367 protein-coding genes and 5 tRNA genes (2 of these 372 only partly in view) are annotated in these 461373 nt (G+C 42.3%); 229 read left to right on the forward strand and 143 right to left on the reverse strand.

The window, feature by feature from the left end; all coding sequences use genetic code 11:
• The 3 genes in view from BLQ87_RS04585 to BLQ87_RS04595 are tightly spaced (at most 9 nt apart) and all read left to right on the forward strand, a layout consistent with a single transcriptional unit that may run on beyond the window.
• Positions 1–429, forward strand: the final stretch of a protein-coding gene (locus BLQ87_RS04585; protein ID WP_074604994.1) for a DUF1501 domain-containing protein. 1023 nt of this gene lie to the left of the window's left edge; the window shows 429 of its 1452 coding nt (coding positions 1024–1452); its start codon lies beyond the left edge, outside the window; it ends in the stop codon at positions 427–429.
• 8 nt (positions 430–437) lie between these two features.
• Entirely contained in the window at positions 438–1463 is a 1026-nt protein-coding gene (locus BLQ87_RS04590; protein ID WP_074604995.1) for an NHL repeat-containing protein, read from the forward strand.
• A 9-nt stretch (positions 1464–1472) separates the two neighbouring features.
• On the forward strand, positions 1473–3638 hold the full coding sequence (locus tag BLQ87_RS04595) for a c-type cytochrome domain-containing protein (protein WP_074604996.1): 2166 nt from the start codon (positions 1473–1475) through the stop codon (positions 3636–3638).
• Between the two features lie 97 nt (positions 3639–3735).
• Here the strand turns inward: BLQ87_RS04595 and BLQ87_RS33960 are convergent, their stop codons facing one another.
• From BLQ87_RS33960 to BLQ87_RS04610, 4 genes are all read right to left on the reverse strand, one after another.
• Positions 3736–4416 (reverse strand): DUF4153 domain-containing protein, encoded by a 681-nt coding sequence (locus BLQ87_RS33960; RefSeq protein ID WP_216857787.1) that lies wholly within the window; start codon positions 4414–4416, stop codon positions 3736–3738.
• A gap of 302 nt (positions 4417–4718) precedes the next feature.
• On the reverse strand, positions 4719–4979 hold the full coding sequence (locus tag BLQ87_RS33965) for a hypothetical protein (protein WP_216857786.1): 261 nt from the start codon (positions 4977–4979) through the stop codon (positions 4719–4721).
• 18 nt (positions 4980–4997) lie between these two features.
• Complete coding sequence (locus BLQ87_RS04605) at positions 4998–5336, reverse strand: potassium transporter KefB (RefSeq protein WP_074604997.1); 339 nt, start codon at positions 5334–5336, stop codon at positions 4998–5000.
• A gap of 262 nt (positions 5337–5598) precedes the next feature.
• Positions 5599–6237, reverse strand: coding sequence for a class I SAM-dependent methyltransferase (locus BLQ87_RS04610; protein WP_074604998.1), 639 nt, complete (start codon positions 6235–6237; stop codon positions 5599–5601).
• An 857-nt stretch (positions 6238–7094) separates the two neighbouring features.
• Here BLQ87_RS04610 and BLQ87_RS04620 point away from each other — a divergent pair.
• Entirely contained in the window at positions 7095–7613 is a 519-nt protein-coding gene (locus BLQ87_RS04620) for a hypothetical protein (RefSeq protein ID WP_074605000.1), read from the forward strand.
• A gap of 106 nt (positions 7614–7719) precedes the next feature.
• On the opposite strand, the gene BLQ87_RS04625 is transcribed toward BLQ87_RS04620, so the two are convergent.
• The 3 genes from BLQ87_RS04625 to BLQ87_RS04635 all read right to left on the reverse strand — a co-directional run bounded on the left by BLQ87_RS04625 (position 7720) and on the right by BLQ87_RS04635 (position 8949).
• Positions 7720–7804 (reverse strand) — tRNA-Leu (locus BLQ87_RS04625).
• 51 nt (positions 7805–7855) lie between these two features.
• Positions 7856–7928 (reverse strand) — tRNA-Gly (locus BLQ87_RS04630).
• Positions 7929–8070: 142 nt separating this feature from the next.
• Positions 8071–8949 (reverse strand): helix-turn-helix domain-containing protein, encoded by an 879-nt coding sequence (locus BLQ87_RS04635; protein WP_074605001.1) that lies wholly within the window; start codon positions 8947–8949, stop codon positions 8071–8073.
• 146 nt (positions 8950–9095) lie between these two features.
• Between BLQ87_RS04635 and BLQ87_RS04640 the strand changes: the two genes are divergently transcribed.
• The 4 genes from BLQ87_RS04640 (at position 9096) to BLQ87_RS04655 (ending at position 13980) form a co-directional block, all read left to right on the forward strand.
• On the forward strand, positions 9096–9449 hold the full coding sequence (locus BLQ87_RS04640) for a hypothetical protein (RefSeq protein WP_074605002.1): 354 nt from the start codon (positions 9096–9098) through the stop codon (positions 9447–9449).
• A gap of 169 nt (positions 9450–9618) precedes the next feature.
• Entirely contained in the window at positions 9619–10200 is a 582-nt protein-coding gene (locus BLQ87_RS04645; RefSeq protein ID WP_074605003.1) for an RNA polymerase sigma factor, read from the forward strand.
• Positions 10201–10304: 104 nt separating this feature from the next.
• Positions 10305–11291, forward strand: coding sequence for a FecR family protein (locus BLQ87_RS04650; protein WP_172664848.1), 987 nt, complete (start codon positions 10305–10307; stop codon positions 11289–11291).
• Positions 11281–13980, forward strand: coding sequence for an outer membrane beta-barrel family protein (locus BLQ87_RS04655; protein WP_074605005.1), 2700 nt, complete (start codon positions 11281–11283; stop codon positions 13978–13980). The genes BLQ87_RS04650 and BLQ87_RS04655 overlap by 11 nt, the downstream gene beginning before the upstream one ends.
• Here the strand turns inward: BLQ87_RS04655 and BLQ87_RS04660 are convergent.
• Positions 13977–14834 (reverse strand): AraC family transcriptional regulator, encoded by an 858-nt coding sequence (locus BLQ87_RS04660; protein ID WP_074605612.1) that lies wholly within the window; start codon positions 14832–14834, stop codon positions 13977–13979. The two genes, BLQ87_RS04655 and BLQ87_RS04660, sit on opposite strands and share 4 nt — an antisense overlap.
• Before the next feature lie 85 nt (positions 14835–14919).
• Here BLQ87_RS04660 and BLQ87_RS04665 point away from each other — a divergent pair, with 85 nt between their 5' ends.
• Positions 14920–16344 (forward strand): MFS transporter, encoded by a 1425-nt coding sequence (locus BLQ87_RS04665; RefSeq protein ID WP_074605006.1) that lies wholly within the window; start codon positions 14920–14922, stop codon positions 16342–16344.
• Between the two features lie 111 nt (positions 16345–16455).
• Positions 16456–16854, forward strand: a complete 399-nt coding sequence (locus BLQ87_RS04670; RefSeq protein WP_074605007.1) for a hypothetical protein — start codon at positions 16456–16458, stop codon at positions 16852–16854.
• Between the two features lie 108 nt (positions 16855–16962).
• Here the strand turns inward: BLQ87_RS04670 and BLQ87_RS04675 are convergent, their stop codons facing one another.
• The 8 genes from BLQ87_RS04675 to BLQ87_RS04710 all read right to left on the reverse strand — a co-directional run bounded on the left by BLQ87_RS04675 (position 16963) and on the right by BLQ87_RS04710 (position 28065).
• On the reverse strand, positions 16963–18255 hold the full coding sequence (locus tag BLQ87_RS04675; protein ID WP_074605008.1) for an amidohydrolase family protein: 1293 nt from the start codon (positions 18253–18255) through the stop codon (positions 16963–16965).
• 3 nt (positions 18256–18258) lie between these two features.
• Positions 18259–19365: a TlpA disulfide reductase family protein gene (locus BLQ87_RS04680; protein ID WP_083361685.1), complete on the reverse strand. Its 1107-nt coding sequence runs from the start codon at positions 19363–19365 to the stop codon at positions 18259–18261.
• A 3-nt stretch (positions 19366–19368) separates the two neighbouring features.
• Complete coding sequence (locus BLQ87_RS04685; protein WP_074605010.1) at positions 19369–20757, reverse strand: RagB/SusD family nutrient uptake outer membrane protein; 1389 nt, start codon at positions 20755–20757, stop codon at positions 19369–19371.
• Between the two features lie 21 nt (positions 20758–20778).
• Positions 20779–24285, reverse strand: coding sequence for a SusC/RagA family TonB-linked outer membrane protein (locus BLQ87_RS04690; protein ID WP_074605011.1), 3507 nt, complete (start codon positions 24283–24285; stop codon positions 20779–20781).
• 45 nt (positions 24286–24330) lie between these two features.
• On the reverse strand, positions 24331–25533 hold the full coding sequence (locus BLQ87_RS04695) for a FecR family protein (RefSeq protein ID WP_074605012.1): 1203 nt from the start codon (positions 25531–25533) through the stop codon (positions 24331–24333).
• Positions 25534–25600: 67 nt separating this feature from the next.
• Positions 25601–26113 (reverse strand): RNA polymerase sigma-70 factor, encoded by a 513-nt coding sequence (locus BLQ87_RS04700; protein ID WP_074605013.1) that lies wholly within the window; start codon positions 26111–26113, stop codon positions 25601–25603.
• 203 nt (positions 26114–26316) lie between these two features.
• Positions 26317–27432, reverse strand: a complete 1116-nt coding sequence (locus tag BLQ87_RS04705) for a TlpA disulfide reductase family protein (protein WP_074605014.1) — start codon at positions 27430–27432, stop codon at positions 26317–26319.
• A 237-nt stretch (positions 27433–27669) separates the two neighbouring features.
• Positions 27670–28065 (reverse strand): nuclear transport factor 2 family protein, encoded by a 396-nt coding sequence (locus BLQ87_RS04710; protein ID WP_074605613.1) that lies wholly within the window; start codon positions 28063–28065, stop codon positions 27670–27672.
• A gap of 184 nt (positions 28066–28249) precedes the next feature.
• Between BLQ87_RS04710 and BLQ87_RS04715 the strand changes: the two genes are divergently transcribed.
• Entirely contained in the window at positions 28250–29260 is a 1011-nt protein-coding gene (locus tag BLQ87_RS04715; protein WP_074605015.1) for an AraC family transcriptional regulator, read from the forward strand.
• A gap of 157 nt (positions 29261–29417) precedes the next feature.
• Positions 29418–29960 (forward strand): DinB family protein, encoded by a 543-nt coding sequence (locus BLQ87_RS04720; protein ID WP_074605016.1) that lies wholly within the window; start codon positions 29418–29420, stop codon positions 29958–29960.
• Between the two features lie 90 nt (positions 29961–30050).
• On the opposite strand, the gene BLQ87_RS04725 is transcribed toward BLQ87_RS04720, so the two are convergent.
• The 5 genes from BLQ87_RS04725 to BLQ87_RS04745 form a co-directional block, all read right to left on the reverse strand.
• A tRNA-Leu gene (locus BLQ87_RS04725) sits at positions 30051–30135 on the reverse strand.
• 49 nt (positions 30136–30184) lie between these two features.
• Positions 30185–30257 (reverse strand) — tRNA-Gly (locus tag BLQ87_RS04730).
• Between the two features lie 137 nt (positions 30258–30394).
• Complete coding sequence (locus tag BLQ87_RS04735; protein WP_074605017.1) at positions 30395–30883, reverse strand: regulatory protein RecX; 489 nt, start codon at positions 30881–30883, stop codon at positions 30395–30397.
• Between the two features lie 64 nt (positions 30884–30947).
• Complete coding sequence (locus BLQ87_RS04740) at positions 30948–32399, reverse strand: aminotransferase-like domain-containing protein (protein WP_074605018.1); 1452 nt, start codon at positions 32397–32399, stop codon at positions 30948–30950.
• Positions 32400–32448: 49 nt separating this feature from the next.
• On the reverse strand, positions 32449–33309 hold the full coding sequence (locus BLQ87_RS04745) for a GNAT family N-acetyltransferase (RefSeq protein ID WP_074605019.1): 861 nt from the start codon (positions 33307–33309) through the stop codon (positions 32449–32451).
• Positions 33310–33772: 463 nt separating this feature from the next.
• On the opposite strand from BLQ87_RS04745, the gene BLQ87_RS04750 reads away from it, so the two are divergent.
• Together BLQ87_RS04750 and BLQ87_RS04755 are read left to right on the forward strand one after the other, a co-directional pair.
• Positions 33773–36232: a bifunctional UDP-N-acetylmuramoyl-tripeptide:D-alanyl-D-alanine ligase/alanine racemase gene (locus BLQ87_RS04750; protein ID WP_074605020.1), complete on the forward strand. Its 2460-nt coding sequence runs from the start codon at positions 33773–33775 to the stop codon at positions 36230–36232.
• A 9-nt stretch (positions 36233–36241) separates the two neighbouring features.
• Entirely contained in the window at positions 36242–36832 is a 591-nt protein-coding gene (locus tag BLQ87_RS04755) for a DUF502 domain-containing protein (protein WP_074605021.1), read from the forward strand.
• 480 nt (positions 36833–37312) lie between these two features.
• On the opposite strand, the gene BLQ87_RS04760 is transcribed toward BLQ87_RS04755, so the two are convergent.
• Both BLQ87_RS04760 and BLQ87_RS04765 read right to left on the reverse strand, forming a co-directional pair.
• Positions 37313–38020, reverse strand: a complete 708-nt coding sequence (locus tag BLQ87_RS04760; protein WP_073231079.1) for an LOG family protein — start codon at positions 38018–38020, stop codon at positions 37313–37315.
• Between the two features lie 19 nt (positions 38021–38039).
• Positions 38040–39620 (reverse strand): sodium:solute symporter, encoded by a 1581-nt coding sequence (locus BLQ87_RS04765; protein ID WP_074605022.1) that lies wholly within the window; start codon positions 39618–39620, stop codon positions 38040–38042.
• A gap of 78 nt (positions 39621–39698) precedes the next feature.
• Here BLQ87_RS04765 and recR point away from each other — a divergent pair, with 78 nt between their 5' ends.
• The 3 genes from recR to BLQ87_RS04780 are packed head-to-tail and all read left to right on the forward strand — an operon-like array spanning position 39699 to position 41983.
• Entirely contained in the window at positions 39699–40316 is a 618-nt protein-coding gene (gene recR / locus BLQ87_RS04770; protein WP_073231083.1) for a recombination mediator RecR, read from the forward strand.
• A gap of 5 nt (positions 40317–40321) precedes the next feature.
• Positions 40322–41137, forward strand: coding sequence for an SDR family oxidoreductase (locus tag BLQ87_RS04775; protein ID WP_074605023.1), 816 nt, complete (start codon positions 40322–40324; stop codon positions 41135–41137).
• A gap of 3 nt (positions 41138–41140) precedes the next feature.
• The gene (locus tag BLQ87_RS04780; protein WP_074605024.1) at positions 41141–41983 is read left to right on the forward strand and encodes an alpha/beta hydrolase; all 843 of its coding nucleotides are present in this window, start codon (positions 41141–41143) and stop codon (positions 41981–41983) included.
• A gap of 400 nt (positions 41984–42383) precedes the next feature.
• Here BLQ87_RS04780 and BLQ87_RS04785 read toward each other — a convergent pair whose 3' ends face one another.
• Positions 42384–43331: an ion channel gene (locus BLQ87_RS04785; RefSeq protein WP_074605025.1), complete on the reverse strand. Its 948-nt coding sequence runs from the start codon at positions 43329–43331 to the stop codon at positions 42384–42386.
• Positions 43332–43528: 197 nt separating this feature from the next.
• Here BLQ87_RS04785 and trpD point away from each other — a divergent pair, with 197 nt between their 5' ends.
• From trpD to trpA, 4 genes are all read left to right on the forward strand, one after another.
• Positions 43529–44515, forward strand: coding sequence for an anthranilate phosphoribosyltransferase (trpD, locus tag BLQ87_RS04790; protein WP_074605026.1), 987 nt, complete (start codon positions 43529–43531; stop codon positions 44513–44515).
• Positions 44515–45159: a phosphoribosylanthranilate isomerase gene (locus BLQ87_RS04795; RefSeq protein ID WP_074605027.1), complete on the forward strand. Its 645-nt coding sequence runs from the start codon at positions 44515–44517 to the stop codon at positions 45157–45159. The genes trpD and BLQ87_RS04795 overlap by 1 nt, the downstream gene beginning before the upstream one ends.
• Before the next feature lie 96 nt (positions 45160–45255).
• Positions 45256–46437, forward strand: coding sequence for a tryptophan synthase subunit beta (trpB, locus tag BLQ87_RS04800; protein WP_074605028.1), 1182 nt, complete (start codon positions 45256–45258; stop codon positions 46435–46437).
• Positions 46438–46445: 8 nt separating this feature from the next.
• Positions 46446–47213 carry a tryptophan synthase subunit alpha gene (trpA, locus tag BLQ87_RS04805; protein WP_074605029.1) on the forward strand — a complete coding sequence of 256 codons (768 nt, stop codon included), beginning with the start codon at positions 46446–46448 and terminating at the stop codon, positions 47211–47213.
• Here the strand turns inward: trpA and nhaA are convergent.
• Entirely contained in the window at positions 47203–48384 is a 1182-nt protein-coding gene (gene nhaA, locus BLQ87_RS04810; RefSeq protein ID WP_074605030.1) for a Na+/H+ antiporter NhaA, read from the reverse strand. The genes trpA and nhaA overlap by 11 nt on opposite strands.
• 39 nt (positions 48385–48423) lie before the next feature.
• Complete coding sequence (locus BLQ87_RS04815; protein ID WP_074605031.1) at positions 48424–49044, reverse strand: L-threonylcarbamoyladenylate synthase; 621 nt, start codon at positions 49042–49044, stop codon at positions 48424–48426.
• A gap of 77 nt (positions 49045–49121) precedes the next feature.
• On the opposite strand from BLQ87_RS04815, the gene BLQ87_RS04820 reads away from it, so the two are divergent.
• Positions 49122–50771 (forward strand): FMN-binding glutamate synthase family protein, encoded by a 1650-nt coding sequence (locus BLQ87_RS04820; protein WP_074605032.1) that lies wholly within the window; start codon positions 49122–49124, stop codon positions 50769–50771.
• 431 nt (positions 50772–51202) lie between these two features.
• Here the strand turns inward: BLQ87_RS04820 and asnS are convergent, their stop codons facing one another.
• Positions 51203–52651: an asparagine--tRNA ligase gene (asnS, locus tag BLQ87_RS04825; protein WP_074605033.1), complete on the reverse strand. Its 1449-nt coding sequence runs from the start codon at positions 52649–52651 to the stop codon at positions 51203–51205.
• 141 nt (positions 52652–52792) lie between these two features.
• Here asnS and BLQ87_RS04830 point away from each other — a divergent pair, with 141 nt between their 5' ends.
• The gene (locus tag BLQ87_RS04830; RefSeq protein ID WP_074605614.1) at positions 52793–54127 is read left to right on the forward strand and encodes a sensor histidine kinase; all 1335 of its coding nucleotides are present in this window, start codon (positions 52793–52795) and stop codon (positions 54125–54127) included.
• A gap of 492 nt (positions 54128–54619) precedes the next feature.
• Here the strand turns inward: BLQ87_RS04830 and sucC are convergent, their stop codons facing one another.
• Positions 54620–55810 (reverse strand): ADP-forming succinate--CoA ligase subunit beta, encoded by a 1191-nt coding sequence (sucC, locus tag BLQ87_RS04835; RefSeq protein ID WP_073231105.1) that lies wholly within the window; start codon positions 55808–55810, stop codon positions 54620–54622.
• A 65-nt stretch (positions 55811–55875) separates the two neighbouring features.
• On the opposite strand from sucC, the gene BLQ87_RS04840 reads away from it, so the two are divergent.
• The 5 genes from BLQ87_RS04840 (at position 55876) to BLQ87_RS04860 (ending at position 59837) form a co-directional block, all read left to right on the forward strand.
• Positions 55876–56526: an ABC transporter ATP-binding protein gene (locus BLQ87_RS04840; RefSeq protein WP_074605034.1), complete on the forward strand. Its 651-nt coding sequence runs from the start codon at positions 55876–55878 to the stop codon at positions 56524–56526.
• Positions 56527–56530: 4 nt separating this feature from the next.
• Positions 56531–57025, forward strand: a complete 495-nt coding sequence (locus tag BLQ87_RS04845) for an ATP-grasp domain-containing protein (RefSeq protein ID WP_074605035.1) — start codon at positions 56531–56533, stop codon at positions 57023–57025.
• A gap of 22 nt (positions 57026–57047) precedes the next feature.
• The gene (locus BLQ87_RS04850) at positions 57048–57662 is read left to right on the forward strand and encodes an HAD family hydrolase (protein ID WP_074605036.1); all 615 of its coding nucleotides are present in this window, start codon (positions 57048–57050) and stop codon (positions 57660–57662) included.
• A 78-nt stretch (positions 57663–57740) separates the two neighbouring features.
• A complete protein-coding gene (locus BLQ87_RS04855; RefSeq protein WP_074605037.1) occupies positions 57741–59426 on the forward strand; it encodes a S41 family peptidase in 1686 nt (561 codons plus the stop codon).
• A gap of 144 nt (positions 59427–59570) precedes the next feature.
• On the forward strand, positions 59571–59837 hold the full coding sequence (locus BLQ87_RS04860) for a hypothetical protein (RefSeq protein ID WP_172664847.1): 267 nt from the start codon (positions 59571–59573) through the stop codon (positions 59835–59837).
• A 3-nt stretch (positions 59838–59840) separates the two neighbouring features.
• Here BLQ87_RS04860 and BLQ87_RS04865 read toward each other — a convergent pair whose 3' ends face one another.
• On the reverse strand, positions 59841–60863 hold the full coding sequence (locus BLQ87_RS04865; RefSeq protein WP_245723793.1) for a M28 family peptidase: 1023 nt from the start codon (positions 60861–60863) through the stop codon (positions 59841–59843).
• Positions 60864–60949: 86 nt separating this feature from the next.
• On the opposite strand from BLQ87_RS04865, the gene BLQ87_RS04870 reads away from it, so the two are divergent.
• Complete coding sequence (locus tag BLQ87_RS04870) at positions 60950–61933, forward strand: potassium channel beta subunit family protein (RefSeq protein ID WP_074605039.1); 984 nt, start codon at positions 60950–60952, stop codon at positions 61931–61933.
• Between the two features lie 72 nt (positions 61934–62005).
• Here the strand turns inward: BLQ87_RS04870 and BLQ87_RS04875 are convergent, their stop codons facing one another.
• Both BLQ87_RS04875 and BLQ87_RS04880 read right to left on the reverse strand, forming a co-directional pair.
• Positions 62006–63454 carry a glyceraldehyde-3-phosphate dehydrogenase gene (locus BLQ87_RS04875; RefSeq protein WP_074605040.1) on the reverse strand — a complete coding sequence of 483 codons (1449 nt, stop codon included), beginning with the start codon at positions 63452–63454 and terminating at the stop codon, positions 62006–62008.
• Between the two features lie 109 nt (positions 63455–63563).
• On the reverse strand, positions 63564–64424 hold the full coding sequence (locus BLQ87_RS04880) for a sigma-70 family RNA polymerase sigma factor (RefSeq protein WP_062547391.1): 861 nt from the start codon (positions 64422–64424) through the stop codon (positions 63564–63566).
• Between the two features lie 351 nt (positions 64425–64775).
• Between BLQ87_RS04880 and BLQ87_RS04885 the strand changes: the two genes are divergently transcribed.
• Positions 64776–65435: a DUF2975 domain-containing protein gene (locus BLQ87_RS04885; protein ID WP_074605041.1), complete on the forward strand. Its 660-nt coding sequence runs from the start codon at positions 64776–64778 to the stop codon at positions 65433–65435.
• A gap of 2 nt (positions 65436–65437) precedes the next feature.
• The gene (locus BLQ87_RS04890) at positions 65438–65647 is read left to right on the forward strand and encodes a helix-turn-helix domain-containing protein (RefSeq protein WP_074605042.1); all 210 of its coding nucleotides are present in this window, start codon (positions 65438–65440) and stop codon (positions 65645–65647) included.
• Between the two features lie 72 nt (positions 65648–65719).
• Here the strand turns inward: BLQ87_RS04890 and BLQ87_RS04895 are convergent, their stop codons facing one another.
• The 3 genes from BLQ87_RS04895 to lpdA all read right to left on the reverse strand — a co-directional run bounded on the left by BLQ87_RS04895 (position 65720) and on the right by lpdA (position 68489).
• Positions 65720–66049: a YegP family protein gene (locus tag BLQ87_RS04895; protein WP_074605043.1), complete on the reverse strand. Its 330-nt coding sequence runs from the start codon at positions 66047–66049 to the stop codon at positions 65720–65722.
• Between the two features lie 128 nt (positions 66050–66177).
• The gene (locus BLQ87_RS04900; protein WP_074605044.1) at positions 66178–67017 is read right to left on the reverse strand and encodes an MBL fold metallo-hydrolase; all 840 of its coding nucleotides are present in this window, start codon (positions 67015–67017) and stop codon (positions 66178–66180) included.
• Positions 67018–67100: 83 nt separating this feature from the next.
• On the reverse strand, positions 67101–68489 hold the full coding sequence (gene lpdA / locus BLQ87_RS04905; RefSeq protein ID WP_074605045.1) for a dihydrolipoyl dehydrogenase: 1389 nt from the start codon (positions 68487–68489) through the stop codon (positions 67101–67103).
• A gap of 332 nt (positions 68490–68821) precedes the next feature.
• Here lpdA and BLQ87_RS04910 point away from each other — a divergent pair, with 332 nt between their 5' ends.
• Complete coding sequence (locus BLQ87_RS04910; RefSeq protein WP_074605046.1) at positions 68822–71962, forward strand: TonB-dependent receptor; 3141 nt, start codon at positions 68822–68824, stop codon at positions 71960–71962.
• A gap of 70 nt (positions 71963–72032) precedes the next feature.
• Here BLQ87_RS04910 and BLQ87_RS04915 read toward each other — a convergent pair whose 3' ends face one another.
• From BLQ87_RS04915 to BLQ87_RS04925, 3 genes are all read right to left on the reverse strand, one after another.
• Positions 72033–75017, reverse strand: coding sequence for a glycoside hydrolase domain-containing protein (locus BLQ87_RS04915; RefSeq protein ID WP_074605047.1), 2985 nt, complete (start codon positions 75015–75017; stop codon positions 72033–72035).
• Between the two features lie 104 nt (positions 75018–75121).
• A complete protein-coding gene (locus tag BLQ87_RS04920; protein ID WP_074605048.1) occupies positions 75122–75700 on the reverse strand; it encodes a DUF417 family protein in 579 nt (192 codons plus the stop codon).
• Positions 75701–75765: 65 nt separating this feature from the next.
• Positions 75766–76632 carry a helix-turn-helix domain-containing protein gene (locus BLQ87_RS04925; protein ID WP_083361687.1) on the reverse strand — a complete coding sequence of 289 codons (867 nt, stop codon included), beginning with the start codon at positions 76630–76632 and terminating at the stop codon, positions 75766–75768.
• A 60-nt stretch (positions 76633–76692) separates the two neighbouring features.
• Here BLQ87_RS04925 and BLQ87_RS04930 point away from each other — a divergent pair, with 60 nt between their 5' ends.
• From BLQ87_RS04930 to BLQ87_RS04980, 11 genes are all read left to right on the forward strand, one after another.
• On the forward strand, positions 76693–77334 hold the full coding sequence (locus BLQ87_RS04930; protein ID WP_074605049.1) for a Crp/Fnr family transcriptional regulator: 642 nt from the start codon (positions 76693–76695) through the stop codon (positions 77332–77334).
• A gap of 74 nt (positions 77335–77408) precedes the next feature.
• A complete protein-coding gene (locus BLQ87_RS04935) occupies positions 77409–78200 on the forward strand; it encodes a sulfite exporter TauE/SafE family protein (protein ID WP_074605050.1) in 792 nt (263 codons plus the stop codon).
• A 4-nt stretch (positions 78201–78204) separates the two neighbouring features.
• Entirely contained in the window at positions 78205–78762 is a 558-nt protein-coding gene (locus tag BLQ87_RS04940; protein WP_074605051.1) for a YeeE/YedE family protein, read from the forward strand.
• A 17-nt stretch (positions 78763–78779) separates the two neighbouring features.
• Positions 78780–79193 carry a DUF6691 family protein gene (locus BLQ87_RS04945; protein WP_074605052.1) on the forward strand — a complete coding sequence of 138 codons (414 nt, stop codon included), beginning with the start codon at positions 78780–78782 and terminating at the stop codon, positions 79191–79193.
• An 86-nt stretch (positions 79194–79279) separates the two neighbouring features.
• Positions 79280–80635 carry an MBL fold metallo-hydrolase gene (locus tag BLQ87_RS04950; RefSeq protein ID WP_074605053.1) on the forward strand — a complete coding sequence of 452 codons (1356 nt, stop codon included), beginning with the start codon at positions 79280–79282 and terminating at the stop codon, positions 80633–80635.
• Positions 80636–80654: 19 nt separating this feature from the next.
• A complete protein-coding gene (locus BLQ87_RS04955; protein WP_074605054.1) occupies positions 80655–81167 on the forward strand; it encodes a ClbS/DfsB family four-helix bundle protein in 513 nt (170 codons plus the stop codon).
• Positions 81168–81288: 121 nt separating this feature from the next.
• Entirely contained in the window at positions 81289–81867 is a 579-nt protein-coding gene (locus BLQ87_RS04960; protein WP_074605055.1) for an RNA polymerase sigma factor, read from the forward strand.
• Positions 81868–81946: 79 nt separating this feature from the next.
• On the forward strand, positions 81947–83095 hold the full coding sequence (locus BLQ87_RS04965; RefSeq protein WP_074605056.1) for a FecR family protein: 1149 nt from the start codon (positions 81947–81949) through the stop codon (positions 83093–83095).
• A gap of 322 nt (positions 83096–83417) precedes the next feature.
• Entirely contained in the window at positions 83418–86654 is a 3237-nt protein-coding gene (locus tag BLQ87_RS04970; RefSeq protein ID WP_172664846.1) for a SusC/RagA family TonB-linked outer membrane protein, read from the forward strand.
• Between the two features lie 20 nt (positions 86655–86674).
• Positions 86675–88147 (forward strand): RagB/SusD family nutrient uptake outer membrane protein, encoded by a 1473-nt coding sequence (locus BLQ87_RS04975; protein WP_074605058.1) that lies wholly within the window; start codon positions 86675–86677, stop codon positions 88145–88147.
• Between the two features lie 3 nt (positions 88148–88150).
• Positions 88151–89272, forward strand: coding sequence for a metallophosphoesterase (locus tag BLQ87_RS04980; RefSeq protein WP_074605059.1), 1122 nt, complete (start codon positions 88151–88153; stop codon positions 89270–89272).
• A 158-nt stretch (positions 89273–89430) separates the two neighbouring features.
• Here BLQ87_RS04980 and BLQ87_RS04985 read toward each other — a convergent pair whose 3' ends face one another.
• Positions 89431–90303: a LysR substrate-binding domain-containing protein gene (locus tag BLQ87_RS04985; RefSeq protein ID WP_074605060.1), complete on the reverse strand. Its 873-nt coding sequence runs from the start codon at positions 90301–90303 to the stop codon at positions 89431–89433.
• A gap of 96 nt (positions 90304–90399) precedes the next feature.
• Between BLQ87_RS04985 and BLQ87_RS04990 the strand changes: the two genes are divergently transcribed.
• From BLQ87_RS04990 to BLQ87_RS33690, 4 genes are all read left to right on the forward strand, one after another.
• Positions 90400–91620, forward strand: a complete 1221-nt coding sequence (locus BLQ87_RS04990) for an MFS transporter (protein WP_074605061.1) — start codon at positions 90400–90402, stop codon at positions 91618–91620.
• Positions 91621–91684: 64 nt separating this feature from the next.
• Positions 91685–93883 (forward strand): S46 family peptidase, encoded by a 2199-nt coding sequence (locus BLQ87_RS04995; RefSeq protein WP_074605062.1) that lies wholly within the window; start codon positions 91685–91687, stop codon positions 93881–93883.
• 313 nt (positions 93884–94196) lie between these two features.
• Complete coding sequence (locus tag BLQ87_RS05000) at positions 94197–94532, forward strand: hypothetical protein (RefSeq protein WP_074605063.1); 336 nt, start codon at positions 94197–94199, stop codon at positions 94530–94532.
• Between the two features lie 32 nt (positions 94533–94564).
• Positions 94565–94732, forward strand: coding sequence for a hypothetical protein (locus tag BLQ87_RS33690; protein WP_172664845.1), 168 nt, complete (start codon positions 94565–94567; stop codon positions 94730–94732).
• A 231-nt stretch (positions 94733–94963) separates the two neighbouring features.
• Here BLQ87_RS33690 and BLQ87_RS05005 read toward each other — a convergent pair whose 3' ends face one another.
• Entirely contained in the window at positions 94964–96145 is a 1182-nt protein-coding gene (locus BLQ87_RS05005; protein ID WP_074605064.1) for an AIR synthase related protein, read from the reverse strand.
• A gap of 116 nt (positions 96146–96261) precedes the next feature.
• Entirely contained in the window at positions 96262–98448 is a 2187-nt protein-coding gene (locus BLQ87_RS05010; protein WP_074605065.1) for a glutamine synthetase III family protein, read from the reverse strand.
• 262 nt (positions 98449–98710) lie between these two features.
• Here BLQ87_RS05010 and BLQ87_RS05015 point away from each other — a divergent pair, with 262 nt between their 5' ends.
• The 4 genes from BLQ87_RS05015 (at position 98711) to fbp (ending at position 102217) form a co-directional block, all read left to right on the forward strand.
• Entirely contained in the window at positions 98711–99529 is an 819-nt protein-coding gene (locus BLQ87_RS05015) for an energy transducer TonB (protein WP_074605066.1), read from the forward strand.
• Between the two features lie 422 nt (positions 99530–99951).
• Positions 99952–100602 carry a tRNA1(Val) (adenine(37)-N6)-methyltransferase gene (locus BLQ87_RS05020; protein WP_245723794.1) on the forward strand — a complete coding sequence of 217 codons (651 nt, stop codon included), beginning with the start codon at positions 99952–99954 and terminating at the stop codon, positions 100600–100602.
• Between the two features lie 45 nt (positions 100603–100647).
• Positions 100648–101139 carry a metallophosphoesterase family protein gene (locus tag BLQ87_RS05025; RefSeq protein WP_074605068.1) on the forward strand — a complete coding sequence of 164 codons (492 nt, stop codon included), beginning with the start codon at positions 100648–100650 and terminating at the stop codon, positions 101137–101139.
• A 22-nt stretch (positions 101140–101161) separates the two neighbouring features.
• Positions 101162–102217 (forward strand): class 1 fructose-bisphosphatase, encoded by a 1056-nt coding sequence (fbp, locus tag BLQ87_RS05030; RefSeq protein WP_074605069.1) that lies wholly within the window; start codon positions 101162–101164, stop codon positions 102215–102217.
• A 37-nt stretch (positions 102218–102254) separates the two neighbouring features.
• Here the strand turns inward: fbp and rnhA are convergent, their stop codons facing one another.
• On the reverse strand, positions 102255–102728 hold the full coding sequence (gene rnhA / locus BLQ87_RS05035; protein WP_074605070.1) for a ribonuclease HI: 474 nt from the start codon (positions 102726–102728) through the stop codon (positions 102255–102257).
• Between the two features lie 177 nt (positions 102729–102905).
• Between rnhA and BLQ87_RS05040 the strand changes: the two genes are divergently transcribed.
• Together BLQ87_RS05040 and BLQ87_RS05045 are read left to right on the forward strand one after the other, a co-directional pair.
• Positions 102906–102982, forward strand: a tRNA-His gene (locus tag BLQ87_RS05040).
• Positions 102983–103102: 120 nt separating this feature from the next.
• On the forward strand, positions 103103–103462 hold the full coding sequence (locus BLQ87_RS05045) for a PKD domain-containing protein (protein ID WP_083361689.1): 360 nt from the start codon (positions 103103–103105) through the stop codon (positions 103460–103462).
• Positions 103463–104060: 598 nt separating this feature from the next.
• Here the strand turns inward: BLQ87_RS05045 and BLQ87_RS05050 are convergent.
• On the reverse strand, positions 104061–104510 hold the full coding sequence (locus BLQ87_RS05050) for a hypothetical protein (RefSeq protein WP_143010348.1): 450 nt from the start codon (positions 104508–104510) through the stop codon (positions 104061–104063).
• 1452 nt (positions 104511–105962) lie between these two features.
• On the opposite strand from BLQ87_RS05050, the gene BLQ87_RS05060 reads away from it, so the two are divergent.
• On the forward strand, positions 105963–106760 hold the full coding sequence (locus BLQ87_RS05060; protein ID WP_074605074.1) for a Fic family protein: 798 nt from the start codon (positions 105963–105965) through the stop codon (positions 106758–106760).
• A 190-nt stretch (positions 106761–106950) separates the two neighbouring features.
• On the opposite strand, the gene BLQ87_RS05065 is transcribed toward BLQ87_RS05060, so the two are convergent.
• The 4 genes from BLQ87_RS05065 to BLQ87_RS05080 all read right to left on the reverse strand — a co-directional run bounded on the left by BLQ87_RS05065 (position 106951) and on the right by BLQ87_RS05080 (position 113452).
• The gene (locus BLQ87_RS05065) at positions 106951–108105 is read right to left on the reverse strand and encodes a TlpA disulfide reductase family protein (protein WP_074605075.1); all 1155 of its coding nucleotides are present in this window, start codon (positions 108103–108105) and stop codon (positions 106951–106953) included.
• A gap of 363 nt (positions 108106–108468) precedes the next feature.
• A complete protein-coding gene (locus BLQ87_RS05070) occupies positions 108469–109062 on the reverse strand; it encodes a hypothetical protein (protein ID WP_143010349.1) in 594 nt (197 codons plus the stop codon).
• A gap of 212 nt (positions 109063–109274) precedes the next feature.
• Positions 109275–111359 carry a M48 family metallopeptidase gene (locus BLQ87_RS05075; RefSeq protein WP_172664843.1) on the reverse strand — a complete coding sequence of 695 codons (2085 nt, stop codon included), beginning with the start codon at positions 111357–111359 and terminating at the stop codon, positions 109275–109277.
• A 518-nt stretch (positions 111360–111877) separates the two neighbouring features.
• Positions 111878–113452, reverse strand: a complete 1575-nt coding sequence (locus BLQ87_RS05080) for a TROVE domain-containing protein (protein ID WP_074605078.1) — start codon at positions 113450–113452, stop codon at positions 111878–111880.
• Positions 113453–113557: 105 nt separating this feature from the next.
• Between BLQ87_RS05080 and BLQ87_RS05085 the strand changes: the two genes are divergently transcribed.
• Together BLQ87_RS05085 and purL are read left to right on the forward strand one after the other, a co-directional pair.
• On the forward strand, positions 113558–114583 hold the full coding sequence (locus BLQ87_RS05085; RefSeq protein ID WP_074605079.1) for a helix-turn-helix transcriptional regulator: 1026 nt from the start codon (positions 113558–113560) through the stop codon (positions 114581–114583).
• A 78-nt stretch (positions 114584–114661) separates the two neighbouring features.
• Positions 114662–118327: a phosphoribosylformylglycinamidine synthase gene (gene purL, locus BLQ87_RS05090; protein WP_074605617.1), complete on the forward strand. Its 3666-nt coding sequence runs from the start codon at positions 114662–114664 to the stop codon at positions 118325–118327.
• A gap of 74 nt (positions 118328–118401) precedes the next feature.
• On the opposite strand, the gene BLQ87_RS05095 is transcribed toward purL, so the two are convergent.
• Complete coding sequence (locus tag BLQ87_RS05095; RefSeq protein ID WP_074605080.1) at positions 118402–119205, reverse strand: glycoside hydrolase family 16 protein; 804 nt, start codon at positions 119203–119205, stop codon at positions 118402–118404.
• A 160-nt stretch (positions 119206–119365) separates the two neighbouring features.
• Between BLQ87_RS05095 and pepE the strand changes: the two genes are divergently transcribed.
• Genes pepE through BLQ87_RS05120 form a run of 5 tightly spaced genes read left to right on the forward strand, consistent with a single transcriptional unit; the run spans position 119366 to position 123761 of the window.
• Positions 119366–120070 (forward strand): dipeptidase PepE, encoded by a 705-nt coding sequence (gene pepE, locus BLQ87_RS05100; RefSeq protein ID WP_245723795.1) that lies wholly within the window; start codon positions 119366–119368, stop codon positions 120068–120070.
• 57 nt (positions 120071–120127) lie between these two features.
• The gene (gene pxpB / locus BLQ87_RS05105; RefSeq protein WP_074605081.1) at positions 120128–120838 is read left to right on the forward strand and encodes a 5-oxoprolinase subunit PxpB; all 711 of its coding nucleotides are present in this window, start codon (positions 120128–120130) and stop codon (positions 120836–120838) included.
• Entirely contained in the window at positions 120828–121793 is a 966-nt protein-coding gene (locus BLQ87_RS05110) for a 5-oxoprolinase subunit C family protein (RefSeq protein WP_074605082.1), read from the forward strand. Before pxpB ends, BLQ87_RS05110 begins: the two co-directional genes overlap by 11 nt.
• Complete coding sequence (locus BLQ87_RS05115) at positions 121786–122586, forward strand: LamB/YcsF family protein (RefSeq protein WP_074605083.1); 801 nt, start codon at positions 121786–121788, stop codon at positions 122584–122586. The genes BLQ87_RS05110 and BLQ87_RS05115 overlap by 8 nt, the downstream gene beginning before the upstream one ends.
• Entirely contained in the window at positions 122583–123761 is a 1179-nt protein-coding gene (locus BLQ87_RS05120; RefSeq protein ID WP_074605084.1) for an NRAMP family divalent metal transporter, read from the forward strand. The genes BLQ87_RS05115 and BLQ87_RS05120 overlap by 4 nt, the downstream gene beginning before the upstream one ends.
• Positions 123762–123776: 15 nt before the next feature.
• On the opposite strand, the gene BLQ87_RS05125 is transcribed toward BLQ87_RS05120, so the two are convergent.
• Together BLQ87_RS05125 and BLQ87_RS05130 are read right to left on the reverse strand one after the other, a co-directional pair.
• Positions 123777–124253 (reverse strand): MarR family winged helix-turn-helix transcriptional regulator, encoded by a 477-nt coding sequence (locus BLQ87_RS05125; RefSeq protein WP_074605085.1) that lies wholly within the window; start codon positions 124251–124253, stop codon positions 123777–123779.
• Positions 124253–124741 carry a GNAT family N-acetyltransferase gene (locus BLQ87_RS05130; RefSeq protein WP_074605086.1) on the reverse strand — a complete coding sequence of 163 codons (489 nt, stop codon included), beginning with the start codon at positions 124739–124741 and terminating at the stop codon, positions 124253–124255. Before BLQ87_RS05130 ends, BLQ87_RS05125 begins: the two co-directional genes overlap by 1 nt.
• An 87-nt stretch (positions 124742–124828) precedes the next feature.
• Between BLQ87_RS05130 and BLQ87_RS05135 the strand changes: the two genes are divergently transcribed.
• The 5 genes from BLQ87_RS05135 (at position 124829) to BLQ87_RS05155 (ending at position 130996) form a co-directional block, all read left to right on the forward strand.
• Positions 124829–125629 (forward strand): hypothetical protein, encoded by an 801-nt coding sequence (locus tag BLQ87_RS05135; protein ID WP_083361690.1) that lies wholly within the window; start codon positions 124829–124831, stop codon positions 125627–125629.
• 123 nt (positions 125630–125752) lie between these two features.
• Positions 125753–127888 (forward strand): ATP-binding protein, encoded by a 2136-nt coding sequence (locus tag BLQ87_RS05140; RefSeq protein ID WP_074605087.1) that lies wholly within the window; start codon positions 125753–125755, stop codon positions 127886–127888.
• A 155-nt stretch (positions 127889–128043) separates the two neighbouring features.
• The gene (locus BLQ87_RS05145) at positions 128044–130254 is read left to right on the forward strand and encodes a beta-N-acetylhexosaminidase (RefSeq protein WP_074605088.1); all 2211 of its coding nucleotides are present in this window, start codon (positions 128044–128046) and stop codon (positions 130252–130254) included.
• A 52-nt stretch (positions 130255–130306) separates the two neighbouring features.
• The gene (locus tag BLQ87_RS05150; RefSeq protein ID WP_074605089.1) at positions 130307–130579 is read left to right on the forward strand and encodes a hypothetical protein; all 273 of its coding nucleotides are present in this window, start codon (positions 130307–130309) and stop codon (positions 130577–130579) included.
• A 231-nt stretch (positions 130580–130810) separates the two neighbouring features.
• Positions 130811–130996, forward strand: a complete 186-nt coding sequence (locus BLQ87_RS05155; protein WP_074605090.1) for an MBL fold metallo-hydrolase — start codon at positions 130811–130813, stop codon at positions 130994–130996.
• A gap of 174 nt (positions 130997–131170) precedes the next feature.
• Here the strand turns inward: BLQ87_RS05155 and BLQ87_RS05160 are convergent, their stop codons facing one another.
• A complete protein-coding gene (locus BLQ87_RS05160) occupies positions 131171–133003 on the reverse strand; it encodes a M60 family metallopeptidase (RefSeq protein WP_074605091.1) in 1833 nt (610 codons plus the stop codon).
• Between the two features lie 217 nt (positions 133004–133220).
• Here BLQ87_RS05160 and BLQ87_RS05165 point away from each other — a divergent pair, with 217 nt between their 5' ends.
• Positions 133221–133442: a hypothetical protein gene (locus tag BLQ87_RS05165; protein ID WP_074605092.1), complete on the forward strand. Its 222-nt coding sequence runs from the start codon at positions 133221–133223 to the stop codon at positions 133440–133442.
• On the opposite strand, the gene BLQ87_RS05170 is transcribed toward BLQ87_RS05165, so the two are convergent.
• On the reverse strand, positions 133420–134463 hold the full coding sequence (locus BLQ87_RS05170; protein WP_074605093.1) for a hypothetical protein: 1044 nt from the start codon (positions 134461–134463) through the stop codon (positions 133420–133422). The genes BLQ87_RS05165 and BLQ87_RS05170 overlap by 23 nt on opposite strands.
• A gap of 223 nt (positions 134464–134686) precedes the next feature.
• Here BLQ87_RS05170 and BLQ87_RS05175 point away from each other — a divergent pair, with 223 nt between their 5' ends.
• From BLQ87_RS05175 to BLQ87_RS05185, 3 genes are read left to right on the forward strand one after another with little or no spacing between them, the layout of a single operon-like run.
• Positions 134687–135889 (forward strand): di-heme oxidoredictase family protein, encoded by a 1203-nt coding sequence (locus BLQ87_RS05175; protein WP_083361691.1) that lies wholly within the window; start codon positions 134687–134689, stop codon positions 135887–135889.
• 2 nt (positions 135890–135891) lie between these two features.
• The gene (locus tag BLQ87_RS05180; protein WP_074605094.1) at positions 135892–136338 is read left to right on the forward strand and encodes a Rieske 2Fe-2S domain-containing protein; all 447 of its coding nucleotides are present in this window, start codon (positions 135892–135894) and stop codon (positions 136336–136338) included.
• Positions 136335–137564, forward strand: a complete 1230-nt coding sequence (locus tag BLQ87_RS05185; RefSeq protein WP_074605095.1) for a hypothetical protein — start codon at positions 136335–136337, stop codon at positions 137562–137564. Before BLQ87_RS05180 ends, BLQ87_RS05185 begins: the two co-directional genes overlap by 4 nt.
• On the opposite strand, the gene BLQ87_RS05190 is transcribed toward BLQ87_RS05185, so the two are convergent.
• The 3 genes from BLQ87_RS05190 to BLQ87_RS05200 form a co-directional block, all read right to left on the reverse strand.
• Complete coding sequence (locus tag BLQ87_RS05190; RefSeq protein ID WP_074605096.1) at positions 137561–138871, reverse strand: beta-barrel domain-containing protein; 1311 nt, start codon at positions 138869–138871, stop codon at positions 137561–137563. The two genes, BLQ87_RS05185 and BLQ87_RS05190, sit on opposite strands and share 4 nt — an antisense overlap.
• 27 nt (positions 138872–138898) lie before the next feature.
• On the reverse strand, positions 138899–141103 hold the full coding sequence (locus tag BLQ87_RS05195) for a peptidase domain-containing ABC transporter (protein WP_074605097.1): 2205 nt from the start codon (positions 141101–141103) through the stop codon (positions 138899–138901).
• A gap of 208 nt (positions 141104–141311) precedes the next feature.
• Positions 141312–141941 carry a chloramphenicol acetyltransferase gene (locus tag BLQ87_RS05200; protein WP_074605621.1) on the reverse strand — a complete coding sequence of 210 codons (630 nt, stop codon included), beginning with the start codon at positions 141939–141941 and terminating at the stop codon, positions 141312–141314.
• Between the two features lie 79 nt (positions 141942–142020).
• On the opposite strand from BLQ87_RS05200, the gene BLQ87_RS05205 reads away from it, so the two are divergent.
• On the forward strand, positions 142021–142989 hold the full coding sequence (locus tag BLQ87_RS05205) for a helix-turn-helix transcriptional regulator (RefSeq protein ID WP_074605098.1): 969 nt from the start codon (positions 142021–142023) through the stop codon (positions 142987–142989).
• 48 nt (positions 142990–143037) lie between these two features.
• Here BLQ87_RS05205 and BLQ87_RS05210 read toward each other — a convergent pair whose 3' ends face one another.
• On the reverse strand, positions 143038–145923 hold the full coding sequence (locus BLQ87_RS05210) for a TonB-dependent receptor (protein WP_074605099.1): 2886 nt from the start codon (positions 145921–145923) through the stop codon (positions 143038–143040).
• 358 nt (positions 145924–146281) lie between these two features.
• On the opposite strand from BLQ87_RS05210, the gene BLQ87_RS05215 reads away from it, so the two are divergent.
• Entirely contained in the window at positions 146282–147088 is an 807-nt protein-coding gene (locus tag BLQ87_RS05215) for a DUF6266 family protein (protein WP_074605100.1), read from the forward strand.
• Between the two features lie 6 nt (positions 147089–147094).
• Here the strand turns inward: BLQ87_RS05215 and BLQ87_RS05220 are convergent, their stop codons facing one another.
• Entirely contained in the window at positions 147095–147439 is a 345-nt protein-coding gene (locus BLQ87_RS05220) for a hypothetical protein (RefSeq protein ID WP_083361693.1), read from the reverse strand.
• Positions 147439–147741 (reverse strand): isochorismate lyase, encoded by a 303-nt coding sequence (locus BLQ87_RS05225; protein WP_074605101.1) that lies wholly within the window; start codon positions 147739–147741, stop codon positions 147439–147441. Before BLQ87_RS05225 ends, BLQ87_RS05220 begins: the two co-directional genes overlap by 1 nt.
• 112 nt (positions 147742–147853) lie before the next feature.
• Between BLQ87_RS05225 and BLQ87_RS05230 the strand changes: the two genes are divergently transcribed.
• Both BLQ87_RS05230 and BLQ87_RS05235 read left to right on the forward strand, forming a co-directional pair.
• Positions 147854–148093: a hypothetical protein gene (locus BLQ87_RS05230; protein WP_074605102.1), complete on the forward strand. Its 240-nt coding sequence runs from the start codon at positions 147854–147856 to the stop codon at positions 148091–148093.
• 78 nt (positions 148094–148171) lie between these two features.
• Positions 148172–148621: a hypothetical protein gene (locus BLQ87_RS05235; RefSeq protein WP_074605103.1), complete on the forward strand. Its 450-nt coding sequence runs from the start codon at positions 148172–148174 to the stop codon at positions 148619–148621.
• 87 nt (positions 148622–148708) lie between these two features.
• On the opposite strand, the gene BLQ87_RS05240 is transcribed toward BLQ87_RS05235, so the two are convergent.
• Both BLQ87_RS05240 and BLQ87_RS05245 read right to left on the reverse strand, forming a co-directional pair.
• Entirely contained in the window at positions 148709–149719 is a 1011-nt protein-coding gene (locus BLQ87_RS05240; protein WP_074605104.1) for a helix-turn-helix transcriptional regulator, read from the reverse strand.
• A gap of 2 nt (positions 149720–149721) precedes the next feature.
• Positions 149722–150702: a helix-turn-helix domain-containing protein gene (locus BLQ87_RS05245; protein ID WP_074605623.1), complete on the reverse strand. Its 981-nt coding sequence runs from the start codon at positions 150700–150702 to the stop codon at positions 149722–149724.
• 83 nt (positions 150703–150785) lie between these two features.
• Between BLQ87_RS05245 and BLQ87_RS05250 the strand changes: the two genes are divergently transcribed.
• The 4 genes from BLQ87_RS05250 (at position 150786) to BLQ87_RS05265 (ending at position 158233) form a co-directional block, all read left to right on the forward strand.
• Positions 150786–151397, forward strand: a complete 612-nt coding sequence (locus BLQ87_RS05250) for an SMI1/KNR4 family protein (protein ID WP_074605105.1) — start codon at positions 150786–150788, stop codon at positions 151395–151397.
• Between the two features lie 10 nt (positions 151398–151407).
• Positions 151408–153750 (forward strand): glycoside hydrolase, encoded by a 2343-nt coding sequence (locus BLQ87_RS05255; protein ID WP_083361695.1) that lies wholly within the window; start codon positions 151408–151410, stop codon positions 153748–153750.
• Positions 153751–153923: 173 nt separating this feature from the next.
• Positions 153924–155057, forward strand: a complete 1134-nt coding sequence (locus tag BLQ87_RS05260; RefSeq protein WP_245723796.1) for a BamA/TamA family outer membrane protein — start codon at positions 153924–153926, stop codon at positions 155055–155057.
• A gap of 410 nt (positions 155058–155467) precedes the next feature.
• Positions 155468–158233 carry a TonB-dependent receptor gene (locus BLQ87_RS05265; protein WP_074605107.1) on the forward strand — a complete coding sequence of 922 codons (2766 nt, stop codon included), beginning with the start codon at positions 155468–155470 and terminating at the stop codon, positions 158231–158233.
• A gap of 56 nt (positions 158234–158289) precedes the next feature.
• Here BLQ87_RS05265 and BLQ87_RS05270 read toward each other — a convergent pair whose 3' ends face one another.
• The gene (locus tag BLQ87_RS05270) at positions 158290–158769 is read right to left on the reverse strand and encodes a DinB family protein (RefSeq protein ID WP_074605108.1); all 480 of its coding nucleotides are present in this window, start codon (positions 158767–158769) and stop codon (positions 158290–158292) included.
• A gap of 45 nt (positions 158770–158814) precedes the next feature.
• Between BLQ87_RS05270 and BLQ87_RS05275 the strand changes: the two genes are divergently transcribed.
• A complete protein-coding gene (locus BLQ87_RS05275; RefSeq protein ID WP_218129446.1) occupies positions 158815–159465 on the forward strand; it encodes a murein L,D-transpeptidase catalytic domain-containing protein in 651 nt (216 codons plus the stop codon).
• An 88-nt stretch (positions 159466–159553) separates the two neighbouring features.
• On the opposite strand, the gene BLQ87_RS05280 is transcribed toward BLQ87_RS05275, so the two are convergent.
• Positions 159554–160345 carry a M12 family metallopeptidase gene (locus BLQ87_RS05280; protein WP_074605109.1) on the reverse strand — a complete coding sequence of 264 codons (792 nt, stop codon included), beginning with the start codon at positions 160343–160345 and terminating at the stop codon, positions 159554–159556.
• Between the two features lie 140 nt (positions 160346–160485).
• Between BLQ87_RS05280 and BLQ87_RS05285 the strand changes: the two genes are divergently transcribed.
• From BLQ87_RS05285 to BLQ87_RS05320, 8 genes are all read left to right on the forward strand, one after another.
• Complete coding sequence (locus tag BLQ87_RS05285; protein ID WP_074605110.1) at positions 160486–161577, forward strand: lipase family protein; 1092 nt, start codon at positions 160486–160488, stop codon at positions 161575–161577.
• 75 nt (positions 161578–161652) lie between these two features.
• Positions 161653–162567, forward strand: a complete 915-nt coding sequence (locus tag BLQ87_RS05290) for a UbiA prenyltransferase family protein (protein WP_074605111.1) — start codon at positions 161653–161655, stop codon at positions 162565–162567.
• The gene (locus BLQ87_RS05295; RefSeq protein ID WP_074605112.1) at positions 162564–163205 is read left to right on the forward strand and encodes a class I SAM-dependent methyltransferase; all 642 of its coding nucleotides are present in this window, start codon (positions 162564–162566) and stop codon (positions 163203–163205) included. Before BLQ87_RS05290 ends, BLQ87_RS05295 begins: the two co-directional genes overlap by 4 nt.
• 33 nt (positions 163206–163238) lie before the next feature.
• Complete coding sequence (locus tag BLQ87_RS05300) at positions 163239–164204, forward strand: energy transducer TonB (RefSeq protein ID WP_172664842.1); 966 nt, start codon at positions 163239–163241, stop codon at positions 164202–164204.
• A 2-nt stretch (positions 164205–164206) separates the two neighbouring features.
• On the forward strand, positions 164207–164572 hold the full coding sequence (locus BLQ87_RS05305) for a helix-turn-helix domain-containing protein (RefSeq protein ID WP_074605114.1): 366 nt from the start codon (positions 164207–164209) through the stop codon (positions 164570–164572).
• Positions 164573–164645: 73 nt separating this feature from the next.
• Positions 164646–165404: an SDR family oxidoreductase gene (locus BLQ87_RS05310; protein ID WP_245723797.1), complete on the forward strand. Its 759-nt coding sequence runs from the start codon at positions 164646–164648 to the stop codon at positions 165402–165404.
• A gap of 93 nt (positions 165405–165497) precedes the next feature.
• On the forward strand, positions 165498–166655 hold the full coding sequence (locus BLQ87_RS05315; RefSeq protein ID WP_074605116.1) for a DUF3095 domain-containing protein: 1158 nt from the start codon (positions 165498–165500) through the stop codon (positions 166653–166655).
• A 2-nt stretch (positions 166656–166657) separates the two neighbouring features.
• Positions 166658–167377 carry a hypothetical protein gene (locus tag BLQ87_RS05320; RefSeq protein ID WP_074605117.1) on the forward strand — a complete coding sequence of 240 codons (720 nt, stop codon included), beginning with the start codon at positions 166658–166660 and terminating at the stop codon, positions 167375–167377.
• 83 nt (positions 167378–167460) lie between these two features.
• On the opposite strand, the gene BLQ87_RS05325 is transcribed toward BLQ87_RS05320, so the two are convergent.
• From BLQ87_RS05325 to BLQ87_RS05360, 8 genes are all read right to left on the reverse strand, one after another.
• A complete protein-coding gene (locus BLQ87_RS05325) occupies positions 167461–170739 on the reverse strand; it encodes a TonB-dependent receptor (RefSeq protein ID WP_074605118.1) in 3279 nt (1092 codons plus the stop codon).
• 55 nt (positions 170740–170794) lie between these two features.
• On the reverse strand, positions 170795–171754 hold the full coding sequence (locus BLQ87_RS05330; RefSeq protein WP_172664841.1) for an MBL fold metallo-hydrolase: 960 nt from the start codon (positions 171752–171754) through the stop codon (positions 170795–170797).
• Between the two features lie 80 nt (positions 171755–171834).
• A complete protein-coding gene (locus BLQ87_RS05335) occupies positions 171835–173490 on the reverse strand; it encodes a discoidin domain-containing protein (protein ID WP_074605119.1) in 1656 nt (551 codons plus the stop codon).
• A gap of 52 nt (positions 173491–173542) precedes the next feature.
• The gene (locus BLQ87_RS05340) at positions 173543–175189 is read right to left on the reverse strand and encodes a RagB/SusD family nutrient uptake outer membrane protein (protein ID WP_074605120.1); all 1647 of its coding nucleotides are present in this window, start codon (positions 175187–175189) and stop codon (positions 173543–173545) included.
• Between the two features lie 28 nt (positions 175190–175217).
• Complete coding sequence (locus BLQ87_RS05345) at positions 175218–178538, reverse strand: TonB-dependent receptor (protein WP_083361696.1); 3321 nt, start codon at positions 178536–178538, stop codon at positions 175218–175220.
• Positions 178539–178694: 156 nt separating this feature from the next.
• The gene (locus BLQ87_RS05350; RefSeq protein WP_074605122.1) at positions 178695–179840 is read right to left on the reverse strand and encodes a FecR family protein; all 1146 of its coding nucleotides are present in this window, start codon (positions 179838–179840) and stop codon (positions 178695–178697) included.
• Between the two features lie 82 nt (positions 179841–179922).
• The gene (locus BLQ87_RS05355; RefSeq protein WP_074605123.1) at positions 179923–182313 is read right to left on the reverse strand and encodes a hypothetical protein; all 2391 of its coding nucleotides are present in this window, start codon (positions 182311–182313) and stop codon (positions 179923–179925) included.
• A gap of 94 nt (positions 182314–182407) precedes the next feature.
• Positions 182408–182986 (reverse strand): RNA polymerase sigma factor, encoded by a 579-nt coding sequence (locus BLQ87_RS05360; protein WP_074605124.1) that lies wholly within the window; start codon positions 182984–182986, stop codon positions 182408–182410.
• Between the two features lie 183 nt (positions 182987–183169).
• Here BLQ87_RS05360 and BLQ87_RS05365 point away from each other — a divergent pair, with 183 nt between their 5' ends.
• The 15 genes from BLQ87_RS05365 (at position 183170) to BLQ87_RS05435 (ending at position 199243) form a co-directional block, all read left to right on the forward strand.
• Positions 183170–183631, forward strand: coding sequence for a hypothetical protein (locus BLQ87_RS05365; protein ID WP_074605125.1), 462 nt, complete (start codon positions 183170–183172; stop codon positions 183629–183631).
• Between the two features lie 171 nt (positions 183632–183802).
• Positions 183803–184276 (forward strand): DUF3347 domain-containing protein, encoded by a 474-nt coding sequence (locus BLQ87_RS05370; protein WP_074605126.1) that lies wholly within the window; start codon positions 183803–183805, stop codon positions 184274–184276.
• Between the two features lie 33 nt (positions 184277–184309).
• Complete coding sequence (locus BLQ87_RS05375) at positions 184310–184885, forward strand: DUF3347 domain-containing protein (RefSeq protein WP_074605127.1); 576 nt, start codon at positions 184310–184312, stop codon at positions 184883–184885.
• A gap of 8 nt (positions 184886–184893) precedes the next feature.
• Positions 184894–185358, forward strand: coding sequence for a heme-binding domain-containing protein (locus BLQ87_RS05380; protein WP_074605128.1), 465 nt, complete (start codon positions 184894–184896; stop codon positions 185356–185358).
• A gap of 3 nt (positions 185359–185361) precedes the next feature.
• Positions 185362–187698 carry a multicopper oxidase domain-containing protein gene (locus BLQ87_RS05385; protein WP_083361697.1) on the forward strand — a complete coding sequence of 779 codons (2337 nt, stop codon included), beginning with the start codon at positions 185362–185364 and terminating at the stop codon, positions 187696–187698.
• A gap of 74 nt (positions 187699–187772) precedes the next feature.
• Positions 187773–188393, forward strand: coding sequence for a hypothetical protein (locus tag BLQ87_RS05390; RefSeq protein WP_074605129.1), 621 nt, complete (start codon positions 187773–187775; stop codon positions 188391–188393).
• A 63-nt stretch (positions 188394–188456) separates the two neighbouring features.
• Positions 188457–189431, forward strand: coding sequence for a 3-keto-disaccharide hydrolase (locus tag BLQ87_RS05395; protein ID WP_074605130.1), 975 nt, complete (start codon positions 188457–188459; stop codon positions 189429–189431).
• A gap of 104 nt (positions 189432–189535) precedes the next feature.
• A complete protein-coding gene (locus tag BLQ87_RS05400) occupies positions 189536–190897 on the forward strand; it encodes a sensor histidine kinase (protein ID WP_074605131.1) in 1362 nt (453 codons plus the stop codon).
• The gene (locus tag BLQ87_RS05405) at positions 190894–191580 is read left to right on the forward strand and encodes a response regulator transcription factor (RefSeq protein ID WP_074605132.1); all 687 of its coding nucleotides are present in this window, start codon (positions 190894–190896) and stop codon (positions 191578–191580) included. The genes BLQ87_RS05400 and BLQ87_RS05405 overlap by 4 nt, the downstream gene beginning before the upstream one ends.
• Positions 191581–191668: 88 nt before the next feature.
• On the forward strand, positions 191669–194482 hold the full coding sequence (locus BLQ87_RS05410) for a TonB-dependent receptor (protein WP_074605133.1): 2814 nt from the start codon (positions 191669–191671) through the stop codon (positions 194480–194482).
• Between the two features lie 5 nt (positions 194483–194487).
• Positions 194488–195129 (forward strand): hypothetical protein, encoded by a 642-nt coding sequence (locus BLQ87_RS05415; protein WP_074605134.1) that lies wholly within the window; start codon positions 194488–194490, stop codon positions 195127–195129.
• Positions 195130–195187: 58 nt separating this feature from the next.
• On the forward strand, positions 195188–195979 hold the full coding sequence (locus BLQ87_RS05420) for a helix-turn-helix domain-containing protein (protein WP_074605135.1): 792 nt from the start codon (positions 195188–195190) through the stop codon (positions 195977–195979).
• 77 nt (positions 195980–196056) lie between these two features.
• A complete protein-coding gene (locus tag BLQ87_RS05425) occupies positions 196057–196485 on the forward strand; it encodes a DoxX protein (RefSeq protein ID WP_074605136.1) in 429 nt (142 codons plus the stop codon).
• A 73-nt stretch (positions 196486–196558) separates the two neighbouring features.
• Positions 196559–196981, forward strand: coding sequence for an MBL fold metallo-hydrolase (locus tag BLQ87_RS05430; RefSeq protein WP_074605137.1), 423 nt, complete (start codon positions 196559–196561; stop codon positions 196979–196981).
• A gap of 222 nt (positions 196982–197203) precedes the next feature.
• A complete protein-coding gene (locus tag BLQ87_RS05435) occupies positions 197204–199243 on the forward strand; it encodes a tetratricopeptide repeat-containing sensor histidine kinase (protein WP_074605138.1) in 2040 nt (679 codons plus the stop codon).
• 18 nt (positions 199244–199261) lie between these two features.
• Here the strand turns inward: BLQ87_RS05435 and BLQ87_RS05440 are convergent, their stop codons facing one another.
• Positions 199262–199492: a hypothetical protein gene (locus BLQ87_RS05440; protein WP_074605139.1), complete on the reverse strand. Its 231-nt coding sequence runs from the start codon at positions 199490–199492 to the stop codon at positions 199262–199264.
• A gap of 295 nt (positions 199493–199787) precedes the next feature.
• Here BLQ87_RS05440 and BLQ87_RS05445 point away from each other — a divergent pair, with 295 nt between their 5' ends.
• The 10 genes from BLQ87_RS05445 (at position 199788) to BLQ87_RS05490 (ending at position 212478) form a co-directional block, all read left to right on the forward strand.
• A complete protein-coding gene (locus tag BLQ87_RS05445) occupies positions 199788–200366 on the forward strand; it encodes an RNA polymerase sigma factor (RefSeq protein WP_074605628.1) in 579 nt (192 codons plus the stop codon).
• 83 nt (positions 200367–200449) lie between these two features.
• Positions 200450–201610 (forward strand): FecR family protein, encoded by a 1161-nt coding sequence (locus BLQ87_RS05450; protein ID WP_074605140.1) that lies wholly within the window; start codon positions 200450–200452, stop codon positions 201608–201610.
• A gap of 239 nt (positions 201611–201849) precedes the next feature.
• A complete protein-coding gene (locus BLQ87_RS05455; protein ID WP_074605141.1) occupies positions 201850–205275 on the forward strand; it encodes a TonB-dependent receptor in 3426 nt (1141 codons plus the stop codon).
• An 18-nt stretch (positions 205276–205293) separates the two neighbouring features.
• Positions 205294–206700, forward strand: a complete 1407-nt coding sequence (locus BLQ87_RS05460) for a RagB/SusD family nutrient uptake outer membrane protein (RefSeq protein ID WP_074605142.1) — start codon at positions 205294–205296, stop codon at positions 206698–206700.
• A 26-nt stretch (positions 206701–206726) separates the two neighbouring features.
• Positions 206727–207902 (forward strand): TlpA disulfide reductase family protein, encoded by a 1176-nt coding sequence (locus BLQ87_RS05465; protein WP_083361698.1) that lies wholly within the window; start codon positions 206727–206729, stop codon positions 207900–207902.
• A 7-nt stretch (positions 207903–207909) separates the two neighbouring features.
• Positions 207910–208980, forward strand: coding sequence for an AhpC/TSA family protein (locus tag BLQ87_RS05470; RefSeq protein WP_074605143.1), 1071 nt, complete (start codon positions 207910–207912; stop codon positions 208978–208980).
• A 14-nt stretch (positions 208981–208994) separates the two neighbouring features.
• Positions 208995–210179 carry a TlpA disulfide reductase family protein gene (locus BLQ87_RS05475; RefSeq protein ID WP_074605144.1) on the forward strand — a complete coding sequence of 395 codons (1185 nt, stop codon included), beginning with the start codon at positions 208995–208997 and terminating at the stop codon, positions 210177–210179.
• Between the two features lie 480 nt (positions 210180–210659).
• Positions 210660–211322 (forward strand): NAD-dependent epimerase/dehydratase family protein, encoded by a 663-nt coding sequence (locus tag BLQ87_RS05480; RefSeq protein WP_074605145.1) that lies wholly within the window; start codon positions 210660–210662, stop codon positions 211320–211322.
• 25 nt (positions 211323–211347) lie between these two features.
• Positions 211348–212040, forward strand: coding sequence for a DUF2461 domain-containing protein (locus tag BLQ87_RS05485; protein WP_074605146.1), 693 nt, complete (start codon positions 211348–211350; stop codon positions 212038–212040).
• A 3-nt stretch (positions 212041–212043) separates the two neighbouring features.
• Entirely contained in the window at positions 212044–212478 is a 435-nt protein-coding gene (locus BLQ87_RS05490; RefSeq protein ID WP_143010351.1) for a hypothetical protein, read from the forward strand.
• A 405-nt stretch (positions 212479–212883) separates the two neighbouring features.
• On the opposite strand, the gene BLQ87_RS05495 is transcribed toward BLQ87_RS05490, so the two are convergent.
• Positions 212884–213312 (reverse strand): NUDIX hydrolase, encoded by a 429-nt coding sequence (locus BLQ87_RS05495; RefSeq protein WP_083361699.1) that lies wholly within the window; start codon positions 213310–213312, stop codon positions 212884–212886.
• 146 nt (positions 213313–213458) lie between these two features.
• Between BLQ87_RS05495 and BLQ87_RS05500 the strand changes: the two genes are divergently transcribed.
• Positions 213459–214754, forward strand: a complete 1296-nt coding sequence (locus BLQ87_RS05500) for an esterase-like activity of phytase family protein (RefSeq protein WP_074605148.1) — start codon at positions 213459–213461, stop codon at positions 214752–214754.
• A gap of 278 nt (positions 214755–215032) precedes the next feature.
• On the opposite strand, the gene BLQ87_RS05505 is transcribed toward BLQ87_RS05500, so the two are convergent.
• The gene (locus BLQ87_RS05505; RefSeq protein ID WP_074605149.1) at positions 215033–215338 is read right to left on the reverse strand and encodes a hypothetical protein; all 306 of its coding nucleotides are present in this window, start codon (positions 215336–215338) and stop codon (positions 215033–215035) included.
• Between the two features lie 99 nt (positions 215339–215437).
• Between BLQ87_RS05505 and BLQ87_RS05510 the strand changes: the two genes are divergently transcribed.
• The 13 genes from BLQ87_RS05510 to BLQ87_RS05565 all read left to right on the forward strand — a co-directional run bounded on the left by BLQ87_RS05510 (position 215438) and on the right by BLQ87_RS05565 (position 229395).
• Positions 215438–216169 carry a hypothetical protein gene (locus BLQ87_RS05510; RefSeq protein WP_074605150.1) on the forward strand — a complete coding sequence of 244 codons (732 nt, stop codon included), beginning with the start codon at positions 215438–215440 and terminating at the stop codon, positions 216167–216169.
• 65 nt (positions 216170–216234) lie between these two features.
• Positions 216235–216336, forward strand: a complete 102-nt coding sequence (locus BLQ87_RS34020; RefSeq protein ID WP_245723798.1) for a penicillin-binding transpeptidase domain-containing protein — start codon at positions 216235–216237, stop codon at positions 216334–216336.
• Positions 216337–216356: 20 nt separating this feature from the next.
• The gene (locus BLQ87_RS05515) at positions 216357–216923 is read left to right on the forward strand and encodes a Crp/Fnr family transcriptional regulator (protein ID WP_074605151.1); all 567 of its coding nucleotides are present in this window, start codon (positions 216357–216359) and stop codon (positions 216921–216923) included.
• 109 nt (positions 216924–217032) lie between these two features.
• A complete protein-coding gene (locus tag BLQ87_RS05520; protein WP_143010353.1) occupies positions 217033–217806 on the forward strand; it encodes a type 1 glutamine amidotransferase domain-containing protein in 774 nt (257 codons plus the stop codon).
• A gap of 92 nt (positions 217807–217898) precedes the next feature.
• Positions 217899–218765, forward strand: coding sequence for an AadS family aminoglycoside 6-adenylyltransferase (locus BLQ87_RS05525; RefSeq protein ID WP_074605152.1), 867 nt, complete (start codon positions 217899–217901; stop codon positions 218763–218765).
• 133 nt (positions 218766–218898) lie between these two features.
• Positions 218899–219252, forward strand: a complete 354-nt coding sequence (locus BLQ87_RS05530) for a hypothetical protein (RefSeq protein WP_074605153.1) — start codon at positions 218899–218901, stop codon at positions 219250–219252.
• Positions 219253–219425: 173 nt separating this feature from the next.
• Positions 219426–220028 (forward strand): RNA polymerase sigma-70 factor, encoded by a 603-nt coding sequence (locus BLQ87_RS05535; RefSeq protein WP_074605154.1) that lies wholly within the window; start codon positions 219426–219428, stop codon positions 220026–220028.
• An 81-nt stretch (positions 220029–220109) separates the two neighbouring features.
• Entirely contained in the window at positions 220110–221282 is a 1173-nt protein-coding gene (locus tag BLQ87_RS05540; protein WP_074605155.1) for a FecR family protein, read from the forward strand.
• 183 nt (positions 221283–221465) lie between these two features.
• Entirely contained in the window at positions 221466–224846 is a 3381-nt protein-coding gene (locus BLQ87_RS05545) for a SusC/RagA family TonB-linked outer membrane protein (RefSeq protein WP_143010354.1), read from the forward strand.
• An 11-nt stretch (positions 224847–224857) separates the two neighbouring features.
• Positions 224858–226369: a RagB/SusD family nutrient uptake outer membrane protein gene (locus BLQ87_RS05550; protein WP_074605157.1), complete on the forward strand. Its 1512-nt coding sequence runs from the start codon at positions 224858–224860 to the stop codon at positions 226367–226369.
• Between the two features lie 11 nt (positions 226370–226380).
• Entirely contained in the window at positions 226381–227589 is a 1209-nt protein-coding gene (locus tag BLQ87_RS05555) for a thioredoxin family protein (protein WP_083361701.1), read from the forward strand.
• Between the two features lie 30 nt (positions 227590–227619).
• On the forward strand, positions 227620–228777 hold the full coding sequence (locus tag BLQ87_RS05560) for a TlpA family protein disulfide reductase (RefSeq protein ID WP_074605159.1): 1158 nt from the start codon (positions 227620–227622) through the stop codon (positions 228775–228777).
• Positions 228778–228855: 78 nt separating this feature from the next.
• Positions 228856–229395, forward strand: a complete 540-nt coding sequence (locus BLQ87_RS05565; protein WP_074605160.1) for a hypothetical protein — start codon at positions 228856–228858, stop codon at positions 229393–229395.
• A 62-nt stretch (positions 229396–229457) separates the two neighbouring features.
• On the opposite strand, the gene BLQ87_RS05570 is transcribed toward BLQ87_RS05565, so the two are convergent.
• Positions 229458–230147, reverse strand: coding sequence for an OmpW/AlkL family protein (locus tag BLQ87_RS05570; RefSeq protein ID WP_074605161.1), 690 nt, complete (start codon positions 230145–230147; stop codon positions 229458–229460).
• 154 nt (positions 230148–230301) lie between these two features.
• Between BLQ87_RS05570 and BLQ87_RS05575 the strand changes: the two genes are divergently transcribed.
• Positions 230302–231207: a helix-turn-helix domain-containing protein gene (locus BLQ87_RS05575; protein ID WP_074605162.1), complete on the forward strand. Its 906-nt coding sequence runs from the start codon at positions 230302–230304 to the stop codon at positions 231205–231207.
• A gap of 10 nt (positions 231208–231217) precedes the next feature.
• On the opposite strand, the gene BLQ87_RS05580 is transcribed toward BLQ87_RS05575, so the two are convergent.
• Positions 231218–231811, reverse strand: a complete 594-nt coding sequence (locus BLQ87_RS05580) for a metallophosphoesterase family protein (protein WP_074605163.1) — start codon at positions 231809–231811, stop codon at positions 231218–231220.
• Positions 231812–231838: 27 nt separating this feature from the next.
• Entirely contained in the window at positions 231839–232372 is a 534-nt protein-coding gene (gene idi, locus BLQ87_RS05585) for an isopentenyl-diphosphate Delta-isomerase (RefSeq protein ID WP_074605164.1), read from the reverse strand.
• A 404-nt stretch (positions 232373–232776) separates the two neighbouring features.
• Between idi and BLQ87_RS05590 the strand changes: the two genes are divergently transcribed.
• The gene (locus BLQ87_RS05590) at positions 232777–234963 is read left to right on the forward strand and encodes an alpha-galactosidase (protein WP_176832987.1); all 2187 of its coding nucleotides are present in this window, start codon (positions 232777–232779) and stop codon (positions 234961–234963) included.
• Between the two features lie 536 nt (positions 234964–235499).
• Here the strand turns inward: BLQ87_RS05590 and BLQ87_RS05595 are convergent.
• Positions 235500–235904, reverse strand: coding sequence for a hypothetical protein (locus BLQ87_RS05595; protein ID WP_074605165.1), 405 nt, complete (start codon positions 235902–235904; stop codon positions 235500–235502).
• Between the two features lie 147 nt (positions 235905–236051).
• Here BLQ87_RS05595 and BLQ87_RS05600 point away from each other — a divergent pair, with 147 nt between their 5' ends.
• A complete protein-coding gene (locus tag BLQ87_RS05600; RefSeq protein WP_074605166.1) occupies positions 236052–236642 on the forward strand; it encodes a hypothetical protein in 591 nt (196 codons plus the stop codon).
• A gap of 11 nt (positions 236643–236653) precedes the next feature.
• Here the strand turns inward: BLQ87_RS05600 and BLQ87_RS05605 are convergent, their stop codons facing one another.
• Positions 236654–237439, reverse strand: a complete 786-nt coding sequence (locus BLQ87_RS05605; RefSeq protein WP_074605167.1) for a hypothetical protein — start codon at positions 237437–237439, stop codon at positions 236654–236656.
• A 197-nt stretch (positions 237440–237636) separates the two neighbouring features.
• Between BLQ87_RS05605 and ligD the strand changes: the two genes are divergently transcribed.
• The 3 genes from ligD to BLQ87_RS05620 all read left to right on the forward strand — a co-directional run bounded on the left by ligD (position 237637) and on the right by BLQ87_RS05620 (position 241555).
• Entirely contained in the window at positions 237637–240195 is a 2559-nt protein-coding gene (ligD, locus tag BLQ87_RS05610) for a DNA ligase D (RefSeq protein WP_074605168.1), read from the forward strand.
• Between the two features lie 16 nt (positions 240196–240211).
• A complete protein-coding gene (gene ku, locus BLQ87_RS05615) occupies positions 240212–240976 on the forward strand; it encodes a non-homologous end joining protein Ku (RefSeq protein ID WP_074605169.1) in 765 nt (254 codons plus the stop codon).
• Positions 240977–241060: 84 nt separating this feature from the next.
• Positions 241061–241555 carry a hypothetical protein gene (locus BLQ87_RS05620; protein WP_074605170.1) on the forward strand — a complete coding sequence of 165 codons (495 nt, stop codon included), beginning with the start codon at positions 241061–241063 and terminating at the stop codon, positions 241553–241555.
• 43 nt (positions 241556–241598) lie between these two features.
• Here BLQ87_RS05620 and BLQ87_RS05625 read toward each other — a convergent pair whose 3' ends face one another.
• Complete coding sequence (locus BLQ87_RS05625; protein ID WP_074605171.1) at positions 241599–242276, reverse strand: LytR/AlgR family response regulator transcription factor; 678 nt, start codon at positions 242274–242276, stop codon at positions 241599–241601.
• Positions 242273–243367: a sensor histidine kinase gene (locus BLQ87_RS05630; protein WP_074605172.1), complete on the reverse strand. Its 1095-nt coding sequence runs from the start codon at positions 243365–243367 to the stop codon at positions 242273–242275. Before BLQ87_RS05630 ends, BLQ87_RS05625 begins: the two co-directional genes overlap by 4 nt.
• A gap of 154 nt (positions 243368–243521) precedes the next feature.
• Between BLQ87_RS05630 and BLQ87_RS05635 the strand changes: the two genes are divergently transcribed.
• The 12 genes from BLQ87_RS05635 to BLQ87_RS05690 all read left to right on the forward strand — a co-directional run bounded on the left by BLQ87_RS05635 (position 243522) and on the right by BLQ87_RS05690 (position 265026).
• Positions 243522–244841 carry a hypothetical protein gene (locus tag BLQ87_RS05635; protein ID WP_074605173.1) on the forward strand — a complete coding sequence of 440 codons (1320 nt, stop codon included), beginning with the start codon at positions 243522–243524 and terminating at the stop codon, positions 244839–244841.
• Positions 244842–244855: 14 nt separating this feature from the next.
• Positions 244856–246157 (forward strand): cation:dicarboxylate symporter family transporter, encoded by a 1302-nt coding sequence (locus BLQ87_RS05640; RefSeq protein WP_074605174.1) that lies wholly within the window; start codon positions 244856–244858, stop codon positions 246155–246157.
• 46 nt (positions 246158–246203) lie between these two features.
• Positions 246204–247391, forward strand: a complete 1188-nt coding sequence (locus tag BLQ87_RS05645; protein WP_074605175.1) for a cation:dicarboxylate symporter family transporter — start codon at positions 246204–246206, stop codon at positions 247389–247391.
• 77 nt (positions 247392–247468) lie between these two features.
• Positions 247469–248491, forward strand: a complete 1023-nt coding sequence (locus tag BLQ87_RS05650) for a GntR family transcriptional regulator (RefSeq protein WP_074605176.1) — start codon at positions 247469–247471, stop codon at positions 248489–248491.
• A gap of 279 nt (positions 248492–248770) precedes the next feature.
• Positions 248771–251962, forward strand: a complete 3192-nt coding sequence (locus BLQ87_RS05655) for a SusC/RagA family TonB-linked outer membrane protein (RefSeq protein WP_216857784.1) — start codon at positions 248771–248773, stop codon at positions 251960–251962.
• A 15-nt stretch (positions 251963–251977) separates the two neighbouring features.
• Positions 251978–253873, forward strand: coding sequence for a RagB/SusD family nutrient uptake outer membrane protein (locus BLQ87_RS05660; RefSeq protein WP_074605177.1), 1896 nt, complete (start codon positions 251978–251980; stop codon positions 253871–253873).
• Positions 253874–253906: 33 nt separating this feature from the next.
• Entirely contained in the window at positions 253907–255091 is a 1185-nt protein-coding gene (locus tag BLQ87_RS05665) for a DUF5000 domain-containing lipoprotein (RefSeq protein ID WP_074605178.1), read from the forward strand.
• Positions 255092–255112: 21 nt separating this feature from the next.
• Positions 255113–256288 carry a DUF4998 domain-containing protein gene (locus BLQ87_RS05670; protein WP_074605179.1) on the forward strand — a complete coding sequence of 392 codons (1176 nt, stop codon included), beginning with the start codon at positions 255113–255115 and terminating at the stop codon, positions 256286–256288.
• A 94-nt stretch (positions 256289–256382) separates the two neighbouring features.
• The gene (locus tag BLQ87_RS05675; RefSeq protein ID WP_074605180.1) at positions 256383–258725 is read left to right on the forward strand and encodes a glycoside hydrolase family 95 protein; all 2343 of its coding nucleotides are present in this window, start codon (positions 256383–256385) and stop codon (positions 258723–258725) included.
• Between the two features lie 26 nt (positions 258726–258751).
• Complete coding sequence (locus BLQ87_RS05680; protein WP_074605181.1) at positions 258752–260767, forward strand: alpha-galactosidase; 2016 nt, start codon at positions 258752–258754, stop codon at positions 260765–260767.
• A 26-nt stretch (positions 260768–260793) separates the two neighbouring features.
• Positions 260794–263004, forward strand: coding sequence for an alpha-galactosidase (locus tag BLQ87_RS05685; protein ID WP_074605182.1), 2211 nt, complete (start codon positions 260794–260796; stop codon positions 263002–263004).
• Positions 263005–263028: 24 nt separating this feature from the next.
• Positions 263029–265026, forward strand: a complete 1998-nt coding sequence (locus BLQ87_RS05690) for a sialate O-acetylesterase (protein WP_074605634.1) — start codon at positions 263029–263031, stop codon at positions 265024–265026.
• Here BLQ87_RS05690 and BLQ87_RS05695 read toward each other — a convergent pair whose 3' ends face one another.
• Positions 265027–266631, reverse strand: coding sequence for a solute:sodium symporter family transporter (locus BLQ87_RS05695; RefSeq protein WP_074605183.1), 1605 nt, complete (start codon positions 266629–266631; stop codon positions 265027–265029). It lies immediately after the preceding gene.
• 49 nt (positions 266632–266680) lie between these two features.
• On the reverse strand, positions 266681–269203 hold the full coding sequence (locus BLQ87_RS05700) for a beta-L-arabinofuranosidase domain-containing protein (protein WP_074605184.1): 2523 nt from the start codon (positions 269201–269203) through the stop codon (positions 266681–266683).
• A 523-nt stretch (positions 269204–269726) separates the two neighbouring features.
• Here BLQ87_RS05700 and BLQ87_RS05705 point away from each other — a divergent pair.
• From BLQ87_RS05705 to BLQ87_RS05750, 10 genes are all read left to right on the forward strand, one after another.
• Positions 269727–270836: a glycoside hydrolase family 76 protein gene (locus BLQ87_RS05705; protein WP_245723799.1), complete on the forward strand. Its 1110-nt coding sequence runs from the start codon at positions 269727–269729 to the stop codon at positions 270834–270836.
• Positions 270837–271057: 221 nt separating this feature from the next.
• The gene (locus tag BLQ87_RS05710; protein WP_074605185.1) at positions 271058–272890 is read left to right on the forward strand and encodes a glycoside hydrolase family 2 protein; all 1833 of its coding nucleotides are present in this window, start codon (positions 271058–271060) and stop codon (positions 272888–272890) included.
• A gap of 28 nt (positions 272891–272918) precedes the next feature.
• Entirely contained in the window at positions 272919–275381 is a 2463-nt protein-coding gene (locus BLQ87_RS05715) for a glutaminase family protein (RefSeq protein ID WP_074605186.1), read from the forward strand.
• A 33-nt stretch (positions 275382–275414) separates the two neighbouring features.
• A complete protein-coding gene (locus BLQ87_RS05720; protein WP_083361703.1) occupies positions 275415–276578 on the forward strand; it encodes an aldose epimerase family protein in 1164 nt (387 codons plus the stop codon).
• A 24-nt stretch (positions 276579–276602) separates the two neighbouring features.
• Positions 276603–279131, forward strand: a complete 2529-nt coding sequence (locus BLQ87_RS05725; protein WP_074605187.1) for a glutaminase family protein — start codon at positions 276603–276605, stop codon at positions 279129–279131.
• A 332-nt stretch (positions 279132–279463) separates the two neighbouring features.
• Complete coding sequence (locus BLQ87_RS05730) at positions 279464–280789, forward strand: IPT/TIG domain-containing protein (RefSeq protein ID WP_074605188.1); 1326 nt, start codon at positions 279464–279466, stop codon at positions 280787–280789.
• Positions 280790–280806: 17 nt separating this feature from the next.
• Positions 280807–283875: a SusC/RagA family TonB-linked outer membrane protein gene (locus tag BLQ87_RS05735; protein WP_074605189.1), complete on the forward strand. Its 3069-nt coding sequence runs from the start codon at positions 280807–280809 to the stop codon at positions 283873–283875.
• Between the two features lie 37 nt (positions 283876–283912).
• Entirely contained in the window at positions 283913–285889 is a 1977-nt protein-coding gene (locus tag BLQ87_RS05740) for a RagB/SusD family nutrient uptake outer membrane protein (protein WP_074605190.1), read from the forward strand.
• Positions 285890–285895: 6 nt separating this feature from the next.
• Positions 285896–286867, forward strand: a complete 972-nt coding sequence (locus tag BLQ87_RS05745) for a DUF4973 domain-containing protein (protein ID WP_074605191.1) — start codon at positions 285896–285898, stop codon at positions 286865–286867.
• Positions 286868–286873: 6 nt separating this feature from the next.
• The gene (locus BLQ87_RS05750; RefSeq protein ID WP_074605192.1) at positions 286874–289159 is read left to right on the forward strand and encodes a GH92 family glycosyl hydrolase; all 2286 of its coding nucleotides are present in this window, start codon (positions 286874–286876) and stop codon (positions 289157–289159) included.
• Between the two features lie 8 nt (positions 289160–289167).
• Here BLQ87_RS05750 and BLQ87_RS33165 read toward each other — a convergent pair whose 3' ends face one another.
• Both BLQ87_RS33165 and BLQ87_RS05755 read right to left on the reverse strand, forming a co-directional pair.
• Positions 289168–289932, reverse strand: coding sequence for a response regulator transcription factor (locus BLQ87_RS33165; RefSeq protein ID WP_083361704.1), 765 nt, complete (start codon positions 289930–289932; stop codon positions 289168–289170).
• Positions 289917–293108, reverse strand: a complete 3192-nt coding sequence (locus BLQ87_RS05755; RefSeq protein ID WP_172664839.1) for a ligand-binding sensor domain-containing protein — start codon at positions 293106–293108, stop codon at positions 289917–289919. The genes BLQ87_RS33165 and BLQ87_RS05755 overlap by 16 nt, the downstream gene beginning before the upstream one ends.
• 227 nt (positions 293109–293335) lie before the next feature.
• On the opposite strand from BLQ87_RS05755, the gene BLQ87_RS05760 reads away from it, so the two are divergent.
• Positions 293336–296071: an alpha-L-rhamnosidase gene (locus tag BLQ87_RS05760; RefSeq protein WP_074605193.1), complete on the forward strand. Its 2736-nt coding sequence runs from the start codon at positions 293336–293338 to the stop codon at positions 296069–296071.
• 91 nt (positions 296072–296162) lie between these two features.
• Here BLQ87_RS05760 and BLQ87_RS05765 read toward each other — a convergent pair whose 3' ends face one another.
• From BLQ87_RS05765 to BLQ87_RS05780, 4 genes are all read right to left on the reverse strand, one after another.
• Entirely contained in the window at positions 296163–296804 is a 642-nt protein-coding gene (locus BLQ87_RS05765) for a DUF6266 family protein (protein ID WP_074605194.1), read from the reverse strand.
• A 485-nt stretch (positions 296805–297289) separates the two neighbouring features.
• Complete coding sequence (locus BLQ87_RS05770) at positions 297290–297583, reverse strand: RNA recognition motif domain-containing protein (protein WP_074605195.1); 294 nt, start codon at positions 297581–297583, stop codon at positions 297290–297292.
• A 158-nt stretch (positions 297584–297741) separates the two neighbouring features.
• Complete coding sequence (galB, locus tag BLQ87_RS05775; RefSeq protein WP_074605196.1) at positions 297742–300291, reverse strand: beta-galactosidase GalB; 2550 nt, start codon at positions 300289–300291, stop codon at positions 297742–297744.
• A gap of 68 nt (positions 300292–300359) precedes the next feature.
• Entirely contained in the window at positions 300360–303035 is a 2676-nt protein-coding gene (locus BLQ87_RS05780; protein WP_143010355.1) for a glycoside hydrolase family 38 N-terminal domain-containing protein, read from the reverse strand.
• A 416-nt stretch (positions 303036–303451) separates the two neighbouring features.
• Between BLQ87_RS05780 and BLQ87_RS05785 the strand changes: the two genes are divergently transcribed.
• From BLQ87_RS05785 to BLQ87_RS34030, 5 genes are read left to right on the forward strand one after another with little or no spacing between them, the layout of a single operon-like run.
• The gene (locus tag BLQ87_RS05785) at positions 303452–303772 is read left to right on the forward strand and encodes an ArsR/SmtB family transcription factor (RefSeq protein ID WP_074605198.1); all 321 of its coding nucleotides are present in this window, start codon (positions 303452–303454) and stop codon (positions 303770–303772) included.
• A gap of 6 nt (positions 303773–303778) precedes the next feature.
• The gene (locus BLQ87_RS05790) at positions 303779–304243 is read left to right on the forward strand and encodes an SRPBCC family protein (protein ID WP_074605199.1); all 465 of its coding nucleotides are present in this window, start codon (positions 303779–303781) and stop codon (positions 304241–304243) included.
• Between the two features lie 33 nt (positions 304244–304276).
• Positions 304277–304684 (forward strand): DoxX family protein, encoded by a 408-nt coding sequence (locus BLQ87_RS05795; protein ID WP_074605200.1) that lies wholly within the window; start codon positions 304277–304279, stop codon positions 304682–304684.
• Positions 304685–304689: 5 nt separating this feature from the next.
• Entirely contained in the window at positions 304690–304980 is a 291-nt protein-coding gene (locus BLQ87_RS34025) for a DUF1801 domain-containing protein (RefSeq protein ID WP_245723800.1), read from the forward strand.
• 17 nt (positions 304981–304997) lie between these two features.
• Entirely contained in the window at positions 304998–305267 is a 270-nt protein-coding gene (locus BLQ87_RS34030; RefSeq protein ID WP_245723801.1) for a YdeI/OmpD-associated family protein, read from the forward strand.
• Between the two features lie 18 nt (positions 305268–305285).
• Here the strand turns inward: BLQ87_RS34030 and BLQ87_RS05805 are convergent, their stop codons facing one another.
• Positions 305286–305489, reverse strand: coding sequence for a hypothetical protein (locus BLQ87_RS05805; RefSeq protein ID WP_074605201.1), 204 nt, complete (start codon positions 305487–305489; stop codon positions 305286–305288).
• Positions 305490–305516: 27 nt separating this feature from the next.
• Positions 305517–306350: an RpnC/YadD family protein gene (locus tag BLQ87_RS05810; protein ID WP_074605202.1), complete on the reverse strand. Its 834-nt coding sequence runs from the start codon at positions 306348–306350 to the stop codon at positions 305517–305519.
• 144 nt (positions 306351–306494) lie between these two features.
• Between BLQ87_RS05810 and BLQ87_RS05815 the strand changes: the two genes are divergently transcribed.
• Positions 306495–306740 (forward strand): hypothetical protein, encoded by a 246-nt coding sequence (locus BLQ87_RS05815; RefSeq protein ID WP_074605203.1) that lies wholly within the window; start codon positions 306495–306497, stop codon positions 306738–306740.
• Positions 306741–306884: 144 nt separating this feature from the next.
• On the opposite strand, the gene BLQ87_RS05820 is transcribed toward BLQ87_RS05815, so the two are convergent.
• Both BLQ87_RS05820 and BLQ87_RS05825 read right to left on the reverse strand, forming a co-directional pair.
• Positions 306885–307718 (reverse strand): alpha/beta fold hydrolase, encoded by an 834-nt coding sequence (locus BLQ87_RS05820; protein ID WP_074605204.1) that lies wholly within the window; start codon positions 307716–307718, stop codon positions 306885–306887.
• A gap of 73 nt (positions 307719–307791) precedes the next feature.
• Positions 307792–308484 (reverse strand): CPBP family glutamic-type intramembrane protease, encoded by a 693-nt coding sequence (locus BLQ87_RS05825; protein ID WP_074605205.1) that lies wholly within the window; start codon positions 308482–308484, stop codon positions 307792–307794.
• 229 nt (positions 308485–308713) lie between these two features.
• On the opposite strand from BLQ87_RS05825, the gene BLQ87_RS05830 reads away from it, so the two are divergent.
• The gene (locus BLQ87_RS05830; protein WP_074605206.1) at positions 308714–311086 is read left to right on the forward strand and encodes an ABC transporter permease; all 2373 of its coding nucleotides are present in this window, start codon (positions 308714–308716) and stop codon (positions 311084–311086) included.
• A 37-nt stretch (positions 311087–311123) separates the two neighbouring features.
• Here BLQ87_RS05830 and BLQ87_RS05835 read toward each other — a convergent pair whose 3' ends face one another.
• From BLQ87_RS05835 to BLQ87_RS05865, 7 genes are all read right to left on the reverse strand, one after another.
• Positions 311124–312305: a TlpA disulfide reductase family protein gene (locus BLQ87_RS05835; RefSeq protein WP_172664838.1), complete on the reverse strand. Its 1182-nt coding sequence runs from the start codon at positions 312303–312305 to the stop codon at positions 311124–311126.
• Between the two features lie 64 nt (positions 312306–312369).
• Complete coding sequence (locus BLQ87_RS05840; protein ID WP_074605208.1) at positions 312370–313806, reverse strand: RagB/SusD family nutrient uptake outer membrane protein; 1437 nt, start codon at positions 313804–313806, stop codon at positions 312370–312372.
• Positions 313807–313817: 11 nt separating this feature from the next.
• Positions 313818–317012, reverse strand: coding sequence for a SusC/RagA family TonB-linked outer membrane protein (locus tag BLQ87_RS05845; RefSeq protein WP_176832988.1), 3195 nt, complete (start codon positions 317010–317012; stop codon positions 313818–313820).
• Positions 317013–317306: 294 nt separating this feature from the next.
• Positions 317307–318464, reverse strand: a complete 1158-nt coding sequence (locus BLQ87_RS05850; RefSeq protein ID WP_074605210.1) for a FecR family protein — start codon at positions 318462–318464, stop codon at positions 317307–317309.
• 97 nt (positions 318465–318561) lie between these two features.
• On the reverse strand, positions 318562–319137 hold the full coding sequence (locus BLQ87_RS05855) for an RNA polymerase sigma factor (protein WP_074605211.1): 576 nt from the start codon (positions 319135–319137) through the stop codon (positions 318562–318564).
• A gap of 258 nt (positions 319138–319395) precedes the next feature.
• Positions 319396–319707: a helix-turn-helix transcriptional regulator gene (locus BLQ87_RS05860; protein ID WP_074605212.1), complete on the reverse strand. Its 312-nt coding sequence runs from the start codon at positions 319705–319707 to the stop codon at positions 319396–319398.
• Positions 319708–319737: 30 nt separating this feature from the next.
• Entirely contained in the window at positions 319738–321171 is a 1434-nt protein-coding gene (locus BLQ87_RS05865) for an aminotransferase-like domain-containing protein (RefSeq protein WP_074605213.1), read from the reverse strand.
• A gap of 510 nt (positions 321172–321681) precedes the next feature.
• Here BLQ87_RS05865 and BLQ87_RS05870 point away from each other — a divergent pair.
• A complete protein-coding gene (locus BLQ87_RS05870) occupies positions 321682–322317 on the forward strand; it encodes a DUF6266 family protein (RefSeq protein WP_074605214.1) in 636 nt (211 codons plus the stop codon).
• Between the two features lie 103 nt (positions 322318–322420).
• Here the strand turns inward: BLQ87_RS05870 and BLQ87_RS05875 are convergent, their stop codons facing one another.
• Positions 322421–324811, reverse strand: a complete 2391-nt coding sequence (locus tag BLQ87_RS05875) for a hypothetical protein (protein ID WP_074605215.1) — start codon at positions 324809–324811, stop codon at positions 322421–322423.
• Positions 324812–325007: 196 nt separating this feature from the next.
• Here BLQ87_RS05875 and BLQ87_RS05880 point away from each other — a divergent pair, with 196 nt between their 5' ends.
• The 5 genes from BLQ87_RS05880 to BLQ87_RS05900 all read left to right on the forward strand — a co-directional run bounded on the left by BLQ87_RS05880 (position 325008) and on the right by BLQ87_RS05900 (position 336199).
• Positions 325008–326315 (forward strand): hypothetical protein, encoded by a 1308-nt coding sequence (locus BLQ87_RS05880; RefSeq protein WP_074605216.1) that lies wholly within the window; start codon positions 325008–325010, stop codon positions 326313–326315.
• Positions 326316–326589: 274 nt separating this feature from the next.
• Positions 326590–329712 carry a SusC/RagA family TonB-linked outer membrane protein gene (locus BLQ87_RS05885; RefSeq protein ID WP_074605217.1) on the forward strand — a complete coding sequence of 1041 codons (3123 nt, stop codon included), beginning with the start codon at positions 326590–326592 and terminating at the stop codon, positions 329710–329712.
• Positions 329713–329729: 17 nt separating this feature from the next.
• Complete coding sequence (locus BLQ87_RS05890; protein ID WP_074605218.1) at positions 329730–331415, forward strand: RagB/SusD family nutrient uptake outer membrane protein; 1686 nt, start codon at positions 329730–329732, stop codon at positions 331413–331415.
• Between the two features lie 22 nt (positions 331416–331437).
• Complete coding sequence (locus tag BLQ87_RS05895) at positions 331438–334473, forward strand: SusC/RagA family TonB-linked outer membrane protein (RefSeq protein WP_083361707.1); 3036 nt, start codon at positions 331438–331440, stop codon at positions 334471–334473.
• 22 nt (positions 334474–334495) lie between these two features.
• Positions 334496–336199 carry a RagB/SusD family nutrient uptake outer membrane protein gene (locus tag BLQ87_RS05900; protein WP_074605220.1) on the forward strand — a complete coding sequence of 568 codons (1704 nt, stop codon included), beginning with the start codon at positions 334496–334498 and terminating at the stop codon, positions 336197–336199.
• A 90-nt stretch (positions 336200–336289) separates the two neighbouring features.
• On the opposite strand, the gene BLQ87_RS05905 is transcribed toward BLQ87_RS05900, so the two are convergent.
• Positions 336290–336520 carry a hypothetical protein gene (locus BLQ87_RS05905; RefSeq protein WP_074605221.1) on the reverse strand — a complete coding sequence of 77 codons (231 nt, stop codon included), beginning with the start codon at positions 336518–336520 and terminating at the stop codon, positions 336290–336292.
• Between the two features lie 268 nt (positions 336521–336788).
• Entirely contained in the window at positions 336789–337802 is a 1014-nt protein-coding gene (locus BLQ87_RS05910; RefSeq protein ID WP_074605222.1) for a LacI family DNA-binding transcriptional regulator, read from the reverse strand.
• Positions 337803–337944: 142 nt separating this feature from the next.
• Between BLQ87_RS05910 and BLQ87_RS05915 the strand changes: the two genes are divergently transcribed.
• From BLQ87_RS05915 to BLQ87_RS05945, 7 genes are all read left to right on the forward strand, one after another.
• Positions 337945–340221 carry an FAD-dependent oxidoreductase gene (locus tag BLQ87_RS05915; protein ID WP_074605223.1) on the forward strand — a complete coding sequence of 759 codons (2277 nt, stop codon included), beginning with the start codon at positions 337945–337947 and terminating at the stop codon, positions 340219–340221.
• A 147-nt stretch (positions 340222–340368) separates the two neighbouring features.
• Positions 340369–343521: a SusC/RagA family TonB-linked outer membrane protein gene (locus BLQ87_RS05920; RefSeq protein WP_083361708.1), complete on the forward strand. Its 3153-nt coding sequence runs from the start codon at positions 340369–340371 to the stop codon at positions 343519–343521.
• A gap of 51 nt (positions 343522–343572) precedes the next feature.
• Entirely contained in the window at positions 343573–345135 is a 1563-nt protein-coding gene (locus BLQ87_RS05925; protein ID WP_074605225.1) for a RagB/SusD family nutrient uptake outer membrane protein, read from the forward strand.
• Entirely contained in the window at positions 345125–347710 is a 2586-nt protein-coding gene (locus BLQ87_RS05930; RefSeq protein ID WP_074605226.1) for a glycerophosphoryl diester phosphodiesterase, read from the forward strand. The genes BLQ87_RS05925 and BLQ87_RS05930 overlap by 11 nt, the downstream gene beginning before the upstream one ends.
• On the forward strand, positions 347701–351171 hold the full coding sequence (locus tag BLQ87_RS05935) for a hypothetical protein (RefSeq protein WP_176832989.1): 3471 nt from the start codon (positions 347701–347703) through the stop codon (positions 351169–351171). Before BLQ87_RS05930 ends, BLQ87_RS05935 begins: the two co-directional genes overlap by 10 nt.
• 71 nt (positions 351172–351242) lie before the next feature.
• On the forward strand, positions 351243–352145 hold the full coding sequence (locus tag BLQ87_RS05940; protein WP_074605227.1) for a DUF4886 domain-containing protein: 903 nt from the start codon (positions 351243–351245) through the stop codon (positions 352143–352145).
• 10 nt (positions 352146–352155) lie between these two features.
• A complete protein-coding gene (locus tag BLQ87_RS05945; protein WP_074605228.1) occupies positions 352156–353850 on the forward strand; it encodes a sodium:solute symporter family protein in 1695 nt (564 codons plus the stop codon).
• 162 nt (positions 353851–354012) lie between these two features.
• Here BLQ87_RS05945 and BLQ87_RS05950 read toward each other — a convergent pair whose 3' ends face one another.
• Together BLQ87_RS05950 and BLQ87_RS05955 are read right to left on the reverse strand one after the other, a co-directional pair.
• Positions 354013–354414 carry a type II toxin-antitoxin system VapC family toxin gene (locus BLQ87_RS05950; RefSeq protein ID WP_074605229.1) on the reverse strand — a complete coding sequence of 134 codons (402 nt, stop codon included), beginning with the start codon at positions 354412–354414 and terminating at the stop codon, positions 354013–354015.
• The gene (locus BLQ87_RS05955) at positions 354414–354653 is read right to left on the reverse strand and encodes a hypothetical protein (RefSeq protein ID WP_074605230.1); all 240 of its coding nucleotides are present in this window, start codon (positions 354651–354653) and stop codon (positions 354414–354416) included. Before BLQ87_RS05955 ends, BLQ87_RS05950 begins: the two co-directional genes overlap by 1 nt.
• A 175-nt stretch (positions 354654–354828) precedes the next feature.
• Between BLQ87_RS05955 and BLQ87_RS05960 the strand changes: the two genes are divergently transcribed.
• Genes BLQ87_RS05960 through BLQ87_RS05985 form a run of 6 tightly spaced genes read left to right on the forward strand, consistent with a single transcriptional unit; the run spans position 354829 to position 362794 of the window.
• Positions 354829–356139, forward strand: a complete 1311-nt coding sequence (locus BLQ87_RS05960; RefSeq protein WP_074605231.1) for an SWIM zinc finger family protein — start codon at positions 354829–354831, stop codon at positions 356137–356139.
• Positions 356136–357623 carry a DUF5691 domain-containing protein gene (locus tag BLQ87_RS05965; RefSeq protein ID WP_074605232.1) on the forward strand — a complete coding sequence of 496 codons (1488 nt, stop codon included), beginning with the start codon at positions 356136–356138 and terminating at the stop codon, positions 357621–357623. The genes BLQ87_RS05960 and BLQ87_RS05965 overlap by 4 nt, the downstream gene beginning before the upstream one ends.
• A gap of 18 nt (positions 357624–357641) precedes the next feature.
• The gene (locus BLQ87_RS05970) at positions 357642–358718 is read left to right on the forward strand and encodes an ATP-binding protein (RefSeq protein ID WP_074605233.1); all 1077 of its coding nucleotides are present in this window, start codon (positions 357642–357644) and stop codon (positions 358716–358718) included.
• An 18-nt stretch (positions 358719–358736) separates the two neighbouring features.
• On the forward strand, positions 358737–360953 hold the full coding sequence (locus BLQ87_RS05975; protein ID WP_074605234.1) for a DUF5682 family protein: 2217 nt from the start codon (positions 358737–358739) through the stop codon (positions 360951–360953).
• 4 nt (positions 360954–360957) lie between these two features.
• Positions 360958–362103 carry a VWA domain-containing protein gene (locus tag BLQ87_RS05980; protein WP_074605235.1) on the forward strand — a complete coding sequence of 382 codons (1146 nt, stop codon included), beginning with the start codon at positions 360958–360960 and terminating at the stop codon, positions 362101–362103.
• Between the two features lie 16 nt (positions 362104–362119).
• Positions 362120–362794: a hypothetical protein gene (locus BLQ87_RS05985; RefSeq protein ID WP_074605236.1), complete on the forward strand. Its 675-nt coding sequence runs from the start codon at positions 362120–362122 to the stop codon at positions 362792–362794.
• A 46-nt stretch (positions 362795–362840) separates the two neighbouring features.
• Here the strand turns inward: BLQ87_RS05985 and BLQ87_RS05990 are convergent, their stop codons facing one another.
• The 3 genes from BLQ87_RS05990 to BLQ87_RS34235 all read right to left on the reverse strand — a co-directional run bounded on the left by BLQ87_RS05990 (position 362841) and on the right by BLQ87_RS34235 (position 364859).
• Complete coding sequence (locus BLQ87_RS05990; protein WP_074605237.1) at positions 362841–363500, reverse strand: hypothetical protein; 660 nt, start codon at positions 363498–363500, stop codon at positions 362841–362843.
• Between the two features lie 140 nt (positions 363501–363640).
• The gene (locus tag BLQ87_RS05995; RefSeq protein ID WP_074605238.1) at positions 363641–364435 is read right to left on the reverse strand and encodes a phosphatase PAP2 family protein; all 795 of its coding nucleotides are present in this window, start codon (positions 364433–364435) and stop codon (positions 363641–363643) included.
• An 88-nt stretch (positions 364436–364523) separates the two neighbouring features.
• On the reverse strand, positions 364524–364859 hold the full coding sequence (locus tag BLQ87_RS34235) for a DUF6660 family protein (protein ID WP_394331815.1): 336 nt from the start codon (positions 364857–364859) through the stop codon (positions 364524–364526).
• 371 nt (positions 364860–365230) lie between these two features.
• Here BLQ87_RS34235 and BLQ87_RS06000 point away from each other — a divergent pair, with 371 nt between their 5' ends.
• The 10 genes from BLQ87_RS06000 to BLQ87_RS06045 all read left to right on the forward strand — a co-directional run bounded on the left by BLQ87_RS06000 (position 365231) and on the right by BLQ87_RS06045 (position 378535).
• The gene (locus tag BLQ87_RS06000) at positions 365231–365782 is read left to right on the forward strand and encodes an RNA polymerase sigma factor (protein ID WP_074605239.1); all 552 of its coding nucleotides are present in this window, start codon (positions 365231–365233) and stop codon (positions 365780–365782) included.
• Between the two features lie 96 nt (positions 365783–365878).
• Positions 365879–366949 (forward strand): FecR family protein, encoded by a 1071-nt coding sequence (locus BLQ87_RS06005; protein ID WP_074605240.1) that lies wholly within the window; start codon positions 365879–365881, stop codon positions 366947–366949.
• A 49-nt stretch (positions 366950–366998) separates the two neighbouring features.
• A complete protein-coding gene (locus BLQ87_RS06010) occupies positions 366999–370364 on the forward strand; it encodes a SusC/RagA family TonB-linked outer membrane protein (protein WP_245723802.1) in 3366 nt (1121 codons plus the stop codon).
• A 119-nt stretch (positions 370365–370483) separates the two neighbouring features.
• Positions 370484–372112: a SusD/RagB family nutrient-binding outer membrane lipoprotein gene (locus BLQ87_RS06015; RefSeq protein ID WP_083361709.1), complete on the forward strand. Its 1629-nt coding sequence runs from the start codon at positions 370484–370486 to the stop codon at positions 372110–372112.
• Between the two features lie 166 nt (positions 372113–372278).
• A complete protein-coding gene (locus tag BLQ87_RS06020) occupies positions 372279–373163 on the forward strand; it encodes an alpha/beta hydrolase family protein (protein WP_074605242.1) in 885 nt (294 codons plus the stop codon).
• Positions 373164–373250: 87 nt separating this feature from the next.
• Positions 373251–373871: a hypothetical protein gene (locus BLQ87_RS06025; RefSeq protein ID WP_074605243.1), complete on the forward strand. Its 621-nt coding sequence runs from the start codon at positions 373251–373253 to the stop codon at positions 373869–373871.
• Between the two features lie 150 nt (positions 373872–374021).
• Positions 374022–375140 carry a helix-turn-helix domain-containing protein gene (locus BLQ87_RS06030; protein WP_074605244.1) on the forward strand — a complete coding sequence of 373 codons (1119 nt, stop codon included), beginning with the start codon at positions 374022–374024 and terminating at the stop codon, positions 375138–375140.
• Between the two features lie 72 nt (positions 375141–375212).
• On the forward strand, positions 375213–376208 hold the full coding sequence (locus BLQ87_RS06035) for an alpha/beta fold hydrolase (protein ID WP_074605245.1): 996 nt from the start codon (positions 375213–375215) through the stop codon (positions 376206–376208).
• A 22-nt stretch (positions 376209–376230) separates the two neighbouring features.
• A complete protein-coding gene (locus BLQ87_RS06040) occupies positions 376231–376905 on the forward strand; it encodes a hypothetical protein (RefSeq protein ID WP_074605246.1) in 675 nt (224 codons plus the stop codon).
• Positions 376906–377143: 238 nt separating this feature from the next.
• Positions 377144–378535: a sulfatase gene (locus tag BLQ87_RS06045; RefSeq protein WP_074605247.1), complete on the forward strand. Its 1392-nt coding sequence runs from the start codon at positions 377144–377146 to the stop codon at positions 378533–378535.
• Between the two features lie 51 nt (positions 378536–378586).
• On the opposite strand, the gene BLQ87_RS06050 is transcribed toward BLQ87_RS06045, so the two are convergent.
• Positions 378587–380947 (reverse strand): beta-galactosidase, encoded by a 2361-nt coding sequence (locus BLQ87_RS06050; RefSeq protein ID WP_074605248.1) that lies wholly within the window; start codon positions 380945–380947, stop codon positions 378587–378589.
• A 189-nt stretch (positions 380948–381136) separates the two neighbouring features.
• On the opposite strand from BLQ87_RS06050, the gene BLQ87_RS06055 reads away from it, so the two are divergent.
• Positions 381137–383305, forward strand: a complete 2169-nt coding sequence (locus BLQ87_RS06055) for an alpha-N-acetylglucosaminidase (RefSeq protein ID WP_216857783.1) — start codon at positions 381137–381139, stop codon at positions 383303–383305.
• Here the strand turns inward: BLQ87_RS06055 and BLQ87_RS06060 are convergent.
• The 7 genes from BLQ87_RS06060 to BLQ87_RS06090 form a co-directional block, all read right to left on the reverse strand.
• A complete protein-coding gene (locus tag BLQ87_RS06060; protein WP_074605249.1) occupies positions 383229–383783 on the reverse strand; it encodes a LacI family DNA-binding transcriptional regulator in 555 nt (184 codons plus the stop codon). The two genes, BLQ87_RS06055 and BLQ87_RS06060, sit on opposite strands and share 77 nt — an antisense overlap.
• On the reverse strand, positions 383753–385198 hold the full coding sequence (locus BLQ87_RS06065) for a right-handed parallel beta-helix repeat-containing protein (RefSeq protein WP_074605250.1): 1446 nt from the start codon (positions 385196–385198) through the stop codon (positions 383753–383755). The genes BLQ87_RS06060 and BLQ87_RS06065 overlap by 31 nt, the downstream gene beginning before the upstream one ends.
• A gap of 14 nt (positions 385199–385212) precedes the next feature.
• A complete protein-coding gene (locus BLQ87_RS06070; RefSeq protein WP_074605251.1) occupies positions 385213–386541 on the reverse strand; it encodes an IPT/TIG domain-containing protein in 1329 nt (442 codons plus the stop codon).
• 35 nt (positions 386542–386576) lie between these two features.
• Positions 386577–388406, reverse strand: a complete 1830-nt coding sequence (locus tag BLQ87_RS06075) for a RagB/SusD family nutrient uptake outer membrane protein (protein WP_074605252.1) — start codon at positions 388404–388406, stop codon at positions 386577–386579.
• 40 nt (positions 388407–388446) lie between these two features.
• Entirely contained in the window at positions 388447–391881 is a 3435-nt protein-coding gene (locus BLQ87_RS06080) for a TonB-dependent receptor (RefSeq protein WP_083361710.1), read from the reverse strand.
• Between the two features lie 150 nt (positions 391882–392031).
• The gene (locus BLQ87_RS06085; RefSeq protein WP_083361711.1) at positions 392032–393180 is read right to left on the reverse strand and encodes a FecR family protein; all 1149 of its coding nucleotides are present in this window, start codon (positions 393178–393180) and stop codon (positions 392032–392034) included.
• A gap of 87 nt (positions 393181–393267) precedes the next feature.
• The gene (locus BLQ87_RS06090) at positions 393268–393831 is read right to left on the reverse strand and encodes an RNA polymerase sigma factor (RefSeq protein WP_074605253.1); all 564 of its coding nucleotides are present in this window, start codon (positions 393829–393831) and stop codon (positions 393268–393270) included.
• A gap of 311 nt (positions 393832–394142) precedes the next feature.
• Between BLQ87_RS06090 and BLQ87_RS06095 the strand changes: the two genes are divergently transcribed.
• From BLQ87_RS06095 to BLQ87_RS06120, 5 genes are all read left to right on the forward strand, one after another.
• On the forward strand, positions 394143–395288 hold the full coding sequence (locus BLQ87_RS06095) for a TauD/TfdA family dioxygenase (RefSeq protein WP_083361712.1): 1146 nt from the start codon (positions 394143–394145) through the stop codon (positions 395286–395288).
• A gap of 3 nt (positions 395289–395291) precedes the next feature.
• Positions 395292–396476: a 2-trimethylaminoethylphosphonate dioxygenase gene (gene tmpA, locus BLQ87_RS06100; protein ID WP_083361713.1), complete on the forward strand. Its 1185-nt coding sequence runs from the start codon at positions 395292–395294 to the stop codon at positions 396474–396476.
• A 20-nt stretch (positions 396477–396496) separates the two neighbouring features.
• Positions 396497–397087, forward strand: a complete 591-nt coding sequence (locus tag BLQ87_RS06105) for an HD domain-containing protein (protein WP_074605254.1) — start codon at positions 396497–396499, stop codon at positions 397085–397087.
• On the forward strand, positions 397065–398393 hold the full coding sequence (locus BLQ87_RS06110; protein ID WP_074605255.1) for a DUF5690 family protein: 1329 nt from the start codon (positions 397065–397067) through the stop codon (positions 398391–398393). Before BLQ87_RS06105 ends, BLQ87_RS06110 begins: the two co-directional genes overlap by 23 nt.
• A 387-nt stretch (positions 398394–398780) precedes the next feature.
• Positions 398781–399308 (forward strand): hypothetical protein, encoded by a 528-nt coding sequence (locus tag BLQ87_RS06120; RefSeq protein ID WP_074605257.1) that lies wholly within the window; start codon positions 398781–398783, stop codon positions 399306–399308.
• Between the two features lie 2 nt (positions 399309–399310).
• Here the strand turns inward: BLQ87_RS06120 and BLQ87_RS06125 are convergent, their stop codons facing one another.
• Positions 399311–399691 (reverse strand): hypothetical protein, encoded by a 381-nt coding sequence (locus BLQ87_RS06125; protein ID WP_074605258.1) that lies wholly within the window; start codon positions 399689–399691, stop codon positions 399311–399313.
• Here BLQ87_RS06125 and BLQ87_RS06130 point away from each other — a divergent pair.
• The 9 genes from BLQ87_RS06130 to BLQ87_RS34165 all read left to right on the forward strand — a co-directional run bounded on the left by BLQ87_RS06130 (position 399679) and on the right by BLQ87_RS34165 (position 407084).
• The gene (locus BLQ87_RS06130; RefSeq protein WP_074605259.1) at positions 399679–400227 is read left to right on the forward strand and encodes a TetR/AcrR family transcriptional regulator; all 549 of its coding nucleotides are present in this window, start codon (positions 399679–399681) and stop codon (positions 400225–400227) included. The genes BLQ87_RS06125 and BLQ87_RS06130 overlap by 13 nt on opposite strands.
• Before the next feature lie 42 nt (positions 400228–400269).
• Positions 400270–400863, forward strand: coding sequence for a pentapeptide repeat-containing protein (locus BLQ87_RS06135; RefSeq protein ID WP_074605260.1), 594 nt, complete (start codon positions 400270–400272; stop codon positions 400861–400863).
• Positions 400864–400875: 12 nt separating this feature from the next.
• Positions 400876–401919 carry a tRNA 2-selenouridine(34) synthase MnmH gene (mnmH, locus tag BLQ87_RS06140; protein WP_074605261.1) on the forward strand — a complete coding sequence of 348 codons (1044 nt, stop codon included), beginning with the start codon at positions 400876–400878 and terminating at the stop codon, positions 401917–401919.
• A gap of 9 nt (positions 401920–401928) precedes the next feature.
• Positions 401929–402978, forward strand: coding sequence for a selenide, water dikinase SelD (gene selD / locus BLQ87_RS06145; protein ID WP_074605262.1), 1050 nt, complete (start codon positions 401929–401931; stop codon positions 402976–402978).
• A 35-nt stretch (positions 402979–403013) separates the two neighbouring features.
• Positions 403014–403886, forward strand: coding sequence for a helix-turn-helix domain-containing protein (locus BLQ87_RS06150; protein ID WP_074605263.1), 873 nt, complete (start codon positions 403014–403016; stop codon positions 403884–403886).
• Between the two features lie 89 nt (positions 403887–403975).
• Positions 403976–405049 carry an NAD(P)-dependent alcohol dehydrogenase gene (locus BLQ87_RS06155; protein ID WP_074605264.1) on the forward strand — a complete coding sequence of 358 codons (1074 nt, stop codon included), beginning with the start codon at positions 403976–403978 and terminating at the stop codon, positions 405047–405049.
• A gap of 91 nt (positions 405050–405140) precedes the next feature.
• Positions 405141–405998 (forward strand): helix-turn-helix domain-containing protein, encoded by an 858-nt coding sequence (locus BLQ87_RS06160; RefSeq protein WP_074605265.1) that lies wholly within the window; start codon positions 405141–405143, stop codon positions 405996–405998.
• Positions 405999–406132: 134 nt separating this feature from the next.
• Positions 406133–406771, forward strand: coding sequence for a class I SAM-dependent methyltransferase (locus tag BLQ87_RS06165; RefSeq protein WP_074605644.1), 639 nt, complete (start codon positions 406133–406135; stop codon positions 406769–406771).
• A 184-nt stretch (positions 406772–406955) separates the two neighbouring features.
• Positions 406956–407084 carry a hypothetical protein gene (locus BLQ87_RS34165; RefSeq protein ID WP_262502371.1) on the forward strand — a complete coding sequence of 43 codons (129 nt, stop codon included), beginning with the start codon at positions 406956–406958 and terminating at the stop codon, positions 407082–407084.
• Positions 407085–407104: 20 nt separating this feature from the next.
• Here the strand turns inward: BLQ87_RS34165 and BLQ87_RS06170 are convergent, their stop codons facing one another.
• The 6 genes from BLQ87_RS06170 to BLQ87_RS06195 form a co-directional block, all read right to left on the reverse strand.
• Entirely contained in the window at positions 407105–408436 is a 1332-nt protein-coding gene (locus BLQ87_RS06170) for a S41 family peptidase (RefSeq protein ID WP_074605266.1), read from the reverse strand.
• 69 nt (positions 408437–408505) lie between these two features.
• Positions 408506–409327 carry a hypothetical protein gene (locus BLQ87_RS06175; protein ID WP_074605267.1) on the reverse strand — a complete coding sequence of 274 codons (822 nt, stop codon included), beginning with the start codon at positions 409325–409327 and terminating at the stop codon, positions 408506–408508.
• Between the two features lie 126 nt (positions 409328–409453).
• Entirely contained in the window at positions 409454–410443 is a 990-nt protein-coding gene (locus tag BLQ87_RS06180) for a hypothetical protein (protein ID WP_074605268.1), read from the reverse strand.
• 144 nt (positions 410444–410587) lie between these two features.
• Positions 410588–410950 carry a nuclear transport factor 2 family protein gene (locus BLQ87_RS06185; protein WP_074605269.1) on the reverse strand — a complete coding sequence of 121 codons (363 nt, stop codon included), beginning with the start codon at positions 410948–410950 and terminating at the stop codon, positions 410588–410590.
• Positions 410951–411170: 220 nt separating this feature from the next.
• Positions 411171–411872 carry a carboxypeptidase-like regulatory domain-containing protein gene (locus BLQ87_RS06190; RefSeq protein ID WP_074605270.1) on the reverse strand — a complete coding sequence of 234 codons (702 nt, stop codon included), beginning with the start codon at positions 411870–411872 and terminating at the stop codon, positions 411171–411173.
• 7 nt (positions 411873–411879) lie between these two features.
• Positions 411880–412563, reverse strand: a complete 684-nt coding sequence (locus BLQ87_RS06195) for a hypothetical protein (protein WP_074605271.1) — start codon at positions 412561–412563, stop codon at positions 411880–411882.
• Between the two features lie 280 nt (positions 412564–412843).
• Here BLQ87_RS06195 and BLQ87_RS06200 point away from each other — a divergent pair, with 280 nt between their 5' ends.
• The 4 genes from BLQ87_RS06200 (at position 412844) to BLQ87_RS06215 (ending at position 416819) form a co-directional block, all read left to right on the forward strand.
• Complete coding sequence (locus tag BLQ87_RS06200; protein WP_074605645.1) at positions 412844–413287, forward strand: DinB family protein; 444 nt, start codon at positions 412844–412846, stop codon at positions 413285–413287.
• A gap of 89 nt (positions 413288–413376) precedes the next feature.
• A complete protein-coding gene (locus BLQ87_RS06205; protein ID WP_074605272.1) occupies positions 413377–414009 on the forward strand; it encodes a LysE family translocator in 633 nt (210 codons plus the stop codon).
• Positions 414010–414292: 283 nt separating this feature from the next.
• Complete coding sequence (locus BLQ87_RS06210) at positions 414293–415132, forward strand: alpha-1,2-fucosyltransferase (protein WP_074605273.1); 840 nt, start codon at positions 414293–414295, stop codon at positions 415130–415132.
• Positions 415133–415325: 193 nt separating this feature from the next.
• On the forward strand, positions 415326–416819 hold the full coding sequence (locus BLQ87_RS06215; RefSeq protein ID WP_074605274.1) for a sensor histidine kinase: 1494 nt from the start codon (positions 415326–415328) through the stop codon (positions 416817–416819).
• Positions 416820–416821: 2 nt separating this feature from the next.
• Here the strand turns inward: BLQ87_RS06215 and BLQ87_RS06220 are convergent, their stop codons facing one another.
• The 10 genes from BLQ87_RS06220 to BLQ87_RS06265 all read right to left on the reverse strand — a co-directional run bounded on the left by BLQ87_RS06220 (position 416822) and on the right by BLQ87_RS06265 (position 426492).
• Positions 416822–417304, reverse strand: a complete 483-nt coding sequence (locus BLQ87_RS06220) for a hypothetical protein (RefSeq protein ID WP_074605275.1) — start codon at positions 417302–417304, stop codon at positions 416822–416824.
• A gap of 2 nt (positions 417305–417306) precedes the next feature.
• Positions 417307–417780, reverse strand: a complete 474-nt coding sequence (locus tag BLQ87_RS06225) for a hypothetical protein (RefSeq protein ID WP_074605276.1) — start codon at positions 417778–417780, stop codon at positions 417307–417309.
• Positions 417781–418059: 279 nt separating this feature from the next.
• A complete protein-coding gene (locus tag BLQ87_RS06230; RefSeq protein WP_074605646.1) occupies positions 418060–418650 on the reverse strand; it encodes a GNAT family N-acetyltransferase in 591 nt (196 codons plus the stop codon).
• On the reverse strand, positions 418643–419119 hold the full coding sequence (locus tag BLQ87_RS06235) for a DUF1569 domain-containing protein (RefSeq protein WP_245723803.1): 477 nt from the start codon (positions 419117–419119) through the stop codon (positions 418643–418645). The genes BLQ87_RS06230 and BLQ87_RS06235 overlap by 8 nt, the downstream gene beginning before the upstream one ends.
• An 11-nt stretch (positions 419120–419130) precedes the next feature.
• On the reverse strand, positions 419131–419952 hold the full coding sequence (locus BLQ87_RS06240; RefSeq protein ID WP_074605278.1) for a metallophosphoesterase family protein: 822 nt from the start codon (positions 419950–419952) through the stop codon (positions 419131–419133).
• A 77-nt stretch (positions 419953–420029) separates the two neighbouring features.
• A complete protein-coding gene (locus tag BLQ87_RS06245; protein WP_083361715.1) occupies positions 420030–421397 on the reverse strand; it encodes a DUF3526 domain-containing protein in 1368 nt (455 codons plus the stop codon).
• Positions 421398–421404: 7 nt separating this feature from the next.
• On the reverse strand, positions 421405–422850 hold the full coding sequence (locus tag BLQ87_RS06250) for an ABC transporter permease (protein WP_074605279.1): 1446 nt from the start codon (positions 422848–422850) through the stop codon (positions 421405–421407).
• A 19-nt stretch (positions 422851–422869) separates the two neighbouring features.
• Positions 422870–425368: a TonB-dependent receptor gene (locus BLQ87_RS06255; RefSeq protein WP_074605280.1), complete on the reverse strand. Its 2499-nt coding sequence runs from the start codon at positions 425366–425368 to the stop codon at positions 422870–422872.
• Complete coding sequence (locus tag BLQ87_RS06260) at positions 425369–426064, reverse strand: ABC transporter ATP-binding protein (RefSeq protein ID WP_074605281.1); 696 nt, start codon at positions 426062–426064, stop codon at positions 425369–425371.
• Between the two features lie 80 nt (positions 426065–426144).
• Positions 426145–426492, reverse strand: coding sequence for a hypothetical protein (locus tag BLQ87_RS06265; RefSeq protein WP_176832990.1), 348 nt, complete (start codon positions 426490–426492; stop codon positions 426145–426147).
• Between the two features lie 58 nt (positions 426493–426550).
• Between BLQ87_RS06265 and BLQ87_RS06270 the strand changes: the two genes are divergently transcribed.
• Both BLQ87_RS06270 and BLQ87_RS06275 read left to right on the forward strand, forming a co-directional pair.
• Positions 426551–427270 (forward strand): phytanoyl-CoA dioxygenase family protein, encoded by a 720-nt coding sequence (locus BLQ87_RS06270; protein WP_074605283.1) that lies wholly within the window; start codon positions 426551–426553, stop codon positions 427268–427270.
• A gap of 390 nt (positions 427271–427660) precedes the next feature.
• Entirely contained in the window at positions 427661–429055 is a 1395-nt protein-coding gene (locus tag BLQ87_RS06275; protein WP_074605284.1) for a serine hydrolase domain-containing protein, read from the forward strand.
• A 25-nt stretch (positions 429056–429080) separates the two neighbouring features.
• Here BLQ87_RS06275 and BLQ87_RS06280 read toward each other — a convergent pair whose 3' ends face one another.
• The 4 genes from BLQ87_RS06280 to BLQ87_RS06295 form a co-directional block, all read right to left on the reverse strand.
• Positions 429081–429704, reverse strand: coding sequence for a response regulator (locus BLQ87_RS06280; RefSeq protein ID WP_074605285.1), 624 nt, complete (start codon positions 429702–429704; stop codon positions 429081–429083).
• Between the two features lie 44 nt (positions 429705–429748).
• Positions 429749–432526, reverse strand: coding sequence for a sensor histidine kinase (locus BLQ87_RS06285; RefSeq protein ID WP_074605286.1), 2778 nt, complete (start codon positions 432524–432526; stop codon positions 429749–429751).
• A 125-nt stretch (positions 432527–432651) separates the two neighbouring features.
• Positions 432652–433773 (reverse strand): hypothetical protein, encoded by a 1122-nt coding sequence (locus tag BLQ87_RS06290; RefSeq protein ID WP_074605287.1) that lies wholly within the window; start codon positions 433771–433773, stop codon positions 432652–432654.
• Positions 433774–433918: 145 nt separating this feature from the next.
• The gene (locus tag BLQ87_RS06295) at positions 433919–434776 is read right to left on the reverse strand and encodes an SDR family oxidoreductase (protein ID WP_074605288.1); all 858 of its coding nucleotides are present in this window, start codon (positions 434774–434776) and stop codon (positions 433919–433921) included.
• 60 nt (positions 434777–434836) lie between these two features.
• On the opposite strand from BLQ87_RS06295, the gene BLQ87_RS06300 reads away from it, so the two are divergent.
• The 4 genes from BLQ87_RS06300 to BLQ87_RS06315 all read left to right on the forward strand — a co-directional run bounded on the left by BLQ87_RS06300 (position 434837) and on the right by BLQ87_RS06315 (position 438790).
• Positions 434837–435289: a winged helix-turn-helix transcriptional regulator gene (locus BLQ87_RS06300; RefSeq protein WP_083361716.1), complete on the forward strand. Its 453-nt coding sequence runs from the start codon at positions 434837–434839 to the stop codon at positions 435287–435289.
• A gap of 245 nt (positions 435290–435534) precedes the next feature.
• Positions 435535–435888 carry a hypothetical protein gene (locus BLQ87_RS06305; protein ID WP_074605289.1) on the forward strand — a complete coding sequence of 118 codons (354 nt, stop codon included), beginning with the start codon at positions 435535–435537 and terminating at the stop codon, positions 435886–435888.
• On the forward strand, positions 435885–436889 hold the full coding sequence (locus tag BLQ87_RS06310) for an ATP-binding protein (RefSeq protein WP_074605290.1): 1005 nt from the start codon (positions 435885–435887) through the stop codon (positions 436887–436889). The genes BLQ87_RS06305 and BLQ87_RS06310 overlap by 4 nt, the downstream gene beginning before the upstream one ends.
• A gap of 125 nt (positions 436890–437014) precedes the next feature.
• Entirely contained in the window at positions 437015–438790 is a 1776-nt protein-coding gene (locus BLQ87_RS06315; protein ID WP_074605649.1) for an SGNH/GDSL hydrolase family protein, read from the forward strand.
• Positions 438791–439062: 272 nt separating this feature from the next.
• On the opposite strand, the gene BLQ87_RS06320 is transcribed toward BLQ87_RS06315, so the two are convergent.
• Complete coding sequence (locus BLQ87_RS06320; RefSeq protein WP_074605291.1) at positions 439063–440085, reverse strand: LLM class flavin-dependent oxidoreductase; 1023 nt, start codon at positions 440083–440085, stop codon at positions 439063–439065.
• A gap of 266 nt (positions 440086–440351) precedes the next feature.
• Here BLQ87_RS06320 and BLQ87_RS06325 point away from each other — a divergent pair, with 266 nt between their 5' ends.
• The 5 genes from BLQ87_RS06325 to BLQ87_RS06345 are packed head-to-tail and all read left to right on the forward strand — an operon-like array spanning position 440352 to position 448717.
• Entirely contained in the window at positions 440352–441395 is a 1044-nt protein-coding gene (locus tag BLQ87_RS06325; RefSeq protein ID WP_074605292.1) for a FecR family protein, read from the forward strand.
• A 53-nt stretch (positions 441396–441448) separates the two neighbouring features.
• Positions 441449–444910, forward strand: a complete 3462-nt coding sequence (locus BLQ87_RS06330; protein ID WP_083361717.1) for a SusC/RagA family TonB-linked outer membrane protein — start codon at positions 441449–441451, stop codon at positions 444908–444910.
• 11 nt (positions 444911–444921) lie between these two features.
• Positions 444922–446826 carry a RagB/SusD family nutrient uptake outer membrane protein gene (locus BLQ87_RS06335; RefSeq protein ID WP_074605293.1) on the forward strand — a complete coding sequence of 635 codons (1905 nt, stop codon included), beginning with the start codon at positions 444922–444924 and terminating at the stop codon, positions 446824–446826.
• A 19-nt stretch (positions 446827–446845) separates the two neighbouring features.
• Positions 446846–448024: a DUF5000 domain-containing lipoprotein gene (locus BLQ87_RS06340; RefSeq protein ID WP_074605294.1), complete on the forward strand. Its 1179-nt coding sequence runs from the start codon at positions 446846–446848 to the stop codon at positions 448022–448024.
• Between the two features lie 21 nt (positions 448025–448045).
• Positions 448046–448717, forward strand: a complete 672-nt coding sequence (locus tag BLQ87_RS06345) for a DUF4998 domain-containing protein (protein WP_074605295.1) — start codon at positions 448046–448048, stop codon at positions 448715–448717.
• A gap of 158 nt (positions 448718–448875) precedes the next feature.
• Here BLQ87_RS06345 and BLQ87_RS06350 read toward each other — a convergent pair whose 3' ends face one another.
• From BLQ87_RS06350 to BLQ87_RS06375, 5 genes are all read right to left on the reverse strand, one after another.
• Positions 448876–449469 carry an RNA polymerase sigma factor gene (locus BLQ87_RS06350; RefSeq protein ID WP_074605296.1) on the reverse strand — a complete coding sequence of 198 codons (594 nt, stop codon included), beginning with the start codon at positions 449467–449469 and terminating at the stop codon, positions 448876–448878.
• Positions 449470–449615: 146 nt separating this feature from the next.
• Positions 449616–450062 carry a TlpA family protein disulfide reductase gene (locus BLQ87_RS06355; RefSeq protein WP_083361718.1) on the reverse strand — a complete coding sequence of 149 codons (447 nt, stop codon included), beginning with the start codon at positions 450060–450062 and terminating at the stop codon, positions 449616–449618.
• Complete coding sequence (locus BLQ87_RS06360; protein WP_143010357.1) at positions 450041–451132, reverse strand: tetratricopeptide repeat protein; 1092 nt, start codon at positions 451130–451132, stop codon at positions 450041–450043. The genes BLQ87_RS06355 and BLQ87_RS06360 overlap by 22 nt, the downstream gene beginning before the upstream one ends.
• Positions 451133–451467: 335 nt before the next feature.
• The gene (locus tag BLQ87_RS06370; RefSeq protein ID WP_074605300.1) at positions 451468–452439 is read right to left on the reverse strand and encodes a quinone oxidoreductase family protein; all 972 of its coding nucleotides are present in this window, start codon (positions 452437–452439) and stop codon (positions 451468–451470) included.
• Positions 452440–452584: 145 nt separating this feature from the next.
• Positions 452585–453166: a Crp/Fnr family transcriptional regulator gene (locus BLQ87_RS06375; RefSeq protein ID WP_074605301.1), complete on the reverse strand. Its 582-nt coding sequence runs from the start codon at positions 453164–453166 to the stop codon at positions 452585–452587.
• A gap of 119 nt (positions 453167–453285) precedes the next feature.
• Between BLQ87_RS06375 and BLQ87_RS33700 the strand changes: the two genes are divergently transcribed.
• Entirely contained in the window at positions 453286–453459 is a 174-nt protein-coding gene (locus tag BLQ87_RS33700; RefSeq protein ID WP_172664836.1) for a bacteriocin-like protein, read from the forward strand.
• Between the two features lie 114 nt (positions 453460–453573).
• Here the strand turns inward: BLQ87_RS33700 and BLQ87_RS06380 are convergent, their stop codons facing one another.
• Positions 453574–454335, reverse strand: a complete 762-nt coding sequence (locus tag BLQ87_RS06380) for a transporter substrate-binding domain-containing protein (RefSeq protein WP_083361719.1) — start codon at positions 454333–454335, stop codon at positions 453574–453576.
• A gap of 134 nt (positions 454336–454469) precedes the next feature.
• On the opposite strand from BLQ87_RS06380, the gene BLQ87_RS06385 reads away from it, so the two are divergent.
• Entirely contained in the window at positions 454470–455858 is a 1389-nt protein-coding gene (locus tag BLQ87_RS06385) for a M60 family metallopeptidase (protein WP_143010358.1), read from the forward strand.
• Positions 455859–455965: 107 nt separating this feature from the next.
• On the opposite strand, the gene BLQ87_RS06390 is transcribed toward BLQ87_RS06385, so the two are convergent.
• Positions 455966–456871 (reverse strand): M57 family metalloprotease, encoded by a 906-nt coding sequence (locus tag BLQ87_RS06390; RefSeq protein ID WP_074605303.1) that lies wholly within the window; start codon positions 456869–456871, stop codon positions 455966–455968.
• Between the two features lie 250 nt (positions 456872–457121).
• Between BLQ87_RS06390 and BLQ87_RS06395 the strand changes: the two genes are divergently transcribed.
• From BLQ87_RS06395 to BLQ87_RS06420, 6 genes are all read left to right on the forward strand, one after another.
• A complete protein-coding gene (locus tag BLQ87_RS06395) occupies positions 457122–458009 on the forward strand; it encodes an AraC family transcriptional regulator (protein ID WP_074605304.1) in 888 nt (295 codons plus the stop codon).
• A gap of 175 nt (positions 458010–458184) precedes the next feature.
• Complete coding sequence (locus BLQ87_RS06400) at positions 458185–458820, forward strand: isochorismatase family protein (protein ID WP_074605305.1); 636 nt, start codon at positions 458185–458187, stop codon at positions 458818–458820.
• Between the two features lie 123 nt (positions 458821–458943).
• Entirely contained in the window at positions 458944–459531 is a 588-nt protein-coding gene (locus BLQ87_RS06405; RefSeq protein ID WP_074605306.1) for a Crp/Fnr family transcriptional regulator, read from the forward strand.
• A gap of 96 nt (positions 459532–459627) precedes the next feature.
• On the forward strand, positions 459628–460482 hold the full coding sequence (locus BLQ87_RS06410) for a pirin family protein (protein ID WP_074605307.1): 855 nt from the start codon (positions 459628–459630) through the stop codon (positions 460480–460482).
• A 39-nt stretch (positions 460483–460521) separates the two neighbouring features.
• Positions 460522–461163 carry a hydrolase gene (locus tag BLQ87_RS06415; protein WP_074605308.1) on the forward strand — a complete coding sequence of 214 codons (642 nt, stop codon included), beginning with the start codon at positions 460522–460524 and terminating at the stop codon, positions 461161–461163.
• A 113-nt stretch (positions 461164–461276) separates the two neighbouring features.
• A protein-coding gene (locus BLQ87_RS06420; protein WP_074605309.1) for a pirin family protein crosses the window boundary here: on the forward strand, positions 461277–461373 show its start. It continues 776 nt past the right edge of the window; only the first 97 of its 873 coding nucleotides appear in the window; it begins with the start codon at positions 461277–461279; the stop codon falls past the right edge of the window.

A 461373-nucleotide genomic window follows, 5' to 3' on the forward strand; every position in this document is an offset into this window, starting at 1 on the left:
CAGCATGGAAATCTTCCCTCGGAAATGGCGGGACAGGCCAAGGATGTCGACCAGGCTTCGGCAGCATTGATCACCGATTTGAAACAGAGGGGATTACTGGATGAAACACTCGTGATCTGGGGTGGCGAGTTTGGCCGTACCAATTACAGTCAGGGGAAGATGACGAAAGACAATTATGGAAGAGATCATCATCCGCGTTGTTTTAGCATCTGGATGGCCGGAGGGGGAGTTAAACCGGGCATTGTATACGGAGAATCGGATGAGTTTGGCTATAACGTTATCTCAAACCCGGTACATGTGCATGATTTCCAGGCTACCGTTCTCCATCAGCTGGGACTGAATCATGAGAAACTGACTTTTAAACATTTGGGGCGCCGTTACCGGTTGACGGATGTTTCGGGCAAGGTCGTAAAAGACATTTTAATCTAAAATATTTTATGGAAAGAAGAACATTTATAAAACATACTGCTGTTGTTTCGGCCAGCTTTTTTATTGCAAAAGACCTGTTTGCAAAGCCAGGAGGACCTGTTTATGGGCATAATGATATGCGTTACAGACTGGATACCAAATGGGGACAACTAAATCCTTTAAAAAATCCGGTAAACGATTGTCATGAGATGGTTCAGGACTCAAAAGGGAGGATCATATTGCTGACTAACGAGACCAAAAATAACATTCTAATCTATAATAAGTCGGGCAAATTACTGGATTCCTGGGGGCATGAATTTCCAGGTGCACATGGGCTTACCCTGGCAAAGGAAAATGGTAAAGACTATCTTTTTATTACAGATACGAACAGGCACCAGGTTTATAAAACGAGCCTGGACGGAAAGATCCTGATGACAATTGATTGTCCTATGGAGACAGGTCTGTATAAGAAGAAGGAGGAGTTTGTGCCAACCGAGACCGCGGTGGCTGACAATGGAGATATCTTTATTGCAGATGGATATGGCCTGCAATATGTTTTTCATTACAGTGCCGATGGGAAGTTGCTGAGCTACTTTGGTGGCAGAGGACCGGAAACGAAACACCTGGACAATGCCCATGGTGTATGTATCGACAAGCGTCAGGGAACCCCTTCTTTGTTGGTTACAGATCGTACCAGGAATTGTTTTAAGCGTTTCGATATGCAGGGCAATCTGAAGGAAATCATCCAGCTTCCCGGAGCCTGTGTTTGCAGACCAGTTATCAAAAACGACTACCTCTATGCCGCTGTTTTGCGTTCGCCGGACCTGAATAAAGAAGGCAGTGGTTTTACGACGATCTTAGACAAAAATAATAAAGTAGTTTCCAATTTGGGGGGAAGCGAACCGGTATATAAAGATGGGGTATTACAACCCATGGCACAGGCAGAAAAGATTTTATTAAATCCACATGATGTATGTGTAGATAATGATGAAAACCTGTATGTCGCACAATGGGCTTCCGGGAAAGTCTATCCTTATAAATTTACGAGGGTATAATTTTTACTTATGAGGATCACTTTTAAAGGTTTTGCAGAGCATGTTTTGTTTGCAGCTAACGTCTTTATTGTCTTTTTACTTGCTTTTGAAGATAAATTAGGAATTCCGCATTGGTTGCAGCCTTTCGGAAGAATGCATCCGATGATTCTGCATTTCCCGATTGTTATCCTGATGCTGGCGATGTTACTGGAATTTTTCCGGTTTAAAGAAGCCTATCTCAAGGAATCATTGTATCAGAATTTTACTTCGGGACTGTTGCTTTCCGGAACGCTGTTTTCGGCGCTGACGGTGGTCATGGGTTTGTTCTTGTCGAAAGAAGATGGTTATTCCGGAAGTCTGCTGCAATGGCATAAATGGACGGGGGTAAGTATTGTTTTTGTAGCTTCCATCGTTTACTGGTGTAGAAATACTTCCTGGTATAAGGTCAGGGTGGCCAGGGTAGGGGCGATCGCAACTACGCTTTGTATCATTCTTGCGGGTCATTATGGGGCATCTTTAACACATGGAGACAATTTTGTACTGGAATCTGTAACGGGAGCTGAGGCTTTGCCTAAAGTCCCTGTAGCGGAGGCAAGGGTGTTTGAAGATGTGATCCTGCCTGTTTTTTCTCAAAAATGCTTAAGCTGTCATAATCTGGAAAAAGCGAAAGGCAGTTTGATGATGCACAATGTAACCGCGCTGCTTAAAGGAGGGAAAAGTGGGAAGTTATTTGTGCCCGGGAAGCCCGAAATCAGCTTGCTGCTGGAACGGCTTCACTTGCCTATGGACGACAAGAAGCATATGCCTCCGAAAGGAAAAGACCAGCTGAGTAATGAAGAGATTTCGCTTTTACGATTGTGGATCAAGGGGAATGCCGAATTGAAGAAAAAGGTGGTTGAATTGCCTGTAAACGACTCTTTAAGAGCTCTCGCTACTACCTTTTTGGCACCTTCTGAATCTGCTGAAGAAAAGTATGCCTTTGCTGCTGCGGATGAAAATACGGTTAAAAAATTGAACAACAATTACCGGATTGTATACGCACTTGCGAAGGAATCGCCGGCACTGGCAGTGAATATTTATAACAAAAGCGAATATAAACCCGAAGCAGTAAAAGAACTGGAAGACGTTAAGAAACAAATTGTTTCGCTGAATCTGAAAGGACTGCCGGTTCGTGATGAGGAGTTGAAAACAATTGCGCGCTTTGAAAACCTGAGAGAGCTGAACCTTAATTTTACCAATATCACTGGCTCCGGGTTAAAAGAACTGCAGGCTTTGAAATATTTAAATACGTTGTCGATATCAGGGACGAAGGTGAATTATGGCTTTGTAAAACAGATTGGCAATATCAAAAGCCTTAAAAAGCTGACGTTATGGAATACCGGACTGAGCGAGTCTGAGCTGCAGCAATTGCAAAAATCGAATCCCAAAATTGCGGTGGTTTCTGGTTTTAAAGATGATGGTAAACATCCGATCCGGTTAAATCCGCCACGCATCACTACAGATGTTACTGTTTTTAAAGCATCGTTGGCGCTACAGATGAAGCATCCGATCAATGGGGTTCAAATCCGTTATACTACGGACGGAACAGAACCGGATAGCTTGAAATCCATGTTGTTTAATCAGCAGCTGCTGATTAAAGAAAATACGACCTTAAAGGCGAAAGCCTATAAAAAAGGTTGGTATGGGAGCGAGACATTCATCGCTAATTTCTATAAGAGTAGTTATCAGGTAGATACAATCCAGTTTCTATTGCCCCCGGAGGGTAAGTACGGCGTCGGAGCTTCAAAAGTCCTTTCAGATCATCAGTTAGGAGATTATCAGATCAATTCAGGGAAATGGGTTGGTTTCAGGAAGAATCATATGGAGACTTTAATGTTCTTCAGGCAGCCGGTAATGATGCAATCGGTGGTGTTAAATGTAATGAAAGACGTGCCAACCTATATTTTTCCTCCTGTTGAGGTAGAAATTTGGGGAGGCTCGCAAAAAAATAACCTTCATTTACTGAGTAAGGTAAAACCTGAAGCGATTAAAAATGGAGCAGCGGAGCGGGCACTTATGAAAATAGAAGCGAAATTTAAGCCCCAAAACATTTCTTACCTGAAGATTATTGCCAGAAATCTGAAAGTACTTCCGGACTGGCATCCAGGTAAGGGGGAGCCTGCATGGCTGTTTGTAGATGAAATATTTTTGAATTAATCATGCAGCCTTCAGGTAAACTCCTATTGGATGGCAAAGCAAGCTGTGTACCTTCGTAACTCATTTTGCTTTGCCATTTGTTGGCTTTTTCGCCAGTCTATTTATAGCCGAATATAAACGGAAATATAAAGGTGACAATAATTGTCCATGCGCAGTAAACAGGCAGGTAAAAGGCAATGGTTTTCCCTACTCCATTGATGTCTGATTTTTTTGAAAGTACCCTGTAAAGTTTCAGGGTTACCAAAATCAGGTGGATCAAAATCAAGACATTACCACCCAGAACTGCTGCTCTGTTTGGTGTGATGCCCCATTCTGAAATCCGGAACAAAATTGCAGAAAGCGCAATGCCATTCAGGACTATGGTCACAACAGACAGCAGGAAAAGAACCCAGATTTCAGTGGAATTTGTGATGTTCTTAGCTGTTTCTGCAATGGAAAAGAAAATGATGGCCATAACACCGATTAATAAAGCATTAAACATGAGTAAGAAATCCCGGTCGGTATAAGGACTTTTACCTGAATAAACGATAGCCAGGAGATAAATAACCAGCATTACCAATACCAAAGGGCTGAAAAGTTTAGCAATTACAGGCGAAACTCTGCCTACCAGTTGTGGATTGGTCTGGACAAGGTAAGTGCCCACGATTGGAGCGGCGGTAAGTCCGAAAATTCCGACATACTGAAAATAAAATTTTTCGATGTGAATACCAATTAAGGAGAATAGCCCATTGGTTATTGCGCTCATTAAGCCACCTGCGATCAGAATTAGTGTGGTCATGACAACCAGGTCGCCGTTGTACCTTAAATAGCTAAGCCGCTTCTCATCGTTATTTCTGTGCTCCGCGACAAAAGCAAAACCCAGTATGGACCATAAAAATAAGACTAAGTGAATACAGGATAATATTAAAGTGTCGCTTTTCTTAACATGAGGCAAGAAATTGATAAATATTACAGCAACAAGAGTGGTCGTAACAATGAAGGCAATTTTTCCGGTTGATAATTTGTTCTTCCAGGCAAAGTAAGCAGATAACACCGGGAAAATGATAAAACCAATGTTCCTTTGATAAAAGAATTCTTCATTTATGGCAAAAAATGCGGGAGCTTTGCGATAAGACCTGCGATCAGCGAAGCGATAATGATAAATAATAATTCCTTCCCGGTGCCTTTGTTGATTTCATCGCTTTTGTAATTCAGTCTTTCATTCCAGAAGTCAGCGACCGGGTTGCCTTTAAGCTCTGGATATAGTACACCGAACTCCCGTTTAAAAGTCAGCTTGTTACTGCGGTACATCTTTTCGAGTTGTCCCGGCTCGTTTAAATGGTTGATTATTTCGTCTTTCATGAGTTTATACTTTTTAGTTTAATTCCACAAGGTCCCATTCAATCCCAGAACTGTACCTAGCCACAATGCGATCAGGTATACCACTAAGCTCAATACATTGGCCAATATTTTTCTCCAGCCGCCCTCATCACGCAGATGGTCCATAAGGAAGTAAAATGCAGCGCCCATTGCGCCTGCTACAGGCACTATAATCATAGGCTTTACCATCCATAGTTTTCCCCATTCCGGGTCTGCTCCTCTAACCTGAAGTAGGAAAACCGTGATTAGGATTAAAGCAATTCCTGCACCGAGCATAAGCCGGCTGCCTAATGAAACTGGATGAACTGACTGAGCTGTTAAATTTTTTCTCTGGGTCATGGTGTTTAGTTTTATTGGTGATTAAGTTTTGTTGTTGCTCTTGTTTATCGCGCTTTCTGTGTACTTGTTGTATTTTAATTCTTTTAGTTGTACAAAAGTACTTTGCAGTACAAAGTTAAGTAAAAGTACTTTGCATTTCAAAGTGTTTAGTTAAAATATTTTAAACCTGCACTTTAGGATTAAGGAAAGCAAGCCTCTTTAAACTGGAATAGGGGGGATTAGGCATGATAAATTGCCTGTTCTAAGTAGCTGGTTATTGTTATTAGATTTTTTCTGCCCAGATATAGGCTCGTCTGGTTGGATATTCCATGCTTTCATGCGGACGACGCTCTATGGCATCAAGTATACTAAAACCCGTTTCAGAAAGTAATTCTATGATGTCATCTGTTTTAAAGAAATACAAATCAATATCTATTTCTTTGTCATGAGCTTTGTCAAAATGAACGATTTGATCTCCTGCGTGAAAGGAAAATAGGAAATTCCCCCCGGTTTTCAATACCCTGTTTATTTCTCCGAAACACTTCCTGACCTGTTCAGTATCAAAATGTACGATGGAATAGAATGCAAGGACACTCGCAAAATATTCTGGTGGATAAGCGATATTGAGCATGTCGCCGGTCTCAAATTTAATCTCAGGTGATAATTTTTGAGCAGCACTAATCATGGCTGGCGACAAATCTATGCCGGTAATGTCTTTTAGCCCATTCCCGTACAGAAATTTTGTTGTTTGTCCGGGACCACAGCCAAAATCGGCACAGGGTCCTTTGTCTTTATTGACAGCTGCAAATTCCGTTAACAACAGTCTGTCAAGATTTTTTTTTGAGAGTTCGTCCCAACGATCAGCCGCATAGTCGTCGGCTACCTTGTTGTAACAGCTTAATATTTTCTCCTGTGAATTCATTTTATTCTTTGTTTTCCAATACTAACCGGATTTTGACTTTTCCTGCGTTTATATTCCTGATGCCTGACGTGTTCAATTTTGAAGGAACATATACACATTACATGAATTTGTTAAGACATTATACCTTTGAATAAGTCAGCACTATAGTATATCAATAGTAAAATGACGATTATAATGCTGTACAAAAAAAAATTACCCTGTTTAAACATTGTGTTCCATAAAATCCCTTTCTCAGTGAGCATATTGAGGTGGTTTTTATCGTCTCTATCTGTTTTTTTTATTTTGAATGGCATTAGCATGATATCTAAGCTTTTTTGTCATGATCTAATTTACTAAATAAAGCGTGAGAAATCCAACACAGAGATCGGTAAATAAGCGTGCGGCAGAATCGGTAACCATCAATTATAAAGCTTATAATTAAGTTACAACGTGAAAAATAGATGTACTAAATCCTTGCATTTTTTGTTTCATTAAAAAATGGTAGCTTCATCTCTAATTAAAAATCGATGAAAAGATATTTAAATTTACTTCTTCCTCATTATTGTTTAACGGGTGTTACATCCATTTTAACGTTTATCTTTCTTCTATTAGGCTCTTGTAAAAGAGAGGAACAGATAGCCCTTAAACAGTTAAGAATTTCTGTGAGCAGGGCAACTGTATTCTTAAAAAAACCAAATAATATTGTATTAACCGAGGGCTCCGAACAGGCAATGAAGTCTCAGGTTCTTAACTGAATTCGGTGCTTTTTTGAATTTGTATAAATGTGATTCAAATTCTAATGAATATCTCATTAAAACTAAATACTAATGGTTTTCCATAGCCAATAGGCTGTCCCTAATCAACTCAAATTCTAAATTATGAAAGCTACAATTGCAATAATAACAAACGTTATTTTATTCATTGCGTTCCAACAAGAACCTTTAACTAAAGTAGGAACGATAAAATTACCAAATAGCCGGGAAAATGTTGAGTTAGGACAAATTCGATCTTTTGAAAAAGCTAATTTTAAATACCCGTCTTCAACTAAAAATCTGCAGCATATCTACAAGCTTTGCAATGTGTTGTTTGGATTCCAGGATTACACCCGCCCAATAGGTTATGATGTCTCCCTTGAGGGACTAAGGGATAGAATGGTTGGTGAAGTAGAAGAAATCGAAGCTAGGAAAACGAAGGAAATTGTGGATATCGTTAAATACAACAATACTAAATTTTTAATACGGAAAGCCATACGAGACGATGAATGTAATTATTATTTTATTTCTGAATCACGTGCGGGTTTAGGAATAAAAGGTGGTATTCAATTTAAAAAAGCTGATCAACAAAAAGCAGAAACAATCTTAAATGATTTTTTGAAAAATTTTCAGTTTAAAAAATAATTTGAATTCTGATAATGATGGGGCTGTTTGCAAATAGTCGACAGTCCTTGTTATACCCAACAAAAAAGCCAATCATCTAATGATCGGCTTTTCTTCGTTTTTAATGTACTCAGAGCGGGAATCGAACCCGCACGACTTTTAAGGTCACAGGATTTTAAGTCCTGCGTGTCTACCAGTTCCACCATCTGAGCAGGTGATTAACCTTTTAAAAATAAATGCCTTCATGTGATGAAGGCATTTAGAGCGAAAGACGAGATTCGAACTCGCGACCCCGACCTTGGCAAGGTCGTGCTCTACCAACTGAGCTACTTTCGCGTTGATGACGTCACGAAGATAGATATACTTTTCATTTTTCCATACTCTCTTTTCAAGATTTCACCGAATGGACTGGATTTCAAGCAATAAAAATTAATATTTTTTTTCTGAATGCCCCTTTTTAAAGGTTTTTAAGATCATTTTACCCTAAACCAGATTTTTCTCCCGGCAGATGACCATCGCTTTTAGAGACACAAAATCCCTTTCCGAGCATTTCTTTTAAGAATTTCTGTGGTGTAGTACCCAAATAATGCCTGAAATCCTTGATGAGATGGCTCTGGTCATGGTAGCCATGCATCTGAATCAGTTCAAATAAATTGAGCTTTTCATCTCTCTGATTCATCATTTGATGGATTACATCTTTAAACCTCAAAAAACGGAGCAGTTCTTTTGGTGAATACCCTACATATTTTTGAAAACGGAGTTGAATACTTCTTTCCGTCAGATTTGTTTCGGAAGCGATTGCTTTCACAGGTTGAACCATTGGGTTGTGAAAATAGGGGACAGCTTCCAATAACGGTTTCGATGCAGCATCAGTCGGTTCAATAAACTGAGCGGTATAAGTACTTAGCAATTGAATCTTTTCTCTCAAATCTTTCAGCGCTGCCAGCTTTTCCCAAAGCTCCAGGAAACAGGTTTTATCGATAAGGACATCCAGATCAAAAACTTCTTCTGTTCCGAGTTCATTCATTGGAATTTTAAAGAGCCTGTAGAATCCGTTAAGTGTGAAATTTGCGATAATAGCATGAGACCCAGGTGCTAATTCATAATTCAACAGCTTTCTTAGCGGGCCTATTGCTGCGGTGCGTAAAATGATCGCTGTTCCAACTTCCTCCTGATTAAACGAAATCCGGATAGGAGCACCGAAATTGAAAACCAGTAACATCTCGAAGTTTGGAGAAAGATGTTGAACGATAGTTTCCGCGGTTGCAGAAGTTTGAAACTGATAAAAATGACTTAAAATACCATTAAGCGGTGCTTCTACTTCAAATAAATTAGCATCAAAACTTTTTTCTGCCATAATAGTCTGTATTTATCTTCTCCAGGTTTGGATTTATCTGTAAACCGGTTCAAACAAAATTACTTAAATCAGGAACAACAATATCATCAATGATAAATTCTTGGTTTTTATGTAGATTTATTCAACATCTATCTAAATCTACGACAATGGTGATTAAAATTATCAATGCGGTACTGATCTTATTTGCTGTCTTTATGGGCTTAAAGCAAGGCTGGGCAATGGTGAGTGCCAAACCCGAAATGCTGGAAATGTTTGGGAAATGGAATTTCAATAAAACTGCAGTAATGATTAACGGGATGATCACCATGTTAAGCGCGGTACTGATCCTTTTTCCAAGAACTTTCCTCTTGGGTAATTTCCTGATGGGCGCAGGGATTTTGATGATCATCTGTCTGGAATTACTCCATAAGGACCTCAAAGGAGCTGTTATTGAATTGCCCTTTTTCGCTCTGAATCTGTTGATCATCTATTTACAACATCCATTATCGAAAACAACCTGATTCAGTGTTGAGCGCTGAAAAATGCTGTAGGGAGATTGATATTGCTTAAGACAATTCTCAGCTAAGATGATGTTCTGCTATATTCCTGATCAGTCTGGTTGATTTTTTGTCTTCCTCTGAATAATCTTTGTTTCCAAAGTTATTATTCTAAATTCGTCCTGAAAAGTGTATGCAAGTAAAGCCTGAATATATTCAATTAAGCGATCTGGAACTCAGTACCCTGTTATCGGAGGGGGATGAAATTGCTTATACTGAAATTTACAACAGGTATCACGGGGCCTTATATATCCATGTTTTTAACAAACTTCGTCATAGGGAAGATTCCCGTGATATTGTACATGATCTTTTTATCAGCCTCTGGAACAAACGGGAGCAGCTGGTCTTAAAAACAACGCTTTCTTCCTATTTATACACTGCTGTGAGGTATAAGGTTTTTGATTTAATCTCACACCGGGACGTCGCCTCCCGATATGTAGAATCGGTCTCCGGATTTTCTGAACAGGAGGACGGCATGACCGATCATACCATTAGAGAAAAGCAATTCCTTGCAATTATTGAACAGGAAATTGCAGCTTTGCCGAAAAAGATGCGGGCAATCTTTGAGCTGAGCAGAAATGGGAATTTAAGCCATAAAGAAATTGCGGCACAATTGGAGCTCTCCGAAAAAACGGTTAAAAAACAAATCAACAACTCGCTTAAAATCCTGAGGAAGAAACTTGGAACCGCCTTGTTTACTGCTTTTATTTTATAACAGAAAGATTTATATTTTTTTTCTACGCCCAGAGGGAAACTTGTCCGACTCTAATGTATACGGGAAGCTTTTGCCTGAAGAAGCGGAACAAAAACATATTCCTCATGATGAAAAATACTGAAGTGCTTGCCTTATTGGAAAAATACCGGGAAAGAAAATGTTCTGAACAAGAGCTTGCTTTTCTGAACCGCTGGTATGAAGACCGGGACGTTAACGGGATTGCCACACTTAGTGAAACCGAATTTAAGGAAGACCTGCTTTACATTGCAGCAGGTTTGCCATTACATATTCCTGTAATTCATGAGGTTCCTCTGGTCAATAAACGTAAACTATGGCCGCAGTTTAGAACGGTAGCTGCCGCCGCGATCTTACTGATCGGAGTGTTTCTTTATCTATATTCACCCTTTTTTGGAAAACAAGACCGGTCAGCTCAGCTGATTGCCCTGAACGTCCCTGCGGATCAGCAACGTCAGTTGACTTTGGCCGATGGAAGTACAATCTGGATCAATGCAGGATCGAAAGTGGAATACCCGAAGCAGTTTGATGGAAAAACAAGGGAAATTTACCTCAGCGGAGAAGCTTATTTTGACATTAAGCATGATCCTTCAAAACCTTTTATTATTCATACCGGAAAAGTCCGGACCACCGTTCTTGGCACTGCGTTCAATATCAAAGAAGATCCCAACTCGCATCGGGTCACAGTTACAGTAACCCAGGGAAAAGTAAGCGTAGCCAATGGCAGGGAAGTGTTGGGAATCGTTACACCAAATCAACAGATCAGTTTTAATACGACAAACAATAAGTATACGCTAGCCAATGTCGATGCTCAAAAAGCAATCGAATGGCAGAAAAAAGACCTTTATTTTAATGACATCAGTTTTGCAGATGCGGCAATTAAACTCGGGCAGCGCTTCAACGTAAAGATCAGTTTTGAAAACGAAAAGATAGGTGCCTGCAGGTTTACAGGAACGGCTTTAAATGGGGAAAACCTGGATCAGATCTTAAAAGTCATCTGTTCCTTTAACAATGCCAGCTACCAGACTCAGGCGGATGGTCGTATTTTGATTAAGGGGGAGGGCTGTGAAAATTAACCAGACCTTAGCTTTTCTGTTCCTATTGACCTTACAGGCGCTATTCTTCAGCCCTGCGAAAGCACAGGACATGACCAAAGAAACGATCACCATCGGACTTAAAGACGAGAACGCAATTGATGCCATTAAAAAAATAGAGGCACAGACCAATTGTCGATTTTACTATCGAAGCACTGAACTCAAATCCCTGGAACACCTTTACCTTTCTTCTGAAAAAAGAACAGTGAAAGAAACGTTAAAGCAAATGTTTCAAAATACTTTCTTTTCCTTCCGTCAGGTAGATCAGCACATTCTTTTAGAATTGAATAAAGCAGTTTCATTCCAGGTCGGCGGAAGACTCACTGATTCAGAACATGCTGGTGTCAGTCTTGCTACGCTCAGCTTGAAAGAAATTAAAGAAAATAAAATCATCCAGACTAAACTAACCGATACGGGAGGCTATTTTCAATTGAATATAAGGGAAGGGGGAGATTATCTGCTGTTGATTTCTGCGGTAGGCATGGACTCCTTATCCATTGCTTTCAGCCTTGCGAATAAACCAGTCGTTCAATTACCGGACCTTATCCTAATAACTAAACCAAACCGCTTAAAGGAAGTCAGCATTACCGGAAAAAAGGCTTTTATCGAAGAAAAGATCGATCGTACAATTGTGAATGTCGGAGCGCTGATCTCTAATGACGGTGCAAATGCCCTCGAGGTTCTAGAGAAATCTCCAGGAGTCAGTCTAGATGCAAATGGAAAAATCAGTTTCAAAGGAAAACCAGGTGTGACAGTCCTTATTGATGGTAAACCCACCTATCTTTCCGGCAGTCAGCTGGCAGGGTACCTGAGGTCTATACCTTCGGCGATGTTAGATCAAATTGAACTCATGGATACCCCGCCGGCAAAATACGATGCGGCAGGTGATGGAGGAATGATCAACATCAAAACTAAAAAATCTAAGGCCGAAGGCTTTAATGGAACGCTTTCCGCAAATTACGGTCTTTCCCATTACGGACAAACCTCGGAAAGTCTTAACCTGAATTTCCGGCGCAATAAAATGAATCTCTTCGCCAATGCGAGTTATGGGCTAAGCCAGGGATTCCGGCAAACGGAGCTGTTGCGGGAAATTTCTGATGATCAGGGAGATTTAAGTTCGGTTTTCAGACAAAACCTACTCATCAAACCGAAGAATAACAATACCAATTTAAAGCTGGGGATGGATTATGAACTTTCTCCGGGAACCACCTGGGGCATTGTGTTTAACGGAAGTTTTTCTCCGGGCAGCTTGAAACTACCTTCCTCAAATTACCTGTACAATGGCCAGGGAGAACTAGATTCAACTGTAATGGCCGACAATAGTGGTAAAAGTCAATTTAACAAAGCAGGGCTCAGCTTGAATTATAACCACGAATTTGAACGCAAAGGAAAAGTCTTGTCATTTGATCTGGATTACCTGAAATATAATGCCAATAACAGAGAGCAGTTCCTGAATTCGACTTACCTGCCGGAGGGAACTTTAGTTGCGCAGCAAATGATGACCAGTACTTTGCCCTCCGACATCAGTATTTATTCCATAAAAGCAGATTATACGCATCCTTTAAAAGGTAAGGCTAAAATCGAAACCGGATTTAAAAGCAGTTATGTAAATACAGACAATGAAGCCAGCTATTTTAATGTACTCAATGGGATAAGCAGCCCCAATTATAATTTTTCCAATCAGTTCATTTACAAAGAAAATATCAATGCAGCCTATCTGAATTTTAATAAAACGATGAAAAGGTTTGAGTTTCAGGCCGGGCTCAGGATAGAAAATACCAATGCAAAAGGGCAACAGGTTGGCAATGTTTCACACCCCGATTCTTCTTTTGTGAACCATTATACCAACCTTTTTCCAACCGCCTATTTGTCTTATCAGCTGGATACTTCGGGAACACAGCTGCTTGTTGCCTCTTATGGGCGAAGGATAGGAAGACCTTACTATAAGGACCTGAATCCTTTTGTTCAGCCCTCAGATAAATTTACGTATACTGCGGGAAACCCATTTCTAAGGCCACAATTTGCAGATTATTATAAATTGGCCTATCGCTATAAGCAATTGCTTAGTGCGGCCGTATTTTATACCCACATTGCAGACCTTCAGAATGAAGTGGTAAGGCAGGAGGGGAATATCTTTATCGATGGAACCGGAAATATTGGTACTGCAACTTATCTGGGTACTTCCCTAAACCTGGCGCTTTCTCCTTTTTCCTGGTGGACGGTCAATTCCTATATGCAGGTTGTCCGAAATCAGTTTAAAGGACAATTGTATTCCACCATTCTCCATCAATCTTCTACTTACTTTGAGACGAATACATCAAATCAGTTTAGCCTTCCTAAAGGATGGAGCGCTGAACTCAGCTTTTTCTATGTGGGTAAACGGGCCAGCGGACAGGCAATGGTCGATCCGTTTGGACAGGTAAACACTGGAATTCAAAAGAAGTTCATGCAAAATAAGGCGGCTCTTAAATTCAATGTCAGGGATGTTTTTAATACCTATAAAGCGGATGGGTTAACCAACTTTATTCCTGATGTTTATTCTACTTTTAGAAACCGGTTTAATTCCCAGGCTTTTACACTTGGCTTTACTTATAATTTTGGAACAGCAGCAAAGAACAACAAACGAAACAGCGGAGGGGCAGAGACTGAACAAAGCAGGGTGAAAAATTAAGAATGCAATTGTTTCCTGTAAGCTCCCGGAGTAATTCCCCTATGTTTTTTGAATAGCCTCGATAAATAGCTTTCGTCTGTGAAATTGAGTTCCTCTGCGATCTCGCTAATCCTCATATTGCTATGGGCAAGTCTGGTTTCCACGAGCTTTAATCGATAGTTGATCACATATTCCTGGATGCTTTCTCCGGTACGTTCCCGGAAAAGCGCTCCAAGATAATTTGGAGAGAAATTAAAATGACCGGCAATGGCTCTGATCCGGACGCGTTCCGGTTCGGCAATGTATTGCTGTAAATAAGCGACAATCTGAATGATGTCGTTCTTAGGTGTTTTCCTGCGCAGTTTCGGAGGTTCCGTTAGGGAAATGTTTCGGGCAAGGATATTCACTAATGTAGAAACAGATTGACGGATAACGAGCAAATAACCGGCTTCTTTCTGCTCATATTCCCGGATGACGGCCGCGAGGAGTGCTTTCCCAAATTGCTCATCGTCGGAGTTGCGATACACACATCCGGCCTTCGCATGGAGGTTATTAAAGAGGTATTGGGCCTTCTTTGTCCAGTCGCAGAATTCCAATGCTTCTACTTCATTTTTAAACTGGGAGAAGGATAAGTCATTGAAACGGATAAAAAGAAAGTGGGTTTTCTGCTGCAACTCAAAGGCGTATTGATCTTCCGGGCTGAGCAGAAATATTTTACCATCTGAATAATCGTGGGAATTGCCATTGATCAATGCCTTTCCCCTTCCGGAGATCACGTATGCGAGCTCAAACACCTGGTGTACTGCAGAACGCTTCCAGACCTCTGTTTCCATTAGAAACAGGTCAAAAGGTTGCTTTTTTTCCTTGGTATACATTTCGGCAAATGTACAGGATAATCCTTTTAAAGTCCAACTTATTCCCCCTGTCATTTTGCTTCCTTTGTGCCCTAAATTAATTGATATGACAGAGCTTAACCCCACAATACCTTATCCCGCCCGCTGGCAGGCCTTAGCGGTATTGTTAATGGGCGCCTTTTTATCCCCATTGGATTTCTTTATCGTAAATGTAGCCTTACCGGCGATGCAACTGGATTTACAGGCCAACAGCGCTGAGCTTCAGTTCATCGTTACAGGCTATGGTGCTGCTTATGCGGTCTTTGTCGTAACCGGTGGGCGTCTGGGAGATATATATGGCAGGAAGCGCATTTTTATGACTGGAATGAGTCTCTTTACCCTGACTTCAGTTGCTTGTGCAATGGCAGCAAATGCGGAAGTGCTGATTGCTGCACGGATCTTACAGGGCCTGGCAGCGGCAATGCTGGCACCACAAGTGCTTTCCTCTATCAGGGTAATCTTTCCGGCAATAGAACAACCAAAAGCGATGGGTTTGTTTGGGGCTACCTTCGGCCTGGCTGCTATCGCCGGACAGCTTTGTGGCGGAATGCTGTTGGAATGGCAACCCTTTGGACTAAGCTGGGAAACTGTTTTTCTGATCAATGTTCCAATCGGCCTTATTGCCATTGTGCTGGCCTTTCTCGTTATTCCGGAAAACCGGCCGGAGAAAAGACCTAAGCTTGATATACCCGGTGTGGTCCTTATTTCTATTACCTTGTTCCTGTTTATCTATCCGCTAATTAAAGGGAGGGAAGCCGGATGGCCGCTCTGGGTATTCATCTGCATGGCGATGTCCCTGCCTTTTGCATTATGGTTTATACGGATTGAACAACGCATTACTGCCCGGGGCGGGGACCCTTTAATCTATTTAAAGTTGTTTGAGGATAAGAAATTTGTGATAGGACTGGCAGTTATTTTTCTTTTTAACAATACCGCGTCCTTTTTTATGATCTATCCCGTTTATTTACAAAGTGGCTTTCACTGGACGGTATTGTCTGCAGGGCTGGCAGTATTACCTTATGCAGCAGGATTCTTTATAGGCCCCATGCTCAGTGCGGTATTGGCAAAGAAATATAAGGACCATGTACTGATCATCGGATTGTCCTTACTGAGCATCGGATTTATCTTGTCGGCAGGTGTCTTGTGGTATCATCCGCTACCGGGAGAATTTTTATACGGCGCTTTGTTATGTGCTGGTATAGGCCATGGTATTGTGATGCCGGTTGTGGTGAGGCTGGTTCTGGCAGATACACCTCTTGCCACGGCTGGCCTGGCTGCAGGCATTGTCAGTACGGCTATCCAGCTGGGCAGTGCCTTGGGAGCTGCAGTAATCGGAACATTATTCTTTAGCATCCTTCCGCTTGTTGGCGGTTATACAAATGCTTTTATCATCGCGCTCCTTGTGCTGGGATCGCTTGAATTGGCCGCATTGTACTATGGTTTAAAATTGAAACGATCATTGAAAACCAATAAAACGAGCAAAAAAACATAAACCATCATGATCTTACAGATCACATAACGAAATGATTATTAAGATCATGATAGCTTCATAACCATAAAAAAAACAATATATACTGATGAAAAACAATAAATATTAAATCATATGAATTTAAACGAATTAGCCAGCCATGAAATTGTTCATTTCATTGAGCAGATTGGGAAATGGTTTCGGGGAGAAATGAGTCCCAACGAAAAAGAAGAGATGCTGGCATTGAATAGTTTTCATGCAGACTTTAGGATGATCAGCCCTACGGGAGCCTGCATGAGCCGTGCTGATCTGGGGAATTGGTTACCATCTGTTTATGCTGGAAAACCAGGGATTGTATTGGAGTTGAGGGATATTAACCTGCGTTTTGAACAGGAAGGAGCCATATTGATGGAGTATGTAGAGACACAAAAAGGAGGCGGCGTAGACAATACGCGGATTTCAACGGCTTTGTTTGTGCAGGATGAAAATGGACAACCGCAATGGAGGAACCTGCATGAAACCTTTATGCCATAAAATCTACTTCCATAAAACAGGAAAAACCACAGGTTAACCAAAAAACTGCGCCCGGAATTTAGAGAATTCCGGGCGTAGTCTATGAAAGAAATATTTTAGATAGAAGGCTTAGGGTTTTGGATAAACCTTGCCATTTTTGATCACTCCAAAGATGTCTTTGGTCGCCGAGATATTTTCCAGCGGGTTGCTGTTCAGGATGAGTATATCGGCCCTTTTACCTTCTGTAATTTGTCCTCTGTCGGAAAGCCCGGTTGCTTCAGCTCCGATCATGGTAGCTGCATGGATCACCTCCTGAGTGCTGAATCCACATTTACTCACCATCAATGCCATTTCCTCATGGATATTAGGGAGCGCAGTACCATCAGGAATCATCCAGTCTGTTCCTATGGATACTTTTACGCCAGCCTCATGCATTTTTTTGGTAATGTAAAAGGCATTGACATCATATCCTTTATTTAAGGAGGATAAATAAATCGTGGCATCCAAAATCGCGTTGTTCTTTTTCATCAATGCCATTAAAGGAGCCAATTGAGGGAAATCCATTTTTAACGCGGAATATCCATTGTGGTCATTGACCATTTTTCCGTTCTTTCCTACCTGCTCCCATGGTACATCATGGGCATGGGAGATGACTTTTACCCCCGCGGCAACTGCTTCCGAAGGAATTGCAGGCATTACCGTAGCATGCGACCAGACCTGCATCTTTTGCAAAGTAGCTTCCGTCGCCAGCTTTTTTACCATCGCTCCGGAGATATCCGAATAAATCTTTATTCCCGTTGCACCGCTTCCTTTGGCCATGGCAATAATATCATGGGCATTGTCCTGCTCATGAACCGTTTGTCGCCAGCCAATAGATTGATTTTCAAGGCCGAGTATTTCGCGGTCTCCAACCATTTTCATGTAGTTGGGGCCAGCCAGAAAAGCAACATAAAAGATATCTGGAGAAGGAATCTGATCCAGATTTGCCGAACGCTGATAGGTCGCCATTAAACGCCCGTCGCCCCCCATATCTCTTACGGTGGTAATGCCACCCATTAATACGCGCTCCAGGTCATGGTGCGTTTTTTTATTCAGTTCTTCGATCGGACCTTCTGTCATTGTAGCCAGGTGGACATGCGTATCAATTAACCCGGGCAAAATAAATTTCCCGTTCAGGTCCATTATTGTTGCTGCTTCATATCCTGTTTTCAGCGGCTGGCCTTTCGGAAGGACTGCTGTAATCAAGCCGTCTTCGAGATATACATCTGCAAGGGTTGCCGGCGACTGGAGTGTCCCATTGATTACCGTACCATTTTTTAAAATTGTCTTTACCGTTTTCTTAGGGCCTGCCTGTTGTCTTTTCTGCGCAAAAATACTCAGGGATAAAACACAGAGCACTAAGATCATTTTCAGTTTATTCATTCGTTATTTGTTCAAATTGTGATTCAGTAATTCTTCCAGTTCTTTCTCGGAGATGTTCTGTGCGATGACTTTTCCGGTTTTATCCAGAAGGAATACAGTGGGTAAGCTAACTACACTATATTTCTGAGCTACTGCCGAATCTTTTATTCCACTGAGTTCCGAGACCTGAATCCAGGGAAGTCCATCTTTTTTTACGGCATTTTCCCAAAGATTTCTTTTGTCGTCCATAGAAAGGGAAACCATTTCAAAGCCCTTGTTTTTATAGTGTTCATAGATGGGTTTTATCTTTTGATTTGCCGCGCGACAAGGAGTACACCAGGAGGCCCAAAAATCCAGGACCACATATTTTCCTTTTAACGCGGATAGGGTAAAGGATTTTCCTGCCAGCGTGGTACCGCTGAAATCCGGAGCTTGCTGCCCAACAAGTGAAGCTGCAGCTTTCTGCTCAAGTAATCTTAGTAATTTTTTGTACTCTGGAGCATAGCTGAGTTCCGGAGAAAACAGCGATTTCATTTCCCGAAGTTCTTTCAGGTTCATCACCTCAAATTGCGGGCGCATGATGTTCAATACGGCCAATGAAGAGGGATATTTGCGAATGTATTTATACTTAATGTCCATTTCTTTAGCATTCAATACAGTCAGTTCCTCATTTTCTTTAAGGCGATCTTCCTTTGGCAGTTTTTCATAACGTCCGCCAATCTCTCTCATTTGTGCGGATAGGGATGCTGTTTCCGTCTCGTAGGCCGCTTTAATTCCCATTTCCTTTCCACCATGAATCTCCTCCTTATTTTTCCAATCGCTTTGCATCAGTAGCTGAAAGTTTTCATTTTCCAGAAACAGGTTTAAAGACCTGCGCATTTTCCTGATCTGTACAGCAGCAGAAACGGGATGCTGCAGCACACCCCTGAAATTAAATACGCCGTTATTTACTGTGCTGCTATCGATCAGCTCGCGGCCTTTCTCTGTAAATTTATAGAGGTAAGCCATAGTCGGCTGATCAAAATCGGCAATTCTCCCATTAATGGTATAACCCGTTTGCGCGGATACCTCATTTTTTGCCATGAGCAGACTCAGTCCTGCCAGTAGGGTTGTGCTAAAGATATTCTTCATGGTTTATCTTGGATTACGTTCGATATTCGGATTCAGTAACAATACTTTAGGTGGAATCTGTTGTACGAAAATGTTGGAACCTGCGGTCAGCTGATAAGTTCCTCCGGTATTTGCCCTGGTATAATTCCGTTTAAAGCGACTGTCATTGTCCAGTCGTCTCATGTCAAACCAGCGAAGTCCTTTACCAAAAAGTTCCCTTCTGCGTTCATCGACAACGAGCTTTAGTGCGTCATCAGCACTGGAAGCAGTCAGGTCTGCATAATCAGCAGGTTTAAACCTTTTCTTTCTTAAATTATTGAGTAAGGTCAAGGCGGGGTCAATCTGACCTCCCCGGGCTTCAGCTTCTGCGGAGATGAGCATCATTTCCGGAACACCAATATTAAAAGAGAGATCTATATTGAGGTATAAAGGATAAGGTTCTGTTGTTGGCTTGCCGTTGATTTCCAGGTTGGTAAAGTTAAATACGTAGCGTAGATCTTTGGTTCCCAGTATATTTAAGAAATCAGGAGAGATGGATGATAATCTCAGAATATTTGCGAGGCTGGTCGCTTTATAGGAAATCATTTCCGGATGCAGATAAGCAATAGCCAGGTTGTTAATTCCACCATAAGGTTTCAAAGGATCCTTAAAGCTGAGGGTATTGAAATCCAGTAGGGTATTCTTTTTCTGTAAGGCAAGGTTAGCATATTGTTTTGCCTCCGTATAGTTATCCATGCTCTGATATACCCTTGCCAGAAGTGCCAGGGCTGCGGTTTTATTGTTTCGGTAAACGTTCCGGGCAACATCCGGAAGCTGGTCTTTTGCCAGCAGCAGATCTTTAAGGATCAAATCGTAGACCGCAGCAACAGTAGCTCGTTTCGGCATGGCCTCCAGGTCAGGGACCGTAAGTAAAGGCACGCCCAGATCAGTACCCGCACTGGATGCTTCATAATCTTTAGCATAGATGTTGATCAGGCTCCAATAAGCATAAGCGCGGTTAAAATGGGCGTCGCCAAGTACTTCATTGCGTTGGGTTTCTGTTCCATCTGCCAGCTTTTCTACATCCTGAAGGATGATGTTCGCATTGTAAATATTGTTGTACATCGGGTCCCAGCCACTGTCTGTTTCCGTTTCTATATACAACTCAGATTGCCATTTATAAGCTTTGGTGGTACTGGAGGTCAGGGCTGCAAGTATTCTCGCATCACTAAAGTAGGTGTTGTCTGATAACCTTTCTAAAACGGCATAACTGTTAGTAGAGAAGGAGGGATTGGCGGCCAGCTCTTCATAATCTTTGAGGTATTTGGGAATGAATTTTCCTTTAGGCGTAACGTCCAGAAACTTCTTGCAGCTGGCAAAGCTTAATGCGAGCAAAATCAGGAAGCTATATTTTTTCAAGTTTGAAGTGTTCATCTTGTTGTTGATTTAATGATGTTAAAGACCGATGTTAAGACCGATGGTGGTTACGACAGGTTCTGGTAAAGCATAAGTATAACCTCCTGAACTCCCTATTCTCACCGCTTCAGGATCGATACCGTATTTGTTCGCTTTGAAGAGGTAAAGGTTGTTCATCTGTGCAACGATCCTAACGCTCTTAAAAGGTGTTCCCTTCAGGTGTCTGGGATTTAGACGGTAACCGAACTGTACTTCCCGCAACCTGACAAATGAAGCGTCAATAATGCTGTTGCTGGATAGGGTAGCTACCCTGGTGTAATCATCGCTCAGGTTCTCAAATCCCGGAATGGCAGGGATCTCTGTGAATTGTTCATCTCCTGCTTTGCGCCATCTGTTGGCAATCTGGTCGTTATAGCTGCCGCTCCAATCATATCCATACATGTTTGGCATCTCCCTGCGGGTCACATGACCATAATTAAAGGCCAGAAAAATCATGGCTTCAAATCCTTTATAGCTAAAGGTATTGGTCCAGCCTCCACTTACTTTTGGCCTGTAGGTGCCACTATATTCAAGGGAGCCTATATTTGGAACATATATTTTGTTACCGTTTGCATCATAAGTCTGTGGTCTGCCGGTATTGTCAAGGCCTGCCCATTTGTAACTCCATACCGATTCCCGCTCATAACCTTTGAGGTAGATATCCCTTCCACTGGTTCTGCTAATGGAGGCACTGCTCTCTATGAGTCTGTTCTCGGTGATTTCGTTTTTATTATAGGCCATGTTAAATGAGCTGGTCCAGTTAAAGTTCCTGCCGGTAAATACACCTGCTTTTAAGTTCAGTTCTATTCCGCGGTTAACCATACTGGCCGCATTGATGGTGGCAGTGGTCAGACCAACAGTAGGATCGAGGTCCTGGCTTCCCAGAAGGTCATAACTGAATTTCCGGTAATAATCTAAGGAAAGCGAGAAGCGGTTGTTTAATACACCGATATCCGCACCCAGGTTAAAGGTCTTGGAACGTTCCCATCGTAATTTTGGATTGGGAGGAGTTTCCAGGCGGGCTACATAGTCATTGGCAATCGTATTAAAGAACCGTCTGGCAACAAGAAAAGTAGTAGTCGAATTGAGCCTGTCAAAGTTCCCCGTTAAACCGTAACTTCCGCGTAAGCTGAGGTTAGAAATCGCTGGTACATTTCTATGGAAGAAATGCTCATTGCTAATATTCCAGCTTGCACCAACAGACCATAGTGGTGTCTTTTTAAATTTTGGATCTGCACCAAATAAGTTGGAATGATCCGTTCTGTAGCTTCCACTCAGCGTGTAGCGGTCATCATAAGTATACGTAAGCGTGGAGTAATAGGAATACTCCCGGGTGTCTCTGAATTCAAATCCTTCATAGCTGGCAGGATCATACGTATTCCGATCACCGTTCCACCAGATGATGCCCTGGGCAGCCAGTAATTTGGCATCAATATTTTGACCGGTTAACAGCTCATCGTTATAACCAAGACGACGGTTTTTGTTGGCCTGGTTCACCGATTTGCGCAAGTCAAATCCAGCGATGACGTTGACATAGTGTTTCTCTTTAAAGGTATTGGTATAGTTGAACTGATTACGGAACGCATAATTGTTGTAAGCTGCATTTCTGAAATCTAAAACGTCTCCCTTAGGGATATTGAAAACGAGCTTGCCACCCGTTTCTGTAGAGGTAAGGCGGTTGACTAAGCTGCGCACGTCATATCCCTTTTCCGACAAGAGGTTCCTGCTGTCGCTGGTGGTCTTTTCGTAAATGAAATCGTTGGACATGGTTAGTCCTTTAATGATTTTCCAGTCGGCACCAACCCTTGTTTTTAATCCCCATCCGGATGCACTATTCTTTGCCTGGCGGTTTTCTTCCAACAGGTTGAAGCCATTGTCGAGATAACCGGATGCCTTAAGTCTGTCGTTTTCTATCTTATTAAAACCGCTGTAGTCATAAACGTAATTGCCCTGCTCATCCAATAACATCTGGTAGGGCATCAGCGACCTGATTTTACCTTCCAGACCGGAATAACCGCTCTTTGCAGAAAGATAATTGGCCGAAATGTCTGTACGCAAATCAAGGAAAGAAGCCAGATTATAGGTGTTTCTGGAATTTATGGTCAACGCATCGGAAGCAGTCCCAACAGTTCCTCCCTGTTCGTTTTTATAATTTCCTGATAAAAAATATTGCATCTTATCTGATCCTCCGGCAAAAGAAAGGAAGTGACTCTGACTCAGGCTGGGGCGTAAGAGGAGGTTGTCAATTTGATCTTTATTGGATAAGCCGGCCAGGGCTGCAAGCCTTTTGTCCCGTTCTTCCAGAGTAATTCCCCCAGGTCGGTTATAGTCATTGAAAATTCCAATAGAAGGAGAGTAACCGGCGTCTGAACCATCGAAAATCTGAGCTTCGATATAGCCTTTGTCGTACTGGTCTTTCTGATAGTCGATTAAAGTGGCGGCATCTGCGCGATGTAATTTGTCGTAATCCGGTTGGTTCATCATGCGGGCATTGCCGGAATAATTGATTTGCATCTTACCCACTTTACCTTTTTTTGTAGTGATGACAATCACGCCGTTGGCAGCCTGTGATCCCCATACTGCCGATGCGGCGGCATCTTTAAGCACGGATACATTCTCTATTTCATTGATGTCAGGAAATATGGTGCTCACAAATCCATCGATCACGATCAGGGGCTGTGTTCCTGCACGCAAAGAACTTCCTCCGCGGATGCGCAGGTCATTCAATCCATTGCCTCCCTTATAAACGCTCAGTCCGGGAACAAGGCCTTCCAGCATGCCCTCAATAGTTCTGTTGTTTCTGGCTTCAAGTTCTTTTTTATCAACGATGACGTATGATCCCGGCGCATTTTTGCGGGATAAAGTCTGGTATCCGGTAACCAATACCTCGGTTAAAAAAGAAACATCTTCCTGCATCGTGATGTTCAGGTTGTTGATGCCTCTTACATTGACATCCTGTTTCTTACAACCCAGGTAATTAAAGGTTAGGATGTCATCTTCATTGGCCCTGATGATGAATCGCCCGTTTGCGTCTGTTGTGGCGCTGGTTTTAGCCTGGAATGCCCGGATCACAACCTGGGATAAAGGAATTCCATCCTTGTCTTTTACCAGACCTGTAATCGTTTTAACAGATGCCTGAGCCTGAAAGCTGGTCTTTTGTAAGGGCTTAATCACAATGTGATCTTCCTGAAGCTCCCAGGCATACTTTCCGCCAAGTACAATGGACATGAGCTCTTCTAAGGAGGCGTCGGAAACATTGACATCTACTTTTCTGGTAGGGTCAAAAAGATCATTATTATAAAAGAAGCCCAGCTCCTGATGCTGCAGCTTCATGAGTTTGAATACTTCGAGTACCGTGATGCGTTTGGCAGAGATACTGAACCTCATTCCCTGTGCATAGGCACTGGCAGGAGAGATACAGATAAAGGTAAGGTAGAATAAAAAAATAAACCTAAAAATGGTTAAAAAACGGCGGACAGGCCTTTTTCTGGTAAAGGTTTGGTTCATAGCTTGGTGGTTAGGTGGTTTAGGTATTGAAATTTTGTGATGTTATTAAGGCTTTGTGATATAGAGTATCGTGTTTTTGAATTCGAATCTCACCGGTGTGGAGGTGCTGATTAATTTAAGTATGCTGGCCAGAGATTTGTTCTTTTGGATAGTTCCGGTAAAATGTAATTTCCTGGCAGCCTCGTTTGTGAAGACTATTTTAATACGGTACCAGCGACTGATCTGCTGACAGATTTCCTCTAAAGGCATGTTGTCGAAAACAAATATGCCATCTTTCCAGGCATAATCCTCATAAGCAAGCCTTTCTTTGTCTAAAGCTGGTAAGAGGTTGATCTTTTTATTGCTGATCCTGATTTTGGAACCTGCAACCATACGCTGTTTATTTCCCTGCTTGTCGGTCACATTGACAATCCCTTCAACGAGAGCAGTTTCTGTATAATCACTTCCTTTATAGGCGATGACGTTGAACGCGGTACCTACTGCTTCTACGTCCATATGGTCTGTCTTCACAATAAAAGGATGCTTTTTATCTTTGGCGACCTTAAAATAAGCCTCTCCTACAAGCTTTACTTCCCGGATAGGGGAATTGTTGAAATCAACACGGTAGGTAAGTTCCGAGCCTGAATTTACCCAGGCATGGCTTTTATCGGGAAGGATGATCTCATATTGCGCGCCTTCGGGCACGATTAATTTATGATAGCCCTGCTGACCAGCGCCGGCATTGTACACTAAAACATTTCCTTTGTTTCTTGCAACCAGTGTATTTTGACTCCCTGAAATGTTTAAAGGTGTTTCGTCCTGCAGTTTTATGTGTTCGCCATTGGGAAGGATCAGCTCGGCATGGTGACTGCCTGGTTTGATTGCAGCCAGGGTCAGTTCCGGCCGAACACCTGATCCGGAGTAAATATTGCGGTATACGAGCAGGCCGGCAGTCGAAATGAGGATCATGACGGCTGCGTATTTTAACCAGTTGGGCAACAAGGAAGTTTTAAAAGGATATACGTGGGAATCGGTAATCCTTTGCGATACTTTTTTCCATGCCTGATCTGCATCAGGTGCTTTCGTCTGTTCCTGTTTAATGAGGCTGCGGAAGCTGAGCAGGTCATCGTGTTCCTGTCTGTTCCCGGGATCCAGGTTTAACCAGTCTGACAATTCCTTTTGCTCCTGCACAGTAAGTGGATCAGCAGTGATACTCCTGATCATTAAATCCTGTATTTTTGCCTTTTCTTCCGGGTTCATATCCTTCATATATTAAACATGACAACTCAGCCCGAAAAAAGGGTGATGCCAGATTTAATTTTTTTTAAAATAAAAATTAAAGAAGATAAATGAGGACAGTAAGGTCCTTTAAGCGGGGTCTGAGGATAGAAAAAGCCTTGGTCATTTGGGATTTAACCGTATTTATGGAAATGTCTAACGCTGCTGCGGCCTCTTTATAACTCTTGTCTTCCAATACACACAGGATCAGTACTTTTCTGCACTGTGGAGGGAGCTGATCTATGGCTTCCATAATCCGTTCCCTGGTTTCTGTCGCAACGAAAGTGTCGTCGTCGGTTGATGCTTCTGTATGCGCGGCATCCTGGGTATTCGCGTAATTCTGCCTGATGTGCTTTGCTTTTAGGTAGTTCAGTGCAGCGTTCTTAACGGAACGGTATAAATAATGTTCCTGCTGAATTTCCAGTTTTTCATCTTGAATGGCTGACCAGCATTTGACAAAAACATCCTGAACCACATCCTCTGCAACTTCCATATCTTTGGTAACGATATTGGCATAATAGCAAAGTGTTTTATAGTGGTCACGGAAAAGTTGCTCAAACTGCTCGTACATAATGGCCAGGCCTAGTAAGTTGGGTCATATTAATTTACGCAAAAAATTCCGCTATACGGGGTATATCGGAATCCTTCTTTGAAAAACCGATCAGTGGAGATCTATCTTTTAAAGACACCATAGCAGGGTTTATACCTGCGCAAATGATGTTTATTTAATACTTTTTTAAGAAAATAAAGGTAAAATTATAATTGCTTTAAATACTATTTTGAAGATGATATCTTTCCGATTAAATCTTCCAATACCTTTTCCAGGGCTTTTCCTCTCAAATTTTTAGCAATTATTTTCCCCTGTGGGTCAATCAGGAAGTTCGAAGGGATGCTTTTGATCGAGTACAGTTTTCCGGCATTGTCTTTTTCTGAATTCGGTGCAATCACCTGAGTCCAGGTTAAGCCGTCTTTCTCTGCATCTACGGACACACCTAAGATGCTGAAATTTTTATCCTTAAACTGCGCATAGGCTTTAACCAGATTGGGGTTTTCGGCCCTGCAGGGGCGGCACCAGGATGCCCAGAAATCAATGAGTACATATTTCCCTCTGAAAGAGGAAAGTTTTACCGGTTGGTTGTTGCTGTTGTTCTGAGTAAAGTCGGGAGCAATTGCGCCAATCATGATGGTACGCGCAGCAGCGATGTTCTGACTTAAAAGTTTTCCGTATTTGCTGTTTTTTTGTGCGACAGACAGCAGGTCAAATAATGGGGCTACCTGTAACGGATCAATGTCTCTGCCTGCAATCTCGTAGAGCGAAACAAGACTGAAATAAGAATCCGGGTTTTGTTTGATGTACTTTCTTTGTAAGTTTTCTTTCTCTGTGTTGACAAGAGCCCTTTTTTCTTCCAGTGCAGTTTTAAAGACAGGGTCTTTTCTTTCTGCTGCTGATGCTTTTTGATAACTAAAGTCGAGTGCATTCATGGCGGCATCGGGTTTGGCCATAAATTGTTCATAACGGACCATGTCCAGATTGATCGGAGAACCTTTGAGCCCTGCAGTTTTGATCGAATCTTTGATCACTATCGTCAGGTTTTCATCGTTAAGGAAGATCCTTCTTTCATCAGAATTTTCTTTTTGTGCCGGAGCTGAAGTGTTTTTAGCTTTGAAGGTCAGCAGTGCTGGTTGTAGCTCCGTCACCTGTCCGGAGAATTCAAACTTCCCTGCGGTAACTGATACGCTGTCTATATTGTTCCTGCCTTCCTTCTGATACATCAGGTAGACGATTCCTGTGGTTCCGGAGTCTTTAAAGCTACCCTTGATGTGAAATGGAGTTTGCCCCCATGCCCATACAGGAATGCTGCTCAATGCAATGAGTATTAGTTTTTTCATATTGTTCGCTGTTTGTTAACATGACAACTCAATCGGAAAAAAGGGTGACGCCGCTTTGATTTAATTGATAAAGTGTTGAAACGACTAAACACCTTTAAGATGAGTTAAAAGTGGTTAGCCGGGAAATCGGTGTAATTCGAAATAATCTGGTTTAATCGATAATAATCTGGTTTAATTGGTCATAATTGGGTTCAACTGGAAATAATCGGAAAAGACTGATAATCGGGTTTAGCTTAGTTAAGCCCAAAACTGATTTTCCTTTTCCAGATCTGCGGAGAAGATTTCTGCCTGAGTGATTTGTCCGTTTTCTACGGTATAAACATCAATGTTGTCGACTTCCAGGGTGTTCCCGTTCGGCGTACTGGCCGTCCACCGCAGGACGCAGGATGCTTTATTGCCATTTGCACCAATCATTGTGATGTCTGTTAACCGAAGGGTATTGGCGGAAAGTTCAAACATTTTCCCTACCATTTGGAAGACCTCTGCATTAGATTTCTTGATTCCTGAAATTTGATTTTCTCCGGGTTGACTCCAGGTAACCGATGGGTGTAATAAGGTTGCCAGTTTTTCATTATCACCGTTTTGTACTGCTGTTAAGAATGCGCTAACTACACTTTTTGCTTCGTTTTTCATGTTGTTTTTATTTATGGATTGATTTTTAAATGGATACTTATTGTTTATCTTCTTGTTGTTGAAACAAAGGTCAGCAATAGGGGAGGCTGGATTGATACCTTTTGGCGACATAGGATTACCATTTTGCGACATCAGTCGTTTTTGTCCGGCCGACTTCCTTATCTTCAGCTTATAAAATGATGAAATGGAAGATCAGGTAAAGAAATTGGTGTTGAGCATGCTTGCCTATGCGGTACAACGTGACTTATCGGTTGAAATGTTGTGTCGTTTGTCAAATGTTACGATTGCAGAACTTAAAGAAGGGAAAGCACCCCTTTCTGCCAAACAGGTAAATGATGTTTGGCTCAATTCGGTACATTTAACTAAGGACGACTGTTTTGGCTTACACTTTGGAGAGTCCCTGCAATTGTCTGCATTAGGAATTGTGGGCGAAATCATAAAAACAAGCGATACTGTTGGAGCAGCATTGACGATCGCCGCATCACTGACTCCATTGATCACGGATGCTTTCTGTTTGGTATTGCTGGAGGATGAAAATACTTTTAGCGTTAAGTTTGTACCTCAGATAGCGGAATGGGAGAAATCTCCTGCATTACTTCAAATGCTGGATTTTCTAATGGTATTCGTGATCCATGAACTGGACGGATTGCTTTTAAAGAAGGTGAGGCCAATCGCTGTTCAATACACAGCAGGAAGGAATCATCAAATGGAATATGAACGGGTGATGCGTTGCCGGCCTGAGTTTAATCAGCTGGAGAATGCGATTACTTTCGACCTGACTTATTGGAAGGAGCCTATCCTTTCTGCTAATTTTGAATTGCAGAGAATACTGCTAGAAAAGATAAAGCCATTCAGTGGAATGATCAACGGGACGATGACTTTGCAGACGAGAATTTACAATTACCTGATGAGCAATGCTTATCTGGGGATCATCTCCCAGGAAGAAATTGCTGCAAACTTCAATCTCAGTACAAGAACGCTGCAACGCAAACTGAAGGAGGAAGGTGTTAATTTTCAGCAGCTGGCGGATGAGGCGCGTAAAGCTCTGGCCATAAATTATCTGAAATCAGGATCGTATCCGCTGAAACAGATTTCCTACCTGTTGGGATACAATGAGACCACGGCTTTTATTCGTACGTTTAAACGCTGGACAGGGATAACGCCGGCTGTTTACCAAACAAATAATAATTGTTGATTCATGGGAAAGGGCCGAAAAGTGCCTGGACGTGCTTGAAATGAAATAATTTGTGAGGAAGCCTAAATTTTATGCTGAAGAAGATGAGACTGATGATAATCAGATGCACCATAATACCGTTATTTATGTCGAACGCTTAAAAAGAGTGTAATTCTATATGAAAAGGACAGAATGGTTTGAACGCAAATTTCCTCTGATCGAAGACAACGGCTTAATGCCTGCAATTATCGCACGCCTGGCAGGAACAGCAGCGAGGATCGAAGAATTGGTTGGATCGCTGGACAGCCTCATACTTGAGCTGAAGCCCGAAGGGAAATGGAGTATAAAGGAAGAAATCGGGCACCTGGTAGATATGGAGCCTTTATGGTTTGGCAGGGTGGAAGATGTGATCAATAATGAACTGGAATTGAGAATGGCAGATTTAACCAATCGAAAAACCCATGAAGCAAACCATAATGCAACGGATATAAAAATCCTGACCGGGCAATTCCGGGAAGAAAGAGCAAGACTGGTTGCAGGGCTCGACCGTTTGCCGGATCAGCAGTTGTTCAATTCTGCACTGCATCCAAGAATGAAAATACCGATGCGCATTATTGACCATGCTTATTTTATCGCGGAGCATGATGACCACCATCTGGCAGCCATTCGTGAGATCTTGCTGAATGTTGAATCGTCGCTTTCAGGTTTTCCGGTTGGCTAAAATCCGTTAATTTAGCAACACGGATTTTTGAGCATAAAAAAAGCTAACAATATCATTGTTAGCTTTTACAGCGTGTTTAAACGCTTTCAGTACTCAGAGCGGGAATCGAACCCGCACGACTTTTAAGGTCACAGGATTTTAAGTCCTGCGTGTCTACCAGTTCCACCATCTGAGCAGGTGTTAACCTTTTAAATTAAATGCCCTCATATAATGAAGGCATTTAGAGCGAAAGACGAGATTCGAACTCGCGACCCCGACCTTGGCAAGGTCGTGCTCTACCAACTGAGCTACTTTCGCATGATTTTGGTTTTAACATCATCCGATGTTGCCATTCTAGTAAAGTGTATTTCGCAATACCCTTTGTTTCGTTTGGGAATGCAAATATAGACACTTTTATTTTTCTGTCAAGTTTTTTTTATAAATAATTTAAATGTTTAGTATAAGTCGTTGGACTTCAATACTTCCATGATCAAATTATTTTCAAAACCTTTACTCATAAGGTGGGTAATGAGCTTATTTCGCCTTTTATAAGGATCTTTTTCAGTAATTAATCCCGATTTTTTCTCCGCGGAAGCGAGGATGACCTTCAAATATTCATCATAGTCTATCTTATTCAAGGCTTTCAAAATCATTTTCTCCGGAACTTTTTTTAGTTTCAGTGCTTGTTTGATTTTAATCTTACCCCATTTTTTGATGTTAAACTTTCCGGAAACATAAGCCTGAGCAAACCTTTCTTCATTCAAAAAGTTGGTGCTGATGAGTTCGGAGATCAATTCTTCCACCTCATCTTTGTGCAATCCGAATTCATAAAGCTTATCGCGGACTTCCTGTTGTGCGCGCTCCTGATAGGCACAATAATGCTCGGCCTTAAACAAAGCGGTTTTCTTATCCAGTCTGACGGTTTTTTTATCTGATGTTTCCAATGCTTACAATATTACGTATTCGGCAACAAGCAGGCGCATGAACTGAGTTGTTTTTGAGTAAAATTTAAAGCGATGAGGAGGATGCCCCTTGAATATTTGTTGCCAGTTTTCCCAATTGCTGAAGTTTCTTTTCCAATGATGAGGTCCATGGCAATCCAAAACTCAGGCGCATGCAATGGTCAAACTGAGCCTGAAGCGTGAACATTCTTCCCGGAGCGATACTGATGTGTTGTTTCATGGCCTGCTGGTACAAGTCAACGGTGTTGACTGCTTTATCAAGCTCAACCCATAAAAAATAACCGCCCTGTGGCTGACTAACCCTGGTTCCTTCCGGAAAATAATCAGCGATAGCGCCAATATATTTCCTGCTGTTATGGTATAACGATTGTCGTAATTTTCTCAAATGATTTTCATACCGGCCATTTTTGAGAAAGATGGAAACCACTTCTGAAGTAAGTGGGGCAGAGGAAAGCGCATGGTATCGCTTTAGTTTTAACACCTGATCTTTGAACTTTCCGGGAGCGATCCAACCTACCCTATAACCGGGGGCCAGTGTTTTGGAGATAGAATTGCAGTAAAGAACCAAACCACTTTCATCATATGTTTTACAGGTTGTTGGTCTGTTATTGCTAAAATAGAGGTCGCCATGAATGTCGTCTTCTATCAGGGGAACATGGTAATGTTCGAGTAACCTCACTGCTTCTTTTTTATGCTCATCCGGCATGGACGAGCCGCAGGGGTTGTTGAAATTGCTTACAAAAAGACATACTTTGATTTTATTGCTGGCCAGGGCTTTCTTTAAAGCTTCAATTTCAATCCCGGTAATGGCATTGGTAGGGAGTTCCAGTACGTTTAGTCCAAGACTTTTTGCCAGTTGTAAAATTCCAAAATAAGCGGGGCTTTCTATCGCAATGGTATCGCCGGGATTGCTCACTGCCATCAGCGCATAAGAAATGGCGTTTATGCATCCCGCAGTAGTGATCAGGTCTTTTTCGCTGAAGTCAGCACCCCAGCCAAATGACCATTTCGCGATTTCTCTTCTCAGGTCTTCGTTTCCCTGGGTAGGCTCATAACTGGTGCCACTGGCAGGCAAACCGCGCATTGCTTGTATCAGCCCTTTGTTCAGTTTGGCAATGGGTAAAAAGTCGTCATGTGGCATGCCCAATGAAAAGAGGGTGTTTTTAGGGTCTTCCCGATCCATATAAACCTGGCTTACCAGATCATCGGGCGTCAACAGACCATTTATAGCCGATGGGCTGCTTGTTTCCGGAATGGCCAGGCGCTTTACCGGAGGAATACAGACATAATATCCGGAACGGGGGCGGGTCTCGATTAAAGACCTGCTTTCCAGTTCATAATAGGCTTGTGTTACGGTGCTCATGCTCAGCCCATGTTCCCGGCAAAGCATTCTTACAGAAGGCAGTTTATCACCTGCCTTCAAAACTTCATCTATGATTTGCTTTTCGAGCCTGTCGGCAATTTGCAGGTATAAAAACGGCTTGCTTTGAATATTCATCTCAGATAACTGTATTGATCAAATGTAATCAAATTGTATCTGTAGTGATTTATGCTTTTTCAGAAGCGTTCATTTCTTTTTTCATCTCATATTGATTCACAAAGGCGGCCAAACCGATGGATTTTAAGAAACTGATGGTCCCTGTTGCGGTTGCATCCACATTGATTAAAGATATCTCGGTCTTATTTGCATTAAAAATGTATTGAAATAAAGCGGTGCCCAATCCTTGATTTCTATAGTCTTTGGCTACAGCAAATTGAGAAATCCGGTTGTTTTGTGGGTTATAGCTGGCATAGGCCACCAGTTTTTCATCCAGATGAATCCCAATACTGTGGTTACCGCTACCTATATTTTTTAAAGCAGTGATTGCATTTTGCCAAGAGGGCTGCCAATCCCAGAAAGACGTCCATTTGTCCCAATCCATCTCTTTTAGTGCAAGGATGGGGTGCTGTTTGCGATCTTCCTGGATTTGGGGAATCCCTTTGAAGCAGATCAGTGTTCTGTGTATCCCGTAGCCGGCCGATTCATAGCTCTTTATGGCCTGAATATTTTGTTCCATCACTTCAAGGTAGCAGTTCTTTACTCCGGCTGCCTCCAGGGAAGGCAGTATAAACTGGTACATTAATTTGGTCAGCTGCTGACCTCTTTTTGATGGAATTACTCCTGTTCCGGCATTGTATGCTGCCTTTTCTCCATTTACCAGCGCAATCCCATGTAAGATAAAACCGATTAGTTTTTCGGATTCAAAAACCCCGGCTGAAAGACTAAGGTCGATAGAATCTGAAATCAATTTTCGCTCTAATTGTTCTCTTGTCAGCTGGAGTCTGACGAAATAATCCGAAAAAGATTCATTAAAGGTTTCCAGTAGAATATCAGGAGGTATATTTTCTAAATTTTTAAATTGTAGCATGCGATCTGTGTTTCCTTTGCCCGCTAAATTATATATTTTCTCTTGAAAGATGTGTTCAGGAAAGTTCCTGTCTTAACATTTTTACCTGCTTCGATTCAGGTAATGGGATGCTTAGAGAAATCCCCGAAAATGACCCGGTTTTCAGTCGTTGCTGACCTGCCTTTAACACGCTTTCAAGCGGGCTTGCACCGAGTATAGACCGAGCTTAGACCTAGGTTAGAACCTGTATAGGTAAAACAGGAATTGGACCTGTCTTATCCTTGTTTAAATGCGGTCTGAATATAAAGTTCTGTACCTCCAAAACCATGGTATTCCTGACATAACCTTACCTAAAAGACCGATTAGTTTTCTGATATTCCGATTCAGGCTTTACGTTAAAGAATATCTTTCTGATTGCTAAATAAATGAGCGTTATACCTACGGATACCTTAGAATTTTAATATAAATGCTTTAATTTTGAAACATGAGTAATGTCATCTACACGATTGATCATTTTGCGAAAATTCTTGATGCAAAATCTTTTATTTCTAATCCGGAACTTAAAATCACCAGGCTGGTTATTGACAGCCGAAGTGTGATTGATCCGGAGAACTCCTTGTTTTTTGCTTTGAATGCGAAGCGCGATGGTCATGAATATCTGGAAGATGCGTATGCAAATGGGATCAGAAGCTTTGTGATCAGTGATTCCAGGTGCCTGGAGAAATTTGCGGATGCCAATATCCTGCTGGTAGCCGATGTGCTTGCTGCATTACAAAGCCTGGCAATAATCCATCGGGAACAGTACGATCTGAAAGTGCTGGCCATCACAGGAAGTAACGGGAAAACCGTTGTAAAGGAATGGTTGTATCAGTTGCTGGCTGCCGATTTCAATATCGTCAGAAGCCCAAAAAGCTTTAATTCTCAGATTGGAGTGCCCTTATCTGTCTGGAACATTAGCGAGGAACATACATTGGGGATTTTCGAGGCGGGGATCTCTAAAGAAAATGAGATGGAAGCCCTTGAAAAAATTATCCGTCCAACCATCGGGATCTTAACCAATCTGGGAGAGGCACATGCGGAAGGTTTTGCTTCTCAGAAAGATAAGCTCCTGGAAAAATTAAAGCTTTTTAAAGATGCCGAGGTATTCATATACTCCCCGGAATATACCCTTGGCCTTCCGGTATCGGAATTGCCGGGGCAGACAAAATTCTCCTGGAGCCTGAAGCAGAAGGCAGACCTGCAGATCTCTTTTATTGAGCCGATTGAAGACCGCAACTATGTGAGAGCGATCTTTAAGGGTGCAGAGATCGAATGTTTGATTCCCTTTTCCGACAGGGCCTCCGTTGAAAATGGAATCATCTGCTGGGCCAGCTTATTGTCTATGGGCTATTCTCCGGAAGAAGCTGATGCACGTTTAGAAAAATTAACCAGGGTAGGAATGCGGCTGGAATTAAAAAACGGCATCAATCAATGTTCTGTAATTGACGATTCCTATAGTGCTGATACCTCGTCACTAGCGATTGCAATGGATTTCCTCAACCTGCAAAACCAACATCCCAAAAAGACATTAATCTTGTCCGACTTACACGAAACGGGCAGAAATGAAGTCGAGCTTTATACCGAAATAGCGGCTTTGCTGAAACAAAAGAACCTGAACCGGCTCATCGGAATTGGTCCTCATATCTCTGCATCAGCAGCATTGTTCGATATGGAAACCACTTTCTTTGAAAGTACGCAGGATTTTATAGATCATTTTCCCGCAGTTCATTTCAACAATGAAACCATCCTGTTAAAAGGAGCGAGAAAATTTGAATTTGAACGCATCAGTAAGCTGATCACTCAGAAAGTACACGATACGGTACTGGAAATTGACCTGAATGCACTTGCCGGCAACCTGCAGTTTTACAGAAATAAGCTACAACCGGGCGTGAAAATCATGGCAATGGTGAAGGCCTTCTCCTATGGAAGTGGCAGTTTTGAAATTGCAAATGTGCTCCAATACCATAAAGTAGATTACCTTGCAGTGGCCTATACAGATGAAGGTGTTGCGTTAAGAAAAGGAGGGATCACAATGCCTGTTATGGTGATGAGTCCGGAACCATCTGCTTTTGATGCCATTGTAAAATATAAACTGGAACCCGAAATCTACAACCTGGATATTCTAAACAGTTTCATCGGCTTCCTGTCTGCGGATGCCTACGATTACCCGGTCCACCTGAAAATAGATACCGGAATGCATCGCCTGGGCTTCAAAGAAGCAGACCTTAAAGAACTGCTGGAAACCATCAATAGTAGCAGGAAGGTCAAAGTGGTCTCGGCATTCTCCCATCTTGTGGGAAGTGAAGATGAGCATCACGATGCGTTTACGAAACACCAGATTGAAAGGTTCCGTGCTTTTGCCCAAGAAATTTCAGCAGGTCTGGGCTATAAATTCATTTGGCACATCTCCAATACCTCTGGGGTTACACGTCATCCGGAAGCCCAGATGGATATGGTAAGGTTAGGAATAGGACTTTATGGATATGATGGAGGACTCCCTAAGAAAAATGGGTTACAAACTGCTGTCGTGCTAAAAACAACGGTTACGCAGGTCATAGAGGTCAAGCCCAATGAGACGATCGGATATGGACGAAATGGAATTCTGCCCAATGGCGGAACAACGGCGACCGTAAAAATCGGATATGCCGATGGTTATAACCGCCGGTTTGGAAATGGCAGGGGTAAAATGCTGATCAATGGAAAGCTGGTGCCTACAATTGGTAGCATCTGCATGGACATGTGTATGTTAGATGTGACCGGAATAACGGTAAAGACAGGAGATGAGGTGATCGTTTTCAACGGAGAACTGACCATCGCTGACCTGGCCGAACAAATCGAAACCATCCCTTATGAGATCTTAACAAATATTTCACAAAGGGTTAAACGGGTCTATTTTTATGAGTAGTTTTGCAGCATGAACAGAATTGGTCGGGCTTTTCTAAGGTACCTCATTAAAGGGCTCCTGATAGTATTGCCCATTGCGCTTAGTATTTTTATTGTAATCTGGGCTGTTACGACAGTAGACAGCTGGTTAAATGTGAACAATATTTTAGGTGTTGACCCAAGAACCGGAGCGAGCAGAAACATTCCCGGATTGGGACTGCTGCTGGTGATCTCCATCACACTCGTCGCCGGAATATTTGTCACCAACTTCGTAACTGAACCGATGTACAATTGGTTCACAAAAATCCTGGACAGACTTCCTATCCTTAAATTCATTTATTCGTCGATAAAAGACCTTACTGAAGCCTTCGTTGGTGATGAGAAAAAATTCAATAACCCAGTGCTGGTAGAAGTGGAAGGGGAACTCAAAAGAATCGGCTTCCTTACCCAAAGTGACCTTACAAATATTGGCCTCCCAGGTGAAGCTGTAGTCTATTTTCCCTTCTCTTATTCCTTTGCAGGCCAGGTTTACATCGTGAAAAACGAAAAGATAAAACCCCTGAATATGAGTGCTGCTGATGCCATGAAGCTAGTGGTTTCAGGTGGCGTTAGTCATTTTTAGGTTTCTATTGATAATTAAGGATAATTAAATAAAAACCATATCATTATTCGCCTCCTCAAATGTTTTGCTGAAGGGCAAAACATTTGGATGTCGTCTCATAACGACATGGTTTTTATTTTGAATGAAGTTCCAAAATTGAGCTCCCGATAATTACGTGTTAAAAGAAACCTTAAAACTTAATAGGAGGGCCTATGATGTGACAAAGCAAGGTGTTTTAAGCGGGTGGTCTTCATATTCAGTAAGATTAAATCAAACAAAAAGGATATCGTTATGAGACGACATTCAAATGTTTTGCCCTTCAGCAAAATATTTGAGGAGGCGAGTAATGATATCTTTTTTGTTGAACCTTAATTCCGGATTAAGCATCCAACAAACAAATAAACATGAGCTCCAAAATCAACTGAGCTTCAAATAAAAAACGCCTTACCTAAGTAAAGCGTTACAAATAAAATTAAGAAGAACAGAAGCTCCTCCGACAGATTAAAAATTCGGTTTCAAAACATACTTATCGTAGAACCTGAAAATATGCTCAGCTGCCTCTTCAGCAGTATCGACTAACCTAAACAAGTTTAAATCTTCCGCATGGATATTGTGTTCCTTCTGTAGCATGGTGTTCTTGATCCAGTCTACCAGGCCACCCCAGTAATCTTTACCTACCAATACGATCGGGAATCTGGCAATCTTTCCGGTTTGAATCAGTGTAATCGCTTCAAAAAGCTCATCCATTGTTCCCATACCACCTGGTAACACCACAAAGCCCTGAGAATACTTCATGAACATTACTTTCCTGATAAAGAAGTAATCAAACTCCAATAGCTTATTGTGGTCAATATATTTATTGTGAAACTGCTCGAATGGAAGGTCTATGTTTAAGCCCACTGACTTTCCACCGTTCATGTGTGCACCTTTATTTCCTGCTTCCATAATTCCGGGACCACCACCTGTGATGACACCATAACCACGTTCAGTTAATAGTCTGCCGCATTCTACAGCAATTTCGTAATACTTATTGGTTTCTGCTGTTCTTGCTGATCCGAAAATGGATACGCAAGGACCTATTTTTGCTAATTTCTCGAAGCCGTCTACGAATTCGGCCATTATTTTAAAGATCTGCCAAGAGTCAGTAACTTTTATCTCCTGCCAGTTTTTATTCTCAAACGCACTTCTTATTTTCTCTTCACTTGTCATTCTATAGATATTTAAGGTATTAAAATTTAGTTTGTAAATCTGTTTTTTTGCTGATCAGTAACAGCCCGATAAAGGTGATTAGCCCATTAACCAGAATCAGCTCGACACTGAACTTGTATCCTCCCAGTAAGGTCGCAGAGTTTGCATTCAGGAGGTAACATAATGCTGGTGAAATGATACATATTAAAGGTACTAATTTATCATGAAGTCCTCTTTTTCTAACAAAAAGACCAAAGCTATACAGACCAAGAAGTGGGCCATAAGTATAGGAAGCGACTTTAAAGATGCCTTTTACAACCGATTCATCGTTAAATGCATTGAATATAATGATCACGACAAACATTAATAATGAAAAAGCAACATGAACCATATGTCTTTTGCTGACTGCCGCTTTGGATTTCTTATCTGCCGCGTCTTTATGTTGCCGTTCTGCTGCAGCCATAGATTCTTTGTCTGTAGTATGATGAACAACAGGGGCGTTTTCTTTATCCATGTGGAGAAAATCTACACAGAATGAGGTCGTTAATGCAGTTAATGCCGAGTCTGTTGTGGCAAAAGTAGCTGCAGTTAAGCCCAGCATAAAAACGATTGCAGGGATAACACTCAGGTGGTTTAATGCAATTTCAGGAAAGAGAAAATCTGTTCTTGGTTTGCCGGTAACATGGTCTAAAGGAATTTCAATTCCGTTTCTAGTAGCATATATGTATAATAAGGCACCTACGGATAAAAAGAAGATATTCAATACGACGAACACTCCGGTAAAGGTGAACATGTTTTTTTGAGCTTCGCCAATGGTTTTCATGCTCAGGTTTTTCTGCATCAGATCCTGATCCAATCCCGTCATGGCAATGGTCACGAATATTCCGCCGATCAGCTGCTTACTGAAATAGAAATCGCTGCTCAGGAAGTTTTCGTAGAAAAAGACCTTGGAATAGCCGCTGTTTTTTATCGATTCAAAGGCAGTAGGAATGTCCATGTTCAGGCTGCTGCAAATGAAATAAAGCGTCAGAAACACTGATAATACGAGGAAGAACGTTTGTAGGGTATCGGTAATGATGATTGTTTTCAGGCCACCTTTAAAGGTATAGGACCAGATCAGTCCCAGCGAGATCAGTACCGTTGCCCAGAAGGGAATGCCATAACTGTCAAATATAAAGCGTTGTAATACAATCACAACCAGGTATAAACGGAAGGCGGAGCCTATGGTTCTGGAAATCAGGAAAATAGAAGCTGCGGTTTTATAGCTGTAAAAACCGAGTCTTTGTTCGATATAACTGTAGATCGAGGTCAGCCTCATCCGGTAATAGAGGGGCAGGAGCACTGTCGCAATAATGATAAAACCAATGGCATTGCCCAGCACAAATTGAAAGTATTGGAACTGGTTACCTGAGGGTGCACCAACTTCGCCGGGAACAGAAATGAACGTTACCCCGGATAAGGCGGTTCCAATCATCCCAAAGGCTACAAGGTACCATTTTGAGTTTCTGTTGGCAATGAAAAAAGTAGCGTTATCAGATGATTTCTTCGATGTTGCGAACGCAATAATGATCAGGATCAGAAAATAACCAATTAAAAAAGACAAAAGTATAGCTGGGCTCATAGTATGTTTTTAGCAGCTAAATGTAAGAAAATCAAATTTTAAAAATCAAATAACGGAAGATAAATATAAATTTGTAGGATGAACTTTTCTTCTAAACTTCTTGAAGACGCTGTCAATGAATTTTCAAAGTTGCCAGGAGTTGGACAAAAGACCGCATTACGCTTAGTATTGCATTTATTGAATAAGGAGCAGGAGGAGGTCTCGAACTTCGGAAATGCCATTATCAGACTCCGTCAGGAGATTAAACACTGTACCATCTGTCATAATATCTCTGACCAGCACATTTGCGAGATCTGTACCGCCAATAAGCGCGACAAGGAGGTAATTTGTGTAGTGGAAGATACCCGTGATGTGATGGCAGTAGAGAATACAGGTCAGTATTTTGGGGTTTACCATGTACTGGGAGGCCTGATCTCTCCAATGGATGGCATAGGGCCTTCCGATCTTTTTATTGACTCTCTGGTGCAACGCGTTGCGACTACGCCGGTTAAAGAGGTGATACTGGCCCTGAGTGCCACGATGGAAGGCGATACCACCCTCTTTTATTTATACAAACGCCTTAAAGATTTCCAGATTCCAATCACAACGATTGCCCGTGGAATTGCTTTTGGTGGTGAACTCGAATATGCAGATGAAATTACTTTAGGTCGCTCTATCGTTACCAGGGTGCCTTACGAAAACTCATTAATCAAATAACCCGCATGGATTTTAAGAATAAGGTAGTGGTCATTACCGGCGCTTCTTCCGGTATAGGAAAAGCTTGTGCCGAAGAATTTGCGAAACGCGGTGCCCATCTGGTACTGGCCGCAAGGCAATACGTCACGTTGTGTGAAATTACCGCAGATCTGGAAACCAGGTATGACATTCGTGCTGTGGCTGTACAAGTCGATGTGAGTAAGGAACACGATTGTGAAGTGCTGATCAAACAGGCATTGGTGACTTTCGATAAAATTGATATCCTGGTTAATAATGCCGGACTATCCATGCGTGCTTTATTTAATGACCTTGACCTTTCTGTCCTGAAAAACCTGATGGATGTGAATTTCTGGGGCACCGTATATTGTACAAAATATGCTTTACCGGAAATCCTGAAAACCAAAGGCAGTATAATTGGCGTATCTTCTATTGCCGGTTATCGCGGATTACCCGGACGAACAGGTTATTCTGCTTCTAAGTTTGCCATGAATGGCTTTATGGAAGCGCTGAGAACGGAGCTTTTAAAAACAGGAGTACATGTAATGGTGGCTTGTCCTGGATTTACAGCTTCAAATATCCGTGTGACTGCTTTGGCTAAAGACGGGTCTTCACATGGAGAGACGAGTATGGAAGAAGGGAAAATGATGACCGCCGATGAGGTTGCCGGCCGTATTGTGGATGGGATTGCGGGAAGAAAACGCACTTTAGTCATGACAGGTCAGGGTAAATTAACGGTGTGGATCAATAAATTGCTACCTGCATTGGCGGATAAGCTGGTGTTTAACCACTTTACAAAAGAAAAGAACGCATTGATTAAATAGTATATGAAAGCCAGGTTGTTGCTGATATTACTTGCTTTTACTTTACCAATATTCACTTTGTCTGCAAAAATTAAAGTGGCAAAGGGTATTGACTATGGCGCTGATAAGGGGAAGGTGAGCAATCAGCTCAATGTTTACTATACGGTAAGTCAGGAGAAGAAGAAAGATGTACTGATCTTTATTCATGGCGGTTCCTGGAGCAGCGGAAAGAAAGAAACCTATTGGTGGCTGGGTAGGAACTTCGCAAGAAAGGGGCTCGTGACGGTCGTCATTAACTATGGTCTGGCGCCGGAGCAGCAATATGGGCAGATGGCCGCAGATTGTGCCAATGCAGTGAAATGGGTGTCTGATCATATCGCCGATTATGGCGGAAACCCGGAACGGATTTTTCTGATGGGGCATTCTGCCGGAGGGCACCTGGCAGAATTGATCAATGCTGATCCGCAATATTTACAGACCGCAGGTTTTACAGGAAAGATCAGCGGCGTGATTTTAAATGATGCCTTCGGCCTGGATATGAATGAGTACCTGAGTAAAGCAGAACATGACGATAATTACCATAATTTTCTTCGCACCTTTACCAGTAGTCCTGAGGTATGGACCAAAGGTTCTCCCCTGAATTATCTGGGCAATATTCGTAATCCTCATTTGATCTTTTATGGAGAAAATACTTATCCCGCGATTCAGATTCAGTCGAAACGGATGTATGAGCAACTAATGAACCAGCAGGTGCCTTGTGAGCTACAGCTGATTCGCCATAAAAAGCATGTAGGGATGATCAGTCAGATGATTTTTGGAAGTAATGCGCTTTACAAGACCATTCTGGACTTTATAGCAGGACATTAGTGTTTAAAAGATTCCGCTCTTGCTTGGTATCTCCCGCTTTTCTGTTCCAATAAATGTAGAGATTCCTCAAAGGCTGAAATCTTTGCGCTGAAGGGCGCAAATCTTTCTATGCCTTTTCCGAACTCCACATTTATTGGAGAAATCCTGCATAGAATTAAGGTTCGCTCCATAGGCTAAACCTCGACCCGGGTATTAGAAATTTTAAGGAGATGGATCACTGGATAGACAGGCGGTTCAACTGCATCATGCGAAAGAGCAATCATTTTTTGAACAAAAATGTCCATCTGCTTTGAAGACATTCGAATATTTGCCCTTCAGCAAAGATTCGGGGATGAAAAGGAGGTAGGATATTTTTGTAATACTTAATTTCTCTGGTTTAGTTTACGATTAGACAGCAGGTTTAGGAAGCCGCAATCATTTCTGTACTGCCGATTCTGGAAAGGTCAAGAATCGTTCGTCCGTTGTTGTCTCTGGAGAAAATACTGGAGAACTTAGCGTTGTGTATAATGTCTTCATCGCGGTAAGAGGTGCGGGTATGTACAGTTTGAGAGAAGGTATCGTCAAAAGCTTTTAACAGGACCAGGATTTCTACTTCTGCATCGGCAAGCTCTTCTGCTGTTTTTTCGAAGATGGGACTGTGCTCATCAATAGGATGTACAACGGTCCAGCTTAAGGTTAACAATCCGATTTTTGCCCGCTCCAGATCCAGGGGGTAAAAACGCCGGATCTTTTTTCCATCAATGAGTTCATTATAAGACATTACGACCTGAACTTCGATTTCTATAAGCTGGTTGTTTCTTAAATTGGCGAGTCTGAACATCAGCCCTTTAATTTCTTTATAGGGAGCGATGACCATGTTTGGGCTGTAAACTACTTTTGCGGTAGGCCTGGAAAAACGGCCGTACAACAGACCTGTGGCCAGGGCAAATGCCAGTAAACCCAGCATGGATTCAAAGGCGGCAAGACAACTTGTGGCAAAACCATCCGGACTGATGTGTCCATAACCAACGGTGGAAATGGTTTGCGCAGAAAAGAAGAAGGCATCGAAGAAATGGTCTCTGGGACTGATGCCATCGGCGCCTTTAAGGTGTTCGATTCCTATTGATACGTATAGCGTGGCAAAGAGGGTATTCACGATGAGGTAGGCAATGAGGATGATGAACAGGAATTTTCTCCATGACATGGAAATCAGCCAGTTATAAGTGTCGGCACTTCTGAAAATAGGGAGACCGGTCAGTCGGACGTTCGAAGAACCATCCGCATTCATTAATCTTTGATTCGCGCTAACCGGTTGTGTACCAAAGCCTAAATCGTCATCTATTTGTGATTTCCGTTTAAATAATGCCATAATTTCTTACTAATTTTAAGAAAAATTTTGCAATTATTAAAAACTATTCCATCTTTGCTTAGATGATACAAACAAACGGACTTAATCTTTGGTGGTGGCACAACGCATTAGCGTAGTGTAACCCCTATTTTGAACGTTTTATTTTACATAAAAATATTTTGAGGGTTGCTTAGGGCAACCTTTTTTGTTTTATACCCATGAAGAAAATACTCAACCACTTATTTGAAAACAAGACCTTCAGCAGAGCTGAAGCACAGCGAATCCTGACTTCCATTGCCTTGGGTGAGTTTAATACCTCCCAGATCGCTGCTTTTATCACGGCTTACGGGATGCGTAACATTACGGTGGAAGAGTTACAGGGCTTCCGTGATGCCATGCTGGACCTATGCGTAAAGCTGGATTTTTCTAACCATGAACTGATCGATCTGTGTGGAACAGGTGGCGATGGAAAGGATACTTTTAACATTTCTACACTGGCTTCCTTTGTGGTGGCGGGATCAGGGCATAAGGTGGCTAAACATGGCAACTATGGTGTTTCTTCCGGCTGCGGGTCCTCCAATGTAATGGAGTATCTGGGTTATCAGTTTACGAGTGATCAGGATGTGCTGAAAAGAAGCCTTGATCAATCGGGGATTTGCTTTATCCATGCACCTTTGTTTAACCCGGCTATGAAAACGGTGGCGCCCATCCGTAAAGAGCTGGGGGTGAAAACCTTCTTTAATATGTTGGGGCCGATGTGTAATCCGGCACAGCCGAAAAATCAACTGGTTGGGGTGTTTAGCCTGGAGCTGGCACGCCTGTATGCTTACCTGTATCAGGATACGGATAAGAATTATACGATTCTTCATGCGGTAGATGGCTTTGACGAGGTTTCTTTAACCTGCGATTTTAAGACGTTCAGTAAAACTGGGGAGGCCTTGAGAAAAGTGTCTGACCTGGGCTTTGAAGAGATCGACGAACAATTGATCAAAGGAGGGGATACGGTAGCTTCCTCCGCTGAGATATTTATGAAAGTCCTGAATGGGGAGGGAGAGAATGCACAGAATAATGTCGTGTTGTGTAATGCCGCACTGGCGATACAAACGATAGACAGCAGTAAAACTTTTGCCGATTGCTTCTACGAAGCGGAGGAATCTTTATTCAGCAAAAGGGCTTTGAATGCTTTTAAGAGCTTATTGTCCTGATGAAGAGGCCTGAACTGAAAGTATGCGGCATGTTGCATCCGAAGAACATTTTGGAGGTGGCCGCATTACAGCCGGATTATCTGGGCTTTATTTTCTTTAAAGGCTCCAAAAGATATGCAGGTGAGTTGGATCCGGAAGTGGTTAAAGCTTTGCCGGAACAGATTCAACGGACCGGCGTTTTTGTAAATGAAGATTCGGAACTGGTGCTGGAGCTGATTCATAAATATGGACTGAATGCCGTACAGTTACATGGGGCTGAAAGTCCGGAATATTGCAGGGGGATAGCTCAATCTATTAAGGCCATACAACCGGAATTTAAGCTGATTAAGTCTTTTGGTGTGAATGCTGATTTTGATTTTGAGCAGTTGGAAGCTTATCAGGAAGTGGCAGATTACTTTTTGTTTGATACACAGACACCCGATCATGGCGGTTCTGGCAAGAAGTTCGACTGGAGCCTGCTGGACAAATATACACTCGATGTCCCTTATTTTTTAAGTGGGGGAATCGGACCGGAAAGTGCGGAAGCGCTGAATGCGATTCGCGACCCGAGGTTGTCTGCGATCGATATCAACAGCAGGTTTGAACTGGAACCGGGGTTAAAAGATGCGGGTAAATTGATTGAATTTAAAAACAAGTTGTCCTGAGTCTTGCCTTATGGCAATTCAGGAATATATTGAGAAACAGATAAGCGTTATTAGGTACCATGGATAACGGAATACTAAAGAAATAAGAACAGGATTATGAACTATTTTGTAAATGAGAAGGGTTATTTTGGAGATTTCGGAGGAGCGTACATTCCCGAAATGTTATATCCCAATGTGGAAGAACTGAGAACCAATTACCTGAAAATTATCGAAGATGAAGACTTTCAAAAGGAGTTTCATCAATTGCTAAAAGATTATGTAGGAAGGCCTTCGCCTTTGTATTTAGCGAAGCGTTTATCGCAGCGCTATAACGCAAACATCTTCCTCAAAAGAGAAGACCTGAACCATACCGGTGCGCATAAGATCAACAATACGATCGGTCAGATTTTACTGGCGGAACGGTTGGGGAAAAAGCGGATCATCGCAGAAACAGGAGCGGGACAGCATGGAGTGGCAACAGCTACGGTTTGTGCGTTGCGCGGACTGGAATGTGTGGTGTACATGGGAGAGATTGACATCCAGCGTCAGGCACCCAATGTAGCGAGAATGAAAATGCTCGGTGCTACTGTAGTTCCTGCAACTTCAGGAAGTAAAACACTGAAAGATGCGACCAATGAAGCCATGCGCGACTGGATCAATAATCCCCTTGATACCCATTATATTGTCGGTTCTGTGGTAGGTCCGCATCCTTATCCGGATATGGTGGCCATTTTTCAATCGATCATTTCGGAGGAAACAAAAAAACAATTAGTTGAGCATACAGGGAGCGATCAGCCTGATTATGTCCTGGCTTGTGTAGGTGGCGGAAGTAATGCCATGGGCATGTTCTATCATTTCATTAATGATGAAAACGTGAAACTGATTGCCGTAGAAGCTGCGGGAAAAGGTGTGGACACCGGACATTCTGCTGCAACAACCTTTTTGGGAAAAGAAGGTGTTTTACATGGCAGCAGGAGCATTCTGATGCAAACGGAAGATGGACAGGTGATTGAACCTTATTCGGTCTCGGCAGGTCTGGATTATCCGGGAATAGGTCCTCAGCATGCGCATTTGTTTAAGACTTTAAGAGGGGAGTATGTATCGGTAACGGACGATGAGGCTTTGCAGGCAGGATTGCGGCTGACCCAGCTGGAAGGAATTATTCCGGCGATTGAAAGTGCACACGCCCTGGCGTATTTAGAGAAAATGAAGTTTACAGGTAAGGAAAATGTAGTCGTTTGTTTGTCCGGAAGGGGAGATAAAGACATGGACACTTATTTGAAGTATTTTGGTTTATAAGAAGAGCAATGAACAGAATTAATAAGTTATTTCAGGAGAAAAAAAATATATTATCCATCTATTACACTGCAGGATACCCAAACTTAGGTGATACGGTGGCCATTGCAGAAGAGCTGGAAAGATCAGGTGCAGACTTACTGGAAATCGGTTTTCCATATTCTGATCCGGTGGCGGACGGCCCGATCATTCAGGCGAGCAGCAAGACTGCGCTGGATGGAGGAATGACGCTTAAACTGTTGTTTGAGCAATTGAAAGACCTTCGTAAAACAGTGAGCATTCCGGTATTGTTAATGGGCTATGTGAACCCGATGCTGCAATATGGGGTAGCTAATTTTTGTAAGTCATGCGCCGAAGTAGGTGTGGATGGATGTATCGTTCCGGATCTTCCAATGAGCGAATATGAAGCGCTTTACAGTGACGTGTTCAAGGAAAACGGACTGACGAATATCTTCCTCGTGACCCCGCAGACCTCTGAAGAGCGGATCCGTAAAATCGATGGACTAAGTAATGGCTTCATCTATCTCTTGTCTTCTTCTGCTACCACGGGAAAAAACCTGCAGGTATCGGAAAGTACAGAAGCGTATTTCTCCAGAGTCGCAGAGATGAAGCTTAACAATCCTACCATGATTGGCTTTGGCATCAGCAGCAAAGAGACTTTTGATAAGGCTTGTCAGTATGCAAATGGAGCCATTATCGGCAGTGCCTTTGTTAAAAGCCTGAAATCCGATAATGTCATTGCCAGTGTGAAGGACTTTATGAAAACCTTTAAGCCGTAACTTCTTTCGTGCTTTTGATGGATTTGAGGTAGATAAACCCAATTAATCCGGCAATGATAGAAGCGCAAAGGATGGCGAATTTAGCCTCCGTTACATGCATCTCGTCGCTGAAAGACAATAGGGAAATAAAAATGGACATGGTAAATCCTATTCCGGCAAGCATACCCAATCCAATGATGTGCTTCCATCCGGACCGGGAAGGTAAGGTGCCTAGCTTTAGCTTCACTGCCAGCCATGAAAATAGCGTAACCCCTATTGTTTTTCCGGCAAATAAGCCGAGGATAATCCCCGCTCCCAATGGGGAAACCAGGCCGCCAAGCATCTCTTTCTGAAAGGTGATATTGGTGTTTGCCAAAGCAAAAATAGGCATGATGAAATAATTTACCGGACCGTTGAGCAGGTGTTCCAGCTTTTCCAGCGGTGATTCTACATTGGTCGCATTACAAGGAATGGTGAAGGCCAGCAATACCCCTGCGATCGTGGCATGGATTCCTGAATGGTGGATAAAGTACCATAAAAAGATTCCCGGAATCAGGTAAAAGAATAAGGGTTTTATATTGAAGAAATTAAATACAAACAGCAATGCCAGGACGCCTGCAGCCATCAAAAGGTAGTCAAAATGCACTTCACTGGTATAAAATACCGCAATCACGAGGATCGCACCAAGGTCGTCCACAATGGCCAGTGCAGCCAGAAAGATCTTTAAAGAAGTAGGGACGCTTTTGCCCAGCATGGAAATGATGGCAAGTGCAAAGGCGATATCAGTAGCCATCGGGATTCCCCATCCTGAAGCCGTCGGCGTATTGTGGTTAAAAGCGAAATAGATCAGTGCAGGAACAAGCATGCCACCTAAAGCCGCAATCACGGGCAAGGAGGCCTTCTTGAGCGAGGACAATTCTCCCTCCAGCATTTCCCTTTTAATTTCCAGTCCTACCAACAGGAAAAAGACGGCCATCAGGGCATCATTGATCCAGGCAGAAACGGTAAAAGAATAGCTGCTGCCGCCGAAGGTAATCCCTAAATCTGTGGCTAAAAGATTGGCGAATCCTTCACTATAGGAGGAATTTGCAATAAATAAAGAGATGGCAACACAAACCATGAGGATGATGCCCCCGATTTGTCCTGAACGGATGAAATCTCTGAACGCTTGTAAATTGAATAGTTTCGACATGTGTTAAAGATACCATTCAAGGGGGAGTTAGGCAACAAATTAAAGGAAACTTTCCAGATCTCCTTTTCCCTCACGAATGATTTCAAATGTTCCGGAAGTGCAATCTACAACGGTAGAAGGCTCATTGTCACCATATCCGCCGTCGATCACCAGGTCTACTTTATCTTCATATTTCTCGTGGATTAATTCCGGATCTGTAGAATATTCAATCAACTCATCGTCATCTTTTATGGAAGTCGATAAGATCGGGTTGCCGAGTAACATTACAATTTCCCGCGCAATGGCATTGTCAGGAACACGGATACCTACCGTTTTTTTATTGGAGCTTAACAGCTTTGGTACATTGTTATTCGCATTGAATATAAAGGTGAACGGACCCGGTAATGCTTTTTTTAGCACCCTGAAGGTAGTGGTGTCAATGGGCTTAATGTAGTCTGAAATGTGTCTGAGGTCAGAACAGATAAAAGAAAAGTTGGCCTTTTCAGGTTTGATGCCCCTCAGCCGGCAAATCTTCTCTATGGCTTTTTGGTTGGTAATGTCGCAACCCAATCCGTAAACAGTATCGGTCGGATAAATGATGATGCCTCCTTTTTTTAAGACCTCCACCGCTTGTTCTATTGCTTTAGGATTCGGATTTTCAGGATAGATTTTGATAAGCATATGTAAAATTACAAAATCTTTATACCTTATTATGCTTATTATTGTTCTATTAGTATGTTTTTATTAAATTAAACCATATGAGAAAAGCTTTTATCGCAATTGCTGCATTTCTGGTGACCGCAACGGTCATGATCAGCCTGGCCTGGCCACCTTTCTACTGGGCTTTCATCTTTATCGGACCGATCGTCATATTAGGGGTTTACGACCTTTACCAACCGAAACACAGTATCGTCAGGAATTATCCCGTAGTTGGCCGGTTAAGGTATTTTATGGAAGACCTGCGCCCAAAAGTCTATCAGTATTTTGTGGAAAGCGATACCAATGGGAAACCATTCAGCAGGTTAAACCGTTCCCTGATTTATCAAAGAGCAAAAAAAGAGAATGATACGATTCCATTTGGTACACAGCTGGATGTTTATGAAAACGGATACGAATGGCTGAGTCATAGCATTGCAGCGATCAGTCATACCGAGTTAGATGAAGACCCAAGAGTGCTTGTTGGCGGGCCTGGTTGTAAAAAGCCTTATTCTGCAAGTATTTATAATATATCGGCCATGAGCTTCGGCTCATTGAGTCAGAATGCCATCCTCGCCTTAAACGGAGGCGCTAAACTTGGGAATTTTGCCCACAATACAGGAGAAGGTGGAATCAGTGATTACCATGCCAATCCAGGAGGAGATCTCATTTGGCAAATCGGAACGGGGTATTTCGGTTGTCGCCATCACGATGGTAGCTTTAATTATGATGCCTTTGCAGAACGTTCCCAGTCTGAGCAGGTGAAGATGATTGAAATTAAGCTTTCGCAGGGCGCTAAGCCAGGGCATGGCGGGATTTTGCCAGCTAAGAAAGTAACTCCGGAAATCGCGAGAATCAGGTTGGTGAAAGAAGGTTTTGATGTGATCTCTCCGCCCGCACATGCGGCTTTTAAAACGCCTTTGGAACTGGTGGCTTTTGTTCAGAAATTAAGGGAATTGTCGGGTGGTAAACCTGTAGGGATAAAATTGTGTATTGGCCGCAGAAGTGAATTTTTTGCCATTTGTAAGGCGATGTCAGAAACGGGGACTTATGTCGACTTTATCACAGTTGAAGGTGGTACGGGTGCATCACCTCAGGAATTTTCTAATGCGGTCGGCATGCCTTTGAGAGAAGGAGTAGCCTTTGTGTATGATGTGTTGAGTGGATTTAACCTGAAACAACACATTAAGATCATCGCTTCAGGAAAGATATCTTCCGGATTTGACCTGGTAAAAAACATTGCTTTAGGTGCAGATTTATGTAATTCTGCAAGAGGAATGATGTTTGCACTAGGGTGCATTCAGGCTTTGGAATGTAACAGCAATACCTGTCCGACTGGTGTAGCTACGCAAGATGCGAGTCTGATGAAAGGGCTGGTTGTAGAAGACAAAAGAGTCAGGGTGTTTAACTTTCATAAGCTTACCGTAGAAAGTGCCGTAGAGCTGCTCGGTGCTGCGGGATTACACCATACTTATCAGTTGACCAGAGCTTATATCAACAGGAGGATCGCTCCCAATGTGATGCAGTCGTATATGGAGAGTTTTCCTTATATTCCGGAAGGCAGCCTGTTGAGAACGCCTTACCCTTTGAGATTCGAACTGGGCATGGCATTGAGTACTTCAGCTAGTTTTACGCCTACGGATTACAAGGTTTCGATAGTGGATTATGCACATGCCAATTCTTTTAATGACAATTTGACGCCAGGAAGTTAGTTCCGCTCTTGCTTGGTATCTCCCGTTTTTCTCTTCCAATAAATGTAGAGATTCCTCAAAGGCTGAAATCTTTTGCGCTGAAGGGCGCAAATCTTTCTATGCCTTTTCTGAACTCCACATTTATTGGAGAAATCCTGCATAGAATTAAGGTTCGCTCCACAGGCTAAACCTCGACCCGGGTGTTATTTCAAGAGGGCGATGTGGTTGGGTAGGGTATTCAATTGCACCATGCGGAGGAGTAATCATTATATTTAACAAAAATGTCCCTCTGCTTTGAAGACATTCGAATATTTGCCCTTCAGCAAAGATTCGGGGATGAAAAGGAGATGGGATATTTTTGTAACACTTAATTTCTCTGATCAGAAACACTTAAAATAGAAAGGCCGGTTTCAACTAAATGGAACCGGCCTTTCTGTTTTATACTGATGAGATTAAAACTCTGCGTTTCTTGGGAAGCGCGGGAAAGCAATCACGTCTCTGATATTCGTCATTCCACTTACGAAAAGTACCAGTCTTTCGAAACCTAATCCGAATCCTGCATGTGGAGCTGTTCCAAAGCGTCTCGTGTCTAAATACCACCACAGTTCTTCTTGTGGGATGTTTAGCTCTTCCATTCTTTGAACAAGTTTATCCATACGTTCTTCTCTTGCAGAACCGCCAACCATTTCTCCGATTCCAGGGAAAAGGATGTCCATGGCGGCTACTGTTTTTCTTCCCTGGGCATCAGGTTCATTCTGACGCATGTAGAATGATTTGATATCTGCAGGGTAGTCTGTTAAGATCACCGGTTTTTTGAAATGTTTCTCTACCAGGTAGCGTTCATGTTCCGATTGAAGGTCTGCTCCCCATTCGTCAATAAGATACTTGAATTGTTTCTTTTGATTTGGTTTGGAAGACCTTAGGATGGCGATGGCTTCTGTATAGGTCAGGCGCTCAAAGTCATTGTTCAGGCAGAAGTTTAGTTTTTCTATTAAGGAAAGCTCACTACGCTCGTTCTGTGGTTTGGTTTTCTCCTCTTCCAGCAAACGGTTGTTCAGGAATTCTATTTCTTCCGGGCAGTTTTTTAAAGCATAGTCGATGACGTACTTCATCATGTCTTCTGCCAGCTGCATGTTGTCTTCAAGGTCTGCAAAAGCAACCTCAGGTTCAATCATCCAGAATTCTGCAAGGTGACGGGTTGTATTTGAATTTTCAGCTCTGAATGTAGGGCCGAAAGTATAAATCTGTCCAAAGGCCATTGCAGCAAGTTCACCTTCCAGCTGTCCGGATACGGTAAGGTTGGTTGCACGGGCAAAGAAATCCTGTGAGAAATCTACTTTACCATCTTCGGTACGTGGGGTGTTGTCAAAGTCTAAAGTCGTTACTTTGAACATTTCACCGGCACCTTCAGCATCAGAAGCTGTAATTACAGGGGTGTGCATGTATACAAAGCCTCTGTCGTTATAAAACTGATGGATGGCGAAAGCCAGGGCATGACGTAATTTGAAAACCGCGTTGAAAGTATTGGTACGGAAGCGTAGATGCGCAATTTCTCTCAGGAACTCCAAGCTGTGTTTCTTAGGTTGTAATGGGAATTTTTCCGGATCACTATCGCCTAATATTTCAATAGAATTTGCTTTTATATCAACTCTCTGGCCTTTACCAACGGATTCAACAATGATTCCTGTAACGGATATTGCAGCTCCTGTAGTAATGCGTTTTAATAAATCTTCAGGGGTATTATTAAAGTCGACAACGATCTGGATATTTCCCATGCAGGAACCATCATTTATAGCTATAAACTGATTGTTACGGAAGGTACGTACCCAACCCATAACGGTCACTTCTCTGTCGAACTGCTCTGTCTCTAACAGGCTTTTTACTTTTTCTCGTTTTATCATGATTTTATTGTGGAGAGCTTCAAAAATAAGGATTTCATTCAATAAATAAGAGGGAATAGCTTGCTTATATTCAATTGTATAATGATTTTTTTTATGAATCTTAATATATTAAGTTTGCGTTTCATTCTCAATCATATTAACGTGCAACCAAATTTTAAACTTTCCCTCTGGCAAAATGCCATTGGTGATGTCTATAACTTTTCTCTTGAAGAACGTATTTTTAACACCATGTGCATCTTTGCTTTCTTTGCCATGTTGGTGGAAGCTCCCTATAACTATATCGTGAACCTGAAAGCGCTGGCATGGCTCTGTTGTGTATCCATGTTGTTTATTTTTGCTTTGTATTATGGCTCCAGAGTGAAGCGAAAATCTTCGATATGCATTATGATTTTTTGCCTGGCTTGTAACATGGCTTTTATTTTCTGTTATTTCTATAATTCCGGGATTCTTGGCCCGAATATTTTACTCTTTGTACTTTCTTTTTTTATCATCATTACCATTATTCCTAAACGGCAATACGTGTTTTGGGTGCCTTTCAATCTGCTGATTGTGCTTGTTGTACTGGTTGTGGAGCTTCATTGGCCACATATGATACCGAATCTATATATGAGTGATGCAGTAAAGACAATTGATTTTGGGGTGACTTATGTGGTGACTACTACCCTGATTTTCTTTTCCATCAGCTATATGAGAAAGAATTATGACCATGAAAGGGCTTCTGTTGAAGAACGAAACCGGGCAATAGAGGTGCAGAACGAAGAGATTCTTTTTCAAAAACAGGAGCTGGAATACCTGAATCGGGAAAAGGATCGGTTGCTTTCTATTGTGGCACATGATGTAAGGATGCCATTGAGTTCTATACAAGGATATCTGGAATTGTTGAATGCAGTGGGATTGGAAGAAGGGGAGAAGTCTTTTATCGAGGAGCAATTGCTGGAGATCACCAGGGATACATCTGAAATGCTCATGAACCTGCTTTCCTGGTCAAGAACTCAGCTGATGGGAGCTAATGTTCAGTTGAAATCTCTGGATGTGAATGAGGCGCTGAAGGGTTGGTTGAAAATTGAAAAGTCAATAGCCGATAAGAAGGGGATTCGCCTGAATGTGTTAACCGCCGGACAATTAAATCTAATGGCGGATCATGATATGCTGCATCTGGTCATCAGGAACCTGGTGTCAAATGCGCTGAAATTTACGCCGGCCGGGGGAGAGATCATCGTGTCTACCAGGTATCGTGATACGGAGGGCATGATTATTATTTCTGATAATGGAATAGGTATGTCCAATGAGAAGCAGGAGAACCTGTTTCATCTTAATGCTTCTGCTACTTATGGTACCAATAATGAAAAAGGAATCGGATTAGGATTGTTATTGTGTAAAGAGTTCACGGAGCAACAACAAGGTAAAATCTGGTTTGAGAGTAAGGAAGATAAAGGCTCTGTTTTTTATGTTTCCTTTAAATTAGGCCTTGTTTAGTATCTATGTTTTGGTGTTTTTGATTTTTTTAGGTGTATTTCGTCTTTGTTTTGGATTTTCTTCTGGTTTTTTTGTGATTTCAGTGTGTTTATTTTTGTTTTTATTGTGTTTTATGGATTTTGTTGTAAATATTTAGCTTCTTTTTGTTTGTTTTTGTGTGTTTTGTTGATTTTTATGTGTTTTAATTGCTTTTGTTGTGTTTTATTTTGATGTTTTTTATGTTTTTGTGATTTTTTATTGAAATAAATTGTGTTTTTTGTCTTTAAGTTATATATTTGTGTCAGCTCGTTTAATTTATATTTGGTTAAAGAAGCCTCCCGTTGGATGACTGGAGGCTTCTTATTTTTTATACCCTGCGGGTAATGAGAAAAGGAAGGAAATCATCATGGTTTTCTTTGTTGAGGCAACCAGAAGTATCGGAAATATAGGTCATAAAAAAAAGGTCAATTGAATGAACAATTGACCTTTTTTGTGATAGGTAATTACCTGATACTACGAAAGTACTTTAGTAACTAAAGCAGCTGCATCTTTCAATGCGATTGCTGAATATACTTTTAATCCTGACTCATCAATTAACTGTTTCGCTTCAGCGGCATTGGTACCTTGTAAACGACAGATGATTGGAACAGGAATATCTCCGATTTCTTTGTAAGCATCAATTACACCTTGAGCTACACGGTCACAACGAACGATACCACCAAAGATATTGATTAGGATTGCTTTAACATTTGGATCCTTAAGGATGATGTTAAAACCTGCTTTTACGGTTTGTGCATTTGCAGTTCCACCAACGTCAAGGAAGTTGGCAGGCTCACCACCAGCAATTTTGATGATGTCCATGGTCGCCATAGCTAAACCAGCACCGTTAACCATACAGCCAACATTACCATCTAATTTTACATAGTTTAAGTTTGATTCGCTGGCTTCAACATCTGTTGGATCTTCTTCCAGTTTATCACGCATTGCTGCATAGTCAGGATGACGGAACAAAGCGTTTTCATCTAAATCAACTTTAGCATCAACAGCGATGATTTTGTCATCAGAAGTTTTTAATACCGGGTTGATCTCGAACATAGCAGAGTCAATGCTGTCGTACGCTTTGTAAAGCGCAGTAACAAATTTCACCATCTCTTTAAAAGCAGCTCCGCTTAATCCAAGATTGAAGGCAACCTTACGGGCCTGGAATCCTTGAAGACCAACTTTAGGGTCGATCTCTTCTTTGAATATTAGATGAGGTGTTTTTTCTGCTACTTCTTCAATATCCATTCCACCTTCGGTAGAATACATAATGATGTTCTTGCCTGTCGCACGGTTTAACAATACGCCTACATAGAACTCTTTAGTTTCCGAAGCTCCGGGATAATAAACATCCTGCGCAACTAAAATTTTGTTTACTTTCTTACCTTCAGGACCAGTTTGTGGGGTTACCAATTGCATGCCCAGGATTGCAGCAGCTCTTTCTTTAACCTCATCAAGGTTTTTAGCCAGTTTTACACCTCCGCCTTTACCTCTTCCGCCTGCATGGATTTGTGCTTTAATCACAACCCAATCAGAATTGAAGTCAGTTTTCATTTTTTTAGCAGCTTCTACAGCCTGCTCAACCGTGTCGGCAACTATGCCTTCTTGTACGGCTACACCAAAACTTTTAAGTATTTCTTTACCTTGATATTCGTGGATATTCATTTGCTGAAAAAATTTGTCCAAATCTACAATTTCAGATTGGTTTTAAAAACAGTAAGTTTGCATTTATGCTAAAAGCTACAGGTATAAAGAAAGCTTATGGAAATTTACCCATCCTGAAAGGGGTGGATTTTGAAGTGGCAAAAGGAGAAATTGTAAGTATCATCGGTGCTTCCGGAGCAGGGAAAAGCACATTGTTACATATACTGGGGACTTTAGACAAGCCCGATCAGGGGATGGTACAATTGAATGGCGCTAAAGTGAATCTGCTTTCCGGCGAGCTGTTGAGTATCTTTCGTAACAAAAATATAGGCTTTGTTTTTCAATTCCATCACCTGTTGCCCGAATTCACTGCGATGGAGAACATTTGTATTCCTGCCTTTATCGCTAAAACAGGAAAAAAAGAAGCCGAACAACGGGCCATGGAATTGTTAGACCTTTTAGGCCTCAAAGATCGGGCAACACATAAACCCAATGAGCTTTCCGGTGGAGAACAACAACGGATTGCAGTAGCCAGGGCCTTGGTTAACAGGCCTTCGATCATATTGGCCGATGAGCCTTCAGGAAACCTGGACTCTGCCAATGCAAACGCTTTGCATGAATTCTTTATCACCCTCAGGGACAACTTTAAACAGACCTTCGTCATTGTGACACACAATGAAGGACTGGCAAAAATCAGTGACAGGGTAGTCACAATGAAAGACGGATTAATCATATAACATTTTGAAGATATTAATTACAGGAGGTAAATCTGCAGCAACATTAAAGCTGCTGAAAGCATTTGCCGATGACGATATATTATTGGCAGACTATGGCGATATGCCTTCATTCAGCTCTGCAGCTTATCAAATGCATTCTTTAGGAACGCGGAATGACGACACTACTGCACATACCTTATTAAACAACTGTCTGGACGAAGGAGTGGAAATGATTCTGCCACTACATACTTTTGAAATAGAGGCGGTTTCCAGATCGATCGTCTTGTTCGAGGAATTCGGAATCTCTGTGTTGCTTCCGGAAATCAATAAACTGGATCAATACCTGAGTACGGAGAAGCAAACCGGCGACTGGGCGATTTATCGGGATGGAATGCTGCTGTTCTCTTCAAACCCATCCGATGAACAAGCCCTCATAGGAAAAGAAGCGGGTTTAAACGGCGCATTTTATATCAATGCCGGAACCAGCGGACTGGAACCTGTTTTATTTACGATCAATTAATACCCCATCATTCTATACATTCATGGTATCTGAAAAATTCTTAGAAGAAAAACAAGCTTTTGTTTTTGAACTTGACGATGTTCTTTATCCCGAAAAAGATTACTTGCTCCAGGTATATTACCTGTTTGCACAGTTTATTGAATATGGGGAGCAGTTAAATGCCACGGAAATACTTCAGTTTATGCAGGAAAAACATCTTGCAGATGGTCCGGAAGACATTTTTGCGCAAACCGCCGCTAAATTTGATATCCCATTAAAATATCAGGTTAACTATGACCTGCTGCTTCAAAATGCGAGGCTGCCTTTAAAGCTGTTGATCTTTAATAAAATGCTGAATTTACTACAGGAAGTGGTAGGTAAAGGCAAGCAGTTGTTCTTATTTGTCGCCGGAGATCCGGCCATGCAGCTGAATAAAATCAGACAGATCGAATGGAACGGATTGGAGCAAAACCTGCTGGTCTATTTTGCCGCGGAAATAGGTGAAAAACCCTCCGCTGCCGGACTGGAACTGATCCTGGAAAAACATGGCTTAAAACGGGAAGATCTCTTGTTTATAGGAAAAGAAGGACTGGATCGGGAATGTGCTTCAAATGCAAAGATTGATTTTTTAGCGATAGATAAACTATTGCAGGATTAATTACGTTAGTATTCGCATAACAACCTGCGGTAATGCTGTTTAATTATCTTAAATTTGTTATAATCTAACTCTATATCGATGATAAAACATATATCCTCCGGACGTTATGCTGCACTAGCTATCATAGTGCTTGCTCTGGGATTTACAGCCTGCAAAAAGAATAAAGTAGAACCCACACCGGAGAAAAAACCACAGACAAGTGATCCGGCTACCGGAAATAGTCAGCAAACCCCTACTACAGATAGAGTTCAGCTGAGTAATGACTCTTTGTTTCTTTATGCCAAAGAAGTTTATTATTGGAATGAGGCATTGCCTACTTATGATGAGTACCTGCCAAGAAAATATACAAATGGCGCCGCTAACCTGGATAAGTATAAAAACAATCTTTTTAATATAGGTAAGGTTTCCGGGTCTGTTGATTACAGGCAAGGCTACTCTTCCTTAAAATACTCTTTTATAGAGGATGCTGATGCTGCTAACCCTCAGGCCAGCATACCTAATTCTTTGGCTTCTGTTGACTCAGAAGGTAATGGTAATGACGTAGGGATTAGAATTGATGCCTACAGAACCGATGTGAACAATCCTCTGACTTATAGTTTAATTGTTACTGCTGTATATCCAGGTTCTCCGGCAGCAGATGCTGGTGTGAAGCGGGGCTGGGTGATCAGAACCATTAATGGGCAGTCTTTTGGTGCCAATATCAATACAGAGGTGAATGCTGCGTTTAATGCGATTGAAGGAGCAAATGTGTCAATCACCGGGACTGTATATACCGGAGGATCGAGATTAAATGAGTTTTCTACGACGCTAACGAAGAAAAGCTATAAAAGCAGCCCGATTTATAAAGCAGTTACGCTTACTGCCGGAACAAAGAAGATTGGTTATCTGGCTTTTGCCAGGTTTTCGACTTTGGATAATACGACTAAAGCAGACTTAGATGCCGCTTTTGCTGATTTCGCTACAATGGGGGTTAAAGACCTTGTGGTTGACTTACGCTATAACGGAGGTGGATACATCAATACTGCAGAATACCTGATCAATCTGATTGCTCCTTCCGGTCTCAATGGAAAAGTCATGTTCCGGGAATATTATAACAATACCATGCGCAGTGGAAAGGCGGGAATCCTGATCAACCAGCCAGTTACCGACATCAATGGCAAATTAATATATGACAGGACACTCGGAAGAAATCTGACTCAGGCGGATGATGATTACAGCCCTGAAGCTCAATCTACTTCCTTTAGTAAAAAAGGAGCACTGGCAGGGGTGACTAATGTCGTTTTTATTGTGTCCGACAGAACTGCTTCCGCAAGCGAACTCGTGATCAATAGTTTAAAGCCTTTTGTAAATGTTAAATTGGTTGGGGAAACCACTTATGGAAAACCTGTAGGTTTCTTTCCAATAAAGATTGAAAACCGATATGATGTTTTCTATGCGATGTTTGAAACGAAAAATGCCAATGGAGAGGGAGGTTATTTCAATGGAATGGTTCCTGACTATAATGCAGCAACATCGACTGAAGCCACGTTTTTTGACAATCCGCTCTATGAATTTGGAGATGTAAGAGAAGGTTACCTTGCGAAAGCGGTAGCTGCGATTCCCGGAACCGCCGGATCTTCTGCATTGGCTTCGGCTAAAAGCGCAAGAATGAGCGTTAGGGAGGAAAGTAGTACGACGACTGCTGTTCCGCCAATGATCCTGGTATCTAAGGAAAGAACTACGGAGTTTGTCGGAATGATTAAAACTCCGGGAAGAAGACAGTAAAGATTAAACGGCTGTTAATCAGTTGATTTTTTTGAATGTAAAAGCCTATTTACACAATTATGTAAAAATGACTTTGAAGTATCTGTTTTTATTGCGATTTTAATTGTTTAAACGCATATTTAATTAGAATTAAGGCATTATATTATGATAGGGGAATTAATCGAAAAAGAGTCAATAGACATCAGTCAGATCATACCTGCTGAACAAAACCATACAGAAGAATTGAGAGATAAGCTGAACTCTGCACAGCGACTTGGAAATGAGTTTAAATCTAAGGCAGATATTTCTTTCAATACCAAGGAAGGGCCACGAACGGTTTCTACAACCGTATGGTCAGTAACAGAAAAGTACATCCAGCTGAAAAACGGAATTCACATTCCTTTGATCAGTTTATTAGCTATAGAATTTTAAGGCTTATTGCTTTTTCATCCTCAGTTTCTCTCTGAAGATGGATTTAAGATTACGTTCTTTATCGATGTTGTTGATGATTTCCAGAATGGAAGCTGCAGCATCGATAAAGAACTTTTTGTTGATGTTCTGATATTCATCTGAGGCCTTATGGTAATCTTTATGGTCTTCCACACCGAAGTAAATAAAAGGAATGCCTTTTGCATTAAATGAACCCTGGTCGCTTTGGTCTGTCCAGTCTTCATGACCTGTTTTAGGATCGTCATGCCCCAATAATACTTTGATCCGGGGATCTGTAGTGATGAAATACTTCTTTAATTCCGGATATTTGAAGGTACCACAGGCATACAGTTCGCCTTTGTCATTATGGCTGATCATGTCCATATTGATGTTTAGCTTAATCTTTTCCAAGGCTACAGGCGGCTTTTCTACAAATGCCTTTGATCCTCTTAAGCCCATTTCTTCTGCATCAAAAGCAGCAAAGATTAACGTATAGTTGGGTTTGTTGTTTTTATAGTATTCTGCAAATTTTAACAAGGCAGCGATGCCTGAGGCATTGTCGTCCGCCCCGTTGTAGACTTCGTTATTCATGATGCCCACATGATCATAATGAGCGGAAATTACAATAATCTCTTCATTTTTTCCGGGAATGCAGGCCAGCATGTTCTTTCCGGAGATCTCTACACCTTTATTGTTTTTGAAAGAAAAGACCTGCTCATATCCGGAAAGCAAAGGGATTGGTTTTAAGCCGATTTGTTTAAATCTGGTGCTGATGTATGTCCTTGCCATTTCTGCACCCTTGGTGCCTGTCTTGCGTCCTTCATACGCATCCGAAGAGAGGACTTCCACATCTTTAAGTAATTGCTGTTCTGCTTTTGAGAAATGCCGGGCAGTTTGTGCTTGTGCAGGTTTCTTTACGGTATTGCAACTCAACAATACAACGAGTGGTAATAACAGGTATGCTTTCATCTTTTGATCTGGTTCTACTGAGCTAAAGGTAATTATATTCGCCGATATCTCCTTCGACATGTGATTGTCAAAACTTAAATGAACATTGAATGTTTTGATGATATGAGGTAATTTCAGCTCAATACATCATTAAAAACAAGATATAAATGGAATATAGACGTTTAGGTAAGTCGGGATTACAGGTAAGTGCGCTTTCTTTGGGAAGCTGGCTTACCTTCGGACAACAGATCAGCGATAAAACAGCGGATGAGTTAATGGGGATCGCTTATGATGCCGGGGTTAACTTTTTCGACAATGCAGAGGGTTATGCAGAAGGGAAGTCAGAAGAGGTGATGGGTAAAATCCTTAAATCCCGTAAATGGGAGCGGGAATCCTTTGTGGTTTCCAGTAAAGTGTTTTTTGGAACAGAGAACAAAGGGCCGAACAGGGTTGGTTTATCGCGCAAGCACGTGATTGAGGCTTGTAACGCCGCATTGAAACGCTTGCAGGTAGATTATCTTGATCTTTATTTTTGTCATAGGCCAGATAAGAACACGCCGATTGAAGAAACCGTATGGGCAATGAATACCCTATTGCAGCAAGGGAAAATTTTGTACTGGGGAACTTCTGAATGGAGTGCTTCGGAGATCATGGAAGCGATCGGGGTAGCAAAGCAATACAATTTAATTGGTCCAACGATGGAACAACCTCAATACAACCTGTTGGAGCGGAATAAGATGGAGAACGAATACCTATTGCTATTCAAAGAATACGGACTGGGCACCACGATCTGGTCGCCATTGGCGTCGGGATTACTGTCTGGTAAATATACTTCTGGCATCACCAAAGATACCCGTCTGGAACTAAAAGGGATGGAATGGTTGAAGGATGCAGTTTTAAACGAGGAGAAGCTTAAAAAGGCGGAGAAACTGCAGGGATTGGCTGATGAGTTAAATATTCCATTGGCGAAGTTGTCATTGGCCTGGTGTCTTAAAAATCCGAATGTAAGTACGGTGATTTTGGGTGCTTCGAAAACGGCACAGCTCAAAGAAAACCTGACTACTTTGGAAGTGTTTCCTTTGTTAACGGAAGAGGTGCTGACCAGTATCGAGGAGATCATGCAGACCAAGCCGCATTTGCCACATTTTTAACAAGATAACTATACATGAGAAAGGCCGGTGTTTTGTATAAACACCGGCCTTTTTTATTGCTTTTTAAAGCGACTAGTAATAAGTTAGCCTCACTACACCCGCTAATTTTTTAGCCAGGCGGATCACCTGTCTGGTATAGCCATATTCATTGTCATACCAGGTATAAAGTACTACTGATTTATTGTCTTTCGCCATAATCGTTGCCGGGCCATCAACGATGGAAGCATGACTGTTTCCGATTAAATCGGTACTTACCAGCTCATTCGAGATGGAGTATTCGATTTGTTCAGACAGGTCACCGAAAAGAGAAGCTTGTCTTAAAATCTCGCTTACTTCTTCTTTGGAAGTCACTTTGTTTAACGATAAGTTCAGGATGGCCAGGGAAACGTTTGGTGTAGGAACACGCACTGCATTTCCGGTTAGCTTTCCACCCAGGTGAGGGATTACTTTTGCGACTGCTTTATCTGCACCGGTTTCTGTGATCACCAGGTTTAATGCAGCAGCCCTGCCTCTTCTATATTTTTTATGGTAATTGTCTAACAGGTTCTGGTCGTTCGTATACGAGTGAACCGTTTCTATATGTCCTTTTTCGATTCCAAAAGCATCATCAATTAACTTCAATACCGGTACAATGGCATTGGTGGTACAGGATGCATTGGATAAAATTGTTTCATTTGCGTAATCAATATGCGCATCATTGATTCCTGCCACTACGTTAGGAATATCTCCTTTAGCAGGTGCAGTCAATAATACCTTGCTGATTCCTTTGGCAGTCAGGTGTCTGCCCAGACCTTCACGGTCACGGAAAATTCCTGTATTGTCAATCAGTAAAGCATCATGGATGTCATAAAGCGTATAATCCACTTCATCAGGTTGTTTTGCTTCGATGAAAAAGATCGTCTGACCATTGATGATCAGTGCTTTGTTTTCAAAATCCTCTACAATCGTTCCATTGAAAGGACCATGGATTGAATCTGTGCGCAATAGTTCCGCTCTTTTGATCAGTTCTTCATCGCTATAGCTTCTGGTAACGATTGCTCTTAAACGCAATTGTTCTCCTTTACCTGCCTGAAGGATCAGTTCACGTGCAGCGATACGTCCAATACGTCCAAACCCAAAAAGAACAACGTCTTTAGGTTTCAGGCTGATTTTGTCTTTACCGATGTGTTTGCTGAGTTTGCTCACTACAAAGTCGTGCATTGTAGGGTAATTGTTGTTGTCTTCCAGCCATTCTGAAGCCAGTCTGCCAATGTCAACACGTGACGGGGCGAGGTTACATTTAGAAATGGTAACGGCAAGTTCCAGTGTTTCGTAAATGCTGATGTCTTTGCCGCTTACTTCTTTTGCATATTGGTGATGCGCAAGTATTTCACTGCTTCCAACATCAAATAAAGGTTTACGGAATAGTACCAGTTCAATAGATCTGTCGAACCACAATTGGCCAACAACGTTAATCAATTCAATCGCTTTTTTTTCTTTTTCAATCCAACTTTGGAATTCGGATTGGTATTTCTTTAGCATGCGTGGAATATTTTTGGTTAGAATGGCACAAAAGTAAAAAAGATTGAGCGAGTACCCAATCTTTTTTACTTATATAATTTACCGTCTGGCTGGCTGAGCTGAATTTTGCTTATCCCAGGTACGATTTTAATATTTTACTTCTTGAAGTATGACGAAGACGTTGTAGGGCTTTGTCTTTGATCTGACGAACACGTTCACGGGTTAAGTTAAATTTCTCACCGATCTCTTCAAGAGACAGGGGATGATTGGTGCTCAATCCAAAGAAAAGAACGATGATTTCACGTTCGCGCTCCGTTAGTGTAGACAGGGAACGTTTGATCTCTTCAGAAAGAGATTCGTTGATCAGGCTGCTATCTGTATTTGGCTCGTGATTTTCCAATACATCTAACAATGTATTTTCTTCACCCTGAACAAATGGTGCATCCATAGATACGTGACGACCGGAGTTACTTAAAGTATCGGAGATCTTATCTACTGTAGTTTCTAAGATATCTGCCAGTTCTTCCGGAGAAGGCTCACGCTCAAATTCCTGTTCTAATTTAGAGAAGGCTTTACTGATTTTACTTAGGGAACCAACCTGGTTCAATGGCAAACGAACGATACGGCTTTGCTCTGCAATTGCCTGCAATATAGACTGACGGATCCACCAAACCGCATAAGAGATAAACTTAAAACCTTTGGTCTCATCAAAACGTTTTGCAGCTTTAATTAAACCAAGGTTACCCTCATTAATTAAATCTCCTAATGTTAAACCTTGATTTTGGTATTGTTTTGCTACGGAAACCACGAAACGTAGGTTAGTCTTTGTTAAACGTTCTAATGCGGCCTGATCTCCCTCGCGTATTTTTCTTGCTAATATTACTTCTTCTTCGGCGGTGATTAAATCTACTTTACCAATTTCGTGAAGGTATTTGTCTAAAGATTGACTTTCGCGATTGGTAATGGATTGCGTGATTTTGAGTTGTCTCATTTATATGCTTTGGTACTCGTTATGTGTTTGAACGTGCAAAAGTAAGAATTTAAAGGCAATTTGAAAACATAAATTCCTGAAAATGTTACAGTTTACAACTGTTATTTCTACAATATTTTAACAGCAATAATTATTCCAAAATACTTTTGTCAGTATTTTGAGCCCTTATTGATTATTGGCATGTATTTATTGTAAATCAATAAATATTTTTTGAATTATAATAATAAATGCCTTATGTTTGCATAGAAATGTCCTTTGTCTTGCAGAAGTCAGAAAGTAAAAATTACCTAAAGCTGAAATTTTTATTCCGGCAGGAATAGCAGAAGCCAAACTGACATAAAATGAAAAGAAATGAAAAAAGATCTTAAATCTATTCGCCTGATCAGGTTTTTGCTGATCGCCATCTCTTCGGTAGTTTTTTTAATCGGAATTTACCAGCACCGATCGGCTTTTATGAAGGGTTGGAATGAAACACCTGCGATAGATGGACCGCATTCCGGTTTTCATGCAGCTATATTTAAAAATGTCATCAGTAAGGAAGGAGATTCACTTCAGATCAGTGGACAGGGCAGCTATAGGTTTAAACTGGAAAAGGAATACCTGGTTACAGGAGATGTTTTTAGTAAAGAGCAAGGCAGTAGTCAGGTCTTTTTATACAAAGTATGTGCCTTCGTATTAATGACGACTATCCTGATTTTAACAGTTTTGATATTGCTTAATTTATTTAGGTTTCTTGGGGACTCATCGAGGGGAGAAATCTTTACTTTGGTGAATATAGACAGGATTAAAGCGATTGGTTTATACTGTGTTTCGATGAGTTTATTATTACTTGTGGTTGACCTGATTAATTTTCTGATCCAGCTGGAGTTCTTTAGATTTACCGAATATCAGGTCAATTATGCGTTTGATCTTGATTATACCCTGTTTGCGGTGGGGATGGTAACGATGGTGATCATGTATGTATTTAAAAAAGGACATCAATTGAAGGAAGAACAGGAGTTAACTGTGTAATTATGGCAATCATTGTGAACTTAGATGTGATGCTGGCGAGAAGAAAGATGTCCCTTACCGAGTTAAGTGAGCGGGTAGGGATTACGATGTCGAACCTTTCTATCTTGAAAACAGGTAAAGCAAAGGCGGTAAGATTGGAGACGCTGAATGCGATCTGCGAAGTGCTGGATTGTCAGCCTGGAGATATTCTGGAATATAGCGCAGCCGAATAACAAAATAAAAACAAAGCCTGTCAGTTTTCTCGGAATACCGAAAGCTGACAGGCTGAATATATTTTTTAGGTATTAGGTCAGATCTGAAATCTCCGCTTCCGGCGCATTCTTTTTCACAGATTCAATTCCGTTATCGCGACTTGCTTCTGATTCATACATTTCACTCGTTCCGATCACTTGTCCGTTCGTGGCTTTTAAATTAAAATACGGCTTTCCGTTTGTCGAGGTTTTTTTGTCAAACTTGCTGTCGTCTTTTGAGTTCTTTTTAACGGATTCAATTCCATTGATGCAATTGCTCTTGGTGGTATAACCTTCACTTGTTAAGATGACCTGGCCATTACCTGCTTTCAGATCGAACTGAAATTCGTTGTTTTTTCGTGTTTTGATCTCGAATTTTCCCATAATCGTTTTTTTTAAATTAGTTTTCTAGGTTGACTTTAATAATCCAATTTATAAAAAAACAAAGGTTAAACAAAAATCGGTTACATTATTTTTCTGTTAAAGGTTCAGCAGGAGGGGATTCAGCAGTGTTAAATGCTCGCCAGGTCAAAGGTACGGTCCAGTTTGATGCCTTTTTCTGTCTGTTGAAGTGTACAACACTCATTAACTGCATCATGTTCCAACATCAGGATGTATTCTTTCTCTGCGGCTTCCTGAAGGAAAGATTTCTTCTCTGTCAGGGTGGTCAAAGGGAACATGTCATAAGCCATGACATAAGGCAAAGGAATGTGTCCTACCGAAGGTAGTAAATCTGCCATATATACCAGGGTTTTACCTTTATATTGGATTTGGGGAAGCATCATTGCATCGGTATGGCCATAAGCAAAACGGATATTGATGCCCTCATGAAAGGAAACGCCCTCCACATCTTCGACGAAACGCAATTGTCCGCTTTCCTGGATCGGCAGGATGTTCTCTTTCAGGAAAGAAGCTTTTTCTCTGTCGTTGGGATTTACTGCCCAATCCCAGTGTTTGGCATTGCTCCAGTAAAAGGCATTTTTAAACGCAGGGCGAAGTTTATCTCCCTGGCGGACAATGGAACCTCCGCAATGGTCAAAATGTAAATGCGTTAAAAAGACATCGGTAATGTCATCCCGGGAGAATCCTTTTGCGGCCAGGGATTTGTCTAAGGTAGCTTCACCATGAAGGTAATAATGCCCCATAAATTTCTCATCCTGTTTATCGCCAATACCATTGTCGATCAAAATCAGGCGATCTCCGTCTTCAACCAGCAGGCAGCGCATGGCCCAGGTACACATGTTATTCGCATCAGCAGGAGTGCTTTTCTGCCAGATAGATTTTGGAACGACACCAAACATGGCGCCCCCGTCTAATTTAAATAATCCGGTATCAATTGTATGTAAGTTCATATCGCATTCGGTTAAGGAAAATATAAAAGTAAAAAAAAACCTGTTGAAAGCTCAACAGGTTTTTCTCATCGTTTATTTATGGATTATAAGTGAATTACTTCACCGTAAGCGTCAGCAGTTGCTTCCATGATTGCTTCACTCATGGTTGGGTGAGGGTGTACAGATTTCAGCATTTCATGACCTGTAGTTTCCAGTTTACGGGCTACTACGATCTCTGCGATCATTTCTGTAACATTTGCACCGATCATGTGTGCACCAAGCAATTCACCGTATTTGGCATCGTAGATCATTTTTACAAAACCATCTTTAGCACCTGCAGCGCTGGCTTTACCTGAAGCAGAGAAAGGGAATTTACCAATCTTCAATTCATATCCGGCAGCTTTCGCTGCTTTCTCCGTATAACCAACAGAAGCGATCTCAGGGCTGCAATAAGTACATCCCGGGATGTTGTTGTAATCTAAAGGTTCTGGTTTATGACCAGCAATTTTCTCTACACAGATGATTCCTTCTGCGGAAGCTACGTGTGCTAAAGCCTGACCAGAAACGATATCACCAATTGCATAATAACCTTTTACGTTGGTATTGTAGAATTCATCCACGATTACCTTACCTTTTTCAGTTTTGATGCCGGTTTCTTCTAAACCTATATTTTCTATGTTGGCAACTACACCAGCAGCAGAAAGAACGATATCACATTCTAAAGTCTGCATGCCTGAAGCTGTTTTTACCTGAACTTTACAACCTGTACCACTGGTATCAACAGATTCTACGCTCGAAGAAGTCATCACTTCTATACCTGCTTTTTTGAAGCTGCGCAATAGTTGTTTTGAGATGTCTTCGTCTTCCACAGGAACGATGTTTTCCATGAATTCAACTACCGTAACTTTCGTTCCCAGTGTGGCATAGAAATACGCAAATTCCACGCCGATGGCGCCTGAACCTACAACAACCATAGATTTCGGTTGCTCAGGAAGGACCATCGCCTGTCTGTAGCCAATGATTTTTTTACCGTCTTGTTTTAAGTTAGGCAATTCTCTTGATCTGCCACCTGTAGCCAATATAATACTGGTTGCAGTATATTCTTTCTGTGTGCCGTCGGCAGCTTTAACTTCCACCTTGTTTCCAGGTTTTGCTTTACCGGTACCCATGATCACGTCAATTTTGTTCTTCTTCATTAAGAATTGAACACCTTTGCTCATGCCATCGGCAACACCACGGCTGCGTTTAATTACAGCAGCAAAATCAGCTTCAGCCGCTGCGGTTTTGATCCCGTATTCAGCAGCATGGTTGATGTATTCAAAAACCTGTGCACTTTTTAACAAGGCTTTGGTAGGGATACAACCCCAGTTAAGGCAGATTCCGCCTAAAGATTCGCGTTCTACTACTGCAGTTTTCAAACCTAACTGAGAAGCTCTTATTGCAGCTACATATCCACCAGGACCGCTGCCTATTACAATTACATCGTAGTTCATATCTTATATAAAGGAATTTTAACTTAAGTAATTGCCAAAATTAAAAAAATTGTTCATTAATACCGCTTCTAAGATTTTTGTAAAGACGTTTTAGGTGATATAATTTGAAGATGTTACATTTTTATGAAGGAGATCAGTTTTTGCAGAAAAAACAATTTGCTGGTAAACTGAAAGTTAGATATGTTAAATAACATGTTAAATGTTGAAAAATATTGTGATATTTAATAATAATTTAACATTGAAATCAGACTGTAGGATAAATTAATATTTACCTTTGTCGCGATATTTAATATTGGAATATCATAAAAAAACGAAAAGTAATTCAAAAAAGTATGAAGAAATCATTACTAATTAATTTCGTGGTTATGATCTTAGTCTTTGCGGGAACGTTCTCTACAGCAATGGCTCAGGTGACCACATCAACAATGACAGGTAGTGTCCGCGATGCTAAGGGGCCATTACCCGGAGCAAGTGTTAAAGCTACTCAAATAGCGACGGGAACTACTTACACCGCCGGAACAAACTCAGAAGGACGCTTTAACATTTCCAACATGCGTGTTGGTGGTGCTTACAAAGTAGTAGTGACATTTGTTGGATATCAGGCTCAGGAATATGACGGTATCGTTTTGAGACTGGGTGAACCATTCGCGTTAAACGTAGTTTTAAATGACGAAGGGGTTACTTTAAATCAGGTTCAGGTTGTTGGTGTAAAAAGTAAAGTCTTTGATAGCAAAAAAACAGGAGCTTCGACCAGCATTAGTAAAGATCAATTAGAGAGCCTGCCAACGTTGAGCAGATCTTTATCTGATTTTTACCGTTTGACTCCACAGGCAAATGGTAACTCTTTTGGTGGCGCAAATCAACGTTACAACAGTATTACAATTGATGGCGCTGTAAATAATGATGTTTTTGCTGCTTCAAGTAGTTCAATTACTCCAGGTGGTGGTGCAAATACTCAGCCTATTTCTTTAGATGCGATTCAGGAGATTCAGGTAGTTTTAGCTCCTTATGACATTACTTATGGTAACTTTACCGGAGCTGGTGTGAATGCAATTACTCGTTCAGGAACTAATAAAGTAGAAGGGTCAGCTTATTTTTTCGGTAGAAATCAAGGTACAGTGGGTAAGACACCTAATGGTTTGAAATCAGCCAAATTCTCTGATTATCAGTATGGTTTTAGAATCGGTGGTCCGATTATCAAAGATAAATTGTTCTTCTTCGTGAATGGCGAATTAGGTAGAAAAGCTCAGCCAACAGTGAATAATGCTGGTGAACAAGGTGCAGTATTAACTACAGAGCAGGCAGCGAGCCTTGCTAGTTATGTTAAGAATAAGTATAACTATGATGTCGGTTCTTATGGAGGACAAGATGCTGAAACTCAAAATGACAAGGTCTTTGCGAGACTAGACTGGAACATCAACTCTAAAAATCAATTGATGGTTCGTCATAATTATATCAAGGCATATGATGACGTATTGTCGCGCTCTGGTACAAGTTTTAAATTTGGCAACAACGGTGGTAGAAACAATAGCACCCAAAATATTAGTGTTTTAGAGTTAAGAAGCCAGCTATCTGAATCTTTATCTAACAACTTATTATTAGGTTATTCAAGAATCAGAGACGCAAGATCAACTTCAGGATCTTTATTCCCTCATGTAGAGATACAAAACTTTAATGCTTCAGGTAATATCGTTGCTTTCGGTTCAGAAAGAAGCAGTACTGCTAATGCATTAGATCAGGATATTTTTGAAATTACAGATAACTTTAAAATTTTTGCAGGTAACCATACCTTCACAATTGGTACCCACAATGAGTTTTATAAGTTCAGAAACTTGTTTGTAAACAACAGATATGGTTACTGGCAGTTTAGAAGTCTTACCGACTTTGAAAATAATGCTCCTTCAAGAGCAGAGGTGATTTTCCCTATCAACGGCCAGAATCCTGAAGCTAAATTTAGCGCTGCACAATTAGGTTTCTATGCTCAGGATGATATCCAGGTAACTCCTGAATTCAGACTGACTGCTGGTTTAAGGGTTGATGTTCCTTTGTTCTTTGACAAACCAGGACGCAACGAAGCTGCTGAAAAATCTTTTGGTTACAGAACAGACAGGACACCTAAAAGCACTCCTTTGGTAGCACCAAGAGTTGGTTTTAACTACGATGTATTTGGTGACAGAAGTTTACAATTACGAGGAGGTTCAGGAATCTTTACCGGTCGTGTTCCTTTTGTATGGTTATCTAACCAGTTTACAAATACAGGTTTGTTGACAGGCGAAGTAAGGGTTACTGGTACTGCAGCAGCTCCAATTCCAGGAGGTTTTCAGCCTGATCCAAACTTGCAATCTACTGTAGGAACCCCAGGTAACTACCAGTTAAATTTAATCGAAGAAAATTTTAGATTACCTCAGGTTTTCAGATCTAATTTTGCTGCTGATTTCAAACTATTTGCTGGTATTTCTGCAACTTTAGAAGCCATTTACAGCAAAACATTAAATAACATTACCTATAAAGACATCAATATTAAAGGTCAATCGGGTACATTGAACCCTACCTTTACTGGTGGAAGTGACCTAAGACCTACCTATAGTGGTCCGAAGGTAGATTCAAAAGTAACTAATGCTATTTTACTTCAAAACAGTAACAAAGGTTCTGCTTATAGCTTAACGGCTCAATTGCAGAAACAATTTGCCAGTGGCTTCGGAGCTTCGGTTGCCTATACTTATGGTGAGGCAAAAGATGTGAATAGCGGTACGAGCTCGACAGCAGTATCTAACTGGCAGTTTAACCAGATTGTACTTGATCCAAATAATACGCCTTTAGCTTATTCTACATCTGATACTAAACATAGAATTGTAGGTAGTTTAAACTACGGTGTAAGATATGGTAAACAAGGATTATTCGGAACCTCTATTGCAGTATTCTACGCAGGTAGATCAGGAAATCCATATACTTACCTTTATAATGGTGATCTTAACGGAGACGGTTCAAACGGAAATGATTTACTATTTGTACCTAGAACTCTTTCAGACATTAAACTCGCCATTATTCCTGCTGTTACTACCGGAGCAAACCCGTCACCAGCAATTAGCATTGCAGATCAATGGACGAGCTTAAATAACTTTATCGAGAATGATCCTTATTTGAAAAGCAAAAGAGGTGAATATGTAGCACGTAATGGTGCACGTATGCCTTGGCAACATTCATTTGACGTAAGATTGATGCAAGATTTAGGTGCGTTGATTAAAGGTTCATCAAATAAGATTCAATTATCAGTAGATGTATTTAATGTTGGTAATTTGATCAATAAAGATTGGGGAAGAGCTTATTTCTTAAGCAATAGCGCAAGTTCATTAATCTCTTACAATTCAGGTAGCTATACATTTAGGGCTCCTTCAACTGGAAAAGCTTATACTGTTGATCAGATAGGTTCCCGTTGGGCAGCACAATTCGGTATCAGATATATCTTCAACTAATTACTCTCAAATATAAAAAATCCCCGTTCCTGATAAAGGAGAGGGGATTTTTCGTATGCTGTATTTCCTGTTATTCTTTAATCACGAGCATCCAGCCTTTTCCTTTCGGTACAGTAATCTCTTCCTGATCCTTAAAGCTTGCAGCCGGTTGGAAGTTCTTCACTTCAGCTGCAGTAATCGTTGCCTTTGCCGGGTCCATGCCTAATGCTTTCCAGTCGATGTTTAACCTGATTTTGGTGTCTTCATTTGCCCAGCTGGCCAGCGCCACTAAAACACTTTTATCTTTTCTGTAAATAGTCACAGGCACATTTGCCTGATTACTCTTCACCGGATTGTTTTCTACCCAGTAGCCGATCATTTTGCTGCCTTGCATGCCAAAGTTATCCCATGCTTTCCAGATCGGACGGGGATCAGCTCCATCGCTCCATGGCATCCTGTTCGTCATGCCATAAACCATCCCTCTCCAGGCATTTCCTCCATCCTGTAACATTTCACCCATCAGGCCAAATGGAATCCCTGAGACTTCCGTAAGGAAGAAATCCGGACTGTTTTTATCATAGTAAAAATACTCTCCAAACCACAATCTGTTCAGGTATGGGAAGTGCTCCATATAAAGGTTGGCACTGTTGTTAAAACCATCACTCTTATTGTATTGATTGGCCGAGTGAAGGTCAATAATTCCAGGATGACCGTCTTTGGTTAACACCCTTTTTATACGTTTCATAGTGGTTCGGTCGAAGGCGACATCATCGAGGTAGATGCCATCAATCCCTACATTCTTTACCAGCCAGTTCATGCCTTCCACGTAATAGTTGTGCCACCTGCTCATTCCGCTGTTTACGACGGCTGCATCTTTAATTTCCGGTACATACCAGGCGGCGATATAATCTTCACCCAGGTGCTCCTGTAACCAGGAATAACCTCCACCTTTTCCCGGAGAATAAATTTCGTGTCCAAGGCTTCGCAGCGGGAAGGTTTCGTAGGCACTGTTGGAGAGTTCACGTACCGTATTGTAGATTTTTACTTTCAGTCCTTTCAGGTGTGCCTCATTGATGTAAGATTTCATCTCTTTATGCGCAATGAAAGGGTAATTGATGAAAGGATTGATCGGAGTCGCATGGTGGATATTGATCAGGTTAGCTCCGGTTGCTTTGATGGTATCCAGGTTCTCATATTTATGATAAAACCTGTTGCTCCATTGAAAATCCGTATTAATCGGATGGAATGGCGTGATGAGTAAGGTAAAGTTGTAATACAAGGTATCTCCTTTTTTCATCGTTCTGCTGCCACTGTAATTGTCGGACAGGATTGCTTTTCCCTTTTTAAACACCTGGATTCCGCCTTTGCCCTCATTTCCCCAGGAAGAAGGAAGGAGCAATGGTTTCTGCAGATAGAAGTTTGTGTTGAGCGGACGTACATAATGCTGATCCCTCAGTGAATATTGTAAGCCGGCATTTACATCGCCGATCCATGCGCCGTCCTGGTTTTTGTTCGCTACATCCCATTTCCATTTCAGGGTATCCAGTCTGTTTCCGCCTTTAAGTCCTAAGCCCATCATGTATTTTGATGCCGCTTCGGTAAATGGAATGTGTAGCCGGATATCATCCAGACTGATGTCCTGTTGCGCAATTAGCTGAACGGTATAAGAGAGAAATCCGTCAAATTCAACAGCGCCATTTACCTGCATGGTTAATTTGTCGGAAGTATTGATGGTATTCCATTGTACCGTTCCAGGTTGTTTTTCTGTAAAGTTTACCGGGCCATTTTTCCAGATGATGTCTTTATGGTCGGCGGCGGTCACATGGAAGTGGATGGGTTCTGTCAGGATGTCTTTTGCCGTTGCAGACAATTCTGTCATTTCCGGTGTAAAGAAGGTCTGGATCTGTGCAGGTAAACCATCTTTGTTTAAAGAGATTTGTCTGCCCAGCAAGGAGATCGTCTGGTCTTTTACCGCTAAAGGAATATAAGGCGAGATCACCTCATTCTTTTGTGCCAGGGTAGAGTTTAACCAGGTCAGCCGTGTTTGCTTCCAGGGCTCGTTGATTCCGCCTTCTACGGCCAGCTGATTGCTGATCTGTATGCTGATTTGGATGGTGGTCTTCGCTGCACCATTGGCAGAAACCGTGGCCGTTCCGGTATAGCTTCCTGCGGATAACTCTTTTGGAAGATTGGCCAGTACCCAAAGGGACTGAACCTTATCTTTAGCAACATTTACTGTTTTATGTAAGGGAAGCGTATTCCAGTTTGTTCCATCGGTATTCAGACAGGAAAGGAGAGAGGCAGGAATACGTCCTCCGGTTTTACTTTTAAGGTCTGTAAACCTGATTTCAACATTGTTGAGGTCCTTTTTAACGGCATAGATCCCAAGCTGAAAAGCAAAGTTTTCGCCTTTTGCAGCAGTTGCCGAGAAGCTGTTTTTTAAACCTTTTAAAATCCAGCGTTGAGGCAGGTCTGCGGTCATTTTTATCGGATTCAGACGGTCTTCAGGAAAGACAAAATAAGACTTGTCCGGATGCTGTCTGATCAGATCGCCGGTCTCTTTTGCGGTGGCAATCACCTCCATTGGGTAATTGCTGTTCATCGCGTTTACCGATTGGATTTCCTGAACCTTAACAAGGGCAGCTTTGTCTGTCGACGCAGGCCAGGTGTCATTATTCGCTGTTGATCTTTTGAGATAGCTGGCATTAGGGTAATTGGAGCGGCCATCTACTTTATATGGCATATAGTAGACGTAATAAGTTCCGGCTCCGGAAGTAGGCTCAAAATAAATGGTACCCTGCTCCCTGTTAATATCCGCAATCTTTACATGGGTGATTCTCTTATTGCTTTTGGCATCTACCACCCAGAGTTCTTTTTGTTCCGGCTGAAGGTCCCTTCTTCTCCATGGGATGACTGCTTTGGCAACCTTCCCCGCAGTACTGACATTAAGGACTACGCGGTGATTGCCGAGAGAGTCGGGGTTCCAGGCATCATTCCCATTGGTGTATTTTAATTCCTGGGCAGTAGCAGTACCGCCAAGAAGGATTAAAACAAATGGTACAAGGTATTTTTTCATACGAACGGTTGTGTTGATTTATATTTAAAATTAGCAGTTATTTAACCTGCCAGGGAAAATAAATCAACGCAAACGTTTGTTTAAAGGCGATGCCATGGATTGTCTTATTTCAGCGCCTTTAAATTCAGGTATTGTTTTGCTGAATCACAGAGTGCTGCAAAAGCTCCCGCCATCATGATGATGTCCTTAATGACGAGCCTGCCTCTTGCGGAAAGCAATGGAAAACCATGGTCCGGATCTCCTAAAGCCGGGACCCAGGAGTCTGTAGTGGTTATGAGGAAGGATAGGGTGACGGCAGACATGATCATGACCAGGCCAGCCCCAATCATTCCTATTCCGGGATGGTATTTGTTAACCAGTAACAAGAAACCAAGAACCACCAGAACACTGCCCAATCCATAGGAAAAAAGATATGTATGGTTGGCTTCATGCCAGGCAATTTTATCAGGATTGGCTTCTCCTTCTTTTTGCATATGTGTTTTATAATCCTCAGGATGTGCATAAAAGAAAGACATAAATGGTGAATTTGCCACAAACGGTACAATGCCTTCGGCCTCATAGTTGTATACTTTTAAACCGCCAATCCAGATCAGGACAATGGCAATAGAGATGCGGATCAGGCGAATACTTAAAGCGGATAAACCGGCAAGGGAACGGATTAATGAAGATAATTTATTTGACATGACGTTATTATTATCCTGCAAATTTACCCTCAGCGCTGCGGTCCTGCCATGGACAATAAAGGATATCAGATGGACAAATCAGCCATGATAGAAATTCCTGTTTTCTCGCGGAAGGTCTGTGGAGATACTTTTGTCAGCTTTTTAAAGAAGCGGCTGAAGTAATATTCGTCTTCAAAATTCAGGGAATAAGCGATTTCTTTAATGCTATGCCGGCTCAGGTGCAACTTCTTTTTAGCTTCAAGTACCACACGTTCCTGAATCAACCGGGAAGGAGATTTGCCGAAATAACGGCTGCAGCGTTTTGCAAAAGCATTGGGACTTAGCTTGAGTAAAGCGGCATAGTCCGAGGGCTTGCGCATCAGGAGGAAATTGGCCTCCAATGCAATTTTGAAATCTTCCAGCGGGGCATCGGTTTTCTTAAATTCAGCTGGTGCTGATTTTAACTTGATCTGACTCGCCTTTGCGAGGTACAACTGTAAATAGGCAGTAAGAACAGCTTCATTAGGTTCCTGTCGGGAAAGTTCTGTATCCAGCTGAGCAAGGAGTTCTGAAAATGAAACCGACTCTTCCGGCAGCAATGAAATCGAAGGCTCGAGAAAGATGTTGTTGAACAGCAATCCATTACAGGCCACCTCGGCCTTATGGTATTCTATACAATAAAAATCACCGTGAAATTGAAGCATCCGGACCTTCGACAAGGGAGCTTCCTTAAAATGAATGGTCTGGTAAGGGTTGGCAAAAAAGATGACGGGTCCCTCAAATGAGAAATTGCCGAAATCAGCCTGAAAAATACCCTTTCCTTCCTTTATAAACAAAATGGTATAACGTGAATATTGACCGGGATAGGCCAAGGACCCCGCTTCCATGTCCTGAAGGGATAATAAACAGTCTCCGGAGGCGGAGGGATATTTTTTAGCGGGAATACTGGCCATCACTCAAATTTAGAATTAATCATACATTTAAGGCGGGAAACACCTAAAATATCGTAAAACATGACTCAAAACAGCATTAGTGATTACATCCATGAATTATTTACTCAGTTTGAGCCGGCATTAAAGGAGAAATTAATCGCACATGTAACCATGAAAAGCTTCAAAGCAGGGGAGCTCCTGATGCAAACCGGGCAGTATTTCAGGTCCACTGTCCTGATTGTAAAAGGAAGGGTTAAGCTGTACCGGGAGGGAACGGATGGCGATGAGTTTTTTATGTATTACCTCGAACCCGGAGATGCCTGTGCGCTTTCTATGATCTGCGCTGCAAAGCAGGAATCGAGTAAAATCATGGGAAAAGCAATAGACGATAGTACAATTTTAATGGTTCCCATCGCATTGATGGACGAATTAATGAAGTTATATCCCAGCTGGTATTATTTTGTGATGGAAACTTACCGCTCCAGATTTGAAGAGCTGTTGCTGGTGATTGATAGCATTGCTTTTAATGGATTGGATGAGCGTTTGGGCTTTTATCTTAAAAAACAGGGAGAACACCTGAATGCGAAACAACTGAATTTAACCCATCAGGAAATTGCTACTGACCTGAATTCTTCAAGAGAAGTCATCTCCAGGTTACTGAAAAAGATGGAACAAAGAGGAGAAATCCGCCTGTATAGAAACTATATAGAATTGTTAAACTAACGGCCGGTGACAAAAGTCACCTGATGTCAGCGGAAGAATCTACATATTTGTCCTAAGCTTATTATTTATTATTTATGGAAGTTGTTGCATACCTGGCCTCGGCGTTGATTGGTATTTCTTTGGGATTAGTTGGAGGGGGCGGGTCGATTCTGACCGTTCCTGTGCTGGTTTATCTTTTTGGAATTCCTCCTTTGCTGTCTACCTCTTACTCTTTATTCATCGTAGGATGTACAAGCTTGGTTGGTGCATGGCAGAATTATAGAAATGGCCTGGTACAGGTGAAAACGGCTTTTCTATTCGGGATCAGCTCGGTCAGCACGGTATGGCTGACGAGGAAATTCCTGATTCCTGCAATCCCTCAGCACATTGCAACATTCGACCACTTTGAGCTAACGGAAAGAATGCTGATGATGGTATTGTTTGCCATTTTGATGCTGACAGCAGCGATAGCCATGATCAGGAATGGCAAAGCCGAGGAGCCCTGTGAAAAAGCAGAAGAAAAGCTGAACTTGCCTAAGTTGCTGTTTTACGGTGTAGGAATCGGTTTAACCACCGGGTTATTGGGTGCCGGAGGCGGATTCCTGCTGATCCCAACTTTAGTGGTGCTCGTGGGCCTTCCGATGAAAGAAGCAATTGGTACTTCTCTTTTTATCATTGCACTCAACTCTTTAATTGGCTTTTCGGGCGACTTTGGCCATTTCGAGATCGACTGGTTCTTTTTGCTAAAGATTACCGCCATCGCAGTGACAGGCATTTTTGTAGGAAGTAAAATGAGTGCGAAAGTAGATAGTAAAAAGTTAAAAACCGGCTTTGGCTGGTTTGTATTATTAATGGGGACCTATATCCTCTTAAAAGAAATTCTTTAACATTATGATAGACTTCATCAGACAACCCTGGCCATGGTATTTCTCTGGCTTTATGATCGTACTGATCATGCTCATGCTGATTTTCTGGGGAAAATCATTCGGCTTCTCTTCCAATTTAAGGACCATTTGCAGTATGACAGGTGCGGGAAAGAAAGTGAAATTCTTTGATTTCAACTGGAAGGCACAACAGTGGAACCTGTTGTTTTTATTGGGTTCCATTATTGGGGGCTGGATTTCGGCCCAGTTTCTGAGCAATCCAAATGATTTGCAATTGTCGGCAAGCACGGTGGCAGATCTGAATGGCCTTGGCATCCATTTTAATGGCGCACTGAATCCGGATGAATTGTTTTCCCTTTCTGCATTGTCCAACCCTAAGACCTGGTTGCTATTGTTGTCGGGCGGAATTCTGGTTGGATTCGGTTCGAGATATGCAGGCGGTTGTACTTCCGGACATGCGATTTCCGGCTTGTCGAACTTACAGCTTCCTTCTTTAGTTGCCGTAATTGGCTTTTTTATTGGCGGATTGCTCATGACCTGGCTGATCCTTCCTATTATCCTGTAACCTTAAATCTACAGCACATGAAATCAATAAAATATATCCTTGCCGGAATCCTCTTTGGCATCGTCATGATCAAATCGGAAGCGGTATCCTGGTTCCGGATCTACGAAATGTTCCGGTTCCAGTCCTTTCAAATGTATGGCATCATCGGAACAGCAGTTGTTCTGGGCGCGATATCAGTATTTCTGATTAAAAAAATGAAATGGAAAGACGCCTCACATCTTCCGATTGTATTCAAAGATAAAGAACGGCCTTATACTAAATACCTGATCGGAGGAACGATCTTTGGCTTGGGCTGGGCTTTAACAGGCGCCTGCCCGGGACCGATGTTTGTGAACCTGGGCTATGGTTACCTGACGATGGCGATCGTTATTATAGGTGCATTATTGGGAACCTATCTATATGGACTGATCAAAGATAAATTGCCTCATTAAAGAATGTGTGACTTTCATCACTAAAAAAGTAGTCCATAATGCCCAGATTTGTGCTGACAAAGGGTTTTACGTTAAAAACAATAAAGATGATTATAGAACAATTTAAAGATGAATTTTTAGCCCATTACAGCTATGCAATAGTCAGCGAATGTGAACAAAAGATCATACTGATCGATCCTTCCCGTAATCCGGAACCTTATTATGAGTTTGCAAAGAAATTTGAAGCAGAGATCATCGGTGTAATAGAAACGCATCCTCATGCTGATTTTGTGAGCAGTCATTTGCAGATTCATCAGGATACAGGAGCAACGATATATGCACATAGTTTAACAGGCGTAGCTTATCCTTTTACACCTTTTGATGAAGGTGATGAGATCAGTTTCGGTAAAATAAAATTGAAAAGCCTGCATACCCCGGGGCATTCTCCGGACAGCATTTCCATTGTATTGGAACATGATGGCCGCGATAAAGCGGTGTTCACGGGAGACACCTTGTTTATCGGGGATTGTGGCAGACCTGATTTAAGAGAGTCGGTAGGTAACCTGCAGGCAAAAAGAGAAGAGCTGGCCAGGAAAATGTACCATTCGCTGAGAGATAAGATGATGAAATTAGCGGATGAGGTATTGGTGTATCCGGCACATGGTTCCGGAACCTTATGTGGTAAAGCATTGAGTACTGCGAACTCAAGCACGATAGGAGCTGAGAAGCTGAGCAACTGGTCTTTGCAGGAAATGACAGAAGATGACTTTGTAAAGGAGCTCATCGCTGATCAGCCATTCATTCCTAAATATTTTGGCTTTGATGTAGACCTTAACCGTAAAGGTGCAGCTGCGTTTAGCCCCCAAATGGAAAAAGTGAAGGTTTTAAATAATCTTGATGCTGAAGTGCTTGATGCGGATGTTTTAGTGGTAGATGCCCGTCCGGAAAACATTTTTAAAGAAGGACATTTACCGGGAGCGGTCAACATTGTGTATGGCAAGAAGTTTGAAACCTGGCTGGGAAGTATTGTCAGACCAAGGGAGAAATTTTACCTGACGGCTGCCGATCAGGAACAATTAGCGGAACTGATCCGGAGAACAGCAAGTATCGGCTATGAAGATTTCATCGAAGCAGCATTTGTAACCTATACGGGAGATGTGATCATGCCGGTAATGCCTTTGGAATATTTTATCAGTAATCCTGAAGCGTTCACGGTCATTGACGTCAGAAATGAAAATGAGGTTAAAAAGAAAACCATTTTCAGCGATTCGCTGAACATCCCGCTCGGGGAACTCAGGGAGCGCATCAAAGAAGTTCCTGCAGGAAAGCCGGTTGTGGTACACTGTGCAGGAGGAAGCCGGAGTGCCGCAGGAAGTAGTATTATTGCTGCTGAACTGGGTGCGGAAATTCCGGTATATGATTTAGGAGGAGCTGTCCGCGATTTTAGTTCAGCAGAAAAATAGCATTTATCAAGAGCAGACCATGGCAGTTCCCCAAAATAAAGAAGAACTTTTAAGCGCGATCCGGACAAACTATCAGAAGTTAAAAGGAGATCTGGTTAGCATCTCAGAAGATCAGGCACAAGTGCCCGAACTGGAGGGGCATGCGAAAGGTACCAAAATGACGGTGGTCAACTTGCTGTCGTACCTTTGCGGATGGGCAGAGCTGGTCTTGAAATGGCAGGAACGAAAGGAGCTTGGTTTGCCGGTAGATTTTCCGGAAAGTGGATATAAATGGAATGAGCTGGGTAAACTGGCGCAGAAATTCTATAAGGATTATGAGGGGGATAGTCTGGAAACGATTAGCGGCAAACTGGAAAATGCGGTACAGCGGATTCTGTCTGTAGTGGAGAGGAAAAGCAATGAGGCACTCTATGGTCTGGCCTGGTATGACAAATGGACGATGGGGAGGATGATCCAGTTTAACACCTCCTCCCCCTATGTTAATGCCAGAGGACGCATCCGCAAATGGAAAAAGGAAATGAAGCTGATGTGATTAAGGATCAGTGTTTTGGATTGTTGTTAACAATTTGATTACAATGGTCTTTTAAAGCTTTTACAGAAAATTTAATTAATATTGAGCGGAATCTTCAAAAAATGGGGGCTGATTCCGAAGTATGACCTTGTACACGACTTTAACCGATCATGATTTAGTTGCATTTCTGAAGGATGGTGACAAAACTGCTTTTACCGAAATTTACAATCGATATAAAGGCTTATTGTATATCCACGCCTATAACAGGTTGAGAAATCAACAGGAAGCAGACGATGTGGTTCATGAGCTTTTCGCCTCCCTCTGGACCAAAAGAGAAGAACTTTTTTTAAAGACACACCTTTCCGGATACCTTTATCAGGCGGTCCGAAACAGGATCATTGATGTCATCTCTCATAAAAAAGTTGAATCGGCGTACATCGTATCCCTTCAGCATTTTATCGACCATAGCGAAGCAGTTACGGATCACCTGGTGAGAGAAAATGAATTGACTGCCCTGATTGAAAAAGAAATCAGCGCCTTACCACCCAAGATGAAAGAGGTTTTTGAATTGAGCAGAAAAGCGAACCTCTCCCACAGAGAAATTGCCAGCAAGCTGGAACTGTCCGAAATGACCGTTAAAAAGCATGTTAACAATGCGTTGAAGATCCTTAGAAGCAAGTTTGGCCTGATCAGCTTTCTGATTTATCTCGGCCATCATTAAATTATTGAAAATATTTTCATTTTCTTTTACGCCCTAAGCCCGGGCTAGCCGTCTATATCCTAATTAGCGGATAAAGCTCATGGAGGCAAAAGAATTACTAGAGAAATACAGGACGGGAAATTGTACAGCTGCAGAAAAAGCAATTGTAGAAACGTGGTATCTGAAGTTTGAACAGGAGGAGGGCAATTTGCTTTCCGATACTCAGCTCAGCGATGCAACTGACCGCATCTGGAATAGCATGCCGATTCATGAGACAGAGGTCCTGCCTATGAGAAAACGTAGCCTTTGGCCTGCAATTGGGGCCGTCGCCGCAGTTGTATTGATGGGGTCTCTGGCTTTGTATTTCTTCAATCCTTCCCGTTTAAATCCGTCAAAAGAACAATTGTCAAAAGTAAATCCGGCAGCACAACCGGTGATTCTTCCAGGGGGCAATAAAGCGGTACTCACCCTTGCCGATGGCAAACAAATTACGCTTGATGGAGCTGGAAATGGCAAACTTGCAGAACAGCCTGGCATCACGATTACCAAAACTAAAGACGGTCAGCTGGTGTATACCGCTTCTTCTTCGGCAGTTGCCGCTAAAGGACCTGCAATGAACATGATCGCGACCCCTAAAGGGGGACAGTATCAGGTTAACCTGCCGGATGGAACAAAAGTATGGCTTAATGCGGCTTCCTCTCTTCGCTATCCTACGGCATTTACTGCCGGGGTACGTCAGGTCAGCTTAACGGGAGAAGCGTATTTTGAAGTGGCTAAAGTACGCACTGAAATGCCTTTTAAAGTGTTAACAACGACGCAGACGGTAGAAGTGTTGGGTACGCATTTTAACGTCAATTCCTATACGGATGAGCCAGCTATAAAAACAACTTTACTGGAAGGTGCAGTTAAAGTGATGAGCCCCTCAGCAGCTGTAAAAGAATTGATCCTGAAACCGGGACAGCAATCGGTATTGCGCGGAGACCGCCTCAATGTAGCGGAAGTGAATGAAGACGAAGTCATCGCCTGGAAAAATGGCATGTTCAGATTCAGAGATGCAGACCTGCAAACAGTAATGCGGTCTGTTGCCAGATGGTATGATGTACAGGTGAATTATGAAGGTACATTGCCGGTAAGACAATTCTCAGGGGAGATCCACCGCAACATCAATTTATCGGAAGTACTGGACATCCTCAGCTTCTTTAAAGTGCATTTCAGAGTAGATGGAAAGACCATCACCGTCACAAAATAGACCAACTTATAAATACCAAACCATACTCACCAAGCAAACAAAAAAAGAAATGGAAAGAAAACTACGAAAAGACTGATCCCAGGTCAGGGTAATTCAACAAGGCGTGGTGTTTCCTGATGGAACCATCAGCCGATAAAAAAACCGCAGAAGTGTTCGAGCACAACTGCGGAATATCTGAGTTAACCCTTCCCGGTAAAATCCGGGACAAAACAATCTTGCGAACTATTTACTGTATTAACCCAAACATTACAAAAGTATGAATTTTAATGCTATTACTACAGCTATGTCCAAGGCATGGCTGCCTCCTAAATTGCTACTTATTATGAAGTTGACTTCCATCTTATTGTTCCTGGCCCTGATGCAGGCCAGTGCAAAAGGATACAGCCAGATCAGCCTGAAGGAAAAAAATGCGCCTTTGGAAAGGATTTTGGAATCCATTAAGAAACAAACCGGATATGTCTTTTTTTACGACAATAATGATATCCGCCAGACCAGGATTTCTATCGAAGTGAGAAATGCCTCACTGGAATCTGTTTTAAACGAATGTTCAAAGGTACTCCCGCTAACTTTTAAGATCGTTGGCAATAATGTATTGCTCAGAAGAAAAGAGCTGGAGCCGACAAAATCTGAAGGAAACATCCAGACGATGGTGTTAAAAGGAAAGGTGATCGATGAGACGGGCTTGCCTCTTCCAGGTGTGAGCATCCAGTTGCATGCGGAAGGTTTTAAACAAAGCACCCAGACAAATTCAGCTGGAGAATATGCTTTTAACCTTTCAAAAGCAGGTAAATATCAGCTGACGGCTACATTTATCGGTTATGAAAAACAGATCGCTGTTATTGAGGTTTCAAAAGGAGATGTACTAAAGAACATCACTTTAGTTCCTTCTAACCAGGATCTTGCTGAGGTAATGGTCGTTGCTTATGGTACGCAGACTAAAGCGTCCTTTACAGGATCTGCAAAAACACTGAAATCTGATGTTTTGAATGGAAGCCCAAGGGCGAGTATTCAGGAAACTTTGCAGGGAAATGTAGCGGGTTTGGTTTCTTCAAACGGTTCTGGTCAGCCGGGAGCTGTTCCTAATGTGAGGATTCGTGGTATTGGTTCGGTAACTGCCGGAAGTGGTCCGCTATATGTAGTGGATGGAATTCCTTTGGAATCAGGACAGATCAATAGCCTGAACAATTTCGATGTGGAAACGGTAACGGTTTTAAAAGATGCTTCTGCAGCTTCCATCTATGGATCAAGAGCGGCAAATGGAGTGATCTTAATTACGACTAAAGCGGGTGCATCTGGTAAAACTGTGATTACAGCCTCTGCACAGACAGGTGCAAATAATGTGACGAATATCAAAGGTCATAAACCTTTGAATACTAATGAAATGCTGGAGCTGCTAAAAGAGGGTTGGACAAATAAACCAAAAGACAATGACCTTGCACTTTATGAGAAGGAATTGAAAGATAATGCGATAGATCCGACCATAAATACAGATTGGTTTGATCTGTTGACGAGAACAGGAAACCATACTCAGCTGGACCTTTCTGCAAGTGGTGGTACGGAGAAAACTAAGTTTTATGTTTCCGGAAGTCATTATATTGCTAAAGCTGCTTTATTGGGTAGCGAATTTACCAGAAGTACCGGTAACTTAAGACTGAGCAATCAGGCCACAGAAAACCTTTCATTTAATGGTGGGATTCAAATCAACTATCGCCATACCGAAGGTCAGGCCGATGGGGGAACATTTGGAAACCCTGTTCGTATGTATACCATTTATCAGCCTTGGTTAAGGGCGTATAATGATGATGGTACTTATGATTTCAGTTATTTTAACCGCTACAATCCGATGGCGCAGGTGCTGGAGAGTTTTGATAAGAGAGATGCTTATGGTATGCTGGGTAATTTCCTGGCAAAATATCAGATTATCCCTTCTTTGTCTATCGAAAACCAATCGAACATCAGCTTCGGTTATGATGAACGTCTGGAATATAATAAATCTGGTGTGGGTACTTCGCGTACGGACGGAGGAAGAGCAACTTCTTCAACGGCCCGTGCAACGAATTGGGTAAATACCACGATTCTTCGTTTCAGTGAGACTTTTGGCGAATTCGGCGTTAAAACTTACCTGGGTTATGAGGCACAAAAAGTAGTGAACGTAGGTAATAGTGTAACTAAAAAGAATTTCCTGCCAAACACTTATACATTGGACAATGCCTCGATTTTGTCTGATGGAGGATCCTTCGGTACAGACAATACGCTGAATTCGGTGTTCTTAAATGCTTCGGTAGATTATCAGTCAAAATATTATTTGAGCGCTTCTGCACGTCGTGATGGTTCTTCCCGCTTTGGCTCTGCAAAGAGATGGGGTAATTTCTGGTCTGTAGGTGCCTCATGGAACCTGAGCAGGGAAAACTTTATGGCAGGACAAGAGGTGATTTCTGATTTGCGTTTGAGAACGAGTTATGGGGTGAATGGAAACCAGGATGTTGATAATTTTGTTTCCCGCGCTTTATATAGCAGTTCAAGCTATGACAATGCACCTGGTCTGGTTTTCTCTAATTATGGAAATAACCTGCTGACCTGGGAGAAAAATAAGCCTTTTAATGTTGCCATGGATTTCGGTGTACTGAACAACAGGCTGACTGGTACTTTCGAGTATTATACACGGGCAACTTCAGAGTTGTTATTGAGGAGACCAATATCGGCCACAAACGGATTGACAGGTTATATGGATAATATTGGTGCCATGAAGAATACAGGACTGGAACTGGAACTGAACAGCATCAACTTTAAGCCTGAAAATAATGGTTTCGGATGGACCACCGGTTTCAATATCTCTACCATGAACAACAAGGTGACTAAGTTGGAAAGTCCTATTGTTTCAGGCGTATACAACCGCTTTGAAGGTGGTGATTTCTACCAGTTGTATATGGTGGGCTATGCTGGTGTTGATCCTGCTAACGGAGATGCTTTATGGTATACTGATGGTACGAAAACAAAAACAACGAATGACTATGGTTCTGCTGCTCCCTTCAATCAGGGAAGTGCATTGCCGGATTTCTTTGGTGGTTTAACAAATACGTTTACTTATAAAGGTTTCTCTTTAAGTTTCCAGCTGAACTTTAATTTCGGAAATAAGGTGTACGACAATTATGGAGCAACGAGTGCTTCTGATGGTTCAGGCGGTTTTGCACCTACCACAAAGATGACGCGCTATGCTTATGAAAACAGGTGGCGTAATATTGGCGATATAACCGATCAGCCTAAAATGGTGTTCAATGGAACGCAGTCAGGCAGTTCCGGACAAACTTCTTCGCGTTTCCTTTATAATGGTGATTATATCCGTCTTCGCGATGTATCTCTTGGTTATCAATTGCCAATGAGCTGGATTAAACATGCGAAACTTTCAAGTGCCAGGATTTATTTCAGAGCGAACAACCTGTATACTTACATCAAGGATAAACGCATCAGCTTCGATCCTGAGGTAGGAATAGATGGTCTTGCCGATAAAAATGTACCGGTTTATAAAACGGCACTTCTGGGTCTTGATCTTAAATTTTAAAAACAGTTAAGCAGAAAACGATGAAACATTCATATAAAATATTACCACTACTGATGGTGGCTTTATCCTTTGGTTCTTGTAAAAAGGAATTTCTTGAAATTGATCCGCAACAACAAACAGCAGTTGATTTGGTGGTAGTTGATTTACCAACCACAAAAGCTGCGGTAATGGGTACTTATGGACTCTTGCAAAGCGTGGATTATTATGGACGTACGTTTACCGTGCTGCCAGATCTGATTGCGGATAATATGTACATCAGCAGAAAGAATTCTAAAAGGTATATCACCTACGATCAATACATCACCACGACAAATGATGGCAGTGCTTCGGGTGCCTGGGAACGGGGATACCAGACGGTGGTAAACAGCAATATCATTATTGCTAAAGGAGAACAACTGGTGGTTCCTGAGACTCAGGCGGCGGAAATGAAGCACCTGATCGGTGAAGCATATACGTTAAGGGCATTGGCACATTTTGATTTGCTGCGTTTATTCGCAGCACCCTATAATGCGACAGCTGATGCAAGTCACCTTGGCGTACCGGTGGTGATCAAAAGTGGAACGAGTAAAGAAGATGTAATCTCTCCTAAGCGGAATACGGTGAAAGAAGGGTATACCCAGATTGTAGCGGATTTGCAGAAAGCAATCAGCATACTTCCGGCAACTGCCCCGGTAGGTTTTTCAGCGTCAAACAGAGGACATATTACACATTATGCAGCAAAAGCGCTTCTTGCAAGGGTATATTTATATATGGGCGACTGGGTAAACGCAGAAACGATGGCAACAGATGTGATTGCGGCCAATAAGTATACGATGTTGAGCAATGCCAATTATGTAACCGGCGCTACCAATTTCAGAACGCAAAACAATGCTGAGGCTATTTTTGAAGTACAGTATACGGCTACAAATAACCTGGCACAGAATGCGTTGTCGAGCTTTCTTTTACAGGGCGCAAGTTATGGCGATGGCCTGGCTACAGACGAACTGTACAACTTATACAAGAGTACCGATGTGCGCAGAGGCTTTATGGCGAAAAGTAAAAGAAGTGGCAGTGGGGGTGAAGATCCTGCTTTCGTGATTACGAAGTATAATAATATCTCTACTTACGAAGAGGGTGTAAAAGTAATCCGCTTGTCGGAAGTCTATCTGATCCGTGCGGAAGCAAGAGCTAAACAAGGTGGAAAAGACGCCGTTGCAGCACAGGATTTAGATGTGGTGGCAAAACGTGCAGATGCAACGGCAGCAACAACTACAGCAACCGGACAGGCTTTACAAGACCTGATCCTTATTGAAAACCGTAAGGAGTTTGCCTTTGAAGGACACCGTTTATTCGACCTTACCCGTCATAAATTAGCTTTTACCAAATACCGTACAGGTGGACTGACGATTCCGGTTTCTAATAATTCATTAAGGACTGTTTTGCCGATCCCTTTGTCGGAAATGAACGCAAACCCGAATATGGAACAAAATGAAGGTTATCTAAATAACAAATAAGATATGAATTTACTGACGGTGGTATTGCCCCTCCTGATTAATGGCCTGGTATTTCAGGCTGACCCTAAGGAGGAAAAGAAAAAAAATGAAAATGACGGGCCTTATGTGGTGTATCAGAAGGATCAGATCGTAGTCAGGAATATTGTATCGGAAGATAGCATCAGGAGGGTAAAGGTCTCGACCTTTACCCTTAAAGAGAAATCTGCTGTTCCTTTAGAAGTGCAGTTTTCGGATCATCCGGAATGGAATTTCTCCGTAAAAATGCAGCGTAATCTTAAAAATGAACCTTCAGAATTTAAACAACCGGATAAGTTACTGGCACTTTCAGATATTGAAGGAGAGTTTGAAGCGTTCAGAAAGCTGTTGCTGGCCAATAAGGTGATGGATGAGCAGTACAACTGGATTTTTGGTAAAGGACATCTGGTGATCTGCGGTGATTTATTTGACCGTGGTCAGGAAGTATCCGCCACGATTTGGCTGCTTTATAAGCTGGAACAAGATGCGAAAGCAAAAGGAGGATACCTGCATACGATTCTTGGAAATCATGACATCATGAACCTAAGCGGAGATCTGCGTTATGTGAAACCGAAATACTTTGAAAATGCCAAACTGATGGGCCTGGATTATAAAGAGTTGTACGGCCCGGATACAGAACTTGGGCGTTGGCTGAGGAGTAAAAACCTGATTGAGAAGATTGGCGAAAACCTTTGTATGCATGCAGGGGTTGCACCGGTGATCAATACGCTGGGTATGGGGCTTCAGGAAATCAATACCAAATGCCGTCCATTTTATGACAAGGCAAAAAACAAAGAGCTGTTTACAGATCCTGTGATTAAAAAATTCTTTGATGGTACGCGTTCTTCGTTATTCTGGTACCGGGGGTATTTTGTAGAGCCAAAAGCAACTGAAGCTGAAGTAGAGGAAACACTGGCACTGTACCAGGTGAAAACGATTATCGTTGGCCATACGATTACGGAATCCAACGTAGGTTTTTATTACAAAGGGAAAGTTTTGGGAATAGATGTTGACCAGCACAATGGTAAACACGAAGGTGCATTATTTGAAAATAAAGCCTGGTATAAGGTCAACACCACTGGAAATAAGTTACCCTTACCGAAAGAATAAAGCCCAGGGCTTAATGATAAAATAAAAGCTGTCCGCAGGAATTGTCGTTCCAGCGGGCAGCTTTTTGCGTTAATTATTGATTTAATTATTGTATTACAGAAATAATAATGTTATTTTTAATGTAACAAATGAAAGGAAAACCGGATCAATACGTTCTCCTACATAATCTTCAGCAGCTCTTCAACAAAAAGAGTTGCTGATTTTTTTCTAAATGCACCCTTCTGCCACATGATGAATGCTTCTTTATGTAACTCCTTTCCGATGATTGGAATGGCGACGAGGTTTTTCCAGCCACTAATGGCTTTCTCGCTAATAATGGTTACCCAATTGCCGGTGTCGACCAGTGAAAGTAAGGAATGGGTGTCGTTCATCTCGATTTTAATGTTGGGTATAATGTTGTTCTTTTTGAAGATCTGATCGAGCATATCTCTGGAGCTGAATCCTTTGTTGGCCAATACCATCTCCGTTTGTCCCAGGTCCTTTAAAGAAATCTTCCCAAGCTTTGCCATGGGGTTATCCTTAGAGGTGACCATCTTAATTCTAGAGGTAAACAATAATTGCATATCTAATCCTTCATTGTCGGATTGTTCATGAAAAGCAAGGATGAAGTCCAGGTCTGCGTTTTTTAACCGGACCTCCAGCTCGCCGGCTATACCGGATTCTATATGGAGCTTGATGCCTGGATATTTCCTGGAAAAAGGAGTGAGGAAGGGGAGGAGCAGGGAACTGAAAGCATAAGTAACACCAATCCTGAGCTCGCCGTTCAGCAGGTTGTTTAATTCAAATATGGCCTGCTTTGACTTTTTAATTTCTATCAAGATCTCCCTGGCATGGTTTAAAAACAATTTTCCTGCTTCGCTCAGCTGCACATGCTTGCCGATCCGGTCAAAGAGTGGCATTCCCAGTTCTTCTTCCAGTTGTTTGATCTGCTGTGATAAGGTCGACTGTGTCACAAAACATGCCGCGGCAGCATCGGTGAAATGGAGCAGCTCTGCTGCCTTAATAAAATAATTCAGTTGCCTAAATTCCATAAATCAATCGTTTAAACTAATCAATATCATTAAAACTATCAATTTTACAAATATATAGTTAATGCCGAAATTTGAGCCATCACATCAATAAATCCTATGGCATTATTCAGATCCCTCAAATCGCGCAACTTCAAACTGTTTTTTTACGGGCAATCCATCTCCCTGATCGGAACATGGATGCAGAAGACGGCGGTGAGCTGGCTGGTGTATCAACTTACAGGATCGGCCTTGTTATTAGGAGTAGTGGGCTTCGTTAGTCTAATTCCATCCCTGTTGCTTTCTCCATATGCAGGAAGCCTGGTCGACAGACATAACCGCTACCGGATTCTGGTGATTACCCAGGTGGCGTCGATGATGCAGGCAGGGGCATTGGCAGGGATCATCTTTTTTGGCTATCATAATATATTGTTGATCATCCTGCTGAGCCTGATCCAGGGGATCATCAATGCTTTTGACATGACCTGCCGCCAATCACTGATGGTGGAAATGGTGGATGATAAGGAAGATCTTCCCAATGCCATCGCACTGAATTCTACGATGGTGAACTTCGCCCGTATCGCCGGACCGGCAGTAGCGGGAATCATCCTGAGTGCCTTCGGTACAGATTTCTGTTTCATTGGGAACTTCCTGAGTTATATTCCGGTGCTGATCTGTTTGTTTATGATGAAACTCCAGATCACGGTGATGCCTAAATCTGAGAAAAGTATCTGGGCAGAGCTGGAGGAGGGCTTTAAATATGTATCCGGAGATAAAGACCTTAGCAGTATGATCCTTATGCTGGGCATGAGCAGCCTGTTTGTGATGCCTTTTAATACCTTGATGCCAATGTTCGCAAAAGACATCTTTAATGGTGATGCCAGGACTTTCAGCTGGTTTGAAAGTGCGGCTGGTCTGGGTTCTATCGGGAGTGCCATCTATCTGGCTAACCTGAAAAATAATAGTGGCCTGATCAAAATGGTGGCCATCGCAGGCGCAATCCTTGGTGGAAGCCTGTTGTTTCTGGCTTATGCCCCACAGCTGCCATTCGCCTTGTTCTTCATGACACTGGCAGGGGTAGGGATGATGGCGCAGACTTCCGCGATCAATACTTATATACAAACACATTCCATTCCGGAGATGCGTGGTAGGGCGATCAGCTATTATGTGATGGCGTATCAGGGCATTATCCCAATCGGCAGCCTGCTGATCGGTTGGGCAGCAAACCTGATTGGTCCAAGGCCGGCAATCTTTATTGAAGGAACGATCGGCATCATGGCAACAATTGCCTTTATCATTTACAGGAGCAAATATTCCCAAAGAAAGACGGTTAGCTTGTAAATCCTGCCCTATTACTGATCCCAATTCCTTAACTTTGGAGTATCACTAACTAATTTATTATATTATGAAAAAAACAGTTTATCTGTTGCTGTGTGCATTGGTGTTTTCCTTTGCGAATACAGTTAAAGCAGATGAAGGGATGTGGCTCCCGATGCTGATAGGAAAGAACTATGAGCAAATGAAGAAACAAGGCTTTAAGCTAACAGCAAAAGACCTGTACAATGCAAATGGTTCCAGCCTTAAAGATGCCATCGTTCATTTCGGTGGTTTCTGTACTGGTGAGATCGTTTCAGATAAAGGACTGATCTTTACCAATCACCACTGTGGTTATGATGCAATCGCCTCTAACTCTACCGCTCAAAATAACATTCTTGACAATGGTTTCTACGCAAAGAACTATGGTGAAGAAAAACCTATTGACGGCTTATTCGTGCGTTTCCTGTTAAAAATGGAAGATGTAACGGCGAAAGTTGAAGCAGCTACCAAAGGACTGAAAGGTGCAGAGAAAGCTTCAAAAATGACCGAAGCATTTACTGCTATTTCTAAAGCTGCGGTAACGGGCCCAACGATCGAAGCAAACGTAAAAGACTTTTATAAATCAAACCAGTTTATCCTGTTTGTTTACGAACGCTTTGATGATGTTCGCTTAGTAGGAGCACCTCCTCAGAATATTGGTAAATTTGGTGGCGATACTGATAACTGGGAATGGCCACGTCAGACAGGTGATTTCTCTGTCTTCAGAGTATATGCCGGTAAAGACAATAAACCTGTAAAATATAGTACTGAAAACGTTCCTTATGCACCTAAAAAATTCCTTCCGGTTTCAATCAAAGGAGTGAAAAATGGCGACTTCTCTATCGTTTATGGCTACCCTGGCCGTACAGACAGATACCTGACTTCTTATGGTGTAGATCTGGCGACTGAAAAAGTAAGTCCCACGATCGTTAAACTACGTGATATCCGCCTGAAAGCCTGGAAACAGGAAATGGATAAAAGCGTAGATACCCGCCTTAAATTGTCTTCACAGTACGCAAACATCGCGAACTACTGGAAATATTTTATCGGTCAGACGGAACAGTTGAAAAGACTTAAAGTCGCGGACGCTAAAAGAAAAGAAGAAAAAACATTTACGGAATGGGCAGCTCAGAAAACTGAATTTGCCGGCCTGATGGACCAATATGCTCAAATCTATAAAGACATCGATCCGATCTCTGTACAACGTACTTATATCAATGAAGGCTTTATGGCTTCAGGATGGGTACCAAGTGCGATTGGTATCGGTCGCGCATGGTCTGCCATGGATCAGAAAAAAGGGGATGCTGCCTTCGCTGAAAAAGTGAAAGCAGGAATCAATACCACCATCGCTGGTTACGAAGAAACTTATGTGGAAGCTGCTGATAAAAAGATCTTCGCCAAGATCCTTGCTTCCTTCTATAATGATATCCCAACAAAATCACAACCTAAATTCTTCGCAGAAATTGCAGAGAAATACTGGACCGGAAACCCGGAAACAACTTTCGAGAAGTACGCAGATTACCTGTGGGAAAATAGTAATTTCATCAAACCGGAGAAGCTAAAGAAATTTATCGCTTCAAACCCAAGTCTTGATGCCATCAAAGCAGATCCAGGATATAAATATGCGGTAAACCTGCTTCCTGCAGATTATGTAAAAGCAAACTTCGGTTCTTTAGTGGCTGATTTTGAATCTAAAAAAGCAGAACTGGATAACCTTTACCTAAAGGCAATCCTGGAGAAAAATGCCGGAAAAATCATGTATCCTGATGCAAACTCTACCATGAGGTTGTCGTACGGAAATGTACAGGACTACGCTCCAAAAGACGGTATGTCGTATAAAACGACGACCACAATCGAAGGAATCATGCAAAAGTATGTTCCCGGTGATAGTGAGTTTGACCTTCCTGCAAACCTGATCGAAAACTACAACAAAAAGAACTTCGGCCAATATGGTAACGATGGTACTTTAACGGTAGGATTTATTACCAATAATGACATCACCGGTGGTAACTCCGGTTCCCCTGTGATCAATGGTAATGGTGAATTGATCGGTCTTGCTTTCGATGGTAACTGGGAAGCAATGAGTGGTGATATCGCTTTTGATAAGAAGTTTAAAAGAACGATCTGTGTAGATGTACGCTATGTATTGTGGTGTATTGATGTATTGGGTGGTGCTAAAAACATTATTGACGAATTGGATATCAGAAGAGATGGCGTAGCTCCTAAGAAAGCTGCTGCAAAAAAATAAAAGTAAAAAATTGTTCCTCTTTGAAGGCTCGGATCTTTGCTGAAGGGCAAATCTCCTAAGGCCTTCAAAGAGGAACAATTTTTTTGGGAAAAGAGAAATCCTGCTCCAAATTAAGGGTTTTGCAGGGTTTCAAATTATCCGGATCATTACTGATGATAAATAATAAATGCCTCCTTTTTAGGGGGCATTTGTTGTTTTGAAGAAAAAATCCTGTTTCAGGTTATGGGGTTGGATTGTTTTGTCTTAAACCTGCTTTGTTTTGCGCGCTGTCTGCAATTGTTTAACTTAGGTAGACAGACTAATTTATCTACTTATGAAAAAGATCTATTTCTCACTGCTCATACTGCTTTGTGTTGGAATGAGTGCATGTAAACAGGAATTGTTAAAGGTTGATGTTGAAAAGACCTTTGTGGAGACTAACGTTAAGCCACCTGATAATCCAATGATGGGCAATAAGTTTATCCTAACACTTCGACCGGATGGAAAGGCTGGAATTCTGACTGGTGGCGATATCATGCGTCAGGGAACTTATAAAATCGACGGTTCTTCTTTGGTGGTAGAAGAAGAAAAAAACACGTATAAATTTGAAATTCTAAGTGCAACTGAACTGAAAAAAGTAGATAATGGTGCCATATTGAAACTGGAGTAAATAAAGCTTTTTTGCTATAAACAGAAAAAGGATTGAGCATAAAGCTTGATCCTTTTTTTATTGCATTTTATGCTGTTTGCTGGAGAAATGAGCTGTATCCTACTGGAAGAATGGCTGTGTCTTGCCGGGAAAATGAACTGAATCCTACCGGAGAAACGAATTATATCCTGCTAAACAAATACCTGCATCCTGCTTTATAACTCCCGGTGGGAATGAGCAATATTACTATAAAAAAGAATGCGTTCTCAGAAAAGGCCTAGAAAGCTTTGCGCCCTTCAGCGCAAGGTTTTCAGCCTTTGAAGAGTAATGCTTCTTTTTTAATACTTAATTTTAGGGAGAGAGAACTATAATTTAGGCAGAGAGAACTATAAGAAACAGCAAAAAAAAGACCGGCCATTAAAATAACGCCGGTCTCCTCAATAAAACTTTGTTTAGTTATATATAAACGTTCCTTTTTCGCTTTCTATCGTTACTTGTTTCTGTGCAGATGATTCCACACGTCCAATAATCTGCGCTTCAATATTAAAGCTTTCCGATATCGCTATAATCTCCTGTGCAATGGATTCAGGAACATACAATTCCATTCTATGTCCCATATTAAATACCTTATACATTTCTTTCCAATCTGTGCCCGATTGCTCCTGAATCAACTGGAACAAAGGAGGAATAGGAAACAGGTTGTCTTTAATTACATGTACATCATCGTTCACAAAGTGAAGAACCTTGGTTTGCGCACCACCACTGCAATGAACAATACCATGAATCTTATCTCTGTGTGCTTCCAATACCTTTTTAATGACAGGCGCATAGGTACGGGTAGGGGAAAGTACTAGTTTCCCTGCGGTAACCTCAGTCTCTTCATCAATCTTAATCAGATCAGTTAGTTTTTTGCCTCCGGAGAATACCAGGTCAAAAGGAACGGATGGATCAAAACTTTCAGGATAGTTATTCGCGATAGATTTCTCAAAAACATCATGTCTTGCAGAGGTTAGTCCATTGGAACCCATTCCACCATTGTATTCGGTTTCATAGCTGGCTTGTCCGTAAGAGGAAAGTCCTACAATCACATCGCCCGCCTGGATCTTATCATTGCTGATGATTTTGTCTCTTTCAATTCTGCAGGTTACTGTAGAGTCGACGATGATGGTACGAACAAGGTCGCCAACATCGGCAGTCTCACCACCGGTAGAGTAAATGGAAATTCCCATTGCCCTTAATTCTGCCAGAATTTCTTCTGTGCCATTGATGATCGCTGCAATCACTTCTCCCGGAATCAGGTTCTTGTTACGGCCAATGGTAGAGGATAAAAGGATCTGATCTGTTGCACCTACACAGATGAGGTCATCAATATTCATGATGATGGCATCCTGAGCAATTCCTTTCCATACAGAAAGGTCGCCTGTTTCTTTCCAGTAAACATAGGCCAGAGATGATTTTGTGCCTGCTCCGTCTGCATGCATAATGTTGCAAAATGCTTCATCATTTCCCAGTATATCGGGGATGATTTTACAGAAGGCTTGCGGAAAAATACCTTTATCTATATTCTTGATGGCTTGGTGCACATCTTCTTTTGACGCAGAAACGCCACGTTGGTTGTACCTGTTATCACTCATGTTGCTGCAAAGATAGGGAAACGCCCGAATGTTAAAGCGTTAAGCGTAAAAAAATAACCCTTCAAAATTAATTGAAGGGTTACAAAACTAAAATAGATGGTTTATGGAGGTTTGGTTTATTTTAAAAACAACAATTCTCTGAACTTAGGCAGAGGCCAAACGCTGTCATCCACAATTTGTTCTAACTTATCTGTATGGTAACGGATGGTGTCAAAGTAAGATTTAACATTCTCATCATAACCGATTGCTTTATCACGTGAATCTTCGATTGCATTGGTTTTCTTACGTTCTTCCAGCATCTTATCGATATTGGTTTTAAGGATGCCCAAATGCTCTGAAACTTTGCTAATGATGGCCAGTGGAGTTTCCAATGCATCTTTACCCAAACCAAGTTCTTTTAATCCTTTTGCATTTTCGATTAAAGTGTTTTGGTAAGCAATTGTTGCAGGAATGATCATGCTGTTTGCTACTTCACCGATTACCCTTGCTTCGATCTGAAGTTTCTTGAAATAGCTTTCCAATAAAATCTCATGACGGGCATGTAATTCACGTGTGCTGAATACATTGGTACTGGTGAATAGTTCAGCCGTTTTTTCTGTCAGGTAAGCATCTAAAGCTTTAGGTGTAGTTTTGATGTTTGAAAGACCGCGTCTTGCAGCTTCTTCTTCCCACTCCTGACTGTAACCATTTCCTTCAAAACGGATGTCTTTAGATTCTTTAAGGTATTTTTTGATGATGGTTAATAAAGCCACATCTTTTTTCTCTCCTTTTTTGATCAGTTTGTCTACTTCAACTTTGAATTTATTCAGCTGATCAGCAACGATTGCATTTAAAACAGTCATTGGAGCAGAAGAGTTTTCAGAAGAACCTACAGCTCTAAGCTCAAATTTGTTTCCTGTAAATGCAAACGGAGACGTACGGTTACGGTCGGTCGTATCGAAAGAGATCTGTGGGATCTTAGGAATACCTAACCATAATGAATCTTCGCTTTTCACTTTTTTAATGATGCTGCGTGAAGATTCGATCTCATCTAATACATCAGCAAGCTGTGAACCAAGGAAGATAGAAATGATTGCCGGTGGAGCTTCGTTAGCACCCAGACGGTGATCGTTACTTACTGAAGCAATACTAGCTCTTAGTAAATCCGCATGTTCGTGAACTGCTTTGATGGTATTTACGAAGAACGTTAAAAACATTAAGTTGTTTTTAGGCGTTTTTCCTGGTGATAATAAGTTTTTACCAGTATCAGTGATCAATGACCAGTTGTTGTGTTTACCTGATCCGTTGATACCTGCATATGGTTTCTCATGTAATAAAACTTTGAAGTTATGTCTTAAGGCAACTTTTTCCATTAAGTCCATCAACAATTGATTGTGGTCAATCGCAAGGTTGATTTCTTCATAGATTGGAGCACACTCAAACTGAGATGGAGCAACCTCATTGTGGCGTGTTTTCAAAGGAATACCTAATTTCAGGGCTTCATTTTCAAAATCAACCATATAAGTGAATACACGCTCAGGAATTGATCCGAAATAGTGATCTTCTAATTGTTGTCCTTTTGCAGACATGTGTCCGAATAAGGCGCGACCTGTTAAGGCAAGATCCGGACGTGCATTATATAAGGCAAGGTCAACCAGGAAATATTCCTGCTCAATACCTAAAGATGCATTTACTTTAGTGATGCTTTTGTCGAAATACTGACAAACATCAACTGCTGCTTTATCTAAAGCAGAAAGTGCTTTTAATAGGGGTGCTTTGTAATCTAAAGCTTCACCTGTATAGGCAACAAATACGGTTGGAATACAAAGCGTTTTGCCGGCTTTGCTTTCCATAATGAAAGCTGGAGAAGAAGGATCCCATGCAGTATATCCGCGGGCCTCGAAAGTATTACGGATTCCTCCGTTAGGAAAGCTGGATGCATCCGGCTCTTGCTGAACCAATGCACTTCCTGCGAATACTTCAATTGCACCATCTTTACTTGGCTCAAAGAAAGCATCATGTTTTTCGGCAGTAGATCCTGTTAGTGGCTGAAACCAGTGAGTATAGTGCGTTGCACCTTTAGCCATTGCCCAGCTTTTCATAGCGGTAGCGATGTGATTGGCATCCTCATGGTTGATTAACTCGCCCTGGTCAATGGACGAAATCAATTTCTCAAACACTTCTTTTGATAAGAAATCTTTCATTTTTTTCTTATCGAAAACATTAACGCCAAAAAACTCAGAAATCTTAGTCGAAGGAGACTTTACTTCCGGTGAAATTCTTGATTGCGCCTCTTTTAATGCAATTGTTCTTAAGCTTTTCATTTATTTGTTTAAAATTTGATCAAAAATATAATTTTTGTTTGGTATTTTCTGTGAATTGTTTGTAAAAATACGAATGTCAGGAAATAATCAAAGAAATATTTGATGTTTTTGGATATTTTGTGGGGACTGTTTTGAGAAATAGGCTTATTCTGTAGCTTATTTGGTGTTTTTGCTGTTTTTGTGATATTTTGAAATTATCTGCCTTCAGGTTATGGAATGTGCATAATCTCTACATCATAAGCCTGAAATAACCTTTTAAGTCATGCGGAATTCTTCTTTTGATCTGTACAAGTCTGACTGGCTTGATGTTGTGTTTGAAAACAGAAACAAAAGTTATGGGGCATATATTTTAAGATCAGAATCTTCGACAATTCAGTTGAAAGCTTTATTCATGGCGATCCCATTGTTTGTATTGCTTTGTCTTGGCGGGGTGGCTTGTATAGGGGTGCAGCCCGAGGTGCTGATCCCTATAATTGGATGTAGTGGCTTTCCGCTTATGGAGGATGTGAGGGTAGCAGAGAAACGAGTGGTTTTTAAATCGAAGCCTGGCGTTAAACCGGTTGATGAAATGATTAAGCTTCCTTCCAGACCAATTGTTGTAAAAGACCCCATCGTTATTGAGCCAGCCTTAAAGGATAGACCGCGTATTGTTGTAATGCCGACCGTTCCACCCAGATTAGAAAACGATCTTTCCGTTTTTCCAGAGGAATGCAGGAATGTATTTAATGGAGCGTTGAAGGGCTTAGCTGAAGATCAGCATATATATACGTTTGAAGGAGTAGAGCAGCTCCCTGAGTTTAAGGGCGGGATGAAGGCATGGGTTGAATTCCTGCAAAGAAATTTAAGATATCCTGCGCAGGCTGAGGATGCTACTATTCAGGGGAGTGTATTGGTTGGTTTTGTCATAGATAAAGAGGGGGTGTTAACCGATGTGAAGGTGATCAAAGGCATTGGATCTGGATGTGATGAAGAAGCGCTGAGGGTCATCAAAAAATCTCCGCGATGGAAAGCAGGCATGCAGAACGGACAGGCGGTAAGGGTAAGGTATATCATTCCAATTTCCTTTACCATTCTGCAATAATTAAGACAATTTATATAAACATAAGCGCTATCCCGACGAATAATAAAGGGATAGCGGAAAATAATGAAAACATCGTGATCCTGGTATTGCGAAAGAAAAGAGAAACAACCCTTTTTGATGTGACCCCTAATCATATTGATATGGATGTTTGCCGGTTCAGGTGGTGTACCACCTTTTCGGGCAATTAGGAATGCTGATCTGACGGAGATGGGGGATCCCCAAACCTCATGGATGCATTTTTATCAAAGCCATCAGGAATTTTATTTCCTCCCCGAACTAAGATCCTGATGGTTGTTTTTTACCTTTGCTGCGTTCCATAAACAATAGGCTATATTATATATATAGTATTCAAAGGTTCAGGTATCATCATGGGGAGTGTTTTTAGGTTTAAGAAATTTGAGGTAGACCAATCTGGTTGCGCGATGAAGATCAATACAGACGGTGTGTTGCTGGCTGCGGTTGTGACGCATTCCAATCCGCGTTTTGTACTCGATATCGGTACAGGGACCGGGGTGATTGCCCTTATGTTGGCTCAGCGCTTTCCTGAAGCAAACGTAGATGCGGTGGAAATTGATGAGTCTGCTGCAAATGCTGCTGTAGGAAACTTTGCACGGTCCAGCTTTTCAGCGCGCACTACTGCGCATTTCAGTGCCATAGAAGATTATGTCACCGCGCGAAAGTATGACCTCATTGTTTCCAATCCTCCATATTTTGTCAACGATCTCAAAAACCCTGAGGTAAGGAAAGGGATTGCGAGGCATGCAGATGCGCAATTTTTTGAATCTCTATTGAGGAAGGTTTCAGAGACCCTGAATGATGAAGGGTGTTTCTGGGTGATTTTACCGGTTAAGCAGGCAGAGCTGCTGGTGCAAAGTGCAACCGTTTTTAACCTGTCGCTCCTCAGGCAGATTGACATTTGTTCCGACCAGAGTAAGCCTGTCATCCGTCAGATCATTTGCCTGTCGCCATTAAAAGGGATAACCAAAAGGGAGACCTTTTACATCTATGAGTCGGAAGGGGTCTATACCGATGCTTACCGTTTGCTGTTAAAAGATTTCTTTCTTGCCTTCTGATCTCAATATCCATAGCTTTGTCTAACCAACAAAAAAAGCTATACTTTGAAAAAAATAGGACTCATTTCCGATACGCACGGTTTTCTTGACGATGCGGTCTTTAAACACTTTGATGAATGTGATGAAATATGGCATGCGGGCGACTTCGGTCCCGATGTTGCAGACCGCTTAGCCGCCTTTAAACCGCTTAAAGGGGTTTATGGGAATATTGATGGAAAAGAAATCCGTTCGGAATTCCCGGAACACCTGCGTTTTAACTGTGAAAAGGTCGATGTCTGGATAACCCATATCGGTGGATATCCGGGGAAATACGCGCCTAATATAAGGGGTGAAATATACACTAAGCCTCCGATGTTGTTCATTACGGGACACTCTCATATTCTAAAAGTGATGTTTGATAAAAAGATTAATTGTTTGCATATAAATCCCGGTGCAGCGGGAAATTCGGGATGGCACCGGGTGAAAACATTAATTAGATTTTGTATTTCGGAGGAAAAAATCCATACCTTAGAGGCCATAGAAATAGGAAATAGATAACGTATAAAATACACTAAGTAATATGTCAGGCATTAAAACACTAGGCCAATTTATAATTGAAAAACAAGCAGACTTCTCCTATGCAAAAGGAGAGCTCTCCAGATTGCTGAGGGACATAGGAATCGCATCCAAAATCGTAAACCGGGAGGTGAATAAAGCCGGTTTAGTGGATATTCTAGGCGATGCCGGAACGGTTAATATTCAGGGCGAAGGACAGAAAAAACTGGATGTATTTGCGAATATTCAATTCATCAGCGCACTGACCAGTGGCGGGGAATGCTGTATTGTAGCGACGGAAGAAGAGGATGATTTTGTGCGTATCGACTCTCCGGTGTCAAAAAATGCGAAGTACATTGTCTGTATCGATCCCTTAGATGGCTCTTCAAATATCGATTGTAATGTAGCGGTTGGAACGATCTTCTCCATTTATCGCAGAAAATCTGTGGAAGGAGAGGCAACCCTGGCAGATGTATTACAGAAAGGTACACAACAGGTGGCCGCAGGTTACGTGATTTATGGCTCTTCAACCATGTTGGTATATACCACCGGAAAAGGTGTGAACGGCTTTACTTTAGATCCTTCTATAGGGGAGTTTTGCTTATCTCATCCAAATATGAGAATTCCTGATGGTGGTAACATCTATTCCTTAAACGAGGGGAACTATGTTCACTTTCCGGAAGGCGTAAAGAAATATTTAAAATATGTACAGGTTCATGATGAGGCCACCAACAGACCTTATACTTCAAGGTATATTGGCTCCATGGTTGGTGATATTCATAGAAATCTGATCAAAGGCGGAATTTATATCTATCCGACTACTGCCAAATCTCCAAAAGGAAAATTAAGGTTGCTGTATGAGTGTAATCCAATGGCTTTCATCGTTGAGCAGGCTGGTGGTGTTGCTTCGGATGGTTTTAACAGAATCCTGGATATAGAACCTACCGAATTACATCAGCGCAGTTCCATCTTCATCGGATCTAAAGAAATGGTCACTATGGCAGAAGGCATGATGACCGAATTTTCAGCAGAAATGAATGTAAATGCCGTGGTTTCTGCAAAATTAGACCAGGCAGGATAATATAGACCAGGCAGAATAATAAAAGAAATAAGCTAACCTATAATAAGGTCGGCTTATCTCTTTCTTTTTCAAATTCAAAGTCAATAGCGAGTGCAGCCCGGTTCTTACCGGCGGCCACTGCCAAAACATCACAACGCTCATTCTCCGGATGGGCGTTGTGACCTTTGATCCATACGAATTTTACGTTGTGTAACTTATATACATTCAGGAAACGAATCCAGAGGTCTTTGTTCTTCTTTCCTTTAAAGCCAGTCTTTACCCATCCAAATACCCATTTCTTCTCTACAGAGTCCACCACGTATTTAGAATCTGAAACTACAGTAACGGCCTGTCCCGGGGTTTTTAAAGCATTTAAGCCTTCTATAACCGCCAGGAGCTCCATTCTGTTATTGGTGGTCATGCGGAAGCCGCCACTCAACTCCTTATAGTGGTTGCCCGAACGTAAAATAACGCCGTAACCTCCTGGTCCGGGATTTCCACTTGCTGCTCCATCAGTAAAAATTTCAATCATATACGGACAAATCTATGTTTTTAAGCTCTAAATGCAATTTATGAAGATCAATTAATATTTTTATGAAAAATAAAATTGCTGAAATAGAGGGAATTAAAAGAAAAGTGTGACCTAAATGTTAAAATTATTTGATTAAAATGTTTTTAATTGTACTTTTGTGACGTTGAAAAAAACATGGTGGTTTTAGCTCAGTTGGTTAGAGCATCGGTTTGTGGTACCGAGGGTCGTGGGTTCGAGCCCCATATTCCACCCCAGTTTTGAAAGCAGTCTGAAAAGACTGCTTTTTTTGTTTGTGAGGCTTTTTTTTGCTGTGGAGGTTACACGGATGCCGGATCAATCAGATAGCGGTTTACATAAATTTTAATTCAGAGATAATGAAAATTGAGAAGTTAATAGGTTGTTTGTTAATTGTTGCGATGTCGTTTGTTGCTTGTAAAAAAACTTCAGAACGTGTTATTGACTGTTTTGGAGAAAGTTTTTTGTTAAGCGTGCACGTGAAGGTAAATGAAGCCAACGGAAAGCAAGTTGCTACCGAAGTGAAATATTTGGGTTCGAAAACGATAAGTGGGATTAAATGGGAATATGGTGATGGAAGTACCGAGTCGACCACTGGCTTAGTAGGTAATCATACCTATGCGTCGGCCGGCACCTATACAGTGAAGGCAAGGGTTTCATTTAGGGATGGTAAATCATCTTGTGAAGTGGATCCTACAAAAAATGTTAGCATTCAGTAGCGATTAATAACATTTACGAAGGGGGGATCAATCCAATATTAAATCAACGGTATTAATAAGCCTGTATAACTATCTCAATAGGAATGTATAGGGTATAATCAGCGTACGGATCATAGGTAAGCTGCGTTTTCGCCTGCCCTTAATCGCATACTTAAATTCTTGATAATCTAAATGCAAAACATAGCTAATAGAAATGAAATAAACTTTTCATCAGAGCTATTTGTTCCGCATTATTAAAACATTAAAAACTGGCTCAATTGAAAAGCTCTTTTTCTACTGCTGAATTGATTTGGAAATGAATACAGATTTATCCCTCCTAGGGATTATTGAACTTTCCTAGTAATGACGAAATTCAACCGTAGTAAAAATTATATATGTGGAAGATAATTAGCTGTTTTTAGACGCTTTTCAAGCTCATTCCACTCGTTCTATTGATAATTTAATCAGCCGACCGCTTAAAATTATCAATAGAACGAGAATCAATTGGTACTATGGACGGACCCAAATAGTTTTAAACCTCTTTAAATTGTAATCGGTAAATAATAATATTTACCGATTACAGCTCTTCAGTCAATTAAAATGAAACAACTCCAGTAAGCTATTTATATTTTATTTTTATGGGTTCGCTAGATATCTTCACAGTGATTTTTTTTGAATCTAATTTGAAACTACGAATATTAATACTGTAACTGATATATTTAGAATTTTCAAATCTTAAGAACATAACGCCAAAGCCGTCCTTTTCGAAAATTTCGATTTCATTAGGATCATCGTCGATTTGTTGCTTTTTGTACGAATATTTATCTACCAAATATTTTTTTGCTATTTCTAAATTAAAGTCTCCAGATTTTTTAAAATTACAACCAATAATTTTTTCATCTTTTACATCAACGATATAACCAGCCTTACTATCCATGAAAGTATAGTAAGTTTCATTTTTTCTTAGAAACACAAAATTGTGATCTGCAAAATATTTATGCAATTTTGAAAATTCCAATTTTGAAAAAATGAATAATAGTTGATCGATTATTTGCTCTTCATAAGTCATAAATTTATCCTCCAATTTATTTAACACCATTTCGCACTTGTAGAGACTGTATTACTACATGGACCTGCGCTAAATGAGCCGTTTACTAGGAAGATCTGTATTTTTTCTATTAAAACAGCTCTCAAGGCTACACTTGTTATTGTATAAGTAGGGTAGTATTTGCCTCATATGCAATTTCTGCCATGGCTGCGTTATAGGCAGTTGTAATGGCTAGTGACGCTGCAGTTGATTGGGCGGCCGATGTACTTCCAATATTCGGCACTTGAAAACATCCAACTCCTAAAGTTACTACTGCTGAGGCCACAAGTACACCATTTTCATACTTTGCAATTGTGAATCCTAAACCAGTAACTCACTTTATTTTTTCTAATATAGCAATTGTAAATAATTCCTGTAGGCTTAGATAATTTAATTATTCTAGCTGTTTTACATAGACCTATCTAAAACTCGTGTCATGTCAAATAACCGGAAGCTTTCGAACAAAAAATAGTTGAAAAGGATAAAAAGAGAGACTCTGTGGCAGTCTGTCATATGGATTTTTCGTCAAAAATGATTTATATCCCTTTATTAATGTATCTGATAATTTAGATAAGGCTAGAGTCGTTTTTAAGCGGAAATCTTACATTTAAAAACGGTAGGTAGGAGGTGGCTACTTCAAAAGATATGATTGTCATTTTGATGAGTTTTTAAGCGGGCTAATGTAAAGGATGCATATTATAAATCTAAATTCGCTATTCTACGTAAATCCGATAGGAGATGGTTTGAGTCCTAATGGTTGCTGCCACTATAGAAAGTTTTAGAGAAAGATCTTGAGTCCATTTATCTCTTAGCCACAGCTTTTTTAAGTATAGAAAAAAAAAAAATAAAATTTCATCACTACTGTGTAAGTTTTGTTTCTATAGTAGTGATGAAATTTAGCTTATTTAGAAATCATTTTCGTGGACTAAAATAGTTGCGATTTTCGCCGGTTTTCGAGTTCATCAAATTCGTCCATTTTCCTTTTCAAATCAGCCAACCGCTTCAAATCATCCACAAAACTCGTCGAAATTTGTACCATAACTGACACCAGTTTTGAAAGCAGTCTGAAAAGACTGCTTTTTTTGTTTAAGGCCTATCAGCTGATGCAAGATAAATTGTAAATCCCAATACACCATCAAGACATATTCGCTATTCTAATTGTATTTACATCTTAAGGTATGTATATTTGTGTAATTACATAATCACTATAAATGTTAATCAATAGATCTGATATTTCGGTATTACAACATCTTTCCACTGTGAAGGAGTTGGTGCCTATTGAGGAAATTCCTGATTCGTTTAAACAAGATTTTAATAAATTTTTCTTTGGCAAAACCCTTGTCAAAGACGACCAGAATCACCTGTTTGTTTATCCATCAGATATTAGACAATGGATTCGAGTTCTTTTTTCGACATATAAATAAGTTTTTTCCAATGCTCTCAAATCATCTTCAACGATTTAATAAGGCATTATCCAGTTTTAAAACTAAATTCCCCAGAGTTGCATGGTCTGAAGATTTTAAGAAGAATCTAATAAATGACTACTCTTTTTCTTCCTCTCGAATTGAAGATTCAAATTTAGAGTATGGGGATACAATTAAATTTCTAAATGATGAGTTTGTAAAAAAGGAAAACTTAACCAGTCTGCTTCAAATCAATAATCACAAGGAGGTTTTAACAGAAATTCTTGATCGCTATGAAAATTTTGAGTTAACTGAAGAAACGATAAAAGCGATCCACAAAAACCTTATGGGCTCAGAACTTTCCTGGAATGGTAACTTTAAACCGGAGCTAGTAGGTAACTATCGAAATTACCAGGTTATCGGTTATAGAGAGCCGTTCTATAGAAATAGAGAATATAATCCTCATTATAATTTAGAAATCATTATGGCCACATATATTGATTTTTTTCAAAGAGCTTTCAATAATATTGATAATTCCAATGATGAAACACATTTGATCACTGCGCTTGCTTATTTTCATAATAAATTCTTAAATGACATCCACCCGTTTGCTGATGGAAATGGAAGGGTTTGCAGAATTATAATGGGAACGGTGATGATGAAAAATGGCTGTCCGCCAGTATTTGCCCAAGTGTTGGATAATACGGATATGGAGCAGTATATTAATACAATTATTGAATGCGAAAAAGAAAACTCGAATAAAGCTTTTGTAGACTTTTTAGCAAACGGTATGTCAGATTATCTCGAAAATAAACTGATCACGAATTAAAGATTGTGTATTTCCATATTTGTGTTTTTTTAGTCGTTAGCGCATTGGTTTGTAGTACCGAGGGTTTTGGGTTCGAGCCCCATATTCCATCCCAGTTTTGAAAGCAGTCTGAAAAGACTGCTTTTTTTGTTTCCAGGCAGTTCGTGTCACGGCGTAAATCGGATCAGCGGAATCTCCTGTTGTACGTAACCTATAGCATGGTCTTTTTTAGAATCTCCTCTATTTCTTCATTATTCCCCTGGGTTCTTAACAACACTTTTCCATCAGGACCAATCAAGATTTTTGTAGGATAGGATTTGATAGAAAATAGGCTGATAAGGTCTTGTCTGTTTTTTGTAATGGCTTCATTGTTTAAGATATTGATCCAGGGAATATCATCATCCTTAATTGCTTTGAGCCAATCCTGTCTTGGGTTTTTTCCCCTTTCCAATGCAATAGCAATAATTTCAAAACCTTTGTCTTTATAGCTTGCATAGAGCTTTTTAAGTTTCGGATGACCTTCCCGGCAGGGAACACACCATGAGCCCCAAAAGTCTAACAACACATATTTGCCTCGAAAGGCAGCTATATGAATAAGGCTGTCTTTTCCATTTACCTTGAAACTTTTGACCGTCGTACCAAGACCAGAGTCAGTAAGTTCATGATATCTCTTCTGAATGTCGCGGCCATACACACCGTTTTTGATCGTTCTTGGTAAAGCGGCGATTGCTTTACCAAGAAACTCCTCGTTTGTGGTAAATGGGAGGGCCTCATAAACATCAAACGCACGGAGAAGTGAGGTGGGGTTCTCTTTTACCAGTTGTGCATAGGCATCTGTATTGGTAATGCTATGTTGTAAACGGATGGAATCTATATGTTTAGCTTTCAGGGTATCTCCAATATTTTTTAGGGCAATGGTTTCTTTAAAAGCCTTTTCTTCTTGAAGTAATGTAGATTTATTGTTGAGGTAGTAGCTTGTCTGCAATTGGTTATCTAAGCCTCCGGTAATGATCGAAATTGGCCATTCTGCATAATTAGCCTCTATCTTTACCGGAACTTGTGGCGTAATGAAAAATTGGATGACGGGGGCATAGGAAGTAAAATGGCTGATTTTGTCTGTTATTCTTTTGCCGGGATCTCGGGTAATTAGTCGGGCCACCAAAGGTTCATTGATGTCAAGTATGAATTCAAAATTACCTGCGGTTACGATTGCCGAGTCTTTGATGAGCTTAGGGCCATTCAAAATACTCAAGTATATTTTAGCTTGTGTATACCCTTTGATAGATCCGGAAACCTTAGTGGTTTGTGCATACAGGCTACACGTGGCAAAAAATAAGAAAGTGAGAACCAGCAATTTTTTCATCATTAACAAGTTAACGGTCCGATTTTTTTGTAGGTATAAATTTATGAGTAATTGTTTAATATCCAAATGCTTAGCGTTTCAGTATGAAATTACAGGCTACCTGGAGAAGTGAAGACAAAGGACAATTGGGAAGAATGGGTGTTATTTATATGCTAGGCATGGCAATTGGCGATAAATGTCATGCAGGCTTTCATTAGATCAAGTGGAAACGTATTAATCAAGCAGAATTTTTGGGGATCAAAAGTATGCCGAATATGCGGACAGCATCGGACAAATGTACCAGAATGATGGCATAAGCCCTGTTGTGAAACAGAGCTTATGGTAATAATGATTTGTTCGTTTAAGGTTTGTTGCCTTTTTCTAAACCTAAGCTTTTTTAAATTCGCTGTTGATCTCCAGGCGCACGGTTTCCATATCTGCATTGATCACTGCTTTTACAGCAGATGGTACTGATTCTCCAATCACAGCTTCAATAGCTACTAAATCTGCTTCATTAGTAACAATCAGCGCAAATGTAAGCTCATCCCCAAAGGTCATGTTGAACTTTAGCTTCTGGTTGTCCCGCTCGATAAATTTCTGAAATTCGTAACTGCCATTCAGGGCATAGAATTGATCTCTTACTGCATGAAATATCAGTTCTGCCTCTATGTTTATACCATTGATGATGACATTGGCAGGAGCCAGGGCAGCTTTAAGACCAGCAGGATAATCTTTTCTTTCCTGAATTTTATATACTTCCTCTAACAGTTCTTCGCTATACAGGATTTCTTTTTCGTCTCTAATGAAAATTGAGGCTGGATTTCCATTGTTTTCAGGTTGCTGCTTTAGTCTTATTGATGCATTGCCATCAATAATGGCAGATTCATCAGGTGTTAGTTGTTTAACTTTGGAGCCAATGATGGCCTTTTGCAGCACATCTACAAGATATTCCAGTGCTGCGTATTGTTTAATTTCAGACATTATATTAAAAAATTTTTGCAAAGATACAGGTTCAAAACTTTGTGGTACCCCTAACGTGTAAAATACTTTGCATTTGTTAATGATAAGCCCGCCATCAATTAATGCTGATTGTATGAAACCGGAAACCATTGCGGTATTAACGAATGACCCAAGACGATAATGAACAGGTCTATGACCTGCAGAACAGCGGTTGGGTATAGAAAAACTGCACTTTAAGCCGGTTGTAAGGTTGTTTTGAGAGGAAAAAGCGTCACCTGGTATTGAAGTAGGTCCTTTTTACAGTTATAGCAGGTGATATAATAAATAGATTGAAAGGCGGTTAAAACATTAGAAAAATCAGTTAATTCGTCATTCAGATAGACATTGTTTTCAAAATAAACGGAAGCGGTTAAAAGATATTTCTCAAACATTTTGATTTGCTCCTCCGACATGTTCGCATGATGAGCAGGACTTTCCAATATCAGTTTGATCTGCTGCTTAAGTAGGGTCTCTGTTGCCTTAAACGTAACCATCTTCTCCTGAATTTCGGTAAAGGGGGTTTCTACGATCATGAATGAACTGCTGGTGGAAACGTCCACATAAACATCCTGACATGAAAATGTGAGTTCGGCAACCTCCATAAACGACTTGTATTTTTCTGTCCACTCGTCAGTTTTACCGGCTTGCTGAGCAAGCCCTTTAAAATAATTGAATATCAGGAGCGCCCTTTTGTCGACTTTCTCTTTCAGTTCTTCCTTTTGTTTTTCCAGAATCCGGATCAGGTACGCACAATCTGTATGCTGATAACTTGTTCCATCATAGGAAAAGTCCTTAATTTCCGGGTATTGTAATTTGACGTCGTTAAGAAGGTTAAGGTCATATTCCAGTAGGTCCAACTCGAAGATGTCAGAGAGTCCTTCATCATTGAATAATTCCTGATGATTTAAATTCAGGTCGCCCGGTTCCTCAAATAATTTCTGATCAAATTTATAATAAGGCAGTCTTTCGTCATAATATTCATGATATCTTTCGTCAAAGAAAATCTCCGATGATTGATCCATAAAGTCTTGCCTGAATTGTTCGAAATCGGAAATTAACGGAGCTGTTGTGTCAATAAAATGATGATCATATATTTTTGATGTCAGCATCTCCTCTAATTTCTCCCGTTGAGCCAGGAGTTGAATGGTAGGTTCTTCAGGATCAATTGTATTTGATACAGAGAATGCCCCTATTCTGGCAATCCGCTCTTCAGTGCTTGGATGAGAGGCCCATTTATCTGTAAGCGCAAGTTTGCTCCTGCGTAATTTCCAGGTCTGATCCGGGGTGATTTCCGGCAAACCATTTTTAATGGCTATTTTTCTCTGCCAGGCGAGATGATTCATCACAAAATAATGTTGTGGGTATATGTTTAAAGGCCTTGAACCTTCACTTACCTTGTTTTCGTGGTAGCTATGGACAATACTTAAGGAAGTTTCCGCAAGCTCCATACGCAGGAAAGAACGGATTAGGGCTGAGGGGCCGGCCAAACTTGCCGCAACGGCATCAGCATGAAATTCCATTTCTCTTGACAAAGCATAGTAATTGGCATTCATCTGCTGGTATACCTGCTTCAATATACTTTGCATGGCTTTAATAATTCCGGAAGCCAGTAATCCGGGGATTTTGAAATATGAAAAACCATCTCCCCAGTTTTCAATTGTTCTGTTGAAATTCTCATTGTCATACAATAGGTTATGAAGAACTTTGTTTGCGCTGTGTACATAGCTGCCAATTCGCATGCTCCGCTGAGAAAAGTGTCCAAATTCATGTGCCAGAACCGCCTTTAGTTCTTCTCTTGAATGTGTGTTTAATATTCCCATACCGATCTGTAAGTTCATTCTTACATGGAAAAACATACTGAGAAACAAGGAATCATAAAATACGCCTGCATTAACTTCAGGAGAGAGGTACACCTTCTTTGGAGGATCAGTTTTTAGCTCAGCCACAATTTCCTTAATCATCACAAATAATTCAGGTTCGTTCTCCGCTTTAATTTCAACCAAAAGTGGCTTGACCTGTTCAGAGCCCTTAAAAATGAACTTGATGACGAATATCAATACGATAATTCCTGTTGAGACTAAGCTGAGTCCAAGAAGGCCTGTAAGCCAGGAGGAATCAGCACCGATCAGGGCTGCCCCCAGGTATCCGCATAATATGGTGAGACCAATCGCAAAGATGACCAGAAGAATATAAGTAAAAACAAAGAGGACGATTGAGGCAAGGGCACGTATGGCCATTTTTTGAAATTCGGATGAGGCTTTGAGGGCGTCTTTATTCATCGGCATTATTTTTTATTATGGTGATGTCTTTTTTATCTTCATCAAAAGTAACGGGAGTTTTCTTAAGATTAATAATTTTCAGGAAGTTTTCCAGGGATTCCTAAAGCACAACGCAGTTGAGGTTATGGGACGTCTCAACTGACGCTGTACATCAGGGTGTATTAAAAGAAGGGTAACAAGCGATAAGTGACTATTTTTCTTGGACGAAGTAACACTTATCTACGACACCTTCTTTTAGGTTCTTATATATAGGGTATCTCTATGTTTCCATACTGTTCTATTTTTCTTTAAGGGTTTGCTATTCATCGCAGCTGAGGCCTGGCCTCAATTGCGATGTGTAGCATTGATTTTTGTAAAAGAAGGGTAACAAGCGGCAAGTGATTATATTTCCCCCCGTGCTGCTACTTACACTACCTGAACTTTCGGGTCAGGGCCGGACTTGCACCGGCAGCTGGGGAAGTGCGAAGTAACACTTATCTACGACACCTTCTTTTAGGTTCTTAATATATTAGGTATCCCTATATTTCTATGCTGTGAATCTCATTTAGTACTGATCCGCCGTTTTCCAGTGCATCAAGTATTTCAAAGAGTTTATCACTCCAGCCGGCTATGAGGTAAACATTATTGCTCAACACCTGTAAAGGAGTCGTGCTATGGCCTTTCAAATCGAACAGATACAACCTGGCTTTAGGGGCAACATTTTTTAGGTACAGCTCCCACAATTCATTAATATGTCCGCCGTAACCATGGCTATTCCATAACTGTCCATCAGTAAAAATCATTACCTTATCCATTTTCACCCTATCTGAAAGCAGTTCTTTGATCACCAGATAGCCGTTGGTCGCATAACCTACTTCACCTTCACGTTTATAAAATTCCTGTACATTGTGCAGGATATTGTCCTTTGGCATAGCAATCACCTTCCAGAAGTCGCCGAACATGCCGGTTCGTACATTTGCACATCTGGACTGTAATAACATGGCCAGCATTAACGCGATATCGTACAGCAAAATTTTAGAGTTGGCCGATATTGGTGTTTGCATGGATCCGGAAACATCACAGGCAATCAATACCCTGGTTCGCTCATTAAATCCTTTAATGTTAGCTGCGCTGATGGATACTGCTTTCTCCAAAGCATTCCGTAGTTTTCCTTTTGCGGACTGCTGATCCGTACCGGTAAAGAAATTGCTCAATTGCGATGTCCAGTCGGTCTTTGCAGGTCTATCCAATAACTCTCTGTAGGCAGACAGGTAGCGGAAGGGAAACTGTTTAGCCCTGGCTATATTTTCTGCTGAGGTTAATATCGTACATACCTTTTCCAGGTGATACTCACTTACATTTGCTGCTTCTATATTTCTAAGGTTCCGTAACAGGGCCATATAGCCCAGCTTGCCGCTGTCAATTAACTCTTCCCATTTCTGCTTAAAGGCAGCTGCTCTTTTCCTTTCTGCATTGAAATACACCTTACCCAAAGCGGAAAGCTCTGTTTCCCAGGTGTAGGGAGTTTGCATCGTACTGGAAGCAATTTTATCAAATATGCTTTGCTGAGCATCATCTTTTGCTTTTGGGTGTACCAGAAATAACGCATCACGTAGCTTTATGCCAGTATTCCGGTCGTACTTTGCAAACTGGTATTCGTCGAAACGGTTAAAGACAGATTGCAGACCTTTTTGTAGCTGTTTTGACAGCCGGTTCAGTCTTTTCTTCCGGTTGCGGCCATTTAGCAACTCATAACAAGCCAATAATTCTGTAATCTCATCTGCACGGATCACTACTTTCTCCGTTACGCGGGAAACCAGATTGTCTCCGGAATGCAGTTTTGCCAATTCCGTCAGCAAGACCAATGGCGCAGAACGCATGTGCATTTTGGTTCGGGCATAAATGGCCAGTTTACCAACAAACACCGGGTCATTCTTTAAAATGAGTTCCTTTACACGACTTAAACGTGAGGTGTTTTTCTCATAGAAAGAATCGTTCAGGTTCCAGGTGACCACAGCTGTGTAAAGCTCCATCGCCTGATCCAGCTGAAAAGCATCCTCGCCTTCGTGATTTTTTACCCTTATTATGTTCTGAATTAATCTGTTAAATTTCATTGGGAACCTCCCTTTTTTTATTTGTTGAAACAAAGATTGGGAGGCCTTGCGCAGTCTATTTGCGCAGTGTAATTTATTTTTATAAATTCCGAAAAATATTTAATTATGCCCGTAAACCGCAATGCGCTCCTCCGTTACCGGACGATTGATCAATGCCTGCAAAACAGAAGAAGAAAATGGAGCCTGGAAGATTTGATCACTGCCTGCTCAGATGCTTTATATGAATATCAGGGAATTGATACCGGGGTAAGCCGCAGGTCAATACAGGCAGACCTTGAAATGATGCGGAGTAATAAATTAGGGTATGAAGCGCCCATCATCGTGGTGGACCGTAAATACTATACTTATGCGGACAAGGATTATAGCATTACCAATAGCCCGTTAAACAACCAGGACCTGCAGGTGCTGACCGAAGTCTCCCATTTGTTAAGTCAGTTTAAAGGTTTCAGCCATTTCAATGATCTGAATGAAATGTTGAGCAAACTGGATGATAAAATCTATGCCCAGGAAATGCAAACACAGCGATTGATTGATTTTGAAAAGAATGATGATCTGAAAGGACTGGAATATATTGAGGTCATTCGTAAAGCCATTGTGGCAAAACATACCTGCTGTATTACTTATCAGTCTTTTAAAGCTAAAAGTGCCAATGAACTTCAATTCAGTCCTTATTTATTAAAAGAATACCGGAACCGTTGGTTCGTGATAGGAATAGTGCGGGGAAGTAATGCGCTTTTATATAACCTGGCCTTGGACCGGATTCAGTCCATCAGCAAGGGCACTGATGAATATGAAGAAAACAAAGTCGATGATTTCTCTAATTTTTACCGTAATGTAATAGGGGTGTCTAAATATCCTCATCAAAAAGAGGCAGAAGTCGTATTCTGGACTGACGATGACAATGCACCTTATATACTGACCAAACCTTTACATCATTCCCAACGCCTGATCCGGGAAGAGGAGGGAGGAAAAGTTTTTAGCATTCAGGTGGTGCTCAATTTTGAACTGGAACGTGAGTTACTGGGATTTGGCGCTAAAGTAAAAGTACTGAGCCCTGAGGTGCTGGTTATTCAAATGAAAGAACACCTGAAGAATATGATGGGACATTATGAAATAACAATTGAGGGATAAATCAGAAAGCGTTATTTTCATTGCTTTTCAATTGCATCATTATTACTTTTTAAAGTATCTTTGCATCACTTTATGAATATGATCTTTTTCTTCGAAACCCCATCTGCCAAGATTTATGTCTTGCAAATAAACCGGAGCCTTACACCATCTGATATTTCAAAATTAAGTTGGCTGTTTGGAGGCGCAAAAGTTAAATCGGAAACATCTTTAAGTGGATTCTTTGTAGGCCCAAGGGCAGCAATGGTGACCCCATGGAGTACCAATGCCGTAGAGATTACCCAGAATATGGACCTTCAGGGCATTATCCGTATTGAAGAGTTTGAGCAGTCAACTGCTGACGCCTCGAATTATGACCACATGTTGTTTCAAAAATACGACGGACTGGGGCAGGAGGTATTCACGACCAATGTTCAGCCGGAGCCAATCCTGGAAATCAGCGACATTGCAGCTTACAACAAACAGGAAGGACTATCATTAAGTGAAGAAGAAGTTGATTACTTAAATAAATTAGCTGAAAACCTGGGCCGTAAACTAACGGATTCAGAAGTATTCGGTTTTTCTCAGGTCAACTCTGAACATTGCCGTCATAAAATCTTTAACGGAACTTTTGTGATCGATGGACAGGAACAACCTTCTTCTTTGTTTAAACTCATCCGCAAAACATCAGAATTAAATCCAAACGGAATTGTTTCTGCCTATAAAGATAACGTGGCCTTTGTTAAAGGGCCAAGGGTACAGCAATTTGCACCTAAAAGAGCAGATGTACCTGAATATTACCAGTTAAAAGATTTTGATTCCGTAATTTCTATAAAAGCGGAAACACATAACTTCCCAACCACAGTTGAACCTTTTAATGGTGCTGCCACAGGATCAGGTGGGGAGATCAGAGACAGGCTGGCAGGCGGACAAGGATCCTTGCCTCTTGCAGGTACTGCAGTATATATGACTGCTTTATCCAGACTAACCGAAGATCGCCCTTGGGAAAAAGGAGTGGAGGAAAGAAAATGGTTGTATCAAACCCCAATGGACATCCTGATCAAAGCATCAAATGGTGCTTCTGATTTCGGAAATAAATTCGGACAACCCCTGATCACAGGATCAGTACTGACCTTCGAACATGAAGAAGAAGGCCGTAAATTAGGATATGATAAAGTGATCATGCTTGCAGGTGGCGTAGGCTATGGCAAGGCTGATCAGGCTCAAAAACATAAACCATCAACAGGAGATCAGATTGTGATCCTGGGTGGTGAAAATTACCGTATCGGTATGGGAGGTGCAGCAGTATCTTCAGCGGATACAGGTGCCTTAGGTTCCAGCATTGAGCTGAATGCCATCCAGCGCTCCAATCCGGAGATGCAAAAAAGAGCGGCAAATACCGTTCGTGGAATGGTAGAAAGTGAGGTGAATGCGATCGTTTCGATTCATGATCATGGTGCCGGAGGACATTTAAACTGTCTTTCTGAACTTGTGGAAGAAACAGGTGGTCTGATCGACCTGGATAAACTGCCTGTTGGCGATCCTACACTTTCCGCCAAAGAAATTATAGGTAACGAATCTCAGGAACGTATGGGATTGGTGATCGGAAAAGACCACATCGATACTTTACAGAAAATCGCGGAACGTGAACGTAGTCCAATGTATACCGTTGGAGAAGTAACAGGCGATCATCGTTTTACATTTGCTTCAAAAACCACTGGTTTAAAACCAATGGACCTGGAATTGAAAGATATGTTCGGAAGCTCACCAAAAGTGGTGATGGAAGATAAAACTGTCGACAGGAAATACGAAGCAGTAGCTTACGATCATACTAAAATCGATACTTACCTGGAGCAGGTCTTACAGCTGGAAGCCGTAGCGTCCAAAGACTGGTTAACGAACAAAGTTGACCGTTGTGTAGGTGGTAGAGTAGCAAAACAACAATGCGCAGGACCATTGCAGTTGCCTTTAAATAACTGTGGTGTCATGGCACTCGATTATCAGGGAAAAGATGGTATCGCTACTTCCGTAGGACATGCACCATTATCTGCATTAATCGACGCAGCAGCAGGAAGCCGCATTTCCATTGCAGAATCACTTTCAAATATCGTATGGGCACCCTTAAAAGATGGATTGGAGAGTGTTTCACTTTCTGCCAACTGGATGTGGGCTTGTAAGAACGAAGGAGAAGATGCACGTTTATATGAAGCGGTAAAAGCATGTTCGGAATTTGCAATCGACTTAGGAATTAATATCCCAACGGGTAAAGATTCCCTGTCGATGAAACAAAAATACCCTGATGGCGAAGTAATCGCCCCGGGTACAGTAATCATTTCTGCAGGAGGTCATTGTGACGACATTACCGCAGTGGTAGAACCGGTACTTCAGAAAAACGGCGGATCAGTTTATTACATCAACCTTTCCGGAGATACTTATAAACTTGGTGGATCTTCTTTTGCACAGACCTTAAACAGGATTGGCAATGAAACCCCGGATGTGAAAGATGCAGCTGCATTTAAAATCGCTTTTAATACCATTCAGGAACTGATCAAAGCAGGAAAAATTCAGGCAGGTCATGATATCGGCAGTGGTGGTCTGATCACTACTTTATTAGAGCTTTGCTTCGCCGATAGAAACCTTGGTGCGGAAATCGATCTTTCTGCTTTAGGAAATGAAGACCTGATTAAAGTGCTTTTCGCAGAAAATATCGGAATCGTATTCCAGGCAGATGCAAGTGTAGAAGCGTTGCTTAATACAGCAGGTGTTACTTACCACAAAATTGGTGAAGTAAAAAGCGAGGCTACGTTAACGGTTAAAAACTCAGCAACAAGCCATACTTTTGATATCGATCATTTACGTGATGTCTGGTTCAAAACTTCTTACCTGTTAGACCAGAAACAATGTGGTCCTGTTAAAGCTAAAGAAAGATTTGACAACTATAAAAACCATGTCTTAAACTATACTTTCCCATTACAGTTTGATGGTAAAAAGCCGGTTATCGACGCGTCTAAACCTAGGCCTAAAGCTGCGGTTCTTAGAGAGAAAGGAAGTAACTCGGAGCGTGAACTGGCCAATGCAATGTTCCTTGCCGGTTTTGATGTAAAAGATGTACACATGACGGATTTAATCTCTGGTCGTGAAACATTGGAAGACATTCAGTTTATCGGTGCGGTAGGAGGTTTCTCTAACTCAGACGTACTGGGTTCTGCTAAAGGTTGGGCAGGTGCATTTTTATACAATGAAAAAGCAAGGGTAGCATTGGAGAACTTCTTCAAACGTGAAGATACCCTTTCTGTAGGGATCTGTAATGGTTGTCAGCTCTTCGTAGAGCTTGGCCTGATCAATAAAGACCACGAAGAAAAACCTAAAATGCTGCACAACGAAAGTCAGAAGCATGAGAGTATTTTCACTTCATTAACGATACAGGAAAACAATTCAGTGATGTTATCCAGCCTTGCCGGAAGTACTTTAGGCGTATGGGTATCTCATGGAGAAGGTAAATTCCAGTTGCCTTATGCAGAAGATCAGTATGGTATCGTGGCTAAGTATGGTTACGAAAGCTATCCTGCAAATCCAAACGGATCGGATTACAATACTGCAATGTTATGTGATCAGTCGGGAAGACACCTGGTCATGATGCCTCACATTGAGCGCTCTTTATTCCAATGGCATTGGGCCAACTATCCTCAGGGACGTAAAGACGAAGTAACACCATGGATGGAAGCTTTTGTAAATGCGAGAAAATGGTTGGAAAATACCAGTAAATAATAAGATAAATGAATAAGAAAGAGCAGCACCAAAAAGGCTGCTCTTCTCATACCGGGGGATTTTTAATTCTAAAATTAAGCAGGGGTAAACTGGAAAGAATGGATGATGATTTCCACTTCCTGTGCATTTGACGGTGCCAGGCCATTGAATAACCATAAATTCATATGAACAGGCAAAGCTTCTGTACTTACCGGGAATCCTGAATCCGGAGTACTCCATGGATAAAAGGAATTGCCTTCCAGTTCATTGTGCCCGTGATAAGCTTTGTAAGTTACCTTCTGACTGTTTCGTTGAAATTTATAGGTAGAATAAGTGCCGTTTAGCGCGAGCTCATAAGTATTGAATTTACGCGTTGCAGGATCTCCATAAGCCGGATAGACCGTATAGTTGAAATTGGGCCATGCCGAATTGCCCCATCTTGCAAATTCGATGTCTACCTCGTGATGTCCGTCATCGCCGCTTTTATAATTGAACAAGCCTAAAATTACGTTTTTGTCGAGCTGATCTACCGCGCCTTCCACTTTCCATACATAGGAACCATAGCCAAACTCCTGGAGCGAACTGACCTCAGCGCAATTCCACCTTCCGGTAGCGGGATCTCTTTTGATTCTTAAATGCAGCAGGCCTTGTGCATCTACCCATACACTGCTGTTGGCCCAATAATTAGGTCCGGGACCACCCACAGCAAGATCAGTTATATTTTTAACTTGCCAGGTATAGCCACTGAAATTGATGATGGTTGCCCCGGGAACAGGGACTACAGCAGATTTTGAATTTACTTTTTCTGATTGAGGATGACCTGCATTTTCAGCATTGGAGCCTTTCTTACACGAGAAGAAGACGATGGCTAGAATTGCCATAACATAGATTTTTTTCATTTTGGTTGATTATAGGGTTGATAAATTTTGTCAGACATATCTGATGTCTACACACAAGTGCAGGGAAACCCGGACTTTTACCAATTAATGGCCGAATAAATTTTATAGCTCCGCCTAAGTGTTTAATATTGCATACGATTAATCCATAATGATGATGATGATGATGAAAAATATACTGCTGGCAAGTACTTCTACCTTGTTTGGAGAAGAATATCTGGCTTATCTCCTGCCCGAATTAAAGTCTTTTTTCAAAGACATTTCTGAAATTATATTTATTCCTTTTGCCCGTCCCGGAGGAATCAGCCATGACGAGTATACAGAGAAGGTTACTGAAGTATTTCATTCCTTAAACATTAAAGTAAGCGGTCTTCATACTTTTACTGATCCTGTGGAAGCCATTCAAAAAGCCGAAGGCTTTTTCACCGGAGGAGGGAACACCTTCTTATTGGTGCAGCAGCTTCACCAGCTCAACCTGATGGAAGATCTGAAGATGGCTGTTGAAGTGGGTACTCCTTATCTGGGTACGAGTGCAGGCAGCAATATCGGTGGCCTCAACATGAAGAACACAAACGATATGCCCATTGTATATCCTTCCGATTTTACTACGATGGGACTGGTTCCTTTTAATATTAACGCGCATTATCTGGATCCGGATCCAAACAGCACACATAACGGGGAAACCAGAGAAACCCGGATCAAAGAATTCCATGTTTTCAATGATACTCCTGTAGTGGGACTCAGGGAGGGAAGCTGGATCCGCGTTCAGGGAGAACAGGTAACCACAGCAGGAAACAAACCTTCCCGTATATTCAGGCAGGGAATGGCACCTTATGAACTGGAGCCAGGTTCGGTATTAAGATTTTAGCCCTGGACGGAAATCGCGGGTATTATATCATTATATTTGTTTTGAGGCGATCTTTAAATGACACAAAAAACAAATTCTTTTAAATGCTATCCACTTGGTGATGCGGCAGTTGTGATCCAGCTTGGTGATCAGATCAGCCCTGCCATCAATGCAAGGGTACGCGCCATATGTGCTTACCTTGATGAGTATAGCTTTGAAGGTTTTATCGAATATGTACCCGCATTTACTACGGTGACCCTATATTATGAACCCTGGGTCATCAACTACACTAAATTGCTGCCACTCCTGCAGGAAATGGCAAATGAAGTGTTGGAAGAGCAAGAGGTTCCATCCGGGCCAATATTGGAAATTCCGGTATTATATGGCGGCGAATGGGGGCCGGATCTGGACTTTGTAGCCAGTCATAACAAAATCAGTACTGCAGAAGTCATTGCCCTTCATACTGCCCCGGAATACCTGGTATATATGATCGGTTTTGCACCTGGCTTCCCTTATCTCGGCGGCATGAACAAATTGATTGCTGCCCCAAGAAAAGATACCCCAAGAATGAAGATTGCTGCCGGATCGGTAGGCATCGCAGGGGAGCAAACAGGGATCTATCCCATTGAAACCCCGGGAGGATGGCAGATCATCGGCAGAAGTCCGATTGATCTTTTTGACCTGAACAGGGAAGTCCCTGCATTCCTTAAAGCGGGTGATAAAGTTCGCTTTGTGGCAATTTCCGAAAAAGAGTTTAAGAAAATAAGGAGGGTTAAAGATGGGGATTAAGGTGCTTAAAGCAGGCTTGTTAACGACCATTCAGGATGCCGGACGTTATGGATATCGTAAAGACGGAATCATCGTGGCTGGTGCAATGGATGCCCATGCCTTGAAATTAGGCAATATGCTCGTTGGAAATACAGATGGAGAAGCGGGAATAGAATGCACATTAATGGGGCCTCTGCTTCTTTTTGAAGAAGATCAGCTGATGGCCATTACCGGTGCTGACCTTTCTGCAGAAGTAGACGGTATCCCTGTTCCAATGTGGCGTCCAATATATGTTCATAAAGGAGCCGTACTTTCTTTCGGTCAGGCCCGTTCAGGATGCCGTACTTATCTGACGGTTCATGGAGGTTTCGATCTGCCACAGGTATTGGGGAGTTATTCTACTTACCTTCGTGCCGGTTTTGGCGGTTGGGAGGGCAGGGCTTTAAAAACAGGAGATCTGATCCTTTTCAAATCTGCAGCACCTATGCTGCCGTTAGGATTCAATTGGTCGCTCAGCCCTAAAATGTATCAGCGATCACAGGATGAGGTCATCAGAGTGGTCAAAGGGCCTGAATTTGATGATTTTCATGAAAAAAGTATAGCCGTAATACTTACAGAAAAATTTAAGATCAGTAAGGAAGCAGACCGGATGGGTTACCGTCTGGAAGGGGAACCATTAAAACTGCACAAAAAGAAAGAGCTATTATCCTCAGCGGTAACTTTCGGAACCATCCAGGTAACTGCCGAAGGAAATCCAATTGTTTTAATGGCGGATCATCAAACGACGGGTGGTTATCCCAGAATCTTGCAAGTGGCCGGTGTGGATCTCGGTAAACTGGCACAATTCCAAACTGGCGATCTTTTAAGCTTTGAATTAATTACCTTAGCTCAGGCACAAGCCCTGCTGATTTCTGCGGAACAGGAAGTCAGACAACTCAAACAAACATTAACTTTTAAATATCCCGTCAATGGTTAACCATTATACCGCTGATCTGAATTGCGATATGGGAGAAGGCTTTGGTGCTTTCGATATCGGAAATGATGAAGCCATATTGCCTTTCGTTTCTTCTGCCAACATTGCCTGTGGTTTTCATGCAGGCGATCCTGGGGTAATGAAAAAGACCGTTCGCCTGGCACTGACGCATGGCGTTGCTATTGGTGCACATCCGGGATTACCTGATTTACAGGGATTCGGCAGAAGAGAGATGGCGATCAGTCCGGAAGAAGCTTACGATATGGTGGTTTATCAGATCGGTGCCTTGGCTGCTTTCGTGAAATCCGAAGGCGGGTCGATGCAGCATGTGAAACCTCATGGGGCTTTGTATAATATGGCCGCGGCAAATAAAGGCCTTGCTATCGCTATAGCAGAAGCAGTATATAAGGTTGATCCGGAACTTATTTTATATGGATTGTCCGGTTCAGCGTTGATCCATGCCGGAACCACAATCGGATTACAGGTCGCCAATGAGGTCTTTGCAGACCGGACGTATCAGCAGGATGGTAGCCTGACTTCCAGAAAACAAGCCAATGCCCTGATTACCGATCACGAGCTGGCGATCGCTCAGGTCATTAAAATGATCAAAGAAGGGCAGGTCTTTTCTCAACAGGGAACTTCGGTAAGCATTAAAGCGGATACCATTTGTATTCATGGAGATGGGCGTTCGGCTGTAGCCTTTGCCAAAGGTATTTATGCTGCTTTTAAGGAGGAAGGAATTACTTTATCCGCACCAAATCAAACCAATTCTATTGCCAATAATTCTGCTGAATGAAGATCATAAAAAACAGAAGTGTCCTCATGGGGGCCGCATTTCTAATGGCAACCTCTGCCATTGGTCCGGGCTTTTTAACACAGACTACGGTCTTTACGCAATCATTAGGCGCCAGCTTTGGATTCGTTATCCTCACTTCCATCATCATCGATATTGGTGTTCAACTGAACATCTGGAGGGTGATCGCGGTCTCCGAAAAAAGAGCCCAGGACATTGCAAATATCCTACTTCCGGGTTTGGGAGGCTTCATTTCCCTGCTGATTGTTTTAGGCGGACTGGCTTTTAACATTGGCAACATCGCGGGTGCGGGACTGGGACTTCAGGCTTTACTGGGCGTTTCGGTCACTACCGGAGCGGTAATTTCTGCCGCGCTGGCCATTGCCATTTTCATGATCAGGGAAGCAGGAAAGGCGATGGACCGTTTTGCACAGGTCATGGGTTTCATCATGATCATCGTTATCATTTACATTGCCATCACTTCAGCCCCTCCGGTAGGAGAGGCAGCACTTCGGACTTTCGTTCCCTTAAAGATAGACCTGGTCACCATTGTTACTTTGGTAGGCGGTACAGTTGGTGGTTACATCACTTTTTCCGGAGGTCACCGTTTGCTGGATGCCGGAATTAAAGGAAAAGAAGCTTTGCAGGAAGTGAGTACGAGTGCGGTGATGGGGATTTCTGTAGCCTCTCTGGTCCGCATATTCCTGTTTTTGGCCTCGCTTGGTGTGATCAGTAAGGGCCTGGCAATCGATGCGGGTAATCCAACAGCTTCTGTCTTTCAGCTGGCTGCGGGCGAAATCGGGTATCGGCTGTTTGGCCTGGTGATGTTTTCTGCTGCGGTAACTTCTGTGATTGGCTCTGCTTATACTTCCGTTTCCTTTGTGAAGTCTTTCAGTCCTAAGATCGCCAAAAATGAGAACAAAGTGATCATTGCTTTTATCCTGGTGTCGACGGTCATCTTTATCCTGGTAGGGAAGCCAATAAAACTCCTGATTCTTGCCGGAGTAGTGAATGGATTCATTCTGCCAATTACGCTGGCCACGATTCTTTTTGCCGCTTACAAAACCCGCATTGTAGGGGATTATAAACATCCGGTCTGGCTCACCTGTTTTGGGGTATTGGTGGTGTTGATCATGACCTTCATGAGTGGAAAAGTGCTGTTTGGAATGATCAGCTAAGGAAAAGGCGGATGCTTACTTAGCCGCCGCCTGTAATGCCCTTTGTAGAAAACCCTGCTGTTTCAGCTTTTCCTCTACCTCGGTAATGGCTTTGAGCAGGTTGTTTTCTGTATCCGTGATCTCTTCAAAGACGCTGACCATTAACTGCCATACCGGTTGCATCCTGACAATCAGTTCTTCGCCTTTGGTACTCAGCTGTATCAGGCGTTTCCTCTCATCATTTTTATCTTTTTTAGAGCGGATCAGCTTTTGCTTTTCCAGTTCTTTGAGCAGGCTGATGGTGGAGGGATGCGTATATCCGATTTCCGAAGCAAGATCTACCACACCTAAAATACCTTTGTGGTGAAGCGTATAGATAATAGCAAACCATTTGGGTTCAAAGTCTATGTCGTAACTCTTATAAATCAATGCCCCATCCTTCCTGAACTGATCGCTCAATCTAAGGAGCCTTGTAGAGATGGCAAGAATACCAGATTCATCAATAACACTCATTATTTAATGGTTAGGTGATAAAAAACATTATCCGCATTCATTAATGGGAATAATTTTGGAAGTGCAGATTTATCAATTTGCTCAAATCCGTTTCTTTCATAAAAGCGCATGGCCGCTTGTAATACAGAAACCGTTCCAAGATACAGGTGTTGGATGTCCTTGTCTTTACAATATTCAATGAGCGTTTCCAACAGACGTTGCGCCAGGCCCAGCTCTTTTCCTCTGAAGTCTTTCTTTACAAACATTTTTCTGATCGCAGCCGAACTATGATCGAACTTTAATAAGGCAATGGTACCGGCAAGTTCTTCATTCACCTTTGCGCCCCAGAAGCCACCGCCGGTCTTATAGTAAGCATTTTCTATGTCCAGTAAATCGGGTTGATCAGTTAAAGTAATGGGAACGTTAAACTCTATTTGCTGAATGGGCAGAATGATGTCGATCACTGCTGCCGAGGATTCATTTTTGATGGGTACGATCAGAACTTCCATTTGTCAATTTTTTTATGGTTAATCAAAACTACGTAGTTGACTACGTATATCCAAGCTAATTTTGTTTTTTTACTTATCTTTGTTGAAATGTCGGGTGTAAGGGAACATATGGTAACAAATGAAGGGAAAGAAAATATAGATGCCATTTCCTGTTTCGGCTATTGTAAAGATTGCGGGGAAATACACGAGTTACCATCGGAACTCGCTATTCCTCATTGTCTTGAGTTGATGGCCCAGCTTGGGGAACACCGGAGGATAGATTTTGATGTTGCACTGGAAGATGCTGATCCGCGTTTGTCTACAGATGGATTGTATACTGCGATGAGGGGAAGGATGTTTGGCATCCTGGTCTGCCAGGATGCAGAAGGGAAAGAAGTGATCCTCCGTGCTTTTTCTTCCCGGCACAATGGGGTCTGGAATGTTTCCGGATGGGTTCCTCCATTGGTAGATGAACATCGCTTTGTAGCCGAAGTAGCGCTTGGAAATCTCGACATTCATCCTCTGACAGATCTGATTGCTACCTTGCCAAAAGAATCCAAAGAATGGTATTTGAAGATCGCCGAAAGAAGAATCGTTTCTCATGGCATCCTCGCGAAACTCAATGCCCTTTATGAAATTCACAATTTCAGGAACGAAAAACGCTCATTGGAAGCTGCTTTTTACCTCGAAAAAGGAATTCCTGTCGGAACCGGCGATTGCTGTGCACCAAAATTATTGAATTATGCAGCAATCCACCATTTAAAACCCATCAGCATGGCTGAGTTTTTCTGGGGAAAGGAAACCGCCTCCGGACACCGCAAAGAAGGAGCTTTTTATGCCTCTTGTGCCGAAAAGTGTCAACCACTGCTCGGTTTCATGCTCTGTGGTGTAAACAATCTGATACACTAGGCGCACACCGAACGATAATTAATATCTTGTTTTAGCGTTCTTGTAAATTATGTTTAACTTTGAGTTTCCTAAGCTAGACGCCCATAGGGTTTAGAGAAATTTTATAGGTCCATTTTCTTATCAATGAAAAACAAGCAACGTTCTTTTCTCCTTATATCGGTAATCATACTTTTGTTTATTGCTTTTCTGTTTCGTAATTCCGTGGTTCAGCGATCAGAACAACGGGTATTGCTGTCAAGCCTTAAAGAGTTAGAAGGAAACAGCCGCCAGATCTCCAAACTGGATACCATTACCATGAGTCTGCAAACCGCAGAGAACAATTTCAGAATGTACACCACTTTGTGGGATACCGTATACTTTAAAAAATATACCAAAGAAGTGCTTTTGATCTCTGGTTTACTGCAAGACCTGACCGTGGAAGACAGCAGCGATATCTCTGGTCATATTGTCGGCGACCTGAAGAGCAAGAAAGGACAAATGAGGCTTTACGGCGAAATCAAGAAGCTGACCGACTCCCTGAACAATGTCAACGTTGAACTGGAATTGCTCAAAATCACCGGAGATGTACCAAAGTTAAGACCTACTCCTAAGGCTACCTTGAAAAAAACAACCAAGGTGGAACAACTGAAAGCCTCTCCGGAAGTAAAAAAAGAAAAGTTCTTTAAGCGCTTGAAAAACGCCATCCTGAATAAAGAAGAACATAAAGATTCGGTTAAAACACTCAAAACAGAAGTGACCTATGAACAGGGTCCCTCCAACGTAGATGAATATAATAAAAAGCAGTTAGAGCGGATTGAGCGTTTCTATGCCAATCTATATGAGGACTTAAAAAATAACCGCAAAAAGCTAAGCCAGAAGGAAGAGGCTATTTTGAAGCTCAATGAAAGAATATTTCAAAGCATAAAACAGTTGTTCCAGGAATACAGAAATGAAGAGAACATCAATTCTGAAGCAAAAAAAGCCTCTTTGAAAGACCGGGCAAACAGCTCCGTTCAGGCCATTGGCAGATCAGGACAGATCAATTTTGGAATTAGTATATTGTCTTACCTCGCCATCATTCTGTTGATGTGGAAGCTCTATAATGCCTATGATAAGACGGTCAAGGCAAACCAGCTGGCTGCAGAGCAGGTGGTCATCAAATCGAGGTTCTTTACCAGCATCAGCCATGAAATGAGAACGCCTTTAAATGCGATAATAGGGGTGTCAGAACAGTTGAAGTCTACGCCGCTAAACGAAGATCAGCGCTCCATGTCTAAACTGCTGGACAACTCTTCTTCCATGTTATTGTCGGCGGTAAATGAAGTGCTGGATTTTTCAAGATTGGAAACAGGAAAGTTATCCCTGGCAAAAACATCGTTCCGCTACAAAAGGATTCTGAAAGAAATCGCGGAAACTGCAAGAGTTCTGGCAGATCAGAAAGGCTTAATTCTGGAATTGGTACAGGGGGCAGCTCCCGACCTTTTACTGGATGGCGATCCTTACCGGTTGAAACAAATCGTCATGAACCTGACGGCCAACGCCATCAAATTTACGGATAAAGGAAAAGTGAGTATCCATGTGAGTGTGAAGAAGGCAGATGACAAACAGGCTACTTTATTAATTAAAGTAATAGATACGGGAATAGGCATTTCAAATGAGAACCTTCCTTTGATCTTCAATGAATTTTCGCAGGTCATCAATTCTAAACGCAGCGACTGGCAAAAGGGCTCCGGATTGGGCTTACCGATCAGTAAGAAACTTGTGGAATTGCATAGAGGAAAGATCTCGGTAGAAAGCAGTCTGGGTAAGGGCTCTACCTTTATCCTGGAAATTCCTTATGCCATTGCCCCGAAAGATACAGAGGACCGTGCAGGAGAGAAATCTCCGGTCATCAACAGCGACCGTTTCAAAAACCTTCACCTCCTCGTGGTAGACGATTCAGAAATGAATTTGCTGGTCATAAAAATGATCTTTAAGAAACTGGGAATTAGCTTTGATACTGCAAATGACGGACAGGAAGCGCTAACCTTCCTGGAGGATAAGCGCTACGATATGGTACTCACCGATATCCAGATGCCAGAAATGGATGGTATTGAACTGACCAGAAGAATCCGTGCGCTGGAGGATCCGGCCAAGGCACAGTTGCCGGTTATCGCCATCACCGGACAGATCACCAGTGAATCACATGACCGTTATATTTCTGCAGGGCTTAATGATTATATCATTAAACCGTTTACGGAAACAGAATTGATGGAGAAAATACTGGATTATATCAGTTAATTCTGTTTTTTTAAGCCTCCCGATCAGTAATTGTAAAATTACGCAAACGATTGAAATGCGGAATGCAATCGTTTGTGTACTGATCCACATTTTTTCATTCGCTGTTTTTGGTTATTATTTCACTAAAATTGTGATTGACGATAACAAAGAAGGTGATGAAAAATAAACTCCATGGGTTCCTGTTAATGGCTGCAGTACTATTTGTAAGCGCTCCGGTTTTGGCACAACTGAACATTATTCCACTTCCTGAAAAAGTAGAAGAGCGGGGAAGCCCGTTTGTGATCAGGGCACAAACTAAAATCTCTTTTGAAAAGGGCCTGAAGCCTCAGGCAGAATTGCTGGCTGCAGCATTATCTCCGGCTACAGGTTTTGACTTTATACTCGAAGAAGCGAAGACCGCAACCAAAGGAATTGTTTTGAGGACCGGAAACTCGGGTTCTGCCAATAAGGAAAGCTATCGTTTAAGTGTGAATAAAGACCTGATCCAGATCAACGGTCAGAGCAGTGCCGGTGTTTTTTATGGCATCCAGACGCTTTTGCAGATGCTGCCCGTAGAAATCTATAATAAACAACGCCAGAAATCTATGAACTGGCAGGTTAAAGGTGTTTTAATCGAAGATGCCCCGCTTTATCCCTGGAGGGGAATGATGCTGGATGTGTCCCGTTATTTTTTCGGAAAGGATTATGTATTGAGGTTCATCGATATGATGGCCATGTATAAAATGAATACCCTGCACCTGCACCTGACCGATGATGCAGGATGGCGTATGGAAATTAAAAAATATCCAAAGCTGACTTCAATAGGAGCCTGGAGAGGAGTGGGACCCGAAAGGACAGGAGGTTATTATACCCAGGAAGACATGAAGGAAATGGTGGCTTATGCGACATTAAGAAACGTAGACATCATTCCGGAAATTGAATTGCCGGCACATGCGCTGGCCTCTATCGCTGCTTACCCGTTTTTGGCTTGTACAGGAGAACAACACGAAGTTCCGGCTCAGCATTTCATCAGCAAAGACATCTATTGTGTGGGCAGAGAATCGACCTTTGATTTTTTAGCAGACGTATTTAAAGAAACGTTCGCCATATTCCCTTCTAAATATATTCATATAGGTGGTGATGAAGCGGTTTATGACCGCTGGAAAGAATGTCCGCATTGTCAGAAGAAAAAGAAAGAACTGGGATTGAAAACAGAAAAGGAATTGCAGGTATACTTTAACCAAAGGGTACAAACGATGGTTAAGAAATATGGAAAGACCATTGTTGGCTGGGATGAAATCATTGAAGATGGCTTAAAAGAGAAAGCAGTAGGAATGGTTTGGCACGATGAGAAAAAAGCATTTAAGGCTGCCGAAGCAGGACATTATTCGGTGATGTCGCTGACCGGATATTGCTATTTTGATGTTGCGGAAAGTAGTATTCCCGGAGAAATTAAAGCGGCCGGATGGCTTCCGCCAATTTCTTTGGAAAAGGTCTATCAATTGAACCCAATGCTGAAAGGTATGGACGAAAAATACCGCCCGCTGATCTTAGGTGCATCTGCGACCTTATGGTCGGACCAGTTTATCCATGGAACGATACTTCAGGAGCTTCCGCAGATTAATGAGGATCGTTCCGAAAAATATTTTGATTACCTGACGTTTCCAAGGATGTCGGCATTGGCAGAAGTATGCTGGACACCGGTAGCAAGACAAAGGTGGACTGCTTTTGAGCAGCGCCTGAGCACACATTACAACCGTTACGATCAGGCTGGTTATGGCTATCGTTTGCCTCAGCCTAAACTGATCAGTAATGAAAAAGGAGATCAGGGATATACCCTAAAGCTGGAAAATACCGTAAAGGGTGCAGAAATCAGGTATACAACCGATGGAACACTTCCAAATGTTCATTCTGCGGTATACAACGGAGCTGTAACAGTTGCCAAACTGAATGATTTTTATGCAATTACAGTGATGAACAGCAACCAGTACTCTCTTCCGCTATACTTCCCTGAGAAATATGAGAAGTTTAAGAAATACGGGGAATTTGTGGCAGACTGGAGCCCTTCAAAAGTAAAAGGAAAAGACTTCGCTGTTTTCGAAATGAACGGCTCCGGAAAGATCAGCGCAAACGGATCTTATACGCTTTCGTTCTGGTTTACCGAAGGAACATCGAGATTGGATATCCAGAGTGTGGAGATCTTTAAGAACGGGCAGAAGATCGCAGAAGATGTACATGAAGGATTTACCGGTGGAACAAAGAAAGACAATGAGTACAAGTTTCAGATCAGTAACTATGAAACCGGCGCCGCTTTCAGTATCAAAGCAAAAGTACGGGGAGACGTTAGTAACGACAGCAATGGTGTGGTCATGATCAGAAAAAATTAAGGGTGAAAAGAAATCAGTCTGTCTGATTTAAATAATTGATAACTTTAACTTTATGAAAATGTTAATGATCTCGGTAATGACGCTCTTCAGTGTCGTTACCGCAGAAGATACACTTGCTGGAAAACGGACAATGACTGCTGAATACTGGTCTTGGGATGGTGGTTATGAGATCGGATATATCAACAAATCAGGACAAAGATTTGCTGAAATCGGATCCTCAAAAGGAAAGTGCCAAACCGGCCGGGTTAAAAACACGAAGATCCAGATTTTGTTAAATAAAAAAGGAGAAGTGATTAAGCCTGTCAGGCCTTCCTCCTACAAATAAATTATCCATTGTATTTCTTTTTCTTATCTTCCTGAAGGATTTTACCTCATCAGCTGCATATTCATTGGCCCATAGTTCCAGCGCCGTCAGTGCAGGGCCCATCGCTCTTCCTTTTTCTGAAATCTGATAATGAACTTCAGATGCCCTTACTTTGTCAGCCTGCAGATGCGGAGGCGATCTATCAGGCAGGATTTACCAATGTACAGGTGATCGAAGAAAGCCTCATCTGGAATGAGATCGAAATCAGGCCGCACAGGCGGACAAGATGGTGTCGGAGAAATAGGGAAAATGATGGGTATTGTTTCCGGTTATGTGATCCGTCACGAGCAGGAAATGGTGTATATCGCCGGAGATACGATTTGGTGTGACGAAGTAAAAGCAGCCCTGGATCTTAAAAAATTTACGTCGTTCATCTAGGGGCGGTAAGCCATGCCAGCGAATCAAGGGCTTTTATAAAAGCTGCTTTTGCAGCACGAAGCCTGTCTGAAAGGTGCTTTGTCCCTGAGGATGGAGCCTTTCTGTTCTTGGATAAAAAAAACACCAGGATATCCTGATGCTTTTCCATTTTAACCGAAATAAGAGGGCTTTAACTTATTGCTTTACAAATTTGAATTTTTGTGAGTTCCCTGTACTGGCGGTCCATATTTGAATTTTGGTTCCTCCGGCAGTAAATCCCCCGTTTACATCCAATTGCGATAGCGGTGCACAGGCAGGAACAAGGCTGTAATAACCTGCTCCTACATCTTTGATCAGCCATTTTTGTCCATTTGTGCCTGCATCATTATAAAGCTGAATCTGTGTGCCATTGGTACTGACTCCCCCGGTAACATCCATTACTTTAGTCAGGGCATGCAGAGGTTGTAATTTATAATAGCCGCTGCCAATACTGGTTACTTTCCACTGCTGGTTCAGCGTACTGGGGCTGTTATTGCTCCAAAGTGCAACGAGTGTACCATTGGCGGTACCACTTCCGGAAACATCAACCAGACTGGTATTGTTTACTGCAGAGATGAGTTTATAAGTTGCGCCTGATTCAATGCCGGTATTGTCTTCACTTAAAGTACTTGGCTCTACGAGTGGCTGAGGCAGCCCTAAGCCTGCAATTTCAGTGTACACACTTTCGTTTACCTGAAAACCCCATTTCCGGAAGAAATTGGTCAGGTTACGGCCGGATACGCTACAGGATTTGAGCATAAAGTAGCGCATTTTTTCGGCGTCAGTGCTCACATTGGGCAGCTCAACCCGGGTGATTTTGTGCAGGTCTCTGTAAAAATTGTCGCCGAAAGCCATCCATAGCTGATGGAACATCGCCAGCCTTACCCAGGTGCCATTGGTCATAATGGTATTGCTGTTGAAATCTTTGGACGGACTGGTATTGGCCAGGTAAGTCGCAACAGCGGGCCATACATTGTCGCGTTTAAGCCTCGAGGGACTGACACCCATGGCACGTTCCACAGCCAGACTATATATATTCACGGTCACCTCACCCAGGGTACTCCATTTCCAGGCACCTTGCTGGTGCATGTGCCCCAGCTCATGCCATGGACCCCAGCCATCAACCGTGCCAATGGTAGCGGTAAATGCAGCAGGTGCTGCTGCGGTAACATAAGCCGTTCGGTACCAGGTGGCAAACATCCAGCCTGAACCATCGTTCTCGGTCATCAGCATGCGCTGATTGACATTTAGCTGATGTTGAGGTGCAGAACCATCCATTCCACTAAACGCATCTTCTACTTCCATCGTCTGATCGGCTTTGCTCAGCACATAATTGTTGTCCTGGGTTTGTGTATTTACCGCCCTTGTTCTGGAATATACCTGATAAACACGGTCTCCCATAAGTACGACATCAGGTGAACTGGTATAAGTAGATAGCTGATTGGCCCAGTCGGTAGGAGTGGTCTGATTTTTAATATACACCGGCACCCTTTGATGACCGCTTACAAAAGTGATCCTTGCACTGGATGAGGGGGTGCCTGAGGTGCCAAAACGAACCCAGATCAGGCCTCCATATTGATCGGCGGTGATGTTGTTCGTTCCAGTGGTTAAAGAAAACTCCTGGGGATTGTTTTTTACTTCATATCTGGAATATGTACCGATCAGGATCTTTGGTTTTGCCGTTCCGGTGAGTTGCTCCACGCTTACTTGCAAGGTTGCATTTGGTGCTAAATAAAAACCGGTTGCGTCGAAATCAGACCAGGGGGTGATGTTCAGGCGGGTGCCTTCAGCTGTACCTGATTTTAATTCATTAAAAACCTGAATGTTGGTTCCAATGGTCGTGTTGATATTGGGATTATTGCTGTTAGCCGCTGTTTTATCATGGGCAGTAACGTTTTGTTCGGGGAGTATTTTTTGCTGTTTGCATCCACTGGAAAGCACCATGCACACGATGATGGCACTGAGTAAGTTTAGAAATTTTAAGTTCATGTTGGTTGGGATTGATTAGGTTAGGTTTTAATGGTTAATAGGTTGCCCTTATTTCATACTTCTGGTTTAAATGGTCATTTTAAGGTCTTTACTCATTTCTGAGTTTTTAGGTATAGCATGGTTAATGCTAATAAAATGTACAAATAATGTGCTTAAACATTTGGGTAAAGCTCAGCGCAAACGTTTGCATGATCGATTGATCATCAGTTAGATACGAATGGGAAGAGAAATCAGAAAAGTAACAGGAATGATGGAATTGGGCTTCATCAGTCATGATCTGGCTACAAAAACAAACGTTTCTGATAAATGTTTTTGTAGTCTTTTGAATTTGCTTTTTGGCAGAATATCAGGTGTTTACAATGGGATTTGGACTGCGGATTACGCAAACGTTTGTGTAGCCGAAATTACAAAGCTGATTACAGCTTTACCTGCCGGATGATATTTTTAACATTCAACTCAATAATGTCTGTCATGGTCTTACATTCCAGGTAATTCGGATCTGCGAAATGTTCCGCCATGCCTATTTTCAAAGTGTTTGTATTTTCTACAGTCGTTAAGACATCCGCGTTAGATACATCTCTTAAATCAGCCAGCCGGTGTCTTTCACTCCGTACACGATGTAGTATTGACGATTTTTCTTCCTGCTGATATTGCAGGAAGGTCTTATCCGTAAGTTCTTCCATACACAGCTTTACATAAGGGTAATTCTCCTTGAAAAACTGAGGTAAATATACTTTTACGTTTCCCTCGTAAAACTGCTGATCAAAATCAATAGCCCTGATCTTGAATTGAATATCATCGAAATCAGGTGTGATCTGTACCACAAAATTGTAAGCCCTCATATCGCCAAGTAACATCACCAGGCAACGTTCGTTAAATTTCACAAACTCTTTGGCAATGCGGGTCTGGTTATATTCCGGGTTATACAGATACGTTTTCGCAAAAACATCACCAGGTATTCCGGCAATATGCTCTTCAATCAGTGTTTCCCGGTCTACCAAATAATTAACCTGGTTGGGAGAGAGGATCTCTTCCATCTCGAGTCCGTAAATTCTGGAAGCATCCGCTTTTTTAACATAAAAATAGTCGTACACATCATTTAAGCGGTTTACAATCCTAATCCGGAAAGGATGGGTATTCCCAAAAGTGCAATATTCAATCTTATCGATGTACTTATGCTGAACGATGCGCAGGTTTCCGGACGCCTTTAGATTGGCATAAATCACCTTTAAACCATTGTGCAGGTTTTCCAGCTGATCGGAAGGATATATTGGCCCTTCCCAGAGCGTGTCTTTTCCATTTTTATCCATAATGGGATAAGACTCATTAAACATCAGCAAATCATTATAAGTGATCGGAAGTTTGGAATCCCGCTGGTAGCTTTTCAGGTATTTCTGTAAAGCAGCGGAGACCGGGAACACCGGTTTCTTACGGGATATTTTTACGTCTGTAGGTTCCATTGTCAGATTTTGTAATTCAATGTAGTATTTTCTTTAGTTAATTTCTCTATAACTGCCTGATATTATCCGAATCCCTGATGCTGGTTCCTGGTGCCGGTTCCTGATTTTTATCCTGTAAAACGTATTTAAGGGTTGTCTTTTGGTAATAGTTAGATTTATCTAACATTAATATTTTGAAAGTCTAACTATATAATTAGATTTGTAGAATAATCAAACAACCAAAATGCCAACCAGACCATTTATTTTATGTACTTCCATCTTTGTCAGCGCAATGATGATGGTGTCCTGTGAAAAGATCTTACCACCTGCACCCGCAGATGATCAATTACTGGATGGGCCTGTGGCAGGCCTGAATTATGAACAAAGTCAAAGGTTTCTATTGGGAGACGTTGCTTTTAATGATGAGATTTTTACTCCGGAAAAGGGCCTTGGCCCTGCTTTTGTGGCCACGAGTTGTGGCAGCTGTCATGCGGGTGATGGAAAAGGACACCCTTTTACTACGCTTACCCGTTTTGGGCAGACAGATGAATCTGGCAATAAATTTTTAGAACAAGGAGGCCCGCAACTGCAAAACAGAGCGATACCAGGTTTTATGCCCGAACAGGTTCCCCAGGGGGCTACCTTTTCCAGGTTTACGCCTCCGGCAAATACAGGTTTGGGCTTTCTTGAATTGGTTGCAGACGAGGACCTTTTGGCAATGTCTGATCCTGATGACCTCAATAATGATGGCATCTCCGGGGTTCCGAATTATGCAATTTTGCCCGCTTATGTCATTCCTTTTGGCCATGCAATTCCAAAAAATGGAAAATATATTCATCGTTTCGGTAAAAAGGCAGCGGCTTATAACCTGCTCCATCAAACGGTTAATGCTTACAATCAGGATATCGGAATTACTTCCAGTTTTGACCCCGTTGATGCCTATAGCCGGCTGGTTATTGATCCGGAAATCTCCACGCAAACGGTAAACAATGTGGTGTTTTATTTGCAGACACTTAAAGCCCCGATACCACGCAATCCGAATGATGCGGCAATACAAAAAGGACGGCTCATCTTTGATCAGATCAATTGCGCAGGCTGCCATCGGCCGGATTTAAAAACAGGATTTTCGACAGTTGAAGCATTGTCACACCAGGTTTTTCATCCCTATACCGATTTGTTATTACACGATATGGGAACCGGTTTAGACGATGGTTATACAGAGGGCTCCGCCAAGACCTTTGAATGGCGAACTCCGCCATTATGGGGCCTGGGGCTTTCTCCAAACTCACAAGGCGGAACTTACCATCTGATGCACGATGGGAGGGCCAAAAGTATTGAGGAGGCGATATTGCTCCATGGCGGAGAAGCCAGTCGTGCTAAAGATGAATTCGTTAAACTTTCGGATGCAGATAAAAAGGCCATTCTTAAGTTCTTAAAATCACTGTAACAATGGAAAGAAAAGACTTTATAAAAACCTGTGGCTTCGCCTGCCTGGGTGGAATTGGGATGGCTACATTTTTGGAGAGCTGCAGTACTATAAAAACAGGTTCAGGAACCATTCTTGGGAGTGATCTTGTGGTTCCCTTAACTGATTTTGAAACCAGTGGCGGAGGAAAGAAATATTTTAAAAAGTATATCATTCTGAACCAGGAACAATTAAAATATCCGATTTGTGTCTATCGGTTTGACGAGCATAATTATACCGCATTATGGATGGCCTGTACACACCAGGGCGCAGAATTACAGGTATTTGGAGATAAACTGCAATGTCCTGCACATGGAAGCGAATTTAACAATAAAGGATTGATGCAAAATGGGCCTGCGGATACCAATTTGCGAACTTTTCCGGTTATCATCGAACAAAATCAAATCAAAATCTCCCTTAAAGCAGTATGAAAAAGATATTTACCCTCGGCGTAATCGTCCTGGCATCAGTCCATCTGGCAAATGCCCAGATTGATCCGCTGCTTTTAAAGATTAAAGCTGCAGATACGAGCAAACAAGCACTGAATATGGATGCGATCTATGGCAGGCCCTTCACCGCGGTCGGGAAATTGCCGGTAGCGGTAGGAGGTTATATGGAAGCAAACTGGCAATACCTGGGGAAAGACGGTGTGTCTGAAGGCCATCAGTTTCAATTCAGGCGCATGACCTTATTTGTCGCCTCTACAATTGGTAAAAAGATCAAGTTCCTGTCGGAAATTGAATTTGAACCGGCAGAAAAAGAAATTGCTGTGGAGTTCGCCGCATTGGATTTTGAGCTCCATCCGCTATTGAACCTGAGGGGAGGGATGATTGTGAACCCGATCGGGGCATTTAACCAGAATCATGATGGTCCGAAATGGGAATTCACAGACCGCCCGATCGCCATGACACAAATGTTGCCCGCGACATGGAGTAATGCCGGATTTGGGATCTATGGGAAGTACTACCAGAAGGACTGGATGTTTGGTTATGAATTGTATGCTTCCAGTGGTTTTGACAATTCAATTATCGCAAATAAAGAGAACAAAACCTTTCTGCCGGCAGCGAAGGCTAACGCAGAACGTTTTGAAGAGATTGCAAGTGGCGAACCCCTGATCACAGGGAAAATTGCCGTCAGACATCAGAAAATTGGAGAAATAGGACTGTCTTATATGGGCGGAATCTACAATAAATGGAAGGACGATGGAATCGTCATAGACGATAAAAGAGGCTTAAGGGTTTTCGCCATAGATTTTAATACCACCATCCCGATGCTGAATACGTTCATTACCGGAGAATGGGCCTGGATAAATGTCGATGTCCCAAAAACCTATACACAGCAGTTTGGTTCAAAACAACAAGGCGGTTTTGTAGATATTGTTCAACCTGTTTTAAAAAGAAATATCCTGGGCTGGCAAAATGCAACTTTAAACCTGGCCTGCCGTTTGGAATATGTAGATTGGAACAGGGGTAAATTTATAGAAACAGGCGGGAATATTGCAGATGAACTCTGGAGTGTGATGCCGGGAATCAGTTTCAGGCCAAAATCACAAACCGTGTTGAGACTGAATTACCGGACTCAGGGGCAAAAAGACCTTCTGGGCAACCCTTCAGCAAGAAGTGCTGCCCTGCAATTTGGAATATCTACCTATTTCTAATTGTTGTTCAGCATTTTGGTAATGTTCCTGGTAAACCTGCGCAGCAGGGAGCTTTCCTCCGTAATAATTTCAACTTCTGCCTGCATGCCATTTTTCAGCACGATTTTATGCTCAGGATCTTTATTCTCAAACTGGTCGAAAGCGATCTTGGCAATAAATACGCTATCCTTAAAAGCTACGTCTGAGATGTAATTGACATTGCCACGGATGAGCCCGTACTGCTCAAAAGGAAAGCTTCGCATTTTTACCAGTGTCCTTTGGCCGACTTTTATCTTACCCATATTATCCTGTGGAATATAGACCTCGCCAAAGAAGTTTGTGTTCGCAGGATTGATGACAAACAGCTCCTGGTTTGCATTCATCGTCTGGTTCTCCTGTACGATCCCGGCATAGCTCACAAGTCCTGCTACAGGGGCGCTCAGCACATATAACTTGAGCCAGGCATCGGTTTCCGTCACCATATTGCTCAGCGATTGTATGAATTTTGCTTTTTCTTCCTGAATGGTATGGTCAACGTCCATGATCTCCTTTTGCTTGGCGGCATAGGAGGTGTTGTTGTTGATGAGCGAGGTAACGGTCTGTTCCAATGGATATTTACCTGCCAGGTATTTGTTTTCCTGTTGTTTAAATTCGTTCATGGAAATCACCCCTTTTTGATGCAACTTTTTATAAGCTTCAAACTCCTGCTCTATATTGGCGTACTCTTTATCCTGGATTTTTTTCTGAACAATAATCTGGTTCTTTAACTTCTCAATTTCCAAAAGGTCCTGTTGCAGGTATTTTTTTCGGTTCAGATAATAACCACCGTTTTGTGTGGAGATGAACTGCAGATATTGCTGATAAAAATTCTGATAGGCAGCCTGTAATTCCCCAAGGTGTAAGTTTTCCAGAACCACTACTTTTGCAAGGCCCGTTTTGTTCAATTGATCGGCAATTTCCTTTAAGGCCTCATGTAATTTAAGGACGTCCTGATGACTGGCGGTACTTTCCATAAAAGCCAGTGGGTCATTTTGTTTAACCTGAGTACCCTCCTTCACCAAAAGTGATACGATCTTTCCAGTTTGTTTCACATATACAATCTTCGGGGCATTCAGTGAATTGACTTTTAAGCGGGTTTTAACCACATCAGGATATTGTATAAATGCCGATGCGAGGACAATAGAAAATAAGATCAGAAAGATTGCCGTACTTCCTCTCCGCAAAATCCAGGAAGGTACAGCAGTGATAATTTCCTGAACTTCTTCACTATTGATTTCGTATCCCGCAATTGCTTCCTCTTCTGGTTCTTCAATATTTTTTGTAGCCATGTTGTTTAATCTATTACAAAGACGGTATTAAGCGCCCAGTTCCAATTGGTTTCTTACGAGTTCATAGTATTCGCCTTTATTGTTGGTCAGCTCCTGATGGGTTCCCTGTTCGATGATGCAGCCTTTGTCTAGCACGATGATGTTGTCTGCATTTCTAACCGTACTCAGGCGGTGGGCAACTACGACTACTGTTCGGCCCTTAAAAAAGTTTTCCAGGTTCTCCATGATCGTCTTTTCATTGTTGGCATCCAGGGCATTGGTGGCTTCATCAAAAAAGATGTATTCCGGATTTTTATATACTGCACGCGCAATCAGCATGCGTTGTCGCTGCCCCTGACTAATGCCATTCCCTGCAGCGCCGATTTTAGTGTTTAGGCCTAGCGGAAGCTCCTCTATAAAATCACTGATATTTGCCATTTTTATCGCATGAAGTAATTTCGGCATATCAGGATATTCATCACCAACGGCGATATTTCTGGCAATGGTGTCCGAAAAAATAAAGCCATCCTGCATCACAATTCCACATTTGCCCCTCCAGTACCGGTAACCAATTTGATTTAAATAGGTACTGCCTACTTTAATATCACCCTTTTGGGGTTCATAAAACCTGAGCAGCAGTTTTAAAATGGTGGTCTTGCCGCTGCCGCTCATTCCAACAATAGCCGTGGTTTTTCCTTCCGGAATGCTCAGCGAAATGTCTTGTAAAACAGGTTCATTTCCTGCCCCGGGATAGCTGAACGTTAAGTTTTGGAAAGAAACGGTTTTATTCAAAGGCAGTTCGCTCATGAAAGATTTGTCCAGTGGCTCTTCATCCTGCAGTTCATGGATCTCATTTAAGCGTTCCAAACTGATCTTTGCATCCTGCAATTGTTGTAAGAAACCTAACAATTGCTCAATCGGACTGTTCAGCTGCCCAACGATATACTGAATGGCCATCATGGCACCAAGCGTAAGCTGTCCGTCAATCACTGCTTTGGTCACAATGAAAGTAATCAGAATATTCTTGCCCTCGTTGATGAAGAAGGTTCCAATCTGTTGATATTGGCCCAATGCAAGGCTCTTTACGCTAAATTTGAACAAAGAAGCCTGAATTCTTTCCCATTCCCATCTTTTTTGCTGTTCACAATTGTTCAGTTTAATTTCCTGCATTCCGCTGATGAGCTGGACAATGTTACTTTGGTTTTTGGAGGAAATGTCAAAGCGCTTAAAATCAAGTTCCCTTCTTTTTTTAAGGAAAAATACCACCCAGAGGGTGTATACGATGCTGCTCACCAAAAATATGATAAAGATGGTGGTGTTGTAATACATCAGCACAAAGGCAAATACGACGAGGTTGAAAAGTGAGAAAATGGTGCTTAATGAGGATCCTGTAAGGAAACTCTGAATCCTCCCCTGATCACTCATCCGCTGCATGATATCGCCTGTCATCTTCGTATCAAAGAAACTCATCGGGAGTTTCATGATCTTAATCAGAAAATCCGTCAGAATGGAAATATTGATCCTTGTACTGATGTGCAGTAAAATCCAGGAACGGATAAAATCAATGCTCAGCCTACCTAGAAAGAGCATGGTCTGTGCAATCACAATGATGTAAACGAAGTTCAGGTTCCTCGAATTTATTCCGATATCAACGAGTGATTGTGTTAAAAAAGGTAAGATCAACTGCAAGATACTACCTACGCCCAATCCTACAAATAACTGGAAGATCAGCTTTTTATACTTGACTAAATAACTGAGCAGATAAGTTAAACTTAATCCCTTATCCGGATCACCGCCCTGAGCGTAAAAATCCGGGGCCGGAGAAAGCATCAGGAGCACACCTTCTCCCTGTCCATCATTCTGTGTGCTGATCCAATGTCTTTTTAATTCCTGTTCAGTATAAGCAATGAGCCCTTTTGCGGGATCTGCAATTAAATAGTTCTTTCCTTTTAAATTGAGTTTTGAAGGAATTTTATACAATACTACAAAGTGGTTCTGGCTCCAGTGTAAGATGCATGGCATCTCCACTTCCAGCAGCATATCCATGCCAATCCGGACACCGGTAGTCCGGAAGCCAATTTTTTCGGCAGCTTCACTGATGCCCAAAAGCGAAACACCCTCTCTATTGATTCCTGAAATTTCACGCAGGCGCTGCAAACTATAGTTGCGCCCGTAGTGTTTGGCGATCATACGTAAACAGGTTGGACCACAGTCCATCTGGTCCGGTTGTTTATAAAATGGAAACTTTTTCAAGAGCTACGGCATTTATGATGTTTAAAATCTTTAGGATAGTCTGCAGTGAACTATCGCAGGCCATCCTATCCTTGGTGTTTTAAATATATATAAATTAATATGATCGCAGCAAATAATATTCCCGTTGCTGCAAATTAAATTACGGTATTGAAAAATAAAATTAATCTATGTAAAATGCATCCGTTCTGTTTTGAAGGCGTTGAAGGTTTTAAATGATTTGCAGTTCCTGCTGATAACAAGCGATGTATTTTGCCAGATGTAAGCCATCACAAAGGGAATGGTGTACATGGATGGAAAGCGGTAATAAAACCTGCTCATGCTCGAAAGTCAGCTTTCCGAAAGCGATTTTTGGGATGCAGTCCTTTACTGATGTCGATTGTACGTGTTGCATACTGGAGAATTTTATCCCGGGAAGAACGGTATAATGAATGAGGCTGTTTAATTCAGGTCGTATGTGCAAGCCCTTTTCTGCTTTTACTGCGGCAATAGCAATTTTAGTTTGCTTCATAAACTGCGTGAAATCCTCATGGTAGTCGAAATAGGCAAAGCCAAAGGTTTCATCATTCCTCAGGACGGTGACCGATCCTGAAATTTGCTGGTATTCGAACACCTGATCCTGCTCCATCCGATATTTAAGCTCATTGATTTGCTGAACCGCTTTAAGGGATTTATAGAGGTAAAATAAGAAGAAAGGAATGTGATACGCTTTGCAATAATGATACGCTTCCGTACAATTCAGATCTGTCGTGATTCCATAAAACGGCTGTTCAAACTGCTTAAAGAAATAATAATGGTCTTTTCTTTTCCAGGTTGTAATATCTATTATAGATTTGTTCATGTCTTTCATCTGCGCAAATTGCAAGATCAGCGGATTTTATAATATGCAGGAAAGGATTTAAAATTGACCGAAACGGATTATGTATCAAATCGAAGGAAAAGAATTCGCTACATTGATGAAAAGGGAGTTTGTTGCCGGGTTTCAAGCTGAGGAAACATCGGTAACTTTAAAGGATAGGTTCGAATGTCAGACAAAAAGTCTTCGTAATGAACATTTTGATATTTTGCATTTTTATGCGGATTTTAAGAAGACGGTCAGAGTTAACAGAATGGAGGATACGACGCATGTCAGTTTTCATTTTGAGCTTTCGGGCAGATCGGATGCCTCGATTACAGGATTTAAAGAAGTGTTGTCTATGGAAAAAGGCCATTTTAATGTAATGAATTGTATCGATCCTGTAAGTACCTTTACTTTTCCTGAGCAACAGAAATACGAATATATATGCCTGGGACTGAAACCAACATTCTTCAGACAAATACTTGCGGAATGCGGGCCCGGTTTTCAGGAGATTTTTGACCGAAGCGCAAGAGCAGAATCTTTTTCCTTATTTAGTCAGAGCAAAAGGATGGACCATTGGCAAAATACGACGCTTGGTCTGATCAGCGCTCCGCCGGTTGCGGATGCTTTAAAAGCAAGCTATATCATTTCGAAAGTAAAAGAACTTGTGCTGTTGACGCTAAACCATGATCCGCAAAACAATAAGGATAAAACGGATGACATTTCAAGTGCAGATACAGAACGGCTGATGAGTTGTAAAGCCTATCTGTCTGAAAACTTTCTACATCAGTTGACCCTGGAAGAGATTAGCAGGAACTTTATGTTAAATGAGTTCAAGCTAAAAAGAGGCTTTAAAAAATTATTTGGAACAACGGTTTTCGGCTATATCCAGCAGCTTAGGTTAAATCATGCACAAACACTGCTCCTTAGTGGAGGCTTTACTGTTGGAGAGGTTGCCGCGGTGATCGGCTATGCTTCAGATTCTGCATTTATACGGGCATTCAGGCAGTGTTATGGTTATTCTCCGGGAAAGTACCAGCTGGTTTTTTAAAAGAGAAAACCGATCAGAGCGACCGGCTTTCTCTTTATGGAGTTAATACTAAAAAGTACACGCGATTTTGCCATATACATAGCGGCCGCTAAAGCCAAACTGACTGATCGCCCTTGGGAATAAAAACCTTCCGTTAGAGGTATTGTCTAGGCCACCTGAATAGTTGCTCGTAGAAACGCCACTCAAATTGTTTTCATTATTGCGGGGATCGATGTATAATTTATCAGGGTATACATCAAATATATTGTTGGCACCCACAGTTAGCGTCAATGCCTTACTTGGCGCGTAACTTACCGAGAAATCGGTTACCCATTTTGGTGCGAAGGTTTGATCGAGTTGTACTGGTAAGCCATTGGCCGGAACGTTTGGATCTACTGCATTTAAAAAGGTCACCTCTCCAAAACGAACGGTCCGCGCTACAAAGCTTAATTTGTCTACGGTGTAATTGGCGGTGATGTTCAATTTGTTTTTAGGAACAGAGCTTTCAAAACGGGAACGTTCCAAACGGTCAAATAACTTGGCTTTCAAGGTTGGATCGCTTTCTATTTTGGCAGAACCCTGAACGCTTCTTACAATCGTTTTGTTCAGGTTTCCGGCTATGCTCAGTAACAAACTGCTGGAAGTGCCTAAGGTAAACCTGTTGGTCAGTACGACATCTAAACCAGCCGTATTTGTTTTGATGGCATTGGTGAAAAACTGAACGCTATTTACCTGTGCATTTGGATCTACCGTATTTAAGATCTGATTTACCACACCTGTTGGGATGAGCACGCCTCCGGCGCCACGTTCCCGGGCATATTGACTGGAGAAAACGATGCGGTCATCAATGTCAATGTTGTAAGCATCAATGGTAAACGTAAATGTTTTGGCAATTCTTCCTGCCAGACCTAAACTTCCTGACCTGGAAATCTCAGGTTTTAAGGAACCTACACCAAACTGAGCAACAATGGGGTTGTCGTTGTTTACCGTTAGCACCTGAGTAGGATTTCCGGCAACAAATTGCGTACTCTCATTATTGAAAAAGCGCTGGTGTAAAGAAGGGGCCCTGAAGCCGGTAGCATAAGCACCACGGAGGGAAATATCCCCGAATAGTTTTATTCTGCCGGCAAATTTATAGGAGAAATTGGAACCGAAATCGCTGTAATTTTCGTAGCGTCCGGCCGCTTCCAGCATGACCCTTGATCCGAATTCAGCTTCTAAATCGAGGTAAGCACTGGTGTTGTGCCTGGATTTATCAAGGGCATTCGCAGGCTTGAAACCCGGAAATACCTGTGCTCCAGCTGCTGTAAATGAAGATCCTACCATTCGGCCTGGAATGTTCTTTGAAGGTTGGCCATAAGAATAAGACAGCTCTTCTCCAGGTTTAATCTGGTAATTGTCTATCCTGAACTCCCCTCCGAAAGCGGTATTTAATGAAGTTAGAAAACCACCATCGAAGCTGTATTTCTTGTCCAGGTCTAAATTGGTTGTGTTTTGTCTGAAAAACAATTTACCTGCATAAAATGAGGTTGGACTTGTGCCTGTTGGGAGAGAAGCATTGATCGTATTGTTGATGTCGAATGCAATGTTGTTTTCTCCACTGGTATTGCTCAGGTCATAATTCCAGCCGCCAAGTTTGCCTTTCAGTCCGGCAGAAAAGGAGAGGTCATTGATTTTTGTATCAATAAGGGGAAGGAATCCGTTAGGGTAGATACTTAAATCAATCTGAGTAGTTTGTGTTGGCAAGCGGAAGAAACCTGCGGCACTTCCTGTTTTATGGGTATAGCCACCTGCGAAATAAAGTTCGGCAGCGTCAGAGAAATTGTATTGTCCATTCAAAAAGAAACCGCCGTTTTTGGAATCTGAATTCCCTACACGCATGTTATTTCTGTCCAGCCCGTTTGCTGCTGCCCTGGCATCATCTGCTGCTTTCAGGCTGGCAAACCTGGCTTGAAAAGCGGCTTCAGTTTCTGTTGGACCTTTGGTTGGCGATGCAGAATACAATAAAGGGCGGGTATCTAAACCGCCACGGTTGGTAAACCCGCGTTGCAAATACTGTCCCGCGAAATTGACAAAACCTCTGTCGTTCTTAAAGGCCCATCCCTTGCTGAAATCTACCTGAAAGGTACGGCCATCATTAAATTCACGGCCTAAAGCTTTGGTGTCAGACTGTCCAAAGGAAGTAGAGAAACTATATGGAGTGATTTTTTTTAAGACCACATTGATGACTCCGGCGATGGCGTCAGAACCATACTGTGCGGCTGCACCATCACGTAAAACCTCGATGCGCTCAATAGCAGCAACAGGGATGGAGTTCATATCTGTACCTACGGTACCACGGCCAAAAGTACCGTTAATGTTCACCAGGGCAGTGGTGTGTCTGCGCTTGCCATTGACCAGTACCAGGACCTGATCCGGGCCCAGGCCGCGTAGAGAGGCCGGGTCAATATGATCGGTTCCATCTGCCACTGTTTGTCTGTTGGAGTTAAAAGAAGGGGCAACATAATTTAATATTTGTGTAATGTCTACCTGGGCAAAGGTGCGGACATCTTTACTGGTAATTAAATCTACGGGAACTAAACTTTGAATATTCGTTCTCGGGACCGAGGATCTGGAGCCGACTACAATCACATCCAGCAATAATTGCTTGGCATCCCGAAGTATGAAATCCTGTGTTTTTACCGTATTGTCAATTTGGACTTCAGTTTCTGAAGTTTCATATCCCGTAAAAGAGACCTTGATCCTATAGGCCCCGGCTGCAGGGAATTTTAAGGCATACTGTCCGTTGCCATCTGTTGAAGTGCCGATTTTAGCACCGATTACCTGGACAGTTGCCCCTGGAATCACAGAGCCGGTAGAATCGGTGACTTTTCCTTTTAAACCCTGGGCAAATAGTTGTCCGGAGGCGAGGAGAAAGAAGATCAGAAAAGTGGTGGTTTGTAAAATTTTTTTCATAAGGTTGTAGGTTTATATAGCAATATAACAAAAAAATTACACGAAAAATATAGTGATGTGTATTTAGCCAAATGATGTTTTATGAAATGGCTTAATTTTTATTGAAAAGCAGACTTTTGTTTGATTTTCGCTCTTTATTTCCCTGTGATTTCCTGATCATATCCTTTAACTTTCAGTTGAACAACTTTTGATCTTAGATAGGGGGTTGATTGATCCTCGATTGATTCCCAAGGTCTATGAAAGGTTTATTACAGGCGAATGGTGGTTGTCAGGAAGGTAATCGCAATTTAATCACATTTGCAAATGATTTCGTATATTCAGTAAAATAATTTTTATTAACGAATTAAAAATCAAGAAAATGGGAAAATTAGTAGGTGGTCCGTTTGGAATGCTCCATGGACGGGTCGGAAATCTGGTAGCATATGTGCTCAATGGAGAGAATGTTATGAGGCAGATCGGGAGAAGCGAAAAACCCTTAACTAAGGCAAGGAAAGTGAACTGTGAAAAAATGACGGTGGTGAACCGTTTTTTAAACCCGGCACTTCCTTTTATCAGGTTGGGCTTTCGGTTTGAGGCGGCAGGGACAAATAGAAATGCCTATAATGAGGCCGTTTCTTATAATAAAATGAATGCCCTACAGGGAGAGTATCCAAACATCAGTATGGATTACAGTAAAGTATTGGTCAGCAAAGGGAGTCTTCCGGTTGCGAAACAACCTCAGATTGAAAGAACTGAGCAAGGAATCCTGTTTACCTGGGATACCTCAAATATACCAACCGAACAAAATTATGATCGTGCAATGTTATTGGTTTCTTATCCGGAAATGGGTGAAATGAGTTATCTGCCAAGTGGATCAATGCGTATTGAAGGAAAAGACCTGGTTCCTGTTGATTGGGCTCATAGGAATGCACGTATGGAAACTTATATTTCCTTTATCAATCCTGAAGGCACAAAAGTCTCAGATAGCGTATATGTAGGCTCGATCGCAGCGGCTGAACAGCAACCCCTGAAAATTGAAACTGAAAATCAGCAGGGTATCGATACTGCTATTTCTAAAGTCCCGGGAAATCGGGTCGAACCCATAATTCCAAACCTAAAGATTAAACAGGAAAGAAGCAGGCTTTGGTTTCTGGAAGCGTTAAAGAACAGAACGGCCCCTTCATGAGTTTTTTTATTTGCACCAGGTTTTAACATCAAGCTTGTCAAAATGAGGACAGCTTGATGCTTTCTCTTTAGAGAGGAGCAGGTAAGGCTTTGTCCCTGATTTTTCCATCACCGTATAATAGTGGTGTTCATCTTCTGCATAAAGCCAATATTCACCGGAGCCTTCGTTCATTTGAGTAACCCTAAATCCGACGATGGAACTTTCTTCCGGAATAAGATAACCTCGCCCTGTGGCAACTGACCATAGGTTGGCGAAGGTATTGGTATTTAGGAGCAAGAGGCTGAGCAGAAATACCAGGCAAAGCCCTGCAATCCGTATTTTTTTTGGTAGTGAACTATCCTTACTGATCATCAGGCAGACCCTTCCTTTTTCCAGGCTTTCAATTCTTCGGAGATGAAATAGTTGACCAGATCACGGAACATCTTTTCTACGGCATCCGGAGAAAGCCCTTCGTTTATTGCCCATTCTCTTCTTTTCTCCAGCATACTTTTAAATCTTTCCGGTGCTTTTACTGAGGTTTCGTCCTTTTTAAATTTCGCTGCGGCCTGCACATATTTAAAACGTTGGCCTATCAGGCTGATCACCTGTTTATCGAGCTGATCAATCTCCTCGCGTATTTCTTCCATGTTTTCACATGCTGCTGCGTTCTTCATAAGCACAAAGATAAGATCTCATTTGGTCTTATTTTAATAGTTAAATGTCTGATCCTACCCCTCGCTGATTCGGGCCGACCGTACTTTTGTATCATAAATAATTGAAACAAATATGTTGTCACTAAGAAAGTATATCGTCGTTAAAGGAAACCCAATTTTATTTCCATCTGAGCTCATTCATGCAGAGGTGGCGGGAAAACACAACGAAGTAGACAGTGCCGGTTTTTTTGTAGTGGTTAAAGAAAAAGGACGGAAGCGGGTGATTTGTATCGGTGAGAGTACCTCCTTATCCATCTCAAGTAAACCGGAAACTGATCAGCAACTCATTGCAAACTATCTCGGTCTGGAGTAAGCTCCACATAGATGAAGAATTAAACACAACACACAACTGATATATATAAACAATTAAATAATTTAAAAAAAGAACATCATGAAAATCAAATTTTTAGCAACACTGGTAGTTATCGCAGCAGCATTCACCGCATGTAAAAAAGACAATGATCAAAATCCGGGAGATGGAGCTCCACTTCCAAAAGGACAGTACAGATTAATTGAAATGCATGAATTTAATGCTCAGGGAAAAGATTCTGCAACAGTTGACTTTCCGGTAAGCGGCCTTAGTCTTACGTTTGATCAGGCAACGCGAACTGCAAACCTATCCGGTAAACCAGAGACGGTTCAATTGACAGGAAGTTATACCGTAAGAGGTAACAATACCTTGAAGGATGCAAAAATCTCTACTTCTAAAATTGCTCCCGGTGAGAACGATATGAAGGTTGTTGAGTTTTTAACGCTTGGACAGCAGTTTGAAGCCAAAGGTGGAACCGTAATTATCAATACCAAAGATAAAGGTTACCTGGTTTTCAGTATGCAAAAATAACCTATAGGGGTTTCTTTATCAATTAGTAAGGGGGGATTGCGGGCGTGCTATTTTGCATGCCTGCTTTTTCTGTATAACCAACCCGGATTATCCTGACAGCCCTGCTTTGATCAATACTTCTGCCGGTAACAGGCCAAACATCTTTTTATAGACTTTCGCAAAATAATTCGGACTGCTGTATCCGAGTTCATAAGCAATCTCCTGAACGCTGTTAAAGTCGCCGTTTTGTAATAGCTTTTGGGCCAGCAGGAGTTTCTCATTTAAGAAAAAGTTATTTGGGCTTTCCTTCAGCATTTTCTTAAACAGTATTTTATATTTTGAAACCGACATTCCCGCGAGATCTGCCATTTTCTGCAATCCCGGAAATTCATCGAGCAGGTGATCCAATAGGTATTGAGATGTTTTCAGCACATTGTCGATGTCCTGCTGGGAGAGTTTATTGATGATCGGTTCAAAGCGACTGACCCGATCCACCAGATATCCCAGAAGATAGAGTGCCGCACTTTTTAGCTTTAATTCGAAAGATGGATTGGTAAAATGTTGCTCTTTCAGGTTATTTAAAAGCACCTTACTTCTGCTGTCAATATGACTATAAAAGAAGAGCGTGTTTTTTGTTTCGTCAAACAATTGATTGTTAATGGAAAGGTCCCTTGTTGAGGCGCCCAGTTCTTTTAAATAGCTTTTTTCTATAAACAACCTTAAGCTATAAGAGCGCTCTCCAACCGGAGGCATAATCGTTCCCTTTGAATTGGCATCCATGAAACTCATGCCCAATTTTGAATGATATCCGGCTTTATGAATGCTTTCCTCTACAATATGGGTGGTGATCTCATCGCCGATATCAAAATAGACCATGTAATAATTGTGGTCAGTTGGAATTCTGGTCATGGCTACAGGAACATGAAAGGTCATGTCGAGCAGCAGCACAGATAAGCCTGGCAATACTTCCAGAAAGATGGACCCTCCCGATGCGATTTCTTCCGGCAGGATCAGGATCTTATTGTCGGCCAGGTTTGCCCCCAATTGCTCCACGATCTGTTGCTGCCATTCCGGGCCCAGCGTATAGTGGTAGAAAAATTCGGCTCTTTCGGTGGTCATGGTTATAATTGGGTCAGGTACTCCTTCGGAGGAACACCGTAGGCATTTTTAAATTGTTCAATGAAGTGTGAAGCGCCGAAAAAATTAAACCGGTCTGCGATTTCTGCGATGGTATAATTACCCGTTTCCAGCACTTCCTTCGCAAAAGAAAGCTTGTTGCTCAGGAAAAAGGCATTGGGACTTACACCCGTCATTTTTTTGAAGAGCTTTTTATACTTTGTTTCTGACATCATTGCCTTCGACGAGAGTCCGGCTATTCCGGGGAATGCGTTTTCAATATTTTCGATTAAAAAAGCCTGAGAAGTCATGATGTTGACCACATCTGCTGCAATTACCTGTTCAATAATGATTTCCTGACTGATGAGCTGGTCCATATAATCCCCAATCAAACCATAGACTGTTCCTGTGACAAAGACATCGTACAAAGGGCCTTCGGGTGATACTTTTCGCAATTCATTCATGAGCCACCAGGCCTGATTGCTCATCCGGTCAAAACGCACAATGGTATTGAGTTTCGGGTTAAAGATGGATTCTACTAGCTGCGTGTATTCGGGGATATTGGAAATGTATTGCTTTAAGGCGGTTTTTTTAATAAAAATGGCAATCATATACGTGGTACATTCCGCTTTGACCTGGAAATCGCCCTGCATATCTGCATCAAATATGGCCAGGTTATAGCCCCATCGTCCGGCAGTTCTGGACACCTCGTCCAGGATATGAATGGAATCTCCTTCGGTGAGGTTGAAATAGATACCTACAAAATCACTCCTGGTATTTCTTAATTTAAAGACCACGTCCTGCCGATAGTTTACATCAATAATAAAGGCCGTTAGAGATTCATTAATGGGGAGGATATAGCGGTTTCCAGGATGGACCTCGTCGGGAATGATGATGCGGTTTCCTTCCACATGACCGCCCAGCTGAGCAGCCAGACCTGCCACCCAATCCAATTCTACACCATATTGATGAATAACTTCCTTCATTAAATTAACCTTCGGGTAAATATAGGAATATGTTTTTCTGAATAGTGTATGTTTGTCGGGCATAGAAACCAACGAAAATAAATATGACCATAGAAACCGCTATTGAGGAAATAAAAAAATTCTGGAACGATGAAGAGGAATTGCCTTTCGGGTTATCAGATCATAGTGCAGCTATCGAAAGATTGGAAAAGGAGTTTGGCCGCGCATTGCCGGAAGACTTAAAAAAATATGTCCGCAGTTTTGCACCTTCAGAAGACTTTTATTTCCTTACTGCCGGAAATCCAATAGTGGTGTATGGCATTGATAATTTAAAATATATTCAGGACGGATACAATTACGATTCGTCGGCGAAATCAGAACTGGAAGATTGGGATAAAGGTCATTTCATCTTTGCCGATGAAGGGGCGGACCCGATTTTGATTAATATGGACGCACCGGAACACGGTCTTCTCAGACTGGAACATGGAGCCGGAAATTGGGATTATGGAGATGTAGTTGCAGATAATTTTGCGCAATTTTTACTGTGTAGTGCCGCATTACATCATGCCCTGAGCAATTTTGAGGACGAAGGTATCGTTGATGATGATAAGGGATTCTGTTTGGCGCAGGGTGCTGCAAAATGGTATTTCCCAAAAATGAAAAAATGGGCAGGTGACCATTACGAAATCTGGTGTGGCGTGTTTGACAATAACTAAAGAATAAATATTGAGAAAATTGAAGAGGCTGGGAAGGAAAGGCATGCTGCTGGTCTTGTTGTTTGTTGGACTGGATACTTTCGGGCAAAATGTAAATCAGCAGGAACTGTTGTACCTGGTAAACGGTACGCAGAAGATGGAAGTTAATCCGGAATTGTTTTCAATTACGGCGGTAGATGTGGATGGAAAGCGGTATCCGGTTTCGGCTCCGCTTCAAAAAGAAGCATTGAGCGGATTGGTATTTGCTGAAAAGGGAGCGTCATGGAACTATCCTGAAAAAGGCATTCAGGTATCGCTGGAATTGCATCCTGATTTTTTAGAGGTCAGCATTAAAGCCAGCAAAATAACGGACTTTACCTGGCCTGTTTTGAATGGAAAGATGGATGCATTAACGATTCCTTTACACCAGGGGAAATACATTCCGGCCAGGGATACGGCATGGATCAGTCATCTGACCAAAAGCGGCCCTTTAAGTGGATCTCAGGATTTGTCCATGCAGTTTTTTGCCACCAACATCGGGGATAAAGCACTGGTGTATGTGATCAGGAATATGTTCAATAATGAGTTGAACTTTGCGAACAATAATGGCGCATTGGGATTGAGTTTTAATCATGAATTTCCTGCCACGGTTTCCGATAAGCAATATGGTTTCAGAATTTATCTGACTACAAACAGTACGACAGCCATTGCAAAGACCTATAAAGAATACGTAGAAGAAAAAGGGAAGATCATTACGCTGGAGCAAAAAGCAGCGGATAATGCCAATATCAGGAAATTATATGGTGCGCCTCATATCTATATCTGGAATGATAAGTTTTTGGTGTCAAATGATGTACTCAACTGGACGCTGCTTAAAAAAATGATCCTGGAGCAATTGAATGATAGAGCTATGAATCCTACGAAAAGCATATTCAGACAGTTTTCAGGAGGAGAATCGGGGAGAGAATTTCAAAACCAATTGAACGATTTTGTAAAGGAAGACTTCATCACGAAATACCAGAAAAATGGATTGGTTCAGGCGCTTAATGAGGTTTTGCTGAGAAAGGATTTTTACCATAAGCTTGCCTGGAGCAAGGTAAAGCCAGGGAAAGAGGTCCTCAACCTGATCGGTAAAGGCCCGGATCAATTGAAGGCAGTAGAGCTTTATAGCTTAAACAAATTATTGCTCAATGCTGCTTATCCGGAGGTGTTTCGTCCGATCGCCGATTGGGGCGGTACACAACCCAAAATGCTGGATGAAATGCAGACTGCGGGAATAAAAAAGGCCTGGTTGGGTTTGAACGATTGGATGCCTGCCGAAATTCATCCGGAGTTTGTCGGCAAGGCGGTAGCAAATGGCTATTTAATTGGTCCTTACGATTCCTATCACAGCATTCATCAGCCAGGAAAAGAAGGCTGGATTACTGCAAAGTTTTCTGATACCACGCTATTTACAAAGGCCTTTGTGAGGAATAAAAATGGAAAGCCATCTTTGGGTTTTCTAGGCAAAGGGCGGAAGCTGAACCCTACACTGTCGATGCCTGCGGTGAAAAACAGGATGACAGAAGTGATGGACAATACAGGGGAGGTATTCAACTCCTGGTTTATTGATTGCGATGCAACAGGGGAGAGTCTTGATGATTATACACCTGGAAGAATGACGAGTCAGGAAGATGACATCAAAGCGCGTTTGCAAAGAATGGCCTGGATCAGGGATACGTATAAACTGGTTGTCGGTTCGGAGGTTGGAAATGATTTCGCTGCGGGCGTTATTGCTTATGGTCATGGGATGACTACACCCGTGATTGCCTGGAATGACCCGGACATGAGAAAAAACAAAACATCAAAATATTATATCGGAGGATATTTCTCTAATAATGGAGGGGTTCCCGACAGGTATGGTTTGCAGGCGGCATTAAAAGAAGAATACCGGTATCTTTATTACGATAGCCGTTTTAATATTCCCTTATTTCAACTGGTGTATAACAATGCAGTAGTGACTTCCCACCATTGGGAATGGGGGAGTTTGAAAGTCCCTTCAGAAATAAAAAACACAGAGTTGAAAGAGATTTTATTTAATGTGCCGCCATTATATCACCTCAATGAGGAAAACTGGCTTAAATTTAAGGAGGTCATCTCTAAGCATGTAAAGGTCTTTTCGAAAACACATGAAGTGGCAGCGAAATTGGAAATGACGGCATTCGATTGGCTGAGCAAAGATCGGCAGGTTCAGAAAACTACTTTTGGCGATAAGATGGAGGTGGTCGCGAATTTCGGCAAGACTTCTTTTACTTACCGGAACCAGGTGATTCTTCCGCAGACATTGATGATTCATGATCTGATTGACAATACTTTTGAAGTATATCAGCCTTAATCAGAAATAACTCTTAATTAAAGGCACGTTTATTGAATAACTAATTATTCAGTTATTTCTTACGGTTATTTCTTATGCAACGACTTCCAATAAAAACAAGTTTATTTTTCTTGTTGCTATTTCCCTGTGGTTTATATGCCCAGAATGTTAGCAATATAACTACGCAGCAAACGGTGGAAACTGATACCTCTGCTCAGAAAGATCTGATCGATGTGGCCAAATCATGGTTTAAGATAAAACCGAAGGAGATCAAGGCGGAACGGGGCAAAAAGATCTATTTCTCTATACTTCCGGTGAGCAGTACTGTTCCTGGTGGAAGTGGTCGCGCATTGGTTACAAGTACCACAGCAGCCATGTATCTTGGGCCAAGAAAGACGACAAATTTGTCTTCTGTCACCTTTACGCCCTACTGGAATTTAGGAAACCGCTTTGGTTTGCCCTTACGCAGTACCATATGGCTTCCTGATAATAAATGGGTCATCCAGGGAGATACACGTTTTCTGGTTTACCCGCAATATACCTGGGGACTGGGGAGCAAAGCCGTAAATCCAGCACCTACCTTGGTCGATTACAAGTATATTCGTTTTTACCAAAGTGCACTGAAACAGGTCAGACCCTATTTCTTTGCCGGATTGGGATATAGTCTTGATTACCATTTTAATATAAAAAGTGAAGATCCGAATGTGAGCCTGAAACAGTATACAAACTATGAATACGGGACTGGCAGTAATTCTTTTTCTTCGGGTATCACTTTCAATTTACTGTATGATACCAGGAACAACTCCATTAATCCACTTCCAGGTATGTATGGCAACCTGGTTTATAGGGTCAATCCTAAATTTTTGGGAAGCAATGATTCATGGAGCTCGTTGTACCTGGATGTTAGAAAATATATTTCCATGAATCCATCAAAACCTGATCAGCAAAATACATTGGCTTTCTGGACTTACCTCTGGGCGAGCCTGGGAAATAAAACTCCTTATCTTGATTTACCCAGTATTGGTTGGGACCCCGCTAACCGCTCAGGCAGGGGGATCGACCAGAACCGTTACCGTGGGCGGTCGTTGTTTTATCTGGAAAGTGAATACCGAAGGGACATTACCAATAATGGTTTGTTTGGTTTTGTGGTGTTTGCAAATGTGAATACGGTGAGTGGTTCGAAGGCTATGTTTAGCTCCTGGAAACCTGCTGTCGGTACGGGACTTCGGGTGAAATTCAATAAGAGCTCAAATACCAATATTGGTGTGGACTATGGAACGAGCAAAGGCTATAATAGCTTTACCTTTAGTCTTGGGGAGACTTTCTAATATGCTTGCTTTTTCCGGTTGATTCCTAACACGGCCTCAAGAAAAACCCTTGTTTTGAATTTCAAAACAGGGGTTTTTCATATGGAATGAGGTAGTTAGCTGATTTAATACCCTGGATTCTGAGTGTAATTAGGGTTATCCAGGCTAAAATTGGCCTTTTATAGATGTAATATTTGGTTTATATGGGCTGAGAGCCATAACCTAAGATAGTTTATAATTTCTTAAAGTCCAATTTTGTTCTAAACGGAGGAAATAATTGACTTATTCAGGTAAAAAATGACGTTTTGTGATATTCTGAAATTTTGTTTTAAATATCTGCCTGTCAATGATATTGTGTATGGTATTTTGATAATAAAGTAGTATTTTATGTTAGAAAACCTAAACCCGATTTTTCAATCATCTCAACCACTATGAAAAAAACATTATTACTCTTCTTTGCACTATTGTTTCTGAGCTCAGAACTGATTTTTGCACAAAAAAAGACCATTACCGGAACGGTGACAGATGCCGCGACCAAAGAAACGTTAATTGGTGTATCCGTATACATCAAAGGAAGTAAACAAGGGACCAGTACCAATTCCGGCGGACAGTTCTCTATTGATGCAGCACCAACAGATCAACTCGTGTTCAGTTATACCGGATATAAACCGGTTACCCAATTGGTGGGTACGAACACCAGTTTTCAAATCATTTTGGAAAGTAATCCTGCTCAGCTGGACGAAGTTGTACTCATCGGTACGCGTTCAGCAGGGCGGGTAAAGCTGGAAACGGCAGTTCCGGTGGATATTGTGAATGTGAGTAAGACTGCCGCGACCACGGGAAGGCTCGAACTCACCGATATCTTAAATTATGCTGCGCCTTCCTTTAATTATAACAAGCAGTCGGGCTCTGATGGTGCAGATCATGTGGAGCTTGGGACGCTGAGAGGATTGGGGCCGGATCAAACCCTGGTCCTGGTAAACGGTAAACGCCGGCATTCAACCGCCTTTGTTTCTGTATTTGGAACCAGAGGCAGGGGGAACTCAGGTGTCGATCTGAGTACCATTCCTACAGCTGCAATTGAGCGGGTGGAGATCCTGCGTGACGGCGCTTCAGCACAATACGGTTCTGATGCGATAGCGGGTGTAATTAACCTGGTGCTTAAAAAGAGTGTAGATGAATTTAATGCCAATGTCGGTTATTCCGGATATTATGATCCTGCCTTTAACAGCAAGAAAAGTGTGGCCGCTGCCCAATATCCGCATGGGGGTACAATTGACGGTAATGCCTTTACTTTTGATGCGAACTATGGCCTGAAAATCGGAAAAACAGGCTTCATTAACCTCAGTGCCGACTATTCCAAAAATGGCAAAACTTATCGTCAGACAAAGGATACGGCAACTGCAAATCCTAAGGCCCTTCCTTTAAATACGCCAAGACGCGCAAATGGCGATGGATCATCAGAAGGAGGAACGATCTTTTTTAACAGTGAGATTCCGGTAAGTACGAAGACTACTTTTTACAGCTTTGGTGGATACAGTTACAAAGGATCAGATGCCTATGCTTTTACCCGTAACTTCTCTTCCAGACCGGAACGTTTCCCTACCAATGGGGCGAATATTATTCCTGTAGAAGGAATTATCGTAAAAACACCTGACGGGGAATCCTATTACAATCCGCTCATTGAAACAAAGATTAAAGACCTGGGCTTTGCTGCGGGGATAAAAGGAAGTTTTGGAGAGGCCTGGAACTGGGACCTGAGTAACAATACCGGAAACAATGATTTTCATTTTTATGGAAAAAAGACTTTTAATGCTTCCCTGGGTGCAGATAAAACTTCTTTTGATGATGGAGGTTCCGAATTTTTACAGAATACAACAAATTTGAACTTTAGCAAGCGTTTTGATAAAGTACTTTCCGGATTTAACCTTGGCTTTGGTGCAGAATACCGTTATGAGCGTTATAAAATTTCTGCAGGTGAGGAAGCTTCCTATAAGAATTACGATCCTGCGGGGATCAAGGCTGCGGGATCACAGGGCTTTCCTGGTTTTCAGCCGGGAGATGCCGCGAATTCCAACCGCTCTGTCTTTGGAGGATTTGTTGATTTCGAGTTGGATGCGACCGACAAATGGCTGATCAGTTTTGCGAACCGACTGGAACATTACAGCGATTTTGGTTATAATTTCAGTACGAAGTTTGCCACGCGTTATAAAATTGCCGATAATTTTAACATCCGTGGTTCAGTAGGTACGGGCTTCCGTGCGCCTTCTTTACAGCAGATCAATTACAGTTCGACCTTCACGAATGTGCAGGGATCTATCATTTCTGAAGTAAAGATTGCACCCAATACGAGTTCGATCACCAAGGCTGCGGGAATCCCGAACCTGAAACAGGAAACCTCAAAAAACGCAGGTCTGGGCTTTACCTTTAAACCCATTCCTGAATTTAGCATTACCGTAGATGGCTATATCATCAATGTGAAAGACCGTGTGGTATTGTCCGGGCAGTTTAGTGCAGATGATACCACTCTTGACCCTTCATTTACGGATGCTTTAAAAGCACTTCGGGTAGGTACGGCACAGTTTTTTGCCAATGCAGTGAATACCACTAACCGCGGACTCGATGTGGTACTGGATTATAATAAAACAGTAGGGGATAACCGATACCGGATTTTATTTACCGGGAATTTCCAGAGTATGGACATTGATAAAGTGAACTATCCAACTATTCTGGGCAAAACTGAGGCGCTAAAGGAAACCTTTCTGAGTTCAAGAGAGAAGAAATTTATTTTAGCTTCTGCACCGAAAGTAAAGTTTTCTTTAAATCCTGAATATGGGCATCAGGACCTGACCGTTGGTCTGCGTTTTACCTATTTCGGAAAAGTAGACATCTATGGATATGGTGACGGAACAGGGACTTCTCCTGTGGTTCCGAAAGATGATGGTTCCGGTTCCGTTGCAGATTTGTACAACTATAGCGGAAAGCTGGTGAGTGATGTGTATTTATCTTATAAACTGAATAAATACGCACGGATTTCACTGGGCGCGGATAACATATTGAACGTCCATCCTGATCTTGGCTATATTCCGGGTGCAAAGGGTTGGGCTTATAATAACGAACCTGCCGGGCCGTTTGATGCCGTTCAGATGGGCGGAAATGGAAGACGGATTTTTGCAAGGATCGGTTTTAATTTTTAGTATCCCATCAGGACCCGTATCATTCCGATTTCTCAGAATGGTACGGGTCTTTTTTATCAACCCATTTTTCCAAGAAGCCAGCGTAAGGAGGCCAGGTGTTCCAAATCATGACTGCAGAGGAAATGAAGTAAGGATCGAAGTGTAATGTTGCCATACCCTTCAAAATAGGCAGGTCTGTCCCATTGCTGATCTTCAATTTCCCCGATCATTGCGATCGTCTTTTTCCTTGCTTCCTGAAAGGCTATAATCGTTCCCTTTAAATCCGCTCCTTTATAATTCCTTTCTATGGCCAGTTCGTATCCTTCTACTGACCCTAAAGTAGGATTATCTTCTTTCAGGATGGCCTGAATCCTATGGTGATATCCATCTGTTTCTATATCTCTGATGTGGCAGATCTGCTCAATTGCAGAAAACCTTTCTCCGGGAATGCCATCCCATGATTCAGGTGTCCAGGTTAATTGTTCCGGTTTAAATAACAACAGCACATTTTCTATTTGTTTCGATTGATCAGACAGGGAGGAGAATAATTGTTTCATGACTAAATTTATCACTTATAAACAGGAAGAAAAACCAATTAACTAATGATGACCAAGGATTTACAATTAAAAACAGGTATAGCCGTTATAGGTGTTTCCTGTATACCTATGACGCGTAAAATATTTCTCCTGACCTGCTTTTGTTTCCTGTTCTGTTTTTCTGTTTCCGCGCAAGAGTCCGGCTTTAGTACAAAGTTGCCGATAGCAGAAGCGGAGGCTTTTGTCAAAAAGAAGAATATGGATGCCTCCATGTGTATTCTGGTAGACATGCGGATACATTCCGGTAAAAACCGAATATTTGTATGGGATTTTAAGAAAAAGGAAGTACTGATCACCGGTCTTTGCGCACATGGTGTAGGCGGAGGAAGTACCGCGAATAAACCTGTGTTCAGCAACACCATTGGCAGCAATTGCACTGCGCTGGGGAAATACAGGATTGGGAAACGCGGTTATAGCAATTGGGGAATCCACATCAACTATAAGATGCATGGCTTAGAAAAGACCAATGACAATGCTTATTCGAGAATCATCGTACTGCATTCCTATTCACCCGTCCAGAACCATGAGATTTATCCAAACACTTTATTTGGGCAAAGCGCAGGATGTCCCGTCCTGGCAGATGAGGTGATGCGGAAGGTAGACCAGCTGTTGAGGAAAAAGAATAAACCTGTGTTGCTCTGGATTTATAATGGATAAAAAAAACCTTCAGAAGCTTTGCTTCCGAAGGTTCAGTATCTGCCCGAATGAATTTTTAGGATGAGTTATGAGCGCGCGCGTTTAACGATTATCTGCCAGGATAAATACTGGTCATGTATAATGCGTCGTTTGCTGAAATAGTAGTGTTGTTGGCTGCAATGGTTACATTATTCGTTGTAAATTGTGCCTGAACAGGGTAGTGCATGATGGAAGCTTTATCATAAGCGGAATAGTACAATCCGGTTCTCGAAGAAACAGCAAGCACATTATAGTCTACCTGTGCTTTTGTCCAATAATTTGGTGCACCCATATAGTAGTTGTAAACGGCTTGAGTATTCCATGGAATATTGGCATCAGGATGCGATTGTTCGTGGTTCAAGCCTAAAGCATGACCAAATTCATGGGTTACTGTCCTTCTGAATTCTGTTTCGCTGGTATTGTCATTGAACCAGCCATAGTTCATAGAAACGGTTTTGTTTTTGGTGTCTATTCCAATGTAAGACCAGGATCCTCCTGCATCAAAAGCAACCTTAATATCTGCTGCGGCATTGTCTGCTACAAACTGAAAGGTAAGGTTGGCATAAGTTTCCCAGCTTTTCGCATACTGCTGAACTTTAGATCTTACATAAGCACTTCCTCCGCTAAACCTAACTTTGATGGTACTTCCATTTGGCCATATTTTATTGGCCGGTCCGTTCGACTCTGTACCGGGTGTTTTACCATCAGGTGAATCGACCTTCATTTCACAAGAGAACGGGGCAGTGGATGCTGATTTTGATACAGGTGTTTCTTCCTGGGATGAATTTTCAGTGTTTTTTTTACAGCCTGCCATGATTAAAAGCGTAACTGCGATGAACAATAGGTTTTTTGTAATTTTCATAAATTGGTTAGTTTCTCGGTAGATACTAATCCCAAGGTATGGTAATTTTTTTGATACATTGTGATGATGGTGATTTTTTTTTGTCAACAGTATAAAATTTTTGATACTATTAAGCCTTCATCCTTTAGACGCTTTTTTCTATGAAATTTCTGAAATTAACCTGCATCCCGCTTTTTCTATTGTGCTATAGTTTCCCCGGAAGGGCGCAACAGCTAAAGCCTGGATTCGATAAAGCCGAATACAGAGAATTGATTTACTTGTCGGCGGTATCATTTGAATTTCCGGAGAAGGCTAAGCTGATTCCTAAACCTGAGCATTCCAAACTGGCCTATCAGAGTAAATCCATTGGACTGGATAATGCCTGGGAATTATGGATTAAAGACCGTTCGACTGCCGTTTTGGGGATAAGAGGTTCTACCGCAAAGAGCGAAAGCTGGCTGGCAAACCTGTATGCGGCAATGGTTCCGGCAAAAGGAGAACTCAAAATTAACGACCAACATACTTTCAAGTATGAGTTGTCCGCCGATCCTAAGGCTGCAGTTCATGCCGGTTTCCTGATCAGTACCGCATTTATTGCGGAGGATATGCTGCCTAAAATAGATTCCTGTTACCAATCCGGAATCCGGGATTTTATCATCATGGGACATAGTCAGGGCGGGGCAATCAGCTATTTGTTAACTGCTCATTTGTATCACTTGCAAAAGCAGGGGCGTTTACCTAAGGACATTCGTTTTAAGACCTATTGTAGTGCAGCGCCTAAACCAGGAAACCTGTATTTCGCTTACAGCTATGAAGCGGCGACGCAAAATGGCTGGGCCTACAATGTAATCAATGCGGCAGACTGGGTGCCTCAGACTCCCTTTTCCGTACAAATGCTGGATGATCTGCCAGAAGTAAGTCCGGTACCATTGATCGAAGGGCTCATTAAAAAGCAATCCTTTTTTAAGCGGATATTCCTCAATATGATGTATAACAAGGTACGGAACCCCTCGCGCAAAGTCGTAAAACGTTATCAGAAGCTATTGGGAGAGGAGATGGCGAAGAGAATAAAAACCTATCTGCCGGATTATAAAGCTCCTGCTTATTACAATAGCAGTAACTATGTACGGACGGGAACCTCAATTGTTTTGTATCCTGATTCAGCTTATGCTCAGAAATTTCCAAATGAGGGTAAAGACATCATGATTCATCATTCTTTTCCGCCCTATCTTTATCTGCTTGAACAAGAATAAACCGATAGTTTATAGTAAGAATATTCATTTTATATCCGAAATTGGCCATCACATCGCTTTGATCTTAAATTGTTAATGGGCAACAAAATCGTCAGGTTCGTTTTCTTCGGTAATTATTTCGTAGGATTGCTTGCGGTTGCGCTTACGGTAGAAGCGACTCAGCAGCTCCGGCTGCCCTACAATTCCGGGAATTATTATTTGCTGTTGTTTTTAGCGCCCACTATTTATTATACCTACGCTTATCATAAGATTTCGGCTCAGCCTGCTTCAAATAATCCCCGCAGTCAGTGGTATGCTAAACATCGTTTTTTTATCAGCTGGAGTCAGGGAATTCTTTTTAGTTTATGTATGGCTTTGGCTTTGCGGCTGCTCTATGTCAACTATAACAATATTTTGGACCTGCCCTTTAATTATTGGATCGCTATTATAGTGATTATCCTGGCAGGCGGACTGTATTACCGGCTGCTACCCAGGTCTTTTCTGAACTTTGATTTACGGAATACAGGCTGGTTAAAGGCTTTTGTGATTGGCTTTGTATGGGCCTGCTGCGCCAATGTTCTGCCGTTGATTATGCTCAAAATAGAAACCGGTGTCGGTTATCATGATCCGTTGTTATGGACCTGGCTGTTCATCAAGAACTGGATGTTCTGCACGGTGAACGCGATTTTATTCGATATCAAGGATTATCCTACTGATGCCAATAAACACCTGAAAACATTTGTCGTCAGTTTTGGTTTAAGGCGAACCATATTTTATATCCTGATTCCATTGCTGGTAATTGGCATGATCTCTCTGTTCATCTTTGCAAGTTATAAAGGCTTTGGTCCAATCCCAACGGCACTGAATATTCTGCCTTTCATCCTGACCATCTATATTGCCTATTCTATGCGCCGGAGAAAAAACATCCTATACTATCTGATGGTGATTGACGGATTGATTTTGTTTAAAGCTATTTGTGGCATCATTGCCATGCAATTCATGGTCTTATGATCAATAACTACGATAAAATAGCAGATTATTACGACCGATTAAGTCGCATGGTATTTTTTAAATCCCAGGTCAATGCTCAGATTAACCAACTGAAGTATATCCCTGAAAATAGCACCGTGTTAATTGTTGGTGGTGGAACGGGCTGGATTCTGGAAGAACTGGCAAAAGTTCATCCTGCCGGCTTACATATTGTCTATGTAGAAATTTCAGCAAAGATGATGGCGCTTTCTAAAGCCAGAAATATAGGAGCGAATACTGTTGAATTTGTGAACATGGGCATAGAAGATTTCTCTTCCTCTTTAAGTTTTGATGTGATTTCCACTCCCTTTTTGTTTGATAACTTTTCTGAACGAAGGGCCTGGATGATTTTTGAAAAGCTGGATGACTTGCTTAAAGAAAAGGGACATTGGCTTTTTGTAGATTTTAGCTTGAACGGGGAGCGCGGGAAATGGTGGAAATCTGTATTCCTTCATGTGATGTACGTCTTTTTTAAGCTCATCAGGATTGTAGAGGCATCGGAGCTGATTGATATGGAACCTTATTTTAAAACGGCGAATTATGGGGTGATCGAAAGCAGGTTATACTATGGAGGTTTCATTAGTGCCTTAATTTATCATAAAGAGAATAAATTGGCTTAAATTAGCAGGAATTAATAAATGCTGTCTAAATTCATGAAACAACTTCATCTTTCTTTTTTATTCCTGCTGTTTGCAGGCCTCCATACTACTGCACAAACCGAAACTCAGAAGACCTATTTTCTTAAAAATAACGGTGTTTATGTGAAGGATAAAGATAGTGCTGATTATACACGTACGGTGGACGAACCTGCTAAGGGGAGTAGTGTTTATCAGATCAACGATTTTTATCTGAATGGAAATAAGAAGCGTACTGCACAGGCGATAATGACTAAGCGTATGGTTTATGAAGGCGCTTATGTAACCTGGTATAAGAATGGGAATAAACAACAGACCGGGAATTATGTGAACGATGAGTTGAATGGTGAACTGAATACTTACTATCCGGACGGCAAGCTTTATTCGACTAAGATCTATAGCAGGGAAGGGACGCCAGCACAGGAGTCGACTTATATAAAGACGGTCAAAGACCCAAAAGGAAAGAACCTCGTGGTGAATGGCAAAGGTAAATATCTCATTTATGATGAGGATTTTAAGCAGATTACAGACCAGGGGAATGTGAAGGAAGGCTTGTATGAGGGAATCTGGACAGGTAAGAATCTTAAACAAAAATCCAGCTATGCTGAAAGCTATGATAAAGGGAAGCTCCTGTCAGGAAAAAGCACAGATGAAAAGGGACAGACTTATGCGTATACAAAGTTGGTCGACAATCCTGAATTTATTGGTGGTCATGGCGCGCTTTCCAGATTTCTGGGAACTCACATCAGGTATCCAGCAAAATGCCAGGATGAAGGAATAGAGGGAACTGTGATCCTTAAATTTACGGTGCTTAAGACTGGGAAAATCAGTAATATTTCAGTAGTGAGGCCGCTTCATCCGGATCTGGCAGCAGAAGCGTTAAGGGTAGTTCGGTTATTTACTGCATGGAAACCAGGGTGCTACAGAGGAATTGCTGAAGATATGCTTTGTAACCTTCCGGTGAGATTTTCATTGAATAATTAGAGATGAAGAAGCCATCCGCCAGGGTAGAAGAACTGACGACTGCCTATTTTGCCTTTTTGGACAAACACTTGTCCGAACTGGTTGCCGGTGAAGTCACGGAAATGCTGGAATTAAGCGAAATCTCCAGGGAACTTTGCGTTTCTCATCAGCACCTGATCGCCGTGATTCAGCAGAGCAGCGGCAATCATCCCTGTCATTTTTACGATTTCAAAATCTTGTCTGTTGCGCAGGATTTACTTAAAGATACGAGCCTGCCTGTAGCGGAGATCGCCAGACGCTTAACTTATGATCCTTCTAATTTCTCCAAGTTTTTTAAAAAGTACGCCGGAGAGACGCCAGGGCAATTCAGAAAAAAACAGCTTTCCTAAAAAACCGAAAAGTTCACCATAATGTAGCACTTTCTTCTCCAGACCTTTACATCAGTCTTAACTTAAAAAAAACATGATGTCTGGAAAAGATTTAAAAGAAAAAGTGGTACTGATTGCCGGAGGTGCTAAAAACCTGGGTGGCTTACTGAGCCTTGATTTTGCTAAAAAAGGAGCGAAGGTGGTCGTCCATTATAATAGCGACAGCACTAAAGCGGATGCCGAAAAAACACTTTCGGAGATACAGGCCCTTGGTGCCGAAGCAATCATTATACAAGGTGATCTGACGATTCCTGCCAATGTAACCCAACTTTTTGATGCGGCGATTGCAAGGTTTGGCGGTATTGATATCGCGATAAATACGGTAGGTATGGTGCTTAAAAAGCCCTTTGCGGAGACTACCGAAGCCGAATATGACACCATGTTTGGTGTAAATTCTAAATCTGCTTATTTCTTCCTTCAGGAAGCGGGAAAGAAAATAAACGACCATGGGAGAATTTGTACCATTGTGACTTCATTACTCGCTGCCTATACTGGTTTATATTCCACCTATGCGGGGGCGAAAGCACCGGTAGAGCATTTTACCCGTGCGGCTTCCAAAGAATTCGGAGAGCGGGGGATTTCAGTTACGGCTGTTGCTCCCGGACCTATGGATACGCCATTCTTCTATGGACAGGAATCTCCGGAGGCAGTGGCTTATCATAAATCTGCTTCTGCTTTGGGTGGTTTAACAAATATCAAAGACATCGCACCATTGGTGGAGTTTTTAGTGACAGATGGCTGGTGGATCACCGGACAGACCATTTTTGCAAATGGTGGTTATACCACGAGATAGCATTTAGCGCAGGAGGTGATATCATTCGGCCTCCTGCGCTAAATCTTCCTTAAATAAATACCGTAATTACAAAGATGATGGTTATTTTTATGGATGCCTCAACCTACCGATCAGTTTTATCATGACTTGCCTGCCAATCGGATGGCACTTGCTGATCTTTTAGTAAAAGCTTCCCTGTTTCATCCCGTTCCGGCCAACTGGCATGTGATCATTACGGACATTAAAGGATCAACCCAGGCGGTGCAGTCTGGTCTTCATGAGACCGTAAATCTGATCGCTACAGGAAGTATTGTGACGGTTTTGAATTTAGCTTTCAGGGCAGGGATCACTGTTCCATTCTTCTTTGGAGGAGATGGGGCTACATTTATCGTTCCTCCATCTATCGTAGATCAAGCCATGCAAGGTTTGTTGTTGTATCAGCTCAATACCTCAGAGAATTTTAATCTTGAACTGCGTGTCGGCGTTGTGCCGGTGCAGGAAATTTATGAGGAAGGTCATGAACTGAACATCAGCAAATTCAGCCTTTCTGATGCCTTTTCTATTCCTGTTATATTGGGGAAAGGTTTAAGCTTCGCAGAGCAATTGATCAAAGCAGAAGACTATCTTTTTACATCCGAACTGGCGCCTGCAGCAGAGCTGGACCTCAGTGGCATGCAATGCCGCTGGGATAAAATTGATCCGCCGGAGCACGGCCAGGAAATTGTAACCCTGCTGATTATGGCTGTCGGCCTTGTTTCCCCGGCATTGATCTTTAGTAAAGTGATCCGACATATTGACGAGATTTATGGGCCTCCGCAAAAAAGACAACCCATTTCTGTAGCTAAGCTTAAGCTGAAATCAAGCTTTGACCGGCTCAGTGTAGAGATGCGTGCCAGGATTGGAAAAATCCGTTTTTTTGAATTGCTGAAGAGCTGGCTGATCAATCTGTATGGCTATATTTATTTTCAAACGGAAAGCGGGAAGAATTACCTGAACCGCCTGGTAGAAATGTCAGATACATTGGTCATGGACGGAAGAATAAATACAGTGATTTCCGGTAACCAAACCCAACGTTTTCAATTGCTGAAGGCTTTGGATGAACTGGAGCAGGCCGGAGAGGTTTTATACGGTGTGCATGTTAGCGGAGATTCGGTGATGTCCTGTTATGTCCGGGACCTGAAAGACGGGCACATTCATTTTGTAGACGGAGCGGAGGGAGGTTATACCCAGGCCGCACGTCAGCTGAAAGCAAAACTCATTCATAAGATCTAAAGATGGAAAATTTACCTGTTTATATACCTGTTCTATTTGTGTTGACAACTATAGCCGGACTTTTACTTTTATACTGGACTATCAAAGGTTCCGGCGCAGAGAAGGTCAGGAACAAAGCAAATGTAATCTGCTTTGGGCTGATCCTTTGGTTGGGCTTTCAAGCCATATTGGCCCTCAGGAATGTATACCATTCAGATCCTGATGCGATGCCACCAAAGATCATTTTATTTGGCATTGCCCCGGCAATGCTATTGATCTTATTGTTGTTTTTAACTGCAAAAGGACGGTCATTTATGGATAGTTTGCCATTGGACCGGTTGATCTGGATCCATGCACTGAGGATGCCCGTTGAGCTTGTTTTATTTTGGCTGTTTATTCAGCAGCTGGTACCTGAACTGATGACCTTTGAAGGAAGAAATTTTGATGTCTTTTCGGGAATTACAGCTCCTTTGATTGCCTGGTTTGGATTCAGAAAAAGGAAATTAAGCCGCGGTTTTATATTGATCTGGAACTTTGTCTGTCTTGGACTTTTGATCAATATCGTAGTTCATGCCCTTTTATCTGCTCCATCCCCCTTCCAAAAACTGGCTTTTGATCAACCTAATATTGCCATTCTTTATTTCCCTTTTCATTGGTTACCAACTTTCATTGTTCCACTTGTATTGTTTGCTCAGCTGAGCTCGATCAGGCAGCTCTTGTTGCCGGAGAAGAACACAGTTTAACCGGGATGATCAGGGGGATAAACAAAAAAAGGTGATGCCGGATATTACGCCAACATCACCTTTTCTATTTCCTGCGTCTTCTATTAGTTAAAGCGGTATTTTATACCGAACTGCATTCTCCATCTGGCAGTTTCATCAATACTGTTGGAGAACGAATTCACCATTGGTGAAGCATTCGTTGCATCCATGTAAGGGAAAGAGAACGTTGGTTTGCCTGTTGCCGGATCTATTCCTTTATAGTTCAATACGCCATTCGCCCTGTTAGCAAATTTAGGCACTCCCCATGTTTTGTTGATCAGGTTTCCAAAATTGAACACATCAAACGTGATTTGTAAAGAATGTTTTTTGTTGCTGACCGTAGTAAATAAATCCTGTGCAATACGCAGGTCCAATGTACCCACCATATTACCTACAAGACCATTTCTTTGCGCGTAAGTACCCCTTCTTTTGTTCAGGTAATTGTCCTGGCTGATGTAGCTGTCCAGCTGCGACCAGATTTGATCAGGTGTGCGTAAATCTGTGGTTTTATCAGTGATTTCCGGTACCAAAACGATCTCCGACTTGTTCCTTGGCACATAAATCAGGTCATTGCCTTTTAAGCCGTCATTGTTAAGGTCACCACCATAAGTGTAAGAATATCTGAATCCATCCTGTAATTGATAGAACATGGAGATCGTTGTTCCAAGGTGATTGATGTATTCTTTTCTGTAGACCATTGAGGCAATAAAACGGCTTTTAACCATATAAGTAGAGTAAGACATGGCATCCGAGTTTGGATCTCCTGAAACCTGTCTGTCTCTCCACATAGATTGCGCAATCGTTCCTCCGTCATTTACAGAACGGGAATCGGTATAGGTATAACCTGCAGTGGCGAAAAAGCCTCCTTTAAATTCTTTTGAGAGCGTTCCTGTTAACGACAAACTGTAACCTTTGTTGGTATTTGTCATCACAATCGCGTCAGAAATATTTGGTTTTGCAGGTGTTGGCGTACCGGGACCATAGATTCTGGAGCTTTTGTATATCGGACGGTTGTCTGCGCCAACCAATGGCGTAGCGTCGTTGGTATTCAGGTTCACATTTCTGAAGTAAACGGAGTTGATGTCTTTTGAATATAAAGCTTCAATTGTTCCATTGACTCCTCCGGGAAGTTTCTGGTCTATCGCCAGGTTGGAACGCCATACCTGCATAAACTTGAAATTAGGTGCGGTTACCGCAAGGTTGTAGGCGGTATTGCTCGATGCAGTAGATTTGTTTACATTTCTATAAGCATCAACATCCGGGGTAAAGGGACGGTTTGTTGGGTTTGCGATAGACTCTGATCCAAACTGAACCCCATTATTGCTCGATTGGTTAGAGATCCATACCAATGGCGGGCGGCCGGTGAATAGTCCGGTTCCACCACGAACCTGTGTTTTACCTTCATTATTTACATTCCAGTTAAAACCAAGTCTTGGCGACCATAATATCGAGGCTTTTGGGTATCTGCTGACATCAATTTTCTCTCCGTTCACAAAGCTCAGGTTCTCTACATTCTCGTTCCTTAGCGTCGAAGAAGAAGAGATGTCGGTTAAGTCGGCACGTAATCCTGCGGTTAACTTAAACTGATCGCTGATGGTAAAGGCATCCTGTATGTATAAACCGTAGATATTGGATTGTGTTTTTGCATAAGGAAAGGAACCATCAGGCATTACAGAGTACTGAATGCTATAATTGGCGGCATTAGAAACGCCGGTTTTGGCACTGGCATAAAAATCATCCAGGCTTTTGAAAGAATAGGCGCCATAATAATTCGGGGCAAAACCGTTTAATGTTCTATAGCCTTCATAGTTAAAACCAAGGGTGATTTCATGACGGCCTGCATAGATGTTCAAGTTGTCCGTTACCTGATAAACTTTTGTTTTCAGGGTGTTGAAGGCCGTGAAAGGCTCATAACCGAAAGCGGTAGAGGAAGTTCCATCAGAATTCATAATGTCTACCAATGGGAATGGTTTACCACCTTTAGACTCCCTGAAATCGTTCATGTTGTTGAATCCAACCGTCAATTGATTGGAGACGGTGTTGCTGATCCGGGTTCTGAATTCCAGGTTCAGGTTGTCCATATTGTTGTTGATTCCGTAACCTGCCGACTGGAATGGAAGTCCTTGTCTGGATGGCTGACGGTTGTTTGCCGGCGCTCCACTGTTGCTTGGCAGGATGTCTTTGTAAGACCTGAAATAGAAGTATTTTAAACTTAAAGTGTTTTTATCGTCAATGTTGTAATCTACTTTTGCTGATAATTTATCACTTCTCGTATTGAGGGCATAGTTTTGATACGGACCTGGATTGTAACCCAATCCTTGCAGATAGGTACTCAATGCATCCAGATTCTCTGCTTTTACCTGAGAAACATTTGGTCCTGTGCTGCCATCACGGGAAGCAACAAAACCGGTTCCCGGATCGGTACGTCTTTCCAGTTCTCCGCTTAAGAAGAAGAACAATTTGTTTTTGATGATCGGACCGCCTAAGGTCAATCCATATCCTTTCAGGTTGAAATTCGTTACCGGTGCTTTCAGGCCGGCATAGTTATAATCACTAACGAGGTCCTGGTTTCTGAAGTAACTGTTTAGTGTTCCCTGAAATTCGTTGGTTCCACTTTTCGTTACCGCATTAATTGCTGCTCCTGTAAATCCGCTTTGACGGATGTCGTAAGGCGCTATATTGACATTGATCTCTTCAAAAGCATCCATGTTAATCGGCTGAGAGCCGGTTTGGCTGCCAATCGTTCCCTGTAAACCAAAAGCATTGTTAAACAAGGCTCCATCCACCGTGAAATTATTACCGACATTGCTTCTTCCGGCAAAACTCGGACTTCCAAACTGAACTGAGAACTGAGGAGTAAGCTTTACGAAATCTGTAAAACTCCTGTTTAAGGTAGGTAAGTTCTGGATCGCCGTTCTTGAAATGTTTTGTGCCGCACCTGTTCTGCCAGAATTAAAGACTTTGCTTTGGGTAGCCGTAACTGTCACTTCCGACAGGTTATTGGCATCTTCGCTTAGCTTCACATTTAAGGTTGCATTCTGACTCAGGGCCAGTTTCTCTATGCGGTCGGTATTGCTTTTATAACCCACAAAAGAAACGGTGACCGAGTAAGGCCCGCCAATTCGCATTGCCGGAAGGTTGTATCTACCGTCTGATCTGGTTGATGTAGCATACCTCGTACCTGATGGCTCATGAACTGCAATCACAGACGCGCCGGCAATCGGGCCTCCTGCATCTGCAACCAAACCATTGATGGAAGCGGTTGTCTCATTCTGTGCCCTGACCAATTGTCCGCTCAGGATGAGAATAGTCGTAAATAAAAAAAGGAATAGATGTTTTTTCATGAAGTTTTTTTCTGCAAAATTACTTCTTGAAAGCAGTCTTTATGGTGGTTTGATGTTAATTTATTATTAACATCCGGCCTTGTTGTGGAAAAATTAACTTTAAATTTAAGTCATTTCCTTCCTTTAGTTGTTTTTTGATTCTTTTTTCTTTATAAATTGGCGGCTTTCGATGGGTGATGATAAAGGAAAGTTTTCTGAAAGCTGCGGTCTCAGTTAGTTGTTTTAATTCCTGAAGTTCTTTAAAAAAGAGTTTTGGGGTAAGGTGCCCAAAGAGTTGATTTTCGGGTTGCTCATTAGGAAAGGATACCTCTAAGAATATCGCTTTTAATTGGCCTGAATTTACCAGCGGTGCTACTTTTTGCCATAACTTCTTTAACCGGTCGGACTTTTCGATCTCATCTGCCCCGGTATCTCCCAGATATAAAACATAGCTGTCATTGGCCCTAACGAGGAAAGCGGTACTTTGATAGGGATTGCCATGACTTAAAGTATAGGCCTGAACGGTCATCTCTGTTCCTTCCAAAACCTGGGGCTTGTCTTCTTCGAGTGGGGTATAGGTGTATTTTTTCAACTGAGGTTTTTCTCCTTCGTTGGCAAAGTTTGCCCAGGCATCCCAGGTAAAGTATTTATCCCTGATGATGTTTAACACTTTTGGCATCGAATAGATGTTTTTAGAACTATCAGCAGGAGAATTGATGATCAGGCCGGCCAGGTGATCCAGATGCGCATGGGAGATCAGGTAGCCTTTCACCTGCTTTTTCAGGACATCCTGAGTGGAACCTTTAAAGATGCCACGTTGAATTGCTTTTTGAATGCCTGCATGAATGGTTCCGGCATCAAGGGCGATATAGTTGTCGCTCTGAAGCGGGGCAAGGAGGTAGGCCGAAAGATTGCTTTCATCATCGCCACCTTTAACACCAAGAGGCACGATTTTAAAGGAAGTATTTGTCTGTTGTGAGAAGGAGGTTAGCCCGGTAAAGAGCAGGAACAAAATGATAAGAGTTTTTTTAATCATAATCGGGGCCAATGGCCCAAAGATACTAAAAACAGGTATGTGACCAGCATACCTGTTTAACCTTAACCTAATTGAGCGCGTTATTCGTTAAAGGCGGCGATCTCTGCAATATTCGCTGCAGAGGTTCCATTCCATGCAGAATTGACAACGAGTTTAACATACCTGGCAGTCCTTGCAGCGGGCAAATAAATATGTTGAGGTCCAAAAATCTGTTTCAGTACATAATTACCCGCAGTTGACCAATTCGTCCCGTCGTTGCTGGTAAGCAATTCAATATTCTTGCTTTTTGTTTCGTAGCGGGATTCCATTGCAATGGTAAAACCGGTGATTTGAAGTGGTATTTTCATGTCAACAGCTACATAGTGTGGATGCAGGGCAACCGGGGAGCTCCACCTGGATATCCAGGAGCTACTAAAATTTCCATCGATGATATTTGATGCTTTGCCATCATCACCACTGGTCTGATTGGAACTAAAACTGAGGATCGACCAGTTGCTGCTGTTGTATTGACTGGCCTTTTGTCCGAAATCAATCACAGGAATCCCGGCATTAAATACATATGGGTAAATGGTTTCCGTTACATTTCCATTGTCATTTACAAGCTTAACTTTTAGTTCGTAAACCATTCCATCTGTTTTGTATTTCAGTTCTGAAATGGGCATTTCTACATAAAAACTATCCGTTCCAATTGATTTAGACTCCCAGGTGGTCGCATTATAATCTTTATTTGTACCTGTTCCTTCATTGTTGACATTTGGATCATTGTAATAAAGTACACTGTTTACATGACCATTAGTGTTGAACCTTCCGGAAACCACGATTGCTCCTTTGGCGGAAACGTAGTCTGCATGAATTCTTGTAATGGATGAATTTACTGCACTGTAATAAATTTTGGGACCTGTGTTGAAGACTTGATTTACATTTAGTACGGCTGCATCGGCAGCGGTTAAGAAGGTTGGCGATTTACCTAATGTGCCGTTGCCACCCCACATTAAGGCCATCCCTTTTAAAGGATCGTTATTTTCTGAAACTTTCTGACAATTGTGTGGCAGGTTAAGCCCATGCCCTAATTCATGCATTAAACCACCAAACCAAACACTGAATGCATCTCCAAGTATTCCTGAAGCTCCCACATGCTTGACATCCATTTCTTCGTAGTCAAGGGCAAAGCAGGTCTTTCCGATTCCATAAAATGGCGGACCAAAAGCTCCACCACCTGGCGTTCCATCGGTCTTCATGAAATAAGCAGGAACGATGATCAGGTTATGCTCCCCGGTTTTGAGTGTTGGATTTGCACTGAAGAAAGCATTGACTTCTGTGACAATGTTTCCAGAACCTCCTTCATATTTATATTCAGATTTACTTTTGGTTCCCTGTATGATAATTAGTCTGACATTTTTCTTTTGGGCATCCGTATACAGGCCAAATGTTTTGTTTGGATAGCCATTTAATGCCATTTGCTCTTTATACCAGTTTTGCCCCCATAGTAAGAGTTCGCTAATGCGTTTTTGATAATTGGCAACCGGAGCTACATCAGCAGGAATAAAATAAATTACATTTAAGTTGTACGTTTTATCTGAACTAAAGGTGCCGGGAGAGGGACCTGAAGTTCCTGTTGGCAGTGTAGCCACAGGGCTTGGTACTTCTGCTCCTGTAGCCGGAACATCCGATTTCTTACAGGCAGTAAGTGCAGTGCATAGCATGCCCAGCAAAAACAATGTTTTTGAAATTTTCATAGAGATTTTATTTAGGTTTTGATGAAGTTCTAAGCCATTAATTTCGTTCTGATTACCAGCCTTCGGTTTGTTGGAAATCCGGATTTTTACCTCTGAGTTTATCTATTTCCGCTTGTGGAATGGGTAGAAGGTAATGCTTAGCCGGATTGAAAACTCTTTTTTGTGCCTCAAAATATGTGAAGGTGGTATCTGTCGGATTTGTAGAAGATAGCGTGTAATTCACTCCAAATACAGGCCTGTTGTCTACGATTTCTGCGATTTTCCATCTTCTTACATCCCAAAACCGTATTCCTTCAAAAGCCATCTCTATGCGTCTCTCATGCCGGATGGCTGCTCTCATGGATTCTTTGTTTAAACCCGTTGTGAGGTCGGGCATCCCTGCACGTTTGCGGATTTCATTGATCGCGGTATAGACGTCCTGATCGGCTCCGTTCAGCTCATTCCTGGCTTCTGCATAGTTCAGCAATAGTTCTGCGGTTCTGAAGATGGCAAAAGACTTGTTCACTCCACCCGTGCCGTTGGAAAGATTTAAACCTTCAGTCATATATTTTCTCCACCAGTAATTGGTACCTGGCTCATTGGCATTGTCCTTATCATTGGTGTAAATATTGAGTGTTCTGTTTTTCCATCTTGCGCCAGGATACAATACAGTAGTGTAAAACCTTGGATCTCTGCCCTTGTAGGGGTGTTTTGAATCCCAATTTGAAGCAGGATCTGTAATTGGTAATCCATTTTTCATCTCGAAATCATCTACAAAATCCTGAATCGGACCACAGTTTGACCATCCGCTATACCCTAGTGGCTGCATCACCTGATCTATACCTCCTCCGGCACCTGTTCCTATATTTCTACCCCAGATAGATTCTGTGTTCGCGTATTTAAGAAAGGCGTCAGCAAATTTAGGTTCCAGTAAATAACCATTGTTCTTTGCTGCATCAAGTGCTTCTTTTGCCATTTCCGTTGCTTTTTGCCAGCGCGATTGTTCATTGGCGGGATTAAAAAGCGGACTCGCATAGTAAAGGTATAATCTGGATTTTATCGCCTGACAAATGGTTTTGGTTGCACGTCCCCAGAGTCCGGTATTTTCATGTTTAACGGGTAGTAATACCATTGCAGCATTGAGGTCTTTAACGATGAAGTCGAGGACTTCATTAAGCGGGCTTCGTTTTAGGAATACGGCATCTCCATCAGTTGCAGGAGATAAAGGTTTGTCCATCAATGGGATTTTCCCCCAGCCTCTGAATAATACAAAATGGTAAAAACCCCGTAACATCAGTGCTTCTCCTTTCATCCTGCTTTTACGGTTCGGGTCATCAGGATCTTCTGGTATATTGTCGAAGTTGGCTAGAAAAATATTGCAGGCACGGATTTTTATATAAGCATTCGTCCAGTCATCACCAAGTGGGGAAAAGTTACTCGGATTCCAGGCTCCGGTATTAAATAGTATCGCACCATTGGCCCAGCGCTGTCTGGCTTCATCAGTCATTGCACCAGTGATGTAAGAATTACCAGCTGAGTAATTCCAGGATGGAATTGCCCCATATAGGGTGTTTACGAAACCTTCTGCATTATTGATATTTCCAAAAACTTCACTTTCGTTGATATAATCACTTGGTACCCTATCCAGGAAGCTCTTTTTACAGGATACTAAGATTGCCAGTATCAGAAAAATATAGGAGATGTAAAGATATTTTTTCATGTCTTAAGAATTTGTTGATTTATGTGGACTAAAAGTTCATGGATAAACCAAGGTTATATACTTTCATAGTAGGATAAAGTGCTGTTCCATTAGCGGTCTGTTCAGGATCATAATCTTTATAAGGGAGCTTATCCCAGGTAGCCAGATTAAGCCCGTTAGCAAAAAATCTTAAGGAGTTGATTTTTAACCTTTGTAATACAGATTTAGGCAACGTATATCCAAGCTCCAGATTTTTAAGTTTCACATAGTTGGAACTATAAATAAAGAAGGTACTCAACTGCGCATTATTTTGACCGCCTGCAAGACTATAATGCACTGATGGATAGGTAGCAGTTCCTGCTGTTTCCGGAGTCCAGACCTCTGATAAACGTTTTGGTCCGAGGTAAGGAATATTGGTTTTCCCACTTAGGGCACCCTGGATCAGGACGCTGATATCAAAGCCTTTCCATCCGAATCCAAGAGAGGCACCGAATACATTGTTTGGGAAATTATTGGTTTGTATCGCTACCCGGTCATTTTCATTGATGACATTATCATTGTTCATGTCCCGATAGCGGATGTCGCCGGGAATTACACTTCCAGCAAAACTTTGCTTTGGTGCCGCATCAATTTCAGCCTGATTGTTAAACAAGCCGTCTGAGATATAGCCCAATTGATAACCTACAGGCAATCCGGTCAGTGCCTGATATTGGTAGGCCAGGTTAGGTTCATCTCTTGCCAGTATTTTGTTTTTATTGTAAGTCCAGTTTACATATCCGAAGACGTTTATCTTTTTAATACTGGTATTGAAATTTATGGAGGTTTCAAAACCCTGATTCATTACCTTTCCTACATTAATTGCGGCAAGACCGCTAATGCCCAGGTAGGAAGGAATGGTTTGAGGAGTAGTGAGTATGTTCGTTCTGTTTTCCCTGAATACATCGACTTCAAATTTCAGTTTGTTATTGAAGAAGCCTGTTTCCAAACCAATATTGGTTTTTTGTGCACGTTCCCAGGTGACATTTGGGTTTCCTGTGCGGTTTACATTATAGCCTCCATAGCTTTGTGGAGAAGTGCCAAAATTAAAGCCGTCACCACGAGAATAATCAGAAATAAATAACCACCTCGAACCGCCTATATTGTCATTACCTACATAACCAAAAGACCCCCGAAGTTTTAAATAATTCATTGTTTTTGAGCTGTACCAGCTTTCGGATGAGATCACCCAGCCCGCTGATACTGCAGGGAAGAATCCATATCTTTTGCCTTTAGGGAAGTTTTCGGATCCGTTATAACCCATATTAAACTCTGCAAAATATCGGGTATCGTAATTGTAAGCGAAGTGACCGACAAATCCTTCGTACGCTTTAGGAAGGTCTGAAGCAACAGAAGTATAATTTCGGTTAAACAATGCGAGTGCAGAAAGTCCGTGTTTATTAAAGGTCCGGTCATACTGTAATTGAATATTGTAATAATAGTATCTATTCCCCGAAACTGAACTTGTTTTTGTAAGTGATGTTTTCTGAGAAAAAGGAGTATAGGTTTCTATGCCGGTCAGGGGATCTTTGCGATATCTGAATGCGTCGAAGTTCTGGGTTTGCTTGTAGTTGATCGCTCCATAATTTTCAAATGTATAGAGTGCTTTGGCACTAAGACCTTTTGTCAGAATGTCCAGACGATGGTTAATTTCAATAGTTCCGTTCGTGCTATGCCAGAAATTGTCAAAATAACCACTTTCTTTAATTGCACCTAATGGGTTCCTGACGTCGGGAGCGCTGATACGTCCGGCAGCATAGGTTCCATTTGGGTTAAATATAGGTGTGGTGTAATTCTGCATCAGGTTTACCCAGCTGAAGACCCCTCCATACTCTGCCCCCGGACCTGTTCTTTGTTCAATTCTTGAGCCGAGATCCAGACGGAGATTCATCATTTCCGTAGCTTTTATATCAATATTGGATCTGAAATTATACCTGTCATACTTTTGTTTGACCTCATAAATATTTTTATTAGCACCTTTAAACAAGGTTCCCTGGCTCAGATAACCCAGGGAAACAAAATACCTGACATTATCATTTCCACCATTCATATTAGCATTGTATTGCTGTTGAGGGGTATAGGGTTCGAAAATAGTTTTGTACCAATCTACATCAGGGTAGGTGTATGGATCAGATTGATTTCTGAACAGTTCAATTTCCTGATCGGTCCAAATGGGGTTTGTTTTATCATTCTTTGAACCCTGATTATCCAGCATTGCTTTTTGATAACTGCTAAATCGTTCAGGTAATCGTTGTGGACTTTGTAAGCCATATTGAGCATTAAACTGAATGTCGGTCTTCTGAATGGCGCCACGTTTAGTGGTCACCAGAATGACGCCATTGGCACCCTGGATCCCGTATAGAGAAGTGGAAGCCGCATCTTTTAAGATGCTGATGGAGGCTACTTCGTTTACATCAATATCTCCGAAGTTTGCATCTCCCCGGGGCAAACCGTCGATAACTATCAGTGGGCTTCTGCTTCCTCCATAAGTACTGATCCCGCGAATGTAAATGGCAGAACCATCTGATCCTGGAATTCCGGAAGATTGGACAGTCGTCAAACCAGGGAGTCTTCCCGCCAGTGCATTACTTAAATTCGACACCGGACTTTGTTTTAATTCCTTAGTTTGTATCGTAGAAATGGAAGAAGTTACGCTGATCTTCTTCTGTGTTTGTCCAAATCCGGAAATGACTACTTCATTTAAACTTCCACTTTCTGCAAGTAGCTGGATCAGCATTTCTGATTTGGGATTGGCGACAATTTCCTGAGTTACATAGCTGATAAAAGAGATCTGGAGGATGGCACCGGCTGCTACATTTTTAAGCAGGAAATATCCGCTTGAATTGGTTACTGTGGTCGTGTTTGTTCCCTTGATTTTAATGGTAGCACCAGGAAGGCCGATACCACTTTCGTCAATTACTTTTCCTTTGATATCCTCTGCTTTTATGACTTCCAGATCTTTTGAAGACGGTGTCTTTCTATCCCTGATAATGATGGTGGCTGCTTCGATAGAATAATCAATGGGTTGGGCCAGGAAACAAAGATCCAGGGCAGCAGCGAGTGCCATATCTTTTACCTGTATGGTTACAGCCTTCGTTTTTTTTAGCTTGCTGGTATTGTAAATAATGTCGAAGCCGCTTTGTTCACTGATTTTTTCCAGAATTTTCTCGAGAGGGGCATTTTTCTCGGTAATGGTTACATTCTTTTGTGCAAGCGTATCGGCACTTACCTGGAAAAAGAGTGCAAAAATTAGGAAGGTGGTTAGCTTCATGGTCAGAACAATCTTATTCCTCATACAGGAATACCTGTACGAATTAGAATCGTAAAATTTCATACATTTGAATGGTTTAGGTTTCGATGCCCTTTTGATCAGACACCCGTGTTTGGTTGATAATTGTAGCAATAATTGTCATTGGGCAGAATAAACCAGACTTTTTCCGGGAGTGTTTGCAGCACTTCCGGTCTTTTCCGTTTTACCCTTAATTGAAGGTTATGGCATAACGGTTATCCTCCTTCCTTCTACTTTGAAATGAACATCACCGGTAAGTGTTAATACTTTTAGCGCATCTTTTAATGATTTTGACCGGGATACTTTACCGCCAAAGTGGAGACCTTCCAGATTGCCCTGATAGACGACCTCGAAGTCATACCATCTGGCTAGTTTTCGCATGACACTTTTGATGTCTTCTTCTTTAAATATAAAACGGCCGTCTTTCCAATCTATCACTGATTTTGTATCTACTTCCTGAATGTCAATAGCCCTTTCTGTGAGTACAGACTGCTGACCGGGTTTTAAATAGATGAATCCGGTTTTTTTGCCAGCTGAAACAACGCTTCTTTCCACCCTTACGCTTCCCTCGAGTAAAGTCGTTTTAACAGCTTGTTCGTCCTCATAAGCGTTGACATTAAAATGAGTTCCTAAAACCGCAATCTGTTGATGGTTTGTTTTTACGATAAAAGGTTTACCGCTCTGATGAGCGACCTCAAAATAGCCTTCTCCTCTTAACTCTACTTTTCGTTCATTTCCACTGAATACCGTCTGGTATTTTAAGGAGGAAGCGGAGTTTAGCCATACTGTTGTTCCGTCAGACAAGTTGACTTGATATTGGCCTCCTCTTGGTGTTTCGATCGTATTAAAGCTTGCTGATTGCCCTGGGCTAACCTCAGTTTCTTCTTTTAAGATGGTATATACCAGTTGTCCATCTGCTGTTTTTGAAATTTTTATTCCGGATTGTAAAAGGAGTTCTCCATTTGCGGCATCGTCAAGTGTGATTTTTCTGCCATCGCCCAGCGTAAGAACGGCTTTATTCCCACCGGGCAGGATTTGATTTGCCGCGAAAGTTTGCTCACTTTGTGTGGAACGGTATTCATTATAGAAATAAACAGCCACAGATAATGTGGTCAGGATCATAGCCGCAACAGCTATTCGGGGCCACAATCTGACAGGCTGTTTCGTCTTTTCTGAAATGAAGTCCCACATCTTCTCTTGTCCTGATAAAAGTACTTCATCGGTTAATTCTGTAGCCTCATCTTCATTCATATGATGAAACCAATTTCGTAATACTGTCTTTTCTTCTTCGCTGCAATTTCCTGCACGATATCTCTCCAGTAATTCCTGAGCGTTTCTTTTAGTCATGGCGAGGGTGTATTTTAATCCAGATTATAACCATGACGGATCACACAGCGCCAGGGGGTACAACGGTGAAAAATAAATTTTATCATCTTTTGTTAAACCAGTTCATTCCGGCAGGAATTGATGTTTCCTGCTTCCAGGCAGGAATATTTACCCTGTACTTTTTTTTCAGATTGAAGTGGGCTTTAAACAGGCGGTCATCATTGGAGCTTAAAATCAACTGATTTCCCTTTTTGATAACGCTGCAATTGTAGGTCAGCAATGTGCCATCTTTTCTTTCCAGGATATAGGCTTTACCAAGCGCAACCTCTTCCATACATTTGAAAATTTCATGAACATCATTGTCGCTCGTGTTTGCATGAAACCAGTCTGAAACCATATCCACATATTGCTCGCCAATAATGACTGGTTTTGTCTTTCCTTCTTCTGCTTTAAACTGATTGTTATTGTATTTATCTGCACTTGTACCAGGGAAATTCTCAGTCGACTGGACAGTGTTTACGTATGGGTCAATTACAAATGCCCATCGAAGTTTCCCCGTTTTAGAGTCAATGGTTTGCACGCAGGAGCCCATTGCATTCATGGTTTGAATGAGGTAATCTTCTTTACCCGTTAACAGGTAGAGATAGTGAGTTGCATATGCTCTCCAGGCCGACCAGCCATGGGGGGAGCTCAATATGTTTTTACCCAGCATCACATCATATTGGGCTTCCCAAAATCTGAGTGTTCCATTGCGCATTCTGCTATCGGGAACGATGAGCTGGGTCAAACTTCTGTGAGAATTAATGAAGTCTTCAGCCATCTTTGTATAACGGTTTCTCTCTTGTATGTTATCTTGCAAAAGGGCAAAAGCGGCAATTTGTAAAGCGGTACAGGAAATCATCCCATCTTCAAACGTACCTTCACCTTCTGTTTCAATAGCAGACATACCAAACATCAACTGATCTACAGCCTTTTTAGCAGACTGATAGTGCTTCTGGTAACGGTTGTACCAAAGCGTATCCTTCTTTCCCAGTTCTTTTTCTATTTCTGCAAGCTCTAGCATGCTTTTCGCGATATAAATTACGCTGGTATAGTGGGTATGACCATTGCGGTAAGCGCCATCCTTGCCCTGTGCAGGAATGATGACATGGTCAGCAAGTTTAGCCGCCAGATGTAAATCGCTGATGTTTTTCAAGGCCCTGTATTTGTCTGCAAGAATACCGATGGTCGTACTGGTATTTTGAATGCGGCTTGCATTGTTGATCTTTGTAGGTACAGCATTTACTGTATCGTACATCAGGCTCATGACCTTGCTAAATTGTTCATTACTTTGTGTTAATTTTTCCGCATTTGGGTAATAAACCTGAGCCAGGTAAGCGGAATAAAACCCATACCAGTTCTCACAGTTCCAACTGGCCTTTTGAGTGTAAATTAATGCCGCTTCCCTTGCTCTTTGAAGATACCAGCCCCATGGTTCACGGACGGTGATCTTAGCCTCCGTGATTCGGTTTTGATTGCTTGCGGTCAAAGTATAGACACCTGTTTCATTTGCAGGGATGAAGGAGTAGACCGCAATTCCTGATTTGATGTTTTTTGTCCTGATATTTTTTACTGCTCCGGAAGGGGAGGTCAGCTTCAGCTGACTGAGGTCACTATTGTATACTTTTACCTCAAAGGGTTTATCTTTTTCTAAGGTAGTCTGCCTGATCTCAAATGCGGGAGCTTTATAAACTTTAGCTAAAGTTTGGGCAACATCTTCCAAAGCAGGGATATCCATCAGATAAACCGACCATTTTTTTGTTTGTCCGGGCTTTAAAGAACTGTTGTTTTGAGGATGACGCTGTGGGAGTGGTCCAGTATTGATCAGATCAAGGTTTGTGCTGTAAATGCGATGTCCCCAGAAGAAAACTTCCTTGCTTCCATATCCAAAATTGTAGTTTAGACTCCAGGATGCGATGGGGTCCGGAGAAGCAAGGCCGAGTATATTCCCATTGGGGTTCATCATATAACCCCAGAAATGTGTTTTCTCGGCCCGAAGCAGCGTAGGGAAATATATATCGTTCCATTGAGGGTAGCTTTGCATATAATTACTGATTCCCATTCTCAGTCCTAATTTTTCCGGGCTGAATTCCTTTCCTGAATTATTGGTTACTACTGCGTTGATCTGCAATTTATTCTCAAGTAAGACATAGGAGAGACTGAGATCAATGCCTTTATAACTACCTGTAAAAGTGTTTTCTAAGCTACGTTTTAGGATGATGTTCTCTTCCTTGTTTTGTTGGGATATATACCATCTAAAGCCTTTATATTCTTTTTCAGGCAGCTGAATGTTTTCCCATTTTTCATTTCTTTTGATTTGAAGATTTTGAAGCATTCCATCTTGTTGAAAGTCCAGTTTCCAATAATCATTTTGTAAACGGGACTGAGCGTGTAGGCTGAGGGAGATGTACAGGCTGAGTACAAGTGTCAGGTAAAAACGGGCAAGGTTATTCATGCTAATGTTAGTGTAGTTTTAGTGGAACCGGTTTGTTTGTCAGATTATTTTAACAGGACGGTTAAGGAAGGGAGGAGGGGTACAAGAGTTGAAATTAATTATTCAGGTACCACATCAGGTAGACGATGATTCCGAGTTTTACCCTGAGTATACGCAATGCTCTTTTAATTTGTGTGGTGACGGTGTGTTCGGAAAGACCTAACTTGCTGGCTATTTCTTTATGGCTCATAAATTCCTTCCTGCTCATTTCGAAGATCTCTTTCATTCTTGGGGGCAGGTTATTAATTTCCTTTTCTATTAAAATCGTCAACTCTTTTTCCCTGATGAGGTGATCTGTTGCTGTTTCGTTACGGTCGAGGAAGTGCTGTAATGAATTGATGTAAACGGTAGATATTTTTTTATGAGAAAAAAGATCGAAAGCCCGGTTTCTAACAACAGTATAAAGATATCCGGCAAGGTTGGTGCTGAGTTGAAAGCCTGACCTGTTGTTCCAGAGTTTGATGAAAGTTTCCTGGATAACATCTTGTGCCTCTTCTTTATCTTTTAGTTTTTTGAAGGCATAAATGTAGAGCAGGCTATTGTAGCGGTCATAAATTTCTGTAAAAGCAGCGCGGTCATCAGACATCAGTAAGCCTGATAATTCGGCATCTGTCAGTTGACTATAAATGGCCATAATTAATTTCCCCTTTTCGAATTTAGGACTAATATTCTTTTATGCAACTAGATTTCAAATTTATTGTGCGCTGCTTTTGCTGGCTGCAGAATAAAAATTACTGCTTTAGGAGGCTAATAGGATATAAAAATTTCGCGGAATTATGTAAAATCTTGCAGGAGAACTGATTTAACTTTGTGTCTGATGAACAGAAACTCCGGCATATCGCGAAAAGCAGTCTTCCTGCTGATCGTATTCCTTTTGAATACGGTGGTCGGTTTTGCCTGTTCGGTAGGGCTGGGAATGGGGGCTGTTAAAGCCCATCATCATGATGTTAAGGAATCGAAAGCAGATCACCATCACCATAAAGGCGAACATGATCATCATGCGCTAAAAGGAGATCACCATCATTCCTCAAAAGAGCAAAAAACAACTGACGACTGTTGTACAGATCAGGTTCAAAAAATCGAAAAGACCGATAAACTGAGCCCCCCGGTTTCGGAGTTCAGTATTGATCAGCCGTTTTATACCCTTATATTTCCCAATTACATTCTTTTGGAGGCTTCAGTGTCTTCATTGTACTTACTTCGTCCCAAATATCATGTTCGGGATGATCATCCCCCCATTCCTGATATCAGGATTGCCGTACAGAGTTTTCAGATTTGAGATGATGTTTTAACCGCATTTTCAGATTAGCATTGCGCTAATCCCTTTTACCTTTTAACATAAAACTCAATCAAAATGAACCCGACATGATCAAAAAAATCATTAAGTCCGGAGGACAATAATTTTTTAATCATCAAAGGCTCCATCTGACAATTAAAAACAAAAGAATAGATGAAAAAGATATTTCTTATCGTTGCTTTCGTCGCAACCTTCTCTGCGCAAAATGGTTTTGCACAGGACAATACCAATGATTCCAAACCGGGTCAGTTACTGGATTTATATTATCAGATCAAAGATGCCTTGCTGAAAGGTAATCCCGCACTGGCAGCGACTACGGCTGAAGCGTTTTCAAAAACAGCTTTAGCGGTAAAAGGCCTTCCTGAGGCAGATCGTAAAGTGTTGCTTAAAGATGCTTCGGCACTGTCTTCAACAAAAGACCTGAAGGAACAACGGGTTTATCTTGTAGATTTTTCCGAGCATATGTATGCGCTTGCCAAGTCTGTAAAGCTCAGTACTGATCCGATTTACAAGATCTGGTGCCCGATGAAAAAGGCCAACTGGCTCAGTAAGGAATCGGCGATCAAAAACCCTTACTACGGAAGCGCAATGCTGACTTGCGGCAAAGTAACGGAAACACTAAAATAATCTTAAAAAATTAACTTATCTTAATCTAATAAAATGAAATTATTCATCTTTAGTACATTGCTTGCTACTTTATTTCTTGCTGCATGCAGCAATAGCAACCCTACGACCAGTCCAGCTGATGCTACTCAAAATACCGATACCACTGCATCCGTAATCTCATCAGAAAAAACAAAACCTGCTCCGGCAGATGAAATCATCAATGGCTACCTGCAATTGAAAAACGCTTTGGCAGCAGATGATGATAAAGCGGCAGCAGAGGCTGGAAATGTAATGACAAAAGCCATGGCCTCATTTGATAAATCCGCGATAAGCGCTGATCAGGCTAAAATCTATAATGACATAGAAGCTGGTGTGAAGGAACATGCCGAGCATATCGGAGAGAATGTCGGTAATCTCCACCATCAAAGAGAACATTTTGAAAGTCTGAGTCAGGATATCTATGACCTGGCCAAGGCGGTAGGAACCGGTAAGAAGTTATATTTTGACCATTGTCCAATGTATAATGACAACAAAGGAGCGAATTGGCTCAGCGAAACAAAAGAGATCCGTAATCCGTATTTAGGGAAATCAATGCTCGATTGCGGATCGGTAAAGGAAGAACTTAATTAGACAATTTCATGAAAAGGACAAAGGTGGTGCTATTGACCTTATTCGCTTTATTTCTAATTATTCAGTTGATCAGACCTGTCCGCAATGAACGCGGGCAGGTTCCTGAAGCTGATATAAGTAGCCTTTATGGGATGCCGGATCAGGTTCATGGGATTTTCAAAAGAGCTTGTTATGATTGTCATAGCAACAGCACGACTTATCCCTGGTACGCCAATATTCAACCCCTGGCCTGGTGGCTGGCAGATCACATCAGGGAAGGTAAAGCCGAACTGAATTTTAATGAGTTTGGAACTTATTCCCTGCGAAAGCAGAAAAGTAAACTAAAATCTATTACGGGTAGTTTAGAAGACAACAGCATGCCCTTATCTTCTTATACGCTCATTCACAAAAATGCGAAGTTGTCTTTAGCTGATAAAGCATTAGTCTTGAGTTGGTTGAGTAAAACAAGGGATGGCATTTCATTAAACAAATAGAACATGAAAAAGATATGGATAGCGGTACTGTTGTTTAGCTTTTCGCAAATGGTTCTTGCACAGCATAAAGGACATCAGATGCCGGCTAAGCAGCAACAGAAACCAGAATTGAAGAAAACTGTATTTGACAAGAGCAGCTCAAAAGTAAAAGCGCAGCCTAAATCGGTGCGTTATGATTTGTACATTAAGGATACGACGGTTAATTATTCCGGAAAGGAGAAAAAAGCGATCGCCATTAATGGCAGTATTCCCGGACCTGTGCTGACTTTTACCGAGGGAGATACTGCGGTTGTATATGTGCACAACCTCATGCATATGGAGACCTCGATCCACTGGCACGGTGTCTTTTTACCTAACCGCTATGATGGGGTTCCTTATCTGACACAGCTGCCGATTAAACCTCATGCAACCTTTGTGTATAAATTCCCGGTCATTCAAAATGGCACCTATTGGTACCATAGTCATACAGAGATGCAGGAGCAAAGTGGAATGTATGGGGCACTGATCTTTAACAAGGTAAATGAACCTGAGATTCCGACGATTCCGGTAGTGTTGAGCGATTGGACGGATATAAATCCAATGGAAGCAGACCGGTTTTTACATACGGCTAACGACTGGTTTGCCATTAAAAAAGGAACGACCCAAAGTTATGCTGAAGCGATAAAAAAGGGGCATTTTAAGACAAAGCTGACTAACGAGTGGAAGCGCATGAGTGCCATGGATGTGAGTGATGTCTATTATGAGAAGTTTCTCAGCAATGGGAAACCTGAGCTTAGCTATACTCAGTTTAAAGCTGGGGATAAGGTCAGGCTGAGGATGGTCAATGGGGGAGCTTCTACTTATTTCTGGCTCAGTTACTCCGGAGGAAAGATTACTGTGGTCGGAAACGATGGGAATGATGTCGAACCTGTGGAAGTAGACCGTTTGATTATTGCTCCTTCTGAAACGTATGATGTGGTGGTCACGATTCCTGAAAATATGCAGTATGAGTTTTTGTCTACTGCAGAAGATCGCACCAATTCGACCTCCATCTGGCTGGGAAGCGGGATGAAGATGCCGGCAAAACCTTTAGGAAAGCTGAAGTATTTTGAGGGGATGAAGATGATGAACGACATGATGAAAATGGATGGAAGCATGGCGCCAATGGAAGGGATGGAGATGAGCAATCAGCAAATGGACATGAACAATGTCATGTATCCGGAGATTACGGGAGCCGAAACGGGGAAAACAAAGAAGGAAGCAGAAAAGAAGGGCCATGATAGGAAAGCCATGGATCAAAAGAACGCCATGGGAAATATGGCAGGCATGGAGATGGGAGGAGTTGATGCTGAAATTGTAACCTTAAACTACGGAATGTTGCGTGCGACAGAGAAGACTACTTTAAGAAAAGGACCGGAAAGGCTGTTGAAGTTTGAGCTGACCGGAAATATGGACCGTTATGTCTGGACGCTGGATAATAAAACCGTTTCTGAATCGGATAGAATCCTGATCAAAAAAGGAGAGAATGTGAAAATTATCCTCTATAACAACTCTATGATGCGCCATCCGATGCATTTACATGGACATGATTTTAGGGTATTAAACGGACAGGGAGAATATGCGCCGTTAAAAAATGTATTGGATATCCTGCCTATGGAAACCGATACCCTTGAATTCGCAGCTACGGAAAGTGGCGATTGGTTTTTTCATTGCCACATTCTTTACCACATGATGAGTGGGATGGGAAGGGTGTTCAGCTATGAAAATTCCCCACCAAACCCTGAAATTCCAGATCCTAAGTATGCACAACGTATGCTAAACAGCGACGACAGGAAGTTTCATCTGATGGGAATGGCCGGACTGGAAAGCAATGGAAGCGACGGACAGTTTATGTTATCCAATACCCGTTACCGTCTTTCTACCGAATGGAGATTGGGCTTTAAAGCACATCATGGTATGGAAAGCGAGACTTATTTCGGCAGGTACCTGGGTAAAACCCAATGGCTGTTTCCATTTATAGGTTTCGATTATCATTATAACCCGGTCAGAAATGAAAACGAGAAGAATATGTTTGGACAGTTGAGCAATCAGAAGAACAGAAAGGCAATCACTGCCGGTATTCAGTATACCTTGCCCATGCTTATTGTTGCCGAAGCAAGGGTGGATAGCAAGGGCAAGCTGCGCTTCCAGCTAAAACGAGAAGATGTTCCGATCACGAACAGGTTAAGGTTTAGTTTTTCGGCGAACACAGATAAAGAATACATGACAGGTTTCCGCTATATCGTTACTAAATATTTCTCTTTGTCTACCCATTATGATAGTGATATGGGCTATGGTGGCGGAATCACATTAAGTTATTAAGTCTGCTTTTTTATTTTTAAGTTTAAAACCGAGCTGAATCCCTGTTTTTGGGTGATTAAGAAAATAAAGGTAGTATGAAGATTTCAAGAAATGATCCTTATGATTCTAATCTGTTTATCAGAGGTTTAGGTGTGTTGCTTACGCAGATGCATTCAGATCTTTATGAGTATACGTACTTCCTGACTTTTAAGAAATCTATGAAATCTTATGCGAAAGATTTCAATGATCCATATGAACAATGCATAGAGGACCTCGGTTTCTTTGAAAAAATTGAAGATCCTTTCGTTCAAAATTGCCTGGAAGCCCAGATAAAACTGATTTATTGTAAAGAACAACTGATCTTAAGGTTTGGTATTGATGAGGTGGAGGATTTGGGAGATCCTTTTCTTGTGGTGCAGGCTTTACGTTTCAGGCCATATATCCTGGTCTTTAAAAGATCCAAAAGCTATAAAAAGTTGAAACTTTATTATGAACGTTCCTTATCTGAGTTTATCGAAAGCCTGTATTTCTATGCCTGCGCTTTGACGGCAGAAAGTTATAAGATTCCATTGGTATTGAAAAGGCGTTTTGTCCTTCCGGATGAGGAAAGTTTCCGGTTGTTAAATCATGACGACCATACAGTGGAATTATTGACCGAGCTGATCATTGGTTTAAAGAAAGACCTGAATGACCTGAGGTTGCTCACGAAGAAATAGCGGAACTCAATTGCAGAATAAATCTTATCTTACGATCCCTAATCATTATCATTTGAACCACATATGAATAAAAAATTTTTCTTATTGGGGCTAAGCAGCCTGTTAACACTTAGGTCGGCAAATGCGTTGTTTGCAGCAGACCATTTCCCATCCGCTAATATTCAGCAGGAAGTAACTGCAAAAGACTTAATTGGTCGCTGGGACATCACTATGGACGAAAATGGGAAATCTGTACCTTCCTGGCTGGAGGTTAAGCTTTCGGGTTATCGTACTTTAGTTGGTTATTTTGTAGGACCATCCGGAAGTGCACGTCCCGTTTCAAAAGTGAATTTTGATAAGGGCAAGTTCAGTTTTACCATTCCACCACAATGGGAGGAAGGTACTCAGGATGTACTGATTGAAGGAGAAGTATCGGGAACTGAAATCCATGGTACCCTGATCAGTAGTGAAGGAAAAAAATATAGCTGGAAAGGTGTGAAAGCACCGGCGCTAAAAAATACGGTGGCAACCACATGGGCGAAACCGATTGTATTGTTCAATGGAAAAGACCTGGCTGGCTGGAAAGCAATGGGTAAAAACCAATGGCTCGTTAAAGATGGCGTACTGACCAGTCCGCATTCCGGTGCTAACCTGATCTCAGACCAAAAGTTTAAAGATTTTAAATTGCATGTAGAATTCAGGTACCAAAAAGGGAGCAATAGTGGGGTGTATTTAAGAGGCCGCTATGAAGTACAGATTGAAGACAGTCCGAAAGACGCACATCCTTCAAGTGTATTGTTTAGCGGAGTATATGGTTTCTTACCGCCAAATGAAATTGCCGCTTTGGGTCCTGATCAATGGCAGAGCTATGATATTACCCTGGTTGGCCGATTAGTAACGGTAGTTGCAAACGGAAAAACGGTGATCAGCAATCAGGAGATCCCGGGGATTACCGGCGGTGCACTGGACAGCAATGAGGGCGAAGCCGGACCGATCTATATTCAGGGAGATCACGGGCCGATTGAATTCAGAAAGATTGTGATTACACCGGCAAAATAGATTTTAAAAATCAGGCCCTTGGTCCGAAGTTAAAGATTGTTGCAGTTTTGTTAACGAATGTTAATTCTGCTAATAGTTTAAAGTCCATTGACTTATATTTGTCAATGGACTTTATTATTAAGCGCATCTGGTACATCACGATCCCGACTGCAATGGCAGTTTTGATATTTCAGTTGTACTGGTTACGCATGACTTATGCAAACCAGCAAGTCAGCTTTGAGCAGCTGGCTACTGATGCTTTGCAAAAAGCCTATGATAGTGCAATTATAGGCTCCTTGCCGGGTAAAAAGGCAATATTTGGAGAAAAAAGCTCTGTTAAGTTAGCTACCACAAATCTGAATGTAGGAAATCTGGATCCAAAGAGTCTGCAAAAATTAATTTCCCGGTCTAAACAGCTTAAATCAGATACTATATTTACCATCAATGAACCGACAGAGAGCATGAACAGTTTCTTGTCTGAGGTGCTTTCGATGAGCTCTCTTTCTCAATTGAGTCCGACAGTATTGAATAAAAGCTATCGCGAAGAGCTTAAAAACCGAAAAATTACCCTCCCTTTCAGGTTATCTGTCCTTAAGAAAGGAACTAAAATCAATCCTTCTCCAGGAACCATTCTTGTTCAGCTGAAAAACAATAAACAGGTCATTGCAGCCGAATTTTCTGGGGTAAGTAAGCTGTTGCTCATTAAGATATTGTGGCCTATCGTACTTTCTTTTCTATTGGTGGTGCTGATTACAGGTTGCATCTCTCTTTTGGCGCGGATCATTTACCGGCAAAAAAAACTGGAGAACATGAAAAATGATTTCATCAGTAATATCAGTCATGAACTTAAAACGCCTCTGGCGATTTTAAGTACAACCAACGATGTCTTATTGAATTTTGATGGTTTAAAAGATCAGGAAAAAACGGAGCGTTACCTGAGGTTAAGCAAAGATGAGCTCTATAAATTACAAGGACTGATTGATGGCATACTCTCCCTCAGTAAAATGGACCATGGCGATCATGGACTTGGCAAGTCGGAAATGATTTACCTTCATGACTTGCTGAAAGTAGTTGCTTCCCGCTTTATGGAGTTGCAGGGTGTAGCAATAGAACTTGATTTACAAATCAATAATGAGCTGGTCAATATATGGCCGGATGCTTTAAAAACAGTCCTTTCCAATCTGCTGGATAATGCGATTAAATATACTCCTGGAAATGAGAAGTTGATCAGAATCTCTGTTACACAGGATTCAAAGCATTATTTTTTTAACGTCACTGATTTTGGAATAGGGATTAGTGAGGAGCATCAGGCTTATATCTTCGATAAATTTTACCGTGTTCCACAGGGAAATATTCATGAGGTTAAGGGGTATGGACTGGGGCTTAGCCATGTGAAAAGTCTGGTCGAAAAGATGGGAGGAGAAATCAGCGTGGTTAGTCAGTTGAAAAAAGGATCAGTATTTACCGTCCAATTGAATAAGAAATGAATGATGAAGTAAAGTTACTATTGGTCGAAGATGAGCCAATACTTGCCGGAGTAGTGAAAGAAACCCTCGAAATGAAAGGCTTTAAGGTCAGTCATGCCAGCAATGGTCTGGAAGGTCTGGATCATTTTCAGCGTTTTAATCCGGACTTATGTATTATCGATATCATGATGCCACAGAAGGACGGGTTATCTCTGATTGAAGAAATCAGGACCAGAAATAAGCATGTTCCGCTGATCATACTTACCGCGAAAAGCGAAATCCAGGATGTTTTAAAAGGCTTTCATGCCGGGGCAGACGATTATATGAAGAAGCCATTTAGTGTGGAAGAGTTGCTGATGCGCATACAGGTCCTTCTTAAAAGAACCAGAACGGCTCCAAATGTCAATCCGGATCTTTATTATCTTGGTAATTACATCTTTGATCCCAATCGGCAGGAGTTGCATTTTGGCGGGGAAGTTCAAAGAATGTCTCAACGGGAAGCCGAGATTTTAAAGAGCCTGGCCAATCATTTAAATGAGATTACTTCAAGAAAAGAGATGCTCATTGAGCTTTGGGGTGACGATAGTTTTTTCAATACCCGCAGTATGGATGTTTATATCACCAGGATTCGTAAGTACTTGTCGCAGGACGTAAATGTACAGATTGTGAATGTTCGTGGGAGAGGGTATAAGCTCATCGTCTAACATCCTAATCGCCTTTTTCTAACTTTTGTTAAGGTTATATCAACCTTCATTAACTCAGTTTAGAAAGTTGTCGCCCTAGTTTTGCGACATGATTAGGAGTAATAATAAATTTTTCTGGCTGATGAGTCTGATCCTGTTGGGATGGATTAGCCCAGCATTCTCACAACAACAGGTCAGGTCTTCGATCATTGATGCGAACACCGGTACAGCCTTAACGCATGCTGCAGTTAAGCTGACGCAGCAGAAGGACACGACTGTTAAAAAGTCGGGAATAACTGATTCACAAGGCCTGATTGTTTTTGATCGGCTTCAAAAAGGAGATTATCACCTGCAAATCCATGCGATAGGCTATATGGATACACTGATTCATTTCAGTATTCCTGCAGGTAAGTTCAATGCACTTCCTGGTACTATCTATCTCCGGCCTGACCGGGGAATTCAGTTAAAGGAAGTTGTCATCAAAGATGACGGGCCTGCGGTAAGCATGAAAGGGGACACCATCGAATACAATGCGGCAAAATTCAAGACCAAAGACAATGCCGTAGTAGAGGATTTATTGAGGAAACTTCCCGGAGTGAATATCGATAAAACAGGAACGATCAAAGCACAGGGGGAAGTCGTTCAGCGGGTATTGGTGGATGGGAAAGAGTTTTTTGGTAGTGACCCTTCCATAGCTACGCGGAATCTGCCTGCAGACATGATACAAAAGGTGCAGGTGCTTGACAAGAACAGCGACATGGCTGAATTTACAGGTGTTGCAGATGGCAAACAGCAGAAGACGATTAACCTGATTACCAAGAAAAACAGAAAGCGGGGGTACTTTGGTAATTTAAATGGAGGGCTGGGTGATGCAGGTCACTACGAAGCCGGACTGAATGTCAATAGTTTTGTGAATGAAGCGCAGATGTCTTTGATCATGAAAGGCAATGACGTCAATAAATCGGGTTTCAGTACCACTGAACTGATCAGACTGCTTAGTCAAAATCCGGAGATGTTCAATAGCCTGCCTCCATCCGCATTATCAGAGCTCACGAAAATGAAATCCGTCAAGATTGAAGGAAACAGTGAGGCTTTGGCAGAACTGGCCCGCCCATCCGGGCTCACCGATACAAAATATGGAGGTTTAAACTTTAATAACGACTGGTCTGACCGGCTTAAGCTTCGCAGCAGTTATTTTTTTAACGACAACCGGACAACGGATAAGTTCGACAATTCAAGACAGTACCTGCTGCAGCAGTCGCCTTATAATTATCTGCAATCGGGAACAAAAACAAACCATACCAATAACAAACGTATTGATTTGAGTACTGATGTTAAGCTCAGTAACCGAAGTTCCATCAAAATCAGTCCGCGTGTTAATTTAAGTAATGCGGATAGAAATTCCGATCAGACCTTCAGTTCAGCTACTGTCGGAACGAATCCTGTTCCGCTAAATGACGGAACGCAATTGTTTAAAAGCAATTCCAGCAACAATATCGTTAGTGGCAATACGCTGTTTAAGCACCGATTAACGAAGGCAGGACGCACATTGGTATTCGAAACGACTCCGGAGTATTTTCAGAGCAAGAGCAATTACCTGAATCAATCTGCCAATAACCTTTATACGGACAACAGAAAGACCACAGAAAATACCGATCAGCAGACGTTGAGCACCGGTAATATTTATAACCTGAATAACAACCTGGTTTATACTGAGCCCATTTCTTCAAAATATCTTTTGCAGGCAGGCCAGCAATTTTACTACAGTCATGGGAAATACCTTCGTCAGGTAAATAATAGAAATGTGGGGAATGGCAATTACGACAACCCTGTTCCTGCCTTATCAGATAATTATACTTCGGATAGAATCGAGTACAATAGTAAATTGTCGGTCTCCGGTAACTACAAGAAGTTCAATTATACGGTTGGTGCCGGTTTCAAACAAAGTCAGGTTCGCGGCAGTTCTTTGCTCAGGAACTATCGTGTAGATCAGCATTACCGGGCTTTATTGCCCTCTGCATATGCGACTTACAAAGTGTCTGCTTCTCAAAAACTGGTACTGAATTATGCGATGGAAACCAATATGCCATCTGTGAGCAACCTGCAGCCTATTGAGGACAATATTGACCCTTTATTTACCCGCAAAGGTAATCCTGATCTCGGGCAGGAAAAGAGCCAGCGTTTATCCCTGGCATTTAACTCTTTCCAGCTCGGTTCAGGAAATTCTGTTTATGCTTCCTTTAATCTAAACTGGTTTAATCAGCAGATTACAGACCATACGATTACTGATGCGACAACGGGAAAGCAGCTGATTACTCCGGTCAACGTAAGCGGGAACTACAGGTATGGTTTAAACATGGGTAAAACGATCAGGCTGGATGGAAATGGTTCTTCACTGACGGCTGAAGTGAATGGCAGCTATTCAAAAAGCAGCCTGATGAACAACAACCTCTTAAGCAATATCAGGACATTATCTGTCAGCCCTGAGCTGTCTGTTAATTATTATCTGGGTAATAAAGTGAGTTTTAGCGGGCGGGGGAGTGCCTCCTGGAATACCCGCAGATTTTCCAGACTTACCACCTTGCCAGCGGAAAACTGGCTGCTCAGTTATGGCCTGGAAAGCATCGTCATCCTCCCGCTTAAAATGTCTTTGGAAGGAAGTATCGATGGTTTCAGTACGCCCGGCCTGAGCAAGGGTTACAACACCAATGTGATGGTCTTAAACACTGGCTTAAATAAAGAGTTTGGTAAACAGTTTTCTGTTAAAGCAGAAGCGAGAGACCTCCTGAACCGGAATCAAAGTATCAGCAGGGTCACGGGGAATGGCTATATAGAAGATAAAAGAAACAATGCCCTTGGCAGGTATTTTCAGCTCTCTGCTGTTTACAAATTCAGACATTTTCCTAAATCAAATAAAAAATAGAACATATGAAAACAAAAGTGATGTTAGTACTGGCGATGGTGATCGCTGGTTTGAGTTTAAAGGCGCAAGATAAAACTCAGGGTAAAGTGAATTATGAGGTTAGTATCAACCTGCATGCTTCGCTAAAACCCGATCAATTGCAATTCAAGGATATGATTCCTGAATTTTCTGTATCAAAGGAAGTCCTTTATTTTAACGGGAATCTTGCAAAAATTGAGCATGCAAGTCCCGAGGTGCAGGAAGGCGAGGGTGGCGTAAAGGTAAAGATGGATTTTGAAGGAGGTAAGAAAGGAATGTATAGCGATGGCACAGCTGAAGGCACTTATCATCTCATCGAGAAAGATGGAAAGAAATCCTTGCTGGCGATAAGTGATAAGAAGGAGGGCGGTAATGAAGATAAGCCAGGTAAAACCAAGGAGATTTTAGGTTTTACCTGTCAGGGGGTGACATCCGGCGGTTTTACCCTATGGATCTGTAAGGAACTTCCATTTAAAATCGGACCTTTCGGAATGTTTTCTAAAGAGGGCGCTATTCTTGGATTTGAGACGAAAACAGGAAAAGGTTATGCCACCTCAATTGATTATGTTCCCGTAAAGGCAGAGGATGTGGCTGTTCCAAAGGACTTACCTATAGAAAAGAAATCATAAAGGACGGGTTGATCTGCATTTTTATTTCTAAATTCAACTTTGTGTTAATGCGATATATATGGTTGTAATAAAGGATTTTAACGATATAGATGAATTGAAAAGGCCAAAGCGTATGTTGAAATACGTTTTGGCCTTTTGTACGTCCGGCAGGGCAACATTAGTAATCGATGAGAACGAATTCGAACTTTCTGAAAACACCTTGATTACGATTACTTCCGGCCAAATTCATTATTTCAAAGCGCTGGATGATGCAAAAGGCATTATCCTGGAATTTACCTACGACTTCTTTATCAAGGGAGACCATGATATGGAACTCATCTTTCACAATGGTTTATTTTGTCATTTTGCAATGAATGAAGCCATCCAGGTAGAAAATGGAGCAATGATCATAAAACTGCTGACAGAAATTGAGCAGGAAATTTTGACCCGGCCTTATCAATACCTGATTTCTGTACACAGCAGGATTGAGTTGATCCTGATTGAGGTCAACCGTAGCAAAATTAACCGTGGTGATGAGCTCTATAAGCCCGATGCTTTATTCCTTCGTTTTCTGGAAACTGTATTGAGTAATTTTAAAAACAACCTGTCGGTGAATGATATTGCCGGGCTTCTCGGTACTACGGAAGCGAAGCTCAATGAGCTTTCAAAGCTTCATACCAATAAAACGGCACAGAATGTAATCTTTGGATTGATTGTTTCCGAATCAAAACGGCTCTTTACTTACGAAAAATTATCTGTGAAAGAGGTGGCTTATGCATTAGGTTTTAACGATCCTTTTTACTTTTCTAATTTCTTTAAGAAACACACCCGCATATCTCCAAAGTCTTATAAAGAGACGGTATTCAATTAATCTTATATGTTTTTTCCGGGATTCTCTATTCTTTAGGGGGGCTTCTTGTTGCACCTTTATAGCTGATCAAAACAAATATGGAAAGATATCAGAACACTGCAACACTGCTCTTACGATTTGCATTAGCCATGGGTTTTTTATCTGCTGTAAGCAGCAGATTGGGGTTATTGGGGAGTCATTCTTCAGGCTGGGAGAACTTTCTGGTCTATGTTGGAAAGGTAAATTCTTTTGCCCCGGAGGGCGCTGTTTTAATCCTTGCTATTGCAAGCACCATTTTCGAGGCTGGCTTTGCGATCCTGTTACTCATCGGTTATCAAATCCGGTGGATTTCCCTTGGAGCCTCCACATTAACCTTGGCATTCGCATTGGCCATGACCTATTCTTTTGGCCTCAAAGATCCCCTCGATTATTCTGTGTTTACGTTTAGCGCAGCTGCTTTTCTCTTATCTACAGCGCCAAAATACCCCTGGAGCATCGACGAGTTGATTTTAAAAAGAGAAAACTGATAAACAGGAAAAAGCAGCGGTCGTTTATTGTCCCGGAAGAAGTTGTAATTTTAAAATAAACCTAAAATCCCCTATGAAGAATCAGATTTGTACCGCCTGTGGTACGCAGTTCCCAACGAGCAGCATCAGGCTTGAGTTGTGTCCGATATGTGTTGACGACCGACAGTATGTTCCTGAAAAGGGGCAAGGCTGGACCACATTGGATGAGCTGTCAAAAGATCATATTGTGGTCACGAAACAATTGAACGACCATCTTTATGAACTGAAGATAATGCCTTCTTTTGGTATTGGGCAAAGGGCGCTGTTGGTGATCACACCTGCAGGAAACATTTTATGGGATTGTATCTCCCTTTTAAATGAACCCATCATTGAATTTATCAATTCCAAAGGCGGACTAAAGGCGATTGCCTTTTCTCATCCTCATTATTATACGACGATGAATGAATGGGCAGCCACCTTTAACCCAACAGGATTCCTTTACCCATCGAAGAAATAAAGCGAATTAAAGCGCTGATGCATCAACTGGATTTTGATACCATGCACGGGTTTTATGCGGATCAGAATGTTTATTTAGTCGCAAAAGAAGTTTTGGAAGCCTCAATGAACAGGTACGTTTAAAGATGGATCTCATAGGGTAGAACCGTTTGAGAAAGGGTGGATGTCCTGTTCATTTGACAATGGAATGATTTGTGATATGAATAAAAGATAAAACCTGCTGATGTCTTTTCGAGTGACCTTATTTTTCCTGGGCTTAGTCTATGCGCTTTCGATGGCCTCCTGCAAGCAAATTGCACAGGAGCCGGCCAATCATCCGGCACATTTCGATACTGTAGTCAATCAGGCGGGTATTTATCTTGGCGATGGCCAGAATAAACGTGCAGTGAGGCATTTGGATTCTGCTTATCGTAGCTTCCCTCATCCCGGAATCAAAGATCTATACCGAAAATATGATAACCTGTTTAACATTTATCTGAATTATGATTTCAATATCCCTAAAGCCAGGTTGTATACAGACAGTGTTTTTCAGTTGTTAAAAGGAAAAGAAACCACTTATAAAAACGAATACACCAATGCACTGTTTTTTCTCGGAGAGGTCTTAATGGCTGAAAAAAGATACACCGAAGCATTTAAGACCTTTTATGATGCGCGATCTTTTGCCGACAAGAACCTGGAGGACTGTGCGCTTTCTATCTTTAGTTTTAAGTTGGGACTGGTGAGGTATACCCAGGAAGAATATGGGAAGGCCATTCCTTTCTTTAAGGAAGCAATGGTGGAAAATAAGGATTGTAAGCCGGGAGCCGGCTTCGATTACCTGTTTGTTAATCCTCAGAACTATCTGAACACGATTGCTTTGTGCTTTGAGAAATCTGGAGCGCTTGATAGTGCCGTTGTTTATTACCATAAGGCGCTGGATTTTATTGCTGCAAATAAAGCCCGTTTCCCAAAGCGGCAAGCCTTTATTACCAGTGCCAGTGGTGTGATCTATGGAAACCTGGGTGGGATTTACGTTAAAAAGGGGGAGGATGAACAAGCCAAAAAATACCTGAAAGAAAGTATTGCGATCAACGACCGGCCGGGCTATGATATTCAGGACGCACAAACTGCTAAATTAAAGCTTGCTGCCCTGTACATCGGGCTTTCGGATTATGCCGGAGGGGAAAGGCTCTTAAATGAGCTGGAAGACTTTCTATCCTGCAAATATGGTCTGGGACAAAGGAACAACAACATCAGGATCAAATGGGTGAGGCTGAAGTATGAGTATTACCGGAAAAATGGAAAGCCTTTACTCGCTTATCCTTATTTACAAAAGAGCGATGCATCCCGTGATTCCGTTATCAAGGCCGACAGGGAGTTAAAGAATTTTGATGTGGATAAAGCTTTTAAGGATACAGAGCAGAAATATCGCCTGGCCTTACTGAATAAAGACAATCAATTAAAGACGGCCTATCTGGCTGCTGCAGTGATTTGCATCGTTATGGTTATGATCATTCTTTTCTTTATCTGGTATAACCTGAGGCATTCCAGAAGGGTAAATAGACAGATTTCCGAACAGAACATCAATATGCAGAAAACCCTGAGCTCTCTGGAAAGAAGCCAGGAGGAAAATGTAAAGATGATGATGATCGTTGCCCATGACCTCCGCAATCCTATTGGAAATATCACGGCAATGGCTGATTTAATGCTCGCAGATCAGGATCGCGCTGAGGACGACATGCAGATGCTGGAAATGATTAAGAAATCGGGTCAAAATTCACTTCATCTGGTCAATGACCTGCTCAAGGTGAATAATAAGACTGAAAACCTGCAGAAAGAACCCGTAGACTTATATGTATTGCTGAATTACTGTGTGAATCTGCTTCGTCACAAAGCAGAAGAGAAGAAGCAACAATTGATTTTGCATGCGGTGCATGTGACCATATCTGTAAACACAGAAAAGATGTGGCGTGTGATGAGCAACCTGATAGGAAATGCGGTTAAGTTTAGTCCGGAATCGGCAGCGATTAACATCAGTATAAAGGAAGGAAAAGATCGGGTTTTAATTGCAGTGGAAGATCATGGAATAGGAATTCCGGCAGCAATCAAAACCAAAATATTTGACATGTCTGGCGAGGGACAAAGGTCTGGAACTGCAGGTGAACAACCTTATGGGCTTGGATTGGCCATCTCCAGACAAATTATTGAAAGTCACGGAGGAAGGATCTGGGTGGAAAGTGAACCGGAAAAAGGATCAATCTTTTATATTGAGCTTCCCCTGTAAAAAAATAACCAGTATGTATTATACATACTGGTTACGCAGTGCAATTTTCTGACCGATTTCAATCAGTTGCTGATGGGTCATGAATACATCTGATTTCCATAGACCACCATTTTCTCCGTTGGCAGGCCATACCGTTCCTACCTCTTTCTCTCCATTAAGGAGCTTGTATTTGTTTTCTTTTTCAAAAGGAACTACCTGCAGTTTTTCTTTTTTGTTGCTTACCGTTACTTCAATGTCAAATGAGTTCATTGGCTTATATTTTGGATGATTACAGCTATTATAACGTTTTGTTGTTTAAATTGTTTGCTAATTTATAAAATAAATATTTTTAATTATTTTAAATGGTGTTGCTAATTTCTATAACTATCCTTTGTTTTACTAATTAGAAATATTATAAGTGTTTTAAATACGTTTAACCGCGTTTTTTAACCGGGAGTTTGTTGCTTTGAGGGCTGAGACCTGATGAAGAATGCCCCCAAAATTCAAAATTGTTTAATCAACATTGACAGGTGTTTGTTACCTTTATGTTAAGGGGAACATGGGGATGATAACTTATACTGGTCTTAGCGACGGTGAATTGGCTATTTTATTGCAGCAGGGAGACCGGGCTGCTTTTACCGAGATTTACAACAGGTACAAATATCTTTTATACCTGCATGTTTACAAGCGTTTAAGAAATGCCGATGAGGCAGAAGACATCATTCACGATCTTTTTGCGGTGTTATGGAACAACAGAGACAGCTTTGTTTTAAAAACACATTTGTCTGGTTATTTGTATACAGCGGTGCGGAACCGGGTCTTTAAATTTATGGCGCATAAAGACATTGAATCCGCTTATATTACTTCCTTTTTTGAAACTGCTAAAAGTACCGTTAACATTACGGATCATCTTGTCCGGGAGCACCAGATGACCCTGCTCATTGAGAAAGAGATCGCTGCACTTCCCTCAAAAATGAGAGAAATATTTGAGTTGAGCCGCAAGCAACACCTGTCTCACAAAGAAATCGCAGATCAGTTACAACTTTCTGAGCAAACGGTTTCCAAGCAGGTCACCAATGCATTAAGAATTCTGCGGGCAAAACTCTGGTTTTTGACCTTCCTGGCCTTCTTTATTAAGCCTTAACATTTTTTTTAAAAATTATCTACCTGTTCGGCAGGAGTTGATGGTCTATATCTTTAAACCCAGATCATTAATGCCCTCAGAAGATGAACAAAGAAGAACTAAAATCATTACTTGAAAAATTCGATGCAGGACATTGTACTGCCGAAGAGGTTGGCATGCTGGAAAGCTGGTATTTGCAATGGAGAACAGATGAAGAGATTGACCTTGCCGATGCAGAAGCAGAACAACGCATAGACCATATCTGGAGCAGACTCGATGAAGAGGCGGAAGTTCAAAAGCGTCCGTTACGTTTATGGCCGCGCTTCGCCGCTGCGGCAGTCCTGCTGATTGCCTTAAGCAGTGGATTGTTCTTTTATTTCAATCCTGGCGGATCAACTCCTGCTATGATGGCAAAGCAAGACGTTCCTGCCGGAGGAAACAAAGCTTATTTGACCCTTGCTGATGGAAAAAGAATCGTGTTGACCAATGCCGCAAATGGACAACTGGCTAAGGAGACTGGTGTAGCCATCAGTAAATCGGCAGACGGACAGCTGGTTTACACCCTTTCTGATCAAAGTATTGCAAAAAATGCCGAACCGATATATAATAAGATAGAAACGCCGAAAGGTGGGCAATACCAGATTGTGCTGCCGGATGGGACGAAAGTCTGGTTAAACTCTGCTTCGTCGCTCCGCTTTCCGGCAACGTTTGCAAATGTAAAAACACGGGAAGTTGAATTGAGCGGAGAAGCTTACTTTGAAGTTGCCCACAACAAAAAACTACCTTTTGTGGTTAAAACTGCCCGACAGGAATTGTCAGTTCTGGGAACTCATTTTAACCTCAGCAGCTATGCCGACGAGGACGTTACAAAAACGACTTTGCTGGAGGGAGCAGTATTGATTCATAGATTGGGCAATGTTGTAAATCCGATAGAAGGAAAAGATTTTGTCGTACTCAAGCCTGGTCAGCAAGCTAACCTTCGGAAGACCATTCAGACGGGACCTGCAGATATTGAAATGGCTACGGCCTGGAAAGAGGGAAAATTCGTGTTTAATGAGCTTGACCTCAGAAGCATTTTACGACAGCTCTCCAGATGGTATAATGTAGAGGTCGATTATAGCCACGTTCCGGAAAACAGATTTTTTACTGTATTTATTTCCAGAAGTGTCAACCTTTCAAAAGTGCTGGAGATGTTGGAAATAGCGGCAGGAATAGAGTTTGAAATAGATAATAAGACCATTAAAGTGATCAACTTAAAACACTAAATATTAACCTAAAAACAATGCCTATGTAGTCATTTATACACCGCCATAAAAAAAATAAACCAGATGCGTTGCACCGCATCTGGTTCTATTAAGGCAAGCCGTAAACAAATAACTCAATCAACGAACCACAACCTTAACTAAACAAATGTATGAATTTCAAAATTCAATACAAGGAACCCTATTGCCCTAAAAAAGGTCTCCCTTCATTCTTCGATTTAAAATCTAAATTAATTTTAATTATGAAATTGACTGCCATTATCGTCCTGATCTGCTGCCTTCATGTTTCAGCATCCGGGTATTCCCAGCAGATCACTTTAACGGAGAAGAATACCCCATTAAAAAATGTTTTACAAAAGCTTAGGAAGCTAAGCGGGTATCAATTGCTGTATGATGCACAGCTCATCGAGAAATCGAGTCCTGTTACCTTAACGCTGACGAATGTTCCGATTGCTGTTGCATTGGAGCAGATCTTCAGTCTGCAGCCCTTTACTTTCAGCATTTTTGACAAAACCATTCTGGTGAAAGAAAAGATCAAAGAGCCGGACTTCAGAAGAGAAAGTAAGGTGGTCATGATCATCAATGGTACCGTTAAAGACCTCAATGGAAATCCGCTCAATCTCGTAAGCGTGCGGATCAAAGGGGGGAATAAAACGACCGCAACAAATATAGAAGGTCAGTTTTCCATCAATGCACCTGATGAAAATGCGGTTCTTATTTTTTCCTGCGTAGGTCTTGTCACAAAGGAATTGCCGGCAAAGCAGGGAATGGTGGTACAGATGGAGCCCGAACTGAACAAGCTCAATGAGATGGTCGTGGTGGGTTATGGAAGTACCCGAAGAAAAGATTTAACCGGATCGGTTTCTTCCGTAAATGTGAATGAAGTGAGAGATGTTCCCTTTATGAGCATTGACAACGCACTTGCCGGAAAGGCTCCTGGCGTTCAGGTGACCAAGGCCGACGGATCTCCGGGGGGTGCGGTAAGGATCAGAATTCGCGGAGGAGCCTCTCTTTTGGGAACAAACGATCCCTTGTATGTCATTGATGGAATTCCTACCGTGATCTCCAACAATTACATCAGCGGTCAGTCTGATATCGTAAACCCGGTAGAGGCTGCGAATTACGGAGAGGACTTTAATAACAGTGTTTCCGGAGCATTTTCCAGGGGGCTGAACAATCTTGCCGGTTTGAACATCTCCGATATCGAGAGCATTGACATTCTTAAAGATGCTTCTGCTACTGCGATTTACGGCTCAAAAGCGGCAAATGGAGTCGTGATCATTACCACCAAAAAAGGGAAACTGAACTCCAAACCATTACTCAGCGTGAATTATTATGTAGGCCTGAACAAGCCGATTAAAGAAAAGGTCTTAAATGCAGAACAGTACAAAACCGGGCTCAGGGAAGGCGCTGTTAATTACATTAATGAGCGGAAGCGTTTGAATATGAGTCTGACAACGACTGCAGCAAAACAGGCGTTGAGCATGATCAATGATCCTTCTTTTTTCGGAGATGCAGATACAGACTGGCTGGACTTGATTCTAAGAACCGGTGTTACTCAAAATGCCGATTTCTCCCTGAGTGGCGGTGGCATTGGTTCCAGGTATTATACGTCGCTTAATTATACCAATCAGAATGGAACGATAAAAGGCACTGATTTTACCCGACTTTCGGGAAAAATAAACCTGGACAGCGAGATTTCCAAACGTTTACGGGTAATTACGAACCTGAATTTCGGTTATACAAAAAACAACATTACCAACGGAGTTTATGGGCAGGCATTAACTGCACCACCTACATTTGCTCCTTATAATGCTGATGGTTCCTATTCCCAGCTTGGTTTACTTAACTCGGATTACAGGGGCTATCAAAACCCATTGGCAGTAATTGCAGGAACGAACAGGGCGAAAGATTATACCCTGATGGGCTCTGTTTCCGGCGAATATGACATTCTGAAAGACCTGAAGTTTAAGAGTACGCTTTCTGTTAATTATGGCGCTTACAACCAGTTAAACTATGTCCCAAGTTTTGTGGAGATCGGCGGTTTTTATGGACGTGAAAGTTCTCAGGGCGGTTTAGGAACTCAGGCCAGTTCCAATTCATTGAGCAGTTTTATTGAAAATACGCTAACCTGGAATAAGGAGTTTAACGAAAATCATCGTTTAAATGTGCTGGCAGGAACATCCTGGGAAAGCAATAAAAGCGACTTCTTTTCTGCTACAGGAAAAGGTTATCCGGATGATTTTATACTCAATAATCTAAGTTCAGCGGCCACGGCAGTATCCGTAAAAGGTGCGAATCCAGCCAGTCAGAGCTCCCTGTTGTCCTTCTATATCCGCGCGAATTACGTGTTTAAGGATAAATATCTTTTCACCTTTACCGGCAGGTCTGATGCCTCGTCCAAATTTTCGCCGTCCAATCAGGTAGGCTATTTTCCTTCCGGAGCGGTAGGATGGAGGGTTTCTCAGGAGAATTTCCTGAAAAGTGTGAAGTGGATAGATGAGATTAAAATCAGGGCCAGTATGGGTAAAACCGGAACCCAAAGTATTGGCGACCACATGTGGCGTACCCTCTATGCCCCGGATGCGTATGCGGATAAAAACGCATTGGTGCCCAATCAGCTGGGGAATGTCAATATCAAATGGGAATCCACCACTCAACAGGACCTTGGTTTGGACTTTGCTTTTTTCAAAGGCCGGTTAGGTGGTACTTTCGGATATTATAACAAAACAACCGATGGTGCATTGTTAAATCTTACACCTGCACCGAGCTCTTCCTATTACAGTGTGATTTATAACATTGCCAAAATCAGAAACAGGGGTCTGGAACTAGACCTGCATGGAGATTTTGTACGGAATAAGAGCTTCAGCTGGACGGGTGCGATCAATATTTCAAGGAATATCTCCAAAGTAATTAATATCGATGGCGGACCTTTTTCTAATCCAAACGACCGGAATGCACTGAACCTCGGTACCAGTATTGTGAAAGAAGGTGAGCCATTGGGCTTGTTGTATGGCAGGGTGTCGAAAGGCGTGATCAAGACGCAACAACAACTCGACGACTACAAAAATGCCTTTCCTTACTGGAACATTTTTAGCCCTTTGTTGAACATTGGAGACATGGCTTATGAAATCGAAGATCAGTTCTGGAAGCAGGACATTATCGGACGTGCGGCCCCTAAATTCTTTGGTGGATATACCAATACCTTGTCTTACCGGAATTTTAGCCTGATCTCCCTGTTTACATTTTCTTACGGTGGTGACCTGATGTACCAGAAAGATGTGAGTGACATGGGCTTCAATAGTTTGCCAAATAAAGGAATCCGGGTGCTGGATCATTACAGCGAATCGAATCCCGGTTCAGAAAGACCTAGATACCTGTTTAATGATACGCCAATGCTAACTGATTTAAACGTCTATGATGCTTCTTATCTGAAGCTTAAATCGCTCACACTGGCTTATAATGTTTCCCAAAAAGTGTTAAAGAAACTGAGGATGAGTAGTTTGTCGGTATATGCTACAGGGACCAACATCTTTACGGTGACGAAGTATCCGGGACCAGATCCAGAGGTGAGTGATGATCCGGGAAGTGTGATCGGAGGGGGACGTGATGTGAGCACTTATCCAACTGTGAAGTCATACACCTTTGGTGTTCGTATGGGATTTTAATCATAAAATATTAAAGCAATGAAGAAATTAATTCTGATATATAGCGTGTGCTTTTTTGCACTGGGTATTTCTGTATCCTGTAAAAAAGAACTGAATGCATTGCCTACCCAGTCTAAAGTGGAAGGGAATGCGATAATTGATCAAAAGAGTGCCGAAGTAGCGCTGAATGGTGTCTATCTTAGATTGGCTGAAGGTGGAGATGATCGTGGAACACCAAGTATAATGTGGTCTGGGAACCATGAGATTACCCCGACTTATCTGGCTGGTTACATTACTTATCCATATGGAGGTTCTTCATTAGATGAAAATAACCTCATTACCGCAACTGATTATAGTGTAGCCGGATTATGGTCGACTTATTACAGTGTGCTGAATGCCGCAAATGGGGTGATTGAGCAGGTTTCCAAGCTCCAGGATCAGCAATTTTCCGGAAGCAGAAAGCTAGAGATCATTGCAGAAGCAAGGCTCTTAAGGGCTTATGGACATCATGCATTGTTGCGGTATTTTTCTCAGTTTTATGACCTTAACAGCAGTTATGGGGTGATGCTGAGGAAAGAGTTTGTGACCACGAACAACATCTCTCAGAAACGCAGCTCTGTCAAAGAAAGCTATGATTTTATTCTGGCAGATCTGGATGATGCCATTGCGCATGGGCCAGCTGTCAGTGTGAACTATTACACCAATAAATGGGTTGCCAAAGCACTTAAAGCAAGGGTGCTCATGATCAGGGGTGCTGCCGGCGACTATGCGCAGGTGGTTGCTTTAACGGACGATATTATCCGGAATTCCCCGTATCTGCTGGAACCTCAGCTTCATGATCTCTTTAGTTCCAAAGGGCTGGAGAGTAAAGAAGTGATGCTTGGTCTGTTTCCCAAAGTCAATCAGGTTAGTAAATCTGACACTTATTTTTATAGAGAGAGTCCGGGCTATCTCGCTACACCATCCTTCAAAGCACTTTTTGCAACTGATCCGAGAAATAGCTGGATGATCGGAGTGGTAGGGACAACACCTGATGGGATTCTTAAATACAAAGGGCCAAAGGTGGAGGTTTCTTATGCCTTGAGGCTGACTGAGGTTTACTTGCTTGAAGCCGAGGGGATCGTCCGTTCGGGTGGGGATCTTAATGCGGCAAAGGCATTATTGAAAACAGTGCTTGAACATGCGGGAGTAGTTGATTTTACCGCCCTCAATAACGCGAATACTCCTGATGCATTGTTGATCCAGATCTATAATGAAACGGCCAAAAACTTGTCTTTTGAAGATGGTCAGGATTGGTCTGCTTTATTGAGAATGCCGATTGCTTTCGTGTTGGGGGTAAAGCCAGCGATTACAGATAAGAATCATTTTATTCTTCCCATTCCTAAAGAAGAGTTTGATAAAAATCCGGCCATAGGCGATCAGAACCCAGGTTATAGCAAAAATTAATAGATCTAATCTTAAAAACCCTAAATATGAAAATAAGTCACCTTTTATTGCTGCCCTTTCTGTTTTGTCAGGGACAAGCTTCTTTTGCCCAGTCGGGGCAAATAAAAAATCAGTTCAACCTTAAAGGAAATGTGAGCGGCGCAGATTCTGTCCTCCTTTATTACGCAGATGCTGCGGGAAAGCAGGTGCAGGTAGCGAAGCTCGTTATCGGTCAGAAATTTACGCTGAGCGGGAACATCAGTAAACCCGTGGGGGCTAGAATTCTGTTTAAAAAGAAAGGGGAGGTAATTCCCCGCCAACAGTTTTGGGAAAGGATGACAGAGATTTACCTGGAGCCCGGAACCCTGACCATTTCTGGTGCTGCCATGGAGCCGAATAACTTTAAGATTACCGGTTCGAAAACCCAATTGGAGTCGGATGAACTCAAGGGAAATATTTCAGGAATCCGAAAAGAGATGCAGCCGGTGATTGATGCTTTACAAAAAGAAAAGGATCATGAAAAAGCCTCGGAAATCCGGGATCAGCTGGGCCCTTATAACGACAGGATTAAAAAGATCACCTATGATTTTTTCATTGCACATCCTAACTCTTATGTTACTGCCGATATGATGCGGTTTTACCTCGCACAAATGGGACTTGATTCGACCAAAAGGGTGTATAATAATTTTAGTGCAGCGATGAAAAAGGAGAAAGCCGTACAGGAACTGTACAAAGAGATCCGCAAAATCGAATCTGGAATGCCTGGAAGTGTGGCTACAAATTTCACGACGAAGGACCTCAAAGATCAACCTTTGTCACTTTCAGATTTTAAAGGCAAATATGTGATCATTGATTTCTGGGCGAGCTGGTGTGTGCCTTGTCGCAAAGGCAATCCACACCTGATTAATGTGTACAATACTTACCATGATAAAGGCCTGGAGATTATCGGCGTTTCTGATGATGACCGCAATCATGAAGTTTGGAAAAAGGCAGTAGATCAGGATAAAATAGGAATTTGGCATCACGTTTTGCGTGGTCTGAATATGGACCTGAGGATGAAAAACTTACCAAATCCGGAGGATATTTCTGAGAAGTATGGCATCCATTCTTTACCTACTAAAATATTGATTGATCCATCCGGAAAAATTATCGGAAGGTACGGAGATAACAACGGTGGTTCTGATGAGGACCTCGATAAAAAATTAGCGGAACTATTAAAATAATCAAACGATGATAAAGAAATTAAAATTAATCATGCCGGCCTTGTTGTGCTGTGGCATTACGGTTTACGCGCAAACGGCAAACGTATCCGGTAAGCTCGAAGGGTTAAAAGAAAAAGAAATCTCTATCTATTACTTTAAGGATGGAAAGAGCGTAACGGATACGGTTAAAGTGAATAACGGACAGTTTAAATGGGTGGCGAAAATCGCCGAACCACAGAAAGTGGGGACCATGCTTTTCGGAAGATACTACCAGTTTTTTGTGGAAAGTGGAAACATTAAGATTACCGGAGGAAAGACCACTGACGAAATAAAGATCACCGGATCAAAGTCGCAGGACGAATATGAGGCCTACGACAAAACCTTAAAGGACCTTGATGATCAGGAATCTCCATTGTATCAGAAATGGGGAAAGGTAAGTAAGGATGAGCAGATTGCATTGGAGGAAAAGGTAGATGATTTGAGGAAACAGAGAAGGGAACGGAACAATAATTACATTACAGCACACCCTGGAAGTCCTTTGAGCATCAGTATGGTCTCTGAAAAGGCAATGATGGGCAGTTATGATGATGTCGCATCGGCCTTTGCCAAATTGTCCTCTTCGGCGCAGCAAAGCGGAGAAGGGAAACGGATTTCAGAACGTCTGGAGGTCTTAAAAAGAAGTGCTATTGGAGAGCAGATGCTGGATTTCAGGCAGAATGATGTTGATGGTAAGCCGGTACAGTTTTCAGCATTCAAAGGTAAATATGTGCTGGTAGACTTTTGGGCAAGCTGGTGCGGACCTTGTCGTGCTGAAAATCCCAATGTCCTGAAGCTTTACAATGAATATAAAGACAAAAATTTCACAGTTGTTGGGGTGTCTCTGGACGATAAAGGGGAAAACTGGAAAAAGGCAATTAAAGACGACAACATGCCCTGGACACAGGTTTCTGACTTGAAGGGTTGGAAAAATGAAGTTTCCACCTATTATGGCATCATGGGAATCCCAAGCACTTTGCTGATTGACCCGCAGGGAAAAATTATCGCCAAAGACCTGCGTGGTTTAGCGCTGACTAAAAAACTGGCTGAATTGTTCAATTAATCTTTAAACTGTACATGAAATATACCTCAATAATTCTTTCCGGTGGCTTGATGTTGCTGCTGGGAGTAGGTTGTAAGCAACCTGTAAAAGATAGTTTTACCATTAAAGGAACCATAAAAGGTGTCGATAGCGGCGTGGTGGTCCTTCAGCAGTTTGATGAAGAGGAGCGAACGAGGAAAGTGCTGGACAGCGTTGTTATAAAAAACGGTGCCTTTGAATTAAAAGGAAAGACCGAAAGCCCGGCTATGATGGCGATTGTGGTCAAGCCAGGTAACTGGGCGGCCAATATTTTTGTAGAAAACAGCGATATGACATTTGCATCGGATACTACAGGGGCTATCCATTACGATTATACCGGATATGGCGGTGATAAAGGAGCGAATTTAAAAGATCCGGTCATCACTGGTTCCAGTAACGAAGACGCTTATCAGACTTTCGAAAAGGATCCTCAGCAGCTGAAATTTAAGGATGCATTTGCTGTTCTGAATAAAGCTTATGATGCGGAGAAGGTTCCGGAACTCAAGGAGAAGATGAAACTGAAGTTTGATTCCCTGGGTAAACTGAGTAATGCCTGGCAGTTGAAATGGATCAATCAGTACCTCGGTAAGCAACCCTCATCGGTAGCTGGGGCTTATATCTTATCCAATTACTACCAGATGAATTCTGATCTGCCGATCCCCGAAATAGACGCCCTGTTGGGCAAAATGAATGGAGCAGCAAAGGAATCTGTTTATTATAAGGGGATCCTGAAAAGTGTCAATTCCCGCAAGGCGGTAATGGTGGGGAAAGATGCTCCGGAATTCCAGCTGCTAAAAAGAGACAGCAGTTCATTTAAGCTTTCTTCTTTGAAGGGCAAATATGTGATGCTGGATTTCTGGGCCAGCTGGTGTAAGCCCTGCCGGGAAGGAATTCCTCACTGGAAAAAGGTCTATCAGCAATATCAAAACAAGGGATTTGAGATCGTCAGCATTACCAATGATAGCCGAAGATCGGATTGGCTCAGGGCTTTGGATCAGGAAAAAATGCCATGGATACAGGTTACTGATGAGTTTCCTGTGAAAAACAGAACGGCACGGGTCATCTCTCAGTATGAAGCTCCCTTTTTACCCTTTTATATTTTGCTGGATAAGGAAGGAAAGATTCTTGTTCGTTCAGGAGAGGAGAAAGATATCGATCAGAAGCTGAAAGCGTTGCTCTAGTACCAAGGGCTGTCTTTGTTCGATCGTCCTTCGGTGGCCCTTAGATAAAGGTGGTTAGCTCAAACGTCCCCTAAACACATCAGGAATATGGTCCCTTTCTTTTAGAGATCCCTGGTGTGTTTCGGGTATATATACAGGCCGTTCGAGCTAGATCATTTGATACGGCATCTTGCAGGAAGTCCCGTTTTTGCCCAGGTTTTTACTCGTTGCTCACCCGCCTTTAATACGCTTTCAAGCGGGTGTGCACCGAGTATAGAGCGTGTATAGAGCGTGGTCAGACCTAGGTTAGGTAAAAGCAGTTATTTACCCGTCATTTACACTGCCCCAAACCAAAGATTTCAAGGCCTTATTCCCAATCTGGCTTTACATTGGGTCTAATACGGGTTTCACTTTACAGTTGGTTAATACGGCTTTCACTTTACAATATCTTATCGGCGGTTAATGGTGCAACCTGTAATATTAATATTTGTATATTGAATCATGGAAATCAAAGTAATCATCACAGGTGCTACCGGAATGGTGGGCGAAGGCGTATTGCTCGAATGCCTGGAACACCCTATAGTAAAGGAAGTACTGATGGTAAACCGCAAATCCAACGCCCTGAAGCATCCCAAGTTGAAAGAATGTATCATTGCTTCTTTTCTAAATCCGGATGAATTTTCGGAACAGCTGACCGGTTATGATGCCTGTTTATATTGTGCAGGGATCAGTTCAAATGGCATGAATGAGTCTGATTATAGTCATATTACTTACGATACTACCTTACATTTTGCGAAGAAGCTGTTAAGCCTTAACCCGGAAATGGTTTTTAGTCATGTATCGGGAAGCAGTACTGACAGTACTGAAAAGGGGAGTATCATGTGGGCCCGTGTAAAAGGCAGAATTGAAAATGCATTAATGAGGTTAGCTTTCAAAAAGGTATATAATTTTCGCCCGGGTCTTATGAAGCCTTCAGCAGGACAGCAAAATGTTAAAGGCCTTTATAAGGTAATCAACTGGTTTTATCCTTTGTTTAAACTATTGATGCCAGATCGGGTCAGCAGTATGCATGAAGTTGGGTTGGCCATGATCAACAGCGTATTAAAAGGCTATCCAAAACAAATTCTCGAAGTAACAGATATTAAACTGCTTGCTAAAGCATAAACTTAAAATACATTCTATCCGCCCCATGGCAAATTATCCTGAAAAACCGTTACGTGTACATCAGTCCGGCTTTGACTTTCTAAATCAGTTAAAAAATAACAACAACAGAGATTGGTTCCAGCAGCATAAACCTGAATTTGAACAGGAAAAAGTCCTCATGGAAGGATTTGCAGAGGCTTTACTGGCTGGACTCCGGACCCATGATGTGATTGAAACAGCCTCTGGAAAACGTGCATTATACCGTATATATAGGGATGTCCGATTCTCTCACGACAAGACACCTTATCAAACCTATTGGGGTGGGAGCTTTACCCGCGCCAGCAAATCCCGCAGAGGCGGATATTATTTCCATCTTGAACAAGGCAGGAGCTTTGTTGCAGGAGGTTTTTGGGGACCATCATCCGGAGATTTAAAACTCATCAGAGATGACATCTCTTTTGATGATACTCCTTTGAGAAAGATCATCAACAGCCCTTCATTTATCTCCACCTTCGGGGCATTGAAAGGAGATCAGCTAAAAACAAAACCTAAAGGATTCGATCTGGAGCACGAAGCGATTGATTTGTTAAGATACAAACAGTTTCTGCTCATCAGGCCATTTTCAGATGAGCAGGTGCTTAGTGAAGATTTTCTAAAGGAAGCAGGGCAGACCTTTCTGGAAATGCGTCCGTTTTTCGACTATATGAGTGAGGTATTGAGTACAGACGGCAACGGGTAATCTATGAAAAACCATTACATTTACTTATGCCTGGTATTGCTCCTGTTTTCAGGATGTAAAATACAAAGTATTCCCTTCCCGATGCCGGTACTCCCGTTTTTGGAGCCGAGCGACTGGTGTGATCTTCCCAATCTTCAGCTGGAGGAAGAAGTGTACGTCAGCGGGATTCTTAGCGGAACAGAAGGCAATTGGAGCATTCGTGATCAGCGTGGGAGATGCAAGAACATCAGAGTTCATTTGGAAATTCCGAAACAACTTCATCCGGAAGATTTAAAGTATTTGAAAAAGATCAATAAGAGATACAAGCATCACTATTTAATTATAGATGTTGTGGGGACTTTTGAAATGAAAAATCCTTCCGGATATGGTCTTTCAGGAACGAATAATACTCAATTTGTAGCCAATCGAATTGTACTGATTCACACTATTCCTATGTAATTGTCTTAATCAGATTGCTTGAAAGAAAGCCAGATAGAAAGACATCCATCTGTCTACCTGGCTTAAAGATAAAACAATCAAGTCGGGGGGACTTCCTGATTGCTATAACTTTCCGGTAAAAGCGACCAAGCAAATTACCTTTAGGTTATTATCAACTATCAAAGTAAACCAACTTTGAAAACGCTAAGATACAACTAGGTTGCGTTAATAAGTGTTAAAGAAGCGTTAAAATGTGTTAAAATACGGCGAGGAAAAAAAAGTTATATTAGTGCCCTTATGATGTTTACCGGATAGACCTTAGTATCTGGCCATTCCTGCTCGCATTTCTGATTTCCATGACGATTACGCTAATCACGGTCAGCATAAAATCTTACAAAACCGCCGTTGCAAATACGATAGATGCCCTTAAATATGAGTAGGAATTATTCCGTCTTTTTCAAGGTTTTTGAAAAGCATTAAAACACCGGGAACCTGAGCTGGTTCCTGCAGATAGGTTTCCAGGTCAAAATAGCGTACTTCTCCGATCTCATTGGCGGGTGTTATTTTTTCTGTCAGGTTGTACATAAAACAGTCCTGTTCCATTTGGATATGGCTATGTTCACCGTAGGCAGCCGCAGTAATGTGCTTGTAAAGTATCAGCTTTTTGCTATTGAGGGCGACGTTAAGTTCTTCTTTGATCTCCCTCATGATGGCTTGAAGGGCAGTTTCACCTGCGTCTATTTTTCCTCCTGGCAGATACCAGGCCTTTTTATTCTTGCTAAAGGCGAGCAGTAGTTTTCCATCTTTCAGGACAACCAGTCCTGCGGTATGCAGTTTTACGATTTCAGTATTCATGTTATTGTTCTTTCTTATTGGGCGTCGCGTTCGTTATCAATTCCATTTCAACTGATGCTGTAAATATATCAGTATTTGGGAACTTATCCCGGGCTTAACAATTTGTTCATAGTCTGATGCTCTTTTTGTAAAAGATAAACCTTACTATGAAAAAAACACTACTACTTTCTTCTGTAGCCCTGGCGGTACTTTTTACTTCCTGCAAAAAGCACAATGACCGTACGGAACCTCAGATCAGTTATCCTGATATGGCAGAGGCCTCTGATCCTGCATTGTTATTCGAAGCCTCTAATGGTGTGAAGGTATACAATGGCGGATTTGGTTCTGCAGTGGCTACAGACCCCAATGCAGCTGATATATTTTACCTTTTAACAGACCGTGGCCCGAATGCTGAAGGAGCTACTTCAGATATAAAAATCTTCGGCAAGGCTGATTTTACACCTCAGATTGGTAAGTTCCGTTTAAAAGACGGGAAGCTCGTGCTGGAGCAAACCATAACACTTAAAAATGCGGCCGGACAACCATTAAACGGATTACCAAATCCAGTTGGATTGGGCTCCACAAATGAAACAGCCATCGATCTGACAGGGAAAACCCTCAGCCCAAGTATCGACGGTATCGATTCTGAAGGACTCGTAAGGGCATCAGACGGCAGTTTCTGGATCAGCGATGAATATGGTCCTCATATCTTGCATGTGGATATGAATGGCCGTACCATCGAAAGGATCAATCCTTTTGGGAATGGAACAGGTGGCAGGAGTATCCCTGCAGTTTTTACGAAACGTAAAGCAAATCGGGGAATGGAAGGACTGGCCATTACTCCGGATGGAAAAACGCTGGTTGGCATCATGCAATCGCCGATGTCTAACCCCAACGCTGCAGGAGGAGCAAATTCTGTCGTGTTGCGCATTCTTACTTTTGACATTGCCACAGCAGCAACAAAACAATACGTTTATTTAATGGACAACCCTTCTTTAACCGGGGTAAGTGAAATTCTGGCCGTCAATGCAACGACCTTTCTGACACTCGAAAGAGATGGTGGTTATGGTGGGGCAGCAACCTCGCCGGCAACTTTTAAAAAGGTCTTTAAGATTGATCTTTCCGGAGCTACTGATATCTCCGACCCTGCCAATGGAGCTACGGGTAAGCTATTTACCGGTAAGACCGTGGAAGAACTGAAAGACCAGACAGGTTTGACTGCTGCTGGTATCATTCCGGTAAGTAAGACTGTTGTATTGGATCTGCTAAAGGGTTTGCCAGCCATTTATCCTCATGATAAAGCAGAAGGTTTGGCGCTGATCAATGGCAATACGCTGGTCATTTCCAACGATGATGATTTTGGTGTAATTCCAGGACCCAACGGGACTTTTGCACAGAAGATTTTACCTTTTACAAAATCTGTAGACAGAAACAGGTTGTATTTTGTGAAAGTGAAGTTGTAAGGCTGAAAGATCAAATAAATTATAAAAAAACCGCAATTAAACAACCTGCTGATCCCGGATCAGCAGGTTTGTTCATTGCGTTTCTTTTATAGATCAAAAAGAATAAAACTCTAATTTTTGCCTACTGCTTTCAGGGGTTTCGGCATGTCCCTTAGTCTTTAAATTTACGGACTTAGGGTGGAGCTAAATAGGGTAATTAGTCCCAAATTTACCCCTGGGGTTTTAATCCGAAAGCATTATTAATGCTTAAATCCGGCAAAACCACTATTAGAAAGTTTTTAATCTCCGAGCAGTTCTATGTCCCAATTGTTATTTGATAAATAGGTTAATAACCCTCTGAACTCCAAAACAACAATTGTTTTGAGTTTATCCCTGTTAAGGTCTGTTTTATCCACGTACTCATCAATTATTCTGATGAGTACTTTTTGATGATCGACCGACAGACGATGGTCTGTATAAGGGGTAATTACCAGGCCTGTCCAATGCCTGAAGGTCTCAAATAGCTCTTCCAGTAGGTTGTATTGAGCTGTGTCGAGTCCAAATAAGTAATCATTATTGTCGAGCCGATGAAAATCCAATGCCATAATGCCGAAAATAATGAAAAAATGAAACGCTTATTCATATAGCTCAATAATAATTATCTTAGCGAAAAGCTTTTTTTATTAGTAAGAGATGGTATTATAATGCCGTTAATTGGAACTGTGGACGAAATTGATAAACAGAAACTGGAAAATTTAAGACAGCAGATCCCTGTAGGACTGCGCCATGGGCTAACGCTCCTGGAAAAGGCCGGTGGAAATGTCGAAGCAGCAGCCGGCTATTTCAGAGAGGAGTGTTTAAGGCTGATTGTCCATAAGACTGGTGTTTCAGAATTGGCCGCTTCTGCACAGTTATTAAAGAACAACTTTGATATTGCTGCTACCTTAAACTGCATTGACGAAGCCCGTTTTACCCTTACAGAACTGATCATCAGAAGAAACAAAGATCAGGAAGAAGCCTTGGAGAAGATCGCCGCAGGGGTAGTAGAAAAGGAACAATTGATCCGGGAATACTGGTTGCATCCTGATGCTTTGAAATCGCTTCAACCGGAAGTGTTTTGCCTGGTTATGCTGATGGAATGGCTCAGTTTTTCCAGTTGGGAAGATTTTGAAACTGCGCTATATTTTCACCTGGATGTGGTAGCAGATCTGATCTGTAATCAACTTTTGTTACCTGAAATATCAGACATTTTAAAAGAAGCCAGGGCAATTGCCATCGATCAGGCTCCTCAGCAAAAAGCTTTTTTAGAGAAAGAAGGCTTTGTAAGCTGGACGCCGGAGTTTACAGCGCAAAGCAATTTGTTTGAAACGCAAAGACCGATATTGATCAATGCGCTTTACCATTTTGTAGAAGGAAATATCAGTAAATTTCCATAGTCAATTTACGATTATAAAAACAGGAAATGGCTATATAATGGTACTGCTGATACCAAAATAGCAGCGTGCAACCTGCTTCGACCTTTAAAATTATCAATTTGCTGATTGCATTGGAAACTGGAGCGATTGGAGACGAACATGAAATTATAAAGCACCTTCTATTTTGAAAAAATGAATAGATTTGAAGATGAGCCAGGCATTCCGTCAACATTTAGAGAAATTGATCACCTTAACAGATGTAGAGTTCGACTATGTCTGGTCTAAGTTTAGTACCAAAAAACTGAAAAAACATCAATTTCTGGTGCAGGAAGGTTCAGAAGTACTCCATGATTACTGGGTTGCAAAAGGGCTGCTAAAAGCTTACCATACCAATGAGGAGGGCAAAATTCACATTCTGCAGTTTGCGATGGAAGACTGGTGGATTTCAGACTACCAGTCTCTGGTATACCGTTGTGCGGCAACGATCAATATTGACTGTATTGAAGATTGCGAATTGCTTGTGATTTCTGCCGAAAACAGGGAGTTGCTTTGTAATGAACTGAAGGGGATGGCCAACTTCTTCCGTAAAAAATCTCATGCCGGATATGTTGCGCTACAGCAACGCATTTTGTTTCTGCTCAATAAAAACCCACAGGAAAGGTATAACCGGTTTTTGGAATTGAATCCTAAGCTCTTGCAGCGTTTGCCGAAAACTTTGCTTGCTGCCTACATCGGCGTATCAAGAGAGACATTGAGCCGCCTCAGTCATCCTTAGTGTGATCGTAATCACATAAATTTTGTGACCAGCTTCCTTTTAGCACTTCCATTTTAATTGAAACTTTGTGCCGTTGTCCATTGTAATAAAGAGGACAATGCTCAATACTATGAAAATGATTAAAAAAGGAATGATGGTTCTTGCATGTTGCGCCATTTTCTCCATCGTAAATACAGCAAATGCGCAAACCCTTAAGTCTCATCAAATGAAAAAGAAAATCTTATTTGTGGTGACCAGCCATGATAAAAAAGGAAGTACCGGAGCAGCTACAGGTTATTACCTCGGAGAGGTGAGCCATGCCTGGAAAGTATTAAAAGAAGCCGGTTATGAAATGGATTTTGTAAGTCCTAAAGGTGGTAACCCACCGGTAGACGGATTCGATCTTTCGGATGCCGTGAACAAAGAATTTTGGGAAGATGAGGTGTATCATCAAAAGATCAGCAATAGCCATAAACCTTCGGAAGTAAAAGCGGAAGACTATACCGCTATTTATTATGCCGGCGGACATGGTGCGGTTTGGGACCTTCCTGACAATCAGGAAATCGCTGCTCTTGCGACCAAAATTTACGAAAATAATGGCGTGGTCAGTGCCGTTTGTCATGGGCCGGCCGGATTGGTCAACATCAGGCTCAGCAATGGGAAATTCCTGATTGATGGTAAAAAAGTAAGTGGGTTTACAAATGAAGAAGAGATCGCCGTTAAACTGGAAAAGGTAGTTCCATTTTTATTGGAAGATCAATTGAAAGCACGTGGTGGGATTTATGAGAAATCGGCTGCATGGCAGGAACATGTGGTAACGGATCAGCGATTGGTAACCGGACAAAACCCACAATCTGCGAAAGCAGTAGGTGAAGCAGTAAAGAAAGCATTGGAAAATTTATAACTTGCTTTTCATAGCAGATCAAAACCGGAGCCTGGGGAGATCCCACAGGCTCCGGTTCTGTTTAGGCGAAATCGTAAAACGACCATAAGCATATGAACAGCAGAGATCAGAAACTTCAGCAAATAACAGATTGGGCAAGCCGTAATGATCAGGTAAGGGTGGTATTGTTAACCAGTTCTTTGGTGAATCCCCTTGCTCCGGTAGATCAGTTTAGTGATTTAGATATAGAATTGGTGTTTGCCGATTTACAAAAGGTCCTTGCCGATGACCGGTGGCTTTCTGAATTTGGTCGGGTGATTGCGAAAATTGCAGAAGCTGAAGATGCTTTTGACGGCCAGCATGCGATGCGGATGGTCTTATATGAGGACCATGTGAAAGTTGATTTCAAGCTGTATGGCATTCCTAAATTTTTGGAAGATGTAAATAAAGATGAGCTTCCCGAAGATTGGGACATCGGTTATAAAGTGCTGATCGATAAAGATTTGCTTACAACCCATCTTAAAGCGCCAGGTCATCAGGTTAGTTTAATTAAAAAGCCGACTGCTGCAGAATTTGAGCAAAAGTTCAATGATTTTTGGTGGGACATGACCTATGTGATCAAAAGCCTGGCAAGAGCTGATCTGTTTTATGCAAAGTTCATGTCTGAAAACAATATGAGAACGGAGTACCTGGTTCCCATCATAGAATGGTATATCGCCATTGAACACGACTGGAATGTGACGACCAATAAGCACGGGAGGCTATTTCCCAGGTATTTGTCAGCAGAGATGTGGCAAAAAACAGAAGCCACGTTTTCGGGAAGTGACATTCAGGACAACTGGCGGGCATTGATTGCTTATGCTGATTTGGTACATGAGCTGGGAACAGAATTGGCGCATAAATTGCGGTATCCTTATCCGACAGAACTGGAACAAAATATCAGGGAATACCTGGATTTTGTAAAAAGATCGGAGAAATAAAGAGATTAAAAAATATGCTGGTTTTGCTCCCTCTCAGGGTTAATATGTCGCATTTGTACAAACATTCTTTTTTTATAGCCTGTTACTTTTGTATCTGAAGCATTCAATCAATGATATTTAAACCCAGGTACACATGAAAAACGCCTATAAAACAATGATCATCATATTACTCTTATTTTCAATTGGTCATATGATGTATACCTTTATCGAAAATCCAGGATCTTTAGAACAACAGGCCTGGTTTTTTTCTGCTTCCCTGGGAATGTTAGGAAGTGTATTTCTCAATGTATTGAATCTTAGTTCTACAGAAAAGAGTGTGAAAGTGATGGCTATGCTGATGAACCTTATGATGTTCCTGTTTTGTTCGTTTTTATGCTTTGTCGTTAGGGAAATACAGGTATTGGTCCTCACCATAGTTTATCTCATTACCTTGTTCTTCTCTGTTAGATTATTCCTGTTGACAAGGGAAATTACATTAACGGAATGAAAGCTGAACATTTTTTAGCCTTGCTGTTATTTTATTATTCGCTGTTCCTCAATTGGTTTTTGAACACCAAGTTTGAACTTTTTGTGAAATAATTGTTAACAATGAGATTGTTATTCCTAAATTTACTTTAGGGGAATCTTCCGGGCGTCTACTTTAAACCCGGTTACAAAACAATGCATACTGAAGATTTTATTGATGAAAAGACGCTTTTAAAACGTGTCTCGGCCGGTGAGGTGCGGGCATTCAGCACAGTTTTTCATCGGTATCAGGCTAAAGTCTATGCTTACGCTTTTAAAATTGTAAAGTCAGATGCGATTGCCGAAGAAATCGTTCAGGAAGTATTTGTTAAGCTCTGGAACCTTGGCGAAAGTATCGCAGATATTGAAAACTTCGAGGGCTTTCTCCGTACCCTTACCAGAAACTTCACCCTTAATGTTTTGCGAAGAATGGCGCTTGAGTTTAAGGCCGACAAGATAAGGGGAACAAATTATCGTGAAGATCATAACGAGACCGAAGAGTACATCATCTTCAAAGATTCCGAGAAAATTTTAAACCAGGGAATCGAAAAGCTTCCTGCCCAGCAGAAAATGGTCTATCAACTTTGTCACCAGGAGGGTTTAAAGTATGAGGAAGTTGCCGAACGGCTCAATATTTCCAAGCTTACTGTAAAAACGCATATGCAGCATGCATTGCGCTTCCTGCGCAATTACATCAGCACCCATACCGATATTGCGGTATTCATCATCCTGATGGAAATACTGAATAAAAAGAATTAATACATTTTTTTTATTTCCCGTTACTCCTGTCGTCTTTTCTGCGTGTCAATGTAAGAAAAGGGGAGAACAAAGCTCAAACAGATGAATACAAGACTAGAATTTTTGTATCAACGATACATCGATGAAATCTGCACTGCCGAAGAGCGGGAGGAGTTTTTTTTATTGATTAGCGCTGAAGATCATACACCGCAAATTAATGACCTGCTGGATCATACCTGGAAGGAGACCGATCCGGCAAAAGGACTGTCGGAAAGTAAAGTCAACAGTATTTTAAATCATATCCTGACGAACCATCCAAAGCCAGTAACCAGAAAGATTTCCTGGTACCGTTACGCGGCGGCGGCTTTGGCTTTTATCACGGTCTCGGCAGGACTTTATTTGTATAGCCTGAACAACCGTTCTGACATTAAGCAGCAAAATGGTTCAGTCTATGTCAATGCTATACCAGCTGCCACAAATAAAGCGACGCTGAAACTGGCCAACGGATCCACCATCAATCTGGATAAAGCCAGCAATGGCGAAATTGCAGAACAGTCTGGTGTAACCGTTACCAAAACCGGGGATGGGAAACTCGTTTATGAAATATCGAAGGCTGCTGTAGCCACATCAGGATTCAATACCATCACCACTCCAAGAGGAGGAGTATACCAGGTGAACCTGCCCGATGGCACCAGGGTATGGCTAAACGCCGCATCTTCATTGAAATATCCGGCCGCCTTTAATGGCCGGGAGCGTAAAGTTGAATTATCAGGAGAAGCCTATTTTGAAGTGGCTAAAATGAAAATTCCTTTTCTTGTCAAAACTGCCCAGCAGGAAGTTGCGGTATTGGGAACACATTTCAATATCAATGCTTATACGGATGAAGGTAAAACAAAAACGACACTTTTTGAGGGATCCGTTCGGGTTGCTTTAGCCGATCAGCAAGCTTCAAAATCAGTAAGATCGCAAATCCTTGCACCCGGACAACAATCTACAGTTGGGAGTAACCGCCTCAACGTTAGCGCTGTTGATCTGGATGAGGCCCTTGCCTGGAAAAACGGATATTTCCAGTTTAATGAAGAGAACCTGGTGAACATCATGAAACAGCTTTCCCGCTGGTATGATGTAGATGTGCGTTTTGAAGGGAAGCCCTCCGAAGAATTGTTCCTGCTTAAAGTTCCAAGAACGCTGGGCTTATCAGACGTCTTAAAAATCTTAGCAACAAATGGTATCAACTTTAAAATAGAAGGGAGAACGCTTATTGTAAAATCTTAACGAACCGGATTTTAACAGGGAGCAAAAAAGCCGGAGGTGTTTCGACCACCTCCGGACAAAAGTTCCGGGTTAAACCTAAAATCAATCCTGACAGATCTCATCAAATTATCAACCCAAATCGTTTGGCATCCGGAATTCCTTAAAAAAGGAAGGCGACGGCCTACGACTAAACCGAACAAAAATATGAATAAAATTCTAGACGCATTAAGAGTCATGAAATTAATTATATGCTTATTGATTCTCAGTTTTCAGGCAAATGCAGTCGCATTCAGCCAGTCTATCAATTTAGCCGAAAAAAATGCAAGCATAGAAAGCGTCGTAAAAAAGATTGCCAGTCAAGGAGGCTATTCTCTTTTTTACAATATCGACCTGCTGAGAAAGAATCCTTCAAAAATCAACCTGTCCTTAAAAAATGTGACCGTGGAGAAGGCATTGCAGGAAACCCTGCTGAACCAACCTTTGGAATTTGTAATTGTAAATAATACCGTCATTATTAAGCCCAAACCTCCTGTTACCGTTCCGAAAACAGATACAGAGGTGCGGAAACCGGTACGTGGAAAAGTGACCGATGGTAAAGGTCCGATCCCCGGAGTTTCCATCAGAGTAGATGGGACCGACCTGAAAACCATGACCAATGCAAACGGAGATTTTACCATAAACTTAGCGCCGGGTAATTATCGTCTGGTATTTAGCTCTGTGGGTTACGAAAGTAAACGTATCGAAAAGCGGATTTCCGCTGATGGAGATGAATTGATAAATGTAGTTCTTGTTCCTGCATTGATCCAGTTACAGGAAGCACTCGTAGTTGGTTATAGCGTTAAAAAGGCGAGCGAAATTACCGGTGCTTTGCAAACTTTTTCGGCACGTCAGCTGGAAGGGGTGACCACTTCGAACCTGATTTCACAGCTAAAGGGGAAAATAGCCGGGATGTACATCACTGAACCTTCCGGCGACCCGAACAATAAAGCCAGTTTTGTGGTCCGCGGACAGGGCACTTTGCCAATCACCGACAATTTAAGGGTAACGAACAACCTGAACCCTCTGATTGTAGTTGACGGCATCATTTATCCCGATGTGGCTTACCCGAGTGACATCGTTTCCTCTACAGATATAGAAACAGTTACCTTGTTAAAAGACGCGGCATCTACAGCGATCTTTGGATCCAGAGCAAGTCAGGGGGTATTGGTGATCACCACCAAAAGAGGAGTAGCAGGTAATGCGCAGTTGAACCTGAACAGCAGTTTTGGGATTAGTAAAAGATACCTTGGTAAAATTGAGTTCATGAACAGTCAGGAGCTTTACGATTACCAGCGCAAAATGTTATTGAACTCATTTTCCCTCAAAAATGAAGGGCTGACTCAGGATGCTTATCTGACCAAATATCTTCCTGCAACATCAGTACTGAGTAATAATACCGATTGGAACCGGGAATTATATAGGGATGGCTTAACCAAAACGGTAGACCTTTCCCTCTCCGGCGGAACAGAGAAAACACGCTATTACTTTGGCGCCAACAATTACAATGAACAGGGACCTTTAAAAGGGAATGACCTGACCAGATCCAGTTTCAAGTTAAACCTGGACCATAACATTACCCGCAAATTAAGCCTAAACGCAAACCTGAGTACCATTTTTGATAAAGGCAACGCCAGTCCGATCAGCGGGCTTCTGGGCGCATTGGCTTTACCCTGGTATGTACTCAATAATGACGATGGAAGCCCTAAAAAGATCATCGGTGTGGATGCTTTGGGCAATACGACTCAGAATCCGCTGTATGATTTGCCTTATAACAGTACCATCACCAAAACGCAACAGGTATTGGGTACTTTTTCTGCTAAATATAAGCTGAACAACTGGCTTACGCTGAGTTCCAATAATTCCTATAACACCACCTTTATGAATTATGAGCAGTATCAGGACCGTTTGTCGCTCACAGGGGCCACGAATAAAGGAAACCTGATCCAGCAGAAAACGAATTTAAATTCATTCCTGACCTCGAACCTGATCTCTGCCCGGAAGCAGTTCGGTGCTCATACCGTTGGTGGTTTAGGTGGTTTTGAATACAATAGAAGCAATTCTGAATACAACAGTCTGTCGGTTAAAAACCTGCCTACAGGAATCAAAGTTCCATCGGCTGCTGCCGAAGTATCGACCTCCAATGGAGGCAAAGCCTTCCGCGGAGAGAAATTTGCACGTGGATCCTATTCTCTTTTTGCTGAAGGAAACTATAATTATCAGGAACGGTATTTTCTGAATTCTTCTTACCGGATGGATTATTCGGCCAATTTTGGGATCGATAAGAGAGACGGTCATTTCTACTCTGTGAGTGGCGCCTGGCTGGTTTCTAATGAAGATATACTGAAGGACCATAAATACATCAGCAATTTAAAACTGCGCGCGAGTTATGGTACCAATGGAAAAGTGGCAGGTGAAGATTTTCTGACAGAGAGCTTTTATAATTTCGGTTACCAGTATGGCGGTGATCCAGCTGCAGTGATTAACCAGCTTGGAAACCGCAATATTACCTGGGAAAAGGCTTATGTAGGGAATCTGGGGATAGATTTAGGTTTGTTCAACAGGATTACCATCAATGCTGATTTTTACCGTAAAAGAACGACAGACCTGATTCAAAGGGTAGGAACTTCGTCTTTACTTGGTGTGCCGAGTCAGTATCAGAATATTGCTCAACTCATGAACCATGGGGTAGAAATCCTGTTGAGTACCAAAAATCTGACTGGCAAGTTCAAGTGGGAAACCGGTTTTAACATCACTTTCAATACCAATAAAGTAGAAAAATTGTACAATGGCGTTCTTTCACGGGGAAATGCAGGCCTGATCAAGGAGGGGGACGATATCGCCAGTGTGCATGCGGTGAAATGGCTGGGTGTTGACGCTCAAACAGGGAAGCCTCAGTTTGAACAGGTGACGATAGATGCGCAGAACAAGATTACCGGCCGTAAGATCGTTAACAGCCTGGATGAAGCCACTGCCGGTCTGACCGGAGCGGCGCTCAATGCGCAGTATCAGCTGGCAGGAAACATGACTCCTAAATATTACGGAGGCTTGCTGAACACTTTCTCTTACAATGGTTTTGAGCTTTCTGTGTTGTTGAATTTCTCTGCCAACTATGTGGTCTATAATAACTCAAGAGGCAGTTATTTCTCTGCTGAAGGAAATAATATCCTGAAAAATAATCAGGTAAAACCTGGTAATGGTCAGGTGGTTTGGGAAAAACCGGGAGATCAGGCAACAGAGCCTATGCCTTTCCGGACCCGTACTGATGGTGCTGATGGCCCAAGTTCCAGACTCTGGGAAGATGCCAGTCACATCAGGGTCCGGAATGTCCGCCTGGCCTATAGCCTGCCGGAGAAACTGATCAATGCCGTTAAGTTAAAAAGAGCCAATATCTACCTGAGTGGGGATAACCTTTTTGTCTTTACCAAAAAGAGCTTTTATGGCGCTGACCCGGAAGGTGTTGTGGCAGGTAATGAGAACAACTATGGCGTAAGTGCAGGATATGGCGCCAGTCGGAAATACCTGCTTGGTTTACAGTTAACATTTTAATCCTACACCCCATGAATAAGTATATCCAATCTATATATATCTGTTTCGCGGCGATCTTACTATCCGGCTGCGGGAAAGCAATAAACGAGAACATCAGACCTTCAAATGACAAGGCTGATACGGAACTGTTAACCAATTTAGATGGCGTAACTGTAGCTACCAATGGCAATTACGCATTAATGGTTACCTCAGCTGCCGGTGATACCCAATATGCGCTAAGCTGGTATAATTTAAGTGAGCTGAAAGGCAATAACCTTTATGCAACGAGCGAGGCTTATCCGCAAACCAGGAGCGACAGTTATACCTATACAAATTCTCCTTCTCAAAGTATGACTACTTCTTTCTGGCGTTCTTCTTACCGCATTGTTTTCGGTACGAATAAAGTCATTGATGCGATTTCCGAAGGACAGGGAGCTGCATTTGACCAGATCAAGGGAGAGAATTACTTCCTCAGGGCAATGGCCTACTTCAATTTGGTAAGGGTTTACGGACGACCTTATGATCAGAACAATGGAACCGGCCTTGCTATTCCGCTTTCCTTAAGCTCTGCAGTTGACAAGGACTATAAACCTAAACGCAATACGGTAAAGGAAGTGTATGCCAGTATCATCTCTGATCTGGAAAAAGCGGCAGCACTAATGACGCAGACACGTGGAAACTACTATGCCTCCAAAGAAGCTGCATGGGCATTGTTGTCCAGGGTTTACCTTTATATGGGCGGAACGGCTGCTGCGCCTCAAAACGAGTTTAACACCAAGGCGGTCGAGTATGCAGATAAAGTGATTGCTGCCAACAAGTACAGTCTGCTGCAGGGAGCGGCTTATAGCAATTCATTTGCAATGGATGGGAAAAGCAATAAAGAACTCATCTTCAGCTTCAGACATGATGACGTTAACGGAAATAAAATAAATGAGTTTCTGATTTTAAGGGATGTATTTGGAAACCCTTACCAGGGAGAATATGCGGCTTCTCCGGACTATATGGCAATTTTGAATGAAAATGCGGCAGACCTGAGAAAGAACTTCATTACTGTAGAGAACGACAAGCGCATCGTTGGAACCAATAAAAGCAGAAACTCGGTCAATAAATTCAACTTTCAGCAAATTGCTCCGCCGGGAGGTTTTGATTTCAGTTCACAAACCAGAAGTGCTACCCCTTATTTGCGACTGGCAGAGGTTTACCTTAATAAAGCCGAGGCATTGGCTAAGCTGGGCAATAACTCCGATGCACTGATTGCCGTAAATGTGATCAGAACGAGGGCAAATGCTCCTGCATGGACTGTTGCAACGATGGCGCTGGCTGGAAAAACAATGCTGGAAGTGGTGTTGAATGAGCGGCGACTGGAGCTGGCATGGGAAGGACATTCCTCTTTTGATAATTTCCGAAACGGACTACCTGTGATCAGAAACTATAGTGACTACAGCGCTGCCAGCTTAAATGTTGCGGCGACAGATAAACGTGTGGTTTATCCCTTGCCACCAATAGAGATCCAGTTGAATCCAAATCTTGAACAAAACCCTTAAAAGCCTTAACAATGAGATCAATAAAAACAATAATGGCCGCTCTGGCCTGTCTTACTGCACTTTCTGCTACCGGTCAGAACCGGGAGATTGTGTTTAAAGAGGCAGACTGGAAAACACAACTGGCCAATGCGAAAAAAGAAAATAAACTCATCTTTTTTGATGCCTATACCAGCTGGTGTGGTCCCTGTAAGATGATGGCAAAAGATGTATTCACGAAAGACAGTGTAGCCGACTTGTTTAATCAAACTTTCATTAATGTAAAGTACGATATGGAAAAGGGGGAGGGGATTGCATTGAAAGACAAATTTGGTGTTAATGCATTTCCAACCTATTTGTTTATCAACGGAGATGGCGAGGTGGTGCATAAGATCGTAGGAAGTGCGCCTGCCGGCGAATTTATGCAGGAGGCCGGTAAGGCCCTAAAGCCGGAAAGCACGGTATTCGGATTGGCAAAGAAATTTGATGGCGGAGACCATTCCGAAGCCATCGCATTGGCGTATCTGGAAGGATTAGACAAGGCTTACGAATCAGATAAAATGGGCAGAGTGGCAAAGGTCTATTTTGACGGATTGCCTGAAACCGCTTTGATGGAAACACGCCAATGGGACCTGATCCAGAAATACCTGAATACGCCTTCTTCATCGGCTTTTGCCTATCTGTACGCTCATAAGGAACAGCTTGGTACCAAATACGGTGCAGACAAGGTGGAGGGCTATTTCCAGCAGACCTTCAACAGGTCAGTTTATTCCATAAAAAGTGCGTATGAGAAGAAACGCGAATTGAAAGATGCGCAGGAACGTGCTGCAGCGATCAGAAAGCTTTTAGCAAAAGGAACGGAGTATTCAAAACCCATCCTGACTCAGCTGGACCTGACAGAATATGTTGCTTCGAATCAATGGGACAAATTCTCTGCAAGGCTGAATAAAATCTGGAATGATGATAGTTCTCCTAGAAAAAACGCCTTAATTCTTGGCGCTGCCAATGACATGGTCAGTATGGCACCGGTAAAGTATTATCCGCAGGCTTTGAATTGGGCCATACAGATTTCAGCAACAAACCCAGACTTATTTACGAAGATACAAGTCGCCGATCTGAAGAAAAGGGTCTTGAAAAAACAAGGAAAAATAGCGGATGCGGAAGCCATGGGTTTAGAAGCGATGGCACTGAGAAAAGAGGCCAGCCAAAAAGGGCAGATGACGCCTCCAATGATGAAAGATTAATAACCAAAACCAGATAATAAATAAAAAAAGATGAAAAAAGGATTGATACTAGCCGTTGCGGCCCTATTGATGGTATGCAGCAGCTTTGCACAAAAAGGAAAACAGGTAACATTTACCGGTAAGGTGAAATTTCCTGATACAGAGGATAAATACTGGATTTACCTTGGTAAATACGAAGGTGAAGGATTTAAAAGGGCTTTTAAAGCAATTGACAGTACTAAATTGGATGCTAATAATAGTTTCTCTTTCAAAGTAAATGCGGAGAAGCCAGATTTTTACCAGGTTAGGGTGTATTATTTTGACCGGATCGATTTCTGGGCAGATAAAGATAACATTCATGTCAATGTGAGAGGGATTGATACGGCAAAGATGAAAATCAAAAACCCACCATATATCTATATGGAAAATGCCACTGCAAATAATGACCTGATTAATGATGTTAATTTGGTGAATTACCTCAATTATCAGCAAATGATTGCTGTAGGACAAGAGCAATGGAAGGCTGGTCTTTCCAAGGATAGTTTATGGATCAACTATATGAAAGATGGTTTCGATAAGATCAATACTGACATGAACTTCCGCATCAAGTACCTTGTAAATAAGTATAAAGATCAACCTGCTGTATTGTATGCTTTGAATTCTTTAAGCTGGAAAAGAGATGGGGAATTACTGATGTCCACACTGGATAACCTGACCAAAAAACACCCTTGGTTAACACAGGCTCAACAGAAGAAAAAAGAGATTCTGGACAACATGGCACAGACCGCAAAGATCGCCAATGGTAAAAAAGCGCCTGACTTTGCTTTTCCGGATGTGAATGGTAAAAAATGGAGCCCTAAAGACTTTAAAGGTAAATACCTGATTGTTGATTTCTGGGCTAGCTGGTGCGGACCTTGTCGCCAGGAAATTCCTCATTTGAAAGAAGTGTACAAGAAATACCAGAGCAAAGGATTAGAAATTCTGGCCGTTTCTGTTGATGCCAAAGAGAACGACTGGAAGAAAGCAATGAATGAAGAAAGAATGACCTGGCCGCAAGTGAATGCTAAAGAATCTAAGGATGTAATGGCTTCTTATTTGTTTAGCGGAATTCCTTACCTGGTGGTAGTGGATAAAGAAGGAAACATCATTGAGAAAAACCTTCGCGGGGAAAGTCTGGATAAAAAGTTAAAAGAGATTTTTGGTAATTAAGCTTCACAACCTTTAAACCGAGTTCTAGAGAACCTTTAAGAATCAATAAAAAACACAAAAAAAAGCAAATATATTTCAATGAAAAAAATGATGATATGGGCTTTTTTCCTGATACTGGGTGTATCGGGAGGAAGCGGAGCTTATGCTCAAATGGCAGCTGCAACGCCAATAAAATGGGACCTGAATAAAGAGGTTTCGTTTAATATGGAACAATACAGGGCCTGGGAAATTCTTAATAGTGTTGATTTACTCAAAATTGCAGCGAATGGATATGTGAGCTCGATCAAGGTCAGTGATCCTGCTTTTCCGGTGGGAAGGGATATTGTTTTCTCTGATGGAACGAAGCGTTCGGAAAGCATTACTCAACTGGAGCATCAACATAAGTTTATGAACATCGCGATTAATAAAGCGTCTCTTCCAAAGGGAGTTACTTCAGCAGAGATCACGATTTTCACAAAATCAAAAGGCGATAAAACCAATATTCAGTGGGGCGCAGTGGTCAAAGGAAATGAAGAGGGGAAAAAGGCAATGATCAGTCAGTTGACCGCAGAGTTCGATGCCTATATTGCCGGATTCGAGAAAATGACTAAAAGCATACCCGCAGCGAAACTCAATTAACGTTCCTCATTAGTTAATTTTAGATTGGCAGGAGTGGTTAGCGATAACCACTCCTTTTTATTTTAAAACTTGCAGCCAATACCTACACCCAATAGCCAGGGTCTGATTTTTACATCTGCCTCAATGTTGCTTAACACCGGAGCCAATTGTGGACTTCCTGAGGGCGTAAGGTTTGAAGCATCAACAGTAGCGGTTGTAGAAAGAAAGATTTTCTTTAGGTCCACATTAACAAATAACCTTTTGCTGATGTCGTAGTCAAAGCCAGCCTGTGCTGCAAAAGCGAATTTGTCTTTATATTTTATGCCTTTTACTACCGGACCTTCATCAGCGCTATAAAAAATAGTGTAGTTGACACCCGCGCCCAGGTAAGGATTAAACTTTCCGAGAGGATAATGATATTGTAAGGTAAGCGTGGGCGGGAGCAACCATACCTTGCCCAAATCAACGTTCGCGGAGCTTGCTGCCCCTATTGCACTTAGGTCAGAACCCAACGTACTCACCTTATGTCTGGTTGTTCCGAGAATCAGTTCTGCCGCAAAATGTTTGTTAAAGAAGTAAGTGAAATCCAGTTCCGGAATAAAGGAGTTTGAAATCTTCGCATCACCGCCTATCACTCCAATGGAAGCACTTTCCTGAGGGATAACCGCGACTCCCCTAAGTCTGACTCTCCACTGTTCTCCGGTTGGTGAAGATTGGGGATAAACGTAAAGTCCGGCCATCATTAGTGCCATAGATACAATTAACTTTTTCATATCAGTAATATTTATTTGAAGCAAATCTATAGCGGTATGTCAAGGATAAAAATGTCCTAAAGCAGGTGTAAAAATGATATTGCTCAATACATTTTTATACAGATTTGATGAAATTCGTATCGCTGGCAGGTATAAATGTGTAATTTTGCTCATTATGGATAAGCAAGAAACCCTTATACATTATTACCAGACCACGAATAGAGAATTGCCTTTTGATTTGCTGCGTTCAAATGGGACCACCAGCCACTTTAATGTGCTGAAACGTGACCATTGTTCCGTGAGTATTCCCTTTAACAGAAAGGATTATTATAAGATCTGCCTGACTACAGGACATGCCGTTTTAAATACGGAGAATGGCGATTTGGACGTTAACCAGCCCGCACTTTTCTTTTCCAACCCGAGTCTGAAGTTTGGCTGGGAAAACGTTTCTGAACAACAGGGAGGTTATGTTTGTCTGTTTAATGAACAATACCTCTGCACAGAGCTCAAAAGAGAACTGGATACTTTATATGCCAGCTTTCAAAGCAGTCCTTATCCTTTTATTCTTTTAACTGAAACACAGTTTGAGGCCTATTTGCATTACTTTCAATTGATGCATACGGAGTACCATCAGGATTTTGAGCATAAAAACAAAATGATTGAAACTGCGCTGAAGCTCATTATTTACAGCAGTATAAAGATTCAATCGGATGCATGCCCATCTGTCAAAACTGCCCAACCCAACAGGTTGGTGAACCGGTTTCTGGATTTGCTGGATAATCAGTTTCCCATAGATGCTCCGGGTACGGCTTTGAGTCTTAAAACACCTGCTGATTTTGCAAAGCAGCTCTATGTCCATGTAAACCACCTCAACAGCAGCGTTAAAAGTTACACCGGAAAACCTACCTCAAAGATTATTCAGGAGAAGATTATTAAAGAAGCTAAAAACCTATTGAGGTATACCAATTGGGGCATCGCAGAAATCAGCTATAGTCTGGGATTTGAACACCCACAGAATTTCAATAATTTCTTTAAGAAACAGGTTGGAGAAAGTCCGCGTTCATTTAAATCAGCACTGTAAATTAACCTGGTTACAAGAGATTTTCTATGGCTTTGCTGTCTGTAGGATCCCGTCTGAGGATCTGAAGCGCCGATTCCTTTTTTAACATGATGGCCTTCACTTCCTGATATTCAAGCGGGTAAAAATCATGGTTGTCTACGCCAATATCAAAGGATAATGAATTCACATCTTCTTCCAGCGTTCCGTGGGAGTGACCGTATAAATGGAAGCTTCCTTTTCCTTTACCATTCCAGTTTCTAATGGAATAATGGAACAGCACGATTTTTTGTTTTCCACCCGGTACGGTATCGTCATTCACTTTCAGTTCATAATAATCTTTCACCCATTCGAACCTCTTTTTACAGGAAAGGGCCGATACTTCATGATTACCTGTAATGAGGTAAATGCTTCCGTTTAAGCGTTTGAGAATTTCTTTTAGTCGTTCGGGACGGTTGAGTGCAAAATCTCCAAGGTAATAGACTGCATCTTTATCACTCACCTTTTCATTCCATTTCCGGATCATGGTTTCATCCATTTCCTCTACGCTTTCAAATGGTCTTCCGGCATATTGAATAATTCCGTTATGGCCGAAATGGTGATCAGAAGTAAACCAGATTTTGTGCATAGAGCCTTTTTTATAGGAACAAAGCTACTAAAATTCCTTAGGAAACATTTTATCGTAATGAAACAGGACCTGCTCAAACGATATCTTTAACCAGGCCGTGTAGTTTTCCGGATGCTCAGTCAGATCGGCTTTTAATTCTTCCATATCTGCATATCTGAAAGCACTTACCTCTTCCGCATTAGGTTGTGGCAGGTGGTCACTTGTTCCGAAGTACACATGGTCATATTCATTTTCGATCAGGCCATCTCCAACTTCCGCTTCATAGCGGAAACTGAATATGGGTTCCATCTTACATTCCATTCCCATTTCTTCCTGTAGTCTTCTTATGGCTGCATCATCTGTTTTTTCTCCCGGTTTGGGGTGACTGCAACAGGTATTTGTCCATTGCCCCGGAGAATGGTATTTGTCAAAAGCACGTTGTTGTAATAACAGTTGCCCGGAAGAGGTAAAAATGAAAATAGAAAAAGCCCTGTGAAGTTTGCCCTGAAGGTGTGCTTCCAGCTTTGGCATCGTTCCTATCACCTCATCGCTTGTATTTACAAGTATCACTTCTTCTGTCATAACCTTATTGCATTAAACTGAACTGCAAAAATACTTTGTTTTTAGGATATCCTCATTTCTATTTAAAAGTCTTCAGCATTTTCGCTTATTTCCTGCGCTGGATTTCCTGATCTGGTGCTACCCAAATCTGCGCTGGAGAAAATAGTTTCAAGCGGCTGGTCCGTATCCCTAAATCCTCATTTTTTGGGTGAGGAAAAGGATTTGTATAAAAATCTGATTCAAAACATTGGTTAGTAGGTGATTATTTATATAAATTAAACAAATCGTAAAGACTATTCGATAAAAGGGTAAGCAGGGAGATCATGTTCGGTAGCTAAAAAGTATTAATTTTAAAATATGAAACCAAGGAAGCTGGGGTATACTAATGCCAGCTTCATAACCAACACACACACAAATAAACACAAATGAAAAAAATCACCATTAAGCAGATCCTGCTTGATTTATCCCTGATTGGCTTTGGCATTGTCATCTCCACATCAGCCTTGCTGGCACAAAAACCGGTAAAAACAGATTGGTTGTTAAATGCTGCCAGCTATATGGCCAGGGTAGAAGTAAAGGAGGGTAAAAAGGAGGTCACACTCGAGAACGGTCTTGTGAAACGAACATTCAGAATTGAACCCAATGTGGTCTGTATCGATTATCTGAACCAGGTGAACGGACAGCAATTGCTGAGGTCGGTAAAACCGGAGGCCAGGATCAACATCAACGGGAAAGATTATAACATTGGTGGCCTGATCGGGCAGAAAGAAAATGCTTACCTCTTACCGGAATGGCTGGATCGCTTTACTCCTGGTGATCAGGATTTTAAGATGACTACTTTTGATGTCAACCTGATCCGTCCGCAATTAAACTGGAAAAGTAAATTCTGGGCTTCAAACCATAAGCAGCCTACAGGAAAAGTGCTTTCCTTTCATTATCGTGCAGTTGCGCCTCAATTATCCGGTCTGGAAGTCAGCGTAAACTATGAGCTCTATGATGGCCTTCCTTTAATTGTAAAATCGCTGTCTATTCAAAATAAGGGAGATCAGACCTTTACTATTGGCCGTGTAGTGAATGAGATTTTAGGAATGGTAGAAGAACAAAGTGCCGTAGTGGGAGGGGTCGATAAAATGGCGAAACCTCAGGGTATCTATATTGAAAGTAATTATGCTTTTAACAATGCCATGAGGTACGACCTGAGTGATCAGACTACGCGTTGGAAAGTAGATTCTACTTATACTTCTCAGGTAAATTACGACTATCAGACGCCTTGTTTACTGGAGATTTATCCTGATAAAGTATCCGGAATCGAATTTAAAAAAGGGGAGGTATTTAACTCTATACGCAGTTATGAATTGCTGATGGACAGCTATGACAGAGAAAGAAGGGGGCTTGCCATCCGCAAAATGTACCATACAATTGCACCATGGACAACAGCAAACCCAATATTTATGCACCTTGTGAGCAAAAATGATGATGAAGTACGCAGTGCTGTTGATCAATGCGCGGCAACGGGCTACGAAGCACTAATTTTGAGTTTTGGCAGCCATTGTAATGTAGAAGACACCAGCGCTACAAATATTAAAAGGTGGAAAGATCTTGCTGAATATGCACATCAAAAAAAGGTGTTTATCGGTAGCTATTCCCTGTTCAGCTCCCGCAGGATCAGCGATGAAGATGATGTCATCAACCCCAAAACCGGCAAACCTGGTGGTGCCTTTTTCGGCAATGCGCCATGTTTTGGCAGTAAATGGGGATTGGGATACCGGGATAAAATCAAGGCCTTTTATTCGAAAACAAGTTTCGATATCTGGGAAAATGATGGTCCGTATCCTGGTGATGTCTGCGCTTCTACTACCCATCCGGGACACCAGGGACTGGAAGATTCTCAATGGAAACAAATCAATATACAGAAAGAACTGTACCGCTGGTTAAACGCAAAAGGGGTCTACATCAATGCGCCAGACTGGTATTTTCTGGATGGAACAAATAAAATTGGAATTGGTTACCGGGAAGTGAACTTCTCTTTGCCAAGGGAAAACCAACTGATCTTAAACCGTCAGAATATCTTTGACGGCACCTGGGAGAAGACTGCTGCTATGAGCTGGGGTTTTGTTCCCCTTACCAAATATCAGGGGGGAGGACCTGAAGCGGTACTGGAACCTCTAAAAGACCACCTTAAAGATTACGAGCAATTGATGATGCAGTATTATGGTGCCGGCGTTCAGGCTTGCTATCGCGGTCCGAGGTTGTACGATACTGAAAACACCAGATTGACGGTGGTGAAGGTGATAGACTGGTATAAGAAATACCGCGACATTCTCAATTCAGAAATCGTCCATTTGCGCAGGGCAGATGGAAGAGACTGGGATGGCTTGCTCCATGTAAACCCTAAGCTGAAGAACAAAGGGATGTTGATGTTGTACAATCCATTAAAAGAGAAAATCACCAGGACAATTAAGGTTCCGCTTTATTATACTGGTTTAACTTCAGTAGCAAAGCTGATGGAAAAGGGAAAAGCGGCAAAAAGTTATACCCTGAACAGAAATTATGAAATCGAATATACCTGTACGCTGGAGCCCGAGAGCTACACCTGGGTGCTGATAGAATAGGAAATACAGGCAGGTACGTTTTGTCGGCGTACCTGCTTTTTTATGATGCGGAGTTATTATATTTTAAGAGCTTCTCATGTAAACGAAAATCTTTTCAGGAGGCGGTGGTTGAGGAGAACAGGTTGCAAGTGCATCGGCAATATATTGCAACATGTTGCTATCAAATGGATTCGAAGGGATAGTAGTAGTCTCGGGAATACATATCGCACAGATCATACAACCAGTTATACAAGTCGGTGTTACAGAAAGCTTACGGTAGCTTGAAGGAAGAGATGGATCTCCCACCTGATCATATCCATACCAGTTACAGTTACACATAATATAGGATGCTTTTATACATCAAAAAGCAGCAAAAACTTTAGTTAACGCCTACTTTTTTTTGGGTTTTCAGCTTTTCCCTCAGACTCATCAATATCGATATCCTGGTATTAATTTACGATTAGATTTTGATTGTTGCGAGGGCCAAAGGTCTCAAATTATTTAACTCCTTTATGCTAAATGTTTTCGGGTTCGTGCAGATGTTTTCTTTAATGATTTTAGCTGTTCAATACCATCTTCAGCTGATTTAGCAATACCAATTCAGATTTGTTCCGCTGTGAAAATGCCGAGGCAATTGCGTCACTTGTTTTTAAGATCAGCTGATTTATTGGATCCGTAAACAGATCTTTATTGTTTTTTCTGTAGGTTTTAAAATCGGAGATGGCCCGTTTAACGCCCCAATCATTTTCCTGTAACCAGTCGAATGTGATTAAAATGTAACAGACAAAATCAATTCCATACTCATCAAAGGATGCGTCAAAGTTGAGCCATTCATTTTTTACAATTTTCTTCAGCTCCTCTTCCTCTTCTTTTCTTACCTTGCCGTCAGTTGCCGCAACAGCATAAAACAGTCTTGCCAATTGCTGGTAAAAAGCTCTTGATATTCTATTGGACTTGTCCATCTTTTATGCGTTTTATTGGATCAGTACAATTTAGCGAATAAGTGGAGATTAAACAATGATCTTCATCACGGATTTGCCCAATAGCGGATATAGGAGTGAGGTTGTTTTCTGAAGAAATTGCCAGGTGTAAAATTAACGTTTGTGACCATGAAAACGATTCTTGTATTAACAGATTTTTCAAAAAATGCATTGATTGCAGCAGAAGAGGCTGCGCTGCTGGCTGGAAGGCTTAATGCAAATCTGTTGCTGGTTTATACTGATTACGGCATCCCCGTAAGCACTTTTTATCCGGGTATTTTTCATGGAGGGGGAGACCATTCATGGGAACTCCATTGCGAAAGGGAGATGAATAAAATCAAAAATCACCTCAGCAGATTATTTTCATTAATAGATTCGAATCAGTGCAGACCAATAATTTCCAGTAGGGTTAGCCAGGGAGATTTGACTGGTCAGGTGGTTAATTTGCTGAAAGATGGAAATATAGCACTGATGGCCATAGGGGCAGCTACAGGTATCAAAACGTATCCTATTTTATCAGAAACTGAGGTTTATTCGATGATTGAAACCGTTGGTTGCAGGGTATTGACTTTTCCGGAAAATGGTACGATCAGCGTTCTGGATCGTATGCTGTTTGCAAAGCATTTCAGGGAAGCGGATGTTTTTGCTACTGAATACCTTGTTGAACTTGGCAAACTGTTTGAAGATCAGTTGGAAGTCGAAAATGAAATTCTATGCTAAATCGTCTATAATCAGGGTTCATCACAATGAATGGTTTTTGTTTTAAGGAACAGTTTTTTCCATTCTTTATGGATCATTTCCGAAGGGTAAATGTCTGCAGCAAGTTCAATACCCTCATTGGCACTGTTAAACCATCCAAAAGTCATCACATCTACAAATGCATAATTCAGCCTTTCGGGAGATGCCAGACGGGCCTCATATTCACGCATAATCCGGTCAGGATCACCATTTCTTTCGGCCATTTTCTTTCTCAGGTCCTTCCATTCGTTTAGCAAAGTATGACCACCGGCCAATAAAATTGTCGTATAACGTTGTGCGGCTGCATTTTTTGACTGATATTCTTTTAAAGCGCTTACCTCTTTATAAGCTTTGAAAGCCGTACGGTTAAATTCATAGCGTTGTTGCTGTTCTTTCAGTTTGGCTGCTTTTAACCCTTTCCAAAAAGGCGTTTGAGGGAGTTCAAGTTTTTTTAACTGTTCAGCTTTTGCAGTGTATTCCTCTTCCAGTTTTTCCGGTTGTAAACGGCTTTGAATGTCTTCCGGCTTAAAGACCATAGGGGAGGTGTTGATGTCGAAATCGTTCTGCAAGGCCAGACGATAGCAAGCTTTAAGTTGTGTCTTTGTGACCTTTTTGGTGTCGTATGTACCTTCATATAAGCAAAGCTCATCTTCCCATTTGTAAGAGGCGTTTTGTGCTATGGCATTCAAGCCCGTTAACACGAAAGCCATGATGATGATGTATTTCATATCCCGAAGATAGGGAAAAGTGGTAGCAGCTACCAAACTGCTACCAGTCATAATCAACTAATTTAATCATCCCTAATTAAATCATATTCAAATATACAACATAGTTGCATTAACTAGTGTTAAAAAAAGTTAAATATTGCGAATACCGAACCAGAGCAGCATTCTGCTAAACTTTCTGGGATTAGACTTGTTTTATATCTAAGTCATTTATTTTTCAATTTGCCTTTAGGCTTTCAAAATGATTTCGAATGAGCCTTACTGAATATAAAAAGAAACGTTCCTTTAAGCATACACCTGAGCCCGAAGGAGGGGAGGGAACAGGAAAAGAATTGCGTTTTGTCATTCAGAAGCATGATGCTACCCATTTGCATTATGATTTCCGGTTGGAAATGGAAGGCGTATTAAAAAGCTGGGCAATTCCAAAAGGCCCTTCTACCGATCCGGAAATTAAGCGACTGGCCATGATGGTGGAAGATCATCCCTACGATTATAGGAATTTTGAAGGAATCATTCCCGAAGAGGAATATGGAGGAGGTACGGTAATCGTATGGGACGAGGGGACTTACACGCCCTTTGAACCCGAATCTGATGTTTTTCAAAAGCAGGAAAAACAATTGCTGGATCAGTTAAAGGCCGGAAAACTTAAAATCATTTTAAAGGGTAAGAAGCTCAAAGGAGCCTATGCATTGGTAAAAGCTTATGGCAGGGGAGATAACGGCTGGCTACTCATGAAACTGAAAGATAAGTACGCAGCAGACAGCGATATTCTTTTAAAGGATAAATCTGTTGTTTCCGGAAAAACCATTGCACAAATGGAAAAACAAGGTAAAACCATAACTCCTGTGCGTAACAGGTTAAAAGAGCTGCTTAAAAAGACAGTGAAAAAGGCTTTTTATGATGAGGTTAAACCTATGCTCGCGACTTTGGTCTCTGAGCCTTTTGATGAGCCAGGCTGGGTGTACGAAATCAAATGGGATGGTTATCGTGCAGTAGCTTTTATGAATAAGGGAAAGGTTGCCTTCAAATCCCGTAACGATCAATCCTATAATCAGAAGTATTATCCTATCTACGAGAAATTGAAAGAATTGAAGATCAATGCAATTATAGATGGGGAAGTCGTTGTGGTGAATAAAAATGGGAATGCTAATTTTGGGGCCTTGCAAAATTGGAATAACGAAGCCGATGGAGAACTGCTGTACTATGTTTTCGATATCCTCTGGTACAACGGCTATGACCTCAGCCATTTGCCTTTGCTTGATCGAAAAGCAATTCTTGCTGAGCTCATTCCCAATCAATTTCCTATCCTGCTCAGCAAAGTCTTTGAAACTTCCGGGATCGATTTCCTCAACGCAACAAAGCGCGCTGGTTTGGAAGGAATCATGGCAAAGCGGGCCAACAGCACTTACCAAATTGGGAACCGAACAAATGATTGGTTAAAAATCAAGGCAAGCAATGGTCAGGAAGTAGTAATTGGTGGTTTTACGAAAATTGCGGGAAGTCCAAAACCTTTTAGCTCACTACTGGTAGGCCTGTTCAAAAAAGGGAAATTTATATATACCGGAAAGATCGGGACAGGTTTTAGTGTGAACACCCAAAAAGAATTGCTTGCTCAGTTCGAACCACTGATTATCAGTAAATCTCCGTTTTATGAAGAACCGGATGTCAACAAACCCAATCGGTTCAGGTTCAATTCCCCTCAGGCAAAAGCGATCTGGTTAAAGCCGGAGCTGATTTGTGAGGTGAGTTTTTCAGAAATGACCACAGATGGGTTAATGAGACATCCTTCTTTTAAGGGAATGAGGGAGGATAAAAAAGCAAAAGAAGTGATGCTGGAAACACCAGATGAAACTGATGAAATTGTTCCGAAACCAATTAATCTTAAAGACATGTTAGTTAAAAAAGATGAAGAAACCCAAGTGAAAAAGGTAAACGGACAGGAGTTAACATTTACCAATCCTGATAAAATATACTGGCCGGTTGAAAAAATAAGCAAAGGGGACCTGATCAACTATTACGATCAGATCTCCCCGTTTATCTTACCTTATTTGAAAGATCGTCCTCAGTCTTTAAGCAGGTACCCAAATGGAATTACAGGTCAAAATTTCTACCAGAAAGATGTGACCGGGAAAGTGCCCGACTGGATTAAAACTTATCTCTATCATGCCGAAGGAGATGATACTGATAAACATTTCCTGGTAGGAAAGGATAAAGCAACCCTATTGTACATGGCCAATCTGGGTTGTATAGAAATACATCCCTGGAGCAGCACGATTAAAAAACCAGACCATCCAACCTGGTGTATCCTTGATCTGGATCCGGATAAACAACCATTTGATCAGACGATCGAGGTCGCACAGGTAACCAAAGCTATTTTGGATGATATGGGTGTTCCGGGCTATTGTAAAACCAGTGGATCTACAGGCTTGCACATTTACATCCCTCTGGGAAATAAATACACCTACGATCAGAGTAAAGAGTTTGCCAAAATTATCGTCACCCTTGTGAACCGTGAACTGCCGAAAACGACCAGTATAGAGCGGGTGGTGGCCGACCGTAAAGGAAAGATCTACCTGGACTTCCTTCAAAACAGAACTCAGGCTACCATTGCTGCTCCTTATTCCTTACGCCCTAAGCCTGGAGCTACGGTTTCCATGCCCTTGCATTGGGATGAAGTAAAAAAAGGACTGCAGATGAAGGATTTTGATATTTATAATGCGTTTTCCAGAGCAAGTGAAATGGGCGACCTATTTAAACCAGTGCTTGGCAAAGGCATCGATCTTGCCGCCGTTATTAAAAGAAACCGCTAACCTAAATAATTTACTTATGAGATCTATATGGAAAGGTGCTATTGGATTTGGTTTGGTAAATATTCCTGTGAAGCTCTTTTCAGGAGTGACCAGCAGTAATCTTGATTTGGATATGCTGGATGAGCGAGATCATTCCAACATCAAATTCAAGAGGGTAAATGAGAAAACTCATAAAGAAGTGCCTTTTGAAAATATCGTGAAAGGTTATTTTCTAAAAGACCGGTATATCGTGCTGGACGATCATGATTTTGAAGAGGTAAAGCCGGAAAAAACAAAAATCATAGAAATAGAAAACTTCGTCGACATCAGAGAGATCAATGCGATTTATTATGAAACTTCATATTATACTCAACCCGAAACTCAGGGGAAGAAAGCCTATGCTTTGTTACTTCAGGCATTACTGAAATCTAAAAAGGCAGGGGTGGCGCGTTTTGTATTAAGAAATCAGGAACATCTTTGCGTCATTCATCCGCTGGACGGCATTATTGTCATCACAAAAATCCGCTTTCAGGAAGAGATACGCAGTACCAAAGAGGTTCAGTTAAAAGAAGAAATTACCATTAAGCCGAAGGAGTTGGAAGTAGGGCTGGCCTTAATCAGGCAATATTCCGGATCGTTTAATATCGCTGCTTTTAAAAATGATTATTCTAAAGAACTGTTAAAGATTATAAAATCTAAAGCCAAGGGAAAACGCGCGACAGTTAAAAAAATTAAACCTCAGAAGGCCGTTAGTGATGATTTATATGAACAGTTGCTGGAAAGTCTGAATAAGCGGGCATAAGCATAGTGGTGTAGCGAAATTTATGTTGCGCTCGTTTAAGGGATAATTAAGTATTCTTTGATTGATCACCACTAACCAGAAATCATGACAAACCAAATAAAAAACCTTTTGATGGCGCTCTTTATTGTTGTTCTCGGATCAGCTTGCACCAAATCTGAGCCCGGAATTATTGCTTGTACACTGGAGTTCAGGCAGGCTTATATGAATTTTAATGTTGTTGATGGAAGTACAGGGAAAGACTTGTTCTTTTCGGATAATCCAAAATATACAGTGGATGAAATCGGCTTTTTTAAAACAAAAGATAAGCTTTTTAAGGAAGTCCAAAAGCCGGTAGTTATTGGAACTGGTACACAAAGATATTTTAGAACGTACATTGATAACTTCGCAGCTAAAGATACACTCCTGATGAAATTACCGGTATCGGGAGGAAATGAGGCTGCAGATGTTTTTAGTTACACGATGAAAACATCAAAAGAGCCATGTTCGCAAGCTATCCTGGATAAAGCGAAATTAAATAATGTTGACATCGTTGAAACGAATGGCAAGCTAATCATTAGGAAAATACAACCTGTTAATTAATACCTTAAAAGGTTTACTTTAATGTATTACAGGAGGTAAACCTTTATTTAAGCGCATCTTTGTACGTCCTTCCAATCGGAAGTTGCTTACCATCTTTTAGCACCACAAACTGTGAATTATGGGATAAGATGTGCGCTTTTTGAACGATGTAAGATTTATGAATCCTTACAAAACCAAGCTTTACATTTTTTTCAATGAAATCAGAGAAACGTTGTAAAACCAGGTACTGTTTATATCTTGTGATGATCTTCAGATATTCTCCAAATCCCTCAATCCATTGTATTTCGCTCAAAGGCACCTTATTTAACATATAGTCTGATCTGAAGGTCAGGAATTCTTTTTCCACCTCCGGGTCAGTCAGCTTTCGGTAGTCAATTGCCTTTTGAACTGCCTTAAGGAAGCGCTCGGGAAATACCGGTTTAACCAGGTAATCGATGACATCCAGGTCATAGGCCTTTGCTGCATGGGTAGGGTCGGCGGTAATGAAAATACCTAGTTTTCCTTTAGGAATCAGCGCTAACATCTCTGTTCCCGAAAGCCCGGGCATTTCAATATCGAGAATGAACAGTTCTACCTCATCAAGGCGGTTGTATTGAAGTGCTTCCACAGGGTTCAGGAAACAGGCCAGCAGTTCGATTTCAGGAAGATCGTCGCAGTATTTGCGAATGAGTTCCAATGCCGGAGACTCATCATCAACATAAATGGCTTTGATTGCGGTCATATTCTGATGGTTAATACGGTGCTGTAATCTACGCCCTTCTGAACAGATTCCAAATTATAGTTGTCCCCATACTGGTTGTCCAAAATCATTTTTAATACCTGAAGTCCCGCGCCCCTGTAGGATGGGGAATGGTCTGTTGTCTTCTGAACAGCTATAGAATTTGAGATCGAAAACACCGCTACAGCACCCTTGATTGATAATTTAAGCCTGATATAGGCCTTTTCATCCTGCCCTATAACCGAATACTTGACTGCGTTTTCGAAAAGAGTGAGGTAAATGGTTGGGGGGATTTCTACGAGACTAAAAAGCTCATTCGCTTCAAAGTCAAGATCCATATCCAGTTTGCTTTTACTTTTTAACTGATAGAGGGTAGCCAATGCGGTAATCATCTGAATTTCCCGTTCTATGGGGATTGTTTTTTTTTCCACCTCATAAGTTGTGTATTGCATTAAGAGGCTGAGCTGTTTAATCAGGTTTGCCGAGATACTGTCAGTTGCGTAGGTATAAGAGTAAATATTGTTCAGCGTATTAAAGAGGAAATGTGGGTTGATCTTTGATTTTACCAATTCCAGATCCGCTTCCTTTTTCCTGATGACCAGTTCGGCAAGTTCCTGTTCCACGATCAGTTTATACCTTGATATGCCCTGCATGGAAGGAACGAGTATAATGATGAGTTGTGTGAGGTAGATCATGAAAATGTATTTTCCTTCTGCCGCCACGCTATTGTCGAAAAGCTCAGGTTCGAGCAGGATTCTGATCAGACTGGAGATCACAAAAACACCTGCGGTGTACAACACGTATTCCCCATATCTTTTAGTCTGGTAATATTGAGGGACGAGCCTTTTGAAGCATAAAACGTACAGCGGAATATTTATGGCCAGCATAAACAGCAACCGGTATAAAGCGTCCTGAAGGCTAAACAAGCTGAGGTAAACGTAAGCACTAACGCCAATAAATCCAAGCCAGAACAAGACATGCTGCATATAGATCACACCAGGCCACTTTCCATTCAGCAGGACGTTCATTACCTTTTTTTCAAAAGATAGCCTCAGGATCAAAATCAAAAAGACAAGGTTTAATAGCAGGATCATTTGTTCATGGCGATTTGGTCAGTTCTGGTCGTTCGTTTATTTATTCTGTCGTTTATTGATATAAATCCTTTTCAACAGTCCTTATACCCATATTTAATTTCCGGGTGCAGCTATTTGTTGTCCTGGAAACAACCAAATATAAAACTTAAGATAGATGAGGGCTAATATCTCTATTTTTTCGGTGATCAGAAATACAGGACTTCTTTTTTTGGGAATGATCCTGGCACTTGGAATGGCCCTCTTTTTGCCGGATCCTTCTTTTAGTCAGGAGAGAAAGCAAGATAAAATGATCCGGTTTTCCGCCTATGCACAGTTCTGGGCAAGGTATACGATGATGAACCCTGGCAGCAGGATCAACGAAAGTAGGGTGGCGAATACGGCAGACCTGTCTCTAAGAAGATTCAGAGTAAAAGTTACGGCCAATCCAATTGATCATTTGATGTTTGTCGTTCAGGCCGGTACCACTAATCTGACCTCCCTTTCCCACAGTGAAAGTCCAATTGAATTGCTGGATGCTTATGGGGAATATCAATTTAATAAACGCCTGAGCCTCGGAGGAGGGCGTTCAAACTGGAAAGGGCTTACACGGTTTGCCGCGGGGCCCGGATCAACTTTGTTATATGATGTTCCATTCCTGATCCTTGGAAATGTGAACCGTACAGACCTTACCCTCCGAAACCTGAATCTATTTGCAAAGGGGCAGCTTGGGCGATTGGATTACAGATTGATTGTTGCGAAACCTTATATCCCTGTAACTGCTAAACCCCGGGAAGGAATTGCTAATTTCAATAACCTGAAGGTTAAACCCAACCTCTCTGCTTATGTAAAATGGCAGTTCTTTGAGAAAGAAAGTAATGTTTCTCCAATCTCTGCCGGAACTTACCTGGGCAAGAAAAAAGTGCTGGCGATTGGTATCGGTGCCGAATATCAAAAAGACCTGTTATGGAGCCTGAATTCCCGAGATACGGTTTTAAATAGCATGAAGCTCTTCAGCGCAGATGTCTTTTTTGATACACCGTTGAATAAAGAAACCGGGACTTCCCTGAATATTTTTGCTGCTGCATTTCTCCATGATTACGGACCTGGCTATATTCGCAACCTGGGGATAAACAATATGGCAAATGGTATGGACAGTAAAATAGCTACCTTTAATGGAGCCGGAAATGCTTATCCTGTAGTTGGAACAGGAAAAAGCCTGATCCTTCAGTCGGGAGTTACCCTGCCATATTTTAACCGGCGAACCAGAAAAACCAGACTGATGCCCGCTTTTGGCATCCAGTATTCCCGTTTCGACCACTTATCGGATCCCATGTTTAGCTATGACCTCGGATTGAGTTTACTGCTTAGAGATCATTCTTCCAAATTCGTTTTCAATGCCCAGAACAGACCAATTTATAATACTCAGGGAACAGCACTCAAAGTTACCGAGAGGAAAATGATGTTTGTTCTGATGTACCATATCAATATAGACTAATAAAAAAGAGCCACATGTTAATCGAAAAATCACCTCAACCTGCTTTTCAGCAGAACAAACAGCCAGGAAGTATATGGTTTCGGATACTCGCGAACCTGACTTTCTGGGTACTTATCGCCATTATTGCCGGTGTAGTGCTGGGTAGTTATGCCCCTGCAACTGCTGTGAAAATGGAAATTATAGGAAAGACCTTTATCGACATCATCAAGCTCTTCATCGCGCCGATTATCTTTTTGACTATAGTTTTGGGAATCAGCGGGATGGGAGATCTGAAAAAGGTAGGCAGAATAGGCCTGAAATCACTTTTATATTTTGAAATCGTTTCTACTTTCTCTCTGGCCATCGGCATTTTAATGGCTGTTTTGTTAAAGCCCGGAAATATTGATAAGTCTAAACTTCAAATTGGGGACGCCTCGAAATATACTTCCGGACCTGCAAAGGATTTTGACTGGGTACATTTCTTTATGAACAACATGACCATTCAGGTACTGGTTGTCGCCATTATTGTAGGGGTTATTCTCAATTACTCCAGACATCGTGAAAAAGCAGTCAGAGGTTTAGGGCGGTTGTCTAAGATTGTCTTTTTGGGGCTAAAGTATGTGATGTACCTGGCACCCCTTGGTGCTTTTGGCGGGATGGCTTATACCGTAGGTAAATTTGGCCTTCATACCCTCGTTCCATTGGCAAAACTCATGGGAACAGTATACCTGACCATGGGGATTTTCATCTTCCTCGTTCTCGGCGGGATTATGAAATATTATCAAATGAGCATCTGGAAGTTCATCAAATATATAAAAGAAGAATTACTGCTGGTATTGGGTACCTCATCCTCAGAATCAGCCCTTCCATCGATTATGCAGAAGCTCGAAAAAATGGGTTGCAGCAAGTCTGTCGTCGGACTGGTTATCCCAACAGGCTATTCCTTTAACCTCGATGGTACCTCAATCTACCTTTCTATGTCGGTGATTTTCCTTGCTCAGTTATATGGGGTTGAACTTTCTGCGTTGGAAATGCTCAGCATCATTGGAATATTGATGATCACTTCAAAGGGGGCTGCTGGTGTTACCGGCAGCGGGTTTATTGTACTGGCCTCTACTTTGGCGGCCCTGCACAAAATACCTATCGAAGGACTGGCCTTCTTACTCGGCGTAGATAAGTTTATGAGTGAGGCACGGGCGCTTACCAATATCATTGGCAATGGAGTCGCGACCATTGTGATCGCCAAAAGTGAGAAAGAATTTAATCCGGTCATAGAAAGCGGGGAAGAACAGGCAGCTGAAGCGATAGAAAACAGCGTACCATTAATTGCCAATTAACTAATGCTTTTGAGTACCTTCATCCTAAAAAATACCGCCAAAAAAATTGAGTATCCTGACAAAAACAGACCTGAACCTGCATAAGCTGAACCGCTACTTAAGCCTGCAGATACTCGCGGCCATCGTTTTGGGAACGCTTTGCGGTGTTTGTTTTCCGAAGTTTGCGATACCAATGCAATGGGTAGGTACGTCATTCGTTACCGTTATTGAACCTTTTGTGCCGCCGATCATTTTCCTGAGTATTGTCAGTTTGTTTGGCAGTCTGGAAAATCTGAAACTTGCCGGAAGGATCACGATTAAGGCGCTTGTTTATTTCGTTGTAGTTAGCGCTATGGCAATTGTTTTTGGCATTTGCAGTGCCTTACTGATTAAGCCCGGGAGGATAGACAAGGGGTTTTTAGGCGCAATTTCTCCTCCAAAAGTAGTGGAAAGTAACTATAACGACTGGTTAAATGTGGTACTGCAAAACAGCATGCTCATCATCCTTGTTCTGGCCATCGTAATTGGTCTTTTTATCAATCAATACAAACACAGAAATGAGGTGATCAGGGTGATTGATCGATTAAAGCTAACCTTGCTGACACTGTTAAGATACCTCTTTCTGCTGGCTCCAATCGTTACTTTCTGCGGGATTGCTTATACGGTTGGCCGTTATGGACTGGATACCCTGGTTCCTATAGGTAAGATGCTGGCAGGGACTTATATTGCGATGTTTCTTTTTGTACTCATCGTGCTTGGGAGTCTCCTGGCCGCTTTCAAGGTGAATGTTTTTACATTCCTGGGGCACATAAAAAATGAACTTTTATATGCGCTGGGTACTTCTTCCTCCAGTTCTGTTATTCCGCTATTGATGGAAAGACTGGAAGGGCTTGGCTTGAAACAACCGGTAGTAAGACTGGTTACGGTGACCGGCAACTCTCTGAATCTGAATGGAACCTGTATTTATCTGGGGATGTCGGTCATGTTCCTGGCCCAGCTCAACAACATCAGCTTTTCATTTTCTGAACTCTGTAGCATCGTGATGATTGTTTTGCTGACTTCAAAAGGCGCATCTGGAATACCAGGTACAGGTTTTCTCGCTTTGGTCACCACGGTTGGCAGCATTCATAAGATTCCGGTAGAGGGACTGGCGGTATTGCTTAGTATCGACCGCTTTATGAGTGAAGCAAGGGCAATCACGAATACGATAGGGCATAGTGTGGCTGCATTGGTGGTGTCCAAAAGTGAAAAATAAAAAAACTTTTATATCTTCACCACAGAATATAATTATCAACGGCCAATATTAATCGCTGCTGTTTATCGCATTTCTGCATGAAGCTATATCAATTAATTACAGAAATTAAAGCACTGGAAGATGTATCCACATTTTCGAAACATGAACAATTGGTTCAGGGAATTATCAATGCCCTGGATCAGAAAATATTGGTCAGGGGAGATGCTTTACCTTCAGTAAACCGGATGATCAGGGAAATTGGCTTTGCAGGGGAAACCATTGCAAAGGCTTATAAGGAACTGGTGAGCAGAGGCATTCTGGAATCTAAGCACAGAAAGGGATACTTTGTTGCGACAGAAGATACGGAACAGCATTTGAGGGTCTGTTTGCTATTATATGCATTTGATACCTTTCAGGAAACATTTTACCAAAGCTTCAGGAATAAATTAGGCGAGAATATCCAGTTGGATCTTTTCTTTCACCATAACAATTTTTCCGTATTTGAGAATACGATCAATAATGTAAAAGGAAAGTACGGCATGTATGTGATCGCTCCGATTGACCTTCCTGAATCCATACCATTGGTTGCGCAATTTCCGATGAATAAGCTGCTGATCGTGGACAGACAGTTAAACCTGAATGAAGAGCATTCCTATATTGTACAGGAGTTTAAGCAATCATCCTATAATGCCTTTGTGGAACTCGCAGATCGTATTAAAGAATTTGACGAGTTTGTATTCTTTTTTAAGCAGAAATCGGCAGAGCCAAATGACATCATGGACTCTTTTCAGCGTTTTATTAAGGACTATAATGTTAATGGTACTGTAAAAAGTAAATATGAATTGGGTAGCATCGCGCCAAATAAAGTTTACTTTACCATCCATAATTTAGAACTATGGGAAATCCTTAAAGACTCTAAAATTAAAGGATTGAAACCCGGAAAAGATTTGGGCATATTGTCTCATAATGATGACAATATTAAAGAAATCATCTTTGATGGAATTACTACATTCTCTATTGATTTTGCTCAAATGGGTGAAATGGCAGCGGAATTTGTACTATGCAGAAAACCCATACAACACATCATGAAGAATCAGCTAATTAGAAGAAATTCTTTATAGAATATCGCTGTATTGTGTTGAATTTCATTCTCTTATCTAGATACTAACTTACCGGGTACTAATTCTGTTTTTCAAAAAGGCTTCTCAAAAATAAATTTTGGAATGTAAAATATTATTACAATCTTGGTACTAGTGTAGTGTAGTGTAGTGTAAACATGCTAGCTATACAAATCAACGAGCCAACCAAATATAAATGATGAAAGAATGCTGCAATCTGTGGGATCTACCTGCCTCTACTCGTCTGGTTTATTATTCCTTTCTGAACCAAACTAAATCAATATGAAATATAATTTTACCAGATTTTTTTCAATGTACAGCTGTTGGCTATTGCTGCTGGTTTGCATTGGTACTGCAACTTCGCTAAATGCTCAAACCGCCGGGCAACGGCTTACGGGGGTGGTCATTGACAGCGTCGACAGGGCACCGATTCCAAATGCTTCTGTTACCATAAAAGGAACAAAACAGGGAACCCAGACAGACAATATGGGACGGTTTATCCTGGATGTTTCCGGAGAAGGAGCAACGCTGATCTTCTCTTACGTGAGTTACAAGCCCAGAGAACTCTACGTCCAGAAAGGTAAACCAGTAACGGTAAGGATGGTGTCTGCGCAGGATCGCCTGGAAGAGGTGGCAATTGTGGCTTATGGCACACAGAAGAAAAGCAGTATGGTGGCTTCAATCACCACAATAGATCCAAAAGAACTAAAAGGTCCCACCTCAAACCTGACCACAATGCTTGCCGGTCGGATCGCAGGGATGGTGGCCTATCAGCGAAGTGGCGAGCCTGGTATGGACAACGCCTCTTTCTTTATCAGAGGGGTAGGTAGTTTTGGTGCCGGAAAAAAAGACCCTTTAATCCTGATTGATGGAATGGAATCGACAGGGACAGACCTGGCGAGGTTGCAGCCAGATGATATTGCAGGCTTTTCTGTACTTAAAGATGCAGCAGCCTCTTCATTATATGGAGCAAGGGGCGCAAACGGTGTGGTATTGGTGACCACCAAACAAGGAGAGATCGGTGCCGCAAGATTTAATGTAAGGTTTGAGAACTCACTATCATCCAATACAAGAAATTTCAAATTTGCAGATAACATCACGTATATGAATCTGGCAAATGAAGCGGTCTTAACAAGAGACCCTAAAAAAAGCCTGCCTTATCTTCCTAACAAAATCGACCATACCGCTGCCGGAGACAATCCATTACTCTACCCAAATAACAATTGGATAGAACAGTTGATTAAAGACTATACGAATAACCAGCGTTTCAATATGAACGTAAGCGGGGGAGGAAATACGGCACGCTATTATGTTGCCGGAACTTATAACGTAGACAATGGTATTTTAAGAACCGACAAGAAAAACAATTTAGATAACAACATTAAAATTAAGAACTATGCGGTGCGCTCTAATGTGAATTTAAAGCTTACACCGACTACAGAGGCCATCGTAAGGACTTCTGCTCAGTTTGATGATTATACGGGGCCTATTGGCGGCCGCGATGAATGGGGCAACCTCATTAATGGTGGTGCCGCGGTATTTCAAACTGCACTGTGGTCTAATCCCGTGATGTTCCCCGCAGTATATCCGGCAGAATATTCGCCATTTTCAAAACATCCCCTGTTTGGCAACGCTTTTATTGGCGATTCACAAAATATGTACATTAACCCCTATGCGAGGATGGTTTCGGGGTATCAGCAATACAATACCTCAACAGTAAACGTCCAGCTGGAATTAAAACAGGACCTGAAGGCGATTACAGAAGGGTTGTCGACCAGATTAATGGCTTATACCCAGCGCTATTCTTACTTTGATGTTGCCCGTAGTTTTAATCCGTTTTACTACAATCTGAGCGTTATTCCAGGAAGCACAGAACGAATTCTTTCTCCATTAAATCCCCTGGGCGGTACTGAATTTCTAAGTTATAATCAGGGAAACAGAAATCAGAATACCACCACATATGGAGAACTTGCGGTTAACTACAGCAGAACATTTAAAGAAAAACATGCAGTTACAGGGATGCTGATCGGTATCCTTAGAAATTACCTTACGGCTAACGGAGGCGATCTGCAGGCCTCATTACCATCAAGGAACTTAGGTGTTTCCGGAAGATTAACCTATGCTTATGATAACCGGTATCTTTTCGAAGGTAACTTTGGGTACAATGGCTCTGAACGTTTTGCACCCAACCACCGCTTTGGTTTCTTCCCTTCGGCGGGTGTTGGATGGAATGTTTCTGAGGAGAACTTCTTTGAGCCGCTTAAATCTGTGATCACCAGGCTTAAGCTTAGAGGTACTTATGGTTTGGTTGGAAATGACCAGATCGGAAGGTCGGAAGACCGGTTCTTTTACCTTTCCAATGTCGATCCCAATAGTAACGGCCGGGGATATACCTGGGGTGATAAATGGGATTTTTACCGACCGGGTTATTACATCAGCAGGTATGAAAATTACGACATCACCTGGGAAAAAGCCACAACCACAGATCTGGGCTTTGACCTGAACTTCAAAAATGGATTCTCGATGGTGTTTGATTATTACAAATCCATCCGCAGCAATATCCTGATGGGCCGGTCCAATATTCCCAGCACAATGGGCTTTAACACCACCGTGCAGGCCAACGTAGGTAAAGCAAAAAACGAGGGCTTTGACCTGGCACTGGACTATAGCAAAACATTTGGCTCCAATTGGTGGATACAGGCAAGAGGTAATTTTACTTATGCCAGAAATGAAGTGATGGTTAACGAAGAGCCTGATTACCCGGAGGACTTAAAACATTTATCAAGATTAGGTTTCCCTTTTGAACAAAAATATGGTTTGATTGCGGAGCGTCTGTTTGTGGACGACATTGAGGCAAGAAACTCGCCGACTCAGAATTTTGGCGGATTGATCCCCACCATGGGTGGAGATATCAAATACCGGGATATCAATGGAGATGGTCAGATCACTGACAAGGATAAAGTACCGATCGGCTTGTCGACAGACCCGGAGATTATTTATGGTTTTGGATTCTCTTTAGGATTCAAAGGCTTTGATGTGAGTACTTTCTTCCAGGGGTCTGCACGTTCTTCTTTCTTTATTGATCCGGGAAATATTACACCTTTTGCACTGAATGGTTCTTTCCAAAATGGGTTACTGAAAGCGATTGCAGACGACCACTGGTCGGAAGATAACCGGAATTTACATGCCTTATGGCCAAGACTTACCGACGGTTTCAATAACAACAACAACCAGTTTTCTACCTGGTGGAAGCGTGACGGTAGTTTCCTGCGGTTAAAATCTGTTGAGATTGGTTACAATTTACCAAAAAAAGCACTTAGCCGTTTTAGGCTCTCCAGCTTAAGATTGTACCTGAATGGTTCCAACCTCGCTGTGTTCAGCCCCTTTAAATTATGGGATCCGGAAATGGGCTCGAAAGGTCTGGGATATCCTGTTCAGGCGGTATACAATATAGGTCTGAATGTTGGATTTTAATTAACGATAAGAATCATGAAAACGAAAATATATATCATACCGGTTTTAGTGCTTTTATTTAGCCTGAATGCCTGTAAAAAAAGCTTCCTTGATGTTGTGCCAGACAATGTGCCGACCTTAGACAATGCTTTTACCATGCGCAATGAAGCCATCAAATACCTGGCTACCTGTTATTCTTACCTGCCAAACGATGGAGAGCCCACACAAAATATAGCCTATATGGGCGGAGATGAATTCTGGCTGGATTTCCCATCGAGAAGTATCAATGCCACAAACTGGGCGATGGCCAGGGGAAACCAGAGTGTGGTGAATCCTTTGGCAAATTATTGGGATGGAGGAATGTTTAATGCCATTCGCGATTGCAATATTTTCCTGGAAAATGTACGTGACCTGACTAAAGTACGGGACATGAGTATCGATGAACGCAACCGCTGGCTTGGAGAAGTTGAATTTCTGAAAGCCTATTATCATTTTTTACTTTTCAGACATTACGGACCAGTACCTGTGATTGATGTAAACCTTCCGGTGAATGCGCCGATTGAACAAACTAAAGTTAAACGCCAGCCAGTTGATTCTGTAGTCAGCTATATCGTGAAATTGCTGGATCAGGCCGCTGCAAAATTACCCAATAACGTGATGATTCCGGCTACAGACCTGGGGCACATTACCAAGCCAATTGCCTTAAGTATTAAAGCAAAGGTATTGCTGTATGCAGCGAGTCCGCTGTTCAACGGAAATAAAGACTATGTTAATTTTAAGAATCCCGATGGTCAGCTGCTGTTTAATCAAACGGTAAGTACTGATAAATGGAAGAAGGCGGCTAATGCGGCTAAAGAAGCCATCTTATCGGCCGAAACCGCAGGAATTAAGTTGTATACTTTTCCGGGTACTACTTTTCCGCTTTCCAGCACTACCATGAGGGAAATGAGCATTAGAAATGCGGTGACAGAGAAATGGAATACGGAAATCATTTGGGGAAACCCCAATTCGAGGACATGGCAGTTGCAATATTCTTCGATGGCCCATATTGATCCGTCGTTCTCCGGTAACAACAGTGTACATGGAACTTTGGCTCCGCCAATGAAAATTGTGGAGCAGTTTTATACCAAAAATGGTGTGCCAATTGATGAAGACAAAACACTGGATTTCTCTAACAAAGCACAATTGCGTACCGGAACAAATAGCGAGCGCTATTATATCGTTGAAAATTACCAAACCGCAAGGATAAATTTCGACAGAGAACCGAGGTTTTATGCAGATCTGGGCTTTGATGGCGGCAAGTGGTATATGGAAAGCAACAGGAGTGATGACAATGCTTTTTCTGCTCAACTTAAACTGGGACAGTATGGCAGCGGTTTATCGATTACAGTAACCACTTACTATCCTAAAAAACTGGTGAACTGGAAATTTGCTTTTAAAGAAGGGAACAGCAATCACATCGAAGAATATCCTTTTCCAATGATCCGTCTTGCTGATCTTTATTTAATGTATGCAGAAGCGCTAAATGAAGCCGATGGACCTTCGCCGGAAGTATATACCTACCTGGACAAAATCAGGGAACGTGCCGGATTGGAAGGTGTCCTGGATTCATGGAACAAATATTCAGTTAATCCGGGTAAACCGGGCACTCAGCTGGGCTTACAGTCTATCATCCGCAGGGAACGCAATATTGAAATGTCGTTTGAAGGCAGCAGGTTCTGGGATCTCCGCCGCTGGAAACTGGCCGCACAGGAGCTGAATAAAAATATTACAGGCTGGGACAGGGATCAGGATAAAGACCATCCGGAGCTGTTTTACAGGCTAACTAATATTTATACCCAGCGGTTTATCGCGCCAAGAGACTATTTATGGCCGATCAGAGAGAACAATTTACTGGTCAACCCAAACCTGGTTCAAAATCCCGGATGGTAATTAAATTAGGATACACCTCAAATTGATTTTAAGATGAAAAGAAATAAATATATAACATTCGCTGTTTTGTATGTGCTGTTTGTGTTGAGCTCCTGCAACAAGGCAGAGATCAACGGGATTTTGGAAGACAATAAGACCGCACCCGGGCAGGTGAGCAATGTGAGTGTCGTCAACCAGAATGGCCAGGCGAAAATCAGCTATAACCTGCCGGACAATAAAGACCTGCTTTATATCAAAGCGGTATACAGCATCGCCAATGGACAACAACGGGAAGTCCTGGCTTCAGGATACACGAATAATATGATTGTAGATGGATTTGCAGATACCAATCCTCATGAGATCAAATTATATGCAGTAAACAAAAGTGAAAAGGCTTCAGAGCCGGTTTCTGTTACGGTGAAGCCTTTGATTGCGCCGTTTAGATTGATCTTTAATGAGCTAAAGGCCAGTGCAACATTTGGCGGGGTTAGGGTAAACACGATTAATAAGTTCAAGGCAACCGTAGCCATCGTTCCCTTATTGGATTCTTTAGGTAACGGAGATTGGGCCAATCTGGAAAATGTTTATACGCAGGATTCTGTCATCAGTGCGAGCATCAGAGGCCTGAAACCAAAACGGGGAAAATTCGCTTTTTATGTGCGCGACAGGTGGCTGAACCGTTCTGATACCTTAGTGATTGACCTGACCCCATTGGAAGAGAACCTGTTAAATAAAGATCTTTTTCAGGAAGTAAGGTTGCCAGGCGATGCCGAATACATGTACAATACGACTTTGAACCTGATCTGGGATAAAAGAACTGACAACGGGCAATGGCCTTGTATGTATACCCAGGAAAGTGCCGGCAGTCCGCAAACGGTTAGCTTTAGCATCGGTAAAGAAGCAAAGTTGAGCAGGATCGTGATCTATCCAAGAAGAGAAGCGGGTTATTATGACAAAGGAAACCTTAGGGATTTTGAAGTCTGGGGATCTAATAGTCCAAGTCAGGATGGAAGCTGGGCAAGCTGGACCAAACTGATGACCTGTAACGTGATGAAACCTTCAGGATCACCGCTCGGCACCGATACAGGGGCCGATGAAGCCTATGGTAAAGCAGGCTGGTCATTTGATTTTCCTGAAGACGCGGCCAAATTCAAGTATTTAAGGATCAAAAACCTGAAGAACTGGCGAAGCAGCTATTTTATGGAAATTGCTCAGGTATCAATCTGGGGCGTATATTAATTGATTTTTAGCATAGAAAACATGAAAAATATAAATAAAACCATCGGAATACTGGGGTTTGCGTTAATGATCATTGCCTGTCAGAAACAAGATGACTATAAGGAATTTACGAAAGCCGGGGAAATCGTTTATCCTGCGAAAATCGATTCTTTAAAAATCCTGTCCGGAAATGGCAGAATTAAAGTGTCAGGTGCTTTAAATCCGGATCCGAAGGTAGTCAGGTTTAGGGTGTTCTGGAACAGTAAGCTTGATTCTGTTGATGTACCTGTTAAACGTACCGGAGGAGTAGACAGTGTGAATTACATCATCAGCAATCTGGAGGAAGGTCCGTTAAGTTTCGAAGTGCGTACTTATGACTCAGAGGGCCATATTTCGGTGCCCATGAATGTGGTCGGAAATGTTTACGGGGAACGTTACCGTTCGGCATTAAACAACAGGGCTATTTTAAGTACAGAATTTAATACCCAGGGGGAAGCGAAACTTAAATTCCAGGACATTGCCGCTGCAAGTGGCACGGTAGGGATGCAGATCCGCTACAAGCATATAGACAATACCACCCACGATACCGTAGTTGTAGCCCAGCTTAAAGATCAGGTAGTGACCCTGCCGAAGTTTAAAGGTAATCCGATCGAGTACCGGATCATTAATAAGCCCGATCCCTTGAGCATTGATCAATTTTATTCGAACTATGAAACACTTTCTTTAAAAGGAGAAATAAGTGCCATATATTTAAAGAATAACATGGTGCCTTTTAAGAGATCAGCTTACGACAATAACAGATGGGGAGACCTGGCCGACTGGGTAACGAACAGTGCCATGAAGAACCACAATGGTATGGGTGGATATGCCAGTGATAACGATGGAATTATAAATATTGAAGCCGGTTGGGGCTCAAGTGCCATTACCAACGGGAAAATTTATCAGATCATTACTTTACCTCCCGGCAGGTATTCCTTTACAAGCGAGCTGTCTGATAATAATTATGACGGGAATCCACCAGCCTATATTGTGGCGGCTGCGGGAACGGGAATTCCAAATGTAGAGGCATTGGGGACAGCACTGGGGAGTACTGCAGTGAAAAATAATCGCTTTGAATTTGAGTTAAAGCAAACCACTGTAGTTTCTTTGGGAATGGTCTTGTCGTTTAACACAGATCATTATATGAAAATCAGAAGTTTAAGGTTATACGCCTTATAATTATTGCCTGATCACCTGTCGATTCGTTAAATTGATAGGTGATTAGTTTTATTGCACCACAAACATTATTGAACCACACACACAAATTGAAATAATGAACCTAAACAAAAAATGCCTGCTTACAACTGTAGGTATCGCTGCTGCTTTACTTAGTTTTGGGCAGAACAAAAATTTAAAGCTATTCTATAATCAACCGGCTGCCCAGTGGGAGGAAACGCTCCCCTTAGGGAATGGCCGTTTGGGGATGACTCCAGATGGGGGCATTTCCAAAGAAAAAATAGTCCTTAACGACATTACCCTATGGTCTGGCAGCCCCCAGGATGCCAATAATTATGAGGCTTATAAAAGCCTGCCAAAAATAAGACAGCTTATTCTCGAAGGAAAAAATGATGAAGCTCAGGACCTGGTCAACAGAGATTTTGTCTGTAAAGGACCTGGTTCCGGCGGCCCGCAATGGGGCAAGTATCAGACGCTTGGCGCTTTGGAACTGGAATTTACCTATAAGGGAATCAACACTGCCCAGCCCGAGGTTAAAGCATACCATCGGGAATTGTCTTTGGAACAGGCGATGGCCAATTGCAGTTTTAAGGTAAACGGAGTAAACTATAAAAGGTCCTACTTTACCAGTTTTGATGATGATGTAAGTGTGATCCGCTTAACTGCCGATCAGCCTGGCCAGCTCAACCTGAGAATCCTGATGAACAGACCAGAGCGGTATGTGGTACAAACAGAAGGGAATGAATTGCAGATGTCCGGACAACTGGATAATGGTACTGATGGTAAAGGAATGCTGTACATGGCCAGGGTGAGCGCCAAACTGAAAGGCGGAACAGTTAACGCTGATCACCATTCGCTGATCATTAAAGATGCGACAGAAGTTGTTATTTATGTCGCAGCAGCAACAGATTTCAGAAATTTTCCTTTTAAAGAAAAGACAAAAGAGGTTCTTGCAGCCGCGCTTAAAAAGCCATATGAATTGCAAAAAAGCAAACATATCGCCAACTATGGCAAGCTCTTTAAAAGACTGAGCATCGACCTGGGGGAAGGGGCATCTGCAAAGCTTCCTACCAACCTCAGGTTAGATGGGTTTTATAAGAACTTTGATGCAGATCCTTCTCTTGCCGCTTTATTCTTCCAGTTTGGAAGGTATTTGACCATCAGCAGTACGAGGGTAGGTTTACTTCCGCCTAATCTTCAGGGCTTATGGGCTAAAGAAATAAATACCCCATGGAATAGCGACTATCACCTTGATGTCAATGTGCAGATGAACCATTGGCCAGTCGAAGTCGCCAATCTTTCTGAACTAAACCTGCCTTTGACAGAACTGGTGAGGGGATTGGTAAAACCAGGTCAGAGAACGGCTAAGGCTTATTATAATGCCAATGGCTGGATTGCGCATGTGATCACGAATGTATGGGGCTTTACAGAGCCTGGGGAAAGTGCGTCATGGGGCGCTTCCAATGCGGGATCAGGATGGCTATGTAATAACTTATGGGAACATTATGAGTTTAGTCAGGATTTAAAATACCTGAAAAGCATCTATCCGATATTGAAGGGGTCTGCAGAGTTTTACAAAAGTGCGCAGGTCAAAGATCCAAAATCAGGTTGGCTGGTTACGTCGCCTTCCGTATCTCCCGAAAATTCCTTTTATCTTCCCAATGGGAAAACTGCTGCCATTTCTATGGGACCCACCATCGACAATCAGATTGTAAGAGAACTATTTGGCAACGTTATCAAAGCTTCAACCCTGTTGAATACCGACGCCACATTTAGAGCGGCCTTACAGGAAACGTTAAAATCCGTGCCACCTGCTGGTGTCATCAGTAAAGACGGTCGCATCCAGGAATGGCTGGAAGATTATAAAGAAACGGATCTTCAGCACAGACATATTTCTCATTTATATGGTTTATATCCGGCATCGCTGATCAGCCCGTTTTCTACACCAGAACTGGCCGCAGCAGCAAAGAAAACACTGGAAGTGCGGGGCGATGACGGCCCAAGCTGGACGATAGCCTATAAACTATTGTTCTGGGCGAGGTTACAGGATGGAAACCGGGCATTTAAACTGCTAAAAGAGATCTTAAAACCAACATTAAGGACAGACATCAATTACGGTGCAGGAGGAGGGGTGTATCCCAATATTTTATCGGCCGGACCTCCCTTTCAAATTGATGGTAATTTTGGTGCCACTGCCGGTATTGCCGAAATGCTTTTGCAAAGCCACGATGGTTTTATCGAGCTCTTGCCTGCATTGCCGGATGCCTGGAAAAAGTCCGGAAATATTAAAGGTTTTAAAGCCAGAGGTAATTTCACCATAGACATCAGCTGGAAAGACGGCAAAATTGTCAATTACCGTATTGCATCACCAATAGCCAAAAAAGTAAAGGTTAAAGTAAATGGCGAGCTAAAAGAGGTGATAGCTCAGCGTCTTCTATAAAATAGAACCCTTTCAAAACACACAAGATGATAAAATATAAGCTACTTTCATGTTTGTTCTTCCTGGTCTTTTTTCTGAGCCAGGCCAATGCCCTTACTTTTAAATTTGGCAGGTCCGGGAAAATTATTTATGACCTGAAATCAGGAACCTTTAATGTGTATCAGAATTCAGATGAGTTGTTAAAAAGCGGATTTTCAACCCTTAAGGAAAATGGAAAGGTATATAGTTCAAAAGATTATTTAACAAGGAACTATACCAGTATTCAGATTTCAGATCAATTTGGAAAAGGGTTAAAGCATACCATTAACCTCAGCGGGGCAGGAAAGCCGGATATGAGGCAGATCTTTTACACCTATGATCAGCTGCCCTATTTTTTAGTGGAGATTGAGGTTTCCGGAGCGAATGTCAGCAGCAATGAAATGATTCCGGTTCAAGGCCTTATTCCTGTTTTGAATAGTGTCAAAGCACTCAGGAGTGTATTTGTCCCTTTCGATAACGACACCTTTATCAGCTATAATTCAAAGCAGTTGTCAACAAATGAGCAACAGATCAGTTCAGAGGTTGCCGCAATCTATGACAACAGTTCGTTCAAAGGCCTGATCTCCGGTTCCCTGAACCATAGGGTTTGGAAAACAGGCGCTGCGACAGGTGTTGATGCTGCAGGCAATGCTTTCATCAGGATACAAGCTGGTTTTACGGAAAAAAGCATCACCAGGGATACCATTCCTCATGGCACATTAACAGGTAATGTAGTTAAATCTCCGAAGATTTTTTATGGCTTATTTGACGATTGGAGAACGGGCATGGACGCCTATGCAAAAGCAAACAGATCTGCAGAACCTCCGATTGTGTTTAAATGGAAGCATCCGACACCTCTCGGGTGGAACAGCTGGGGCGTGATGCAGGAGAAGATTTCCTTTGATAAAATTGTAAAAGTCACGGATTTCTTTGCAGACAGCCTGAAAGCTTTCAGAAGCGAGGGAACCTTGTATGTTGACTTAGATTCTTTTTGGGACAATATGCTGAAGGGTGGATTGGAAGGGGATTATTCAAAGCTAAAAGAATTTGCAGATTACGTTAAAAAGCGGGGATTAAAACCGGGTATTTACTGGGCTCCTTTTACCGACTGGGGATTTAAGTCGGGCGGCGACAGAAGGGCAGAAGGAGGGAATTACAAATTTGGGGAACTCTGGACCAAAGTAGGCTCAGGCTACCACGATATTGACGGCGCAAGGGCTTTAGATCCAACACATCCGGGCACACAGCAAAGGATCGCTTTAGTGATCGGGAAGCTTAAAGAATGTGGCTATGAAATGATCAAAATTGATTTTCTCGGACATGCAGCCATAGAATCAGATCATTTTTACGATCCAAAAGTTACCACAGGAATGCAGGCTTATGATGTGGGAATGTCCTTTTTGCTCAAACAACTGGACGGTAAAATGCTGGTCTATGCTGCGATTTCTCCAACTATGGCCTCAGGTAGGTACATTCATGTGAGAAGGATTGCCTGCGATGCCTTTAAATCTATAAGAGATACAAAATATACCCTCAATAGCCTTACCTATGGCTGGTGGCAAACCCATTTGTATGATTATATGGATGCAGATCACGTGGTGCTTGGAACGGAAGATATCGGTACCAACAGGGCGAGAACACTTTCCGCAATTGTGACCGGTTCTTTTATCGTTGGTGATGATTTTTCAGCGAAAGGGCCCTGGACCGGACGTGCAGCAGCGCTGTTTCAAAATCAGGCATTGCTGACTGTAATTAAAGATGGAAAGTCCTTCCAGCCCCTTGAAGCGGATAAAGAGGCCTCAGAAATGTTTGTTAAACAATCAGGTAATACACGTTACCTCGCTATTTTCAACTATGGAGATAAAGAAAAGAAGTTTGCGGTCAACGCAGCTGCCCTCGGTTTAAAAAGCTTTAGCGGATATCAGCTGGAAGATCTTTTTGCCAATAAATCAGGGATTTCGGTTAATACTGCCGAATTTGTGCTCCCTGCGGGTGATGCCACATTGATTAAAATAACCAAATAATTATATAAGCTATAAAATCATTACTAATGTTTAAAATCCCATTGTATACTACTTTCATTCCTTTTTGCTTACTGTTACTTTTCTCTGCTTCCATTCCGATCAGGTCAGCGGCGCAATCAGTGATCATCCCTATCGAAACACAAAACAATGCATTGGTTCTGCAAACAGATGCCAATAAACATCTGAGGACTATTTATTTCGGTAAGAAATTAACAAACAATAAGGAATATTCACAGGTTCCAGGTTTGTATCAGCAAACTTCAGACTATACAGGAATCCTCAATTCTGCCTATACGCCATCCGGTTCAAGGAATCTGGCCGAACCGGCACTCAGCGTGACCCATGCAGATGGAAACAATTCCCTGGACCTGAAATATGTAAGTCATGATTTAAAACAAATTGACAATAATGTTTCCCTGCTCAGCATTGTTTTAAAAGATCCTGTCTACAATTTCTCGGTAACACTTTACTATAAAACTTATTTTAAAGAAGATGTGGTAGAACAATGGAGCTCCATTCAGCATCAGGAAAAGGGCGAGGTGGCCTTACATAAATTTGCTTCAGCAAACTTGTATTTAAAAAGTGCCGGTTATTGGTTAAACCAATACCATGGAGATTGGGCCAAAGAAATGCAGGCCGAAGAGTCGAAACTTACACATGGCATAAAAACGCTGGACAGCAAATTGGGCACAAGGGCTAATTTATTCCAGCCACCAGTGTTTATGGTCTCCCTGGGGAAACCTGCAACAGAAGATGAAGGAACTGTTTTATTTGGTTCGCTGGAATGGAGCGGTAATTTCCGGACCGATCTGGAAGTCGACTTTCAGGATAATTTAAGAATCCTTTCAGGTATCAACAACTATGCTTCAACCTATAGCCTAAAGCCAAATGAAGCTTTTGTAACGCCGGTATTTCTATATACTTTATCTTCAGGTGGTAAAGGTCTGGCCAGCAGAAATCTACAGCAATGGGCGAGGAACTATAAATTGTTAGATGGAAAAGGCACACGCTTAACCCTTTTAAACAATTGGGAGGCTACCTATTTCGATTTTAATGAAAGCAAGCTTGCCGGTCTTCTAAAAGATACTAAGAAACTGGGAGTAGACCTTTTTCTGTTGGATGATGGATGGTTTGCCAACAAATATCCCCGTAATGGTGATGTTGCTGGGCTGGGCGACTGGCAGGAAAATAAAAAGAAATTGCCAAACGGGATCTCTTCTTTGGTTAAAGAGGCACAAAACAATCAAGTGAAATTCGGGATCTGGATAGAGCCTGAAATGGTGAATCCCAAAAGTGAATTGTACGAAAAACATCCGGATTGGGTGGTTAAACAGCCGCAAAGAGAAGAACATTATTTCAGAAATCAACTGGCGCTTGACCTCAGCAATCCGAAAGTGCAGGACTTTGTCTATGGTGTCGTAGATGGACTTTTTACTAAGAATCCCGATCTGGCCTATATTAAATGGGACTGTAATGCGGTAATTTATAATGCGCATTCGGCAACAATTAAAAATCAGAATCATTTTTATATAGAATATGTGAGGGGCTTATACAAGGTGTTGGAACGCATCCGGGCAAAATATCCTAAAGTACCGATGATGCTTTGCTCCGGTGGTGGTGGAAGGGTGGATTATGCTGCGCTGCAGTATTTTACCGAGTTCTGGCCAAGTGACAATACAGATCCGCTGGAACGTATTTTTATGCAATGGGAATATTCCTATTTTTATCCGGCAATTGCCAGTTCAAATCATGTGACGGACTGGGGTAAACAGCCGATAAAGTTCCGTACAGATGTAGCCATGATGGGCAAATTGGGGTTTGATATTGTAGTCAGCAAACTCAGTGCGGATGAACTTCAGTATTGCCAGGAGGCGATAAAGAATTACGACGCACTGAAAGGGATCATCTGGCAGGGAAATCAATACCGTTTATCCAACCCAACAGAATCGAGTGTCGCTTCGATGCTTTATCTTGACGAAAACAAATCATCAGGTGTCATCTTCAATTACCTGGTTAATTATAGATATGGGGCAAACAGCAGTTCGCCGATTCTGTTAAAAGGGCTGGATCCGGTAAAAGAATACAAGATCAGGGAAATAAATCTTTATCCCGGTACAAAATCGAGCATTAAAGGGGAAACAACCTATACCGGCGACTTCCTGATGAAAGCAGGATTTAATCCTGATGTAAATTCGATAAGAACAAGTGTGATTTTAAAAATTGAAGCCGTAAATTAAGCCCTATAAAAACCAATCATGATCATGAATCTTAAAAAGGAAATCCAACAAAGGCTTTTATCCCTTACCATATTTTCTGTAATACTTTGTATTAGTGGCTTTGTTCAGGCAAAAGTGAAGCTGCCTTCTATATTTAGCGATTACATGGTTTTTCAGCAAAAGGCAAAGGCCGCGGTTTGGGGTAAAGCTGATCCGGGAAAAACGATCAGCATCAGTACCACCTGGAGCAGGGAGCGTTATACTTCAAAAGCAGACGCGCTTGGAAACTGGAAGATTCTGGTCGCTACGCCATCCTATGGCGGGCCTTATGCAATGACAATCTCTGATGGAGATCCATTGATTCTGATGAATATCATGATTGGTGAAGTATGGGTTTGTTCCGGACAATCTAATATGGAGATGCCTTTGGCAGGATGGGGAAAGGTTAATAATTATGATCAGGAAATTGCATCGGCTAAGTATCCGGATATCAGACTGCTGCAGGTTGACCATGTAACCAGTAATGCTCCTCTGGATGATGCAAAGGTTGCTAATTCCGGATGGAAGCCCTGTATTCCTCAATATGTTGCCGAATTCTCTTCTGTGGCTTATTTCTTTGCCAGAGAGATTTATAATAAAACTAAAGTGCCGATTGGATTAATACATACCTCCTGGGGTGGTACGATTGCGGAAGCATGGACCAGTGGCACTACGCTTAAAACAATGCCTGATTTTGTGGAGGCGGTAACCAAAATTGAAAATGAAGGAAAGGATAAAAGTGGCATAAGCTATGAACAGCAATTGGCCAGCTGGCGTGAGTTGGTACTTGCAAAGGATACAGGAATGGCAGAAGGGAAGCCAACGTGGATTGGCAACTCTATAGATGTTTCCTCATGGAAAACCATGTCGCTGCCAGCAGTATGGGAACAAGCAGGAATGCCCGAATTTGATGGGGTGGTCTGGTTCAGAAAAAACATTACGATTCCCCAGGCCTGGGAGGGTAAAGAATTGACCATTAACCTGGGGACAATCGATGACAATGACATTACGTTTTTAGATGGCGAAAAAATAGGGGAAACGGAGGGTTATAACAAACCTCGTAGCTATACCATTCCGGCAGATAAAGTAAAAGCAGGAACATTTGCGCTTGTGGTTAGGGTATTTGATGGTGCCGGTGGTGGTGGGATTTATGGCAATAAGGAGGGCATGTCCATGGTCTCTGAAGGTGGAGCACATTTTCCCCTGGATGGTGAATGGCGATATAAAGTGGGGTTGAACCTCAAAAATATTGCAAAAGCACCGACCTCAAAAGATGGTCCTAACCGAACCACAGTGTTATACAATGCCATGATTCATCCTTTCCTGCAATTTCCAATCAAAGGGGCCATCTGGTATCAGGGGGAAAGTAATGCAGATCGTGCACATCAATACCGTACACTTTTTCCTGCAATGATCAGGGACTGGAGAAAGCAATGGGGCCTTGGCGATTTTCCTTTCTATTTTGTACAGCTGGCTAACTTTATGCAGGTGGATGCCACACCACCAGCTGCTTCAGCATGGGCAGAACTAAGAGATGCACAACGCCAAACGCTTTCGTTGCCAAATACTGGAATGGCGGTAGCTATCGATCTCGGTGATGCAGCAGATATTCACCCAAAAAACAAACAGGATATTGGTAAAAGACTGGCTTTAATTGCACTTGCAAAGACCTATGGTGTTAAAGTTCCCTATACCGGCCCTGTTTATCAATCTGCTAAAACAGCATCGGGAAGTATTCAAATAAGTTTCAGTACAGCCGAAGGCTTAAAAACCGGTGATGGGGCGGAATTGAAAGGCTTTGCCATTGCCGGCGCAGATCAGAAATTTCACTGGGCCAAAGCAGAAATAAAGGGAAATCAGATTGTGGTCAGCAGTGCTGAGGTTCCTAACCCGGTTGCAGTAAGGTATGCCTGGGGCAATAACCCGGTTTGTAACCTGATCAATGTTGCCGGACTTCCGGCATCACCATTCCGGACAGATCAATGGGAGGACAGTACCAAATAATTACCCGGCCGCTGAAAGATAGAGCGGGGAGAAGAGCAGGAACAAAAGGATCATGATGAGCAACAGGAGGCCATTTACCCAATGGCGGTTCTTCCATGGCTTTAGGTCAACAATCGGCTTGTCCTGTGCGATATATGCCCTTTCCATAGGATATAGTTTTCCGATGATCAGCATAATGGCCGAAGTAAGGACAAAAAGAATGGCGAGTACATGCAGAAAATGGATGCCGGTATCAAATACCATTTGTGTGAGTATATATCCGGTAAGGCAAAATGCCAGGCCTATTTTTGCAGCAATTGGTGGAACCTTTTTGGTGACAAATCCGACAAACATGATGGTAAAGATGGGGATGCTGAATGCGGCATTTATCTTCTGCATAAAGGTGTAAAAGCTATCGCTTGAAAAAAGAAACAGCGGCGCAATGAACATGGCCAGTAAGGAGGCAAACATTTCAAAACGTTTAGAGGTTTTGAGCAAATTCTTTTCGGTAACCGGAAGGCCTTTTTTCTCTTTAAAAGGCTTGTAGAGGTTTAGGATAAACAGTGTGCTTGCGCTGTTCAGTCCCGGAGAATAGGAGGTGATTGCTGCGCCGAAAATAACAGCGGCAATAAAGCCACTGAGTACAGGAGGAGATACATCGCTTACTACCCTGGAAAATACTTCGGTCGTGTTTTCCATGTTGCTGTACATATGAACAGCAATAATCCCCGGTAAGATAAAAAGTAAGGGGCCAAGCAGCTTTCCTGCGCAGGCCAGTGCAATCCCCTTCTGACTGGCTTCAAGATTGGAAGAGGCCAGTGCCTGTTGTACGATGACTTGTTCTGTACCCCAGTAAAACAGGTTCATTAAGATCATTCCGGTGAAAATGGTAGAGAATGGAACGGCATCTTTGCTTGTCCCTATGGAGTTGAAATGTTCCGTTTTTGAAGAAAGAATGGTGTGTATGCCCTGCTGGAAATCGCCATTGCCAACGTGGCTTAATCCGAAGTAGGCCAATAACAAAGCACCAGTGAACATACAGACGCCCAATACAAGGTCCGAAATTACGATCGCTTTTAGTCCGCCGAGTATGGAATATAAACTTCCGATGAGTCCAATGCACCAAACCAGGATCCAGATGCTGCTGCCATAACTGATGTCCCAGATGTCTGAAAAATGAAAAAGGCCGTTTAATGCAACAGCACCGGTGTACAATACAATCGGTAAGAGATTAACCATGTAGCCGATCAGGAAAACAAGAGAGACCAGTTTCTTGGTTTGTGGATCATACCTGTTTTCCAGGAAATCAGGTGTGGTAGACATGGCCCCCTTCAAATAAACAGGGATCACAAATTCAGAGACAATCAGCATGGCGAATACGGAACTTACACCCCAGGCCATTACCGTCATGTTGTTGAGGTATACAGATTCGCTGTTGCCTACAAATTCTGCCGCACTGATATTGGTGAAAAACAAGGCGGTGCCGACAGCGGTGAAGCTCAGCTTACGGTTAGCCAAAAAGAGCCCCGCAGAGGTAGTTATTTTATGCCTTCGGGTCTTGAACCAGGAAATCAGCGCAACCAGAACCGTTACGGTAATAAAGGTCGCAAAGGCGGTAAAGTTCATTTTTAAGGATTATAATATCGGCCCTCCTAATATAGATAAAAGAGTGGTGTCATTTAAGTGCTTTAACCAGTAAGTTATCAATACTGGCAAGCGCATCATAGGCCCTTACGCCAATCGATCCATTGCCGAACTCTGCATCAGTAACAGAAAATATAGGTTTTACCCCCTTGTTAAAATATACCTTGATTTCAGCAGCTTTAGCTTCAATTCTAATCTGATAGGCTTTACCAATTTCCAATTTTTGTTGTGCTGTGGCAAGAACCACCCATTTCTGATTTGAAGATTTGCCCAATTGTATCTGACCGGATTCTGCATTGAGGCCTAAATAGTAACCGTTGTAAGCCTCAGCGCCAATCACATGATCTGTTACTCTAAACAGCAATCCGGCATCACCTTTCGAGTTCAGCTGTACTGTTGCTTCATAACTCAAATCCTCAAAAAAGGTGTTTGCAGCAATGGCCTTAGACCCATGTATGCCATATCCCCAGGAACCTTTGTTAGATGCTGCATGGATGGCGCCATTTTTAATAAACCAACTGCCACCGTATAGGAGCCAGTCTCTAAGCGTGGCATGATTGAAATTTTCCTTAAATGTTTTTCCTGCAATTCCTGGCAGGCCGATGACTGGAAAGTTACTGATCCTGATGTTTTCTGATCCAAATGGCGTTAGTGTAATTTCTTCTGTTTGTGCTGATGAAGCCACAGGGCTGCGCGGTACTTCAAGCGCATGCATCTTGTTGTATGCCGAAGTCCAGGAAGGTATTTTTTTTGCGGTAACAGTTATCCTTACAGGAGTGCTGGCCTGTATAAATGGATTTTCGGGCATGGCACTGTGCTGAACTTTAAACGTTCCGCTACGGTCTTTACCACTTAAAACCAATCCATAGTTCCAGGCGGAAGATGGAGAAACTTCGTAGTCGAAAAAGCCATCAACGGGATGCTTTTTAGCGATGCTGTATTGGGCATCCATCTTAAGTCCGTATACAATTGGACCACGCTCTACTGTTACTGAATTGTTAACCTGATTGCTGAGTTTTACGTCCATAGGAAAGTTGATGACCACCAGGTTATCGGTATTCCACGATCTGTTAATGGTATAAATCTGACCAGTTTTAACACCGGGTAATGCTTTACCATTAATGGAAACCTGAGGATTCCTGCACCATTCCGGAATGCGCAGTTTTAACGGAAAAGATGTTGATTTTTCCAATAATACCCTAATTCTGATCTCTTCTTCGAATGGATAATTGGTCATCACCTGAAGTTTTACAGGAATGCCTTCTGCTACAAAAGCATCGACCTCAACCGGGGCGTAGGCAATTACAGCCAGGCCTTTATCCGGAGTTGCTACCCAGCTGTTTTTAACAAAATAGGGCCAGCCCATATGCATATTGTACCTGCAGCAACCCATTCCGGAGTAAGGACTGAGCAGCAAAGCACCATCATAATCTTCATCAAAACCTGAATTGCCATGTTTACAATATACCTGGTTGGGTTGTGTATAGTATAAATGAGATTTAATGTCCCTGCTAAATTGTGCCGGCAGGGTATTAAAAGCTATTTTTTCAAGCCGGTCCCCAAGTCTGGCATCATGGATTATTCTTGCCGCGGTTTCCAGACTTTGCATCCATTCTACTACAGTACAGGTTTCAGTTCCCTGAAAGGAACTTCTTCCGGCAAGAAACTCGGTGCCGGAAGCAATTCCCGTAGATTGTCCGTGGTCTCTCATCAAATGATCAATCCCTTTCTGAGTTGCATTCCGATAAAATGGCGTGTTGTTCAGTTGTGAATATATCGCTGGGAACTTAAGCGCCTGTCCTACACTGACACTGTGTTTGGTATGGAAATCATCTCCATAATGGTAAAATTGATTGCCGGTAAAAATATCCGTCCATGGATAAGCCTGCGATTTTAATTTCTCTGCCAGTTCTAAGAGTGATCTTTCTCCGGTTCTGTTATACAGCCACAAGACGATTTCTATATTGTCGGCGGTTCTTGATTTGCTCCATTCAGATAAAGGTTTCTTATCCAGGTTGTCGAGCTGGTATTTAAAGTACCTGCTGAAAAATCCAATTACCCGCTTATCACCCGTAGCTTCATAATAACTTTGTATCGCATACATCATGGGCATTCTTGGCCACCAGTCTTTCATTTTAAGGGGGCCAAAAGAACCATCGGGCCGTTGCTGATCTAATGTCCAGTTGATCCACTTCTCAGATTTAACTTTCAATCCGGGATCTCCCAAGGTGTAAGCAAGCGCAACAAGTCCCTTTACGTAATAGGGGGCACGTTCCCAGCTTTCGCCGGCACCACCCAGCCAGTCGGAATCTGCTCCAAGGTTTCCGCTTTCCGGATAAAGTGCTTCGGCGTTTCCTGTAGCACCATCTTTTTGCAGTTCAAGTTGCTTTAGCAACCATCCTTTAGCTTTGATGCTACCTAGGGGGAGTTGTACATCAGCAGCTGCATAGAGAGGGCTTCGGTTAAACACGTATGGTCCGCCGGATTCCTGCTGAGCAAATAGCCATAACGGCATCATAGCCAGAGCCAAAATCATAGATTTTCTGACGCTCATAATTTTATAAATGGTTGTTTTAAATAACAAGTTTATTGTAAAATACCGGATATCTTATAGCAGAGCGACAGATTGATACGATCTGAAGAATTTTGAGACAAATAGCCTAACCCGTTTCGCCTTATAAATCCGTGGCGATACCTTTTTGAATCTTTTTTTGCACGATATTGCTGTTTAGTGATGACTGTTCCCGGGTTGGGAAAATGATGCTTTTTGTTGAAGTATTGATCTGTTTTGATGAATCAGTGATGATCAAATTTCTTAGCTTACATCGCAATTAAGGACATTAATCAAGAACGGGAATTAACAATTTAGGAGAACAATTTCAGTGCTGCGCCAGAATGATAGAGGGACGGATAAAAATGGTATTATAACATCATATTCCAGATGATATGAATTAGAATAGCTGCGATTAAACCGGCACGAATTCTAATAAAACCAGAAAAAAAGCACCGGGCAGCTGGGTTAAATTTTAATTGATTACTGATGTATCATATTTTAAAGAATTAAAGAGGAGTAAAAAATGCCGGATAGAAAAATTAATATCGTACCCCTGCGCTATATCGTGCTTACTTTTTTTGTGTTCATGGCCGGGGCTGTAACACCAGCTGCTTTCGCACAAAAGTCTGATTTTAAACAGCATGTTTTTGATATCAATAAGAACATCAACCTCCTGCTGAAAGACGGAAAAACAGGTCTGTATTTTGAAACTACGGATTCCCTGCAAAAGGAAAATCCACATTCCTGGTTATGGCCACTCTGTGCGCTGGTACAGGCAGCTAATGAAATGGATGTGTTGTATCCTAAACAGGAACACCTGAAACCGGTAGTGAAAGCCATTGATCAGTATTATAGTGAAAAAGTGCCGGTGGCTTATCAGGATTATGTGACCGCAGAGCGATTGAGCTCCCGTTTTTATGACGATAACCAATGGGTCGCTATTGCTTATCTGGATGCTTATAACCGTACTAAGGAGAAACATTATCTTAAGAATGCCATCATGGTCTATGATTATATGATCACAGGAATGGATGATAAAGCTGGTGGCGGTTTGTATTGGAAGGAGGGAGACTTTAGTTCAAAGAATACCTGTTCCAATGCACCGGCGGTATTGGTTGCCTTGCAGTTGTATAAAGTCACAAAAGAAAAGAAGTATCTGGAAACTGCTCTGGCAGTGTACGACTGGACCAATAAAAAGCTTCGGTCTCCGGAAGGCTTGTTCTATGACAATATAAAAATACCTGGCGGCGAAATCGACCGGAAGTGCTACACTTACAATGCTGGTGCGATGCTTCAGGCCAATGCTTTATTGTATACCACCACCAGAAATAAAAAGTATTTACTGGAAGCACAGCAGATCGCCAGGGCATCAAAAAACTATTTTTTTAAGAACAATCGCTTGCCCGGACATTATTGGTTTAATGCAGTATTGTTAAGAGGTTGCATCGAACTTTATAAAATTGACAAGAATAAGGACTGGGTTGATATTTTCAGAAATGAAGCACAACGGATTTGGATAGAAGAAAGAGATGGCGCAAACCTGATTGGAAAGAACAAATCAAAATCCTTAATTGATCAGGCTGCAATGATGGAGATCTATGCCCGGTTGATCCAGCTGGAAATACCAGATTAAACAGTTTTTAACATATTTTAAATTCATCCTTATCCCTTTGTTACCTGCTTAACAAAAGGATGAGGATTTTTTATGAGCTCATTTCTAACTAAATAGAGACGAAATGAAGAAATTATGATACAAAACTATAGAATGACCTACAGCTAAAAGTCCAATATTTGATACTGTTCAAACAAGGTGATTCTAATCGCTTTGCAGACCTAACCCAAATATTAAATTTTATGAACAAAATGCTATCTGGCGCACTGTTTTTGGTGCTCAGCTACTCCTCATTACATGCTCAGGAAAAAAAATGGGCGCTAATTAAAGATAGAATTGTAACCCCATGGGCAGAAAAGGTGGATCCTAAAGCCACATTACCAAATTATCCCCGTCCGCAATTGGTGCGTTCCCGGAACTGGAAAAATCTTAACGGTTTGTGGAGCTATGCAATCACGCCAAAAAATCAAAGCGAACCTGCCAGCTATCAGGGCAGTATTCTTGTTCCTTTTGCAGTAGAATCTGCCTTATCTGGTGTCGGTAAAACCGTAGGTAAGGACAGTGTACTTTGGTATAAAAACAACATTACCATTCCTGCTTCTATGAAAAATCAGGAAGTGTTGTTGCATTTTGGTGCGGTAGACTGGCAGGCGGAAATCTTTGTGAACGGCAAAAGTGCTGGTCAGCATGAGGGCGGTTTCGATCCTTTTACCTTTAACATTACCAATCTTCTTAAAAAAGGAAACACGCAGGAAATAAAAGTGCGGGTCTGGGACCCAACGGATGAAGGGCCACAACCAAGAGGCAAACAGCAAAGGAAACCTGAAGGGATCTGGTATACCCCCGTTACTGGCATCTGGCAGACGGTTTGGCTGGAAAGCGTTCCAAAAACACATATTGTATCTACTAAACAAACTCCGGATATCGATGCGAAAACACTTTCAGTAAATGTGAAGGTGGAATCTGCCCAGCCAGGGGATCAGATCAGAGTCACTGCATTTGAGGGTAAGCAGCAAATTGCTCAAAAAGAAGCAGGCCTTAATGGGCAGGTTTCTTTAGCCATTGAAAATCCAAAGCTATGGTCTGCAAAAACACCTTTCTTATATGACCTGAAAATTGAATTGCTGCGCAAAGGAAAGGTAATTGATCAGGCTGCCAGCTATTTTGCGATGCGTAAATCATCCATGGGAAAGGATCAGAATGGTATCCAGAGAATGTTGCTGAATAATGAGTTCGTCTTTCAGTATGGTCCTTTAGACCAGGGTTGGTGGCCGGACGGTTTGTATACTGCACCTACAGAAGAAGCCATGATCTTTGACATCATAAAGACCAAAGAAATGGGCTTTAACATGATCCGGAAGCACATTAAAGTAGAACCGGCAAGATGGTATTACGAATGCGATAAATTAGGAATGCTGGTATGGCAGGACATGCCTAGTGGTGACCTCGGTAACCATTGGGAACCCAATCTGGGCACAATGGGAGGGACGGATAAAAACCGTAGCCCGGAATCAGAAGCAATGTACCGCAATGAATGGAATAAAATCATGGACGACCTTCATAATTTCCCCTCCATTGTAGTCTGGACTCCATTTAACGAAGCCTGGGGACAATTTAAAACCAAAGAAATCGCGGAATGGACTAAAGCAAAAGATCCTTCCAGACTGGTCAACAGTGCAAGTGGTGGGAATCATGTGATCACCGGAGATATCGTGGATTTACACCATTATCCGGAACCAAAAATGCCAAGGCCAGACCTTTTTGGCCCTGCGCATGCCCTGGTTTTAGGCGAATTTGGTGGACTGGGGCTGCCGGTCCCGGGTCATACCTGGAAGGAAAAAGACAATTGGGGATACCAGTCTTTCAAAACTGCAGACGAGCTTTTCGATAAGTATGATTCTTTTATCCGAAGCATCGAAGGTTTGATCAAAAAGGGATTGTCTGCGGCGGTATATACACAGACTACCGACGTGGAGCAGGAAACAAATGGACTGATGACCTACGACAGGACCTTAAAACTGCCGGAAACAAAGGTAAAAGCGGCGAACGACAGATTGTACCTGATCACTCCCTAATTTTTAAGCTAAACACACAACCAAACATATGAAACGATTATTTATTACTTTAGGTTTATCGGCTATGCTGTGGAATGCTTCCGCTCAGGAACGTACTGCCCCATCATATCCTTTAATTACTCACGATCCTTATTTTAGCATCTGGTCTGCCACAGATCAGGTCAATAAATCCCCAACGAGGCACTGGACGGGTGCAGAACAGTCATTAACAGGCATTATTAAAGTGGATGGTGTACCTTATAGTTTTTTAGGGGCAACGTCAAAACCTTATACCAATGTGCTTCCAACATCCGACGATGAGGATTATCGCTTCAGTTATACGGAATCTGCCCCGGCAGCAAATTGGAACAGCATCGACTTTAAAGAATCTGGATGGAGATCTGGTGGCGCTCCCTTCGGTGATGTGGTCAACGGTGCAGGTACCGCATGGACGTCAAAGGAACTTTGGGTTAGGAGAACTTTTGAACTGAGCAATCCTGCACTAAAAGACCTTACCTTAAAATTGAACCATGACGATAATGTGGAGGTTTTCTTAAACGGAGACTTGATCTATAGCTTTATTGGATGGACCAGTAACCGTTTTTCTCTTATTCCACTAAAAGATGCGGTCTTAAAAAATCTTAAAAAAGGTAAAAATGTCCTGGCCATTCACATCAAAAATACGGTTGGTGGTGCATGGCTTGATGCCGGATTGATTTCCACTGCGGTACCTGTAAAGCAAATTGCCCAGGCGCAGCAAAAAGGAGCTAAGGTTACTGCAACTCAAACGAGTTATGAGTTCAAAGCAGGGGGGGTAGACCTTTCCTTAATCTTTACCTCTCCCTTACTAATGGATGATCTGAATTTGATCTCCAGGCCAATTTCTTATGTGACATATCGCGTAAAATCCAACGATAAAAAACAACACGAAGTGGACGTACTTTTTAATGCTTCAACGAATATTGCGGTGAATACCACCGGACAGCGTGTAAAAGTGACAAAAGCAAATGCGAAAGGTCTGGCAGTATTGAAAGCAGGAACGGTGGATCAGCCGGTCATGAAGAAGTCTGGGGATGACCTCAGGATTGATTGGGGTTACCTATATGTAGCCGCCCCTTCTGCAACTTCGACGAGTCAATATGTTGTTCCATTAAAAAATGCGGTTAACGACTTTGTGAAACCCAATAAAGCGGCCAGACAAACGGCTGCGACGGGTACTAAATTATCATTAAGTACCCAGCTTTCTTTCGGACAGGTAGGCAATTCAGTAAAAGAACAATACCTGATGCTTGGATATGACGATCTGGAATCGGTTCAATATTTTGGAAAAAACCTGAAAGCATATTGGAATACCAATGGAGATAAGTCTTTTGAAAGCGAGTTGATCAGCGCAGCAGACCAATACCAGCAGCTGATCAAAAGATGCAATGAGTTTGATGCTTCCATGTATAAAACTGCATTGGCAGCCGGAGGCGAGAAATACGCGAAGCTTTGTGTATTGGCTTATAGACAAGCCATTTCTGCACACAAACTGGTGAAAAGCCCGGAGGGCGATTTGCTGTTCCTTTCCAAAGAAAATTTCAGCAACGGATCGATCAATACAGTAGACATTACTTATCCTTCTGCACCATTATTTCTTGTTTACAATCCGGATTTGCTGAAAGGCATGATGAACGGAATCTTCTATTATAGTGAAAGTGGTCGATGGAAAAAACCTTTTGCAGCACACGATCTGGGTACTTACCCTTTGGCAAACGGACAGACTTACGGGGAAGATATGCCGGTAGAAGAGTCGGGAAACATGATCATTCTGACAGCTGCCATCGCTAAAGTGGAAGGCAATGCGGAGTATGCCAAAAAGCATTGGGAAACCTTAAGCATCTGGGCAGATTACCTGAGCAAAGAAGGATTTGATCCGGCCAATCAACTCTGCACGGATGATTTTGCAGGTCACCTGGCCCGTAATACCAATTTATCGGCTAAAGCGATCGTTGCCTTAGGCAGCTATGGTATGCTTGCAGAACAATTAGGTAAAACTGAGATCGCAGAGAAATATAAAAATATGGCCAAAGAAATGGCGCAAAAGTGGATTCAGATGGCGGATGCCGGAGACCATTTCGCGCTGACCTTTGACCGTAAAGATACCTGGAGCCAAAAATACAACCTGGTATGGGATAAGGTGCTGAACCTGGATATTTTTCCTAAGGACGTATTTCAGAAAGAAATCAAATTTTACCTGAATAAACAAAATGCATTTGGCCTGCCTTTGGATAGTCGCCGGACATATACCAAATCAGACTGGATCGTCTGGACGGCTACGCTTACAGACAACCGCGCAGATTTTGATCAACTGGTAAACCCGGTGTATAAGTACGCTATAGAAACAGAGGACAGGGTTCCATTGAGCGACTGGCATGAGACGACGAATGGAAAACAATCCGGTTTCCAGGCACGTAGTGTAGTGGGTGGATATTCTATGAAATTATTGGATTATAGGTTAAATAAAAGGTAACGACATCATAACCTTTAAGAACAATATACACGGATGAAAACATATTTAAAACAAAGCATTCCAGCTTTAGTGGTAGGGACAATGCTCTTCGCAGCTGCCTGTAATTCTACAACGCAGAAATCTGCTCCGGGCGCTTCAGATACCACTGGTATCTCGGCTAAAGCTTTTGAGAAAGAGATAGACGGTAAGCCGGTACACCTGTTCTGCCTTAAAAATAAATCCGGTTCAAAAGCGTTGGTCACCAACTTTGGTGGCCGGCTGGTCGGATTGTTTGTTCCGGATCAGGCAGGTAAACTGGTTGATGTAGTGGCAGGATTTGATGGTATTGAAGGATATCAGCATTCAACGGAGCCTTATTTTGGTGCAACGATTGGCCGCTACGGAAACCGCATTGCCAAAGGACGATTTACCTTGGATGGCAAAGCCTACACGATTTTTACCAATAATGGAACGAACACATTACATGGTGGAAAAAAAGGATACCAGGACGTAGTTTGGGAGGCAACACAGCCTGATGCCCAAACTTTAGAATTGCGTTACCTGTCGAAAGATATGGAAGAAGGCTTCCCTGGAAACCTCAATGTGACGGTCAGCTATACCTTAACCGACGACAATGCGCTTAAAATTACTTATAAAGCTACAACCGATAAAAATACGGTCGTAAATTTAACAAACCATGCCTTTTTTAACCTCAATGGATCGCAAAGCGGAAGTATCTTAAACCATTTACTTCAAATTAATGCAGATCAATACACTCCGGTAGATTCGACTTTAATTCCATCGGGTAAACTGGAAGCGGTAAAGGAGACCCCTTTTGATTTTAAACAGGCCAAAACAATAGGGAAAGATATTGAAATTAAAAATCCACAATTGGAGAACGGGAAAGGATATGACCATAATTTCGTGTTAAATCCACACCAGATAACTGATCCTGTTGCCATCGTCACCGCTGATAAAACGGGAATCGTGATGAGCGTTTATACAGATCAGCCTGGTTTGCAATTTTACAGTGGAAATTTCATGCAAAGTAAAAATATGATGAAAGGAAATCATAAAGATGATTTCAGAACTGCATTTGCTTTAGAAACCCAGCATTTTCCCAATAGCCCAAATCAACCGTCCTTTCCAACTACGGTGCTAAAAAAAGGCGAATCTTATCAAAGCCAGTCCATTTATAAATTTTCAGTAGCCAAATAACCATTGAAAAGATTCCCTAAAAATATGATCCGTCAAATTCTAACATTTATTGGTGTAGGACTTACGCTGGCATCTGCTCAGGCACAGCAAAGTAAAGCGCCATCATATCCTTTGATTACGCATGATCCTTACTTTAGCATATGGTCAAATACAGATCAGTTGAACCAATCGGCAACTACACACTGGACCGGCGCTGAACAAGCACTCAGTGGATTGATTCAGGTCGACGGAAAAACCTATCGTTTCATGGGCCATACGGACAAGATTTACAAATCTATACTGGCCGCTGCAGATGAAAAAACTTACCAGTTCAGCTTTACAGAGACTGCTCCAAAAGAGGATTGGAATACACCTGATTTTGACGCTTCTGCATGGAAATCAGGTGCTGCACCTTTTGGGGACCTCTGGGCTCAGGCAGGTACAGAATGGAAAAGCAAACGGCTTTGGGCAATTAGAAGTTTTCAGCTTAACGACCGCATACCAGAAGTCATGTATCTCAAAATCAACCATGATGATCAGGTTGAAGTGTATCTGAACGGCTTGCAGATTCTTAGTAAAAAAGGATTTACAGCAGGTAAATACTTATATGTGCCGATAAAAGGAGCAGCCTTAAAAAGTTTAAAAAAAGGAAAGAATGTCTTAGCCATTCATATTGAAAATACTGGCGGCGGACAATGGCTGGACGCAGGCCTGGTGACGGATGACCCTGCAAATAATGGAAAAATTGCCCAGGCAGTGCAGACCAACCGGATGATCAAAGCGACGCAGACGGATTATTCATTTAAATGCGGAGGGGTAGATTTAAACCTTACTTTTACTTCTCCCTTGTTGATGAACGATCTTGAGCTCATCTCCAGGCCTGTTTCTTACCTGAGTTACCGCGTCAGGTCAAATGATAAAAAGAAGCATCAGGTTAAAGTTTTTTTTAGTGCCTCATCGGATCTCGCCGTAAATACGCCTAATCAGGAAATTGAAGCGACATCGGTAAAACTACCGGGATTGGCCGTTTTAAAAGCAGGAACAACCACCCAGCCGGTATTGCAAAAAACCGGAGATAATGTACGTATAGATTGGGGGTATGTATATGTGGCTGTACCGCAATCACAGAAAAGTTCCCAGTTTATTGCAGCAGCAAGCACCAGTCCGGCACTATTCCAATCGGGAAGCAAAAGTGTAAATGCTGATAAAGCCAAAGCAGAAAAGGCTAGCGGAATAAATAAAGTTAAAGGAACAAAGTACGCACTGAATACCGTATTGGATTTTGGCGAGGTAAACCAGACCACAAAGCAACAGTTTGTAATGCTGGCATATGAGGACCTGGAATCTGTACAATACTTTGGTAAAAACCTGAAAGCCTGGTGGACCAACGATGGCAAAAGAACCTTCGGCGATCTGCTTCAGCAAGCCGCTAATGAATACCCTCAGATCATTGCAAAATGTAATGCTTTCGATGCCCAAATGTATGCCGCTGCGGTACAATCCGGAGGCGAGAAATACGCGGGCTTGTGCGTAATTGCCTATAGACAGGCCATTTCTGCCCATAAATTAGTGAAGAGCCCAAAGGGAGAGCTCCTGTTTATGTCAAAAGAGAACTATAGCAACGGCTCTATCCACACGGTAGACATTACCTACCCATCTACTCCGCTCTTCCTGGCTTACAACCCGGAATTGGTGAAAGGTTTACTGAACGGAATCTTCGAATACAGTGAAAGCGGAAGATGGAAAAAGCCATATCCCGCACATGATTTAGGAACTTATCCTGTAGCAAATGGACAGACTTACGGGGAAGATATGCCGGTAGAGGAATCGGGGAATATGATCATCGCTACGGCGGCCACGGTCAAAGCGGAGGGCAATGCGGCTTATGCTAAAAAACATTGGTCTACCCTAAGTACATGGGCAGAATACCTGAGCAAAGAGGGATTTGATCCAGGAAATCAATTGTGTACTGATGATTTTGCCGGACACCTGAACAGGAATGCGAATTTATCAGTCAAGGCGATTGTTGCATTGGGTGCCTATGGCTGGATGGCTCAGGAACTTGGAGAAACGGAGACCGCTGCAAAGTACACCCATATGGCCAAAGAGATGGCTAAGAAATGGGCGGAGCTGGCGGACGATGGCGATCATTACAGCCTGGCTTTCGGTCAGAAGGGAACCTGGAGTCAGAAGTATAATTTGGTATGGGATAAATTACTAAATCTTGGACTGTTTACTAAAACGGTTTATGATAAGGAAGTGAAATATTATTTGGGTAAACAGAATAAGTATGGTTTGCCTCTGGATAGCCGTAAATCTTATACCAAATCTGATTGGGTACTCTGGACCTCAGTGTTGGCCGACAATCGCTCAGATTTCGATGCCTTCATAGATCCGATTTATTTGTATGCAATAGAAACACCTTCCCGTTCACCAATCAGCGACTGGCATGAAACCAAAGACGCTGTTCGCCAGAATTTTACCGCAAGAAGTGTGGTGGGTGGATATTTTATAAAGCTATTGGAAAGTCAATGGAACAAGCATAAAGAAGGAAATACAAAGACAAAGAAGTAGTCCTGAAAAGCTACTTCAACCCATATTGTTTAGATAAAGTTGTGTTGACAAAGAAGTTGTGTTGAGAAAGAAGTCCCGAGTGACAAAATTAAGTTGAATTCAAAAGAATCATCAAATATATTAAACCAAGCCAAACCATGAACAACAACTGTTATTTCGGGAACTCAACTTAGCAGGTTAACCCTTTGTTAACCCGCGCAACGAAGCTGCTGTGCGTTTTTATGAAATGTTTAACGAACTACCTCTTTCGGGTGGACAGGGATTGTATTGCACCAATTCTGCCCGGAATGAGGCCTCATTTAACGAGCCAACTCTAAACCAAATAAACAATTATGAATAAAATTTTTACCCTCTTAAAAGTGCATATCAGGATATGCCTTTTTTTTCTTGCCCTCCTCTTTTTCCTTTGGGGATGTAAGAAAGAAAGCGAACAGGCCAAACAAGTCTACGATCCAAACAAACCCATTGAAATGACACGTTTTCTTCCGGATAGTGGAGGTGTGGGCACACAAATGGTGATCGAAGGTGGCAATTTCGGAACCGATACCTCGATGATTAAAGTATTCGTCAATAACAAGCGTGCAGCATTGGTGGGCGCCAGTAACGCCGCTTTATACGTGCTGGTTCCGTCCCGTGCAAATAACGGTCTTGTAAAAGTACAGGTGGGCAAGGGCGATCAGGTTCAGGAAAGCATTTCAAAGCATGAATTCAGATACCTTTTCAGACCGGCGGTAAGCACTCTGGTCGGCTTTACAGACAAAGATGGAAGGACCGCAATTGTTGACGGACCTTTCGAAAAAGCCCAGTTTGAAGAACCTTACTGGATGACATTTGATCAGAACAAAAACATTTATCTGCTGGAGCAACGCAGGGGATTGCGTTTCATCGATATGGCAAAAAAGCAGGTTAAAACCTTATTCAGGACAGGGAAAGGAATGGACAGGCCCAGAACGCTTTCCTTCAGCCCGGATTGGAATACTTTATATGTGACCAATGATCAGTGGGATGAAAGAGGCCTGAGCACTGCTGCCTTGACCCCCGCTACCGGTTTCACCGAATGGAATTCCCTGATCTATAACAGAACAACTAACGGAGGTGCGGCACATCCACAGACCGGTGATTATTTTTACAACAGTTATGTCAAAGGCGAGGTCTTTAAATGGAATAAAGAAGGCAATTCTTCGGAGTTGTTGTTCAGGGTGGACGACAATAACTGGGAGTTTAACATCCAGTTTGCACCAAGCGGGGATTTCGCTTACATCGTTGTCGTCAATCAACATTACATCCTGAAATCAAGGTATAACCGCCAAACCAGAAAACTGGAGGCTCCGGTACATTTTGTTGGGGGTAGAGGCCGAGCGGGCCACAATGATGGGGTGGGTGTAGATGCCAGGTTCGACCAGCCTCATCAGGGAGCATTCGACGAAAATGACAATTTCTATGTGGCGGATATCTTCAATCATTGTATCCGGAAAATAACCCCGGAGGGGGTAGTCAGCACTTTTGCAGGCAGGCCACGTAGTGCAGGTTATGCAGATGGAGCGCTGAGGGATGCACAATTTGATCAGCCCTATGGGATCATCTACGATTCCGCAACAGGGACCTTCTATGTTGCTGATCTGGTAAACCGTCGCATACGCACAATTTCCATCGAATAACCTAAAAACGCCTTAAAATGAAACTATATTATATCACATTACTTCTGCTATTCTGCAGCATCAGCATTTATGCGCAGGGCGATATAGAGGTAACAGGAACTGTAAGAGACCTCAATAATAAACCGATTCCGGGAGTAACTGTAGTCGTAAAAGACCGTCCCGGATTGGGAACAATGACGACCGAAACCGGGAAATATAAAATCAAAACCGGAATGTATAGCACACTGATTTTTTCCTATCTGGGATTTGAAAAGCAAGAAGTTCAGGTGGCCGGGAAAACAAGTATTTCCATCCTGCTAAAAGAAAGTGAAGCCAATGTACTGACGGATGTGGTGGTCACCGGTACGGGAATTCAGAAAAAGGTGACGGTAACCGGAGCCATTACCACGGTGAACGTGAAAGATCTGCGGACACCAACGGGGAATATCACCAATGCACTGGCCGGAAATGTGGCCGGTGTGATCGCCATGCAGGGATCCGGAGAACCGGGGAATAACCGCTCCGAATTCTGGATCCGCGGGATTTCAACTTTTGGCGCCAATACCGCTGCCCTGGTATTGGTGGATGGATTTGAACGGGCATTTAATGAAATTAATGTCGAGGATATCGAATCTTTTTCCATTTTGAAGGATGCTTCTGCTACCGCAATTTATGGTTCAAAGGGAGCAAATGGGGTGGTCCTCATCACCACTAAAAAAGGACATGCGGGGAAAATAAATATCAATGGCAAATCCGAATTCGGTTACATGACGCGGACGAGAACACCGGAGTTTGTGGATGGACCAACCTATGCGGCACTGGTGAATGAGGCAAAGGTGACCCGTAATCAGGAGCCCATGTATTCAGACATCGAACTGATGCTTTTTAAAAATGGTCTGGACCCTGATTTATACCCAAATGTAAACTGGCAGGACGTCATGTTGCGCGATGGAGCCAATACTTACCGTGCCTCAGTTAACCTCGACGGTGGGGGATCTACCGTTCGCTATTATGTGTCGGGAAGTTATTTCAACGAAGGAGGGATGTATAAATCCGACCAGTCACTGAAAGACTACAATACCAATGCGAATATGACCAGGTCAAATTACAGGGCCAATATAGACATGGACATTACCAAAACCACCTTATTAAAACTGGGCGTTTCGGGATTTTTGGAAAAGCAGAATTTTCCCGGACTCACCTCTGATATCTGGAGATCATTGGTGGGGCAGTCGCCGATATCCACACCGATTTTGTATTCCAATGGCCTGGTTCCTGCATATGGTACCGGCGACCGCACCAATCCCTGGGTGATGGCTACACAAACAGGATACCGGGAGTATTGGAAAAATAAAAACGAGATCAATGTTACCCTGGAGCAAAAGCTGGATTTTATCACCAAAGGGTTACAGGCCATTGGCCGTTTTGCTTATGATACGAACAACGACAATAACATCAACCGCCTAAAATGGCCGGAACAATATAATGTAGAACGCAGAAGGGACAGAGATGGCAACCTGATCATGAAAAGGATCACTCCGGAAAGGCTGATGTTCCAGGAATCGAATGCCTGGGGGGAGCGGATCAATGTGCTCGAAACAGACCTGATTTACAATACCGTGATCAACGGAAGACACAATATAGGCGCTTTAATCAAGTATAACCAACGCGAACAAAGGGAAACCTCTAACGTTGGTGGAGACATCATCAAGGGGATTGCCAGACGTAATATGGGCGTATCCGGCCGCTTAATGTATGGTTACAGGGACCGCTATATGGCAGAATTTAACTTCGGTTATACCGGTTCAGAGAACTTTAAAGCAGGGCACCAGTTTGGGTTTTTTCCTGCCGTTTCTGTAGGCTGGAACATCTCTGAAGAAGCTTTTCTGAAGAACAAAGCGAAATGGCTGGATCTTTTTAAAGTCCGTTATTCGTATGGAGAAGTTGGCAATGATAATTTTGGTAACAATCGCTTTCCTTACCTGAGTGAGATTAAGGAAAGGCCCGGATACAATTTCGGAGAGAGCATTAGTCCTAATTATTACGCAGGTCTGTATTACTCCCAGGTCGCCTCTGATCAATTGACATGGGAAGTGGCAAAGAAGCATAATTTAGGTTTTGACATGAATGTTTTGGGGAACCTGTTCTCTTTCAGACTAGATGTATTTAAGGATACCCGGGAAAAAATATTCAAACGAAGAGATCACTTGTCGGCCATGGTGGGTGTGCCAAGCAGGCCCTGGGCAAACGTTGGAAAGATGGAGTCCAGAGGTTTTGACGGACAGTTTAATTTTTTCAAACGCATCAATAAAGTAGATTTTACTTTACGTGGGAATGTGACCTACTCTAAAAATAAAGTGCTGGAATTTGATGAAGAGGCAAATAACCTACCCTATAGGATGACACAGGGATTTCGTTACGAACAGGCGAGAGGATTGGTCGACTTAGGCTTGTTTCAATCTTATGAAGAAATCAGAAACAGCCCTAAACAGATGTTTGGGGAATATATGCCGGGCGATGTCAAATACAAAGATGTAAATGGAGATGGGATCATCAACGATGATGATGTGGTGCCCATTGGTGCATCACGTGTTCCCAGCATGATCTATGGATTTGGTTTTTCTGTAGTATGGAAAGGATTTGACGTCAACATTCATTTACAAGGTGCCGGAAGCTCTTCTTATTTTATAAACGGACCAAGTGTTTATCCCTTTGCAGAGGGGGGCTGGGGAAATGTGTTGACAGATCTTGGCAATCCTAAAAACCGCTGGATCTCGAAAGAAATTTCAGGTGATCCGGCAACGGAAAACCCCAATGCCAAATACCCGCGACTGAGTTATGGTGGTAGTGGCAATAACTACAGGACCTCTACCTATTGGCTCAGAGATGGTGCTTACCTGCGCCTGAAAAATGTGGAGTTGGGTTATACTTTGCCTTCAAAGCTGATGTCTTCCATTCATGTGAATAAGGCCAGGGTATATGTGATGGGGTATAACCTTGCGGTTTGGGATAGCCTGAAAATCTGGGACCCGGAATTGGGAAGCGGTGATGGGATGAGATATCCGATCTCGAAAACAATCACCTTAGGACTAAACGTAAACTTCTAAAAACACGGACATGACCTTTAAAAAACAAGATATACTCATGAAAAAATATATTTATATAGCGATGCTATCTGCTTTACTGCTTTCATTGGGCGCATGTAAAAAATACCTCAACACAGAGCACTATTTTAAAGAAGACCGCCTGAGCCTGGACAAAGTGTTTAAGAGTAAAGTTTATGCCAATCAATGGCTTGCCGATGTCTACACGCATCTTCGGGGATCAAACGCGGAAGTGGCGAGCAAGGGGCTCACACCATTTAATTTCATATCTGATGATATGTTTTTTGGCGACAGGAGTAATAAATACAAGACCTTTAAAAACGGAGAATATACCGAAGGAGATGAGCAGGGAAGCTGGGGATCCTGTTATGAGGGCATACGTGACGCTTCGATTTTTATCCATAACATAGACCTGAATAAAGAAATGACGGCCAATGAAGTGGCCGATACAAAGGCACAGGCGCGTTTTCTGAGGGCCTATTATTATTGGTTACTGCTGAGGAAATACGGACCGGTTCCCATATTACCTGATGAAGGAGAAGATTATACCAAAAGTTATCAGGAGATCGCAAGACCGAGAAGCACTTATGATGAATGTGTGGCGTTTATCACCGCTGAGTTTGCAGAGGCAGCAAAGTATCTCCCGCTTTCCAGTACCAACCGGGATAAAGGACGTGCATCCAGAGGTGCTGCCCTGGCAGCAAGGGCAAAAGTTTATCTTTTTGCAGCAAGTCCTTTGTTTAACGGTAACCCGGGGCTTGCCGGATTGGTAGATCATGAGGGAAAGAAACTGGTATCACAGGAGTATAACAATGAGAAATGGGCCAGAGCAGCAGCAGCGGCAAAGGACGTCATCAATATGAACGTATACCGCCTTTTTACCGCTCCCTTTAAGGCAGCAGATCAGGGCCCTGGCCAGGCTAAAACTATTGTGCCTCCATACAATGCAAAGTATTCTGATCAGAACTTCCCGATGGGATGGAAAAATATTGATCCTTTTGAATCTTACAGGCAGCTGTTCAATGGGGCCATTTCTTATTCAGACAATCCTGAACTGATCTTTTCCAGAGTTACAGAACAGAGTAGTGAAGGGATTGATCAAATGGTCCTGCATCAGATGCCGTTTTCTATGAAAGGATGGAATACACATGGAATTACGCAGAAACAAGCAGATGCCTATTACATGAATGATGGAACGAATATCGCTACACTTTCCCGCAGAAAAGGTTATACGACCGATGCTACTTCTCATCTGCCGCTGCCTGCCAAAGTCTCTTTGCAGTATGCCGAGCGGGAGCCACGTTTCTATGCTTCTGTTGCCTATAATGGAAGCATCTGGGAAAATATCAGCGCCTTAAGGCCTGATGACCGCCACATACAGGTGTTTTACTATAGAGATCATTCCAATGGGAAACAGGCTTCTTCTCCCGATTTCTACATCAGGACAGGCCTGGGCATCAAGAAATATTACAACCCTATTGATTCCTATATGGAGGGAGGTTTCATCGTACCAAAAGTTGAGCCTGCAATGAGGTATGCGGATATTTTACTGATTTATGCGGAGGCCATGAACGAGTTAACGGGCAGTTATTCCATACCGGGCTATACGGGTACAGAGACGATTACTGTATCCAGGGATATGGCGGAAATGAGTAAATACATCAGCGAGGTACGCATCCGGGGCGGAGTTCCTGATTTTGGAACCGAGATTTATGGAAGCCCGGAACTGTTAAGAAAGGCCATAAAAAGAGAGCGGCAGATTGAATTGTTCGCGGAAGGCCAGCGGTATTTTGACCTCAGACGCTGGAAAGATGCTCCGGTAGAAGAAGCAACTGCGGTGGTAGGATGCAATATGAACATGACGGAAAGCCAGCGGGAACTATTTGATACGCCGGTACCCATTCCTTCTCTACCCACCATTTTTGTCGATAAAATGTACCTGTGGCCCATTTCCCATAGCGAGTTGAGAAAAAACAGAAAATTGACCCAGAATCCAGGTTGGACTACTTTTAACTAAAATTTTATGAAAAGAGGATATATATTGGCTTTAATCGGCTGCATGCTCATCAGCTCCTGTAATAAAGAGTGGAAGGATGAATTGTTCCGGAAATCAGTGTCTTTCGTGAATAACGGAGTGGTGGAAGTCCATGTGAAATATAGTGCTGCGGGTGGTTCAATCCCCGTTAAGGTCCCTGTTATCGTGAGCGGATCTACAGAGAACAGCGGCGATGTAAGTGTCACGATAAATACGGATGCAGATACCCTTCAGAACCTTAATTTTGAACGGTTCAGGCTGAGGAATGATTTGTATTTCAATGAACTTCCGAAGGAATATTATCAATTTAGCTCCATGAACACGACGATTCCGGCCGGCAGTAACATGGGCTCATTTAACCTGAATTTGAAATTGGCAGGACTGGATTTCAGTAATAAGTACATTTTACCTGTGCAAATTATTTCTACCTCATCACTGGCTATCGCAACGGGCAGGGGTTATAAAAAATCCCTGATGCGGATCGTTCCCTTTAATGATTACTCCGGGAAATATTCCATTGCTGGTGAGGTCTGGGATAGAAGCCGTCCTCAGAATGAGCAAAAACCATTAACGGTGCCCTATAGAAATGCCTATGTGGTAGATGAAAAGACCGTCTTTTTCTTTGCAGGGGTAACGGAAGAAGAAGCCCTTGACCGGCGCGATTATAAGATAAAGGCTTCATTCAATGCAGATGCTAAAACCGTAACATTGAGCTCCGAAAATCCGGCCATTAAATTTACGCAGCAACGCGGAACTTTCTCTGTAAAGAAAGAAAAGGATGGGGTGCTTCCATACCTGGAACGGACCTATACCACGGTTGTACTGGAATATCAATATAGCGACATTTCCAACCCGGCATTTCCCATTGATTACCGCTTTGTCGGATCAATGGTGCTGGAAAGGAAAAGAAACACTTTAATTCCTGATGAAGATCAGCAGGGAACGATCATTATACCATAAACATTTATGAAACTCAGATTGATTATACTTTTTATTTGCCTGCAGCTGAGTATGCGGGGTTCGGCCCAACAGGCCAACCTCGTGAAATATGTAAATACCCTGCAGGGAACCAATTCAAAACACGAACTGACCCGGGGCAACACGTATCCTACCACAGCATTACCCTTTGCCATGCATACCTGGACACCCCAAACCGGAAGAAATGGCGATGGCTGGAAATACCAATATTTTAAAGATAAAATAAGGGGATTTCAACAGGCGCATCAATGCAGTTCCTGGTCCAGAGATTATGCTGTATTTTCTTTGATGCCGATGACAGACCAGCTGGTGGTGAATGAAAATGACCGGGAGGCGAAGTTTAGCCACAGCAATGAAATCGCAAAACCCAATTACTACAAAGTTCAGTTTGAGAACCAGATCAGTACCGAAATCTCGCCTTCTGAGCGTGGTGCTCATTTGCGGTTCAGCTATCCGGCAGGTAAGAAAAGTTTCCTTGTTTTGGATGGATATACCGGGATCAGTGGTGTTAAAATCTATCCGAAGGAAAATAAGATCACTGGTTTTGTGAACAATGGAGAAGGATTTAAGGAAGGTTTCAAGAGCTTCTTTGTGCTCCTTTTTGACCAGCCCTTTAAAGCTTATGGAACATGGGAAAACAGAAAAAACACCATTAATGCAGATGAAACAGCAGCAGAAGGCCTGGGCAAGGGTGCCTATCTTCAGTTTAAAGATGGGGTAAAAGTCCAGGTTAAAACAGCTTCCTCTTATATCAGCATGGAACAGGCCGAATTGAACCTGAGCAGGGAACTGGGCGGGGATAAAAACCTCGAAGTGACCAAGGCTAAGGCTGCCGAAGTATGGAACAAATCATTGTCGAAAGTAATGGTGGAAGGCGGAACGGAGGCGGATAAAGCAACTTTCTACTCCTGTTTCTTTAGGGCAAGTATTTTTTCGAGGAAATTTTATGAACTTGATGCCAATGGGCAGCCTTATTATTTTAGCCCCTATGATGGAAAAGTGCATCCGGGTTATATGTTTACCGATACCGGTTTCTGGGATACTTTTCGTGCCCAGTTCCCTTTAAATACCCTGATGCATCCCGAGATGCATGGCCGTTACATGCAGGCCTTAATCGATGCCTACAAACAATGCGGATGGCTGCCGTCCTGGTCTTTTCCAAGCGAGGCGGGTAGCATGATCGGCAACCATGCGATCTCCCTGCTTGCAGATGCCTGGGCAAAAGGAATCAGGACCTTTGACCCTAAAGAAGCCCTGGCCGCTTATTTACATGAAGCGACCAACAAAGGACCCTGGGGGCCTGCAAATGGTAGGGATGGCTGGAAGGAATATTTTGAGCTGGGCTATGTGCCTTATCCTAAATACAGAGAGGCGACTGCAAAAACACTGGAATATGCCTATGATGATTATTGTGCATGGACCCTGGCTAAGATGACCGGAAACGATTTCTATGCCCGTATTTTCGAGCGGCAGATGTATAACTATAAAAATGTATATGATCCCTCCACAAAATTTATGAGAGGTAAGAATGCAGAGGGGCAATGGACGCCAAAATTTGATCCTTTTGAATGGGGAGGCCCATACACCGAAGGGAATGCCTGGCATTACCTATGGTCGGTGTTTCAGGACATCAATGGCCTGATTGATTTAATGGGAGGTCAGCAAAATTTTACAGCCAAACTGGATGCTGTGTTTTCTGAACCGAATACGGTGAATGTGGGGACCTATGGCGGAATGATTCATGAGATGACGGAAATGGTGATGGCAAACATGGGACAATATGCGCATGGAAATCAACCCATTCAGCACCTGGTTTATCTTTATAGTTATGCAGCCCAGCCCTGGAAGTCTCAGTTTCATGCCAGGAACGTGATGAGCAAACTGTATGATGCTACAGAAAACGGTTACCCTGGAGATGAAGATCAGGGCCAGACTTCTTCCTGGTATGTATTGAGTGCCCTTGGATTCTATAGTGTTACTCCCGGTACAGATCAGTACGTAATCGGCAGTCCGATGTTTAAGAAAACGACCATCAATCTCGAGAATGGAAAGCGGTTTGTTATAGAAGCTCCTGCGAACAGTGAAAAAAACGTGTATATAAAATCTGCCACCTTAAATGGAATACCTTATACAGCTAATTTTATCCGCCATAGCGACCTAATGAATGGCGGGGTGTTAAAACTGGAAATGACAGACCAGCCGGAGCTGAGCAGAGGGCTGACTGAGGCAGATAAACCGTTTTCTTTAAGCAGTGGTACTGGCATGACTAAATAAAGCCTGCATTATGATTTATGGTTTGCATATTCAGTAGGGGACATTCCGAATTGTTTGGAGAAAACTCTCCCAAAATGAGTTTGAGAGCTGTATCCAACCAATTCGGAAATCTCGTAGATCTTTAAGGCGCCCTCTTGCAATAGCGCCGCACCTCTTTTTAAACGGGAAATATTGATCAGCTCATTTGGGCTGAGGTTTGAAATAGATTTGATTTTTCGATACAAAGTAGGCCTGCTCATGTTCATGTGATTGGCCAGATGTTCAACATCCAGATCGGGGTTGCTGATGTCTTTATCAATGATGTGTTGTATCTTCTCCAGGAATTGTTCGTCCGCTTTAGAATGGGCAATTCCTTTTAAATGTAAGAGTGGTGAGCTGGAAAAATAGGCTTTGATCTTATTCCTGTTGGCAATCAGACTGCTCACCTGCACTTGCAGGAACTCCGGGGAAAATGGTTTTTCCACGTATACATCGGCCCCTAGTTCCAATCCCTGTATTTTTGAGTCCAGGGTATCCTTTGCCGTCAAAAGAATTAAAGGGATATGGCTAAATTCAATGCTCGACTTCACCTTCATACAAAACTCAAAACCATCCATTTCCGGCATCATAATGTCGCTGATGATCAAATGGACCAGCTCTGTTTCCAGAATAGCCAGTGCTTCCAGGCCGTTTGTTGCCGTAAGGATCAGAAATTTTTCACTCAGGTCATCTGCGATGAATTCTAAAATTTCTTCGTTGTCATCTACGAGTAGAATCGTTATCTCTTTTTCCATTTTCCGTCTAAATTAAATTCCATTGCCTGATGAATCGGGAATACTGCTACAAATACATTGCCTTCCGGGCCGGTTTCTTCCAGGTATAAGCGGCCTTGATGTAACTCCGCCAGCGATCTGGATATGGATAAGCCAATGCCGGTGCCCCTTTGCATTTCCGTTTCTCTGGCCCTGAAAAAAGGCTCAAAAATTTTATTCTTTATTTCCGGAGCAATCTTAAGCCCATCATTAAATAGCTGAATACTAAACTGGTCTTCTTCCGGGTTTATACTAAGTACAATCTTTACTTTCGATTTGCCATACTTAATCGCATTGTCCACTAAATTACTCATGATTTTGTACAATGCCTCCGTATCTACATAAGCGAAAAAATGTGAAGAAGGAAGCAGGGTTTCAAAACTGATCTTTTTGCTTTCGGCAGCATCCTGAAACTGCATTTTGATGTCCTCAATGAGCTCAGAAATGTCGACTTTCACGAAATTTAAAGAATACCCCTGAATCTCTGTTTTTCTAAAGTCCAGCAGCTGATTGGTGAGGTTCAGTAAACGATCTGTATTCCGGTTCATGGTTTTCAGATTCTTCTCAATGACAGGGACCTCTTTTGAAAGTTTCATGATCTTTTCCATCGGTCCTTTGATCAGGGTAAGCGGAGTACGGATCTCATGAGCCACATTCGTGAAAAACTCAATCTTCGCCTGATAGATCTCTTTTTCTTTTTGATGTTCAAAGAGCTTCATCCTTCTTTTGTTTTTAAGGTCTGTTCGCTTATGATACTCCAGGATCAACAAGGTAATTACGCCCAGAAACAGAATGGAATAGAGGGCATAAGCCAATGATGTTTTCCAGAAAGGAGGCAGGATCGTGATGCGTAATTTGATGTTGTTTTTACTCCATTCCTTGCTTCCGTTGATCATCGCCTTGGCTTCAAAGACATAGGTTCCGGGTGCAAGTTTGGTAAAATAAACCTTCCTGTTCGTTTTTAAATATTCCCAGCTGTTGTAAAGTCCTGTCATCTTGTAAGCGTACTCTGTGGTTACCGGCGAAGCATAGCTAAGTCCGGCGAAATCTATACTAAAGGAAGATTGGTTGTGCTTCAAAGTTATCTGATCCGTATAGAGAACGGATTTGGTCAGTATCTTATCTGCTGCCGGATCGGTGCTTTCGGTATTGTCGATCTGGAAACCAGTTAGAAATATGGCTGCTGTTTTAGAAGTCGTATTGAGCTGCTCCGGCAAGAAGCTCACCATCCCCTTTAAACTTCCAAAATACATCCTGCCATCGGTATCTTTGTAAGAAGAATTGTAATTGAACTGATCGGTAAGGAGGCCATCAGCCTTGGTATATGTTTTCACTTCGGCCCGCTGCGGATCAAAACGAAACAGTCCGCGGGTACTACTGATCCATAATTTGTGATCATGGTCTTCCAGAATTCTAAACAGGAAATTGCTCGGAAGCCCATCGTTGGTATTGTAAGATTTAAAGGTTGATTTTTTCTTATCCAGCAGGGATAATCCACCACCATCTGTGACCACCCAGATGTTCTTTTTGCTGTCCTCAAAAATACCGTTAATGGTATTGCTACTCAGGCTGTTTTTATCGCCCTGCTCGTTTGTAAAATTGACATAACTGTTTTCTCCCAGCCTGAAGCGAATCAATCCCTTATCATAGGTTCCTGCCCATACATTGCCTTCACTGTCTTCCAATATATTGTTGAAGAAATAAAATGGGATACCTGGTATCGCATCGAAGTCGTCCTTTTTCCGGTTATACTTGTAAAGCCCTATTGTGGTGGCTAGAAGGATGTCGCCGGCCCTGGTTTTAAATAAACTTAAAACGAAACTGGATCTCAATGAACTCCCTTTCCCCGGCCCATAGTGTTTAATAACGAGGCCCGTATTGATGTCCATCACATCGAGGCCATGCTCAAAAGTGCCAATCCAGAGGTGGTTGTCGTCGATCACTAAACCATGAATATTGGAATGTGCAATCGTGCTTTTGTTTCCGGTAGGGAAGAAGGACGTAAAGCGGCCTGTTTTAGGGTCCAGTTTATTCAGCCCGGCATCTTCCGTCCCAATCCAAAAGTTGCCGTTTTTATCTTTACAGATTTCGCGGACATCACTTCCGCTGATGGAGTGCTGTTGTTGCTCCGGGAAATACTTGCTAAATATGGAAGAGGAGGGAGCATAATAATTCGTCCCACCAAAATAAGTTCCCATCCACATGCCTCCATCCCTGTCTCTGCATACCGAATAAATGGCGTTGTCGGAAAGCGTATATGGATTACTGTATTGTTTCTGCTGATGAGAAATGCTTCCATTTTGATGGTTATAGATGTATAGCCCTGATTCAGTCCCGATCCAAAACTCATCTTCATTTATGGCCTGCATTGCCCTTACATAAATATGTGTTTTATCCTTATTCTGGGTAATTACATCTTTTAACACATTTGTTTTAGGGTTAAATAACTTGATCCCCTGAGTACTGGAGCCAAGCAGCAGCTGATGGTCTTTAGTTTCCATAAATACAGGAACCCAGCCAATGTTAACCGAGCCTTTTTTGTTCATCCGGTAACGGGTTTCAAAAGACCTGCTTCCGGAGGTATATATCGCAATCCTACCATCAGGACTCGTAATCAGAATTTTCCCGTCCGATTGGCAATAAATAGAGCCGACCTCAAAGGAATCGTCAATAGGGATTTGTAAAAACTCTTTTTTCCCTGGATTATAGCGATAAACCTTGCTGTTGGAAAGGAGCCATAGGTTGCCGGTCTTATCAATGTGTATGCTGCGAATGCCAATCCGGAGGGTCTCTTTTACTGCGCTGAAGGTTTCCTTTTCGGGGTTGTATTTGTAAAGCCCGAGATCTGTGCCTATCCAAAGACCCGCGGTTTTGTCGCTAAGCAGGGAATAGATCTTGTCATTTCCCAGGCTCGCCGGATCTGCCGGATCATGACGATACGTTTTAAAAGAATAGCCATCAAATCTGTTCAGACCATCCTTTGTACCAAACCACATGAAACCTTTATCATCCTGAACACTGGCAAAAATACTGTTGTTAGACAGCCCATTTTCTACCTGATAGTGTTTAAAGTAATAGGGTTGTGCGTGTAATATTTTCGCAAACAGCAGTAAAAAAATGAAGCAGGTTATTTTCAATTTATTTGGCTCGTTATTCAAATATATTAAAGATAACATTGCTTTTAGTATCTCAGAGAGATTGAGACAAAATGCTGAAATATTGATTCAAATCTGCGGTATCAACGGAGAATATTGCTATATTTTCGGAAGGTTGTACAAAAAAATTGCATACAGGATGGAGCAGGTTGCGGATTAAGTATCAATGGTTTATTTTCGGAATCTGCTTAAAAAAGCAATCGGAACCACAGCATTTTCAATCATCAATTATGAGGAATTACCATATAGGAATCGTACTATTTTGTACCATACTTAATTTATCTGCTGTTGCGCAGCAGTTGAGTGTGAATGGTTTAAGAACGGAATACCGTAGCAACCCAATGGGGATTGATGCCGCTGAGCCTCGTTTGAGCTGGAAGATCATCTCTTCGCGGCGTAATACCATGCAAACGGCCTATCAGATCAGGGTAGGTACAGATTCTGCCGGCTTATCTGCAGGAAAAGCGGTAGTCTGGGATAGTGGCAATCAGAAAAGTGATGCTTCTGTTTTTGTGCGTTATGGAGGTGCGCTTTTAAAATCCGGTACACGCTATTTCTGGCAGGTAAGGATAAAAGACAATCATGGAAATAGCGCTGCATGGAGCACGGTCAACTCCTGGCATACCGGTTTGCTTCGCCCTGCGGAATGGACTGCTCAATGGATCAGCACTTCCTCCGCAGATACCGTAGCCGGGCCAAGCCCTATTTTCAGAAAGGTCTTTGCCAGTGAAGGAAAGGTGAAATCTGCCGTTCTTTATATCACTGCACATGGTTTATATGAAGCGCAGTTAAATGGAAAACGCATTGGGAATGATCACTTGGCACCCGGCTGGACAAGTTATCATAAACGCCTGCTTTACCAAAGCTATGAGGTGACTTCCTTGTTAAAGGAGGGACAAAATGCCATCGGCTTCACCTTAGGTGATGGATGGTACCGTGGTTACCTCGCCTTTGACCGCAGGCGTGACTTTTATGGCAAGCGACTGAGCGCTCTGGTACAGCTGGTAATTGAATATACCAATGGGACAAAGAAAACAGTCAATAGCGATGGCAGCTGGAAATACAATACAGGACCTATTTTGCGCTCAGATCTGTATAATGGAGAAATCTATGATGCCAGGTTGGAAAAGGGGGATTGGGCAACAGCAAATTATAACGATACAAACTGGAAAAACGCCACGACTATCCAGGCTGATAAAGAAGTGCTGGAGAGCAGCATCAGTCCGCTGGCTACCAAACATGAACAATTTAGTGTCCTTAAAGTCATTACAACACCCAAGGGGGAAACGGTTCTCGACTTTGGACAGAACCTGGTAGGCTGGGTATCCTTTAAACTTAGCGCTAAGGCGGGGTCCTATATCCAACTGGAACATGGCGAAGTACTGGATAAAGCAGGTAATTTTTATGATGCCAATCTCAGACATGCCAAACAGCATGTGAAGTATATTTTTAAAGGAGGTGGTCTGGAAAGTTACGAGCCTCATTTTACGTATCAGGGATTCCGTTATGTAAAGATAACCGGAGATCTTGCTAAGATTGATCCTTCGTCTTTTAAAGCGATCGCTGTGTATTCAAACATGGATCCGACGGGCACATTTAATACCTCTAATCCATTGTTAAATCAATTACAGCACAACATACAATGGGGGCAGAAAGGTAATTTTATGGATGTGCCAACAGACTGTCCTCAGCGTGATGAGCGCCTGGGCTGGACAGGAGATGCACAGGTATTTTTCCGCACTGCAGCTTTTAATATGGATGTGGCCGGTTTCTTTACCAAATGGATGAAAGATGTGGCTTCAGACCAGCTGAGCAATGGAAGCATCCCTTTTGTAATACCCAATGTACTTGGCAGCAATGATGCCGGTTCAACAGGTTGGGGGGATGTGGCGACAATTATACCCTGGAATATGTATATCGCCTATGGCGATAAGGAAATCCTGGCAACACAGTACCCAAGTATGAAAGGCTGGGTGGATTTCATGACCAGCAAAAGCAAAGATGACCTTTGGAATACCGGCTTTCATTTCGGCGATTGGTTGTTTTATCGCCCGAATGATGACAATGATGGCCGCTCGGCAATTACCGATAAATACCTGATCGCACAAGCTTTTTACGCACATTCTACTCAACTATTGGTGAATACCGCCAGGGTTTTAGGCAAAAAATCAGAGGAAGAAAAGTATACAGAATTATTGGATCGCATCAAAAAAGCTTTTCTCAAAGAATATATTACCCCCAATGGGAGGATGGTTTCAGGATCTCAAACGGCCTATGTTCTTGCCCTGAATTTTGATATGCTACCAGAAAACTTAAGGCCTCAGGCAGTAGACTTCCTGGTCAGAAATATAGAAAGTTATGGCAACCACTTAACAACAGGTTTTTTAGGTACTCCCTATCTCTGTCATGTGTTGAGCCGCTTCGGCCGGACGGATGTGGCTTACCGGCTTTTGCTGCAGGAAACCTATCCTTCCTGGTTATATCCCGTAAAAATGGGGGCAACGACCATCTGGGAGCGCTGGGATGGAATTAAACAAGACGGTAGCTTTCAGACTACCGATATGAATTCCTTTAATCATTATGCTTACGGCGCAATTGGCGATTGGATGTACAGGGTGATGGCTGGTCTGGATACCGATGAGTCGGCACCAGGTTATAAAAAAATAACGGTTGCCCCACAACCAGGTGGAAATATTAGCCATGCTGCGGCAGAACTGGAAACTTTATATGGTTTAGCGGTAAGTGATTGGAAGATCGAGAACGGGTTTTTTAAATTAAAAGTAGTGATTCCTGCAAATGCGAGCGGACAGATCAGATTGCCTGGGGCGGCGAATGCCAGTGTCACTGAAGGGGGCATTGCATTAAATGCAATCAAAGGATTTGGTAAGATCGTCACTAGTGGTAAGGATATGGAGTTTAGTGTTGGTTCAGGAACCTATCAATTCGAATACCCGATAAAATTATAATAACATATGCCCTGATCTTTTAAATTCAGGGCATATTTCATCAAAGCTGAAATGCAATCCCCTGCTAATGTTGCAGGGGATTGCTGAGGAATTACAATACAGTTAGTTTTCCCAGATAACTACTGTTACTTACTGATTTACCTGTTGGGGATACGAAGTATATCCAGCAATGGACTTCGTCTCCGGCAAAATCAAATGGAAGCGTCATTTTGTATTTCAGTGCCGATCTGGGGGCTACCCCTTTGGCAGAAACAACAATTTTTCGTTCCGGATGATACACTACAATTGTAGCCAGATCCAATTTGTCGTTGTACTCGGTTGAACTGCTGGCTTCCCATTCACAGTTGATCTCTACGTTGGCAGCTGGAACGGCCTTGCTCTTATTGGCGCCGTTCAGTTTACCTAAGCTTAAAATCACCTTCGTGAAGTCAATTTTATAATCGGGCGCAATACCTGTTACCGCATTTTTCAGATGGTAACCAGTCGCTGCATTGGCAGGTGTCATTCCATTTGTAAAGGATTGATAACCTACTGCGATGTGGTTTTGCATCACTTTTACGAAGGATCCGATTAAACTAAAGCGAAACCTGATGTTCAACTGTTCGGTGGATGGGGTTTTACCACTCAGGTCTGGTAAACTTCTCATGTATTGAATTCCATTCCAGACACTGCCTATTACAGTCCCGATAATTCCGCGGAAAGGGCCGAGGATCCCTTTTTTATATTTTCCCATTACGGTAATATTTAAATTGTTAAAAATTCTGTTTATTGTAAGTTCGCTTGCAAGCTGCTTTTCTTTATCCTTTCCCGCCGGCAGGAAAATTTAAATCATCGCTGAACCATTACACCACAAACATAAGTTGATAATTTTTAACTATTTGTATGTCTGATTGTTGTGGTTTGATTTGAACGGGTTTGGTCGAAAATAAACGTCTTTGAACAATTAATACTTTAGCTTATTTAAGCTGTATAGTGATTTGATGATGTGCTGTTGCATCAAAATGTTTCAGTTATCGGAAAAACGATGGTCGCAGGTATGCTTAATTTTGGCACACCTGCGGTTATAGCCACAGCCGGAACGACCTGCAATGTTGGTTGTAGGAGGGATTAACTGGAAGCCAGGCCTGGCCCGACGCTTTAAAAGAATGTGATCAGGCCCGGGAAGAAGAGGACTGGAAGAAATTCCCCGAAGTCGAATGGTTTAACTGCCCTTGGTGCTTAGGATTGAAAATGTTTTTTCCTGACCGGAGATGTCTTTTTTTTCTGGTGATGGTCTAATAGTTTAACGGCGATCCGGCATCCTCTGATTGTTGTTTTGTTTAAAGCAGTAACTGCCCGGTCAGCTGCTGCTTTGTCTGCCATTTCTATAAAGCCATAACCTTTGTGTTTACCGGTAATTTTATCGGTCACCAAATGGATGCTATGTACGATACCTTGAACAAAGAATATTTCGATCAGTTCTATTTCCTTAATATCCAGTGGATATCCGACGATGAATAATTTAGTGATCATAAGATTTTTTTGAAATCATGGAAAAACTATTTTATTTTGAAAGTTAGTTAATCGGCCTTGAAACTTGGTTTGAAGGTCAAAATAACATGTGTATTGGTCAAAATAAGATAGGTTTAAAGGAGGGGGATGTTGTCCCCTCCCTCTTTGGGTGTGTCTTTTTATTGAACCTGGATTCTGGTCGTTGCTGCCGTTAAGCCATTGCTCATGGCCTTAACTGTGACCGTACCTTTGGCACCATGTTTTGCTTTTACGATGACCAATACCATGCCGTTAAATGCAGGGCGGTCATGACTTTGAAACGAAACAAAACTAGTAGCATCTCCGTTATCTGTGGCTACAATTTCTCCGGCTCCTTCAACCGAAAAATGTATATCCGGATTGGAACGCGGTACCATTAATCCATTTTTGTCGGTTACTTTCAGCGTAATAAAACAAAACTCATCTTCGTTTGCTTTAATCGTAGGACGATCGGGAGAAAGCGTAAGTTTTGCCATTTCAGCCGTTGTTTTTACCACATCTGTTGCCCATTGCTTTCCATTTTTATAGCAAACCACTTTGAGCTCACCCGGTGTGTATTTTACCTGGTCCCAAATCAGACGGAAATCCTGACCGGCGATTTTGGTTTTACGACCCAGACTTTTTCCATTCAAAAACAATTCAGCTTCATCGCCAGAGGTATATACATGCACAGGGGTGATGGAATCGATACGTTCTGCCCAGTTCCAGTGAGGGAAGATATGTGCAACCGGAAAATCCGGGCGCCAATGCGACTGGTAACTGTAAAAACGATCTTTCTTAAATCCTGCTATATCAATAATACCGAAATAGCTGCTTCTTGAAGGCGGACTTTTTTCAGCGATCAGTTTCAGTTGTTTTTCCAGCTCAGCCTGCTTGTTCGGATCTGTTCTGAAATTCAGTAAATTGGTCTCATCTGAGTTATAAGGCGTTGGCTCTCCCAGATAATCAAAACCAGTCCATACATATTCACCTAACAGATGCGGGTACTTTGCATTCGTTCTGAATTGTTCATCAGGCGAGCAACCCCAGCCTGGTTTTGCATAATCATAAGAAGAGATCTGCCAGTTCTTGTATTCCACTCCCCCAAAAAAATATTCGCCACGGGAAGTCACACAGGAAGAGGTTTCACTGCCAAGCGTAGGCTTGTTGGCATAGCGGGGATCAGCGTCCCATTTTGGTTGTTGATTGAAGAAGTAATTCACACCCATGATGTCCAGTGCCACCGCTGCGCCTGAATTACGGCCCCCATCGGGATCGTTGTAGCCATTGGAGACCGGGCGTGTAGGATCTTCCCTATGCATAATGTCTACCAGGTGTTTGGTCAGTTTAACATCCTGTTGTTCCATTACTTCATTACCGATCGACCAGATAAAAACGGAAGGATGATTGCGGTCACGGCGGATCAATGCAGTAAGGTCTTTATCATGCCATTCGTCAAACAGCTTGTTGTAGTCGTTTTTACGTTTTCCTTTTTTCCATGCATCAAAAGCTTCATCCCAAACCAGAAAACCCATTTTATCAGCCAGTTCCAGTAATTCTGGTGCAGGTGGGTTATGAGAAGTACGCAATGAATTACATCCCATTTCTTTCAGCATTTTTAACTGGCGTGTTAAAGCACTTAGGTTCATTGCTGCCCCCAGTGCGCCCAGATCATGATGGTTACAGGTGCCTTGAATCTCCAGACGTTTACCATTTAATAAAAAACCATTCCTGGCTGTAAATTCTATGGTACGAATGCCAAAAGGAGTATGATAAGTATCTATAATTTTGCCACTCACAATGACATTTGTTTGTGCCACATACCTGTTGGGCGTTTCAATATTCCAGCGTTTTGGATTGCTGACATTCACTCTTGATTCCGCAACTGTATTTTGACCGGCTTTGAGGGCAACAAAAGCATCTTTCATTGCCGCCACTTTTCTGCCTGGCTTATTGTTGGCATCCAATTCAAATAAAGTCGTACGTACGATCGCATTCAGGTTCTTTTTCGATTGATTGCTTACCGTTACCGCAATATTTACCGCTGCTTTCTGATCGGTTATTTCGGGTGTGGTAATGGATGTTCCCCAATGGTCTACGTGCACTGCATTTGTTTTTACCAACCATACATGGCGGTAAATACCGGCTCCGGGATACCAGCGTGAATCCCAGTTTTCTGTATCCAGGCGAACGGCAAGGACATTTTCTTTTCCCGCCAGGATATATGGCGTCAGGTCCATGCGGAAAGAAGTATAGCCATAAGGCCATGTGCCAACATATTTTCCGTTGAGCCAGATTTTCGCATTGGCCATCGCGCCATCAAAGTCTACGAAAATTTGTTTGCCTGCATCTGTTAAGTGTACATTAAAGTGTTTTCGGTACCAGCCGATTCCTTTCCATGGTAATTTGCCGGTAGAGCCGTCCAGTTCAATTCTGAATGGCCCTGTAATGGCCCAGTCGTGCGGAAGTTGGAGCTTTTGCCAGGCCGCGTCATGATATGCCGGGGCTTCCATTGCCTCGGGCTCCGCTTTTCTTGTTCCATCAGGCTGTAAGCCATACCGTGCAAATGACCATCCCTGGTCAAATGAAACGGTATTCAGTGAACCCATTCTTAGAATGGGTTTACTTTGTGCCGCGACCTGGCTGAAACCTGTGATGCCAAGTATCAATACCAGAAATGTAATTCTGAAAAAAGAACTTCTGAGATTCATGTGTGATCGTTTATGCTTTTTGGTTATAAATGATGTTTTTCTGTTTATGGGTGATGTCATCTTCCCGGTTATTCAAATATAAAACTTGCAGGTGCATATTTGTTTAATGAGAATGAAAACTGGTTGTTGCTGATCTTTAAAGAAGGTGTCGGTAGTCTTTCTCCCCGCAGGTTTACTGCAATGGCTTTTTTCGCTTTCAGTCCCCCTGGTAATGTTATTTTAAGCAGTCCTGAAATTCCGGCTTGTTCCCATACGCGCAGAATTGTTCCTTTACCATCAGGATTTTCGCCGAAAGCAGTCACCAATACACCAGATCTTGAAATCGACAGGCCATTTCTGCTTACCGGTAGCTTTCCGGCCGGGCCTTCTGCTGTTCCTGTCAGGAGAGGCAGGCGGGCCTCCCAGGATTTTTGAACCAGATTGGGAACTGTTTTTGTATGTCTGTCAATTGGCCAGATTCGAACACGTTCAGCCCATGAGCCTTCCTGCCATAACTGAAAATTTGTATTCCACATGTTGTTGTAAATATTGACAAATACCGATGGGGTTTTCGGGATGTAGTCCATAGAATACTTCCATAATCCGGGTTCAGAAAGGCTGATTAAAGGGGCATCCAGAGGGGTGAGGGCAACTCCTGACTGGTCTGCCTGTGTAATGGCAACTCCGGTATTTACGGCCATCAGGTGCCTGTTGGTACCAGGAATAATGTCTCTTGCCGGATTAACCGGTCCACCTAGCCGGCCAACTGTAAAGCTGGGGTTTTGAACTGCAAAAGGAAAACAAAGCCATCCTCCTTCGGGTTGTTTGTCAGGAGTTTTAGATTCCACTGACCATTCGGTATCCATATAGGCGGCGTTCCGGGGAAAAGTGAAAACCAAAGTATATTTTTTTGCAAAACCCTTTGCATCAACAGCAGTCAAGGTAGCAATATCTGCAAGGTCCGAATGTGAGACTGAGATCTTCCATTCATTAGGTGTAAATGTCAGGTATGGCGCTTTTTCTGCATTGATCATTCCAGGTTTACCCAAATCATTTAAGCCCCAGCCCGTTTTTATGCGGCTGTACAGGTTAAACCATTTGTCAACTTCGTTTGTACTGAACCGCTCGTGTAAAAACTGACCAACAACATATTTCGAAGACTTGTCCACTAATTCGCGACCGGTTGTTTTTTCTATTAATGAAGATATTCCACCTCGGGTCAAATCAAAAACGACATTAAAATAGGGGGTGCTGAATGTGGATTGCGCATCATTTGTAGCCGTTGATTCCTTTAAATCATCCTGAGAATAGGAAACATAACCGGAGGCAGCAATTTCTTTTACCTGAAAGTATTTTCCTTTTTTCCATGGGTTTTCAACCATGCCTGATCTTTTCCATGGCAAAGGATTATAGACCACCAGACGCTTTCCTGCGATGTTTACTGATCCTGCAAGTAAGTCAAGATGTGCTTTTAACTCCTTTGTTACGATCTCATTTGTATTGCGGATATACTGCTGGTGCTGATCATATGAGTTCAGCCATTTTCTTTTGCTTCCTTGTTTTGTGTTTGATGCATCGCTGTTTTTAAGTTTTGAATAATCACCATTTTCGGCGATTGGTTCTGCTTCTGCTTCCGCCAGCCACTTTTTCCAGTCGTCACCATAGCTGTAACGGGGACCATACTCCGCGTTCATTCCCCAGGTATGTTCGCTATACAGAAGACTCTGTTCGTAGGCTTTTGCCAGCTTTGCTGAAATAGAGGAAGCAGGTATTCCCCAGGTCTTCATTTGTGTGTGGAGGCCATCAAGTGCCGGTTCTAAAGGGCGGGCATTTCTTGCAATACGGGCTCCCTGTGGAGCTGAAAGTAAACCATGAATCCAGGTGTCCGGTGCATCTCCTTTTACCGTTGGCAAGTCCGGATGTTCAGCAATGATTGCTTTCGCAAAATCATCAAGGGTTCCTAAATGGATTTTTACTCCGGGAAGGTTCTTTTCCGCATCATCTAATAGTTTATTGATTTCCTTTTCAGATGGTGGCCCGTGATTGTCGCCAGTCATTTGCATGGCCAGATAATTTTTACACGGCCAGTTTTCTACAGGTTTGATGTCTGAACCATATAAAGGGCTATACTGACAAAGTATTTTTGATCCGTCAGGGCCTTCCCACCAAAAAAGTGGTGGTACACGGGGATATTGGCTTGCAGGATTACAACCCAGTTGCAGGAATTTTATGCCTGCATTATTCAATAATGTGGGTAAAACCCAGGAATGAGAAGGTACGTCGGTCATTTTAGCACTTATAGGTAGCGGTAAGCCATAGGTACGCGCAATCTTTGACGAATAACCCAGTCCCCGAACCAGCTCTTCATATTCCAGTGACTCCGTGTGTGTGGTAAAGGGGAGTCCATGTACAACAATGAAGCCTTCCCTGATGGCCTTTTCTATTCTTGCTTTACGTTCAGGGTTTTGTAAAGGGCCTAGTATCTGGGCGTAAAGGGGCCATCCGGGAACAGTCCAGGCAAATTGTTTTGCTTTAGGCTGACTGGCATTTTTTTCAATTATGTTTAAAGCTTTGTCCATCATTTCGCCCCTGTAGCGGGCAAATACATTTTCCGGCAAATCGGTAAAGCCTAAATCAAAGTGGGTCTTAAAAACAACCCAAATATCCGTAACCTTACCGGCCTTGCTGCTATGTTGAGCATTGGCATTGCTCATGAACAATATTCCCAACCCAATGAGGAGAATTTTTAGTTTTTTGATGTGCATTTTTTCTATATGTTTTTATTTGTATGTTACTACATATTCAGGATTTTACCCTATCCTGCAAGGAGCTGGTCTTTATCAATGCCGGAAAGCTGTTGTCTCAGACGTCAATCCTAAGATAAAAGAACTGTCGTTATGAAAAACCGAATTTGGAATCCATAAGTTGTGGTTTGTGCCTGGTTTTTAACGATTTTTGGTGGACAATGTCATGAAATTTGGTGAATATAAGTGATGCTTTATTGACAATAAGTGATGCTTTTTTGATATTTGAGCGATGGCCTTTTATCGATACCAGACCTTGCTTTCCAGGTAGTTTTAATATATGCTTTGTATGTACATGTTTAGTTTGTAAAAAAAAATGAATAAAAATTTGCGTAGTTAAATGACTACGTATATATTTGTAGTCAAATAGCTACATAATGAATTTAAGACGAGACGTATTTCAAGCCATAGCCGACCCGACAAGAAGGGCAATCCTGTTATTGCTTGCTTCGCAATCTCTGACTGCGGGAGCAATAGCCTCAAACTTTGATACCGCAAGACCAACGGTTTCCAAGCACCTGCAAATACTCACCGAATGTGAATTGCTGAAACAAGAGCAAAGCGGGAGAGAGGTTTTTTACCACATAAACGCAAAAAAAATGATAGAAATAGCTGACTTTATCGAGCCATTCCGCGAAATGTGGGATGAGCGGTTTAATAAATTGGAAGCCATCATGAAAAACTATAAAAAAACTTAGAATTATATGGAAAAGAAAACAAAAATCAATGCCGAAGAGGGTAGGCAGGAATTGACGGTTATCAGGGAATTTGAATTGCCTGTGGACTTGCTTTTCAAAGCCTACGTTGAGTCAGACATTGTAGAGCAATGGATGGGGACTAAAGTGCTGAAACTTGAAAATAAAAGACACGGCGGTTACCAATTTGAAACCACAGATCCTAAAGGAAACAAACATGGATTCAATGGAGTAATTCATGAATTTGTTCCGAACGAGAAAATCACCAGAACATTTGAGATGGAGAATTCTTCTTTTGCTGTCCAGCTGGAATTCCTGGAATTTGAATCAATTACTGAGGATACGAGCAAACTCAATATGCATATCATATACAGATCCGTTGAACTCAGAGATCAAATGATAAAAATGGGTTTTGCGCCCGGCATCAATATGGCACATAACAGATTGCAGGATATCGTTAACAAACTAAAATAACCAACCAAAATAAACAACTAAAAATAACAGACTATGACAAAGCGAAACAAAATTATTTATTGGATTTCTACCCTTTGGCTTGCATTGGGAATGCTATCAACCGGAGCTGTACAGCTATTAAAGGTAAAAACGGAAGTAGATGTGATTACACATTTGGGGTATCCGGTTTATCTCTTAACCATATTGGGTATTTGGAAATTTTTGGGAGTTATTGCCATACTTATCCCTAAATTTCCTTTAATAAAGGAATGGGCGTATGCAGGTTTTTTCTTTGCTATGTCCGGAGCAATATGTTCACATATAGCATCTGGTAATCCGATAAATGAAATATTTCCTTCTTTATTATTATTAATCCTCACTGTAGTATCCTGGTATTTCAGACCTGCAGAGCGGAGACTCATTTCAGTTAACCTTAATCAATCTGTTAATCTTAATCCATAAATCATATGAACGCTAAAGCAGATTTTTATTTTAATGAAGATAAAAAGTGGAAGGAGGCAGTAGCGCAATTGAGATTGGTCGTTCTTGATTGTGGGCTCAGTGAGGAATTGAAGTGGGGTGTACCTTGTTACACCCTTCAGGGAAATAACATTGTTTTAATACATGATTTTAAAGAATACTGTGCGCTTTTGTTTTTCAAAGGAGCCTTGTTAAATGATCCTGATGGCATTTTGGTCCATCAAACAGAAATACACAGGCAACCCGGCAAATTCGGTTCAGCAATGTGCTGGAAATAGTGGAAATGAAAGCGGCTTTGAAAGCCTATATTCATCAAGCTATTGAAGTCGAAAAAGCCGGTTTAAAAGTGAATTTTAAAAAGACTGCCGATTTTCATATGCCTGAAGAATTTCAGCATAAATTAGATCAGATTCCTGCTTTGAAAGCCGCTTTTGAAGCATTGACACCCGGACGACAAAGAGGATATCTGCTGTATTTCTCTGCCGCCAAACAATCCAAGACCCGGGAATCCAGGATTGAAAAGTATCTGCCGCAGATACTTAATGGAAAGGGCTTAGATGATTAATAATGGCATATATAATTCCTATTTGTTTTCCATTTCAGCGCGGAGCTTCTTAACATAGGCTACATCTAACTTTGCAATGCGAGCTATTTGTTCATAAGGCAAGTCAAGCTCCAGTATCAGGCTCTTTGCTACTTCATGATTCCTCCTTTCTTTAGTCTCTTTTTCAACTTTGCGACAAAAAAAATCGTCTTCTTCCTTAAAAAATGTACTTATTGACTGCATGGTGTCTTTGAATTTAATTAGGAGCTTTTATTTGTTGTTTAATTCGGCGCGAATGTTTTTAACGAAATTCACATCAACTTCTATAATATCTGCCGCTTGTTCATCTGTAAGGCCCAGTTTTATGATCAGGTTTTTTATTACAGCATGACTCATTTTTTCTTTAGTCTCTTTTTTACCTCTTTGATAAAAGAAATCGTCTTCTTCCTTAAAAAATGTACTTATTGACTGCATAGTGTTTTCAAATTCTAGTTTAATACTTTTCCGTAATTGTGCGAGAATACGCAATTGATTAAAATATCTACTTCTGGCAAAATCTCCCTTTATAAGTGATTTTAATTCCTTTATAATGTAATTTATTGCATATTGATTATTTTGTTTTCCAAAATTAGCTAAAATACCTAATATTTTCACCTCTATGGTGTCTGATTTTATAAATAGTTTATAGTCAATGTCTGTGATCAAAATAAGATTGTAGTGGTATTTATGATTTGGGGTGTCCAGGAAAGTTGACATACCAGGTTTCTTCTCTTTTAAAAAGATCACGTATTGCTTGATGGGAAGCTGATATTTACGCATCAGCATAATGTTATATTCTGCCATGCGGTAGACCATTTCTTTTTCATCTTCAAGCTGAAATTCAACCTGCAATACATAGGTATTTCCATCAGTATCAGTTATCTTTTTAAGTGAATCCGGCTTTCTCTCTTTAGTGTGCTGGATATCGTCGGGTAATTCTTCGCTAACCAAAACATCCAGATTAAGCACGTCCCGAACAATCACCGGAAGCGTCACTTCAAGATTCTCCCTGATGATTTTGTCGTACTGACTACCTTGTTTTCTATTGTTGTTTTGCTTTTGCATTAAACAAATGTATAAATAATTAATTTAATAAGTGTAATAAATTTCTTTTAAGTTTATTAATAAGCCTGTATTGTTGATTGAGTGGATACTTAGAAAACCCCGAACTCCGCAATTTTTGTATGTACTCCGGTGATACCTGGATTTATGTACCGAATCGAAGTAGAGGGTAATACCAATGGGACATGTTATCGTTTTGATCCTATAGGTAGTGTGGAAGGGTTTGAAGCGCAGAAAACCAAAGGCAGCTTTGCTGGAGAAGATGAAGTGGCTGAATCCCCACTGGTAACCTCAGTAATTCCTTACGACAAGGACATGAAAGAATATTGGTTCAATTTTGAATCGGCTTGTGCAATGTTGCGAAAAGGAGAAGCAATTTTTAACTCAATATGAAGTTCTTTTTAGATATAGACGGAGTGATGGTTCATGCCAATCCGCATAGTATATCGGTTTGAATAGTCATTCGGATTTAAGCAGAATTTTAAATAGAACACCAAAAAAGGGTTCCTCTAACTGATCATAGGGGCACTTATTGTTTTACGGCAATTTTGAAATTAATAATTTTAAATTGTTAACCACCAGGTTCGGCTCGTCAATCATGATAAAATGTCCCGAATTTGTGGTGGCAATATGAGTGAAATCGGTTACCCCATTTTTTAATAACTCGTGTGCATTATAGAAGATTTGCTTAGCTGATGATGAAGTGCTGGCATCCACTTTCATACTGGTTAATACAATTACCGGTACGTTTGGCAAAGAAGGTAAGGTGCCGGCGTATTGTAAGTCTTCTATGAACTCCCTGGCTTCGAGTGTTCCTCCGAAATTTGCACCATTGGCATTTTTAGAAGCTTCGTAAAATGCATCTTCCTCAGCCTGAGTTGGATGGCTGTAAAACTCGTGTGAAGAATCAACAAATAAAAGTGCTGCCGTTTTGACTGGGTTTTTAATCGCATAATCTCTGATGATCATACCGCCCAAGGAGTGCCCGATCAATATGACCTTTCTTCCGTTTGAAAACTTGTCGATTAGACTTTCCAATTCGCCTCGTAACCGGTCGATATTTCTTGGGCCCGGACCATTTTCTGATTTCCCATAACCTGCCCGGTCGTACATGAGTATATCAGTAATGCTGCTTATTTGTGAAGCAACAGCATTGCTGCTCCATACGGTATGATCGTTGCCTAATCCGGATTCAAAAACAACCAGATACTTCGAATTTTTTATTGCGGAGAACGAGGCAAGTTTGTGGGTGGTTAAACTGACCTTTGTTTCTGTAAAAGCTGGTTTTGAATCGTTCTTTTTTTTGCAGGAAGAAACCAAAAAAAAGCTGGCCAAGGCCATGAGTATGATTTTTATTTGAGCGTTTTTCATTCCAATTTTTTTTCGCAAAGATACTTCGGTTAAATGAATAAGTGGAAGAAATTATATTAATAAATTAATTTATTTACAGACTGAGCCAGGCTAAAGGGACCATGATTGCGTTGAAAACTGCGTGGAGCAACATGCTGTACTTTAAGCCATATTTTACCCGGATATATCCCATTGTTAAACCCCCGAATATCTGAGAGCCAATGTATAGTATAAAAGAAGGATCTGATAAGGTGAGGCCCTTGATGTTACTCATGTGTACATAACCAAAAATAATTGCCGTATAGTAAAACAGGAATACATAATAGTTTCGGAATACATGAACAGCTTTCAGTCGCTTCAGTTTGTCTGTCAGTATAGTTACAGTCAGCGTAGCGATGAAAAAGACAATATATATGACGAATAGCAGGTTGTCATTTTTGAGGAAAGATCCGGTAATCAGCGCAGCTGAAATTCCTACAAACCAGATGCTAACCTTAGGCTTTCTAAGTTGCCATCTAAAGACAAGCTCCTCAAAAAAAGGTGCCAATACCACTGCCAAAAGCATAGCTGCAGGAAATCCATATTTAAAGAGATCCGAATCCTCATATTTCACAATTAACTGGAATTTCAGGAGCGCGTAATAGCTCAGGATAATGAGAAGGGCAAATGCCAGGTCTAAAATAAGGAGCCATAACAGCTCTTTCCATACTGCTTTCTTGTCTTTAGACTGCGGGGTTAAGCGGGGGTATTTCAGAAATTGCCAATAGGTGGAGAGTGTTTCAATCATTTCAATATCAAGGATTTTTAAAGATAGATAAAGATGTGTGATTCCGGATGGGGATTTTAATTTCAACTGTACGACAGTGTACGCCTACCGTTCGATAATGAACGGTTTTATAAAACTAAAAATATTAACAGATTGATATTTAGGTTGTTAATTTGTTTATCACTCTTGGCACAAACTTAGTAAATTGCAGGTCAATCGTATTTGTTTAATTGATAAACCAATTGCCGCCATGTTCAGACTCAATTTGAAAATCGCTTTGCGTAATCTCTGGAGAAACAAGACTTCTTCCGTTATTAATATTGTGGGTTTGGCGGTTGGTTTGTCAGCCTGCCTGCTGTTGCTGTTGTATGTCAATTACGAAATGAACTTCGACCGTCACTTTAAGGATTCGGATAAAGTCTATCAGGTGATGACCAATTTTCAGGATGCCACCGGAAAAATTACAAGTACAGGAGGTATACCTGGAAATGGGATTGCCATGGCTATTAGGACTAAAATTCCAGAGGTTAATGAGCTCAGCCGGATTGGCGGTAATGATGAATCGCTCATTGCCAACAAGGAAAAAGTGTTTAAAATGAGAGACCTCTTTGCTGATCCGGAGATCCTCAGAATTTTCAATTACGAGTTTATCACTGGCAATCCATCTACCGCGCTAAATACACCAGATGCGGTAATATTGACAGAAAGTACGGCGAAACTTTTATTCGGCAGTACCGATGTGTTGAATAAAACGGTCAGGTATCAGAACAGAAATGATCTAAAAGTTACCGGTGTTATTAAAGATCTGCCTACCAATATTTCACTTAGGTTTGATTATTTGATGCCCTGGTCTTTTTTTGAAAGCATAAACGATTACGTTAAAAACATGAATTGGGGAGATTTTAACTTTCCGGTAATGGTCAAAGTTAATGATCCGGCTAATATCGATCTGATCAATTCAAAGGTGAAAAAGCTGTTCAATGAAAATTATACGGCACAAAGGAATGAGAATTTCTTATTCCCTTTAGTGGACACCCATTTGCATGGCGAATTTCTGAATGGTAAAAGTATAGGTGGCGACATAGAACGTATTTATCTTTTTGTGGCCCTGGCTTTCGGTATTCTGCTTGTCGCCTGTATCAATTTCATGAATATGGCCACTGCCAAATCAGAGCGCAGGGCAAAGGAAGTAGGGATCAAAAAAACGATCGGAGCAACCAGCAGTTCGCTTGTGATCCAGTTTCTCACCGAAGCGATGGTCCTTACCACAGTCGCTGTCCTGATCGCGGTTACCATTGTTGAAGTTACTTTACCCATATTCAATAATTTGTTGGGAATCCATATTGCAATCGGTTATACGAATACTAACTATTGGCTGGGCATCCTGGCCGTAGCACTGCTGACCGGCCTTTTATCAGGTACCTATCCGGCATTGTTCCTTTCTTCCTTTAACCCGATTCAGACCCTAAAGAAAAAAACAGCAAGGGCAAAACTCATTCCTTTCAACATCAGGCAGGTGCTGGTGGTGGTACAGTTTTGCTTTGCCATCATACTCATCATCGCTACGCTGGTCATCTATAAACAGATGCAGTTTATCAAAAACAGGCCAATAGGTTATAACACCAATTTGTTGGCAGAGATGCCTCAGGACGGGGAATTGAACGGTAAATTTGATTTATTTAAAGAACAGTTGCTAAAAAGCGGGGCGGTTACTGCCCTAAACAAATCTTCCAGGGGCATGACCAATGTGGGCAGCTGGTTTTATGGTTTTCAATGGCCGGGAATGGAAGAAAAGGGAAAGGAGATTGTTTTTAACCGTCTCGAAACCCAATATGATTTTGTGAAGACCAATGGTGTGGAACTGCTGGCAGGCCGCGATTTCTCCCGAGATTTCGCATCAGATAGTGCCGGAATTATGCTGAGCAGTACAGCGGTAAAGATGATGAAGCTTAAAAATCCCTTAGGAATGAATGTAAATCTCTTTGGGAATCAGCTGAAGGTAATCGGCGTTTTTAAAGATTTTATCTGGTCTTCTCCTTATCGCTCCGGAAACCCGATGGTGATCATTTTTAATAAAAACCCGGGAGGAAGCATTAACATGCGTTTAAACCCTGCCAACAGTGTGAGCAGGAATGTGGAGCTGATTTCTGCCATTACCAAAAATATCAATCCGGAATACCCGGTAGAAATCAGTTTTGTCAATGACCTGTTTTTGAAAAAAATGCAATCAGAAAAGATACTGGGCATTCTGGCCAACCTGTTTGGTGGTATCGCGATTCTGATCTCTTGCCTGGGGCTTTATGGACTGGTTGCTTACAGTGCCGAGCAACGTACAAAAGAGTTTGGTGTGCGTCGTGTACTGGGCGCCACAGTTGGCAATATCATGAGGCTCCTCTCGGTTTCCTTTCTGAAAATGGTCTTTATCGCCGCATGTATCGGTGTACCTTTGTCTTATTATCTGATGAACAGGTGGCTTACCGGTTTCGAGTTCAGGACCACAATATCATGGCCAATTGTATTGATCTCGATAGCAGGAACAGTAATCATCGCATTTTTGACGGTTAGCTTTCAGGCTTATAAGGCAGCAAAAGCCAATCCTGTAGAGGCCTTGAAATACGAGTAAATCAGCAGGCGAAAAACCTGCTGATTGCTCAGATATATTATTTAATGATTTCTTTTAGTTTCTGTTCCAACGCTGTTCCTCTCAGGTTCCTGGCGATGATGACATGATTGGGATCAATCAGAAAGTTTTGAGGTATCGCTGTCACGCCATACAGCAAGGCAACCTGGTTTTCAAAGGCCTTCAGGTCCGATACCTGGGTCCATGTCAGCCCGTCTTTTTTTATAGCGTCAAGCCAGGCCTGTTTGGTATTCCTGCTGTCCAGCGACACACCTAAGATAGTGAAGCCTTTATCCTTATAGGTCTGGTATGCCTTAACTATCGCAGGATGCTCCGCCCGGCAGGGGGCACACCAGCTGGCCCAAAAGTCGATTAATACATATTTTCCTTTGAAAGAAGACAGGCTTACTGCTTTGCCATTTATGTCTTGTTGCCTGAAATCTATGGCGCTGTCGCCCACCTTAGCCAGCTTTTGTTCCGCCTTTTTCTGATCATCGAGAATTTGGAAGATCCCTTTCTGTCGTTTTTCAAGTATCGCATCTACGCCCGCCTTTAGTCTGGAAGAATTCAATGCTGCAGGCAAGGCCTGGTAAAGCGAATCGCTTGTTCCTGGCCTTACATATCCGCTGCTGATCAGTACGCAGCTGAGGTATGGACTAATTGGAGATTCAGGGTTGTCGATGGCGTAAGTAATCATATCGCTCAGCGAGCGGCCAAATAAGTTGGTCATTCTCTTCGATACTTCTGCCTTTAAGGATTCATCGGTTTTATAGCCCTCACTGTCTTTAATTTTCTGTAACGCGGCCGACTCTGTAATGGCGAATGCGGTGACCTTAAGAAATTCCTTATGGGCAATTGCTCCGCTGCCGGTTATCGTGGAACGGCTAAGGGATTGGTCGGATACGATGTCTATCGTGCCCTGATCCAGCATCAGGTTTATCCGCTCTTTATTTGTTAACGGGGCATCTTTAACGAACGCGAGGGTAGCCATAACAGACGTTTCAAGATCGCCCTTAAAGGTGTATTTGCCATGCGCTACAACAGCACTGTCTGCAGGCTTTTCTGCAATGGCATCATACCTGAGATAGACTTTTCCGGGTACAGACGGCATATTAACAAAGCTGCCATTGATGCTGAAGTTCTTTTTTGTCTGCGCCTGAAGGGCCGTGAACGATATAGCGACAAGCATCAATAAGCCCGTTCTGATGGTTAGGTGTTTCATTTGTTTTTTATTTGAATCATAAATTTTGACCATAGGAAGCCATGTCATATATGAGCTTAGTGATTTAGTTATAACCCGGAGCCTGGGTTAAATTAGGATTGGCAAAAATATCCGCTGCCGGTATAGGCCATATTTGCTTCTGACTAGTCCAGATACCACCTTTCAGCGGGGCAGCAACCGACATTACCGCATCAACTGTTCCGGTACGTTTTAAGTCGAAGAAACGATGGCCATGTTCTGTGAAAAGCTCTGTGCGGCGTTCCTTCGCGATGGCGGCCAGTACTTCTGTTTTATCCGATGCAGGTGTACCTGTTAAACCAGCCCGGCTTCTCAGGGAGTTGATATCGCTTTGTGCGCCTGGAAGATTGTTCTGCTGGGCCCTTGCTTCAGCACGGATCAGGTACTGTTCTCCAAGTCTCAGCATCACGATGTTTTCTATGCCGTTTACACTGCTTTTATATTTGCTCACAAAATAATAGGTTTGTGGCAGCGCAGGCGGAACCGGGCTTGTGGTTGTTTTGCTGGCCCATCTTGTTAACCTTTGATCTGTACTTTCAAAAGCAGAAATTAAGGAAGGACTTAATGCGGCATAGATGCCTAAGCTATTCACCGTTGCTGGTGGTAAGAGCACCGCAGGAGCATTATTATAATAAATCCTGAATTCCCTTACATACGGTTCACTTGCATTCGTTTCGACTGTGAATGACCAGATGGTTTCTCTGCTGGCAGCCAGAAAAGTTTGTGGAGGCGCGGGCAATTCGTAAGTCGCCGTACTTGAAATCAGGGCATTTGCCTGTTCTTCAGCTTTAGCCCATTCGCCGGCATACAGGTAAACCCTTGCCAACAGTGCTGTTGCTGCCATTTTGTTCGGGCGACCGCGGCTAGTTGTAACCGTGCCGGCAGCATTCCTGTAATCAGTGCTCAACAAGGATTGTGCCTGCAGCAAATCAGCAATCACCTGCTTGTATACTTCAGCTTTAGGTGTCCTGCCCAGCACATTATTGACCCTGAAATCTGAACTCGTTACCAGGGGCACATCCCCATAAAGATTGGTTAAGGAAAAATGCAGGAAGGCGCGTAAAAATAACGCTTCTCCTATCCACTGGTTTTTGTAATTGATCACAGATGTCGAAGCATTTATCCCTTCAATGGCCAGGTTGCAATCGTAAATATAAGTATAGAAACTGGTCCAGTATTTACCAGTAAGGTTATTGCTGACGGTATTGTTATAAAAAGCAACGTTATCTGCTTTGAGTGAATAATTAGTCAGCTCATCGCTGTATTCCGCAGCAAGAAAACCAATGCTTTCTCCGTCAAAGGCTTGTGAACCAGCCATACTGCCCAATATATGACTGATCTGCGCTGCCACTGATTTGTCATTGGTAAACGCGCTTGATCCTGATATTTTATCAACAGGAAGCGGAATGGTTAAATATTTTTTACAGCTTGTTGTCAGGGTGACTGCAAGCAGGCATATTGCAAATATATTTTGAGTTTTCATGATACTGCTGTTTAGAAAGTTAAATTAACACCACCGGTAAATACCCTTAACGGACCCTGTCCTGCGCCCATATTTTCCGGGTCAAAATCTCCATATTTAGAAACGGTCAACAGATTTTGCCCTTGCAGATAAACATTGAGCCTTTTTAGGGCCAGACTTTTCAGTGTCCCGGTTGGGAAGGTATAGGAAATGTTTACATTGTTTAAACGCGCATAGGTTACCCGGGTATAGGCCCCGGTACTGTTGTTAAAATTTCCCTGTGCAAGAATGGCTAAGGTGCCTTGTATGGCGCGGGGAACGTCTGTAATGTCTCCGGGTTTTTGCCACCTTCTGAGATACACCGTAGAGGTGTTGTTGTTAAACATACCTGGCTGACTAAACAAGCCCTGGTAACTGAGCATATTTCTACCCATCTGACTGCTGAACGTAATAAATGCACTGACATTAAAACCTTTATAGCTAAAGGTATTCTGAAAACCTCCATAGTATTTCGGCGCCAGATCTATGAACTCTGTTCTGTCTTTGATTTCGTCCAGTCCTACACTGACAAAAGGAAGCCAGTCGCCGATGACGCCGTTCTTGTAGAAACTGTGGTTACCTGTTGCGGGATTAACACCACCATAGCTAAATAGCTTAACTCCTGTAGCTGGCTTACCAATCACCCAGTTGACGTTAGGAAGTGCTCCTCCCGAATTCGGATAAGCCGCCAATATGCTTTTTGGAATGGTGAAATTAAAGTTGCTGGTCCAGGTAAAGTCGCGGGTTTTAACATTGGTTGTACGTAGATCAAATTCATAACCCCAGTTTTTTAATACCGCGGGAGAATTTATATTCAGCAGGCTGAAGCCGGTAACACCCGACAATGGCTGGGCAACAAGCTGATTAGAAGTTTTGTTTTTATAGTAAGCCGCTTCGATACCAATGCGTCCATTCAGGAATTCCAGATTTACGGCAATCTCGCCTTTCTCATTTTTTTCCCATTGCAGTGAAGGATTTGCCAGGGCATTTGGCCTTAAGCCTACGCTACCTTGATAGGGTGATCCGCTGGCAAAGGTATTTAGGTAAAGGTAATTGCCAATTCCATCCCCACCAACGGTACCATAACTTCCTCTTATTTTCGCAAAGCTGACCACCTTTGACAAGGTATTTTTAAACCAGCTTTCTTCACTGAGGATCCAGGCGGCACCTATTGATCCGAATCCTCCCATCTGGTTATCACTTCCAAATTTTGTAGAACCATCATAACGGCCGTTTATATTTAAAATATATTTATCGGCCCAATTATAACGCACGATCCCAAAAAAGCCAAGGTACCGGTTTGGTGTCTGGTTGTAACTGGCGGTTACATTGACTTTGTCGGCAAAGCTGGGGTTGTACAACAAGTCATCGGATAGGAAATTACTTCCCGAAATAGAGTTGTTATAGTCTAAGCCGTCCTGAAAGGTTGCCCCTGAAGTTAAAGTGATCGTTCCTTTCTTTCCTAATTTGTGCGTGTAATTGATATTTGGCTCGAAGGTAAGTGTGCGGTTGTTGTAAAATTGTGCAATACTTGAAGTGGTGTAAGTGATGGCAGGATTGTAATAGGTACTGGGCATCCCATTCAATTGCTTAGAGGATAGAACGTTAAATCCAATATTTGTTTTGATGGTGAGCCCTTTTACCGGAGCATACTTTAATTCTGCATTGGAAATCAGGTTGTTGGTGATGTTTTTATTAATGATATTGAAAACCCGGGCAGCGTTATTTCCTGTTTCCCAGTTTAATTTTCCGTCTGGAAGGTATAACGAGGGCGCATTAGGTGCCGAGTACACATTAGCCCCTGCTGCAAAATCATAAGCCACCATATCATTTGTAGTGGAGGCATAACTTCCCGACAGGCTGATGTAGAATTTATGATCTTTGGTGTCGGAATTGAGATTAAAATTGATCCCACCCCTTCGGTTAGCACCTTTGATACTTTGTATATCTTTTTGTTTGTTATAACTGGCTCCGATTAAGAAACTCAGCCTTTCGGTCCCCCCGGAATAACTGGCATTGGCGTTGACGACCATCGCCTGTTTACCGCTGAATTCTTTTACCCAGTTGGTATTCCGGTCTGCCGGCCAGGTTCCATTGACATCCAAATCAGTAGGGCCTGGTGTTGCCTTATCATTGGCGAAAGCTTCCCGCCTTAATTCCAGATACTGTTCGATATTTAACAACTCAGGGCTTATCCCACGAACGGTGACACCGGAATTCATGTTCAGGTTAAATACTGGTTCTCCTGCTTTTCCTTTTTTTGTGGTGATTAACACTACCCCATATGCACCACGGGATCCGTAGATTGAGGTCGCATCCGCATCTTTAAGAAAATCGATACTTTCTATCATGGACATATCCAGATAGTCAAGTGCGTTTCCTCCTTTTAATTCATCGGAACTGAAATTGCCTAAAATCGGTAGTTTTCCACTGGGATAAGTTACCCCGTCTACCACAAATAAGGGTTGATTGTTTCCGGTAAGGGTATTTTTTCCTCTCATCGATATTTGGAAAGGCGATCCCGGGCGCCCGCTTTTTTGCTGTATGTATACCCCTGGAACATGATTTTGAACCGCCTGTAAGAGATTCGATACAGGATTTTTCATCAGTTCAGCGGCTTTGATCGTCGTGGAGTTACCGGTAGCGAGCCTCTTGGTGGTGATGCCATAGGCGAGGATCTGTACCTGGTCGAGTTCACTGGTTGCCACTTTTAACCTGATGATGATCGGGTTTTTTAGATTGTTTATAGAAAATTCCTGCGTGGTATAACCAATGTAACTGAACTGCAGGATGGCTGAGGGATCCGGAACCAGGATGCTGAACTTACCATCCTTATCGGTACTTACCTGCCGGACTGTGTTTTTTATCCTGATGTTTACGCCTTGAATAGTCTGGCCTTCTTCATCCAGGACTGTCCCGATTACCAAAGTTGGATTTTGGCTTATAGCTACAGCGGGAAGATCTGTTTTGGACTTCATACTGAGCACTATAATCTTATCTATAATCTGATAATTAACGGGAAGTTTGCCGAAAAGCGCTTCCAGTGCCTCTGTTAGTGTGGCATTTTTAAAGTTCACACTGACTTTAGGCATTGCCTTGATCAGTTCGGTGTTCGAAAAGAAATGGTAGCCACTTTGGCGTTCAATGCCGGAAATCACCGATTCCAGGCTTACATTTCTTTCCGTCATGTTTATATTCTGGCTATAAACAGACGCATGCAGCTGAATACAGCCGATGATCATTATAAAAGTGGTTAGCTTCATGATAATGAATAGTTTTCTAAACCCCGGAAGCTTTAAGTCCCAGAGTTTACAAATCGTGAAAAATTGCATACTTTTGTTAGGTTTGAGTTACTGATTTAGTCGATTGGTATTGGCGTAATAGCTAGTCTCAGACATTTGACCGGGTCATGGTTCGAACATGATCCGGTTATTCTGGTCCAGCTTAAGTGCAAAGCCTTGCCATGCTCCTTTTGTTGGTGGTTATTTTACAATAATTGTTTTCCCTTCTATTTTAAAATTAATTCCGCTTGCTTCCAGCACTTTTAGTACCCTGGATATTTTTACATTTCTGGATACTTTTCCTCTATAATGGCCTTCGGGTATTTTATCCTGATAAACTACCTCAATATCATACCATCTGCTAAGCTGGTTCATAATGGTTTTGATATCTGCATCCTGGAAACTAAACCATCCGTTTTTCCAGGCGATAACATCTTCCGTGTTCACCCTGCCGACAGTGATTTCAGGTGCTGCTCCTTTAATTTGCTGGTTTGAGCTAAGGGATTGTTGTCCTGGTCTCAGTATAACTTGTTGATCATCAATAGTTACCTTAACCTTTCCTTCCAGTAGTGTCGTGCTGAGAAAGGTCTCTTCAGGATAACTGTTGAGGTTGAAATGTGTGCCCAGTACAACGGTGGTTTGTCTTCCTGTGACCACATGAAAAGGCATATCGGGATTCTTTGCTACTTCGAAATACGCTTCTCCCGAAAGCGTTACCTCCCTCGTGCGACTTTTAAATGTGGTCGGATAGCGCAATGTGGAGGCCGCATTCAGGTATACCACACTTTGGTCGGGCAGAAGAACTTTAAATGTTTCTCCTTTAGCTGTAGAAAGTGTGTTGTACGCTATTTTGCCATCATCTTTACCAGGTAAGCGCTGATAGCTCAGTTCCCCATCGCCGGATTTTGTGATCGTTACACCGTGGTCTTCAGCAATTCTGCCATCGGTTTTATCCGCGACATAGATCTGGCTGCCGTTTGCCAATGTCAAGGTGGCCCCTTTTTTTCCAGGTGCAATATCGTTTGCATAACTGTCAATTGAGGAAATTTGCGGCTTATCTTTGTTGGTCAGTAAATAAATAACCAGACCGGTGATCAGCAGGATGGCTGCTGCGGCGGTAATTCTGGTCCATAGTTTTACCGGCTTCCTCGCCGGAGTTATAGTCTTATTCAGTCGTTGGTCGATATTCGCCTTAATGGCGAGCTTTAGTTTTATTTTCTCATTATCATTCAGCAGGGCGGTTACACTGGGTTCGGCCATAAATAACTGGTAATAACTATACAGAAACTGTTGTTCCTCTGCAGAGGCTTTCCCCTCAATGTATTTTGACAAAATGTCTAAAAACTGCTTCTTTTCCATTTGTAATTTCAGCTATATAACAACATGAGTACGCCAAAGGGAAAAGTCCCATTCAAAAGGAAGATTTTTTTTTACAAAAAGACAGATCTTAATACGGTTAACTATCCTGGTTCTGGTTTAGTAAAATGGCGATCGACAAAAGTGAAGCCCTGAGTATAGTGATGGCCCTGGTTAATTGATTTTGCACGGTCTTTCGGGCGATCTTAAGTTCCTGCGCAATTTTTAAGGTGCTCAGATCTTCATGATAGTGCATCCGGAAAATAGTTTGCTGGGCAGGGGGGAGGGAGCTCACCAGTGATTCATAATTTCTGAAGAATTCTTCCTGCAGGATCTTTGCGTCTGCCTGTGGGCAATACGTCCTTGCTTCTAAGATGAGGTCTGTTATCGGAAGGAAGCGGCTGTTTATTTTAAGCTGCCTGAAAACATTATTCCGGCAGGCAGAAAACAGGTAGGCTTCCAGATTGTCAATATAATTGGTTGCTCTGTGGGTCCAGAGGGAGATAAAAACATCCTGTGTGATGTCTTTGGCTAAAATTCCGTCGTTGAGCTTTTTAAAAGCCTGATCATATACCCTATCCCAGTGCTTTTCATACAAACAGTCAAACGCATTCCAATCTCCGCCGCGTAGCATTACTAATAATTGCTGATCTGTATGGCTGCTGTAATCGGACATAAACCGGGGAATCTCTATATACAATTTACGAAATTTCGCGGGACAAAGCTGTATAATATTTATCACATTCTCAAAAGACAAATTTTAAATTCTTGAGAAAAACGAGGCAAAAGAGCAGCTGAGAGTTGTGGAATACAAGATGATTAAGTTTTTCTGTTTTTAAATTACAGGGTGATTTCGGCCGAAAAGATCGGATCATGTGGATTTTTAAAGTTAATCAGCAGGTTTTTCGCCTGCTGATTAATTAAGGGGCTGCTGCTATTCTGGTTTTTTCGGTTTCTTATTTTTCTTCTGCCGGATCAGGTGTTCTATCTCTGATCTGAGAAAATACTTTTTTCCGCCTATTATTTTAGGAACAAATGTTCCATCCATTAATCTTCGCCTGTAGGTGGATGGTCCGATATGCATGAGCTCCATAAATTCTTTAAGGTCCAGAATTTCGTCTTTTGGGGGAGAAATCAGTTGAACGGGTTGCGCGGGGCTGTTTTGCCGCTCTGCTAATTGTTGGAATAGGGAACCGTGTTCCTTAAGGAGGGTAATGATGGTGGAGAGAAAATCGTGTAAATGCATTTGTGTGTGTCTTTAGGGTGATTGATTGGATTAGTGACTTTTGAAATGAGCTTTCAGGATTTTAAAAAGGTTGCTGAATCTGGTCTGACTACCTAGGTACAAACTGATCCTTAAACCTGTGATTTCGTGCTGTGGAATTAGATTTGGATCAGGCGGGTCATAAAATCCGGAATCAATTAACTTGGGGATCAAGGTGCTGATGTCGCTGGGGAAATGGATAAAAATGAAGATCCCTGCCCTGGTGTCCGACAAAGCCGCATAATCGGTCAATTGCATGCTTTTAAAGAGCTTTTTTGCTTTTTTTTGAATACTGCATAACAAGGAGTTTACCTTACGGATGATGCGCTGAAATATTCCCTCCTGAAATAATCTGATCATCGCCCTTTCAAAATGAACGTCCCAGGTTTCATAGAGGTACTTTGATTTTAGGAGGATATGATCGATGAAATTTTTGGGTGCCAGAACAAAACCCAGTTTATGGAGCCATGGTGTGTGCCTGCTGACTGAACTGATATAGATGACCTTTGCTTTTTCGTCTTTATCAAACAGGGATCTGCCGGGAGTACTGTAATAACATCCGTGTTCTTCGTTATGTTCCAGGATCGCAAAGTTATAGAGGTAGGAGAGTTGCAGTAAACGATCCCTTCGGTTGGGGCTGAGGTAGATCATATCCGGATACTGTCCTGCGGGTTCAATATAGACCAGTTTTATGCGTGTCATCTTGCAATGTGCTTCAACCTGAGTCATCCTGATTCCCTGCTGATCTGAACTGATTTCTATGATTTCAGCACCTGTAGATCTGATGAGTTCTTTAAGTCTTGAATCGCATTTCCCGGAAAGGATTACTTTGTCTTCTTTGCTCAATAAGGAATGCAGCACAATCCTTAAAGCCATTCCTGCACCTGGAATAATGGCTAGATGTGAGGGTTGAATATTCAGGCAACGGCTTCTGACTTCCCGATGTACCAGGCGGTGAAAATCGGGATCAGGCATGCGCTTGGTTTGTGCCGGCTCTCCGGTAGAACATTCATGTAATTCTTCATACCGCAAAGCCGGTTTAGGCAGGTTGAATACCTGATGGCCGGGATAGTATGGGCCGAGGGTAATAAAGGTGTCTTCAGGCAGCTGCTGTTCATTGAAACTAAAGTCCGCAACTTGTTTTAGCGGGGATTTTTCGTATTCATCGGGCAGTGCATCAGGGCTTATAAAAGTTCCAATCTTTCCTTTGGTATATAAGATGCCTGTCTTGCAAAGCGCCTTGTAGGCAGCTTCTACATCATGATACAATTTGTCCAGTTTGTTGTGCCTTGCCAGGCTGTTTGCAAGCTCCTGGATTCCCGGCATACGGAGGTTGTGAGGTCCGTGTCCTTTTTTAATTTTAGCTTCAATCTGAACCTGGATTTGTCGGGGAAAGGTAATTTTGTCGCCCGTTAATCTGAGATTTTCATACCATAATTTTTCCATGTAATTTTTATTAAATTATTTAAAATACTTTTTAATTTGAATACTAAAATAATCTATTGTTAAATATTGTTGTAATTTTTGATTTAAGATTCATGGTCTTGGTGGGTATCCATATGCAATTCGTCATTCTTATCCATGAACGGAAGGAGAGGTGTTTTTGTTGTCTTTTTTCAGGGGAAAAATAGAAAATGTGTATAGTTTTTTCTGCTGATTTTCTATTCTTATATGGTGATTTTTTTGTGTTTGTTGGAATTGTTGGTTATGCTATTTATGGTCTTTATTTATGTATTAAGGCTGATTTTGCTTTGGTTTTTCCTGATTCAGGGTTCGTTCGAAGTCGACAGGCTTTTTACTCGGTCTAAGCTCGGTCTATACTCGGTGCTAACTCGGTCAGGAGCGGGTTGAAGTCGGGTGGCTATTGGGTGAAAGTCGGCTGAGCAAAAAGAGAGGTTGCAATATGGTCCGTACTTTTTAGTATGTTAGTATATCTTTTAATTAAATAAAAATATTATGGCAAGAAATAAAAATGGAATTTTAGGTGGTTTTAGTGGTAAAGTCGGCACGGTTGTCGGCTATAATTCTTACGGTGTTGACTGGATGAGAGGTTTACCCGAGCGCACAGCTCCGGCTACAATCGCGGAAATGAAGAACAGAGCGCAGTTTAAGCTCGTACAGGATACTTTAAATTGCTGCAAGGAATTGATTAAGGTTGGGTTTAATAACTACTGGACCAAGACGGGAGGTATGAGGGGCGCAGTTTCTTATAACAAAATGTTTGCGGTGAAGGAAGAAGAAAATGGGTACACGATTGATCCGGAAGAATTTAAATTTAGCGGTGGTAGCCTTCCTGGTTTGAAAGATGTGAAGGTGGCGTTGGAAGGTAAGGATGTGCTGAGGTTTCATTGGGATATGGAAATTGGTCCGGATGCTTCAGCGCAGGATCAGGTGATGATGTTGGCTATTGATTTGGAAGGTAGGAAGAGTTGTTATGTTGCTTATGGTGGTTTTAGAAATTCCGGAACTGATGTGCTGAGGCTTTCTGATGATTTAGCAGGTAAGGAAGTGCATGTTTATATGGCTGTTATAGCAAGAGACAGGTCCAGGCAATCGAATAGCCAATATTCAGGAATGGTCGTCGCCAAATGAGCTATGCGGGACAGGCCATAAATATGAGCTGATGCAGAGTTATCTGCATCAGCTAAACAATTTTTTTTATAGATCAATAAGCTCAATATATTCCTTCATTACCTTATTTATACTTAAACCAGACCGTGGCTTTACAGTCTTTGTCGGCAATGGCTTTTACCCAATGGGCACTAAATCCGGCCGGAAAAACGTGGTTCAGGGTTTGTCCCGCTTTCAGCGCAAAAGTTTTATAAGTATAAAAGCCAGTCAGGTCGAAATTTATTTCCAGCGTGATATTAACATCTTTGTCGGCCGTAATAGAAACCGTTTTATGATCATAACCTGTCATCAGATAGGGTAAGGAAGCAGTTTTCGCTTTTACGTCGGTGTTTTTCCATACTCCGCCTTCGCCGACTGGTTTGCCCATTTTCCAGATATCATCTATAGCACCATACCATAGGCCATTGGTTCCTGTCCCAAAGTAATGGCCATCTGCTCCGGCATTCAGTTTTGTTCCGCTCAGCACCAATAATCCCCTCCAGGTACAAAAGTCAACGATTTTCTTTTTGTGTGTAGCAATAGGGCGGATGGCTACCAGACCAGATTCGCGGCCTGCTTCATAAAATGTGCCCTGAATATTTAACATAAAGCGTTCCGATTCAATTTCTCTTTTTACTCTCGATGCAAAAGTTTCGTAAACACCAGAATTTAGTGGTAAGCGGAAGGTTCCTGTTTTGTCCTTAATCATTACCGAAGCATCATCAACAGTATAGGTCTTATCCAATGCCAGCAGTGCTTCCATCTGTTTTGTACTGTCGGCAATATTGGATACGACCTGTAATTTTTCATCAATTTCGCTGTACTGTTTTTTACTATTTGAAATGTTCAATACCTGCAGGTTTTTGTTGTGTCCGGCTGGGCGTATTAAATTTTCATTTACAGCTACTTTCTCGTTGATGCCTGCAATTGAATTGAACATGGCATCCTGTTTCTCCTGCATTTTTCCGGTAAAGTGAAAAAATGCCGAAGCAGTACATGCTGCATCGGTCTTAAAACGTACCCAGTTTGCATTAAAATTTGCCGGGAATATAAAATATTGATAGCCGTTTGCAGGAACTACGATCGTCTTATAATCTTCCCATTTGTTGTTTCCCGATTTATCCAGTTGTATCGTAAAACTTACGGTATGGTTTGAACTTTGTGCCAGATGCAAAACTTTATGGTCAAAGCCTTTTACCAGAAAAGGATCAGATACCTCAGCTGCTTTTACTTCATCTTTATCCCAAGGGCCTCCCCAGCCTGTAGCTCCGCCCCAGTTTTTTAGGTCGCTCCATTGGCCAAACCAAAGGTTAGACTGTGCGCGCCCGGCCATAGGGTTTTCCAATACCGTAGTTTCATCCGTAGCAAATACAATTTGGTTGTTCCAGCTGCAAAAATCAGGGATGTAACGTAAATGGCTGCTTACAGGAGTGATGCCTGCACTGTTGTTTCTGGAAAAGGTTTTTGGGAAATCGTATAACATGCCATGCATATCCATTAGCATTTTACCATTTCCAACCTCCCTGATTCTTGGCCATTCCGTATACCAGCCTCCTCTGTGATCGTAAGTACGGGCCGCTTTTGGCAAACGATAGGTATACCATTTCCCATCGTCCAGGAGTTTAAGCATGACCGAACGTTTGTCCCAGCCGATGCTCCAAAGCGGACTTTTATCTGTCGGCGAGCCGTATATACCTCCCGGACCGGTTACATCAGTAAACTGCCTGCGTGCGATGATCTTCCAGTCTTTACCATCCCAGCTGGCCAAAACACCTTTATCCTCTTCGTTTTGAGGGAGGTCCCCAGCTTCAAGCATTTCCTTTTTTAACTTAAAAACAGCGTCTTCCCCATTATTGGCAACTACCAATTGCTTTTGAGCAGTATATGCACCCTTGCCATGCCAACCTGGAACAGGCTTATTGAAAAGCTTTTTTACAGCGAGCGTGTGTACATTAGCTTCATATAGCATGCCCTCCATATCATAAAAGTAAACCATGTTCGCGGGGTCAGTTAAATGTGCTGCGGTTGCAGTCATCCTTCCGGGCATCACAGAAAAAGGAATGGTCCTTACTGTTCCCTTTTTATCGATGAAGTAATTGCTGGTAATCAATTGTCCGGATGCGTTATGGATCATCCTGTTCGCAGGTGTTCCGCCAATACTTTCAGGATGAATAGTGACGTTCAATTGATCATCCACACTATATAATTTATCAGAACTCCCTTTTGGCAGGTGAGGGGAATAAGTTACCATCCATAATTTACCAGCCCAGGGGGTAATGGCGCCAATGCCATTTTCTCCGCCATCACCATTGGTTTTCCTTTTGCTTCCCGGCAAGGTCCAGCCTTCATTAAAAGTTGCCAGGTGGGGATATACACCACTTATCTGTAGGGGTTTTGCCGGGTTTTGTGCCATAACGTTGATCGCTAAAAAGGCAGCACTGACTACCACCGGTAGTTTGAGTTTAGAAATTTTCATCAATTATTAGGTTAATTCTTGTGTATTTTGTTTAGTTTCAGCCCTGACTTTTCAGCACCATTCTGATGATATTGAAATACTCAGCTTTTATGTAAATTTATAAGACGTCGACAAGCAAATCCTAAAAGCAGATACCCAAAGTGCCAACCAATATTATTCATAAGACAATAGGTTATAAAACAGTATCTTATATTAAATGAAAACCAATTCTGTACAAGCTGAAAACTCAGTTTTTTTTCAACAACTAGACATCTGCTGCCAGAAAATCGCGCAGAAGATTGGACAGGAAAATATAGCAGAATGGAAAAATAGTGACTATATCAGTCTTAACAGACTGTTGCACCGGGAAACGAAGGTTAATCTGAGTGAGAATACTTTAAAAAGAATATTCGGAAAACTTAAAACATCCACAAGGTATTATCCGCAAAAGGCCACCAGAGATGCGCTGGCTCAGTTTATAGGTTTCCGGGATTGGTACGAATTTGAATTGCTCCATCAGGTAAGCGTAGAAAAACCTGTACCTGAGCAGGTCGGGACCGCGCAACCATCTCCGGCGAAACCGAAGGATAAAAAGAAAAAACAGACCTTTTATCTAAGTATGCTGGTTTTATTTGTTCTTGGCCTGGTTGGCCTGATTTATTTGTACACACAGCACAGTCAGGTTACCAATGTTCAACTGATTTGCCTTAACCCCAACGGACAAAGCCCGCACTCCGCCATTTTTAAACTGGGAGTAAAGGGAGCACTAAAAGAAGATCCTTCACTGTTCACTATTGATTTTGCTGATGCAAGGTTACGAAGGGCAAAATTCAGTGACAGCCTGATTAATCATTATTATGAAACACCAGGCAGGTATTTTCCCGTTCTGTATTATCGGGGTACCGCTTTAGATACCACCTCCGTGTATCTGCAAAGCGAGGGCTGGAGCAGTATTGCAACCTTACAGCACGATACAACCAGAGTCTATCCGATCCAAAGGAATGAATCGGAAAATGCCAGTTATCATCATGTTACTTCAACAGAGGTACTCCATGCCGGAGTAGATACGAGCAAAACTTTTTTTGTTTCTTTTGCGAATGTGAAGCCTACCAATATCAGTGCAGATCATCTTGAATTCAGCAGCTTTATTAAAACCTCTGCTAACCGGCCAGGCGTACGTTGTTCTCAAACCGATATCATTATTTATGGGGAAAAGGACTGGCATTCCTTCGGAATCATCAAGCCACAATGTGCTGCCTGGGCAGCATTTAAATTCTCCGAGCTGAGTCAGGATGGCGGGAAGACCGACCTGAGGGCGCTGGGGCATGACCTCAGTAAAGGCGGAAACCTTCGCGTCCGCATTGAAAATCAGAACGTTCATATTTTTATAAACAATCGGGAAATTTTCAAAACCAGGTATACCCGGCCTATCGGTAAATTTATGGGAATAAAAATCGTGTTTGCCGGAATCGGTTCTTTCAGGGATTTTAAATTACACGATCTTAAAACCGGAGAAATCTTTTAAGTACCTCGAATATCATCGGCAATCGCCACAAAAATTCATGACTCCACATATGCAAGGGCAGGCTTGCTTGTACATTTGATTTGTTTTGCATGTTGTAAGTGTCTTGTATTCAGTGTTTTGTTGTGTACAATCTTTTGCTTGTTCTTTTGGATAATGCGATTCAATCTTTATTGCCCTGATCCGGGGTAGATTTACTTCAAGAGGATAGGGCTGGGATCATGAACCCCGAAAACGGTTGCTCATCCGAAAACAACCAAATACCAAAACCAAACAAATGAATAAAATTTTTACCAGATTCTTAACCGGCTTGGTAACTGTTCAAATCGTTGCATCCGGCTTTCATGCCTATGGAAATGCACATTTTGTTCCAGGCAAAACAGGGGGACTGGAAATCCCCAAAAACATTTTTTTTAAGCCCATTAAGGGGAAAATTACCGACGAGAAAGGTTTAGGCCTTCCCGGGGCAACGGTGACTGTAAAAGGAACCAAAAGAGCGGTCGGCACAGACAGTAAGGGCCAGTTCAGCATCGAAGCGAATGCCGGGGATGTGCTGCTGGTTACTTTTACAGGTTACGTAACGGCGGAAATCAGGATTTCATCTCAGGAGAACGTTAGTTTGATGCTTAAAGAAGACAATAGTGAGCTCAATGAGGTGGTGGTGGTCGGTTTCGGTCAGCAGAAAAAGATCAGTGTTACCGCTGCGATATCTACCGTATCCTCTAAAGATCTGAAGCAATCGCCTGTGGCCAACCTGAGCAATGCAATGATGGGGCGTTTGCCGGGTTTAATCGGACAGCAGACCTCAGGTGATCCTGGCAGGGACGCCGCAACTTTATTAATCAGGGGGCAGGGGACTTACAACAACGCCTCTCCACTGGTTTTGGTGGATGGTATTGAACGTAGCTTCAATACTATAGACCCAAATGAAGTAGAGAACATCAGTATCTTAAAAGATGCTTCCGCTACAGCAGTATATGGTGTAAGGGGAGCAAACGGCGTGATTTTAGTGACCACCAGACGTGGTGCATTAGGCAAGACTGTGGTGAACATTACCGGAAATAATGCCATACAAGAGCCTACCCGTTTACCCAATTACCTGGATGCTTACAATTACTCGCTGTTGTTAAATGAAGCCTATGCCAATGAGGGGAAAGGGGCTTTTTTTGCGTACAGTCAGACAGATTTAGAGGGCTATAAAAATCATACAGATCCATATCTATATCCGGATGTAGACTATATGAAAGAGTTTCTAAAACCTGTTGCACAGCAATACACGATTAATGCGAACGTATCCGGGGGTACTAAAATTGCCAAATATTTTGTTTCGGGCAGCTATTTTTCACAGGATGGTTTGTATAAACATACCGGCACAGATGAAAATGCTTTTAACGGTGATTTAAACTACAACCGCTATAATTTCCGGTCTAATGTTGATCTGGATGTGACCCCGAGTTTGCGCATATCGGCAAATTTTGCCGCAAGGGCAGAAACAAGGAACGGGCCTGCGTCGTCAACATCAACCTTGTTCAGTTCACTGGTTGCTTTTCCTCCCAATAGCGCGCCCTTAACCAACCCTGATGGTACTTATGGTTACAACTTCAGGCAGGCCAATGTATTGGCGCAGTTCAGGTCGGGTTTTTCTAAAGAATATAACAACAAATTAGAGGGGACAGTGGTCCTGGATTATAAATTGACTTCCTTGCTTAAAGGTCTAAGTTTTAAGACGAATTTATCCTTTACCAATGAATATATACATACCATTACCCGTTCTTATGCCGACTATTTAAAATATAAAATATTAGGTAAAAATCCTGATGGGACGTATATCTATAGCGAAGCTGCAGGAGCTTATAACCCAACACTAGGCTTCTCCCAGGCTTTTGATCCTGATGTGGCCAGAACTGCTTATGTAGAAGCAGGGTTAAATTACACGAATAGTTTTGGGAAAAACACAGTAACGGGCTTAATTTTAGCAAACAGAAGCAGGAAAATAAGAAACAACGCGGCTTACGACTGGCCATTTTCTTATCAGGGGATTGTAGGCAGGGTTACTTATAATTATGACGACAGGTATTTTGCGGAGGCAAATTTAGGTTACAATGGCTCCGAAAATTTCCCGACGGATAAGAAATATGGGCTTTTTCCATCTATATCTGCCGGCTGGGTACTCTCTAATGAAGCTTTTTTAAAGCCAGTCAAATGGATTAGTTTATTAAAATTCAGGGGCTCTTACGGACAGGTGGGGAACGATAAATATGGAGAGGAAACCAATGCAACCGACCGCTTTTTGTTTATTCAAAACTCTTTCACCACCGGTTCCGGTTATTCGTTCGGTTTAACAAACAACAATGCCGTAGCAGGTTTTACAGAGGGCGCATTCGGAAATCCAATTGTGACCTGGGAAAAAGCCAACAAAGCCAATATTGGTTTGGAAAGTACTTTTTTTAACAACAAAATCACGTTGAATGCAGATGTGTTCTACGATAAGCGAAATAACATTTTAACGAGGTATGGGAATATCCCTGCCACTTTTGGGCAGACCTCACCAATTGTTAACCTCGGCACCGTAGAAAACAAAGGATATGAGCTGGAGCTGGGCTATAATAATAAAATAAACAGCTTTGGTTATACCATTAAAGCTAATTTCAACTATGCCCGTAATAAGATCATTTTCAGAGATGAACCTCAGACAAAATATCCCTGGATGCGCCGTACAGGACAAGCGATCAGACAACTTTGGGGTTACCAGACCGCAGGTTTCTTTAACAGCGAAGCCGAAATAGAGGGCTGGGCCAAAACCACTTTTGATCCGGGGCCACTGGGCAAACTGCAACCAGGTGATTTTAAGTATGTAGATCAAAATGGGGATGGCCTGATTGACATTTACGATCAGGTACCTATTGGCAACCCAACCACCCCTGTGCTGACCTTTGGTGGTACGATAGGTTTTAACTATAAAAACTTCGATTTTAGTCTGTTAATACAAGGAGCCGGAAAGACATCGATGCGGCGGACGCTGGAAGCCGCCTACGAATTTTTTAACAAAGGTAAGGTGATGGACCTGCATTTAGGAAGGTGGACGCCAGCTACTGCTGCAACGGCTACTTACCCGCGCTTATCCTCTTCTCCAAGTGCTGGTCAGCACAATTATGTGGACAACGACTTTTTCTTAATTGATGCAGGATACCTGCGCATCAAATCAGCGGAGCTGGGTTACACTTTGCCAAATGGCTGGATAGAAAAAATAGGCTTGAAAAATGCCAGGATCTATGCCAGTGGATTCAACTTATACACCTGGGATAAAATAGACTATTTAGATCCGGAGAATAGGGATTTAAGGGCCTGGTACTATCCACAACAACGCATCTTTAATTTCGGTGCCAGTGTTTCTTTCTAACCTAAAAGACTAAGAAAATGAAAAGAACAACCATATATACTTTACTGTTTTTAATTCCGGTATTGCTATTCAGCGCTTGTAAAAAGGATTTTTTATCGGCTCCTCCGGTAAATTCTATCGATGCTAAAGCCATTTTTAGCAATCAGGTACAAACTGCTGGTTTTTTAGCTAATATTTATTCAGAACTGGCAGGTGGTCCTGATGAATTCGGGGCAGGTACAGGATTTACCAATATGTGTGATGAAGCGGAGGCCGGCTACCCTTATTATGCCTCTAATGCCAGCAACATTGGTTCATTTAACGGGGGTAACAACCCGGATAATGCGACATTAACTAATAATTACCGCAAAATCAGAAAGTGTAACATCATGCTTTCCAATAAAGAGCTGATGACCTTCAGTCCTGAAGTAAAAACGCAATACCTGGCAGAAGCCCGTTTCTTAAGAGCCTTCTTTTTTACTGAACTCGTACGGAAGTTCGGAGGAATGCCTATTGTAACCTCGCCTGTAGATTATGAGCAGATTAAAGATTTTGATGCACAGGCCGAACTTAAGAAAAAGATCAAACGGAACAGCTATGAAGAATGTGTGACATTCATCGTTAAGCAACTTGATTCCGCTGCTGCTGACCTGAGCTGGTCGCCGGCCGGAGATTTGGAAAGAGGAAGGGTAACCCGTGCTGCTTGTTTAGCCCTTAAGGCAAAAGTGCTGCTGTATGCAGCGAGCCCCCTGTTTAACGGATCAGGAGATGAGATCACAGGTTACGCCACAGCAGATGCCAACCGCTGGGTAACGGCCCGTGATGCAGCCCGTGATTTTTTTGTTCAAAATGCAGCAGGCGCCAATTGGTATGGTCTTTATGAAGGTGGTTTTGGTAAACTGTTTACGGAATCCAGAGACCCTAACAACAAAGAAATTATCTGGTACAGACAAGGTTCCAGTCAGGACAACACCTATTTCAACCCACCAAACCGATTGGGTGGTTTTACAGGCTTTGATGTTTCACTCAATCTGGTAGATAAGTTTGAAATGAAATCAGGCTTGCCGATCAACGCAACTGGTTCAGGTTATAACGAACAGCAATGGTGGGTAGATCGTGATCCGCGTTTGGCTTTTAGTGTGTTAAGGAATGGCGATTTGTGGAGAGGAAACACGATGGAATTCTGGATCAAAGATGTTTCGAACAACAACCTGCCGGGTTTGGACTGGGGGAGCCAAAACAAAACGGGCATGACCATTAAGAAATTTCAACGCCCTGATAACGGAACCATTGTGACCAAATACCATTATATCCGATTGGCTGAAGTATACCTCATGCTTGCTGAAGCTGCAAACGAAGTTGATGGGCCCACTGCAGAAGTTTATGCCGCGGTGAATGCGGTAAGAAACAGACCTACGGTTGGTATGCCGGCTTTACCTGCAGGCTTAACCAAAGAGCAGATGCGCTCCCGTATTCAGAATGAAAGGGCGGTAGAACTGGCCTTTGAAAATCAACGTTATTTTGACGTCAGACGCTGGAAGATTGCCGAACAAACCGATAACGGCCCTTTTCAGGGATTTGAAATTGAGAAAAATGGTGCTGTGATCAAGCATACCCGTTATACGCTGGAGATCAGGAAGTTTTTCCCAAGGATGTACCTGTACCCGATACCTGAGGTAGAGATCTTTAAAGGAGCAAACATTACACAAAATCCAGGTTACTGATTTTTAACGCTTAACGATTTTTATGATGACCAATTTTTATAATAAAATAAAAAAACAGGCGCTTTTCACTGTTCTTGTCTTTTGTGGCATTACGGCTCAGAGCTTTGCCCAGAAGCTCCACAAAGGACTGGTAAAAGACGCATTTGGAAAGCCAGTTGCAGGTGCACGCATTGACGCAGGAACCTCGAAATATCCCATAATAAGTAATAAAAGCGGAGAATTTACCATTACCGATACCGAAGTAGATACCGTTTACATCAGCAAAAGCGGTTTTTTGCCATTTAAACAAGCTTCCGTAAATATTAAGGATTACAGTTTTGTATTACTGGCTGAACAGAATTTCGACAGCAGGATTATTTTGCCCTGGAATACCAGCGTTTCTAAAAAATATTACGCTGGAGCAGTTGGTACGACCAGCGGATCTGAAATGGCTAAATACCGTAACCTGAACAATTCTAATGCGCTGGCAGGAAGTATCGCCGGCTTAATCACCGTACAGGGAAGTGATGAACCTGGATTTGATGGTTCTTCACTAATCATCAGAGGAATAAATACGTATAATTTTGGTGGAATCAGCACTTATGTTGACAACGTTCCACTCCCTTTTTCTCAACTTGATCCCCTGGAAATTGACCAGTTGTCGATCTTAAAAGATGCCACAGCAAACGCATCCTATGGTATTAACGGGGCCAACAAATCATTAATCGTTACAACCAAAAGAGGGGAGGCTTATCAGAATAAAATTAACTTCTATTCCCAGTTTGGTTTTATCAAACCCAATGCCCCTCAGCATTATCTGGGTGCTAAAGATTACATGACTTTGTATAACGAAGCTGCTGTGAACGACGGACTTCCAATCCGTTTTACATCCTCGCAAATAGCTGCCTACGATAATCCGGATAGAAATATGGATCAGTACCCGGATGTGGACTGGTATAAAGAGCTGATTAAAACAGAGGCCATTCAGCAAAAGTATAACCTTACTTTTTCCGGAGGAACGAATGCCATCAGATACTTTGTATTATTAGGATATGCCAAACAGGAAGGGCTTTTTAAATACGGCGATTTTAATGAAAAAGCCTATCAGTTTAACAGCAATAATTCTTTTGACCGTTACAATTTCAGGACGAACATCGATTTTGCAATTACCCCAAGTTTAACGGCATCGGTGGATCTGGGTGGCCGTATAGAAAACCAAAAATCACCAGGCGCCGGTACGAGTGGCACCAATGGCATCTGGCTAAACCTATCTCGGTATCCGCCAGGATTATTTCCAATGATTTATAGCAACGGAAATATAGGTGGCAATAGCCAGTTTGCCAGAAATCCTTATGGAATTATCACCCGCACGGGCTATAATAATATTGCGACAAGAAACTTATTAGGAACGACCCGTTTAAACCAGAATTTAGATAAACTGGTAGAGGGCCTGAGTGTCACTGCCGCATTTTCCTATTATAATTTATACTATAACGGGGAAGGAAGAACAATGGATTTTGCGAGCTATGAATTGCAACCAGACGGGAGTTACCAGAAATTCGGTAACGATGTTTCTTTAGCAGTAAGGGCGAGGGCAGCGGCACAAAACAGGTTAAATATTTTCTGGGGCAAAGTTGATTATCAACGAACCTTTGGTACTAAACATGAGTTAAACGCCAGTATCGGTTTCAACCAGAGCGTAAATACACGTTCCGGTGATGATTATCCTTATGCTACGCAAGGTTTTTTCGGAAGGGCATTTTACAACTACAATAAAAAATACATTGCCGAATTAAACATTGGGTATAATGGCAGTGAGAACCTGCCCAAAGGGGAAAGATATGGCTTGTTTCCTTCTTTAGCACTGGGTTGGATCGTTAGCAATGAGAATTTTGTCAAAAGCGATCACATAGATTTACTGAAACTGCGTGCGTCTTATGGGATATTGGGTAATGCGGATTTCGGTATCGGTGGGGATGCAAGGTCAAGGTATTTATACCTGAGTAATTACGAAACAGGAAGTGCTTACACTTTTGGTAATAATCCTGCATCAGCCGGTGGCAGAAGGGAAGGGGCTTTAGGAAATGAAAACATTACCTGGGAAACCAACAGAATGGCCAATGTGGGGATTGACTTTGAATTTTTTAAACATCGCATAGGTGGGAGTATTGATGTCTTTAGCGAAAGAAGGAAGGACATTTTAGCTTATGCCTCCTCAATTTCCAGCTTGGGTGGTTTTGCAACCAAACCTTTTAATATCGGCATAATGGAAAATAAAGGCCTGGATTGGGATGTCTATTATAAAAACAAAATCAGTGATTTTTCTTTCGCGATACACGTACTCGGTTCCTTCGTCAAAAATAAAATCATCAACCAGGAAGAACAGGTACAACCTTATGGTTATTTGTACAGGACCGGAAATGCATTGGGCACACCTTTTGGCTTGACTGCAACAGGTTATTTTAAAGACCAGAACGACATCAATAATAGTCCGAAACAGAGCTTTAGTACGGTTAAACCTGGTGATATCAAGTATAAAGATGAAAATAATGATGGTGTAATTGATGTTTACGATCAGGTGAAATTAGGAAATCCGAACCTGCCTCAGTTTTACTATGGTCTGGGCTTTGATTTTGCATGGAAGGGCTTTGATCTAAAAGTATTGTTCCAGGGCGCGGGCAGTCGCTCGGTAAGCATACTCAGTTCAGCGGTATCGGGATTTGCGGGCGACAATAAACCGACAGATTTTGTACTGAACAGGTGGACTCCGGCAACTGCTGAAGTGGCTACATCTCCCCGCTTATCGCTGGGTACTAATGCGAATAACTATCAGCAATCTTCATTTTGGATGAGAAACGGCCGTTATCTAAGGTTAAAAAACATAGAACTTGGTTATTCCCTGCCTCAAAGTTTAGTGAGTAAAGTTAAACTGGCCAATGCAAGGATCTTTGTAAACAGCTTTAACTTATATACCTGGAGCGATCTGCCGCTAAATTTAGATCCCGAATTTATCGGTGCAGGCTTAGGAAGCTATCCCAGAACAAAATCGTTCAACTTTGGCCTTAACGTAGAATTTTAACCCTCATAAATAAATAGTTTTTATGAAAAGAATAACGAAACTAATCATTGGCTGCGGACTGTCTTTTTGTCTTTTTGCCACGATCACCTCCTGTAAAAAAAGTGTCCTGGACAGGCCGATGGATATTGAAGTAAAAGACACGCTTGTCTTTGGTTATATCAATTACGCAACAGATTTTGTAACTGATATTTATGCCGGATTGCCTAATGGATATACAGATTTTTCATCCACATTAAACGAAGCGGCTACCGACGATGCCAAACATGGGAACCCAAGTCATGTTGCCAACCGTTTTACCAACGACAGCTGGGGGATTAACAATAACCCCGACGACAAGTATGCAAGCTATTATTCAGGGATACGCAAATGCAATATGTTTCTAAGTAAAATAGACCTGGTGAAGTTAAAAGACCATGGAACAGATGTTAAAATCAATGGCTATACGGCTACCGAACAGAAAGACAGGCTAATTGGCGAAGTGGTTTTCCTGCGGGCATATTTTTATGCGGAATTGCTAAAACGCTATGGAGGAGTGCCCCTGGTAACTAAAGTTTTAAATCCAGACGATGATCTTGATTTACCAAGAAATACTTACGACGAGGTGCTAAAACAGGTTGTGGAGGATTGTGACCTGGCAGTAACCAAGCTGCCTTCATCGTATCTTGTTCCGGGACCAAGAAGTATATCGGTGACCAATTACTATGGTCGTGCTACCAAATGGGCAGCTCAGGCCTTAAAATCAAGAACTTTGCTATATGCTGCCAGTCCGATAAACAACCCGGGCAACAATGCGGTTAAATGGATCGCTGCTTATGAAGCTGCAAAACCATTTTATGAAACTTCGGCTGTCCCAATGGTCCTGAACCCTGGAATTGCAGGCTATGAAGCGTTGTTCAGAGGTAATACAACCAATTTAACTGAAATTATATGGTCCAGACCTTCCACCAATAATAACCTGGTAGAAGCACTAAACTATCCGATTGGTATTGATGGGAGCAGTGCGGGTATCAACCCTTCACAATCATTGGTTGATGCTTATGAGATGAAACCTACGGGTAAACCGATTTCTGACCCTACAAGTGGCTACAATGCGGGAGATCCCTATTTAAACAGAGATCCACGTCTTACTGCCACCATATTTTATAATGGGGCAACGTTTAAAAGCCCCAGGCGCATAGAGACCTTTGATGGCGGTCTGGATGGCCCTCAAAAAGTGAATGGTTCGCTAACGGGGTACTATATGAAAAAACACCTTGATGTGAACTTAAACCTGACCCTTGCACAATCGAGCCAGCATAACTTTATTTATTTCAGATTGGCAGAAATGCTTTTAAACTATGCTGAAGCAAGAAATGAAGCCGAGGGGCCGGTTGCGGAGGTTTATACGGTGATCAACAGAATAAGAACCAGGGCAACCATGCCAAATTTACCTGTTGGTTTAAGCAAAGAACAAATGCGACTCCGCATACAAAATGAAAGGCGTGTGGAGCTTGCTTTTGAAGGTCATCGTTACTGGGATGCCAGACGATGGAACATTGCAAAAGAGGTTTTTAACGGTCCGTTTTATGGAATGAAAATCGTAAAAACCGGTACAACGACATTTAGTTATACGCCTTATCAGATTGAGGAAAGGGTTTTTAAAGAAAATATGAACTTATATCCGATACAACAACGGGAAATATTAGCGAATCCAAACCTGGTGCAGAATCAGGGCTGGACAAAGTAAGCAGGGTATGGTTCGGGCTCATTAGCGTCCACAAACAAAAAAAAAGCCGTTTTTCGATAAGAAGAACGGCTTTTTTTGTTTAACCGCTGGCTATTGATTGTAATTGCAGCTGCTTAGTCGTTGCGCTCCGGTTTTATTTAAAATTCCTTTTTCTGTTGCGGATTTAAGATCCCGGCTTGCTGTTGCTGAAGAGATACTTTTAAAATGCTGAAGATAGTCTTTGCGGGTGAAAGATTTTTGGCCTATGACTTCTTTAAAAATAGCAATCCTGTCTTCTTCTTGTAGAGAAATATTCGGTAGATGATATAAAGAAAAATGCATAGCGAGAGTATCATATGATACTATCAAAGGTAGCTAGATTTTATGGATTTCCTCTAAAGGATGCTATTACTTTTCTTTGCTAACTTTAGTATCAATATTTATTAAATCCTATCATCTATTTTATTAAATCCGCGATTATATATAAATCAGGTAGGAAACGGTTCGAGAAACGCACCGTTGGGACGACTAATTAATGGCGTTCGAAATGGGGAAACTTTCAGGAACATCATAGCTTAAGCATACCTATGAATGAAAGGAAATAAACGGTTTAAGATGATTTCCTAACAATCAACTTGGTTTTTAGAATTTTAACCGGTGTTTTCCATTGAGAAGAATCCTTTTTAATCTGATCAAACAACAACTGCGCTGCAGTAATCCCAATCTCCCTCACCGGCTGCGCAACTGTAGTCAGCGGTGGTTCAATCAGCGCAGAAACATAATCATCACTAAAACCAACCACAGCAATATCTTCCGGGACCCTTAACCCATTCTTTTTGATAATCTGAATCGTGTCAATTGCAGTAGGATCATTGATCGCAAAAATCGCATCGGGCGGATTTTTTAGGTTAATCAGGTGATTCACATAGATGGCTATCTTTTCCTTGCTAAAATCATAAGATATGATCAGTTCCGGATCTGCCGGAATATTGTGTTTCTTTAAGGCCGCCAGATAACCATTCAATCTTTTTACGCTGATGGCAAGTGATGAAGGGCCAGATAAATGTGCAATCCGCTTTCTGCCCGACAAGATCAAATGTTCTACCGCACCAAATGCCCCTTCATAATCGTCAACAATCACCTTTGGTACCACCATCTCATTGCACACCCTGTTAAAGAACACAATCGGGATTCCTTTTTTCTGAAATACCTTCAAATGATCAAAGTTCAGCGTTTCTTTAGTAATAGACACAATCACCCCGTCCACACGATTATCCAGCATTACCTTGGCATTCGTTACCTCCGTCTCATACGATTCATTAGATTGGCTAATCAGTACATTATATCCTTCTTTATGCGCCTCCTCCTGAATCGCTGCAATCACATAGGGAAAATACGAACTCAAAATCTCAGGAATAATGATCCCAATGGTTTTACTTTGCTGTGTCGCCAGTTGTATCGCAATCATATTGCGCTGGTAATCTAGTTTCTCCGCCAGGTCCAACACTCGTTTCCTCGTATCCGGATGTACGTTTGGATGACCCGTTAATACCCTCGATACCGTTGATTTAGAGATGTTCAGCTCCCTGGCCAGGTCAAATATGGTGATCTGATGATTTTTCATGCAAATCAAATATATCATAAAATCTGTTTCATGGGAGCGGTCCCTAAAATTGGGAGCGCTCCCAATTTATTTTGCCCTGATTTTCAGTACGTAATTATCATGTACCGGATACATTTGAATCCAATACCAAATATATTTCTAAATGATCAGGGAAGAATCTCAAAAGAAAAGAACTGTTAAGTCAGAATCTGCCGGCTATGACCTGGTAGTTGTAGGAGGAGGTTTATCCGGCGTATGCTGTGCCATCACCGCTGCGCGAAAAGGACTCAAAGTAGTTCTTGTACAGGACAGACCGGTTTTAGGTGGCAACTCCTCAAGTGAAGTGAGGTTGTGGATTCTGGGCGCAACTTCCCATATGGGAAATAATAACCGCTGGGCAAGAGAAGGAGGAGTAGTGGATGAAATCCTGCTCGAAAACATGCAACGCAATCCGGAAGGCAACCCCGTAATTTTTGACACCGTATTGCTTGATAAAATATATCAGGAACCGAACATTAAACTGCTTTTAAATACAGCAGTATATGACCTTGAAAAGTCCGATGCCGATGAGATTTCCTCTGTGAAATGTTTCTGCAGTCAGAATTCAACCGAATATATCTTGACCGCCAACCTCTTTTGCGATGCTTCAGGTGATGGCATTTTAGGCTTTTTAGCCGGAGCTGCATTTAGAATGGGCGCCGAGAACAAAGACGAATTTGGAGAGAAGTTTGCGCCAGATCAGGAATACGGAGAACTGCTGGGACATAGCATTTATTTCTATAGCAAAGACACAGGGAAACCTGTAAAATATATCGCCCCTTCGTTTGCATTAGCAGACATCACCAAGATCCCAAGGTTTAAAAGTTTTAACGCCAAAGAGTTTGGATGCAAACTATGGTGGCTGGAATATGGCGGACGCATGGATACCGTTCATGAAAGTGAAAACATCAAGCAGGAACTTTGGAAAGTAGTATACGGCGTTTGGAACTATATCAAAAACTCCGGCGAATTTCCTGAAGCAGAAACCATGACCCTGGAGTGGGTGGGAAGTATCCCCGGAAAAAGGGAAAGCCGGAGGTTTGAAGGGGATTACATGCTCAATCAGCAGGACATCGTTTCGCAACACCTGCATGAAGATGCCATAGGCTATGGTGGCTGGTCGATTGACCTGCATCCCGCAGATGGGGTGTTTAGCAACAAACCAGGCTGTAACCAATGGCATAGTAAAGGCATTTATCAGATTCCATACAGATGCCTGTACAGTAGAAACATCAAAAATCTCTTCCTTACCGGCAGGATCATTAGTGCAAGCCATGTGGCATTTGCCTCTTCAAGAGTGATGGCCACAGGTGCCTATCTCGGACAAGCAGTTGGTATGGCCGCGTTCATTGCAAAGAAAAATAAACTGCAGCCTAAAGCGCTTAACGAAAAAGGAATTATGAAATCCCTGCAGCTGGAACTGATGAAGAGCGGTCAGCACATCCCAGGGATGATATTAACAGATGCTGAAGACCTGGTTCAATCGGCAAATATTACCGCTTCCACTGAAATGCAGCTTGATGAAATCCCTTTTGATTTTATGAAGCACCTCGATATCTCCGCCGGACAAATGATTCCTTTACAAGCAGGCAAAATACCTTCTTTTACCTTTTCATTGGAATCATCGGAAGAAACTACCTTACAGGTAGAACTCAGAATCAGCGGCAAATCAGGGAACTTTAGTCCGGATGAATTATTAGAAATTCAGCAAATACCAGTGAATAAGGGGCCTCAGGTATTGATCACAGGTTTCGGCGCTAAGCTGAACGAAAATGCCTATGTATACCTTTGTTTCCGGAAAAATCCGGCAGTTAAACTTGGTTTTTCCAATACCCGCATCACAGGCGTATTATCTGTTTTCAATTCTGTAAATAAAGCAGTATCAAATTTTGGCAGTCAAAAGCCAACGGAAGATATTGGTGTGGATGAGTTTGAATTCTGGTGCCCGCAACGCAGACCTGAAGGCCATAATATCGCCTTAAAAATAGATCCGCCATTGAATCCTTTTTTAGCAGAACAAATAAAAAACGGAATCGGCAGACCGGTCAGTGAACCCAATGCCTGGGTATCCTCCATCAGCGATCAAAATCCTAAGATCTATTTGAAATGGGCAGATCAAACGAGCATCAGCAGGATAGAACTTTGCTTTGATACCGATTACGATCATCCTATGGAATCGGTATTGATGACGCATCCGGAGAGGACAATGCCTTTTTGTATTAGAAATTATACCATCACAGATGGGAACGGAAATCTGCTCTTTGTTAAAAAAGACAATTACCAATCCCTCAATATTATTGAACTGAAAGAGACCGTGTTAACCGATGAATTGACTTTGCAATTTGAACATCCATCGGCGGAGATACCAGCTGCATTATTTGCAATCCGATGCTATAGTTAGGTTTTATTAACCTGCGTAAAGCATTTGTTATCCTTTGGATAACCTTGTTTTGCTATTTTCGGCTTTAAACCGCCAAAACAGCTCCGGGGAAGATAAAACCCCGGAGCTAATGATCCTGAACCAAATAACCAAATATAAACTAAGTGCATGAGAAAAATTTACCCGATTTTTGGAACAAGACTATTGTTATCAATGGTCCTCTGTATGTCCCTGCAATTGCTCTACGGACAGTCAGGTTTACCTGTCAAACTGATCACCGGAAAGGTATCCGATCAGGAAGGAAAGCCCCTTATTGGTGTTAGCATCCAGTTAAAGGGGAAAACGACCGTTGTTTCCTCCGATAACAATGGGGTGTATAAAATTGGCGTTCCCGGTGGGAAAGGGACTTTAGCATTCTCCTATATCGGCTTTCTGACGAAGGAGGTCATCCTGGCGGCAGGAAGTACATATAACGTTACCCTAAATGAAGATCCCAAAGGATTAAATGAAGTGATTGTAATTGGATACGGTTCCATCCCTAAGCGGGACCTGACCGGTTCTGTAGGTTCTGCAAACATGAAAGACCTAAACAAAGCACCTGTGGGTACTTTTAGCGAAGCGCTGGCAGGCAGGATTGCCGGAGTGCAGGTTTCTTCTACCGATGGGCAACCGGGAAATGAGTTGAATATCATCGTTAGGGGAGCCAATTCAGTGACACAGGACAATTCACCTTTATACGTAATCGATGGTTTTCCCACAGAAGCAGCAGCTGCCAATAGCATCAATAACGAAGAAATTGAGTCTATTGAGGTCTTGAAAGATGCTTCCGCAACGGCTATTTATGGAGCAAGGGGTGCAAACGGAGTGGTCATCATTACCACCAAAAAAGGGAAAGTCGGCGCTCCTCAACTCAGTTATGATGGCTGGGCAGGAATCAATTCTATCATCAAACAGCAAAAAGTGTTGAGTCCTTATGAGTTTGTTAAATATCAGCTGGAATTAGACCCTGTTAAATATGGAGATATTTACCTTAAAGATGGGCTAACGCTCGAAAGTTACAGAGACCGTAAAGGAATCAACTGGCAGGATGAGATTTTTCGCAATGCCTACGTTCAGAACCATAGCCTTTCCTTAAGGGGAGGTACCGAGCAAACGAAGTATTCCATCTCAGGATCAGTGCTGGAACAACCAGGCATCATTATAAATAGTGGATTCCGTCGTTATCAGGGGCGTATTGTGGTAGATCAGACCATCAACACAAAACTGAAAGCAGGCGTAAATCTGAACTATGTGGCTTCAAAGAAATTCGGAACCGTGGTGGCAGAGTCGCAAACCAGTCCTACTGCCAGTTTAATGTACAGCGCCTGGGGATTTCGTCCGGTAACCGGAAATATTGATTTTGATAGCAATATGATCGATGAGCTTTACGATCCGGACTTAAGCGCGACTGCCGATTATCGGATTAATCCGCTTCTGGCGGCACAGAACGAGTATAAACCGGTGTTCAATAATACCCTGGTGCTCAATTCGTACCTGGATTACAAAATATTAAAAAATCTGTCCTTAAGAATTAGCGGAGGGCTCAACAAAGCAAACATCAGAAGGGAGATTTTCAATAATTCGTCTTCCCGTCTGGGAAATCCAAACAACAATAACAAAGTAAATGGTGGGATCGAAAATACCGAAATCACCAACCTTTTGAATGAAAACACTTTGACCTACCAGCCTAAATTTAAGGGAGGACATTCCTTAAGGGTACTTGCAGGTTTAACGATGCAGGATGTACGGGAGTATACAAATGGCTTTTCTTCTATTCAGATCCCGAATGAATCACTGGGCATGAAAGGATTAGGAGAGGGACAATTGATCGTGGCCCCTGTGTCAGATCTTAGGAATGGTCTGCTTTCTTATCTGGGAAGGATCGATTACAATTATAAATCCAGGTACTTATTTACGGTTTCCTTTCGGGCTGATGGATCGTCCAGATTCCCCACAGAAAACAGATGGGCATCTTTCCCGTCGGGAGCTTTTGCCTGGCGCTTTACAGACGAACCATTTATGAAGAAACTGGGTTTCTTAAGTGAAGGAAAACTCAGAATCGGATACGGACATACCGGTAACAACCGGGTGGACGATTATGCCGCACTTACTGCTTTGAAAATGTTACCTTCAACAGGATACCCTACAGGAAATGTTCCGGGGAAAGGAATCGTACCTGTGAATCTTGGAAATACAAAGTTGAAATGGGAAACCACTGTACAATCTAATGTCGGGATTGACCTGAGTTTTCTTAAAAACCGCATCGCGGTAACCGCTGATTATTACCATAAAAAAACGCATGACCTTTTGCTGAATGCCACCCTGGCACCTAGTATGGGCTACTTATCTGCATTTAAAAATGTAGGAAAGGTCTCCAACAGTGGTATCGAGCTGAGCATTACCACCAATAACATTCAGGGAGAGAAATTCTCCTGGAGTTCCAGTTTCAATATTGCATTTAACCGCAACAAAGTGCTGGCCCTTAACGACGACGAGCCAAACCTGCTTTCGAGGGTAACCTGGGGAAATTTCAACAATGCCTTCCCATACATCGCTGTTCCCGGAAAACCGATCGCCCAGTTTTATGGGATGAAGTTTGATGGCGTTTATCAGTATAGCGATTTTGATGTTCAGCCAAATGGTACTTATGTATTGAAAGCCAATGTGCCGAACAATGGGAATCCACGTGCCAACATCCTTCCCGGCGACATCAAGTTTAAGGACATTAATGGTGACAATCAGATCGATGATAATGACCGCAGTGTGATCGGTGATCCAAACCCTGTTCATATCGGTGGTTTTAGCAACAACTTCAGCTATGGTAATTTTGACCTGAATATTTTCCTGCAATGGAGTTATGGCAATGATGTCTTAAACGCCAACCGTATCGAGTTTGAAGGTGGAGATCCAACCCAGAGAAACCTGTTAAATATGTTTGCATCTTTTGCAAACAGATGGACTCCTGAAAACCAAACCAATGAGCTATACCGTTCAGGCGGACAAGGCCCGGCCTATTATTCTTCCCGTACCATCGAAGATGGCTCTTTTATCAGGTTAAAAACGGTGTCTCTTGGCTATAAATTACCTGCATCATTGATGAAATCGTTAAAAATGAGAAGTCTGCGGTTTTCTGTGTCGGCTCAAAACCTCATCACCTGGACCAAATATTCTGGTCTGGATCCGGAAGTTTCGACCAGACACACTGCCCTGACTCCGGGATTCGACTGGTCTCCATATCCCAGACCACGGTCCATTACGATAGGATTAAATGCTAATTTTTAAAAATTTAAGGCTTGATATGAAATATCTGTCATCAACGAAAATTATAGAGATATGAAAACGAAAATATTAATACTGCTGATGAGCATCATGATGCTTTCCTGCTCCAAACTGCTGAATAAGGATCCTGATTTTGTAACACCGGATACTTATTACAACACAGAAGAAGACCTGAAAAATGGCCTGAATGGGGTCTATAACAGATTAATTGATCCTAACGGACGAATGTATGGACGCGGATTATATAGCTATTTTGTGGTAAGTGATGAAGCGTTCTTTAAAGGCATTTCCATTAACAACATCCGGGTAATGGTGATGGATGCCAGTCATCTGGACATTGGAAGGCTTTGGGAAGTATTATATGAAGGAGTGAACCGCGCGAATTTACTATTGGAACAGGTAGATGGTGTGAACATGGATGTGAAACAGCGGGATGCCATCAAAGGAGAAACCTTATTTTTAAGGGGCTATTATTATTACCTGTTGGCAGATATGTTCGGACCAGTTCCCTTAAAATTAACATCCACTCAGTCGCCTGATGATCCTTATCTTCCACGTGCGCCTTTGGCAGAGGTTTATGCCTCAGTTGTAAATGACATGCAGCAGGCCGAAAAACTGGTGAACGATATCGATTATTTCCCTTATAACGAACGCATTTCCAAAACAGGTGTACAGGCGATATTGGCAAGAGTTTTTCTGAAGATGGCAGGAGCACCATTAAAGGATGTGACTCGCTATAAAGATGCGCTGGAATATGCAGATAAAGTGATCTTGTCGAACAAGCATTCCCTGAACCCGAACTACAAACAGATTTTCATCAACCATACTCAGGACATCAACGAAAAGAAAGAGTGCATCTGGGAAGTGGGCATGTATGGCAATAAAGTAGGAACGGTAGACCTTGCAGGATCAATGGGCGTAGAAAACGGAATTGAGTGTCCGAGCGAAGCCATTGGTTATTCCGGAGGGGCAATGAAAATCACAGCGAAACTCTATGCGCTTTTTGGTACGGCTGATACCGCAAGGAGAAACTGGAGCATCGCACCGTACCGTTTTGTCGCCTCTGGTGGTAATACGGTAAAATCTAATTTTACGGCGGCCCAGATCTACGATCGCAATCCTGGCAAATGGAGAAGAGAGTACGAAACCGGATCCAAGGCGCGTAGCTTTACTTCCACTAATTTTCCTGTAATCCGGTATTCCGATGTCTTGCTGATGAAAGCAGAGGCTGAGAATGAAGTCAATGGCCCTACACCAGCGGCTTATGAGGCGATCAACATGGTGAGAAGAAGGGCATTTAACAAGCCTTTAACTGCTGCCAATGCCGTTTGTGATATCCCGGCGGGCCAAAGTAAAGCTCAGTTTTTAGCGACCCTGCAGGATGAGCGTTTAAGAGAATTGTGTTTTGAAGGCATCCGTAAACATGACCTGATCCGATGGGACATTTATGTGAAAACAATGAACGATTTAGGGACCAGCATTACAGCAACGGCGCCTTCCACGTACAAGTATGCAGCAAATGCCGGTAAAAATACAACGGAGCGCGACGTGTTTTTTCCGATCCCTACAACCGAACTAACTGTGAACAAATTGATCAAACAAAATAATGGCTGGTAGATTAAGATGGCTGATATGCCTTTTTCCGTTCTCTGTTCTTGCACAGTCCAAAGGACCTTCGCTCTCTAATGGTCAGTTGAATTTAGAATGGGTAAATTCTGCGAAAGGGTATCACCTGAATAAAATATCGGTTCGCAAGAAGGGAGCCTGGATAAATTTATCTGCAAAAACCTCCGGGGAGTTTTCTGTCCTGTATGCTGCAGATACTTTATCCCTGAAAGAAGGAGAAGCAACAGGGAAGGGCAGTAATTTTCCGGAATCTATTTACCGTTACATTATACCGATCTGGAAGCAAGCTACTTCTTCCCTGCAAATGAATACGGCCGGAAAAGCGATTGATTTTTACCCGGACAGAAAAAAGGAAATAAAGGATCAGCTGATCTTTCAGAAGGAACATGCGCTGTTTTCAGTCAGCTCTTCCTGGGAATTTGATACCCAGCATCCAAACGATTTGAAAGTGACGGTAAAGTTAAAGGCAAAACAAGCAGGGTATTATTCCATTGCTTCGCCGGAGCTGGCCCTTTTTGATAAAAGCAATTTTAAATGGGCTACTGTTCCGGGAGTTTTTCAGGGGAACCAGTTAAATGCCAGTTTTATCAATGCCTATGCCTATGGGCAGGGGATACCTGATGTGCCGGTGATGGTAAGGGAGCGTACGGCTTCCACATTATCGCCTTTGGTGCAAAACAGCCAGAATATCACCTTAGCGGTAATTCCGGAACCTGGAACAGGAAGAGATCCCTGGGCATTTGATGCAAAAACTCAGGGAAACTGGAATCTTGGCTTATCTGTATTGAACAGAAAGGGCAACATGATGCCAACGGTATATCACCCGGTATTGGGACAAGGGAAATCTTACCTCGCAAAGAATGATACGGTTAGTTTTTCTTTCCGGTATACCATCCGGGCGGAGGATTGGTTTGCAGTGATGAAACATGCTGCGAATGATATCTATCGGTTTAAGGAGGTGCTGGCTTTGAAGAAGACGGCTTCTTCTTTGACCAACCGCGTATTGAGAATGGCGAGTTATGTGGTAGACGACAGTCTTTCTATGTGGCAGTTATCGCCCTATAAAAACCTGGAAATCGGTGCCCAGAAATACCTGGGAGGGGTATACGGCTCCGAAAAAGATGCGATTAAAAATTCCGACTATGGAGCGATGTGGATGCTGGCCAGGTTAACGGGCAATCAGAAACTGATCAATAACCGCCTTCCTTATGCCAGAAACTTTAAACTGGCACAGCAGCATTCCACCAAAGATTTTTTCTATGGCGCTTCAGAAGGACAATACTTCTTGCAAAACAGCGGGAAATTTACGGAAGAGTGGGGGCCTTATACAGAACCTATCGGAAGTACGTATTACCTGATGATGGACATTGGAAACATGCTGCTGTTTAATCCTCAGGATGCAGATTTGCGTGCAGAATTGAAACTGGCCGCTGAAAAGTTATTGACCTGGATGAAACCTGATGGAAGCTGGGAAGTCGCTTATGATAATAAAACCAATGAAGCGATGTTTAAGGATATTTTAGACCTGCGGCCTACCTTTTATGGTTTATTCATTGCCTATAAATTATTAGGGGATAAAAAGTACCTGGAAGCCGCGAAAAAAGGGGCGGATTGGTACATCGCGAAGGCCATCAATAAAGGATCGTTTATCGGTGTTTGCGGGGATACGAGATTTGCTCCCGATTTTGCAACGGCACAGAGTGTACAAGCCTTGCTGGATCTTTATGAGGTGGATAAAGAAAGTAAATATCAAAACGCGGCAATTGCTGCGGCTAAGATTTATACCGCATCTGTGTACACCCACCCGATCCCTTCCTCAGCAGAAAAACAGGTAAATGGAGTTAAAAGGGCAGACTGGGAAATCAGTCAGGCGGGACTAAGTTTTGAGCATGGAGGGATCCTTGGATCTGCAAATCATCATGGGCCGATTCTATTGGCCAGTCATGCGGGAATGTTTTTAAGGATGTTTTCAATTACCAAAGATTCCTTATTTCTAACCATGTCCAGAGCTGCAGCATGGGGCAGAGATGCTTTTGTGGATCAAAAAACAGGTGTCGCTTCTTATTATTGGGATGCGATGGATAAGGGAGCGGGTCCATTTCCTCATCATGCCTGGTGGCAGATTGGCTGGATCATGGATTATCTGCTTTCAGAAGTCAACCTTCGTTCGCAGGGGCGGATCTCCTTTCCACGAGGTTTCATTACCCCTAAAGTAGGTCCGCATCAAACTTATGGTTTCGCTCCGGGTAAAGTATATGGCAGCACTGCTTCCTTAATTTTAAGGGAAGGGTTGGTTAAGGCCGAAAGTCCTTATGTGGAGTATGTGACCGCATTAAATGCGGATCAACGCAAGTGTTTTGTGGTGTTGATGAACAATAGCGAGCAGTCATTGAAGACGCAGGTTCTGCTTAATCCGGGGAAAATTCCAGGTTTTGCAGTTGCAGTATCAAAAGAACTTGCGGTTATTGACGCGGCTGGTAAGCGAACCTTATTGAGCAGCAATTCCAATTTCCTGAACATTGAATTAGCCCCTTTGGGCTTAAAAGTAATTGAAGTATGCTATTGAAAAAGATCATAAAGAAGATAAACACCCTGAGCTACGGCTATTATTTGGGCTATGTGGTGTTTTCCTGCTGTGTTTTTACCTCAGGTAAAGTATATGGACAGGTTCAAAGTACTTATTTTATAGAAGCAGAAGATTTCCAGTTTCCGGCAGGCTGGGTTTTTAGCAAGGAAGCAGGAACAAATGTTTCCGGCAAAGGCGCTTTATTTGCAGCTGCATCTAAAGATCCGGTTCCTGATGCGCTTACCGTGATCTCCGTTAAAACGAAAGGGAGCTTTTTTGTATGGACCAGATCCAGAGATTATGCGGACAATAAACCGGGAACGAGAAAATATCTGTTATCGGTAAATGAACAGGATATGAATCAGGAGTCTGGCGCTCATCTTGGGGAAGGATATGCATGGGAAAAGGTAGGCCGCATTGATCTTGATGCCGGTGAAAATGTGTTGAGGTTAAAAAATACCAGTAGGAATTTTGTACGCTGCGATGCCCTGTTGTTTAGTACAGACGGAGCTTTTAATCCGAATAAGGAAAGTTCAGCCCTTGCTACTTATGCGATAAAACCAACTCAGGTAAAGGAAACTCCGGCCGTGTTAACGATAGGCGAAGCGGTTTCTTTTACAAAAAAAGAAAAACTGCTTGGCACGCTTTCTAATGATCAACTAAAGTTAAGTTTTGAAGAGGTGCTGGATGAGAAGACGGGGAAACGTCAGATTGTTGCGACTACAGCTGTCTTTCAGGATAAACGATGGGCGACATTGACAGCGGGAGTAGAAGAAAACCGGATATTCCTGTTGAGTACAAAAAAAGCGGCAATAGAATTCGGGGCTTACTTTGCCTCCTGGAAGAATTCTGCCAGCTTAACGGAGTTTGTGGTGAAAGGTAAAACCTATAAACCTATGGATCAGAATGGGGCGAAGAACCCTTTTCTGGCTGCTGAGCTATCTGCTTGTCTTCCCACAGCAGTGAAACAGGTTTCTCCGGAAGAGCTCTGGGTAACTTATCTGACCGATAAAGGTCAGGAGGTTAAAGGAGTCTGGAAACTTAAAGCCGGAGCATCACATTATGAACTAAGTTTAACATATTCGGCCAGGGAACAAGGCTTTTACAGCTTTGTAGTTTCGGCTTTTCAGGATGTTACTGAGGCAGAACTGAAGAATGTACAACTTCCCCCGATGTTTAATTATAAGCGTTTGCCAACAGGCCCGATCATGATTCCAGGGGCCATGACTCCCCAGCCCCTGGCAATCGTAGAGGTTGGTCAGAACAACAGGCCGTTGAGTTTCTTTGTAACGGGTTCTTTAACTGATTTTCCCTTAGACTGGGGGAAGGACTATAGCTCCCTGATTGGCTTCTCTCTAAAAAATGCATTCAACAAGATTCAGCCTGTTGCTTTCGCACCTGTTCTCGGTTTGGAAGATTCGAAATTGCAGGCAGGTCAGTCCTTAAAAAGGACCTTCAACCTTGGAGCGGTTCCCGAAAACTGGAATGGGGCATTGGAATACATTTCGAACTCGATTTACCAGGTAAAGGACTATCGTTCCCAGGATTCCAGCTCCTTAACCAATGCGGCATTTAACATGATCGACCTGATCAAGAATGACGATGCTTCGGGATGGAATGCGGAATTGAAGGGGTTTTACGATATAGAAGCAGATCCGAAAATAGCGCCAACGGTGGCACAGTCGGCCCCCCTGGCAGTAATTTCTGCCGCGATAATTGGCCGGGATGAAGCGCTGTACCTAACCCGTGCTTTGCCTACTATAGAATATACTTTATCAAGGAGCGCATTCAGATGGGCCAAGGCTGTGGGGGCGCCGTACAACCTCAAAGAGGCTTCATTGGTATTAGATCCTTATAAAAACGTACAGTTTAACACGGCCTACTTTGATGCGTTAAACCAGTTGCTGGAGCAAAAGAACCCATGGTTGGTTCAGGTAGGGATGCCGGATCAGCAACCGAGGAAATTATCGGGTTATAGCGTAAACCTTCCGGCATGGACGCAGGAATTGGCGGCTTACCGGCTCACAAAGGATAAACAATGGCTCGATAAAGCGGTTTTACATGCAAAAGAGTTCGTTCAAAAAGAAGTTTATGGCCAAAAGACGCAAGTATTAACGGTACAGCCATTTTACAATACCTCATTTTATCCCTATTGGTGGGATTTGATGGACCTGTATGAAATTAATAAGGACAAAGTCTTTTTAGATGCGGCTAAATACGCTTCATTTTTTACCATCGCAGGGATTCGTTCGTACCCGGCTGTTCAAAATCAGAAACAGTTGATCCATGAAGGAGGCCGCTATGAGGGCAATACGAATTTGTGGTGGAAAGAGGGAAAGAAATTCCGTTTGGGTTTTCCACGCATAGATGGAGATGTTATAGAAAAAGAAGTTCCTCAAGCGTTGGTATCCCCGGTAGGGTTGGGTCTGGAACAACCAGTTACCTTCTTCCTTCCCAATAAAAATGTGCGCCATATCTTCATGTCGACCTGGGCACCACATTTACTGCGCCTGTCGGCAGAAAGCAACAAGGATATTTTTGAAATCTATGCGAGGAATTCTATTATAGGCCGTTTTTCTAACTATCCGGGGTATTATGCTACAGGTTATACTGACCTGACTTACCGGGCAGATTACCCTTACAAAGGGCCGGATATCAATTCTATTTATTACCACCACATTTCGCCACACCTGGCTTTTACCCTTGATTTTCTGGTTACAGAAGCGATTCAGCGGTCTAAAGGCAGCATCAATTTCCCATGGGGGAAACAAGAAGGCTTCGTTTGGTTTAACAACCGGGTTTATGGGGCTGGCAAAGGAACTATTTTTGACGATAGCCGTGTAAAACTTTGGCTAAAGAAAGGCCTGGTTAATATTGATAATCCTGCGATTAATTACATTACAGGAATCTCTGATGATCGTTTTTGGTTGGTATTGTTAAATGAAGCTCAGCAGGAGCAGCAGTTTGAAATCGGACTGGATTTGGATCAGGTGGCGGTTAAAAGTACAGGGGTTAAATTTTACAAGGGAACATCCGCTGAAAGCATCGTGCTTTCCGGAAAGAAAATGAAGTCTGTTATTGGAGGCAAGGGTTTAACGGCCTATTCATTCCCACTTCAACAACCTGTCGCAGAGAAAGTGCTGTTGCCGGTTAAAAATGGGATGCAGGAAGTCAACATTGGCGGAGCATGGGGCAAGCTCCATGCTTTTAGAATCCGCTCGCCTTTTGGCTGGGATTCCATTTATGCTTACCTGAGCACGCCGCCTTTAGCAGGGGCGGAGGCAGAGATGGATTTGAATGAAGATTCGGCCACGATTGTGAAGCGTACAGGCTATCCTTTTGAATGGTCTTTCTCCCGGATTGATCCGGCTAAACCGGCTTCAATTAGTTTAAAGTTGAAGCGTACTGGAAGTGCTGAGGTTCAACAGGTTGATGTGGTATTTGATATTGATAAAAAATAACACCGGGAGATGAAGGATGACGCTTAAACAGTCATGAAAAATATTGAGGATTAAAACTAGAATACATAAAGATGAAATACCTAAAAAAAGCCTTATTGCTCTCCCTACTGTTGATCAGCCATGTTTCCTTCGGACAGGTCGCTGAAAAAGCTTTGCGATTGTTTATTATTGGCAACAGTTTTTCGCAAAATGCGACTGCCTATTTGCCGAGTTTGGTAAAGGAAAATAATCAGCAATTGGTGGTTGGCCGGGCCGAACTCGGCGGTCATTCTTTACAGCAGCACTGGGAATATGCGGAAGCTGCGGAGGCCAATCCTGAAGATCCTAAAGGCAAGCCCTATAATGGGAAATCATTACGCATGCTTTTATCTGCAGGTACCTGGGATGTGGTGACGATGCAGCAGTTCTCTTATTTATCGGCAGACCTGGAAAGTTATAGCCCTTATGCCGAAAAGCTTTACAATTACATTAAATCCCTGCAACCAAATGCAAAGATCCTTTTGCATCAGGGATGGGCGTACCGTTCAGATGCAAAGAAGTTTGGTCGCGTTGCGCCTGAACAACTGGCTAAAAATCAAGAGGAAATGTGGCAGAAATCAAGGGCTGCCTACCATGCCGTAGCAAAGCAATTGAAGGTAGGTCTGATCCCTGTGGGAGATGCCTTTAATGCGGTAGCTACAGGTACAGAATACCGCTTTACAAAGGATATGAATTTTGACTACGATCATCCGGTATCTCCAAATCTTCCCATCCAGACCAATTCTTTAAACATGGGCTATTACTGGAAAGACAATGCCCTGGTATTTGATCCCAATCATGCCAATGAAGCAGGGCGATACCTGGGTTCTTTAATCTGGTATGCACTTTTATTTAAGGAGTCGCCGGAAAAATTACAATACGTACCAAAAGAAGTTCCTGCAGGATTTGCTGCATATTTAAGAAGTGTTGCTGCAAAAACAGTTAAGGATTTATAAATAGAAAAATATGAACTCAGTAATAGACACCACAGTTATCGTTGTATTTTCAGTATTCATTATGATTATAGGTTTACTGTTTTCACGTACAGGGCGGAACCTTAAGTCTTTTTTTGCAGGTGGTGAGGCTGTACCCTGGTTTATCGGAGGCCTATCGCTTTTTATGAGTTTTTTCTCGGCCGGAACATTCGTTGCCTGGGGATCAATTGCCTATAAATACGGTTGGGTAGCAGTGACGATCCAATGGACGATGTGTATCGGAGGATTGGTCACCGGATTGTACATTGCCCCTAAATGGAAAGCAACGGGAAGCCTGACCGCTGCGGAATTTATTAAGGACAGGCTTGGAGAAAATGTTCAAAAGAGCTTTATCTATATTTTTATGTTGGTGTCGCTGTTCATTAAAGGTTCGGTGCTCTATTCTGTATCTAAACTGGTAGGTTCCTCTTTGGAATTTCCGCTGATCCCGGTTACGCTGGTGCTGGGGATCTTTATGATTGCTTATACGGCTGTCGGTGGTTTATGGGCAGTAATGGTGACCGATATTTTACAGTTTGCAATTTTAACAACGGCAGTGTTGCTCATTATCCCATTGGCTTTTACTGAAGCAGGAGGGATCCAATCTTTTGTTTCCAGGGTTCCTGATAACTTTTTTAATGTCGTTAACGGCGAGTATACCTGGGGTTTCATCGGTGCTTTTGCCCTTTACCACATCTTTTATATTGGTGGAAACTGGACTTTTGTACAACGTTATACGAGTGTGGATACGCCAAAATCTGCTTCTAAAGTGGCCTTCCTTTTTGCCGGATTGTATATTGTAAGCCCGGTTTTGTGGATGCTTCCACCAATGATTTATCAAACGATTAATCCTGGGTTAACTGGTTTGGAAACAGAAAATGCTTATTTGATGGTTTGTAAGCAGGTGTTGCCGGCAGGATTGATGGGCTTAATTCTGACGGGCATGTATTTTTCTACTTCAGCTTCTGCAAATACAGCTTTAAATGTCGTTTCTGCGGTATTTACCAATGATGTTTATAAGGGAACGATTAACCCGGGGGCATCTGATGAAAAGTTAATGAAAGTAGCACGGGCATCGTCCTGGTGTTTTGGCTTCGGGATGATTTTGATTGCGCTGATCGTACCTTATATCGGAGGTATTGTGGAGTTTACATTAAGTGTAGGCGCAATCACCGGTGGGCCTTTGCTTGCGCCGCCGATCTGGGCTTTGTTCTCAAAACGGATCACGGGTAAAGCGACGATTTGGATTACCATGATCAGCTTAGCGGTAAACCTGGTATTTAAGATCATACTGCCGCTTGTAGCAGATGATAAGCTGAGCCGCGCAAATGAAATGTTGCTGGGCGTGTTGCTTCCTTTTGCCTTGTTACTGGCTTATGAACTGTATGCCGGTTCAAAAGGTTTAACGAGTTCAGCGTATCTGCAATTGCAGGTGCGTAAAGCAGCACGAAATGCAAAGGTCATCGTTGTTGATGAAAAAGAAGCAGCTGAAATTAAAAGACAGAATAAGTTTGGCTTACAGGTCATTTCCTTCTCATTGGGCTTTATTGCGCTGATGTTATATGTGCTTTGCGCGTTTACGGCGAAAGGGACAGGGATGGTTGCCGGAATAGCAACGATCATATTGTGCAGTGCCTGGATTCCGTTTAATGCTTCGAGGAAGGTTGTTGTGGAGAAGTCGTGCTAGGATGATTACTTAGCTTTTTATCGTCAAGAAAGACTGTGTTTTAGTGGAGAATTCTGCTGGTCTGAATGGGATCTTTAATATCATTCTAACAAATCAATTAGTCAGACAATGTCTGACTAATTGATTGCAGTCCAATTTTGTGAAATTGATCCGGTAGGTAATTTAACGTTTATACCAGTTCTCAATCCGAATATCAGCTATACGTTCAAAGTCCTTAACATTATCTGTAACCAATATCAAATTATTCTCAACAGATGTTACCCCAATTAACAGATCAAATTCGTCATTAATTGGTTTACCTATTTTACGAAGGCGAACCTTTTCTTTTGCGTAGCGTTTTATAGAACCAATTATAGGTATTATAGATAAACCATCAACAAAATCATCCACAGCTTTATGAGCTTTTTCTGGATGATCACTATTTTCTGCACCAAACCTCAATTCAACAACGGTGATTTCGGAAATAAAGAAGTTTTTTCTTCCCTTTTTTCGTATGATAGAAGCAAGATCAAGTTTGCCTCTTAAATAAAATACGCAGATACTAGTATCTAAAAGGTATTGCATTAGAATTTAAGGTCTTTATCTCTGAAAGTCCTGGATCTTTTGATTTCTTCAGTGATAGTTTCAGCAGATTTGCCATCAGGAAATGCACCAAAGGAACTAAAAAATGCTTTTTCCTTACTTGTTTTTTCCTTTCTTAGTGATTTTGACAGACGTTCTATTAGCTCTAGTTTGGTAAGTGAATCCAAACCTTCGAATAAAGAAGAATATGTTTCAATAATATTTTTTGTCGCAACTGTCATAACGTTTAGTTTAACAAGCATGTTAACAAACATGCTGCTCAACACAAAAATAATAATAAAAATCCAGAACCTTCAAATTTGATGTTGAAGATTAGAATACTTTTAAAATATTCCGGTTCTTCTGTAAATCATTTATATCTTCATCAGATAAACTATTTACAATAAAAAACACGTTTTGCAGCACTCAGAAGAACAAATATTTGCACTTGCCCCAGATGAATCTTCCAAAAAAGCAGGGCTGGGACTGGCCAGTCCGTCAAAATGGGTAACCAGGGGAATTAACGAACAAGCCCTTTGGGGAGAATGCCAGGGCAGTGGGAGCAAACCTTACCAAACCCAGGTCGACTTAACCAGCATTGCCTTCAAATGTTCCTGTCCAAGCAGAAAATTCCCTTGCAAGCACGGCTTGGGCCTGATGTTACTCCATGCCCGGCAATCCGACCTGTTTACCGATTCAAACATGCCTGCATGGGTAAACGACTGGATCAGCAAGCGCTCGGAAAAGGAAGTAAAGAAAGCGGAAGCTATAGATAAACCTGTCGACGAAGCAGCGCAGGCTAAACGTCAGGAAGCAAGAACTCAGAAAGTAAGTGCCGGAATCCAGGAACTCCTCATTTGGCTAAAAGACATTATTCGTAGTGGAATCCTCAGTATGCCTGAGAAAGGAGACCATTACTGGGACAATATGGCCAGAAGAATGATCGATGCTCAGGCCTCCGGACTGGCAACTATGGTCAGAACGCTCGGAGAAACCAAATTCTGGGAAGAAGGTTGGCAAAGTGATTTCATGGATGCTTTGCTACGTTTATACACCGTTGCGGAAAGTTACGGAAACCTAAGCCTCGTCAATGAAGCCTTACAACAGGATATTTTAAGAACAATTGGCTTTACCAGCAGTCTCGAAGAATTAAAAACTCAGGAAGGAACAGATGATACCTGGCTTGTTTTAGGCAAAGAAACAACGGCTGAAGGCGCTTTAACCATAGAGCAAAACTGGCTTTACGGAGTTCAGCACAATATCTACGCCCTTATTTTGCAATTTTATACCAAAGGACAGCCGGCAGAAATTTCTCTAATGCCTGGTACTTACCTGAACGCCGAACTGGTTTACTTTCCATCGGCCTTGCCTTATCGGGCAGTGATTAAAACCCATACAGGCTTAACTGCTGTTGCTTCAGTGGAACAGAAAGGATTTGCCGACTGGCAACAGCTGGCGTTTCATGAAACCAAAGTCACTGCCACTTTGCCTTTTCATGAAGATATGCCCAGTCTCATTCAACAACTCAGTCCGGTAAAGCTCCAGCAAGATTGGTGGTTAAAAGACGAGAAAGGTCATTTATGTAAGGTTTCCTCAGAATTTAAACACATTTGGAAGTTGCTGGCCTGGAGCGGGGGAGCTCCCTTAACCATGGCTGTCGTCGGAAAAGAGAACAATTACCTGCCTATTGGGGTATGGCATCAAAATACTTATAAAGCATTATCATGAAGGTCTGGGAATATATAGTCAACAGTGCCATGCTGGGCAGTGATAAACCCGCTCCTGGTAAACCTGATTTACCGGAAGAACTTGTCGCAGTGTTCGATCAGATCAATAATATCCCCGACTTAGACCGGGAGTCGAAACTGTTACAACAGGCGGCTATTGCCAGCAATTATCGTAAAAGCGGATTTCAACCTTTGCAAAAAGACGATATTAAGGTGTCCATCGCCGATCCGGAAAACCTGCCATACGTTGGTATTCCTGCTACCCTTGCCTTAAATAAAGTCTTACATGAAGGAAGTTTTCCTTTATTGGAATTATGGATGCAACGATGCAGTGCAACAGACCAGCTGGTACGCCCGGATTTGTTACCTGATGTTCTCGATAAGGCAGAATATCATTCTTCTTTAAGAAAACTGGCGGTAGACTGTACCGGAAACCGGGGCAAATGGCTCAGTCAGTTTAATCCTGACTGGGATTATTTCGGCCCCGATCGGTCTGAAGAAGAAATTTGGCTCAATGGAAAATCCGAAGAAAGAATCAGTTTGCTGAAAACCATTAGGTTAACAGATCCGGGCAGGGCAAGAGAAATGATCATCCAGACCTGGTCACAGGAAAATGTAGCACAGAAACTGGAATTCCTGAAATGCTTACGACAAAACAAGCAAATCTCAGACCTGTCCTGGCTGGAAAGTTTATCCTCCGAAAAAGGGCAGAAGGTAAAAGACGAAATACAATATTTGTTGCGTGAAATTCCCGGCTCCTCCATTATTCAGCAATATGAAGCTTTTCTTAGTGAAGCGCTTACCTTAAAAAAGGAGAAAGCCTTACTCGGAATGTTATCGAAAACCACACTTCAGTATCAGTTTCCTGAACTGGTAAACGAAAGTATCTATAAATCAGGAATAGAAAAACTGGCGGGAGCAAACAGCAAATTTACCGATGAGCAGTACATCACGTCTCAAGTTATCCAATATGTTCCACCAGCTTTTTGGGAAAAACACCTGGAAGCTTCGCGGGAGCAGGTAGTTGCCTATTTTGTAAAGTATGCCGGCAAGTTTGTCGCCTCGCTTGGAATCGCGGTTTCCCGCTTTAACGAAAAAGATTGGGTTCCTTATTTTCTTGACCAAAATACCTTGTATGCTGATTTTCTGGAGATGATGGATGCCGGAGATCAGGAAAAATACCTCGGGAAGTTTAAAGAAAGTCTTCCTAACGATGTGATACATTATGCATTGAATAGGAAACAGGAATGGAGTAGCGGGTCTGCAGCAATCGTACTTAAAATCATGGCTGCTGATCCCGGCAGGTATCGCTTAAATACGTATAAGGAAAATATAGGCCTCATTCCTGTCGAAATGTTAACTCAACTGGGGAGGCTTGGCCCTGAAAACCAGAATGTCTTATCAGACTGGGAAAATATCAGGGAAGAGTTGCTCAGTTTACTCCTTTTAAAACAACAGATATTACAGGCTTTTATCAATAAATAATAAACAGAATTATAAGATATGTCAGAGATATTACGTCAGCATGCCGAACAATTGTTTGCGCAGGAGCTGGAAGAATTGCAAAAACAAGATGGGCAGAAGCGCCCTGCAAACTGGAAGTTGTCACCTCAGTCCGTAGTTTCTTACCTGATTGGCGGGAAGCTTAAAAACGGTTTTGAAGTTTCCCCTAAATACATTGGGAAAAGGAGTTTGATGGAAATTGCGGTAGCTACGCTTACGACAGACCGTGCATTGTTGCTTTATGGTTTACCGGGAACGGCAAAGAGCTGGGTAAGTGAGCACCTGGCAGCGGCGATTAGTGGCGATTCTACGTTGGTGGTTCAGGGAACCGCAGGAACGAGCGAGGAGTCGGTCCGTTATGGATGGAATTATGCCCGTTTAATTGCGGAAGGACCATCTGCAGCAGCATTGGTAGAAACTCCGGTAATGAGAGGGATGAAAGAAGGGAAGATTGCCAGGATCGAAGAGCTGACCAGAATTGGTGCGGATGTACAAGATGCGCTAATCACGATTTTATCGGAAAAATCATTGCCGGTACCGGAACTGAATTTCGAAATTCAGGCGATTAAAGGTTTCAACATTATCGCAACTGCGAACAACCGTGATAAAGGGGTGAATGAACTTTCAGGTGCTTTAAAACGCCGTTTCAACACCGTAGTTCTACCATTACCTGCAACGATTGAAGAAGAAATAGACATTGTACGCAGAAGGGTGGAAAGCTTTGAAAAGATTATGGACCTGCCTGCTCAGCCGCCTGCATTACAGGAGATCCGCAGAATCGTTACGATTTTCAGAGAGCTTCGCGCAGGGGTTACGCTGGACAATAAAACGAAGATCAAAATCCCATCAGGAACATTAAGCACGGCTGAAGCGATTTCTGTGGTGAATAGTGGCCTTTCTATGGCGGCCTATTTTGGTGATGGGGAACTGAAAGCCGGAGACCTTGCTGCGAGTATCATTGGCTCGGTGATTAAAGATCCGGTTCAGGATAAAGTGATCTGGCAGGAATACCTGGAAACAGTAGTGAAACCAAGAGAAGAATGGAGTGACATTTACCGCGCTTGTCGTGATTTATAAACCTGATAACAACAAGGCATGGCAGTACATATTTTAGGAATCAGACATCATGGGCCGGGCTCTGCAAGCAGGGTGAAGTCCTTTTTGGAGGAGCTGAAACCTGATGTGGTATTGGTGGAAGGTCCGCCGGAAGCAGATGGGATGTTGCAATGGGTGGCGCATCAGGAATTGATTCCTCCTGTGGCATTACTTTGTTATCAGCCAGATGATCCACAGCAGTCGGTCTTTTATCCTTTTGCAGAATTCTCTCCGGAATGGCAGGCAATTAAATACGCCAATCAGCAGCACATTCATGTGCGTTTTATGGATTTGCCTGCGGGGATTCAATCTGCTTTAAAAGCCACGCATGAGGCTCCGGCGGAAACAGCAGAAATATCCGCAAAACCTTATAAAAATCCGCTTAGTTACCTCTCTGACGCTGCCGGATTTACCGATGAGGAAACCTGGTGGGAGCATACTTTCGAATACCGAAACAGTCATGAGGAGGTGTTTGAAGCGGTAGCAGAAGCGATGCAGGCTTTAAGGGAAACGATGCCGGAAAGAGAGAAACCTTTGGAGCAAATGCGCGAAGCGCACATGAGAAAAGTGATCAGGCAGGCAGAAAAGGAAATGTTCCATACCATCGCTGTGGTTTGCGGAGCATGGCATGTGCCTGCATTACTGGATAAAATTCCGCAAAAGCAGGACAATGAATTGCTGAAGAACCTACCTAAAGTAAAAACAGAATGCACCTGGATTCCATGGACGTTTAATCGTTTGAGTTTTTACAGTGGTTATGGCGCAGGAATCAATTCTCCGGGTTGGTACAACCATTTGTGGCATTATCCTGAAGACGATGGCACGAGGTGGATGGCCAATGTTGCCCAGATCTTCAGGGCGCAAAAGATGGATACTTCCGTCGCACATATCATCGAAGCCGTAAATCTGGCCAATTCCTTGGCATCTTTACGTGGATTGCCAAGAGTAGGACTGGAAGAACTGAATGAGGCTACAATCAGTGTGCTTTGTAACGGAGAAAGCATTTTGCTCAACCTGGTAAACGAAGAACTCACCGTAGGTCATGTGATCGGATCGGTTCCTTTGGACGTTCCTAAACCCCCTTTGCAGGTGGATATTGAAAAGTTGCAAAAGAAACTGAGGCTCCCGGCAACAGCAGATTTTAAAGATTATACCCTGGATCTCCGGAAGGAGCTGGACCTGGAAAGGAGTCTGTTTTTGCACAGGCTTATCATTCTGGGCATCCCATGGGGAACTTCACAATATGCTGCCGGTAAAGGAACTTTTAAAGAACAATGGCGCTTGCAATGGGATCCTGAATATTCAGTAGGGATTATCGAACGCGGAAATTTAGGCAATACGGTCTTAGCTGCGGCAAGTAAAAGTGTTTTGGATAAGGCAGAAGCTGCGGAGGACATCAAGGAGCTGAGTGCTTTGCTGGAACAAAGTATTCCGGCAGAACTACCCGAAGTGATAGGCCTGTTGCTGGATAAGCTGAATAACATGGCTGCGGCATCGGCCGATGTGATGGAGTTGATGGAAGTGATTCCAGGGCTGATTACCGTGGCAAGGTACGGCAATGTGCGTAAAACGGATAGTACGATCGTGCTGAGTATAATTAACAGCATGGTGACCAGGATCTGCATCAGTTTACCAAATGCCTGTGTGGCGATTGATGATGATGCTTCTTTAAAATTGCTGGAATTGTTTTTCCAGCTGAACGATGGGATCAGCCTGTTGCAGCAGGAAGATATCGGTATACAATGGGAAGCTACACTTAAGGTTATCGCGCAAAATAAGAACAGTTCAGCGGTTATTGCAGGGTACAGCACCCGATTACTCAATGATGGTAAACTGATTGAAGGAGAGGAGCTCTTACAGCTTTTCAGTTATGCGATGTCTTCAGCTACGGCACCGGTAATTGCGGCAGCATGGATAGAAGGTTTTTTAAAAGGAAGCGGCACTTTGTTGCTGTTGGATCAAAGCCTGTGGGCGGTGGTTGACAACTGGATATCGGGGCTATCGGAAGAAGCTTTTATGCAGGTCTTGCCATTGCTTAGGCGTACTTTTGCCAATTTCTCGGCTCCGGAGAGAAGAAAACTGGGCGAAAAAGTGAAGTCCGGCGGACAGGCGGGTGGATTAAACGCAATAATGGAAATGGGATTTGAAGAGCAAAGAGGGATTCTGGGCATCCCGGTAATGATGGAATTGTTTGGCTTAAAAATAAATAACAGCTAGAGGAATGGCAGTAGAAGAAGAACAACTCCGCAAGTGGCGGTTAATTTTGGGTTCGCATCAGCAGCAGGAAGGAACGGGAGCAACATTGAATGAGATCGATCTTCAGGTAGATCGGACACTGGAAGCACTTTATGATAGTGAAAAAACTGGTGGACTGGGTGCTTCTTCTCCAAATGTGAGCAGATGGCTGGGCGATATCCGTACTTTCTTTCCTTCATCGGTAGTGCAGGTAATGCAGCAGGATGCTTTAAAACGCCTCAACCTGACACAGATGCTGTTCGAAAAAGAGATGCTGGAAAACGTAGAGCCTGATGTTCATCTGGTCGCAACGCTGATGACGTTGAGCAGGGTTATTCCGGATAAGACAAAGGATACCGCCAGACAGGTGGTGAGAAAAGTGGTGGAGCAGCTGATGAAAAAGTTAGCGGAGCCAACGCGTCAGGCGATCTCGGGAAGCTTAAACAGAAGTGCCAGAAATACCAGGCCCCGTCACAATGAAATCAATTGGGGAGCTACCATCTTAAAGAACCTGAAACATTACCAGCCGGAATATAAAACGATCATCCCGGAAAACAGGGTTGGTTATGGGCATAAGCGTTCTTCGTTGAAAGATGTGGTGCTTTGCCTGGATCAGAGTGGCTCTATGGGCTCTTCGGTGGTCTATTCGGGGATTTTTGGCAGTGTAATGGCATCGATCCCGGCGATTAAGACGAAGATGGTGGTATTCGATACGGCAGTGGCCGATTTGACAGAAGAACTGGCCGATCCGGTGGATTTACTTTTTGGAGTTCAACTGGGGGGAGGTACGGACATTAATCTGGCTTTAACTTATTGTCAGCAGATCATTACCAAACCTGCAGATACGGTGCTGGTCCTGATTACGGACTTGTATGAAAGTGGAAATGCGAGTGAAATGCGTCTTCGGGCTACTGAACTGGTCGCCGCAGGTGTGCAATTAGTGGTTTTACTGGCCTTGAATGATGATGGTGCTCCTTCTTATGATCATCGCCATGCGCAGTTCTTAGCCAATATTGGTGTTCCTGTTTTCGCCTGTACGCCGGATAAATTTCCGGATTTAATGGGCGCAGCCCTGACCAAACAGGATATTGGTTTATGGGCAGCTAAAGAAGAATTGATGATAAAGAGATGATAAGTAAAGGATAATAATGACTAATTTACAGAAGATAAAACGACTTTATTCTTTGTCCGAAGAACAGAATTATGGTTTTTCAGATATCGAAATCGCTGAACTTGAAGTCAGGCTAAATGTGCAGCTTCCTGAAAAACTTAAAGACTATTACCTGACTTTAGGAAAGAACGAAGAGATTAACTATGTACACAACAGGCTCCTGAAACCAGATCAGGAAATCGGTTTTTCTGATGACCGTTACCTGGTCTTTTATGAAGAAAATCAGGTTGTAGCCTATTGGGGGATTAAAGAAGCTGATTTAAAGCTTCCAGATCCTCCGGTTTGGGGAAATTACGGTACAACTGAAGATCCGGATTGGGTCATGGAAGCTAAGACAACCGATGTTTTTTTCCTGCTTATGGCTGCTTACAACGGAACCCTGGGGGGATTGAAGTACAATGCAAATTCTTTTAGTCAAATTGATGGAACAGTTGTAGATTATATCAAAGAAAACTGGACGAAAGTGCCGGAAATAAGTTGGGAAAAGCAAAGCGTTTATACCGACGATTTTTACGAAGTTATCAGTCTTTGCTTTGATGAACAGCAAAATTGTACAGCTTTTTTTGTAGGAACGACTGACAGGGAGCGGTTTGATAAAATGTTAGACAACCTTAATGTAGATTGGTCTTATACCTCTGATGAGGAGGACTAAACGATAAAAGTAACGCCGTTGGGCACTTGCGCAACGGCGTTGGGAATTATTTCGAATAGTTATAGCTATATTCTCTAACCGCCAGTGTATCTCTCACACCCAGCGTTGATATACCTCTAACCTCAAATTCGTTTAGCGCTGACTCCAGCCACCAACTTTCCGTTCTTGGCGTATTGTCAAATTTTCTTAAATGACAGATATCTACCGCGCTCAGTTTAATCTCATCCTGATCACCATAAGCTACAAACTGTCTATTGTACACTGTTGTTCCATCAGTATTCGCCTGACCTAATCCTGTGAACTTAACAAACGGGGCAGCTATGATATTGATGTCGTTTTTTGGTATGTTCATCGTGGAATTTAACGTAAATAAAAACTGGTCACCATTCTTTTTAAAGGTATAGATACGGGGTGCCATTTTAAAGGTATTTTGATCTAAAAAGAAAGCAACAGGAACTTTCTCATTGAGGGTATGACTAAGGAAAATCATTCCGGTTGATATCGTTGCTTTGGCAATAATTGCCGGGTCTGTAATTTCCCCGTCCTTTGTATAAACCCTTATTCCACCTTTAAAGGTCAGACTCTTCAATCTTAAAGCCTGCGGTTGTGGTTCTTTCTTTTCCTCGATAGGTTTGTCTTTTTTACAGGCGGTAACTCCTGTAGTAATCATCAGTGCAAGTGATAATAGTTTAATTGATTTTTTCATTATTATGATTTTATTTGTGTGTGAGGTAAATGAAGTCATTTGTATCGGAATTTAAAGGAAAATGTGTCATGTAATTACGATTTATATTAACTTCTTTACAATTAGTTTTCTTGAACGTGAATGAGATGGTTACTAAAACGTTAAAACGTTTTGACCAATCCCAGGCCAAAAGTACCTTGGCTATAGGATGGCAAAATGAGGGCGTTGTTTTTGGATTTGTTAGAGAAAATCCGCTTGATTTTGGGGTATAGCCAATATGCAGCCTGAGTAGAAAACACACCAAGACCAGCTCCTGCGATGACATCGCTAAGCCAGTGTTTGTTATTGTACATTCTTAAATAGCCAACTGCAAAAGCGGCAGAATAACCGGAAACAGTATACCAGACAGAGACATCGCCGTACTCTTGCCGGAGAAATTCGGCGGAAGCAAAAGCCTCTGCGGCATGACCTGAAGGAAAAGCATTGGAAGTACCATCGGGACGGGTTACATCCGTTATTCTTTTAAGACTTTGAGCAGTCGTATTCAGGATGATGTTGGAGAGCAGGTAGACACCGCTTTGATCAGCCAGGCTATTTTTTCCTTTGATACCCAGTCCGTTTAAAGCAAAGACTGCTGCTCCGGGTGCAAATTGCAGATAGTCATCCAGCCTGAATTTGCGGTGAGGATGCTCGCTATAGAATTCACGTTTGGCTTGTTCATCGAGCTTCGTCAGGGCATTGTTGTTCAGTTTGACAAAGCCATAGGCCAGTGCCACTGTTGGAATGATCGTTGCTGATAAAGGGATTGTATTTTTGAAACCTTGTCCTGATAATTTTCTATGTTGGGCTAAGGTGTCTGTTTTGTTGGAAGAAAGCGGGGATACATCCTGACCAAATATAGTGGTCGTCCAGATGATCAATAGAACCGTCACTGCGTACGGGAAGTAATTTTTCATTTGTCAATAAGTTAATGTTAAGCAATAGAATAGCTGCTCAAAACCGATGGTATGAGTTCGTGATTCACCTTGTGCGATGAAAAAAGACTTAGGTTTTGAATTCGGTCTGGCTTAATTTAGGCGGTTGCCAAATGGAAAAATTTGCATGGGTAATGCTTGCTGAATAAGCAGCTGAATTTGTTTCTCGCTGTATATATGGTATACTCAAAGAGGTGACTTCATCTTTTATGATGGCCATAATACTGCAGCAGGAGCAAATACAAAAGGGAGGACAACCGTCTTTTAACGGCTCGTTCTGATCATGGATATCAGATTTGCTGATTACTGATTTTGCTGAAGATAAATTGCTCAATTGCCCGTCCTCACATGGCATGAAAGTCAGGCCAATGATAATTAACGACAATATGCAGGCTAACAGCTTCACAGGTTTTTGCTAAATATAGAAACACCATTTTATAGATGGGGTAATCTTGCAAAAGTTTATTCTATTATAGAAAACACTTAATTAATTCTTATCATCTTATCACGTAAGGCGTCATCCATATGTTGTAGGTGATTTGTCCGTTTACCGCGAAGGGGACGGGACGGTTGCCAGAGTTGCAACGATCATATGTTGACTGCATGTATTCCGCTTAATGCGTCCGGAAAGAATCCCAAGGGCACATAATCTGATCTAAGGACGATTTAAAATTAGTTACAGTTAAAATTAGTTGTAACTAATTTTTTACAAATAATTGATACTTTGAATTGCTTTGTCGTAATTTAAGACTCTTCAATCTAGGGGATTAGATTTCTATGAGTATTAATGAAAATAATTTGTGGTTAAGCTACAAAAATGGGAACGTTGATGCTTTATTTACGATCCATGAATTATTATATGCTGATTTATTTGAATACGGGCGAAATATAACTCTGGATCAGGAGCTTATAAAAGATACCATAAATCAGTTTTTTTTATACCTGTGGGACAAAAGAGAAAGTGTAAATGAGCCGAATAACCTAAAGAGTTATATTATTGTCTCCTTCAGGAGAAGATTACTCATGGAAATTAAGGAGAGTAAAAAGACAGATTCACTGGTAGATGGGGCCCTGTCATTATTTGTAGCTCCCTCTCCGGAAGATTTCTTAATCGCCGACCAATCAGATCTTGAGATGCGACTGAAGGTCAGAAAAGCCCTCGATAAATTGCCTAAGCGCCAGCGTGAATTAATTATATTAAAATACTACGAAGAGTTAAGCTATGAAGAAATCGGCTTGAAAACTTCACTTAGCATCCGGACAATTTATAATAAACTTTATGAGGCGATAAAATTCCTGAAGAAGGAAGTGTTATTTATACTGTTATGACCATTTATTGGGGGTAACCGGGAGCCTGAAAAAGAATTTAAAAAAAAGAGGGTAAAAATGTACCTGCTTCTACTCTATGTATAAAACAGAGTATACATGGAGTTTCAGGATTATCAAATTGAAGATTTCTTAACTGATGAATCTTTTTTAAATTATTGCGCAAAAACGAATGAAAATGATGTTCTTTTTTGGCAGAATTTTAAGCGCCTGCATCAGGATAAGATCAGCATAATTGAGGAAGCTGAAAAACTATTTGAAGTTATTCGAAAGGACGTAAAGAACAGCAAACAATATAAAAGGGAAACAGAGCAGTTCAAATTGCTGATACAGGATCATATCGCAAAAACAACACCTCGGAAACTTGGCGCTTTCCACCAAAAATATTCCTACCGTTATCCACTTTTAGTAGCAGCCAGCCTGATTCTGGTAATTGGGCTGTGGCTGTTTAATACCAGGCAAGCCAGCGAGCCGGCTGCTCAACAGCGGGTTTTGTTAAGCCAGAAAGCAAAAAAGGTAAAGGATATTTATGCTAAAAGGCAGCTGGTATTGCAGGATGGCAGCAGGGTAACGCTAAACTCAAACAGTACTTTAACGGTAGACAAAGATTTTAATGTTTCAAAAAGAATCGTTCGCTTAACCGGCGAGGCATTGTTTGAAATAGCTAAAAATCAGAATAAGCCATTTATCGTAAAATCAGGTAACATTTCTATCACTGCTTTAGGGACTTCATTTATGGTCCGACGTTATGCGCATGAAACTAAAATCAAAGTCCTGTTACTCACAGGTAAGGTTAAGGTAGAACGGTTAGGAGCCCGGCTCAGAGGTAAAAGAAACCGTGTTTATCTGACTCCGGGTTTGCAGGTGATCATCAACAACAATGACCTGGATAATGCCTTAAAAAAGCAGGATTTTGATAAAAAACAAGTCCTGATCTGGAAGAATGATGAGCTGATTTTTGATGATACGCCTTTCGATCAGGTGATTGCGAAACTGAGTGATTGGTATGGCGTAAACATTCAACTCGTGAATGAGCCTAAAGAAACCAAGCATTTTACCGGCGACTTTAAAAACAAAAGCCTGATTGATGTATTAGAAGTGCTTGGTTTTGCCCACCAGTTTAAATACTCCATTTATAACAATCAGATCAAGATTCAATTTAAACCATAAACAACCTTACCAACTAAAAACTATAACCAACCTAAATTTATCCAAAGCTATGAAACAAACCAGACCAAACTATTACCGTATTAAATCAGGGCCTAAGATATGGCTGATGATGTTACTGCTCTTAGCAAGTATCGGCGCAAAGTCCGAGCAAATCATTCGAATGGGCATTAGCGGAGCAAAAATTATCGAAACTTTTAACCGTATTGAATCGGTGACTGACTTTAAATTTGCTTACAACAGAGAGGATATCAATGCCAAAATCAGGTTAAATATCCCAGAAAAAGAAAGGACCCTAATCGAATTGTTAAATGAGGTCTCTGATCAGTCCAAATTGAATTTTAAAATAGTCGAGGGTATTATTGTCGCGTCTCCCCGTACTGCGAAGTTGTCCCTTTCCGAAATTAACAATGCCGATCCGATTGAAATAAAAGGAAAGGTTACCGACAGTAAAGGATTACCATTACCGGGAGCAACGATAAAGGTGGCGGGCACTAAAATTGGAACCGTAGCTGATGCAGCTGGAAATTTCACCATTAAAGCAGCTGCTGATGGCGCTTTATTGGTTTCTTATGCAGGGTATGCCAGCCAGCAAATTCAGGTGAATAACCGTAGTAACATTCAGATTTCACTTGTTGAGGACAGTAATGACTTAAATGAGGTGGTGGTTACGGCACTGGGTATAAAGCGTTCCGCAAAGTCACTTACTTATTCTTCTCAAACAGTTAAAGGAGATGAGTTGACCAAGGTGAAAGATGCAAACCCGATTAATTCCCTTACGGGTAAGGTTGCCGGTTTGCAAATCAACAAAAGTGCATCAGGAATCGGGGGCTCAGTTCGCATCACTTTAAGGGGAAATAAATCTACGCGCAACAACCAGCCTTTATATGTGATTGATGGTTTACCGATGATCAATACCGATGGTAGCGGGAGTGCAAATGCTTTCGGCGACAGCCCCGATAAAGGGGATATCCTAAGTACCATAAATCCTGATGATATTGAAAGCATTACGGTACTTAAAGGGGCATCTGCCTCTGCATTATATGGTAGCCAGGGCAGTAATGGCGCAATCCAGATTAATACGAAGAGAGGTCAGGCGGGCGGAACAAAAATTGATTTCACCAGTAACGTCACTTTTGATGAGGCAGCATATGGTCCGAAATTACAAAATTCCTATTTACAAACCGCCCCTGGTGCTACGCAAAGCTGGGGCGTCGAAGGGAGTTCTGAAGATATTGTTAAAGATTTCTTTAAGACAGGTAAAACCTGGATTAATTCCATTAGCCTAAGCGGAGGTAATGAAAAAGTACAAAACTATTTTTCTTACGCCAATACTAATAATAAAGGGATTTTACCTACCAATACCTTTAAGCAAAATACCCTTTCGTTTCGCAACACGACTAAGTTTTTTGATGCTTTAACTTTTGACGGTGGCTTAACATACAGCAACCAGGACATTCACAATCGTCCTGGGGCGGGTTTTTATTTTAGCCCCTTAGCCGGCCTTTACCTGTTCCCAAGAGGATTGAATTTTAATGATTATACCAATTACGAGGTACCTTATCCTGCACGTGCAATGATGCGTCAAAACTGGTGGAACATTAACGCGGAGACGGGACAGGTAGGTGATCAGGAACAACAAAACCCTTATTGGTCTTTGTTCCGCGACCCTACAGATCAAAACGCACAAAGCTTAATCGGCTCGGCGAAGTTAAGCTATGCCATAAACAGCTGGCTTAAACTGGATGTAAGAGGGACGATGAATAAATACTGGAATAAGTATAACCGTAATATTTACGCGACCACACAGGCGGTTGTTACGGGTGCACAAGATCCAAATGCTTCACCGGTACCTTATTTTGACAATGGTCGTTACAAATTGGAAGAAAGCTCGGGCACTGTACTTTATGGTGACCTTTTGTTGAGTGCATCAAAAAAAATAAACGACGATTTTTCAACCAATATTGTGGTGGGTACCTCAATAAATGATGTGAAAGAAAAAGGCTTTAATGTGGATGCTTCTTTCCTGACCATACCTAATGTTTTTCAATTGGGTAATATTTTGCAAAAAGCGCCTGCCAGTGGTTTTAGCATTGCAGAAACCGCCAAACGCCGTCAGGTACAATCGGTATTCACTTCAGCAAATATTGGCTATAAAGAATCATTGTTTTTAGACCTTACTGCCCGTAACGACTGGTCTTCTACTTTAGCTTTTACACCAACGGTTAAGAAAGGATATTTCTATTATTCAGCGGGTGTAAATGCGATCTTGTCTGAACTGTTTACTTTACCTAAAGGCATTGATTATGCTAAACTCAGGGCTTCCTATGCTGAGGTAGGTAATGATGTGGATATGTTCGCGACCAATCCGGTCAACACCATTAATGGAGGTAATTTCGTAGCGAATGCTTCCGGACCATACCAGAATATTCCTTTAAAACCAGAAACGAGTAAATCGTACGAGATTGGAACCGAATGGCGGTTTTTAGACAATCGGCTAAGTTTTGACCTGACCTGGTATAAAACAAATACCATTAATCAATACCTTAAAATTACAGTGCCTGCCGGCTTCCTTAATCCAACTGCCTTTATTAATGCAGGGAATGTACAAAATAGTGGTATAGAACTTTCACTGGGTTACGATGTCCTGAAAACAGAGGATATCAGCTGGAACACTTCTTTTAATTATACCGCTAACAAGAACAAAATCCTGGAATTGGCACCAACACTGGGCGATAGGTATCCTTTGGGTGATGGTAATAATATTTTGCGCTTAAATGGTTCTTTTGGCGATTTATGGGGTAAGACTTTTTTACGTGATGCCTCGGGTAGAATTGTAGTTTCGGCAGATGGCACACCTCAGGGAGGACCTGATGGTTATTTGGGGAACAGCAATCCTAAATATATGATCGGCTGGAATAACAACATAAAAATCAAAAACTTTAACATTGGGTTTATGATTGATGGTCGTTTCGGCGGACAAATGATTAGTGTAACACAAGGTTACCTGAATTCTTATGGTGTAAGTCAGGTGTCTGCCGACGCACGTAAGGACGGCGGAGTTGATGTTCCTGCTGTTTTAGCAAATGGTACTGCTTTTTCCGGCAAACTTCCGGCCCGTCAGTATTATCAGGCGGTAGGCAACAGGGATGGTATTTTGGAAGGATTAGTTTATAGTGCAACCAATATCCGGTTAAGGGAAATGTCCGTATCCTATAAACTGCCGGTAAAACTGAAAGGCATAAATAATGTAAATATTGGGGTGGTTGGCCGTAATTTGTTCTTTTTCAAGAATAATGCACCTTCCGATCCTGATTTGAGCAATACTACCGCAACGAATGGAACCGGCCAGGGTTATGATGCCTATGGTTTACCTGGAACACGTAGCTATGGTTTTAACCTTAAGTGCTCGTTTTAACGCTATTTAATCAGCTTAGAAATTATTATATGAAACCATCATGATCTTACAGATCACATAACGAAATGAACATAAAGATCATGATCGCTTCATAACCGCTAAACAAAAAATATATACTGATGAAAAATCAAAGAAAATATACGATAGCAACGATCTTATGCCTGGGAATTTTTATCCTGAGCGGTTGCACAAAAAAGTTCGAAGAATTTAACACCAATACCTCCGCAATTACGGATGAACAGGCCAGTACGGATGGAACTTTACAGGTGCTGTTGTTACAACAGGCACAGAAAGCAATTATCTATAACAACGTAGGCGATTACCAGGTTGCAGAGAACCTGAGTTCTTCGGCATTTGGAGGTTATTTTACCCCACCTACGCCATTTCGTTCTAACTCAAACAACATCAATTACGACCTGGTTCCCGGATGGAACAATGCCTCCTGGCGATTGATTTATCCTAACCTGATGAATCCTTTAACTAAAATAGAAAGTACGACTAAGGGCAATGCCAGTCTGAGTGGTATTTATGCAATGAATAAGGTGTTAAGGGTTGAGGGCATGCACCGCATCAGCGATCTTTTTGGTCCGATTATTTACACCCAGTACAATAAGGCGAATACTGAAGGTGGTGTGGATTATGATACGCAGGAACAGGCTTATAATGCTTTTTTTGCTGATTTAGAGGAGGCAAAAAATGCCCTGGTACCATTGGTAACCGCCAATACCCCAAAATCGCCGATTATGGTAAGAGCAGATCTTGCTTATGGTGGCAGTTATGCGAAATGGTTGAAGTTTGCCAATACCTTACGTCTGCGCCTGGCATTGAGAATCTCAAAAGTAAACCCAACATTGGCTAAACAACAGGGTGAGAAAGCATTGGATCCTGCGAATGGTGGCATTATCAGCACGAATGATGAAAGTTTTATTGTTCAGTTGGGGGCGCCACATATATTGAATACGATAAATGCCAGTTGGAATGATACGAGGATGGCTGCACCTATAGAAACCTATCTTGGGGGGTTCAATGACCCACGCCTTGGTAAATATTTTCTGCCGGCTATAGATCCTACAGTGGCAGGTCAGTTTAAAGGGATTCGTGAAGGTGTGGATATTATTTCTGCCGATACCTACAAAAACTACTCTGCATTGGCTACTGTTCCTCCTGCTGCACAATTGTTAACAGCTGCAGAGGCCTGGTTTTTGAAATCTGAAGCGGCTTTAAAAGGATGGGCAAATGCAGGAACAGCTAAAGATAATTATGAAACGGGGATACTAAGGTCGTTCGATCAGTACGGATTGGCTGCAAATGCAACAGCTTATATCAATGATGCACTGAGTATTCCGAAACAATATATCGATCCTAAAGCACTTACACCTGGGATAAATGATGTAAAAACCGGTTCGCCTTATTTGAGTACCATCACCATTAAATGGGATGAGGCTGCTTCTGAAAGTAAAAAACTGGAACGTATCATTACCCAAAAATGGATTGCCATATTCCCGGATGGGGCTGAAGCCTGGTCGGAGTATAGAAGAACGGGCTTTCCTATACTTTTTCCTATTGTAATTAATAAAAGCGGTGGGGTTATACCGACGGTCATTCCAGGCACCATAAATACGGGGGTAAGAAGACTACCTTTTGCCAATGTGGAGTTTGACAATAATAGCGCGGCCGTTAAAAGAGCTGTTGCGATGTTAGGCGGCCCTGATAATGGGGCAACAAGATTATGGTGGGATAAACCATAAACCAGATCACAAATTAATATTCAGCGTAAAAGCCGTTTCTCCTTTTTCGGGGAACGGCTTTTATGTTTTTTTTAAACAGGTATCATCGCATCAAAATTATAGCGCTCAATAAACCTGGTGATGCGCTGCTGTGCCTTTTTCTTAGTTCTTCCTCAGGATAAATATTATGGAGAATTCTTATAACTTTATCACATCAGGTAGGATCATAGCTATGGATATTGAGCAAATAAAAACAGAAAAGGGACATTTCATTACTGCAAATATTTTTGAAGCGAAAGGAAGCCGGATCGTATTGCTGATCTCCTCTGCAACAGGCGTCAGGCAATCTTATTACAAGAGATTTTCGGAATACATTTCCGCCACTGGGATAACGGTAATCACGTTCGACTATTCAGGAATTGGTCATTCTCTAAAAGGTTCGATCAGGGAAAATAAAAGCCAGGCATCTGATTGGGGGAAAATAGACCTGGAGGCAGTGATTCAGTATGTAAAAGAACACTATCCGGAATCAAAAATTCATATTTTGGGGCATAGTATCGGCGGACAACTTATTGGTCAGTCAAAATCTGCCGTTGATGCCAGTAAAATTATCCTTGTGGCTGCTCAAACGGGATATTGGAAATTCTGGACTGGTTTCAGAAGGTATAGAATGTGGGCCAACTGGAATATTGTTTTTCCTGTATTGGTTTATACGTTTGGCTATATGCCTTCGAAGAAATTAACGGGTATGGAGAACCTGCCTAAGCATGTGGCCAGACAATGGTGCAAATGGTGTATGGACCCGAATTATCTTTTTGGGAGTATCCCTGAAGCAGATTTGTATTTTGAGAGGATAACCGCGTCATTAACCTCCATAAGTATAGACGATGATACGTTTGCACCTATACAAAATGTAGATTGGTTAACGAAGCAATATAGTGGGGCAGAAGTTAAAAGGATACATCTCATGCCGCGCGATTTTAGTATGGAGCGAATAGGACATTTCGGCATCTTTCAGGAGCCATCGAGAGCCCGTATTTGGGAGATTTTGTTAAGAGAAATCGAAAGATAACAGGTAATCTGGTTGGTACGCAAATAGGTTACGCAACAGCGCTGTACGTTTGGAAAATAAACAAATGATTAAAACAGAACTGTAGGTATGAACAACATTGACAAGGCGGGTCAGGAAAACCGGACATTTAACAATTCGGCCGTGAGTACAATCGATTGGTGGAAAGGGTTAAATCACAATTGGAAAAAGAATCTTTTAGCAAATCTGGATTTTAGCAGTCTTTTTGGTAAAGACTATTGTATTATATTCAATGTCATACGGGGTCCGGGAATATATTCAGCCTATTGTGCTGCATTTAATGAAAGGATTAGAAAAAGATTAGATGAATTTATAGTTACCGAAGAAATCGTAGATGAGATTCTAAATTTAAAATGTCTTGTCCTGGGAAGTAGTGGATTGAAGGATGCCTACCCTTTAAATCGATTTCTGAACCTTCGCGTCCTTTGTATTACAGACTATTTTAATGTAGAATTATTTGTGCAGGCTCCGAAAATGGAGCGGTTGAAGGTTTTGTACATAGGGTATTATGTGCACAAATTCAAAGGAATTTCAAATTGGAGCTCACTGGAGCATGTTTGTTATTATCTTAGTTTTCAGAGTATTGGTGAGGAGGAGCTGAGTCTCTGCAAGAATTTTAAATTGATACATAATGGGGAATCTCCGGATCCTTATATTCCATTAGACCCTGTTTTTTTTAATGTCGACTGAGTGATGGAATAGAAATGAACATTTTTAATGACATTTGTTTATCTGGCATCCGGAATTTTGTAGTTTCGCGGACCGGGAGCTTTACAGGTAGTACATCTGATCTATGTTTAAAGAAAATGCAGAGCTGATCAAAATAAACCATACCACATTATGCTGCATTTAACAGGTATCATCATCTCTCTTTTTCTTTCCATTATCCTTTTTACAAAAAAGGGAAAATCACAGGCTGATGTAATCCTTGCCATCTGGCTGTTCTTTATTGGTTTTCACCTGTCCGTATTCTACATTCACATTAGCGGTCAATATCTTAAATTCCCTTACTTTCTTGGTTTTGAAATTCCCCTGCCATTAATCCATGGGCCATTTTTGTATTTGTACACCAGATCTTTAACCAGTCAAAATAGCAGAAGAGTACACTGGGGAGTTCATTTTTTGCCGTTTATTCTGGCGATAGGGCTGTTATTTAAGTTCTTCCTTTTTTCTTTCGACAAGAAGATCGAGGTGTATATAGAGGCGGGTGCTGGTTTTGAAAATATATTGAGGTGTATCTACCTGGTGACGTTGTTGTCGGGAGTGGTATATGTTATTTTTTCATTGTCTTTGCTGAAAAAATATTCCGCTTATATTTCTGATCAGTTTTCTGATCTGGAAAGGATCAACCTAAACTGGTTAAGGTACTTAATACTGGGAATCGGAGTAATCTGGATATCTGTGTTTTTTGGTAATGACATTTCTACCTTTACCATAATTGATCTTTTTATCCTGTTCATTGGTTATTTTGGAGTAAAGCAAGTAGGAGTTTTTACGAATAATAACGTCAGCAGCCAGACGATTGGCGGTGGGAATGCGGATGAGATGGTTGTTGATAAAGTCGTAGAAAGAATCAAGTACCAAAGGTCTACTGCCGATGAGACCTTATTGTTAAAAATTCATCAGGATCTCCTGGCTTTAATGCAACAGGAGAAATTGTATAAGGATCCGGAACTGAATTTAAATGAATTGGCACAAAGGCTAAATGTTAATCCAAATACTTTGTCGCAGGTAATTAACTCCATTGAAAACAAAAACTTTTTCGACTATATCAATGAACAGCGGGTTGCCGAATTTTTAGCAATCGTAGCCTTGCCTGAAAACAGCAGGTTCACTTTGCTGTCTTTAGCTTTTGAAGTGGGCTTTAATTCCAAGACCTCATTTAACAGGAATTTTAAAAGTACAACAGGGCAGACCCCAACCGCCTATTTAAGGGAACAAAAAATACAGTTGAAATAAGTACCAACTTACCCTTTGGTACGATGGGGCGCTATGTTTAGGTCATTTTTGCAGCATTATAAAACTCAAAAAATGTATCGAAACAAATTACTTTCCTTCATCGTTCTCCTCCCCATCTTTGTCTTTTCCTGTAAAAAGGAGATGAGCATTGATGCGCCCGGAAACTTAGTTCCAAAAACAGCAGACCAAAATTCCAGTCTTCCTTCCATTGTAATCAATGGGGCAAAACTACATGCCGAAACTTTTGGAGATCCCAACGACCCGATTATTTTCATTTTACATGGCGGCCCCGCAGCAGATTACCGATACCTGCTCAACTGTAAGGAACTTGCAGAAAACGGATATTTTGTGGTGTTTTATGATCAGCGTGGAACAGGCTTATCGCAACGGTTTCCACGTTCGTATTACACAGGCATCCAGACCTCTTTTGATGACCTGAATGGCGTAATTGCACATTACAGGAAATCAGCAGCACAGAAAATTTTCTTATTAGGGCACTCCTGGGGTGCGATGCTGGTCGGCGCTTATATCAATCAATACCCCAATGCCGTAAATGGAGCCGTGCTGGCGGAACCTGGCGGCTTAAAATGGAAGGATGTCGACGACTATGTAAAGCGATCCCGTAAGATGGACATTACCGGCGAGGCCTTAAATAATGCGACCTATATGGATCAGTTTCTGACCGGTAAAGAAGATGAACATACCATTTTAGACTATAAGTATAAATTGCTGGCCTCAACTGGCGACGAAAATGAGAATGTCGGTAATGAGGGGTCCTTACCTTTCTGGCGCTCTGGTTTTGTGTTGCAGGATGTCTACTTCGACATTATTAAAAAAGAGAACTCCGATTGGACTACCCATTTAAACCAGTTTAAAACAAAGATCTTGTTTGTTTATAGTGAGCGAAATAAAGCTTACGGTTTAACCCATGCAGAAAAAGTATCCTCGGCCTTTCCAAATGTTCAGTTATTTGAGACCAAAGGCGCGGGGCACGATATGCTCTCTTTTTCAACCGGTTGGAATAACAGCCGCCCAATAATTCTTAACTATTTCAACGCTTTAAAATAAGCCCCTCAAAGAAAATATTCAAATGAAACATAAAATTGTCATCATTATAACGGTGTTGTTGTGCACTTTTTGTAATTATTGCCATGCGCAAAGTATAAACTGGGCGGGATTAAAAGAGGAAGACCGTCACTTGTTAAACCTAAATGTGGGGATAGATTATGGCGTGATTTACGGCATTGGCTACGGCTATCACCTCAAATCAAAATTGCCGGTAGTATTAAATGCTGAATTTTCAATACCATCAGGAAACAAGTTTTTCGATGATTTTAAGACTAAAATCGGGGCACATGTGAAATTGCTTGAAGTTAGTAATATCGCAGTTAGCCTAAATGTTAACGGTGTTTTCAGGCGATATGAGAATACCCTGGTCAGGCTTTCAAATTTTGGCGCTACGGCAAATGTTATCATTGGTTATTATGGACCAAAATGGTATGTAAACGGAGAGTTTGGTTTTGATAAGGCGATTGTTACGCATTTTAAGCATAAAGATGCCTACAAAAGCAATTTTCCTGAAGTTAAAGATGGTTGGTATGAACCTTCAACGGGCGGTAACGTCCAGTGTGGGATGCAGGTTGGTTATTCATTTAATAATAGCGATGTCTATTTAAAAGGAGGGAAAACTATTGCACAGGATTTTAAAACATCGCCCACGATCCCGGTCTATATACAGTTAGGCTACAACCTTAAGCTGAAGTAAGGTAATTCAGGCCGTTGAATATTTCCTCAGTGGCCTGAATTGTATCCCGGCGTTCTTATGTTTTGTGGTAAATATCAAGACCTAAAGATGCACCATCGTTTAAACTTGTTTAAAGAGTTCCGGGGCTTCTCATTGCAGAATTGAAAACTGCTTTTAGTTAAGCAGGGATTTATTATCTTGGTTGGACCAGAACAGTGCATTTAATCTAATTTGCCTGCTGGATGATATTGAACCAGTTATGAAACTAAGCTTAAAAATTGCTGTTATTTTATGTTTTACGCTAAATCTGGCTTTAGCACAAAATAAACGTCCCAATATTCTAATCATTCTTGTTGATGATATGGGCTGGCGTGATGTCGGATTTATGGGCTCCCAGTTTTATGAAACACCGGTAATCGACTCATTGGTCCGGCAGGGAATGGTGTTTACGAATGGTTATGCTTCGGCAGCTAATTGTGCGCCAAGTCGCGCTTGCTTAATGTCTGGAAAATGGATGCCCCGACATGGAATATATACTGTCGGGAACTCGGATAGGGGAAAGAGTGCAGACCGGAAATTAGTCCCGGTTGCAAATACCCTGACACTTGATCCTAAGTTTAAAACATTGGCACAATCCTTAAAGGAAAATGGTTATCATACCTGTCTGGCAGGGAAGTGGCACCTGAGTGATGATCCTACCCAATATGGTTTTGATATGAATATCGGTGGTTCACATGCAGGTAGTCCGGCGAGTTATTATCCACCCTATAAAAATATAAAACTGCAAGGTCCGGAGAATAGATATCTCACTGATTTGGTGATGGATAAAACCATCGATTATGTTAAAAATGCCGTGGAAGATCAGCCTTTTTTCTTGTATTATGCCAGCTACGCAGTACATACGCCTATACAAAAGGTCGATAGCCTGATGTACAGATTTGAAAACAAGAAAGCCTGGCAGGGGCAATCGAATAAAGCGTATGCTACTATGGTGAGTAATGAAGATCATAATATTGGACGCTTGTTAACGGCATTAAAAGCCAAAGGAGTATTGGACAATACCTTTATCATTTTTACATCAGACAATGGGGGACTTAATCAGGTTACCTTTCAACATCCGCTACGTGCCGGTAAAGGAAGTTATTTTGAAGGTGGTATCAGGGTGCCTACTGCTTTTATATGGAAAGGAAAGGTTAAAGCGGGAACACATTCTGATTTGCCGGTAACGAATCTGGACTTTTACCCAACCTTAATGGAAGTCGCAAAGGCAACTACAACGGAAAAGCTGGATGGTCATAGCCTGTATCGGTATTTACAAACCCAAAAGCGGGAAGCGGTTTTGGTGGACAGGCCCTTGTACTGGTATTTTCCGATTTACCTGGAAGGCGGGAATCAGGAAAGCAATGACCCTGTTTTTAGGACCAGGCCCGGAGAAGCACTGCGTAAAGGGAACTGGAAGTTACACCATTATTTTGAAGACAATTCATTGCAGTTGTATAACCTGAAAGATGATGTTGGAGAGCGGAATAATGTCGCGGAAAAGTTTCCACAGAAAACAAAAGAATTGCTGGAATTACTGAAGCAGTTAGACCAGAAAACGAAAGCTCCTGTGGTTACAGAACTTAATCCGGGATATAAGGGAGATAAGTAGAGGGGGTTTAAAAAAGGAAGCAGCTTTATGCTGCTTCCCATGTCTTCAAATTTACAACCCTTTAAACGGTTTGCCAGACAGGTAAAGTTTGAAATCTTTAATCCTTCCGGTTTCCATATCCTGGCGCGGCAATACTTTAACTCCGCTAATGCTGGTCTGTACGCCCAAATCAATAACCAGTTGATGGGGGTGTTTCGGGCTGTTGTCTTTCCACTGGCTATGCCAGATACTGGTATACTGAAGATCGAACACATTCTCCGACTTGCCATCTTCGCTGTTCAGTTCTTCACTGTCTACATATACTACTTTCCATAAATTCCTTGGAATTTGTTTGCCATTTGCGTCCAGCAATTCCAACTCTGCCACTGCGGTAAAGGGATTGTCTGCAAAGTTGTTCAAGGCTTCCAGGGCCAGATATCTGCCGCTCTTTACCGGAAAACTAAAGTTTTGCCATTTGGCAGAATTCTCCATTGTTCCGCTATAGATCAGACTAGCTGAATTGTTGCCAAACTGTTGTCCGGCTTTACGGTGATTGCTGCTCAGTGCTTTCACCTGGGTAAGGCTATCCAGGATTGGATTTTCCAGGCCCTGCAAACGCGGGGCAACCGGACGGTGAAGGTCCAGGACCACTACTTCGTTTTTTCCCGCATTTAACCATACCCCTGGAACATACATGGTTTGGGTTGGGCCAATATTCCAGTAACGACCGAGGCAATGTCCATTGATCCAGACTACGCCTTTTTTAAACCAGCGCATATCCAGGTAAAAATCATTATTGTTTTTCGCGGTAAAGCTGCCTTTATAAAAAGCAGGTTCATTGAGTTCGCCTGCCGTTCCGATGTTTTGATATTTGAATGCCGGATTGCCTTCTCCCAATGGGATCGAGTAATGTTTCCATCCTTTTAGCTGCAATTTAGAGGCATTGGTAATGCGGAAAGCCTCGCCTTGCAGTCCCTTACGGTCGTGCATGTAATCCCCGTAGTTCACACGGCCCATGGCCTCCACCACGATACGAAGCCTGGTGTTTTTGGATAGGGCAGGGATGGCGATGCTATGCTCATTTTTCATTCTGTTTAATACACCAATGAGTTTCTGATCCAGGAAAACTTCCGCATAATCATGGACTCCGGTAAAATCGATTGTGCTTTTTGCACCGGCAGCTAAAGTCGTTTCATAAGCCATCATGCCATAGCCCTGTCCCAGATCTTCCATAAATAAGGTGGTATCAGAAATAATGGGCTTAGCCAGTTGGGGTAGGATTGGGGCTACCATGGTAAGGTTAAACGGAGCGATCTTTTGTACCGGAATTGCGGCAGGTACATCCGGCAGAACTTCACCAGGCTGAAGGTGTTTTTTGAGCATGTCCCGCAAAGCATAGAATTTAGGATTGGCAGATCCGTTTTCGCTGATCGGTGCATCGTAATCATAGCTGGATGTTTCGGGTAAATAAGGCTGACAATTGGCGCCTGCCCATAAACCGAAAGTGGTTCCTCCATGAATCATGTAAATGCTGAAGGAGGCTTTTTGTTCCAGCATCCAGTTGAGTTCTTTGACCATCCTGTCGCTGGGACCGGTATGGTGTGGATTGCCCCAGGAATCAAACCATCCGGGGTAATATTCGCCACACATTAAAGGTCCCTGAGGTTGCACTTCGCGCAGCGCCTTAAAGCCTGCTTCCGGATTGCTTCCGAAATTGACTACTGCAAAAAGGTCTTTTTGGACATCTTCTTTTAACTGGACAACCCCGTCACAGGTGAAAAGGGGAACGTCAAATTTGGCTTCTTTCAGGTAATCTCTGAGCTTCAGCAGATAGGCTTTATCGTTGCCGTAGCTTCCGTATTCGTTCTCTACCTGTACCATCAGGATCGGGCCACCATGCGTAATTTGCAATGGGCTTAACACACGTCCGACTTCTTTTATATATTGACGGCTTCGCGCTAAATAATAGGGGTCCTGAGTCCGCAGTTTGATGTCTTTCTTTTGCAATAGCCACCATGGGAAACCGCCAAATTCCCATTCTGCACAGGAATAGGGGCCTGGACGCAGGATGACATACAAGCCTTCCTCTTGTGCTATTTTACAGAATTCGGCAGCATCTGCCTGCCCTTCCCAATTGAATTTTCCGGGAGTAGTTTCGTGGAAATTCCAAAACAGGTATGCGCAGACGGTATTTAAACCAACAGCTTTGACCATTTTTAGGCGCTGTCTCCAATAAGCTTTTGGGATTCTTGCAAAATGCAGTTCACCGCAACGAATAACATAAGGTTTACCATTTAAGATAAAGGATTCTGTACTGATCTTAAAAGGTGCATCTGCATTTTGCGGTGCGAATGCATCTTGTTGTGCAAATGCAGATGGGACATAAGATCCGGACAGGATCAAAAATAATAAACCAATTAGCTGCTTCTTCATAAAGTTAATTTGATAAAAAACATGAACGTTTACCACAATGCTAAGCAAAAAAAGAAGAATTAAAATAATGAAAAATCACACAAACGATTGCGTAATATCATACAATCGATTGTGTGATTTTTACAGCGGTTAAGGGCTTGGCAGGCCAGCTTTTTTACAGCAGATTTTAACTAGTTTAGTCTCTTTGAAATGGAAAAATCAATCAGTTTTATGCGAAAATTCAGCTATTTGCTTTTATTGTTACTCCCTTTAAACCTTTTGGCGCAGTCATTCAAACCAGTGCAGGAGCTGGTTAAACGGAGAACGCCCTGGTTAGCACAACATATAGTTTTCAAATCGCTGAAAAGCGATCAGCAGGATGTGGTCGAATTGCAGAGCCTGGGGGATAACCTAATCATCAGTGCTTCCGGGTCAAACGCTGCGGCAGTTGGGCTGAACTGGTATTTAAAATACTATTGTAACCGTTCTATGTCGCACATGGGAGATAATCTGGCCCCTGTATATCCCATTCCGGTGCTAAAAGAGAAAGTACGTGTGGAGGCCCCGGCCAAATACCGCTATGCTTTAAATTACTGCACTTACAATTACACCATGAGTTTTTACGATTGGAAAGATTGGGAGCATGAGCTGGACTGGATGGCTTTAAATGGCGTAAACCTGATGCTCAGCGTCAATGGAATGGAAGCGGTATGGCAAAGTACACTCAGGCAGATTGGCTATACCGATCAGGAAGTGAACGAATTTTTAGTCGGCCCTGCGTATACCGCATGGTGGCTGATGGGAAATATACAAGGCTGGGGAGGTCCGATGCCTCAAAGTCAGATTGACGGCCGTAAAGCTTTACAGCAACGGATGATGAAGCGGATGAAAGAACTCGGCATAGAACCGGTATTGCAAGGTTTCTATGGAATGGTCCCGGCTTCTTTAAAAGAAAAAAGTAAAGCGCAAATCATTGACCAGAAGACCTGGGGCGCATTTAAGCGCCCGGATATTTTAGTTCCCGGTACGCCTGACTTTTCCAGAATAGCGGGGATATATTATAAAGAATTGCAAAAAGCTTATGGCAAAAACATTCGTTTTTTTGCGGGAGATCCCTTTCACGAAGGAGGAATTACGGAGGGGATAGATTTAAGTAAGGCAGGTAAATCTATTCAAACTGAGATGCAAAAAAGTTTTCCGGGATCCACCTGGGTATTACAAGGCTGGCAGGACAACCCGAAGCAGAAAATGCTGGAAGGCCTTGATAAATCACATGTGCTGGTACAGGAGTTGTTTGGTGAGTTTACCAATAACTGGGAGAAAAGAAATGGCTATGACGCTACACCGTTTATCTGGTGTGTGGTGAACAACTTTGGCGAAAGACCAGGGTTGTATGGAAAACTACAGCGCTTTGCAGATGAGGTTGACCGGATTAGAAAAGGACCGTATAAAGAGGTGTTAAAAGGTGTAGGTGTAATGCCTGAAGGGCTCAATAACAATCCTCCGGTATATGATCTGATGTTGGAATTGGGTTGGAGAAAAGAACATGTGGAAGTGAAAGACTGGCTGAACGGTTATACTAAATATCGCTATGGAAGTTCAAATCCTTCTATTGATCAGGCCTGGCAGGGATTCCTGGAAACCATTTATCAAAGCATTCCAGGTTATCAGGAGGGGGCAAGCGAATCGGTGTTTTGTATCCGCCCAGCGCTGGATTCCAAACCCGCCTCCCATTGGGGAACACGGGTAAGAACTTATGACCTGCTGAAATTTAAAGCAGCAGCTTTGGAATTTGCAAAAGCAGCGCCTGAATTTAAAAACTCGGATACCTATCAGATTGACCTGATCAATATCTTCAGACAAGTGCTGGCCAATGATGGGGAACAGGTTTTTGAGGCAATGGCGAAGGCGTATGCTGCAAAAAATGCAGAAGCGTTTAGCCGCTTATCTGCTCAGTTTCTGGACATGATCCGCTTAACAGACGACCTGCTGTCCAGTCACCCGTATTATCAGTTAAATACCTATAAAGCTCAGGCCTTAAATTTAGGAAAGACGGAAGAAGAGAAAAAGCTAAACATCAGGAATGCCATGATGCTGATCACCTATTGGGGGGAAAACATTCCGGCAGAAGATAATCTGCATGAATATGCTTATAAAGAATGGGGCGGGTTAATGAAGGATTACTACCTGGTGCGATGGGAAATGTATCTCGCTCATTTACAAAACAATCTGCAGGGTAAAACCACGCAGGCTCCCAGCTTTTTCTGGTGGGAGCGTGCATGGGTGGAGCAAAATATGGAGATCAAACCGGAAATTTCTGTGAAGCCTTTAGCTCAGGTGATTGCTGAAATTCTAAAATTGAAAACAAGTGCTCAATAGCCTGATAAGATTGATCCGTATTCCTGTGTTCCAGAATGACCACAGGAATGTTGTACCTTCTGAGCTGTTCAATCTGCTCAGAAGGTGCTGTAGGCTTACCCACGGCGATCAGAACCCCATCTACTCTTAGGTTCTTCATGTTGTCCAGCACTTGTTTTTCCCGCTCCTGTTTTTCAAATGACTGACCAAAAATCACGTTGTAATTTCTGCTGTGGGCATAACGCTCTATTTTACTGAGCAGGGAAGAGTAAAAAGTTTCTCCAATATCGGGTAAGACCACGCCTATGGTAAAGGTCTTACCCCGTTTCAGGAAGACCGCGTTCTGGTTGGGATGGAAGTTTAGCTCTTTGGCCATTTTATTGACCCTCATCGTGGTCACAAGACCAATGCTGGGATGTCCGCGCAATGCCCTGGATACAGTGGAGGGATCAAGCTTTAGTTGTCTGGCTATATCTTTGATTGTGGGGATCTTTTCCATTTTCTGATGAGGTTAGCATAAAACTTAGTACTTACTGTTTTTAGGCTGGAACTGGCATCCTGACCGCTGGTTTTTTTCCAGAGTTGGAAGTCGGTAATCGGAGCACCATTGGTGCTGTTCCAGATCCATTGCGGTTGCCCTGTGCTAAAATAGCTGTTGTGGTCAATGAGGTTATGACTTCCGGTTAAGGTGTATTTATGAACCATGACATCTTTGGGCCCGGCATAGACCTTGTTGTATTTGATCACATTGCTGTCGCAGTGTTCGGTGAGCCTGAGCTCTCCTTCAATTTCTCCAAATGCACCTGGGACACGATTGTTTTGAAATAAGGTATTGTTGAGTACCGCACAGTTTTTAGTCCCGGCGATGGTGTAGTTTAAATAATCGCCCATATAAATGCCCGCCCTGTAGCAGTTGTAAACGAGGTTGTTTTTTACCGTAGTGGTTCTCGTGGGGTAAATGTTACTTTCACTGACGAGGCCAATTCCCCTGTCGCTCTCATAAACAATATTTCTTTCGATGAGGGTATTTGCCCCTCCGCAAACATAAATGGAGATGGCGCCAAAGCGGTCGGGACCCCATGTTTCCGGTGTTTTGGTCATGGTGTTGTGGTGAAAAACATTATCCCTGATGATACCGTTGCGGGCATAATTGCTTTCGACAGCGCCGTGAGGGTTCAGGCCGTCTCCACCCGCTACAATCACTCCGATGTTCTCGGTATCGTATACTTGATTGTGACTGAAGGTGAAACCGTCTATATTTCCGGCAAGGGTTACGTTTTCACTGGTTCCGGTTTGGGTATCGTGAACGGTACATCCGGTAATCAACAGGTTGCTGATGGGCTTAACACCGTTTCCAATGGCGAGTATGGCATGTCCGCTTCGTCCCTGTGCCAGTGTCGTATTGTTTTTGATGTTATAGATATTGCAGTTTTTAACCGTGATGTGTTGCCCGCTGCCTATAATCGCCATGCCCTGAGGATCGGTATTCCCCACAGCACTGTGGAGGTTGCAAATGTCAAACCCATCGATGGTTACATAGCTGACATTATTGAGCGTAACCAGTGCCTGCCATCCGGTAACGGTAATCTTGCTGCCGTCGATCACTGGTTTTTCTCCCGGGTAACGCTGCAGGCTAATGGTTTTTTCGGGTACACCGGATCTGGGGAATTTTACTTCCTGATAGTAGGTGCCGCCCCTAACCAGTACCTGATCTCCCGGCGCAGCATGGCTTAATGCGATATTGATGGTTTGGAAAGGCGAGTTAAGGCTGCCTGTATTGGTGTCAGCGCCATTTACAGCTACATAATACTTACGGGGTTTGTCCTTAGTTTTGGGTATAGCAGCAGAGGTTTTAGTTGTACAAACGAGTGTTTGTACAACTAAAACCAGGCTTAAAAAAGCAGATGGTTTCATGTGTTAAAATTGTGTTATTCGGAAATGATCTTCCTGATTCTGTTGTTATTTTTGTCGAGTACGTATACCGTTCCGTTTTTGTCTACCGCAACTCCACCAGGTGCGCTAAAAGAGGCTAGTCCGCCAAATCCATCTGTATAACCCGCTTTGCTGCTTCCGGCAAATGTGCCGACTTCGTAAGTAGTTGCCTGTAGGTAGCGGATGCTTTGGTCTGGGTTAGTGGTACTTCCGCCACCGGTTCCGTTGCCGGCAACATAGATGTTATTGTTGTTGTCGATGGCAATTCCCCATGGATAAGCGAACAGCGCAGCCGTAGCTACTCCATTTACATAACCGGTATTTCCCGGCTGACCGGCAACAATGCTGCCCTGCCAGGTACCTGCATTAAATTTTCTGATCACCTGATCGCCATGCGCAGATACAAATAAATTGCCTTTATTGTCGAATTTGATACCTGCGGGGTAATTGAGGCCGGAAATGATTTCCTTATTGCCCCCCTGAGCATTGATTTCATAAATATTTCCCGGGCTGGAGCAGCTGGCATAATAGAGTTTTCCACTTACTTTATCAAAAGCGACAGTCCATGGTGCCTGACTTCCAAAGCCCCAGGTTGTGGCCTGTCCGTCTGGCGTGATCTTTCTAATGTCCCAATTGCCCGGGTCTACACAATACAGGTTTCCTTGTCCGTCTATCGCAAGGTCGTAGGGCAAAGAGAAACTTGCTGCGGTGCCTTTGCCATCGGCGTAACCCGCAAGATTGGGATTGCCGGCCAGTGTGGTCACGTTTCCATCCGGGTCGATTTTCCGGATGCAGTGGTTACCTGGATCAGCGACGTAAACATTGAGATGATCGTCGACCACGATGCCTGAACTCCTGTACCAGTTTTGACCTGCAAAGTTAAAGGAAGCATCTGTTCCTTTGCCATTGGCAAATCCCGCGGCGCCGGACCCGGCAAGGGTACTCACCGTACGGGTATATTCATAATTGAAAATGGCCTCGCTGGAAGCCTCCCCGTTTTCTATGGTTATTTTTAAGGGGCCTGACTTTGATTTTTTTGGCACTACTGCCATGACCTGTGTTGCACTGGCACCAATCACTTTAAGGGCCAGGCCGTTCAGGGTCACCGAGATTTTAGAAAGGTCGGAAGAAAAATTGCTTCCGGTAATGAGGACCTCCGTGCCACCTCCACCTTTTTTAGGAATGAAATCCGAAATACTGATGGGAGATGAAGGATTATAACTGGCTTCTTTATCTTTTTTGCATCCGGTAAAAAAGAAGAGCAGGCAGACTGCGAAGCATAAGGTATACCGGCATTTTGCCTTTATATTGATGAATTGTTTCATGATCGGTTTTTTAAATACATAAATGATACGTGGTCTTACCAGCCTGGATTCTGTACCAGGGCCCTGTCGCGGTCCAGCTGGTATTGGGAAATAGGGAACAGGTACATTTTATCAGCCCATGCTCTTTTTTGAAAGAAGGTCCGGGTGTAAAAGCGTGTAAAACCAAATCCCTGGCCACCATCGTCCTCATTAACGTTCATCGAATAGATGGTTTGGTTTTCGGTGGCGCCCAGTTGTAACCTTCTGATGAGGGTATAATACCGGTCTCCTTCAAAACACAATTCTACTTGTCTTTCTTTCAGGATGTACTTTCTCATGAGTTCCTTGTTTCCAACAGCGGCAGGATAAACGGTTTCTATTCCTGGTAGTCCTGCTCTGGACCTGATCAGGTTGAGCGTGTTCACCACATCTGGATTGGAAGGAGCGTATTCATTGAGTGCTTCTGCATAATTCAGGAGAATTTCGGCAAAGCGCATGAGTATAAAGGGCCTGTAATTGGTGGCATCCTGCCTGATGTTATCCGCCGGACTTACATTTTTCAGGAAATTGTAACCCGTAATGGTATTGGTAATTCCGGTAGCTTTAGCCCCTGCTTTCCCGCTGTAATAGAATTCTACGCGGCCGGTGCCATCAACATTACCTGCTGAGGAGTAGTAATTTTTATCATCAACGGTAGGTGCAGGTAAAACCGGGCGACCATTATACTGAATATAGGCATAAAAACGAGGCTCGCGGTTGGCGTACATATTCCATTGGCCTTTTTTATGTGCCCAATACTGACTGCTGTTGTTTTCTGCAAAGCTTGTTTCGTCATAGCCCGAAGAAGGATCTTCAATACTGCGTCCGTTACCCATGTAAAAGGCATCCACCACGTTTTGAGTGGCGTTATACAGGTTAATCCCTCCGGGGTTGGGAGAAGATGCTTTGGTATATCCCCAATAGTTCCATGAATTTCTCGAGAACAGGATTTCTTTGTTCCAGTTGGTCAGGAAAAGATCCCGTACAGAGAGGTAGGGATCAAATGTGGTCCCGCCATTGTCCAGATTGGTAAATAACTTATAGGCATTGAGGTCTATGACCGCTTTTGCTGCATCTGCCGCAATTTTCCATTTGTTGACATCGTATGTTGCCGGAGCGAGTGCGGTTCCGTCCTGATTTTTCAGGGAATTGAACGCCGGGTTTCCATTCCACAATGGACTGGCTGCCCATAGCGCGAGCTGTGATTTAACGGCCAGACAAGATCCCTTTGAAGGGCGGCCATAATTGCTGGAAGAGGCCCAGCTCACCGGCAGGTCAACTGCTGCTTCATCCATTAACTGGTTCACATAGTCTTTACATTCGTCGAAAGTAGCCCTTGGATATTTATTGAAATCTTCATCTAAGGCAAGGGGACCTGTTAGCTTTACCACCGGTCCGTATTGTTTGATCAGCTGCCAGTAAAACCAGCCCCTTAAGAATTTAGATTCTGCTTTATACTGAGCCTTTAAATCCGGCCCGAGTTGGGAATTCGGTACTTTATCTACATTGGCCTCAAAGATAAAGGAGGAGCGGATACCGGTGTAATAATTGTCCCAATGGTCGTAATAGGCATTTACGGAACTCCAGTTTCCAGCTACCATTTGCCGGATATTGGTGCCAGGGATGGAAACCGAAGCCTCATCACTAATCCCAATATGTGCATAGTCTATTTCGAGGACGGCACCATAGATGTTGTACAGGTAAGATTCTGCATTGGCCCGGTTGCTCCACAGAATATCTGAGGTGAGCAGGTTATCCGGTTTTTCGTCCAGGTGTTTGCAGGAGGATAACATGCTTGTTAAAAACAATGATCCTACGGCGAGAATGAATATATATGTGTGTTTCATCAGAATATTTTTAATGCTTGTAATTGATCAATAGCTTTTGTTAAAACGATACTTTCAGTCCGAGGGCAAACGTTCTTAGAGGCGGATAACCTGAAGCGTTGGCGCCCAGTTCCGGATCCCATAACTTAAATTTGGAGAAGGTGAGCAGGTTTTGGCCGGTCAGGTAAAAATAAACCGACTTAATACCGGATTTGGTAAGAAAGGCATCTGAAAATTTATAACCTAAGGTGGCTTGTTTTAAACGAACGAAGCTGCCGTCTTTAGACCACCAGGTGCTGGGTTGGTAGTTATTGCTGTTCTGATTGGCGATTCCTAATCTGGGGTAATAAGCATCCTGTCTTGGGTTTTCCAGGGTCCACCTGTTTTCCAGGCTGGCCAGCATTCCCGAAGGATATTGGCCCATACCGGTAAAGGGGACAATGCCGGCTCCCGTTGCCCCGTCGCCTGTTACTGCGGAACCATTGGCCATAAAAGTTGCATTGGAAATTCCCTGGAAGAAAAGAGAAAGGTCTACGCCTTTATAACCTACCGTAAATCCTGAGCCATATAAAATGGTAGGGATATCTGATTTACCGGTATACACGCGGTCGAAAGGGTTGATCACGCCATCGCGATTCACATCTTTGTATTTGATATCACCTGGCCTTAATATGGCACCAAACTGACTGGGGCTGCCGGCAATTTGTTCCGCAGAGGTAAATAAGCCCTCAGCAACGTACATCAGCTTGTCGCCTAACTTTTGTCCGGTTGCCTGCTGATACGCATAAAGCTGTTTTGGCTCGTCCCGCTGGATGATTTTATTGTTGTTATACGTGAAATTCCCATAGAGGCGAAGGGAAACATTACCGATGTTTTCGTTGTACTCGATATTGGCATCCACACCTTGGTTGTTCATTTCGCCTAAATTGGCATATACCGTTCCGGTTACGCCGATGATTCCGGAAAGGGAGCTGCGGGAAATTAAGATGTTCTTTCTTCTTTCCTTATAGAGGTCTATTGTGAGGTTCAGTTTATTGAACAAACCGATTTCTATCCCAATATTGTCTTTAGTGGCTTTTTCCCAGGTGAGGTTTTCTACGCCGATTACGCTTTCTGTAACCCCGTTGAAGATGGCTCCGTTAAAGCCTAAACCGATAGAACGGCCCGGGCCAAACTGGTTCAGGTAAGGGAACCTTTTCAGACCAGCGTCAATTCCGATCTGATCGTTCCCTACAATCCCATGTGAACCTCTGATCTTCAATAGGTTCATGCTGGAAGACAGTTTGTCGAAAAAGGGTTCTTTAGAGATCACCCATCCTGCAGAAACGGAAGGGAAAAATCCAAATCTTTTACCGGGTTCAAAGTTCTCTGAACCTGTATAACCTGCGTCAAATTCTACGAGGTACCGGTCTGCATAGGCGTAGGTAGCCCTGAATGCCATGCCCTGGTTTTTGTAGGGGATGGAAGAAATGACGTCTCCTGCAGAACTCACTACCCTTGAGCGCATATTGTATAAAAACAAACCTCCAAAATGGTGATTGCCAAAACTGCGGTCGTAATTGATATTGGTTTCCAGGTACATCTTTTTTTCGGCCTGCGAGTATTGGGAATAACCCAGAAACTGATCTCCAACCCTGGATTGGTTCAGGATCAGGTTGCCTTCCGCATCTCTTGCGCTGGCGAGAAAAAGGTTGTTTCTTCCGGATCTTCTATTGTTGTTTTCACTATAGGAGTCGAAGGAAAATCTGGCCATGGCACTTAATCCTTTAGTAAAGCGGTCTAATTTCTGGTTGATGGCGAAAATAGACTGTATCGTTGGCCTGAACTCCGTTGCATAACCGGAATTCTGGATTTCGTTAACCGGGTTACTTCCCCCATTGTTAAAAGGGCCTGCCCATGATCCATCAGGATATTGGATAGGAAAGGCAATGGGTGGGGTCAAATAAGCATTGTACCAGATTTTGCTGGCTGATAAACCGGGATATCTGCTGCTCACCAGCATGGCGTCCAGGTTCATGGACAAGAGGGTAGTAGGGCTTAAATCGATATCGAGGTTGGTCCTGAAATCATATCTCTTAAAGTTTAAATTCGGATTATAGCCGTTTTGCTTGCTTACTTTGTAACTGCCGTCCTGATTATAGAAAGAGGCAGAAACATAATACCTTACACTTTGGGAACCGCCGCTTACATTTAAATTGGTATTGAAACCCGGTGCCCAGTCTTTATAGGTAGATTTTATCCAGTTCACATTTGGGTATAGGTATGGATCCAGACCACTGGCCGTTTTTTGGATGATTTCTTCGGAATACACAGGTTGGTTGCCATCGTTAACAGTGGCTTCATTATATAGCCGCATCCAGGAAACACCATCCAGCATTTTTGGCGTTTTGGTAAGACCAGACATGGAGGCTTCTGTTTTAATGGAAATCTGGGGCTTGCCTGCAACACCTCGTTTGGTGGTGATAATCAGGACACCATTGGCCCCCCTGGCACCATATACTGCTGTTGAAGAGGCGTCTTTTAGTAAGGAAATACTTTGTATGTCTTCCGGATCTATGTTGTTGTAGGAGCCCCCAAAAGAACTGTTTACATCATCCCGCTGTACCCCATCAATAATAATCAGGGGCTCTGCATTACCGGTAAAAGTACCAATCCCCCTGATCGTAAAAGAGGCATTGTCATATCCGGGTTCCCCGCTTCTCTGCATGGAGATGACCCCGGCAACTTTACCGGCCAGTGAATTGGAGAGCGAACGGTTGGTCGTTTGCATATCTGTCATATTGATGGTGCTGACGGCTCCGGTGATGGTGATCTTTTTCTGTTTACCATAACCAACCACGACCACCTCATCCAGTGCTTTATCTTCTTCTGTGAGGGTAATGTTGATTTCCGTCCGGCCATTTAAAGGGATTTCTTTGGTCACAAAGCCGACCATCTGGATCAGCAGGATGTCTTTTGGATCTACCTGGATTTTAAAGTTTCCGTTGGAATCTGTGGAGGTTGCCTTTTTACTGCCCTTAATTAATACGGTTGCGCCGGGAATGGGGATGCCTTTTGAATCCGTGACCTGACCATGGATTTCCTCCGTTGTGAAGAGGTCCACCAGTTTGTCTACGGCTTTATCCAGAACGGAACTTTCTTTTGGTTTGATCAGAATGGTTTTCCCGTCTATGACATAGGTCAGGGGAAGGTTGGTCAGAATTTTTTTCAGGGCGACTTCCAGTTCTTCGTTCTTTACGAAAATAGTAATGGGGTCGATTCCGTTGATGACTTTGCGGTCAAACAGAAAGTTGTATCCACTTTGATTGTGGATCTTTTCCAATGCATTTTTTAAGGAAACCCGATGTTCATTAAGGGTAATGCGTTGCCCGAAGGTTGCCGCACTGACCTGCATTAAAGTGAATAGGAGCATTGTGGTGGTTAGGCGCATAATCATCCATATTTTACGGATATAACGGTCTGTTATACCCGGCTTGCCGGCATAAAATCTATACATTTTGTTATATTTGGTTGTGCAGAGGCCGCTCAGGTCGAATTGTTCGGCAACTGCAAGTTTCGGTTAGTAGAATTATTTTATTAACGGATGCCAGCTAATTATCGGGGGTGTTTCCAGCACCCCTGGTGATTTGGCATTTTTGAGTAGTAGTTATTCGGTCACAGTTACCCTCCTTCCTTCTATTTTGAAACGAACATCACCTACGGTTTCTATCCATTTCAGTACTTCCGATAGCTTGCTTTTTCTGGATACTAATCCGTCCAAAATCAATGTAGAACTGGCCTTTGCATCGGTTTCATAAGCGACTTCGACATCATACCATCTTGCGATCCTGCGCATGGCAGATTTTAAATTCTCTCCATCGAATACGAAATCTCCATTTTTCCAGCCCATGGTTTCGGCGGTATTGACCACACGCACATTGATGATGCCGTTCGGATTAATGGAAGCCTGCTGGCTGGGGCTCAATACAACCGCGGGTTGTTTTTTACCCTGATGGTTGTATAAGCTTTGAACCTGCATGGCCCCGGCTATCAGTGTGGTTTTGGCGCTTGCTTCATCGGTGTAACTATTGATATTAAAAGATGTTCCAAGATCTTCTGCAATTTGTGATGCCGTCTGTACGCGGAATGGCTGCTTCGCGTTATGATTAACCTCGAAATAGGCTTCGCCGGTTAACTCGACCCTGCGTTCCTTAAGACCCGCAAAGCTGGAAGGAAATTTTAAAGCCGATGCGGCATTTAACCATACCCTGGTCCCGTCGGAGAGGGTAATCTGGTACTGGCCTCCCTTGGGGGTCGCCAGTGTCAGCTGCTGAAAAGTTCCTCCGGAAGCGGGATTCATTTGGCTGATGTCTGTCCCATCGTTATAAGCCAGACCGGATTTACCGATCAGGACTCCACCTTTAAGGTTGTTTAAATCAAGCTTTTGGCCGTTTGCTAAGGTGATACTTGCTTTATTACCTCCCGGGTTAATATCATGAAGCGCTAAATCGTAAACTGAGTTTTTTCTGGTTTGGGTTTGCAGGTAAAAGAACAGTGCGGTGCTCAGGATCAGGAACAGCGATGCTGCAACCAATAAGCTTTGTTTTAATTTTTTAGATTTGGTTTCTGGAGGCAGGATCGTATTCATCGCTTTAATGTCGAGCAGGTCCTCATGCAGTTCTTCTGCAGTTAAGTCTAGTGGAAGGTCTTTGTTCCACTGGAGATACCAGCTTTCTAAAAAAGCGATTTCTTCAGGCGTACAGTTTCCTGCGTGTTTTTTTTCTAAAAGCTGGTCTATTTCCTCTTGTTGCATCATTTTTGGCCAGGGAAGGAGCGTACCTTCCGCATTCAGAGAGTAGAGACGAAGGAGAATGGCTTTGGGGGGTAAAGAAAATAAAAAAAATTATAAAGAGAGGAAGAGCATAGAGCCAAACTTAATGCGAAGTATTCTTAATGCACCGTTGACGGCACTTTTTACGGATTGTTCAGACAGGTTAAGTTCTTTTGCGATTTCCTGATGACTGAGAAATCTCTTTCTGCTCAATTCAAATATCTGACGGGTCCGCGGAGGAAGATTTGCGATTTCCTGATCGATGAGGGCGGTAAGCTGGTTTTGCCGGGCGAGGTAATCTGTGGTCACCACACCACTTTCTGCAAAAGACTGAATGGATTGGGTATAGGAAGTTTTTAGTTTTTGCTTTGCAAGGAGGTCGAATATTTTGTTTCTAACCGAGGTATACAGATAGGCAGAAAGGCTGGTTTTAAAAGTGATCTCCTCACGTTTATGCCATAAGGTAGTGAAGAGTTCGTGAACCAGGTCTTTGCACTCTTCTCTTAATTGAAGTCTTTTGTAAGCATGAATATATAAGGAGGCATGATAACGATTGTAAATTTCGGCATAAGCCAATTTGTCATCAGACTTGAGTAAATCTGCCAGTTCCTGATCATTACGGCTTTTGTAGGACATTTTGTTTGGATACACTAACGTACATAAATATTATATTTGATCAAAATAAAAGATGGGGCCTGATATGTACAGAGATCGCTGATTTGTAATAATCCGGTGTCTTATCGTTGAATGTGATTTTAATGTTATCCTGATATTAAATAACAGGTCTTTTTGGAGATTTTTTAAGACCATTATTGGAATGGCAGGCCTCTTTTTGGCTTCGGCTACCCCGTTATTTGTTAACAAATCACCCTAATACATAACCTGATGTTTAATATTTGATCATACTGTTTGCAGAGTTTTACCGCTGTAAATGTTGTAGATCAGTCATGATGGAAAGGTATCATATAGTCAGTTATTCCGCAGATAGAAATGTGCTCGCCATTAAATGGGGTGATGGGCACAAAAGTACCTATCATTATATATACTTAAGAGACAACTGCCCTTCCCCGAAGAGCATTCATGAAAATGGGCAAAAGATCACCGAAACTGCGCAGCTGAATCCGGAGATCAGGCCTGCACATATTGAACTTGTAAAAGAGGATACCATACAGATTACATGGGAACAGGACGGGCATAGCAGCAGTTTTCCGGCAGCATGGCTACGGGATCATTGCCTTTCCACAGCTGAAATTGAAAAGCGGGGGCAGAAGGACCTGCTTTTTGAGCCTATAGAATTATGGGACAGTACACTTGGAATTGGCGTTCCCCAGGGGGAATACCAGCAGGTTACTGAAGATCGTACCTCGCTTACGGTTTGGCTGGAGTATGTGCGCCGGTATGGGTTTGCCGTTTTAAATGATGTACCGCTCAGGAAAGCTGCGGTAGTGGAAGTTGCCCGTTTGTTCGGTTATGTACGCGAGACAAATTATGGGCGTGTTTATCAGGAGAAAATCCTGCTCCATCCGAATAACCTGACCTTTACTTCACAGGCACTGAGCCCGCGGACAGATAATCCCTATCGTGACCCTGTACCTACCTTGCAATTGTTGCATTGTCTGCATAATGAAGTGACGGGGGGCGATACGATTGTCGTAGACGGTTTTAAAGTGGCCACTGCAATGAGAAAAAAACACCCGGACCTTTTTGAACTTCTAAGCAGGGTTCCGGTCAGCTTTCGCTTCCGGGATAAGGACCATTGGATAGAACGAAAGACCACGATTATCGGTCTTGACCCTCAAAAAAAGCTGCACAGCATCAGGTTCAATAACAGGGCCATTCAACCTTTTGAGATGGACAATCAGCTCATTCCTGATTTTTACAGGGCTTATCAGACATTTGCGCGGATGCTCGATGATCCGGCCGCTCAGGTCAGGTTTAAGATGATGCCGGGACAACTTTTTATTGCAGATAATGAACGCGTGCTGCATGGACGGACCGCGTTTGACCGTAAAGAAGGGAAGCGGCACCTTCAAGGCACTTATGCCGACCGGGACGGGCTGTTGAGTAAGCTCCGCATGCTAAAGAAAAATTAAACAATGGAACAGAACGAGAATATCATGAACACACAAGTACTTATTGAAAAGGTAACGGAAGCTGAGTATGCACTTCTGGTGCATTGGGAAAACGGAGAAATATCTGCTTATCCTTTTCTGTACCTGAGGGACAATTGCCCATCACCATCAACCCTACACAGTAATGGACAGAAGCTGATAGAAACATCAGCTATAAATCCGGCTATACGTCCTAAAAGCCTGCAATTGAATCCTCAGCAGGAAGTCCTGATCGAATGGGATACCGAAGTCCACGTTAGCGTGTTTTCTGCAGACTGGCTGTTTAACCACAGACTGTCAAAAACCGCAATTGCAGCGCGCCGTGAAGGAAAGAAAGCATCGGAGCCGGTTGTACTATGGGATGAAACGCTAAATGATCAATATCCGGTTGGAGACTATACTGAAATTGCGGTTCATGAGGAAGCTTTATGTGCCTGGCTGGAACAGGTAAGGAAATATGGTTTTGCCGTTTTGCGCAATGTTCCTGCGGAACCTGGGATGGTGTGTAAAGTGGTTGAACTGTTTGGTTATATCCGTGAAACGAATTATGGGAAGCTGTTTGATGTTAGAACAACGCTTAATCCCAGTAATCTTGCCTTTACTTCGCTTGGTTTGAGTGCACATACAGATAATCCATACCGCAATCCTACACCAACGCTACAGCTGCTGCATTGTTTGCAATCGAGTGCAGTTGGGGGCAATTCTGTGCTTGTGGACGGCTTTAAGGTGATTGCCGACCTGAAATTGCAGCATCCGGAAATGTTCCGCCTATTGTCCACTACTCCGGTAACCTTCCGGTTTGTAAACCAGGAGGAGGAGATAGAAAGAACAGAGACGATCATCGGACTGGATGTCTTTGATGAGGTAAATGCGATCCGGTTCAATAACCGTTCTATACAGGCTTTTGAACTGGAAGAAGATCAGATGTCTGCATTCTATGCGGCTTATCAGCAGCTGGCGAAAATGATCGACGATGAACATTATTTTGTTCAGTTCAAAATGGAAGCTTCCGACCTTTTTATCGTAGATAACGAAAGGGTGATGCATGGACGGTCTGCGTATGACGGTGCTGCAGGTGAACGGTTTTTACAAGGTGCTTACGCGGATAGAGACGGACTTTTAAGTAAGCTTCGGGTATTGAAACGTAAAGAGGTAACACAGCAGGCTTAATTCAGATCAACAAATTCAGAATGGAACAACAACAGATAAACGATACTATTGCCCGGATATTTGGCTTGTACGAAGCTCATGGCGCAGAAGAATATGGAGAACGGGTAAGTATGCTGATGCACATGATGCAATGCGCTCAATTGGCACAGGCAGCTGGTGAGGAAGACGAAATCATACTGGCGGCATTCTTTCACGATATCGGTCATTTCTTCGAAAATGAAGAAAAGATGCACATCTATGGAACGCAGAAACATGATGATTTAGGTGGTAAATGTTTGATCGATATGGGATTCCCACAAAAGATGGCGAGTTTGGTTGCCAGTCATGTCGCTGCTAAAAGATACCTCGTTTATGCGGAGCCCGCCTATTACGATGAATTGTCTGAAGCGAGTAAGATTACCCTTGAATTTCAAGGAGGGAAGATGAGTGCAGAAGAGGCAGCAGCATTTGAAAAAGATCCTTTAGTGCCCTTATATGTTAAATTACGCAAATGGGATGATCTGGGAAAAGATGCGGAGAAACCTGTGCTCAGTACTGACATCCAGCAAATGAAAGACATGACCTATAATTATTTGCTGCAGCTAAAGAATGGAAAAGATCAGCCTGATTAAAGGAAAGCTTGGGCAAATGCCTCCGGCCTATACTGCGCTATTGTGTGCGATGGCTACATTTTGTATTTACGTTTGCACTTATGCATTTCGTAAAGGATTTACCGCCGGCACTTATCTGGAGCATCAGCTGCTGGGCATTGATTTCAAGGTATGGCTGGTCATTGCACAGGTTGGCGGTTATGCATTGAGTAAATTTATTGGCATTCGGTTTATCGCAGAAATACAACCACATGGAAGGGCCAGAGCGATTCTCATTTTACTGTTGATCGCCTGGTTGTCGCTCTTTGGCTTTGCCGTCATTCCTGCGCCATATAGCATCGCTTGTTTGTTTCTCAATGGAATCCCACTGGGTTTGATCTGGGGTTTGATTTTTACCTATATTGAAGGCCGGAAAAGCGCGGAGTTTATTGGAGCTGTGCTCTGTACGAGTTTCATCTTTTCCTCAGGAATCATTAAGACTATAGGCAGGTTTATGATAATACATTGGTCTGTATCTGAAAAATGGATGCCCTTTATGGTCGGGCTTTTATTTGTGTTGCCGCTTTTCTTTTTTGTGTACTTACTGGAACAGGTGCCTCCGCCAAGCGCAGAAGACATCAGGCTAAGAACCCAACGCCTGCCCATGACAGCCAAAGAACGGAAAGCATTTGTGAAGTATTTTCTGCCGGGACTGGTCTTTAACATTACCATTTATGTTTTGCTCACTGTGATGCGCGACTTCAGGGATAATTTTGAAGTCGAGATCTGGTCGGACTTTGGTTATAAAGATAATCTGGGGATTTACAGTCAGATCGACATTCCGATTGCTATTGTGGTATTGATCCTGATGTCGCTGATCATGTTGGTTAAACAGAATTTTAAGGCATTTCAGCTGGCTCATTTTAGTATCGGTCTGGGCTTTCTGCTCATCGGAATCCCAACCCTGATGTTTACCGGTGGAAAGATACCAGCCATGACTTATATGTACATGGTGACCCTGGGCCTCTATCTGGCTTATGTCCCGTATTCAATTATTTTCTTTGAGCGCCTGATTGCGACTTTCAGGTACAAAAGTAATGTGGGTTTTATGATTTATCTGGCCGACTCGATAGGTTATCTGGGGAGTGTTTTTATTCTGCTGTTCAAGCAGTTTGGACATACTCAATTGTCCTGGGGAAGTTTCTTTGTCTACGGGGCGGGAGTAGTGGCCATCATCGGCATTATCGGAACGGGCCTGTCCTACGTTTATTTCTACAGGAAAAAGAGGAGGATTGTAATGGTCTCGGAAGAAACGAAGCCGTTGCGGGTTGATCCTATAGTTTCTTAACCTCCGGTTCTCTGTTTTTTTACTAAAGGTATTTCTGAGTTTCAAAATTGTTTATTTTTCGGGGGAGACCGAAGTTCGGAAATCTTACGCTTTATAAAGGGATAAACAGTTTCATGATGTTTAAGTTTTCTTTGGCCTCCTTAAAAATTGAGCGAGCAATGTTAGGAAGGATAGTAAAGAAAGAAAAATGGAACCGTATATGACCACATAGCATATCGAATAGAGGAGCGTTCCTGTCTGATTACTAAAATAATCCCTTAACAGCAATTCAATGATCAGGTGGGATATGATGATCAATACAAGGGATGCGACAAAAATAGCAATGGCAATTTTGTTTATTCTGCTTTTGTTCATTCAATAAATTTTTCTTTAAATTACATTTAAACGATGAAAATACAATTAACTGCAATGCTCATTTCTTTGCTTCTTTTGAGTTGCAATAACCGAAGGAAAACCAATCAGGTGCAAACTGGAAATGCCAGTCCCGATACTGGAGTCGCCAGGAAAGCGGAAGCAAATAATAGTACTGTAGAAAATACAATGGTTCCGGCCGATACTGCGGCTGTCGGATCGCCGGAAGCCATCAGCGAAGATCAGCTGAACAAAGCTGAGGTTTCTATGAAAGATAGCCTGATTTGGTTGGCTGCAAATATGAGGCTTGACCATAGAATCTTTGGCTACGAAAAGCCTGATACCAATTCAAAGAAAATGATTTTATTGTCGATCTTCACTAGCGATGTAAAGGGAAACCCATACCACTGCCCATATGGTTCATTTTATGAAACCAATGAAATGGATGGTCTTCAGCTAAAGTTTGTTTCAGATGGGGATAAGTTTATAGAAGTGAAGGTGAAGAAGGAAGAAGCGGTGTTGGGTAGGGTATTTATAGATAAAAAATGGATTGACTTTGAATAGTTTTAAAGATTCTTCGCTGCAACCATAACATTATACGGGCCTAAGGAGTTGCCATTCCCATCAAAAACTTCTAGTATTTCTGTATACATCCCCAGTATACTAAGCTGCTTTACCAGCTGATCTCCGATATTATTTTCGCAAACTATCCGTAATATTTTATCACAATCTTCAAGATCAACTGACCATTCAACGATCTCAGGAAAAGTGGACATTGCCTGAGAAACGTATTGTAAATCAGTAGGGTTGTTAACCGTTGTTGATAGGATAATGATGTGATTGGACATAACTGAAGCTAAATGAATATGCAGAACTGAGGTAGCAAATGTATTATATTTTTGTAAACAAACAAACCATACGGTATCTTTGAGAGATGGAAAATCCATATAAAAGAAAGAAAGAACCAGAGGTTAACAAACAACTGATCCTTGAAGCTGCTGCCGAGATCGGGGCAACGGCCGGTTGGAATCAGGTGACTTTCCAGGCTATAGTAGATAAAATCGGATTGAGCAAAGGCGGCATTATGCATCATTTCCGCAATAAGGAAGAACTGCTGGCAGAGTTGGTACGTCAAAGCCTGATTGAATTGACGGAATGGATTACAGAAGAAAAGAAGTCTGCTGGTATTGAGGCTGCTCCGATGGCATTTCTCCGCTTTGTGGTCAAAAAGAGCGGCGACCTTCATTACCGAAGAACGATGAAAGTGATTTTACAGGCAGCACTGGTCAATGAAGAATACAGGACGATGTGGGACAATTGGTTTACGGAGCACATCACAGGCGGTGCTGTTGAGGATCAGACAGTCAACAGTTTAATCATTATGCTGGTGGCTGATGGCCTTTGGTTTGCAGACAACCTTGGCGTGTATCACATCAGCGGGCAAAAGAAAGCGCAGATCATCGACAAACTATTGACATTGTAAAACCTGAAAACCTTTTAAATAAAATTACCTTAGCAATCAACAATGAACGGATTTGACGAAACTATAGTCCATGAGGGCAAAACATTTACCGGGATCAATTATGCGGAAAAGCGATTGGAAAACCGGGAATTTATAAGATGTGAATTTATAAACTGCGACTTCTCGAAGAGTGATTTAAGTCATAATGATTTCATGGAATGCGATTTTAAACAGTGCAATTTCTCCATGACCATCGTTAAAGGGACTGGGTTTAAAGATGCGAGGTTTACAGGATGTAAGATTCTGGGCATTAATTTTTCTACCTGCAACAAGTTCTTATTTTCTTTTCATTTTGAACAGTGTCACCTGGATTATTCGATCTTTTATGGTGCTAAACTCAGGAAAACAAAGTTTACAGACTGCTCACTTAAAGAAACAGATTTTGAAGAGGCCGATTTGACCTCCGCAGTATTTCATAACTGTGACCTTTCAGGGGCAACCTTTGTGAGGTGTGTTTTAGAGAAAACAGATTTCCGGACCGCAAGGAATTTTAGCCTGGACCCGGCAGTGAATAAAGTAAAACAGGCGAAATTTTCGGCCTTAAACCTGGTTGGATTGCTTTACCAATATAACCTGGATATTGATTATGATAATTAAGCTGGTTTTAAAATGATTAGGCCTATTTCTATAGATGACTTTCTTGGCCGCGCTGAACCCATCCCTCTGGTGGATGTCAGAACTCCGGCAGAGTTTAAACAAGGTCAGATTCCAGGTGCTTTTAACATCCCGATTTTTACAAATGAAGAGCGTGTTAGCGTTGGTACCACTTATAAACAGGTGGGAAGGGAGCAAGCCATTCTACTCGGCTTTGACCTGACAGGTAACAAATGGTCGGGGTTTATTAAACAGGCTTTGGAAATCGCACCTGCAAAGAAGATTGCAGTACATTGCTGGCGTGGAGGAATGAGAAGTGGCGCAATGGCCTGGGCATTCGACTTGTATGGTTTCGAAGTTTATCTGATTGAGGGGGGCTATAAGAATTATCGCCGCTGGTCTGCAAGTCAATTTGAAAAACCTTATCCTTTAACGGTTTTGGGTGGGATGACGGGCTCAGGAAAAACAAAATTACTCCATCAGCTTGGTGCTATGGACGAGCAGGTGCTGGACCTGGAAGATTTAGCACAGCATCAGGGATCATCTTATGGTACGATGAACAGCCGGGTACAACCTACTCAGGAACAGTTTGAAAATAACCTTGCCTTTGAGCTGAATAAACTGGATCAAAGCAGACGGATCTGGGTAGAAGATGAAAGCCTGACGATTGGTAGAAGATGTATTCCGAAACCTTTTTGGCTTCAGATGAGAACGGCACAACTGCTAAATCTCAATGTTCCAAGGGAGCAGAGGGTGGCATTGCTTGCGGCAGAATACGGTGTTTTAGATAAAGACTTTCTGATAGAATGTACGGAACGGATCTGGAAGCGCTTAGGTCCTGAGCAGACAAAAAATGCCATACTGGCGATAGCCGAAAACAGGATGGCCGACTTTGTCAGCATTGTTTTGGTCTATTATGATAAAACTTACCTTACCGGACTAAATAAGCGGAATCAGGAGCACATCGTCTTTCTAAATATAGACGGCAATGAGGTACTGAAAAACGCAACACAAATTCTGGACTCCATACCGGAGCTGGATTCCACACAAATACGATAATCAATTACGATGGATTTAGAAGATATAAAGCTTACCCAATACTCACATGGAGCGGGTTGTGGTTGCAAAATCAGCCCTGCAATACTGGATAAAATTCTGCATACCAATGTTCCTGCTACAACAGACGCTCGTCTTCTGGTGGGTAACGATAAAAGAGATGATGCAGCGGTGTTTGATCTGGGCAACGGATCGGCGTTAATTTCCACGACTGATTTCTTCATGCCCATTGTGGATGATGCTTACGACTTTGGCAGAATCGCTTCGGCAAATGCCATCAGTGATGTCTACGCAATGGGAGGGAAGCCTGTGTTGGCCATCGCAATATTGGGTTGGCCGATAGAGAAACTGGCTCCTGAAGTGGCGCAGCGAGTGCTGGAAGGAGCAAGGGCAATTTGCGCAGAGGCGGGAATCACACTTGCCGGCGGGCATAGCATTGACTGTCCTGAGCCTGTATTTGGATTGTCTGTAAACGGAATTGTTGACATTAAACAACTCAAACAGAATTCAACCGCGACCGCTGGTTGTCGCCTGTATTTAACAAAGGCATTGGGGGTTGGTATTTTATCTACAGCACAGAAAAAAGGGGTTTTACTTCCGGAAGATGCGGCGGTTGCACTTAACAGTATGGTGACCTTAAATAAATTGGGAGCCGTATTTTCTCAATTGGAGCAGGTCAAAGCGATGACGGATGTAACGGGTTTTGGATTGCTCGGCCATCTTGCGGAAATGTGCGATGGAAGTGGTTTATCAGCAGTCGTTGAATTTGATAAAGTGCCTGTCATCGATTCTTTGCCTCATTATCTGAGTCAGAATTGTTATCCTGGCGGTACACAAAGGAACTGGAAGAGCTATGGGCATAAAGTGAGTCAGTTAACCGAAGACCAAAGATTCGTTCTTGCAGATCCGCAAACGAGCGGCGGTTTATTAGTGGCAGTGGCACCGGAAGGTGTGGAGGAGTTTGAAGCTGTGCTTCGGGAGCAGGGGCTGACGGGAAATCATTTGATTCCCTTTGGTTGGTTAGCAGAGATTGGCGATGGAAACACGATTAACGTGATTTAGAAAGGTTTTGTGTTTGATTTTCTTAACTTTGTGGCATGGATAAGAATATTCCTTCCGAAGCTGCTGATTGCAATACGAGCGACCTGAAACTGAAAGGCTTTAAGGTGTATGAAGTGGGGAGCGGGGTAAACGCCGTGCCCACTTATAACAGAAGAGATTTTTATAAGATCTGTATCAATACCGGAAGGAGCCTGATCCATTATGCCAATAAAGGAATTCAGACGGAGGGAACGATTGCCTTTTTCGGCAATCCACGCATTCCTTATTCCTGGGAGGTTATTTCTCCTACTTATACCGGTTATGCCTGTGTTTTTACCGAAGATTTTCTGAAAAGCCATGAGCGTTTTGAAAGCCTGCAACAATCGCCTTTATTTAAAATAGGAGGAACACCGATTTTCCAGCTGGACGAGGGGCAAAAGCTTTTTATGACCTCTATTTTTCAGAGAATGTTAGCGGAACAGGATACAACGTACTTTTTTAAAGAAGAGCTGATGTGTAATTATATCAATCTGTTGATCCATGAAGCCTTGAAAATGCAGCCGACAGAGAATTTCTTTAAGCATAAGAATGCCTCCTCCCGGATCACCTCTTTATTCCTTGAATTGCTGGAACGGCAGTTTCCAATAGAAAGTCCGAAGCAACCTTTGAGTTTAAGAACAGCACAGGATTATGCCAACGGATTGGCAGTACATGTAAATCATCTCAATAGATCGGTGAAAGAAGTGACGGGGAAATCTACCACTACCCATGTTTCTGAAAGGGTGATCAGCGAAGCAAAAGCCTTGCTGATCCACACAGACTGGAGCATTGCGGACATCGGATATGCGCTCGGCTTTGAATATCCCACCTATTTCAATAATTTCTTTAAACGGATCACCGGAACTATACCCAAATCACTTCGCGCTTAGATTGTTTGAAATTCTTACTTTTCTGTTTGAATTCTATTTGTGGGCTACCTGCTTTCGGCAGAGCTTTGTGGGATCAAAATAAAAAGATCATGAACGGAAATAGCACAGTAAATAACATCAAAGCGTTTGGCGCAGCTGCCGCCACTGATTCACTAAAAGTACTGAATATACAACGTAGAACAGTCACCGCACATGATGTGGAGATTGAAATCCTGTTTTGTGGCATCTGCCACTCAGACCTGCATTCTGCGAAAAACGAATGGCACAACACCATTTATCCCATCGTTCCCGGCCATGAAGTGGTAGGAAGGGTAACAAATGTTGGTGCTCATGTAACCAGGTTTAAAGTAGGAGATCTGGCCGCAGTAGGTTGTATGGTAGACTCCTGCAGAGAATGTGAATATTGTAAGGAAGGTCTGGAGCAGTTTTGCGAACCGGGAAGTACCCTGACCTTTAACTCACCCGACAAACATCTGGGCGGACAAACCTTCGGTGGATATGCCGAAAGCGTGGTGGTAGATGAAAACTATGTTTTGCGTGTACCGGAAAACCTGGATCTCGCTGCAACGGCACCCTTACTTTGTGCGGGAATCACGACCTACTCACCATTAAAACACTGGAATGTTGGCCCAGGGAAAAAAGTGGGAATCGTAGGCATCGGCGGCCTCGGACACATGGGAATCAAAATTGCGAAAGCGATGGGCGCTCATGTAGTGGTTTTCACCACTTCATTGTCTAAACAAGAAGATGCAAAACGTCTGGGTGCGGATGAAGTTGTTTTATCAACCGATCCGGAACAAATGGCTAAGTACGGGAAAAGCCTGCATTTTATTTTAGATTGTGTATCTGCACAACACGATATGGACGCTTACCTTAACCTGCTCAAAGTGGATGGTGCATTGGCATTGGTCGGCGCTCCAATGGAACCACTTCCGGTGACTTCCTTTAGTCTGATCTTAGGAAGAAGAAGTTTTGCCGGATCAATGATCGGTGGCATTGCGGAAACACAGGAAATGCTGGACTTCTGCTCTGCGCATAATATTGTTTCGGATATTGAGCTGATCGGTGTGGATGAAGTGAACGATGCTTATGAACGTTTGTTAAAAGGGGAGGTGAAATACCGCTTCGTAATCGATATGGCATCGCTGAAAGCAAAGAATTAATTTTGAAGATGTAGTGTTTAGTCAAATGTCGCTACATTTGGCTAAACATTACTTTAACGTCTATACCTGCTGCTTCATCGCAATGATTTAAATGGAAAGAATACCGATCAGACATCTTAGCACCACACAAGCAGAACCGGATCTTTTTGGAAACTTCGGGATCCGCAGAATTGTCGATTTACTGGCCGGAAAAGACATGCTGCAGGAGCTTCACAGACACGATTTCTTTTATATTCTTGTGGTGGAAAATGGGGAGGGGCATCATGAAATCGACTTCAGGCCTTACGACGTTACTGACCATACTGTTTTTTTTATGCGGCCCGGTCAGGTACATCAGATTGAGCTAAAGGCAGGGAGTACAGGGTATCTGATACACTTCAGAGATGAATTTTATTTGCCTCAGGATCAGAAGGCCGGCCAGCTGTTGCGGAAGTTAAGTCAGCTGAACCATTACGAGCTGAATGCGGATCAGTTTCAGAAGCTGATGCGGGTCCTGAGTTCTACTTATCAGGAGTATACCGAGAAGCAAGAGCAGTATCAGGAGGTAATTAAGGCAAATATGGGGATCTTCTTTATCGAGTTGTTTAGAGTGCAGAACAGTAGTCTTGCTGATCAGGGTAATCTTTATAATCAGGAACGGCTGGAGCAGCTTTTGTCGCTTTTAGAACAGCATGTTTTTAGTCATAAACAGGTGGCGGAATACGCGGCGATGTTGAACCTTTCCGCTTATCAGCTGAATGCGATAGCGAAGACAATGCTGGGTAAAACCTGTTCGGAGCTGATCAATGAATACCTGATATTGGAAGCTAAAAGATATCTTCTGGCCACGTCAAATCAGGTGAATCAGATCGCTTATAGCCTGGGTTACGAAGATGTTTCTTATTTTATCAGGTTCTTTAAAAAATACACAGGACATTCACCGGAGGCCTTCAGGCAGAACTTTAGATAAATCCTATACAACTGAATTTTTGTCCTACGCTTCAGCGTTATGCTGATCTTACTTTTGTTGAATAAAGACAAAAGCTGGCAGAGCTGCGTTTGACAAATAATAAAATTATTATTGAAAATTTTAAACAAACAGACATGAATAAATCCTGGAATGAGGAATATAAAGATAAATGGGATGAGCGCTATAAAGAACAAGAATATGTTTACGGAAAGGGCCCTAATCTATTTTTTAAAGAGTGGATTGAGAAGTTTAAGCCCGGATCTATACTGATGCCGGCCGATGGTGAGGGACGGAATGGGGTGTTCGCTGCAACGCTTGGATGGGAGGTGATCTCCTGTGATCTGAGCGTAGAAGGGCAGTCAAAGGCCTTACAGCTTGCCACAGCGCAGAATGTTGCCATTTCTTACATTGTCGGAGATCTGGATCAACTCAGGTTTGAACCCGCATCATTTGATGCCATTGGCCTGATATATGCCCATTTTGCTGCTGATCAGAAGTCTTTATTTCATCGAAAGTTAAATGAGTATCTCAAACCTGGAGGCGTCATTATTTTAGAAGCTTTCTGCAAAGAACACCTGGAACTAAAGAAGCTTGATCCTAAAGTTGGCGGGCCTGCTGAATTGGATATGTTGTTCTCCAAAGAGGAGATCATAGCTGATTTTGAAAATTATGACCTTTTAATGTTGGGCGAAGAGGAAATCCTGTTAAATGAGGGAATGTATCACATTGGAAAAGGTGCCGTAGTCAGATTTGCAGGTATAAAACGTGCTTAATAAACAGGTGTATCTTCGGGACTCCTCTCGGCTAAAGTTTAATTTAATTTTCTTTTATCTGAAAGTAAATCGCCTTGCTTTTGTTTGAAGATATTTTGTTTTTCTTCCCGCTTCAGGGGAGATTTATGAATGGAGCTATTTTCCGGCATCCATCAGCAAAAAAGGCAGCGTTAATAATAGCATCATGGAGAACCTTGCTAAAATTACCAAATGGGATTATTCATACGATACGCTGGATGATGAGCAGTTTTGGAATAACTATGTGCTGCTGAAAGAAAACGGAGCTTACCGATATTTAAAACGTCTGAAATAGCTTATGGAAATTGTAAACCCTTATTTTGCTTCTTTACTTTTTTGACTGATGTTCCCATCTTTCCATAATAAATTGATGCTGGAATAATTGCCGGTTTGGTCTTTTACAAATTCGACCTGTGCATTCTCGTCGAGCAGGAAGATACTTTCAGAAACGGGTTTTAGTGTGAATGTATCATTTCCTCCACGTTCTGGGTTCTTACATAAAAGATTGCCATTTTCTACGTAAAACCGAATACCTCCCGCATAAGTGCCGCTATAGCGGCTTAGTACTTGCGCATTTGGGCCGGGAATACCCTCATTCGCTTTTAAAGTATTGATGGCCCATTGGAAAAACCTCTTTTCGTTATCGCTTGTTGCTTTAGATTTTAAATCGGTATAAATGGCTTCTTGTGCCCTTTGTAAAGCTTGGGATGCGGGAACAGTGAGGTTTGGGATAACACCAATGCCTTCCCAGTCTTTAAAGGTCGAAGTACTGATCGGTCTGGCGTAAGGTATCTTTGCGATGAAATCTGTGCTCATAGCGAAGAAACCTGTCGCATGCGAAGCGCCTAAGGTCGTATCTCCTATAACTGTGGCACGTTTCAGTGCCTGCATAGAAGCGGTAAAAGCTTCGGCTGCAGAAGCTGTATTTTTACTGGTAAGGATATACATAGGCATGAGTAGCGTTAGCTGATTTGTAGCCAGGTGGTCTGTATATAAGGAAATGGTATCCTTACTAAAGCTGTTGACCTGGTCAAATAAATGGGTCTTCTCTTTGAAGAAATAACTGGCGAATTGGTTGGCTGTACTCCCTCCGCCATTTGACCTCAGGTCAATAATCAAAGCTTTGGTATTGGATAAAAAAGTTAAGGCACCGGACATCGTTGCTTTTACCTCTTCCACATTTGGCGTAAAACCATTAAAAAGAAAATAACCGACGTTTCCGGGAAGAACTTCTACTTTTTGAAGGTTAAAATTATTGTCTTTTTCGACGGCCAGTTGTTCTTTTTGGGCTTTACTGAGCTCTTCCGGACTAAGTGCTGTTGGTGCAGGCGTTTCGGGTTCATAAGCGATATGCATATGGGGATCATAATAAATTGCATTGATATCTTTTTCCAGCTGACGGGCTAGTTTGCCTGGATCTGGGATCTTATAGTATCCTCCTTTAAGCAGTTTAGTCTTTAGATAACTGTCCATCCGGGTGGCCTGCTCAGGAAAAATGTAATGGCGCTTCAGCGTGCTTCTTAAAGTGTCAATCAAACTGCGGATCTGTAGCTTGCTTAAAGCATTGTCAGACTTAACCTGGGAAAAGGCATACTTGCCAGGTAGAACAAAAAGCGCCAGTAACAGAAAAATACAAGTTTTTTTCATATTTATTTTAATGATTTCAAGATATGAAAATAAATATTGATTTGCATCAAAAAGACAATAGGTCTGACTTTATTTCTGATTGATTAACCGGTCTAATAAAGCAGCAAAACTCTGACCGCTAAAAACACCATTGGTAGCGGTACTGAAAACGACCTTGTTTTCTTTGTTGTACAGGTTGATCTGGCTTGTCCAGTTATTTACAGAGAAACCTTGAAGGTCTGTGATCATGATTTTTTTAGCATCAATTACCAGATGATCCTGGTGAACGATAATCTCTTTTGGTTGAACATTTAAGAAAGAAGTTGTACCCGTTGCAAATAGCTTTTTACCAATTGCCGCACCATAAGAAATGTATTGAAAAGTAACAGGCAGACCTGCTTCCAGTTCTTTTAATGCTTTGGGTACATATAAGGCCTCATGCTGATTGCTGATGAACTCAATGGCCTTCAGTACCTGTGTATATCTGACCGTAATCGTTTCCCAGCTTCCTTCTTTTCTGCTTCGAAAAGCAATGTTATTCGTTATAAATGTCCGACCGGAACTGAATAGGTAGAGGTCTTCCATATCTTCAAAAAGCTGGACTTTATTTTCCGCTTTTCCTTCCGTCAGAATTCCCTTTTCATAGAGATGAAAAGTCTTGCCCTGGCTTAGCTTTAAAGCCGTCAGCAAAATGATTAATCCAAGCCCCATGATAAATGCAATGGACCAGTAAAGTATGCTGATGTCTCCTGAAAAATTCATCTTTCCTTCTTTGATTGCAAGAATTCCTTCAAAATAAATCATTCCAGAAATTCCAGAAAATAAAATAAGTATGGAAATTGCAAAATATGTAAACCCTTTCCCCGGACTGTGCTTACTTTTTAAGGCACCTAATTCTTGTGTGTTTTTCATTTAAAATGATAATCGATTTATTGGTAGTTAATTAGAGATTTGTTGTTGTTCTTATAATTATAAAAACATTCCACAAACTTTCATTGTACAAATTCGATACCAGATTCCAGAAATTAAACGATCACATTATTTAGCCAGGGGTATAATCGACGATTTACTCAGGCTAAGAAGGTCTGGTTTGTCTTTAGATGCGGCCAGGGTCTTTCTAAAAGACACAATTGAAAGGGCAACATCACTGCCGGGATGGCGTTTGCTGATCTGATCAAAATCCAGCGCTACTTCTGGCAAGACCTTATTCGAATTGTCTTCTGTTGTAGGAGTGTTTTCCAGACCAACCAATAAATGGCTCAGGTAATTCTGATAATTCTGTTGCGCTTCCTTTTTATAATGACTTTTCGGGTATTGCTTTAAAAATTGCTCCCAGTAAAAGGCCCAGTCGCCAAGCGTAACTCTATCTATTGCTAAACCGGCGTCATAATCAATTACAGGGTCATTCTCTAAGGCAGTCTGATCCCAGAACTTTCGGTCGTCCTTTTCCAGATTCGAGGCGAACAGTGATTTCCAATAACTGGGGCTAAGGTGAAAAATAGCTCCGGTTTCTTCTTCGTGTTTGATTTCAATGTGGTGGTTGAGGAGTTGTTGAAAAAGTAATCTCTGTTCCGGAGATAAGCCCTTCTGGAACTTAGTCTCCACTCTTTTTCTGCGGTTATTAGTGGTTTCTCCATCAATCCAGCTGATTTCTAATTGATCAAATATGGGCAATAACTTCGCCTGCCGCGAATCCAGGCGATTAATAAGAGGAGTCAATACTTTTTGCCATTGCGCTAATAATTTATACCGTTGTTCTAGAGGAAGCGCAGGAAGTTGTATTTGCAGGGCATTTTCAACTGAATCAAGGGTACTGAAAGAAGGCTGCTGTTGGAATAACGCGATCAGTTGATCTGGTGTTTGCTGCGGAGCGGCAAGACTGTCGGTTTGGATTACGGCGGCGGAGACTTTAGGCGTCAATGTATCCTGCTTTACTACTTTTTCCTGTTTCTTCTGACTGGTTGTGCAAGCTAAAATCAGATTTGCCAGACAAAATGAAACGATTACTAAATTCTTAAATTTATCCATATAGAAAGCTTCAGTTACAGTAGAAGTCAAAAACACTGTAAATCTAGTTTGAAGATAAATAAAAGATTTTCATTTCAAACAAAAAGGTCATTTGATAAAGAAATTATCAAATGACCTTTTGTGAGCCTCCTCCGGGAATACGGATCAGGAGGTCTTATAAAAGAACTGATCCGACACAATCTTGCCGTCGTTAACTTCATAAACACAAACTTCACTCATAGGCATTCTGCCATGCTGTTTATAGGTGGCATCAATATCCATGATACAAGAGAAAAAATTATCACCCACTATCGGATCTGATATGGTGGAACTGTGTATCTCCTCGACACTATTCAGCCATTCCTGGGTTTTACCTAAAACAGCTTTTTTGCCTTCTGTTAACTCCATGTGAGAACCCTGTGGCTCTCTGCTTACGATACGATCGTGATAGAGCTCATTGATGGCTTCTTCATTTTTGCCTTCACGACAAAGTTGAACCAATTTGTTTGCTACTTCCTGAGTATTCATGTGATTGAAAATTAAATGAATAATAACCTGCTTGACAGGTAAATAACAATAGAGGTGCGGATGTTGTTTGATTAAAAATCTGGTTGTTGAACGCTTGTTTGATCAGCAGGGTTACCCGAAATTCAGCTTTACAGCCTAAGGATTGTGAAATCTTTAGGCTGTAAAGCTGCCTGGCTTCATGATCTGAGGGTTAATTTCTGATCCGAATTAATAACCTAATTTAAAGAGGATAGGAATAGATGCTAAAGATGTTCTTTCCGTTCTTTGCGGTAGTATAGATTCCGTATCCGGAACCAAAGTTGCCGTTTTCCAGATTATATACGATGAAATCGAAATAAATGTTTGAAGGAACTTTAATAGATAAAAATCCATTGCCATCAGTTACCCCCTTAAGTGGCGATTCATTTATAATCGCTCTGATTTGATCTGAACTAGGCTGTCTGCCGTTACCGGGAAAGGCCACAACCCCCATGTTTTTTAAAGGGCTTCTGTAATCATTCCTGGAAATCAGCGTGATGTTTAAGAGGCCTGAAAAATCAGTGACTTTGACGGCCTTTTTTTTCTCTGTATCAGCAACGACCTGAACGAATTCCTCTGTACGGTATTTAACCTTATTGACAATGGGAGAGTCCGCAGTCAACAGATAATTTTGAGGTAATAAATCTGAAAAATTGGCAATACCTTCCGGATTCGTCTTGACGGTGCCAATCAGCGCATTGGGATTTGGAGAGGTTGCACTGTAAATAATTTTGCTGTCGTAAATTGAAACATTAATGCCAGCCAGGCCATTTCCGGAATCATCAACTACTTTGTAGCTCAGTTTTCCCGTACTGATACCATCAACCAACTTGACGTTTGTAATCTTCTGACAGGAGAGTGTGAGCACAGTCAGGCCTAGCAGAAGCATGATTTTATATTTCATATTCAAACTATTGCAGATATACACCAGTTGTATAACTATACGTAGCACCTTTCTGTACCAATAAATTACCATTATAGTTGAAAACTGCGTTTGTAACCGAATTATAAAGGTATATCGTATACTGTTTATTTGAAGGGACTTTAAATGTGACTAAACCGTCTGCGTTAGTTAATCCTGAAGCGTCTGCGACTTTTAAATTGGCAACAGTAGATAAGGAATAATTGAACTTAGCTGATGGAATCATCATGACACCTATATTTTTTAAAGGTTGATTGGGATTATTGTAGGATTTAACTACAATGTTAAACGTCCCCGAATGATCTGTAACTTTTACCTCTTTTTGCTTAACGGCACCCGTTATTACCTGAACATATTCCTGAATGAAATAGGCTATATTATTCACCTTCGGTGAATCTGCAACAAGCAGGTAATTGTTTGGATTAAGGTCTCCGAAGTCAGCCAGACCATTAGGGTCCGTCAGACGTGTGTCCAGAAGGATATTGGTATTTGAGTAATTGTCCTGACGATCGAATAAAGATACTTTTACATTTGGCAGTCCTTTACCGGCGTCGTCAGTCAGTCTATAGCTGAGTTTTCCGCTGGTAGAAAGCTTAACATCAACATTAGTGGTTTTTTTGCAGGAAGCAAAAATTGCCAGAAGTAGGATTAGAAGCGTAAATTTTGATTTCATATAGGTGTGTGTGTTTATATTTCGCGCAAATATATAATAAATGTTGAACTGATATTAAATATTTTTATTTTATTAGAAAATAAAATAAATGTTACTATTTCTTATGGCCGATTTATAGAAAAAAGGGGGGGGGTAGTCATGTTTGCTTGTCCAAAACAACACCTTTAAATGGCAATAGTACACCCTACTTGTTTGTGATCTCGGCTGTACATTTGTTTAATCCTTATGCGTGAAAAAAATGCATGTTGTTCAAAAGGACTTTAACTATAATCCGGAAAAGATGAAATCAATTTTTGACAACAGCACCAGAGCGGACCTGATCGGGCGGATCAATACCCTTGATGAAAATAGCACTTCCAAATGGGGTAAAATGAACATCTATCAGATGTTGAAGCATTGCACGGTCTACGAAGAAATGATGCTGGGAAAGACCCGGTATAAACGGGCATTTATCGGTCGTTTGTTTGGCCGAATGGCCCTAAAAGAATTTATACAGGATAGACCTATCAGGCAAAACGTCCCTACACTTCCCGAGCTTAAGGTGAAAATCAATCATGGGGATGTACTGGCCGAAAGAAAGAAATGGATTGCTTTACTGGAGGAATATCCGAATGCACCATGTACTGATATTGAACATTCTTTTTTCGGGAAATTGACAAGAGCGCAAGTTGGAATTTTGGTCTATAAGCATACCGATCACCACCTTCGGCAATTCAATAGCTAGCGGGACGGAATTGTAATTTTTTCCAAACATTGGGCTGTGATTTCTTTATTGGTAATCAAAATGTTATTTTAGCTTAAAATCAGCTCATTATGTATGGTATAGAAAATCTTGCTGCTTTTATTCTGGCAGCAGTTATAGTGGTCATCACGCCGGGAATAGATACGATCATGGTACTAACGAGAAGTATTTCTCAGGGAAAAACTGCGGGTTTGTATTCCGCCATTGGTGTAAGTTTAGGTTTATTGGTCCATACCTGCGCCGCTACTTTTGGACTGTCCTTAATTCTGGCAAAATCTGCCTTCGCCTATAGCCTGATTAAATACCTGGGTGCTGCTTACCTGATCTATATCGGATATAAATCTCTTACTGCCAAAACGCCTCAAACTGAAATTACATCTGGTCAGATCAAGCCGGTCAGAAATGGTAAAATGTTATTTACTGCATTTTTAAGCGATGTTTTAAATCCTAAGATTGCCATTTTCTTCTTAGCGTTCTTACCGCAGTTTATCAATGCTTCAGCGATTAATAATCCAGTCCCGTATTTATTGCTGGGCTCCATTATCTTTTTTATTACCTTGGTTTGGTGTACATTGCTCGCCTTGTTGGGGAGTCGGGTAGCCGCCCTTTTTAATAGAAATAAAAAAGCAGAAGCGATCATGAATAAAACAACCGGCATCGTATTTATTCTCCTCGGATTAAAAGTCGCTTTATCAAAAAAATAAAGAGCTTCAGTTTTATTGGTTTATATCTCGTTTGATTTTTTGTCTTGGAGGATGATATAAAGGTCATAAAGCAAAGGATCTTGTGTTTTTGATCGCAGTCAAACGTTTGCGTGAAAATAGGTTGCCTATTTAATAGATAAATAATTAATTTAGAGGTGTTTATTGGTTTTTATAATTAATTAGTACGGTGCCATTGCTCTGTTTTTAGAGGTCTGGGCTAAATTAGTTCTTCGCTGCTATTCGGTTAAAAACTTGTAAAGAAAATATTAATTACTCAGGATATATGATAATTGTAGAGCTGACAGGTGGCTTAGGTAATCAGATGTTTCAATATGCCTTTGGAAGAAGTTTGTCACTGATGCTCAATAGGCAGTTGCTGATAGACGATCATGCTTTTAGCCTGTCTGGAAATCCGGATAGAACCTATAATCTGGACATTTTTAATCTGGATATTGAGTTTCTTAATAGGGAACAATTCAATCCCGGAGAAACAGTCCATCAAGTTTTTGAAAGACATGAAAACACTTATGATAAAGGCTTACTGGAAGCATTAAAACAGCTGCCTTCCGACGTTCCGGTTAAGCTGATGGGATACTGGCAGTCTTATCGTTACTTTGATGAGATTAAAGCGGTGATAAAAGCTGATTTTCAATATTTGTATCCCTTACAGGAGCGCTGGTTGACCTTGGGGAATCAAATCAAAGAAACAGAATCGGTAATGGTTCAAGTTCGTCGTGGCGACTATCTGCTGGCACCTGATTTTCATAGAACAGTGAGCGAGTTTTACCTGGAAAGAGCAATAGATATTGCCCGTAATCAATATTCAAATGCTGTTTTTTACATCTTTTCTGATGATATTGCCTGGTGTAAGGCCAATATAACGGCTGCCGAAGATGTTGTTTTTGTGGAGGATCATTTTCAGGATCAACACAATGAATATATATTGCAGCTGATGAGCTTATGTAAACACTTTATTATTGCAAATAGTTCCTTTTCATGGTGGGCCGCCTACCTGGGAAGTGTTGAAAATAGCCTCATTATGGCACCTAAAGAATGGCTGAGTATTCCATTAAATACTGCAGACCTTATTCCTGATAAATGGCGACAGATCTCGATGGATTAATCAGCGCTTTGACCTTACCTGCTGTTTTATGATCGCCGGTATGACTCCTGCAGGGAGGCATGAAAATATATGAACCTTCCAGGAAAAAATGAGCATAGGACATATCTGTAATACTTTGTAACCGGATAAACATTTTAAGGAAAAAACTGTTTAACTTGTTTATAGGATAACCTAACGAGACCGGACCAGATAAATGATAACGAAAATTCCCGCTAACCTAAGTTCAGGATTGTTGCCTGTTGAATTATTTGACTGTCTGCCAGTGGCAGTATATACCTGTGATCATTTGGGATACCTGACTTTTTATAATAAAGCCGCTGCAGATTTATGGGGGAGGGAACCTGAGCTGGGGAAAGAGCTCTGGTGCGGTTCCTGGAAGATTTTCTGGCCGGATGGAACGCCGATGGCACTGGATAGCTGCCCTATGGCCCGTGCATTAAAAGAAGGACTACCTGTGATAGATGAAGAAATCATAATTCAATGCCCTGATGGAACCATGAAAAATCTGTTGCCAAGCCCGGTTCCCTTGTTTGATCAACTTGGAGTGTTGCAGGGAGCAGTAAATACGCTGCTGGACATTACCGAACAAAGACAAGGAGAAAAGAAGCAGGCGATGCTGGCGGCAATCATCGAATATTCTGAAGATGCGATTGTGAGTAAAGGACTGGATGGTTTAATTACCAGCTGGAATCAGGGAGCGGAAAAATTATTTGGCTATACAGAAAAGGAAGTGTTGGGTAAGCACATCTCTTTATTGATCCCTAAAGATCGTCTCGATGAAGAAAATCTGATCATTGACCGGGTTCGTAACAACAAGAACATCGAACATTTTGAAACGGTCCGCATCACAAAAAATGGACAATCTGTGCCGATTTCTCTGACTGTATCACCGATACGGGACCAGAAAGGGCGCATTATCGGAGCTTCTAAAATCGCACGTGACATCAGTATGCAGAAACAATCGGAAGCGCAGTTACAAAAGTTGTACGATGATATTCAGATCATGAATTCCAGAAAGGATGAATTCATCGGAATGGCCAGTCATGAGTTGAAAACACCGGTAACGAGTATTGATGCTTTCCTGCAGCTGGTCCAACGTTCACTTAAGCTGGAAGATAAAGACAAAGAGCTGGTATTTAAGGCCAGAAATCAGGTTGCAAAGCTGATTTCCCTGATCTCGGATCTGTTGGACGTCACAAAGATTCAGACCGGAAAATTGCCCTATACCTTTACCAGCTTTGATTTCAATGATTTATTAAAAGAGGTGATAGAAGTGATGCAGCAGAACCATCCCGGTCATGAGATCAATTTGGACCATCCGGCCGGTATGCTGAACGTCTATGCAGATAAACAACGGCTGGAGCAGGTGATCATTAACCTTGTTTCTAATGCGATCAAATACGCGCCCAATACCAACAAAATGAGGGTCGCTGTGCTGGAAGCACAGCATCGCCTGCAACTGTCTGTGCAGGACTTCGGACCGGGAATAGAGCTGCCGGAACAGGAGCATATATTTTCCAGGTTCTACCAAATAAAAAAGCCCAGTGGCAATGCATCAGGCTTGGGAATCGGTTTGTATATCAGTAAAGAAATTATTGACCGTCACCAGGGAAAGATCTGGGTGGAGAGCAGTCCGGGAAAAGGATCCACCTTCTCTTTTGAATTGCCACTTCAATTACAGAATTAAGCTTATTTGATAAATTCCATCATTGGTTCCAGTATTGTTGCTTCAAATTCTTCCTGCTTTTTGATGCCTTTTTTACTGTCTGAAAAATTATCACTGATGGGATGGTTGTTTACAAAACGAGTAGTTTTGGCGCCAATAGTATACATTAATGTCCCATAACTAGTGTCATTTACCAATCGTACCTCATCAAAATCCATCAGGGTTTTGGTATAAATACCTGGTATTTTCTTATACACCTTACGTGTGTTTTTGTCGAAAATCATAGTGACTCTGGCGATGAATACAAAATCATAAATCACATAACCACATAAACCTGCCCCAATCAGGTAAACGATTCGCTTTACATCAAATCCGATCGGTAAGAAAGGAACGACGGCAAAACATAAGAGAATAGCAACCAGGAACGCTTTTATTTTAGTATATATACTCAGGTTAGGCTGGAAACTCATCCTGTTGCCTGAGTATTCTAAATTATAGAGTGCCATAATTAGTCCTCAATTTTCATGATATGCAAAGCTTCATTGACCATGTCATTTAACGGCTTTATCGTAAAAATGGAATGGTTCAGCAACAGGATTTTTTCTTTGCCATTGATATTCATGACCATACTTCCCGCTCCATTCATCGTCAGGCCAAATAGCGAAACTGTACGGGAAACAAGAAAGGTTTCGAAGTTGTCGAGGCTATAGGCCACTTCCGAAGAGAAAAAGCTCCTTTTCATCAGAATCTGATTAGACTGCATGTCTATGGTTGTTTTTGCTGTAAGACGAAGTAAGGACATCACACCTAACACCGCCATACCTATGCCGATCCACATGTTCGCTTTGTCTGTCATTCCTTTAGTGAAAACCAATGCAAGTCCGCCGATTAAAAACAGTCCCCCAATAAATCCGATAAAAACGAATTGTGTCTTCAGGTGGTATTTGTTGCCTTCTTGTTCAAAGTATTTGTAATTGTTCATAGGGGGAGTTTTAGAGGTTTGAGATTAAATTTTAGAATAATAAAATAGAGAATTGTTAAAATATATTCCTTTGTGTCAAAGAAAAGATTTGTATTGACAAAATTAATGCCAAACATTATCTGTAATGAATAGAAATTTATGAATATTTGGTAACAAGTTAATTTGTCGATTAATAAAAATGATCTTTATTCTCTCTTGTGAATAATTCTGAATGCTAATGTGTAGGGGAATTTAGAGAAAATCCCTTGTTTTTAGGTCATAATCCGGAATATCGTTATCTTAAATGGGATAAGAATTAATTTGTAAATCATCAGAAAGGAATTCTTCTTCCAGCAGGGCATAATGATAATTGTCTTTCCATTCGCCTCTGATTGGGAGAATTTTCCTGCGCAGGCCTTCTCTTTTCATTCCGATCTTTTCCAAAACACGGATAGAAGCGGCATTTTCTGTAGCCACACCGGCTTCAATTCTATGAAGCAGTAATTGTCTAAAGCCAAATTCGAGGAGGGCTAAAGCGGCCTCAGTGGTATAGCCTTTCCCCCAGTACTCAGGGGCTAACTTAAACCATAGTTCCGCATTTTTGAATTTATCGGAACAATTGCTTAGGCCGATTAAGCCAACCGGAGTTTGGTCGGTTAATGAAATACAAAAACCATATTCCTTCCTTGGCGCAGTACTTTGCTGTTCGATATAGTTGTTCAGGTAATCGTTGGATGCGGTTATTGATTCATGAACGTCCATTGTCGCATAACGCTGTACCTCAGGAATGAGGTGCAGCGCATGAATAAAGTCCAGATCATGCGGATTCAAGTCCCGGATCAGCAGTCGCCCGGTAAGGTGACTCAGAAGTACTGCCTTATTTTTAGGCACCAAACTGCGTTAAGTGGTGGTTTAAGTGCTTGTAAAACATGTTGTTCCACTCTGTCTTATTCAGGATTCCAAAAGAATGTGATTCTTTTCCGTCAAACTGAGCTTCGCCTAATTGCTGTGTCTTTTGGATAAAAGCAATTAACCGGCCTTTTTCTACCTCAAAATCTTTTTGTTCTTTTATGATAAATGCAGGTGCTGTTGGGCCACCCTGTTTAAAGGGAGCTTCACCGACCACCTTGTTCTTCGCCAATAATTTCAGGATCAGTTTCATCAAAGCACCTGGTTTCGGATGCTTATCCTCATATACCATTTCGTAGGTTACACAGCAATGTGCAAGCATTTGGGAAACATTCATTTTGCCCCATTGTGCAGGAGTATCCGAACGTAGGGTATTGATGCGTTGAATGGTGTCGTCAACAACAGGCTGACTGAAAATGTTTGGTAAGGCCATAGGTGTGATATCTTTCAATAAAAATACAATTAATAAATGTTCAGGTTAATTTTTTCTGTAGGGTTCATCAGATAGGTCAGCATCGAATGGTCTTTTAGCAATTCCACCACCCGGAAACCTTTGTAATTTGTTCCCCAGTTACCCCCAAAATGACTGTCAAACAAAAAAGGAATGTTGTCCTTCATTTTAACACCATCCTGGTCATGCTCATGCCCATGGAAAACAGCTTTAACATTGGGATATTTTTTTAGCAATTCAAAGAAAGCAGGGGTATCAATCGCGTTGGCAGTCCATTTGGACTGTGGAATATGAAGAAAGATAAAGGTGTGTTGCAGCTTTTTATAGGCCTCGAGTTTCGCTTCCAGCCAGACTAAATCGGGTGATAGGTATTCTCCTTTCTCGTTAGAGGTATCCCCAAGCAGGATCGCATTTTTTTTGACGACAAGATCATGATTTAAAGGAGTTTTCCAAACGGATTCCCAATGAGCAGAAGTTACTTTATCGTGATTTCCCCTGGTTACATAATAGGGCATGGTTAAATGATCAAGCTTCTGCTTTGCGGTTTGCAGCAAATCTTTATTGTCGTGGATGATGTCGCCGTTGATGACACAGAAATCCAGTGGATTTTGCTGATGAAACTGGTTAATGTGTCGGGTAATGGCAGAGAAGGATTCATCGAACGGAGTTTTTGGCTGCCCGTAATGACCGTCAGAGGCGACAACAAAACGAAGCCTGACCTTTGGTTTCAGTTCATGGACTTCCGATGCGGTTAAATATTTAACACCACCTCCGACAAGCAAAGCTGTCGCAAAAGAGATGTTCTTGATGAAATGTCTGCGTGATGAATTCATGAGGTTAATTTATAAAATAAAAAGCAAATTTATCCCCGATACCGATCGGTTATCAGGAATAAATTTGCTGAGGATGACTAAAACAGGCTGATCCGTTTTCTGAAATTGTAAATGGCGAGTGTCGTAAATAACAACACTAAAATGCCAACAGATAAAAGATGCTGCCAGACATTTCCTGTCGTATGTCCTGTGTATGGTGCTACTTTAAACTTGTCCCATTGAACCTTTGCAATCGTTTTATTTTGAAAGATCAGGGGGTAGAAGTACAAACGTATTTTTTCATGATAGGCTTTTACTGCTTTCTGGAAATTGAGGTGGTTTTCCAGATCAGAGCCAGCGAGTTCGTTGAGCCTCAGTTGTGTCTGAATTCCAGGTAAGAATAGGCTGCTCAGGTTGGTGAAATGATGCCTTTTAATCAATTTCTCAGACATCGACATTGCGCCTGGTAAAGCCTCATCATCACCCATTTGCTGCATGGCATAATACCAATACCAACTGAAACTCAACTCCGCAGGAAAGGGATATTGCTTAAACTGCGGATAGTGCTGATAGAACTTGTCCATGGTTTTACTTTTATCGATGTCCCATTTTTCGTGATATCCTTCTCTTTGTTTTACCAGTGTCTCAAGGGCTTCAGGAACCGGATATTGTTGGGTGAGCCAAACATTCAGCATTGCCGGAGCGATGATGTTCAGGACAACCCAGAAAGAAATCAGCAATACGGCATTGTAGTTCGATGACCTGCCAAGGGAGATCACCCAGAAGGATAAAGAGAACCAAAAGAGCAGATAGAGACTTAACAAGAGGAGTACTACTAAAAACCGGAGGTCTGCAGGCAATTGAAGGTAAAACAGCGCGCTGATCATCAATACCAATGCTACTGCAAAGATGCTGAAGACCCTGATGGAGAACTTTCGCCAGATCAGACGCAACAGATTTCCGGATTGTGATTTAAGGACTGCCCAGACGCCCGATTCCTGATCTGAGGAAAGCAGGGAATAAGTAAAGGCAATGATCACCAGCGGGAACAAAAAGATAAAGACAAAAGCCAGGTCCATATTTCCCAACAGGAGGGTAGAAGGATTGCTGAGGTCGGTATCATAAATTTGGCCTTCTACGGCAAGCATGGTTACCGGGAGGAGATAAGGATTGATGTCCCGCTGTCCGTTTGCAAAGGCCGCCCAGCGATCGGGAACATTAACCATGGAAAACTTGTTGTGGTACAGCAATAAACCGGGATCTTTGCCGAAGTGTTTGATGTTGGTGCTGGTCTGCTCTTGTTGCATCCTGCCTGCCTTTTCAATCACCAGATCCTGCTGCCGGATAAATTTCTTCCCGAAGTATAACCCCGCAAATCCACTGATCAGTAGGATCAGGATGCCGGACAAGGCTGCTTTATTTCTAAAAAACAGCTTAAATTCTAATCGATATATTGTTGGATTCATTTTTCTGTTATGATAATGCTTTTAGTCGGCGTGATGAAAAACCTAGGACAATCAGTACAGCGAAGAGCCAGCAGAAAAGCGATAGAATGCTCCAGAGGTGGTTTGAAATCACGTTACTAACGGGCTTGAATTTGTATTGAAAATCTGGCTGTTCTGCCCAGTTGGAACGACTGATAGAGAGCGGTTTTTCCTTTTCTCCGGGTGCAATATTGCTGATTTTTTCAATCTGCAGTTTGTTCATGCGTTGCGCCAGACCATATCGGTAGGCTTCTGCCTGGGCCTGAAAATCAATATAGGTTTTGAAATCAGCGGCGGTCAATGCCATGGATAAGTTCTTGATGGCTAAAAAAGGGTTCAGGTAACTGGCGGCAACGCTGAAACTGTTTTGTTGTTCAAAGTTTTTATTGAGTTCCTGCTGATGCTGATTGTAAATCCCTGCTGAAATCTTTTCGCCTTCAGCCATCACATAACCGCCATAGTTGAAAGGCAGCTTTTTAACATCATCTACCTGGTATTGCTTTAACACCGCTGCTTTTAACTGCGCATAATGGGGATCGTCAGGATCATGGCTGTCGCCCTGCTCATGAAGGTCTGATCCGATGGCGGCAGCGAACTCCATTTTTGAAGGAGCCGGGTATAAAATTACGCCCAGCGCCTGAGTAATCCGGGGCATGACAATGGCAAAGAAAACCCATAAAATGAGCAAAGTGGTTAAAGCCGCTTTTGAACTTCGGTGAAAGGCAGAGATGAGCACTGCAATACCTGCACAGATGATAAAGTAAATGGTATAACTCAACACAAGGAAGGCGAGGCGCAGGGACGAATCTGCACTCACCTGCCATTCGCTCAGCATGGCCCACAATAGTACCGTTAACAGGATGATGGGAATAAATAAGCTGAAACTCAAGGTAATGATGCCGAGTGTTTTGCCAAACAGGAGTTGTCGCCAGCTAACACCCTGGCACAGGATGATCTTCAGCGTTCCGCTCTCGCGCTCAGCAGAGATCGAGCTATAACCCAGAAAAAAGATCAATAAAGGAACGAGCAATTGAAGCACCATGGCAACACTCATCTCCCCAAACCGAAGCATCCCATTGGAAAAACCCGCTTCGCTAAAGTTAACCGTGTTTTGCTTATGGGCCTCAAGGAAAATGGAAACCCCGGCAAAGCTTTCTATACCGAAGTCAAAAAAGCTGAGTTCATGCTTATCGCGGAAGGCAAGGTAGCCGTAATGGGCCATCCTATGGGGATGTTTATCTGGTTTTTCCAGCCATTTTTCCCGCACCAGTTCCTTATATTTTAACCGCTGGGCATTCTGGCTCTTAAAATTTTGCCATCCGATAAAAGTAGCCAGGCATAAAGCAAGACCCAGGATGAGGGTCAGCGCTAAAGTAGCGGGATTGCTGAAAGCGGTTTTCCAGGTTCTCCCGGCAATGATAAATATCGTTTTCATATGAATTTATATAGAAGGATCAGAATCGGTAAGTGGCATTGAACATCACATTTCTAGGTGTTCCGGGAAATAACCTCAGGTAAGTTTGCGCACCCACCCAATAGGTCTGATTGAATACGTTATTGACATTCATAGCCAGCTGAACCCTTGATTTTGGAGGCGAATAATACAATGCCGCATCGATAAGGGTATAGGCAGGCAGGGTAAAATCCCTGGTGTACCAGGGAAGTTTATCTCCACTGTATTGAATGCCGGCGCCAATTCCTATACCTTTTAAAATCCGGTTTTCATTAAGGTCATACCTTGTCCAGAGGCTTCCGCTGTGCTGAGGCGTATTCTGTACACGCTGACCCTTTAAGATGGGATTGTAATCTTCCGTAATCAAGGCATCTACATAGCTGTAACCGGCATTAAACTGCCAGTTGGGGAGGATAAAACCAGAGGCTTCTACTTCTATCCCGCGACTGCGCTGTGCACCACGTTCGATTAATTTGTTCGGATCAATCGGGTCATTTGCATTCATCAGCAGATTCTTCTGATTGATCTCAAAAATGGAAAGGTTGACCATCAATGTGCGGTTCATCCATTCAGATTTGGCACCGATCTCTTTCAGATCGCTGGTTAATGGTTTGTAATTTGTGCCTGCAGGCGGAGGAACGACCACTAAATTTGAAGTATTGCCTTGTGGCTGATAGCCCTGAAGGTAAGTCCCGTAAATATTGACATTCGGGTTAAGTTCATAGGTAATCCCAAACCTTGGCAATACTTTTTTTCTGGAGCTCTTTTTCTGATTGTCAACTTTGTAATTGCTGTAGTCATCATGCCATTCCTGTCTCAATCCAAGCAAAAGTGTTAATTTGTTGTATTTGATCTGGTCCTGAATATAAATGCCATTCGCGAGAGAATAGGCCGGAGAAATCTCATTTTGTGTGAAAACATATTCACTCAGATCGCGGAGGGTATATAGTGGTTTGGCGAGGTTAAAATGAGCAACGTTTGGAACGGGAATATTCATTCCGTTAACCGTTTGAAATATATAAAGGTCTTTCTTTAAAGGGTCATACTTTGGGGCAATCCCGCCGCTTTTCAAACGATAACCCTGGGCTGAACTTTCTGCTCCTCCCCGGTATTTCTGAACGCTGATGCGGTCGTAACCAACAACGATCTTATGCTGCAATGGTCCGGTTGCCGCATTGATGCTAAAATAACTGCTGATGTTATCGGTATTTAAACTTTGCTGTCTTTGAATGGCCCTCAGCCCGGCAAGGGTGGGTATGGCATTTCCTGCCTCGTCCAGGCCGTAAACATTTGTCGTGCGGTGTTCCAGGAGGTCTTCGTCCCAGGTCTGCTTCATATAAGCGATGTTAAATACGATGTCTTTGGTAAAGGCATGCGATAAATTACTCATGAGCATGATGTCGCTGGTACGGTAACGGTCATTGCTGGCGCCCATATTGAAGGTAATAGGGGTGCTTTTCAGGTCAGTCTGGCCAGCAATAGCACCAAAGATCGCTTGTCCGCGGTCTAACCTTGTTTTGTTGTTGTTTAAAACAAGTTCGACATTCAAGGCCGTTTGTGCATTGGGGATATAAGAGAAGGAGGGGGAGATGAGGTAGGCTTTTTTATACTGCAGGTCCCGAAAGCTTTTGCTGTCTTCATAACCGAGATTTAAACGGTAAAGTAAGGATTTCTCCTTATTGAGTGGTCCTGTGAAATCCAGGGTCCCACGGATGGTGCTGAAGCTTCCTGCAGAAATGCTCACCTGTTTCCTGTCTTCGCTAAGTGGTTTTTTGGTCACGAGATTGATCGTTCCACCCGGATCAGCGCTGGAAAAAGAAGCACTCGCCGGCCCTTTTATGACTTCAATCCGCTCTATGTTACTCGTTAACGGCTGGAGGAAGTAATGCTGTCTGGTCCGCATGCCGTTAATGATGGCCCCTTCTTCATTCTGATTAATTCCCCGAATGGAAAACTGGTTGTAAAAACTGTTTTGCGTAACCGCCGGAACATTTTTTATCGCATCTGCGAGGGTAAAAGCCTGACGATCGGCGATGAGTTCCTTGGAAACAGAAGAAATCGCCTGTGGGATATCCTTATTTAAAGAAGCCGTTTTAGTGGCAGAAAAGGAATAATCTCCGTAATATTTCTTCGCGCTGGTACCAATTACTTCCACAGTTTGAAGTTCTTCGCTGGATGCGGAAAGCTTGATGGTGTCTATTTGCAGTTCTTGTTTTTCCAGAACCTGAAAGGTTTCCTGGAAGGTTGTAAAGCCAACGGCACTGGCCCTAAGTAAATAATTACCGGCCTTTGGTAAAACAAATTGAAAATGACCATTGGAATCACTTGAAGTATTTAAAATGTCTTTGCCATTTCTGAATTTCAGGGTTACCTGTTTGACCGGCCGGTTTTGTTGATCCGTCACCGTTCCTGAAACTTTTGTTTGTGCCTGAACAGAGAGCGAAAAAACCGAGGTTAGTAGTAGTAGCGTTAAAATGGGTTTGATATAGCTGAGGATCATTTAGATGGTTTCTAAGTATAATTTTTGGAGGTCATTGGCATTGATATCTGTGGCTTTAAGGGTATGAATCAGTTTCCCCTGACGCATAATTCCGATATGGGTGCCAATATTAACCGCATTAAATATGTCGTGGGTGGCCATGAGTATGGATTTGCCTTGAAGTCCGAGTGCTTTTACGAGTTCGGTAAATTCGTCAGTCGCCTTGGGATCAAGCCCGCTGGTGGGCTCGTCCATGAGAATAACGGCCGCGTTTTTTGCCAATGCAATGGCGATGCCGACTTTTTGGCGCATGCCTTTGCTAAAGCCGGAGAGTGGTTTGTAATGTGCAGATTCCTGCAAACCACATTGGGAAAGAAAGGAGGATAAGCTTTCTTTATCGTAGCTGAAACCCGCAAGCATGCTGAAATAATCCAGATTCTCTAATGCCGTAAGCTGGCCATAAAGCATCACCACTTCAGGTATATAAGCGATGTGTTTTCGGGTCTCCGCAGATCCGGATCGGACTTCTTTGTTGTTGATGAGTGCCTTCCCGGAACTGGCGGCTGTAAATCCCAGAAAAAGATTGATGGTCGTGGTCTTGCCTGCGCCATTCTGGCCCAGAAGACAAAAGATTTCACCTGCTTTAACTTCGAGGTTAAGGTTGTCCAGTGCTACATGAGACTGGTAATGTTTAGATAAGGAAATCGCTTGAAGCATATTCTTTAAAAATTAGCATATATAGAAATGCATTGCCCGGAAAGAAAGGGCAATGGAACTTAATCAGGAAATAGAAAAAATTAAGAATGCAGGACCGGGGGACCTTTGTTACTGCATTTCAGGATAAAGCTGGACGTGGCCTGAGGAATCAGGAATGCCATTATCCTTTGCAGTAGGGGAGGTGTGAAACTGAATACCTGTGGAGCAGTATAATTCAGGTCTGTAGATTGATGTTTGATCAGATCGCAGGTTTTGCAGGGAGCATAGAAGGGCTTAACTTGTTCCTTTTGATACTTATCGGCAGGAGAAGATAAATCCTCATGATGGTGTAAGGAGGAAATCAGGAAGTTGCTCAGAAAAATGAGCAATAGGAAAACCGCTCCTGCCTGAGGAAATATGCCGGAAAGATATGTCGGTTTGATGTTCATTAATGCAACAAAGTTACAATTATAATCTTGTTGACCAAGTTTTCTTATATTCGCTGTCATGTTAGATTTTGATTCAGGCCGCTGCGAACTTGAAAAGAATGGTTTTACCACTGTTGATTCCGTGTTCTCAAAAGAAGAGATCGCAGAGATGCTCTGTGTCATAGAAGCGGCAGACAGTTCTAAAAGCACGTTCAGGAAATCAGCTGATTTATTCGCTATCCGGCAATTTCTGAAAGAAATCCCCGAAATCAATCCAATCATTTTTAATCAGCGTTTTGAAAATCTGGTTCAGCAGTTTTTTGGCGAAGGGTATTTTGTGGTGAAATCAATTTACTTTGATAAACCGGAACAATCCAATTGGTTTGTCGCCTATCACCAGGACCTGACCATCTCCGTGGATAAAAAGGAACAGCTTCCCGGGTATGGAAACTGGACGGTAAAGCAGGGGCAATTTGCAGTTCAACCCCCTTTGGAGATCCTGGAACAAATGTTTACCGTTCGGATTCATCTGGATGATACAGACGAAAATAACGGAGCACTAAAAGTGATCTCCGGATCTCATTTAAAGGGAATCTCCCGATTGGCAGCGCTGGATTTGTCAATTGAAAAGGAAACCAGCTGCAGGGTAAGTTCAGGCGGGGCCATGATCATGAAACCACTCTTATTGCACAGTTCCGGAAGGACCATCAACAACAGTAAAAGAAGGGTAATTCACATCGAATTTTCTAAACAGGGGCTGCCGGCAGAACTCAATTGGGCGGAAAGGAACCTGTCCTGAAAGAAGAATCATTTTGCTATTCCCAAGGTCGATTTCAACAGCCTGAGAGTGCCTACCGCAGGTGCAACAGATGGAGAACTTAATTAAAGTTCAGGCCATTTGGCCCTTTTGCCACGTTAAAATTACATTGATGATATCGAAAAAAGCCCATCTTTGTTCTAATATTCATTTTTTTGTAGATTATTACAAATAATTTCATGAAATTATAATCAGGTTATTTAAAGAAAATTATTACTTTCGTCCTTATTTATTATCTCTCTCCGTTTAAATGACTAAATCGTTGCGATTGGGCGATCGTAATGGAATTATAAAGAGAATATCATGGCTTGGTCGCTATGGTAGTTTAGGTTGTGGGTGCGTTTGGTCGCGTACCCACTTTTAAATTTTCAGATGAAAAGATTAACATTACTGCCGCTCCTGCTCTCCCCCAACTTCAGCTATGCACAAAAAAATACCAGGTTTGATAGTTTATACCTCAGCTTGTTTAAAGCAGGTAAACTTAACGGCAATGTCCTCATCGCGGAGAAAGGAAAGATAATTTATGAAAAGAGTTTCGGCTTTGCAGACTTTGAAACCGGAAGAAAACTAAACCTGAATTCCGTATTTGAACTGGCCTCGGTTTCTAAGCAATTCACCGCAATGGGAATCGTACTGCTGGAAAAACAAGGGAAACTAAAATATGAAGATGAACTTGGGTTATACATTCCTGAATTAAGCAGCTATAAAGGAATCACCATTCATCATTTACTCCGGCATACCAGCGGCCTCCCTGATTATATGGACCTTTGTGAAAAGAACTGGGATAAGTCAAAGATCGCGGTCAATCAGGATGTCATCAACCTTTTTCAGCAACTAAAGCCTAAAGCTGATTTTGCTCCTAATGAAAAATGGGAATACAGCAATACCGGTTACCTTTTACTGGCAACCATCATTGAACGGGTATCGAAAAAATCCTTTGCAGATTTTTTAAAGGAAAATATCTTTAATCCATTGAAGATGAAAAACTCCTTAGTATACAGGAGCAGGTATCAGCCACAGCTGATCAAAAATTATGCGAAGGGCTATGTGCCGGATTCGCTTAAAGGAAAGATCCTGCCGGATGAGCTAGGTAAAGCATATTATACGCATTATCTGGATGGCATTGTAGGAGATGGAATGGTAAACTCCACATTGGAAGACCTGCTAAAGTGGGACCGGGCATTATATACAGATCAGCTGATCAATGCGGAAGATAAAAAGAAGATCTTTAGTTCCGTTAAAACTGATACCGGAACAGATACCCATTACGGTTATGGCTGGGTCCTGGAAGACAATAAGATTTACGGTAAAATTGCTTCACACAGTGGAGCATGGGCGGGGTATATCACCTATATTGAACGACATTTAGATCAGGACAAGACGATCATTATACTTCAGAACTATGATGAAGTGTCAATTCCTGTTAAAAATACGCGTAACATATTGTACAACAGGCCAATTCCGGCAAGGGTTGCAATTGATTCAAACGGGTTAAAGGCATATTCAGGAAAGTATAAAATGGGCGCTGCTGAGGATCGGACACTATCAGTAAAGGATGGAAAGCTGTATGTTCAGCTGGATCCAGGCGACCCGGATGATATTTCAGAATTAATTCCAATCGGAAATCAGTTATTTATGGATAGCGGCCTTTCTTATTCGGCGATTTACAGGTTTTTTACAGCGGATAAACAGCTTAAATTCCAGGTGTTGGAGGAAGAGAAAGGATTGGATGATCTGGGAATAAAGATAGAAGGGATAAATCCCTAAATATAGGCGCCCTACCGGAAAAGTGCTAAGGTTTGAGATTTTTATAATAATATGCAATTGCCTGGCCCAGGGATGAAATGTGCAGCTTCTCGTAGATCCGTTTTGTATGCGTATTGATGGTGTGAAAACTCAGTCCCAGTTGATCGGCAACCATTTTATAGCTTAAACCTTCTGCGAGTAAACACAAGACTTCATTTTCCTTCGGACTTAAGGGGGATTTTTTGTCCGATGGCCTAAAATAGTCCAGTACCCTTTGGGCAATTGCCGGATTCATTGCTGCCCCGCCTTCATTCACTTCTTCTATTGCCTGCAAGATCCGTTGTGGTTTATCATTCTTTAAAATATAACCACTGGCACCATTTTTTATGCTGGTAAAGATTTTTTCGTTGTCGTCATAGGCTGTTTGCATCAGTACCTTTACCTCGGGATATTTATTCTTGATCAACCTTAATCCCTCCAACCCGTCCACCTCGGGCATGTTGATGTCCATGAGGACCACATCCGGATAAAACTGTTCTATATCTGCCAGCACATTTTTGCAGTTCAATGCCTCACCTACATATAAAAAATGATCATTCAGACTGAGTAAGGCCCTTAGGCTATCCCGTCTGTCGGCATTATCATCGTATATAAAAATGCGAATACTCATAATTCAAATATACAAAGCATATCCTGCACCGGGCTGTAATTAATTTAAGGGACAAGAGGAATACTGGCTGATATGGTCGTGCCTTTGTTCGGTCCGGAGCTGACCAGGAAAACCCCATGTAATTCCTCTGTCCGTTTTCGCATATTGGCCAGGCCATTTCCCTGATGCGAACTGGCTTCAAATCCAATTCCATTATCAGTGATGCTGAGTTTAATATGGTGGTTTTCCATTTCCATGCGAATGTTGAGCTGGCCCGCCTTACTGTATTTTGCCGCATTGTTAATCGCCTCTTTGGTAATCAGGACGATGTTTTTTCTCAGGCTAATGTCTTGAACGGCTTTGTCTATTTCAGGCGCTATTTTAATCTTGTAGTCGATCTCGGTTGCACTTAGGATGTCATTGGCAAAGTTCTTTATCCTGCTGCTCATGGTCATAAATTCGTCCTTTCCTGGTTTCATACTCCAGATGATATCTCCGATTTTGTCTGCAAGGTTCTTGCTCTGGTTTTCTATCTTTTCCAGAATCTTTCTCGCCTGTTTCGGATCTTTATTCAACAAGTGATTGGCTACGGCACTGTTGACCTGTAAGCTGCTGAGTGATGCTCCGATATCATCATGCAGATCAGCAGTAATCTTATTGCGTTGTTGTTCCAGCGCAAATGTTTGTTCAAAGGCAATCTTCTGACGGTTCAGTTTTCTGATGTTTAGCCACCAAAAGATTAAACCAGTGCCAAGGAAGACCATCAATATCCAAAACCATTTGGTCCTATAAAAGGGGGTCTTCAGGTAGAAATGAATGGTCAGCTGCTGCTTACTGATGTGATTGTTGATGTCTACCGCCCGAACGTATAAATCATTGTCGCCACTGTTGAGTTGAATATTTAAAGTATTTCCTTCCATTTTGTTCCAGTGATGCGGACCATTTAAGGCATATTGAAGGTTCTTAAAATGCCCGCCGGGTTCTATTCCTGCAAACTGAAGTGCAATATTATTTTGATGACTTTCCAGTGTATAATCATTGCTGATGGCAGTTTTAACCTGGTTTATTTTGACGCCTGTGAGCACCGGGATCACTTCAAAACCAGGATTTCTATAGTTGGCAGGGATTTTAGCAACTCCATTTTCTGTTGCCGCATACAAAGTATCCCGGTAAAGGGCGAGGTCATTGATAATATTGGAGGGCAGGCCATCGGTTTTTGATAAATTCTTTAAGGAATACCGGAAGTTGGGCGCAGGTCCTGCATATTCGAGAATACTGATTCCCGTTTTACTGCCAATCCAGATTTTGTTTCCGGCGGCGAGCATTTTCGTGATATTTCCTGGCAAACCGATGTCTTCACTAATGGTTGCAATCTGCTGATCATCTTTAAAAATAACGAGACTGCCACTGGTGGTACTTGCCCATAAAGTGCCGTCTGCAGCAAAGGTTAGAGAGGTCAGCTTTTTTTCTGAGAAGCCTTTAAAAGGAATGAATTCCGAAACATTGAGGTCATGGCGGTACTTATACAAGCCCTTCGCACCAATGTAATAAATCACATTTTGACCTGCTTTAACAAGATTTAAAGTCCTGTCGTAAGCACTGTTTAATGTCCGGGTCATTTGTCTGCGCACATTTAATTCAATTAATCCCGCAGTACTGCCAAGGATAATAAGGCTGTCGTTGAGCGCAATGGCAGTCTTTAAGGAGGCCCGGGTGCCTTTTGCATTCAATACACCAACATATTTCCGGAAATTGAGGCTGTAGCCGGCGTCGCTGATGGTGACGATATCAGTTCCAATGTTGATGATTTTCCTATGCCATGGGAAAAGCGCGTTTACGGCAATGTCGTGCTTCCGATATTGCCCGTTCTTTACCTGTAAAACCTGGCCATAATAATTGCCGGCAAAGATCTCCCCCTTCGCATTTACGGCGAGACTTAAAAAATTGGGGTTTATAAAGTCTGCATTGGTAGTGATTTTCTGTATCCCGTTTTGGCTGTAGTATAAGAGCCCCTGATCGAGTGTTGCCACCCAGAGGTTTTTATGGCGGTCAATATAAGCGCAGTTTACCGCAAACCGGCTGGGGATGGTATGGCGTAAGGTCAGCGTTTTTTGATCCATAATATGGATAAACCCTTTACTGTTGATCACACTCAGGTTCTGGCCTGAAAATTTATGCCAGTAATCCGGGCCCAGTTTGGTAACGGAGTCTACGGTATAAGAAAATGGCTTTATGTTTTGAACGGAAACTTTGTAAACGTTTTGCTCAGAAAACAGGTAAATGTCATTGTTGCCCAATGTTTTCGGGATGATCCGGGGACCTGTAGGGATCGATATCTGAGCTGTTTCTTTACCTTTCTGACTAAGAGTGATCCTTGTATAATGCCGCTTATTTTTTAGGAGAACTTCTGTAATTGCAAAATCAACGGGTTGGTTTTTTACGAGGATGGTAAAAAAGCCATCATTTTTACCACGCTGTTGGGATACCTGTTTATTTTTTAAAAATACAATGCCCAAATCATTGTGAAAGCGGATGGTCCCATCTGCCATCCCCGTCATCCCGAGCAATGACTTTGCCATTTCAGTTAATTGTTTATTGCCTTGATAGGTGATGAACTTATTGTTGATCTCATCAAAATAAGCAGGTGTTTGTTTATAGGCATTTACCCAAATGGTCCCATCGGGAGATTTTAGAACCTGTAGGATATCATTTGATGGCAGACCATCCCTGACGGAGAAATTTTGGAAATATCTGCCGTCAAAACGGGAAACCCCATTGTCCGTTGCCAGCCATAGAAAGCCCTTATTGTCTTCCAGGATATCATAAATATGATTGCTTGGCAAACCTTCATTTGTGCTCAGTGCATTTAATTTAAGATAGGGCTGCGCTTTTGTCAGAAGGCAAAAACAACATAAAAAGGCGAAGGTGAGGAGCGGCTTTTTGATGGGTTAATTTGTTTTTATAAATGCTAACGGTAAAGATCTCTCATGGAAAAATTGAACTGGCTCATGATCTGTCGCGTCAATTCCCTGTACAGGTCATCATAACTGGGCCTGTTATTGGCAACCCCATTGATAATGGCCTGATCTCTTGCGCTCAGGGCATTGGGATCTCCGGTATACCTGCCGCTAAGGCTTTCCCAGGTATATTGCGCAGGAATCCGGTCCGAAGCTATTAATTTTTGCGTATGCGCATCCGTGATGCGGTAATCCATTATCGCTCTTGAATTGATCACCCTTCGGGTCACATAAACGGTGGCAGAAATTGTTTTGCTACTTTCCGATCCGGCCATTTTATCACTTTTTACAGGGATCTTTTTGGAGACATTGTAAGAATAAGTATTGGTGGCCAGATTGCTAAACCAGATGTCGTACATATTGATGTCCATAAACTGGTCAACCCTGATGTCGGATTGCTGCCCGTAGGACAGGCCAAAGAACTTATAATAACTTCGTTCTCCAATAGAATTGAGGTTCCATAAAATGTCGTTCTCGAAAAAATTGCCGTTGATAGAATAATAGCCAAAGCGCTGATCAAGTTTACTCACCACTACATTCGTGATTGCCGCGTCGTAAGCCTCTTGTTTTTTGAGGATGACATCTTTATAACCTGGTACATAGGTATCGGCAATCTTCAGAAGATCATAAGCTTTTCGGGCGCTAACCTTGTCTTTACGTGCCAATAGCGCTATTCCCCGGTTGTATCTGGCATCGGCGGCAGCTAAAGCAGCTCCTTCTAATTCCTTGTGGTAGTTCTTTGGATGGAAAGCACCGCTTTCTGCTTTCAGATCTGCTGCGGCATCGTACATTTTTTGTAAGGATTCATAGCCGTCGTAAACCAGGTCCAAAACCTGGCCTTTTTTACCTTTGCTGTCTTTTGCTGCAGCGATGTCCTGTTGATATTTTGTCGCTGCTTCCTGATAGGCAATGGGAAGAATCCTTTGTGCATTGGCGTCTGAAGGGTTCTTCTTTAAATCATTGATCGCCGCATAGTAAGCCTTACCGTATTCTCCTTTGTCAAAGAGTTTCTGGGTAGACTGACAGGAAGAAAATAAGAAGAGGAGGAGGGTTAATTTTAATAGCGTTTTCATAAAATTACAATAAGCTTTACTTAAAGATATGGAATTCTAACCGCCTTTAGGATTTTCTGCTAGTAAAAAACGCTATAAAAAAACGCGCCCGATTGGGACATTGCTCAACCGGGCGCGTTTTTTTAAGTATAGAAATATTGGATCTCTAATTCTGGAAATCGTTACTGATGACTGATTTCAGTGTATTTGGTTTCTTTCCGGTTACCTTTTCGACATCATTGGTCGTAAAGCCTACATGGTGATTCGCAATCACAGAATATACTGAGTTCATGTAAAGTGCCACAAAATCAGGGGCACCTGCTTCTTTAAGCACAGCGATGTATTGTTCCGGACTTGGCTGAGGATAAACAATTGTCTTACCGGTCACTTCGGTAAGGATCGCAGCCGCGTCAAAATAAGTCAGGGATTCCGGACCGGTTAACTCATAAGTTTTTTTTGAGTGACCGTCCTCAGTCAACACTGCAGCAGCGGTAGCTGCAATATCTGCTACGTCGATAAAACCTACTTTACCATCACCGGCAGTGGCGAATGTAATCCCTCTCTGCATAATGTTTTCCCATTCATAATTTTTGAAGTTCTGTGCAAAGAATGAAGCCTTTAGAATGGTGTAATCAAAACCATCTTTCTCCAGTCTGGCTTCTGTTTTTAGATGAAAGGACATGCGCTCGCCCATCTCTTCCGATTTTAAAGCGGATAGATAAACTACCCTTAATATGCCTTTTGATTTTAGAAAATCTAGGAAAGGATTGATCAGTTGGTCCATTTCCAAAACCATAGCAGGGCCAAGCAGGAAAACGCTATCTACACCGGCAGTGGCTGCTTCAAAGGTAGAAGGATCATCAAAAGAGAAATGAACCAGCTCATCTGATAATCCAAGCTTTGCTTTAGATTCTTCTACATTTCTGGTTCCCGCAAGAAAGGGGATTTTTTTTGCCTGAAGTTCTTTAATTAGTGCCTTACCAATTGCACCGGTAGCGCCTGTTACTAAAATTTTATTTGCCATTTTTTTCTGTATTTTATTTTCAATAGTTACTTTTAGTAATACAATAATAAGAGGTAACCAATGGATAAACAAGAAGGTACAGCAGCGTTACCTAATAACACCGGTGTAACTATTGCTGGGAATGAGGGCTTTAAAGACAACAGAAAGTTACAGGAAATTTTTCAGAATGCGAATACCATTGCCAATGAGATTTGTCCCGTGAGGGATGTCATTGCCAGGATCAGCGATAAGTGGAGCATTTTGTCTATTTATGCCCTGGGTGCTTATGGGAAACTTCGGTTCAGTGAGCTGATTCAAAAGATTGATGGCATTTCTCACCGGATGCTGACTGTCACTTTGAGAAACCTGGAAGGAGATGGCTTTATCAAAAGAAAGGTTCATGCAGAAGTGCCGCCAAGGGTAGATTATGAGCTTACTGAGCTGGGGCATAGCCTGATGCAGCAATTGTCCGGAATCATCGGCTGGGCAGAAGCAAATGGTCCGGAGATCCTTGCTTTCCGAAATAAAAAATAAGCTAAACCTTTTCTATACATTCTGCGTTTTGCCTGAGGATGAATCTATGCAGAGGGCCTGCGAATTCAACAAAATAGCCAGGTTGGAAGGTAGATGCTTACCGGATTTATAAAGGTTTGAATTTGAAACTGTTCGGGGATACGATTAAGAAATAGGAAAAGAAAAGGCGGCAGTAACATACAATATGTCTATTTTTTGGTAGATAAATGTATATTTGATTCAATAATTAATTAAAAAATCGTTTTATGAATGAAGTGGATAGGACCTATAATATTAATTTAAGTTTCGAGGAAATAAAGCTCCCGCCATTTCAGGATATTCTGGTGCTTGCAAAAAACTCGGTACAGGGGAAAATAGGACTTTCTAAATCATTTGAATTACTCGTGCCCAATGGTTTCGAGATTATTGATATTAATGATGGCATGATTGAAACCATTTTTGTCCATAAGAACATTCTTGCTAAGATCTCAAAAGAAAAAGTAATCCAGATTCTGCAAAATAATGTGTTTCCTTTTATCTCAGAAGGAGAACTCATCAGCGTGAATTTCAAAGTAAATATTTCTGTGAAAGATATCGTCTTTAAAGACTCTGATTTATGAATATAGCTTCTCTTATTAGATATGATTATGCGAGTCTTGATGGTTATCAGGGAGTGCACATTGCCCGTGGTCATCAGGCAATAGCAAACGGTCTTGTTGTTTTGGATGAGAATATGCCGATAGGGGTGTTGACCTCCGTGGATCTTGCCAGAAAACACCATATGATCATTATGGACTGTTTAAGTCCGAAACCAACAGTAGATAAAGCAGATAAGATCAGTAAAGTGCTGGAGGTGATGAAAGGAAGCGGACATGATGTTTTGATGGTCTATGATCAGCAGGTTTTTTTGGGTACAATCTCGCAACATGATATCCTGAATCATTTACATGCCAACCTTAACCGTCAGCGGCTTTCGTTGCAGTCTGTGGCCCATGACCTGAGAAGCCCGATTGCTTCGATTAAAATGTTAGGGAACATGTTGCAGGAAAACCTGATCCTGGTTGAAAATAAACAACTGGTAGATTATTTAAACCAGAGCTGCGACTTCGCACAGAAAATAATCGAAGATATCCTGCTGACAGAACAGACTTTCGAGGAAATGGTGAATTATTCTGTAGAGAATTTCGATGAGCTGGTCGAAGAATGTGCTGCTGGTCTTTCTACAGAACTGGAAAAAAAGCAATTGGAGCTGCAAACAGATCTGAGATTTGGTAAATCGGTTAAAATGGACCGCCCCAAGTTTAAAAGAGCGATTTACAACCTGATTTCCAACAGCATTAAATTTACCAATCAGCATGGGAAAATTGAGTTGTCTACATTGATTACAGACAATATGCTGAAGCTGGTGGTGAAAGATAATGGGATCGGAATCCCTGAAAATATTCAGGGACAGATTTTTGATAAATTTACCCGTGCCAAAAGACCGGGAACCGCGGGCGAACCTACTACGGGCTTGGGAATGTACCTGACCAAAAGAATTGTAGAGCTGCATGATGGCAGTATTCAGGTGGAAAGTGACGGGAAAAACGGAACTTGCTTCTCTGTCTTTCTGCCCTTGTAATTGTTGCAGGACCTATTCCCCGTTTTTCTTCCTCCTGCCATGCTCCCGCATGGATAAATTTTCAGAAATAGATATTCGATCTTATCTTTATTTTTAGCTAAAATATGGGCTATAAATTCCAAAAGATGAAAAAATACTTTTTAATCCTGATCCTGACGATGATGTTTTGTGGCTTTTGCGCTGCACAAAATACGAATGCATTTAAATCGTGGAACCCAATAAAAGATACCTTAAATGTCATACAGGGGAGAGGCTGGTCTGAGGGCTTTAAAAGCGCATACGATCGTTTACCTGCCAGCGCGGAAAAAAAGGTTCGGAAGGCAGTCTGGAATTTATCTGAAAATAGTGCAGGACTGAATTTACGATTCAGGACTAATGCAACAAATATTGTGGTGAAATTTGCAGTTAAAGCTGCACTTCAGATGCCTCATATGCCGGCTACAGGGGTAAGTGGTGTCGATTTATATGCTAAAGATAAAGACGGGAAATGGCTTTGGTGTGCAGGGAAATTTGCTTTTGGGGATACCATCAGCTATCGGTTTAATCACATTTCCGGAACAGATCAGCAGGTGAAGGACAGAGAATATACGCTGTATCTACCTTTATACAACAGCCTGAACTGGATCGAAATTGAGGTTCCGGAAGAAAGTAATTTTAAGGCATTGCCGGTATATCCGGAAAAGCCAATTGTTGTTTATGGAACTTCCATTGCACAGGGCGCATGTGCTTCGCGCCCTGGAATGGCCTGGACTTCCATTTTGGGAAGAAAGCTGGACAGATCTATGGTTAATCTTGGTTTCTCGGGAAATGGAATGTTGGAACCCGAAGTACTGGATTATATTACACAGATTGATGCGCGGTTATATGTGCTGGATTGTCTGCCAAATATGACCGGCCCGGCGATGAAAGACGATACGATCAGGAAAAGAATTGCAAATGCGGTAACCATGATTCAGCTCAAACGCCCGGGGGCTCCCATCCTCTTAACGGAACATGATGGATATTCGGATGGAGAGATGCAGCCGATGCGTAAAACAGCATATGAAAGGGTGAATGCCTTAATGGATTTTACGGTCGATTCCCTGAAAAAAGCAGGCGTAAAGAATATTTACCTGCTTTCAAAAGAGGAAATAGGGCAGGATATAGAGAGTATGGTGGATGGGGTTCATCCGAATGATCTGGGCATGATGAATTATGCAAAGGCCTACGAAAAGAAAATCAAAGAGATTTTTAACGAAGACGAAGGGAATTATTCCAGCATGATTCCACGTACCCAAAGAAGAGATGCGGCTACCTATGATTGGGAAACGCGCCATCAGGAGGTACTCAAATACGCCGCTGCGCAGCAACCGGAAATTGTTTTTATGGGAAATTCCATCACTCATTTCTGGGGAGGACTACCTCAGGCAGCAGTTGCAAACGGAACAAAATCCTGGTCTAAATATTTCGGTCAGCGTAAGGTGCTGAACATGGGCTTTGGCTGGGATCGGATTGAAAACGTATTATGGCGGGTCTACCATGGCGAATTGGATGGTTTTTCTCCTCAGCACATTGTACTGATGATTGGTACCAATAACCTGGAATCTAATACCGATGAACAGCTTCTGGGAGGTTTGGATTTTCTGCTGAAGGCCATACGTTCAAGACAAAGGGAATCAGGTGTTTTATGTATGGGAATTCTACCCCGCCGGGGCATGGAGCTGAGGATCTCTAATCTCAACAAAAAAATCGCCCTGATTGTAAAGAAGAAAGGGATGCAGTACGCAGATGCGGGAACGCTCTTTTTAAATTCAAATCAAAAAATAGAAGAATCTTTGTTCAGTGATGGCTTACATCCAAATGAGAACGGCTATGAGCGATTGGGGAAATTTATCAATAGCCGGATATCCCTAAAGAAATAACAAATTGCAGATCAGTTGTGCTTTATTTCCGTTTACATTCTATTGAACTCCTGATGATCTGTAATAGGGGGTTGATTGATCCTTAATTGATTCTGAGGACCTTTGAACGCCCTCTTTTTCATTAATCGTAGATGAAAAGTAAGAAAACACACATTAACCGGATATGAAACTCATTTTTTGCCTTCGGTAAAATGATTTTTTTTACCAAAAAAAGGGCCGGGCAGAAAAATTCCGGCCCGGCCCCTTTATCCAGACGCTCCGCGCCCTCCTGATTATTTTTTTAACAATGGTGCTACCGCTGTACCGATCAGATTGATGGATTTAAGTTGTTGCTCATGGGATAAATTCCCGGTATCCATTTGGAAAGTAAACCTCGATACACCACCGAGTGCTTCCGAATGCCTAAGGATTTTTGCAGCTATTTCTTCTGGGCTACCCACTAAAAGTGCACCTTCAGGGCCTAACTGAGATTCAAAACGATCCCTGGTCATTGGTGGCCATCCGCGTTCCTTGCCGATATTGGTCATGGATTTAGCATATCCGGGATAGAATTCATCCTGTGCCTGCTGACTTCCTTCGGCAACATATCCTAAGGAGTGGATACCCACTTTTAGCTGATCTTCTGAGAAGCCCGCTTCTTTTCCTGCTTTACGGTATAAATCTACCAGCGGGCGGAACTGGTGTGTCTGCCCGCCAATAATGGCGACCATCAATGGCAATCCGAGCATTCCTGCACGGGCAAATGACTGTGGCGTACCACCAACACCAAGCCAGATCGGTAATTTGTCCTGAACCGGTCTTGGATAGATCGACTGGTTGACTAAAGCAGGGCGAAACTGACCCGACCAGGTTACTTTTTCATGGTCACGGATTTGCAGTAATAAATCGAGTTTCTCGGTAAACAGATGATCGTAATCCTGAAGTTTATAACCAAACAAGGGGAAAGCATCCGTAAACGAACCACGACCAACCACCATCTCCGCACGGCCCTGAGAAATCAGATCCAGGGTAGCAAAATCCTGGAAAGCACGCACCGGATCAGCAGCACTCAAAACTGTTACCGCACTGGTTAACCTGATGTTTTTTGTCCTGCCTGCCGCGGCCGACAGGATATTACTGGGCGCTGAATCCAGAAACTCACGCCTGTGGTGTTCCCCGATTCCGAAAACATCAATTCCGGATTGATCGGCATATTCAATTCTTTCCAGTAGCTGAGCAATTGCTGTGGCATCACTCAGGGCATCCGGCCCATCTATATTAAACTTCGCTGCAAAACTATCTATTCCTAATTCCATATCAAATCCTGTTTTAATTGCTGTCTTTTTCTTGAAAATTATGTTCCCCCAGCTGTGCCTCCTAAATATTTAGCGCTTTAACACTGGGCATATACAAACATAAGGAAGATAAATTACGCTGATCTTGAGGTATGGTAAGAACTGCTTTACTCTTGAATTTTTGAAATAATTGATCTCATTATCAGTTGTTTGTGATTTTTATCAAAAAAAACAAGTAAACCGAAGCTCATTTCTGCACTATAAAATATCAACCATATGATATACTCATGAAGAAGCCTGAGCTTACTATAGAAGAATTGCTGAACGATACTGAATTTATAGATTACTGTTTAACGGAAAGTCAGGGCATTCCCGACAAATGGCGACAACAGCTCCTCCATTATCCTCAGAATGAAAAGACGTTTGAAAAAGCAAAATCGTACATGCGGTTATTGGAAGGGAAGATGTCGGAAGAGCTGATCGAAGCGAAGCAGCTCAACTTCATCGCATTGTTTAGAAAAGTACAGCAGGAAAAGCTGGAGCAGGAGCAACGGACAAAGGTTAAAACAAGCCAGCCATTGTTATGGATCGGGATTGCCGCTTCCCTGTTACTGGTATTGAGTACGGCTATTTTTCTTTTTAAAGCGAAAAGCAAGCTGGTGAGTACTTATGAGAATTTGGCAGGGAAATCTATCGAATCAGGCAGGAGAAGCCAGAAAAGTATTACCCTGGCAGATGGTACTGAAGCCATTATTTATCCAGGTGCGAAATTGGTCATCTCTGATGATTACAATGATGACTTCAGGGAAGTCGCCGTTTACGGGCAAGTGTTTTTTAAGATTTTCCCTCAGAAAGACAAACCTTTCATCGCTTATAGTAAGCATACCACGACTACCGCATTGGGAACTGCTTTCTATGTCAGGGATTTCAAAAACACAGCGCAATCCACTGTCATTCTGGTCAACGGAAATGTAAAAGTACAGGCACCCGGAAGTAAGCAGGTCGGGTTTCTGGAGCCGGGAACGATGATGCTGGTCAGCAACAAAACCGGAGCTGCCGAGAAAAGAACGGTCAGCAAACAGGAACTGACAGAACTGCTGGAGCAAAAGCTCAATTTCAACGACAGCAATACCATTAACGTGATCGATAAGCTGGAGATATACTATGGAGCTGAAATCGATATCAGTCGTTGTCATGGCGAATTGAAGAAAATCACTGGTGATTATTCCGGTCAGTCGCTTTCCAATATCCTCAGTTCCATTGCCTATATCAACCACCTGAGCTGGAGGATTGATGAGGAGCAGCACATCATTTTCGAGCCATTACCATAATTCCCTCAAAACCTAATTAACCAAATATAAACCAACCAAATCATTCTAATTCTATGAGAAAAAAGCAGCTACTTCATGCGGACGATTTTTTCTCCTTTTTACTGTTACTCTTGTTGCTGACTGGTCCCTCGATCCTGACGACCTCAACAGCACAGGCAACGGGCTTGAAAAAAAAGGAGGTCTTTTCCATCGGCTTTAATAAAGAACCCATTCTGGAGGTATTCTCCAAAATCGAGCGGATTTCCGATTTACGGTTTTCGTATAGCCGGGAGGACATGAAAAAGGTAGTCCCGATTACGATGGCAGAGAAAGAAAGAAACATCATTCAGCTGTTAAAAGAACTGAGCACAAAATCAGGGCTTAATTTCAACATTTCAAAGAACCTTGTTGCTGTCCTCCCCCGGAAAGACTTTTCCTTTGAACCAGAGAAAAAAGCCCTGCCTGTGCAGAAAGTAAAAGCAGATACGCTGATTCAGGGCGTAGTAATGGACAGCCTGCAAAGACCGCTTCCGGGAGTTTCCGTTTATGTGAAAACTAAGCTCGGTGTAGGAACGAGTACAGATGTGAATGGGCGTTACTCTCTTAAAGTACCGGCAAATGCTATCCTCGTTTTCAAAATGGTGGGTTACATTTCGGTAGAGAAGCCCGCCAATCAGCCCATTGTAAATGTCTCGCTGAAAGAAGACAATTCTACACTCGATGAGGTTCAGGTGGTGGCATTTGGAACCCAGAAAAAGGAGAGTGTGGTCGGTGCGATTACGACGATTAAACCTTCTGAACTAAAGGTTCCTTCCAGCAACCTCACCACTGCTTTGTCCGGACGTGTGGCGGGGATGATTGCCTATCAGCGCAGTGGAGAACCAGGACAGGACAATGCGGAGTTTTTTATCCGCGGTGCGGCAACCTTCGGCTATAAAAAAGAACCCCTGATTTTAATTGACGGACTGGAATTGACGGCAACGGACCTCGCCCGCCTGCAGCCTAATGATATTGCCAGTTTTTCTGTCCTTAAAGATGCGACCTCTGCAGCTGTTTATGGTGCCAGGGGAGCAAACGGGATTATCCTTGTGACCACAAAAAGGGGATACGATGGGAAAGCGAGAATTAATCTTGAACATAATTATTCCCTGTCACAGCCCACTAAAAATATAGATCTCGCTGATCCCATTACTTTTATGCAGCTCCATAATGAGGCGATCTCTACCAGAGATCCTTTAGGGAAATTACTCTATTCGCAGAATAAAATTGATGCTACGGCTGCGGGAATTAATCCAGTCGTTTATCCTGCTACAGACTGGATGGACCTCCTGCTGATGAAAACCACGCAGAACCAAAGAAGCAATTTAAGCATCACGGGCGGGGGTAAAGTAGCCAGCTATTTTGTAACCGGAACGATGAATAAGGACAACGGGATTATGAAGGTCGACAGCCGTAATAATTTCAATAATAACATCAAACTGAGCTCTTACTCCCTGCGCTCCAATGTGGATGTCAACATTACCCCAACTACCCAGATGGCGGTAAGGCTTTATGGAAACTTCGATGACTATACCGGACCCGTTGATGGGGGAACAGGGGTGTATAAGAAAATTATGAATACCAATCCGGTATTGTTCCTTCCTTATTATGCACCCGATGCAGCCCACCAGCATACACAGCACATCCTGTTTGGGAATTCGGAGACTGGTGGTTTTCTGAACCCCTACGCGGATATGGTAAAAGGGTATAAAGATTCTTCAAGGTCATTGATGCTGGCACAGATAGAAATTAAACAAGACCTGTCTGGTTTCCTTTTCCCCGGACTAAAAGCACGTTTGATGGCCAGTACACAAAGAAGGTCTTACTTCGATGTGCAAAGAACTTATAATCCTTTCTATTATAATTTAAGCAATTACGATAAATCGACGAATGAATATGTATTAAATGTACTCAACGAATCAAGCGGAACCGAAACCCTGGATTACAGGGAAGGCTCAAAAGAGATTTCTACCTCTTCCTATATGGAAACAGCACTGAATTATGATGAGGTTTTTGGAGGTAAACATGCCATCAGTGGCATGTTGGTCGGCATCCTGCGCAATAGCATTGCGGCCAATTCCGGCTCATTACAAGCTTCCCTTCCTTTCCGGAATGTTGGTTTTTCAGGGCGTTTCTCTTATGGCTATAACAGCCGGTATACGGCAGAGCTGAACTTTGGGTACAATGGATCGGAGCGCTTTTCTGAGGATAAACGCTTTGGCTTTTTTCCATCGGCAGGAATTGCCTGGAACATCTCCAATGAACCGTTTTGGGGCGGACTGAAGAAGATCGTTTCCAGCTTTAAACTGCGTGCGACCTATGGTTTAATCGGAAATGACGCGATCGGCGATCAGAGCGACCGTTTCTTTTACCTTTCTGATGTTAACCTGAATAATGGAGACAGAGGGGCCACCTTCGGGCAAAATTTCGAATATTCCCGGCCGGGTGTATCGGTGAACAGGTACGACAACAGGAACATCACCTGGGAAACGGCAAGGAGACTCAATCTCGGTTTCGACCTGCAGATCAAAGATTTTAACATCACTGCGGATTATTCAACCGATAAACGGGAAAGCATCCTGATGAACAGGGCCTTTATTCCAACTACCATGGGTTTATCTGCGGGAGTGCGGGCAAATGTTGGTCAGGCAAGATCTAAAGCATTTGAATCTTCTGTCAACTATACCAAAAGCTTCGACAATTCCTTTTTTGTAAGTGGGACCGCAAACTTTACCTATGCCACCAACAGCTACCTTAAAGTAGAAGAACCTGAATATGCAGAAGCTTACCGTACTTTGGTGGGCCGCCCTTTGAATCAGCAGGAAGGATACATTGCCGAACGCCTGTTTATAGACGAAGCAGACATTAAAAATTCTCCGGTGCAGACTTTCGGAACCTATTTGCCCGGCGATATCAAATACCGTGATTTGAATGGCGACGGACAAATCACGCCCGCCGATAGAATTGGTCTTGGTTTCCCGACCTCTCCGGAGATTGTCTATGGATTCGGCTTCTCTGTAGGATATAAAGGCTTCGATTTTTCAAGTTTCTTTAACGGCCTGGGCCGCACTTCTTTCTGGATTACCAATTATCAAACGGATGGTGATCTGGCTAGAAATGGAGATACTTCTCCTTTTATTAACGATAGCAGGGCTTTGTTATCGGCTTATGCAAACAGTCATTGGTCTGAGGATAACCGCAATTTATATGCCCTGTGGCCACGCTTATCGACGAATAATATTGCCAATAACAGTCAGACGAGTACCTGGTTTATGCGAAATGGCGCTTTGCTCAGGTTAAAACAGGTAGAATTGGGCTATACCTTTCCTACCAAAATGACGAGCAAATTCTACATTCAGAAACTAAGGATTTATGCCAATGGCAGCAATTTGCTCACGTTTAGCAAATTCAAACTCTGGGACCCTGAGCTGGGCGGTAATGCCTTCAATTATCCGGTTCAACGGGTATTCAATTTTGGTGTTAATGTGACCTTTTAACAATTAAAGAAATGAAGAAACTAAATATATTAATCCTGATCATCGTACTTTCTACGCTGAATTCCTGTAAAAAATACCTGGATGTGGTTCCTGATAATATCGCCACTATCGGCAGCGCATTTTCTATGAGGTCGCAGGCAGAAAAATTCCTGTTTACCTGTTATTCTTACCTGCCAAGAGAAGGCTCTCCCAGTGAAAACCCGGCCATGCTTGCGGGCGATGAATACTGGTTTTTTGACAACATTAAAAATATTGACCCTACTGCCTGGCGCATTGCAAAGGGGGAGCAGGGCATCACCAGTCCTTATCTCAACTTCTGGGATGGAGAGAATCTGGGGCAACCTTTGTTCAGAGGGATCAGGGACTGCAATATTTTTCTTGAAAACATCAATTCCGTGCTGGATATGAGTGATTTTGAGAAGAAGAAATGGAGTGCAGAAGTGAAATTTTTAAAAGCCTATTACCATTTCTACCTCATGAGAATGTATGGGCCAATTCCCATCATTGATAAAAATATGCCCGTTTCGGCTTCGCCTGAAGAGGTCAAAGTATTTCGGCAGCCCATCGATAAATGTGCAGATTACCTTGCCGGACTGCTGGATGAAGCAGCAACAGATCTACCCAGCATATTAGATAAGCCGACCACAGATCTCGGACGGATTACCAAACCGATTGCCCTGGCCATTAAAGCAAGGATGCTGGTGCTTGTGGCCAGTCCCCTTTTTAATGGGAATCCTGATTTCTCCAGCTTGCAGAGCCCGGACGGAACAGTACTTTTTAATCCGGCTCCTGATCAGAAAAAATGGGAACGCGCTTTATTGGCCTGTAACGAAGCGATTTCTGTAGCAGAAAGTGCGGGTATTAAGTTATATGAATTTATACCCAATGCAACCACCGGGGCACTTTCTCCGGAAACGCTAAGAACGCTGAGCATTCAGAATGCCGTGACGGAAAGGTGGAATACGGAACAGATTTGGGGGGCTTCCAATAGCCGTACTTACGATCTGCAAAGGAAAGCCCAGGCGAGGTTAGACCCCTCAAAATTCCTGAATGAAACGGTACAGTCTATTCTTGCACCACCGATTAAGATTGCGGAGCTGTTCTATACCCGCAATGGCGTACCCATTACGGAGGATAAAACCTGGAATTATGCCAACCGCTTAAACCTGAGAACGGGTACCACAAATGAGAAGTTTTATATCAAACCGGGGTATAAGACGGTAGAATTGCATTTCGACAGAGAATCCCGTTTTTATGCGGATCTGGGTTTTGACGGAGGAATCTGGTATGGTCTGGGGAAGTTTAAAGATGGAAGCGATGTCTGGCCTATAGAAGCCCGGGCGGGCGGGACAGCCTCAAGAAAGGGAGCGCAGCTCTATTCCGTAACGGGATACTGGCCCAAAAAGCTGGTCAGCTATTTAAATGTCATTAATGATGATTCGGATTACCGGGTCCTGGATTATCCATGGCCAATTGTCCGCCTTGCCGACCTGTACCTGATGCATGCGGAAGCCGCGAACGAAGTCAAAGGGCCGGGACAGGAAGCGTACCAGTATCTGGATAAAGTGAGGAACAGGGCGGGATTAAAAGGAGTGGTGGAATCCTGGACTGCATTTTCAACAAATCCTTCAAAACCAGGATCAAAAGATGGATTAAGAGAGATCATTCATCAGGAAAGGCTGATCGAAATGGCATTTGAAGGGAGCCGCTTCTGGGACCTTCGCCGTTGGAAGGAAGCGCCTGCGGTGCTCAATGGACCGGTAAAAGGATGGGATCTGGAACAGGCAACACCAGAAGGGTATTACCGGCAAAAAACATTGTATGTGCAGGCCTTCGCCCTGAAAGATTATTTCTGGCCGATCAAGGAAAGTAACATTACGGTCAACAGAAATCTGGCTCAAAATATTGGTTGGTAGACATTAGAAAAACAGCATTATGAAAATATATAAATTAATGGTTCCTGTGCTTTTATTCGCCATGATGTATGGTTGTAAGGAAGACAACGGATTGAATAAACCCTTGTTTAAAGACGGACAGAAGCCTGGAGTGGTGACAGGTGTTGTCGTAACGAATAAAAATGGCGCGGCAAAGATTACCTATAAAATTCCTGCAGACAATGACCTGTCTTACATCATGGCAGAATATGAAATCCGGCCGGGAGTAAAAAGGGAAGTAAAAGCTTCTTATAGTAATGATTCCCTGATTGTGGATGGCTTCGGGCAGGTCAAAGCTTATGAGGTGAAACTGTATGCCGTGGATAAAGGAGAGAACTTGTCGGATGCCGTAACGGTTACGGTAAATCCTTTAAGTCCGCCTTTTACAGAGGCCTTTAAAGAACTGGTTTTAAAAGATGATTTCGGAGGAATGAATGTTGCCTTTAAAAACAAAAACGAATCGGATATTGCCATTGTGGTGATTATGCCGGATAAAAATGGGGAGCTGGCCGCGATTGATACTTATTATACGAAAGCAAAACTGGGGAATTTTAGTATCAGAGGATATGAGCCGAAACCGATACGGGTAGGTGCTTACATCAGGGACCGTTTTGGCAACTTGTCTGATACCTTGTTTAAAGAGATTACACCCATTCTGGAAATCAGGCTTGACCGCACAAAATTCAAAAAAGTGCAGCTCCCTACCGATAGGGGTGATGGATATGGTTGGGTGATGGAAAACCTATGGAACAATTCTACCGGTGGAACTGGTTTTCACACCAATCCCGGACTGGGGTTACCGCTTTGGTTCACCTTTGATCTTGGAACCAAGGCGAAGTTGAGCCGTTTTAAAGAGTATCAGCGTGGAGAAAACTATTATGAATTTAACCATGGCAATGTCCGGAAGTTTGAACTTTGGGGATCCAATGACCCTCCTTCGGATGGAAGCTGGACAAATTGGGTTAAACTCGGTGAATATGAATCTTTGAAGCCTTCCGGACTTCCCAATGGGCAGAATTCATCTGAAGACATCAAGTATGCGCAGGCAGGGGAAGAGTTTAATTTCGATATCAATAACCCATCAGTCAGGTACATCCGTCTTAAAATGCTTCAAAACTGGTCTAACACCGACTTTATACACATTATGGAACTACAGTTCTGGGGACAACCTGAATTATAAATCAATTAAGAATTACGCATCATGAAATATATCATCATATTGTTACTGGCCGTTACATTGGTTGCCTGTTCCAAAATGGGAGATCCCATTGCAGAATACGTGAAGAATGGGGAGCTCATTTATGCCACCCGTGTAGATTCCTTAAAGGTCATAGGAGGTAAAGAACGGATCAGGCTGACCTGGATCCTTCCGCCAAATAAAACAGCCGTTAAAACCATCATTCACTGGAATGCCGGTAAAAATACAAAAGAGTTTATTTTGCCGGCTTCAGCTACGGGGGTGTACGAAGGGCTTCTGGACCCGATGGCCGAAGGTTCTTATTTATTTAACGTATTTACTGAAGACCGGATTGGGAATAAATCTGTAGGCTTGACCATCGCCGGAAGTGCTTATGGCAACAACTACCAGAATTCAATTTTAAACAGAAATATTGTTTCTACGTCTGTTAACCCTGATTCTGTCCTCATCAACTGGGGCAGTGCAGAGCGGGGTAATGTAGCCACAGCGTTGACTTATACCGATGTCGATGGCATAGACCGCAGGCTTCTGATTAAATCTACGGAACAAAAATCAGTGGTCAAAAGGGTGAAAAAAGGAAGCTCAATTGCTTTTCAGGGCCTTTATCTTCCGGAAGCCTTATCTACGGATACTTTCAGGGTTGCAAAGAAGGATTTTTTATTGGTTAACCCTTAGCGGGGATCAGCTTAGAAGAAAAATACAGGAAAGAGGGGCAGGGAGCAATCCTGATCCTCTTTCCTGTATTTCAAAGCGCCGGATTCCTGTGTTTTGAGCAGTCGGATTCCTTAATCTTTTGAGGGGCCAGGTTCTTTATCTTTTGAGGGCCAGGTTCTTTATCGTTTGAGGAGCCAGATCAGGATGTACATCGGGATTTTTAAATCGGTTCTTAAAATCTTGATGGCCTGATGGATATTGTTGTAAACGGTTTGTGTCGCCAGGCCCGTTTTTTCTGAAATCTCAGTGTATTCCAGATCCTCATAGAACCGGAGCATGATCAGCTGCTTTTGTCGTCCTGTTAACTTGTTGATGGCTTTAAATATACTGCCCCTAAGTTCTTCTTCCACCTGTAATTCAATGATGTAATCCATGATGGATCGTTCAAAGGTTTCCACTGTTGGCAGGACAACTCTGTTGATTACCGCTTTTTCCCTGCTGATCTTACGCCGTAAATAAGTAAAGAGATAGCTTTTTACATTGCTTACGGGTTTGAGGCTCAGCCTGTTTTCCCAGAGTTCCAGAAACATCTGGTTAATGGCATCTTCCACGTTCTCCCTTTCCTTAAAAAGAATAAAAGCATAGTTGAACAAGGGATTGTAGAGTTGTTTATATAAGTTGAAAAGTGCAGGTTCTTCTCCTGCTCTCAACCCGATCCATAATGACTGCTGGTCATTAAGATCGATCTTCATCTTTGCTTCCAGGGTAGACATCTGATTTTCTTTGAATTTTATTATTGGTCATTTCAAAGAACGCATTTTACAGCATTGTTTTGTTTATGATTTTGTCTATTGATTAAGTGATTTTGGCGGAGGATTGCATTGAATTGGGTGATATCGTAAACTATTTACCCATCAACTTATTTTTTTCCAGCAAGTAAGGTGGAAATCATCAGCTCTAATTCATCTTCATTGTCCCCATCCGTTCTGAAATCGGAAAAGATCACCCTTCCTTCACGGTCCAGAAGGAAGTTTACCGGCGCAGCACCCCGGTTGTCCATATTTCCTTTGTCTCTACCCTTGACATCCTCCAGCGGTGTGAAGCTGTAACCACTGGATTTCATAAAGGGAATCACATAATCATTCTGACTGGAAACGATATTGATCCCTACATAGGAAAGAGCTTGTCCTTTGAATTTTCTAACTACATTTTCGAAATGAGGGAATTCACCCCTGCATGGGCCACATCCAGGAAACCAGTAGGTGAGTAAAACCACTTTTCCTTTGTAGTCCGTGATGGAAGTATTGCCGGGAGTAAGGTAACGTTTTAAGGTAAAAGGCGTCGCTAAGCGGGCAATGGCATCCAGCTGTCCGCATTTATCTGAAGCTCATTTTTACCAAGCTGGCTGCCATAGCTGCCGATGATTGACTTTAGTTTAACAGCCGGACTTTTGGCAAAAGCAACGATCAGGCTATCATATGCTGCATCATTTTTACCATCAATTGCATTTGCTTCCGCTTTTAAGACGGGTAGTTCTTTGTTAAAGCTGAAGTACCTCGGCAGTTTAATCTGGTTGAGCAGAGCCAAAGCCGCTGCGCCTTTCTTTAAAGCGATTAGTTTTTTAGCTTCTGTCAGCAATTTTGCCTGGTTACTGAAGTTTGTCCATTGTTGTTCGTCTTTGGGATAGCCTGCCATTTCTTCGGCAAGTTTTAATGCTTTTTCCGGTTGTTCTCCCAAAAGCACGTTATAATAAGAAATCATCCCGCTGGCAGACCAGTTGAACTTTTCCGGAGCATAGCTCTGGTGTAACAGTTCAAAATATTTGATCTTATCTTCCGTATTCCTGGCACGCGAGCCCAACCAATACAAGGCCTGTGCTCCGCGTTCATGATTTGGGAAACGTTTCACAACGTCCATACTCAATGTTCTGTATTTCGCCTCGTCAACTTTGCTGAAAGAGGAGGCGTGGTAAAAGGCATAGTTCGGATCGGAAGGGGCAGCGGCTGTCGCTTTTGCCATGTAATCCCTTCCCGCAGTAAATTCACCCCAACGTTCGGAATCTATAGATAAATCACTCCATGCCTGAGCAAATTTGGGATCTATTGCTACCGTTTTAAGTAACCATGGTTTTGCCTTCGGGTCTTCTCTATTTATAAAGGCCTTCCCCAAAGCATAAGGAACCATCGCGGATTTTGGATATTTTTTCGTCCATAAAGTGTATTGCTTTTCCAGTGAAGGATCTTTGATACCTATCGCTTTAATATAAGCCTGATGCACTTTGATGCTATCCGGGCTTGCTTCTACGGCAGTACGCAATTTGGTCAGTTCGGCTTCGTCTGTAACGGCCGACTGTGAAAATGCGGCGTTAACACCACTACTTAAAATCACAGCCAATACTGTGGTACGGATCAATTTTATGGAAGTTAGTTTCATCATTTTAAATTTGAAAGTTAATACGTGTTTTGTTCTATTTTCCCATTGCCGGAGATCATTTCGGTTCCTGGAAGCGGGGGCGCATAACGTTTGAATTTTAATAACAAGATATAAATTTTTACCGGTTTATTAAATAGTGTGTTTGAGTCGTTAAAAGGATAAGATGTTCTGCTCAATAAAATATCCTCATTAGGATCGTTATTTCTCTCCTTCTTTATTCGGTTACCATTTTTAATGGTACCATCCTTTCCGGATGCGACCAGGACAACCCATAGCCCGGAGATCATGAGTGACGCCCCAGAACCCGGAGCTATAAGATGCCTCTTTTCAGAGGTTAATTACATCAGTATCACCAGCCTTTTTCCCGAATCAATGTCCTGGTTCCAGGCGGTTTCGATTTCTTTAAGCGGAGCTGTTACGGTATCGATTTTTAGTTTTCCATCGGCAGCAAGCAGGAACATTTCCGGTAAAACCTCTTTGAAGAGTTTTTGCATCAGTTCTTCCGATAAACTACCAATTCCCGAACCGATTAAGGTGATGTCGGCACTTCTAAGCGTTCCGGACGACAACTGGATTTGATCGCCGGCCATTCCTCCAACGGTTACAAAACGCAGGGGATGGGTGAATTTGCCCTTTCCTCCCAATGCCTTTAGGATCAGTTCGGCAGGATGGCCCCATAAATAATCAATCACTGAGTTAATAGGGGTATTCCGGTGTATTTCCCGGAGTGTTTGAAGGATTTCCTCATCACCTTGTTTTAGGGAAATGACTTCATCGGCACCCAGGGCTTTCAGGCTTTCCAGGGAAGCTGCATTTCTACCGGTAGCAATGACTTTTTTGGCGCCATAATGTTTGGCAATCTGGACCGCAATCCTACCGGTAACGCCGGTTGCGCCATTGATCAATACCGTATCTCCGGGTTTAACTGCTGCACGGTAACGCAATGCTGCGGCAGCTCCCAGAACGGCATTGGGTAATGCGGCGGCGGTGACTACGTCAAGATGATCGGGCAGGCGGACGAACCTGTTTTTATCAATCAGTGCTTTTTCTGAAATCATGCCCTGAAGACCTGCGGCATAAACCCTGCTGCCGTCTTCGAGTATGCCAACGCCGTCTACGCCGACCACCACAGGCTGAAACAAAGCTGCATGACTGGTGTAATGTGCGCCACTGGCGATTGCTTTATCCAGGTTTTTTACAGAGGCTGCTTTTACGGTGACCAGGAGCTGCCCGGCATTTTTTGGAACAGGACTGGTAAATTCCCCATATTTTGGCGTTTCGCCAAGGGCGTTCAATATTGCTGCTTTCATATTTTTTGTTTTTTTGACCTTTCGATGGTTAGAATAATTATCGTGCGGTGTGCTTAATAATGATTTTAACCTATCAGGTTCATGTCCTTTTTTTTAACAAAAATAGGGGCAATAAGAATCGCAGACGATAACATATGTTATCAAATCAGATCTGCCTGTCTTTAAGGATTTTGTTCTTAATCCTGCTCAAATGAACAGAAGTAATTCCTAAATAAGAGGCGATATAATGTTGGGGAACGCGCTGAATCAGCTTTGGTTTTTCCCTGAGCAGGTTTAAATAGCGCTCCTGCGGACTATCTCTGATAAAAGATAAAAACTCCTTCATATAGTGCAGCTGTCTTTCCATCACCACATTCATCATTTCTTTAAGGACGGCCGGTTCTTGCTCCAGTTGATCCATCATCCGGTCAAAATCCTTCTTTTGAAGCACATGAAGGATACACGGTTCTACCGTTTCGATGCTAAACATGCCGGGAATATTTTTCCGGAAACTTTCAAGAGAAGAGAGACCCTCGTTTTCAAAGAAAAACTGGAAGGTAGTATCTTTACCGTTGTTGTTAAACCAAACCCTTAAACAACCTTTCTCGATCAGGAAAGATTTCTTTGAAACCTCGCCTTCGGCTAAAAGAATGGTTTTTGCCGGAACTTCAATACGTTGGTGCATCGCCATAAGGGCATCCCAATACTTTGCCAGATGTGGCAGCTGTTCCTTAAACTGAAAAAACATACGGTTATTTTTCTCTAAAATAGGGAATAGTAAAGAATGATCGCTGTTTTTTCTTTTAATGTAAATAATTCGTATATTGATTTACTAAACAAAACAAAATCAAATTAAAACTTAAAACAATGGAAAAATCATTAAATGTAAAAAAACTGAGCCGTGCCGAGTTGAAAGCAATATCGGGTGGTATGGGACCTAACTATTGTCTGGATCACGAATGCGACTTGTCATGCAGAGGAAATGATGGTCTGGGAAGCGGATATTGTGATGCAAGAGGCAATTGCAACTGCGACAGGTAAGCTTAGAACCACGCTAAACTGAAGATGAGGCTGGTCAATTTCAACAATTGAGCAGCCTCATGCGCGAATCCTAAAATTCCCCGCTGCTCCTCCTGGCCGGTTACCAATATCATTCTAATGGTATTTCTTTAGCCAGTTATTTATCGTTTGCAGCAGGAGCGTATCTTTCTTAGCATACATGATGGCCTTTGCATAAGCAGGGCTGATTTCTTCATCCAGAGAAAGCCAGGAAAGCTCCGGGTGTTTCTTTTGCTGATATTTTGCCTCAGTCTCATCCGTAAACATGACATCCGCAGTGTTGCTCAATAAGGCTTTAAAAACCTGCTGATTGTCGGCAATCACCTGCAGGTTTGCCTGGCGGATGTGTTGTTTCGCAAAGATTTCATTCGTTCCTCCAATGTTTTCAATCACCCTGACATTTGGCTGGTCTATAGATTTAAAATCCAGGAACCTGGATTGGTCAGACAAACGGAAAACAGCCACCTTACGATCGAGAAGGAGGGGGCTGGAAAAGTTAAACAGTTTTGATCTGGCGGCATTAACGGAGATCCCGCCCAGGGCCAGGTCAAATTTGTTGGCCAGCATGTCTTCAGTCAGCATTTTCCAGCTTGTTTTTACAAATACTACTTTTTTACCGAGATGTTTGCCCAGGGCCAAAGCCATATTGATCTCGTCGCCGGTAAATTTACCCGTCAGGGTATCAAAGCTGGTCAGGGGCGGATAATCACCGGTAGTTCCGACCCGAAGTATGGAATCACGACGAAGAAGTATGGAATCAGGCTTAATCTTTGGGCTACAGGCAAGAAGCAATAGCGTAAGCAGGGTATAAACTACATAATGCCGGTAAAAATGCTGGATAAGTCCTGGTAATTTCATGTCTGTCGTTTGATGGTACTAAAATACGATGTCTTTGGATTTCTCTATCCTTTCCTTTAGAATTTTCATCTTTTTTCCGCTGTTAATCAAATAGATTCGGTAAACCATAAACTTACTAACCAAATCACCCTGACTTGAAAAAAGTAATGAAACAGAACCGGTATGCCGGTCAGAAATTCTGTAAACGGAGCTTAGCACTGCTTACTGTCCTCATCTTAACCGGAATACTGCTCTCCTGCAAGAAAGCGGATACGCCTGCAGAAGTGCAGCAGCGCAAAGTTTCTGCTTTGCAGCTCCTCGGAGCCAGTTCGGTTTTGACCCCTCAGACGGAATGGATTTTTAATGAAAAGCCAACAACAGAGGCAGAACAAAGCCGCTTAAAAACTTCCTTAAAGGCGGCGGATTTCGATCCGGTGGGCCTAAGGGTGAAAAGCGGTGTTGTACTGTCTATCCATGTGCAGGTCCTGACGGCTTCTTCTGCCATTCCCCAGTTAATGGTCGGCTCCTATGACCGGGGAACGGTAACGACTTATAACCTTCAGGCAGGCAATAATTCCATCAGCCCGACAAATGCAGGAGAATTGTACATTAAGTATGCTTCCGCCAATCCTTCAGGTGGAAAGCTGAAGATTACCTTTAACAGCGGACATCTTGGAATGCCTTTTTATGAACTTGGAAAGACGACACATCAGGAATGGCTGGATGCCCTGGCCAGTGATACCGATACCACTTCTAAAAATGCCATCCTGGTGGCAAACCGTGCTTTTCTGGTGGTTTCAAAAGCCAAAGCTTTGGAGTTTAAAAACGAAGACCAGGACCTGGCCCTGCGTTTAATTGATACCGCTTTAAAAGCAGAAGATGATTTTAGTGGAATGGACAACAGTTCCGTTACGAATGCTTCCCGTAAATTGAAAATCATGGTAACAGAAAGGACTTCCGGTTATATGGATGCCACTTCTTACCGGATCCGCATTGTGACCGCTTCCATTTCCAGGATATTGAAAGTTTCAGACCTTCAGACCAACGGATGGGGGGTATGGCATGAATTCGGACATCAGCACCAGATGCACCAGTGGACCTGGAACTCCGTAGTAGGCGAGGTGATGCCGAATATTTATACCCTGGCAGCGAGAAGGGTGGTTCAACCCACATCACCGGGATTAACTGTCGCACAATGGAATGATGTAACGACCTTTTTAGCCAAGCCAGCAGCGAGCCGGATTTATGAAGCCAGCAGTACAAGTCTGATCACGAGACTGGGCCTTTTCCAGCAATTATACCTGGCCTTCGGAGATGCTTTCTTTATTAAAGTTCATAAATATTACCGCGAAAATGTGATTAGTGTGGCCAATGACGAGGAAGAGAAACGCCTTTTCATGATCAATGCCAGCAAGCTGAGCAATAAAAATCTGGTTTCCTTTTTTAAGGCCTGGGGATTTACCGTCAATGCTTCTGTTTATGACGAAATCAATGCGCTGAACCTGCCGGAACCGGCAGTTGACCTGACTACATTGCGGGATTAAAGCGAATCAAAAAAGGAGTTGCCACAAGTTCTTCCATGGGTAGATCGGATGAACAGCGGCAACTCCTTCTTTGTAAAATGCATCAGCGGATGCAGCTGAAATAATAATTAATTCGTTTTTGGATATAAGGCTTTGATGGCAACAACATCATTGGCGGTGAAAGGACGATTCGTTCCATCAGAACAGGCCAGCATCCATGACCCTGGTTCCCCACCTACCGGTGTTCCCGGAATATGAATGGCGCCAACTCCGCCATCGCCTTCATTACCCACACTGATGCCCAACTGCCTTAAAAAAGCTTCCCATGGCGTTAAACCACAGCTATAGGTCCGGTCTGCATAATCGGTATGTCTGAAACCAATCGCATGTCCGATTTCATGGGCAACAACGGTTGCCAGTAGATTATTATTGGTAAAGTCTTTATTGTAATGGGTATTGCTGAGTTTAATCGGCGTTGCAGGGTTTCCATTGGCATCGGGAAAACCGGCCGATTGTCCTAAAACTCTCGGATCGCTAAAGGTTTCTCCTTTGATCAGAATGTCTTCGGTTGTCGCCGAAGCGGAATCGAGTAAAGTCAGGGTTAACTCCAGGCCAAGGTCATTGTACCTTTTAATGGCTTCTGTCGTGGCGTCTGTAAATACTTTCTGTGCAGCTCCTGCACTTACCTTGATTTTCAGTACTCTTGGTAATCCGGTAACCTGGAAGGTGGTTTTATACTGCTCCGTAACTGCCTTGCCGGATTGCAGTTCTTGAATCAGGGCTGCCTGAGTAACCAGATCTGAAGGCTTCAGGAAGATATCACCTTCCACGATGTATCCGCCATCTGCTTTGAAAGCCCCTGTCGGCGAAAAGCCAGCTTTGGCTATTCCGATCTGTTCTGCTTTGGTTAAAACTGATCCTGTTTCGGTAGGGGTATCAGTATTGTTCGTGTTTTTCTTGCAACTGATGACGATTGTGGTAGCCATCATCACAGCCAGGGTGATGACCCCTGATTTGATTAGGTTTGTTTTCATAAACGGGATGAATAAGTTAGTTAATGGATTCAATATAGTTAAAGCGCATATTCCCTCCATGGACTGTGCTGATTATGTAAAAAATGTATATGCTTTTGTATAGAAAGTATACTTATCTGGTATGCTTTGTAGAAAGAGAAGACTATTTTTATTCCCTGTAGGCAATTTGAATGAGAATAGGGTCTGTTCTTTTATAGCTGTGTAATGGCTTTGTTACCTGCAAACCAAATATTTTAATTTCTCATTCAGAATGAAACCACCATTAATCAAATTGGCGGATACTTTCGGAAGCTCATTTCATGTGAGATTCGACCGTTCCCCAAACATCAATAATTTTTTACACTACCATCTTGAATCTGAACTGGTATATGTAAAGCGGGGGAAAGGCCGTTGGGTTCTCGGAGAGAAAGAACAGCGGTTTGCAGAAGGAGATGTCCTGCTGATTGGCCCTGGTTTGGTGCACCGGCACCAGTTTGATGCAGCTCACCTTAGCGAGCGTACCGATGCTGGGGTAGAACTCTTTGTCATTCATTTTGCAGAGAATTTCTGGGGCTCTGAATTTCTCTTTTTACCTGAAAATGCAGTACTGAGAACTTTATTTGAAAAATCGAAAAGAGGTGTTTTTTTGCAGGATAGCACGAACCGGTACATTGGCTATCTGATGCACCGCATTGTTCATGTAAAAGGAGCTGCCAGGATCTTGTTATTGATGGATGTATTGATCTATATCGGGAACCTGTATACGGATAAAAATCTGATATGCGCTCCAGTGACTCCGAATGCGATGCCGGGAACGGGAAACAAGCCCATTCATGCGATCTGTGACTATATTATGGCCAATTTCCAGCGAAAGATAGAAATTGAAGACATGGCGAGGATTGCCAATATCAGTCCGAATTCCTTTTGCCGGTACTTTAAAGCGGAGACTGGCCATACCTATATGCGTTTCCTGATAGAAACACGGCTGAAATATGCTTGTCAGCTTTTGAGAAAAGGAGATTTAAGTGTGAAGCAGGTGAGCTATGAAAGTGGCTTTTCGAATCTTGCCGGATTCCACCGTCATTTCAAAGAAATGACGGGACAGAGCCCTTTAAATTATCAGAACAGCAATTTATCTCAAATTAAGGACTTTTCTTAACCTACATTAACCTTTTGCCTTAATCTACTCCATTGTTTGGTTTTCAGGGGGCGTCTACCTTTATCTCATTGAAACCATCGTCAGCATAGCGCTTAAAAACAGCAATGAACGCTGATGATCGCTTCATTACCAATAGAGATAAATGTACACTAATGAAAACTAAAATTTAAATATTATGGCAGTATTAACAAGGATCAATTCTGATGAGGTAGCAATTCTTTTGATCGACCACCAAAGTGGCTTATTCCAAACCGTTAAAGACATCGATGTGACGGCACTACGCAATAACGTAGCCGCTCTGGCAAAAGTGGCTGCAATTGAAAATATTCCGGTATTTACTACCGCTTCGGAGCCTAACGGACCTAATGGGCCATTGATGCCTGAAATTCATGAGCTCGCACCTCATGCCGTATACATTCCGCGTAATGGCGAAATCAATGCCTGGGATACCCCGGCTTTCGCAGATGCGGTTAGAAAATCAGGTAAAAAGAAACTGATCATCGCTGGTGTACTGACTAGTGTTTGTGTGGCTTTCCCTTCCATTTCTGCAAAATCAGAAGGTTTTGATGTATTTGCAGTCATTGATGCTTCGGGTGATATGAGCCCATTGTCTACACAGATTACTACCGCACGTTTGGCATTGGCCGAAGTGGTACCGATCAGTACTGCGGCTGTGTTGAGCGAAATCCAGAAAACATGGCACCGTGATGATGCATTGGAATATGCATCTGCCTACTCGAAAGTAATGCCTCCATACCAGGCATTGATCGAAAGTTACCAGAAAGCGGTAAGTGTAGGTAAAGGAGAATAAGCAGAAGATCTTCTTGCTTCATGAGGTCTTGAGTGCCGAATCGTTTGGGGATTCGGCCTCAGGCCTTTTTTGTTTTACCTGGGAGAAGCCTTACCTTCGTAAGGTTTTACAGATCTCCTCCTTATGAATCATGACCTCCTTTTAGAAAGCATCGCTAAGCACATTCACCTTACTGAAGATGAAAGAACGCTTTTTCTTTCTTATATCCAGACCAAAAAAGTAAGGAAGAAACAATACCTGTTACTGGAGGGAGAGGTGAACCGTTTTGCCATGTTTGTCACTTCCGGATGTCTGAGGAGTTATAACCTGGATGAAAATGGTTTTCAATACATTCAGCAGTTCGCACCTGAAGGCTGGTGGATGGGAGATATGTATAGCCTGATTACCCAGGAGCCCGGTCATTTATACATCGATGCACTTTTTGATTCGGAGCTGTTGCTGATCTCCAAAACCAATCTGGAAAGGTTGTATAAGGAAATCCCTAAATTCAATTATTACTTCAGAATCCTGGCAGAGAAATCATTGGTTTCTTACCAGACCCGCGCCATGGAAAATCTACGGCTGACTGCCAAAGAACGTTACGAAAAATTCTGTCTCCGTTACCCTTCGCTGGTCGACTGCCTTTCTCAAAAACAGGTCGCCGCTTATATTGGTGTGACGCCCGAATTTCTGAGTAAAATGCTTCATGCAGAGCCGGAGCTTAAATCCTGATTTTTCTTAACCTGGATTAACTGTTTTGGTTAACCTAGGTTATTTTTTAAGATCTTTTTACCCGATAAATTTGTTGTAGATAAAACAAGATTTATCATGAGAAAAAAGATTGCACATCTCCTTTTAGGAAGAGAAAAACAAATCTCAAAAGAGGAAATGGTGAGGCAACCCCTGCCGCATAAAGATTTCAGATTTGCCAATCCTTTTATTGTATTACATCATATGGGACCGGAAGTCATTCTTCCGGGACAGGAGCTAAGGATTCATCCGCATCCTCACCGGGGTTTTGCACCCGTAACTTTTCAATTGCAGGGCGAAGGTTATCATAAAGACAACGCTGGAAATGACGAAATCGTTAAAGCAGGAGATGTCCAGTGGATGTTTGCCGGCAAAGGAATTCTACACAGCGAAGGACCTACAAAAGAGTTGTTGAAAAACGGTGGAACTCAGGAATTGCTCCAGCTCTGGGTCAATGTTCCTAAAGCGCATAAATGGGATGATCCGAGCTATCAGTCGGCCACGAAAGCAGAACAGCCCGAAGTGTTAAAACAGGAAGGCGTAAGCCTGAGGCTGGTGAGCGGGGAATACGATGGGCAGACCGGCCCGATGAAAAGCTTTACTCCAATCGTTTCCATTGTAGGCGAAATTCAAAAAGGAAAACAGGTAGAAATGAAAGCCAACCCGGGATACTGGACGCTCTTGTATGTGACCAAAGGATCCCTAAGCGTTAACGGCGAACCGGTCACTTTTCATCACCTGCTGGTTTTCGATAAAGAAGGCGATGAGATCAGCCTGGAAACGGAAGAAGATACCCAGATCCTGTTTCTTTCTGCACAGGATTTAGAAGAACCCGTAGCCGCAAAAGACAATTTTGTGATGAACACTGCCGAAGAAAATGAACAGGCAATTTCAGACTATGCCAATGGTGTATTCGGAACGCTTGAATTTTAAAAATCCAACAAGATTCTTTTACGATTAAAAACAAATATCATGAGTAGCTTACCTATCAGAGATCAAAAAAATGATCACCTTTTAACACCGGACAATGCCGCATTGATCATCATCGATTATCAACCGGTTCAGGTGAATTCCATTGCTTCAATGGACAGACAGTTATTGGTTAACAATATTGTCGGCGTAGCAAAAATGGCCAAGCTTTATAACTTGCCAATCATTCTTTCTACGGTTAACGTGAAGACGGGTTTAAACTTTGAAACCATCCCTCAGTTGCGTAAAGAGATGACGGGATTGCCTTCTTACGACCGTACCACGATTAATGCATGGGAAGACGCGGAGTTTTTGGAAGCGGTAAAGGCGACAGGAAGAAAGAAGTTAATCATGACTGCTTTATGGACCGAAGCTTGTCTTTCCTTCCCAACATTGGATGCTTTAAAAGAAGGGTATGAGGTTTATCCGGTAGTTGATGCAGTGGGGGGAACTTCATTGGCTGCTCATGATGCTGCATTGAGAAGAATGGAGCAGGCTGGTGCACAACCGGTAAGTGTGGCGCAGTTGTTTTGTGAGCTACAAAGAGACTGGGCAAGGTCAGCAACTGTTCCTGGATTTATGAAATTGTTTATCGAGACAGGTGGTACCGCAGGGATCCAGTTTTCTTACGATAAATCAGAATAATACCATCGTTTAATTTTAATTTTATTCCGGCAGGGTTGTATTTAACACTGCCGGAATTTGTTAAATACAACCTTATGATAGCCTCATAACCGATAAAAAACAATTATAGTCCAATGAAAAAGAAAATAGCAGGTGTTTACAGCAGCAATTATAACCATGCTGTGGGGGATGGCTTTAAGGTCATCAACATCTTTCCAAATGGCAATGACC

It is taken from the genome of Pedobacter steynii (genome assembly GCF_900103665.1).
GTDB classification, from domain to species: domain Bacteria; phylum Bacteroidota; class Bacteroidia; order Sphingobacteriales; family Sphingobacteriaceae; genus Pedobacter; species Pedobacter steynii.

What these genes read in the sequence shown, in the direction of transcription:
- BLQ87_RS04590 (WP_074604995.1), top strand. Translation starts at nt 438, where the DNA reads ATGGAAAGAAGAACATTTATAAAACATACTGCTGTTGTTTCGGCCAGC.
- BLQ87_RS04595 (WP_074604996.1), top strand. Translation starts at nt 1,473, where the DNA reads ATGAGGATCACTTTTAAAGGTTTTGCAGAGCATGTTTTGTTTGCAGCT.
- BLQ87_RS33960 (WP_216857787.1), bottom strand. Translation starts at nt 4,416, where the DNA reads ATGACCACACTAATTCTGATCGCAGGTGGCTTAATGAGCGCAATAACC.
- BLQ87_RS33965 (WP_216857786.1), bottom strand. Translation starts at nt 4,979, where the DNA reads ATGAAAGACGAAATAATCAACCATTTAAACGAGCCGGGACAACTCGAA.
- BLQ87_RS04605 (WP_074604997.1), bottom strand. Translation starts at nt 5,336, where the DNA reads ATGACCCAGAGAAAAAATTTAACAGCTCAGTCAGTTCATCCAGTTTCA.
- BLQ87_RS04610 (WP_074604998.1), bottom strand. Translation starts at nt 6,237, where the DNA reads ATGAATTCACAGGAGAAAATATTAAGCTGTTACAACAAGGTAGCCGAC.
- BLQ87_RS04620 (WP_074605000.1), top strand. Translation starts at nt 7,095, where the DNA reads ATGAAAGCTACAATTGCAATAATAACAAACGTTATTTTATTCATTGCG.
- BLQ87_RS04635 (WP_074605001.1), bottom strand. Translation starts at nt 8,949, where the DNA reads ATGGCAGAAAAAAGTTTTGATGCTAATTTATTTGAAGTAGAAGCACCG.
- BLQ87_RS04640 (WP_074605002.1), top strand. Translation starts at nt 9,096, where the DNA reads ATGGTGATTAAAATTATCAATGCGGTACTGATCTTATTTGCTGTCTTT.
- BLQ87_RS04645 (WP_074605003.1), top strand. Translation starts at nt 9,619, where the DNA reads ATGCAAGTAAAGCCTGAATATATTCAATTAAGCGATCTGGAACTCAGT.
- BLQ87_RS04650 (WP_172664848.1), top strand. Translation starts at nt 10,305, where the DNA reads ATGATGAAAAATACTGAAGTGCTTGCCTTATTGGAAAAATACCGGGAA.
- BLQ87_RS04660 (WP_074605612.1), bottom strand. Translation starts at nt 14,834, where the DNA reads ATGTATACCAAGGAAAAAAAGCAACCTTTTGACCTGTTTCTAATGGAA.
- BLQ87_RS04665 (WP_074605006.1), top strand. Translation starts at nt 14,920, where the DNA reads ATGACAGAGCTTAACCCCACAATACCTTATCCCGCCCGCTGGCAGGCC.
- BLQ87_RS04670 (WP_074605007.1), top strand. Translation starts at nt 16,456, where the DNA reads ATGAATTTAAACGAATTAGCCAGCCATGAAATTGTTCATTTCATTGAG.
- BLQ87_RS04675 (WP_074605008.1), bottom strand. Translation starts at nt 18,255, where the DNA reads ATGAATAAACTGAAAATGATCTTAGTGCTCTGTGTTTTATCCCTGAGT.
- BLQ87_RS04680 (WP_083361685.1), bottom strand. Translation starts at nt 19,365, where the DNA reads ATGAAGAATATCTTTAGCACAACCCTACTGGCAGGACTGAGTCTGCTC.
- BLQ87_RS04685 (WP_074605010.1), bottom strand. Translation starts at nt 20,757, where the DNA reads ATGAACACTTCAAACTTGAAAAAATATAGCTTCCTGATTTTGCTCGCA.
- BLQ87_RS04690 (WP_074605011.1), bottom strand. Translation starts at nt 24,285, where the DNA reads ATGAACCAAACCTTTACCAGAAAAAGGCCTGTCCGCCGTTTTTTAACC.
- BLQ87_RS04695 (WP_074605012.1), bottom strand. Translation starts at nt 25,533, where the DNA reads ATGAAGGATATGAACCCGGAAGAAAAGGCAAAAATACAGGATTTAATG.
- BLQ87_RS04700 (WP_074605013.1), bottom strand. Translation starts at nt 26,113, where the DNA reads ATGTACGAGCAGTTTGAGCAACTTTTCCGTGACCACTATAAAACACTT.
- BLQ87_RS04705 (WP_074605014.1), bottom strand. Translation starts at nt 27,432, where the DNA reads ATGAAAAAACTAATACTCATTGCATTGAGCAGCATTCCTGTATGGGCA.
- BLQ87_RS04710 (WP_074605613.1), bottom strand. Translation starts at nt 28,065, where the DNA reads ATGAAAAACGAAGCAAAAAGTGTAGTTAGCGCATTCTTAACAGCAGTA.
- BLQ87_RS04715 (WP_074605015.1), top strand. Translation starts at nt 28,250, where the DNA reads ATGGAAGATCAGGTAAAGAAATTGGTGTTGAGCATGCTTGCCTATGCG.
- BLQ87_RS04720 (WP_074605016.1), top strand. Translation starts at nt 29,418, where the DNA reads ATGAAAAGGACAGAATGGTTTGAACGCAAATTTCCTCTGATCGAAGAC.
- BLQ87_RS04740 (WP_074605018.1), bottom strand. Translation starts at nt 32,399, where the DNA reads ATGAATATTCAAAGCAAGCCGTTTTTATACCTGCAAATTGCCGACAGG.
- BLQ87_RS04745 (WP_074605019.1), bottom strand. Translation starts at nt 33,309, where the DNA reads ATGCTACAATTTAAAAATTTAGAAAATATACCTCCTGATATTCTACTG.
- BLQ87_RS04750 (WP_074605020.1), top strand. Translation starts at nt 33,773, where the DNA reads ATGAGTAATGTCATCTACACGATTGATCATTTTGCGAAAATTCTTGAT.
- BLQ87_RS04755 (WP_074605021.1), top strand. Translation starts at nt 36,242, where the DNA reads ATGAACAGAATTGGTCGGGCTTTTCTAAGGTACCTCATTAAAGGGCTC.
- BLQ87_RS04760 (WP_073231079.1), bottom strand. Translation starts at nt 38,020, where the DNA reads ATGACAAGTGAAGAGAAAATAAGAAGTGCGTTTGAGAATAAAAACTGG.
- BLQ87_RS04765 (WP_074605022.1), bottom strand. Translation starts at nt 39,620, where the DNA reads ATGAGCCCAGCTATACTTTTGTCTTTTTTAATTGGTTATTTTCTGATC.
- recR (WP_073231083.1), top strand. Translation starts at nt 39,699, where the DNA reads ATGAACTTTTCTTCTAAACTTCTTGAAGACGCTGTCAATGAATTTTCA.
- BLQ87_RS04775 (WP_074605023.1), top strand. Translation starts at nt 40,322, where the DNA reads ATGGATTTTAAGAATAAGGTAGTGGTCATTACCGGCGCTTCTTCCGGT.
- BLQ87_RS04780 (WP_074605024.1), top strand. Translation starts at nt 41,141, where the DNA reads ATGAAAGCCAGGTTGTTGCTGATATTACTTGCTTTTACTTTACCAATA.
- BLQ87_RS04785 (WP_074605025.1), bottom strand. Translation starts at nt 43,331, where the DNA reads ATGGCATTATTTAAACGGAAATCACAAATAGATGACGATTTAGGCTTT.
- trpD (WP_074605026.1), top strand. Translation starts at nt 43,529, where the DNA reads ATGAAGAAAATACTCAACCACTTATTTGAAAACAAGACCTTCAGCAGA.
- BLQ87_RS04795 (WP_074605027.1), top strand. Translation starts at nt 44,515, where the DNA reads ATGAAGAGGCCTGAACTGAAAGTATGCGGCATGTTGCATCCGAAGAAC.
- trpB (WP_074605028.1), top strand. Translation starts at nt 45,256, where the DNA reads ATGAACTATTTTGTAAATGAGAAGGGTTATTTTGGAGATTTCGGAGGA.
- trpA (WP_074605029.1), top strand. Translation starts at nt 46,446, where the DNA reads ATGAACAGAATTAATAAGTTATTTCAGGAGAAAAAAAATATATTATCC.
- nhaA (WP_074605030.1), bottom strand. Translation starts at nt 48,384, where the DNA reads ATGTCGAAACTATTCAATTTACAAGCGTTCAGAGATTTCATCCGTTCA.
- BLQ87_RS04815 (WP_074605031.1), bottom strand. Translation starts at nt 49,044, where the DNA reads ATGCTTATCAAAATCTATCCTGAAAATCCGAATCCTAAAGCAATAGAA.
- BLQ87_RS04820 (WP_074605032.1), top strand. Translation starts at nt 49,122, where the DNA reads ATGAGAAAAGCTTTTATCGCAATTGCTGCATTTCTGGTGACCGCAACG.
- asnS (WP_074605033.1), bottom strand. Translation starts at nt 52,651, where the DNA reads ATGATAAAACGAGAAAAAGTAAAAAGCCTGTTAGAGACAGAGCAGTTC.
- sucC (WP_073231105.1), bottom strand. Translation starts at nt 55,810, where the DNA reads ATGAATATCCACGAATATCAAGGTAAAGAAATACTTAAAAGTTTTGGT.
- BLQ87_RS04840 (WP_074605034.1), top strand. Translation starts at nt 55,876, where the DNA reads ATGCTAAAAGCTACAGGTATAAAGAAAGCTTATGGAAATTTACCCATC.
- BLQ87_RS04850 (WP_074605036.1), top strand. Translation starts at nt 57,048, where the DNA reads ATGGTATCTGAAAAATTCTTAGAAGAAAAACAAGCTTTTGTTTTTGAA.
- BLQ87_RS04855 (WP_074605037.1), top strand. Translation starts at nt 57,741, where the DNA reads ATGATAAAACATATATCCTCCGGACGTTATGCTGCACTAGCTATCATA.
- BLQ87_RS04860 (WP_172664847.1), top strand. Translation starts at nt 59,571, where the DNA reads ATGATAGGGGAATTAATCGAAAAAGAGTCAATAGACATCAGTCAGATC.
- BLQ87_RS04865 (WP_245723793.1), bottom strand. Translation starts at nt 60,863, where the DNA reads ATGTCGAAGGAGATATCGGCGAATATAATTACCTTTAGCTCAGTAGAA.
- BLQ87_RS04870 (WP_074605039.1), top strand. Translation starts at nt 60,950, where the DNA reads ATGGAATATAGACGTTTAGGTAAGTCGGGATTACAGGTAAGTGCGCTT.
- BLQ87_RS04875 (WP_074605040.1), bottom strand. Translation starts at nt 63,454, where the DNA reads ATGCTAAAGAAATACCAATCCGAATTCCAAAGTTGGATTGAAAAAGAA.
- BLQ87_RS04880 (WP_062547391.1), bottom strand. Translation starts at nt 64,424, where the DNA reads ATGAGACAACTCAAAATCACGCAATCCATTACCAATCGCGAAAGTCAA.
- BLQ87_RS04885 (WP_074605041.1), top strand. Translation starts at nt 64,776, where the DNA reads ATGAAAAAAGATCTTAAATCTATTCGCCTGATCAGGTTTTTGCTGATC.
- BLQ87_RS04890 (WP_074605042.1), top strand. Translation starts at nt 65,438, where the DNA reads ATGGCAATCATTGTGAACTTAGATGTGATGCTGGCGAGAAGAAAGATG.
- BLQ87_RS04895 (WP_074605043.1), bottom strand. Translation starts at nt 66,049, where the DNA reads ATGGGAAAATTCGAGATCAAAACACGAAAAAACAACGAATTTCAGTTC.
- BLQ87_RS04900 (WP_074605044.1), bottom strand. Translation starts at nt 67,017, where the DNA reads ATGAACTTACATACAATTGATACCGGATTATTTAAATTAGACGGGGGC.
- lpdA (WP_074605045.1), bottom strand. Translation starts at nt 68,489, where the DNA reads ATGAACTACGATGTAATTGTAATAGGCAGCGGTCCTGGTGGATATGTA.
- BLQ87_RS04910 (WP_074605046.1), top strand. Translation starts at nt 68,822, where the DNA reads ATGAAGAAATCATTACTAATTAATTTCGTGGTTATGATCTTAGTCTTT.
- BLQ87_RS04915 (WP_074605047.1), bottom strand. Translation starts at nt 75,017, where the DNA reads ATGAAAAAATACCTTGTACCATTTGTTTTAATCCTTCTTGGCGGTACT.
- BLQ87_RS04920 (WP_074605048.1), bottom strand. Translation starts at nt 75,700, where the DNA reads ATGTCAAATAAATTATCTTCATTAATCCGTTCCCTTGCCGGTTTATCC.
- BLQ87_RS04925 (WP_083361687.1), bottom strand. Translation starts at nt 76,632, where the DNA reads ATGGCCAGTATTCCCGCTAAAAAATATCCCTCCGCCTCCGGAGACTGT.
- BLQ87_RS04930 (WP_074605049.1), top strand. Translation starts at nt 76,693, where the DNA reads ATGACTCAAAACAGCATTAGTGATTACATCCATGAATTATTTACTCAG.
- BLQ87_RS04935 (WP_074605050.1), top strand. Translation starts at nt 77,409, where the DNA reads ATGGAAGTTGTTGCATACCTGGCCTCGGCGTTGATTGGTATTTCTTTG.
- BLQ87_RS04940 (WP_074605051.1), top strand. Translation starts at nt 78,205, where the DNA reads ATGATAGACTTCATCAGACAACCCTGGCCATGGTATTTCTCTGGCTTT.
- BLQ87_RS04945 (WP_074605052.1), top strand. Translation starts at nt 78,780, where the DNA reads ATGAAATCAATAAAATATATCCTTGCCGGAATCCTCTTTGGCATCGTC.
- BLQ87_RS04950 (WP_074605053.1), top strand. Translation starts at nt 79,280, where the DNA reads ATGATTATAGAACAATTTAAAGATGAATTTTTAGCCCATTACAGCTAT.
- BLQ87_RS04955 (WP_074605054.1), top strand. Translation starts at nt 80,655, where the DNA reads ATGGCAGTTCCCCAAAATAAAGAAGAACTTTTAAGCGCGATCCGGACA.
- BLQ87_RS04960 (WP_074605055.1), top strand. Translation starts at nt 81,289, where the DNA reads ATGACCTTGTACACGACTTTAACCGATCATGATTTAGTTGCATTTCTG.
- BLQ87_RS04965 (WP_074605056.1), top strand. Translation starts at nt 81,947, where the DNA reads ATGGAGGCAAAAGAATTACTAGAGAAATACAGGACGGGAAATTGTACA.
- BLQ87_RS04970 (WP_172664846.1), top strand. Translation starts at nt 83,418, where the DNA reads ATGAAGTTGACTTCCATCTTATTGTTCCTGGCCCTGATGCAGGCCAGT.
- BLQ87_RS04975 (WP_074605058.1), top strand. Translation starts at nt 86,675, where the DNA reads ATGAAACATTCATATAAAATATTACCACTACTGATGGTGGCTTTATCC.
- BLQ87_RS04980 (WP_074605059.1), top strand. Translation starts at nt 88,151, where the DNA reads ATGAATTTACTGACGGTGGTATTGCCCCTCCTGATTAATGGCCTGGTA.
- BLQ87_RS04985 (WP_074605060.1), bottom strand. Translation starts at nt 90,303, where the DNA reads ATGGAATTTAGGCAACTGAATTATTTTATTAAGGCAGCAGAGCTGCTC.
- BLQ87_RS04990 (WP_074605061.1), top strand. Translation starts at nt 90,400, where the DNA reads ATGGCATTATTCAGATCCCTCAAATCGCGCAACTTCAAACTGTTTTTT.
- BLQ87_RS04995 (WP_074605062.1), top strand. Translation starts at nt 91,685, where the DNA reads ATGAAAAAAACAGTTTATCTGTTGCTGTGTGCATTGGTGTTTTCCTTT.
- BLQ87_RS05000 (WP_074605063.1), top strand. Translation starts at nt 94,197, where the DNA reads ATGAAAAAGATCTATTTCTCACTGCTCATACTGCTTTGTGTTGGAATG.
- BLQ87_RS05005 (WP_074605064.1), bottom strand. Translation starts at nt 96,145, where the DNA reads ATGAGTGATAACAGGTACAACCAACGTGGCGTTTCTGCGTCAAAAGAA.
- BLQ87_RS05010 (WP_074605065.1), bottom strand. Translation starts at nt 98,448, where the DNA reads ATGAAAAGCTTAAGAACAATTGCATTAAAAGAGGCGCAATCAAGAATT.
- BLQ87_RS05015 (WP_074605066.1), top strand. Translation starts at nt 98,711, where the DNA reads ATGCGGAATTCTTCTTTTGATCTGTACAAGTCTGACTGGCTTGATGTT.
- BLQ87_RS05020 (WP_245723794.1), top strand. Translation starts at nt 99,952, where the DNA reads ATGAAGATCAATACAGACGGTGTGTTGCTGGCTGCGGTTGTGACGCAT.
- fbp (WP_074605069.1), top strand. Translation starts at nt 101,162, where the DNA reads ATGTCAGGCATTAAAACACTAGGCCAATTTATAATTGAAAAACAAGCA.
- rnhA (WP_074605070.1), bottom strand. Translation starts at nt 102,728, where the DNA reads ATGATTGAAATTTTTACTGATGGAGCAGCAAGTGGAAATCCCGGACCA.
- BLQ87_RS05045 (WP_083361689.1), top strand. Translation starts at nt 103,103, where the DNA reads ATGAAAATTGAGAAGTTAATAGGTTGTTTGTTAATTGTTGCGATGTCG.
- BLQ87_RS05050 (WP_143010348.1), bottom strand. Translation starts at nt 104,510, where the DNA reads ATGACTTATGAAGAGCAAATAATCGATCAACTATTATTCATTTTTTCA.
- BLQ87_RS05060 (WP_074605074.1), top strand. Translation starts at nt 105,963, where the DNA reads ATGCTCTCAAATCATCTTCAACGATTTAATAAGGCATTATCCAGTTTT.
- BLQ87_RS05065 (WP_074605075.1), bottom strand. Translation starts at nt 108,105, where the DNA reads ATGATGAAAAAATTGCTGGTTCTCACTTTCTTATTTTTTGCCACGTGT.
- BLQ87_RS05070 (WP_143010349.1), bottom strand. Translation starts at nt 109,062, where the DNA reads ATGTCTGAAATTAAACAATACGCAGCACTGGAATATCTTGTAGATGTG.
- BLQ87_RS05075 (WP_172664843.1), bottom strand. Translation starts at nt 111,359, where the DNA reads ATGAATAAAGACGCCCTCAAAGCCTCATCCGAATTTCAAAAAATGGCC.
- BLQ87_RS05080 (WP_074605078.1), bottom strand. Translation starts at nt 113,452, where the DNA reads ATGAAATTTAACAGATTAATTCAGAACATAATAAGGGTAAAAAATCAC.
- BLQ87_RS05085 (WP_074605079.1), top strand. Translation starts at nt 113,558, where the DNA reads ATGCCCGTAAACCGCAATGCGCTCCTCCGTTACCGGACGATTGATCAA.
- purL (WP_074605617.1), top strand. Translation starts at nt 114,662, where the DNA reads ATGATCTTTTTCTTCGAAACCCCATCTGCCAAGATTTATGTCTTGCAA.
- BLQ87_RS05095 (WP_074605080.1), bottom strand. Translation starts at nt 119,205, where the DNA reads ATGAAAAAAATCTATGTTATGGCAATTCTAGCCATCGTCTTCTTCTCG.
- pepE (WP_245723795.1), top strand. Translation starts at nt 119,366, where the DNA reads ATGATGAAAAATATACTGCTGGCAAGTACTTCTACCTTGTTTGGAGAA.
- pxpB (WP_074605081.1), top strand. Translation starts at nt 120,128, where the DNA reads ATGACACAAAAAACAAATTCTTTTAAATGCTATCCACTTGGTGATGCG.
- BLQ87_RS05110 (WP_074605082.1), top strand. Translation starts at nt 120,828, where the DNA reads ATGGGGATTAAGGTGCTTAAAGCAGGCTTGTTAACGACCATTCAGGAT.
- BLQ87_RS05115 (WP_074605083.1), top strand. Translation starts at nt 121,786, where the DNA reads ATGGTTAACCATTATACCGCTGATCTGAATTGCGATATGGGAGAAGGC.
- BLQ87_RS05120 (WP_074605084.1), top strand. Translation starts at nt 122,583, where the DNA reads ATGAAGATCATAAAAAACAGAAGTGTCCTCATGGGGGCCGCATTTCTA.
- BLQ87_RS05125 (WP_074605085.1), bottom strand. Translation starts at nt 124,253, where the DNA reads ATGAGTGTTATTGATGAATCTGGTATTCTTGCCATCTCTACAAGGCTC.
- BLQ87_RS05130 (WP_074605086.1), bottom strand. Translation starts at nt 124,741, where the DNA reads ATGGAAGTTCTGATCGTACCCATCAAAAATGAATCCTCGGCAGCAGTG.
- BLQ87_RS05135 (WP_083361690.1), top strand. Translation starts at nt 124,829, where the DNA reads ATGTCGGGTGTAAGGGAACATATGGTAACAAATGAAGGGAAAGAAAAT.
- BLQ87_RS05140 (WP_074605087.1), top strand. Translation starts at nt 125,753, where the DNA reads ATGAAAAACAAGCAACGTTCTTTTCTCCTTATATCGGTAATCATACTT.
- BLQ87_RS05145 (WP_074605088.1), top strand. Translation starts at nt 128,044, where the DNA reads ATGAAAAATAAACTCCATGGGTTCCTGTTAATGGCTGCAGTACTATTT.
- BLQ87_RS05150 (WP_074605089.1), top strand. Translation starts at nt 130,307, where the DNA reads ATGAAAATGTTAATGATCTCGGTAATGACGCTCTTCAGTGTCGTTACC.
- BLQ87_RS05155 (WP_074605090.1), top strand. Translation starts at nt 130,811, where the DNA reads ATGAGATCGAAATCAGGCCGCACAGGCGGACAAGATGGTGTCGGAGAA.
- BLQ87_RS05160 (WP_074605091.1), bottom strand. Translation starts at nt 133,003, where the DNA reads ATGAACTTAAAATTTCTAAACTTACTCAGTGCCATCATCGTGTGCATG.
- BLQ87_RS05165 (WP_074605092.1), top strand. Translation starts at nt 133,221, where the DNA reads ATGGGAAGAGAAATCAGAAAAGTAACAGGAATGATGGAATTGGGCTTC.
- BLQ87_RS05170 (WP_074605093.1), bottom strand. Translation starts at nt 134,463, where the DNA reads ATGGAACCTACAGACGTAAAAATATCCCGTAAGAAACCGGTGTTCCCG.
- BLQ87_RS05175 (WP_083361691.1), top strand. Translation starts at nt 134,687, where the DNA reads ATGCCAACCAGACCATTTATTTTATGTACTTCCATCTTTGTCAGCGCA.
- BLQ87_RS05180 (WP_074605094.1), top strand. Translation starts at nt 135,892, where the DNA reads ATGGAAAGAAAAGACTTTATAAAAACCTGTGGCTTCGCCTGCCTGGGT.
- BLQ87_RS05185 (WP_074605095.1), top strand. Translation starts at nt 136,335, where the DNA reads ATGAAAAAGATATTTACCCTCGGCGTAATCGTCCTGGCATCAGTCCAT.
- BLQ87_RS05190 (WP_074605096.1), bottom strand. Translation starts at nt 138,871, where the DNA reads ATGGCTACAAAAAATATTGAAGAACCAGAAGAGGAAGCAATTGCGGGA.
- BLQ87_RS05200 (WP_074605621.1), bottom strand. Translation starts at nt 141,941, where the DNA reads ATGAACAAATCTATAATAGATATTACAACCTGGAAAAGAAAAGACCAT.
- BLQ87_RS05205 (WP_074605098.1), top strand. Translation starts at nt 142,021, where the DNA reads ATGTATCAAATCGAAGGAAAAGAATTCGCTACATTGATGAAAAGGGAG.
- BLQ87_RS05210 (WP_074605099.1), bottom strand. Translation starts at nt 145,923, where the DNA reads ATGAAAAAAATTTTACAAACCACCACTTTTCTGATCTTCTTTCTCCTC.
- BLQ87_RS05215 (WP_074605100.1), top strand. Translation starts at nt 146,282, where the DNA reads ATGGGAAAATTAGTAGGTGGTCCGTTTGGAATGCTCCATGGACGGGTC.
- BLQ87_RS05220 (WP_083361693.1), bottom strand. Translation starts at nt 147,439, where the DNA reads ATGATCAGTAAGGATAGTTCACTACCAAAAAAAATACGGATTGCAGGG.
- BLQ87_RS05225 (WP_074605101.1), bottom strand. Translation starts at nt 147,741, where the DNA reads ATGAAGAACGCAGCAGCATGTGAAAACATGGAAGAAATACGCGAGGAG.
- BLQ87_RS05230 (WP_074605102.1), top strand. Translation starts at nt 147,854, where the DNA reads ATGTTGTCACTAAGAAAGTATATCGTCGTTAAAGGAAACCCAATTTTA.
- BLQ87_RS05235 (WP_074605103.1), top strand. Translation starts at nt 148,172, where the DNA reads ATGAAAATCAAATTTTTAGCAACACTGGTAGTTATCGCAGCAGCATTC.
- BLQ87_RS05240 (WP_074605104.1), bottom strand. Translation starts at nt 149,719, where the DNA reads ATGACCACCGAAAGAGCCGAATTTTTCTACCACTATACGCTGGGCCCG.
- BLQ87_RS05245 (WP_074605623.1), bottom strand. Translation starts at nt 150,702, where the DNA reads ATGAAGGAAGTTATTCATCAATATGGTGTAGAATTGGATTGGGTGGCA.
- BLQ87_RS05250 (WP_074605105.1), top strand. Translation starts at nt 150,786, where the DNA reads ATGACCATAGAAACCGCTATTGAGGAAATAAAAAAATTCTGGAACGAT.
- BLQ87_RS05265 (WP_074605107.1), top strand. Translation starts at nt 155,468, where the DNA reads ATGAAAAAAACATTATTACTCTTCTTTGCACTATTGTTTCTGAGCTCA.
- BLQ87_RS05270 (WP_074605108.1), bottom strand. Translation starts at nt 158,769, where the DNA reads ATGAAACAATTATTCTCCTCCCTGTCTGATCAATCGAAACAAATAGAA.
- BLQ87_RS05275 (WP_218129446.1), top strand. Translation starts at nt 158,815, where the DNA reads ATGATGACCAAGGATTTACAATTAAAAACAGGTATAGCCGTTATAGGT.
- BLQ87_RS05280 (WP_074605109.1), bottom strand. Translation starts at nt 160,345, where the DNA reads ATGAAAATTACAAAAAACCTATTGTTCATCGCAGTTACGCTTTTAATC.
- BLQ87_RS05285 (WP_074605110.1), top strand. Translation starts at nt 160,486, where the DNA reads ATGAAATTTCTGAAATTAACCTGCATCCCGCTTTTTCTATTGTGCTAT.
- BLQ87_RS05290 (WP_074605111.1), top strand. Translation starts at nt 161,653, where the DNA reads ATGGGCAACAAAATCGTCAGGTTCGTTTTCTTCGGTAATTATTTCGTA.
- BLQ87_RS05295 (WP_074605112.1), top strand. Translation starts at nt 162,564, where the DNA reads ATGATCAATAACTACGATAAAATAGCAGATTATTACGACCGATTAAGT.
- BLQ87_RS05300 (WP_172664842.1), top strand. Translation starts at nt 163,239, where the DNA reads ATGAAACAACTTCATCTTTCTTTTTTATTCCTGCTGTTTGCAGGCCTC.
- BLQ87_RS05305 (WP_074605114.1), top strand. Translation starts at nt 164,207, where the DNA reads ATGAAGAAGCCATCCGCCAGGGTAGAAGAACTGACGACTGCCTATTTT.
- BLQ87_RS05310 (WP_245723797.1), top strand. Translation starts at nt 164,646, where the DNA reads ATGATGTCTGGAAAAGATTTAAAAGAAAAAGTGGTACTGATTGCCGGA.
- BLQ87_RS05315 (WP_074605116.1), top strand. Translation starts at nt 165,498, where the DNA reads ATGCCTCAACCTACCGATCAGTTTTATCATGACTTGCCTGCCAATCGG.
- BLQ87_RS05320 (WP_074605117.1), top strand. Translation starts at nt 166,658, where the DNA reads ATGGAAAATTTACCTGTTTATATACCTGTTCTATTTGTGTTGACAACT.
- BLQ87_RS05325 (WP_074605118.1), bottom strand. Translation starts at nt 170,739, where the DNA reads ATGAAAAAACATCTATTCCTTTTTTTATTTACGACTATTCTCATCCTG.
- BLQ87_RS05330 (WP_172664841.1), bottom strand. Translation starts at nt 171,754, where the DNA reads ATGATTAAAAAAACTCTTATCATTTTGTTCCTGCTCTTTACCGGGCTA.
- BLQ87_RS05335 (WP_074605119.1), bottom strand. Translation starts at nt 173,490, where the DNA reads ATGAAAATTTCAAAAACATTGTTTTTGCTGGGCATGCTATGCACTGCA.
- BLQ87_RS05340 (WP_074605120.1), bottom strand. Translation starts at nt 175,189, where the DNA reads ATGAAAAAATATCTTTACATCTCCTATATTTTTCTGATACTGGCAATC.
- BLQ87_RS05345 (WP_083361696.1), bottom strand. Translation starts at nt 178,538, where the DNA reads ATGAAATTTTACGATTCTAATTCGTACAGGTATTCCTGTATGAGGAAT.
- BLQ87_RS05350 (WP_074605122.1), bottom strand. Translation starts at nt 179,840, where the DNA reads ATGACTAAAAGAAACGCTCAGGAATTACTGGAGAGATATCGTGCAGGA.
- BLQ87_RS05355 (WP_074605123.1), bottom strand. Translation starts at nt 182,313, where the DNA reads ATGAATAACCTTGCCCGTTTTTACCTGACACTTGTACTCAGCCTGTAC.
- BLQ87_RS05360 (WP_074605124.1), bottom strand. Translation starts at nt 182,986, where the DNA reads ATGGCCATTTATAGTCAACTGACAGATGCCGAATTATCAGGCTTACTG.
- BLQ87_RS05365 (WP_074605125.1), top strand. Translation starts at nt 183,170, where the DNA reads ATGAACAGAAACTCCGGCATATCGCGAAAAGCAGTCTTCCTGCTGATC.
- BLQ87_RS05370 (WP_074605126.1), top strand. Translation starts at nt 183,803, where the DNA reads ATGAAAAAGATATTTCTTATCGTTGCTTTCGTCGCAACCTTCTCTGCG.
- BLQ87_RS05375 (WP_074605127.1), top strand. Translation starts at nt 184,310, where the DNA reads ATGAAATTATTCATCTTTAGTACATTGCTTGCTACTTTATTTCTTGCT.
- BLQ87_RS05380 (WP_074605128.1), top strand. Translation starts at nt 184,894, where the DNA reads ATGAAAAGGACAAAGGTGGTGCTATTGACCTTATTCGCTTTATTTCTA.
- BLQ87_RS05385 (WP_083361697.1), top strand. Translation starts at nt 185,362, where the DNA reads ATGAAAAAGATATGGATAGCGGTACTGTTGTTTAGCTTTTCGCAAATG.
- BLQ87_RS05390 (WP_074605129.1), top strand. Translation starts at nt 187,773, where the DNA reads ATGAAGATTTCAAGAAATGATCCTTATGATTCTAATCTGTTTATCAGA.
- BLQ87_RS05395 (WP_074605130.1), top strand. Translation starts at nt 188,457, where the DNA reads ATGAATAAAAAATTTTTCTTATTGGGGCTAAGCAGCCTGTTAACACTT.
- BLQ87_RS05400 (WP_074605131.1), top strand. Translation starts at nt 189,536, where the DNA reads ATGGACTTTATTATTAAGCGCATCTGGTACATCACGATCCCGACTGCA.
- BLQ87_RS05405 (WP_074605132.1), top strand. Translation starts at nt 190,894, where the DNA reads ATGAATGATGAAGTAAAGTTACTATTGGTCGAAGATGAGCCAATACTT.
- BLQ87_RS05410 (WP_074605133.1), top strand. Translation starts at nt 191,669, where the DNA reads ATGATTAGGAGTAATAATAAATTTTTCTGGCTGATGAGTCTGATCCTG.
- BLQ87_RS05415 (WP_074605134.1), top strand. Translation starts at nt 194,488, where the DNA reads ATGAAAACAAAAGTGATGTTAGTACTGGCGATGGTGATCGCTGGTTTG.
- BLQ87_RS05420 (WP_074605135.1), top strand. Translation starts at nt 195,188, where the DNA reads ATGGTTGTAATAAAGGATTTTAACGATATAGATGAATTGAAAAGGCCA.
- BLQ87_RS05425 (WP_074605136.1), top strand. Translation starts at nt 196,057, where the DNA reads ATGGAAAGATATCAGAACACTGCAACACTGCTCTTACGATTTGCATTA.
- BLQ87_RS05430 (WP_074605137.1), top strand. Translation starts at nt 196,559, where the DNA reads ATGAAGAATCAGATTTGTACCGCCTGTGGTACGCAGTTCCCAACGAGC.
- BLQ87_RS05435 (WP_074605138.1), top strand. Translation starts at nt 197,204, where the DNA reads ATGTCTTTTCGAGTGACCTTATTTTTCCTGGGCTTAGTCTATGCGCTT.
- BLQ87_RS05440 (WP_074605139.1), bottom strand. Translation starts at nt 199,492, where the DNA reads ATGAACTCATTTGACATTGAAGTAACGGTAAGCAACAAAAAAGAAAAA.
- BLQ87_RS05445 (WP_074605628.1), top strand. Translation starts at nt 199,788, where the DNA reads ATGATAACTTATACTGGTCTTAGCGACGGTGAATTGGCTATTTTATTG.
- BLQ87_RS05450 (WP_074605140.1), top strand. Translation starts at nt 200,450, where the DNA reads ATGAACAAAGAAGAACTAAAATCATTACTTGAAAAATTCGATGCAGGA.
- BLQ87_RS05455 (WP_074605141.1), top strand. Translation starts at nt 201,850, where the DNA reads ATGAAATTGACTGCCATTATCGTCCTGATCTGCTGCCTTCATGTTTCA.
- BLQ87_RS05460 (WP_074605142.1), top strand. Translation starts at nt 205,294, where the DNA reads ATGAAGAAATTAATTCTGATATATAGCGTGTGCTTTTTTGCACTGGGT.
- BLQ87_RS05465 (WP_083361698.1), top strand. Translation starts at nt 206,727, where the DNA reads ATGAAAATAAGTCACCTTTTATTGCTGCCCTTTCTGTTTTGTCAGGGA.
- BLQ87_RS05470 (WP_074605143.1), top strand. Translation starts at nt 207,910, where the DNA reads ATGATAAAGAAATTAAAATTAATCATGCCGGCCTTGTTGTGCTGTGGC.
- BLQ87_RS05475 (WP_074605144.1), top strand. Translation starts at nt 208,995, where the DNA reads ATGAAATATACCTCAATAATTCTTTCCGGTGGCTTGATGTTGCTGCTG.
- BLQ87_RS05480 (WP_074605145.1), top strand. Translation starts at nt 210,660, where the DNA reads ATGGAAATCAAAGTAATCATCACAGGTGCTACCGGAATGGTGGGCGAA.
- BLQ87_RS05485 (WP_074605146.1), top strand. Translation starts at nt 211,348, where the DNA reads ATGGCAAATTATCCTGAAAAACCGTTACGTGTACATCAGTCCGGCTTT.
- BLQ87_RS05490 (WP_143010351.1), top strand. Translation starts at nt 212,044, where the DNA reads ATGAAAAACCATTACATTTACTTATGCCTGGTATTGCTCCTGTTTTCA.
- BLQ87_RS05495 (WP_083361699.1), bottom strand. Translation starts at nt 213,312, where the DNA reads ATGAATACTGAAATCGTAAAACTGCATACCGCAGGACTGGTTGTCCTG.
- BLQ87_RS05500 (WP_074605148.1), top strand. Translation starts at nt 213,459, where the DNA reads ATGAAAAAAACACTACTACTTTCTTCTGTAGCCCTGGCGGTACTTTTT.
- BLQ87_RS05505 (WP_074605149.1), bottom strand. Translation starts at nt 215,338, where the DNA reads ATGGCATTGGATTTTCATCGGCTCGACAATAATGATTACTTATTTGGA.
- BLQ87_RS05510 (WP_074605150.1), top strand. Translation starts at nt 215,438, where the DNA reads ATGCCGTTAATTGGAACTGTGGACGAAATTGATAAACAGAAACTGGAA.
- BLQ87_RS05515 (WP_074605151.1), top strand. Translation starts at nt 216,357, where the DNA reads ATGAGCCAGGCATTCCGTCAACATTTAGAGAAATTGATCACCTTAACA.
- BLQ87_RS05520 (WP_143010353.1), top strand. Translation starts at nt 217,033, where the DNA reads ATGAAAATGATTAAAAAAGGAATGATGGTTCTTGCATGTTGCGCCATT.
- BLQ87_RS05525 (WP_074605152.1), top strand. Translation starts at nt 217,899, where the DNA reads ATGAACAGCAGAGATCAGAAACTTCAGCAAATAACAGATTGGGCAAGC.
- BLQ87_RS05530 (WP_074605153.1), top strand. Translation starts at nt 218,899, where the DNA reads ATGAAAAACGCCTATAAAACAATGATCATCATATTACTCTTATTTTCA.
- BLQ87_RS05535 (WP_074605154.1), top strand. Translation starts at nt 219,426, where the DNA reads ATGCATACTGAAGATTTTATTGATGAAAAGACGCTTTTAAAACGTGTC.
- BLQ87_RS05540 (WP_074605155.1), top strand. Translation starts at nt 220,110, where the DNA reads ATGAATACAAGACTAGAATTTTTGTATCAACGATACATCGATGAAATC.
- BLQ87_RS05545 (WP_143010354.1), top strand. Translation starts at nt 221,466, where the DNA reads ATGAATAAAATTCTAGACGCATTAAGAGTCATGAAATTAATTATATGC.
- BLQ87_RS05550 (WP_074605157.1), top strand. Translation starts at nt 224,858, where the DNA reads ATGAATAAGTATATCCAATCTATATATATCTGTTTCGCGGCGATCTTA.
- BLQ87_RS05555 (WP_083361701.1), top strand. Translation starts at nt 226,381, where the DNA reads ATGAGATCAATAAAAACAATAATGGCCGCTCTGGCCTGTCTTACTGCA.
- BLQ87_RS05560 (WP_074605159.1), top strand. Translation starts at nt 227,620, where the DNA reads ATGAAAAAAGGATTGATACTAGCCGTTGCGGCCCTATTGATGGTATGC.
- BLQ87_RS05565 (WP_074605160.1), top strand. Translation starts at nt 228,856, where the DNA reads ATGAAAAAAATGATGATATGGGCTTTTTTCCTGATACTGGGTGTATCG.
- BLQ87_RS05570 (WP_074605161.1), bottom strand. Translation starts at nt 230,147, where the DNA reads ATGAAAAAGTTAATTGTATCTATGGCACTAATGATGGCCGGACTTTAC.
- BLQ87_RS05575 (WP_074605162.1), top strand. Translation starts at nt 230,302, where the DNA reads ATGGATAAGCAAGAAACCCTTATACATTATTACCAGACCACGAATAGA.
- BLQ87_RS05580 (WP_074605163.1), bottom strand. Translation starts at nt 231,811, where the DNA reads ATGCACAAAATCTGGTTTACTTCTGATCACCATTTCGGCCATAACGGA.
- idi (WP_074605164.1), bottom strand. Translation starts at nt 232,372, where the DNA reads ATGACAGAAGAAGTGATACTTGTAAATACAAGCGATGAGGTGATAGGA.
- BLQ87_RS05590 (WP_176832987.1), top strand. Translation starts at nt 232,777, where the DNA reads ATGAAAAAAATCACCATTAAGCAGATCCTGCTTGATTTATCCCTGATT.
- BLQ87_RS05595 (WP_074605165.1), bottom strand. Translation starts at nt 235,904, where the DNA reads ATGGACAAGTCCAATAGAATATCAAGAGCTTTTTACCAGCAATTGGCA.
- BLQ87_RS05600 (WP_074605166.1), top strand. Translation starts at nt 236,052, where the DNA reads ATGAAAACGATTCTTGTATTAACAGATTTTTCAAAAAATGCATTGATT.
- BLQ87_RS05605 (WP_074605167.1), bottom strand. Translation starts at nt 237,439, where the DNA reads ATGACTGGTAGCAGTTTGGTAGCTGCTACCACTTTTCCCTATCTTCGG.
- ligD (WP_074605168.1), top strand. Translation starts at nt 237,637, where the DNA reads ATGAGCCTTACTGAATATAAAAAGAAACGTTCCTTTAAGCATACACCT.
- ku (WP_074605169.1), top strand. Translation starts at nt 240,212, where the DNA reads ATGAGATCTATATGGAAAGGTGCTATTGGATTTGGTTTGGTAAATATT.
- BLQ87_RS05620 (WP_074605170.1), top strand. Translation starts at nt 241,061, where the DNA reads ATGACAAACCAAATAAAAAACCTTTTGATGGCGCTCTTTATTGTTGTT.
- BLQ87_RS05625 (WP_074605171.1), bottom strand. Translation starts at nt 242,276, where the DNA reads ATGACCGCAATCAAAGCCATTTATGTTGATGATGAGTCTCCGGCATTG.
- BLQ87_RS05630 (WP_074605172.1), bottom strand. Translation starts at nt 243,367, where the DNA reads ATGATCCTGCTATTAAACCTTGTCTTTTTGATTTTGATCCTGAGGCTA.
- BLQ87_RS05635 (WP_074605173.1), top strand. Translation starts at nt 243,522, where the DNA reads ATGAGGGCTAATATCTCTATTTTTTCGGTGATCAGAAATACAGGACTT.
- BLQ87_RS05640 (WP_074605174.1), top strand. Translation starts at nt 244,856, where the DNA reads ATGTTAATCGAAAAATCACCTCAACCTGCTTTTCAGCAGAACAAACAG.
- BLQ87_RS05650 (WP_074605176.1), top strand. Translation starts at nt 247,469, where the DNA reads ATGAAGCTATATCAATTAATTACAGAAATTAAAGCACTGGAAGATGTA.
- BLQ87_RS05655 (WP_216857784.1), top strand. Translation starts at nt 248,771, where the DNA reads ATGAAATATAATTTTACCAGATTTTTTTCAATGTACAGCTGTTGGCTA.
- BLQ87_RS05660 (WP_074605177.1), top strand. Translation starts at nt 251,978, where the DNA reads ATGAAAACGAAAATATATATCATACCGGTTTTAGTGCTTTTATTTAGC.
- BLQ87_RS05665 (WP_074605178.1), top strand. Translation starts at nt 253,907, where the DNA reads ATGAAAAGAAATAAATATATAACATTCGCTGTTTTGTATGTGCTGTTT.
- BLQ87_RS05670 (WP_074605179.1), top strand. Translation starts at nt 255,113, where the DNA reads ATGAAAAATATAAATAAAACCATCGGAATACTGGGGTTTGCGTTAATG.
- BLQ87_RS05675 (WP_074605180.1), top strand. Translation starts at nt 256,383, where the DNA reads ATGAACCTAAACAAAAAATGCCTGCTTACAACTGTAGGTATCGCTGCT.
- BLQ87_RS05680 (WP_074605181.1), top strand. Translation starts at nt 258,752, where the DNA reads ATGATAAAATATAAGCTACTTTCATGTTTGTTCTTCCTGGTCTTTTTT.
- BLQ87_RS05685 (WP_074605182.1), top strand. Translation starts at nt 260,794, where the DNA reads ATGTTTAAAATCCCATTGTATACTACTTTCATTCCTTTTTGCTTACTG.
- BLQ87_RS05690 (WP_074605634.1), top strand. Translation starts at nt 263,029, where the DNA reads ATGAATCTTAAAAAGGAAATCCAACAAAGGCTTTTATCCCTTACCATA.
- BLQ87_RS05695 (WP_074605183.1), bottom strand. Translation starts at nt 266,631, where the DNA reads ATGAACTTTACCGCCTTTGCGACCTTTATTACCGTAACGGTTCTGGTT.
- BLQ87_RS05700 (WP_074605184.1), bottom strand. Translation starts at nt 269,203, where the DNA reads ATGAGCGTCAGAAAATCTATGATTTTGGCTCTGGCTATGATGCCGTTA.
- BLQ87_RS05705 (WP_245723799.1), top strand. Translation starts at nt 269,727, where the DNA reads ATGCCGGATAGAAAAATTAATATCGTACCCCTGCGCTATATCGTGCTT.
- BLQ87_RS05710 (WP_074605185.1), top strand. Translation starts at nt 271,058, where the DNA reads ATGAACAAAATGCTATCTGGCGCACTGTTTTTGGTGCTCAGCTACTCC.
- BLQ87_RS05715 (WP_074605186.1), top strand. Translation starts at nt 272,919, where the DNA reads ATGAAACGATTATTTATTACTTTAGGTTTATCGGCTATGCTGTGGAAT.
- BLQ87_RS05720 (WP_083361703.1), top strand. Translation starts at nt 275,415, where the DNA reads ATGAAAACATATTTAAAACAAAGCATTCCAGCTTTAGTGGTAGGGACA.
- BLQ87_RS05725 (WP_074605187.1), top strand. Translation starts at nt 276,603, where the DNA reads ATGATCCGTCAAATTCTAACATTTATTGGTGTAGGACTTACGCTGGCA.
- BLQ87_RS05730 (WP_074605188.1), top strand. Translation starts at nt 279,464, where the DNA reads ATGAATAAAATTTTTACCCTCTTAAAAGTGCATATCAGGATATGCCTT.
- BLQ87_RS05735 (WP_074605189.1), top strand. Translation starts at nt 280,807, where the DNA reads ATGAAACTATATTATATCACATTACTTCTGCTATTCTGCAGCATCAGC.
- BLQ87_RS05740 (WP_074605190.1), top strand. Translation starts at nt 283,913, where the DNA reads ATGAAAAAATATATTTATATAGCGATGCTATCTGCTTTACTGCTTTCA.
- BLQ87_RS05745 (WP_074605191.1), top strand. Translation starts at nt 285,896, where the DNA reads ATGAAAAGAGGATATATATTGGCTTTAATCGGCTGCATGCTCATCAGC.
- BLQ87_RS05750 (WP_074605192.1), top strand. Translation starts at nt 286,874, where the DNA reads ATGAAACTCAGATTGATTATACTTTTTATTTGCCTGCAGCTGAGTATG.
- BLQ87_RS33165 (WP_083361704.1), bottom strand. Translation starts at nt 289,932, where the DNA reads ATGGAAAAAGAGATAACGATTCTACTCGTAGATGACAACGAAGAAATT.
- BLQ87_RS05760 (WP_074605193.1), top strand. Translation starts at nt 293,336, where the DNA reads ATGAGGAATTACCATATAGGAATCGTACTATTTTGTACCATACTTAAT.
- BLQ87_RS05765 (WP_074605194.1), bottom strand. Translation starts at nt 296,804, where the DNA reads ATGGGAAAATATAAAAAAGGGATCCTCGGCCCTTTCCGCGGAATTATC.
- BLQ87_RS05770 (WP_074605195.1), bottom strand. Translation starts at nt 297,583, where the DNA reads ATGATCACTAAATTATTCATCGTCGGATATCCACTGGATATTAAGGAA.
- galB (WP_074605196.1), bottom strand. Translation starts at nt 300,291, where the DNA reads ATGAATCTCAGAAGTTCTTTTTTCAGAATTACATTTCTGGTATTGATA.
- BLQ87_RS05780 (WP_143010355.1), bottom strand. Translation starts at nt 303,035, where the DNA reads ATGCACATCAAAAAACTAAAAATTCTCCTCATTGGGTTGGGAATATTG.
- BLQ87_RS05785 (WP_074605198.1), top strand. Translation starts at nt 303,452, where the DNA reads ATGAATTTAAGACGAGACGTATTTCAAGCCATAGCCGACCCGACAAGA.
- BLQ87_RS05790 (WP_074605199.1), top strand. Translation starts at nt 303,779, where the DNA reads ATGGAAAAGAAAACAAAAATCAATGCCGAAGAGGGTAGGCAGGAATTG.
- BLQ87_RS05795 (WP_074605200.1), top strand. Translation starts at nt 304,277, where the DNA reads ATGACAAAGCGAAACAAAATTATTTATTGGATTTCTACCCTTTGGCTT.
- BLQ87_RS34025 (WP_245723800.1), top strand. Translation starts at nt 304,690, where the DNA reads ATGAACGCTAAAGCAGATTTTTATTTTAATGAAGATAAAAAGTGGAAG.
- BLQ87_RS05805 (WP_074605201.1), bottom strand. Translation starts at nt 305,489, where the DNA reads ATGCAGTCAATAAGTACATTTTTTAAGGAAGAAGACGATTTTTTTTGT.
- BLQ87_RS05810 (WP_074605202.1), bottom strand. Translation starts at nt 306,350, where the DNA reads ATGCAAAAGCAAAACAACAATAGAAAACAAGGTAGTCAGTACGACAAA.
- BLQ87_RS05815 (WP_074605203.1), top strand. Translation starts at nt 306,495, where the DNA reads ATGTACCGAATCGAAGTAGAGGGTAATACCAATGGGACATGTTATCGT.
- BLQ87_RS05820 (WP_074605204.1), bottom strand. Translation starts at nt 307,718, where the DNA reads ATGAAAAACGCTCAAATAAAAATCATACTCATGGCCTTGGCCAGCTTT.
- BLQ87_RS05825 (WP_074605205.1), bottom strand. Translation starts at nt 308,484, where the DNA reads ATGATTGAAACACTCTCCACCTATTGGCAATTTCTGAAATACCCCCGC.
- BLQ87_RS05830 (WP_074605206.1), top strand. Translation starts at nt 308,714, where the DNA reads ATGTTCAGACTCAATTTGAAAATCGCTTTGCGTAATCTCTGGAGAAAC.
- BLQ87_RS05835 (WP_172664838.1), bottom strand. Translation starts at nt 312,305, where the DNA reads ATGAAACACCTAACCATCAGAACGGGCTTATTGATGCTTGTCGCTATA.
- BLQ87_RS05840 (WP_074605208.1), bottom strand. Translation starts at nt 313,806, where the DNA reads ATGAAAACTCAAAATATATTTGCAATATGCCTGCTTGCAGTCACCCTG.
- BLQ87_RS05845 (WP_176832988.1), bottom strand. Translation starts at nt 317,012, where the DNA reads ATGACGGAAAGAAATGTAAGCCTGGAATCGGTGATTTCCGGCATTGAA.
- BLQ87_RS05850 (WP_074605210.1), bottom strand. Translation starts at nt 318,464, where the DNA reads ATGGAAAAGAAGCAGTTTTTAGACATTTTGTCAAAATACATTGAGGGG.
- BLQ87_RS05855 (WP_074605211.1), bottom strand. Translation starts at nt 319,137, where the DNA reads ATGTCCGATTACAGCAGCCATACAGATCAGCAATTATTAGTAATGCTA.
- BLQ87_RS05860 (WP_074605212.1), bottom strand. Translation starts at nt 319,707, where the DNA reads ATGCATTTACACGATTTTCTCTCCACCATCATTACCCTCCTTAAGGAA.
- BLQ87_RS05865 (WP_074605213.1), bottom strand. Translation starts at nt 321,171, where the DNA reads ATGGAAAAATTATGGTATGAAAATCTCAGATTAACGGGCGACAAAATT.
- BLQ87_RS05870 (WP_074605214.1), top strand. Translation starts at nt 321,682, where the DNA reads ATGGCAAGAAATAAAAATGGAATTTTAGGTGGTTTTAGTGGTAAAGTC.
- BLQ87_RS05875 (WP_074605215.1), bottom strand. Translation starts at nt 324,811, where the DNA reads ATGAAAATTTCTAAACTCAAACTACCGGTGGTAGTCAGTGCTGCCTTT.
- BLQ87_RS05880 (WP_074605216.1), top strand. Translation starts at nt 325,008, where the DNA reads ATGAAAACCAATTCTGTACAAGCTGAAAACTCAGTTTTTTTTCAACAA.
- BLQ87_RS05885 (WP_074605217.1), top strand. Translation starts at nt 326,590, where the DNA reads ATGAATAAAATTTTTACCAGATTCTTAACCGGCTTGGTAACTGTTCAA.
- BLQ87_RS05890 (WP_074605218.1), top strand. Translation starts at nt 329,730, where the DNA reads ATGAAAAGAACAACCATATATACTTTACTGTTTTTAATTCCGGTATTG.
- BLQ87_RS05895 (WP_083361707.1), top strand. Translation starts at nt 331,438, where the DNA reads ATGATGACCAATTTTTATAATAAAATAAAAAAACAGGCGCTTTTCACT.
- BLQ87_RS05900 (WP_074605220.1), top strand. Translation starts at nt 334,496, where the DNA reads ATGAAAAGAATAACGAAACTAATCATTGGCTGCGGACTGTCTTTTTGT.
- BLQ87_RS05905 (WP_074605221.1), bottom strand. Translation starts at nt 336,520, where the DNA reads ATGCATTTTTCTTTATATCATCTACCGAATATTTCTCTACAAGAAGAA.
- BLQ87_RS05910 (WP_074605222.1), bottom strand. Translation starts at nt 337,802, where the DNA reads ATGAAAAATCATCAGATCACCATATTTGACCTGGCCAGGGAGCTGAAC.
- BLQ87_RS05915 (WP_074605223.1), top strand. Translation starts at nt 337,945, where the DNA reads ATGATCAGGGAAGAATCTCAAAAGAAAAGAACTGTTAAGTCAGAATCT.
- BLQ87_RS05920 (WP_083361708.1), top strand. Translation starts at nt 340,369, where the DNA reads ATGAGAAAAATTTACCCGATTTTTGGAACAAGACTATTGTTATCAATG.
- BLQ87_RS05925 (WP_074605225.1), top strand. Translation starts at nt 343,573, where the DNA reads ATGAAAACGAAAATATTAATACTGCTGATGAGCATCATGATGCTTTCC.
- BLQ87_RS05930 (WP_074605226.1), top strand. Translation starts at nt 345,125, where the DNA reads ATGGCTGGTAGATTAAGATGGCTGATATGCCTTTTTCCGTTCTCTGTT.
- BLQ87_RS05935 (WP_176832989.1), top strand. Translation starts at nt 347,701, where the DNA reads ATGCTATTGAAAAAGATCATAAAGAAGATAAACACCCTGAGCTACGGC.
- BLQ87_RS05940 (WP_074605227.1), top strand. Translation starts at nt 351,243, where the DNA reads ATGAAATACCTAAAAAAAGCCTTATTGCTCTCCCTACTGTTGATCAGC.
- BLQ87_RS05945 (WP_074605228.1), top strand. Translation starts at nt 352,156, where the DNA reads ATGAACTCAGTAATAGACACCACAGTTATCGTTGTATTTTCAGTATTC.
- BLQ87_RS05950 (WP_074605229.1), bottom strand. Translation starts at nt 354,414, where the DNA reads ATGCAATACCTTTTAGATACTAGTATCTGCGTATTTTATTTAAGAGGC.
- BLQ87_RS05955 (WP_074605230.1), bottom strand. Translation starts at nt 354,653, where the DNA reads ATGACAGTTGCGACAAAAAATATTATTGAAACATATTCTTCTTTATTC.
- BLQ87_RS05965 (WP_074605232.1), top strand. Translation starts at nt 356,136, where the DNA reads ATGAAGGTCTGGGAATATATAGTCAACAGTGCCATGCTGGGCAGTGAT.
- BLQ87_RS05970 (WP_074605233.1), top strand. Translation starts at nt 357,642, where the DNA reads ATGTCAGAGATATTACGTCAGCATGCCGAACAATTGTTTGCGCAGGAG.
- BLQ87_RS05975 (WP_074605234.1), top strand. Translation starts at nt 358,737, where the DNA reads ATGGCAGTACATATTTTAGGAATCAGACATCATGGGCCGGGCTCTGCA.
- BLQ87_RS05980 (WP_074605235.1), top strand. Translation starts at nt 360,958, where the DNA reads ATGGCAGTAGAAGAAGAACAACTCCGCAAGTGGCGGTTAATTTTGGGT.
- BLQ87_RS05985 (WP_074605236.1), top strand. Translation starts at nt 362,120, where the DNA reads ATGACTAATTTACAGAAGATAAAACGACTTTATTCTTTGTCCGAAGAA.
- BLQ87_RS05990 (WP_074605237.1), bottom strand. Translation starts at nt 363,500, where the DNA reads ATGAAAAAATCAATTAAACTATTATCACTTGCACTGATGATTACTACA.
- BLQ87_RS05995 (WP_074605238.1), bottom strand. Translation starts at nt 364,435, where the DNA reads ATGAAAAATTACTTCCCGTACGCAGTGACGGTTCTATTGATCATCTGG.
- BLQ87_RS06000 (WP_074605239.1), top strand. Translation starts at nt 365,231, where the DNA reads ATGAGTATTAATGAAAATAATTTGTGGTTAAGCTACAAAAATGGGAAC.
- BLQ87_RS06005 (WP_074605240.1), top strand. Translation starts at nt 365,879, where the DNA reads ATGGAGTTTCAGGATTATCAAATTGAAGATTTCTTAACTGATGAATCT.
- BLQ87_RS06010 (WP_245723802.1), top strand. Translation starts at nt 366,999, where the DNA reads ATGAAACAAACCAGACCAAACTATTACCGTATTAAATCAGGGCCTAAG.
- BLQ87_RS06015 (WP_083361709.1), top strand. Translation starts at nt 370,484, where the DNA reads ATGAAAAATCAAAGAAAATATACGATAGCAACGATCTTATGCCTGGGA.
- BLQ87_RS06020 (WP_074605242.1), top strand. Translation starts at nt 372,279, where the DNA reads ATGGAGAATTCTTATAACTTTATCACATCAGGTAGGATCATAGCTATG.
- BLQ87_RS06025 (WP_074605243.1), top strand. Translation starts at nt 373,251, where the DNA reads ATGAACAACATTGACAAGGCGGGTCAGGAAAACCGGACATTTAACAAT.
- BLQ87_RS06030 (WP_074605244.1), top strand. Translation starts at nt 374,022, where the DNA reads ATGCTGCATTTAACAGGTATCATCATCTCTCTTTTTCTTTCCATTATC.
- BLQ87_RS06035 (WP_074605245.1), top strand. Translation starts at nt 375,213, where the DNA reads ATGTATCGAAACAAATTACTTTCCTTCATCGTTCTCCTCCCCATCTTT.
- BLQ87_RS06040 (WP_074605246.1), top strand. Translation starts at nt 376,231, where the DNA reads ATGAAACATAAAATTGTCATCATTATAACGGTGTTGTTGTGCACTTTT.
- BLQ87_RS06045 (WP_074605247.1), top strand. Translation starts at nt 377,144, where the DNA reads ATGAAACTAAGCTTAAAAATTGCTGTTATTTTATGTTTTACGCTAAAT.
- BLQ87_RS06050 (WP_074605248.1), bottom strand. Translation starts at nt 380,947, where the DNA reads ATGAAGAAGCAGCTAATTGGTTTATTATTTTTGATCCTGTCCGGATCT.
- BLQ87_RS06055 (WP_216857783.1), top strand. Translation starts at nt 381,137, where the DNA reads ATGGAAAAATCAATCAGTTTTATGCGAAAATTCAGCTATTTGCTTTTA.
- BLQ87_RS06060 (WP_074605249.1), bottom strand. Translation starts at nt 383,783, where the DNA reads ATGGAAAAGATCCCCACAATCAAAGATATAGCCAGACAACTAAAGCTT.
- BLQ87_RS06065 (WP_074605250.1), bottom strand. Translation starts at nt 385,198, where the DNA reads ATGAAACCATCTGCTTTTTTAAGCCTGGTTTTAGTTGTACAAACACTC.
- BLQ87_RS06070 (WP_074605251.1), bottom strand. Translation starts at nt 386,541, where the DNA reads ATGAAACAATTCATCAATATAAAGGCAAAATGCCGGTATACCTTATGC.
- BLQ87_RS06075 (WP_074605252.1), bottom strand. Translation starts at nt 388,406, where the DNA reads ATGAAACACACATATATATTCATTCTCGCCGTAGGATCATTGTTTTTA.
- BLQ87_RS06080 (WP_083361710.1), bottom strand. Translation starts at nt 391,881, where the DNA reads ATGTATAGATTTTATGCCGGCAAGCCGGGTATAACAGACCGTTATATC.
- BLQ87_RS06085 (WP_083361711.1), bottom strand. Translation starts at nt 393,180, where the DNA reads ATGATGCAACAAGAGGAAATAGACCAGCTTTTAGAAAAAAAACACGCA.
- BLQ87_RS06090 (WP_074605253.1), bottom strand. Translation starts at nt 393,831, where the DNA reads ATGTCCTACAAAAGCCGTAATGATCAGGAACTGGCAGATTTACTCAAG.
- BLQ87_RS06095 (WP_083361712.1), top strand. Translation starts at nt 394,143, where the DNA reads ATGATGGAAAGGTATCATATAGTCAGTTATTCCGCAGATAGAAATGTG.
- tmpA (WP_083361713.1), top strand. Translation starts at nt 395,292, where the DNA reads ATGGAACAGAACGAGAATATCATGAACACACAAGTACTTATTGAAAAG.
- BLQ87_RS06105 (WP_074605254.1), top strand. Translation starts at nt 396,497, where the DNA reads ATGGAACAACAACAGATAAACGATACTATTGCCCGGATATTTGGCTTG.
- BLQ87_RS06110 (WP_074605255.1), top strand. Translation starts at nt 397,065, where the DNA reads ATGGAAAAGATCAGCCTGATTAAAGGAAAGCTTGGGCAAATGCCTCCG.
- BLQ87_RS06120 (WP_074605257.1), top strand. Translation starts at nt 398,781, where the DNA reads ATGAAAATACAATTAACTGCAATGCTCATTTCTTTGCTTCTTTTGAGT.
- BLQ87_RS06130 (WP_074605259.1), top strand. Translation starts at nt 399,679, where the DNA reads ATGGAAAATCCATATAAAAGAAAGAAAGAACCAGAGGTTAACAAACAA.
- BLQ87_RS06125 (WP_074605258.1), bottom strand. Translation starts at nt 399,691, where the DNA reads ATGGATTTTCCATCTCTCAAAGATACCGTATGGTTTGTTTGTTTACAA.
- BLQ87_RS06135 (WP_074605260.1), top strand. Translation starts at nt 400,270, where the DNA reads ATGAACGGATTTGACGAAACTATAGTCCATGAGGGCAAAACATTTACC.
- mnmH (WP_074605261.1), top strand. Translation starts at nt 400,876, where the DNA reads ATGATTAGGCCTATTTCTATAGATGACTTTCTTGGCCGCGCTGAACCC.
- selD (WP_074605262.1), top strand. Translation starts at nt 401,929, where the DNA reads ATGGATTTAGAAGATATAAAGCTTACCCAATACTCACATGGAGCGGGT.
- BLQ87_RS06150 (WP_074605263.1), top strand. Translation starts at nt 403,014, where the DNA reads ATGGATAAGAATATTCCTTCCGAAGCTGCTGATTGCAATACGAGCGAC.
- BLQ87_RS06155 (WP_074605264.1), top strand. Translation starts at nt 403,976, where the DNA reads ATGAACGGAAATAGCACAGTAAATAACATCAAAGCGTTTGGCGCAGCT.
- BLQ87_RS06160 (WP_074605265.1), top strand. Translation starts at nt 405,141, where the DNA reads ATGGAAAGAATACCGATCAGACATCTTAGCACCACACAAGCAGAACCG.
- BLQ87_RS06165 (WP_074605644.1), top strand. Translation starts at nt 406,133, where the DNA reads ATGAATAAATCCTGGAATGAGGAATATAAAGATAAATGGGATGAGCGC.
- BLQ87_RS34165 (WP_262502371.1), top strand. Translation starts at nt 406,956, where the DNA reads ATGGAGAACCTTGCTAAAATTACCAAATGGGATTATTCATACGATACG.
- BLQ87_RS06170 (WP_074605266.1), bottom strand. Translation starts at nt 408,436, where the DNA reads ATGAAAAAAACTTGTATTTTTCTGTTACTGGCGCTTTTTGTTCTACCT.
- BLQ87_RS06175 (WP_074605267.1), bottom strand. Translation starts at nt 409,327, where the DNA reads ATGAAAAACACACAAGAATTAGGTGCCTTAAAAAGTAAGCACAGTCCG.
- BLQ87_RS06180 (WP_074605268.1), bottom strand. Translation starts at nt 410,443, where the DNA reads ATGGATAAATTTAAGAATTTAGTAATCGTTTCATTTTGTCTGGCAAAT.
- BLQ87_RS06185 (WP_074605269.1), bottom strand. Translation starts at nt 410,950, where the DNA reads ATGAATACTCAGGAAGTAGCAAACAAATTGGTTCAACTTTGTCGTGAA.
- BLQ87_RS06190 (WP_074605270.1), bottom strand. Translation starts at nt 411,872, where the DNA reads ATGAAATATAAAATCATGCTTCTGCTAGGCCTGACTGTGCTCACACTC.
- BLQ87_RS06195 (WP_074605271.1), bottom strand. Translation starts at nt 412,563, where the DNA reads ATGAAATCAAAATTTACGCTTCTAATCCTACTTCTGGCAATTTTTGCT.
- BLQ87_RS06200 (WP_074605645.1), top strand. Translation starts at nt 412,844, where the DNA reads ATGAAATCAATTTTTGACAACAGCACCAGAGCGGACCTGATCGGGCGG.
- BLQ87_RS06205 (WP_074605272.1), top strand. Translation starts at nt 413,377, where the DNA reads ATGTATGGTATAGAAAATCTTGCTGCTTTTATTCTGGCAGCAGTTATA.
- BLQ87_RS06210 (WP_074605273.1), top strand. Translation starts at nt 414,293, where the DNA reads ATGATAATTGTAGAGCTGACAGGTGGCTTAGGTAATCAGATGTTTCAA.
- BLQ87_RS06215 (WP_074605274.1), top strand. Translation starts at nt 415,326, where the DNA reads ATGATAACGAAAATTCCCGCTAACCTAAGTTCAGGATTGTTGCCTGTT.
- BLQ87_RS06220 (WP_074605275.1), bottom strand. Translation starts at nt 417,304, where the DNA reads ATGGCACTCTATAATTTAGAATACTCAGGCAACAGGATGAGTTTCCAG.
- BLQ87_RS06225 (WP_074605276.1), bottom strand. Translation starts at nt 417,780, where the DNA reads ATGAACAATTACAAATACTTTGAACAAGAAGGCAACAAATACCACCTG.
- BLQ87_RS06240 (WP_074605278.1), bottom strand. Translation starts at nt 419,952, where the DNA reads ATGAATTCATCACGCAGACATTTCATCAAGAACATCTCTTTTGCGACA.
- BLQ87_RS06245 (WP_083361715.1), bottom strand. Translation starts at nt 421,397, where the DNA reads ATGAATCCAACAATATATCGATTAGAATTTAAGCTGTTTTTTAGAAAT.
- BLQ87_RS06250 (WP_074605279.1), bottom strand. Translation starts at nt 422,850, where the DNA reads ATGAAAACGATATTTATCATTGCCGGGAGAACCTGGAAAACCGCTTTC.
- BLQ87_RS06255 (WP_074605280.1), bottom strand. Translation starts at nt 425,368, where the DNA reads ATGATCCTCAGCTATATCAAACCCATTTTAACGCTACTACTACTAACC.
- BLQ87_RS06260 (WP_074605281.1), bottom strand. Translation starts at nt 426,064, where the DNA reads ATGCTTCAAGCGATTTCCTTATCTAAACATTACCAGTCTCATGTAGCA.
- BLQ87_RS06265 (WP_176832990.1), bottom strand. Translation starts at nt 426,492, where the DNA reads ATGAACATCAAACCGACATATCTTTCCGGCATATTTCCTCAGGCAGGA.
- BLQ87_RS06270 (WP_074605283.1), top strand. Translation starts at nt 426,551, where the DNA reads ATGTTAGATTTTGATTCAGGCCGCTGCGAACTTGAAAAGAATGGTTTT.
- BLQ87_RS06275 (WP_074605284.1), top strand. Translation starts at nt 427,661, where the DNA reads ATGAAAAGATTAACATTACTGCCGCTCCTGCTCTCCCCCAACTTCAGC.
- BLQ87_RS06280 (WP_074605285.1), bottom strand. Translation starts at nt 429,704, where the DNA reads ATGAGTATTCGCATTTTTATATACGATGATAATGCCGACAGACGGGAT.
- BLQ87_RS06290 (WP_074605287.1), bottom strand. Translation starts at nt 433,773, where the DNA reads ATGAAAACGCTATTAAAATTAACCCTCCTCCTCTTCTTATTTTCTTCC.
- BLQ87_RS06295 (WP_074605288.1), bottom strand. Translation starts at nt 434,776, where the DNA reads ATGGCAAATAAAATTTTAGTAACAGGCGCTACCGGTGCAATTGGTAAG.
- BLQ87_RS06300 (WP_083361716.1), top strand. Translation starts at nt 434,837, where the DNA reads ATGGATAAACAAGAAGGTACAGCAGCGTTACCTAATAACACCGGTGTA.
- BLQ87_RS06305 (WP_074605289.1), top strand. Translation starts at nt 435,535, where the DNA reads ATGAATGAAGTGGATAGGACCTATAATATTAATTTAAGTTTCGAGGAA.
- BLQ87_RS06310 (WP_074605290.1), top strand. Translation starts at nt 435,885, where the DNA reads ATGAATATAGCTTCTCTTATTAGATATGATTATGCGAGTCTTGATGGT.
- BLQ87_RS06315 (WP_074605649.1), top strand. Translation starts at nt 437,015, where the DNA reads ATGAAAAAATACTTTTTAATCCTGATCCTGACGATGATGTTTTGTGGC.
- BLQ87_RS06320 (WP_074605291.1), bottom strand. Translation starts at nt 440,085, where the DNA reads ATGGAATTAGGAATAGATAGTTTTGCAGCGAAGTTTAATATAGATGGG.
- BLQ87_RS06325 (WP_074605292.1), top strand. Translation starts at nt 440,352, where the DNA reads ATGAAGAAGCCTGAGCTTACTATAGAAGAATTGCTGAACGATACTGAA.
- BLQ87_RS06330 (WP_083361717.1), top strand. Translation starts at nt 441,449, where the DNA reads ATGAGAAAAAAGCAGCTACTTCATGCGGACGATTTTTTCTCCTTTTTA.
- BLQ87_RS06335 (WP_074605293.1), top strand. Translation starts at nt 444,922, where the DNA reads ATGAAGAAACTAAATATATTAATCCTGATCATCGTACTTTCTACGCTG.
- BLQ87_RS06340 (WP_074605294.1), top strand. Translation starts at nt 446,846, where the DNA reads ATGAAAATATATAAATTAATGGTTCCTGTGCTTTTATTCGCCATGATG.
- BLQ87_RS06345 (WP_074605295.1), top strand. Translation starts at nt 448,046, where the DNA reads ATGAAATATATCATCATATTGTTACTGGCCGTTACATTGGTTGCCTGT.
- BLQ87_RS06350 (WP_074605296.1), bottom strand. Translation starts at nt 449,469, where the DNA reads ATGTCTACCCTGGAAGCAAAGATGAAGATCGATCTTAATGACCAGCAG.
- BLQ87_RS06360 (WP_143010357.1), bottom strand. Translation starts at nt 451,132, where the DNA reads ATGATGAAACTAACTTCCATAAAATTGATCCGTACCACAGTATTGGCT.
- BLQ87_RS06370 (WP_074605300.1), bottom strand. Translation starts at nt 452,439, where the DNA reads ATGAAAGCAGCAATATTGAACGCCCTTGGCGAAACGCCAAAATATGGG.
- BLQ87_RS06375 (WP_074605301.1), bottom strand. Translation starts at nt 453,166, where the DNA reads ATGTTTTTTCAGTTTAAGGAACAGCTGCCACATCTGGCAAAGTATTGG.
- BLQ87_RS33700 (WP_172664836.1), top strand. Translation starts at nt 453,286, where the DNA reads ATGGAAAAATCATTAAATGTAAAAAAACTGAGCCGTGCCGAGTTGAAA.
- BLQ87_RS06380 (WP_083361719.1), bottom strand. Translation starts at nt 454,335, where the DNA reads ATGAAATTACCAGGACTTATCCAGCATTTTTACCGGCATTATGTAGTT.
- BLQ87_RS06390 (WP_074605303.1), bottom strand. Translation starts at nt 456,871, where the DNA reads ATGAAAACAAACCTAATCAAATCAGGGGTCATCACCCTGGCTGTGATG.
- BLQ87_RS06395 (WP_074605304.1), top strand. Translation starts at nt 457,122, where the DNA reads ATGAAACCACCATTAATCAAATTGGCGGATACTTTCGGAAGCTCATTT.
- BLQ87_RS06400 (WP_074605305.1), top strand. Translation starts at nt 458,185, where the DNA reads ATGGCAGTATTAACAAGGATCAATTCTGATGAGGTAGCAATTCTTTTG.
- BLQ87_RS06405 (WP_074605306.1), top strand. Translation starts at nt 458,944, where the DNA reads ATGAATCATGACCTCCTTTTAGAAAGCATCGCTAAGCACATTCACCTT.
- BLQ87_RS06410 (WP_074605307.1), top strand. Translation starts at nt 459,628, where the DNA reads ATGAGAAAAAAGATTGCACATCTCCTTTTAGGAAGAGAAAAACAAATC.
- BLQ87_RS06415 (WP_074605308.1), top strand. Translation starts at nt 460,522, where the DNA reads ATGAGTAGCTTACCTATCAGAGATCAAAAAAATGATCACCTTTTAACA.